The 368,277-nt window shown below is 70.4% G+C and carries 375 protein-coding genes, 2 tRNA genes, 4 pseudogenes and 1 riboswitch; of the genes and pseudogenes, 125 read left to right on the top strand and 256 right to left on the bottom strand.

The features are described from left to right. Positions 1-215: 215 nt before the first annotated feature. Positions 216-389 (bottom strand): hypothetical protein, encoded by a 174-nt coding sequence (locus ASE56_RS16930; protein WP_156371644.1) that lies wholly within the window; start codon positions 387-389, stop codon positions 216-218. Between the two features lie 105 nt (positions 390-494). Then, positions 495-1,949, bottom strand: a complete 1,455-nt coding sequence (gene rpsA, locus ASE56_RS09870; RefSeq protein WP_056227982.1) for a 30S ribosomal protein S1 — start codon at positions 1,947-1,949, stop codon at positions 495-497. Positions 1,950-2,491: 542 nt separating this feature from the next. On the opposite strand from rpsA, the gene ASE56_RS09865 reads away from it, so the two are divergent. After that, a complete protein-coding gene (locus ASE56_RS09865) occupies positions 2,492-3,415 on the top strand; it encodes a lytic transglycosylase domain-containing protein (protein WP_056227979.1) in 924 nt (307 codons plus the stop codon). Positions 3,416-3,419: 4 nt separating this feature from the next. On the opposite strand, the gene ASE56_RS17510 is transcribed toward ASE56_RS09865, so the two are convergent. Continuing rightward, entirely contained in the window at positions 3,420-6,434 is a 3,015-nt protein-coding gene (locus ASE56_RS17510) for a DEAD/DEAH box helicase family protein (protein WP_056227976.1), read from the bottom strand. Between the two features lie 65 nt (positions 6,435-6,499). Here ASE56_RS17510 and ASE56_RS09855 point away from each other — a divergent pair, with 65 nt between their 5' ends. Beyond that, positions 6,500-7,630, top strand: coding sequence for a hypothetical protein (locus ASE56_RS09855; protein ID WP_056227973.1), 1,131 nt, complete (start codon positions 6,500-6,502; stop codon positions 7,628-7,630). Between the two features lie 42 nt (positions 7,631-7,672). On the opposite strand, the gene ASE56_RS09850 is transcribed toward ASE56_RS09855, so the two are convergent. From ASE56_RS09850 to ASE56_RS09810, 9 genes are all read right to left on the bottom strand, one after another. Beyond that, the gene (locus ASE56_RS09850; protein WP_056227971.1) at positions 7,673-9,370 is read right to left on the bottom strand and encodes an AarF/ABC1/UbiB kinase family protein; all 1,698 of its coding nucleotides are present in this window, start codon (positions 9,368-9,370) and stop codon (positions 7,673-7,675) included. A 52-nt stretch (positions 9,371-9,422) separates the two neighbouring features. Next, a complete protein-coding gene (locus ASE56_RS09845) occupies positions 9,423-10,001 on the bottom strand; it encodes a PadR family transcriptional regulator (protein WP_056227968.1) in 579 nt (192 codons plus the stop codon). A gap of 150 nt (positions 10,002-10,151) precedes the next feature. Continuing rightward, on the bottom strand, positions 10,152-11,126 hold the full coding sequence (locus ASE56_RS09840; RefSeq protein ID WP_235556961.1) for a phospholipase: 975 nt from the start codon (positions 11,124-11,126) through the stop codon (positions 10,152-10,154). A gap of 297 nt (positions 11,127-11,423) precedes the next feature. After that, the gene (pgi, locus tag ASE56_RS09835; RefSeq protein ID WP_056228567.1) at positions 11,424-13,103 is read right to left on the bottom strand and encodes a glucose-6-phosphate isomerase; all 1,680 of its coding nucleotides are present in this window, start codon (positions 13,101-13,103) and stop codon (positions 11,424-11,426) included. 63 nt (positions 13,104-13,166) lie between these two features. Beyond that, complete coding sequence (locus ASE56_RS09830; RefSeq protein WP_056227965.1) at positions 13,167-13,892, bottom strand: CoA pyrophosphatase; 726 nt, start codon at positions 13,890-13,892, stop codon at positions 13,167-13,169. 9 nt (positions 13,893-13,901) lie between these two features. Then, the gene (locus ASE56_RS09825; RefSeq protein WP_056227962.1) at positions 13,902-14,390 is read right to left on the bottom strand and encodes a hypothetical protein; all 489 of its coding nucleotides are present in this window, start codon (positions 14,388-14,390) and stop codon (positions 13,902-13,904) included. Then, positions 14,378-15,187 carry a twin-arginine translocase subunit TatC gene (gene tatC / locus ASE56_RS09820; RefSeq protein WP_200914150.1) on the bottom strand — a complete coding sequence of 270 codons (810 nt, stop codon included), beginning with the start codon at positions 15,185-15,187 and terminating at the stop codon, positions 14,378-14,380. The genes ASE56_RS09825 and tatC overlap by 13 nt, the downstream gene beginning before the upstream one ends. Then, on the bottom strand, positions 15,184-15,420 hold the full coding sequence (tatA, locus tag ASE56_RS09815) for a twin-arginine translocase TatA/TatE family subunit (protein ID WP_056227958.1): 237 nt from the start codon (positions 15,418-15,420) through the stop codon (positions 15,184-15,186). Before tatA ends, tatC begins: the two co-directional genes overlap by 4 nt. Positions 15,421-15,446: 26 nt before the next feature. Then, on the bottom strand, positions 15,447-16,427 hold the full coding sequence (locus ASE56_RS09810; protein ID WP_056228559.1) for a 3,4-dioxygenase subunit beta: 981 nt from the start codon (positions 16,425-16,427) through the stop codon (positions 15,447-15,449). Between the two features lie 165 nt (positions 16,428-16,592). Between ASE56_RS09810 and ASE56_RS09805 the strand changes: the two genes are divergently transcribed. After that, positions 16,593-16,904: a hypothetical protein gene (locus ASE56_RS09805; RefSeq protein WP_056227956.1), complete on the top strand. Its 312-nt coding sequence runs from the start codon at positions 16,593-16,595 to the stop codon at positions 16,902-16,904. Between the two features lie 62 nt (positions 16,905-16,966). Beyond that, positions 16,967-17,110, top strand: a pseudogene (locus ASE56_RS09800) (DNA-binding response regulator); the annotation flags it as partial. A gap of 53 nt (positions 17,111-17,163) precedes the next feature. Here the strand turns inward: ASE56_RS09800 and ASE56_RS16575 are convergent. After that, positions 17,164-17,490, bottom strand: a pseudogene (locus ASE56_RS16575) (helix-turn-helix transcriptional regulator); the annotation flags it as partial. 163 nt (positions 17,491-17,653) lie between these two features. On the opposite strand from ASE56_RS16575, the gene ASE56_RS09795 reads away from it, so the two are divergent. Next, on the top strand, positions 17,654-18,058 hold the full coding sequence (locus ASE56_RS09795; RefSeq protein ID WP_056227953.1) for a hypothetical protein: 405 nt from the start codon (positions 17,654-17,656) through the stop codon (positions 18,056-18,058). Continuing rightward, positions 18,045-18,401: a hypothetical protein gene (locus tag ASE56_RS09790; RefSeq protein WP_056227950.1), complete on the top strand. Its 357-nt coding sequence runs from the start codon at positions 18,045-18,047 to the stop codon at positions 18,399-18,401. The genes ASE56_RS09795 and ASE56_RS09790 overlap by 14 nt, the downstream gene beginning before the upstream one ends. A gap of 15 nt (positions 18,402-18,416) precedes the next feature. Here the strand turns inward: ASE56_RS09790 and ASE56_RS09785 are convergent, their stop codons facing one another. Both ASE56_RS09785 and ASE56_RS09780 read right to left on the bottom strand, forming a co-directional pair. Further along, complete coding sequence (locus tag ASE56_RS09785; RefSeq protein WP_056227947.1) at positions 18,417-19,130, bottom strand: TetR/AcrR family transcriptional regulator C-terminal domain-containing protein; 714 nt, start codon at positions 19,128-19,130, stop codon at positions 18,417-18,419. Between the two features lie 103 nt (positions 19,131-19,233). After that, positions 19,234-20,061 (bottom strand): SDR family NAD(P)-dependent oxidoreductase, encoded by an 828-nt coding sequence (locus ASE56_RS09780; RefSeq protein ID WP_056227945.1) that lies wholly within the window; start codon positions 20,059-20,061, stop codon positions 19,234-19,236. 189 nt (positions 20,062-20,250) lie between these two features. On the opposite strand from ASE56_RS09780, the gene msrB reads away from it, so the two are divergent. Continuing rightward, positions 20,251-20,709: a peptide-methionine (R)-S-oxide reductase MsrB gene (msrB, locus tag ASE56_RS09775; RefSeq protein WP_056227941.1), complete on the top strand. Its 459-nt coding sequence runs from the start codon at positions 20,251-20,253 to the stop codon at positions 20,707-20,709. Positions 20,710-20,762: 53 nt separating this feature from the next. Beyond that, positions 20,763-21,317: a peptide-methionine (S)-S-oxide reductase MsrA gene (gene msrA, locus ASE56_RS09770; RefSeq protein WP_056227938.1), complete on the top strand. Its 555-nt coding sequence runs from the start codon at positions 20,763-20,765 to the stop codon at positions 21,315-21,317. A 48-nt stretch (positions 21,318-21,365) separates the two neighbouring features. On the opposite strand, the gene ASE56_RS09765 is transcribed toward msrA, so the two are convergent. From ASE56_RS09765 to ASE56_RS09755, 3 genes are read right to left on the bottom strand one after another with little or no spacing between them, the layout of a single operon-like run. Then, positions 21,366-21,893, bottom strand: coding sequence for a GNAT family N-acetyltransferase (locus tag ASE56_RS09765; RefSeq protein WP_235556960.1), 528 nt, complete (start codon positions 21,891-21,893; stop codon positions 21,366-21,368). After that, a complete protein-coding gene (locus ASE56_RS09760; RefSeq protein ID WP_056227935.1) occupies positions 21,860-23,155 on the bottom strand; it encodes an FAD-dependent oxidoreductase in 1,296 nt (431 codons plus the stop codon). Before ASE56_RS09760 ends, ASE56_RS09765 begins: the two co-directional genes overlap by 34 nt. Further along, positions 23,152-23,559 (bottom strand): arsenate reductase ArsC, encoded by a 408-nt coding sequence (locus ASE56_RS09755; protein ID WP_056227932.1) that lies wholly within the window; start codon positions 23,557-23,559, stop codon positions 23,152-23,154. Before ASE56_RS09755 ends, ASE56_RS09760 begins: the two co-directional genes overlap by 4 nt. A gap of 100 nt (positions 23,560-23,659) precedes the next feature. Between ASE56_RS09755 and ASE56_RS09750 the strand changes: the two genes are divergently transcribed. Further along, the gene (locus ASE56_RS09750; RefSeq protein ID WP_056227929.1) at positions 23,660-24,010 is read left to right on the top strand and encodes a helix-turn-helix transcriptional regulator; all 351 of its coding nucleotides are present in this window, start codon (positions 23,660-23,662) and stop codon (positions 24,008-24,010) included. Positions 24,011-24,059: 49 nt separating this feature from the next. Further along, on the top strand, positions 24,060-25,295 hold the full coding sequence (locus ASE56_RS09745) for an NAD(P)/FAD-dependent oxidoreductase (protein WP_056227927.1): 1,236 nt from the start codon (positions 24,060-24,062) through the stop codon (positions 25,293-25,295). Between the two features lie 120 nt (positions 25,296-25,415). Here the strand turns inward: ASE56_RS09745 and ASE56_RS09740 are convergent, their stop codons facing one another. From ASE56_RS09740 to ASE56_RS09730, 3 genes are read right to left on the bottom strand one after another with little or no spacing between them, the layout of a single operon-like run. Next, the gene (locus ASE56_RS09740) at positions 25,416-25,916 is read right to left on the bottom strand and encodes a GNAT family N-acetyltransferase (RefSeq protein WP_056227923.1); all 501 of its coding nucleotides are present in this window, start codon (positions 25,914-25,916) and stop codon (positions 25,416-25,418) included. Further along, positions 25,913-26,875, bottom strand: coding sequence for a dipeptidase (locus ASE56_RS09735; protein WP_143017796.1), 963 nt, complete (start codon positions 26,873-26,875; stop codon positions 25,913-25,915). Before ASE56_RS09735 ends, ASE56_RS09740 begins: the two co-directional genes overlap by 4 nt. Then, positions 26,868-27,605, bottom strand: a complete 738-nt coding sequence (locus ASE56_RS09730; protein WP_056227916.1) for a sulfurtransferase — start codon at positions 27,603-27,605, stop codon at positions 26,868-26,870. Before ASE56_RS09730 ends, ASE56_RS09735 begins: the two co-directional genes overlap by 8 nt. Positions 27,606-27,718: 113 nt before the next feature. Between ASE56_RS09730 and ASE56_RS09725 the strand changes: the two genes are divergently transcribed. The 3 genes from ASE56_RS09725 to ASE56_RS09715 are packed head-to-tail and all read left to right on the top strand — an operon-like array spanning position 27,719 to position 29,899. Further along, entirely contained in the window at positions 27,719-28,468 is a 750-nt protein-coding gene (locus tag ASE56_RS09725; protein WP_056227914.1) for a glycosyltransferase family A protein, read from the top strand. Next, on the top strand, positions 28,465-29,298 hold the full coding sequence (locus tag ASE56_RS09720; protein WP_056227911.1) for an endonuclease/exonuclease/phosphatase family protein: 834 nt from the start codon (positions 28,465-28,467) through the stop codon (positions 29,296-29,298). The genes ASE56_RS09725 and ASE56_RS09720 overlap by 4 nt, the downstream gene beginning before the upstream one ends. Before the next feature lie 13 nt (positions 29,299-29,311). After that, on the top strand, positions 29,312-29,899 hold the full coding sequence (locus ASE56_RS09715; protein ID WP_082450370.1) for a hypothetical protein: 588 nt from the start codon (positions 29,312-29,314) through the stop codon (positions 29,897-29,899). Between the two features lie 10 nt (positions 29,900-29,909). Here the strand turns inward: ASE56_RS09715 and ASE56_RS09710 are convergent, their stop codons facing one another. After that, positions 29,910-30,164, bottom strand: a complete 255-nt coding sequence (locus tag ASE56_RS09710; RefSeq protein ID WP_156371643.1) for a hypothetical protein — start codon at positions 30,162-30,164, stop codon at positions 29,910-29,912. A gap of 184 nt (positions 30,165-30,348) precedes the next feature. Here ASE56_RS09710 and ASE56_RS09705 point away from each other — a divergent pair, with 184 nt between their 5' ends. Then, positions 30,349-30,564, top strand: a complete 216-nt coding sequence (locus ASE56_RS09705; protein WP_056227904.1) for a DUF2945 domain-containing protein — start codon at positions 30,349-30,351, stop codon at positions 30,562-30,564. 82 nt (positions 30,565-30,646) lie between these two features. On the opposite strand, the gene ASE56_RS17220 is transcribed toward ASE56_RS09705, so the two are convergent. After that, complete coding sequence (locus tag ASE56_RS17220) at positions 30,647-32,089, bottom strand: cryptochrome/photolyase family protein (RefSeq protein WP_056227900.1); 1,443 nt, start codon at positions 32,087-32,089, stop codon at positions 30,647-30,649. Next, entirely contained in the window at positions 32,086-32,241 is a 156-nt protein-coding gene (locus tag ASE56_RS16570) for a DUF2256 domain-containing protein (protein WP_074694350.1), read from the bottom strand. The genes ASE56_RS17220 and ASE56_RS16570 overlap by 4 nt, the downstream gene beginning before the upstream one ends. 112 nt (positions 32,242-32,353) lie before the next feature. Between ASE56_RS16570 and ASE56_RS17825 the strand changes: the two genes are divergently transcribed. Then, a complete protein-coding gene (locus tag ASE56_RS17825) occupies positions 32,354-32,485 on the top strand; it encodes a hypothetical protein (protein ID WP_256335516.1) in 132 nt (43 codons plus the stop codon). 38 nt (positions 32,486-32,523) lie between these two features. Here ASE56_RS17825 and ASE56_RS09695 read toward each other — a convergent pair whose 3' ends face one another. Continuing rightward, positions 32,524-33,015 (bottom strand): pyridoxamine 5'-phosphate oxidase family protein, encoded by a 492-nt coding sequence (locus tag ASE56_RS09695; protein ID WP_056227897.1) that lies wholly within the window; start codon positions 33,013-33,015, stop codon positions 32,524-32,526. A gap of 54 nt (positions 33,016-33,069) precedes the next feature. Beyond that, positions 33,070-33,429 (bottom strand): hypothetical protein, encoded by a 360-nt coding sequence (locus tag ASE56_RS09690; RefSeq protein WP_056227894.1) that lies wholly within the window; start codon positions 33,427-33,429, stop codon positions 33,070-33,072. 229 nt (positions 33,430-33,658) lie between these two features. Between ASE56_RS09690 and ASE56_RS09685 the strand changes: the two genes are divergently transcribed. The 3 genes from ASE56_RS09685 to ASE56_RS09675 all read left to right on the top strand — a co-directional run bounded on the left by ASE56_RS09685 (position 33,659) and on the right by ASE56_RS09675 (position 35,484). Then, the gene (locus ASE56_RS09685) at positions 33,659-33,943 is read left to right on the top strand and encodes a hypothetical protein (protein ID WP_143017794.1); all 285 of its coding nucleotides are present in this window, start codon (positions 33,659-33,661) and stop codon (positions 33,941-33,943) included. Between the two features lie 16 nt (positions 33,944-33,959). Further along, on the top strand, positions 33,960-34,163 hold the full coding sequence (locus tag ASE56_RS09680; RefSeq protein ID WP_013583139.1) for a cold-shock protein: 204 nt from the start codon (positions 33,960-33,962) through the stop codon (positions 34,161-34,163). 205 nt (positions 34,164-34,368) lie between these two features. After that, positions 34,369-35,484, top strand: coding sequence for an acyl-CoA desaturase (locus ASE56_RS09675; protein ID WP_056228549.1), 1,116 nt, complete (start codon positions 34,369-34,371; stop codon positions 35,482-35,484). A gap of 48 nt (positions 35,485-35,532) precedes the next feature. On the opposite strand, the gene ASE56_RS09670 is transcribed toward ASE56_RS09675, so the two are convergent. Continuing rightward, positions 35,533-36,138, bottom strand: coding sequence for a M15 family metallopeptidase (locus ASE56_RS09670; protein WP_056227886.1), 606 nt, complete (start codon positions 36,136-36,138; stop codon positions 35,533-35,535). An 83-nt stretch (positions 36,139-36,221) separates the two neighbouring features. Further along, the gene (locus tag ASE56_RS09665) at positions 36,222-36,725 is read right to left on the bottom strand and encodes a metallophosphoesterase (protein WP_056227883.1); all 504 of its coding nucleotides are present in this window, start codon (positions 36,723-36,725) and stop codon (positions 36,222-36,224) included. A gap of 78 nt (positions 36,726-36,803) precedes the next feature. Between ASE56_RS09665 and ASE56_RS09660 the strand changes: the two genes are divergently transcribed. Continuing rightward, positions 36,804-37,472 (top strand): response regulator transcription factor, encoded by a 669-nt coding sequence (locus ASE56_RS09660; protein WP_056227880.1) that lies wholly within the window; start codon positions 36,804-36,806, stop codon positions 37,470-37,472. Next, positions 37,465-38,541, top strand: coding sequence for a HAMP domain-containing sensor histidine kinase (locus ASE56_RS09655; protein WP_056227877.1), 1,077 nt, complete (start codon positions 37,465-37,467; stop codon positions 38,539-38,541). Before ASE56_RS09660 ends, ASE56_RS09655 begins: the two co-directional genes overlap by 8 nt. 8 nt (positions 38,542-38,549) lie before the next feature. On the opposite strand, the gene ASE56_RS09650 is transcribed toward ASE56_RS09655, so the two are convergent. Next, the gene (locus tag ASE56_RS09650) at positions 38,550-38,987 is read right to left on the bottom strand and encodes a VanZ family protein (RefSeq protein WP_162234500.1); all 438 of its coding nucleotides are present in this window, start codon (positions 38,985-38,987) and stop codon (positions 38,550-38,552) included. A gap of 111 nt (positions 38,988-39,098) precedes the next feature. Between ASE56_RS09650 and ASE56_RS09645 the strand changes: the two genes are divergently transcribed. Continuing rightward, a complete protein-coding gene (locus tag ASE56_RS09645; protein ID WP_056227871.1) occupies positions 39,099-39,482 on the top strand; it encodes a DUF3054 domain-containing protein in 384 nt (127 codons plus the stop codon). A gap of 54 nt (positions 39,483-39,536) precedes the next feature. Here the strand turns inward: ASE56_RS09645 and ASE56_RS09640 are convergent, their stop codons facing one another. Further along, positions 39,537-40,046 carry a glycine cleavage system protein R gene (locus ASE56_RS09640; RefSeq protein ID WP_056227870.1) on the bottom strand — a complete coding sequence of 170 codons (510 nt, stop codon included), beginning with the start codon at positions 40,044-40,046 and terminating at the stop codon, positions 39,537-39,539. Between the two features lie 61 nt (positions 40,047-40,107). On the opposite strand from ASE56_RS09640, the gene ASE56_RS09635 reads away from it, so the two are divergent. Both ASE56_RS09635 and ASE56_RS09630 read left to right on the top strand, forming a co-directional pair. Beyond that, complete coding sequence (locus ASE56_RS09635; RefSeq protein WP_200914147.1) at positions 40,108-40,386, top strand: DUF6412 domain-containing protein; 279 nt, start codon at positions 40,108-40,110, stop codon at positions 40,384-40,386. A 115-nt stretch (positions 40,387-40,501) separates the two neighbouring features. Continuing rightward, positions 40,502-41,233 carry a membrane protein insertase YidC gene (locus tag ASE56_RS09630; RefSeq protein WP_056227867.1) on the top strand — a complete coding sequence of 244 codons (732 nt, stop codon included), beginning with the start codon at positions 40,502-40,504 and terminating at the stop codon, positions 41,231-41,233. Here ASE56_RS09630 and ASE56_RS09625 read toward each other — a convergent pair. The 3 genes from ASE56_RS09625 to ASE56_RS09615 all read right to left on the bottom strand — a co-directional run bounded on the left by ASE56_RS09625 (position 41,169) and on the right by ASE56_RS09615 (position 43,185). Beyond that, positions 41,169-42,470 carry an MFS transporter gene (locus ASE56_RS09625; RefSeq protein ID WP_082450369.1) on the bottom strand — a complete coding sequence of 434 codons (1,302 nt, stop codon included), beginning with the start codon at positions 42,468-42,470 and terminating at the stop codon, positions 41,169-41,171. The genes ASE56_RS09630 and ASE56_RS09625 overlap by 65 nt on opposite strands. A 134-nt stretch (positions 42,471-42,604) precedes the next feature. Continuing rightward, entirely contained in the window at positions 42,605-42,820 is a 216-nt protein-coding gene (locus ASE56_RS09620) for an SCO4848 family membrane protein (protein ID WP_056227864.1), read from the bottom strand. Positions 42,821-42,843: 23 nt separating this feature from the next. Beyond that, the gene (locus ASE56_RS09615; RefSeq protein ID WP_056227860.1) at positions 42,844-43,185 is read right to left on the bottom strand and encodes a TraR/DksA C4-type zinc finger protein; all 342 of its coding nucleotides are present in this window, start codon (positions 43,183-43,185) and stop codon (positions 42,844-42,846) included. Positions 43,186-43,237: 52 nt separating this feature from the next. Between ASE56_RS09615 and ASE56_RS09610 the strand changes: the two genes are divergently transcribed. Beyond that, positions 43,238-43,597, top strand: a complete 360-nt coding sequence (locus ASE56_RS09610) for a DUF2834 domain-containing protein (protein ID WP_056227857.1) — start codon at positions 43,238-43,240, stop codon at positions 43,595-43,597. Positions 43,598-43,669: 72 nt separating this feature from the next. Here the strand turns inward: ASE56_RS09610 and ASE56_RS09605 are convergent, their stop codons facing one another. Beyond that, a complete protein-coding gene (locus tag ASE56_RS09605; RefSeq protein ID WP_056227854.1) occupies positions 43,670-44,530 on the bottom strand; it encodes an SDR family oxidoreductase in 861 nt (286 codons plus the stop codon). Positions 44,531-44,623: 93 nt separating this feature from the next. Between ASE56_RS09605 and ASE56_RS09600 the strand changes: the two genes are divergently transcribed. The 3 genes from ASE56_RS09600 to ASE56_RS09590 all read left to right on the top strand — a co-directional run bounded on the left by ASE56_RS09600 (position 44,624) and on the right by ASE56_RS09590 (position 46,786). Then, positions 44,624-44,992 (top strand): helix-turn-helix domain-containing protein, encoded by a 369-nt coding sequence (locus ASE56_RS09600; protein WP_056227849.1) that lies wholly within the window; start codon positions 44,624-44,626, stop codon positions 44,990-44,992. A 2-nt stretch (positions 44,993-44,994) separates the two neighbouring features. Continuing rightward, the gene (locus tag ASE56_RS09595) at positions 44,995-46,050 is read left to right on the top strand and encodes an aromatic acid exporter family protein (protein WP_056228540.1); all 1,056 of its coding nucleotides are present in this window, start codon (positions 44,995-44,997) and stop codon (positions 46,048-46,050) included. Positions 46,051-46,132: 82 nt separating this feature from the next. Continuing rightward, on the top strand, positions 46,133-46,786 hold the full coding sequence (locus tag ASE56_RS09590; RefSeq protein WP_056227847.1) for an LON peptidase substrate-binding domain-containing protein: 654 nt from the start codon (positions 46,133-46,135) through the stop codon (positions 46,784-46,786). Positions 46,787-46,893: 107 nt separating this feature from the next. On the opposite strand, the gene ASE56_RS09585 is transcribed toward ASE56_RS09590, so the two are convergent. The 3 genes from ASE56_RS09585 to ASE56_RS09575 form a co-directional block, all read right to left on the bottom strand. Further along, the gene (locus ASE56_RS09585; protein WP_056227844.1) at positions 46,894-47,670 is read right to left on the bottom strand and encodes an isocitrate lyase/phosphoenolpyruvate mutase family protein; all 777 of its coding nucleotides are present in this window, start codon (positions 47,668-47,670) and stop codon (positions 46,894-46,896) included. Then, complete coding sequence (locus ASE56_RS09580; protein WP_056227840.1) at positions 47,667-48,335, bottom strand: SDR family oxidoreductase; 669 nt, start codon at positions 48,333-48,335, stop codon at positions 47,667-47,669. Before ASE56_RS09580 ends, ASE56_RS09585 begins: the two co-directional genes overlap by 4 nt. A 178-nt stretch (positions 48,336-48,513) precedes the next feature. Next, a complete protein-coding gene (locus ASE56_RS09575; protein ID WP_056227837.1) occupies positions 48,514-48,912 on the bottom strand; it encodes a YchJ family protein in 399 nt (132 codons plus the stop codon). 48 nt (positions 48,913-48,960) lie between these two features. Between ASE56_RS09575 and ASE56_RS09570 the strand changes: the two genes are divergently transcribed. Next, the gene (locus ASE56_RS09570) at positions 48,961-49,872 is read left to right on the top strand and encodes a 5'-3' exonuclease (protein WP_056227833.1); all 912 of its coding nucleotides are present in this window, start codon (positions 48,961-48,963) and stop codon (positions 49,870-49,872) included. Between the two features lie 6 nt (positions 49,873-49,878). On the opposite strand, the gene ASE56_RS09565 is transcribed toward ASE56_RS09570, so the two are convergent. Next, positions 49,879-50,871 (bottom strand): PHP domain-containing protein, encoded by a 993-nt coding sequence (locus tag ASE56_RS09565; protein WP_056227829.1) that lies wholly within the window; start codon positions 50,869-50,871, stop codon positions 49,879-49,881. 2 nt (positions 50,872-50,873) lie between these two features. Further along, entirely contained in the window at positions 50,874-51,935 is a 1,062-nt protein-coding gene (gene trpD / locus ASE56_RS09560; RefSeq protein ID WP_056227826.1) for an anthranilate phosphoribosyltransferase, read from the bottom strand. A gap of 133 nt (positions 51,936-52,068) precedes the next feature. On the opposite strand from trpD, the gene ASE56_RS09555 reads away from it, so the two are divergent. From ASE56_RS09555 to ASE56_RS09530, 6 genes are all read left to right on the top strand, one after another. Next, positions 52,069-52,740, top strand: coding sequence for a heme-copper oxidase subunit III (locus ASE56_RS09555; protein ID WP_056227822.1), 672 nt, complete (start codon positions 52,069-52,071; stop codon positions 52,738-52,740). A gap of 15 nt (positions 52,741-52,755) precedes the next feature. Beyond that, entirely contained in the window at positions 52,756-53,568 is an 813-nt protein-coding gene (locus ASE56_RS09550) for a c-type cytochrome (protein ID WP_056227819.1), read from the top strand. Positions 53,569-53,607: 39 nt separating this feature from the next. Further along, on the top strand, positions 53,608-54,666 hold the full coding sequence (locus tag ASE56_RS09545; RefSeq protein ID WP_056227815.1) for a ubiquinol-cytochrome c reductase iron-sulfur subunit: 1,059 nt from the start codon (positions 53,608-53,610) through the stop codon (positions 54,664-54,666). A 125-nt stretch (positions 54,667-54,791) separates the two neighbouring features. Continuing rightward, the gene (locus tag ASE56_RS09540) at positions 54,792-56,504 is read left to right on the top strand and encodes a cytochrome bc complex cytochrome b subunit (RefSeq protein WP_235556971.1); all 1,713 of its coding nucleotides are present in this window, start codon (positions 54,792-54,794) and stop codon (positions 56,502-56,504) included. A gap of 207 nt (positions 56,505-56,711) precedes the next feature. Then, a complete protein-coding gene (locus ASE56_RS09535; RefSeq protein WP_056227809.1) occupies positions 56,712-57,119 on the top strand; it encodes a rhodanese-like domain-containing protein in 408 nt (135 codons plus the stop codon). A 38-nt stretch (positions 57,120-57,157) separates the two neighbouring features. Beyond that, positions 57,158-58,108 (top strand): alpha/beta fold hydrolase, encoded by a 951-nt coding sequence (locus ASE56_RS09530; protein WP_056227806.1) that lies wholly within the window; start codon positions 57,158-57,160, stop codon positions 58,106-58,108. Positions 58,109-58,160: 52 nt separating this feature from the next. On the opposite strand, the gene ASE56_RS09525 is transcribed toward ASE56_RS09530, so the two are convergent. The 6 genes from ASE56_RS09525 to ASE56_RS09500 form a co-directional block, all read right to left on the bottom strand. Beyond that, positions 58,161-58,952, bottom strand: a complete 792-nt coding sequence (locus ASE56_RS09525) for a PP2C family serine/threonine-protein phosphatase (RefSeq protein ID WP_056227803.1) — start codon at positions 58,950-58,952, stop codon at positions 58,161-58,163. A 4-nt stretch (positions 58,953-58,956) separates the two neighbouring features. Beyond that, a complete protein-coding gene (locus tag ASE56_RS09520; RefSeq protein ID WP_056227799.1) occupies positions 58,957-59,373 on the bottom strand; it encodes a cytochrome c oxidase subunit 4 in 417 nt (138 codons plus the stop codon). 2 nt (positions 59,374-59,375) lie between these two features. Then, positions 59,376-61,139, bottom strand: a complete 1,764-nt coding sequence (gene ctaD / locus ASE56_RS09515; RefSeq protein WP_056227796.1) for a cytochrome c oxidase subunit I — start codon at positions 61,137-61,139, stop codon at positions 59,376-59,378. A gap of 2 nt (positions 61,140-61,141) precedes the next feature. Further along, the gene (gene coxB, locus ASE56_RS09510) at positions 61,142-62,023 is read right to left on the bottom strand and encodes a cytochrome c oxidase subunit II (protein ID WP_081349657.1); all 882 of its coding nucleotides are present in this window, start codon (positions 62,021-62,023) and stop codon (positions 61,142-61,144) included. A 166-nt stretch (positions 62,024-62,189) separates the two neighbouring features. Then, positions 62,190-62,555, bottom strand: coding sequence for an iron-sulfur cluster insertion protein ErpA (gene erpA, locus ASE56_RS09505; protein ID WP_056227791.1), 366 nt, complete (start codon positions 62,553-62,555; stop codon positions 62,190-62,192). Between the two features lie 72 nt (positions 62,556-62,627). Further along, positions 62,628-64,022, bottom strand: a complete 1,395-nt coding sequence (locus tag ASE56_RS09500; protein ID WP_056227788.1) for a dipeptidase — start codon at positions 64,020-64,022, stop codon at positions 62,628-62,630. Positions 64,023-64,068: 46 nt separating this feature from the next. Between ASE56_RS09500 and ASE56_RS09495 the strand changes: the two genes are divergently transcribed. Continuing rightward, on the top strand, positions 64,069-64,641 hold the full coding sequence (locus ASE56_RS09495; protein WP_056227784.1) for a DUF3043 domain-containing protein: 573 nt from the start codon (positions 64,069-64,071) through the stop codon (positions 64,639-64,641). Positions 64,642-64,716: 75 nt separating this feature from the next. Here the strand turns inward: ASE56_RS09495 and ASE56_RS09490 are convergent, their stop codons facing one another. The 24 genes from ASE56_RS09490 to ASE56_RS09375 all read right to left on the bottom strand — a co-directional run bounded on the left by ASE56_RS09490 (position 64,717) and on the right by ASE56_RS09375 (position 91,368). Further along, positions 64,717-65,742 carry a quinone-dependent dihydroorotate dehydrogenase gene (locus tag ASE56_RS09490; RefSeq protein WP_056227780.1) on the bottom strand — a complete coding sequence of 342 codons (1,026 nt, stop codon included), beginning with the start codon at positions 65,740-65,742 and terminating at the stop codon, positions 64,717-64,719. A 10-nt stretch (positions 65,743-65,752) separates the two neighbouring features. Beyond that, positions 65,753-66,244, bottom strand: coding sequence for a transcriptional regulator NrdR (gene nrdR, locus ASE56_RS09485; protein WP_056227775.1), 492 nt, complete (start codon positions 66,242-66,244; stop codon positions 65,753-65,755). A 12-nt stretch (positions 66,245-66,256) separates the two neighbouring features. After that, entirely contained in the window at positions 66,257-67,558 is a 1,302-nt protein-coding gene (gene hisD / locus ASE56_RS09480; RefSeq protein ID WP_056227771.1) for a histidinol dehydrogenase, read from the bottom strand. 63 nt (positions 67,559-67,621) lie between these two features. Beyond that, complete coding sequence (locus ASE56_RS17735) at positions 67,622-68,902, bottom strand: hypothetical protein (RefSeq protein WP_056227769.1); 1,281 nt, start codon at positions 68,900-68,902, stop codon at positions 67,622-67,624. 95 nt (positions 68,903-68,997) lie between these two features. Then, positions 68,998-72,510 carry a DNA polymerase III subunit alpha gene (dnaE, locus tag ASE56_RS09470; RefSeq protein WP_082450368.1) on the bottom strand — a complete coding sequence of 1,171 codons (3,513 nt, stop codon included), beginning with the start codon at positions 72,508-72,510 and terminating at the stop codon, positions 68,998-69,000. A gap of 130 nt (positions 72,511-72,640) precedes the next feature. Next, a complete protein-coding gene (locus ASE56_RS09465; RefSeq protein ID WP_056227766.1) occupies positions 72,641-73,564 on the bottom strand; it encodes an RluA family pseudouridine synthase in 924 nt (307 codons plus the stop codon). Between the two features lies 1 nt (position 73,565). Beyond that, positions 73,566-74,150, bottom strand: a complete 585-nt coding sequence (lspA, locus tag ASE56_RS09460; RefSeq protein ID WP_056227763.1) for a signal peptidase II — start codon at positions 74,148-74,150, stop codon at positions 73,566-73,568. 9 nt (positions 74,151-74,159) lie between these two features. Further along, the gene (locus ASE56_RS09455; protein WP_056227760.1) at positions 74,160-74,780 is read right to left on the bottom strand and encodes a DivIVA domain-containing protein; all 621 of its coding nucleotides are present in this window, start codon (positions 74,778-74,780) and stop codon (positions 74,160-74,162) included. A gap of 133 nt (positions 74,781-74,913) precedes the next feature. Continuing rightward, on the bottom strand, positions 74,914-75,216 hold the full coding sequence (locus tag ASE56_RS09450) for a YggT family protein (protein ID WP_056227755.1): 303 nt from the start codon (positions 75,214-75,216) through the stop codon (positions 74,914-74,916). A 2-nt stretch (positions 75,217-75,218) separates the two neighbouring features. Then, the gene (locus ASE56_RS09445) at positions 75,219-75,689 is read right to left on the bottom strand and encodes a cell division protein SepF (RefSeq protein WP_056227752.1); all 471 of its coding nucleotides are present in this window, start codon (positions 75,687-75,689) and stop codon (positions 75,219-75,221) included. 31 nt (positions 75,690-75,720) lie between these two features. Further along, positions 75,721-76,407: a YggS family pyridoxal phosphate-dependent enzyme gene (locus tag ASE56_RS09440; RefSeq protein ID WP_056227750.1), complete on the bottom strand. Its 687-nt coding sequence runs from the start codon at positions 76,405-76,407 to the stop codon at positions 75,721-75,723. Positions 76,408-76,472: 65 nt separating this feature from the next. Beyond that, the gene (gene ftsZ, locus ASE56_RS09435) at positions 76,473-77,660 is read right to left on the bottom strand and encodes a cell division protein FtsZ (protein WP_056227747.1); all 1,188 of its coding nucleotides are present in this window, start codon (positions 77,658-77,660) and stop codon (positions 76,473-76,475) included. Positions 77,661-77,811: 151 nt separating this feature from the next. Then, positions 77,812-78,675, bottom strand: coding sequence for an FtsQ-type POTRA domain-containing protein (locus tag ASE56_RS09430; RefSeq protein ID WP_082450367.1), 864 nt, complete (start codon positions 78,673-78,675; stop codon positions 77,812-77,814). 71 nt (positions 78,676-78,746) lie between these two features. Continuing rightward, a complete protein-coding gene (gene murC, locus ASE56_RS09425; RefSeq protein ID WP_056227740.1) occupies positions 78,747-80,153 on the bottom strand; it encodes a UDP-N-acetylmuramate--L-alanine ligase in 1,407 nt (468 codons plus the stop codon). 109 nt (positions 80,154-80,262) lie between these two features. After that, the gene (locus ASE56_RS09420; RefSeq protein ID WP_056227738.1) at positions 80,263-81,336 is read right to left on the bottom strand and encodes a glycosyltransferase; all 1,074 of its coding nucleotides are present in this window, start codon (positions 81,334-81,336) and stop codon (positions 80,263-80,265) included. Positions 81,337-81,385: 49 nt separating this feature from the next. Then, positions 81,386-82,639: a putative lipid II flippase FtsW gene (ftsW, locus tag ASE56_RS09415; RefSeq protein WP_056227735.1), complete on the bottom strand. Its 1,254-nt coding sequence runs from the start codon at positions 82,637-82,639 to the stop codon at positions 81,386-81,388. Between the two features lie 10 nt (positions 82,640-82,649). Next, a complete protein-coding gene (gene murD, locus ASE56_RS09410) occupies positions 82,650-84,167 on the bottom strand; it encodes a UDP-N-acetylmuramoyl-L-alanine--D-glutamate ligase (protein WP_056227732.1) in 1,518 nt (505 codons plus the stop codon). Further along, positions 84,164-85,270 carry a phospho-N-acetylmuramoyl-pentapeptide-transferase gene (gene mraY, locus ASE56_RS09405; protein WP_056227729.1) on the bottom strand — a complete coding sequence of 369 codons (1,107 nt, stop codon included), beginning with the start codon at positions 85,268-85,270 and terminating at the stop codon, positions 84,164-84,166. The genes murD and mraY overlap by 4 nt, the downstream gene beginning before the upstream one ends. Continuing rightward, the gene (murF, locus tag ASE56_RS09400) at positions 85,267-86,679 is read right to left on the bottom strand and encodes a UDP-N-acetylmuramoyl-tripeptide--D-alanyl-D-alanine ligase (protein ID WP_056227726.1); all 1,413 of its coding nucleotides are present in this window, start codon (positions 86,677-86,679) and stop codon (positions 85,267-85,269) included. The genes mraY and murF overlap by 4 nt, the downstream gene beginning before the upstream one ends. 62 nt (positions 86,680-86,741) lie before the next feature. After that, positions 86,742-88,535, bottom strand: coding sequence for a penicillin-binding protein 2 (locus ASE56_RS09395; RefSeq protein WP_056227723.1), 1,794 nt, complete (start codon positions 88,533-88,535; stop codon positions 86,742-86,744). A 5-nt stretch (positions 88,536-88,540) separates the two neighbouring features. Beyond that, positions 88,541-89,164, bottom strand: a complete 624-nt coding sequence (locus ASE56_RS09390) for a hypothetical protein (protein ID WP_056227720.1) — start codon at positions 89,162-89,164, stop codon at positions 88,541-88,543. Then, positions 89,161-90,114, bottom strand: a complete 954-nt coding sequence (gene rsmH / locus ASE56_RS09385) for a 16S rRNA (cytosine(1402)-N(4))-methyltransferase RsmH (RefSeq protein ID WP_056227716.1) — start codon at positions 90,112-90,114, stop codon at positions 89,161-89,163. The genes ASE56_RS09390 and rsmH overlap by 4 nt, the downstream gene beginning before the upstream one ends. A gap of 100 nt (positions 90,115-90,214) precedes the next feature. After that, the gene (mraZ, locus tag ASE56_RS09380; protein ID WP_056227713.1) at positions 90,215-90,646 is read right to left on the bottom strand and encodes a division/cell wall cluster transcriptional repressor MraZ; all 432 of its coding nucleotides are present in this window, start codon (positions 90,644-90,646) and stop codon (positions 90,215-90,217) included. A gap of 341 nt (positions 90,647-90,987) precedes the next feature. Further along, complete coding sequence (locus ASE56_RS09375) at positions 90,988-91,368, bottom strand: DUF3040 domain-containing protein (protein ID WP_056227710.1); 381 nt, start codon at positions 91,366-91,368, stop codon at positions 90,988-90,990. 64 nt (positions 91,369-91,432) lie between these two features. Between ASE56_RS09375 and ASE56_RS09370 the strand changes: the two genes are divergently transcribed. Further along, positions 91,433-92,524 (top strand): polyprenyl synthetase family protein, encoded by a 1,092-nt coding sequence (locus ASE56_RS09370; RefSeq protein WP_056227707.1) that lies wholly within the window; start codon positions 91,433-91,435, stop codon positions 92,522-92,524. Between the two features lie 12 nt (positions 92,525-92,536). Here the strand turns inward: ASE56_RS09370 and ASE56_RS09365 are convergent, their stop codons facing one another. Next, the gene (locus ASE56_RS09365) at positions 92,537-92,881 is read right to left on the bottom strand and encodes an Rv2175c family DNA-binding protein (protein ID WP_326493361.1); all 345 of its coding nucleotides are present in this window, start codon (positions 92,879-92,881) and stop codon (positions 92,537-92,539) included. Between the two features lie 148 nt (positions 92,882-93,029). On the opposite strand from ASE56_RS09365, the gene ASE56_RS09360 reads away from it, so the two are divergent. After that, the gene (locus ASE56_RS09360) at positions 93,030-94,007 is read left to right on the top strand and encodes a LysM domain-containing protein (protein ID WP_056227703.1); all 978 of its coding nucleotides are present in this window, start codon (positions 93,030-93,032) and stop codon (positions 94,005-94,007) included. Positions 94,008-94,061: 54 nt separating this feature from the next. Further along, complete coding sequence (gene pknB, locus ASE56_RS09355; protein WP_056227699.1) at positions 94,062-96,014, top strand: Stk1 family PASTA domain-containing Ser/Thr kinase; 1,953 nt, start codon at positions 94,062-94,064, stop codon at positions 96,012-96,014. Between the two features lie 106 nt (positions 96,015-96,120). On the opposite strand, the gene ASE56_RS09350 is transcribed toward pknB, so the two are convergent. The 3 genes from ASE56_RS09350 to ASE56_RS09340 are packed head-to-tail and all read right to left on the bottom strand — an operon-like array spanning position 96,121 to position 99,119. Further along, positions 96,121-97,458 (bottom strand): class II 3-deoxy-7-phosphoheptulonate synthase, encoded by a 1,338-nt coding sequence (locus tag ASE56_RS09350; protein ID WP_056227695.1) that lies wholly within the window; start codon positions 97,456-97,458, stop codon positions 96,121-96,123. Between the two features lie 9 nt (positions 97,459-97,467). Continuing rightward, positions 97,468-98,181, bottom strand: coding sequence for a 1-acyl-sn-glycerol-3-phosphate acyltransferase (locus ASE56_RS09345; protein WP_056227692.1), 714 nt, complete (start codon positions 98,179-98,181; stop codon positions 97,468-97,470). A gap of 2 nt (positions 98,182-98,183) precedes the next feature. After that, complete coding sequence (locus ASE56_RS09340; RefSeq protein ID WP_056227690.1) at positions 98,184-99,119, bottom strand: ROK family glucokinase; 936 nt, start codon at positions 99,117-99,119, stop codon at positions 98,184-98,186. 157 nt (positions 99,120-99,276) lie between these two features. Between ASE56_RS09340 and ASE56_RS09335 the strand changes: the two genes are divergently transcribed. Further along, the gene (locus ASE56_RS09335; protein WP_056227687.1) at positions 99,277-101,103 is read left to right on the top strand and encodes a long-chain fatty acid--CoA ligase; all 1,827 of its coding nucleotides are present in this window, start codon (positions 99,277-99,279) and stop codon (positions 101,101-101,103) included. A 194-nt stretch (positions 101,104-101,297) separates the two neighbouring features. On the opposite strand, the gene def is transcribed toward ASE56_RS09335, so the two are convergent. The 3 genes from def to ASE56_RS09320 are packed head-to-tail and all read right to left on the bottom strand — an operon-like array spanning position 101,298 to position 107,654. After that, a complete protein-coding gene (def, locus tag ASE56_RS09330; RefSeq protein WP_056227684.1) occupies positions 101,298-101,789 on the bottom strand; it encodes a peptide deformylase in 492 nt (163 codons plus the stop codon). Next, on the bottom strand, positions 101,786-104,200 hold the full coding sequence (locus tag ASE56_RS17730) for a MinD/ParA family protein (protein WP_235556958.1): 2,415 nt from the start codon (positions 104,198-104,200) through the stop codon (positions 101,786-101,788). The genes def and ASE56_RS17730 overlap by 4 nt, the downstream gene beginning before the upstream one ends. A gap of 46 nt (positions 104,201-104,246) precedes the next feature. After that, positions 104,247-107,654, bottom strand: coding sequence for a pyruvate carboxylase (locus ASE56_RS09320; protein WP_056227681.1), 3,408 nt, complete (start codon positions 107,652-107,654; stop codon positions 104,247-104,249). Positions 107,655-107,722: 68 nt separating this feature from the next. Here ASE56_RS09320 and ASE56_RS09315 point away from each other — a divergent pair, with 68 nt between their 5' ends. Next, positions 107,723-108,535, top strand: coding sequence for a ParA family protein (locus ASE56_RS09315; RefSeq protein ID WP_056227677.1), 813 nt, complete (start codon positions 107,723-107,725; stop codon positions 108,533-108,535). 190 nt (positions 108,536-108,725) lie between these two features. Here the strand turns inward: ASE56_RS09315 and ASE56_RS09310 are convergent, their stop codons facing one another. From ASE56_RS09310 to ASE56_RS09300, 3 genes are all read right to left on the bottom strand, one after another. Further along, positions 108,726-109,271, bottom strand: a complete 546-nt coding sequence (locus tag ASE56_RS09310; RefSeq protein ID WP_056227674.1) for a MerR family transcriptional regulator — start codon at positions 109,269-109,271, stop codon at positions 108,726-108,728. 95 nt (positions 109,272-109,366) lie between these two features. Beyond that, positions 109,367-110,053, bottom strand: a complete 687-nt coding sequence (locus ASE56_RS09305) for a MerR family transcriptional regulator (protein WP_056227671.1) — start codon at positions 110,051-110,053, stop codon at positions 109,367-109,369. Beyond that, positions 110,053-110,541, bottom strand: coding sequence for an FHA domain-containing protein (locus ASE56_RS09300; protein ID WP_056227667.1), 489 nt, complete (start codon positions 110,539-110,541; stop codon positions 110,053-110,055). Before ASE56_RS09300 ends, ASE56_RS09305 begins: the two co-directional genes overlap by 1 nt. 295 nt (positions 110,542-110,836) lie before the next feature. Here ASE56_RS09300 and ASE56_RS09295 point away from each other — a divergent pair, with 295 nt between their 5' ends. After that, positions 110,837-111,478, top strand: coding sequence for a copper resistance CopC family protein (locus tag ASE56_RS09295; RefSeq protein WP_235556957.1), 642 nt, complete (start codon positions 110,837-110,839; stop codon positions 111,476-111,478). 9 nt (positions 111,479-111,487) lie between these two features. After that, entirely contained in the window at positions 111,488-112,885 is a 1,398-nt protein-coding gene (lpdA, locus tag ASE56_RS09290) for a dihydrolipoyl dehydrogenase (RefSeq protein ID WP_056227661.1), read from the top strand. Positions 112,886-112,945: 60 nt separating this feature from the next. Here the strand turns inward: lpdA and ASE56_RS09285 are convergent, their stop codons facing one another. Continuing rightward, on the bottom strand, positions 112,946-113,590 hold the full coding sequence (locus ASE56_RS09285; RefSeq protein ID WP_056227658.1) for a CYTH domain-containing protein: 645 nt from the start codon (positions 113,588-113,590) through the stop codon (positions 112,946-112,948). Beyond that, positions 113,587-113,814 carry a hypothetical protein gene (locus ASE56_RS09280; RefSeq protein ID WP_056228525.1) on the bottom strand — a complete coding sequence of 76 codons (228 nt, stop codon included), beginning with the start codon at positions 113,812-113,814 and terminating at the stop codon, positions 113,587-113,589. The genes ASE56_RS09285 and ASE56_RS09280 overlap by 4 nt, the downstream gene beginning before the upstream one ends. A 68-nt stretch (positions 113,815-113,882) precedes the next feature. Here ASE56_RS09280 and ASE56_RS09275 point away from each other — a divergent pair, with 68 nt between their 5' ends. After that, positions 113,883-114,638: a glutamine amidotransferase gene (locus ASE56_RS09275; RefSeq protein ID WP_056227653.1), complete on the top strand. Its 756-nt coding sequence runs from the start codon at positions 113,883-113,885 to the stop codon at positions 114,636-114,638. Between the two features lie 9 nt (positions 114,639-114,647). Here the strand turns inward: ASE56_RS09275 and ASE56_RS09270 are convergent, their stop codons facing one another. From ASE56_RS09270 to ASE56_RS09245, 6 genes are all read right to left on the bottom strand, one after another. Continuing rightward, on the bottom strand, positions 114,648-115,379 hold the full coding sequence (locus tag ASE56_RS09270) for an NAD(P)H-hydrate epimerase (RefSeq protein WP_082450366.1): 732 nt from the start codon (positions 115,377-115,379) through the stop codon (positions 114,648-114,650). After that, positions 115,372-116,442 carry a YhjD/YihY/BrkB family envelope integrity protein gene (locus ASE56_RS09265; protein ID WP_056227652.1) on the bottom strand — a complete coding sequence of 357 codons (1,071 nt, stop codon included), beginning with the start codon at positions 116,440-116,442 and terminating at the stop codon, positions 115,372-115,374. The genes ASE56_RS09270 and ASE56_RS09265 overlap by 8 nt, the downstream gene beginning before the upstream one ends. 67 nt (positions 116,443-116,509) lie before the next feature. After that, positions 116,510-116,995, bottom strand: a complete 486-nt coding sequence (locus ASE56_RS09260) for a prepilin peptidase (RefSeq protein ID WP_056227648.1) — start codon at positions 116,993-116,995, stop codon at positions 116,510-116,512. Between the two features lie 4 nt (positions 116,996-116,999). After that, positions 117,000-117,296: a DUF1905 domain-containing protein gene (locus ASE56_RS09255; RefSeq protein ID WP_056227644.1), complete on the bottom strand. Its 297-nt coding sequence runs from the start codon at positions 117,294-117,296 to the stop codon at positions 117,000-117,002. A 55-nt stretch (positions 117,297-117,351) separates the two neighbouring features. After that, on the bottom strand, positions 117,352-117,780 hold the full coding sequence (locus tag ASE56_RS09250) for a DUF2809 domain-containing protein (RefSeq protein ID WP_056227640.1): 429 nt from the start codon (positions 117,778-117,780) through the stop codon (positions 117,352-117,354). Positions 117,781-117,821: 41 nt separating this feature from the next. After that, complete coding sequence (locus ASE56_RS09245; RefSeq protein ID WP_056227637.1) at positions 117,822-118,388, bottom strand: mismatch-specific DNA-glycosylase; 567 nt, start codon at positions 118,386-118,388, stop codon at positions 117,822-117,824. Positions 118,389-118,445: 57 nt separating this feature from the next. Here ASE56_RS09245 and ASE56_RS09240 point away from each other — a divergent pair, with 57 nt between their 5' ends. Beyond that, complete coding sequence (locus ASE56_RS09240; protein WP_056227635.1) at positions 118,446-119,237, top strand: alpha/beta fold hydrolase; 792 nt, start codon at positions 118,446-118,448, stop codon at positions 119,235-119,237. A gap of 36 nt (positions 119,238-119,273) precedes the next feature. Here the strand turns inward: ASE56_RS09240 and ASE56_RS09235 are convergent, their stop codons facing one another. Together ASE56_RS09235 and ASE56_RS09230 are read right to left on the bottom strand one after the other, a co-directional pair. Continuing rightward, positions 119,274-121,286: a glycosyltransferase family 39 protein gene (locus ASE56_RS09235; protein WP_056227630.1), complete on the bottom strand. Its 2,013-nt coding sequence runs from the start codon at positions 121,284-121,286 to the stop codon at positions 119,274-119,276. An 82-nt stretch (positions 121,287-121,368) separates the two neighbouring features. Continuing rightward, positions 121,369-123,036 (bottom strand): cellulase family glycosylhydrolase, encoded by a 1,668-nt coding sequence (locus ASE56_RS09230; RefSeq protein ID WP_056227626.1) that lies wholly within the window; start codon positions 123,034-123,036, stop codon positions 121,369-121,371. A gap of 145 nt (positions 123,037-123,181) precedes the next feature. On the opposite strand from ASE56_RS09230, the gene ASE56_RS09225 reads away from it, so the two are divergent. The 7 genes and pseudogenes from ASE56_RS09225 (at position 123,182) to ASE56_RS09195 (ending at position 134,319) form a co-directional block, all read left to right on the top strand. Beyond that, positions 123,182-123,652 (top strand): Lrp/AsnC family transcriptional regulator, encoded by a 471-nt coding sequence (locus tag ASE56_RS09225; RefSeq protein WP_056227624.1) that lies wholly within the window; start codon positions 123,182-123,184, stop codon positions 123,650-123,652. Then, positions 123,649-125,043: an aspartate aminotransferase family protein gene (locus ASE56_RS09220; RefSeq protein WP_056227621.1), complete on the top strand. Its 1,395-nt coding sequence runs from the start codon at positions 123,649-123,651 to the stop codon at positions 125,041-125,043. Before ASE56_RS09225 ends, ASE56_RS09220 begins: the two co-directional genes overlap by 4 nt. Before the next feature lie 238 nt (positions 125,044-125,281). Then, positions 125,282-126,637 (top strand): annotated as a pseudogene (locus tag ASE56_RS09215) (APC family permease); the annotation flags it as partial. 91 nt (positions 126,638-126,728) lie between these two features. Continuing rightward, on the top strand, positions 126,729-128,705 hold the full coding sequence (locus ASE56_RS09210; RefSeq protein WP_056227615.1) for a glycosyltransferase family 39 protein: 1,977 nt from the start codon (positions 126,729-126,731) through the stop codon (positions 128,703-128,705). Between the two features lie 43 nt (positions 128,706-128,748). Further along, positions 128,749-130,254 carry a DUF3375 domain-containing protein gene (locus ASE56_RS09205; protein ID WP_056227612.1) on the top strand — a complete coding sequence of 502 codons (1,506 nt, stop codon included), beginning with the start codon at positions 128,749-128,751 and terminating at the stop codon, positions 130,252-130,254. Then, positions 130,247-130,975 carry a DUF4194 domain-containing protein gene (locus ASE56_RS09200; RefSeq protein ID WP_056227607.1) on the top strand — a complete coding sequence of 243 codons (729 nt, stop codon included), beginning with the start codon at positions 130,247-130,249 and terminating at the stop codon, positions 130,973-130,975. Before ASE56_RS09205 ends, ASE56_RS09200 begins: the two co-directional genes overlap by 8 nt. After that, positions 130,972-134,319, top strand: coding sequence for an ATP-binding protein (locus ASE56_RS09195; RefSeq protein ID WP_056227604.1), 3,348 nt, complete (start codon positions 130,972-130,974; stop codon positions 134,317-134,319). The genes ASE56_RS09200 and ASE56_RS09195 overlap by 4 nt, the downstream gene beginning before the upstream one ends. A 94-nt stretch (positions 134,320-134,413) precedes the next feature. Here the strand turns inward: ASE56_RS09195 and ASE56_RS09190 are convergent, their stop codons facing one another. From ASE56_RS09190 to ASE56_RS09175, 4 genes are read right to left on the bottom strand one after another with little or no spacing between them, the layout of a single operon-like run. Then, the gene (locus ASE56_RS09190; RefSeq protein ID WP_056227601.1) at positions 134,414-135,193 is read right to left on the bottom strand and encodes a hypothetical protein; all 780 of its coding nucleotides are present in this window, start codon (positions 135,191-135,193) and stop codon (positions 134,414-134,416) included. Between the two features lie 7 nt (positions 135,194-135,200). Next, on the bottom strand, positions 135,201-136,364 hold the full coding sequence (locus ASE56_RS09185; RefSeq protein ID WP_056227598.1) for a hypothetical protein: 1,164 nt from the start codon (positions 136,362-136,364) through the stop codon (positions 135,201-135,203). Continuing rightward, entirely contained in the window at positions 136,364-136,660 is a 297-nt protein-coding gene (locus tag ASE56_RS09180) for a hypothetical protein (protein WP_056227596.1), read from the bottom strand. The genes ASE56_RS09185 and ASE56_RS09180 overlap by 1 nt, the downstream gene beginning before the upstream one ends. Further along, entirely contained in the window at positions 136,657-136,971 is a 315-nt protein-coding gene (locus tag ASE56_RS09175; protein ID WP_235556956.1) for an SAV_915 family protein, read from the bottom strand. The genes ASE56_RS09180 and ASE56_RS09175 overlap by 4 nt, the downstream gene beginning before the upstream one ends. Before the next feature lie 111 nt (positions 136,972-137,082). On the opposite strand from ASE56_RS09175, the gene ASE56_RS09170 reads away from it, so the two are divergent. The 14 genes from ASE56_RS09170 (at position 137,083) to ASE56_RS09105 (ending at position 147,764) form a co-directional block, all read left to right on the top strand. Then, on the top strand, positions 137,083-138,855 hold the full coding sequence (locus ASE56_RS09170) for a Na+/H+ antiporter (RefSeq protein WP_056227590.1): 1,773 nt from the start codon (positions 137,083-137,085) through the stop codon (positions 138,853-138,855). Between the two features lie 531 nt (positions 138,856-139,386). Then, positions 139,387-140,310: an ABC transporter substrate-binding protein gene (locus ASE56_RS09165; protein WP_056227587.1), complete on the top strand. Its 924-nt coding sequence runs from the start codon at positions 139,387-139,389 to the stop codon at positions 140,308-140,310. Next, on the top strand, positions 140,307-141,347 hold the full coding sequence (locus tag ASE56_RS09160; RefSeq protein WP_082450364.1) for an iron ABC transporter permease: 1,041 nt from the start codon (positions 140,307-140,309) through the stop codon (positions 141,345-141,347). The genes ASE56_RS09165 and ASE56_RS09160 overlap by 4 nt, the downstream gene beginning before the upstream one ends. Then, a complete protein-coding gene (locus ASE56_RS09155; RefSeq protein WP_082450363.1) occupies positions 141,344-142,369 on the top strand; it encodes an iron chelate uptake ABC transporter family permease subunit in 1,026 nt (341 codons plus the stop codon). Before ASE56_RS09160 ends, ASE56_RS09155 begins: the two co-directional genes overlap by 4 nt. After that, positions 142,362-143,189, top strand: coding sequence for a siderophore-interacting protein (locus ASE56_RS09150; protein WP_235556955.1), 828 nt, complete (start codon positions 142,362-142,364; stop codon positions 143,187-143,189). Before ASE56_RS09155 ends, ASE56_RS09150 begins: the two co-directional genes overlap by 8 nt. 137 nt (positions 143,190-143,326) lie before the next feature. Next, entirely contained in the window at positions 143,327-143,722 is a 396-nt protein-coding gene (locus ASE56_RS09145) for a YbaB/EbfC family nucleoid-associated protein (protein ID WP_056227584.1), read from the top strand. Beyond that, positions 143,719-144,036, top strand: a complete 318-nt coding sequence (locus ASE56_RS09140) for a hypothetical protein (protein ID WP_056227581.1) — start codon at positions 143,719-143,721, stop codon at positions 144,034-144,036. The genes ASE56_RS09145 and ASE56_RS09140 overlap by 4 nt, the downstream gene beginning before the upstream one ends. Beyond that, positions 144,033-145,148, top strand: a complete 1,116-nt coding sequence (locus ASE56_RS09135) for an HNH/ENDO VII family nuclease (RefSeq protein WP_056227576.1) — start codon at positions 144,033-144,035, stop codon at positions 145,146-145,148. The genes ASE56_RS09140 and ASE56_RS09135 overlap by 4 nt, the downstream gene beginning before the upstream one ends. Beyond that, the gene (locus ASE56_RS09130; RefSeq protein ID WP_056227573.1) at positions 145,148-145,672 is read left to right on the top strand and encodes an ankyrin repeat domain-containing protein; all 525 of its coding nucleotides are present in this window, start codon (positions 145,148-145,150) and stop codon (positions 145,670-145,672) included. Before ASE56_RS09135 ends, ASE56_RS09130 begins: the two co-directional genes overlap by 1 nt. Then, positions 145,653-146,000, top strand: a complete 348-nt coding sequence (locus ASE56_RS09125; protein WP_056227570.1) for a DUF2185 domain-containing protein — start codon at positions 145,653-145,655, stop codon at positions 145,998-146,000. The genes ASE56_RS09130 and ASE56_RS09125 overlap by 20 nt, the downstream gene beginning before the upstream one ends. 50 nt (positions 146,001-146,050) lie before the next feature. Beyond that, positions 146,051-146,617, top strand: coding sequence for a GAD-like domain-containing protein (locus tag ASE56_RS09120; RefSeq protein ID WP_056227567.1), 567 nt, complete (start codon positions 146,051-146,053; stop codon positions 146,615-146,617). 71 nt (positions 146,618-146,688) lie between these two features. Then, complete coding sequence (locus ASE56_RS09115) at positions 146,689-146,991, top strand: GAD-like domain-containing protein (RefSeq protein WP_162234499.1); 303 nt, start codon at positions 146,689-146,691, stop codon at positions 146,989-146,991. Then, complete coding sequence (locus tag ASE56_RS09110; RefSeq protein WP_056227562.1) at positions 146,988-147,251, top strand: T6SS immunity protein Tdi1 domain-containing protein; 264 nt, start codon at positions 146,988-146,990, stop codon at positions 147,249-147,251. Before ASE56_RS09115 ends, ASE56_RS09110 begins: the two co-directional genes overlap by 4 nt. Positions 147,252-147,299: 48 nt before the next feature. Continuing rightward, entirely contained in the window at positions 147,300-147,764 is a 465-nt protein-coding gene (locus ASE56_RS09105) for an NUDIX domain-containing protein (protein ID WP_056227559.1), read from the top strand. Positions 147,765-147,775: 11 nt separating this feature from the next. Here the strand turns inward: ASE56_RS09105 and ASE56_RS09100 are convergent, their stop codons facing one another. Further along, complete coding sequence (locus tag ASE56_RS09100; RefSeq protein WP_056227556.1) at positions 147,776-148,171, bottom strand: barstar family protein; 396 nt, start codon at positions 148,169-148,171, stop codon at positions 147,776-147,778. Between the two features lie 500 nt (positions 148,172-148,671). Continuing rightward, positions 148,672-149,031 carry a YnfA family protein gene (locus ASE56_RS09095; protein ID WP_056227553.1) on the bottom strand — a complete coding sequence of 120 codons (360 nt, stop codon included), beginning with the start codon at positions 149,029-149,031 and terminating at the stop codon, positions 148,672-148,674. Between the two features lie 139 nt (positions 149,032-149,170). Between ASE56_RS09095 and ASE56_RS09090 the strand changes: the two genes are divergently transcribed. Further along, positions 149,171-149,383 (top strand): hypothetical protein, encoded by a 213-nt coding sequence (locus tag ASE56_RS09090; RefSeq protein ID WP_056227550.1) that lies wholly within the window; start codon positions 149,171-149,173, stop codon positions 149,381-149,383. A gap of 6 nt (positions 149,384-149,389) precedes the next feature. Here ASE56_RS09090 and ASE56_RS09085 read toward each other — a convergent pair whose 3' ends face one another. Beyond that, positions 149,390-150,052 (bottom strand): response regulator transcription factor, encoded by a 663-nt coding sequence (locus ASE56_RS09085; RefSeq protein ID WP_056227547.1) that lies wholly within the window; start codon positions 150,050-150,052, stop codon positions 149,390-149,392. Continuing rightward, on the bottom strand, positions 150,049-151,257 hold the full coding sequence (locus tag ASE56_RS09080) for a sensor histidine kinase (RefSeq protein ID WP_082450361.1): 1,209 nt from the start codon (positions 151,255-151,257) through the stop codon (positions 150,049-150,051). The genes ASE56_RS09085 and ASE56_RS09080 overlap by 4 nt, the downstream gene beginning before the upstream one ends. Before the next feature lie 132 nt (positions 151,258-151,389). Here ASE56_RS09080 and ASE56_RS09075 point away from each other — a divergent pair, with 132 nt between their 5' ends. The 3 genes from ASE56_RS09075 (at position 151,390) to ASE56_RS09065 (ending at position 155,150) form a co-directional block, all read left to right on the top strand. Beyond that, positions 151,390-152,097, top strand: a complete 708-nt coding sequence (locus ASE56_RS09075; RefSeq protein ID WP_056227544.1) for an ABC transporter ATP-binding protein — start codon at positions 151,390-151,392, stop codon at positions 152,095-152,097. Continuing rightward, the gene (locus ASE56_RS09070) at positions 152,094-153,386 is read left to right on the top strand and encodes an ABC transporter permease (protein ID WP_056227541.1); all 1,293 of its coding nucleotides are present in this window, start codon (positions 152,094-152,096) and stop codon (positions 153,384-153,386) included. The genes ASE56_RS09075 and ASE56_RS09070 overlap by 4 nt, the downstream gene beginning before the upstream one ends. A 96-nt stretch (positions 153,387-153,482) precedes the next feature. Next, positions 153,483-155,150: an FAD-binding dehydrogenase gene (locus ASE56_RS09065; RefSeq protein ID WP_056227537.1), complete on the top strand. Its 1,668-nt coding sequence runs from the start codon at positions 153,483-153,485 to the stop codon at positions 155,148-155,150. Between the two features lie 98 nt (positions 155,151-155,248). Here ASE56_RS09065 and ASE56_RS09060 read toward each other — a convergent pair whose 3' ends face one another. Continuing rightward, positions 155,249-156,328 carry an acyl-CoA desaturase gene (locus ASE56_RS09060; RefSeq protein ID WP_200914163.1) on the bottom strand — a complete coding sequence of 360 codons (1,080 nt, stop codon included), beginning with the start codon at positions 156,326-156,328 and terminating at the stop codon, positions 155,249-155,251. Positions 156,329-156,613: 285 nt separating this feature from the next. Here ASE56_RS09060 and ASE56_RS09055 point away from each other — a divergent pair, with 285 nt between their 5' ends. Genes ASE56_RS09055 through ASE56_RS09045 form a run of 3 tightly spaced genes read left to right on the top strand, consistent with a single transcriptional unit; the run spans position 156,614 to position 159,426 of the window. Next, a complete protein-coding gene (locus ASE56_RS09055; RefSeq protein ID WP_082450359.1) occupies positions 156,614-157,708 on the top strand; it encodes a YihY/virulence factor BrkB family protein in 1,095 nt (364 codons plus the stop codon). A gap of 19 nt (positions 157,709-157,727) precedes the next feature. Then, positions 157,728-158,453, top strand: a complete 726-nt coding sequence (locus ASE56_RS09050) for a histidine phosphatase family protein (protein WP_056228503.1) — start codon at positions 157,728-157,730, stop codon at positions 158,451-158,453. Then, positions 158,410-159,426 (top strand): ADP/ATP-dependent (S)-NAD(P)H-hydrate dehydratase, encoded by a 1,017-nt coding sequence (locus ASE56_RS09045; protein ID WP_156371640.1) that lies wholly within the window; start codon positions 158,410-158,412, stop codon positions 159,424-159,426. The genes ASE56_RS09050 and ASE56_RS09045 overlap by 44 nt, the downstream gene beginning before the upstream one ends. Before the next feature lie 177 nt (positions 159,427-159,603). On the opposite strand, the gene ASE56_RS09040 is transcribed toward ASE56_RS09045, so the two are convergent. Continuing rightward, a tRNA-Pro gene (locus ASE56_RS09040) sits at positions 159,604-159,677 on the bottom strand. Positions 159,678-159,801: 124 nt separating this feature from the next. On the opposite strand from ASE56_RS09040, the gene ASE56_RS09035 reads away from it, so the two are divergent. Together ASE56_RS09035 and ASE56_RS09030 are read left to right on the top strand one after the other, a co-directional pair. Further along, positions 159,802-160,380, top strand: coding sequence for a GNAT family N-acetyltransferase (locus ASE56_RS09035; protein ID WP_056227535.1), 579 nt, complete (start codon positions 159,802-159,804; stop codon positions 160,378-160,380). Positions 160,381-160,422: 42 nt separating this feature from the next. Further along, entirely contained in the window at positions 160,423-160,806 is a 384-nt protein-coding gene (locus ASE56_RS09030) for an RNA-binding S4 domain-containing protein (protein ID WP_056227533.1), read from the top strand. Between the two features lie 141 nt (positions 160,807-160,947). On the opposite strand, the gene ASE56_RS09025 is transcribed toward ASE56_RS09030, so the two are convergent. After that, positions 160,948-161,850: an NUDIX domain-containing protein gene (locus ASE56_RS09025; RefSeq protein ID WP_056227530.1), complete on the bottom strand. Its 903-nt coding sequence runs from the start codon at positions 161,848-161,850 to the stop codon at positions 160,948-160,950. 80 nt (positions 161,851-161,930) lie between these two features. Between ASE56_RS09025 and ASE56_RS09020 the strand changes: the two genes are divergently transcribed. Further along, positions 161,931-162,344 carry a GNAT family N-acetyltransferase gene (locus tag ASE56_RS09020; protein WP_056227527.1) on the top strand — a complete coding sequence of 138 codons (414 nt, stop codon included), beginning with the start codon at positions 161,931-161,933 and terminating at the stop codon, positions 162,342-162,344. Positions 162,345-162,511: 167 nt separating this feature from the next. Here the strand turns inward: ASE56_RS09020 and ASE56_RS09015 are convergent, their stop codons facing one another. The 31 genes from ASE56_RS09015 to infC form a co-directional block, all read right to left on the bottom strand. Further along, positions 162,512-162,958 (bottom strand): DUF805 domain-containing protein, encoded by a 447-nt coding sequence (locus ASE56_RS09015; protein WP_056227524.1) that lies wholly within the window; start codon positions 162,956-162,958, stop codon positions 162,512-162,514. Between the two features lie 103 nt (positions 162,959-163,061). Beyond that, positions 163,062-163,499, bottom strand: a complete 438-nt coding sequence (locus ASE56_RS09010) for a DUF805 domain-containing protein (RefSeq protein WP_056227521.1) — start codon at positions 163,497-163,499, stop codon at positions 163,062-163,064. 267 nt (positions 163,500-163,766) lie between these two features. Continuing rightward, entirely contained in the window at positions 163,767-165,290 is a 1,524-nt protein-coding gene (der, locus tag ASE56_RS09005; protein WP_056227518.1) for a ribosome biogenesis GTPase Der, read from the bottom strand. After that, on the bottom strand, positions 165,280-166,035 hold the full coding sequence (cmk, locus tag ASE56_RS09000) for a (d)CMP kinase (protein ID WP_235556954.1): 756 nt from the start codon (positions 166,033-166,035) through the stop codon (positions 165,280-165,282). Before cmk ends, der begins: the two co-directional genes overlap by 11 nt. Beyond that, on the bottom strand, positions 166,028-167,161 hold the full coding sequence (locus tag ASE56_RS08995; RefSeq protein WP_056227515.1) for a prephenate dehydrogenase: 1,134 nt from the start codon (positions 167,159-167,161) through the stop codon (positions 166,028-166,030). The genes cmk and ASE56_RS08995 overlap by 8 nt, the downstream gene beginning before the upstream one ends. Positions 167,162-167,213: 52 nt before the next feature. Continuing rightward, the gene (locus tag ASE56_RS08990; protein ID WP_056227512.1) at positions 167,214-168,017 is read right to left on the bottom strand and encodes a pseudouridine synthase; all 804 of its coding nucleotides are present in this window, start codon (positions 168,015-168,017) and stop codon (positions 167,214-167,216) included. Then, complete coding sequence (gene scpB, locus ASE56_RS08985; protein ID WP_056227509.1) at positions 168,014-168,640, bottom strand: SMC-Scp complex subunit ScpB; 627 nt, start codon at positions 168,638-168,640, stop codon at positions 168,014-168,016. Before scpB ends, ASE56_RS08990 begins: the two co-directional genes overlap by 4 nt. Continuing rightward, the gene (locus tag ASE56_RS08980; protein ID WP_056228495.1) at positions 168,630-169,445 is read right to left on the bottom strand and encodes a ScpA family protein; all 816 of its coding nucleotides are present in this window, start codon (positions 169,443-169,445) and stop codon (positions 168,630-168,632) included. Before ASE56_RS08980 ends, scpB begins: the two co-directional genes overlap by 11 nt. Positions 169,446-169,530: 85 nt before the next feature. Further along, complete coding sequence (locus tag ASE56_RS08975) at positions 169,531-170,433, bottom strand: ParA family protein (protein ID WP_056227506.1); 903 nt, start codon at positions 170,431-170,433, stop codon at positions 169,531-169,533. Positions 170,434-170,548: 115 nt separating this feature from the next. After that, complete coding sequence (locus ASE56_RS08970) at positions 170,549-171,340, bottom strand: DUF4184 family protein (protein WP_056227500.1); 792 nt, start codon at positions 171,338-171,340, stop codon at positions 170,549-170,551. Between the two features lies 1 nt (position 171,341). Next, positions 171,342-172,655 carry a tyrosine--tRNA ligase gene (gene tyrS, locus ASE56_RS08965; protein WP_056227496.1) on the bottom strand — a complete coding sequence of 438 codons (1,314 nt, stop codon included), beginning with the start codon at positions 172,653-172,655 and terminating at the stop codon, positions 171,342-171,344. 53 nt (positions 172,656-172,708) lie between these two features. Further along, positions 172,709-173,590 carry a DUF2510 domain-containing protein gene (locus ASE56_RS08960; protein ID WP_056227491.1) on the bottom strand — a complete coding sequence of 294 codons (882 nt, stop codon included), beginning with the start codon at positions 173,588-173,590 and terminating at the stop codon, positions 172,709-172,711. 60 nt (positions 173,591-173,650) lie between these two features. Further along, a complete protein-coding gene (locus ASE56_RS08955) occupies positions 173,651-174,364 on the bottom strand; it encodes a hypothetical protein (protein ID WP_056227487.1) in 714 nt (237 codons plus the stop codon). Next, a complete protein-coding gene (locus tag ASE56_RS08950; RefSeq protein ID WP_056227484.1) occupies positions 174,361-175,008 on the bottom strand; it encodes a SatD family protein in 648 nt (215 codons plus the stop codon). Before ASE56_RS08950 ends, ASE56_RS08955 begins: the two co-directional genes overlap by 4 nt. Positions 175,009-175,059: 51 nt before the next feature. Next, entirely contained in the window at positions 175,060-176,490 is a 1,431-nt protein-coding gene (gene argH / locus ASE56_RS08945) for an argininosuccinate lyase (protein WP_056228489.1), read from the bottom strand. A gap of 10 nt (positions 176,491-176,500) precedes the next feature. Further along, on the bottom strand, positions 176,501-177,655 hold the full coding sequence (locus ASE56_RS08940) for a heparan-alpha-glucosaminide N-acetyltransferase domain-containing protein (RefSeq protein ID WP_056227482.1): 1,155 nt from the start codon (positions 177,653-177,655) through the stop codon (positions 176,501-176,503). Further along, the gene (argF, locus tag ASE56_RS08935; RefSeq protein ID WP_056227479.1) at positions 177,652-178,575 is read right to left on the bottom strand and encodes an ornithine carbamoyltransferase; all 924 of its coding nucleotides are present in this window, start codon (positions 178,573-178,575) and stop codon (positions 177,652-177,654) included. The genes ASE56_RS08940 and argF overlap by 4 nt, the downstream gene beginning before the upstream one ends. Continuing rightward, complete coding sequence (locus ASE56_RS08930; RefSeq protein WP_056227476.1) at positions 178,572-179,819, bottom strand: acetylornithine transaminase; 1,248 nt, start codon at positions 179,817-179,819, stop codon at positions 178,572-178,574. Before ASE56_RS08930 ends, argF begins: the two co-directional genes overlap by 4 nt. Beyond that, positions 179,816-180,718 (bottom strand): acetylglutamate kinase, encoded by a 903-nt coding sequence (gene argB / locus ASE56_RS08925; RefSeq protein ID WP_056227473.1) that lies wholly within the window; start codon positions 180,716-180,718, stop codon positions 179,816-179,818. Before argB ends, ASE56_RS08930 begins: the two co-directional genes overlap by 4 nt. Next, complete coding sequence (gene argJ / locus ASE56_RS08920) at positions 180,715-181,872, bottom strand: bifunctional glutamate N-acetyltransferase/amino-acid acetyltransferase ArgJ (RefSeq protein WP_056227470.1); 1,158 nt, start codon at positions 181,870-181,872, stop codon at positions 180,715-180,717. Before argJ ends, argB begins: the two co-directional genes overlap by 4 nt. Continuing rightward, a complete protein-coding gene (gene argC / locus ASE56_RS08915) occupies positions 181,869-182,918 on the bottom strand; it encodes an N-acetyl-gamma-glutamyl-phosphate reductase (protein WP_056227467.1) in 1,050 nt (349 codons plus the stop codon). Before argC ends, argJ begins: the two co-directional genes overlap by 4 nt. Before the next feature lie 512 nt (positions 182,919-183,430). Next, complete coding sequence (gene pheT / locus ASE56_RS08910) at positions 183,431-185,941, bottom strand: phenylalanine--tRNA ligase subunit beta (protein WP_056227464.1); 2,511 nt, start codon at positions 185,939-185,941, stop codon at positions 183,431-183,433. Further along, the gene (gene pheS / locus ASE56_RS08905; protein WP_056227461.1) at positions 185,941-186,981 is read right to left on the bottom strand and encodes a phenylalanine--tRNA ligase subunit alpha; all 1,041 of its coding nucleotides are present in this window, start codon (positions 186,979-186,981) and stop codon (positions 185,941-185,943) included. Before pheS ends, pheT begins: the two co-directional genes overlap by 1 nt. Positions 186,982-187,036: 55 nt before the next feature. Continuing rightward, positions 187,037-187,963: an amino acid ABC transporter permease gene (locus ASE56_RS08900; protein ID WP_056227459.1), complete on the bottom strand. Its 927-nt coding sequence runs from the start codon at positions 187,961-187,963 to the stop codon at positions 187,037-187,039. Then, positions 187,960-188,610 carry an amino acid ABC transporter permease gene (locus tag ASE56_RS08895; protein WP_056227456.1) on the bottom strand — a complete coding sequence of 217 codons (651 nt, stop codon included), beginning with the start codon at positions 188,608-188,610 and terminating at the stop codon, positions 187,960-187,962. The genes ASE56_RS08900 and ASE56_RS08895 overlap by 4 nt, the downstream gene beginning before the upstream one ends. 77 nt (positions 188,611-188,687) lie before the next feature. Further along, the gene (locus tag ASE56_RS08890) at positions 188,688-189,608 is read right to left on the bottom strand and encodes a glutamate ABC transporter substrate-binding protein (protein WP_056227453.1); all 921 of its coding nucleotides are present in this window, start codon (positions 189,606-189,608) and stop codon (positions 188,688-188,690) included. A 130-nt stretch (positions 189,609-189,738) separates the two neighbouring features. Then, positions 189,739-190,467, bottom strand: coding sequence for an amino acid ABC transporter ATP-binding protein (locus tag ASE56_RS08885; RefSeq protein WP_176786304.1), 729 nt, complete (start codon positions 190,465-190,467; stop codon positions 189,739-189,741). 105 nt (positions 190,468-190,572) lie between these two features. Further along, complete coding sequence (locus tag ASE56_RS08880) at positions 190,573-191,370, bottom strand: RNA methyltransferase (protein WP_056227447.1); 798 nt, start codon at positions 191,368-191,370, stop codon at positions 190,573-190,575. 112 nt (positions 191,371-191,482) lie between these two features. Then, positions 191,483-191,866, bottom strand: a complete 384-nt coding sequence (gene rplT / locus ASE56_RS08875; RefSeq protein ID WP_056227445.1) for a 50S ribosomal protein L20 — start codon at positions 191,864-191,866, stop codon at positions 191,483-191,485. A gap of 29 nt (positions 191,867-191,895) precedes the next feature. Beyond that, a complete protein-coding gene (gene rpmI / locus ASE56_RS08870) occupies positions 191,896-192,090 on the bottom strand; it encodes a 50S ribosomal protein L35 (RefSeq protein WP_013583375.1) in 195 nt (64 codons plus the stop codon). A gap of 47 nt (positions 192,091-192,137) precedes the next feature. Then, complete coding sequence (gene infC / locus ASE56_RS08865) at positions 192,138-192,782, bottom strand: translation initiation factor IF-3 (protein ID WP_074694251.1); 645 nt, start codon at positions 192,780-192,782, stop codon at positions 192,138-192,140. Between the two features lie 234 nt (positions 192,783-193,016). On the opposite strand from infC, the gene ASE56_RS08860 reads away from it, so the two are divergent. Next, entirely contained in the window at positions 193,017-193,433 is a 417-nt protein-coding gene (locus ASE56_RS08860; RefSeq protein WP_056228482.1) for a DUF1844 domain-containing protein, read from the top strand. A 283-nt stretch (positions 193,434-193,716) separates the two neighbouring features. Here ASE56_RS08860 and ASE56_RS08855 read toward each other — a convergent pair whose 3' ends face one another. The 6 genes from ASE56_RS08855 to ASE56_RS08830 are packed head-to-tail and all read right to left on the bottom strand — an operon-like array spanning position 193,717 to position 198,043. Next, the gene (locus ASE56_RS08855; RefSeq protein WP_056227442.1) at positions 193,717-194,517 is read right to left on the bottom strand and encodes an SseB family protein; all 801 of its coding nucleotides are present in this window, start codon (positions 194,515-194,517) and stop codon (positions 193,717-193,719) included. After that, complete coding sequence (gene priA, locus ASE56_RS08850) at positions 194,501-195,247, bottom strand: bifunctional 1-(5-phosphoribosyl)-5-((5-phosphoribosylamino)methylideneamino)imidazole-4-carboxamide isomerase/phosphoribosylanthranilate isomerase PriA (protein WP_056227439.1); 747 nt, start codon at positions 195,245-195,247, stop codon at positions 194,501-194,503. The genes ASE56_RS08855 and priA overlap by 17 nt, the downstream gene beginning before the upstream one ends. A gap of 46 nt (positions 195,248-195,293) precedes the next feature. Further along, the gene (gene hisH, locus ASE56_RS08845) at positions 195,294-195,944 is read right to left on the bottom strand and encodes an imidazole glycerol phosphate synthase subunit HisH (protein ID WP_056227436.1); all 651 of its coding nucleotides are present in this window, start codon (positions 195,942-195,944) and stop codon (positions 195,294-195,296) included. Next, positions 195,941-196,555, bottom strand: a complete 615-nt coding sequence (hisB, locus tag ASE56_RS08840; protein WP_056227433.1) for an imidazoleglycerol-phosphate dehydratase HisB — start codon at positions 196,553-196,555, stop codon at positions 195,941-195,943. Before hisB ends, hisH begins: the two co-directional genes overlap by 4 nt. Then, entirely contained in the window at positions 196,552-197,646 is a 1,095-nt protein-coding gene (locus tag ASE56_RS08835) for a histidinol-phosphate transaminase (protein ID WP_074694247.1), read from the bottom strand. The genes hisB and ASE56_RS08835 overlap by 4 nt, the downstream gene beginning before the upstream one ends. Positions 197,647-197,692: 46 nt before the next feature. Next, on the bottom strand, positions 197,693-198,043 hold the full coding sequence (locus ASE56_RS08830; protein WP_056227430.1) for a LysM peptidoglycan-binding domain-containing protein: 351 nt from the start codon (positions 198,041-198,043) through the stop codon (positions 197,693-197,695). Between the two features lie 258 nt (positions 198,044-198,301). Between ASE56_RS08830 and lexA the strand changes: the two genes are divergently transcribed. Both lexA and ASE56_RS08820 read left to right on the top strand, forming a co-directional pair. Next, positions 198,302-198,991 carry a transcriptional repressor LexA gene (gene lexA / locus ASE56_RS08825; protein WP_056227427.1) on the top strand — a complete coding sequence of 230 codons (690 nt, stop codon included), beginning with the start codon at positions 198,302-198,304 and terminating at the stop codon, positions 198,989-198,991. A 122-nt stretch (positions 198,992-199,113) separates the two neighbouring features. Next, positions 199,114-201,012, top strand: coding sequence for a prolyl oligopeptidase family serine peptidase (locus tag ASE56_RS08820; RefSeq protein WP_056227424.1), 1,899 nt, complete (start codon positions 199,114-199,116; stop codon positions 201,010-201,012). Between the two features lie 59 nt (positions 201,013-201,071). On the opposite strand, the gene hflX is transcribed toward ASE56_RS08820, so the two are convergent. Next, positions 201,072-202,589, bottom strand: coding sequence for a GTPase HflX (hflX, locus tag ASE56_RS08815; protein ID WP_056227420.1), 1,518 nt, complete (start codon positions 202,587-202,589; stop codon positions 201,072-201,074). Between the two features lie 86 nt (positions 202,590-202,675). Here hflX and ASE56_RS08810 point away from each other — a divergent pair, with 86 nt between their 5' ends. Next, positions 202,676-203,320 (top strand): class I SAM-dependent methyltransferase, encoded by a 645-nt coding sequence (locus tag ASE56_RS08810; RefSeq protein WP_056227417.1) that lies wholly within the window; start codon positions 202,676-202,678, stop codon positions 203,318-203,320. Between the two features lie 150 nt (positions 203,321-203,470). Here ASE56_RS08810 and dapF read toward each other — a convergent pair whose 3' ends face one another. The 4 genes from dapF to miaB form a co-directional block, all read right to left on the bottom strand. Further along, the gene (gene dapF / locus ASE56_RS08805; RefSeq protein WP_056227414.1) at positions 203,471-204,325 is read right to left on the bottom strand and encodes a diaminopimelate epimerase; all 855 of its coding nucleotides are present in this window, start codon (positions 204,323-204,325) and stop codon (positions 203,471-203,473) included. A 68-nt stretch (positions 204,326-204,393) separates the two neighbouring features. Further along, a complete protein-coding gene (locus tag ASE56_RS08800) occupies positions 204,394-204,843 on the bottom strand; it encodes a GNAT family acetyltransferase (protein ID WP_056227411.1) in 450 nt (149 codons plus the stop codon). After that, the gene (gene miaA, locus ASE56_RS08795) at positions 204,840-205,769 is read right to left on the bottom strand and encodes a tRNA (adenosine(37)-N6)-dimethylallyltransferase MiaA (protein WP_056227408.1); all 930 of its coding nucleotides are present in this window, start codon (positions 205,767-205,769) and stop codon (positions 204,840-204,842) included. The genes ASE56_RS08800 and miaA overlap by 4 nt, the downstream gene beginning before the upstream one ends. Next, positions 205,766-207,313 carry a tRNA (N6-isopentenyl adenosine(37)-C2)-methylthiotransferase MiaB gene (gene miaB, locus ASE56_RS08790; RefSeq protein ID WP_056227405.1) on the bottom strand — a complete coding sequence of 516 codons (1,548 nt, stop codon included), beginning with the start codon at positions 207,311-207,313 and terminating at the stop codon, positions 205,766-205,768. Before miaB ends, miaA begins: the two co-directional genes overlap by 4 nt. Positions 207,314-207,511: 198 nt before the next feature. Here miaB and ASE56_RS08785 point away from each other — a divergent pair, with 198 nt between their 5' ends. Beyond that, on the top strand, positions 207,512-210,067 hold the full coding sequence (locus tag ASE56_RS08785) for a helix-turn-helix transcriptional regulator (protein WP_056227402.1): 2,556 nt from the start codon (positions 207,512-207,514) through the stop codon (positions 210,065-210,067). 117 nt (positions 210,068-210,184) lie between these two features. Here ASE56_RS08785 and ASE56_RS08780 read toward each other — a convergent pair whose 3' ends face one another. The 10 genes from ASE56_RS08780 to dapA all read right to left on the bottom strand — a co-directional run bounded on the left by ASE56_RS08780 (position 210,185) and on the right by dapA (position 220,318). After that, positions 210,185-211,084: a regulatory protein RecX gene (locus ASE56_RS08780; protein WP_235556953.1), complete on the bottom strand. Its 900-nt coding sequence runs from the start codon at positions 211,082-211,084 to the stop codon at positions 210,185-210,187. Further along, the gene (gene recA / locus ASE56_RS08775) at positions 211,084-212,136 is read right to left on the bottom strand and encodes a recombinase RecA (RefSeq protein WP_056227400.1); all 1,053 of its coding nucleotides are present in this window, start codon (positions 212,134-212,136) and stop codon (positions 211,084-211,086) included. The genes ASE56_RS08780 and recA overlap by 1 nt, the downstream gene beginning before the upstream one ends. 280 nt (positions 212,137-212,416) lie before the next feature. Continuing rightward, the gene (locus ASE56_RS08770) at positions 212,417-212,641 is read right to left on the bottom strand and encodes a DUF3046 domain-containing protein (RefSeq protein ID WP_056227397.1); all 225 of its coding nucleotides are present in this window, start codon (positions 212,639-212,641) and stop codon (positions 212,417-212,419) included. A gap of 12 nt (positions 212,642-212,653) precedes the next feature. Then, positions 212,654-212,962 carry a helix-turn-helix domain-containing protein gene (locus ASE56_RS08765; RefSeq protein WP_055835145.1) on the bottom strand — a complete coding sequence of 103 codons (309 nt, stop codon included), beginning with the start codon at positions 212,960-212,962 and terminating at the stop codon, positions 212,654-212,656. A gap of 171 nt (positions 212,963-213,133) precedes the next feature. Beyond that, positions 213,134-213,661 (bottom strand): CinA family protein, encoded by a 528-nt coding sequence (locus ASE56_RS08760; RefSeq protein WP_056227393.1) that lies wholly within the window; start codon positions 213,659-213,661, stop codon positions 213,134-213,136. Next, on the bottom strand, positions 213,658-214,245 hold the full coding sequence (gene pgsA / locus ASE56_RS08755) for a CDP-diacylglycerol--glycerol-3-phosphate 3-phosphatidyltransferase (protein ID WP_056227391.1): 588 nt from the start codon (positions 214,243-214,245) through the stop codon (positions 213,658-213,660). The genes ASE56_RS08760 and pgsA overlap by 4 nt, the downstream gene beginning before the upstream one ends. Then, positions 214,245-216,974 carry a DNA translocase FtsK gene (locus ASE56_RS08750; protein ID WP_056227387.1) on the bottom strand — a complete coding sequence of 910 codons (2,730 nt, stop codon included), beginning with the start codon at positions 216,972-216,974 and terminating at the stop codon, positions 214,245-214,247. The genes pgsA and ASE56_RS08750 overlap by 1 nt, the downstream gene beginning before the upstream one ends. Before the next feature lie 50 nt (positions 216,975-217,024). Further along, positions 217,025-217,516 (bottom strand): GNAT family N-acetyltransferase, encoded by a 492-nt coding sequence (locus ASE56_RS08745; RefSeq protein ID WP_056227384.1) that lies wholly within the window; start codon positions 217,514-217,516, stop codon positions 217,025-217,027. Positions 217,517-217,587: 71 nt separating this feature from the next. Next, positions 217,588-219,264 carry a ribonuclease J gene (locus ASE56_RS08740; protein ID WP_056227381.1) on the bottom strand — a complete coding sequence of 559 codons (1,677 nt, stop codon included), beginning with the start codon at positions 219,262-219,264 and terminating at the stop codon, positions 217,588-217,590. Positions 219,265-219,340: 76 nt separating this feature from the next. Then, a complete protein-coding gene (dapA, locus tag ASE56_RS08735) occupies positions 219,341-220,318 on the bottom strand; it encodes a 4-hydroxy-tetrahydrodipicolinate synthase (RefSeq protein WP_056227377.1) in 978 nt (325 codons plus the stop codon). Positions 220,319-220,413: 95 nt separating this feature from the next. Between dapA and ASE56_RS08730 the strand changes: the two genes are divergently transcribed. Further along, positions 220,414-220,950 (top strand): NUDIX hydrolase, encoded by a 537-nt coding sequence (locus tag ASE56_RS08730; protein WP_056227374.1) that lies wholly within the window; start codon positions 220,414-220,416, stop codon positions 220,948-220,950. A gap of 19 nt (positions 220,951-220,969) precedes the next feature. On the opposite strand, the gene ASE56_RS08725 is transcribed toward ASE56_RS08730, so the two are convergent. Genes ASE56_RS08725 through ASE56_RS08715 form a run of 3 tightly spaced genes read right to left on the bottom strand, consistent with a single transcriptional unit; the run spans position 220,970 to position 223,033 of the window. Then, positions 220,970-221,725 carry an SDR family oxidoreductase gene (locus tag ASE56_RS08725; protein ID WP_056227371.1) on the bottom strand — a complete coding sequence of 252 codons (756 nt, stop codon included), beginning with the start codon at positions 221,723-221,725 and terminating at the stop codon, positions 220,970-220,972. 1 nt (position 221,726) lies between these two features. Next, positions 221,727-222,227 (bottom strand): dihydrofolate reductase, encoded by a 501-nt coding sequence (locus ASE56_RS08720; RefSeq protein ID WP_056227368.1) that lies wholly within the window; start codon positions 222,225-222,227, stop codon positions 221,727-221,729. Then, a complete protein-coding gene (locus ASE56_RS08715; RefSeq protein ID WP_056228476.1) occupies positions 222,224-223,033 on the bottom strand; it encodes a thymidylate synthase in 810 nt (269 codons plus the stop codon). Before ASE56_RS08715 ends, ASE56_RS08720 begins: the two co-directional genes overlap by 4 nt. Before the next feature lie 151 nt (positions 223,034-223,184). On the opposite strand from ASE56_RS08715, the gene ASE56_RS08710 reads away from it, so the two are divergent. The 4 genes from ASE56_RS08710 (at position 223,185) to ASE56_RS08695 (ending at position 225,631) form a co-directional block, all read left to right on the top strand. Beyond that, positions 223,185-223,622 carry a thioredoxin family protein gene (locus ASE56_RS08710; RefSeq protein WP_056227365.1) on the top strand — a complete coding sequence of 146 codons (438 nt, stop codon included), beginning with the start codon at positions 223,185-223,187 and terminating at the stop codon, positions 223,620-223,622. Beyond that, complete coding sequence (locus ASE56_RS08705) at positions 223,615-224,187, top strand: DUF4395 domain-containing protein (RefSeq protein WP_056227362.1); 573 nt, start codon at positions 223,615-223,617, stop codon at positions 224,185-224,187. Before ASE56_RS08710 ends, ASE56_RS08705 begins: the two co-directional genes overlap by 8 nt. Before the next feature lie 105 nt (positions 224,188-224,292). After that, a complete protein-coding gene (locus tag ASE56_RS08700) occupies positions 224,293-224,718 on the top strand; it encodes an OsmC family peroxiredoxin (RefSeq protein ID WP_056227360.1) in 426 nt (141 codons plus the stop codon). After that, complete coding sequence (locus ASE56_RS08695) at positions 224,711-225,631, top strand: TIGR01777 family oxidoreductase (RefSeq protein WP_056227357.1); 921 nt, start codon at positions 224,711-224,713, stop codon at positions 225,629-225,631. Before ASE56_RS08700 ends, ASE56_RS08695 begins: the two co-directional genes overlap by 8 nt. Before the next feature lie 112 nt (positions 225,632-225,743). On the opposite strand, the gene ASE56_RS08690 is transcribed toward ASE56_RS08695, so the two are convergent. The 5 genes from ASE56_RS08690 to ASE56_RS08670 form a co-directional block, all read right to left on the bottom strand. Next, positions 225,744-226,196 carry a hypothetical protein gene (locus ASE56_RS08690; protein WP_056227354.1) on the bottom strand — a complete coding sequence of 151 codons (453 nt, stop codon included), beginning with the start codon at positions 226,194-226,196 and terminating at the stop codon, positions 225,744-225,746. After that, the gene (gene dapB, locus ASE56_RS08685; protein ID WP_056227351.1) at positions 226,193-227,005 is read right to left on the bottom strand and encodes a 4-hydroxy-tetrahydrodipicolinate reductase; all 813 of its coding nucleotides are present in this window, start codon (positions 227,003-227,005) and stop codon (positions 226,193-226,195) included. The genes ASE56_RS08690 and dapB overlap by 4 nt, the downstream gene beginning before the upstream one ends. Positions 227,006-227,068: 63 nt before the next feature. Further along, complete coding sequence (locus ASE56_RS08680) at positions 227,069-227,671, bottom strand: histidine phosphatase family protein (protein ID WP_056227348.1); 603 nt, start codon at positions 227,669-227,671, stop codon at positions 227,069-227,071. A gap of 79 nt (positions 227,672-227,750) precedes the next feature. Next, positions 227,751-228,776, bottom strand: coding sequence for an aldo/keto reductase (locus ASE56_RS08675; protein WP_056228473.1), 1,026 nt, complete (start codon positions 228,774-228,776; stop codon positions 227,751-227,753). Between the two features lie 233 nt (positions 228,777-229,009). Next, the gene (locus tag ASE56_RS08670; protein ID WP_056227345.1) at positions 229,010-231,307 is read right to left on the bottom strand and encodes a polyribonucleotide nucleotidyltransferase; all 2,298 of its coding nucleotides are present in this window, start codon (positions 231,305-231,307) and stop codon (positions 229,010-229,012) included. Positions 231,308-231,609: 302 nt separating this feature from the next. Here ASE56_RS08670 and ASE56_RS17505 point away from each other — a divergent pair, with 302 nt between their 5' ends. Further along, positions 231,610-232,863, top strand: a complete 1,254-nt coding sequence (locus ASE56_RS17505; protein ID WP_200914144.1) for a hypothetical protein — start codon at positions 231,610-231,612, stop codon at positions 232,861-232,863. Positions 232,864-232,940: 77 nt separating this feature from the next. On the opposite strand, the gene ASE56_RS08660 is transcribed toward ASE56_RS17505, so the two are convergent. Next, complete coding sequence (locus ASE56_RS08660; RefSeq protein ID WP_056227342.1) at positions 232,941-234,908, bottom strand: GDSL-type esterase/lipase family protein; 1,968 nt, start codon at positions 234,906-234,908, stop codon at positions 232,941-232,943. Between the two features lie 133 nt (positions 234,909-235,041). Between ASE56_RS08660 and ASE56_RS08655 the strand changes: the two genes are divergently transcribed. Beyond that, on the top strand, positions 235,042-235,653 hold the full coding sequence (locus ASE56_RS08655) for a DedA family protein (RefSeq protein WP_056227339.1): 612 nt from the start codon (positions 235,042-235,044) through the stop codon (positions 235,651-235,653). Positions 235,654-235,767: 114 nt separating this feature from the next. Here ASE56_RS08655 and ASE56_RS08650 read toward each other — a convergent pair whose 3' ends face one another. Then, complete coding sequence (locus ASE56_RS08650; RefSeq protein WP_056227335.1) at positions 235,768-236,529, bottom strand: fructosamine kinase family protein; 762 nt, start codon at positions 236,527-236,529, stop codon at positions 235,768-235,770. A gap of 46 nt (positions 236,530-236,575) precedes the next feature. On the opposite strand from ASE56_RS08650, the gene ASE56_RS08645 reads away from it, so the two are divergent. Then, positions 236,576-237,358, top strand: a complete 783-nt coding sequence (locus ASE56_RS08645) for a DNA/RNA non-specific endonuclease (protein WP_056227333.1) — start codon at positions 236,576-236,578, stop codon at positions 237,356-237,358. Positions 237,359-237,420: 62 nt separating this feature from the next. On the opposite strand, the gene ASE56_RS08640 is transcribed toward ASE56_RS08645, so the two are convergent. From ASE56_RS08640 to efeU, 6 genes are all read right to left on the bottom strand, one after another. Then, positions 237,421-238,023, bottom strand: coding sequence for a bifunctional 2-polyprenyl-6-hydroxyphenol methylase/3-demethylubiquinol 3-O-methyltransferase UbiG (locus ASE56_RS08640; RefSeq protein WP_056227330.1), 603 nt, complete (start codon positions 238,021-238,023; stop codon positions 237,421-237,423). Positions 238,024-238,330: 307 nt separating this feature from the next. Beyond that, positions 238,331-238,975, bottom strand: a complete 645-nt coding sequence (locus ASE56_RS08635; RefSeq protein ID WP_056227327.1) for an FMN reductase — start codon at positions 238,973-238,975, stop codon at positions 238,331-238,333. A gap of 1 nt (position 238,976) precedes the next feature. Then, complete coding sequence (locus ASE56_RS08630; RefSeq protein WP_056227324.1) at positions 238,977-240,209, bottom strand: LLM class flavin-dependent oxidoreductase; 1,233 nt, start codon at positions 240,207-240,209, stop codon at positions 238,977-238,979. A gap of 166 nt (positions 240,210-240,375) precedes the next feature. Further along, positions 240,376-241,677, bottom strand: a complete 1,302-nt coding sequence (efeB, locus tag ASE56_RS08625; RefSeq protein WP_056227323.1) for an iron uptake transporter deferrochelatase/peroxidase subunit — start codon at positions 241,675-241,677, stop codon at positions 240,376-240,378. Continuing rightward, the gene (gene efeO / locus ASE56_RS08620) at positions 241,674-242,903 is read right to left on the bottom strand and encodes an iron uptake system protein EfeO (RefSeq protein WP_056227320.1); all 1,230 of its coding nucleotides are present in this window, start codon (positions 242,901-242,903) and stop codon (positions 241,674-241,676) included. The genes efeB and efeO overlap by 4 nt, the downstream gene beginning before the upstream one ends. Before the next feature lie 61 nt (positions 242,904-242,964). After that, the gene (gene efeU, locus ASE56_RS08615; RefSeq protein ID WP_056227317.1) at positions 242,965-243,963 is read right to left on the bottom strand and encodes an iron uptake transporter permease EfeU; all 999 of its coding nucleotides are present in this window, start codon (positions 243,961-243,963) and stop codon (positions 242,965-242,967) included. A 216-nt stretch (positions 243,964-244,179) separates the two neighbouring features. On the opposite strand from efeU, the gene ASE56_RS08610 reads away from it, so the two are divergent. Then, positions 244,180-245,196, top strand: a complete 1,017-nt coding sequence (locus ASE56_RS08610; RefSeq protein WP_056227314.1) for an isopenicillin N synthase family oxygenase — start codon at positions 244,180-244,182, stop codon at positions 245,194-245,196. A 205-nt stretch (positions 245,197-245,401) separates the two neighbouring features. Here the strand turns inward: ASE56_RS08610 and rpsO are convergent, their stop codons facing one another. Continuing rightward, positions 245,402-245,671, bottom strand: a complete 270-nt coding sequence (rpsO, locus tag ASE56_RS08605) for a 30S ribosomal protein S15 (protein WP_056227311.1) — start codon at positions 245,669-245,671, stop codon at positions 245,402-245,404. Positions 245,672-245,841: 170 nt separating this feature from the next. Here rpsO and ASE56_RS08600 point away from each other — a divergent pair, with 170 nt between their 5' ends. After that, positions 245,842-247,176 carry an MFS transporter gene (locus ASE56_RS08600; protein ID WP_056227308.1) on the top strand — a complete coding sequence of 445 codons (1,335 nt, stop codon included), beginning with the start codon at positions 245,842-245,844 and terminating at the stop codon, positions 247,174-247,176. A gap of 116 nt (positions 247,177-247,292) precedes the next feature. After that, positions 247,293-248,210 carry a DMT family transporter gene (locus tag ASE56_RS08595; RefSeq protein WP_081349665.1) on the top strand — a complete coding sequence of 306 codons (918 nt, stop codon included), beginning with the start codon at positions 247,293-247,295 and terminating at the stop codon, positions 248,208-248,210. 96 nt (positions 248,211-248,306) lie between these two features. On the opposite strand, the gene ASE56_RS08590 is transcribed toward ASE56_RS08595, so the two are convergent. The 3 genes from ASE56_RS08590 to ASE56_RS08580 all read right to left on the bottom strand — a co-directional run bounded on the left by ASE56_RS08590 (position 248,307) and on the right by ASE56_RS08580 (position 250,717). Beyond that, entirely contained in the window at positions 248,307-248,867 is a 561-nt protein-coding gene (locus tag ASE56_RS08590; protein ID WP_056227302.1) for a YceI family protein, read from the bottom strand. Positions 248,868-249,017: 150 nt separating this feature from the next. Continuing rightward, a complete protein-coding gene (locus tag ASE56_RS08585; RefSeq protein ID WP_013583439.1) occupies positions 249,018-249,383 on the bottom strand; it encodes an FKBP-type peptidyl-prolyl cis-trans isomerase in 366 nt (121 codons plus the stop codon). Between the two features lie 173 nt (positions 249,384-249,556). Next, the gene (locus ASE56_RS08580; protein WP_056227299.1) at positions 249,557-250,717 is read right to left on the bottom strand and encodes a PrsW family intramembrane metalloprotease; all 1,161 of its coding nucleotides are present in this window, start codon (positions 250,715-250,717) and stop codon (positions 249,557-249,559) included. Positions 250,718-250,800: 83 nt separating this feature from the next. Between ASE56_RS08580 and ASE56_RS08575 the strand changes: the two genes are divergently transcribed. Then, positions 250,801-251,667 (top strand): fumarylacetoacetate hydrolase family protein, encoded by an 867-nt coding sequence (locus ASE56_RS08575; RefSeq protein ID WP_056227296.1) that lies wholly within the window; start codon positions 250,801-250,803, stop codon positions 251,665-251,667. 63 nt (positions 251,668-251,730) lie between these two features. On the opposite strand, the gene ASE56_RS08570 is transcribed toward ASE56_RS08575, so the two are convergent. From ASE56_RS08570 to ASE56_RS08555, 4 genes are all read right to left on the bottom strand, one after another. Beyond that, complete coding sequence (locus ASE56_RS08570; protein WP_056227293.1) at positions 251,731-253,194, bottom strand: aspartate ammonia-lyase; 1,464 nt, start codon at positions 253,192-253,194, stop codon at positions 251,731-251,733. Between the two features lie 190 nt (positions 253,195-253,384). Further along, positions 253,385-254,290: a phosphodiesterase gene (locus ASE56_RS08565; RefSeq protein ID WP_056227289.1), complete on the bottom strand. Its 906-nt coding sequence runs from the start codon at positions 254,288-254,290 to the stop codon at positions 253,385-253,387. Positions 254,291-254,341: 51 nt separating this feature from the next. Further along, positions 254,342-254,671: a hypothetical protein gene (locus ASE56_RS08560; protein ID WP_056227286.1), complete on the bottom strand. Its 330-nt coding sequence runs from the start codon at positions 254,669-254,671 to the stop codon at positions 254,342-254,344. Continuing rightward, positions 254,671-255,888: an inorganic phosphate transporter gene (locus ASE56_RS08555; protein WP_056227283.1), complete on the bottom strand. Its 1,218-nt coding sequence runs from the start codon at positions 255,886-255,888 to the stop codon at positions 254,671-254,673. The genes ASE56_RS08560 and ASE56_RS08555 overlap by 1 nt, the downstream gene beginning before the upstream one ends. A 210-nt stretch (positions 255,889-256,098) precedes the next feature. Here ASE56_RS08555 and ASE56_RS08550 point away from each other — a divergent pair, with 210 nt between their 5' ends. Then, positions 256,099-258,213: a S9 family peptidase gene (locus ASE56_RS08550; RefSeq protein WP_056227280.1), complete on the top strand. Its 2,115-nt coding sequence runs from the start codon at positions 256,099-256,101 to the stop codon at positions 258,211-258,213. A 184-nt stretch (positions 258,214-258,397) separates the two neighbouring features. On the opposite strand, the gene ASE56_RS08545 is transcribed toward ASE56_RS08550, so the two are convergent. From ASE56_RS08545 to ASE56_RS08525, 4 genes are all read right to left on the bottom strand, one after another. After that, positions 258,398-258,793: a hypothetical protein gene (locus tag ASE56_RS08545; protein ID WP_056227277.1), complete on the bottom strand. Its 396-nt coding sequence runs from the start codon at positions 258,791-258,793 to the stop codon at positions 258,398-258,400. A 750-nt stretch (positions 258,794-259,543) separates the two neighbouring features. After that, entirely contained in the window at positions 259,544-260,572 is a 1,029-nt protein-coding gene (locus ASE56_RS08535; protein WP_056227271.1) for a 6-phosphofructokinase, read from the bottom strand. A gap of 211 nt (positions 260,573-260,783) precedes the next feature. Then, on the bottom strand, positions 260,784-262,943 hold the full coding sequence (locus ASE56_RS08530; RefSeq protein WP_056227269.1) for a DEAD/DEAH box helicase: 2,160 nt from the start codon (positions 262,941-262,943) through the stop codon (positions 260,784-260,786). Between the two features lie 269 nt (positions 262,944-263,212). Then, the gene (locus tag ASE56_RS08525; RefSeq protein ID WP_056227266.1) at positions 263,213-265,627 is read right to left on the bottom strand and encodes a cation-translocating P-type ATPase; all 2,415 of its coding nucleotides are present in this window, start codon (positions 265,625-265,627) and stop codon (positions 263,213-263,215) included. Positions 265,628-265,757: 130 nt separating this feature from the next. Here ASE56_RS08525 and ASE56_RS08520 point away from each other — a divergent pair, with 130 nt between their 5' ends. Next, positions 265,758-267,125 carry an MFS transporter gene (locus ASE56_RS08520; protein ID WP_056227263.1) on the top strand — a complete coding sequence of 456 codons (1,368 nt, stop codon included), beginning with the start codon at positions 265,758-265,760 and terminating at the stop codon, positions 267,123-267,125. A gap of 170 nt (positions 267,126-267,295) precedes the next feature. Here ASE56_RS08520 and ASE56_RS08515 read toward each other — a convergent pair whose 3' ends face one another. The 5 genes from ASE56_RS08515 to ASE56_RS08495 are packed head-to-tail and all read right to left on the bottom strand — an operon-like array spanning position 267,296 to position 270,468. After that, positions 267,296-268,240, bottom strand: coding sequence for a bifunctional riboflavin kinase/FAD synthetase (locus ASE56_RS08515; protein ID WP_056227260.1), 945 nt, complete (start codon positions 268,238-268,240; stop codon positions 267,296-267,298). Then, positions 268,237-268,656, bottom strand: coding sequence for a hypothetical protein (locus tag ASE56_RS08510; RefSeq protein ID WP_056227257.1), 420 nt, complete (start codon positions 268,654-268,656; stop codon positions 268,237-268,239). The genes ASE56_RS08515 and ASE56_RS08510 overlap by 4 nt, the downstream gene beginning before the upstream one ends. 50 nt (positions 268,657-268,706) lie before the next feature. Next, a complete protein-coding gene (locus ASE56_RS08505; RefSeq protein ID WP_056227254.1) occupies positions 268,707-269,075 on the bottom strand; it encodes a hypothetical protein in 369 nt (122 codons plus the stop codon). After that, positions 269,072-269,965, bottom strand: a complete 894-nt coding sequence (gene truB / locus ASE56_RS08500; RefSeq protein WP_056227249.1) for a tRNA pseudouridine(55) synthase TruB — start codon at positions 269,963-269,965, stop codon at positions 269,072-269,074. The genes ASE56_RS08505 and truB overlap by 4 nt, the downstream gene beginning before the upstream one ends. Beyond that, a complete protein-coding gene (locus ASE56_RS08495) occupies positions 269,965-270,468 on the bottom strand; it encodes a hypothetical protein (protein ID WP_056227246.1) in 504 nt (167 codons plus the stop codon). Before ASE56_RS08495 ends, truB begins: the two co-directional genes overlap by 1 nt. Before the next feature lie 184 nt (positions 270,469-270,652). On the opposite strand from ASE56_RS08495, the gene ASE56_RS08490 reads away from it, so the two are divergent. After that, positions 270,653-271,531, top strand: coding sequence for an A/G-specific adenine glycosylase (locus ASE56_RS08490; RefSeq protein ID WP_056227243.1), 879 nt, complete (start codon positions 270,653-270,655; stop codon positions 271,529-271,531). 152 nt (positions 271,532-271,683) lie between these two features. Here the strand turns inward: ASE56_RS08490 and rbfA are convergent, their stop codons facing one another. The 4 genes from rbfA to nusA all read right to left on the bottom strand — a co-directional run bounded on the left by rbfA (position 271,684) and on the right by nusA (position 276,581). Further along, the gene (gene rbfA, locus ASE56_RS08485; protein ID WP_056227240.1) at positions 271,684-272,175 is read right to left on the bottom strand and encodes a 30S ribosome-binding factor RbfA; all 492 of its coding nucleotides are present in this window, start codon (positions 272,173-272,175) and stop codon (positions 271,684-271,686) included. 217 nt (positions 272,176-272,392) lie between these two features. Next, a complete protein-coding gene (gene infB / locus ASE56_RS08480; RefSeq protein ID WP_200914142.1) occupies positions 272,393-275,212 on the bottom strand; it encodes a translation initiation factor IF-2 in 2,820 nt (939 codons plus the stop codon). A 93-nt stretch (positions 275,213-275,305) separates the two neighbouring features. After that, entirely contained in the window at positions 275,306-275,557 is a 252-nt protein-coding gene (locus tag ASE56_RS16565) for a YlxR family protein (RefSeq protein WP_074694212.1), read from the bottom strand. Between the two features lie 34 nt (positions 275,558-275,591). Further along, positions 275,592-276,581, bottom strand: a complete 990-nt coding sequence (gene nusA, locus ASE56_RS08475) for a transcription termination factor NusA (protein ID WP_056227233.1) — start codon at positions 276,579-276,581, stop codon at positions 275,592-275,594. A 188-nt stretch (positions 276,582-276,769) separates the two neighbouring features. Here nusA and ASE56_RS08470 point away from each other — a divergent pair, with 188 nt between their 5' ends. After that, the gene (locus ASE56_RS08470; protein ID WP_056227230.1) at positions 276,770-277,009 is read left to right on the top strand and encodes an AbrB/MazE/SpoVT family DNA-binding domain-containing protein; all 240 of its coding nucleotides are present in this window, start codon (positions 276,770-276,772) and stop codon (positions 277,007-277,009) included. Then, positions 277,006-277,428, top strand: a complete 423-nt coding sequence (locus ASE56_RS08465) for a type II toxin-antitoxin system VapC family toxin (RefSeq protein ID WP_056227228.1) — start codon at positions 277,006-277,008, stop codon at positions 277,426-277,428. The genes ASE56_RS08470 and ASE56_RS08465 overlap by 4 nt, the downstream gene beginning before the upstream one ends. A gap of 21 nt (positions 277,429-277,449) precedes the next feature. On the opposite strand, the gene ASE56_RS08460 is transcribed toward ASE56_RS08465, so the two are convergent. Together ASE56_RS08460 and ASE56_RS08455 are read right to left on the bottom strand one after the other, a co-directional pair. After that, on the bottom strand, positions 277,450-278,052 hold the full coding sequence (locus tag ASE56_RS08460) for an HD domain-containing protein (RefSeq protein WP_056227225.1): 603 nt from the start codon (positions 278,050-278,052) through the stop codon (positions 277,450-277,452). A gap of 276 nt (positions 278,053-278,328) precedes the next feature. Further along, a complete protein-coding gene (locus ASE56_RS08455; RefSeq protein WP_056227222.1) occupies positions 278,329-280,824 on the bottom strand; it encodes a glycogen/starch/alpha-glucan phosphorylase in 2,496 nt (831 codons plus the stop codon). A 175-nt stretch (positions 280,825-280,999) separates the two neighbouring features. Here ASE56_RS08455 and ASE56_RS08450 point away from each other — a divergent pair, with 175 nt between their 5' ends. Beyond that, positions 281,000-281,809, top strand: a complete 810-nt coding sequence (locus ASE56_RS08450; RefSeq protein WP_056227219.1) for a DUF1206 domain-containing protein — start codon at positions 281,000-281,002, stop codon at positions 281,807-281,809. 9 nt (positions 281,810-281,818) lie between these two features. Here the strand turns inward: ASE56_RS08450 and ASE56_RS08445 are convergent, their stop codons facing one another. The 8 genes from ASE56_RS08445 to ispG form a co-directional block, all read right to left on the bottom strand. Further along, on the bottom strand, positions 281,819-282,640 hold the full coding sequence (locus ASE56_RS08445; RefSeq protein ID WP_056227216.1) for an aldo/keto reductase: 822 nt from the start codon (positions 282,638-282,640) through the stop codon (positions 281,819-281,821). A 91-nt stretch (positions 282,641-282,731) separates the two neighbouring features. Then, the gene (locus tag ASE56_RS08440) at positions 282,732-284,528 is read right to left on the bottom strand and encodes a proline--tRNA ligase (RefSeq protein ID WP_056227213.1); all 1,797 of its coding nucleotides are present in this window, start codon (positions 284,526-284,528) and stop codon (positions 282,732-282,734) included. Between the two features lie 47 nt (positions 284,529-284,575). Continuing rightward, positions 284,576-285,694, bottom strand: coding sequence for a hypothetical protein (locus ASE56_RS17500; RefSeq protein WP_056227210.1), 1,119 nt, complete (start codon positions 285,692-285,694; stop codon positions 284,576-284,578). Continuing rightward, positions 285,691-286,218, bottom strand: a complete 528-nt coding sequence (locus ASE56_RS08430; protein ID WP_056227207.1) for an RNA polymerase sigma factor — start codon at positions 286,216-286,218, stop codon at positions 285,691-285,693. The genes ASE56_RS17500 and ASE56_RS08430 overlap by 4 nt, the downstream gene beginning before the upstream one ends. A 105-nt stretch (positions 286,219-286,323) precedes the next feature. Further along, positions 286,324-286,713, bottom strand: a complete 390-nt coding sequence (locus ASE56_RS08425; protein WP_235556952.1) for a type II toxin-antitoxin system VapC family toxin — start codon at positions 286,711-286,713, stop codon at positions 286,324-286,326. Further along, the gene (locus ASE56_RS08420; protein ID WP_056227202.1) at positions 286,710-286,946 is read right to left on the bottom strand and encodes a type II toxin-antitoxin system Phd/YefM family antitoxin; all 237 of its coding nucleotides are present in this window, start codon (positions 286,944-286,946) and stop codon (positions 286,710-286,712) included. Before ASE56_RS08420 ends, ASE56_RS08425 begins: the two co-directional genes overlap by 4 nt. A gap of 55 nt (positions 286,947-287,001) precedes the next feature. After that, positions 287,002-288,189: a benzoate/H(+) symporter BenE family transporter gene (locus ASE56_RS08415; RefSeq protein ID WP_056227199.1), complete on the bottom strand. Its 1,188-nt coding sequence runs from the start codon at positions 288,187-288,189 to the stop codon at positions 287,002-287,004. A 74-nt stretch (positions 288,190-288,263) separates the two neighbouring features. Continuing rightward, positions 288,264-289,394: a flavodoxin-dependent (E)-4-hydroxy-3-methylbut-2-enyl-diphosphate synthase gene (gene ispG, locus ASE56_RS08410; protein ID WP_056228466.1), complete on the bottom strand. Its 1,131-nt coding sequence runs from the start codon at positions 289,392-289,394 to the stop codon at positions 288,264-288,266. Positions 289,395-289,636: 242 nt separating this feature from the next. Here ispG and ASE56_RS08405 point away from each other — a divergent pair, with 242 nt between their 5' ends. Next, positions 289,637-291,616, top strand: coding sequence for an anthranilate synthase family protein (locus tag ASE56_RS08405; protein WP_056227197.1), 1,980 nt, complete (start codon positions 289,637-289,639; stop codon positions 291,614-291,616). A 138-nt stretch (positions 291,617-291,754) separates the two neighbouring features. On the opposite strand, the gene ASE56_RS08400 is transcribed toward ASE56_RS08405, so the two are convergent. After that, positions 291,755-293,071, bottom strand: a complete 1,317-nt coding sequence (locus ASE56_RS08400) for an RIP metalloprotease (protein ID WP_056227194.1) — start codon at positions 293,069-293,071, stop codon at positions 291,755-291,757. An 87-nt stretch (positions 293,072-293,158) separates the two neighbouring features. Here ASE56_RS08400 and ASE56_RS08395 point away from each other — a divergent pair, with 87 nt between their 5' ends. Continuing rightward, the gene (locus ASE56_RS08395; protein ID WP_056228463.1) at positions 293,159-294,823 is read left to right on the top strand and encodes a Mur ligase family protein; all 1,665 of its coding nucleotides are present in this window, start codon (positions 293,159-293,161) and stop codon (positions 294,821-294,823) included. A 213-nt stretch (positions 294,824-295,036) separates the two neighbouring features. On the opposite strand, the gene dxr is transcribed toward ASE56_RS08395, so the two are convergent. Together dxr and ASE56_RS08385 are read right to left on the bottom strand one after the other, a co-directional pair. After that, positions 295,037-296,119 carry a 1-deoxy-D-xylulose-5-phosphate reductoisomerase gene (dxr, locus tag ASE56_RS08390; RefSeq protein ID WP_056227191.1) on the bottom strand — a complete coding sequence of 361 codons (1,083 nt, stop codon included), beginning with the start codon at positions 296,117-296,119 and terminating at the stop codon, positions 295,037-295,039. A 13-nt stretch (positions 296,120-296,132) separates the two neighbouring features. Next, positions 296,133-297,125 carry an FKBP-type peptidyl-prolyl cis-trans isomerase gene (locus tag ASE56_RS08385; protein WP_056227188.1) on the bottom strand — a complete coding sequence of 331 codons (993 nt, stop codon included), beginning with the start codon at positions 297,123-297,125 and terminating at the stop codon, positions 296,133-296,135. A 204-nt stretch (positions 297,126-297,329) separates the two neighbouring features. On the opposite strand from ASE56_RS08385, the gene ASE56_RS08380 reads away from it, so the two are divergent. From ASE56_RS08380 to dhaM, 4 genes are all read left to right on the top strand, one after another. Further along, positions 297,330-298,031 (top strand): 1-acyl-sn-glycerol-3-phosphate acyltransferase, encoded by a 702-nt coding sequence (locus ASE56_RS08380; protein ID WP_143017802.1) that lies wholly within the window; start codon positions 297,330-297,332, stop codon positions 298,029-298,031. Between the two features lie 102 nt (positions 298,032-298,133). Then, entirely contained in the window at positions 298,134-299,129 is a 996-nt protein-coding gene (dhaK, locus tag ASE56_RS08375; RefSeq protein ID WP_056227181.1) for a dihydroxyacetone kinase subunit DhaK, read from the top strand. Next, positions 299,126-299,761 (top strand): dihydroxyacetone kinase subunit DhaL, encoded by a 636-nt coding sequence (dhaL, locus tag ASE56_RS08370; protein WP_056228459.1) that lies wholly within the window; start codon positions 299,126-299,128, stop codon positions 299,759-299,761. The genes dhaK and dhaL overlap by 4 nt, the downstream gene beginning before the upstream one ends. Continuing rightward, entirely contained in the window at positions 299,758-300,489 is a 732-nt protein-coding gene (gene dhaM, locus ASE56_RS08365; protein WP_056227178.1) for a dihydroxyacetone kinase phosphoryl donor subunit DhaM, read from the top strand. Before dhaL ends, dhaM begins: the two co-directional genes overlap by 4 nt. 18 nt (positions 300,490-300,507) lie before the next feature. Here the strand turns inward: dhaM and ASE56_RS08360 are convergent, their stop codons facing one another. Next, positions 300,508-301,473, bottom strand: a complete 966-nt coding sequence (locus ASE56_RS08360; protein WP_056227175.1) for a sugar-binding transcriptional regulator — start codon at positions 301,471-301,473, stop codon at positions 300,508-300,510. 112 nt (positions 301,474-301,585) lie between these two features. Here ASE56_RS08360 and ASE56_RS08355 point away from each other — a divergent pair, with 112 nt between their 5' ends. The 3 genes from ASE56_RS08355 (at position 301,586) to glpK (ending at position 305,780) form a co-directional block, all read left to right on the top strand. Beyond that, entirely contained in the window at positions 301,586-303,304 is a 1,719-nt protein-coding gene (locus ASE56_RS08355) for a glycerol-3-phosphate dehydrogenase/oxidase (RefSeq protein ID WP_056227172.1), read from the top strand. A 121-nt stretch (positions 303,305-303,425) separates the two neighbouring features. After that, positions 303,426-304,181: an MIP/aquaporin family protein gene (locus ASE56_RS08350; protein WP_056227169.1), complete on the top strand. Its 756-nt coding sequence runs from the start codon at positions 303,426-303,428 to the stop codon at positions 304,179-304,181. Between the two features lie 87 nt (positions 304,182-304,268). Further along, a complete protein-coding gene (gene glpK / locus ASE56_RS08345; protein ID WP_056227166.1) occupies positions 304,269-305,780 on the top strand; it encodes a glycerol kinase GlpK in 1,512 nt (503 codons plus the stop codon). A gap of 111 nt (positions 305,781-305,891) precedes the next feature. On the opposite strand, the gene ASE56_RS08340 is transcribed toward glpK, so the two are convergent. Beyond that, on the bottom strand, positions 305,892-306,371 hold the full coding sequence (locus ASE56_RS08340; protein ID WP_056227163.1) for a hypothetical protein: 480 nt from the start codon (positions 306,369-306,371) through the stop codon (positions 305,892-305,894). A 53-nt stretch (positions 306,372-306,424) separates the two neighbouring features. Continuing rightward, positions 306,425-306,895, bottom strand: a complete 471-nt coding sequence (locus ASE56_RS08335; protein ID WP_056227158.1) for an OsmC family protein — start codon at positions 306,893-306,895, stop codon at positions 306,425-306,427. A 126-nt stretch (positions 306,896-307,021) separates the two neighbouring features. Here ASE56_RS08335 and ASE56_RS08330 point away from each other — a divergent pair, with 126 nt between their 5' ends. Further along, entirely contained in the window at positions 307,022-308,005 is a 984-nt protein-coding gene (locus ASE56_RS08330; RefSeq protein ID WP_056227154.1) for an asparaginase, read from the top strand. A 36-nt stretch (positions 308,006-308,041) separates the two neighbouring features. Here the strand turns inward: ASE56_RS08330 and ASE56_RS08325 are convergent, their stop codons facing one another. The 17 genes from ASE56_RS08325 to prmC all read right to left on the bottom strand — a co-directional run bounded on the left by ASE56_RS08325 (position 308,042) and on the right by prmC (position 323,534). Beyond that, complete coding sequence (locus ASE56_RS08325; protein WP_056227152.1) at positions 308,042-309,574, bottom strand: APC family permease; 1,533 nt, start codon at positions 309,572-309,574, stop codon at positions 308,042-308,044. 43 nt (positions 309,575-309,617) lie between these two features. Further along, positions 309,618-310,391, bottom strand: a complete 774-nt coding sequence (locus tag ASE56_RS08320; protein WP_056227148.1) for a PP2C family serine/threonine-protein phosphatase — start codon at positions 310,389-310,391, stop codon at positions 309,618-309,620. Positions 310,392-310,509: 118 nt separating this feature from the next. Further along, positions 310,510-311,490, bottom strand: coding sequence for an aldo/keto reductase (locus ASE56_RS08315; protein WP_056227145.1), 981 nt, complete (start codon positions 311,488-311,490; stop codon positions 310,510-310,512). 65 nt (positions 311,491-311,555) lie between these two features. Continuing rightward, the gene (locus ASE56_RS08310) at positions 311,556-312,251 is read right to left on the bottom strand and encodes a hypothetical protein (RefSeq protein WP_056227142.1); all 696 of its coding nucleotides are present in this window, start codon (positions 312,249-312,251) and stop codon (positions 311,556-311,558) included. A gap of 100 nt (positions 312,252-312,351) precedes the next feature. Beyond that, positions 312,352-313,101, bottom strand: coding sequence for a YaaA family protein (locus ASE56_RS08305; RefSeq protein WP_056227139.1), 750 nt, complete (start codon positions 313,099-313,101; stop codon positions 312,352-312,354). A 72-nt stretch (positions 313,102-313,173) separates the two neighbouring features. Then, positions 313,174-313,434: a F0F1 ATP synthase subunit epsilon gene (locus ASE56_RS08300; RefSeq protein WP_056227136.1), complete on the bottom strand. Its 261-nt coding sequence runs from the start codon at positions 313,432-313,434 to the stop codon at positions 313,174-313,176. A gap of 1 nt (position 313,435) precedes the next feature. Further along, positions 313,436-314,884, bottom strand: coding sequence for a F0F1 ATP synthase subunit beta (gene atpD, locus ASE56_RS08295; protein WP_056227133.1), 1,449 nt, complete (start codon positions 314,882-314,884; stop codon positions 313,436-313,438). A 22-nt stretch (positions 314,885-314,906) separates the two neighbouring features. Continuing rightward, entirely contained in the window at positions 314,907-315,806 is a 900-nt protein-coding gene (locus tag ASE56_RS08290; RefSeq protein ID WP_056227129.1) for a F0F1 ATP synthase subunit gamma, read from the bottom strand. Between the two features lie 24 nt (positions 315,807-315,830). Beyond that, a complete protein-coding gene (atpA, locus tag ASE56_RS08285; RefSeq protein WP_056227128.1) occupies positions 315,831-317,462 on the bottom strand; it encodes a F0F1 ATP synthase subunit alpha in 1,632 nt (543 codons plus the stop codon). 62 nt (positions 317,463-317,524) lie between these two features. Continuing rightward, a complete protein-coding gene (locus ASE56_RS08280; RefSeq protein WP_056227126.1) occupies positions 317,525-318,313 on the bottom strand; it encodes a F0F1 ATP synthase subunit delta in 789 nt (262 codons plus the stop codon). Beyond that, on the bottom strand, positions 318,313-318,873 hold the full coding sequence (locus ASE56_RS08275; protein ID WP_056227124.1) for a F0F1 ATP synthase subunit B: 561 nt from the start codon (positions 318,871-318,873) through the stop codon (positions 318,313-318,315). Before ASE56_RS08275 ends, ASE56_RS08280 begins: the two co-directional genes overlap by 1 nt. Before the next feature lie 34 nt (positions 318,874-318,907). Beyond that, positions 318,908-319,141 (bottom strand): F0F1 ATP synthase subunit C, encoded by a 234-nt coding sequence (gene atpE, locus ASE56_RS08270; RefSeq protein ID WP_043360904.1) that lies wholly within the window; start codon positions 319,139-319,141, stop codon positions 318,908-318,910. Positions 319,142-319,185: 44 nt separating this feature from the next. After that, a complete protein-coding gene (gene atpB, locus ASE56_RS08265; RefSeq protein WP_081349663.1) occupies positions 319,186-319,887 on the bottom strand; it encodes a F0F1 ATP synthase subunit A in 702 nt (233 codons plus the stop codon). A gap of 322 nt (positions 319,888-320,209) precedes the next feature. Beyond that, positions 320,210-320,698, bottom strand: a complete 489-nt coding sequence (locus ASE56_RS08260) for a hypothetical protein (RefSeq protein ID WP_056227123.1) — start codon at positions 320,696-320,698, stop codon at positions 320,210-320,212. After that, positions 320,695-321,867, bottom strand: a complete 1,173-nt coding sequence (locus tag ASE56_RS08255; RefSeq protein WP_056227121.1) for an MraY family glycosyltransferase — start codon at positions 321,865-321,867, stop codon at positions 320,695-320,697. The genes ASE56_RS08260 and ASE56_RS08255 overlap by 4 nt, the downstream gene beginning before the upstream one ends. After that, positions 321,864-322,601 (bottom strand): L-threonylcarbamoyladenylate synthase, encoded by a 738-nt coding sequence (locus ASE56_RS08250; RefSeq protein ID WP_056227120.1) that lies wholly within the window; start codon positions 322,599-322,601, stop codon positions 321,864-321,866. Before ASE56_RS08250 ends, ASE56_RS08255 begins: the two co-directional genes overlap by 4 nt. A gap of 39 nt (positions 322,602-322,640) precedes the next feature. Further along, complete coding sequence (gene prmC / locus ASE56_RS08245) at positions 322,641-323,534, bottom strand: peptide chain release factor N(5)-glutamine methyltransferase (protein ID WP_056227117.1); 894 nt, start codon at positions 323,532-323,534, stop codon at positions 322,641-322,643. A gap of 98 nt (positions 323,535-323,632) precedes the next feature. Between prmC and cysK the strand changes: the two genes are divergently transcribed. The 3 genes from cysK to ASE56_RS08230 are packed head-to-tail and all read left to right on the top strand — an operon-like array spanning position 323,633 to position 326,592. Beyond that, positions 323,633-324,571, top strand: coding sequence for a cysteine synthase A (cysK, locus tag ASE56_RS08240; protein WP_056227115.1), 939 nt, complete (start codon positions 323,633-323,635; stop codon positions 324,569-324,571). A 1-nt stretch (position 324,572) separates the two neighbouring features. Next, positions 324,573-325,142, top strand: coding sequence for a serine O-acetyltransferase EpsC (gene epsC, locus ASE56_RS08235; protein ID WP_156371638.1), 570 nt, complete (start codon positions 324,573-324,575; stop codon positions 325,140-325,142). A 49-nt stretch (positions 325,143-325,191) separates the two neighbouring features. Beyond that, entirely contained in the window at positions 325,192-326,592 is a 1,401-nt protein-coding gene (locus ASE56_RS08230; RefSeq protein ID WP_056227112.1) for an amidase, read from the top strand. Between the two features lie 109 nt (positions 326,593-326,701). On the opposite strand, the gene ASE56_RS08225 is transcribed toward ASE56_RS08230, so the two are convergent. From ASE56_RS08225 to ASE56_RS08165, 13 genes are all read right to left on the bottom strand, one after another. Continuing rightward, positions 326,702-327,295: a GrpB family protein gene (locus tag ASE56_RS08225; RefSeq protein WP_056228450.1), complete on the bottom strand. Its 594-nt coding sequence runs from the start codon at positions 327,293-327,295 to the stop codon at positions 326,702-326,704. Between the two features lie 9 nt (positions 327,296-327,304). Then, positions 327,305-328,381: a peptide chain release factor 1 gene (gene prfA / locus ASE56_RS08220; protein WP_056228447.1), complete on the bottom strand. Its 1,077-nt coding sequence runs from the start codon at positions 328,379-328,381 to the stop codon at positions 327,305-327,307. 18 nt (positions 328,382-328,399) lie between these two features. Further along, positions 328,400-330,541, bottom strand: coding sequence for a transcription termination factor Rho (gene rho / locus ASE56_RS08215; protein ID WP_056227110.1), 2,142 nt, complete (start codon positions 330,539-330,541; stop codon positions 328,400-328,402). A gap of 153 nt (positions 330,542-330,694) precedes the next feature. Next, complete coding sequence (gene thrB, locus ASE56_RS08210; RefSeq protein ID WP_056227109.1) at positions 330,695-331,627, bottom strand: homoserine kinase; 933 nt, start codon at positions 331,625-331,627, stop codon at positions 330,695-330,697. Beyond that, the gene (gene thrC, locus ASE56_RS08205; protein WP_056227107.1) at positions 331,624-332,706 is read right to left on the bottom strand and encodes a threonine synthase; all 1,083 of its coding nucleotides are present in this window, start codon (positions 332,704-332,706) and stop codon (positions 331,624-331,626) included. The genes thrB and thrC overlap by 4 nt, the downstream gene beginning before the upstream one ends. 1 nt (position 332,707) lies before the next feature. Further along, on the bottom strand, positions 332,708-334,063 hold the full coding sequence (locus ASE56_RS08200; protein ID WP_056227104.1) for a homoserine dehydrogenase: 1,356 nt from the start codon (positions 334,061-334,063) through the stop codon (positions 332,708-332,710). Further along, positions 334,060-335,490 carry a diaminopimelate decarboxylase gene (lysA, locus tag ASE56_RS08195; protein ID WP_082450354.1) on the bottom strand — a complete coding sequence of 477 codons (1,431 nt, stop codon included), beginning with the start codon at positions 335,488-335,490 and terminating at the stop codon, positions 334,060-334,062. Before lysA ends, ASE56_RS08200 begins: the two co-directional genes overlap by 4 nt. A gap of 154 nt (positions 335,491-335,644) precedes the next feature. Next, positions 335,645-336,415: a DUF2993 domain-containing protein gene (locus tag ASE56_RS08190; RefSeq protein WP_056227100.1), complete on the bottom strand. Its 771-nt coding sequence runs from the start codon at positions 336,413-336,415 to the stop codon at positions 335,645-335,647. 3 nt (positions 336,416-336,418) lie between these two features. Further along, positions 336,419-338,083 (bottom strand): arginine--tRNA ligase, encoded by a 1,665-nt coding sequence (locus ASE56_RS08185; protein ID WP_056227098.1) that lies wholly within the window; start codon positions 338,081-338,083, stop codon positions 336,419-336,421. Between the two features lie 38 nt (positions 338,084-338,121). Then, positions 338,122-338,925 (bottom strand): transglutaminase family protein, encoded by an 804-nt coding sequence (locus ASE56_RS08180; RefSeq protein ID WP_056227096.1) that lies wholly within the window; start codon positions 338,923-338,925, stop codon positions 338,122-338,124. A 54-nt stretch (positions 338,926-338,979) separates the two neighbouring features. Next, positions 338,980-339,441, bottom strand: a complete 462-nt coding sequence (locus ASE56_RS08175) for a hypothetical protein (protein ID WP_056227094.1) — start codon at positions 339,439-339,441, stop codon at positions 338,980-338,982. After that, the gene (locus ASE56_RS08170) at positions 339,438-340,592 is read right to left on the bottom strand and encodes a serine/threonine-protein kinase (protein WP_056227092.1); all 1,155 of its coding nucleotides are present in this window, start codon (positions 340,590-340,592) and stop codon (positions 339,438-339,440) included. The genes ASE56_RS08175 and ASE56_RS08170 overlap by 4 nt, the downstream gene beginning before the upstream one ends. 31 nt (positions 340,593-340,623) lie before the next feature. Next, entirely contained in the window at positions 340,624-340,878 is a 255-nt protein-coding gene (locus ASE56_RS08165) for a DUF6458 family protein (protein ID WP_056227091.1), read from the bottom strand. A 109-nt stretch (positions 340,879-340,987) separates the two neighbouring features. Here ASE56_RS08165 and ASE56_RS08160 point away from each other — a divergent pair, with 109 nt between their 5' ends. Then, positions 340,988-341,194: a DUF2188 domain-containing protein gene (locus tag ASE56_RS08160; protein ID WP_082450353.1), complete on the top strand. Its 207-nt coding sequence runs from the start codon at positions 340,988-340,990 to the stop codon at positions 341,192-341,194. Positions 341,195-341,256: 62 nt separating this feature from the next. Here ASE56_RS08160 and ASE56_RS08155 read toward each other — a convergent pair. From ASE56_RS08155 to ASE56_RS08125, 8 genes are all read right to left on the bottom strand, one after another. Continuing rightward, positions 341,257-341,329 (bottom strand) — tRNA-Arg (locus tag ASE56_RS08155). Positions 341,330-341,420: 91 nt separating this feature from the next. After that, the gene (locus ASE56_RS16910; RefSeq protein WP_156371637.1) at positions 341,421-341,594 is read right to left on the bottom strand and encodes a hypothetical protein; all 174 of its coding nucleotides are present in this window, start codon (positions 341,592-341,594) and stop codon (positions 341,421-341,423) included. 82 nt (positions 341,595-341,676) lie between these two features. After that, positions 341,677-342,126, bottom strand: a complete 450-nt coding sequence (locus ASE56_RS08150; RefSeq protein ID WP_056227087.1) for a hypothetical protein — start codon at positions 342,124-342,126, stop codon at positions 341,677-341,679. A gap of 102 nt (positions 342,127-342,228) precedes the next feature. Beyond that, a complete protein-coding gene (locus tag ASE56_RS08145; RefSeq protein WP_056227085.1) occupies positions 342,229-342,534 on the bottom strand; it encodes a hypothetical protein in 306 nt (101 codons plus the stop codon). A 157-nt stretch (positions 342,535-342,691) separates the two neighbouring features. Further along, positions 342,692-343,861: an RtcB family protein gene (locus ASE56_RS08140; protein WP_056227083.1), complete on the bottom strand. Its 1,170-nt coding sequence runs from the start codon at positions 343,859-343,861 to the stop codon at positions 342,692-342,694. Positions 343,862-344,201: 340 nt separating this feature from the next. Then, positions 344,202-344,555: a hypothetical protein gene (locus tag ASE56_RS08135; RefSeq protein ID WP_235556951.1), complete on the bottom strand. Its 354-nt coding sequence runs from the start codon at positions 344,553-344,555 to the stop codon at positions 344,202-344,204. Between the two features lie 69 nt (positions 344,556-344,624). After that, the gene (locus ASE56_RS08130; RefSeq protein ID WP_056227079.1) at positions 344,625-344,804 is read right to left on the bottom strand and encodes a hypothetical protein; all 180 of its coding nucleotides are present in this window, start codon (positions 344,802-344,804) and stop codon (positions 344,625-344,627) included. Continuing rightward, on the bottom strand, positions 344,801-345,355 hold the full coding sequence (locus ASE56_RS08125) for a MarR family winged helix-turn-helix transcriptional regulator (protein ID WP_056227077.1): 555 nt from the start codon (positions 345,353-345,355) through the stop codon (positions 344,801-344,803). Before ASE56_RS08125 ends, ASE56_RS08130 begins: the two co-directional genes overlap by 4 nt. Before the next feature lie 115 nt (positions 345,356-345,470). Between ASE56_RS08125 and ASE56_RS08120 the strand changes: the two genes are divergently transcribed. The 3 genes from ASE56_RS08120 to ASE56_RS16905 all read left to right on the top strand — a co-directional run bounded on the left by ASE56_RS08120 (position 345,471) and on the right by ASE56_RS16905 (position 346,506). Beyond that, a complete protein-coding gene (locus tag ASE56_RS08120) occupies positions 345,471-345,851 on the top strand; it encodes a hypothetical protein (protein WP_056227075.1) in 381 nt (126 codons plus the stop codon). Between the two features lies 1 nt (position 345,852). After that, positions 345,853-346,185: a hypothetical protein gene (locus ASE56_RS08115; protein ID WP_056227073.1), complete on the top strand. Its 333-nt coding sequence runs from the start codon at positions 345,853-345,855 to the stop codon at positions 346,183-346,185. 171 nt (positions 346,186-346,356) lie between these two features. After that, positions 346,357-346,506: a hypothetical protein gene (locus tag ASE56_RS16905; RefSeq protein ID WP_156371635.1), complete on the top strand. Its 150-nt coding sequence runs from the start codon at positions 346,357-346,359 to the stop codon at positions 346,504-346,506. Positions 346,507-346,509: 3 nt separating this feature from the next. Here ASE56_RS16905 and ASE56_RS08110 read toward each other — a convergent pair whose 3' ends face one another. The 5 genes from ASE56_RS08110 to ASE56_RS08090 all read right to left on the bottom strand — a co-directional run bounded on the left by ASE56_RS08110 (position 346,510) and on the right by ASE56_RS08090 (position 351,702). After that, entirely contained in the window at positions 346,510-347,580 is a 1,071-nt protein-coding gene (locus tag ASE56_RS08110) for a spore photoproduct lyase family protein (RefSeq protein ID WP_056227071.1), read from the bottom strand. A 9-nt stretch (positions 347,581-347,589) separates the two neighbouring features. Next, complete coding sequence (locus ASE56_RS08105; protein WP_056227069.1) at positions 347,590-348,414, bottom strand: Fpg/Nei family DNA glycosylase; 825 nt, start codon at positions 348,412-348,414, stop codon at positions 347,590-347,592. Positions 348,415-348,416: 2 nt separating this feature from the next. After that, positions 348,417-349,898: an NAD(P)/FAD-dependent oxidoreductase gene (locus tag ASE56_RS08100; protein WP_056227067.1), complete on the bottom strand. Its 1,482-nt coding sequence runs from the start codon at positions 349,896-349,898 to the stop codon at positions 348,417-348,419. After that, positions 349,895-350,398: an SRPBCC family protein gene (locus ASE56_RS08095; RefSeq protein WP_056227065.1), complete on the bottom strand. Its 504-nt coding sequence runs from the start codon at positions 350,396-350,398 to the stop codon at positions 349,895-349,897. The genes ASE56_RS08100 and ASE56_RS08095 overlap by 4 nt, the downstream gene beginning before the upstream one ends. 128 nt (positions 350,399-350,526) lie before the next feature. Further along, positions 350,527-351,702 (bottom strand): ATP-binding protein, encoded by a 1,176-nt coding sequence (locus ASE56_RS08090; protein WP_082450352.1) that lies wholly within the window; start codon positions 351,700-351,702, stop codon positions 350,527-350,529. Between the two features lie 112 nt (positions 351,703-351,814). On the opposite strand from ASE56_RS08090, the gene ASE56_RS16555 reads away from it, so the two are divergent. After that, the gene (locus tag ASE56_RS16555; protein WP_082450351.1) at positions 351,815-352,099 is read left to right on the top strand and encodes a hypothetical protein; all 285 of its coding nucleotides are present in this window, start codon (positions 351,815-351,817) and stop codon (positions 352,097-352,099) included. A gap of 65 nt (positions 352,100-352,164) precedes the next feature. On the opposite strand, the gene ASE56_RS08085 is transcribed toward ASE56_RS16555, so the two are convergent. The 5 genes from ASE56_RS08085 to ASE56_RS08065 form a co-directional block, all read right to left on the bottom strand. Further along, entirely contained in the window at positions 352,165-353,478 is a 1,314-nt protein-coding gene (locus ASE56_RS08085) for a hypothetical protein (protein WP_056227063.1), read from the bottom strand. A 130-nt stretch (positions 353,479-353,608) separates the two neighbouring features. Continuing rightward, entirely contained in the window at positions 353,609-353,932 is a 324-nt protein-coding gene (locus ASE56_RS08080) for a multidrug efflux SMR transporter (protein WP_056227061.1), read from the bottom strand. A 10-nt stretch (positions 353,933-353,942) separates the two neighbouring features. Then, positions 353,943-354,006: riboswitch (guanidine-III (ykkC-III) riboswitch) on the bottom strand. Between the two features lie 189 nt (positions 354,007-354,195). Beyond that, positions 354,196-355,056, bottom strand: a complete 861-nt coding sequence (locus ASE56_RS08075; RefSeq protein WP_200914140.1) for a CPBP family intramembrane glutamic endopeptidase — start codon at positions 355,054-355,056, stop codon at positions 354,196-354,198. Next, positions 355,053-355,778 (bottom strand): tRNA (guanosine(46)-N7)-methyltransferase TrmB, encoded by a 726-nt coding sequence (gene trmB, locus ASE56_RS08070; RefSeq protein ID WP_056228433.1) that lies wholly within the window; start codon positions 355,776-355,778, stop codon positions 355,053-355,055. Before trmB ends, ASE56_RS08075 begins: the two co-directional genes overlap by 4 nt. A gap of 104 nt (positions 355,779-355,882) precedes the next feature. Continuing rightward, positions 355,883-356,716 (bottom strand): DUF3097 domain-containing protein, encoded by an 834-nt coding sequence (locus ASE56_RS08065; RefSeq protein ID WP_056227059.1) that lies wholly within the window; start codon positions 356,714-356,716, stop codon positions 355,883-355,885. Positions 356,717-356,840: 124 nt separating this feature from the next. Between ASE56_RS08065 and ASE56_RS17820 the strand changes: the two genes are divergently transcribed. From ASE56_RS17820 to ASE56_RS08045, 4 genes and pseudogenes are all read left to right on the top strand, one after another. Further along, on the top strand, positions 356,841-358,919 hold the full coding sequence (locus ASE56_RS17820) for a TPM domain-containing protein (RefSeq protein ID WP_056227057.1): 2,079 nt from the start codon (positions 356,841-356,843) through the stop codon (positions 358,917-358,919). A gap of 93 nt (positions 358,920-359,012) precedes the next feature. Then, a pseudogene (locus ASE56_RS08055) lies at positions 359,013-359,755 on the top strand (PspA/IM30 family protein); the annotation flags it as partial. Between the two features lie 81 nt (positions 359,756-359,836). After that, entirely contained in the window at positions 359,837-360,649 is an 813-nt protein-coding gene (locus ASE56_RS08050; protein ID WP_056227055.1) for an arginase family protein, read from the top strand. Beyond that, entirely contained in the window at positions 360,646-361,101 is a 456-nt protein-coding gene (locus ASE56_RS08045; protein WP_056227052.1) for a hypothetical protein, read from the top strand. The genes ASE56_RS08050 and ASE56_RS08045 overlap by 4 nt, the downstream gene beginning before the upstream one ends. Before the next feature lie 88 nt (positions 361,102-361,189). Here ASE56_RS08045 and ASE56_RS08040 read toward each other — a convergent pair whose 3' ends face one another. The 3 genes from ASE56_RS08040 to ASE56_RS08030 form a co-directional block, all read right to left on the bottom strand. After that, a complete protein-coding gene (locus tag ASE56_RS08040; protein ID WP_056227049.1) occupies positions 361,190-361,654 on the bottom strand; it encodes an SIP domain-containing protein in 465 nt (154 codons plus the stop codon). Between the two features lie 90 nt (positions 361,655-361,744). Beyond that, the gene (locus ASE56_RS08035; RefSeq protein ID WP_056227047.1) at positions 361,745-362,455 is read right to left on the bottom strand and encodes a tyrosine-protein phosphatase; all 711 of its coding nucleotides are present in this window, start codon (positions 362,453-362,455) and stop codon (positions 361,745-361,747) included. Beyond that, complete coding sequence (locus tag ASE56_RS08030; RefSeq protein WP_056227044.1) at positions 362,452-362,988, bottom strand: carboxymuconolactone decarboxylase family protein; 537 nt, start codon at positions 362,986-362,988, stop codon at positions 362,452-362,454. The genes ASE56_RS08035 and ASE56_RS08030 overlap by 4 nt, the downstream gene beginning before the upstream one ends. Positions 362,989-363,089: 101 nt before the next feature. On the opposite strand from ASE56_RS08030, the gene ASE56_RS08025 reads away from it, so the two are divergent. The 5 genes from ASE56_RS08025 to ASE56_RS16550 all read left to right on the top strand — a co-directional run. Then, positions 363,090-364,007, top strand: a complete 918-nt coding sequence (locus ASE56_RS08025; RefSeq protein ID WP_056227043.1) for an alpha/beta fold hydrolase — start codon at positions 363,090-363,092, stop codon at positions 364,005-364,007. A gap of 143 nt (positions 364,008-364,150) precedes the next feature. Continuing rightward, a complete protein-coding gene (locus ASE56_RS08020) occupies positions 364,151-365,662 on the top strand; it encodes an ABC transporter substrate-binding protein (protein WP_056227041.1) in 1,512 nt (503 codons plus the stop codon). Further along, positions 365,659-366,609 carry an ABC transporter permease gene (locus ASE56_RS08015; RefSeq protein ID WP_056227040.1) on the top strand — a complete coding sequence of 317 codons (951 nt, stop codon included), beginning with the start codon at positions 365,659-365,661 and terminating at the stop codon, positions 366,607-366,609. The genes ASE56_RS08020 and ASE56_RS08015 overlap by 4 nt, the downstream gene beginning before the upstream one ends. Beyond that, positions 366,606-367,475: an ABC transporter permease gene (locus tag ASE56_RS08010; protein ID WP_056227038.1), complete on the top strand. Its 870-nt coding sequence runs from the start codon at positions 366,606-366,608 to the stop codon at positions 367,473-367,475. Before ASE56_RS08015 ends, ASE56_RS08010 begins: the two co-directional genes overlap by 4 nt. Continuing rightward, a partial coding sequence (locus ASE56_RS16550; protein WP_082450396.1) for an ABC transporter ATP-binding protein occupies positions 367,472-368,277 on the top strand: 806 nt, incomplete at its 3' end. The genes ASE56_RS08010 and ASE56_RS16550, both read left to right, overlap by 4 nt.

Raw genomic sequence — 368,277 nt, 5'->3', positions numbered from 1 at the left:
GGTCCGCCACTTGAGACGATGCGGGGCCTCTCGGCCTCTCCGCTCTCCCCTGTGGGGCGAACAAGTAATAAGTTACGCGGGAACGACCGACCCGTCGAATCCGGGCACATCTCGGGCGTGTCGCTCGATCGCAGGCGCGAAATCCTGCGGAAACGTCGACGGCCCGGCGCGACCTTCGAGGTCGCCCGGGCCGAGGGACGGGAACGATATGGCGGTCAGGCGACGAGTGTCCATGTCGACGGCGAGGTGATGGCATCCGTGTGTCCCCCGGTGAACTCGATCCCGCCGAAGAACATCGCTCCGATGACCAGAGCGAAGACGAACGCGATCGACAGGAACAGCACGGCCACGCCGGCGAGGGTGATCAGAAGTGGAAGTCGAGAAGCCATGTTCTCATCCTGCCCTGCTCCCCCACCTGCCCACCAGGGCTTGCGCCCGGGAACGACCGAAGGCCGGCACCTCCGAGGAGGTACCGGCCTTCGATGCAGGACGGATCAGCGACCGGAGAGCTTCTCGCGAAGCGCAGCCAGCGACTCGTCGTCAGCGAGGGTGCCCTGGGCGGGCGTCTCGGACGAGAACGATCCACCGAACGAACCAGCGTCCGTCGGGTTGGCGGCCTCGGCCTCGAGGGCCTTGGCGACGGCAGCCTTGTGGGCTTCCCAGCGACCCTGAGCAGCGGCGTACTCCTGCTCCCAGGCCTCGCGCTGAGTGTCGAAGCCCTCGAGCCACGCACCCGACTCGGGGTCGAAGCCCTCGGGGTACTTGTACTCGCCACGCTCGTCGTACTCGGTGGCCATGCCGTACAGCGCCGGGTCGAACTCGGTGCCGTTGGGGTCGACCGACTCGTTGGCCTGCTTGAGCGACAGCGAGATGCGGCGACGCTCGAGGTCGATGTCGATGATCTTGACGAAGACCTCTTCGCCGACCGACACGACCTGCTCGGCGAGCTCGACGTGCTTACCCGAAAGCTCGGAGATGTGCACGAGGCCCTCGATGCCGTCGGCGACGCGGACGAACGCACCGAAGGGAACGAGCTTGGTGACCTTGCCCGGAGCGATCTGACCGATCGCGTGGGTACGGGCGAACACCTGCCACGGGTCTTCCTGCGTCGCCTTGAGCGAGAGCGACACGCGCTCGCGATCGAGGTCGACCTCGAGGATCTCGACGGTGACCTCCTGGCCCACCTCGACGACCTCGGAGGCGTGCTCGATGTGCTTCCAGGAGAGCTCGGAGACGTGGACGAGACCGTCGACGCCACCCAGGTCGACGAACGCACCGAAGTTGACGATCGACGAGACCGTACCCTTGCGGACCTGGCCCTTGTGGAGGTTGTTGAGGAACGTGGTGCGCGACTCGGACTGCGTCTGCTCGAGCAGGGCGCGGCGCGAGAGCACGACGTTGTTGCGGTTCTTGTCGAGCTCGAGGATCTTGGCCTCGATCTCCTGGCCGAGGTACGGCGTCAGGTCGCGGACACGGCGCAGCTCGATGAGCGAGGCCGGGAGGAAGCCGCGGAGGCCGATGTCGACGATGAGACCACCCTTGACGACCTCGATCACGGAACCGGTGACAACACCGTCGTTCTCCTTGATCTTCTCGACGTCGCCCCACGCACGCTCGTACTGAGCGCGCTTCTTGGACAGGATGAGGCGGCCTTCCTTGTCCTCCTTCTGGAGAACGAGGGCCTCGACGTGGTCGCCGACGTTGACGACCTCGTTGGGGTCGACGTCGTGCTTGATCGAGAGCTCGCGGGAGGGGATGACACCCTCGGTCTTGTAACCGACGTCGAGGAGGACCTCGTCGCGGTCGATCTTCACCACGGTGCCTTCGATGAGGTCGCCGTCGTTGAAGAACTTGAGCGTCTTCTCGACCGCGGCCAGGAAGTCTTCGGCCGAGCCGATGTCGTTGATCGCGACCTGCTTGGTAGCCGGGGCGGTCGTTGCGGTAGTCATGTAGTGGGTTGTCCTAGTTGGGTGTGGTGTCGGGCTCCGACTCCTGTACCCGTCGGTCCGAGACCGGGGGCCGTCGGGCTGGGGCCGCCCGAGGGCGAACTCCAACCACGAGTCGAAGCGAAGCGGATTGTTTATGCGATGCCACGGGCTCGCCAGACAGGCAGAGCCCAGGTGTGACACCTCAGTCTAACGCACCAGGCCTCCCGCGCAGTCCGGGTGTCGCGCATCCCGCGCTCGGGCCGTCACACGCTGACGCCGGCCACGCGGGGCGAACGGAGACAGAGGGCCGGGCAGGGCGATTGCGCGTGGGCGCGATTCGCCTCGGATCGGCCGTTTTACTCCGGCGTTCTGAGGCGGTCCGCCCAGGTGGCGTCCAGAAACACGTGCCAGGCTCCCCGTCTTGTGCCCGCTGACGCGGGTCGGACGGTGACACCCGCACCGTCCTCCCCTCACGTGAAACCGGTTCTATGCGCTCTGACTCGACGTCCTTTTCCAATCGTCGTGACCGCCGCCTCGCCGCCCGCCGCACTCGTCGTCGCCCCGTGACGACAGTGGGAGCGCTCGTGCTCGGCGTGGTCGCGGCCGCGGCTCTCACCGGCACCGCGCCGGCCGCCACCGCCTCCCCCGCCGACCTGTCGACCGCGACGTTCTCGCTCGCCTCCTCGATCACTCCCACGGTGCTCGCAGCCACCCCCGGCCCCGAGAAGACCGAGGCCCGCGCGGCGGAGACCGCTGCGTCGACCTCGATCCAGGCCGTCGCCACCGTGCAGAGCGACATCGCGGCATCCGGTCTCGACATCGGCCAGCCCGCCACGGTCGACACGACCGCGCTGCAGCAGGCCACCGACCGCCTCGAGGCGGCCTCGGTGCTGCCCGAGACGTTCCTCCCCGCGCTCTCGCACGACGTCGCCGCGGCCACCGCCGCGGTCGACCAGCGCGTGGCCGAGTTGCGCGGCGGTCTCGACGCCGCCGTGGCCAAGAAGGCGGAAGAAGAGGCGGCCGAGAAGGCGCGCCAGGAAGCGGAGGCTGCTGCCGCGGCGAAGGCCGCCGCCGACAAGGCCGCCGCCGACAAGCAGGCCTCGTCGTCGTCGTCCTCGTCCAACTCCGGCGGTGGTGGGTCTTCGGCCCCCATTCCGACCGGAGGCGGTTCGGGAGACAACAGCCCCGCCGGCGCCCAGGCTGCCGCGCGCGACATGCTCGCCAGCCGCGGCTGGGGCGACGACCAGATGTCGTGCCTCGTGTCGCTGTGGAACAAGGAGTCGGGCTGGAACTACAAGGCCTACAACTCCGGCAGCGGCGCCTACGGCATCCCGCAGGCCCTCCCCGGCAGCAAGATGTCCTCCGCCGGTGCCGACTGGCAGACCAACGCCGCCACTCAGGTGTCGTGGGGCCTCGGGTACATCTCGGGCCGCTACGGCACGCCGTGCGGCGCGTGGGGCCACTCGCAGTCGACCGGCTGGTATTGAGCCCTCAGCTCCATCGCATCATCGAGCGCGCCGCTCCGGAGAACCCTCCGGAGCGGCGCGCTTCTGCGAGCAGCGGGAGGTTCTCGGGTCCGTTGAGCTCGTGCAGGACGGCCGGACCCACGTGCACCTGCCACGCGCCGTGGAAGCGGAGGGCGTCCGCCCGACGACGACCGATCTCGGAAGGCACGGCAAGGAACTGCCGGGATCGGGAGCGTCCCGCGCGCTCGAGGACGGCGCGCACCCACCACGGCCCTCCGCCGCGGTCGACCTCCAGCACGAAACGCGGTGTCCGGATCGCGCCGCACAGCTCCTCCAGCGCGATCCCGAAGGACTTCTGATCAATGAGGCTCGCGTGCGCCATCGTGATCTCGGCGCGGGTGGCGTCGGCATCCCTCCGCTCTCCCTCCCATACCGCAACGGCGAGCGGGGACCGGACGCGCCCACTCTCGGACAGCGCCGTCCACACCACACGCGCCATGTTCCGCAGCGTCGCCGCGGCATCCCGAGCCTGCCGACGCGTGCGACGCCACGCCGAAAACAGGGGAACGGCCATGACGGCACCGATCAGGGCGCTGACTCCCCCCACCGCGACTCCCGCGACCGGGGGCAGGAAGAACGACAGCGCGATCAGCGCGGCCGGCGCTCCCGCCGATACTCCGAGCCACCCGCCGAGGGCACGCTCGGCCGTCACCGACGTCGAGAAGACCGGCGTGCGGGCCGGGCGCTCGACCACCGCGGAGAGCTCCTCGCGGTCGTCGTACGGGGAGCCGATGCGCCAGGCGGATCGCGTCTCGTCCCGCGGCGGAGCCGAGGTCAGCGCGTCGACACGCTGCAGCGACGCGCCGGGGGTCTTCTCGAGCATCTCGTCGAGCGCGCGACGACGGTCGCGCCCCAGCGCCGCGGGCAGCCCGCGGACGATGCGCTCGGGATGGTCGGCGTCGAGTCCCCACAGGCCGGCGTGCTTGCGACGGAGGCGAGCGGCATCCGGTTGCGCGTCGAGGGACGAGTCGGGCGGCAGCAGCGCCGAGACCGTCCAGTTGTGGGCGACCTTCTCGGGCCAGCTCGGATCGCGCCGCAGCGTACGGCCCCGCAACTGCTGCGTCGCCGACGCCGTCGCCACCGCGGTGAGATCGATCAGGGTGTTCACCGCCGGGCAGTCCCACCCTTCGCCGAAGAGACCGCGCGTGCCCACGACCACCTCGAGCGAGCCGTCGGCGAGCAGCCGGGAGACGGCGCCGACCACCCCCGACCCCGTGGTCCCCCGCACCTCGAGGACGGCCACGTCGTCGGGGCAGGGCTCCCCCGTCACCGGGACGCCGAGCTCGCGCGAGAGCGCCGGAAGCAGCTTCTCCGCGTGACGGACGGCGACGCGCACCGTCGAGGAGGTGACGAGGATCGCGCGCAGCGCCGAGGTAGCGGCATCCGTCGCCACGATCGAGAACGTGCGGACGGCGCCGGCCGAGCCCAGGAGTCCCCCGTGGACGTTGCCGTGGGTGACGTAATCGGTCACGACGAGGGCGCGGAGGCGGTCGCCGAGCTCGTCGCGCTCGCGGGCGAGGATGTCGCACGCTCCCCTGTCCTTCGAGAGGGAGGACGCGAGGACCGTGTCGATCGGATCGCGGGTGCGACGCACCCCGCGGTCGGTCAGGGCGAAGCCGAAATCGGCGAGCAGGCGACGCAGCCGGCGCCACTCGTCGGCGCGCGCGGGGTCGGGGAGCACCCGGTCCAGGGCGTATCGACCCAGCAGGCGCAGCGTCTCTTCTGTGGTGGGCGCCCGTCGCGCCACGGCGGGAAGACGAGCGGTGAGCGGGTCGTCGGGCGCGACGACGGAGAACATCGCCGCGGCGGCCTCGGCACCGGCGAAGTCGACGGCGAACGCCGCCGAGAGAGCGGCATCGACGGCGGCGTCGGGGGCGGGCGACTCTGCGGCGGGTGGCGGGGGCACGATCCCCGGACGCGCGACCGCACTGCTCCCCGCGGAAGCGACCGGGGCCGGGGGCGAGGCGCCCTCGGCGGGCGGTTCGAGGGGGTCCGCGGGGGCGGAAGGGGCCGACGACTGGAGCACCGCGCGCAGGAACGCTCTTCCGGCGCCCACCGCGAACGTCGTCCGCAGCGCCTCCGCGAGGGCTTCGGCGTGCGCGGAGAGGAACGCCCGCTCCTCGCCGGTCGGTTCGACCACGTGGACGAGGTCGCGGTACGGCGCGAGGTCACCCTCGCGCACGACCGCCGGCACGGGAACCTCGAGATCGACCTCGCCCAGCAGAGAGACGTAGTTCTCATACTCGTTCGCGTCATCGGGCGAGGGAAGAGTGGCCGTGAGCCCGATCACGAGCGGCTCCCGACCCCCCGCGCGCAACCGCGCGACGAGCGCGGCGACCACGAGCGCCCAGTGGTCGAGGAGGTGATGGCACTCGTCGAGGACGATGGTCTCGACCCCTGCCTCGACCAGGCGCTCCAGCAGCTCGCGCGATCGCGGGTGCAGAGCGGCCGTGAGAGCGGCGGCATCCTGTCTCGCCAGAGTGCGTCGAAGAGCGCGGGACCGAGAGCGGATGCCACGGCCGTACGCCGCAGCATTGCTCTCGTTGAGCGCGTCGAGCCATCCCTCGGCCTGGTCGGGGGTGCGATCGTCGGCGATCAGCTCGTCGACCCAGCGGGCGCGCGCCAGGGCCGCGAAGGGCTCGCGGGAGTCGACCACGCTGATCGCCTGGTACGTCAGGGCCGTGAGGTCGGCGGGGAGATCGGGGTCGTCCGACACGGCGGCGTCGTCGTGCGCCAGCGCCCGGGCAGCGCCCACCCACTGCGCGCGGATCGCCGTCGTGGGCGCGAAGACCACCGTGCGGCGCCCCCGGCGCGCGGCGAGGAGGAGCCCAAGCAGAGTCTTTCCGGCACCGGGCGGGGCGACGAGATGCAGGGGCTCCCCCGCGTCGACGTCGACACGGTCGAGCGCGGCGCGCTGGTAGGCCCGGAGCGTTCCGTCGAATCGCCACGCCGACAGGGGAAGGCGTGATTCGGTCGACACCGCGCCAGTCTAGGGAGGGGCCCCCGGCGGGCAGGCGGACCGACACCCGCCGGAGAGGACGACGCGTGGACCTTCGATGGCTCGACGCCCCCGACGAGGACGTACGGCGGGAGCTGCCGACCGTACCGGAGCACGAACCGCCGCCGTGGGTGCCGACCCGCAGACGCCTGCTCGTGCGGCTGAACGCCGTGATCCAGGTCTGGACCCTCTTCATCGTGGTGTTCAACACCGGACTCGACGTCGACATCCGGGGCGACGGGACGCTCCAGGCCGACGACGTCCGCACCCTGGTCATCACCCTGGTTGTCGCCATCGTCTGGACCGCCGCGAGCATCGCGCTGTGGCGATGGTCGCGGAAGGCCTCGACGCCCGTCCGGCTCCGCCGCGCTCGCCGCGCTCTCACCGCGCGGGCGAACGAGTTCCGCGCGGAAGCGTGGTGGCGGGACTCCTTCACAGCCATCGTCACCGCTCACTCCGCCGGCGTGCGCGAATACCCGCGCTTCGTGGGCGAAGGGATCGAGTTCGGGATGGTTCGACTGCGGATGCCGCGCACGCGTCCGCGCTCCTACGTCTGCGTCTCGCTGGCATCCCCTCTCCCCCACCTGGTCCTCGACGCCGTCGAGAACGACGGGGTGCGCTCGGGACTGCCCGAGAACCTCGCCGAACGACAGCGGATCTCGCTGGAGGGCGACTTCGACCGGATCTTCCGCGCCTACGCTCCACGCGGATACGCCCGCGACGCGCTCTACGTCCTCACCCCCGATGTCATGGCGGTCCTCGCCGATCACGCCCGCGCATTCGACGTCGAGATCATCGAGGATCGCGCGGTGTTCTTCCGGGCCGAGCGGCGGCGGTGGGACGACCCGGCGCTGTGGCAGGAGGTGGACGCGATCCTCACCCACGTCGTGCCGCGGCTGCGACAACGGTCGCTGCGATACACGGACGAGAGGGTCGCGGGCCAGGTCGCGGTCGAGATCGCGGGGAGTCTCGCAAGCGGTTCGTCGGGGGTCACGGCGTGGCGCCCGGACGCGCCCGTGGTGGGCCCGGGAGGGCGACAGCTCCGCTCGTGGACGCCCCGCCACGGGTGGTGGGCGAACCTGCGCGTGGTCTCGTCGTTCATGGTCGGAACGGCGGTCTACGGCATCCCGGTGTTCTTGGGCGTCGTCACGCTTCTGGGCATGTTCGACGGGCGCTGAGCCGGGCGGCAGCCTTCACCGTCCCACGCGGCGCCGACGCCGTCAGGCGCCGTTGCGTCGAGCGACCCACCCCGCCAGCAAGGCGTGCGAAAGCGGCGCGATCGAGACGACCATGAGAATCGTGCCCAGTACCGCCTGCTCGGCCTGCAGCAACACCCCTCCGATGAGCAGGCCCGTGAACAGCACCGACGAGACCACCCGGCGCACCATGCGCTCGAGATCGCGCATGCGCCGCTCGATGCGCGGGGTCTGGACCGAGACCGAGCCATCTTCGAAGCGCGAGATGAGGTTGTCGGCACGGCGCGGGAGGCGCGCGGTCACGGCGGCGACCGCTCCGACCTCGCGGACGAAGGCCTGCGCGGTGTTGCCGCTCTCTTCGCGGATGAGGCGCTGCGCGTAGGGCTCGACCGCGTCCCAGATGTTGAAAGCGGGATCGAGCGCGCTGCACATGCCGCTCGTGAGCGACATCGCGCGCACGATCAGCAGGAAGTTCTCGGGCAGCTGGAACGGCAGCGACCGCACGACGTCGCCGAACTCGATCGCGAACGCGCGGAACTCGCGCGGGTCGACCTCTTGCAGCTCGGCGAAGCCCATCCCGCCGAAGCGGGAGAACAGGCCCGTCATCGCGCGCTCCAACTGCACGGTGTCGGCCGAGGGCAGCAGCACGCCGACATCGCGGATGCCGTCGACCAGGCCCTTTCCGTCACGCGAGGCCGCCGCGATGAGCACGCGGCGCAGCCCCCGGCGCAAGCTCGGCGGGACCTCGCCCATCATGCCGAAGTCGATGAAGGTGAAGCGCCACGCCGGGGTGCCGGCGTCGGTCGTGCCGCCGAGCGGCGTGACGAAGACGTTTCCGGGGTGCGGGTCGGCGTGGAAGAAGCCGTCGTCGAACAGCTGGTCGAACATCACCCGCGCGAAGCGGGCGGCGACCTCGGCCGGATCGATGCCGGCCGCGCGGAGGGCGTCGACGTCGTTGATCTTGATCGCCGTGACGTCTTGGAGGGTGAGCACGCGGCGGGTGGTGCGCTCCCACACGACCTCGGGCACGGCCACTCCGCCGGGCCCGCCGAAGTCGGCCGAGAAGCGCTCGGAGTTGGCGGCCTCGTGCAGGTAGTCGATCTCTTCGAGGCTCGTGACGGCGAACTCCTCGACGAGTGAGGGCATGTCGACGCGATCGCGGACCAGGGCGACCTTGCTGAGCCACACGCCGATCTTGCGGAGGGCGCGCAGGTCGACGTCGACGATGCGGTCGATGCCCGGGCGCTGGATCTTCAGCACGACGGCGCTCAGGCCGGTCTCGGCGGCCAGATCCTCCGTCAGCACGGCGCGGTGCGCCTGACCCAGCGAAGCCGCCGCGAGGGGGCGCTCGTCGACGCTCGCGAAGGCGCGCTCCAACGGCATCCCGAGCTCTTCTTCTGCCCGGGCGCGCATCTGCACGAACGGGACCGCGGGCACCTCGTCCTGCAGGCCCTCGAGCTGCTTCGTGATCGACGGGGGCAGGACGTCGAGACGCGACGACATGAACTGCCCGACCTTGATCATGAGACCGCCGAGGTCGACAGCGAGCACATGGAAACGCTGGGCGATGCGCTCGAGCCGCCGGGTGCGGCCCCGGGCGGAGATCCACCCGAGACCGAACCGCGGCAGGAACAGCTCGAACCACCAGGCCTGCACCAGATAGCGCGCCGCGAAGCGCGTGATCCGCCGGTAGCGGGCCTTCATAAGGGCGTCGTCGGTCATCGATTCTCCTGGATGCCGACGGGCGGAATGCCCCCGTCGAGCGGGCGTGACCTCAACCCTGGGCGAGGATGGAGTAGAGCTTACGGCGAGCCTCGTCGAGGATCTCGACCGCCTGCGCGACCTGATCCTTGTCGCCCGTGCGACCGACCTGGGCCGCCGCCTGGGCGAGTTCGATACCCGCCTTGGGCAGCGCGGTCATGCGACCGCCGTCGCGCGAACCGGCCGCCTCCCAGGGGGCCGTGCGTTCGGTGGTCTCGTCGCCGGCCGCAGCGCGGCCCTCGGCAGTGAGCGAGTAGGTCTTGCGGCCGTTCGACTCCTCGGCCTGCACGAGGCCCTCGTCGGTCAGCAGCTGCAGCGTGGGGTAGACCGAGCCGGGGCTCGGCTTCCACGAGCCGCCGCTGCGGTCCTCGATCTCGCGGATGATCTGGTAGCCGTGCATCGGCTGCTCGAGCAGGAGCGAGAGGACGGCCGAACGCACGTCGCCCTTGTTCATGCGCGGCGTCGAGGCGGTCTTCTGCTCGAACTGCGTGCGCAGCTGCTCGAGACCCTCGAGGATGTTGGACATCGGCCAGCCGGGGGTGTTGTTGCCACCGCGTCCGCCGAACGCGTCTTCCAGGAATGAACCACTCATGACGACCTCCTTCGCGCGGACCCGATCTGAGTCAGCGATACATAACGATATATCGCTGAAGAGGGGTGGAGGCTGGGAATCGACCCGCGATCCTTCGACGTCGAGCAGACCCGCGGCGCCCGTCGGGGACCCGAGACGCCCCGACGCGGATCAGTACCAGTTCATCGCCTGGGAGTGACCCCATGCGCTGCACGGGGTGCCGTAGCCGCGGGAGATGTAGTCGAGGCCCCACGCGATCTGAGTGGCCGCGTTGGTCTGCCAGTCGGCGCCGAAGCTCGCCATCTTGCTTCCGGGCAGGGCCTGCGGGATGCCGGTCGCCCCACCGTCGTTGTTGTAGGCCTGGTAATTCCAGCCCGACTCCTTGTTCCACAGCGACGACAGGCACGAGAACTGGTCGCTCCCCCAGCCGTACTTCTCGGCCATGAGCTGCGAGGCGTACGCGCGCGCGCCCTCGGGCGTGTTGACCCGGGCGAGAGCGGCGGCGGCATCGGCCTGACGCTGCGCCTCGGCGGCCGCTGCGGCCTCGGCCTGACGCTGCGCCTCGGCGGCGGCGTCGGCGGCGGCCTTGTCAGCCTTCGCCTTGTCGAGGCTGCCCTTGACCTCCGCCACGCGGGCGCTGACGCGGTCGGTCTCGCTCTGGGCGTTCTGACTCAGGGCGGGGACGAGCAGCACCGGGAGCAGGTCGCGGGAGGTGAGGCGGTCGACGGCGTCTTGGAGCGCGCCCGTGTCGATCGACGCGTCGCCGATCGAGAGCGGGAGCCCGGTCGCGGCGACATCGGCCTGGACGGCGGTCGCGTTCGAGAGAGCCGTCTGCGCCCCGTCGAGGGCGGCGGCGGCACCGGTGCTCACGGCGTCGAGGGTCGGCGCCGTGGACACGGGCACCGAGGTGCCGGGGGCGGAGAAGGAGGATGCCGAGGCGTCGGGCAACGAGACGGGGGACGCCATCGCCAGACCGGTCGTGGCGACCATGCCGAACGCGAGGCCGGCGCAGGTGGCCGCCGTGACGAGGGTGCGTCGGGCGCGGTTGACGTGGGTGAGTTTGATGTCGGAACGCAGCAAGAGAGATCTTTCGTCGGGGGCGCGCTCGTCGGGATCGAGCACGGTGTCGCGCCGTCGGGTCGGCACGGGCCCCGAGTGTGGGTGCTGGTTCTGGGCGTTATCTTTTCGTTACCTGGAAGACCGGTGAGAGCAGACGATTCGGTGACGCGCGCTCGCGAGGGGTCGCGCGACGAATTCCGCTTCCCGCCGTCAGCAGAAGAAAAACTCGCCTCATCGGGCCTTTTGCCGACGCACCGACGCCGGGTTCCCGTCAGTCGCCGCTGAGCTTTCCTCCCCTCGCGACGAGAGGCCGATCCGACGAAGAAAAAATCTCGTCGAATCGGCCTCTCAGCGGTCGACCCGCCCGTCGCGTCGCTCGAGGGCTCAGCCGCGGTGCGCGCGGTAGTAGTCCAGAAGGGCGCGCGTCGAGGAGTCCTGAGCCGCCAGCGCCTCGTCGTCGCCCTCGATCGCGGGGGCAATCTGCAGAGCGAGCTGCTTGCCGAGCTCGACGCCCCACTGATCGAAGGAGTTGATGCCCCAGATCGTTCCCTGCGTGAAGGTGATGTGCTCGTACAGGGCGATCAACTGGCCGAGCACCGAGGGCGTGAGAGACGGCGCGAAGATCGACGTGGTCGGCCGGTTGCCAGGGAACGTGCGGGCGGCGACGAGCGCACCCGTGGTGCCCTCGGCCTCGACCTCTTCGGCGGTCTTGCCGAACGCCAGCGCCTTCGTCTGCGCGAGGAAGTTCGCCAGGAACAGGCCGTGCACGTCGCGCCCGTCGTCGGCGCGCGGGTAGGCCGGGTTCACGAAGGCAATGAAGTCGGCCGGGATGAGACGCGTGCCCTGGTGGATCAGCTGGTAGAACGCGTGCTGACCGTTGGTTCCCGGCTCTCCCCAGAAGACCTCGCCCGTGTCGGTGGTGACGGGCGTTCCGTCCCACCGCACCGACTTGCCGTTGGACTCCATCGTGAGCTGCTGCAGGTAGGCCGCGAAGCGGTGGAGCTGCTGCGCGTAGGGCAGCACCGCGTGCGACTGCGCGCCGAGGAAGTTGGTGTACCAGACGTTGAGCAGACCCATGAGAACGGGCACGTTCTGCTCGACCGGAGTGGATGCCACGTGCTCGTCGACCGTGTGGAAGCCGGCCAGGAGCTCGCGGAACACGTCGGGACCCAGGGCGATCGCGAGCGACAGCCCGATCGCCGAGTCGACGGAATAGCGTCCACCCACCCAGTCCCAGAAGCCGAAGGCGTTCGTCGGGTCGATGCCGAACGCTTCGACCTTGTCGAGGGCCGTCGACACGGCGACGAAGTGGTGGGCCACGGCGTCGGTGCGGGCGGCATTCGAGTCGTCGATCGCGCCCTTCTCGGCGAGCTGCGCCCACAGCCAGTCGCGAGCCAGGCGCGCGTTGGTCAGGGTCTCGAGCGTGGTGAAGGTCTTCGAGGCGACGATGAAGAGGGTGGTCTCGGGGTCGAGGTCAGCCGTCTTCTGCGAGATGTCGGTGGGGTCGATGTTCGAGACGAAGCGGGCGTGGATGCCGGCGTCGGCGTACGGCAGCAGAGCCTCGTAGACCATCACCGGGCCCAGGTCGCTGCCGCCGATGCCGATGTTGACGACGTGCGTGACCTTCTTGCCGGTGACGCCGCGCCACTCGCCCGAGCGCACGCGGTCGGCGAAAGCGCTCAGCCGGTCGAGCACCTCGTGCACGTCGTGGTCGATCTGCTGACCGTCGACGACGAGCGACGGCTGGGCGCCGGCCGGACGGCGGAGGGCGGTGTGCAGCACCGCGCGGTCCTCACTGGTGTTGAGGTGCGCGCCGCTCAGCATCGCGCCGAAACGATCGCGCACACCGGTCTCGTCGGCGAGGGCGACCAGAGCGTCGAGGATCTCGGGGGTGACGAGGTTCTTGGACAGGTCGACGTGCAGGTCGCCCACCGTGCGCGTGAGATCGCGCGTGCGATCGGCGTCGGAGGCGAACCAGCCGCGCAGGTCGGGATCGAAACCCTCCCGCAGAGCGGTGAGGCGGGACCAGGCGGAGGTGGTGGTGGGATCGATAGGCGCAGTCACGGAACCCACGCTAGCGACCTCCGACGATCGCCACGCCGCGGATGACGAAGTGCGCCGGACGCGCTACGACCGGGCCAGCGGCCCGGATCGGTCGCGGGCGCCCGCGGCGGCCTCAGCCAGGGGGATCTCCCGCGATCCATCCCAGGGCTCCGTCCACCCGAGGCGGTCGAACAACCCGTCCAGCACCATCGCGGTGAACCCCCACACGGTCTGCGGGCCGCGTGCCGTCTGCAGGGCGAAGGCCGGCCCCCGCCACTCCCGACCATCACGACGCAGCACCGTCACGCCTCGGCGTTCGGGATCGAGCAGATCGGCCACCGGGGCGCGGAAGACCTCGGCCGACTCCGCCGCATCCACGGCACGCACCGGGGTCGGGCGCGCCCACCATCCGATCACCGGGGTGACCTCGTGGCGAGAGAAGGCCAGGGGCAGCGACTCGAGGGTGCCCAGCACGTCGACACCGTCGGGATCGAGTCCCGTCTCTTCGCGGGCTTCACGGAGGGCCGCCGCCACGGCATCCGCGTCTTCGGGATCGACCCGGCCACCCGGGAACGCGACCTGGCCCGGGTGGGCGCGCAGGGTGCTCGCGCGCGCGAGCAGCAGCACGTCGAGATCGCTCGGGACGGTGCGCGAGACCCGGCGGCTGGGGGCCCCGTCGAGCACACCGAAGAGGATGAGCACCGCCGCCGCTCGTGCCTCGCCCTCGACCGGCAGCGCCTGCAGCGCCGGGGAGACGTCGCCGAGACCGCGCGCGAGCAGGGCTTCGAGCTGGGCGCGGGGCGAGGACATTCTTCGAGGCTATGCCGTGACGGCGTCTCGTACGGTCGCCTCGTCGGCCGGGGCCGCCGGCGCGTCGGACTCGGGGGCCGTGGCGCCGGATTCGTCGGGGACCTCGATCCAGCACGGGTGGGCGGAGCTCCCGACGCGCACGCGGCGCATCGGGATGCGCGGGGTCTCCGGCGCGGCGGGAGCCGCGGCGTCCGCGGCCGAGGTCGGGACCGGGACGGATGCCGTGGCGCCGGCCGCCGCGACGGGTGATGCCGCGAGGGCCTCGGCGATGATGCGCCGAGGGTCGTACTGTCGCGGATCGAGCGCCCGCCATTCGTCCGCGTCGGCCGGGACGCCGAGCTCGGTCGCGGCGCGGAGGCGCGCGGCATCCACCGTTCGGCGAAGCCCCCGCAGCACCGACGCGAGGCGAGCGACCGCCCCGGGCAACCGCTGCGGACCGATGACCACCGCGGCGATAAGCCCCACGAACAGGAGTTTCTCGAACGTCAGGCCGAACATGGGGCCTCCTCGAAGACCGACGCCCGGGCGCCGGCGCGATCGTGCAGGGCCGCGATCGCGAGGGCCGCAGCGTAGAGGGCGGTCATCGGAACGGCGACGACGAACATCGACATCACGTCGGCCGACGGCGTCGCGAGGGCGCTGAACAACACGATCGCCACGACCGCGTACCGCCAGCTGCGGGCGAGGGTGCGGGCCGAGACGATGCCGGCGAGATTCAGCACCACCAGCACGACCGGCAGGACGAAGGCGAGGCCCGTGGCCACGACGATCTTCAGCGCGAAGTCGATGTAGGTGCCCGCGTCGAGGATCGTGGAGTCCTCGCTCGAGGCGAAGCCCGCGAGCACCGAGACCATGTGGGGGAACAGCAACAGGCCGGTCGCGCACCCGGCCGCGAACAGCGGAACCGCGGCTCCGACCGAGCCGAGCACGTACCGCCGCTCGCGCCGCGTGAGTCCCGGGAGCACGAACGCGAAGAGCTCGTACAGCCAGACCGGGCTCGACAGGACGAGCCCCGCGACCAGTGCGACGCGCAGCCGCAGGTCGAAGGCCCCGGTCACGCTGTCGAAGTTGAGGCTCGCGTTGCGCTCGGCCGCGATCTGCACGATCGGGGCCCGCACGAGGTCCATCACGGGTTCGTACAGGAACCACCCGGCGAGGGCGCAGATCGCGAGGGCGATCGCCGCCCGCACCGCGCGCCGCGTCGCCTCGTCGAGGTGCGCGGCGACGGGCATGGGGGCCGACCGTGGAGCCTCGGCGCGAGGGGGCGCGACGGCGGGAGCGGCGGCGGAGGTCATGACGTGCTCGGGGGTGCCAGGACGGGTGCGGCGGACTCCCCCTGTGCCCGGGCTGGGGCATGCGGGTCGGTCTCGGCGGCGGCCCCCAGGCGGGAGTCACTCACCTCGGTCTTGAGGATGCGCACCGATTGGCCGAGGCTCCGGGCGAGGGCGGGGAGCTTGGCGGCTCCGAAAATGAGGACGATGACCGCCAGCACGATCAGGGCGTGCCAGCCGGTGAGGTTCTGCAACATGGGAGGGGTTCCTTTCGAGGGAGGGGTCAGCGCCCGCCGGGCGCACCGCCGGGCATGGCGCCCGCGGTCGGGGTGGTGGTGGTGTCGACGCGGACGCCGAGGGCGACCGTCCAGCCGGTGGAGTTGTCGCCGGTCGCCGTGGCGAGTTCGAGTGCTCCTCCGTCGTCGCCGAAGACGTTGTCGCTCTCGAGCGACACCCGGGACAGATTGGATGCCGAGGAGGGATACGCCGCGTCGGCGTAGACCACGTCGCACGCGGCCTGCGGCAGGGCGACCTGCGAGGTGGCGATCGCGTTCGAGGCGTCGGTGATGGCATCCACGTTCGGGTACACCTCGAAGTGGATGTGCGGCCACCGGCCGTCGTAGCAGCCGGGGAAGATCGAGGTGAACGAGACGACGCCGTCATCTCCGACGACCTGGACGCCGCGGAGGTAGCTCTCGTTCTCGATCCCCGAGGAGTACATCGAGTAGCGGCCCTGGTCGTCGCAGTGCCAGACGTAGACGGCGGCACCCGCGAAGGGCACGTCGCCGTTCGCGGAGTCGAAGATCGTGAGGTTCAGGGTCATGGGAACGCCCGCGGCCGTGGCTCCGCCGTCGAGGCTCGAGCGCAGGTCGCTGCGGACGATGCCGGACTGCTCGAGGATGTCGGGGCCGTTCGACCCGTCGCCCGGGTAGGGGCCGGCGGTCTCGTCGGGGATCTCGCCCGCGGGGAGGGCGGCTGCCGCGCTCGTCGCGGTGGCGCTCGGGGTCGCGCTCGCCGTGGGCGTCGCGGTCGGGGTCGCCGTCGCGGCCGTCGTTGCGGCACCGGAGGCCGACGGGGCGCACGCGGCCAGCGTGGCGGTGCCCGCGCCCAGCACGACCAGGCCCAGGATGCCGCGCCGCGAGACGAGCGTGCGGATGTCGAAGGGCGCGCCCTGATCGACGACGGGCTCATCGGCGCGGTCGAGCAAGCGCCCTTCGTAGGCGGGACCGTCGGGGGTCATCTGGGTGTCGGGGATTCTGCTCATGGTCTGCTCCACTGGTCGGTGCGGGTGTCGTTGAGGAGACGATGACGGAGCGACCCTGCCCCCTCCCTCACCGAATCTATGAACCGGCTATGCGCACCGGATCCGCACGGTATTCCCCGTCCCCGACCCCGGTACGCGTGTCAGGATGAACGAGGGAGGTAGGCGATGACCGGAACGCTGCACGCCGTGACCCTCGTCGTGAACATGCCGATCACCAAGATCGACGCCCTCGACGCGATCGCCTTCGCCGCCGACGGGGGTGTCGACGGTGCGGGGACGATGAGCCCGCGTGTCTGGCTCGCCCCGCACGCGTGGGCAGAGGTCGAGATCCCCAAGTTCGCCGATCCCCCGCCGTTCGCGATCGACGTGTACTCCGACGTCTCGGGCGCGGTGGCGTGGGCGCAGGCGCGCCGCCTGTTCGACGCCCTCGAGCGCTTCGGCTGGAACGTGAGCCCGCCGCGCGCGGGAGTGCAGTGAGCGAGGCCGCCGCACCGCGGCCGCGACTGCTCTACGTCGAGGACGACGCCGAGATCGCCGCGATGACGCTGGAGGTGCTCCGCGAGACCTACGAGGTCGTGCACGAGGCCGACGGGCTCGCGGGCCGCGACCGGGCGTTGCGCGACAGCTTCGAGGTGATCCTGCTCGATCGGCGACTCCCCGGCCGCGACGGCGCCGAGATCGTGCGCGACCTGCGCACCGCCCACATCACGACCCCCGTGCTGCTGCTGACGGCGCTCAGGGCGAGCATTTCGCGGGCTGCCGTGCGGGCGGAAAGCCGGAACGGGCTGCGCCCGAGGCTGCCGAGACCGATCAGTACCGCGAGCGTCTCGTCGAGCGTGAACCCGGCCGGGCCCAGCGTGGCGGACGCGTCGATCACGTACCCACCGGTGCGGCCGGGCTCCGCCCAGATCGGCAGACCCGCCTGCTGCAGCGCCGAGAGATCCCTTTCGATGGTGCGCACCGACACCTCGAACCGTTCCGCGAGATGACGAGCACTTCGCGGTCGCGGCGAGACGGCCCGCAGTTCCTCCACGAGGCCGTAGAGACGATCGGTGCGGTTCACTCCCCCATCATCCGACGCCTCGTCACCTGGAGCACTCCTCGACGAGTCCGTGAGGTGATGCCACAGATCACGCCTGGAGGGATGCCGTCGCCCGTCTCGAGCGGCGGGGATGGGAGACCGGGCATCGTGCCGACCAGGTCGACTTACAGCGTAAGCTGATGTCGTGGAACACGAGAGCATCGAGGACTCGCCTCCGCGCCGTTCTCGTGTGCAGCTGCAGGAGTGGGTGCAGGAATTCGTCGATCTCGGGCACCCGATCGCCAGCCGCATCCGCGTTGTCGAGCAGGAGGATGCGGACGGACGTGACACCGGCCTCGTCGTCGTCGAGCTCGCTCACGGCGGCGGATCGGTCTCGCTCGAACCCCGCGGATACGACGATCCCCTGTGGCAGGCCGACCTCACCGGTGGAGACGACGACGTCATGCTGTCGCCCTACGCGCTGGCGGGGCTCGCGGCCGAACTCGTCGTCGCCGGCAACCTCTGCGCTTTCCTGCAGTGGAAGTCGCTGGAGTGGGACCGAGCAAGCGGGCGCCACACGGCGGGAGGGGCGACAGATGCCTCAGGATGACGCGCACGAACTCCTGTCGAACATCCTCGACCGTTGCGCCGCCATGGAACGCCCGTTCTGGGAGGTCAGCGCCGAGAAGAGGGCCGAGGTGGCGCGCCACTTCGGGTCTCCCGCGGTGATCATGCGGGTCGGACAGGGGTCCGACGAAGATCTGCGCATCGCCGGCGGAGCCGATCTCTTCCTGGCAACGTCGCTGTTGACCGAGATCGCGATCGAGCTCGCGGAGCAGGCGCACACGGGCCGCAGTCGGTCGGAGGCCGTCTCCGCCATCCGCGCGCGCCTGCGCGCTCTCCTCGGGCCAGCAGCCCACCCCGAAGACGCATCCGATCCGCACCGCGGATGAGGCGCGGACCCGCCTTTACTGGGACAGCTGACGGTCCAGTCGGTCCAGCAGCGCCTCGAGCGATTCCTCGAACTCGTCCTCGGAGCGATCCCTACTGAGAAGACCGCGCAGTCTCTGCACGTGAGGAGTGTCTGCGAGCTCCTTCTCGGCGTCGCCCTGTCCGATCGCGGCTCCGCCCTCGTCGAGCGGTTCCTCGACCGGCGCGGTCTCGGCGCCGCGCACGGCCGCTTCAAGGAGCAGGTTTCCAAGGAGGAAGCTGCTGAACGAGCGGTAGGCCCTCACAGCCTGCTCATCATCGAAGCCGAAACCGATCATCGCCGTGAGGAAATGCTCCACTACCTCCACGCTCCGCAACGGCGGGCGCAGCCAGGGCGCCGCCGGGTGACGAGTGGCGACAAGGGGGAACGCCTTCGGGTGTTCGATCGCGATGCGACGGACTTCGTGGGCGACGACCTGGAGATACCGCTGCCACCCGTTGTCTTCCGCCACGAGCAGTGCGTCGGTGAGGCCCCGCATGAGCCGATCGACGACGCCCTCGAGAAGGTCTTCTCGGCCGTTCACGTACCGGTACAGCGACATGGCCTCGACCCCGAGCGCTTTGCCGAGATGGCGCATCGACAGCTCGTTGAGACCTTGCTCGTCGATCAGCGACAGGGCCACATCGAGGATCGCGTCCCGGCTGAGCCGAGGGGCGGTCGTCCGTTCGGTGTCCACGATGTTCTCGCCCATGTCCCACTCTCCGTGCGTAGAACACCATCGTGGCCGAAATCGGCTCCCCACGGCGGTCGCTTGCCCCTCGGGCGAGGCGTGCGCTAGCCCGCCGTCGTCGGGGTCAGTCGTCGAGGCCGACCAGCACCGCGCTGCGTTCCCACAGCTGCCGCGCGACCAGGGGGTCGTCGGCGATGCGGTTGGTCGTGGCGGGCTTGTTGTTCGAGTAGAAGCCTCCGGGGGTCCAGTCGACGCCCGGCTTGCCGAGCGCGAGCCAGGTCAGACGTGCGCCGCCCACCGCGGTCGAGGTCATGAGGCTCTTCGCGAGCGGGCCCCCGTAGAGGAACTTCCACGGCCCATCGCTCGACGATCCGAAGTTCGAGGCGATGACGCCGGGGTGGAAGGCCACGGCCGAGATACCCTGGTCGCCGAACCGGCGGTTGAGTTCCTTGGCGAACAGCACGTTCGCGAGCTTCGCGTTGCCGTACGCCGCGGTCGAGGAGTAACGGCGCTCACCCTGCAGGTCGTCGATGTCGAAGCGGGGGAAGAGTTTCGCCGCGGCGCTAGAGGTCTGGATCACCGAGGCATCCGACTCGATGAGGCGCTCGCGCAGCAGATTGGTGAGCAGGAACGGCGCGAGGTGGTTGACCTGGAAGGTCGTCTCGTAGCCGTCCTTCGTCAGGGTGCGCTCGCCGAAGACGCCGCCGGCGTTGTTGGCGAGCACGTCGATACGGGGGTACTTCTCGAGGAGGGATGCCGCGAGCTCCCGCACCTGCGCCAGGTCGCTGAAGTCGGCGACGAATGAATCCACCCCGAGCGACCGCGCGACACGGGCGGTCTTGTCGGGATTGCGGCCCACCACGACCACCTCTTCGCCCACCTGGGTGAGCTGCTTCGCGGCTGCGGCGCCGATGCCGTCGCTGGCTCCGGTGATGACGATGGTGCGGGTCATGCGAACCTCCTGGGTCGAAGAGCGCCACGCTACTGCGGGCACTGATGTGAACGTCGGGGCTTGCCCGCGGCATCCGAGATCGAAAAGAACTCACAGCCCGCTCCCAGCCCCGCGGGACCAAAACCGGCGGGTCCCGCGTTCCTACCCATGACGCCCGACACAGGGCGACATGACGAAGGGACACACACCGTGAGCACGGAGTACCGGAAGACGTCGGAGGCGCTCAGCCGCCTCACCGACCGCCAGTTCGCCGTCACGCAGGACGACGCCACCGAGCCGCCGTTCCGCAACGAGTACTGGGACAACCACGAGGACGGCATCTACGTCGATGTCGTGTCGGGACAGCCGCTGTTCTCCTCGACCGACAAGTTCGAGAGCGGATCAGGCTGGCCGAGCTTCACCAAGCCCATCGACGACGCCGCCGTCGTGAACAAGACCGACCGTTCGCTGTGGATGACGCGCACCGAGGTCCGCTCGGCCGGAGCCGACAGCCACCTCGGACACCTCTTCGACGACGGCCCCCGCGACCGCGGCGGACTGAAATACTGCATGAACTCGGCCGCGATGCGGTTCGTGCCCATCGCGGAGCTCGAAGCGCAGGGGTACGGCGCCTACCTCCCCCTGTTCCGTGAGAGCCGAGCCTCATGAACCTCTTCTCTTTCCTCACCCGCAGCAGCGTCAACCGCAGAAGGAGCACCACCATGACCAGCGGACCCACCGACTCCGGCGAGATCACCCGCCGCCCCGGCACCGAGACCGCCGTCCTCGCGGGCGGATGCTTCTGGGGCGTCGAAGACCTCATCCGCCGCCAGCCCGGCGTGCTCGACACGCGCGTCGGCTACACCGGCGGCCAGAACGACCACGCGACCTACCGCAACCACCCCGGTCATGCGGAGGCCGTCGAGATCGTCTTCGACCCCACGCAGACCTCGTACCGCGACATCCTCGCGTTCTTCTTTCAGATCCATGACCCGTCGACCCTGAACCGTCAGGGCAACGACATCGGCACGAGCTACCGCTCGGCGATCTTCCCGCTCTCGCCCGAGCAGGAGAAGGTCGCGCGCGACACGATCGCCGACGTCGACGCGTCGGGCATCTGGCCCGCGAAGGTCGTCACCACGATCGAGCCCGAGGCGCCCTTCTGGGAGGCCGAGCCCGAGCACCAGGACTACCTGATCCGCATCCCCAACGGCTACACGTGCCACTTCGTGCGTCCCGGTTGGGTGCTGCCCAAGCGCGAGGAAGCCTCCGCGTAAGTCGCTTTTCGGGGCCCGGATGCCATGGCATCCGGGCCCTTTCTCATGTCAGGCGACCGTGGGACTGCGTCTTTCGATCAGCACCGTGTCGCGCCAGGTGCCGGCCGCGTCGCGGGCGATGCGCTCGCGGACGCCGACGGTGCGGAAACCGTGGCGTGCGTGCAAGGCGAGCGAGGCGTGGTTGTCGGCGAAGATCGATGACTGGATCGTCCAGACGCCGGCCGCCTCGGTCGAAGCGATGAGGGCGTCGAGCAGCAGGTGACCGATCCCCCGGCCGCGGGCGTCGGCTTCGACGTAGACCGAGTGCTCCACGACTCCGAAGTAGACGGGGCGCGACGACACGGCGGAGACGGCGGCCCAGCCGACGACCCGGTCGTCGCTCACGGCGACGAGCCGATGCGCGGCCAGCTTCGCCCCATCGAACTCGTCCCATGTCGCCGGGGGCGCCGTCTCGAAGGTCGAGTGACCGGTCGCGATGCCCTCCGCGTAGATGCGGTGCACCTCCGGCCAGTCGGCCGCGGCGAGTGGGCGCAGCGACACGCTCACGCGCAGCAGGACCCCGCGTCGGTGGTGCACACGCCCGTCTCGGGCAGCATGAGATCGACCTGTCGTGCCGCCGTCCGGTCGCCGGCGAGTTCCGCCGCGATCGAGCGCACCTGCTCGTACCCGGTGAGCAGCAGGAACGTGGGCGCCCGCCCGTACGACTTCATGCCCGCGAGGTAGAAGTCGGGCTCGGGGTGCGTCAGTTCGGCGACCCCGTGCGGCGGCACGGAGCCGCACGAGTGCAGGTTCGGGTCGATCAGCGGGGCGAGCGCCCGCGGTGCCTCGACGATCTCGTCGAGCCCCACGCGGATCTCGCGCAGCATCGTCAGGTCGGGGCGGAAGCCGGTGGCGTTGACGACCACGTCGACCTCGAGGGAGAACGCCTCTCCCGCTCCTCGGCCGCTGACGCACACGCCGTCGCCGGAGAGCCGCACGTCGTCGATCTCGAACGCGGCGATTTGCTCGACGGCGCCCTCGTCGACCAGGCTGTGCACCGCCGTGCCGAGGCGTCCGCGCGCGGCGAGGTCGTCGGTCGCGTCGGCGGCGAGGCGGGCGGTTCCCTCGTTGCGGACAGCCCAGGCGATGCGCGTCGTGGGCTCGTCTGCGGCGAGCGCGGCGAGGGCGATCAGGGTATTCGCCGCCGAATGCCCCGCGCCGACGACGAGCACGCGTCGACCGGCGAACCGCGCGCGGTCGCGTCCGCGCACATCGGGGAGCGCCGTCGTCACGCGATCACCGAGGTCGTCGTGGGCGAGACCAGACGACAGCAGCGACCGTGGTGAACTCGTGGTGCCCGAGGTGTCGATGACCGCGCGAGCCGTGGCATCCGTCGTCCCGTCGGTCGTGCGCAGTCGCAGCGCGAAGGGAGTGGCCGCCCGACCCACCGACCGCGTGCGGTCCATGCCCTGGCGGGCGACGGCCTCCACGCGCGTTCCGTACCGGATGACGGATGCCAAGGCGGCGGTGCGCGCGAGGGGTTCGAGGTAGCCGTCGACCAGCTCGTCACCGGTGGGCAGGCCCTCGGCATCCGGAGCGGTCCATCCCTCGGCCTCGAGCAGACGGCGAGCTGCGGGGTCGACGACGTAGCGCCACGGCGAGAACAGGCGCGTGTGCCCCCACGCGCGAACGGCGGCGCCGGCGGTGTCGCCCGCTTCGAAGACGACGACGGGCAGCCCGCGTTCGATCAGGTGCGCGGCGGCCGCGAGGCCGACGGGGCCGGCGCCGATGATCGCGATGGGCAGACCCGCGCGGCGATCGGCCTCGCGCCGCGGTGGGACCGTGAGGGTCAGGCTCATGCGTCGACCCCGAGCTCGCGCAGCAGCGTGGTCACCCGCGCCTTGATGTCGTCGCGGATCGGGCGCACCTCGTCGAGGCCTTTGCCGGCCGGGTCGGTCAGTTCCCAGTCTTCGTAGCGCTTGCCGGGGAAGATCGGGCACGCGTCTCCGCAGCCCATCGTGATGACCGCGTCGGAGGCACGCACGTCGTCTGTGAGCAGCAGCTGCGGCACCTCGGCGCTGATGTCGATCCCCTCTTCGGCCATCGCGGCCACCGCCATGGGGTTGAGGGCGTCGCCGGGGGCGCTGCCACCGGACAGCACGCGCACGCGGTCGCCGCCCAGGGCGCGCGCGTAACCGGCGGCCATCTGCGAGCGGCCGGCGTTGTGCACGCAGACGAAGAGGATCGTGGCGGTGTCGGACATGGCGCTTCCTTCGGGTCGGGACGAACGGGAACAGCATGACGCAACACATCGACGCTCGTCAATATTGACGTTCATCGATGTCCGGACGATGATAGGTGCCATGACCTCGACCATCGCCCTGCCCCTGCTCGACGCCGCCTGCTGCGTCTCGTCGGGCGATGCCGCGATGGCCCCGGCCGAAGCGGAGACGCTGGCGAAGACGCTCAAGGCGCTCGCCGATCCGGCGCGGCTGCGGATCGTGTCGATCATCGCCGCGCAAGACGCCGGTGCCACGTGCGCGTGCGACCTGCAGGAACCCCTCGGCCTCTCGCAGCCCACGGTCTCGCACCACACGAAGGTGCTGGTCGATGCCGGCATCCTGACCCGCGAGAAGCGCGGCACCTGGGCGTACTTCTCGCTCGTGCCGGGCGCTCTCGACAGCGTCGCCGCGGCCATCGCGCCCCGTCGCTGACGCTCGCAACCCCCGCGTCCGCTCGCGTTCGCCTGCCTAGGCTCGCGGCATGAACGAGTACGACGTCGTCGTGGTGGGAGCAGGGCTCGCGGGACTCCGCGCCGCGACCCGACTGGCCGAGGCCGGGCGCGACGTCGTGGTGCTCGAGGCGAACGACGCGGTCGGCGGGCGCGAGCGCACCGACGTCGTCGACGGGTTCCGCCTCGACCTCGGCTTCCACGTGCTGAACCCGGCGTACCCGGCCGTGCGGCGCTGGGTCGACGTCGACGCCCTCGCGCTCCGGCGCTTCCCGGTCGCCGTCGGCGTGCGGTTGAACGACCGGGTCGCGCGATTGGCGCACCCGCTGCGGCATCCGGGATCGATTCCCGCGACGCTGCGCTCGGGCCTGGTGCGGCCCGCCGACCTCGCCGCGCTGATTCGCTGGGCGGGACCGACGGTGCTCAGCGCCCGAGCGGCCAAGAAAGGCCGCGACTTCTCGCTCGACGAGGGCTGGGACCGAGCAGGCCTCCGCGGCCCCCTCCGCGAGGCGGTGCTCGAGCCCTTCCTCGCCGGGGTCATCGCCGACGACGGGCAACAGACCTCCGACGCCTTCGTGCGCCTGCTCATCCGCAGCTTCGCCCTCGGGCGTCCCGGCGTTCCCGCGGCGGGGATCGGAGCCCTCCCCGCGCAGCTCGCCGACACGGCGCGGCGTGCGGGTGTCGGCATCCGCCTCTCGCACCGCGTCGTGTCGACCCGCAAGCGCGCGCACGGCTGGCACCTCGGAGTGGAGGGGGCGGATGCCGTGACCGCCCGCACCCTCGTGCTCGCGAGCGGGCTGGACCACGCCCTCGACGCCCCGCACCCTCGCACCCGCGGCCTGCAGACGTGGTGGTTCGCCGCCGACGAGGCCCCCTCGACCGATGCCGCGCTGCGCGTCGACGGACGCCGCCGCGGGCCGATCGTGAACACAGCGGTCATGACCAACACCGCGCCGACGTACGCCCCGCGCGGGCAGCACCTCATTCAGGCGACCTGCGTCATGCCCTCCGTCGCCGCCGAGGACGAGGTGCGGCGCCAGCTCGGCGAGGTGTGGCAGGCCGACACCCGGCCGTGGCGCCTGCTGCGCCGCGACGACATCACTCACGCGCTCCCCGCGCAGGATCCGCCGCTGCGCCTGCGCCGCCCCGTGCGCCTCGACGACGGCCGCTACCTCGCCGGCGACCACCGCGACACCGCGTCGATCCAGGGCGCGCTGGTGTCGGGGCAGCGCGCCGCCGAGGCGGTGCTGGCCGACCTCGCGCGGTGAGCGGGCGGCGTCGCGATCAACCCAGGCCCGGTTGGGGCGGATTTTTGCGCTCGGGGCGTGATTCATCCGCCCCAACCTGCAGGATTCGCCCCGAAACCCGACGAACCGCCCCGCAGAGCGCTACCCCCGCGCCGCGAGCGCCGTCAGCGCGTCGCCCGTGACGCGGCGGGTCGTCCATTCGTCCATCGCCTCGGCGCCGAGCGCGCGGTAGAAGCCGATCGCGGGCTCGTTCCACTCGAGCACCGTCCACTCGAGGCGCGAATAGCCCTTGTCGAGGCACTCGGCGGCGAGCGCGGCGAGCAGGGCCGCGCCGTAGCCGTTCGAGCGGTACTGCTCGTGCACGTACAGGTCTTCGAGCCAGATGCCGTGGCGTCCGGTCCAGGTCGAATAGGTGAGGAACCAGATCGCGATCGCCCGGATGCCGCGATCGGGCCCCTCCACGACGAAGGCGAACGCGCGGGGGTCATCGCCGAACAGCGTGTCGGTGAGCATCGCGGCGGTGTTGTCCACGGCATCCGGCTCTCGCTCGTAATCGGCGAGCGCCTGGATGCACGCGAGGATGCCCTCTTCGTCGCCGGGGCGGGCGGGGCGCAGGACGGCGCCGTCGCGGAGTTCGGTCATGACAGGGGCTCCCAGCTCTCGGCCGCGACGCGGCGGAAGTTCCCGCCGAGCACCGCGGCGACGTCGGTGTCGTTCCATCCTCGCGCGGCGAGCGCCGAGCCGAGGAGGACGAAGGTCTCGGGCGGCATCCACTCCATCGGACCCCAGCGGGTGTAGCTCGCGTCGTACAGCTCCGGCATCCGCGCAATCTCGTCGCGGAAGGTCTCCCAGTCGAACGAGAAATCGGTGCTGACCCCGACGTGACGGATGCCGACGACCTCGACGGCGCGCTCGAGGTGGCGCACCATGGCCTCGAGCGTCGGGGTGTTGGGCCCGAGGAAGATCCCCACCCCCGTGATGCCGACGACTCCCCCGGTGTCCGCTGCCGCTCGCGCCTGGTCGTCGGTGATGTTGCGCGGGTGCTCCCACACGGAGCGCAAGTTCGAGTGGCTGAACACCACCGGGCGGGTCGACGCGGCGCACATGTCGAAGGTGGTGCGGGCGCCCACGTGCGAGCCGTCGGGAACCATCCCGCGCGCGTTCATCTCGGCGACGAGGTCGCGGCCCCAGGCGGTGAGGCCGTCGTCGATCGCGTCGAGGCACCCGCCGCCCGCGCGGTTGGCGTGGTTGTAGGTCGGGCCGAGGGTGCGTACTCCCCGTGCGACGAGGGAGGACACGGCATCCAGGTCCCCACCGAGAGGGGCGCAGTCCTCGAGATCGAAGGCGACGGCCGTGTCGCCCCGCGCGGCGATGCGGTCGATGTCGGCGACCGTGGCGGCGAACTCGAGCCCGTCGATGGCGTCGACCTGCGCGCGGAAGGAGCGGAGAAGGGATGCCGTGAGCTCGGGCGCGTGCGGGGCGTAGCCGACGTTGATCGACACGTAGCCCCCGCCGGCTCCGCGGTAGCGCCGCAGGTCGGTGAGGTCGGCGGTCTCGACGAGTTCGACGCAGGCGTGCTGGTCCCAGAGCACGTCAGGCACCGGCCCGAGCGGCGAGTCCCGCGTCGAGCGCTTCGCGCTCGTCGAAGACGAAGAGGTCGCCGTCCCAGTGCGCGGCGCCCTGCGCGGCGAACCACCCGAGGATGCCGCCCTCGAGCTGGTACGCCTCGACGCCCTCGTCGCGCAGGTACAGGGCCGCCTTCTCGCAGCGAATCCCGCCCGTGCAGAAGCTCACCACGGTCTTGCCCTCGAGTTCTTCGCGGTGGGATGCCGCGGCATCCGGGAACTGCGTGAACCTCTCGATGCGCCAGTCCTTCGCGCCGGCGAAGGTGCCGTAGTCGACCTCGAAGGCGTTGCGCGTGTCGACGAGCACGATCTCCCGCCCCGCGTCGTCGACGCCGGTGTCGAGCCAACGGCGCAGGGTGTCGGGGGTCACGGCGGGCGCGCGACCGTCCTGCGGACGCACCTCGGGGCGGTCCATGCGGATGATCTCGCGCTTCACCTTCACGAGCAGCTTGCCGAAGGGCACGGCATCCGACCAGCTCTCCTTGGTCTGCAGGGCGGCGAAACGCGCGTCGGCGCGCAGGTCGTCGACGAAGCCGCGCACCTCGTCGGCTCCGCCCGCGAGGAACAGGTTGACGCCCTCCTCGGCCAGCAGGATCGTCCCCCGCAGTCCCGCCTCCGCTGCCCGCGCGCGCAGAACCGCTCGCAGGGACGCGGGGTCGTCGATGCGCGTGAACAGGTACGCCGAGACGTTGAGGACGGATGCCATGGCATCCACGATACGAAAGGCGAGCGCTGTCAGCCGACGACGCAGGCGTCAAGCCGGGAAACGCCCGCCGCTGATCGCCTAGCGTGGGAGGACTCGTCTCCGGGAGGACCCCCGTGCCCCAAGGCCCCGTCTCGCCGGCCGTCACCGTCTCCGTCGTCATCCCCTGCCGTGACGACGGCGCCCATCTGTGGCGGTGCCTGCGCGCGCTGTCCGCGCAGACCCTCGCCCCGACCGAGATCGTCGTGGTCGACAACGCCTCGACCGACGACAGCGCCGAGATCGCCCGAGCGGCCGGAGTACGTGTGGTGTTCTGCGGGGAGCGCGGCATCCCCGCGGCCGCCGCCACCGGGTACGACGCGGCGCGGGGAGAGCTGATCCTCCGCCTCGACGCCGACAGCCTCCCCGATCCGACGTGGGTGCAGAGCATGGTCGACGCGCTGGCGGATCCGACCGTGGATGCCGTGACCGGCGGAGCCGTGTTCCACGACGGACCCGCCCGGCGACGCGTGTCGATGGCGCGGCTCTTCCTCGGCACCTATGCCACCTTCGCGACCCCCGCTCTCGGACACACGCCGCTCTGGGGATCGAACATGGCGTTCCGCCGCCGCGCCTGGGAGGACGTGCGCGGCGAGGTGCACCTCGACCCCGAGCTGCACGACGACCTCGACCTCGCGTACCACCTGGGCCGCCGCCATCGCATCGCGCGCGTGTCCGGCGCGCACATGCGTGTGTCGTCGAGGACCGTGGAGCCGCGCCGCTTCGCGCGATGCTTCCGTCGGGGTGCGGGGACCGTCTTCGCGCACTGGCCCGCCGAGATCCCGCCGGCGCGATGGGTGCGCCTGGGGCTGCGGGGTCGATCATGAGCGGCATCCTCTTCCCCGACGTCGAGGCCCCCGATCTGCACGTGATGAGCTTCAACATCCGTCGACGCTTCGACCGGATCACGTGGCCTCCCGCCGACCGGTGGCCCCTGCGCAAGGAGCGACTGCGGACGTTCCTCAGCGCGAACCGCCCCCACCTGCTGGGCACGCAGGAGGCGATGCCCGATCAGGCCCAGTGGGTGCAGGCGTCGCTCGGCTCCGACTACGGCCGCATCGGACTCGGCCGCGGTCCCCGCCGCGACGGGGAGGGCACTCCGCTCTTCTACGACCGCGATCGCATCGAAGTCGAGGACTGGGAGCAGGTCGCCCTGTCCGACACCCCCCGCGTCCCCGGGTCGACCGGATGGGGCAACACCATTCCGCGGATAGCGGTCATCGCGCAGGTGCGCGACCTCGCGACCGACGCCCGGTTCACCTTCGTGAACACCCATTTCGACGCGTTCTCGCGCCGGGCTCGCCGCCGCTCGGCCGCGTGGCTGCACGACCTCGTGGCGCGCCGCGAACGCCCGCTGCTGTTCACCGCCGACGTGAACGCCCACGTGCGCTCCGGCGAACTGTCGGACATGTTCGCCGACGGCCTGCTCGTCGACACGTGGTCGTACGCCCCCGCCCGCCGGACCGCCGAGTGGGGCACCTTCAACAACTATGCGGCGCCCAAGGTCGGTGCGCGTCGCATCGACGCCCTGCTCGCGACCCCCGACGTGGGCGTGCGCGCGGTCGGCATCGACCCGCGTCCGACCGGCACGCAGTGGCCGAGCGACCACTTGCCGGTGCAGGCGGTCGTGCGCATCCATCCGGCGGCGACGCCATGACGGGCGGATGCCGATGATCCGGGCGATGTACGCCAACCTCAAGCGGCCGCCGCGCACCGTCACCGACTGGCTGACCGACGTCGTGCGGGCCGTGGCGATCGTCGTCGTCATCGTCTCGCTGTTCACCCTGCCGTTCACCGACTTCGCCGTGCTGTCGATGTCGCTGCCGTCGGTGATGCTCTCGCGCATGATCGGCCTGCGCTCGGGCCTCGACCTCGTCACGTGCGTCACGGTGTTTGTCGCGGCCGGCAGCAACGTCATCGACCTGTACCGCGCGTGGACCGGGTGGGACCTGATCGTCCACGCCGTGTGCACGGGCGTGCTCGCCGCGGTCGCCCTGGTGCTTCTCGACGACGCGCGCGTGATCGAGCCGACCGGCCGACGCCGGACGCCCGTCGTCGTCGCCACCATGGCGGGCCTGGCGCTGAGCGCCGTGTGGGAGATGATCGAGTGGTTCGGCTACCGCTTCATCACCGACGCGATCTTCGTGACCTACGACGACACGATCGGCGACATGATCGCGGGAGGCGCGGGCGCGCTGCTGCTGGGCGTCGTGGCATCCCGGTTCCGCCTGACCCGCGAGGATCGCGCGGCACTATAGGCGTCGGACCTCAGCGCCGGCGCGGCTCGCGCTCCGGCCCCGTCGTGACCGCGATGACGACTCCGCCGATGACGAGCGCGAGAGCGAGCAGCCCCACGAGACCCGGGAGGACGATCGTCGGGGCGTCAGGGCCCGCGCCGGCGTCGTCGATGAACGGGCCGATCTCGTCGAGCCACGTGGCGTAGGCCGTGCCCCACGCCACGAGCAGTCCGATCATCAGCACGCCGATGCCGGCCGTCGCCATTCCCCACACAGGTCCTCGCATGACGGCAGCATCTCAGACGGTCGCGCCGATCCTCGGCATCCGGATGCCGTTTCCGCGCACCCCCGCCGCATCTCCGTCACGCGCGACACGCGGACCGGCGACGTCCCGTCCGCCGCCTGTCAATCCCCCGATGCGCGCTCGGGCCGCTCGACACCATGAACCCACATCAACGGAAGGAAGCGTCATGTCGAAGGATCTGTCGAAGGGCGACCGCGTCAGCTGGGACACCCCGCAGGGCCGCACCCAGGGTGAGGTCGTGGAGAAGAAGACGAAGGACTTCCAGCACGACGGTCAGAAGTTCACGGCATCCGACGACGACCCGGCCTACATCGTCACGTCGGAGAAGTCCGGCTCGACTGCGGCCCACAAGGGCTCGGCGCTGAACAAGCTCAAGAGCTGACCGGGGTCGCGGGGCCCCTCGACTGCGGTCGCGGGGCCTCCTGACCGAGGTCCCCGAGCCTGTCGACGGGACCGCAACCCGCTCATTCCCCCTTCGCGTCGCGTCGCTTGCGCATCTGCGCCAGCGCGAGGCCCAGCCGGTGGTTTCCGGACAGCACGTCCTCGTGTCGCTCGAGGAATTCCCAGTACGCGTCGGTGAAGACCGAGTCCTTGGCCTCCTGCGCCGAGGGCCACCACGACCCCATCTTCTGCAGGTAGGCGCCGCCCGAGACGTACGGCTTGGTCGCGACGAAGCCGCCGTCGGCGAACTGGCTCATTCCCATGACGTTGGGCACCATGACCCAGTCGTAGGCGTCGACGAACAGCGCGAGGAACCAGTCGTTGACCTGCCGCGGCGCGTACCCCTGCAGCAGGAACCAGTTGCCCAGCACCATGAGGCGTTCGATGTGGTGCGCGTAGCCCCACTCGTGCACGCGTTCCAGGACCGTGCGCACGGAGATCGGCAGGTCACTCGGCATCCGTTGCCCGGAGTACCAGTACTTCTCGATCCTCTTCTCGAGGTGCAGCGCGTTGACGTGCTCCAGCTTCGGGTGCGCCCGGTACATGCCGCGCATGTATTCGCGCCACCCGATCACCTGGCGGATGAACCCCTCGACGGATGCCAGGGGCGCGTCGGTCCGCGTGGCGGCGGCGACCACTTCTTCGACGGTGAGCAGCCCGATGTTCAGCATCGGCGAGATGATCGCGTGGAAGAGGAACGGCTCGTCGGCCTTCATCGCGTCTTCGTACCGGCCGAAGTCGTTGAGGCGTTCCGCGACGAAGACGTCGAGCCAGTCGCGGGAGTCCTCCGGCGTGACGGGCAGCCAGAAGTCGGCCGCTTTGCCGGGATGCTCAGGGTAGCGCTCGTCGACCTCGACGATGACGGCGCGGGTGATCTCGTCGTGCGCGAGCTGCGGCAGCGGCGGGATGTCGACGCCCTTCTTCGGCAGCGCCTTGCGATTGTCGGCGTCGAAGTTCCAGCGCCGCCCCGTCGGCTTCCCGCCGTCCATCAGGATGCCGGTGCGGCGCCGCTGCCAGTGGTAGAAGTCCTCCATGAGCGGCGTCGGGTGCTCGGCGAACCAGGCGTCGACGTCGTCTTCGGGGGTCAGGAACAGCTGGTCCGAGAGCACGTCGGTCTCGACGTCGTGCGCCTGGCAGATGCGCGCGATGCGCTCGTCGACGGGGCGGTTGGGGTCGCTCATCCACGTCAACTCGGTGACCCGATGGGCCTTCAGCAGCTTCTCGAGGCCGGCCTTGAAGGTGAGGTCGTCGTCGAGGGTGATCCGGCGGACGGTCTTGCCCTCGGCCTCGAGCCGCGCGGCGGTGTGCCGCATCGCCGAGACGAGCAGCACGATCTTGTGGCGGTGATACGGGAGCTTGGCGAAGCGGGGCGCCGACTCGATGAAGAAGAACTCCTCGATGCCGTCGTCGGAGTACGCGGGGTGCTCGGCGAACTGCTGCGTCGCGAGGATCAGTGCGGCCCTCACGCGTGGCGCCTCTGCTTCGCGGCGTTGGCGCGGCAGCCGCGCGAGCAGTAGAGCACCTGGTCCCACTGGTCGCGCCCGCTCCAGCGCTTGCGATCGGTGAAGGGCCGACCGCAGTAGGCGCAGGGCTTGGAGCGGACCTCGGGTCGTGACATGCCGTCATCGTCGCAAAGCGCGTACTCGGCATCTGGGGGCTTGCGCTGGCACGCTGCGCCGGTTCGCGCAAGGCCCGCGCGGCGGTCGACCGGGGCGTGGTCGGGTGGGGCCATGGACACGACACACGACCGCACGAATGACACCGCCGACGAGCCCGACGAGCTCGAAACCGCTGATGCGCCCGTCATCCCCGACACCACCGACGACGACGACACGCCCGTCGACAATCCCTCGGGCGGATGACCTCGCGGCGCGGCGCGACCGCGAGGTCCGCGCCGCGCTCAGTCGGTCAGGTCGAAGGTCTGCTTCTCACCGCCGCGGGGCCGGTCGCCGGTCACCTTCGAGGTGACGAGAGCGATGGCCGTGGCGAGGCGCCCGCCGGCGCTCCCCCAGTACTCGCCGGTGAGGGTCGAGACCTTCAGCAGGGTCACCCCGGGCGACTCGGGGCCGTCGGGGAACCACGCCTCGACGCTCGTCGACCACAGGTCCTTGAGCTTCGCGAGGTCGTCGACCACCTCGGCCTCGCCCGCGAGCGACAGCCACGTGCCGTCGGTGCTGAACGACAGGCCCACCTTCGGGTCGCGCCGCACGTGCTCGACGGCGGAGGCGTGCGTGCCGACGATGAACCAGAGGTCGCCGTCCGACTCCTTCTCCTGCACGGTCAGCGGGTGCGCGTGCAGCGCTCCGTCTTCGGCGCGGGTGGTGACCATCGCGAAGCGGAACTTCTTGAGCAGATCGTTGAGCGTCTCGAGCTCGGTGGCGGTGGATGACATGGGGGCTCCCCTCGGTTCGTGAGCCCCCAGCCCATCCCCTGGCTACGCCTCGCGCTACGTATTGACGTCGGGGGAATCGTCTGCTCTCGGCGGGGCGAGGGCGTCGAGCTCGGCGAGGGCCTCCTCGGCCCGGTGCACCCGCGCGGCGACCTCGTCGTCCCACCAGCGCGGCCCCCGCTCGCCCAGTCCGTGTTTCGCGAGTCCCACTCGGCGACGCGCGTCGGACACGGCGTCGTCTTCCCCGGCGCGTTTCGCCGTCCGCACGGCCGATCGGGCCCTCCCGAGGTGCGACCGCAATCGGTCGGCGAGGTCGTCCGGCAACGCCGGATCGGTGCGGCGCCACCGGCGCTCGTCGATCACGAGCCAGCGCTCGTCGTCGGTCGCGCCCCGATCGGAGGGAGGGTCGGATGCCATGCCCCCAGTGCACCGCACCCTCGGGCCCGCCGAAATCACCCGGGTGTCTCGCAGACATCCGTGCTAGCGTGAGGTTATTCGTTCTGGGACTTGCTTCATCGACGCCCGCCTCATCGCTGAGATGCCGGGCGCACGGCGCCGAGCCGTTTCCGACCGCAACCCCACCCCTCATCATCGTGTGCCTCGCTCGACGGCTTCGGTCCTCGCCTCGCACTCGCAGAAAGTTCTTGTGTCTCTGCTTCACCCTTCGCCGCTATCGTGGCGCCAGGCCGATCTCGACGTGTACGTCGCGACGGCCGGATCCGACTACGCCGGTTTCGTCGGCGCGGGAACCTCGGGCTTCGAAGCCCAGGGTCCCCTCGGCGAGAATCTCGGTGTCCACACGTCCGTCGGAGCGGCTCAGGCCGCCGTCGACGGGCATCGCGTACGCGCCACCACCACGGTGACGCGGCGTCCCCGTCCGCTCCGCACGCGTCGGAGCGGCGCCCACGGCCGCATCTGCGGCCCAACATGAATAAAGGAAGAACACGATGGCCACTGGCACCGTGAAATGGTTCAACTCCGAAAAGGGCTACGGCTTCATTGCTCCCGACGACGGCTCCGCCGACCTGTTCGCGCACTTCAGCGCGATCCAGGGCAACGGCTTCAAGGAGCTCACGGAAGCACAGAAGGTCGAATTCGACGCTGAGCAGGGCCCCAAGGGCATGCAGGCGGCGAACATCCGCCCCCTCTAAGCTCCGCTTACCTCGGAAGCCGGGTACGTCGCCTCGCGACGACCCGGCTTTCGTCGTTTCCGAGACGATTCCGCACGCCGGGATTTCCATTTCCCGAGAGGCTCCTGAACATCGCGTCGTATGCCGGGTCGTCCATACGGCGACCCGTAATGTGGGCGACAGCCCGGGTAGCCGCCCCGGTCCATCCCGATCCGAGGAGCAGAAAATCGCTTCCACCGTCGTCGAGTCCCGCCTCGGCCCCATCCGTCAGACGTACTCCGGTACGACCGAATTCCCCCCGATCACCAAGGCCTACACAGAGCTGTCTCAGGTCGTCCGCGAGAGCGGACTCCTCGTCCGCACGCCGGTGTTCTACGCCGTCGTCGCCGCCGCGATCGTGCTCGGTTTCGCCGGGTGCGTCACCGGCTTCATCCTCCTCGGCGACAGCTGGTTCCAGCTGATCATCGCCGCGGTCCTCGGCATCCTGTTCACCCAGGTCGCCTTCCTCGCCCACGAGGCCGCGCACCGCCAGATCTTCGCGTCGGGCCCGGCAAACGATCGCCTCGGCCTGCTCATCGGCAACGGCATCGTCGGCATGAGCCGCTCGTGGTGGGCGTCGAAGCACACGCGTCACCACGCCAACCCCAACCGCGTCGACAAGGACCCCGACATCGAGATCGACACGATCTCGTTCCTCGACGTCGACGCGGCCAAGGCCCGCGGCATCCAGCGCTGGATCACCCAGCGTCAGGGGTACCTGTTCTTCCCGCTGCTGGCGTTCGAGGGGATCAACCTCTACGTGCTGGCCCTGCGCCACCTCTTCTCGCGCGAGCCCGTCAAGGGCCGCTGGGCCGAACTCGCCCTGCTGACGCTGCGCCACGCGCTCTTCATCGCGCCGATCTTCATCTTCTTGCCGGTCGGTCTCGCTTTCGCGTTCTTCGGCGTCTCGGTCGCGGTCTTCGGGATCTACATGGGAGCGTCCTTCGCCCCCAACCACAAGGGCATGCCGATCATCGCGCCCGGTGCGAAGCTCGACTTCTTCAGCAAGCAGGTGCGCACCTCGCGCAACGTCTCGGGCGGCTGGTGGGCCACGTGGCTCATGGGCGGTCTGAACTACCAGATCGAGCACCACCTGTTCCCGAACATGCCGCGCCCGCACCTCAGCAAGGCCCGCGTGATCGTCCGCGAGCACTGCGAGACGCTGAACGTCCCGTACGTCGAGACGACCCTCTTCCAGTCGTACGGCATCGTCATCGCGTACCTCAACCGGGTCGGGCTCGCCGCCCGCGACCCCTTCGACTGCCCGCTGACCTCTCCCACCCGTCAGCTGAACGTCGAGTAGGCACTCGCACGACGGCGCCGCACCCGAACGGGGCGGCGCCGTCGTCGTTCACCCCCGCGCATCGGGCTTCGGCTCCGGGCACTCTCCTCCGGCATCCGTCGCCTTCTCGAAGTGCCACCGCTCGTTGGCGTAGGTCTGGCACAGACCCCATTCCCGCCCGTGCTCGATGATCCACAGCTGCGCGTCGAGCGAGCCGATGTCGACCGCTCGACCGGTGACGTGACTCGAGTCTTCGGGCGACGCGACGTACTCCCGCGCGAGCGCCTCGGAGCCGTACGTGCGAATGGCGTCGCCGAGGAGCCAGCGCTGGTACTCCTCGCTGCGCCATCCGCTGGTGACGTCGAAGACGACTCCCTCCGGCGCGGCGGCCGCCTGGGCGGAGCGAAGGGCCTCGCGCAAGTCTCCGTCGAGTCCTGTCATCGCCGGGTGCCGATCGTCGCTCACGGTGAGGGGCGCCTCCGCGGGGATCATCCCGTCGGCCTCCGTCGGAGAGAACGGCGCGTGCGCGGTCATCCCCGCCGTGAACGACGCCGCGGTGGTCATCGCGAGCAGAACGGCGACCACGGTGAGGACGACGGCCAGGACGGCCCCGATCGCGAGGACCGCGAGCCGACGGCGGGAAGGAGAATCGATACGGGATGCGGGAGAAGCCATGGCCCCAGTCGACTCGGGGCTGCGTTGTCACGGTGTATCACCCGCGCGATACGCCGGCGATACACCCCGCGACGTCTCGGCCGTCAGTCGCGTGACACCTCGTGCAGCAGCACGTCGCGCACCTCGCCGTCGTCGAGGGTCGCGATCATCAGCGTGCACGCCGGCTGACGGCGGCGGTCGGTGGGCGAGCCGGGGTTGAGGAGGCGCAGGCCGTTCGGGGTCACGGTGTCCCACGGGATGTGGCTGTGCCCGAACACGAGCAGGTCGACGTCGGGGTAGGCGGCATCCATCCTCTTCTCGCGTCCGGTCGCGGGCCCCGTCTCGTGCACGACCGCGACGCGCACCCCGTCGATCTCGGCGCGGGCGACCTCGGGCAGGCGCGAGCGCAGGTCGTCGCCGTCGTTGTTGCCCCAGACGCCCAGCACCGGGCCGAGGGGCTCGAGTTCGTCGAGCACGCTCGCGCTCACCCAATCGCCCGCGTGGACGATCAGATCGACGTCGGATGCCGCCGCGCGCATCGCCGCGGGAAGGACGCGCGCCCGCTTCGGCACGTGCGTGTCGGCCACGAGGAGAAGTCGGGTCGCCATGCCCCCACGCTACCGACGCCGGCGACGGTGGGCACCGCGCATACGTCCGCGATATACGGCCCCGCCTACGATGACGGAATGCGCGTGTTGATCGTCGAGGACGAACCCTTCCTCGCCGAGGCCATCCGCGACGGGCTGCGGCTCGAGGCGATCGCGGCCGACATCGCCGGCGACGGCGACACCGCTCTCGAGGTGCTCGGTTACACCGCGTACGACGTGGTCGTGCTCGACCGCGACATTCCGGGCCCGGACGGCGACGAGATCGCCCGCCACCTCAGTGCGCAGCCCGCCGCCCCGCGCGTGCTCATGCTGACCGCCGCCGACGGTCTCGACGACAAGGCCGCCGGTTTCGAGAGCGGCGCCGACGACTACCTGACCAAGCCCTTCGTGCTGCGCGAGCTCGTGATGCGCCTGCACGCCCTCGCCCGCCGCCCCGCGGCCGCGACCCCGCCGGTGCTCGAGCAGCACGGCATCCGCCTCGATCCTTTCCGCCGCGAGGTGTTCCGTGACGGACGGTACGTGTCGCTGACCCGCAAACAGTTCGCGGTGCTGCAGGTGCTCATGGGCGCGGCCGGCGGGGTGGTCAGCGCCGAAGACCTGCTCGAGCGGGCGTGGGACGAGAACGCCGACCCGTTCACGAACGCGGTGCGCATCACGATCTCGACGCTGCGCAAGCGTCTCGGCGAGCCGTGGCTCATTCAGACCGTCGCGGGAGTGGGCTACCGCATGGGTCCGGCCGATGCGTGAGCGCGCCCCGGGACTCTCGGTCCGCCTCAAGCTCACCCTGAGCTACGCGGCGTTCGTCGTGATCGTGGGGATCGCGGTGTTCGTCGTGGGGTTCCTCGTGCTGCGGTTCCTCCCCGAGGGCAACCTGTACTCCGAGAGCGGGTCGTTCACGCCCGGGCGCGGCGACCTCGTCGACGTGTTCGTCCGGTACGCGTGGTACGCCGTCCTCGCGTTGGCGATCGTGGGCCTCGGCGGCGGCTGGGTCGTGTCGGGACTCATGCTGCGCCCCCTTCACCGGATCACGGATGCCGCCCGCGCGGTGCGCGACGGCGATCTGGCGCACCGCGTCGATCTGCCGGGACCCCGCGACGAGCTCACCGACCTCGCCGACACCTTCGACGCGATGCTCGCGCGCATCGAGGAGACCCTGGAGGCGCAGAAGCGCTTCGCCGCGAACGCCTCCCACGAGTTGCGCACCCCGCACGCGACGATGCGCACCCTCCTCGAGGTGGCCCGGGCCGACCCCGGGGGCGTCGACCTCGAGCGGCTGCTGCACCGTCTCGACCTCACGAACGAGCGCGCGATCCGTCTCACCGAGTCCCTGCTGGCCCTCGCCCGCTCGACGCGCGAGGGAGCGCTGTCACCCGAACCCACCGCGGTGGACGAGCTCGTCGCCACCGTGGTGTCCGAGGCGCGGGGCGACGCCGCGGGACTCGATCTGGATCTGATGGACGCCTCGGGTGGGGTGGCGCGCCTCGACGAGACCCTCGTCCGTCAGGCGGTGGCGAACCTCGTCCGCAACGCCCTCGTCCACAACATCGAGGGCGGCTGGGTGCGCCTCGCCGTGAGCGGCGAGGTCGACGAGGTGATCATCGACGTCGTCAACAGCGGAGACGACCTGTCGCGCGAGCTCGTCTCGACGCTCCCCGAGCCTTTCGTCCGCGGTGTCGGACGTACGCGCGGGCGCGCGGACGGCACCGGTCTGGGGCTCGCCATCGTCGCGTCGATCGCCCGCGCGCACCGCGGCCGGCTCGAACTGTGGCCCCGAGAGGGCGGCGGTCTGCACGCGCGCCTCCGCCTGCCCCGCTGACGCGCGGCTCAGCGCCGGGCCGCGCGCCCTCCGCGGGCGGCCACGCGCATCGCGATGACGACGACCGTTCCGATCGCGGCGCCGATCGTGTTGGACAGCACGTCATCGGCATCCGGAACCCGACCGGGGATCCCGGCCTGGAGCACCTCGACCGCGAACGACACGAGGGCGCACAACGCGACGGATGCCGGCGCCCACCGCAGCGGGAGGAGCAGGGCGACCGCGGCGCCGAGGGGCACGAAGAAGGCGACGTTGAGAGCGACGTCGGCGCCCGCGCCGAAGACGAGGGCGCTCCACGACGGGGGAAGGTGGTCGAGCGCGTCGAGGACGAGGGTGCGGGCCGGCCACGCGATCGCCCGCGGCGCGAGCGTCAAGGCGACGACGGCGGCGAGCACCGCGCCCGCGGTGACGAGACGCGCGGGGGTGAGGACGGGGCGAGCGGACACGGCAACCTCCGGGATCGGGAGAGTCCATCCCATCGCTCGGACTGTTGCCGCGGTGTCTCGGAACCGCGATACGCGGACGATACCCTCGCGTCGCCGCGAGAGAATGAGGTCGTGTCCCCCTCGCTGCGCTCCTCCCTCCCCGCCCTGATCGTCGACGTCGTGCTCGTCGTCGTCTTCGCCGCGATCGGACGCGCTACCCACGACGGCGACATCCTGGGTCCGTTCGGCTCGGGGCTGGCGACGACCGCGTGGCCCTTCGTCGTCGCGCTCCTCGTCGGCTGGCTCGTCGCGCGTGCGTGGCGTCGACCGACCGCCGTCGTCGCGACGGGGCTCCCGGTGTGGGCGATCACCGTCATGCTCGGGGTGGTGTTGCGCGCGTTCAGCGGTCAGGGCATCGCGGTGGCGTTCGTCATCGTCGCGACCCTCACCCTCGCCCTGCTGCTGCTGGGATGGCGCGGGATCGCACGCCTCGCGACCCGGTCGCGCCGGGCCTGAATCCGGTCGAGATCGGCCCGGCGTCGATCGAGCCGCGTCCGCGCGCCGCCCGGGTCAGTCCGCGAGCGTGACGTCGACCTGGATCTCGGCGGCGAGACGCTCCAGACGCGCGACGAGATCGTCGACGGCGACGTCGGCCGCCACCGTCGCGGTGATGGAGGCCTCGAACAGACGACCGCCCGCCATCGCGGCATCCGTCGTCTGCGTCGACATCCGTTCGATGCTCGCGCCGTGCGCGCCGAGAGCCGCGGACACCTCGCGGACGATGCCGGGGCGGTCGTTGCCGACGACGTCGAAGGTCACGGTGCGGCCCGCGGCGTCCGCCGAGCCCGCTCCGGCATGGACGGTGACGGTGAGGGTTCCGGCGAGGCCGTCGAGCGCCGCGCGCAGATCATCGGCGCGCGCGGGCGTCACCGACACCTCGATGATCCCGGCGAAGGCACCCGCCAGCTCGGCGAGTTCGCTGTTCTCCCAGTTGCCGCCGTGGGCGTCGACGATGTCGGCGACCGTGGACACGAGGCCCGCGCGGTCATCGCCGACGACGGTGAGGACGAGGGTGGTCATGCCGACAGCGTACCCACCGGAGCTTTGCTAGCGTGGGGACTCGACCGGAGGGGGTGAGAGCGTGATCGCATCGCTGATCGCGGCGCTCAATCTGCTCCTGGCCACCGCCGAGCTGGCGCTCACGCCCGGGGGGAGCGCCCCTCTTCTGGCCGTGGTGCTCGCCGCCGCTGTCGTGCTGACCGCGGTGATCGTGCTCGTCGTGGTCCCCGCTCTCGTCGCGACCACGCCCCCGCCGTCGGCGCGTCCGATCGACCCCTCGGCATCCCTCTCCCAGAGCGATCCCGACGCCGCGGGGCACCCGCGCCCGCGAGCCCCGGGGTTCGCGATCCGCGTCGCGTAGCCCTCCCCGTCGCCTCGGCGACGGTTCGAGCGCGCAGCGACGCCGGTCGCCCGCGTGCTCTCGGCGCGCCCCGCGACCGATCAGCCCGTGATCACTCGCTCTGATGGGATGCCCCGTGGACCTCTTCGCCTTTCCGCCCCTCGCTCTGCTGCTCGACCTCGCCACGCGAGCCCTGCTCGCCCTGACCTCGCTTCTCGAACCGCTCGCCGGCGGTCTCGCCGCCGCCCTCGCCGTCGTCGTCGTGACGCTCGCCGTGCGGGTGCTCCTCATTCCCGTGGGGGTGTCGCAGGCGCGGGCCGAGCAGACGCGCGCCCGCCTGGCCCCGCGCCTCCGCGCCCTGCAGGAGAGGTGGCGCAAGAACCCCGAACGCCTGCAACGCGAGACCCTGCAGCTGTACCGCGACGAGGGATCGTCTCCCTTCGCGGGGATGCTGCCCGTGCTCGCCCAGGCGCCCGTGGTCGGTCTGCTGTACGCCGTCTTCCTGCACGCCCAGGTCGGCGGACACGCCAACACCCTGCTCACGCACGACGTGTTCGGCGTCCCGCTCGGGCGGAGTCTTGTCGGCGCCCTCACGACCGGAACGATGGATGCCGCCACCCTCGCCGTCTTCGGCACGCTCGTCGTCGTGATCGCCGGGGTGGCCGAACTCACGCGTCGACTCCTGCGACCCGCGGTCGACCCGTCGGCTCCCGCGTGGACGACGGGGATGCTCGGCGTCCTGCAGTTCACGACGGCGGTGGTCGCGCTGTTCGTCCCGCTCGCGGCGGGGCTCTATCTCACCGTCACGACCGCGTGGACGCTGGGCCAGCGCCTGCTGCTGCGGCGGCGCTACCCCCTGCCGCGCTGAGTCCGGCCCCGGCGGACGCCCGGTCCCACCGCGGGGCGGCCGCGGCGTTCACCGCCGCCATGGCGAGGACGAGCAGCGCCGCGCCCGCGGGGAAGAGCATCGCCGTGGCGACCGAGACGTTCTCGGCCACGGCGCCGGTCACCGCCGACGACAGCGCCTGCGCCAAGGTGAGGGCCGAGGCGAGGATCGTCATGGTCGACGCCGTGCGCCCGCGCGGCGCGCGGTGGCCGGCGAGGCTGAACAGCGTGACGAGGGCGGGCCCCACCCCGATGCCCATGAGGCACAGGACCAGGGTCACCGTCGAGACGGATCCGCCGACCGAGTAGGCACCGGCCGAGGCCGTGAGCACGCTCGCGAAGAGCACGAGCCGCCACCGCAGCGCGAAGCGCTCGGGGACGAGGGCGACGGCGAGGGCCAGCACCGCCGAGCCCACCCCCATCACGCCGTAGAGCAAGGCTCCCGCCTCGGGCGCCCCCTGCGCCTCCATGAAGGCGGTCAGCGAGGTGAGAGTGGAGCCGAAGAACAGCCCGACGCCGAACACGGCCGCCACGAGCACGAGCATGCGCGGGTGCAGCAGCTCGCGGAACGGCGCCATCGCGGTGCGTTCGGACCGCTCGGGCACGGCTCGACCGGTGGGATGCAAAGCGAAGGCGGTGACGAAGACGAAGCTGAGGAGGGCCGCACCGATGATCGGCGCCCACGGGGCGATCAACGCCGCCAGGATGCCGACGACGAACGGGCCGATCACGAACGCCGTCTCGTCGGCCGCGGACTCGTAGGCCATCGCCCGCGAGAAGGTGCGGTCGCGCCGCTCGGGGTGCACGCGCGCGCCGATCAGCGCCATCACGCGGCTGCGCGACATCGCCGCGGTCTGCGGTCCGGTCACACCGATCGCCACGGCCGCCCCGAGCAGCAGGGCATCCGACGTCGCGAAGCCCACCACGAGGGGGAAGATCGCCAACAGGATGCCGTTGGCCACCCCCACCGGCACGAGCACGCGCCGTTGCCCGTAGCGGTCGGCGAGATCGCCCAGCACCGGACCCGCGACGACGACGCCGAGCCCCACGGCCGCCGAGGTCAGACCGCCGAGGGCGACCGAGCCGCGCAGGGCGACGACGATCGCGAGGACCCCCACGGTCATCATCGCGAAGGGCAACCGCGCCACGAAGGCGATGGGGAAGTACCAGAAGCCGGTGTGATGGACGAGGGGCCGATGGTCGACGGCGGGCGCAGTCATGAAGCGGGTCTCCAGAGAGGGGGCGATGGAACGTGCCGCCTTGCCGGACCGGTAGGTAGTTGCACAGAGTGCGGCGGGAAATCCCGCACCCGCAGTCTACCGCGGGCACCTCACGGGCGCCTGGGTGCGCAGGATCAGCCCACCAGGGCGGCGATCGCGGCGATGGCCGACGCGAGCGCGAGCACCAGAGCGAGGGCGATGAGCACGGTGTGGACGATGAGGAACGGCGTGGGCTTGCCCTCGGCGGTCCTCGCCCGCTGGTCCTTCGCGACCCGCACAAAGAAGCGCGGCCAGACGACGACGTTGAAGACGGCGTTGGCGAACAGCAGCGCGATGAGGACGGGTTCCATGCCTCGAGCCTAAGCGCCGCGGCTCACGCGGCGCACGAGATGCACCGCCGCGCGAAGGGCAGGACCTCGAGACGGGCGTCGGCGATCGGCCGGCCGCAGTTCTCGCACGTGCCGAAGGTGCCGGATGCCACCCGCTCGCGCGCCGCGGAGATCTCGGCGCTCTCGGCCTCGGCTCCCCGTCGCAGCGCGTCGACCTGCGCCCACTCCCCCGACAGCGTCGACCCCTCGGGGTCGTGTTCGTCGTCGGCGGTGGCGTCGGCGCGGTCGTGCCGCAGGCTCGCTTCGTCGTCGAGCAGGCGCGTCAAACGGTGCGCGACCTCGCGTTCGCGGTCATCGAGCATGCGCATCGCGGTGTCGGCATCCATCCTTCGACGCTATCCCCCGCCACCGACACGAGGGCTGCGGGATGATCGGCTCATGAGCGAACTCCGACGACACTGGACCCCCACCGCCGTGGCCTTTCTCGTGCTGGCCGTCGCCGGCCTCGTGGGCACCTGGACCTTCAACGTATTCGCGATCGTGCAGATGCGGGACTTCATCGGCGATCTCGTCTCGGGGGGACCGGCGGTGTCGTCGATCACCGTGGATCTGATGGTCGTCGCAATCGCGGGCAGCATCTTCATCATCGTCGAGGGGCGACGCCTCGGCATGCGCTTCGCGTGGCTGTACATCGTGCTGTCGGGGATGACCGCCTTCGCCTTCACGTTCCCGCTGTTCCTGGCGATGCGCCAGCGACGGCTGACCGCACGCCGGTCCTCCCCCGACAGCCCCGCGTGAGTCGCCACGATGCGTCGCTTCGCGGGCGTCCGAAGCGACGGGGCACGGCGACTCACGCCGAGAGGGAAGAGGTCAGCGCGCGGCCAGGCCCTGACGCAGTCCTTCGACGAGCGGCGTGGTGGGACGGCCGATGAGGCGAGACAACGACCCGTCGGTCTGCTCGAGCGCGCCGCGGGCGATCGCGTCGTCGATCCCGGCCACGAACGCCGCCGTGCCGGCATCCAGTCCCGCCGCCTGCAGTCCCTCGGTCAGCTGCTCCACCGACACGCGGGTGTAGGTCACCGGACGACCGAGCACCTCGCTCGCCGCGGCGGCGAGCTCGTCGTAGGTCCACGCGACGTCGCCGCCGATCTCGACGGTCCGGCCGGCCAGCTCGTCGGTGGTGAGGGCGACCGCGGCCGCCTCCGCGTAGTCGCGGCGGCTCGCGCTGGCGACGCGCGCGTCCCCGGTCGCCGCCACGATCTCTCCGGTGTCGGCCGCGCGGGCGACGGTGTCGAGGTAGTTCTCGGTGTACCAGTTGTTGCGGAGGATGGTGGCGCTCACCCCCGACGCGGCGATGGCCTGCTCGGTGGCCTTGTGGTCGGCGCCGAGGCTGTAGTCGATGACGTCGTTGCGCGGGGCGCTCGTGTAGACGAGACGCTCCACTCCGGCGGCGCGGATCGCGTCGATCGCCGCGCGGTGCTCGGCGACGCGGTCGGGACCGTTGCCCGAGATCAGCACGACGCGCGTCACACCGTCGAGGGCGGCGGAGATCGTCTCGGGACGCGCGTAGTCGAGCTGGGCGACGCGGACCCCGCGGGCGGCGAGGTCGTCGACCTTGGCGGGCGTGCGCGCACCCGCGACGATGCCAGATGCCGGCACGCCGCGCTCGAGGAGAGCGTCGACGACGAGGCGGCCGAGGTGGCCGGAGGCGGCGGTGACGAGGAAGGTCATGATGGAATCCTTTCGGTGGGTTCGTCGGGCTCAACGCCCCGCCGTCCATCGCATTCCGGAATGCCGGTACCCACTTTCTGGTTAGGTACTCACATGAGCGTCAGTCTTGCGTCGATCCGCGCCGAACACCCCGGACTTTTCGCCGACGGGTGCCCCACCCGCACGGTCCTCGATCACGTCATGGGCAAGTGGGGCATCCTCGTGCTGCTCGCCCTCTCGGACGGAACGCAGCGCTGGGGCGCCCTTCGACGCAACATCGACGGGATCAGCGAGAAGATGCTCGCGAGCACGCTCAAGACGCTCGAGGCCGACGGCCTCGTCGTGCGCACCGCCTACCCCGAGGTTCCCCCTCGCGTCGAGTACGCCCTCACCGATCGGGGGCGCGACCTCATGACGCACGTCATCCCCCTGATGGGATGGGTCGCCGAGAACGCCATCGCCATCGTCGGACCACGGGAGTGATCGTGCGCGTCCCCTCCGCTCGCGCCGTGCGCGACAGCCTCACCTTCCGCGCCCCGCGGCGCGTGCCGCTGCTGCAGGTCGCCAAGTCGGCCATCGCGATCGTCGCCGCGTGGCTGCTGGCCGGGTGGCTCGTGCAGGGTCCGCCCCCGATCTTCGCCGCCATCGCCGCCCTGCTGGTGGTCCAGCCGAGCATCAACCAGTCGTTCACCCGCGCCGTCGAACGCAGTGTCGGCGTGATCGTCGGAGTGCTCATCGCGGCTCTTCTCGGGCTCGTGTTCGGCTCGCAACCCTGGGTCGCCCTGCTCTCGGCGGGCGTGGCGCTCGTCGTGGCGTGGGCGGCGCGGATCTCGGCCGGAGCCACCAACCAGATCGCGATCAGCGCCCTGCTCGTCCTCGCGCTCGGCACCGCGACCCCCAACTACGCCCTCGACCGCGTACTCGAGACCCTCATCGGCGCGGCCATCGGGATCGTCGTCAACGCGGTGCTGGTCCCCCCGGTGCTCGTCCCCGCCGCGCGGGCCAAGATCGACGTCCTCGGGCGCGAGCTCGCCGCCGCCCTCGAGCGTCTGGCCGACGCCCTCGAGACCCCGCAGACTTCGGCGTCCCTCGAGGGGCTCCTCCTCGAGGCGCGCCTGCTCCGCCCGGTTCGGGATGCCGCGGCCGACGCGATCCGCGACGGCGCCGACTCGCTCGCCCTGAATCCCCGCAGCGGTCGTCACCGTACCGACCTGGCCGAGATGGACGCCCTCGTCGAACGCTTCAGTCCCGTCGTCACCCAGACGATCGGCATGACGCGCGCGGTCTACGACGGCTACGAGCAGACGATCGCCGACGAACCCGCCGTCCGGGCGATCGCCGAGCAGCTCCATCGCGCCGCCCACGACGTGCGACTGGCGTTCGCCCTCGACGCCGGCCCGGAGCGCGTCGTCGACGAAGAACCGGCCCTCACCCGCCCCCTGCAGATCCGCACACCCTCGACGATGCACTGGGTGCTCGTCGGATCGCTCCTGATGGACCTGCACCGCGTGCACGAGACCCTGCGCGACGTCGAGGACTGACGGCGCCCGCTCGACCTGAGAACTCACTCGCGGATCCCGCTCCCCCGACCCCACAGGCCGTTGCCCCTGGTTGACTGAGGGCATGGGTACCGCGATGTTCCCCCTCGGAGCCGTCCTCTTCCCGCATACGCCTCTCGCGCTGCGGATCTTCGAGGAGCGCTACCTCGTCATGCTCGGGCGCCTCCTCGACGAGACGGACCCCGCATTCGGCGTCGTCCTCATCGAGCGCGGCAGTGAGACGGGCGGGGGCGATCAGCGCTTCCCCCTCGGCACCATGGCGCAGCTCAGCCACGTCGTGCCCCAGGCCGGCCAGATGCAGATCGTCGCGCGGGGCACGGAGAGGTTCGAGATCGTCGAGTGGCTCGACGACGCCCCGTACCCGCGGGCGGACGTGCGGGCTCTCCCCGACCTCGAGTGGAACGACGCGCTCCTCCCGTTGCTCGAAGAGGCGGAGCGGATCGTGCGGCGCGTGCTCGGTCGCGCGCAGCAGTACGGCGGCACGAGGTGGGACCCCGAGGTGGAGCTCTCGGAGGAGCCGCTTCCTCGCGCGTGGCAGGTCGCGGCGATCGCTCCGCTCGGCGAACTCGACCAGATGGAGCTGCTGCGCTCGGTGACCCTCGGCGGTTTGTTGCGGGCGACCATCGACCTCACGCTCGCCGCCGAGCCCCTGCTCGGCGATCCCGTGCCCGACGGAGTGATCGTGGTCGACGACGGAGAGCCCGAAGACGACGACTGACCGCGCGCCGTCCGAGCGCGCGATGGCGTGTCGGCGGAGCGGCTCTCGGCGCGGACAACGGTGGGGCGGCGTAGCCCGCAGGCCGCGACGCCCCACCGGGCGAATCGTCAGTTCAGTTCGCGCACCGACGAGGGGATGACGCCCGTGCCGTAAAGGTCGATCGCGAGGTCCTGCAGCGCCGTCAACGCGACGCGCTGCGTGAGCGGACCGTACGAGATCCGCGCCACACCGAGCTTCTCGTACTCGGCGGCCGACAGTGCCCCGGGGAAGCCGATGACGCTCAGGCGCTGTTCCCCGAGCCCCTCGATTAGTCGACTCGTCGTGTCGGCGTCCAGAAGCCCCGGGACGAACACCGAGGTCGCCCCGGCGTCGAGGAAAGCGCGGCCGCGCTTCACGGCATCCGCGATCTTGTCGTCGAGCGGACGGTCGCCGCCCTTCACGAACACATCGGTGCGCGCGTTCAGCACGAAGGGGACGCCCTCGGCCTCCCCCGCCGCGATCACGGCCTCGACGGCGGCCACCGCCTCATCGAACGGCTTGACCCGGTCCTCGACGTTCGCGCCGACCACACCCACGCCGATGGCGCGCCGGGTCGTCTCGCCGGGGTTTCCGAAGCCCGCGTCGAGGTCGGCCGTCACCGGCACGTCGACCGCCGCCACGATGCGTCCGACCATGTCGAGCATGACGTCGAGGGGGATGTTCTCGCCGTCCTCGTACCCGAAGGTCGCAGCGATCGAGTGGCCGGCCGTGGCGAGGGCCTTCGTCTCGGGCAGAGCGGCGACCGCCTTCGCCGACACGACGTCCCAGATGTTGACGACCCGGAGGATCTCGGGAGCGGTGTGCAGGGCCGCGAACGACGTCGCCTTCTCGCTCAGGGCGCTCATGCCTGTCCCCCGTCCGCGCGGTCGGCGACGATCGCCTCGGCGATCAGCGTGTCGCCCGCGCCGAAGCGGATGAACCGGCCCACCGTGGCGGGCTGCACGAGCACGGCGGCCGCGACGGCGGCCACGTCGGCACGAGAGACTTCGGCCTTGCCCTGCGGCGCCGTGGTGATGCGGCCGGTGGGCTCGTCCGTCGTGAGGGTGCCGGGGCCGAGGATCGTCCAATCGAGGTCGCTGGCGCGCAGGTGGTCGTCGGCCGCGAGCTTGGCGTCGGCGTAGGCGAAGAACGAGTCGTCGGGGTCGATGCCGTGATCGGGCGTCGAGCCGATCCACGACACCATCACGAACCGGCGGATGCCCGCCTTCGATGCCGCGTCGACCGCGCGCTGCGCGGCATCGCGGTCGACCGCGTACGTGCGCTCGGCGCTGCCGCCACCCGCACCGGCGGACCACACGACCGCGTCGGCACCCGAGAAGGCCTTCGCCATCTCGTCGACGTCCGCGTTCTCGACGTCGAGGACGAGGGGCGTGCCGCCCGCCTGCTCGATGTCGGCCTTCTGCTCCGCCTTGCGGATTACCGACGTCGCCTCGTCGCCGCGGTCGGCGAGCAGTCGAGCGAGGTGGAGGGCCACCTTGCCGTGCCCTCCGACGATCACGATGCGTTCCATGTCACTGTCCTCTTCCTTGTCGATCGACTTCTGTCGAATCCTCCGGCCGGCGCTGTCACAGGACTGCCGCATCGGGACCACCTCGACCGCCAGTGCGGTGCCGGGGATCTTTGATCGACCCTACGCACGACCCGCGACACCCCCCGCGGGCTTGACGAGGTCATCGAGCGGTTCCGATTCAGTCGACGTCGCCGTCGACGTAGACCCAGCGTCCGCCGCGCCGCGCGAACCGGCTGCGCTGGCGCAGCACGCCGCGGTCGGGCCCGTGCCGCCACGACGCGCGGAAGGTCACGGTCGCGTTCTCGCCGTCTTCCGACGCGTCCTCGATCTCGAGGCCCGACCATCGCGTGCCGTCATCGACGACGATGTCGTCGGGACGCGTCCGCGGATGCCACGACCTCGCCAGGTGGACCGCGTCGCCGACCGCGAACGCGGTGTACCGCGAACGCATCAACCGCTCGGCGCTCGGGGCGGCCTCGCCGTCCAGGATCGGCCCGCAGCACTCCCCGAACGCGGCGCGGCCGCACGGGCACACGGCATCCGGTGCCGGTCGTCGGGAGGCGGAACCGAAGGACATCCGGCCACTCTAGGTCAGCGCAGCCGCCGGCGTGCCAGGATCGGGGGCGTGACCGATCGCCTCATGCTCCTCGACACCGCCTCGCTGTACTTCCGCGCGTTCTACGGTGTGCCCGACAAGGTCAAGGCGGCCGACGGCTCGTCGGTGAACGCGGTCCGCGGCCTGCTCGACATGATCGCGAAGCTCGTCACGACGTACGAGCCGACGCGGCTCGTCGCGTGCTGGGACGACGACTGGCGGCCCCAGTGGCGCGTCGACCTGCTTCCGAGCTATAAGGCCCACCGCGTCGTCGAGGTGGTCGCCGCGGGGCCTGACGTCGAAGAGGTGCCCGATCCGCTCGAGGCGCAGATCCCGCTCATCCGCGAGGCGCTCGCGGTGCTCGGCATCCCCGTGGTGGGTGCCGCCGAGCACGAGGCCGACGACGTGATCGGCGCCCTCGCGACGCGCGCCGAGGTTCCCGTCGACATCGTCACCGGCGATCGCGACCTCTTCCAGTTGGTCGACGACGCGCGCGGCATCCGGATCGTCTACACCGCTCGGGGCATGAGCAACCTCGAGCTCGTCGACGACGCCGCCGTCTTCTCGAAGTACGGCGTCCACGCGGACCAGTACGCCGACTTCGCGGTGTTGCGCGGCGATCCCTCCGACGGCCTGCCGGGCGTCTCGGGCATCGGCGAGAAGTCCGCGGCGGCGCTGCTGAGCGCGTGCGGCGATCTCGACGGCATCCGATCCGGGGTTCTCGACGGCACCGCGGGAACGCCCGCCCAGCGCGCGAAGATCGCGGCCGCCGCGGACTACCTCGAGGTCGCCGCGACCGTGGTGCGCGTCGCCCGCGAGCTGGACCTCGCTCCGTTCGACGACCGCCTCGGTCCGGTCGACCGGGATGCTGCCGAGAAGCTCGCCGAACGCTGGAACCTCGGCTCGTCGATGACGAGGGCGCTGGCGGCGCTTCCCGACTGATCGCTCTCAGCGACTCCGCTCGAGCCAAGTGCGCAGACGATCGAGCGGCCACGTCGTGACGATCCGGTCGGCGGGGACGCCCGCGGCCTCGGCACGCGCCGCACCGTAGTCGAGGAGCGAGAGCTGCCCCGGAGCGTGCGCGTCGGAATCGATCGAGAAGAGGCAGCCGGCCTCGATCGAGAGGGCGAGCAGATCGTCGGGCGGATCCTGTCGCTCGGGGCGCGAGTTGATCTCGACCGCCACTCCCGACGCGGCCGCCGCCGCGAACACCTCGCGCGCGTCGAACTCCGACGGGGGCCGCGTCCCGCGGGCGCCCTCGACGAGCCGACCGGTCACGTGCCCGAGCACGTCGACCCGTGGATCGCTCGCCGCCGCGACGAGCCGCTTCGTCATGGGCCCGCGTTCCATCCGCAGTTTGGAATGAGCGGATGCCACGACCACATCGAGTGCGTGCAGCAGCTCGTCCTCCTGGTCGAGGGCGCCGTCGTCGAGGATGTCGACCTCGATCCCGGTGAGCAGGGTGAATCCCTCGCCGCGGTGACCGCGGACGATCTCGATCTGCGCGCGCAACCGCTCGGGCGACAACCCGTTGGCGACCGTGAGCCGGGGCGAGTGATCGGTCAGGGCGAGGTACTCGTGGCCGAGACCGCGCGCCGCGTCGACCATGGCCTCGATCGGCGTCAGCCCGTCCGACCAGTCGCTGTGACTGTGCAGGTCGCCCTTGAGTTGCGCCCGCAGCTCCTCCCCTCCCGCGGGGGCGGACTCGGCCCGGAGCTTCGCCAGGCGCTCGGGCACCTCGCCCGCGAGGGCCTGCTGGATCACCGCCAAGGTCGACTCGCCGATCCCCGCGCGACGACGGAGGCCCGGATCCCGCAGCTGCGCGTCGCTCAAGCCCTCGATCGCGGCGGCCGCGGTGCGAAACGCCTTCGATTTGTAGCGCGACGATCTCTCCCGCTCGAGCAGGTACGCGATCTCGGTGAGCGCGTCGAGCGGGTCCACGGCTACTCCGCCAGCGCCTTCGAGGCGTCGACCCAGTCGTCGAGCTTCGCCGAGGCGCGTCCGTCGTCGATCGCGGCGGCGGCGTCGGTCATCGCCTCGGCCAGTCGCTCGAGGATCGGTCGCTGCACCTGGGCGGCGTCCTGGAACAGCCGGAACGACGCGAGCCCCGCCGCGGCGTTCAGCAGCACGATGTCGCGGACCGCACCGCGGTCACCGCCGAGCACACGCCGCACCACGGTGGCGTTGTGATCGGGAGAGCCCCCGAGCAGGTCGTCCATATCGGCGAGAGGGATGCCGAGATCCCGGGGATCCAGGTCGTGCTCGTGGACGTCGCCGCGGCTGATCTCCCACACGCGGCTGTGCCCGGTCGTGGTCAGTTCGTCGAGGCCGTCGTCGCCGCGGAACACCAGCGCCGTCGCGCCGCGCGTGCGGAAGACGCCCGTGATGAGGGGGACGCGGTCGAGGTGGGCGACGCCGACCGCATTGGCCTCGGCGCGAGCCGGGTTGCAGAGCGGACCGAGGAAGTTGAAGACCGTAGGGACTCCCAGCTCCGATCGCGTGGCCGCCGCGTGCCGGAACCCCGGGTGGAAGGCCGAGGCGAACGCGAACGTGATTCCGGTGCGATCGAGGATCTCGGCCACCTTCTCGGGCGACAGCGTGAGTCCGATGCCCAGCGACGACAGCACGTCCGACGAGCCCGAGGCCGAGCTGGCCGCCCGGTTCCCGTGCTTGACGACGGGAACTCCGGATGCCGCGGCCACGATGGCCGCCATCGTCGAGATGTTGACGGTGCCGTAACGGTCTCCGCCCGTGCCCACGATGTCGAGCACCTCGGCACGGACCGGCAGCGGCACGGCCGCCTCGAGGATCGCGTCACGGAAGCCGACGATCTCCTCCACCGTCTCGCCCTTGGCGCGCAACGCCATGAGGAAACCACCGAGCTGAGAGGGCGTGGCCTCCCCCGCCATTACCTTGCGCATCGCCCACGTGGACTCCGAGACGCTGAGGTCGGTGCCGGCCAGCAGCGACGAGAGGAGATCGGGCCACGAGAAACGTTCCGCCATGCCACGATCCTCCCATACGCGTGTCGCGTGACCGCGCCCGGGCACGCGGCTCCGAAACAGCCTCCGTACCGGGCCTTATGTGCAGATTCTGAGGCATCCCTAAGTCTCGACGATGGAATATCCCAGGGTGGGGATGGGAATATCGGGCTCCCGGATCGCGCATAATGGAACGGTGACGACCTCAGCGACGTATTCCCAGGCTGTGCGTGCCGTGAAGCGGCCCGACCCGGTCGCCGTGGGCACCATCGTGTGGCTGGGCAGCGAGGTCATGTTCTTCGCCGGCCTGTTCGCGATCTACTTCACCCTCCGCAGCACGTCGGCCTCTCTGTGGGCCGAAGAGACGCAGTTGCTCAACGTCCCCTTCGCGACCGTCAACACGATCATCCTCGTGCTGTCCTCGGTCACGTGCCAGATGGGCGTCTTCGCCGCGGAGCGGTACCAGCCGTACCGCACCGGCGGACGCACCGGCTTCCTGAAGTGGGGAATGGTGGAGTGGTTCTACCTCACCTTCATCCTCGGCGCGGTCTTCGTGTCGGGTCAGGTGTGGGAGTACGCGACGCTGGTTGCCGAGGGCATGCCCATCAGCGCCAACCCCTACGCCTCGGCCTTCTACATCACTACCGGCTTCCACGCCCTGCACGTGACGGGTGGCCTCATCGCCTTCCTGCTCGTGATCGGTCGTGCCTACGCCGTGAAGAACTTCGGTCGGAAAGAGATGACCACCTCGATCGTCGTGTCGTACTACTGGCACTTCGTCGACGTCGTCTGGATCGCCCTGTTCTTCGTCATCTACTTCCTCAAGTAAGAGAGCAGTACCCACATGGCACGCGAGAAGAAGACTCGTCGGGCGTCCGGGCGTCGTAGCCCCCTGGCCGCCGCGGCGCTCATCGGCATCGGACTCCTCCTGACCGGAGGCGTCTACGCCGGCGCATCGGCCGCGATGGCCGCCACCTCCGGCACCCCCACGAGCGAGGCGAACTCCGCGACGGCGGTCGAGGAAGGGCAGAAGCTCTTCCAGGCCAACTGCGCGACGTGCCACGGTCTCGACCTCCAGGGCAGCCAGCAGGGCCCGTCGCTCTTCGGCGTCGGCGAGCTCTCGGTGCACTTCCAGGTCTCGACCGGACGCATGCCGCTGCAGGCCCAGGGCCCGCAGGCTCCGGTCAAGCCCCCGCAGTTCACCGAAGAGCAGGTCAACGCCATCGCCGCGTACGTGCAGTCCGCGGCACCGGGACCGACCTACCCGACCGAGGACCTCGTCGACGGCCAGGGCGACCTGTCGCACGGCGCCGAGCTCTTCCGCATCAACTGCGCCATGTGCCACAACGTGGCTGGTGCCGGCGGCGCACTGACCGAGGGCAAGTACGCCCCCGACCTGCACACCACCACCCCGGTCAACATCTACGCGGCCATGGTCACCGGCCCGCAGAACATGCCGGTGTTCAACGACCTGAACCTCACCCCCGAAGACAAGCGCGACGTCATCTCGTACCTCATGTACCTGCAGAAGAACGACTCGCCCGGTGGCTACGCCCTCGGCTCGCTCGGTCCGGTCTCCGAGGGTCTGTTCATCTGGATCTTCGGTATCGGGGCGCTCATCGCCCTGACCGTATGGATCACGGCGAAGTCCAACTGACCGTCGTCTTCGACATCACGTAAACGCACGAGGAGCACCATGGCACACGAGGACGACGCACTCGAGCACGAGAGGGCTTCCTGGAAGCCCGCCTCGGGGCTCGCCGTCGCGGTTCCCGACGCCGTACAGAACCCCGGCCTTCCCGGCCACCGTCAGCGCATGACCGACCAGGACCCGCAGGCGATGAAGCGTGCGGTCCGCACGGTCTACACGCTGTTCTACTTCTCGGTCGCGGCGAGCATCTGGGCGAGCATCGCCTACATGATCTTCCCGATCGAGTCGGGCGCGCTGATCGACATCCGCTACAACAACCTCTTCATCGGGCTCGGCATCGCATTCGCTCTGCTCGCGATCGGCATCGGCACCATTCACTGGGGCAAGTCGGTCATGTCCGACAAGGAGTACATCGAGGACCGTCACGCCACCCGTGGTCGCGACGAGGTCCGCGAGGGCGCGATCAACGTCTTCGAAGAGGCGAACAAGGATTCCGGCTTCGGACGTCGCGAGATCATCCGCAACTCGCTGTTCGCCGCGCTGGCCGCCTCGGTCATCCCCGGCATCACCCTGTTCCGCGGCCTCGCGCCGCAGGACCAGGACCCGGTGAAGCTCCTCAGCCACACCATGTGGAAAGAGGGCATGCGCCTGACGCACGACCCCTCGGGACGCCCGATCCGCGCCGCTGACGTCACGCTGGGCTCCGCCTTCCACGTGATCCCCGAAGAACTCGCGGGACTCGGCCACGACGAGGGCTACCTCGAAGAGAAGGCCAAGGCGATCGTCCTGCTCATGCGCATGCAGCCCGAGCAGCTCAACCCCGAGACCAACAACCTGGACTGGTCGTACGACGGCATCATCGCGTACTCGAAGGTCTGCACCCACGTCGGTTGCCCCGTCGCGCTCTACGAGCAGCAGACCCACCACCTCCTGTGCCCCTGCCACCAGTCGCAGTTCGACGTCGCCAACGGTGCGGCCGTCATCTTCGGCCCGGCCGCCCGTCCCCTGCCGCAGCTCCCCATCACCGTCGACGCCGAGGGTTACCTCGTCGCGCAGAGTGACTTCCACGAGCCCGTCGGCCCCAGCTTCTGGGAGCGCTCATGAGCATCGGTACCCACCCCACCGAGAACGTCACCACCGAGCCCGCGGTCCACGCCGGCGCGCCGGCGACGAGCGGGCGTGACGGAAAGCCGCTCGGCGGCCGCTTCGTCGGCTCCGTCGCGAACTACATGGACGAGCGCACGAGCATGTCGGGCATCGTCAAGGAGCTCGGACGCAAGGTCTTCCCCGACCACTGGTCGTTCATGCTCGGCGAGATCGCGCTGTGGAGCTTCGTGGTCGTGCTGTTCTCGGGCACGTTCCTGACGTTCTTCTTCCAGGCGTCCATGGTCGAGACGCATTACAACGGCGCCTACGAGCCCATGCGCGGCATCGCGATGTCGGCCGCGATGGAGTCGGCCCTGCACATCTCGTTCGACCTGCGCGGCGGCCTGCTCGTCCGACAGATCCACCACTGGGCCGCCCTCGTGTTCGTCGCCGGTATCGGCGTCCACATGCTCCGCGTCTTCTTCACCGGTGCGTTCCGCAAGCCCCGCGAGCTCAACTGGGTCGTCGGCTTCATCCTCTTCATCCTCGCGATGGCCGAGGGCTTCACCGGCTACTCGCTCCCTGACGACCTGCTCTCCGGCAACGGTCTGCGCATCATCGACGGCATGATCAAGGGTCTGCCGATCATCGGCACCTGGACCTCGTTCCTGCTCTTCGGCGGCGAGTTCCCCGGTACCGCGATCGTCGGACGCCTGTACACGCTGCACATCCTGCTGCTGCCCGCGATCCTCGTGGCGCTGCTCGCCGTGCACCTCATGCTGATGATCATCAACAAGCACACGCAGTTCGCCGGGCCCGCCCGCACGAACAGCAACGTCGTGGGCTACCCGATGCTCCCGGTGTACGCCTCCAAGATGGGTGGCTTCTTCTTCATCACGTTCGGTGTGATCGTTCTGATCGCCGCGCTGGTGACGATCAACCCCATCTGGAACTACGGTCCGTACGACCCGTCCCCGGTGTCCGCCGGTACGCAGCCCGACTGGTACATCGGCTTCGCCGACGGCATGCTCCGTCTGATCCCGCCGCACCTCGAATTCGTGCTCTGGGACCACACCTTCTCGTGGAACATCATCATCCCCGTCGGTGTCCTGGGTCTCTTCATCGTCCTCGTGCTGGTGTACCCCTTCATCGAGGCGTGGGTGACCGGCGACAAGCGCGAGCACCACATCGCCCAGCGTCCGCGCAACGCCGCGACGCGCACGGCGATCGGTGCTGCCGGTGTGACGTTCTACGCCGTGATGTGGGCCGCTGCCTCTTCGGACATCGTGGCGACGCACTTCCACCTCACGATGGAAGGCGTCATCCACGTCCTGCAGGCCCTGCTGATCCTGGGCCCGATCCTCGCCTACTTCGTCACGAAGCGCATCTGCATCGCGCTGCAGAAGAAGGACCGCGAGATCGCGCTCCACGGCTACGAGTCGGGCCGTATCGTCCGCCTGCCCGGCGGCGAGTACATCGAGGTCCACCAGCCGGTCGACGAGTACGAGCGCTGGAAGCTGGTCGACAACGAGACGTACGAGCCTCTCGTCGTCCGTCCCAACGCCAACGGTGAGATCCCCTGGTACGAGAACGTCCGTGGTGCGGTGTCCCGCTGGTTCTTCGAGGACCGGCTCGCTCCCCTCACGCAGGCTGAGCTCGACGCCGCGGTCGCCCACCAGCACCACGAGCTCGACCACATCGACCACGAGGAGGCCGACGAGATCGCCGGCGCCAACGCTCGTGCCGATGAGGACGGTCGCCCCCGCAACGCGGTCGGTGAGCGCGCCGAGGTCGAGATCCCGGCTCCCAAGGGACTCGAAGAGCGCAACCGCCCTAACGGCGACAAGAGCGAGTAATCGCCCGTCGACGAAACCCCGGTGCTTCGGCACCGGGGTTTCGCGTTTCCCGGGCCGGCAAGCCGTCACGACGGCTCCGAAGAGTGCGCGCGGATCCAGCGCCGCGCGAGTTACCCGCTCCCCCGCCCACGCCAGCTGGCAGAGAAGCGCGGGGGCATGGCATCCCCTCTCTTTCCGCGTGCCGGACGCGTCTCTAGCGTGAAAGGCATGACCGATGCCGTGGACTACTTCTCTCGCCGTCTCGCCTTCGAGACCGACCCCAGCGATGTCTACGCCGCGCAGAAGGCCGGAGACGACCTGGTGCTCGTCGACGTGCGCGGAGACGACGCATGGGCGCAGGGACGCGTCTCGGGCGCCGTCCACATGCCCTACCGGGAGATCGCCGAACGAGCTCACCGCGAGATCCCGGCCGGCACGCCGGTGGTCGTCTACTGCTGGAGCCCGGGCTGCAACGCCGGGCAGAAGGGCGCGCTCGCGTTCGCGTGGCTCGGATACGACGTCCGAGAGATGATCGGCGGATACGAGTACTGGGTGCGCGAGGGCCAACCCACCGAGAACGACGAGGGGCTCCGCGAGCGGGTCTTCGACCCGACCGTCATGGTGGTCCGCTCTTGAGCCTCGAGGGCGCCCCCACCTGCGGTTAGGCTTCGGGCATGCAGCATCCCCCTCTCGAACCGTTCGCCTCCGGATTCGTGGAGCGACCGGACGGTGCCCGGGTGTACTGGGAGACCTCGGGCAACCCCCGCGGGCGACCCGCGTTGTATCTGCACGGCGGCCCCGGCGGCGGCCTCGGCGCAGGCGGGTATCGGCGGCGCTTCGACCCCGACCTTCACCTCATCGTCGGAATCGACCAACGCGGGTGCGGGCGGAGCGAACCCTGGGCCGCCGACGACCTGTCGAGCCTGCGCCATCAGACGATAGACGACCTGCTCGCCGACATCGAGGCGGTGCGGACGCACCTCGGCGTCGACCGCTGGCTTCTACACGGAGTCTCCTGGGGATCGACCCTGGCACTCGCGTACGCGCTCGAGCATCCCGGCCGTGTCACGGAGATCGTCAATCTCGCCGTCACGACGGGTGCCCGTTGGGAGATCGACTGGATCACCGACGGCATCGCGCCGGTGTTTCCCGAGGCGCACGCACGCCTGCGCGCGCCCCTGCGCGACGACGAGCGCACGATCGAGGGATACGCCCGGCTGCTCACCGACGACTCCCCCGCCGTGCGTCGGCGAGCCGGAGACGACTGGGACGCCTGGGAGGTCGCGCACGTCTCGCTCGGCCCGCTCGCCAAGCCCGGCCCCCTGCACACCGAGCCCCGGCACCGCCGCAACTTCGCCACCCTCGCGACGCACTACTGGGCGAACGATTGCTTCCTCCCCGGTACCGCGTCGATCATGTCCCGCGCGTCCCAGCTCGAGGGCATCCCCGGCGTGCTCGTGCACGGTCGACGCGACATCAGCGGACCGTCGCTGATCCCCTGGCGACTGCATCGCGCCTGGCCCGGATCCCGTCTCGAGATCGTCGAAGAGGACGGCCACGGCGGCCCGCGTAGCGCGCAGATCGCTCAGGATGCCATGGACGACTTCGCCCGATCCGCTCGGTGACGCTGAGCCGGCGTCGGCGGATGAGATCGGATGACGCCGAACGTCCGACGAGTCAGGCTGTTTCGACGTCCTCGGCGAACCATCGGGCTGCCGAGCCGAAGAACACGGGGTCCGTTCCCGCGGTCTCGTCATCGTCGACGACGTCGCAGACCACGACGGTGACGTTGTCGCGCGTGCCGGCCTCGAGAGCCAGCGCCACGGCAGCGGCTGCCGCCGAACGAGGATCCACCGCTTCGGCCACGAGACGGGCCACATCAGCCTCGGGGACGTAGTCGGTCAGACCGTCGCTGCAGAGCACCCATCGATCGCCGGTTACCGGAGGTCGTTCGGCGACCGAGACGACGTCGCCTTCGGCCCCGCCGAGCGAGGCTGTGATGATGTTGCGCCGCGGGTGTGCCTGAGCGGCCTCGGGGGGAATGATGCCGTGGTCGACGAGCGCCTGCACGTACGAGTCGTCACGGGTCTCGCGCGTGAACTCGCCGTCGCGGAGCAGGTAGGCCCGCGAGTCCCCGGTGTGGGCGAGCAAGAGCTCACCGCTTACGCTGAGGAAGATCCCGGTGAACGTCGTCGCCATGCCCTGCAGTGCAGGATCGCGCTCGACGTGGGCACGGATGTCCCAGTTCGCTTCGCGGATGCGGACCAGAAGGCCGTCGGCATCCATTCCGCCCCCTCGCGTCGCCACGAGACGGTGGAGCAGGGCGGCGGAGGCGAGGTCCCCGGAGGGCCCTCCCCCGACGCCATCGGCCACCGCCGCACCCCAGGACGCCGCAAAAGCGGCGTCCTGGTTTGTGGGACGGTGGGAGCCGGCGTCGGAGACGGCGGCCGCATTCAGCCGGATGGGCACGGGGTCAGCGCGCGAAGTACCCGCGGTAGTACTCGTACACCCAACCGACGATCGCGATGACGAACACCGCAAAGCCGACGGGGACGAGCCAGCTGCCGACCGCGAGGCCGATCACCGCGATCGCGGCGGAGGCCGCGAGCACGATGGGCCACCACGACCACGGGCTGAACTCGCCCATCTCGGGGTCGCCGTCATCGATGTCAGCCGTCAGGGTGTCTTCGGGCAGGTCACCGCGCTGCGCCTTCATGACGCGCGAGATGTAGAACGCGATCATCGACGACATGAGGCCGAGGAAGACGAGCGCGACACTGCCGACCCACTCGACTCCACCGTGCTGGATGAGGCTCCAGACGGTGTAGACGGCGGCGATCAGGAAGCCGAAGACGGCCAGCAGCCACCAGAGTCCAACGTTGGTACGCATTCTTACTTGACCTCTCCGGCCGCAGAGTCGACCACGGGCGCCTCAGGGGCGTCCTTCGCAGGCCCCACACCGACCGGGATGCCGGCCTCGGGGTGGTTCAGGTCGAAGGCGGGACGCTCGCTGCGGATACGCGGGATCGAGGTGAAGTTGTGGCGCGGCGGCGGGCACGAGGTGGCCCACTCCAGCGAGGCGCCATAGCCCCACGGGTCGTCGACCGTGACGCGCGGAGCCTTGCGAGCGGTGATCCAGACGTTCAGGAGGAACGGGATCATCGAGGCGCCGAGGATCATCGAGCCCACGGTGGACAGCTGGTTCTCCCAGGTCCATCCGTCCGCGGCGGCGTAGTCGGCGTACCGGCGGACCATGCCGTCGACACCCAGCCAGTGCTGGATGAGGAACGTCATGTGGAAGCCGATGAACAGCATCCAGAAGTGCACCATGCCGAGACGCTCGTTGAGCATCTTTCCGGTCCACTTGGGCCACCAGAAGTAGAAGCCGGCGAACATCGCGAACACCACGGTGCCGAACACGACGTAGTGGAAGTGCGCCACGACGAAGTACGAGTCGGACAGGTGGAAGTCGAGCGGGGGCGACGCCAGGATGACGCCGGTCAGACCACCGAAGACGAACGACACGAGGAAGCCGAGGGCGAACACCATGGGCGTCTCGAACGTGACCGAACCTCGCCAGAGCGTTCCGATCCAGTTGAAGATCTTCACGCCCGTCGGGACGGCGATCAGCATCGTCATGAGGGCGAAGAACGGAAGCAGCACACCGCCGGTGACGTACATGTGGTGCGCCCACACCGCGACCGAGAGGGCCGCGATGGCGATGGTCGCGTACACGAGCGTCTTGTAACCGAAGATCGGCTTACGGCTGAACACCGGGAAGATCTCGGACACGATGCCGAAGAACGGCAGCGCGATGATGTACACCTCGGGGTGACCGAAGAACCAGAAGAGGTGCTGCCAGAGGAGCACTCCACCGTTCTCGGGGCTGTAGATGTGAGCGCCGAGCACGCGGTCGGCGGCGGCGGCGAAGATCGCGGCGGCCAGCACGGGGAACGCGAGCAGGATCAGGATGCTCGTGATGAGCGTGTTCCACGAGAAGATCGGCATGCGCCACATCGTCATACCGGGGGCGCGCATCGTGAGCACCGTGGTGATGAAGTTGACCGCACCGAGGATCGTTCCGAAACCGCTGATGCCGAGACCGAGCATCCAGAGGTTTCCGCCCACGCCCGGCGAGAAGCTGGCGTTGGCGAGCGGCTGATACGCGAACCACCCGAAGCCGGCCGCACCCTGCGGGGTCAGGAAGCCCGAGACGGCGATCGTCGAGCCGAAGAGGAACAGCCAGAACGCGAAGGCGTTCAGACGCGGGAACGCCACGTCGGGCGCGCCGATCTGCAGCGGCAGCAGCGCGTTGGCGAAGCCGGCGAACAGCGGCGTCGCGAACATGAGCAGCATGATCGTGCCGTGCATCGTGAACAGCTGGTTGTACTGCTCTTTGGTCGGGATGATCTGCATACCCGGCTCGAACAGCTCGGCGCGGATGATCAGCGCCATGACACCACCGAGCATGAAGAACATGACGGAGGCGATCAGGTACATGTACCCGATGGTTTTGTGGTCGGTGGAGGTGATCCACTTGACGACCAGGTTGCCCTTCTGCTCGACACGCGTGGTGCTCAGCAGTGCGGCTTGACGCGGCGGGAGAGTCGTCGGGCGCGAAGGGCCCGTCCCCTGGAGCGGAAGCGTCGTGGCCATGATCACTCGTTCCCTTCGGTACCGGCCGTCGTCAGGTTCTGCAGACGCGACAGGTCGCTGATGTCACCCACGTCGCCGGCACGGCGCAGCGAGTCGAGGTAGTTGTTGTACTCGTCTTCGCTGACGACCTTGACGTTGAAGAGCATGGCGGAGTGGTACTCACCGCAGAGCTCCGCGCACTTGCCCTCGTACGTGCCTTCACGAGTGGGCGTGAACGACCACTCGTTGTCGCGACCGATGTACATGTCTTTCTTGTAGAGGAAGTCGATGATCCAGAAGGAGTGGATGACGTCGCGCGAGCGGAGGTCGATCTTCACCGTCTTGTTCACCGGCAGGTACAGCGTCGGGACGTCCTGGAGGTCGTAACCGTCGGACGTGGCCTTGGCCTGCACACCCATGGAGTACACGGCGTCGGAGTTGTCTTCCTTCGTGCCGTTGTACTGGAAGTCCCACGCCCACTGCTTGCCATAGGCGGTGATGGAGACGTCGGGGTTGTCGTACTGCGTCTCGAGCGTGTTCTGGTCACGCGCCGTGAAGGCGAAGAAGCCCACGACGAGGATCAGCGGCACGACCGTGTAGAAAATCTCGACCGGCATGTTGTAGCGCAGCTGGACCGGGAGCCCGGACTGGCCCTTGCGGCGGCGGTACGCGATGACCGACCAGAGCATGAGACCCCAGGTGATGACACCCACCGCGAGGAGCACGATCCACGAGTTGACCCAGAGACCTGCGACCATGTCGGTGTGGTTCGTGGCGGCCGGGCCGTCATCGACGAAGCCAGGCAGGAAGCCGTGGAGCTGGGTCGTGGTGCAGCCGGAGAGGAGCGCTACAGAGGCGATGCCGAGGGGAAGCGCTGCCCAGCGAAGGCGACGTTTGGAGGGCACAATGCACCTTTCCGGGTCGTGGATGTTGCTCTGACAGTCTAGAGCAACCTCTCACCGTTCTCAGGCCATTCGTCCAGTGCCGAGACATCGAGAACCCCCGGATTCCGCGGTGTGATCCGGGATTCCGGGGGCTCTCGACGTGGCGCCGGAGAACGGCGTCAGGGGGTCAGTGGAAGCTGTCTCCGCACGCGCAGGAACCCTGGGCGTTCGGGTTGTCGATCGTGAAGCCCTGCTCCGAGATCGTGTCCTTGAAGTCGATGTTCGCGCCGTCGAGGTACGGGACGCTCATGTCGTCGACGATCACCTCGACGCCGTCGAAGTCGACGACCTTGTCACCGTCGAGGTAACGCTCGTCGAAGTACAGCTGGTAGATGAGGCCGGAGCAGCCGCCGGGCTGGACGGCGACGCGCAGGCGCAGGTCGTCGCGACCCTCCTGCGACAGCAGGCTCTTCACCTTGTCGGAGGCGGCCGCGGTCAGGCCGACGCCGTGCTCGCGGGTCTCGGCGGAGGACGACAGTGTGGTGTCGGTCATGGCGATGCCCTTCGGGTTGTTCGGTCGCGGGGACGAGTCGAGTCTACGCCCGTCCCGCCCCCGCGGCCTCGATCAGAGCGTCCGCGCGTTGAGGCGGGCCAGCAGCAGCGCCTCCGAGACGAGCGCGTTGCGGAAGGTCTCGAGGTGCAGCGACTCGTTCGGGCTGTGCGCCCGCGCGTGCGGGTCCTCGACCCCGGTCACGAGGATCTGCGCCTCGGGGAACTCGCGGACGAGGTCCGAGATGAACGGGATCGATCCCCCGATGCCGACGTCGACCGAGTCGACGCCGTATCCGTCCGCGAAGGAGGCACGAGCCTCTTCGACGGCCCATCCGCTGGTGTCGACCAGGAAGGAGTCGCCGCAGTCGACGTCGGTGAACTCGAGCTGCGCACCGAAGGGGGCGTGCGCGCGCAGGTGCGCCTCGACCGCGGCGAAAGCCTCCTGCGCGTCCTGCCCGGGAGCGACCCGCGCGCTGATGACGACGCTCGTCTGTGGGGAGAGGGTGTTGGATGCCGCCTCGACCGGGGTGGCATCCCATCCGGTGATCGTGATGGACGGCTTGTTCCAGATGCGGCTGAGGATCGAGCCGCGCCCGATCGGGCGCACGCCCTCGAGGAGGCCGGACTCCGCGCGCAGCGTCGCCTCGTCGTAGTCCGGGGTCTCGGCGTCTCGCACCGCGAGGCCCTCGACCGCGACGGCGCCGTCGTCGTCCCACAGGGTCGCGAGGAGCTTGACGGTGGCGAGCATGGCATCCGGGACCGCTCCGCCCATCATCCCGGAGTGGGACGCGTGCTCGAGGGTGCGGACGGTCAGGGTGAAGCGCGCGTTTCCGCGGAGAGAGACGGTGAGGCCGGGGGTGCGCTCGTCCCAGTTCCCCGAGTCGGCCACGACGATGACGTCCGAGCGGAGCACCTCGGCGTTGTCGGCGAGGAACTGGCCGAAGGAGCGCGAGCCGTACTCCTCCTCCCCCTCGATGAAGACGGCGAGGCCGAGGTCGAGGTCGTCGCCGAGGACCTCGGACACGGCGCGGATGGCGCCCACGTGGGCCATGATGCCGGCCTTGTCGTCGGCGGCCCCCCGGCCGTAGAGACGCCCGTCGCGGACGGTCGGCTCGAACGGCGGCGAGTCCCAGAGCGCCTCGTCTCCGGGAGGCTGCACGTCGTGGTGTGCGTACAGCAGCACGGTCGGGCGCCCGTTGCGGGCCGCACGGGTTGCGAGCACGGCGGGCTGGCCGAACTCGTCGGTTCCGGGGATCGCCGCGCGCTTGACCTCGACCGCGTCGAAGACGCCGGTGCCCTCGAGGAGGGCGGCCACGGCGTCGGCGCTCTTCACGAGCGCGGACTGGTCGAAGGCCGGCCACGCGATCGAGGGGATGCGAACGAGGGAGCCGAGGTCGGAGAGGGCGGAGGGGATGCCGGCGTCCGCTGCTTTTTGCACAGCGTCCTGCCGGGACAGGTCGAGGGTCATGCGGGTAATCTTAAATCTCCCGATCAGTGAAGCACCGAGGTTTCCCGTGGCCAAGTCCCCCGCACCCGCACCCAACGACACCCCCGTCGAGCCGACGGAGCTCGGTTCGGGCAAGGGCCGCGCGACCCCGTCGCGCGCCGAGCAGGAGGCCGCCCGCAAGCGCCCCCTCGTGCCCGACACCAAAGAGGCCAAGGCCCGCGCACGCGCAGAGCTCGCCGCTCAACGCGAGAAGGCCCGCATCGGCATGGCCGCCGGTGAAGAAAAGTACCTGCCCGTCCGCGACCGCGGCCCGCAGCGCCGCTTCGCCCGCGACTTCGTCGACGCCGGCTGGCACCTCGGCGAGGGCGTGATGCCGTTCATGATCCTCGTCATCGTGGCGACCCTGATCCCCGTGTCGTTCTTCCAGTACTGGTCGTTCGTCGCGCTGTGGATCTTCATCCTCTTCGTCGTCGGCGACATGATCATCACCTCGATCCGCATCAAGCGGGCCGCCAAAGAGAAGTTCGGCGAAGGCCGACTCGAGAAGGGCCTCGGCTGGTACGCCGCGATGCGCACCGTCCAGATGCGCTTCATGCGCCTGCCCAAGGCCCAGGTCAAGCGCGGACAGTACCCGGTCTGACCCGGTCCCTCTTCGACGAAGCGGCGCGCCTTCGGGCGCGCCGCTTCTGCGTGTGCGCGACCGCGCGGCGGAGCCTCAGCGGGCGCGAGCGAGACCGCGGTTGATCTGCCGGGCCCACAGCGGACCGCGGTACAAGAACCCGGTGTACCCCTGCACGAGCGTCGCCCCGGCCGCGAGACGCTCGCGGACGTCGTCGGCGGTCTCCACTCCCCCGGCCGAGATGACGACGAACTCCTCCGGCACCGCGGCGCGCACCAGCCGCAGCACCTCGGCGGCGCGGGCCTTGAGCGGCGCCCCCGACAGTCCACCGGCGCCCATCGCCTCGACCTTCGCGGCATCGGTCGAAAGTCCCGTGCGCGCGATCGTCGTGTTGGTCGCGATGATCCCCGAGAGTCCGGCATCCACGGCGAGACGCGCGATGTCCTGCACCTCGGCGTCATCGAGGTCCGGAGCGATCTTCACGAGCAGGGGCGTGTCGCCCGCGGCATCCCGCACCTCCGTCAGCAACGGACGCAGCGTCTCGACCGCCTGCAGGCCGCGTAGACCGGGCGTGTTCGGCGAGGACACGTTGACGACGAGGTAGTCGGCGAGCGGAGCCAGCAGACGGGCACTGCGGACGTAGTCGGTCGTGGCGTCGTCGACGGCGACCACACGACTCTTGCCGATGTTCACCCCGATCACCGGGCGCCGACGGGCTCGTCGCAGGCGGCGCAGCTTCGCCGCGGCGGCGACCGCTCCGTCGTTGTTGAAACCCATGCGGTTGATCACCGCGCGGTCGGCGACGAGCCGGAACAGGCGGGGCCGCGGGTTGCCGGGCTGCGCGAGGGCGGTGATCGTCCCCACCTCAACGTGACCGAAGCCGAGGGCGCCGAGGCCGCCGACCATCGTGACGTTCTTGTCGAAGCCCGCGGCGACGCCGAACGGCGAATCGAACGTCAGTCCCAGAGCGTGCACGCGCTGCGCGGGCGCGGGCGCCGTGAAGCGACGGACGAGGGATGCCACCGGCTCCACGCCCGCGACACGGATGACGAGGGCGCCCAGATGGTGCGCGAACTCGGGATCGAAGCGGGTCAGGACCGTACGGAAGAGAAGGGGATACATCCCCGCCAGATTACTGGACCGGGTCGGACTCGCCGGCCCGCCCGGAGGAACGCTCCGCGTGGTCGGCGCGCAGCTGCGCGATCGCGGCGTCGAAGTCGTCGAGCGAATCGAACGCCTGGTAGACGCTGGCGAAGCGCAGGTAAGCGACCTCGTCGAGCTCTCGCAGCGGGCCGAGGATCGACAGGCCGATCTCGTTCGCCTCGATCTGCGACGAGCCGGTCTGGCGGATGTTCTCTTCGACCTGCTGGGCGAGCACTGCCAGGTCGGCGTCGGTCACCGGTCGCCCCTGGCACGCCTTGCGGACGCCCGACATCACCTTCTCGCGACTGAACGGCTCGACGACCCCGGAGCGCTTGATCACGTTGAGACTCGCGGTCTCGACGGTCGAGAAGCGCCCCCCGCACTTCGGGCACTGGCGACGGCGACGGATGCTGAGGCCGTCGTCGCTGGTGCGCGAGTCGATGACGCGGGAGTCCGGGTTGCGGCAGAAGGGACAGTGCATGACGCCGCCAGACTACGCGTCGAAGCGCGCGGTCACGGCCTCGCCGTGCGCGGGGAGCGCTTCGGCGTCGGCCAGGGTGACGATGGCGTCGCGCACCCGGGCGAGGGCCTCTCGGTCGTACTCGACGACCTGCTGCGGGCGCAGGAAGGTCGCCGCCGACAACCCCGCTCCGTACCGCGCCTGTCCCCCGGTCGGGAGCACGTGGTTGCTGCCGGCGAGGTAGTCGCCGAGGCTGACCGGCGTGTACGGGCCGACGAACACGGCCCCGGCGTTCACGAAATCCTCGGGACGAGGGTCGGCGAGGTGCAGCTCGAGGTGCTCGGGGGCGTAGGCGTTGCTGAACGCTGTCGCCTGGGCGAGGTCGTCGACCAGGACGACCGCCGACTGCGGCCCGTGGAACGCCGCCGTCACGCGCTCGGTGTGGCGGGTCGCGGCGACGCGCTCGGGCAGTGCGGCCCGGACGGCCTCTGCCACGTCGACGGAGTCGGTGACCAGCACGGCCGAGGCCTGCTCGTCGTGCTCGGCCTGGCTGACGAGATCGGCCGCGACGAGAGCGGGGACCGCACTGTCGTCGGCGACGACGAGGATCTCGGTCGCCCCGGCCTCGGAGTCGGTGCCGACGCGACCGGCCACGGCGCGCTTGGCGGAGGCGACGAAGTTGTTGCCGGGCCCGGTCACGACGTCGACCGGGTCGAGCCCGATCTCGGCCACCCCGTAGGCGAAGGCGCCGATGGCACCCGCTCCCCCCATCGCGTAGACCTCGGTGACACCCAGGAGCTTGGCGGCGGCCAGGATGACGGGGTGCACGCGGCCGCCGAACGCCGCCTGCGGCGGGGATGCGAGGGCGACCTCGCGCACACCCGCGACCTGCGCGGGCACGGTGTTCATCACGACGCTCGAGGGGTACACGGCCTTGCCACCCGGGACGTAGAGTCCGACGCGTCGCACCGGCTGCCACCGCTGCGTCACGCGCGCACCCTCGCCGAGTTCGGTGACGACCGGCGCGGGCACCTGGGCGGCGGAGGCCTTGCGCACGCGCACGATCGCCTCGTCCAGAGCGGCACGGATGCCGGGATCGAGATCGCGCAGTGCCTCATCGAGGTGGTCCGCGGGCACGCGGAGGGCGTGGTCGCTCACCCGGTCGAAACGGGCGGCCTGCTCGCGGAGTGCTTCTTCGCCCCGGCGCGCGACGTCGTCGACGAGACGCGCCGCGGTGGCGAGGGCCTCGTCGCGCGCGGCGTCGGCCCGCGGGACGACGGCCAGGAACTCGGCCGGCGAGAGCACGCGGCCGCGGAGATCGATCGTGCGAAGCATGTCTTCAAGGCTACCGGCGCCTGCGAGCCGCCTCGCGCGGGGCGGGCGGCTCGCAGGCTCTGCTCAGCCGCGCGTGACGCCGGAGACGTCGTGCAGGTAACCGATGCGGCCGTCGTCGTGACGGACGACGAACGTCTCGCCGCGATCCTCGATCACGAGCGCCCACGCCGTCGGCCCAATCCGGAAGATCGGCGTGCCGTAGTCGTCGACGATCTCGCGCTCCTCGGGAGCCAGCGCCCAGAACGCCTGCGCGTGCGGGTGGTCGTCGTGCGCGGCACGCTGCTCGGCCGTGGGCTCGTCGCCGGCCGGGGCAGCCCAGCGCGAGTGGTCGTCATGAGCGTCCGCGTCGTCACGATCGTCATCGGCGCGCAGCGGCGCGAAGACGTCGGTGTCGTTGGCGTCGGAGTGAGCGGGGAGCACGCTCGTCGCGGGCGCGGGGTCGTGCGCCAGGTCGGTCGAGCCGGTGTAGGTGCCGGGCGTAGGGGCATCCGCGTCGACGTGGGCGCTCGAGTGGGCGGCGGCGGCACGCGCGGAGCCCGGGGTCGAGGGCGTGCGGGGCGTGCGCGGGCGCGCGACGACCGGGCGGATGGGTCGCGCGTTGCGATGAGCGGGGATTTCTTCACGGTCGCGGAAGTCGGCGGAGAACGGCGGGATGAAAGGCGCGAAGACCGTGAGGACCACACCCGCCAGCAGCAGGACGGCCTCGACCCAGATGACCCAGGAACGCGTCCAGACGGTGTTCGAGGCGTACACGGCGACGGCGTCCCACACCCACGAGACCCACACGAGGGCGGAGATCGTGAACGCGACCGAGGCGAACTGGTCGATGCCGAGCGAGCCGACGCGGCGGATGCCCTGCGGGGAGAGGCGACGGAGCACCACCAGTCCCACGGCGACGGTCGGCAGGGCGATCGCGGGGATCCACCACAGGCCCGAGAGCCAGACGTTCGCCCCGCCGATCAGGACGCTCGAACCGGACTCGAGGATGTTAGTGCGGAAGAACGAGACGAGGAACGCGACGACCCAGATGCCGAGCAGGGCGACCTCCCGGACCGAGAACGGACCGACACCGTAGTTCGGGCGGGCGTCACGGCCGTCGACGACGGGACGGCTACCCGTGTGGGCGTTGGCGTGCGCCGCGGCCGGAAGAGAGGCACCGCGGGACCCGGCATCGACGGCGCCGGTGTCGTGGGTGAAGGTGTCGCCCGCGTCGGCGGCGCGATCGCCCGTGCCCTGTCGGCGGGCACCGGTGGGTTCGGAGGGCGCGCTCTCGTCGACACGGGGGCCGTCGAGGCGATCGGGGTCGGTGGGCGTGAAGCCGTCGTGGGGGGTCGAATCGGTCACGGTGGTCCTTTCGGAGGGCGGCAAGCGCCCGGTCATCCTAACCAGGGGGTGTCCAGAACGAGCTGGGGTTGAAACGCGCCGCGGGGGCGCGCGGGTCAACCGAGGCAGTTCGGGCCGAGGAGGCCCTTGAGCTCGCCGAACAGGTCGGCGGTCACGCGAACGGGCATCGGCACCTCGAACACCTTGGCGGAGCCGCCTTTGTGCAACTTGAGGACGACCTCGGTCGATCCGGAGTGACGTTGCAGCATCTGCGCGAGCTCGCCGACGAGCGCCTCGTTCGCGCGCTGCTCGGGAACGACGAGGGTGAGTCCGCCCGCGTCGTCGAGGCCTTCGAGGTCGGGGGCGAAGGCGCTCTGGGCGTGCAGGTTGAGTCCGTCGTCGCGACGCGAGACGCGTCCGCGGACCACGAGGATCGAATCGCCCTGCAGGATCGGAGCGAATTCCGCGTAGGTCTTGCCCATGAACATCACGGTCACCTCGCCGTTGAAGTCCTCGACGGTGACCATGCCGTAGGGGTTTCCGCTCTGCTTCGCGACGCGGTGCTGCACGCTCGTCAGCAGACCGGCGACCGTCACCTGGTCGCCGTCCTGCACGTCTTCGGAAGCGAGCAGGTCGTGGATCGAGGTGGACGCGTGCTTCGCGAGGGGCACCTCGAGACCGGCCAACGGGTGGTCGGACACGTACAGGCCGAGCATCTCTCGCTCGAACGCCAATTTGTCCTTCTTGGTCCACTCGGGCCGTTCGGGCACCTTGACGACCTGTTGGGGTTCGTCCCACAGCGAGTCGAAGTCGAAGCCGACCTCGCCGTTCGCCTCGCGCTTCTTGTCGATCACGGCGCCCTCGCAGGCGTCTTCGTGCACCTCGATGAGCGCACGGCGCGTGGACCCGAGCGAATCGAACGCCCCGGCCTTGATGAGCGACTCGACGGTGCGCTTGTTCGCCGCGTGCGCGGGGACCTTCGCGAGGAAGTCGTGGAACGACGTGTACTTGGCCTCTTGCCGTGACGCCACGATCCCGTCGACGACGTTGGTGCCCACGTTGCGGACGGCGCCGAGGCCGAAGCGGATGTCTTCGCCGACGGCCGCGAAGTACCGGATCGACTCGTTGACGTCGGGCGGGAGCACCTTGATGCCCATGCGGCGGCACTCGTTGAGGTAGACCGCCATCTTGTCCTTCGAGTCCCCGACGCTCGTGAGCAGGGCGGCCATGTACTCGGCCGGGTAGTGCGCCTTGAGGTAGGCCGTCCAGTACGACACGAGCCCGTAGGCCGCGGTGTGCGCCTTGTTGAAGGCGTAGTCGGCGAACGACTCGAGCACCTTCCAGAGCGTCTGCTGCGCGACGTCGCCGAACCCGCGCTCGGTCATACCGCCGAAGAAGATCTCTTTCTGCTTGTCGAGCTCGCTCTTCTTCTTCTTACCCATCGCGCGACGCAAGAGGTCGGCCTGACCGAGGGTGTACCCGGCGACGCGCTGGGCGACCGCCATCACCTGCTCCTGGTAGACGATCAGGCCGTAGGTGGTGTCGAGGATGTCGGCGAGAGGCTCTTCGAGCTCGGGGTGGATCGGCTCGATCTCTTGCTGCTTGTTCTTGCGCAGCGCGTAGTTGATGTGCGAGTTCACGCCCATCGGGCCCGGGCGGTAGAGCGCGAGCACCGCCGAGATGTCCTCGAAGTTGTCGGGTCTCATGAGGCGCAGGAGCGAGCGCATGGGCCCGCCGTCGAGCTGGAACACCCCGAGCGTGTCTCCGCGCGCGAGCAGCTCGTACGACGCCGCGTCGTCGAGGTCGAGGTCTTCGAGCACGAGGGGGTGGCCGCGGTTGGCCTCGATGTTGTCGAGCGCATCGTTGATGATCGTGAGGTTTCGCAACCCCAGGAAGTCCATCTTGATCAGACCGAGCGACTCGCACGCCGGGTAGTCGAACTGCGTGACGATCTGGCCGTCCTGCTCGCGGCGCATGATCGGGATGATGTCGATGAGCGGCTCGCTCGACATGATGACGCCGGCGGCGTGCACGCCCCACTGGCGCTTCAGGTTCTCGAGCCCGAGGGCGGTGTCGAACACCGTCTTGGCTTCGGCGTCGGTCTCGATGAGGGTGCGGAACTCGCTCGCCTCTTTGTACCGCGGGTGCTCGGGGTTGAACATGCCGTCGAGCGGCATGTCCTTGCCCATCACGGCCGGGGGCATGGCCTTGGTGAGGCGGTCGCCCATGCTGAAGGGGAAGCCCAGCACGCGACCGGCGTCCTTCAGGGCCTGCTTGGCCTTGATCGTGCCGTAGGTCACGATCTGCGCGACGCGCTCGTCGCCGTACTTCTCGGTGACGTACTGGATGACCTCGCCGCGGCGACGGTCGTCGAAGTCGACGTCGAAGTCGGGCATGGAGACGCGGTCGGGGTTGAGGAACCGCTCGAAGATCAGGCCGTGCTGCAGGGGGTCGAGGTCGGTGATCTTCATCGCGTACGCGACCATCGACCCGGCACCCGAACCACGACCCGGGCCGACGCGGATGCCGTTGCGCTTGGCCCAGTTGATGAAGTCGGCGACGACGAGGAAGTAGCCCGGGAATCCCATCTGCAGGATGACGTCGGTCTCGTACTCGGCCTGCTTGCGCACGGCGTCGGGGATGCCCCCGGGGTACCGGTCGTTGAGGCCGTTCTCGACCTCTTTGATCATCCAGCTGCCCTCGGTCTCGCCCTCGGGGACGGGGAACCGCGGCATGTAGTTGGCGGAGGTGTCGAACTCGACGTCGCAGCGCTCGGCGATCAGCAGCGTGTTGTCGCACGCCTCGGGGTGGTCGCGGAACACCTGGCGCATCTCGGCGGGTGACTTGACGTAGTAGCCGTCGCCGTCGAACTTGAAGCGCTTCGGGTCGTCGAGCGTCGAGCCCGACTGCACGCACAACAGGGCGGCGTGACTCGTCGCGTCGTGCTGGTGCGTGTAGTGGAGGTCGTTCGTGCCGAGCAACGGGATGCCGAGATCTTTCGACAGCTTCAGCAGGTCGCCCATGACGCGCCGCTCGATCGACAGACCGTGGTCCATGATCTCGGCGAAGTAGTTGTCTTTGCCGAAGATGTCCTGGAACTCGGCGGCGGCGGCCCGGGCGGCCTCGTACTGCCCGAGGCGCAGACGCGTCTGCACTTCGCCCGAGGGACACCCGGTCGTCGCGATGAGGCCCTTGCTGTAGGTCTGCAGCAGTTCGCGGTCCATGCGGGGCTTGAAGTAGTAGCCCTCCATGCTCGCCTTGGACGACAGGCGGAAGAGGTTGTGCATGCCCTGCGTGGTCTCGGACAGCAGGGTCATGTGCGTGTACGCGCCCGAACCCGAGACGTCGTCGCTCTGCTGCTCGGGAGTACCCCAGCGGACACGGGTCTTGTCGGAACGGTGGGTTCCGGGGGTGACGTAGGCCTCGATGCCGATGATCGGCTTGATGCCGGCGTCTTTCGCCGTCTTGTAGAACTCGTAGGCCGCGAACGTGTTGCCGTGGTCGGTCACGGCGATGGCCGGCATGCCCTGTTTGACGGCCTCTTGGACCATCGGACCGATGCGGGCCGCGCCATCGAGCATCGAATACTCGCTGTGCACGTGAAGGTGAACGAAGGAGTCAGCTGCCACGGGTCGAGTCTACGTTCGGCCTCCGACATCGACCGCTGAAGTTCGCAGCCCGCGCCCAGTTCGACGCGCCGACCCGGGCGCGTCGCCGGGTGGTGGCATCCCCTCCGCCGATCGTCGCGGAGGGGCGCTCTCAGGCCCCGTCGCCGAGCAGCTCGAGGGCGTGCGCCAGATCCGCCGGGTAGGGCGATTCGAACTCGACCCATTCCCCCGTGCCGGGGTGCGTAAACGCCAGGCGATGCGCGTGCAGCCACTGCCGCGTCAGCCCGAGGCGCGCGGACAGGGTCGGGTCCGCGCCGTACAGCGGGTCTCCGGCGCAGGGGTGCCGGTGCGCCGCCATGTGCACGCGGATCTGATGGGTGCGGCCGGTCTCGAGGTGGATCTCGAGCAGAGAGGCGCGAGGGAAGGCCTCGAGCGTCTCGTAGTGGGTCACCGAGTCCTTGCCGTCCGGGGTCACGGCGAACTTCCACGAGTGGTGCGGATGCCGCCCGATCGGCGCGTCGATGGTGCCGGCGAGCGGGTCCGGGTGCCCCTGCACGACAGCGTGGTAGATCTTGTCGACCTCGCGCTCTTTGAAGGCGCTCTTGAGCAGCGTGTACGCGCGCTCGGTCTTGGCGACCACCATGAGCCCGCTCGTCCCCGCGTCGAGGCGGTGCACGACGCCGCGCCGCTCGGCGGGGCCGCTCGTGGCGATGCGGAATCCGGCCGCGGCGAGGGCCCCGAGCACGGTCGGACCGTCCCACCCCACGGAGGGGTGCGCGGCGACGCCCGCGGGCTTGTCGACCACGACGATGTCGTCGTCGTCGTGCACGATCCCGAGGTCGGGGACCGCGACCGGCACGATCTCGGGTTCGCGCTTGGGCTCCCACTCGACGTTCAGCCAGGTGCCGGCGCGCAGACGATCGGAGCGCCCGGCCACCCGACCGTCGACGCTCACCCCGCCCGCGTCGGCGACCTCGGCCGCGAACGTGCGGGAGAACCCGAGCATCTTGGCCAGACCCTGGTCGATACGCGTCCCGTCGAGCCCGTCGGGGACGGGCAGGCTCCGCGACTCCATGTCAGCGGGCGCCCGGGTCGGCCGGAGCATCGACCGCGCCGTCGGCGGACTCCGCCGCGGCTCGGGACGCCTTGGTCTCGCGCGAGCCGTCGAGCTTCAGCCCGAACAGCACGAGGACCGCCACCGAGATCATCATCGTGACGATGAACATGTCCGCGACGTTGTAGATCGCGGGCATCATCCAGGGTGTCGAGATGAAGTCCACGACGTGCCCCACGGGGAAGCCGGGTTCGCGGATGAGGCGGTCGGTGAGGTTGCCCAGCACACCGCCGAGGAGCAGCCCCAGAACGACTGCCCACAGACGCGAACGCACGCGACGGACGCCGAGGTAGACGATCACGCACGCGACGACCGCGAGGGCGATCGTGAACACCCACGTGACGCCCTCGCCGAGCGAGAACGCCGCACCGGGGTTACGGACGAGATAGAACTGCAGGAAGTCGCCGATGATCGGGACCACGCGCTCCGAGGGGAGAGCGGCGATCGCGGCGTTCTTCGCAAACTGGTCGGCGGCCAGCACCAGCACCGCGAGAATCGCGATGGTGACGCCGGCCGCCGCCGTACGCAGAGGAGGTCGACTGCGCAAAGAGTCGGCCTACAGACCGATCGCCGACACCGGCGTCGAGCCCGAGGACGTCGCGGTGGTGTCGAGGTCGCGGAGCTGACCCTCGATGTACGAACGCAGCTGCGAGCGGTAGTCGCGCTCGAAATTGCGCAGCTCGGTGATGCGACCCTCGAGCGTGGTGCGCTCCTTCTCGAGACGGGCGCGCTCTTCGCGGCCCTTCTGCTCGGCCTCGGCGACGATGGATGCCGCCTGGGCCTGCGCCTCGCCGATGAGCTGGTCGCGCTGGGCCTTACCCTCGGCGACGTGCTCGTCGTGCAGACGCTGCGCGAGCTCGATGATGCCGGCGCTCTGGGCGGCGGGCTCGGCGTCGTGCGACGGGGTGGAGGCGACGGGTGCCGGAGCGGGCGTCTCGGCGACGACCGGCTCTTCGACCTTGGGGGCCTCGGCGGGGGCTTCGGCGGCGGCCGGAGCGGCCTCGCCGGACTCGTACGCCGCGAGCTTGGTCTTCAGCTCTTCGTTCTCGGCGATCGTCTTGCGCCACTCGACGACGATCTCGTCGAGGAAGTCGTCGACCTCGTCGGGGTCGAAGCCCTCCTTGAAGCGCACGTGCTGGAACTGCTTGGTGACGACGTCATCGGGGGTCAGTGCCATGGTGTTTCCTCTTTCGAGAGCTCTGATGTCGGAACTGTGGGGGTGTCGCACCGGGGCGTACCGCTTCGGAACAGCATAGCCGCCGCCCTCCACCGGTGTCGAAGATCACGGGTGCAGAAGCGGCGGCGGGGCGTCACACGGCCGCGAGGGACCGCGTCACGCTCAACAGCATGAAGCAGACGAACATCACGATCGCGAAACCGAAATCGATCGCGATCCCCCCGATGCGCAGGGGGGGGATGAAGCGACGGATCAGCTTGATGGGCGGGTCCGTCACGGTGTAGACGATCTCTGCCAACACGAGGGTGACGCCGCGAGGGCGCCACTCCCGGTTGAACATCGGGATGTACTCGAGCACGAGGCGCGCGAGCAGCAGCACGATGAAGATGAACAGGACCGCACTGAGGATGGAGCCGACGAGGCTCAGAACGGCCACTGTTACTGGGACGCGAAGGGCGCAGCCTCGGGATCGGCCTGCGCGATCGCACCGTCGCCGGAGACGGCGATGTTCTCGGGCGAGAGCAGGAACACCTTGCTCGTCACCCGCTCGATGCGTCCGTACAGCCCGAGCGAGAGTCCGCTCGCGAAGTCGATCAGGCGACGCGCGTCGGCGTCGCTCATCTGCGACAGGTTGATGATGACCGGGATTCCCTCGCGGAAGTTCTCGGCGATCGTCTGCGCGTCGCGATACTGCTTGGGGTGCACCGTGAGGATCTCACTCACGGGTCCGGCCGCGGGCTGGCGCACCACGGCGGGACGGTGCAGGGGGGTCACCGGCGCGGCCTTCTCGAGGGGAGCAGCAGCTGTGGGCTGCTTGCGCGCGATGGGCTGCGGCGCCGTCTCCTCATAGGTATCTTCCTCGTCGGCGAGGCCCAGGTACACCATCGTCTTCTTGAGGGGGTTCGACATCGCATCCTCCGTTCGCTCGTCTGGTCCGAGGCTAGTCGCGCGGGGGCCTCGGGCCCGTGATTGCGGAGCCGATCCGCAGGTGTGTCGCGCCCATTGCGATCGCCTCGGGGAAATCGCCGGTCATGCCCGCCGAGATCCACCGCGCGTCGGGGACGACGGAGCGCACCGCGTCGGCGCAACGGTGCAGTCGCTCGAACGCGCGAGCGGGTTCTTCGTCGAGTGGAGCGACGGCCATCACCCCGCGCAGCCGCAGGGTCGACAGCCCCGCCACGTGGGCGGCCAGTTCTTCGACGGCGTCGGGGACGACTCCCCCGCGACCGGGGTCGTCGGTGAGGTTCACCTGCACGAGGACGTCGAGGAGGTCGCCCTCGGCGCCGGCGGCGTGCAGCGCGTCGGCGATGCGGGATCGGTCGACCGAGTGAACGGCATCCGCTCCCGCCCGCACCGCGCGCGCCTTGTTGGTCTGGGCCTGGCCGATGAAGTGCCAGGTGAGATCCGCGAGCCCGTCGAGCTCCGCGCGTTTGGCCGTGAGTTCCTGTTGCCGGTTCTCGCCCACGTGCCGGACTCCCAGCGCGTGCAGTTCGGTGACGAGGGATGCCGGGTGGAATTTCGTGACCACGATGCGGGTGATCTCGCCGGGGTCGCGGTGCGCGGCGCGGGCGGCGTCTCGGATTCGCTCGTCGACGGCGGCGAGTCGCTCGGCAAGGGCGGTGTCCATGCTGCTCCTTCGACGACGAGAGCGGGCCCGGTGGACACCGGACCCGCTCGTCGTACCGTTGGTTCTTACTTCAGGAAGTCGGGCACGTCGAGGTCGTCGTCGGCGTAGCCGCCGTCGTACGAGGTCTCGGGCACGCGGGCCGTGACGGGTGCCGGCTCGGGGCGACGCTCGGGCGCGCGCTCGGTCGCCGCCTTCTGCTCCTCGGCCGCGTCGAGGTCGCGGGCGACGTCGTCGGCGGCGATGACGGGCACGACGGGCGCCGAGACCGGGCGCTGGGCGCCGACCGCGTCGATCCGAAGCGAGGGCTCTCCCCCATCGAAACCGGCGGCGATGACGGTGACCCGCACCTCGTCGCCGAGCGTGTCGTCGATGACCGTACCGAAGATGATGTTGGCCTCGGGGTGCGCGGCCTCCTTCACCAGCTGGGCGGCGTCGTTGATCTCGAAGATGCCGAGGTTCGAGCCACCCTGGATCGACAGCAGCACGCCGTGCGCACCCTCGATCGAGGCCTCGAGGAGCGGGGACTCGACGGCGAGCTCGGCGGCCTTGATCGCTCGGTCGGCGCCACGGGACGAGCCGATGCCCATGAGTGCGGAGCCGGCCCCCTGCATGACCGACTTGACGTCGGCGAAGTCGAGGTTGATGAGACCGGGGGTCGTGATGAGGTCGGTGATGCCCTGGACACCGGCGAGCAGCACCTGGTCGGCCGTGGCGAACGCCTCGATCATCGAGATGCCGCGGTCGCTGATCTCGAGCAGGCGGTCGTTCGGGACGACGATGAGGGTGTCGACCTCTTCTTTCAGGCGCTGCACCCCGCCCTCGGCCTGGCTCTGGCGACGACGGCCCTCGAACGAGAAGGGCTTGGTCACGACACCGATGGTCAGGGCGCCGATCGACTTGGCGATCTTGGCGACGACGGGGGCGCCGCCGGTGCCGGTTCCGCCGCCCTCACCCGCGGTGACGAAGACCATGTCGGCGCCGCGGAGCGCCTCTTCGATCTCTTCGGCGTGATCCTCGGCGGCGCGTCGGCCGACCTCGGGATCGGCGCCGGCGCCGAGGCCGCGGGTGAGCTCACGACCGACGTCGAGCTTGACGTCGGCGTCGCTCATCAGCAGCGCCTGCGCGTCGGTGTTGATCGCGATGAACTCCACGCCGCGAAGGCCGAGCTCGATCATGCGGTTGACAGCGTTGACGCCGCCCCCGCCCACACCGACGACCTTGATCACGGCGAGGTAGTTCTGGTTGTGGCTCATGCCGGCCTCCGTTTGTCCCCGAACCCGAAACTTTAAACCTCATGTTGAGGGTTAAAGAATTGCCCGGTATGCAATTCCTTAGCTCGAAGGTAGGCGGCGGATCCGACCCCGCCCGCCCGACACGCGGCGTGTTGGAACATCGCCTCGAAGATCAGCGGACGACGCCCGCCTCGGGCGACGTCACGTCGTACTCCTTGGCCTTGTCCGGCGGGCTCTTCTGCATCAAGCGGTCGAGCACCACCGCCTTCTCGGCCGAGCGGTCGGCGCTCCCCCACACGACCTTCGACCCCGACGCGCCGAGCGTCAGCGTCACGTCGTCGGGCGTCGAGGCCGATACGGCCGTCACCTGCGCCCGCACGGCATCCGGCAGGGAGCGCACCACGCGACCCGCGGCGCGGAAGGCCGCCGAATCCGTTCCGCCGGCGATGTCGAGCACGGGCTGACCGGCGGGGGCGTCGGGCGTCGTCGACAGCGCCACCCCGGCGGCATCCACCACCGTGAAACCCGCCGCGGACTGCATGGCGCCGATGGGGGTCCGCTCGACGATGCGCACCACGAGGTCGTGGGGCGGGCGCGCCTCGAGGGTGTACGACTCCACGAGCGGGAAGCGCACGAGCGCCGCCTTCACGGCGCTGTCGTCGACCATCGCGAGCGGGACGCCGACCTGGTCGCCCAGGGCGGCGGACACCGCCGCCGGGTCGAGCTGCGAGGTGCCGACCACGTCGATCTTCTCGACGGCGAAGAGCGGGCTGTACGCCACGCCCGCCGTACCGAGGCCCATGACGAGGAACGCCGAGATCACACCGATCCAGATGTTCCGACGACGCCGCTGGCGCACCGTGAAGCGGCGCACCTCCGCGGAGAGCGCCCGCCGCCGGGCCCGCGAGGCCCGCCACACATCGCGCAGCCCCGCTCCCCCGGCATCCGGATCCTCCGCGGCGAAGCCGCCGTCGAGCGGACGCGCTCGGGTGTCGACCGCGGAGGTCTCGTCGACGGATGCCGTCTGCCGGGGCATCGAGGCCCGAGCAGCCTTCGCACGGCGAGCGGACTCCGGCGAGGACGGCAGGGGCGACGGCCGCTCCACGGTCAGACCGCCGCGGCCTCGGTGCGGGACAGCGCCTCGAGCACCTGGGGGATGATCTGGTAGACGTTGCCGCACCCGAGGGTGATGACGTAGTCACCCGGTCGGGCGATCCGAGCCGTGTAATCGGCCGCCGCCTGCCAGTCGGGGACGTAGTGCACGTGGGACGGATCGGCGAACGCGCCGCTGACGAGCTCTCCGGTGACCCCGGGCACCGGGTCTTCACGGGCCCCGTACACGTCGAGCATGACGGTGTGGTCGGCGTGCGACTCGAGCACCTCGGCGAACTCGCGGTACATCTCCTGCGTGCGCGAGTACGTGTGGGGCTGCTGGATCGCGATGATGCGCCCCTCGCCCACGACCGTTCGCGCCGCGGACAGCGCCGCGGCGACCTCGGTCGGGTGGTGCGCGTAGTCGTCGTACACGCTGACGCCCTGCTGCACGCCGTGCAGCTCGAAACGGCGGACCGTGCCGCCGAAGCCCTCGACCGCGCGTGCCGCATCGGACAGCGAGTGCCCGAGCACGCGCAGCACGGCGACCGCGCCGGCGGCGTTGACCGCGTTGTGGGCGCCCGGCACCCGCAGGTGCACGTCGACGCTCTCGCCGTCGGCGGAGAGGGTGAAGGCGACGGGTCCGTCGGTGCGGATGCCGCTGAGGCGGAGGTCGGCTGCGGCGTCCTCGCCGAACGTGACGACGTTCGCGTGGGTGATGCGCTCGCGCACGGAACGCGCGCCGGGATCGTCGGCCGAGATCACGACGGCCTCACGGGCGGCGTTCGCGAAGCGGGCGAAGGCCGCGTCGAATGCGTCGCGCGAGCCGTAGTGGTCGAGGTGGTCGGGGTCGACGTTGGTGATGAGCGCGACCGAGGTGTCGTAGAGCTCGAACGTGCCGTCGGACTCGTCGGCCTCGATCACGACGAGGTCGTCGGAGCCGGTTCCGCTGGACGCGCCGAGGTCGGCGATGACACCGCCGTTGACGAAGGTCGGGTCGACCTCGAGGGCGCGCAGGGCGGTCACGATCATGCCGGTCGAGGTGGTCTTGCCGTGGGCACCCGCGACCGAGACGAGGCGACGACCGCCGATGAGCCAGTGCAGCGCCTGCGAGCGGTGGATCACGTGCAGCCCGCGCTCTCTGGCGGTGACGAACTCGGGGTTCTCGGGCCAGATCGCACCCGTGTGGACGACGGTGTCGGCGTCGCCCAGGTGGGCGGCGTCGTGCCCGACGTGCACGGTCGCGCCGCGGGCGGCGAGGTCGCGCAGGGCGGCACTGTCGGAACGGTCGGAGCCGGAGACCCGGATACCGCGGTCGAGGAACATGCGGGCGAGTCCGGACATGCCCGATCCCCCCACGCCGATGAAGTGCGCGGAGGTGATGGTCTCGGGGATGGGGAGGCTCAGGTCGGGTCTGATCATGGCGTCTGCGAGTTTACGTCGCCGATCCTGCGCGTCGGCCCCGGCGCGCTGGGGGCGCGGCCGACGGAGCCTCCGCGGGCGGACGCGCCGCGACGGGACCGGGCGCGGCTCAGCGGGCGAGAGCCCGGTCGACGAGGGCGATCACGTTCTCGGTCCCGGTCCGGATGCCGGTGCGCGCCGCCGCATCGCGCATCGCGGTCCGCCGGTCCTCGTCGGCGAGCAGCGGGACGATCTCGGCGCGGACCCGGTCGGGCGTGAGATCGGCGTCGGCGATGAGCAGCGCGGCCCCGGCACGGACGGCCGCGGCGGCGTTCAGGCTCTGCTCGCCGTTGCCGACCGCGTAAGGCACGTACACGGCGGGGATGCCGAGGGCGTTGATCTCACTGACGGTCGCGGCACCCGAGCGCGACACCACGAAGTCGGCGAGAGCGAAGGCGAGGTCCATGCGGTCCACGTACCGGACGACGGCATAGCCCTCGACGCCCGGATCGGGCAGGTCGGAGTTCTGTCCCGTCACGTGCAGCAGCTGCCAACCGGCGTCGAGGACGTCGCGCCAGGCCCCGCCGAACGCGGTGTTCAACCGCAGCGCACCGAGCGACCCCCCGAACACCAGCAGCGTCGGCTTCTGCGCGTCGAGCCCGAAGTGCGCGGCGGCCTCCGCACGCAGAGCGGGAGCGTCGAGCTCGACGATCTCGCGGCGAAGCGGCATCCCGACCTCTCTCGCACCGCGCAGCGGGGTGCCTTCGAAGGCGACGCCGACGCCCGCGGCGCCCCGCGCCCCCAGCACGTTCGCGAGTCCCGGCTTGGCATTGGCCTCGTGCACCACGAAGGGGACGTGCTCGCGGCGGGCCGCGACGTAGGCGGGCGCCGCCGCGTACCCCCCGAAACCGACGACGACGTCGACCCCGCGCGAGCGGATGAGTCGGCGCACGTGCGCGACGGCGCGCAGGAAGCGCACCGGGAACGCCGCGGCGGCCCCGTTGGGGCGTCGTGGGAAGGGGACCTTCGCGACGGTGAGCAGTTCGTACCCACGCAGCGGGACGAGACGCGACTCGAGGCCCTCTCGCGTGCCGAGCACGAGCACGTCGGCCGAGGCGTCGCGGGCGCGCAGTCCGTCGGCGACCGCGAGCAGGGGGTTCACATGCCCGGCGGTGCCGCCGCCGGCGAGGAGGTAAGTCGTCACCGTTCGACCCTAACCAGATCGGGCGGTGCTCCTTCGCCGCCCCCGAGCGTCAGCCGCGCGGTCGACGGGCGGATGCCGCGGCCCGCCGCGCCGCCCGCGGAGGCGTCTCGCCCGCCGCGCGACGGTCGGGAAGCGTCCGCGCGCACGACAGCAGCACACCGCACCCGATCAGCACCGACAGCAGTGAGGTTCCGCCCTGCGACATGAACGGCAGCGGCACACCGAGAACCGGGAACACGCGGAGAACGACCGCGACGTTGATCATGGCCTGACCGACGATCCAGATGGTCACACCGCCCGCGACGATCCGGACGAAGGGGTCGTCGGTGCGGCGGATGATGTGGAAGGCGCCGACCGCGAACAGACCGAAGAGGGCGAGGACGACAATGCAGCCGATCAGCCCCATCTCCTCCCCCACGATCGCGAAGATGTAGTCGTTCGCCGCGGCGGGAAGCCAGTCGTACTTCTCGGCCGAGTTGCCCAGGCCCACACCGAAGATCCCGCCCGCGGCGAGCCCCCAGATGCCGTGCAGCGGCTGGTAGCAGTCGCCGAGGTAGTTGGCGATGCAGTCCTGGTCGAGGAAGCTCATGATGCGGCGCATGCGGTCGGCGCTCGTGATGGCGAACAACGCGATCGCGCCGAGGGCAGCGAGGGCCGGCAGCACGAAGATGCGCAGCTTCACCCCCGAGAAGAACAGCGCCCCGAGCAGGACGAGCACGAGGATCATCGTCGTACCCAGGTCTTTTCCGCCCATGACGGTGGCGACCACGAGGGCGAAGACCGGAACGATCGGGATGAACACGTGTCGCCAGTCGCCCAGCAGCGTCTGCTTGCGGTACAGGACGTAGCCCAGCCACAGCGCGAGAGCGAGCTTGAGGAACTCGGCCGGCTGCGCCTGGATGCCCGCGATGCTGATCCAGTTGCGGTTACCGTTCGCCGAGATGCCCAGCGGCGTGAACACGAGCAACTGGAAGAGGGTCGCCAGGATCAGCGCCGGCCACGCCATGCGCTTCCAGAAGCGCAGCGGAGCACGGCTGAGCACGAACATCAGAGGGATGCCGATGACGGCGAAGACGGCCTGCTTGAGGACATGGTCGAAGGGGCTCTGCGCGCCGTCGAGCGCCGAGGTGGCCGACAGCACCATGACCAGGCCGAACCCGGTGAGCAGGAGCGCCGCCGAGGTGATGAGCAGGAACTCGCTGGGCACGGGCCGGAACGCCCTGCCCAGAGACACGCGGGCGGCGAGGCCGGCGCGAGCGGGCTCATCGGGGCTCTGCCGCGGCCGAGGTGCCGTCGTGGTCACGCGAGTCCCCTCAGTCGTGCGGTCGAGATTCTCCGTCTCGGCCCGCGATCCACGCCCGCACCGCCTCGGCGAAGCGGTCGCCGCGGTCGGAGTAGGACGAGAACTGATCGAAGGACGCCGCCGCGGGAGCGAGGAGAACGGTGTCTCCCTCCCGGGCCACACCCGCCGCCAGTTCGACGACCTGGGCCATGACGTCTTCAGTCTCAGCGTGGTCGACCTCGAACAGCGGCACCGCCGGGGCGTGTCGCCCGAACGCCGCCACGATCTCGTCACGCTCGGTGCCGATCACGATCGCGGCCCGCACCGAAGCACCCCGAGCGCGCACGAGGTCGCTCAGGTCGACGCCCTTGAGCAGACCGCCGACCACCCACACCGCGCCGGGGTACGCCGCGAGCGATGAGGCCGCCGCGTGCGGGTTCGTCGCCTTCGAGTCGTCGACCCAGGTGACTCCGAGGTGCGCCCCGACGACCTGGATGCGGTGCGGGTCGAGCCGGAAGCGTTCGAGCGTGTCGTGGATGTGCGCGGGCGTGGCCCCGAGGGAGCGTGCGAGGGCCGAGGCAGCGAGGATGTTCGCGACCATGTGGGGAGCCGCGAGGCCGCGCTGGGCGAGGTCCGCCACCGTCGTCAGTTCGAGGGCCGAGGTGGCGCGCTCTTCGAGGAAGGCCCGATCGACGAGGATGCCGTCGACCACACCGAGGTCGCTCGGACCGGGGACCCCCAGATCGAAGCCGATGGCGCGCGCGCCCTCGACGACCTCGGCGTCTTCGACCATCTCGCGGGTCGCGACGTCGGCCTTGTTGTAGACGCAGGCCACGCGCGTGCGGGCGTAGATGCCGGCCTTCGCCGCGCGGTACGCGTCCGCGCCGCCGTGCCACTCGAGATGGTCGTCGGCGAGGTTGAGGCAGACGGCCGCGTGCGGCGAGAGGGCGTCGGGTCCGGACTGCTGGTTCAGGTACCAGAGCTGGTGGCTCGAGAGCTCGACGACGAACACGTCGAACCCACCCGGGTCGCGCACGGCGTCGAGCACGGGAGTGCCGATGTTGCCAACGGGAACGGCCCGCTGACCCGCCGTCATGAGCATCTCGGCGGTCAGACGCGTGGTGGTGGTCTTGCCGTTCGTCCCGGTGATGAGCACCCAGTCGGCGGGGCGCCCGTCCGGGCGGACCACCTTGTCACGGACGCGCCAGGCGAGCTCGACGTCGCCCCACAGCGCGATGCCCCGCTCCTGCGTCCACGCGATCACGGGGTGGTGCGGGGGGAAGCCGGGGGATGCCACGACCACCTCGGGCGCGAAGTCCGCCATCTCTGCGGGCACGGTGTCGAGCGGACCCTCGTGCAGGCGCACGCCCAGAACCGGGAGCAGGCGCGAGTACTCGGCATCCGCTCTCTCCGTCACCACGAGCACCTCGGCGCCGAGCTCGGCGAGGGTGTCGGCGACTGAGAAGCCGGTGACCGACAGGCCGAGGACGACGACGCGCAGGCCCTTCCAGTCGGCGTGCCAGCTGGTCAGGGTGGAGAGGTCGGTCATACGCGGGACAGCCATTCGACGTAGAAGAATCCGATGCCCGAGACGGCGAGGAGACCGGCGATGATCCACATGCGCACGACGATGGTGACCTCGGGCCACCCGCGCATCTCGAGGTGGTGGTGCAGGGGGCTCATGAGGAACAGGCGCTTGCCCCGGGTCACCTTGAAGTAGGCCCGCTGAAGGATGACCGATCCCGAGGCGATCACGTAGACGCCGGCGATGAGGATGAGGAGGAGCTCGGTGCGGGTGAAGATCGCGAGGGCGGCGATCACCCCACCGATCGCCATCGACCCGCAGTCGCCCATGAAGACCTTCGCCTTGGGGGCGTTCCACCAGAGGAATCCGACCAGGGCGCCGACGAACGACGCCCCCACGATCGCCAGGTCGAACGGGTCGCGCACGGCGTAGCAGCCGGCTTGCACGGTCGGGTCGAGGACATCGGCGCAGACCTGCTTGTTCTGCCAGAACGCCATCAGGCTGTAGGCGCCGACGACGAAGATGCCCGAGCCCGCGGCGAGGCCGTCGAGGCCGTCGGCCACGTTGACGGAGTTCGAGGTGGCCGTTCCGATCAGCGAGATCCACGCCAGGTACAGCAGCCACCCGAGGATCGGGCCGAGCGCGAAGAACGACAGCAGCTGGATGTCACGGAACACCGAGACGTACCCCGAGGCGGCGGTCTGCCCGACGGTGTTGGGGAAGTTCAGGGCGACGATGGCGAACGGCACCGCGACGATCACCTGACCGGCGATCTTGCGCCATCCCGACAGCCCCAGACTGCGCTGCTGACGGATCTTCATGTAGTCGTCGATGAAGCCGACGACACCGAAACCGAGCATGAGCCAGAGGACGAGGAGTCCCGACACGGTCGGGGGGTTGTTCCCGGCGTACGAGCCGATGAAGTATCCGACCATCGTGCCGAGGATGAAGATCGTTCCGCCCATGGTGGGCGTGCCGCGCTTCGCACCGTGCGAGGGGTTGTGCACGTTCTCGGGGGTGCGGATGACCTGCCCCCAGCCCCACTTGCGGAACCAGCGGAGGAAGACCGGGGTGAGGAAAAGGGTGAAGGCGAGCGAGATCGCAGCCGAAGTCAGAAGTGATCTCACGCGAACAAGTCTCCCAGACGGTCGCCGAGGTGCCGGAGCCCCGCCGAGTTGGACGACTTCACCAGCACGCGATCACCGTCGCGCAGTTCGGTCGAAAGGTAGTCGTAGGCCGCGTCGGCGTCGGCGAAGAAGACCGCCTCGCCGTCCCACGAGCCCTGGGCGATCGCCTCGAGGTACATACGGCGCGCCTCGGGGCCGATCACGACGATGCGCTGGATGCGCAGGCGCACGGCCAGAAGCCCGACCCGGTCGTGCTCCTCGTCGGCGTACTCCCCCAGCTCGCTCATCGCACCCAGCACGGCGACGGTGCGTTCGTCGGGGCCGGTGATCTGCGCGAGGGTGCGCAGAGCTGCGGCCATCGAGTCGGGGCTGGCGTTGTACGCGTCGTTGATGATGCGCACGCGATCGGAGCCGAGGGGCTGCATGCGCCAGCGCTCGGCGATCTCGACGGTCTCGAGGCGCGCGATCGCGTCGGCCGCGGGCACGCCGAGGGCGGTGGCGGCGGCCAGGGCCGCGAGGGCGTTCATCACGTGATGCTCGCCGAGCACCCGCAGGGTGAGGGTGAAGGGTTCTCCGTCGACCAGCAGATCGGCGCGGGTGCCGGATGCCGACACCTCGACGTCGACGGCCCGGACCTCGGCCCGCTCGCCCCGACCGAACCACCGCACGTCCTGCCCGCGCTCGCGCGCGATCGGCGCCATCGCGGCGACGCGGGGGTCGTCGGCGTTGAGCACCGCGAGGCCGCCCTCGCGGGTCGCCTTCACCAGCTCGCTCTTGGCGTGGAACGTCGACTCGATGCCGCCGAAGCCGCCGGCGTGGGCCATGCCCACCATGAGCACGACGCCGATGTCGGGGGTGACAAGCCCGGCGAGGTGGGCGATGGCCCCGGGCGCGCTCGCGCCGAACTCGCTCACAAGGAAGCGGGTGCCCTCGGTGACGCGCAGCATCGTGAGGGGGGCGCCCACCTCATTGTTGAACGAGGCGCGCGGCGCCACCGTCTCGCCCTCGTCCTCGAGGATGCGGGCGAGGAGGTTCTTGGTGGTCGTCTTGCCGTTGGATCCGGTGATGCCGACGATCTTGAGCTCGCCGGTCTCGCGAACCCGAGCCACCACGTCGCGGGCCAGGTCGCTGAGGGCGGCCACGGCATCCGGAACGACGATCTGACTCACGGCCTCGTCGAGCTCGCGTTCGACGATCGCGAGGGCGGCTCCCCGCTCGACGGCGGTGCCGACGAAGAGATGACCGTCGGTGGTCTCACCGGGCTTGGCGACGAAGATCCCGCCGGGTTCGATCAGGCGCGAGTCGGTGTCGACGACGCCCGAGACCCGAGTGTCGGGGGTGTCCTCGCCGCGGACGACGAGGCGCCCGCCGAGCACGTCGGCGAGGTGGGAGAGGCTGAGGGAGATCATTGCTGTGGGACGCCCTTTCCGGTCGCATTCGTTACCGAGACGAGACCGAGACGGGCTCTTTCTCAGCCGAACTTGGGCAGTTCGGGGGTCGTGGTTCCGGAGGGGATCACCCGGTAGGACTTGAGAACCTGGGTGAGGGCCTTCTGGAACGCGGGGGCGGTGGCCGCCGACGATTTTACCGTCCGCGGCTCGTCCAGGTTGACCGCGACCACGTACTGCGGGTCGTCGGCGGGGGCGAAACCGATCATCGTCGTGAAGTACGCGTCGGGCTTGTAGGCGCCCGTGTTCTCGTCGACCTTCTCACCGGTACCGGTCTTGATCGCGATGCGGTAACCCGGGATCGCGATCTTCGAGGCCAGCTCACCCTGCGTGGCGACGTTCTCGAGCATGAGCGAGACCTCCTTCGCCGTGTCGGGCGAGACGACCTGCGTGCCGTCGGTGGGCGGGACGTCGGTGACCGTGCCGTCGGCCGCGGTGCAGCCCTCGACGATCGACAGCGGCTTCTTGAGTCCCCCGTTGGCGATGGTCTGGTACGCGCCCACGAGCTGCGGCACGGTGACCGACAGGCCCTGGCCGAAGGCCGTGTTGTAGAAGGTCTGCTTGTCCCAGTCCTGGACCGGGTGCAGGATGCCGCCGGACTCGCCGGGGAACCCGATCGAGCTGACCGAGCCCATGCCGAACTTCTGCAGGTAGTCGAAACGCGTCTGGGCGGGGATCATCTCGGCGAACTTCGAGATGCCCACGTTCGAGGAGTCGATCAGCACGCCGGTGGGCGTGTACACGTTCGGGCCGTGCGAGAACGCGTCCGAGACCCGGGCGTCACCGCCGAGGACCTCTCGCCCCGAGGCGGTCACGGTGGTCTGCGGGGTGTACGAGCCGCTGTCGAGGCCGATCGCCGTCGTGAGCGCCTTGAACGTCGACCCGGGCTCGAAGGGGCTCGAGAACGCGCGGCTGCCGCGGTCGTCGGGCGAGGTGGCGGTCGGGTCGTTGGGGTCGACCGTGGGGTACTCGGCGAGGGCGCGGATCTTGCCCGTCTTCGCCTCGACGACCGTGATCGTGCCGCGGAGCGAACCGGTGTTCTGCACCTGCTCCGCGATGAGCTGCTGGAGGTACCACTGCAGGTCGCGGTCGATCGTGAGCTTGAGGGTGCCGCCGTCGACCGCCGGCTGCGTCACCACCTCGGTGCCGGGGAGCACCACGCCGTCGCGGCTCTGCTGGAAGACGACCTTGCCGTTGGTCGAGGCGAGGCAGTCGTTGTCGGCCGACTCGAGGCCGGCGAGGGCCTGCCCGTCGCTGCCGACGAAACCGAGCAGGTTTCCCGCCACCGCGCCGTCGGGATACATCCGGCCCGCTTGCGGCGGGAAGCTGAGGAACGGCAGCCCCAGGGCCACGAGGGACCGGTACTGCTCGGTCGAGACGCTCTTCGCGATCATGGCGTAGCGCGAGTCGGGGTTGTCGGCCACGGCATCCTGGACGATCTTCTGCACGTCCGCGGCGCTCTGGCCGGTGACGGCGGCGATCCGGGCGGCGAGCTCGGGCCACGCGGTCGTGGTCTCGTTGCCGTCGTCGTCGCGTGTGGTCACGCCCTTGGCCGCGAGCATCGGGTCGATCTGCACGTCATAGCGGTTGACGCTCGTGGCGAGGGGGACGCCGTTGTCGTCGACGATGGAGCCGCGGGAGGCGTACTCGACGCGGGAGTTCTGCAGGCCCATCGAGAGCGAGTCGTCCACGTGATCGCGGGCGTTGACGACCTGGATGTCGACCAGTCGGACGACGAAGGCGAGGATCACGATCAGGACGACCGCGAGGGCGACGACGGTGCGACGCCGCGGGGACCGGGAGGTTGTCGTCGTCATGGCTCTCATCGTGTCGCGGGAGTCGGCAGACCGTCGCTGATCGGCGGGGGTGTCGCCGATTGGGTGGTGGGGGCGGCGGCCTCGGTCGGTGCGGCCGCTCCGGGCGCCGCGGGTGCGGGGGTCGCCGCGCCGTTCTCGGTGGTGGATGCCGCCGGGTCGGTGACCAGCGGCACGCCCGAGATCAGCGCGTTGCCGACCGAGCCGCGGCCTTTCGCGTCGACGGACGAGGCCGCGTCGGCGGGCTTGTCGGAGCCGATGACGGCACCGTCGCTGAGGCGGAGGTAGGTGGGCGACTCGTCGATCACCATGCCCAGGGCTGCGGCGTTCGCCGCGAGGTACTGGGGCGAGCTGAGTCCCGCGCTCTCGTCGGAGAGGATCTGCTTCTGGTAGGTCAGGTCGCGCTGCTGCTGGGTCAGCGACGAGATCTCGAACGAGCTCTGCGTCGTGAGGATGCCGAGGCTCATCTGGGCCACGACGATGGTCAGCGCCCCGAGCACGGCGACGACGCCGAAGAGGCGTCGCGGTGCCCGACGACGCGCGGTCGCGGGGACGACGGTGAGTCGACGCTCGCGGACCGGCGTGGGGAAGTCGGGAAGGAAGGCTGCATCGATGGCCTGGGGCGCGCTCATGCGTCCTCCCGGATTCTCTCGGCCGCGCGCAGTCGCACGGGGGTGGCGCGGGGGTTGATCTCGCGCTCTTCGTCGCTCGCGAGTTCGGCCCCCCGGACGAGTAGCTTGAACGTCGGCGCGTGCTCGGGCAGCTCGACGGGCAGGCCGCGGGGTGCGGTCGAGGTGGAAGCGTCGGCGAACACGCGCTTGACCAGTCGGTCCTCCAGCGACTGGTACGACAGCACGACGATGCGGCCGCCGACTCCCAGCACCTCGAGGGCGGCGGGGATCGTGCGCTCGAGCACCGACAGCTCGGCGTTGACCTCGATGCGCAGGGCCTGGAAGACGCGCTTGGCGGGGTGGCGCTCGCGCAGCACCGCGGCCGGGGTCGCGGCCTGCAGCACGTCGACGAGCTGGCCCGAGCGCTCGAGCGGAGCCTGGGCGCGGGCGGCGATGATGGCGCGGGCGTAGCGGCCGGCGAGCTTCTCTTCGCCGTAGCGCTCGAAGATGCGTCGCAGGTCGCCCTCGCCGTAGGTGGCGAGCACCTCGGCTGCGGTGACGCCGGTGGTCTGGTCCATGCGCATGTCGAGCGGGGCGTCTTGCGCGTAGGCGAAGCCGCGGGCGGCCTCGTCGAGCTGCAGAGACGAGACACCCAGGTCGAACAGGATGCCGTCGACCTTGTCGACACCGGCGGAGGCCACGGCCTCGGTGATGCCGTCGTAGACGGTGTGGACGAGGGTGACGCGGTCGCCGAAGCGCTTCAGTCGCTCCCCCGCGATGCGCAGAGCGTCGGTGTCGCGGTCGAGGCCGATGAGCCGGGCCTGCGGGAACCGCTCGAGGAACGCCTCGGAGTGCCCGCCCATGCCGAGCGTGCCGTCGACGAAGACGGAGCCCGGCTTCTGCAGGGCGGGGCCGAGCAGCTCGACGCAGCGCTCGAGCAGGACCGGGGTGTGGATGTCGCGGATGTCCATGATGTGTCGGGCCGAACCTTCGGACTCTGATCCCCATCCGCTTCGACCTGGCGCCGGGGAAGTGCGTCAGGGCGAGCGGCTGGGCATCACAGCCGAAGGGTCAGAAGAGTCCCGGGATCACCTCCTGCTCCATCTCGGCGTACGTCTCTTCGTTGCTCTCCGCGTAGGAGTTCCAGGCCTCGGCGTCCCAGATCTCGGCGTGCGCGCCGACGCCGGTGACGACGAGTTCGCGCCCGAGCCCGGCGTAGGTGCGCAGGGCGGGCGGGACGGTGATGCGGTTCTGGCTGTCGGGCTTCTCGGCGCTCGCCCCCGAGAGGAACATGCGCAGGAAGTCGCGGGCCTGCTTGTTGCTGAGCGGGGCCTCGCGGATCCGCTCGTGAACGCGCTCGAACTCCTCGGTGCTGAACACGTAGAGGCAGCGGTCCTGCCCGCGCGTGATCACCACTCCGGCGCCGAGATCGTCACGGAACTTCGCCGGCAGGATGACCCGACCCTTGTCGTCGAGCTTGGGTGTGTGCGTTCCGAGCAGCATTCGGGCGTCCACCCCCTTCGTCCGGCCTGCGAAGTTTCCCCCACTTTACTCCACCGCCCTCCACTTCGCTATCGAAAACAGGACTCTTCTGCGGAGAACCGCGGCCGTGTACAGTGGTCGACCACCCCGGCGCAGCTCCGCAGTTTCCGCGTCTTTCCGCGGCGCAACGGCGCCTCGCACTCCCCGCGGACGTCCCGGTGGAGCAAAAGGGAGGGATTCGAGCACGGATGCCGACTCCTCACCCCCTCCACTCCGCCGCTCACCCCGTCGACGAGGGCGCTGGGCGCACGAAAAAGCACCGGCTCCGAAGAGCCGGTGCTGAGGTGGTGCGAGGACGGAGCTTAAGGGCCGTCGTGGCGGCGGTCCCAGCGCTCGTTCATGCGGTCCATGAACGAGGAGCCGGAGGCGCGGGCCGGTCGCGGCTTGGCGGCGGCGGGCGCGGTCGGAGCGGCACCCCGCGTCGGGGTGACGGCGAAGATCACGCCGCCGACCATGAGGAGGAAGCCCAGCACGCCGACGGCGATGCCGACGAAGCCGGTGTTGAAGCCGATCGACACGCCCGCGACGAGGGCGCCGAGACCGGCGAGCACCAGGATCGAGCCGAGGACGATGTTGCGGTAGCTGAGGGCACGACTGGGGGCGGACACCACATCGGTGTCGTTGCTCATGAGATGGCGCTCCATCTCATCCAGTAGACGCTGCTCCTGCTCTGACAGTGGCATGCATCCCCCTCTGTTGTTCGTTGCGGACGATTCTACGCGCGGCGTGGATCACTAGGCTAGGCCCGTGCCGACCTCCCCGGAACCGATCGAAGCTGTTTCCCAGCGACTCGACAAGTTCCTCTCCGAACAGCTATCGTACGCCTCCGCGCTCGGCCCCGAGGCCGAGTCCCTCACCCGCGCGGGGGCCTCCGCCCTCCGCGGCGGCAAGCGCCTGCGGGCGCGCTTCTGCCTTGCGGGGTGGCGCGCCGTGGGCGCCCTCGACGCGCCGTCGGCCGCGGTGTTCGACGAACCCGCCCTGGCCGTGGCCACCTCGCTCGAGGCCTTCCACGCGGCGGCCCTCGTCCACGACGACCTCGTCGACAACAGCGACACGCGCCGGGGTCAGCCCGCCGCGCACCGCGCCCTGCAGAAGGCCCATCAGGATGCCGAGTGGGCGGGTGACTCCGACGCGTTCGGTCGTTCGGGCGCGATCCTGCTCGGCGACCTCCTCGTGGCGTGGAGCGACGACCTCCTCGAAGAAGGCCTCGAGGACCACCCCTCCGCCGCCGCCACGCGCCGGGCCTACTCCCGCATGCGCCGCGACGTGACGATCGGTCAGTTCCTCGACGTCGCGGAGGAGTCCGCGTACACCGTCTACCCGGATGACACCCACGCCGAGCGGGCGCTGCGGATCGCCTCGTACAAGTCGGCGCGCTACAGCATTCAGCAGCCCCTGCAGATCGGTGCGGCGCTGGCCGGTGCCGACGACGCGCAGCTCGACGCACTCGGGCGGTTCGGTCACGACGTCGGCATGGCCTTCCAGCTGCGAGACGACGTGCTGGGCGTCTTCGGCGACAGCGCCGTCACGGGCAAGCCCGTCGGCGACGACCTGCGCGAGGGCAAGCGCACCGTCCTGGTGGCCTACGCCCGCGAGATGCTCGAGTCCGCGGAGCGCGACCGCTTCGACGCCCTCCTGGGCGACCCCGCTCTCGACGCGGCGCAGATCGCGGCCCTGCAGCAGACGATCGTCGACACCCGCGCCCTCGAGCGCACCGAGACCCTGATCGCCGAGTACGCCGAGCGCGCCGATGCGGCTCTCGCCGACGCGCGCGTCGACACCGGAGCGCTCACCGATCTGCGCGCTCTCGCACGCGCGGCCACCGAGCGCACGGCCTGAGGCCGGACGGCCTCAGGCGAGGGTCGCAGCGACCCGTCGGACTTCGCTCTTGCGCCCGGCGAGGAGCGCCTCGATGGGCGCGAGACCGATGGTCTCTTCGGGCGTGAGCAGCCAGTCGATGGTCTCGTCGGGGTCGAACCCCGCGTCGTGCAGGACGATGATCGTGCCGCGCAGCGACGGCAGCGGGCGCCCGTCGACGAGGAAGACCGCCGGCACCTTGAAGACGCCGTCGCGGCGCGAGCCGACGAGGTAGTGCTCGTCGAAGAGGCGGCGCACGCGCCCGAGCGACTCGTCGAGCATCTCGACCAGGTCGGGAATGGTCAGCCACGCGGTCTCGTAACGGGAAGTCTCACTCACCCCTTCATCCTCTCACTGCCGTCGCCTCGGCCCGTCCTCGGTCGTCTTCTTCACTCGAGTCACACCCGTCACAGGGGTCACTTTCGTTGACATCCACCCCGAGGCATGCCACCGTGTCGGGCAGTCGGAAGAACGGAATCCCCCCACCATGAGACGACTCACGCTGTCCCCCCTGCCCTCGCGACGTCGCACCGCAGTCATCTGGCCCGCCGCCGTGGCCGGCACGATCGCCCTGACCCTCACCGCCGAGCACGCCGCGCACGCCGCACCCCCGGAACCTGCGCTCACCTCTCTCCCGCCCGCTCCCCGCAGTCTCGGGATGCCGGTGCTCGCCGCCGTCACCGCGCCCACCACCTACACGGTCAAGGCGGGCGACACGGTGTGGGGCATCGCCCGCGCGCACGGTCTCGACACCGCCGCGGTCCTCGCGGCCAACGGCTTGGCATCCGATGCCGTCATCCGCCCCGGTCACGTGCTCGCCCTCACGCCCGCGGCCGCGCCCGCTCCCGCGGCCCCCGAGGCCGCGCCCCGCACGCACGAGGTGCGTCCCGGCGACACCGTCTCGGCGATCGCCCGCGCCAACGGCGTCTCGCTCGACACTGTGCTGAGCGCGAACGGGCTCACGCGCGCCTCGATCATCTACCCCGGCGACGTCCTGCGCATCCCGGCGGACTCCCCCGCTCCCGCTCCCGCCGCCGTCGCCCCGGCGACGGCCCCGGGCCTCGACGCCGAGCAGTCCGACAACGCGCGCCTGATCATCCGCGTCGGACGCGAACTGGGCGTCTCGGATCGCGGCATCCTGATCGCCCTCGGCACCGCGATGCAGGAGTCGTGGCTGCGCAACCTCGACTGGGGCGACCGCGATTCGCTGGGCCTCTTCCAGCAGCGGCCCAGCACCGGGTGGGGCACTCCGGCGCAGATCCTCGACCGCGAACGCTCGACGCGCGTGTTCTACGGCGGCGCGGCCGATCCCAACGGCACCGCCACCCGCGGACTCCTCGACATCCCCGGCTGGGATCAGCTCCCCTACGCCGATGCCGCCCAGGCCGTGCAGATCTCGGCCTACCCCGACCGATACGCCCAGTGGGAGCAGCCGGCCACCACGTGGCTCGCCGTTCTGGGGTGAGGTGAGGGTGAGCCGCTCCCCGGGCTCACAGGGGGCGCTCCGTAGACTCGACCTGTGAGCACGAGTCAGCAGGCAGACCCGCTGATCGGCCGTCTCGTCGACGGCCGGTACCGGGTTCGCGCGCGCATCGCGCGTGGCGGCATGGCGACCGTGTACGTGGCGACCGACCTGCGCCTCGAACGCCGGGTGGCGCTGAAGGTCATGCACGGCCACCTCAGCGACGACACCGTGTTCCAGAGTCGGTTCATCCAAGAGGCCCGTTCGGCTGCGCGCCTGAGCGATCCGCACGTGGTGAACGTGTTCGACCAGGGCCAGGACGGCGAGATGGCCTACCTGGTCATGGAGTACCTCCCGGGCATCACGCTGCGCGAGCTGCTGCGCGAGCACCGGCGCCTCACGGTCGATCAGACCCTCACGATCATGGATGCCATCCTCTCGGGGCTCGCCGCCGCGCACCGGGCCGGCATCGTCCACCGCGACGTGAAGCCCGAGAACGTCCTCCTCGCCGAGGACGGCCGCATCAAGATCGGCGACTTCGGCCTCGCCCGCGCGACGACGGCGAACACCGCGAGCGGGGCGCAGCTCATGGGCACGATCGCCTACCTCGCCCCCGAGCTGGTCACGCGCGGCACCGCCGACGCGCGCAGCGACATCTATTCGCTCGGGATCATGCTCTACGAGATGCTCGTCGGCGAGCAGCCCTACAAGGGCGAGCAGCCGATGCAGATCGCCTATCAGCACGCCACCGACTCGGTGCCCCGCCCGAGCGCGAAGAACCCCGGCGTCCCCGAGCAGCTCGACGAGCTCGTGCTCTGGTCGACCGAACGGGAGCCGGGCGACCGCCCGCTCGACGCGGCCGCGATGCTCGAGCGCCTTCGCGCGATCGAGAAAGAACTCGGTCTCGCCCCCCAGGTGGCGCGCGCCGTGGCCGTGGGCACCACGAGTCCCGCGACGGCCGCCGAGTCGCGCGAGCTGACGAAGGTGCTGCCGCAGACGGCATCCCTCCCCTCCGCCACCATCGATGAGCCCGACAATGCGGCGCGACTGCGCACCCGAACGCGGCGACGGACGACCAGGGGCGCGTGGCTCCTCGTGCTCGTGCTGCTGCTCGCCGGCGGAGCCGGGTTCACGGGCTGGTACTTCGGCTCCGGTCCGGGTTCGCTCGTCGCGGTCCCCGACGTGTCGGGCCGCAGCTTCGCCGACGCCGAGGCCCTGCTCACGCAGCAGCAGCTGCAGGCTCAGGCGCAAGAGGTCAACGACCGCGAGATCCCCTCCGGCACGACCGTGGGCTCCGACCCCGCGCCCGGCGAACGTCTCGACAAAGAGACGGTCGTGACCGTCTTCGTCTCGATCGGGCCGGCCACCCACCAGATCCCCGCCCTCGCGGGCAAGAGCGCCGACGAGGTGCGCGCGGTCCTCGAGCAGGCCTTCGTCGGGGTCGCGGGTGACCCCGAGCGGCAGTTCGCCGACCCGGCCGACGGGACTGTGCTGGGCGCCTCGGTGATCCCCCGCTCCGGCGGCAACGCCATCGACTGCACCCAGGGCTGCACGGTGTACGAGGGCGACGCCGCGTCGCTCGTCGTCTCGCTCGGACCCATCCCCGACGTCACCGGCGACTCGCGTTCGCAGGCCGAGCGCGCCCTCGACGGCGTCGGACTCAAGACCGCGGTGACCGAGGAGTACAGCAACTCCGTGGCATCCGGCAACGTGATCGCCATGGGCCAGCGCGACGGGGGCGGCAACTGGCGCCCCGGCGACACCGTGCCCCTGCGCGTGTCGATCGGCCCGAAGCCCGTCGAGATCCCCGGCAACGTCGTGGGGATGTCGATCCGGGATGCCGTGAAGACTCTCGAAGCGCTCGGCTTCGAGGTGAACGCGGGCATCGACGACGGCACCCTGCCCCTCGGGTTCAAGTACTGGGACATCTACAAGGTGCGCGCCACGAACCCCAAGGCCGGCACGACGGCCCCGCAGGGCTCGACCATCACACTGACGCCGACGCTGTAGCGCGAGATCGCGGAGCAGAGAGAGCTTCCCCGACCGCGCCGACGGCATCCTGAAACGACGACGCCCCCGACCGCAGCGGTCGGGGGCGTCGATCTGTCGAGAGGGGTCAGCGGTTCTCGAGCTCCTCGGCCACGAGGAACGCCAGCTCGAGGCTCTGACGGTGGTTCAGACGCGGGTCGCACAGGCTCTCGTAGCGGGTCGCGAGGGTGGCCTCGTCGATCATCTCGGAGCCGCCCAGGCACTCGGTGACGTCGTCGCCGGTGAGTTCGACGTGGATGCCGCCGGGGTGCGTGCCCACCGAGCGGTGCGCCTCGAAGAAGCCGCGCACCTCGTCGACCACGTCGTCGAAGCGACGGGTCTTGTAGCCGGTGGGCGTGGTGATGCCGTTGCCGTGCATCGGGTCGGTGACCCAGAGCGGCGTGGCACCCGAGTCGCGGACGGCCTCGAGCAGCGGGGGCAGCGCGTCGCGGATCTTGCCCGCACCCATGCGCGTGATGAAGGTCAGTCGACCCGGCTCGCGCTCGGGGTCGAGCTTGTCGATGAGCGCCAGCGCCGTCTCGGCCGTCGTGGTGGGACCGAGCTTCACGCCGATGGGGTTGCGGATCTTCGAGAAGTAGTCGACGTGCGCGCCGTCGAGCTCGCGCGTGCGCTCACCGATCCACTGGAAGTGCGAGGACGTATTGTACGGCTGTCCCGTGCGCGAGTCGATCCGCGTCATGGGGCGCTCGTAGTCCATGAGCAGACCCTCGTGGCCCGTGTAGAACTCGACGCGCGTCAGCTCGTCGAAGTCGGCGCCGGCGGCCTCCATGAACTTGATGGCGCGGTCGATCTCGGTCGCCATCGACTCGTAGGCCTGGTTGGCGGGCGTGCTCGCGAAGCCCTTGTTCCAGCTGTGCACCTCGCGCAGGTCGGCGAACCCCCCCTGCGTGAAGGCGCGGATGAGGTTCAGGGTCGACGCGGCCGTGTGATAGCCCTTGAGCAGACGCGCGGGGTCGGCCTTGCGCGACTCCTCGGTGAAGTCGTAGCCGTTGACGATGTCGCCGCGGTACGCCGGGAGCGTCACGTCGCCGCGCGTCTCGACGTCGCTCGAGCGGGGCTTGGCGAACTGGCCCGCCATACGGCCCATCTTGACCACCGGCATCGAGGCGCCGTAGGTGAGGACGACGGCCATCTGCAGGACCGTCTTGATGCGGTTGCGGATCTGCTCGGCGGTCGCGCCGGCGAACGTCTCGGCGCAGTCACCGCCCTGCAGGAGGAACGCCTGGCCGGCGGCGGCCCGCGCGAGGCGGTCGCGGAGGATGTCGACCTCGCCGGCGAACACCAGCGGAGGAAGGGTCGCCAATTCTGCGGATGCCGCGGCCACAGCGGCCTCGTCATACCACTGGGGCTGCTGCTTGATGGGCAGGGTTCGCCAGTGGTCGAGGTCGTGGAGCTGCTGATTCACCCCTGAAGTCTAGTGGCGGGACACCGGCGCCTTCGCCGCCTGTGACGTGGCGAGGCGGTCCTTCACGGTCGAGGCGTAGACGTCTTCGTAGCGCTGCTCACCGAGACGCTGGAGGGCCACCATGATCTCATCGGTCACCGAGCGGAGCACGTAGCGGTCGCCCTCCATGCCCTCGAACCGCGAGAAGTCGAGGGGCTCGCCGATGACGATGCCCACGCGCCCCACGCGGGGCAGACGCTGGCCGATCGGCATGACGGCGCCCGTGTCGACCATGACCACCGGCACGACCGGAACGCGCGCCTCGAGCGCCATGCGCGCGATGCCCGTGCGGCCCCGGTAGAGGGTGCCGTCGGGGCTGCGGGTCCCCTCGGGGTAGATGCCGAGCAGCTCTCCGCGGCCGAGTACGCCGAGGCCGGTGTTCAGCGAGGCCTCGGAAGCCTTTCCGCCTGAGCGGTCGATGGGCAGCTGACCCGTCGCCGTGAAGAACATGCGAGTGGCCCAGCCTTTGAGGCCCTTGCCGGTGAAGTAGTCGCTCTTGGCGAGGAACGCCATGCGCCGGTCGATCATGAGCGGAAGGAAGATCGAGTCCGAGAACGACAGGTGGTTGCTCGCCAGGATCGCCGCCCCCTCGACGGGGATGTTGCGCCGGCCCACCATCCACGGACGGAACACGGCCTTGATGACCGGTCCGATGACCACGTACTTCATGAGCCAGTAGAACAACGTCAGCGCTCCTTCCCGGCGAGGTCAGCGACCCCGATGAGACCGGCGTCGTTGCCCAGACGTGCGATCGCGAATTCGGCGACCGGACGTTCACCGTACCCCGGGAGCGAGGTCTCGTACGCGAGCTTCACCGGCTCCAGCAGGTCGGCGCCGAGCTGCGCCACTCCCCCGCCGATCACGAAGACCTCGGGGTCGAGCACGGCCTGGAACCCGCCGCACGCCTCGCCGAGGGCCGTGGCCACGCGACGCAGCGCCTCGACGGCGCCCGGGTCGCCCGCGAGCACGAGCCGCGACACCGCGGGGCCGGGGATCGCACCGCGCTCCTCGCGCACCGCGGCCAGGGCCGCGCCGATGCCGCCCTCGTCGGCGATGGCGTTCGCCTCGCGCTGCAGGGCACGACCCGAGGCGTACTGCTCGAGGCATCCGTTCTGTCCGCACCCGCACGGGTGCCCGCCGCGCACGAAGCGCATGTGCCCCAGTTCGGCGCCGATGCCGTGACCGCCGCGGAAGAGCTCGCCGTCGGTGACGACGGCACCGCCGACGCCGGTGCCCATCGTCAGCATGACCATGTCGCGCACGCCCTGGCCCGCACCGAAGCGGTACTCGCCCCACCCCGCGGCGTTCGCGTCGTTCTCGATCGTGACCGGGGCACTCAAGCGCTGCTCCAGGCGGGCGCGCAGGGGCTCGTCGCGCCAGTCGATGTTGGGGGCGTAGATGACGGTGCTGCGGTCGCGGCTGATGAAGCCGGCCGCGGCCACCCCGATCGCGTGGATCTCGTGCGCGCGGCGCAGGTGATCGGCCATGTCGACCACGGCGTCGACCAGGGCTGCGGGGTCGATGGGAGTGTCGACGCGGAGCTTCTCGATGATGGTGCCGTCGTCGTCGACGACGCCCCCCGCGATCTTCGTGCCCCCGATGTCGATGCCGACGTTGCGCACCGCGCTCCCTTCCGGGCCGACCGTGCGGCTCGGCCCGGAGAAGTCTAGCCATGCCGCGCGACCGGCGCGGGAGAGCGGTGATCCCCGGGGGCCCGGCATCCATGCTTATAGACTCGACAGACCCGCTCGACGTTCTTCCGGTGCCAAAGGAGTTGCCGTGATCCAGTTCGATCAACCCGCCCTCGTCCCCGCAGACCCCGACGCGAACGCGTCGGACCTGCTCGCCGACCGCGTCCGCGCCACCCCCGACCGTCCGCTGTTCGCGGTGCCCGACCGCGACGGGTGGCGCGACATCACCGCCGCCGAGTTCGAGAAGCAGGTCATCGCCCTCGCGAAGGGCTTCGTCGCGGCCGGCATCCAGCCCGGCGAGAAGGTCGGGTTCATCGCCCGCACCACCTACGACTGGACCCTGGTGGACTTCGCCCTCTTCTACGCCGGCGCGGTCATGGTCCCGGTGTACGAGACGAGCTCGGCCTCGCAGATCTCGTGGATCCTCTCGGACTCCGGCGCAATCGCCGTGGTCGTGGAATCGCCGGAGCACGGCGAGCGTCTCGACGAGGTCCGCAGCGACCTCCCCCTCGTCCGCGAGGTCTGGGCGATGCACTCCGGCGCCCTCGACACCCTCGTCGCCAACGGCACGCACATCACCGACGAAGAGATCGAGCGTCGCCGTCATCTCGCCAAGGCCTCCGACATCGCGACGCTCATCTACACCTCGGGCTCGACGGGTCGCCCGAAGGGCTGCGTCCTCGTCCACAGCAACTTCGTCGAGCTGGCCCGCAACTCCGCCAAGTCGCTGCACGAGGTGGTCGAGACCCCGGGCGCCTCCACCCTGCTCTTCATCACCACGGCGCACGTGTTCGCGCGCTTCATCTCGCTGCTCAACGTCCACGCGGGCGTGAAGACGGGCCACCAGCCCGACACGAAGCAGCTCCTTCCCGCGCTCGGGAGCTTCCGCCCCACCTTCCTGCTCGCGGTTCCCCGCGTCTTCGAGAAGGTCTACAACTCGGCCGAGCAGAAGGCCGAGGCCGGCGGCAAGGGCAAGATCTTCCGCGCCGCCGCCGACGCCGCGATCGAGCACTCGCAGCGCCTGCAGGACGGAAAGTCGATCCCGCTGCTGCTGAAGATCAAGTTCGCCCTGTTCGAGAAGCTGGTGTACTCCAAACTCCGGGATGCCATGGGCGGGAACATCGTCTACGCAGTGTCGGGATCGGCCCCTCTCGGCCCCCGCCTGGGTCACTTCTTCCGCAGCCTCGGCGTCGTGATCCTCGAGGGCTACGGCCTCACCGAGACCACGGCCCCGGCCACGGTCAACCTCGCGACGAAGTCGAAGATCGGCACGGTCGGTCCGGTTCTCCCGGGTGTCGGCATCCGTCTCGCGGATGACGGCGAGATCCAGGTGCGCGGCATCAACGTGTTCCGCGAGTACTGGCAGAACCCCGAGGCCACCGCCGAGGCGTTCGACGGCGAGTGGTTCAAGACCGGCGACATCGGCGCTTTCGACGGCGACGGCTTCCTCGCGATCACCGGACGCAAGAAGGAGATCATCGTGACCGCGGGCGGCAAGAACGTCGCCCCCGCGGCCCTCGAGGACCCGATTCGCGCCAACCCGATCGTCGGTCAGGTCGTCGTGGTGGGCGACCACAAGCCGTTCATCGCGGCTCTCGTCACCCTCGACTCCGAGATGCTGCCGACGTGGCTGGCCAACAACGGACTGCCCGCCGACATGTCGCTCGCCGAGGCGGCCGAGAACGAGAAGGTGCGGGCCGAGGTGCAGGGCGCGATCGACCGTGCGAACACGCGGGTCTCGCGCGCGGAGTCCATCCGCAAGTTCACGATCCTGCCGACCGAGTGGACCGAGGCCAGCGGCCACCTCACCCCGAAGATGAGCATCAAGCGCAACGTGATCGTGGCGGACTTCGCCGACGCGATCGAGGACATCTACGCGGTGCCCGTCAACACGACCAACGTGTCGCTTCCCTGACACGAGCGACGATGACGGCCCGGTCCCCTCGCGGGGCCGGGCCGTTTCGCGTCGCGAGAACAGCAGATGCGACGGGGACAGGACGATCCGCAGCGAATCGACCTGTCCTCGTCGCCCCGTCCTGTTCTCGTGACCAAGGGCGCACAGACGAAAGGCCCGGATGCCGGCATCCGGGCCCCTCTGCAGAGATCAGGTCAGAACCAGTCGCTCTCGCGGACCTGGCGCATCGCCTCGCGACGCGTCTCGGCGGGCAGGCGCGAGAGGTACAGCATGCCGTCGAGGTGGTCGGTCTCGTGCTGGAGCGCCTGGGCGAGCAGCCCCTCGCCCTCGAGCACGACCTCTTCACCGTCGAGGTCGATGCCGACGACCTTGGCCCACGGGTAGCGCAGCGCGTCGTGCCACAGGCCGGGCACCGAGAGGCACCCCTCGCCCACGGGCTCCGGCTCACCGCGCGTCTCGACCAGCACGGGGTTGAGGACGTACCCGATGTCACCGTCGATGTTGTAGCTGAAGGCACGCAGGCCCACGCCGATCTGAGGGGCAGCGACCCCGGCGCGACCGGGCAGCTCGACCGTGTCGATCAGATCCTGCACGAGGGCGCGGATGCCGTCGTCGATCTGCTCGATGGGGGCGCTCGTCGCGCGCAGGACGGGGTCTCCGAACAAACGGATCGGGCGGACGGTCACGCGGCGGCCGCCGGGGTGCGAAGGCCTTCGACGACCGCGGCGGCGAGTTCGCGAGCCGCCTGCCGGGTCGAGGGCTGGAGCTCACGGAAGGTGATCGCGCTGCCCGCGGCGATACGCGCGTCGTAGGGCATGCGGATCACGGTGCGCACCCGCGAGCGGAAGTGCGCCTCGAGCTCGCTCTCGCGCACGAGCGGCGTGCCCGGCCGCGAGTTGTTCAGCACCACGACCGCGTCGCGCACACGGGCGGAGTAGCCGTTCGTCTCGAGCCACGTCAGCGTCTCGGACGCGAGGCGCGCCTCGTCGACCGACAGTCCCGCGACGATGACCAGGGTGTCGGCGAGCTCGAGTGTCGCCCCCATGACCGAGTGCACGATGCCCGTGCCCGTGTCGGTGAGGACGATCGAGTAGTAGTGCGCCGCGACGTCGGCGACCTGACGGTAGTCGTCGTCGCTGAAGGCCTCGGACACCCGCGGGTCGGAATCGGATGCCAGGACGTCGAGGCGGGTGGCATCCCGGGCCACGATCGACGAGACGTCGTTGTACCCGGACATCTCGTCGTGGGAGCGGACGAGGTCGCGGACGGTGCGCCCGTTGGGACGACCCACGCGATCGGCGAGCGTACCGCGGTCGGGGTTGGCGTCGACGGCGATGACGCGGTCGTCGCGGGCATCGGCCAGAGCCATGCCCAGCAACGAGGTGACCGTCGTCTTTCCCACCCCGCCCTTGCGGGACAGCACCGGCACGAACCGGGCCCCACCCGAGAGGGGGGCGGAGATGCGCCGGTCGAGGTCCTTGCGCTGTCGTGCGCGCCGACCGTCGCCGAGGTTGATGCGGTGGCGCGAGACCGAGTAGACCAGCTGCTGCCAGAGGCCCTCGGGCTCGGGGCGGGCGATCTGGCGGGGGTCGAGCAGACGGTCGGCCGTGAGCAGGTCGGAGCTCTCGCGCGCGTCGTCGATCTGGCCGATTCGCTTCGAGGTGAGCGTGACCTCGGGGGCGGGGGTGCGCACGCGCTCGAGCGCGTGCGCGCGGTCGACGCGCGCGGCTTCGTCGGCGGCTCGGGCGGCGTCGTCGGCCTGGTGGGCGCTGCGGCGCGTGAGCGGGATCGTCCCGATGACGCCCGTCGCGGCGCGCTCGGCGCGCGTGGTCGGCACCGACGCGGTGTCGGCGCTGACGGGCGACGCCGGGGCAGGGGCGTCGACCTCGGCCTCGGGGGCAGTCGATGCGGGCGGCCGCGAGGCGGCAGACTCCGGTGCGCCGGGGGCGTCCACCGGCGGTCGGGAGGACTCGGGCGCCTCTGCCATGGCCTCGACCTCTTCACGCTGTTCGTCGTCCGTGTTCGACGCCGGGGCGTCGGCGTCGTCGGAGCCCGCGACGTCGGTGTCTTCTCGATCAGCGGGAGCGGAAACGGCATCGTCGGGCGAGGCGTCGTCCGCCTCGACGTCGTCCGCTGCCTGTGCCGCCTCGTCGCCGTGCTCGGGCTCTTCAACGGCGGCGGGAACCCACGGCGCGTGCGTCAGCGGTGCGGACGCGGCGTCGACGGCGTAGTCATCCACCAGGGGCTCATCGTCATCGAGCGACGAATCGGCGAGGTCGGCGTCGGTGGGCTCGGCGGCATCGGCCTCGAACAGCTCGACGTCGTCGACGACCTCGGCGTCGGCGAGATCGTCGGCCCGCTGAGCGGCCTGCGTCGCGTCAGCATCGGGGTGATCGGCGTCAGCGTCGTCATCCGCCGCGGAATCGACCTCGACAGGGTCGGCCTCAGCCGGGTCGGCATCCGCCAGCACATCGTCGGCGTCGACGTCGTCTTCGTTCGAGGCGGCGGCTCCGTCGGTCTCCTCGGCATCGTGCTCGACGGGACCATCGCCCTCCGAGAGGGCGGCGTCGTCGGCCGGGATCTCCTCGGCCTCCTCCCCCGCGTTCGAGCCCTCGTCGTCGCCGAAGCCGTCATCGCCGAAGCCTTCTCCGGCGGTCGGGTGCCCGGCATCCGGAGTCTCCTGCTCGTCGAGATCGTGCGACGACTCGACGACGATCTCGGCGTCGTGCACCTCGTCGTCCGCGGACGAGTCCGTCTCGTCGGCCGCATCGTGCGGCTCGAGGATGATCTCGCCCGTCTCGAGCTGCTCGACGTGCGGGTCGTGGACGATCTCGTCGCGGCGGTCGTCGGCGGACGCGGCGGAGGGGACGCGCGGGGCGTCGAGAGCGGCGAGGTCGGCCTCGTCGAGGGGGATCTCGTCTTCGATCACGTCGTCGTCGAGGTCGTCGTCGTCGGTGGCCACGGGAAGGTCGACGTTGACCTGCGCGATGTGTCCACCGAGGATCGTGATGCTGGCCGTGTCGAGATTCCCGATCTCGTCGAGCACGCCGTGCTCGGCGTTCTCGTCGGGGTTCGCGTCGGTGCGGTCGGGGGTCACTGCAGTCTCCAAACGGGAAGAGGGCGCGAAAGCGCCCCCTCCCAGGTTACTGCGCTTGGCGGATTACCAGCAAAAGATCTCCTGCTTCGACCTGTTGTGTGGTACTGATCGCGACACGCTCGACCACTCCGTCGACGGGTGCGGTGATCGCCGCCTCCATCTTCATCGCCTCGATCGAGGCGACCGCCTGACCGGCGGAGACGCGGTCGCCCGGCGACGCCTTCATCGTCACGACGCCCGAGAACGGCGCCGCCATCTGGCCCGGCCTCGAGGTGTCGGCCTTCTCGGCCTGACGCGCCTCGACGTCGATGGAGCGGTCGCGGACGAACACCGGGCGCAACTGTCCGTTCAAGGTCGTCATGACCGTGCGCATGCCCTTGTCGTCGGCCTCGCCGACCGCCTCGAGGCCGACGAACAGCTGCACGCCGCGCTCGATCTCGACGGTGTGTTCGCCGCCCGACTGCAGCCCGTAGAGGTAGTCGGCCGTGGAGAGCACGCTCAGGTCGCCGTACGTCTCACGGGTCTGCTCGAAAGTGCGCGTCGGCCCTGGGAACAGCAGACGGTTCAAGCGGGAGCGCCGCTCGACGGACTCCCCCGCCAGTGCCGCCGTGTCGTCGTCGGTGAGCGGGGTCGTGCCCGTCTTGGCATCCCGGCCGGCGAGGACCTTCGAGCGGAAGGGCTCCGGCCAACCGCCCGGAAGATCACCCAGCTCCCCCGCCATGAACGACACCACCGAGTCCGGCACGTCGTACTTCTCGGGGTTCTGCTCGAAGTCGGCCGGATCGGCCTTGACCGCGGCGAGGTGCAGGGCGAGGTCGCCCACCACCTTCGACGAGGGCGTGACCTTGGGCACCCGGCCGAGGATGCGGTCGGCGGCGGCGTACATGTCCTCGATGAGCTCGAAGTCGTCGGCCAGGCCCAGCGCGATCGCCTGTTGGCGCAGGTTCGACAGCTGTCCGCCGGGGATCTCGTGACGGTAGACGCGCCCGGTGGGTCCGGCGAGACCCGACTCGAACGGCCGATACAGGTGACGCACGGCCTCCCAGTAGGGCTCCAGGTCGCTGACGGCCCCGAGGTCGAGGCCCGTGTCGCGTTCGGTGTGCGCGAGCGCGGCGACGAGCGCCGACAGCGACGGCTGGCTCGTGGTGCCGGCCATCGGCGCCGAGGCCGCGTCCACGGCATCCGCCCCCGCCGCCGAGGCGGCCAGCAGCGTCGCGAGCTGCCCGCCCGCGGTGTCGTGGGTGTGGACGTGCACCGGCAGGTCGAAGCGCTCGCGCAGCGCCGTCACGAGCTTCGCCGCGGCGGCCGGGCGCAGCAGACCCGCCATATCCTTGATCGCGAGGATGTGGGCTCCCGCGTCGACGATCTGCTCGGCCAGACCCAGGTAGTAGTCGAGCGTGTACAGGTCTTCGGCGGGATCCAGCAGATCCCCCGTGTAGCAGAGGGCGACTTCGGCCACCGCGGTGCCGGTCGCCAAAACCGCGTCGATCGCCGGCCGCATCTGCGAGACGTCGTTGAGGGCGTCGAAGATGCGGAAGATGTCGACACCGGATGCCGCGGCCTCGGCCACGAACGCATCGGTGACCTCCGTGGGGTACGGGGTGTAGCCGACGGTGTTACGGCCGCGCAGCAGCATCTGGATCGCGACGTTCGGCAGCGCCTCGCGGAGGGCGTCGAGACGCTCCCACGGGTCTTCACCGAGGAAGCGCAGCGCGACGTCGTAGGTCGCCCCGCCCCAGGCTTCGACCGACAGCAACCCGGGCGTCAGCCGGGCCACGTAGGGGGCCACGCGCGCGAGGTCGCGGGTGCGCACGCGCGTGGCGAGCAGCGACTGGTGCGCGTCGCGGAACGTGGTCTCGGTGACGGCGAGGGCGGTCTGCTCGCGCAGGGCCTTCGCGAAGCCGGCGGGACCGAGCTGCTGCAGACGCTGGCGCGAGCCCGCGGGGGCCGGGGCCGCCAGGTCGAGGGTCGGGAGCTTGGCCGACGGGTCGATCGACAGCGGGTTCTCGCCGTTCGGGCGGTTGACCGTGGTGTCCACGAGCCACGAGAGGATCTTCGTGCCGCGGTCCTTGGACTCGCGGCCCTTCAGCAGCTCAGGGCGCTCGTCGATGAACGAGGTGCTGAGGTCGCCCGCGACGAAGGCGGGGTCGTCGAGCACGGCCTGCAGGAACGGGATGTTCGTCGAGACCCCGCGGATGCGGAACTCCGCGAGGGCGCGGCGGGCGCGGGACACGGCGGCCTCGAAGTCACGGCCACGGCACGACAGCTTCGACAGCATCGAGTCGAAGTGCGGGCTCACCTGCGAGCCCGCGGCGGTCGTGCCGCCGTCGAGGCGGATGCCGGCGCCACCGGGCGAGCGGTACGTGGTGATCTTGCCGGTGTCGGGGCGGAAGCCCTGCGTGGGGTCCTCGGTCGTGATACGGCACTGCAACGCCGCGCCCCGCAGGTGGATGTCGTCCTGCTGCAGGTGCAGCTCGGCGAGGGTCGCCCCCGCGGCGATGCGCATCTGCGACTGCACGAGGTCGACGTCGGTGACCTCCTCGGTCACGGTGTGCTCGACCTGGATGCGCGGGTTCATCTCGATGAAGACGACCTCGCCCGCTCGCGGCCCCGCGGTCTCGAGCAGGAACTCGACGGTTCCGGCATTCTGGTAGCCGATCGAGCGGGCGAACGCGACGGCGTAGCGGTGCAGGTCCTGCCGTACGGCATCGTCGAGGTTCGGCGCCGGCGCGATCTCGATGACCTTCTGGTGGCGGCGCTGCACCGAGCAGTCGCGCTCGAACAGGTGAACGGTCTCGCCCGTGGCATCCGCGAGGATCTGCACCTCGACGTGACGCGGGCGCTGCACGGCCTGCTCGAGGAACATGCGGGGATCGCCGAACGCGCTCTGCGCCTCGCGCATGGCCTCGGCGAGGGCCGGGGCGAGCTCGCCCTTCGACTCCACGCGGCGCATACCGCGCCCCCCGCCACCGGCGACGGCCTTGGCGAAGACCGGGAAGCCGATCTCGTCGGCCTGGGCGAGGAGATCGTCGATGTCGTCGGACGCGGGCGTCGAGCGCAGCACCGGCACGCCGGCTGAGATCGCGTGCTCCTTCGCCGTCACCTTGTTGCCCGCCATGGCGAGCACGTCGGCGGGAGGCCCGATGAAGGTGATCCCGTGGGCGGCGGCCTTCTCGGCGAGCTCAGGGTTCTCGGAGAGGAAGCCGTAGCCCGGGTAGATGGCATCCGCCCCGCACTCACGGGCGACGCGGATGATCTCGTCGACATCGAGGTAGGCGCGCACGGGGTGGCCGCGCTCGCCGATCTGGTACGCCTCATCGGCCTTCAGACGGTGGAGGGAGGCGCGATCCTCGTACGGATACACCGCGACGGTGCGGGCTCCGACCTCGTAAGCGGCGCGGAACGCGCGGATCGCGATCTCGCCGCGATTGGCGACCAGGATTTTCGAGAACATGCGCACCTCACGTCAAGCTGGCGGAGCTGAATGTGCTCACAGCCTAGGGGACGGTAACGTGGACTCTCGTGCACGTACTCTCCGTCAGCTCTCTCAAAGGCGGGGTCGGCAAGACGACCGTGACACTCGGGCTGGCTTCCGCAGCCTTCGCACGTGGCGTTCGCACTCTCGTCGTCGACCTCGACCCTCAGTCCGACGTGTCGACCGGGATGGACATCCAGGTCGCCGGTCGGCTCAACATCGCCGATGTCCTGGCCAACCCCAAAGAGAAGGTCGTCCGACAGGCGATCACCTCGAGCGGGTGGGCCAAGGTCCACCCCGGCACCATCGACGTGCTCATCGGCAGCCCGTCGGCCATCAACTTCGACGGACCGCACCCGAGCGTCCGCGACGTCTGGAAGCTCGAAGAGGCGCTGGCGACGATCGAGGCCGACTACGACCTCGTGCTCATCGACTGCGCCCCCTCGCTCAACGCCCTCACGCGCACCGCGTGGGCCGCGAGCGACCGCGTCGTGGTCGTCACCGAGCCCGGCCTGTTCTCGGTCGCCGCGGCCGACCGTGCCCTGCGCGCGATCGAAGAGATCCGCCGCGGTCTGTCGCCGCGACTGCAGCCCCTCGGCGTCGTGGTCAACCGCGTGCGCCCGCAGTCGATCGAGCACCAGTTCCGCATCAAAGAGCTGCGCGACATGTTCGGTCCGCTCGTGCTCAACCCGCAGCTGCCCGAGCGCACCTCGCTCCAGCAGGCGCAGGGTGCCGCCAAGCCGCTGCACGTGTGGCCCGGCGACTCCGCTCAGGAACTCGCGGCCGACTTCGACGCGCTGCTCGACCGGATCGTGCGCACCGGCCGGATCCCCGTCGAGTCCGAGGCCCCGCAGGCCTGACCCGCGATTTCGTCAGACGCCGTCCCGCTGCCGCGCAGCCGGGCGGCGTCCTCGTTCCCCGTCCCACCCGCGTGAGGGGTCATTTTCCGTCGCCGAGGGCGCCCGTAAGCGACAGGAAGCGACCCCGCACGCGAAAGCAGAAGAATCCCGGATGCCATGGCATCCGGGATCCGAAAAGAGTGAGGCGAGCTCAGGCGGTGCGGGCGGCGCGGCGCGCGGCGAGCTCGTCGACGGCGTCGGGCGTGGCCTTCTCGAAGTCGACGAGCGTGGACTCGACCTCGCGGAGGACCTTGCCCACCGCGATACCGAAGACGCCCTGGCCACGGCTGACGAGGTCGATCACCTCGTCGTTCGAGGTGCACAGGTACACGGAGGCCCCGTCGCTCATGAGGGTGGTGCCCGCGAGGTCGCGGATGCCCGCGGCGCGGAGCTGGTCAACGGCCGTGCGGATCTGCTGCAGCGAGATACCGGTGTCGAGAAGACGCTTCACGAGCTTGAGGACGAGGATGTCGCGGAAGCCGTAGAGACGCTGCGAGCCCGAACCGCTCGCCCCGCGGACCGTCGGGACGACGAGCTCGGTACGAGCCCAGTAGTCGAGCTGGCGGTACGTGATGCCGGCAGCGCGTGCCGCGACGGCCCCGCGATAACCGGTGTCGTCGTCCATCTCGGGCAGACCGTCGGTGAAGAGGAGATCAGCGGCGAACCGAGGTTCACCGAGCGCGTCGCCAGCGTTCATGCTCGCGTCCTCCTCATCGGTTCGTTTCCTCCACGCTAGATGAGCGGAGGTCCCCCGGCAATGACATCCGCTCCGAGGGTCGCGGCGTGTCGCGATCAGGACAGGATTCGCTCGAGCGCATCGCGCACGAACATCGCCCGCACCTCGTCGAGGCGGGCCGCGAGCTCGGGAGCGAGCTCGCTCGCCCGGGCCCGCGAGGGCGCATCGGGGCGCCGCAGCAGGGCCGACAGCGCCGACTCCACGAGCGAGACCTCGCGCTCGGCGCTCTGCCGCAGCGAGCGGATGTGGCGCGGCTCGATGCCGTGCCGGTCCAGCGCGACGAGGGCGCGGAGCAGAGTGACCGTCTGCTCGGAATAACTGTCGGCGGCGCTGATCACCCCCGTGCTGACCGCGTCGTTCAACAACTGGGGGCGCGCGCCCGCGGCCGTCAAGAGCTCTTCGCGTCGGTAGCGGCGCGGCGCGCTCGTCATCGACGGGATCGCGGTCGGCGGAGCCGGGTTGCGGCCCGCGTCGAGGTCGGCGAGGTAGTCGCGGATGACGACGAGCGGAAGGTAGTGGTCGCGCTGCAGCGTGAGCGCGAGACGCAGTCGCTCGAGGTCGGCCGGCGAGAACTTGCGGTAGCCGGAGTCGGTGCGCGTCGGCGAGACAATCCCCTGCACCTCGAGGAAGCGCAGCTTGCTCGAGGTGAGTGCCGGGAAATCGGGGGTCAGGCGCGCGAGCACCTGCCCGATGCTGAGCAGCCCCGCAGCCGTCTGTCGACTACGGGAGGGGGCTGCCGCCATCAGTGCTCAGCCGCGGGCAGGTCGGCCGGCGAACCGAAGAAGTTGAGACGGAACTTGCCGATGCGCACCTCGGAGCCGTTGACGAGGGCCGAGCGGTCGACCCGCTCGCCGTTGACGTAGCTGCCGTTGAGCGAGCGCTGGTCGACGATCTCGAACGAGCTGCCCGAGCGGAGGATCTCGGCGTGACGACGCGAGACAGTGACGTCGTCGAAGAAGAGGTCGGCCTCGGGGTGACGGCCGACGGTGGTCACGTCGGTGTCGAGGAGGTAGCGGGCCCCGGTCGTCGGTCCCGAGCGGACGATCAGCAGAGCCGCTCCCGAGGGGAGGGCGTCGATGGCCTCGAGCTCCGCCTCGTTGAGGTCGGCCCCGAAGGGGACGAACGACAGGTCGGCGTCGTGGGTCTGGGTCGTGTCGTGCGACGCCCCGGCTGCGGCGGCGTCGGCCGCGCGCCGGATCTCGTCTCGCTCGAATCGGCTGGTCTCGTCCACGGCTTCTCCTTCATATTCACCATAACCGATCGGTCGCCAACGGCGGGGTCGACCGACTTCGAGCAGGTCACGGTGATGCGTGATGTGTCTGTATTCGCCGAAACCGGGACGCCGCGGTTTGGGGGATGCGGAGGCGGCCGACGAGACACTCGAACCTATCGACCCGAACGGGGCCCTGTCGAGTCCGCTTCACCCTCTGTCGGCGCGCCGTCGCGTTCCTCACCCCCGTCGAGGCGCGCTCGACCCCTGTGCACGCTCCCAGTCCGACCGCTCGGTCCGTCGTTAGGGTCGAAGGGTGACTTCCTCCGTGACGCCCCGCCGACGCCTTCTTCCCGCCGTCCTCGCCGCCGGCCTGCTGGCCGCCGCCGCGCTCTTCGTGCCGGCCTCCCCCGCCGCCGCCCACGACGAGCTCGTATCGACCGATCCCGCGGCCGGGGCGACGCTCGAGGCCCTCCCGGCGCAGATCACGTTCTCGTACAGCGCCGACATCCTCACCGACGCCGGCGCGACCGTGATCGAGGTCACCGATTCGTCGGGCGCCTCACTGGCGGAGGGCGCCCCGACCGTCTCGGGCGCCGAGGTGACGCAGGCGCTGCAGGGATCGGCATCCGGAACCGTCACCGTGAAGTGGCGCGTCGTGTCGAGCGACGGCCACCCCATCGACGGCGACTTCGCCTTCTCGGTGCCCGCCGCAGCCGCGACCCCCTCCGCGACCGCGACCCCCACGGCGTCGGCCGGTCCCGCGCCCGCCGAGAGCGCGACCCCGGCGCAGACCCCGAACGCCACTCCTCTGCCGACCGAGAACACCTCGGCGCCCTCTCCTCTGCCCTGGATCCTGCTCGCCGTCCTCCTCGTGATCGTGGCCGGGGTCCTGGTCTACGTCTTCGCCTCGCGCAGCGGTCGCAAGACCGCCGGTGGCGGCACCGCCGGGCGATAGGCTGGAACCATGCCTCATTACGATCTGGTCATTCTTGGTGCGGGTCCCGGCGGGTACGTCGCCGCCGTCCGCGGCGCACAGCTCGGACTGTCGGTCGCGATCGTCGAAGAGAAGTACTGGGGCGGTGTGTGCCTCAACGTGGGCTGCATCCCCTCCAAGGCCCTCCTGCGCAACGCCGACCTCGCGCACACGTTCCACGCGAAGGCCGACCTGTTCGGCATCTCGGGTGACGTCACCTTCGACTTCGGCAAGGCGTTCGACCGCTCGCGCAGCGTCGCCGCCGGCCACGTCAAGGGCATCCACTACCTGATGAAGAAGAACAAGGTCACCGAGTACGAGGGCCGCGGCTACTTCGCCGACGACCACACGATCGACGTGACCAAGACCGACGGCTCCAAGGAGCAGGTCACCTTCGACAACGTCATCATCGCCACGGGTTCGACCGTGCGCCTCCTCCCCGGCGTCACCCTGTCCGAGAACGTCGTCACCTATGAGGAGCAGATCCTCACCCGCGAGCTCCCCGAGTCGATCGTGATCGTCGGCGCCGGCGCCATCGGCATGGAGTTCGCCTACGTCATGACGAACTACGGCGTGAAGGTCACGATCATCGAGTTCCTCGACCGTGCGCTGCCCAACGAAGACGCCGAGGTCTCGAAAGAGATCCAGAAGCAGTACAAGGGCTATGGCGTCGACATCCTCACCTCGACCAAGGTCGAGTCTGTCACCGACCACGGCGACAAGGTCACCGTCGCCTACACGGCGAAGGACGGCTCGCAGGGCTCGATCGACGCCGACCGCGTGCTCATGTCGATCGGGTTCGCTCCCAAGGTCGACGGCTTCGGTCTCGAGAACACCGGCGTGAAGCTCACCGAGCGCGGCGCCATCGAGATCGACGACCACATGCGCACCAACGTGCCGCACATCTACTCGATCGGCGACGTCACCGCCAAGCTGCAGCTGGCCCACGTGGCCGAGGCGCAGGGCGTCGTGGCCGCCGAGACCATCGCCGGAGCCGAGACGCAGACGCTGGGCGACTACCGCAACATGCCCCGCGCCACCTTCTGCAACCCGCAGGTCGCCTCGTTCGGCCTCACCGAGCAGCAGGCGCGCGACGCCGGTCACGACATCAAGGTCGCGAAGTTCCCCTTCTCGGCCAACGGCAAGGCGAACGGCCTCGGCGAGCCCGTCGGCTTCGTCAAGCTCGTCGCCGACGCCGAGACGCTCGAGCTCATCGGTGGCCACCTCATCGGCCCCGACGTGTCGGAGCTGCTGCCCGAGCTGACCCTCGCGCAGAAGTGGGACCTCACCGCTCTCGAGGCCGCGCGCAACGTGCACACCCACCCGACGCTGTCGGAGGGCCTGCAGGAGGCCTTCCACGGCCTCACGGGGCACATGATCAACCTCTGATCGACTGATCGACGAAGGCCCGCCCGGTTCCCCGGGCGGGCCTTCGTCGTTCGTCGGGACTCAGTACCCGAGAGCGCGAGCGAGCTTGGAACCGGATGCCGCGTGGCGGCCTCCCGCGGCGAACACGGCCGCGTCGACCGCGGCGAAGAACTCCGCGCGCCCGGCGTCGTCGGACGGGCCGGCGGGGCCGAGCTCGACCTCCCACTCCCGCCACGCCGACTCGACGCCGCGTCGTTCGTCGCGCGCCCGGACGCGGTCGTCGACGAACTCGGCGACCTGGTTCCCGTCAGCATCGAGCAGCGCGTAGGCCGTGCGGTGGTTGCGCAGCCGAGCGAGAGGGGTGAACGGGGGAGCGGCGATCGAGGCGACGGCATCCTGAACCGCCGGAGGGACCACCGGGTCGGCGTCGGAATCGCCGTCGGCCTCGAGCGGCCACTGCGTCTCGCGTCGGCCTCCGGCCTCGAGGGGCCCCTTCACGTGCCACCCCTCGTCGGGGCCGCCCGTGCGGCGGCGCACCGCGACACCCGCCCGAGCCAGGTCGGCCGCAGCGGTGTCGAGATACCGCGCGTCGAGGTCGCGGGGTTCGGGGTCTCCGACCCGGGTCACGCCGGGCAGGGCCGACCAGTCGGGCAGGGGCGTCTCATCGTCGACGTCGTACTTCGACTCGACCTCGACGTTCGACGACCCCTTCGGGTCTCCGCTCAATCGTCGCGTCCGTCGGCGTCGGGGTTGATGTCTTCGGTCTCTTCGGAGAAGACGAAGACGGCCTGGGTGGGGCCGTCGGAATCGCCCGTGTTCTCGAGGCCGCCGTCACGGCGGTAGACGAGCTGGCCCTCGCTGTAGGGCATGATCAGCGTGTCGTCGGACTCGTTCTCGAGCGGGAGAACCTGCCCGTCGAGCGGGCCTCCGGTCAGTCGTGCAATAGCCATGACGTCAGCGTAGACCGCGGCGCCGACACCGCCCGGTACCTTGACAGGGCTCACCTACAATCGCTGGAGTGACCTCGACCGACCTCCCCGGTGACCGCCCCTTCGTGCTGCTGGCCACGCGCGCCGAAGATCTCCCGGCCGACGAGGAATACGCGCTCTTCCTGCGATTCACGGGGCTGCCCCCCGAGCGACTGCGCCGCGTCCGGCTCGAGCGCGAACCGATGCCCGAGATCGACCTCGACGAGGTCTCGGGGATCCTGGTGGGCGGGAGCCCCTTCAACGCCTCCGACCCGGTCGAGCGCAAGTCGCCCGTGCAACGACGCGTCGAGGACGAGATGGCGGCGCTCGTCGACGAGGTCGTGGCACGCGATCATCCGTTCCTCGGGGCCTGTTACGGCGTCGGAACCCTGGGCACGCACCTCGGTGCGCCCATCGACGGCACCTTCGCCGAGCCCATCAGCGTGGTCGACGTGTCTCTCACCGCCGCCGGGCGCGACGACCCCCTCGCCGAGGGGCTGCCCGCGACCTTCGCCGCGTTCGTGGGACACAAAGAGGCGATCAGCGCGCTGCCGCCCGCCGCGACCCTGCTCGCGTCGTCGCCGACCTGCCCGGTGCAGATGTTCCGGCTCAAGCAGAACGTCTACGCGACGCAGTTCCACCCCGAGCTCGATCTGGACGGCATCGTCACGCGCATCCACGCCTACGCGTCGTACGGGTACTTCGCCGCCCACGAGCTCGACCTCACCCTGGAGGCCGTGCGCCGCGCGCCCGTGACCGCTCCGTCGCGCCTGCTGCGGACCTTCGTCGAACGCTACGCGCGCTGAGCGGCCCGTTCACGCGCCATCGCGCGGGGTGACCCGCACCACGTCGACCGGGGCGGTGACCGCGGGATGCGCGAGCCTCAGGTAGGGCTCCAGCCCGAGATCGACCAAGTGCACGCGCCCGGCGAGCTCGGGGCCGCGACCCCGCACGAGGCCCGCCTTGAGCGCTCCGAACGTCACCGTCAGATCGGCGGCGAGCACCGCGGCATCCGCCGTGCCGTCGTCGGGGTCCAGACCGCTCGGCAGATCGACCGCGACCACCAGCGGTCGCTGCTCCTGGGCTCGCACGCACTCGACGAGGGCGCGTGCTCCCCCGCGCAGGCGGCGGTCCGCCAAACGTCCGATGCCCAGGATGCCGTCGAGCACGAGCGCGTATCCGCCCATCGCCTCGCAGACGTCCGAGGCGGACCGCACGCGCGCTCCCGCGGCCACGGCCGTGTCGAGGGCGGCCCGGTGGACGCGGTCGCGCACGAGCACGATGTCGACGCGATCGGCGACGGCGCACAGGTCGGCCGCGGCGTAGAGGGCGTCTCCCCCGTTGTCGCCCGCCCCGGCGAGGACAAGGACCGCCCCCGGCCGATCGGCGAGACGGCGCGCGACGATGTCGGCCAGGGCCGCGGCGGCCCGCCGCATGAGCGGTCGCCCCTCGGCGAGGAGCGGCTTCTCGGCCGCGCGGACCGCGTCGGCGCTGTACGCCGAGATGCGCTCGCCCGCGGCCAGCACTCCGCCCGCGCTCTCACTCATCGCGGGAGCCCGCGCGCACCTCGGCGCGGTCCTCGCGGTCGGCGGCGGCGGGGTCGTTCTTCGCGAGCGTCTCGCGTTCCTTCGCCTCGGCGGCCCGGGCGGCCTCGAGCTCGCCGGTAGCTGCACGCACGGCCTTCTCGGCGCGACGGACGCGGAACTGGATCATCGTCGACGCACCGTACTTCGCACGCACGCGGTCCTGGTCCTCCTCGGTCGCGACGGTGATGTACGCCCCCGCGATGAGGATCACCTGGCTCGAGAGGTTCAGCCACAGCAGCAGGGCGATGAGCGAGGCGAACGTCGCCAGCAGGGGGTTGTTGCCCGCTCCGCCGACGAACAGCCCCGACAGCTGCTGCAGGACGACCAGCCCGACACCGCCGAGCAGGGCGCCGCGCAACAGGGTGCGGCGACGGGTCTTGACGCCCGACAGTGCCGCAAACGCCACGGCGACGGCCGCGGTATCGAGCACGAGGACGACGACGGTCGAGAGCAGCCAGGTCAGCACGGCCGTGACCCACGAGTCGGCGGAGATGCCCAGCAGCTCGCGCACGAACGTGAGCCCCGCCGTGGCGAGGAAGGTGACGACGGCCGCCCCGACGAGGGCGACGCCGATGCCGACGGCGACGGCGAGATTGCGCAGGATCACCAGGATCGGAAGCGTGTCGTCGGTGGCGACGCCGGCGATCTGTCGCAGAGCGGAGCGCAGCGACCCGATCGCGCCGATGGCGGCGCCGACCAGACCGAGGATTGCGATGATCCCCGCGACCGTGAACTCCGGCGGGGCCTTGATGTCGCTGACCTTCAGCAGCCCGTCGGGCCCGACCAGGCCCGGGACCACGCTGTTCACGGAACGCTCGAGGGCGGCGATCCCCTCCGGATTGCCCGCGAGCCAGACGGTCGCGAACGAGAAGCCCAGCAGCACCGCGGCGAACAGACTGAACAGCGTGCGGTAGGTCACGCTGTCGGCCAGCATGGGGCCGCGCGCCCCCGAATAGACGAGGAAGGCGCGCACGAGACGGAGCCGCAGGGCCCACGCCGTGACGCGACGGATGAGGTCGGCCATGGCGCCAGGCTAGCGGCGCACGCGAATGCGTCGTGCGGGGTTGACCGCGCGGGTGCGCAGCGACAGCTCAGCCCGGCGGCATCCCTTTCGCCTCGCCGTACCCGACCGCCATCCGCAGCCACGCGCCCAGCAGCAGCCAGGGCCCGTACGCGATCTCTGCGCGCCGGTCGCCTGCGAGCAGCACTCCCCCCGCGGCGACACCGCCGAGCACGAGCGAGAGGAGCAGACCGGATGCCACGGCCTCGGGCCCAAACCATCCGAGCGGCGTCCCGACGAGGGCGGCGAGCTTGACGTCTCCCCCGCCGAACGACGCGGGGCGGGCGAGATGCAGGGTCAGGGCGACGGCGAAGGCGGCCGCGGCGCCCCCGATCACGCCGAGCGCACGCCCCGGGTCGCCGATCCGCGCCGCCTCGGCCGTCAGCAGCGCTCCCACCAGCGCCGCGGCCGGGAGGACGACGGCATCGGGAAGACGGTGAGAGCGCAGGTCTGTCACGACGAGGGTGAGGCTCGCGGCGGCGAACACTCCGGCGGCGAGACCGAGCAGCACCGGCACGTGCTCAGGCGTCGAGCACGAAGAGGTCGACGCGCACGATCGCCCCGGGATCGATCCCCTCAGCGTCGCGCACCGCGCGTTTGAGAGGCAGGACGTAGACGCCTCCCGTCTGCGGGAAGATCGAGGTGCGGAAGGTGGAACCGCCGATCGTGGCGTCCACGCGTACGCCGCCGAATCCGCGGCGGAAGGTCTGCGTCTCGCGGATCTCGGCGCTGAGATCGGGCGGCAGGGCGACGAAGTACCAGTCGCTGTCGCTGCGTGCCTCCCACCGGTAGACGTCGCCCTCGAACCGCACTCTCATCGCCCCTGCCCTCCCTCACCCGAGCAGGTCACGATACCGCCGGTCGGCGACCGGCTCAGGCGCTTCTCCCCTGGGGAGGAGCCCCGGGGCGTCGCGTCTCGCGACGGAGGGCGCGCACCGTCGCGGCATCCGTCACGCCGGCGACGACGGCCGCGCACGCGTAGACGACGAGGTCGCGCGCGTCGAACCCCGTGCCGAGCACGAGTGCGACGGGCCGGAACCGCTCCGCGAGATCGGCGGGGACCCCGGTCGCCTGGAAGAGCTCGACGGCCACGCTCCATCCCCCGGCGACGAGGGCGACGACCAGCGTCCGCAGACGGGGGAAACCGACCACGAGCCCGGCGTAGACCGCGACCGTGTACAGCGCATCGCCCGCGATGTCCGCCGCGTCGCTGGACGGGAGCACGAGGTGCACGACGAGCCCCGCCGCCACGACCACCGCCAGGGCGAGGAGGGCGATCAGGCGACGGCGGGTGGGCGGCATCCTGTCATCGTGGCATGCCCGCGCGCCGGGGCCGGCCGCCCTCAGCGGATCACTCCCGCCGCGCGCGCCGGGTCCGCGTAGGCCCGAGCGAGCGAATCCACGGTGTCGTGCGCGTTGAGGCCGCTGGGGTTGGGCAGCACCCAGGTGGGCACGTCGGCGATCGCCTGCTCCTGCCGTCCCGCGGTCGCGCGGGGCCGCTGGAACCCCTGGCGGTAGGCGGTGAGGCCGACAACTGCGACGGCCCGGGGCCGCCACGCGGCGACCCGCTCGACCAGAGCGGCGGCTCCCGAGCGCAGCTCGTCACGCGAGAGCTCGTCGGCGCGCGCCGTCGCCCGGGCGACGAGGTTCGACACCCCCACCCCGGCGTCGAAGATCATCCGGCGGTCCTCGTCGCCGAGGGGCTCGGAGTACACGGGTAGTCGGGGGAGTATCCCCGCCTTCACCAGCGCGGGCCAGAACCGGTTTCCCGGTCGCGCGAACGGCGTTCCGGTCGCGGCGGTCCACAGCCCCGGGTTGATGCCGACGAAGAGCAGACGTACGCCCGGCTCCACGAGATCGGGCCGCGTGGCATCCCGGAACGACTCGAGTTCGGCGCGCGTGTATCCCATGAGACCACTATGACCACTACCCCCGGCGAGCGGGCCCGCTCTGCCAGGATCGGAGGAATGGATGCCGTTCCCGCTCTGACCGAGGTTCCCCCCGCGCAATTCGTCATCGTCGGTGACAACGTGCGCCTGGCCACCTACTCGTGGGGCGACGTCGAGGCCGACCCCGTGCTGTGCGTGCACGGCTTCGGTTCGAGCACGCGCGACAACTGGGTCAACACCGGCTGGGTGCGCGACCTGCTGCGCGCCGGCTACCGCGTGGTCGCCGTCGACCAGCGCGGTCACGGAGCGAGCGAGAAGCCGCACGACGCCGCGTCCTACACGATGCCCACCCTCGTGTCCGACCTCGTCGCCGTGCTCGACACGTACCTGCTCGATCAGGTCCGTTATCTCGGCTACTCGCTCGGCGGGCGGGTCGGCTGGCAGCTCGCCGTCGACGCCCCCGAACACGTCGAGCGGGCCGTGCTCGGCGGCATCCCGGATGGACGCCCTCTCGCCCGGTTGCAGGTCGATCAGGCCCGCGCCTTCCTCGACCACGGTGAGCCCGTTCAGGATGCCACGACCCAGCGCTACGTCTCGCTCGCCGAACGCGTGCCGGGCAACGACCTGCGCGCCCTCGTTGCGATCGCCGAGGGCATGCGCCTCGGCGAGACCGATCCCGACCCCTCGACGCCGCCGCAGCAGCCCGTGCTGATCGCGACGGGCACGGACGACCCCATCCACGACCAGTCGCAGCACCTGGCAGGGCTCCTCCCCCGCGGCGAGTTCGCAGACATCCCGGGGCGGCACCACGTCAACGCCCCCGGTGCACGGGCGTTCCGCGAGGCGGGCATGGAGTTCCTCGGCCGCTGAGTCACGCGGGCCGGATGCTCCGCCCGAGCGAACCGGTCAGCCGCAGTCGTAGACGGTCGTGGGAGCCGAGCTGTCGGTCGCGCAGTGCTGGGTGACCCAGGTGCGGATCTGCGATGAGGCGGTGGTCGTCGACGCGGCCCCCAGGGACGTGCCCCCTCCCCGTTGGTCCCCGCCGATGACGTAGCGCACCTGGCCGGAGTCGACCAGCGCGGTGAAGGCGTCCAGCGTCGGCACGTCGTCGGTGCCGTTGAAGCCGCCGATGGGCAGGAACGAGCTTCCGTCCGAGGCGAGGATCAGGTGCGCCGCGGATTGCGCCCCAAAGGTCGCCGCCAGGTACGTCGACCCCGTGCTGCGGGCCTGCAGCCACGAGACGAGGGCGCTGTCGTCCGTCCCGCCCGCGCCGAAGCCGCCGCCGCCGAAGCCGGCGGGTGCCCCGCCCGCCGCCCCGCGCGTGCGTGCCGACGACGATCCGCCCGGCGCGGCACCGGTACCGCGACCCGCGCCCTGCCCGGTGCTCTGCCCCGATCCGGGCGCCGCTCCCCCGCCGGGCGCCGCGCCGAATCCCTGGCTGCCGCGCCCCCCGGTCGGCATCCCGCCGGCGAACTCCGCTCCCCCGAAACCGCGACCGCCGAAGCCCGCGGACTCGGCGGCCCCGCCCGCGACCGGGTTGATCGAACTGGGGTGGGCGATGGTCACGGCCGACCACACGGCCGGGGTGAGGAGCAACCCGGTCATCACCGCGACCGTCGTGACCGCGCGCCCGCGGTGCCGCGTCGAGAGCAGCACGATCGCGACGACCGCAGCGACGCCCTGCGCGATCGAGACCGGCACGCTGTACCCGCCCGTGGCCAGGCCGATCCCCAGGGCGGTCGAGCCCGCGACAGCGACGATCGCGATCTGCGGCCAGACCCTGCCCGCCCGATGCGCCGCGGCGAGCGCCGTCCCCACGACGAGTGCCAGCGGGACCGCGAGGGCCGCGGTGTAGAACTGGTGCATTCCGGCGACGGTGGAGAACATCGCGGCGAAGGTCGCGAGCCACACGGTCAGCAGCACCGTGAGCGGGCGCGAGAACCGCAGCACCCACAGGACGATGATCCCGACGATCGCCGCGGGGATGAGCCACGCCACCTGGCCCGCGAGCTGGGCGTTGAAGAGGCGCAGCACGCCGGGCTCGCCCGAGAAGGGCGGGGTGAACGACTCGTAGGCCGCGCTGTCGGCCGTGGCCGAGAAGCGACCGAGCCCGTTGTACCCGAACACCATCTCCCACGGGTTGTTCGACAGGGTGCTGCCGATGTAGGGCCGACTCCCGGCGGGGATCATCGAGACGATCGCGACCCACCACAGAGATGCCACGAGGCTCACCGCTCCGGCCAGGGCGAGGTGACCGAGTCGTCGGGCCCAGGGCTGCCGGGTGAAGAGGTACGCCAGCGCCAGGGCCGGCCACACCGCCCACGCCTCGAGCTCGTAGAACTGGAACGACAGGCCGATCAGCGCTCCCGCAGCGATCAGCCACCCCAGGCTCCGCGCCTGCACGGCGCGCACCGCCGCCCACGCGGTGAGGGAGAGGCCGAGGACGAAGAAGGTCTCGGGCTGGTTCGAGCGGGCCACCGCGACGAGGATCGGCGTGACGACAGCGATGCTCCCGGCGATGAGTCCGGCACGCTCCCCCGCCAGGCGTCGGGCGGTGACGGCGGTGACGAGGGCGGCGGCGACGGCGGCGAGGGAGTTGGGCAGGATCACCGCCCAGGCGGAGTATCCGAATGCCCGGACGAAGAGGGCCGGGATCCAGAATGAGCCCGGGATCTTGTCGAGGGTGACGGTGCCCGCAGGGTCCACGGCGCCGAAGAAGAAGTTCGACCACGAGCGGCTCATCGACAGCGCGATCGAGGCGTAGTACTCGCTCGGCGCCCCCGCCCACACCTGCCAGCCGGTGAGGACCAGCGCGCCGAGCCCGATGAGGACGAGACCGACGGTCCATCCGCGGGGTCGTCGCAGGCCCGCGATCAGCGGAAGGGTCGGCGTGGGGACGGGAGGAGAAGCAGCGGTCACCGCCGAATCGTAGGCAGCGCTTCCCTCACCGCAGCCTGACGGAACCTATGCGCCAGCGATGGATGCTCTCGCCGGGCGTGGATCAGGATGCCGACAGGGTGAGCTTCGGAGACGACGGTGCCCGCGTGGCGGCGGCCTGCAGCCCGACCCTCACCGTCTGCCCGGGAGCGAGGGTCGCCGCCCAGTCGGCTCCCGTGCACGTCACGCGCCCGGCCGCGACCGAGCATTTCATGCCCCACGCGTTCGACACCGCGGTGGTTCCGGCGGCGTCGAACGAGACCGACCACTTCGTGACGGGACCTGTCGCCGTGACGGTGAGCTCGGCGACGTACCCCTCGCCCCAGGTGCTCTGCGGGACCCAGGTCGCGGTGATGCCGGCCGAAGCTCCCGGGGCCGTCCCGGCGCCCGGCTTCGGGGTGGGTGCGGGGCTCGGCGGCACCGATACCGAGGGCTTCGGGGACGGGGTGGGCGGCTTTGGCGTCGCCGTCGGTGTGGGTGTCGGTGTCGGCGTGAGGCTCGGCCGGGGCGTGGTCGTCGGGGCCGGGGTCGAGGGAATCGGAGCCGGCTGCGGAGCGGGCGCCGCGACCGGCGTCAGGATCGGCGCGAGCGCGGCCAGCTTGGCCTTCTGCGGAGTGCGCCAGTCGTCGGCGACCAGCCCGCCGGTGTCGCCGCTGTTCGGGTTGAACGACCAGTACGCGTAGCTGATCTTCGTCTTGGCCAGGTACGCCACGAGCGCGTCGAGCCAGGCCCGGTCGCTCGGGGTCTCGAGCTTCGTGCCGAACTCGCCGAGGAGCACGGGCGCGATGTTCTTGCGCACGAGGTAACCCCAGTTGGCATCCCACACCGCCTCGAGATTGGCGGGATACCCGGATGCCGAGAACCAGGGCTGCGCGAAGACGCTGGCGGGGTAGTCGTGCGGCGAGTAGACCACGCGGTTCTTCACGGCGAGGGTCACGGGCGCGGCCCCGGCGTCTTTCAGACCGCCGCCCCACCAGGTGTTCGAGCCGTCGTTCTGTCGCTCCACGCCCTCGACGATGATCAGCAGGCGAGGGTTGACCCCGAGCACGGCATTGCCGGCGCGCGTGGCCGCCGCGCGCCAATCGCGGGCGGGGTCGCCGCAGTTCCAGCACGCGCCGCCGTGGGGCTCGTTGTGCAGGTCGACGCCGATCACTGCGGACTCGTTCTTGTAGCGAGCGGCGAGCATCTTCCAGTCGTCGATCCAGCGTTGTTCGCTGTACTGACCCGTGTACCAGAGCTCGCTCTGCGCCGCCGAGTCGGGGCGGTGGCGATCGAGGATGACCGACAACCCGTGCGCCTTCGCGCGGGCGATGACCGTGTCCATCAGCTGCAGCGGTGTGAGCGACACCAGTCCGGGGTTGACCGCGCCGTTGATCGAGTTCGAGGCCTTCGCCGCGAGGCACTCGTTCGAGAAGGGCAACCGGATGGTGTTGAACCCCATGCCCGCGATCGCGGAGAGGCCGTCGTCGAGCGCGATCGACCACAGGCCGTGCGGGGCGCAGTTCGAGGTCTCCATCCCGAACCAGGCCGTGGCCTTGATGGTGAAGGGGGCCCCGGATGCCGTCACGATCGTCGACCCCTGGGTCGACAGCCACCCGGGCAGCGAGGTCGCAGCCGAGGCGGCCGGAGCGGCGATCGCGGCCGCGGCGACCAGGGTCGCGCCCGCGACGAGGGCCGCCGCGCGGTGCAGCACCCGACGCGTGGACGACCAGTTCGTGCGTTTCGTGGACATCGGCACCCCCGCGGTCATCGTACTGGGGGCAGACGCCCCTGCCGCGACCCCGGCGCGAGGGCGACGGTTTCCGCGTCATTACGGTGTCGTTAATGTCGAGATCATCATTGATCTTGGCGATATCGCGCTGATACCGTCGCCCATCATGACTCCCGTGACCGAACGCAGCCCCGCTCTCGACGCCGCCTCGAAGGCCATCGTCGAGCAGCTGCAGGAAGACGGGCGCCGTTCCTACGCCGAGATCGGCAAGGCCGTCGGCCTGAGCGAGACCGCCACGCGCCAGCGGGTGCAGAAGCTGCAGGACGCCGGCATCCTGCAGATCGTCGCCGTCACCGATCCCCTCCAGCTCGGCTTCGCCCGACAGGCCATGATCGGCGTGCGGGTCTCGGGCGACACCCGCGTCGTGGCGGGGCAGATGACGGCGCTGCCCGGGGTCACCTACGTGGTGTCGACCGCCGGCTCCTTCGATCTGCTCGTCGAGGTCGTCTGCGAGAGCGACGACGACCTGATCGACCTGCTGAACGACCGCATCCGGTCGCTCCCCGACGTCGTCTCGACCGAGACCTTCGTCTATCTCAAGCTCCACCGTCAGCTCTACAACTGGGGAACGCGATGACGCTTTTCGAAACCGACCTCAACACCGACCTCCAGGCCAAGGCCCGCGATCACCTCTGGATGCACTTCTCGCGCCAGTCCACGATGACCGAGGGCCCCGGCGTCCCGATCATCGTCAAGGGCGAGGGCCATCACATCTGGGATGCCGCGGGCAAGAAGTACATCGACGGACTCGCGGGCCTGTTCGTGGTCAACGCCGGTCACGGGCGTCGCCGCATCGCCCAGGCGGCCGCGAAGCAGGCCGAGCAGCTGGCGTTCTTCCCGCTGTGGTCCTACGCCCACCCGGCCGCGATCGAACTGGCCGAGCGACTGGCCGACCTCGCCCCGGGCGACCTGAACCACGTTTTCTTCTCCACCGGCGGAGGAGAGGCGGTCGAGACGGCGTTCAAGCTCGCGAAGCAGTACTGGAAGATCCAGGGCAAGCCCTCGAAGCACAAGGTCATCTCGCGGGCGATCGCGTACCACGGCACCACGCAGGGGGCCCTGGCGATCACCGGTCTTCCCGTCATGAAGCACATGTTCGAGCCGGTCACCCCGGGCGGGTTCCGCGTGCCCAACACCAACTACTACCGGGCCGCCGAGTCCGGCTTCGGCGGGGGCACCCCCGAGGAGTTCGGCCTGTGGGCCGCGGATCGCATCGAGCAGATGATCCAGTTCGAGGGACCCGAGACCGTCGCCGCGGTCTTCCTCGAGCCCGTGCAGAACGCCGGTGGGTGCTTCCCCGCCCCGGCCGGCTACTTCCAGCGCGTGCGAGAGATCTGCGACACCTACGACGTGCTGCTCGTCTCCGACGAGGTCATCTGCGCCTTCGGCCGTCTCGGTCACTACTTCGGCGCCTCGGCCTACGACTACCAGCCCGACATGATCACCTTCGCCAAGGCGGTGACGAGCGGATACTCTCCCCTCGGCGGCACCATCGTGAGCGACCGCCTCTACGAACCCTTCGCCCACGGCGACGCGTCGTTCCCCCACGGCTACACCTTCGGCGGCCACCCGGTGTCAGCGGCAGTGGCGCTGGAGAACCTCGACGTCTTCGAAGAAGAGGGCCTGCTCGAGAACGTCCGCCGCAACTCCCCGGTCTTCCGCTCGACCCTCGAGCGCCTCCTCGACCTGCCGATCGTCGGTGACGTCCGCGGCGACGGCTACTTCTTCGGCATCGAGCTGGTGAAGGACAAGACCACGAAAGAGACCTTCGACGACGACGAGTCCGAGCGGCTGCTGCGGGGCTTCTTGTCCAAGGCCCTCTTCGACGCCGGCCTGTACTGCCGAGCGGACGACCGCGGCGACCCGGTCATCCAGCTCGCCCCTCCCCTCACCCTCGGACCGACCGAGTTCGACGAGATCGAGCAGATCCTGCGATCGGTGCTGCAGGAGGCTTGGACCCGACTCTGACCTCACGGTATGCCGGCGCGACCGATGCCGGCATCCCTCCCCCGCCCGCGAGCCGCGCTCGCCGGGCGGTCTCCATCCCGCTCCCACCCCTGAGCGGTGCTCACGATGCTGTACCCGACACCATCCCGATCGCGCACCCGAGCGCAATCCGCACCCTCCAGGAGGAGCCACGAACGAGAACACCCGCGCCGCCGCCCCCACGGCGAACTCCGGCGCTACGCTCGCCCGCACCCTCGGCCTCTGGTCGATCGTCGGTCTGGGTCTGGGGTACATGACCCCGACCGTCGTCTTCGACACGTTCGGTCTCGTCGCCGACAAGACGAACAACGTCGTCCCGGCCGCGTACGCCGTGGCCCTCGTCGTCCTCGTCTTCACCGCCGTCAGCTACGGCAAGATGGTCCGCGTCATCCCGAGCGCCGGCTCCGCGTACACCTACGCGCGCGAGTCCATCCACCCCGGCGTCGGCTTCGTGGTGGGCTGGACGGCCCTCATCGACTACATGCTGCTGCCGATGGTGAACGCCCTCATCCTCCGCAGCTACATGGAGGCATTGTTCCCCGACGTCCCGGGCTGGATCTGGGTCGTCGTCTTCACCGCGGGTGTGACCGGGGTCATCTACCTGACCATGCGCGGCACCTCGAACGTGAACATGATCCTCCTCGTGTTCTCGATCCTCGTGATGACCGTGTTCGTCGTCATGGTCGTGGTGCAGCTGGTCGGCGGGGCGGGGGCCGGGACTCCGGTGTCGATCGCCCCCTTCGCCCACAGCGACGTGCAGTTCGGCGCGGTTCTGGCCGGAGCCACGGTCGTGTGCTTCTCGTTCATCGGGTTCGATGCGGTGTCGATGTACTCCGAAGAGGCGAAGACGCCCAAGATCATGCCGCGCGCGATCCTCCTCACCCTGGTGGTCGGCGGCCTGATCTTCCTGATCGCCTCGTACGTGACCCAGCTGCGCTTCCCCGACGCGACGGCCTTCCCGCAGGAGGCGATCGAGGACAGCACCCTGCCCGAGATCGGCGTGCAGGTCGGCGGGCCGGTCCTGCAGGCGGTGCTGACCGCCGCCGGGTTCGCCGCGACCCTCGCGTCGTGGTTGGCGTCGCACGCCTCGGTGTCGCGCATGCTCATGGTGATGGGACGCAACAACGTGCTCCCGCGCAAGGTCTTCGGCTACATCAACCCCCGCACCCACACCCCGACGCTGTCGATCGTCATCGTCGGCCTCGTGAGTCTCTTCGCGATCTCGTTCACCCTCGAGCAGATCGCGGCGTACATCAACTACGGCGCCCTGGTGGCGTTCACCTTCGTCAACATCTCGGTGATCGCCTGGTTCGCCGTCCGCAAGGGACTCCGCAAGACCCCGGCCGACATCGCGCGTTACATCGTCATGCCCGCGATCGGCATGCTGCTCACCGGTCTGCTGTGGGTCAACCTCGACATGCACGCCCTCGTGGGCGGTCTGATCTGGACGGGCATCGGGGTGGTGTACCTCGTCGTCCTGACGCGCGGGTTCCGCCGACCCATCGCCTCGTTCGACGAGAACCAGCCGGTCACGGGCGTCTCCAAGACCGTCGCCGGGCCGCGCTCCGAGGTCTGACCGGTCGCCGCTGTGGGTGCGTCATCCACCCACAGCGGCGACATAGGCAATTGATACCCGCTCCCGTTATCGCCGGGGGATTCTGTGCGTCGTGACCTCTTCCGTCCCTCTCGCGCGCTGGTGGCGTGAACCCTGGTGGGCCCGGATCTCGCTGACGCTGATCGTCGCGGCATTCGTCGTGCTCACCTGCTGGAATCTCGCGCGCGGCGGAGACTTCTCGTTCTACGAGGCGTCCGCGCGGTCGATGTCGCAGTCATGGCACGCCCTCTTCTTCGGCGCCTTCGATCCGGATGCCACCGTCACCCTCGACAAGCTCAGCGGCTTCGCCGTGCCCCAGGCGCTGAGCATCCGCCTGTTCGGCATGTCGATCTCGGCGATCGCCCTGCCGCAGGTCGTCGAGGGCGCGGTGACCGTCGTGGCGTGCGCTGTGCTCGCGCTGCGGTGGGGCGGACGGGGCGCGGGCCTCGTCGCGGCGGCCGCCGCCGCATCGACCCCCATCTTCGTATCGATGTTCGCCCATCCGATGGAGGACGGACTGCTGACGATGGCCCTCGCGGTCGCCCTGGTGTGGTGGCAGCGCGCGATCCTCACCTCGACCTGGTGGCCGCTCGTCCTGTGCGCTCTCTTCATCGGTGTGGGATTCCAGGCCAAGATGATGGCCGCGTGGTTCCTGCTGCCCGCCCTCATCGCCGGCACGCTGGCGGCGACCGAGGGATGGCGTCGCGGCCTGGTGCGCGCCGGGGCGCTCACGTGCGCCGCCGTCGTGGCATCCGTCGCGTGGATCACGATCGTCGCGCTGGTTCCCGCGGGCTCCCGTCCTTACGTGGACGGTTCGACGAACGACGACGTCTTCGCGATGGTGTTCGGGTACAACGGCCTGGATCGCTTCGTGCCGGGGGCCGTTCCCGGCTCGGTCGGCGCCCCGACGTCGGTAGGCGGGCTCGGCGCGACCCTCGCCGCGATCGGACACGCCCTGACCACGCACGCCCCCGCGAGCTCGGGGGGTTCGCCGACGCTCACGAAGCTGCTCGAGTTGCCCCTGGTCACCCAGATCGGGTGGCTGTACCCGGCGGCGCTCGCGGGGATCGCCCTCGGCATCTGGCGTCACCGGCCCCGGCGGGGGCGTCCTCTCGCGCGGGCCTCCGCGACGCGCTCCCCCCTCGTGGTGGTCGCCGCCGTGTGGTTCGCGACGGCCGCGGCCGTGCTCACCCTCGCCCACGTTCCGCACACCGCCTACGTGGCGGCTCTCGGCGTTCCGATGGTGCTGCTCGTCGTCGTCGCGTGGGTCGAGGGGGTGCGGCTGCTCCGTTCCGCGCGAACGAGCGTGCGGCTCGTGCTTCCGGCGGTCGTCGTCGTCCAGTCGATCTGGTGGGCCGTCCTCATCGCCGAAGCCCGCCTCCCCGAGGTGTTGCTCATCCCCGCGGTGGCGGTGGGCGCGGTGGGACTCGCGATCGGCGCCGTCGCCGCCCTGTCGCCGCCGGCCGCACTCCCCCGCGTCCGCTGCGTCGCCCCCGCCGCTCTCGCCGTCGCTCTGCTCTCCCTGCCCATCGCGACGAGTCTGCAGGTCATCGACGACGCCCGTGACGGCAGCGGGGGCGATGCCTACGTCGGCGTCACCGCCCGCGGCGGCCACCCCGACGAGACCTTCACGGTGTCGGCGCCGGCGCCCTGGGGCGGTAGTCCGCAGATGAGTCCCGCCGTCACGCAGATCGTGCAGGCGGCCCGCGAGCACGGCGGCGGCGCGAACGGCCTGCCCCTCTTCGTGACCGACTCCTGGGCGCTGTCGTCCCAGGTGATCGACGCCACCGGGGCGAGCGTCCTCACCGACGGCGGCTACAGCGGGCACGTCCCGGTCTTCACCACCGAGGAGCTCGACCAGATGGTCCGCAGCGGCCGCGCGCGGCTCTTCGTCGTGGCATCCGGGGCTCCCGAGGGCGATCCGGTGCGACGGGTGGCGACGGGGCCCGGATGCCACGAGGTCGATGACTGGAACTTCAGCCAGGCGAAGGAGGGCGGCGAGGCCGACAAGGTGACCGGTGCGACCCTTTACGCGTGCACATCGGGGTGACGGCCGCCACGGCGCGCGCCGCGCCGCCGGTAGACTTCAGCCAGTGAGCAGCACCCGAACCGAAGCCGCGTACCTGCGCTCGGTGACGGCGTTCAAGAACCCGACGCTCGATCTGCTGCACGGGCGATTCGCCCCGTTCGTCGTCGCGGTGCTGTCGATCGTGTTCACCCCCGATCGCCCCGCCGTCGCGGTCGCCGACGCCCACGTCGAAGTCGCCGAGGCGATCGACGAATTGCGCGCCGCCGGCATCGACACCGACGACGACCGCCGCATCCCCGCCGGTACCGCGCGCGAGATCTGCCGCGGGTGGGTGCGCGTGGGCTGGCTCGGCCTGCAGATCGAAGACGACGTCGAGGTCTACCGCCTGTCGGCGCACGCCGTCGGCGCCCTCGAGATCGCCGGTCGTGCGGGCGGCGGCCGGGCGCGGGTCTCGCGCTCGCGCGTGCGGACGCTGCTCGACGCCGTCGACCGCCTCGCGCGCGACGCCGAGAGCGATCCCGCGCGGCGCCGAGAGGCCCTGCTCGAGGAACGGGCGGCTCTGGATGCCGAGATCGCGGCGCTCGACGGGGGCGTCGTCGAACCGCTCGACGACGACCACCTGCTCGAAGAGGCCGAGAACGTCATCCACCTCGCGCGCGAACTGCCTGCCGATTTCTCGCGCGTGGCCGAATCCATCGCCGCGATGCAGCGCGACGTCGTGGCCGAACTCCGTCGTGATGTGCGCCCCACCGGCGATGTGCTGCGCGAGTACCTCGAGCGCGGTCGCCAGGTGATGCAGGCGACCCCCGAGGGCCGGGCGTTCCAGGGAGCGCTGCGCCTGATCGGCGACCCCGAGAACATCGACGACCTCACCGACCAGCTGCACGCCGTGCTCACCCAGCCGTTCTCGCGCCTGATGACCCCCGAGCAGCGCGGAGAGCTCGACGCGATCGCCAGGCGCGTCGAGGCCGGCGTGCAGGAGGTGCTCACCGCCCAGCGACGCGCCTCGCACGTCATCACCGCGCAGGTGCGCACGCACGACCCGATCCGCGACCGGCAGGTCGACGATCTGCTGCGCTCGGTCATGGCGGGTCTGCACCGCTGGAGCCAGACCCGCTCCCCCGGTCGCGTCGAACCGGTGCGCACCCTGCCCCTCGCCGACATCGGGCACCTGCGCCGCTCGCTCGGCGACGTGCGTCCTCCCGGGGCGCCGGCGCCGTTGGCATCCGGAGACTCCGACGTCGAGTTCGTCGACGCCGACACGCGCGCGTGGGGCGGCCCGCACTACGCCGAACTCGAGGCGTACGTGGCCACGCTTCCCGGTGGCTTCGACCTCGCGACGGCCTTCGCCGGAGCGGATGCCGAGACCCGGCGCCCGGTCGACCTCGTCGGCCTGCTCGAGATCGTCCACCGCGAGGGCCTGGTCGAGACCGACGACGTCTCGATCGTCGAGGCCGTCCGTCCCGACGGCACCACCCGGCGCTTCGCCTTCGGCGCGGTCATCGCCGCGCCCTCTCGCGTCTCGGACGCGGAACCCCCGACTGCCACAGAAACGGATGCCGATGACTGACATCGACCCGTCCGCCCCTGACACGGACACCCCCGCCTTCATCGCCCCGGTGGCCATGGAGAACGACCCCGACGCGCTGTTCGCGGGCGACCGCGGCACGCTCGACGCCGACGTGCGGCGCGTGCTGGTGCGGATCCTTCAGCGGCGCTTCCTCGTGGCCGACAACTCGCCCGCCGAGTGGAAGCTGCTGCTCGAGCACCAGCAGATGATCGAGTCGCGCCTGAACGACCTGTTCGTGCGCCTCGTCGTCGACCACGCCCGCGGCGTCGCCTACAAGGAGCAGGTGCGCAGCGACGACGTCGACGTGCCGATCCTGTTGAAGGACGAGGCGTACTCGCGCGCCGAGACGCTCGTGCTCGTCTACCTGCGCACGGTGTTCCAGCGCGAGACGACCGCCGGCACGGCATCCGCCCGCGTCGACGTCGAAGAGGTCGAGCAGACCGTGCTCACTTACTTCAGCGAGACCGACGGCACCCGCGCGAGCCAGCAGCGGGCCGTCCGCACCGCGATCGCGCGCCTCGACCGCGAGGGCATCATCGAAGAGGAGTCCGAGGGGCGCTACCGCATCGGGCCGCTCATCGAGATCGTGCTCAGCGCCGAGGTGCTGCGCGATCTGCAGCGGTGGTTGGAGGAGCAGACACGGGATGCCGACACCCCGGCGCCCCTGATCGATGACGCCGAGACCGTGGCATCCGGAATCCTCGAGGAGGAGCGCGCATGACCATGCTCGAGACGCTGTTCGGGCTGATCCCCGCGGCCTCCCGCGGGCAGCAGTGGGTCGCCGAAGACCTGCAGCTGATCAACTGGGGCGGATACGACGGCACGCACCGCGTGCGCTTCGCGCCGACCGCGACGCTGCTGTGCGGCGGATCGGGCTCGGGCAAGTCCACGCTCATGGACGCGTACGTCGCACTGATGATGCCGCACACGACCCCCTTCAACGGCGCCTCGAACGGCGCGGTCGTGGGTCGCCCGCGCGGCCAGGAGCAGCGCAACATCCTCTCCTACGGCCGCGGCAAGCTCGACGAGTCGCGCACCGACGAGGGCACCAAAGTGCGGGTGCTGCGCGGCGACGGGGTCGACACGTGGACCGCGATCGGCATGACCTGGGCCGACCACGACGGCGCGCGCTTCACGGCGGTGCGGGCCTGGTACTTCCCCGCCGCCGCCCGCACGCTCGACGACGCCGTCAAGGTGCGCGCGACCGTGCACGGGGCGTTCGACCTGCGCCAGCTCGAGCGCGCGGCGCAGAGCCACCTCTCCGACTCGGCCGTGCGGGCGGCGGGCCTCGACACCCTCGCGACCGACCGCGAGTTCTCGGCGCGGCTGCACGCCGTGCTCGGCATCGGCGCGGCGGGAGCGGGCTCGAAGGCGATGAGCCTGCTCGCGCGCATCCAGGCCGGTCAGCAGATCACCACCGTCGACGACCTCTACAAGCGCATGGTGCTCGAAGAGCCCGAGACGCTCGCCGTGGCCGACGCGGTCGTCACGCACTTCGACGGGCTCGAGTCGACGCGCACGCGCATGCTCGAGGCCCGCCAGCAGGTGCGGGCCCTGCAACCGATCCGCGGCATGAAGACGCGCATCGACGACGCCGCCGAGCGCCTGCGCCTGATCGACGCGCTCGGGCGCTTCGGCGACCCCGAGTCGCGCGCCTCGCTCTGGCGCGCGCAGCGACGGGTCGACCTGCTCGAAGCGGTCGAGGCCGAGCTGCGCGACCGCACGCACGCCACCGACGCGCTCGTGCGCGAACGCCAGGCCCTCGCCGACGCGGCAGAGGCCGAACGCGAGGCACTGGGCGACGTGCTGCGCGCGGCGGGCGGCGACCGGCTCGACGCGGCGCAGCGCGAACTGCGGACCCTCGAGCGGCGCCTCGCGGGCATGCAGCGCGACCGCGAACGGTTCGAGGCGGCCCTCGCCGTGCTCTCGGTCGAGGTCGCCACCGAGAAGCAGTTCACCGCGCTCGTCGCCGAAGCGCGGCGCACCCTCGCCGACACGGGTGCCAAGAGCGCGGTGCGCGACGCCTTCGTCGCTGCCAGCAGCCGGCACACCGACCTGCGCCAGCAGCTCGCCGCCCTCGAGGTGGAGCACCGACGCACGCAGACCCGCGACGACAACATCCCCCCGCGCCTGCACGAGGCGCGCGAGGCGCTGGCCGAGGCCGCGGGGCTCACCGCCGCCGAGCTGCCCTTCGTCGCCGAGCTCGTCGACGTGCGCACCGAATTCGAACCGTGGCGCGGGGCGTTCACCCTCGCGCTGGGCGGATTCGCGACGACGCTGCTCGTCGATGCCGCGCACCTCTCTGCGTTCCGCGCCGCGATCGACAGCGTGCGACTCTCGGAGCGCCTCCGATTCGAGGGTGTTCCTACCGACCTCCCCGAGCGCGGGGCGCTGGACCCGGCGACCCTGCCCGGGCGCCTGGAGTTCCGTTCCTCGCACTTCACCGGCTGGCTGCAGGACCGCCTCGAGCAGCAGTTCGCGTTCGTCTGCGTGGATGCCGCGTCGGAGCTCTCACAGCACCGCATGGCGCTCACGATCTCGGGCCAGACGAGTCAGGGCGCCCGCGGCGCCCACGGCGGCTCGGCGCGGCAGAGCATCCTCGGTTTCTCGTCCCGCGTGCGCCTCACCGAGCTCGGCGAGCAGATCGTCACCGTCCGGCGCGACCTCACCGCCGCCAAGGCCGCGGTCGACGAGGCCGCCGCCGCCCTCGACGCCTTCGACGACCGGCGCGGCGCCCTTGAGAAGATCGCGGACCTGTCGTGGGACCAGGTCGACGTGGCATCCGTCGAACGCGATCTCGACCGCTGGAACGAAACCGTCGTCGAGGTCACCGCGGGAAACCCCCGCATCGCCGAGCTGCAGGAGCAGATCTCGGGCGCGAAGGCCCGCGTCGCGCGCCTGCGCGAGGAGATCGGCGGAGCCAAGACCGAGCAGCAGACCCTCGCCGCCCGCTGGGCCGAGATCACCGACGACGTGGATGCCGCGCAGATCCTGCTCGAACGGGCCGAGGACCGTGAGATGACGCTCACCCCCGACGAGGTCGCGTACCTCGACGGGCTGTTCGTGGCGCCCTCCGGCGATGACGTCTCGCCCTCGCAGCGGCTCGCGCGGTTCGACGCCGCCCTCGAGTCGGCGTCGAAGCGTCTGCTCGAGGAACAGCGTGCGACCCAGGAGACGTGGAGCGACCAGCGCGAGAGCCTCCGCCGCACGATGACCGCGTTCACCGACCGGTGGCCGAGCCCCAACCTGCTCGCCGACCCCGATGAGGCGCTCGGCGACTTCGAGCGGATCCTCAGCGAGCTCGAGGCCAGCGGCCTGCACGAACTCGAAGCGGAATGGCGCGACTCGCTGCTGCGCCTGTCGGGCAACGACCTCACGAGCCTCGACTCGGCGCTCACGCGCGCCCTGCGCGAGATCCGCGAGCGCATCGCCCCGATCAACGACATCATGCAGGACCTGCCGTTCTACGACGACGACCACCGCCTCCAGATCGTTCCGCGCGAGAGCCAGTCGGAGGTGCGCAAGCGCTTCCGCCGCGAGCTGCGCGACGTTCGCGCGGCGATCGACGCGGCCTCAACAGACGAGGAGCGCGAGGGCGTGTACGGGCGCATGGCGCGGTTGATCAACCGCATCCGCCCCACCGCCCCCGACTTCGCCGACCTCGTCGACGTGCGCAACCACGTGCGGGTCAGCGCCGAGCGCTTCCGCGCCGACACGGGCGAGCACGTGGCGCTCTACGACCACATCGGCGAGAAGTCGGGCGGCGAATCGCAGGAGCTCATCGCCTTCATCGTGGGTGCGGCCCTGCGCTACCAGCTCGGGGACGCCGGATCGGAGCGCCCGCGCTACGCCCCCGTCTTCCTCGACGAGGCGCTCATCAAGGCCGACGCGCACTTCACCAAGCGCGCGATCGGCGCCTGGCGCGGCCTCGGCTTCCAGCTCGTCATCGGTGCACCGAACGACAAGTACAGCGCGATCGAGCCGCACGTCGACGTCGAGTACGACATCCTCAAGGACACCCGCGGGCGCTCGTGGGCGAAGGCGAAGGTGGGCGTTCCGGGCTGACCCGTCGAGCACCCTCAACGGGTTACGCAACCTCCGTCGTCACGGGGGTGTCCCCGGCTGAGGATGTGCGGATCACGGCGGTTATGAGGCGTGCTCAGCCCTCACGAGCGCGGAGCGCGTCGTCGACGCCGCGCAAAGCGACGGTTCCGGGACCCTGGAGGGTCGCGCGAGCTGAGGGCACCTCGCGGAAATATCGCACCACGGTGGCGACCTGATTCGGATCGGATCCGAGCGCGAGCATAGGCGCCTCGACTCGCGGACCGGAACCGTCGGCGATGAGATGCAGTTTCGCGACAGGGCCGGCCCCGACCCCCACCTCGGCGAGTTCGTGCCATGCCCAGTCGACCCGACCACGACCGCGGATACCCCTGAGCCCCTCGGCCGTCACGTGCAAGCCCGCCGGCTCACGCAGACGCACCGCATTCATCACGATCACGCCGACGCCGAGCAGTCCGAGGGCATACGGCGCGCGCGTGAGCAGGAACGACTGCATCGTCGGCAGGTCCGCGATGTCGACCACGATCTGCGCGACCGCGGGTAGCAGCAGCAGGCCGCCGAGCACGAACGGCACCGCGGTCGCGGCCGGCGCCGGATGGAACCAGATCCCGGATGCCGACTGGTCGATGCGTAGGAGGCGTTCCTGGATCGTGCCGAAAAGCACGTGCAGGCAGGCCGCGGCCCCGAGGATGGTGAGGGTCAGCGCTCCCATCACCAAGCGCAGCCCGAGTCGGTCATCGGCCACGGCCATGAGCACGGGCAGCACGGCGAACAGAACTATGACGGCGACGAGCCAGGTGGGGCGCCGGCCGTTCGGGAAGACGGGAATCCGCGGGTCGGGGGACGGAAGTCGGGGAGACATCGTGCTGATGGCCACAGTCAGTTCACTCCTGATTCGGCTGCGATCGGGGGGACGGAGGAACATATCCTTCCAACCGCGGCTGACGCCCGGTGAAGAAGTCGTCGACGGTTTCGCGTGAGTCGAGGGGGACCGCGGCCTCCCACAGCCACCTTGCTCCGGCTCCGATGGCTAGGCCGCCGACGACCGTCCCGCCGATGACCCACCCGACCGGATTACTTCCGAGGGCGGCTGCCGCAGCCCCACCGGCCGCCGCACCTCCCGCACCGCCGGCCATGCCTCCCGCGATCTCCGCGACGCCGGAGCTGAGCGAACCGCCCTCTGCGACATCCGCGGCGAGGGAGACTACGTCGATCACGTTGCCGGCGATGGGGAGCACGCGGGTCACGCGCGACACACGGCCGATCTGCTCCGCCAGCTCCTCCACCCCCGCTCGCATTCCGTGAGGGTCCGCCGCCTCGGCCGCCGCCCGCAGTGCCGGGTTACCGGAACGGAGCTGGTCGCGGAAGGTTTCCGCCGCGGACTGGAGAGAATCGTGGTCTTTGCGCCAGGTGCTCAGCGTCTGATCGTAGAAGCTCTCGTACCCGTCGAGCACGGATGTCGCGAGGGATTCGTTGCCCTTGGCCGCGATGGCCGACACCGTGCCGGCGAGCTTCTGCAAGCCCTCGACACGAGCGATGAGCGGAGCCATGTGCTCCCCGACCCACGCGTCGAGTTCGCCGGTCATCGTGCCGATCTGCGCGCCGAGGTCGTTGTAGCTCGCGATCAGCGAGACGTACTGGTCATACGCCTCGAGGTCGGCGTCCGGCGCGCCGGGACCCGGGCAGTACGACAGGGACGTCGTCGGCGGCAGCACGGTCGTTCCAACGACGGCGAGGCCGACGGCATCCGCTTGAATGCGGAGCGTGGCGACGTCTTCTTGCGCGCGCTCTAGTCGAGCGGAGTATGCGCGGAACACCTCTGCCGCATCGCTGAGGTAGCTTGACACCCCATCCGCTCGGTTGCGGATGTCGCCGACCACCGACCTCCACGCGGTTCCCGCTTCGCCCGTCCAGTAGTTGTTCGAGTCACCCCAGAGGTAGGTCAGCTCGAGGTCGGCGCCCGTGTACGCCTCTTTCACGCGCTCGAGCCACTCCGCGACGGCGCGCACGCTCGCCGGGTCGCCGGGAATCCTCGCGTCGATCGGCATCAGTCCGCGAGCCCCTCTTCGAGTCGAGAGATCTCGCTCTGCATTTGATCCTCCGTCGCCTGCACGTCGTCGAGCACGCTCTCCGTCACCGCACCGACGAGGCGCACCGCCCCGGCGTACTCATTTGCCGCCTCCGCCGCAGCGCCGGCGATAAAGCCGATGAGCGCGGAAGCGGCCCCGCCGTCGGCCGCGGGCGGAAGGGAGGCCAGCGCCGCGTCGAGACGGTCGACTTCGTCGACGACGAGACCCATCCGCCGCACCATGTTGTCGCGGTCGACGTAGATCGCGTCACTCATCCGAGTCGCCCTCCCCGACGTGACTGAGGGGGTATGTCGAGGTCGAATGCGACGACGTCGAAGGGCTGCATCTGCCGAATGCGATCGAGCTCCGAGGTCATCAGCAGCATCCACGGTTGTTCGCGCCCGCATGCGTCTGCGAGCCTGTCCAGCGCCGTGTACGCGAGCAACCCGCGCCGACCGTCGACGAGCTTCTGAACGACAGCCAGTTGGCCGCGCCCCTCGGGATCACTCACCAGGGGCAGGTAAAGGGCGGGCGGCACGATGACCTCCCGCCGCATCGTGTCTCCCCTGTTTCCGCCGAGCGACATCAAAGATCCCCCATCTCCGAACCGTCCGGACAGTTTAGTGCGGGCAAGAGATCGGGAATGTCCGCGACCCTCTCTACGCTGTGCTCAGGGGCACGGCGGAAGGCGGCAGGCATGCAAGGACTCGAGATCACGGTTCTGCTGGGAGTGGCGATGCTCGTGGGCACCGTCCTGGCTCCCCGGCTGCGCGTCGCGACACCGCTGGTGCTGCTCGTCATCGGCCTCGCTCTCGGCTTCATCCCCGAGCTGCGCCAGATCGAACTGCCGCCCGAGACGGTGCTGCTGCTGTTCCTCCCCGTCATGCTGTTCCGCGAGGCGTGGACGACGTCGCTGCGGTCGGTGCGCCGCTCGCTGCGCTACATCATCCCGATGAGCACGCTGCTCGTCGTGGCATCCGCCTTCGCCGTCGCCGGAGTCGCGACGCTGATGGGCGTGCCGTGGGAGGCCGCTCTCGTGCTGGGCGCCGCGGTCGCCCCGCCCGACGCCACGGCCGTCGCCGCCCTCGGCCGCCTGCTGCCCGCCAAGACCTTCATGAAGCTCAAGGCCGAGAGCCTGACGAACGACGGCACCGCCCTCGTGCTCTACGCGATCGCCGTCGCTCTGCTGCTCGGCGATCAGATCACCCCGCTGCAGATCACCGGCATGGTGCTGCTGTCGTACCTCGGTGGAGCCGCCGCGGGCATCGCCGTGGCGGCCGCCGCGTTCTTCGCCCTGCGGCGCATGCAGTCGACCCTGACGATCAACCTCACGATGGTTCTGGTGCCGTTCGTGTCGTTCCTGATCGCCGAGCTCATCGACGCCTCGGGCGTGCTCGCCGTCGTGTTCGCGGGCCTCATCATGGCGTGGGTGTCGCCGCGCATCACGACGGCGATGTCGAGAAGGGCGGCGGATGCCACGTGGCCCTTCGGCGTCTACCTCCTCAACGGCGCCCTTTTCGTCCTGATCGGGCTCGAGGTGCAGCTCGTGCTGCACGAGATCTCGGGGTCGGAGATCGGCATCCTGCTGCTCGTCACCGTGGCCGCGTGGATCGCCCTATTCATCGTGCGGTACCTGTTCCAGTGGATGTTCTCGCCGTTCTCGCGGCCCGCCGCGGGATCGTCGCGGTCGCTGCGGCATCGATCGCGCATCGTCAGCACCGTCGCCGGTTTCCGCGGAGCCGTGTCGCTCGCCATCGCCCTGTCGGTGCCGGTCACCACGGCTGCGGGCGACCCGGTGGCCGGACGCGACGCCATCGTCTTCGTCACGGCGGGTGTCATCGTGCTCACCCTGCTCGTGCAGGGGCCGCTGCTGCCGGCGGTCATCAAGTGGGCGAGACTCCCCACCGACGACGCCGCGATCGAAGAGTACGAGTTGGCGGAGCGCGCGATCTCGGGCGCCGCCCTGGCGGCCCTCGACGATCTCGCGGCCGAGCACGGCATCAGCGACCGGGTGCGCGACCGCGCGCGCCGCGAGGGCTACGAACGGCTCGAACTCGCCAACGCCCGGGCGGTGGCACGGCAGCGCGCGATCGAGGAGCGCGACCTCGCCGAGCTCGACGCCTCGTTCGACGACGCCTCGTCGACCGGTCCCGTCCCTCCGGACGGACCCGACCTCGATCAGCGCCGCACCGAACGCGCGCCACAGGGCACGGACGACGACGGCACCGCCCTCACCGGCCCCCTCCAGATGATCGCGGTCAGTGACGACATCGACGTCACGCAGCGTTCTCCGCTGCTGCGACACAAAGAGGCGCAGCGACTGCGTCTCGCCGTCCTCGAACGCAAACGCGAGGTCTTGCTCCGCCTGCGCCGCGAGGGCACGATCGACGACCTCATCGCGCGGAAGATCCTCGCGGGCCTCGACCTCGAAGAAATCCGCGCGCGCGGTATCGAGAAGGCGAGCGACTAGCCGCGGCGGGGCGGTCCGAGCCCCACTCCCGCCACCCGGCGGCCTCCTCCCGGCTTTCTCCCGCCGCCCGGCGGGGACGCGCACCGGGAGCCGCGCCGCACGATCGAAGCGGACGCGACGCGGCGTCCCCGACGAGGAGTCACCGTGACCGTTTCCGGCACCCTGCCCCGCCCACCCTTCGACCCCGAGCTCGGCCCCATGCTCGAGGTGAACCGCCCAGGAGGACGACCGTCTCGCAAGAGCGAATCGGGCTCAACCCCCGGATCTTCAAGACGTGGGTGCGTTGTGACGAGGCCCATTCTGGGTTCCCCCTACGCCGTGTACGCCAGCCGGCCGCGCCGCCCGATCCGCTTCACGCCATCTTCGAACTGAACCATCCGAACGCCCCCATTTGTGTGTGGCGATCACCGTATCAGGACCCACGGACACGGAAGGCCGGTCACCTCACCCTGAGGCCCACTCAGCCTTCTAGTAAGGTAACCCTTGCCTAACCTAGATCCACGGCGTCCCCTTCCGAAAGGACATCTCGCCATGCCCTCGCGCCCCTCTTCCCGCCTCGCCCTCGCCGCCTTCGCCGGACTCGCCCTCGTGCTCTCCGGGTGCGCGAGTGGCGCGGCATCCCCCTCCGATTCCCCCGACACCGCGACGCACGAGGTCACGCACGCCCGCGGCACCACCACGGTGACCGATGCTCCCGAGCGCGTGGTCACGCTCGAGCCGCTCGAGCTCGACACCGCGGTCGCGGTCGGCATCACCCCGGTCGGCGCCGCTGTCGCCAACATGGTCAAGGGCGTGCCGAGCTACCTCGGCGTCGAGGGTGTCACGCCGGTCGGCACCGTCAGCGAGCCCGACCTCGAGGCGATCGCGTCGCTCGAGCCCGACCTGATCCTCGGAACCGAATCCCGCCACTCGGCCCTCTACGACCAGCTCAGCGCGATCGCCCCGACGGTGTTCATCGCCACGCAGGCCGATCCCTGGCGCGACAACGCGGCGCTCATCGGCGAGGCTCTCGGCCGCGAGGACGAGGTGAAGAAGGCGGTGGATGCCGTCGACACCCGCTGCGGTGAGATCAAGGCCGCGCATTCGCTCGCAGGCAAGACCGCCGAGATGATCCGCCCGCGCGATGAGACGACGCTGAGCCTGTACGGCCCGGTCTCGTTCGCCGGGAGCCTGCTCGAGTGCGTCGGCTACACGATCCCCGACCACGCGTGGGAGGACGGACTGCAGGCCGACATCTCGCCCGAGAACATCGCCAGCGCCACTGCCGACGCCGTCTTCGTCACAACCACCGACGTGGCCGACCGCTCGACGATCCCGGCCGCGATCGCGCAGAACACCGCGGCATTCCCCGTCGTGACGCTCGTCGACACGAGCACGTGGGTCGCGGGAGTCGGCCCCAAGGGCGCGCAGTCGGTGCTCGACGACATCGAGACCTTCCTCGCCTCCGCGAAATGACGGCCGCGCACGTGCAGGCGGCGCCCGCCGCCCGGCCCGCGCGCATCGGCAGGACCGCCGCCGCAACCCTCGTCCTGGCGGCGGTCCTCGCCCTCGCGATCGCGCTGTCGCTCATGATGGGCGCGAACCCCCTCCCCTGGTCGGCGGTCTGGGCCTCGCTCACGGGAGCCGGCACCCCCGACAGCGACTTCGTCGTGCAGGGACTCCGCGTCCCCCGCACGATCGCCGGGCTCGTCGCCGGCGCCGCGCTCGGGGTGGCGGGCGCGCTCATGCAGTCGTTCTCGCGCAATCCGCTCGCCGACCCGGGCATCCTGGGCGTCAACGCGGGGGCCGCGTTCGCCGTCGCTCTCACGGTCGCGGTCTTCGGCATCCAGAACTCTTTCCTTCTGGTGTGGCCCGCGTTCCTGGGGGCGCTCGTCGTGACCGTCGCGGTGGCGGCCGTCGGCTCGGCGGGGCGCGGGCGAGCCGACCCCATCCGCCTCGTGCTCGCGGGGGTAGCCGTGGGAGCCGTGCTCTCGGGTGTCACCTCGGGCATGATGCTCAGCGATCCCGACGCGTTCGACACCATGCGCGGGTGGAACGCCGGGTCGCTGCTCGGCCGCGGGCTCGAGGTCATCGTGCCGGTGGTGCCGTTCGTCGTGGTCGGACTCCTCGTGGCATTCGCCCTCGGCCGTCCCCTCAATGCGCTGGCGTTGGGCGACGATCTCGCCCGGGCACAGGGCACGCGCGTCGGGGCCGCGCGGGTGGCATCCATCGCCTCGGTGACCGTGCTCGCGGGAGCCGCGACCGCCCTCGTCGGTCCCCTCTCGTTCGTCGGGCTGATGGTGCCGCACGTCGTGCGATGGATCGTCGGACCCGATCAGCGCCGCATCCTGCCCCTCAGCGCCCTCGCCGCACCGATCGTCGTCCTGCTGGCCGACGTGCTCGGCCGCGTGATCATCGCCCCGGCCGAGGTGCCGGCTGGGATCGTGACCGCGTTCGTCGGCGCTCCCGTCCTCATCGCGCTCGCGCGACGACGAAGGGCCCGCGCACTGTGACCGCCGTCCTGAGCCCGCCGCGTCTCGCGGGTGTCCGTCTGCGTCCCCGAAACGTCGTGGTGGGAGCCGCCACCGTCGCCGCCATCTTGACCCTCGCGGTGCTCTCGCTCGGGTGGGGCACCTACCCGGTGGCCCCGGATGCCGTGATCCGCGCGCTCCTCGGAAGCGGCACGGCCCTCGACACCACCGTCGTCGTCGGGTGGCGGCTGCCCCGCGTGCTCGCCGCCGTGACCCTCGGGGCGCTCCTCGCGATCGCGGGGGCACTGTTCCAGACGGTCACCCGCAATCCGCTCGCCAGCCCCGACATCCTGGGGCTGTCGAACGGCGCCTTCACGGGCATGCTGATCACGCTCGTGCTCGTGTCGTCGTCGTGGCCCGCGCGGGCGGCGGGCGCGTTGGTCGGGTGCCTCGCGGCATCCCTCCTCATCTGGCTGCTCGCGTATCGCGGGGGCATCCAGGGCTTCCGGCTCATCGTGGTCGGCATCGGCGTCTCGGCCATGCTCGCCTCACTCAACACGTGGATGCTGCTGCAGGTCGAGCTCGAGACCGCCATGTTCGCCTCGGCGTGGGGGCACGGTTCACTCAACGGCGTGACCGCCGACGCGCTCGGCGGGGTGCTGCTGTGCGCGCTGCCCGTCGCCCTCGCGGCGTTCGCCCTCGTCCCATCGCTGCGTCAGCTCGAGCTCGGCGACGACCTCGCGACCGCCACCGGTGTGCGCCCGCACCTCGTGCGCAGCGTCGCCCTGCTGATCGGGGTGGTGCTCGTCGCCGCGGCCACCGCGATCGCCGGGCCCATCGCCTTCGTGGCGCTGGCGGCTCCGCAGATCGCGCGGCGCCTCGCACGTTCGCCATCGTTGTCGCTCACCCTCTCGGGGCTGGTCGGGGCGCTGGTGCTCTTGGCATCCGATGCCGTCGCCCAGCACGTCCTGCCGGTCACCCTTCCCGTGGGCGTCGTCACCGTCTCGGTGGGCGGCTCGTACCTCATCGTCATGATCGTCTCGGAGATCCGCCGCCGTGCCTGACATCACCGCCCCCCTCACTCGCCCGTGGGAGTACAGCGCCTTCGCCGTCGAGGTCAGCGCGCGCGAGACGCTGTCACCGAACTTCCTGCGCCTCACGTTCGCCGGCGACGCGCTGCATCACTTCGCCCCGTGGGGCGTGGATCAGCGCATCAAGCTGGTGCTGCCCCTGCCGGGTGGAGGCCTCGCGGACATCGGCCTGCTGGACGAGCCGACGCCGCACCCGTCCGAGTGGTACACGCGCTGGAAGGCGCTGCCGGTCGCGGAGCGCAACGTCCTGCGCACCTACACCCCCGCGGCGATCCGTCCGGACGCCGGTGAGATCGACGTGGACTTCTACCTGCACTCCCCCGAAGGGCCTGCCTCGCGGTGGGCGCGCGCCGCGCGCGTCGGCGAGTCGGTCGTGATCACCGGGCCCGACGCGCGGAACGGGTGGACGGGATACGGCATCCACTGGCAACCGCCCGTCCTCGGCACGTTCCTCCTCGTCGCCGACGAGACCGCGATCCCCGCGGTCCGCAACATCGCGGCGGCCCTCCCGCCCCAGGCCCGTGGCATCGCGATCGTCGAGATCGGCGACGCCGCAGACGACGTCACCGTCGCCCGACTCGGCGATGCCGTCGACGTGCGCGTGGTCGCCCGTGGCGAGACAGAAGCGGCCGTCCGCGCCTGGGGTTCCGCCGGAGCCGATTACGCCTGGCTCGCCGGGGAGGCGGCCGTCGTGGCCGCCTCACGCCGCGTGCTCGTTCGAGAGCTCGGAATGCCGCGCGAGCGCGTGTCGTTCCTGGGGTACTGGCGCGCGGGAGGGGCGCTCGTCGACTGAGCCGGCCCCGGAGCGGAGATGAGACGATTCTCATCCTGTTCAGCCGTATTCCGACCTACCCTCGTCTGTGGATAAGTGACGATTGCCGCGCGCTGTGGAGGAACGTCTACCGCGCGTGGCCCGGGTGGGGGCACAGCGTGTACGGATCACCGGAAGAAACGCTCGGGCGGATCGAAGAAGACACGCGTCGCGCGCAGGAACGCGGCGAGAAGCTGCCGGTCCTGCAAGCCGCGATCAGAGAGGTCCGAGCGAAGGCGGTGGCGCGTACCCGCGACATCTCCGTCGAGGTGGACGCGGCGGGGGTCATCCACGACCTCGACATCGCCGACGCCGCGCTCGAGCGCGGAGGCCGCCGCGTCAGCGCCGAGGTGATGGACCTGATCGCGAAGGCCACGAAGGACGCCCGCATCCGCACCCTCGAAGTGACCACCCAGATCATGGGCGAATCGGACCCCATCGTCGGCGTCGTGGCCGCGGAGCTCATTCCCGACCAGGAAGACGACGGAGTGACGCGCCGAGGAGGCCTGCGATGACCCCGCAGATCCGGATGGATGCCGACGTCATACTGCAGCACGCGTCGCGCGTGCAGCAGCTCGCTTCGGACGCCGCCGAAGCGGCAGCCGCCCTGAAGAGCGTGAATCTGGGCGGCGGGGCGTTCGGTGTGATGTGCGCCTGGATCGTCCCACCCGTCGGTCTCGTCTCGAGCGCGGTCTCGCAACACATCAACGGCGCCGAGGGCGTCCTCGAGCGCACCGGCCAGGAGTTGCAAGGTGTCGTCGCCGACTTCGACGCCTACGAAGAGGCCGTGGTCCAGGCGACCAGGAGTCTCGAGGGAGGCCTCGGATGAGCACCTCTCTCGTCGCAGCGCCCGTCGACACGACCTCGGCGTTCTCGGGCGCCTTCATCGTCACCGATGGACAGGCCCTGGCAGACGCCATCCGGAGCGGAAACTGGGTCGAAGGCGGGATCGCCGGCTTCTCGGCCGCGATGGACACCGTCGCCGCCGTGATGGACCCCATCGGCACGCTGATCGCCAACGGTCTCGGCTGGCTGCTCGACCACATCGAACCGCTCAAGGGCTGGCTGAACGACCTCACCGGCAACGCGGCTGAAGTGCAGGCCTTCGCCGCCACGTGGAACAACGTCGGCGCACGCATGAACGAACTGGGCGTCACCGCCCAGAACCGCCTCGCCGACCTCGACGGGCTGTCGGGAGAGACCATCACCGCGTACACCGCGCACGTGCAGGGGCTGTCGCAGCACCTGACGACGTCGGGCCAGTGGGCGGGGGCGATCTCGACGGGGTTGTCGATGGCGTCGTCGCTCGTGCAGATGACCCACGACCTGGTACGAGACGCGATCAGTCAGATCGTCGGCATGGCGATCTCGGCCGCGATCACCGCGGTCGCGACGGTCGGCCTCGCGACGCCGGTGATCGCCGCGCAGGTCGGTTCGCGGGTCTCTGCGCTCGTGCCGCGCATCAGCAAGACCATCACCACCGTCGTGAACGCCTTCACCAAGCTGCGCGGGCTCGTCGAGGAGCTCAGCAGCATGGCCGGTAAGGCGCTGCAGTTCTTGACGAAGTGGGTCGGGGGCGGCAAGGGAGCCTCGACGGTCGAGCATGTCGTCGAGACGGTTGCCGACGCCCGCCCCTATCTGAAACCTGGATCGCGCCCCTCGTTCAGGAAGGGTGTGGTGGAAGAGGTGTGGGAACGCGCGAAGTCCTTTGACGGGCACGTCTACGACCCGAACACGGGTGCGCGCATCGATTGGACTCCGGGCCAACCACGAAAAGGCGTGTGGGATATGGGCCACATCCCACAAGAGAAGTACCATGATATGTGGTTGGATTACGTGGATGGCAAACTGACTCCCGCTGAATTCCGGGACTGGTACAACAGGCCTGAGAATTATCGACCAGAATTGCCGGCGAACAACAGAGGTCACAAGTTCGAGTAATGGATATCTTTCTTACTGCTCATCTGAAATCCGCTGACGATTTCTTCGCGGATTTCACACCTGGCGATGCTAAGGCGGTCGACCCCAAAGGACGCGGCCTCTTGCTCATGTCCCTTCAGAATAAGGACCTGCCCAGCCGATACGCGGTGAGCAACTTCCTTCTAGATCAAAGCGCTCCGGCCAATACCTCGGGGAACGGGGGCGCCACGGCGCTCCATATCCTCTTCGGTCAGGTCTCGCACGACGTGATCGAAGACGCTCGCCTCGCACGACGCCTCATCGACGCCGGCGCGGACATCAACGCTCGCGACGATAACGGGCGGGTGCCTTTCCTCGAAGTTCTCAACATGAAGTACAGTGATGACGATCTGAAGCCGATATACGACCTTTGGTTCGAGCAACCATACGCCGACTTCACATCGGTTTCGCGCCACGGGGTTTCACCGATCACCTTCGCAAAGAAACTTCCTTTCCGCGGTGCCATTGTTGCTCGAATGGAGACATATGTCAGCGAACGTTCCTGAATTCGTCCGCGACTCCGGAGCGTCCATAGCGTCCCGGCGCGTCCTCGACGGCAGCGCGCCCCTCAAATGGGCCGTTCGCGAGGCTCCGTCGAACCCGTCCGACAACGGGTGGCGGTTCTTCTCCGAGATCGACGACGAGTCATATCTCGGTGACCCGTCGAACCTCGAGGTGGCGTCCTTCAACACGATCGCGGCTATCGAGCCGGCCGTGATCCCGCTGCTCAACATGCCGGTGGGCACAGACCTGGCCATCATCCGAGACCGAGGGGCGATCCGCTTCTTCGACAACGAGACGGGACGCGAAGTACCTGCGTCCGACCTCGGCTGAGAGCGAGAGCATCATGCGCGCGCACGAACGAGCCGAGGACGACATCTGACGTGCCCGTCGAGCTCTTCCGCGATTTCGTCCGCGTCGCCGCCGTTCCATCCGTCACCGTCGCTCGATACCGCAACCTGGTTGAGCCTGCTCTCGTCGAGCTCTGGGAGGCTCACGGATTCGGGCTCGCGGCCAACGGCTTCCTGCGGGTTGTCGACCCGGCGCGATACTCCTCTCTGATCGGCGAGTTCCTCCCCCGCCCGGACATGGTCCCCGTCCTCGCGACAGCGCTAGGCGACGTCGTCGTCTTCTTCGACGACAGGTACCGCGTGCTGCAGTTCAGATACGCCCGCGCGACCGGTGGCGTCGGATCGAGCCTGGACATGATCGGACTGTTCGCGGCTCAGGAAAGCTGGCTCAACAGATTCATGGGCTACGCCCCCTACGCCGAAGCCGCTGAGAGGTACGGCGCCCTGAACTCCCCCGCCGATTTCGACGAGATCTACGCCCCACTGCTGCCCCTCCCGGCGGGAGGCCCCGAGGGGGTCGAGCACCTGGCACGTGTCCGCATCTTCGAGCACATCGCGCTCACCGCACACCTTGCCGGCCCGATTCCGTTCGCGGGATAGCTTTTCCGGGCGGGCACCGACGCCGAATCGGCGGGCGGAGACCTTCTAGACAGTCACAGGGATGGATGACCATGGCATTCCGGCCATTCGAAGATTTCACACCGATCGCCCCGACCTCGGCCGCGACGATGCAGAAGTACTCGGGAATCCTCGAAGAAGCCGTGCTCGAAATGTGGCAGATCCACGGATTCGGATTAGCGGCCAACGGATTTCTGAAGGTCATCGACCCCGACTACTACCGGGAGATGGTCGGAGGGTATCTGCCCCACCGGGATATGGTTCCCCTCTTCGCAACCGGCCTCGGGGACATCGTGGTCGCCTCGGGAGGCGGCTACCGGGTGCTGCAGTACCGGTACTCCCGCATTCGGGAATGAGCTCAAGCATCCGTCATCTCGGACTCAAGATCACCAGTGCCGAGTGGCGCGAAGAGATCTACGACTCCGCACCTTACGACGAGGCGGCTGCGGCGTACGGACCGCTGACGGCGCCCGCAGACTTCGATGACATCTACGCGAGCACTCTTCCCCTTCCCGCGGGCGGCTCCGAAAGCGTCGAGTTCCTCACTCGCTCGCGGATCTTCGAGCACATCGCGCTCACGACTCAGCTCGCCGGCCCAATCCCCTTCACGGGCTGAACCCGCCACGAAGACTGCCTGCTCAGGTGCGCGCGAGAGGATGACGACATGCCCCTGGACGCGTCATTCATCCGCGTGAAAGCCATGCTCCTCGTCCCCCACCCCGATTCATGGGCTCACCTCGTGAGCGCCCACGGACCGACGCACGAGAACCCGCGGGGCTTTCACCGCCTGATCGGCGGCAGCGTCGAGTTCGGCGAAACGCATCGCGAAGCGATCATCCGTGAGGTGGAGGAAGAACTCGGCGCGCGCATCACTGACCTCACCTACCTCGACACGATCGAGAGCCTCTTCCGCTACAACGGCGAGGCGGGTCATGAGATCATCGCGCTCTACTCCGGCAGACTCGACCCCCTGCCCCCAGAGCACGGCGGCACCCTCACCGAGTCCGACGGTTCCGTCGTGCCCGTCGTGTGGCGACCGCTCGACGCTCGGAGAGAGTCCGCTCCCCTCTACCCCGTGGCCGCGGAGCCCCTGGTCCGATCCCTCGTCACCCGCAAGACCGTGCGGTGAGCCGGACCCCGTCAGTCGAGCACCAGCTCGATGTTCCGGTGATCCCGGAACACCCTCACCACCAGCTCGAAGTACGTCTCCCCCACGCCCGACTCGAGCGCGTCCAGAGCACGCTGGGCGGTCGCCGCGGAGTACACCTCGGGCCGGGCGAGCTTCGCGCGGTAGTACTCGCGCGTCTCGTCGATCCCCAGCGCTTCCCGCGCGATGTCGGCCCGCTTCCACACCACCAGCGCCGGTTCCGCCCCGTCGAGCACCCCGAACCCGCCGTACAGCAGGTCGTCGAGGGCGTCGAGGCTCTCGCCCAGCGTCCACTCCTCGTCGGGCATGAACACGCGGTTCAGTTCGGCGTAGAGCGACGGGATGCCATGTATCGCCGCCCCGTCGATCTCGAGGGTGCGCGGGGTCATGGCATCCGTCCTTCTGGGTGGTGGAAGTGAACGACGAAGGGCCGGACGCCTGTCGGCATCCGGCCCTCTCGTGCGAACCTCGCTCGGAGGTTCCGGACGACTAGTTGCCGCCGTTGATCACCGACAGGTACGACCCGAAGGGGCGCGCGGTGTCGAGATCGGCGAAGTCGTCGGCAAGGCCCTCGTGAGGCGTGTTCTCGTTCTGCATGAACCAAGTGTCCGCGAGCGGCCGTCGTCGCGGGGGGTGGTTGACAACCGCCTAATATCTCGCCTAGCTAACTACTCTTCCCTCTAGAGACTGGATGCGCTGTTCGAGGAAGGCGATGTAGTCGGCCATGTATGCGAGCTTCGCCTCGAGACGGTCGAGCCGCGGGCTGATGTGGCCCTGGTTGTCCTGCTACGGGGTGTTGAGGGGTACGTCCGCGTCGATCTTCGCGAGCACGGTGCGCAGCGGACTCGAGCCATCGGCGGCATTCGTCATGACGCCAGCGTAGGCGCGCTCAGGCGCTCGGCGCCTGATCCGTCCCGGCCAGCACCGGTGCGAGCATGATGATCGCGGCGCCCACGAGCGCCACCGCGGAGCCGACGTAGTCCCACACGGTCGGCCGGAAACCGTCGACGACGATCCCCCACGCCAACGAACCCGCGATGAAGACTCCGCCGTATGCCGCGAGCACGCGCCCGAAGTTCGCCTCGGGCTGCAGCGCCGCGACGAACCCGTAGGCGCCCAGGGCCAGGATGCCGAGCAACGCGAGCCACCACCCGCGGTTCTCGCGGACGGCCTGCCACACGAGCCATGCCCCGCCGATCTCGGCGATCGCGGCCACGGCGAACAGGATCACGATGCGCGCGGTGGTCATTCCGCCATTATCGACCGCGCCGCGCGAGCGGCCCCTACCGTGACCGACCGGGTTACGCCGGAAAACCGGCAGATGACGGGTGCGAAACATTTGAGAGGACTGCGCTTTGCGGCCGCTACGGTTCCCTCAGGAGGTACCCATGACTCGACCCCGCACGGTGACCCACACCTACACGCTGGCGGGCGGCTGGCAGAAGGCGCACCACGGACCCCTGACGGCGGAAGTCGCCGAGAACCTGCGCCGCTCCGGCGTCACCATGGTTCGCGCGCGCCGAGGGCTCTTCGACAGCCGCGAGATCTCACTGCGCGACTATCCGCCACGGCGGGCTGAGGCGCCCGTCTCGCCTCGCTGAGCGTGGTCAGCGGCCGGGGCGGAGCAGACCGCTTTCGTACGCGGCGATCACGAGCTGCGCGCGGTCGTGTGCGCCGAGCTTCACCATCGTGTTCTTGACGTGCGTTTTCGCCGTGTGCGGCGAGATGTACAGCTCGCCCGCGATCTCATCGTTCGAGCGTCCGCGCGCGACGAGCAGCAGCACCTCACGCTCGCGATCGGTCAACGCCTCGAGCGACGGTGGCGCGCCCACCTGCGCGGGCGCCGCGCGCACCCAGGTCTCGATGAGCGCGCGCGTCGCCGTCGGTGACAGAAGCGCTCCGCCCTCGTGGACCGCGAGCACGGCGCGGACGATGCCGTCCGGCTCGGCGCCCTTGCCGATGAAGCCACTGGCCCCGGCACGCAGCGCCGAGACGACGTACTCGTCCTCCTCGAAGGTCGTCAGAATGAGCACCCGGGTGTCGGCGAGGGCGGGGTCGGCGCAGATCACCGCGGTGGCGTCGATGCCGTCCATCCGCGGCATCCGGATGTCGCACACCACCACATCGGGGCGGAGGCGCCGGGCGAGCTCGACCGCCGCCTCGCCGTCGGCGGCCTCGCCCACGACCGTGATCCCCTCGGCCGCGTCCAGCAGGTCGCGGACGGCGGAGCGGATGAGCGACTGGTCGTCGACGACGATCACGGTGGTCACGGGGCAGTCTCCGATCGGACGGGGGCGGGGAGGGGAAGACGCGCCGCCAACCGGAAGCCCCCAGGGGCGAGGCCGGCGTCGAGCTCGCCGCGCACGGCGTCGACCCGCTCGCGCAGGCCGATGAGCCCGAATCCCGACGTCGGCGGCGCCTCGGCGGGCTCTGGCATGCGATCCAGGGGGTTCGTCACCACGACTTCGAGCACGTCCCCATCGCGACGCACCAGCACGTGCGCGCGACGGGTGGTGCCGTGCTTCACCGCGTTCGTGAGTCCCTCCTGCACGACACGGTAGGCCACGATGCCGATTCCGATCGGGATGCCGCTGCCCTCGGCATCCGTACCGATCTCGTCGCGCACCACGACGTCCCACCCCGCCACCCGCACCGACTCGACCACCTCGGGAACACGCGCCAGGCCTGGCTGCTCCCGCGCCGCGGCCTCGTCGGGAGCGCGGAGCACGCTGAGCATCGCCCCGATCTCGCCGAGCACGTCGCGCGAGGTGGTGCGGATGGTGGCGAGGGCATCGCGTGCTTTCTCGGGCCGCGTCTCGAGTGCCGACGACGCCACCCCCGCGTTCAGGCTGATCACCGAGATCCGGTGGGCGACCGCGTCGTGCAGGTCGCGCGCGATGCGCAGGCGCTCCTCGGTGACGCGGCGCCGAGCCTCGGCCTCGCGGGTCTCTTCGGCTCGTCGCGCCCGCTCCTCCACCGCCTCGACGTAGGCGCGACGCGAGCGCGCGGCGTCGCCGATCGCTCCGGCGAGGGCCAGGGCCAGCCCGACCTGCAGGAAGCGCGTGTCGACCCCGCTGACGAGCGAGACGGTGATGCTCGTGGCCGTCGTGGCGATGACCGCCGCGAGGATCGCGGGCACCGACCGTCGGCGTGCGGTGCACTGCGCGACGGTGTACGCCGCGACGATCATCGCGAGGGTCGCTCCCGGCGACTGCGTGCCCAGCAGGAGCGCCCCCAGGTACAGCGCGACGCAGGCGGCGAGCGCGAGCCGCGGTCTCGCGCGACGCATCGGCAGGACGAGCGCCGGCAGCAGGACGAGCACGAGGGCGACGGGGTGAGAGGGGCGCAGCTCTGCGAGCGGGAGCGGGGCGAAAGCGGGCCCGACCACGAGAACGGCGAGGCCCAGGTCGGCCAGCCACGGACGCGCGGTCCGGAACGCCCGCGGCGCGGACATCGTGGTCTCGGGAGCGCTCACCGGTCCAGTCTGTCGCCTCCTGCGGCCCCGGGCGATCGCCCCGGCGGGTCATTCGCGAATACCCCCGTGGGGGGAGTCGTCCTCCCCGGCGGTGGGACGCGGCATCCGGGGTCCGAGCGCGAGGGTGGGGTCATGGCATCCGATCCCGCTCCCCCACTCCTCTCGGTCACCGACCTGCACAAGTCGTATGGTCGCGGCTCCGCCCGCTTCGACGCCCTGCGCGGGGTGACCCTCGACATCCACCGCGGCGAGAGCATCGCCATCCTCGGCAAGAGCGGCTCGGGCAAGTCGACGCTCATGCACCTGCTGGCTCTGATGGACGCGCCCACGCGCGGCGCCGTGCTCCTCGACGGAGTGGATGCCACGACCCTGCGCGGACGCCGGCTCAACCGCACGCGCAACAAGACGTTCGGCTTCGTGTTCCAGCAGTTCTTCCTGACGCCGAGCGCGTCGGTGTTCGACAACGTCGTGCTGCCGCTCAAGATCGCGGGGGTGGGCCGCGGCGAGCGCAAGCGCCGGGCGCTCGCCGCCCTGGCCGAGCTCGACATGGGCGACAAGGCCCGCAACAAGGCCACGGCCCTCTCGGGTGGGCAGAAGCAGCGCGCCGTCATCGCCCGCGCCCTGGTGAACGACCCGCAGGTGATCTTCGCCGACGAGCCGACCGGAAACCTGGATTCGGCGACAGGAGCGGTCGTCGAGGACATCCTCTTCCGCCTCAACCGCGAGCACGGCATCACCCTCATCATCGTCACGCACGACGAAGACCTCGCGGCCCGGTGCGACCGGCGCGTGCAGATCCGCGACGGACTCATCGTCGCCGAGGAACGGAGTGCGGCATGAAGACCCTCGATCTGGTGAGTACCGCCGTCGCCAACACGTTCCGCTCGAAGACCCGCACGATCCTCACGGTGCTGGCGATCTTCGTCGGCGCCTTCACCCTGACCATCACCAACGGGCTCGGCACCGGTATCAACGCCTTCATCGACAGCACCGTCAGCGCGATGGGCGCCTCCGATGCGCTGACCGTGACCAAGACGAGCACCGATGCCACGGCATCCACCGCTCCTCAGAAATACGATCCGGATGCCATCTCGTCGGGGCGTCAGGCGGGCCCTCCCGGAACGACGAGCGAGGTGACCGCGCTGACCGACCAGGACATCACCGCGCTCGCGGCGGTGCCGGGGATCGCGAAGGTCGCGCCGGTCAAATCCGTGACGATCGACTACGTGCAGGCGCCGGGCGGCGACCCGTACGTCGCCCGGGCCGGGAGCCTCGTGGCGGGGCAGACGCCGCAGATGGGCGCGGGGGTGGCGCCCGACGACGGTTCGCAGGCGCTGCAGGTCGCCCTCCCCGACGCGTTGGTCGAGCCGATGGGCTTCGCCGACGCCGACGCGGCCGTGGGCGCCACCGTGACCATCGCGGTCACCGATCCGGTCCGCACCCAGCACACGGTCGAGGCGACCGTGACCGGGGTGACCGAGGAGGCCTTCGGCAGCACCACGACGCTGACGACGAACGCAGCCCTCGAAGACGCCCTGTCGGCCGCGCAGAACACCGGCGTCCCCGCCGACCAACTCGACCGGTACGCCTCGGCGAGCGCGACGATGACAGCGGGCGCGAACGTGACCGACGTGAAGTCCGCGCTCACCGACGCCGGCTACACGGGGACGACGGTCGCCGATCAGCTGGGCACGTTCGAAGCGGTGATCAACGGCATCGTGCTGGTCTTGAACGCCTTCGCGATCATCGCCCTGCTGGCGGCGAGCTTCGGCATCGTCAACACCCTGTTGATGTCGGTGCAGGAGCGCACGCGTGAGATCGGCCTGATGAAGGCGATGGGCATGGGGAGCGGGCGCGTGTTCTCGCTGTTCAGCCTCGAGGCGATCTTCATCGGCCTGCTGGGCAGCGCGCTCGGTGCGGTCGTGGCGATCGGGGTGGGGACGGCGGTGAGCGCCCAACTCGCGACGAGCCTGTTCAGCGACCTGCCCGGCCTGCAGCTCATCGCCTTCGATCCGGTGTCGATCGTCGTGACCACGCTCGCGGTGATGGGCATCGCGTTCCTCGCCGGAACCCTGCCGGCGGCCCGCGCCGCCCGCGCCGATCCGGTCGAGTCGCTGCGGTACGAGTGAGACGAGGGCCGGTGCACGGGGACACCCCCGGTGCACCGGCCTTCGACGCGTCGACCGGCGTAGCGTGGGTTCCGCCACTCGACGCCGAGGGAGAACATGGACGCCGACGTCATCATCATCGGAGCGGGACTCGCGGGTCTCGTCGCGAGCGCCGAACTCGCCCGTTCGGGCAAGAGCGTGATCATCGTCGAGCAGGAGAACGCCGCCAACCTCGGTGGGCAGGCGTTCTGGTCGTTCGGGGGGATCTTCCTCGTCGACTCCCCCATGCAGCGGCGCCTCGGGGTGAAGGACTCCCTCGACCTCGCTTGGCAGGACTGGCAGGGCTCCGCCGGGTGGGACCGTCTCGACGGCCCGCACCCCGAGGACGAGTGGGCGCAGAAGTGGGGTCGCGCGTACGTCGAGTTCGCCGCCGGTGAGAAGCGCTCGTGGCTGCAGCAGCAGGGCGTGAAGTTCACCCCCGTGGTCGGGTGGGCGGAGCGCGGGTCGCTCACCGCCGGGGGCCACGGCAACTCCGTCCCCCGCTTCCACGTGCCGTGGGGAACGGGCACGGGCATCTCGGAACCCTTCGCCGACAGGGCGAGAGCAGCGGATGCCGTGGACCTCCGCTTCCGTCACCGGGTCGACGGACTGCTCGTCAGCGACGGCGCCGTCACCGGGGTGCGCGGCGCGATCCTCGCCCCCGACGACGCTCCCCGCGGGGTGTCGTCGTCACGCGAGGTCGTCGGCGCGTTCGAGCTGTCGGCGCAGGCCGTCGTCATCGCCTCGGGCGGGATCGGCGGCGACCACGAGCGCGTGCGCCGGTGGTGGCCCGAGCGGCTCGGCACTCCCCCGCGCACCATGGTGACCGGCGTCCCCGCCCACGTCGACGGACGCATGCTCGACATCGCCGCGGATCAGGGCGTGCGCCTGGTGAACCGCGATCGCATGTGGCACTACACCGAGGGGCTGCAGAACTGGAACCCCGTGTGGCCGGGTCACGGCATCCGGATCCTCCCCGGTCCTTCCTCGATGTGGCTCGATGCCCGCGGCCGTCGCTTGCCCGCGCCCGGGCTGCCCGGATACGACACCCTCGGCACCCTGAAGCTGCTGCGCACCACTCCCGACCTCGTCGACCACGACTACTCGTGGTTCGTGCTCGACCAGACGATCATCAAGAAGGAGTTCGCGCTCTCGGGCTCGGAGCAGAACCCCGACATCACCAACCGCGACCTGGCCCTGCTGCTGCGCACGCGACTCGGACGCGCCGCTCCCGGCCCGGTCGAGGACTTCAAGCGCGAGGGAGCCGACTTCGTCGTGGCCGACACCCTCACCGAGCTCGTCCGCGGCATGAACGCCCTCACCGGAGACGACCTGCTCGACGAGGACGCGATCCGTCGGCAGATCGAGGCCCGTGACCGCGAGGTCGTGAACCCGTACTCGAAAGACGCGCAGACCATCGGCATCCAGAACAGCCGCCGCTTCCGCGGAGACCGCCTGTTCCGCACGGTCCCCGCCCACGCGATCCTTGATCCCCGCCACGGCCCGCTCATCGCCGTCCGCCTCTGGATCGTCACGCGGAAGACCCTCGGCGGAATCCAGACCGACCTCGACGGCCGCGCCCTGGACGAATCCGGGATGCCGATCCCCGGCCTCTACGCGGCGGGCGAGGCCGCGGGCTTCGGCGGCGGCGGCGCCCACGGGTACAACGCCCTCGAGGGGACCTTCCTCGGCGGGTGCCTGTTCACCGGGCGGACGGTGGGGAGGGCGCTGGCGCGGGCGGTGTGAGGGCGGGCATCATCGCTCGCGGTGACATGTGTCACCGACACAACGACAGAGGGCCCCGCGCGATGCGGAGCCCTCTGGGGTGGGTGGTCGTGCGGGCGTCAGGCCCGCGCGGCCGCCGAGGTCATGGGGCACTCGAACGGGTCGCGGGCGGCGAGCCCCACCCGGTTCAGGTAGCGGATCACGATGCCGTACGACTCGAACAACGTGGTCTCGACGTAGGGGACGTTGAGCGTCTGGCTGTGCTCCTTGACGATCGCGCGGGCCTTGCTGAGGTGCGGGCGCGGCATGTTCGGGAACAGGTGGTGCTCGATCTGGTAGTTCAGGCCACCCATGAGCCAGGTGGCCCACCAGCCACCGGTGATGTTGCGCGAGGTGCGCACCTGCTTGCTGAAGAAGTCGAGCTTCGCGTCGGGGGCGATGACGGCCATGCCCTTGTGGTTCGGGGCGAACGAGGCGCCCATGTAGACACCGAACACGGCGAGCTGCACGCCGAGGAAGGCGAAGGCCATCCCGAGCGGCAGGAAGACGAAAACCGGAGCCAAGAAGACCGCGAAGCGCAGGGCGATGATGCCGAGCTCAGCCCAGCGGCCCTTGACGGGCTCCCGCGAGAGCAGGTGGCGCAGACCGATGACGTGCAGGTTCGCACCCTCGAGGGTCAGCAGGGGGAAGAACGCCCAGCCCTGGCGCTGGGTGATCCAGCGCTGGATGCCGCGGGCCTTGGCCGCGTCGACGTCGAGGAACGAGATCGTGTCGATCTCGATGTCGGGGTCCTTGCCGACGCGGTTCGGGTTGGCGTGGTGGCGCGTGTGCTTCGATGTCCACCACGACAGGCTCATGCCGACCACGCCGGCCGCGAGCCACAGGGCGAGGCGGTCGTTGGCCTTGCCCGAGGCGAAGATCTGCTTGTGCGCGGCCTCGTGGGCGAGGAACGCCACTTGGGTGAACAGGATTCCGAGGGCTGCGGCGATCAGCAACTGGAACCAGCTGTCGCCGAGCAGGACGAACCCGGTGATCGCGCCGGCGAAACCGAGGGCGAGGACGACCCCGACCATCGCGTAGAACCGGCGGGCGCGAACGAGCAGGCCCGTTTCACGGACGACCTGCGACAACTCTGTGTAGGCCTTGGCCATGGGCGGGAACTCCGTCGTTCCCTTGTAGGTCTGACGGATCGGTCCCATCCGGGACTCGACGACGGGTGCAGCCAATGCGTGCTCCTCGGTGGGGGGTGACCGAAGTCTCGAAGCCGGGGGCAGATGCCGACGACTTGGTGGCCACGCTACGGGGGCCGTATGCGCGAAGGCGTATACGCTCATCCCGCGATCGGCGGAAATCCGCGTGTTCCCGGAAGGGAGCCTGCATTCTGTGCAGGACATTGCCAGGCTCGAACGCACCTCGTTCTCACAAGCGTGATGGCAGCACAACCCTGTCGGCGTTTTCGGTCGATCCGACGTACACCGGTCGCTATGGCACGGCAGAAGACCACCCGCACCGCACCTCCCTCCGAGGACGGCGAGAAGCCCGACTCCCCCACCGATCTCGAAAAACGGTCGTGGGGGTACATCCTCAAGAAGACGCTGCGGGAGTTCTCCGCCGACCAGTGCCTGGACGCCGCAGCGGGTCTGGTCTACTACTCCGTGTTGGCGCTGTTTCCGGCCCTGCTGGCCATCTTCTCGGTCCTGGGCGTCGTCGGACAGGGGGACGCAGCCGCGGCGGCGATCACCGATGTCGTCCGGCAGGTGGCACCCGGGGCGGCGGACGCGCTGAGCGGACCGCTCGAAGAGATCGCCTCGTCCCCCGGCGCCGGGTTCGCGCTCGTCTCGGGCATCGTGCTGGCCCTCTGGTCGGCGTCGGGATACGTCGGGGCGTTCAGTCGCGCGATGAACCGCATCTACGAGATCGAAGAGGGCCGGCCCTTCTGGAAGCTGCGCCCCATGCAGCTTGTCGTCACCGTGATCGCCGTCGTATCCCTGACCCTCGTGGCTCTCGGCCTCGTCATCTCGGGTGACGTCACCTCCGCCATCGGCAGCGCCCTCGGTCTCGGCGAGGGCGTGCAGATCGCGTGGGACATCGCGAAGTGGCCGGTGATGCTCTTCGTCATCGTGTTCCTGGTCGCCGTCCTCTATTACGCCACGCCGAATGCGAAGCAGCCGAAGTTCCGGTGGATCAGCCTCGGCGCGATCGTGGCGATCGTCGTCCTGGTCCTGGCCACGGCCGGCTTCGCCTTCTACATCGCCAACTTCTCGAACTACGACCGCACGTACGGCTCTCTCGCGGGCGTCATCGTGTTCCTCCTGTGGTTGTGGATCGCGAATCTCGCTCTGCTGTTCGGCGCGGAGTTCGACGCCGAGCTCGAGCGTGGTCGGCAGCTGCAGGCGGGCATCGCCGCCGAGCGCGACCTCCAGCTCCCCGCTCGCGACACCCGCAAGAGCGACAAGCAGGACGAGAAGGAGCGTGAGGACGTCGACGAGGGCCGTCGCATCCGTCTGGGCGAGCCCGAGAAGTCGGACGCCCCGCAGCCGAAGAGGCGACGGCGCGGGCTGTTCGGGAGACGGAAGTGACGCGCGCGGAGGTCCCGCTGTGACGGTGAACAAGCTGTGGCTGGTCCGCCACGGCGAGAGCGAAGGAAACGTCGCCGCGTCGAAGGCCGACCGCGAGGGCTCAGCCGTCATCGCCCTCGACGCACGCGATGCCGACGTCGCCCTGTCTCCCGTCGGCGAGGAGCAGGCCCGGGCGCTGCGCACCTGGTTGGCGGTCAACAGCCCCTCCATCGACGAATACTGGGTGTCGCCGTACCGTCGGGCGCGTCAGACGCTCGCTCTCGCTTCGGGCGATGTCGCGACCGGCTCCCGGCCGCGGGTGGACGAGCGGTTGCGCGACCGAGAACTCGGCATCCTGGATCTTCTGACGACGCGGGGAGTGCTCGAGCTGCACCCGGAAGAGGCGGCGCGGCGTCGGCACCTCGGCAAGTTCTTCCACCGGCCGCCCGGCGGCGAGTCGTGGGCCGACGTTGCCCTGCGGTTGCGGTCGTTCCTGGCGGAACACCTGGAACGACCGGCCGACTCGGCGGTGATCGTCGCACACGACGCGGTGATCATGCTCGCGCTGTACATCCTGCTGCCGATGGACGAGCCGGAGCTGCTCGCCTTCGCGGCCGTGCACACCGTCAGGAACGCGTCGGTCACCGAACTCGTCCGCACGAACGACGGGTGGGAGCTCGTCACCTTCTCCGACATCACTCATCTCGAAAGCGCAGGCGCCGATGTCACCGTCCACTCCGGAGAGACCGATTCCCCCCACCGTTGAGAAGGTCTCGCGGGCGCTGCTGCGCGAGTGGGGTCTGCCCGATCCCGGGTCGAAGAAGGCCCGCGGGCAGGTCGTCGTCGTCGGCGGCTCATCCCGATCGCCCGGGGCCGTGATGCTGTCGGCCGAGGCGGCGCTGCGCGTCGGCGCGGGGAGAGTGGGCCTGGCGGTTCCGCCAGAGACCGCGATGGGCCTCGGCACTGCCATGCCCGAAGCCGGGGTATACGCCTGGGGAGGGGATGCCGACTCCCTCGACGAGGGACTCCGTTCGGCGCTCGAGTCGGCGGACGCGGTGCTGTTCGGCCCGGGCTTCGACGATCCCGACGTCACGCGCGCGGCGCTGCTCGCGATCGCTCGTGTCGGCGTGACGCGGCTCGTGTTGGATGCGTTCGCCCTCGGCATCCTGTCCGATGTCGATCGCTCGCTCCTGCCCGAGGACCTGCTCATCAACGCGAATGAGGAAGAGGCCGCGCTCCTGCTGGAGCGCGACCTCGGCGAGGACCGCGCCGCGGACATCGCGGAAATCGCCGACCGCTACCGCGCGGTGGTGCACTGCTTCGGGACCGTGGCCACCCCCGACGGGCGGGTGTGGCAAGCGGAACCCGGCAGCGGAGGACTCGGGACGGCGGGGAGCGGGGACGTCCTGTCCGGCTGCATCGCCGGGTTCGCCTCGCGCGGGTTCGAGCCGGAACGCGCGGCGGTGTGGGGCGGGTGGACGCACGCGCGTTCGGGCGACCGTCTGACCGAGCGCGCCGGCGTCGGGTTCTTGGCGCGGGACCTCCTGGGCGAGGTGACGGCGGTGGTGCGGGATGTGGTGGGGCGAGGGGTGCTTTCCGTTCTGGAGCCCGAGGTGGCAACGCTAATGCTGACGCTCAGACGGGTCGGCCCTGCGGGCTGCCTCAGAGCTGCTCCGAATGCCCCTCCATCTGTTCCCGGCGGTACTTGCGCAACGCGGAGAGAACCGCTCCGCGAATGACGAGCCACGACACCAGGGCCGAGATCCCACCGATGATCACAGTGGACGGGAGGGCGATCATGAATTCGTCGAAATCGAACATGGGGCTCACCCTATGAGCGACATAGTGACGACCTCTCGGACACCCCCGAGAAACGACGAAGGGCCGGAAACTCTTGCGAGTTCCGACCCATTCCGTCGGGATGACAGGATTTGAACCTGCGACCCCTTGACCCCCAGTCAAGTGCGCTACCAAGCTGCGCCACATCCCGTTACCCGCGAGCGGGCAACTCCCCTATATTAGCCCCTCGCCGACGCCCCCGCGAACCAACGCCCACCCCGGGCGTGTGCGCACGCCCTTGTCCGATGTCGGAGGCCCTCGCTACGGTCTCGGGCATGACGATCGCGATCCTGCCCGCCACCGGTGACCGCTTCGACGACGCCGAGACGGCGCTCGACAGCGGCGACGGTCCCGGATGCCAATGCCAATGGTGGCTGCTCACCAACGCCGAGTTCCAAAAAACCTCGCGCGACGACCTCACCACGCGCTTTCACGCCGAGATGCACGGCGATCGCGCTCCCGGGCTCATCGCCTACGTCGACGGCGAGCCCGCGGGCTGGGTGCGCGTCGGTCCCCGCATCGACCAGACGCGCCTCCTGCGCACCCGCGACGTCACGACCGCGACGGACGAGCCCCTCGACGCCGACGACGTGTGGTCGATCTCGTGCTTCGTCGTCCGCACGGCTCACCGCGGTCAGGGCCTGATGAAGAAACTCCTGGATGCCGCGGTCTCGACCGCCCGCGACGCCGGCGCCCGCGTCGTCGAGGCGTACCCCCTCGACCCCACCGTCGCGAGGCGCTCCGCCAACCAGCTGTACCGCGGCACCGTGTCGATGTTCGAACAGGCGGGCTTCGACATCGTCGATCGCCCCAAGCCGGACCGCGCTCTCGTCTCGCTGACCCTGCGCGGGTGAGACCCCGTCTTACGATGGAGGTTCGCCGACGAAAGACCTGACATGACGGATGCCACGACCACCGCACGCGTCGACGCGTGGCTCTGGGCGGTGCGCGTCTACAAGACCCGGTCCGCGGCGACGACTGCGTGCCGTGCGGGCCACGTCCGAGTCAACGGCGAACGCGCCAAGGCGGCGCAACCCGTGCGCCCGGGCGACGAGTTGCGGGTGCGGATCCAGGGTTTCGACCGGATCCTCGTCGTGAAGAAGACGATCGCGAAGCGTGTCGGGGCGGCCCTCGTTGCGGAGTCCGTGGACGACCGCACTCCCCCGCCGCCCTCGAAAGAGAGCATGCCGTTCGTTCCGGTGCGCGATCGCGGCGCCGGCCGCCCCACCAAGCGCGACCGCCGCGACATCGAGAAGCTCCGCGGCCGCGAACTCGACTGACCGTCGCGTCACACCCTCCGCAATCCGCACATCCTCAGCCGCATTCCTCGCCCACCGACTGAGCTTGTGCGAATCACTGACCCGGCGAACCCGCCGACGCCTCGCCACACGCGCGGCCTCCCGGGGCGGCTGACGCAGCCGTCAGTTCAGCTGGTCGAGCAACCAGTGCGCTCCGTGCACGCTCGCCCCGAGCTCCTCGACGCGCGCCGCCAGTTCGCGGTCGCTCGTCACGACGACCACCGGACGAAACGCCCCCGCGACCTCGCGCACGACGGCGACGATCTCGTCGTCACCCTCCCCCGGCGCGTGCCGCACCTCGATCGCGGGTGCCACCGGCTGGGCGGACCGCGCCTGACCCTCCAGCACCGCGGTGACCGAGGGGAACCAGCGCGTCGCGGAAAGCCCGAGGGCCTCGGCATCCACTCCCCGCTCCACCAGCCGCGAGACCTTCGTCACCAGGCGGGTCGCGGCGCCGACGCGGTCTTTCCACCACCCGTCGGGAACCGAGCCCATGACGTTCGCCACGTCGACGACGATCGCCGGACGCACGGTCAGGGCCTCACGCAGGGCCGGCCACGAGGCGGCGAAGCCGGGATGCAGGGGCAGTGATTCGACCTCGTCGACGGCAACCCACTCCAGGGCGACGCTCTCGGGGTCGCTGATCACGGGCTCGAAGGGTGTCGTGACGTCGGCCACCAGGGTCGAGTACGACCAGATGCCGAGGTCGAGCACGCTCTCGAAGCGCGCCCGCACGGCATCCGCCGGCACTCCGGCCTCTTCGCCCGACTCGCGCAGGGCGCCGTCGCGAGCGGACTCGCCCTCGTGCCGCGCGCCTCCCGGCAGAGCCCAGGTGTCGCCGAAGTGACTCCACGAGACCCGGTGCTGCAGCAGGACGCCCCGGTCGGGGTCGAGGGCCAGGAGCCCTGCCGCTCCGAAGCGCCCCCAGTACTTCTCGCCCGTGGGCGCGACGACCCAGGCATCGCCGGGGTCGCGGGGTCCGTGCGGACGCCGCGGCTCGCCGGGGGCAGGGGGCTCGATCGTCATCGTCTCCAGCCTGGCACACCCCTCGCGCGAGGGCGCCGCCGCGCGTCACATCGCGCCGCGAAACGCGGAACACTGGTCGGATGCAATACGAATTCGACGACGACCCCGCGCGGATCGACCGCGACGCGGTCTGGCAGTGGCTGAGCACCGAGGCGTACTGGGGGCGCTGGCGCACCCGTGCCGACGTCGAGGCCCAGCTCGACAGCGCGTGGCGCGTCGTCGCCGCGTACCACCGTGAGACGGGTGCGTTGGTGGGCTTCGCGCGGGCGATCTCCGACGGCGTCGGCTTCGCCTACCTGGCCGACGTGTTCGTCGTCGCCGCGCACCGCGGTCACGGCCTCGGCAAGGGCCTGGTCTCGCTGATGATCAACGAGGGCCCGGGTCCCCACTTCCGGTGGACGCTCTTCACGAGCGACGCGCACGGCCTCTACCGTCAGTTCGGGTTCGCCGAGCCCGACCGGACGGCTCTCGTCCGCCCCGCCGCACCCCTCTGAGGCACCGGATGCCGGCTCCCCACGCCGACGCCGCATCCCGCTGACACGTCGGTCACCGCCCGGCTCCGTCGGCCGGCAGCGACCGGTGCATGAGCGGAGCGACCGGGTCGTGGCATCCGGAAACGAGGAACGCCCCGACCACTCGGGCCGGGGCGTTCGCTCGGGTCTCAGGCGTCGAAGCGCGCGCCCGCCGGGTCGGCGGGGAGCAGCTCGAACACGAGAAGGACGAGCGGTCCGACGATGGGCACGAACGCGATGAAGATCCAGAAGCCGCTCTTGTTCGTGTCGTGCAGACGGCGCACGATCAGGGCCAGGTGCGGCACGAACGTCGCCAGCCCCCAGGCGATCAGCACGACGAGAAACACCAGGCCCAGCCCGCTCGGAGCAGCTGCGTTGCCTTCGGGGTCGAGTCCGCCCGCTCCGCCCGTGACGAGCGCGAGGATCTCGAGCACGGCCACGACGAGGACGTTCGCGAGAATCCACCACCAGAATTCGCTGCGGCTGGCCCGACCGGTAAAGGTGGCGTACTTCTTGAAGAAGCGCTGGACGGCTGCTCCCAGCGGAGCGCCGTAGTACGGCTGGTCCAGCGCAACGGTGTTCTGCGAGTACGACATGAGTGTCCCCCTGACACATAGGCGAGTGAATGCGCCGGCACGCTCGTCGGCGCGAATGCACCCTATCGATTCCGCCACGCGGGGGGCGACATTGTTTCGCCCTTCATCCGTCGAAGCGCGCACCCTCGGGTCGCCGCCCCTGCAGCGTGAACGCGAAGAGCACCAGGGCGCCGATCAACGGCACCAGCCCGATGAACACCCAGAAACCGCTGCGACCGGTGTCGTGCAGGCGCCGTACGAGCACGGCGAACGTGGGGATGATCGTCGCGAGCGCCCACACGAGCCAGATCGCCCCGAGGATCACCCCGTGCGGTCCGGTGATGGTCGTCGAGCCGTCGGCTTCGATCCGGATGCCGTCGGTCAGCGTGGGCAGCGCGTTCAGCACCGTGCCCACGACGGCGGCGGTCAGCACCCACCACCAGTACTCGCTGCGACTCGCACGACCGTGGAAGGTGGCGTACTTCGCGAAGACGCGGCGGACCGCGGCGCCTAGCGGCGCGCCGTCGTACGGCTGGTCGAGCGGCGGGCCGGCGGTGGTCATGGGGTCTCCCGGCGTCAAGAAAGGGCGGATGCCACGGCGTCGCCGTCGCGAGAGCACTGTATCGACCTCCCGGTCGGATGTGGGCCCGGTTGCGTCGCGCCTCGCGGCTCCGGCGCGCTCGAGACTGCATCTCGCTGACGCACCCGCGTCAGCCTGCAGCGCAGGTGTCAGCGAGGTGCAGTTTCGCGAGAAACCCGCACCCGCAGACGCCCCCGCACGCGAAAGCGCCCCGACCCCACGACGGGGACGAGGCGCTTTCGACGCGGATCAGCGCTGGCGCTTCTCGCGGATGCGCATGTTGAGCACGATCGGGGTGCCCTCGAAGCCGTAGATCTCGCGCAGGCGCCGCTGGATGAACCGGCGGTAGCCCGGGTCGAGGAACCCGGTCGTGAACAGCACGAATGTCGGCGGACGCGTGGCCGCCTGCGTGCCGAACAGGATGCGCGGCTGCTTGCCGCCGCGCAGCGGGTGGGGGTGCTCGGCGACGAGCTCCGAGAGGAAGGCGTTGAACTTTCCGGTCGGAATGCGGGTGTCCCACGACTCGAGCGCCTGCTCGAGGGCCGGCACGAGCTTGTCGAGGTGGCGACCGGTGCGGGCCGAGATGTTCACGCGCGGGGCCCACGCGACGTGCGCGAGGTCCTGCTCGATCTCGCGCTCGAGGTAACGGCGACGGTCCTGGTTCTCCATGTCGTCGTCGTTGAGGCGATCCCACTTGTTGAACGCCAGCACGAGCGCGCGACCCGACTCGAGCACGAGGTCGATGATGTTGAGGTCCTGCACGCTGATGGGCTGCGAGACGTCGATCACGACGACCGCGACCTCGGACTTCTCCAGAGCGGTCGAGGTGCGCAGCGACGCGTAGAAGTCGGCGCCCTGAGAGAGGTGCACGCGGCGACGGATGCCGGCGGTGTCGACGAGCGTCCACAGCTTGCCACCGAGCTCCACGACCTCGTCCACCGGGTCGCGGGTAGTGCCGGCGAGCTCGTTGACGACGACGCGCTCTTCGCCGGCGGCCTTGTTGAGCAGCGACGACTTGCCGACGTTCGGGCGGCCGAGGATCGCCACGCGGCGGGGTCCGCCGATCTCGTACTTGGCGACCGCCGACACGTCGGGCAGCACCTTCATGATCTCGTCGAGCAGGTCGGCCACACCGCGGCCGTGGATCGCCGAGACGGGGTGCGGCTCGCCGAGTCCGAGGTTCCACAGCGCGGCGGCCTCGGGCTCGTGGCGGGCGTCATCGACCTTGTTGGCGATGAGGAAGACCGGCTTGCCGCTCTTGCGCAGCAGCTTCACGACGTGCTCGTCGGTCGAGGTCGCTCCCACCGTGGCATCCACCACGAAGAGGACGATGTCGGCCAGGTCGATCGCGACCTCGGCTTGCGCGGCGACCGAGCGGTCGATGCCCTTCGCGTCGGGCTCCCAGCCGCCGGTGTCCACCAGCGAGAAGCGCCGGTCGAGCCACTCGGCCTTGTAGGTCACGCGGTCGCGGGTGACACCGGGGGTGTCCTCGACCACGGCCTCGCGGCGACCGAGGATGCGGTTCACCAGCGCCGACTTGCCGACGTTGGGCCGACCGACGATCGCGACCACCGGCAGCGCCGGCAGGAACTCGATCGCTCCCTCACCCGAGGCGAGACCCGCGAGGAGGGCGGCGTCTTCCTCGTCGAGGTCGAAGTCCTCGAGGCCCGCGCGCAGCGCTTCGGCCCGCTGTTCGGCGAGCACCTCGTCGAGCTGCTCCATCTTCTCGGCGAGCTGGTCGGGCCCGCCTTCGTACTCGTCTTCAACGCCCATCGCGGGCTCCCATCGTGGAGTCGACGACGCTCAGCACGGCGTCGACGGTCTGTTCGAAATCAAGGTGGGTCGAATCGACGACCTCGACGCCGGGGGCGGCGGTGAGGAAGTCGACGACCGTGGAATCAGCGGCGTCGCGCTGGTGGAGGGCTGCGGCGACCTTGGCGGCATCCTGATCCGTCATCTCCGCGCTGCGGCGCGCCGCACGCACCTCGGGAGCGGCGGTCAACAGGATGCGCACGGGCGCGTCGGGGAAGACCACCGTGGTGATGTCCCGCCCCTCGACAACGACACCGGGAAGACCGGCGGATGCCACGAGCCGACGGAACAACTGGTTCACCGCCTGGCGCACGGGGGCCACGCGGGCGACGCCGCTGACGGCGTCGGTCACGCGGGACTCGCGGATCGCGGTGGTCACGTCGACGCCCCCGACACGCACCCAGCGGTCGGTCGTGTCGAGCGAGATCGCGTAGTCGAAGTCGCCGAACACCTCGAGCACCGCGGTGGCGTCGGAGGTGTCGGCACCGTGGGCGAGAGCGTGCCACGCGAGGGCGCGGTAGGCGGCACCCGTGTCGAGGAAGCCGTACCCGAGACGGGCGGCGGAGGCCTTCGACACGCTCGACTTGCCGCTGCCGGCGGGGCCGTCGATCGCCACGATGACGGGCGCGGACGACCCCTCGGCGGGGGCCGCGAAGCCGGGCGCGGCGAGGCCGGGCCGGAACAGGGCGGGGGTGGGATCAGTCATGGGTGGTGCTCGCAATCCGCCAACCGCGCTGCTGGAGGCCGTCGACGGCGCGGCGGACCGCGTCGGGGACGACGCTGATCTCGGCCAGGCCGAACGGGGCACCGGGCGAGTGCTCGAGGCGTAGGTCTTCGACGTTGACGTCGAGGTCGCCGAGCTCGCCGAACAGGCGCCCCAGCTGGCCGGAGGTGTCGTCGACCATGACGACGAAGGTATCGAAGCGGCGGTTCTGGCCGTGCTTGCCGGGCAGGCGTTCCACGCCCTCGTTGCCGCGGCGGATGGTGTCGGCCACCGCGCGGCGGGCACCGGGCACCTCGGGATCGCGCAGGGCTTCGGCGACATCCGTGAGGTCGGCCGCGAGCTGGTCGAGGACCGCGACGACGGGCGCCGCGTTCGCGCCCAGGATCTGCACCCAGAGTTCGGGAGCGGATGCCGCGATGCGGGTCGTGTCGCGCACGCCCTGGCCCGCAAGACGCAGGGACCCGTCCGGCGCCTCGACGAAGCGGCCGGCGAGGAGGCTCGCCACCAGCTGCGGCACGTGCGACATGAGAGCGACGGACTCGTCGTGCTCTTCGGGCGTCATCTCGATGAGCGTGGCGCCGAGGTCGAGGGCAAGGCCCTCGACGAGGGACAGGTCGTAGGCCGAGGTCTCGCCGTCGCGGCACACGACCCAGGGGCGGCCGACGAAGATGTCGGCGCGGGCCGAGATCGCTCCTCCGCGCTCGCGCCCGGCCATAGGGTGCGAGCCGATGTAGCGCGTGAGATCGACCCCTCGTTCGCGGAGGGTACGCAGCGGTTCGAGCTTGACGCTCGCGACGTCGGTGACGACGGCATCCGGGAACGTCTCGAGCTCGCGCTGCACGACGTCGGCCGTCACGTCGGGCGGCACGGCCACGACGATCAGCGAGGGACGGTCGTCGGGGCGCTCGGCGCGACCGGCGCCGTAGTCGATGGCCAGGCGCAGCTGCGAGGGAGACGCGTCGACGAGCACGACGTCGACGCCGCGGGCGGTCAGCGCGTGACCGATGCTCGCGCCGAGCAGGCCCGAGCCGACGACGCGGACGGTGCCGCTCGTTCGGGTCGCCAAAGGCCCGGCCGCGCGCGCGGACGTTCCGTTCGGTTCGCTCATCGGGTCTCCTGCCCTGGGCGGCGCCGCTCGCACCGCGAAGCGCCCGAGAGGCTCACTCCGCCGGATCGGCCGGAGCGCTGTCGTCCTGACGGGACAGCGTGAGCAGGGCACCTCGTTCTACTGTAGTCAACTCGCGGGCCTTCCCCACCGGGAGAGTTCCCAGGTGGAGCGGCCCGAACTGCCGACGGACCAGCTCGACGACCGGATGACCGACCTCGGCCATCATCCGTCGGACGATCCGGTTCTTGCCCGAGTGCAGGGTCAGTTCGACCAGGCTCTCGCCCCGCGAGGAGTCGAGCAGCCGCGCCTTGTCGGCGACGATGCGCCCGTCCTCGAGGTCGACGCCCTTGATCAGGCGCTGGATCGTCTGCGGCAGCACCTGCCCCTCGACCTTGGCGATGTAGACCTTCGTCACCCCGAACGAGGGGTGCGCGAGCACGTGGGCGAGGTCGCCGTCGTTGGTCAGCACCAGCAGGCCGCTCGTGTCGGCATCCAGTCGTCCGACGTTGTAGAGCCGCTCGTCCCAGTCCTTCGTGTACTGACGGAGGTCGGGGCGACCGCGATCGTCGCTCATCGAGCTCACGACCCCGGTGGGCTTGTTGAGGATGACGTAACGCTTGGACTCGTCGAGCTGGATGGCCGTGCCGTCGACGTCGACCAGGTCGGTCTCGGGGTGGATGCGGCGACCGAGCTCGGTGACGACGAGACCGTTCACGCGCACGCGTCCTTCGACGATCATCTGCTCGGCGACGCGGCGCGAGGCCACTCCCCTGTTCGCCAGCACCTTCTGCAGGCGGATGCCGTCCTCGCTCGCCGAGCCCGCGCCCTCTGTCGCTGCGTCTGAAGCGTCGCTCATTTCAGTACCTCTCCGTCGAATCCGTCCGAGCCGTCGTCGAGCAACGGCGAGATGTGCGGCAGCTCGTCGAGCGAGTTGATGCCGAGGTTGACCAGGAGCTGGTCGGTCGTTCCGTAGTGGATCGCGCCCGTGTCGGAGTCGGTGAAGACCTCCGTGATGAGACCGCGCGACAGCAGCGTGCGCACCACCGAGTCGACGTTCACCGCGCGGATGGAGGCCACCTGCCCCCGGGTCACGGGCTGCTTGTAGGCGATGACGGCCAGGGTCTCGAGCGCCGCCTGCGACAGGCGCGAGGGCGCCTGCGTGTTGACGAACTCGCCGACGACGTCGTCGTACTCCTCGCGCACGTAGAGCCGCCACCCACCGCCGACCTCGCGCAGCTCGAAGCCCCGCACCGGTCCCCCGGTCCGACCGTCGTAGTCGGCCACGAGCGCCTCGACGGCCTGTCGGACAGCCGGCACGGGCGCGCCGACGGCGGCGGCGAGGCTTACGAGGCTCTGCGGCTCGTCGAGGACCAGCAGGATCGCCTCGAGGCGACGGGCGACGGATGCCGCGTCACTCGGGCGCTGCGCGGGGATCGGGGCCTGCGCGGACGCGGTGTCGATCACGGAGTCATCGGTCATAGTCGGCTCCCAGGGCGGCGAGGTTCTCTTCCGACCACCTCTCGGCGGTCCAGCGCAGGGTGAGCTCGCCCAGCGGCTCGAGCTGCTCGAACGACAGCGCGGCGTGGCGGTACAGCTCGAGGATCGACAGGAATCGTGCGACGACGACCCCCGTCTCGGTGACCCCGGCAACGAGGTCGCGGAAGTTCAGGGTCCCCGCGGAACGCAGCAGGGTCACCACGATCGCGGCCTGCTCGCGGATGCTGACCAGGGGCGCGTGCAGGTGGTCGAGTCCCACCGTGGGGATCTGCTTCAGTGCGAAGGCGACCACCGCGAGCGCGGCGAAATCGTCGGCGCTGAGCGTCCACTTCAGCTCCGGCACGGCGCTGCGGTACTTCTCGTCGAGCCGGACGTTGCGCGTGTGCCGCTTGTCCTCGCGCTGCAGGCACCGCGCGAACCACGCCGAGACCTCCTTGAACGCTCGGTACTGCAGCAGGCGGGCGAACAGCAGGTCGCGGGCCTCGAGGAGGGCCACCGACTCGGCATCCACCAGCTCACCCTGCGGGAGGAGCCCGGCGATTTTCATGTCGAGCAGGGTCGCGGCCACCACGAGGAACTCCGACGCCTCGTCGAGATCGCTCTCGGGCCCCATCGCCCGCAGATAGGCGATGAACTCGTCGGTGACACGACTGAGGGCGACCTCGGTGATGTCGAGCTCGGCGCGCGAGATCAGGGTCAGCAGCAGGTCGAACGGGCCGTCGAAGACGGGGAGGGTGACGCGGAAGCCGGTTGCGTCGGATCCGGCCCCTTCGACAGGCTCGGGGATAGACGTGGGATCGGCGGCCGAAGCGAGCTCGGCGTCCGACGCGGGCTCGGGGGCCGTCGCGAGGGCGACGGCGTCGGGGGTGTCGTCAGGCGACGGCGCCACGGGCGACCAGCTCCCGCGCCAACCGCAGGTAGGCCTGGGCGGCGGCGTGCTCGGGCGCGAACTCCGTGATCGGCATGCCCGAGACCGAGGCATCCGGGAACTTCACCGTGCGACCGATGACCGTCTCGAGCACGTCGTCGCCGAACGCCTCGACCACCCGCTCGAGCACCTCGCGCGAGTGCAGGGTGCGGGGGTCGTACATCGTGGCGAGCACGCCGTCGAGCTCGATCGCCGGGTTGAGGCGGTCGCGCACCTTGTCGATCGTTTCGACGAGCAACGCGACACCGCGGAGGGCGAAGAACTCGCACTCGAGCGGGATCAGCACGCCGTGGGCCGCCGTCAGGGCGTTGACGGTCAGCAGACCCAGCGAGGGCTGGCAGTCGATGAGAATCACGTCGTAGTCGGCCGCGACCTTGCGCAGGACCCGGGCGAGGATCGTCTCGCGGGCGACCTCGTTGACAAGGTGCACCTCGGCCGCCGACAGATCGATGTTCGCGGGCAGGATGTCGAGACCCTCGACCCGCGTCGACACGATGACCTCGCGCGGGTCGCGCTTGGTGTCGAGCAGCAGGTCGTAGATGGTCGGCACGTCGTGCGTCTGGATGCCGAGACCCGCCGACAGCGCACCCTGCGGGTCGAAGTCGATCGCGAGCACACGTCGCCCGTACCCGGCGAGAGAGGCCGCCAGGTTGATGGTGGTCGTCGTCTTTCCGACGCCGCCCTTCTGGTTGCAGAGCGCGATGATGCGGGCGGGACCGTGGCTGTCGAGCGGCTTCGGGGTGGGGAACCCCTGATACGGGCGACCGGTGGGTCCGAGGATGACCTCGTCTGCGCCCGTCTTCTGGCCCTTTGTGCTCGCCGACACCGAGTCTCCTGCCTTCGTCATAACGTCCCCGAGTCTAGCCGCCGCCCGTCCCCGCGCCCGTGTGACCCGCGGGCCGGGCCGAGGTCGCACCGCGCGACAACCGAAGTCTCCGAGACTGTCGCGGGACCGGACGCCGCTAGCCCGCGCGCACCGCGACCCGCGCGCGCCGCACCTGCACGAACAGCGCCAGAGCCAACGTCAGCGCCGCCCACGCCGCGGCGACCTTCGTCAGCACGCCGTAGATGAGGTGCGTGGTCGTGTACTCCTCGTCGAACCCGCCGTTCACCGCGAGCGAGATGACGGATGCCACGGCCAACGCGACCGGAAGCGAGAGCCACCACGCCCAGCGGGCGGCATCCGGAATCTGCCTCCGCACGGGCGCGGGCGCGTGCCGCGACAGCCACACCAGCGCGAAGACGGCCAGCACGGCCAGCCCGAACGCGCTCGAGGCGTGCTGCAACCACTTGGCCCCCGTGAACGGCCCCCACTGACCCGCGAGGGCGGGCAGCAGCTGCTCGCCCACCCGATCCTCATGCGTGAACAGGTCCCAGGCGATGTGCGAGGCGACGCCGAGCGCGAGCGAGAGGACGAGCCACAGGATGCCGATGACTCCCCCGCCGACGCTCTCGCGCAGCGCCGTGGGGGCGCCGGCATCCCACTGCGCCGGCAACCGCTCCGCCACCGGTCGCGGCAGCAGCTCTCGGGTGGCCGGACGCAGCACGCACCGCCAGACCAGCAGCAGCACGAAGGCGACGACGACGGTGACCGGCAGCCACGCGACATCGTGCGTCACGCCGTAGCCGGGCCACATCCCGCGCACGAAAAGCGGCAGGTCGGGGGTCATCGCCCCGATCGCGATCGCCGCCGGAACGAGCCGCGTGCGCAGGAAAGGCAGCGCGACGACGGCGTGGCTCGGTGTGAACGGCATGTCAGCTCAGGAAGAGCCCCGCGAGGGTCTTCTTTCCGCGGCGCAGCACCGAGACGCCGCCGGGGAGCGTCCCCTCGACGACCGCTTCGTCGCTCGTGACCTTCTCGCCGTCGAGCGAGACACCGCCCTGCGAGATCGCGCGACGGGCCTCACTCAGGCTCGCGCACAGGCCCGTGGCCGTGAGCGCCTCGACCACGGTGGAGCCGGCGGCGACGGTCGCATGCGGCAGCTCTTCGAGCGCGCTGCGGAGCACCGCGGCGTCGAGGACCGTCACATCGCCCTGCCCGAACAACGCCTCGGTGGCCGCGATGACGGCCTCGGTGGCCTCCACACCGTGCACGGTCGTGAGCACCTCGCGGGCGAGACGCTTCTGCGCCGCGCGACGGAAGGGCTCCGCCTCGACCAGGGCCTCGTACTCGGCGATCTCGGCGCGCGTGAGGAAGGTGAACACCTTCAGGCGCTCGACCACGTCGCGGTCGTCGGTGTTCAACCAGAACTGGTACATGACCCAGGGGCTGCACATCTCGGCATCCAGCCAGATCGCGTTGCCCTCGCTCTTGCCGAACTTCGTGCCGTCGCTGTTCGTGATCAGCGGGGTGCCGATCGCGTGCACCGAGACGCCCTCGGCGCGGCGCACCAGGTCGGTGCCGCTGGTGAGATTGCCCCACTGGTCGCTGCCGCCGGTCTGCAGCACGCAGCCGTACTGGCGGTACAGCTCGAGGTAGTCGAGGCCCTGCAGGATCTGGTAGCTGAACTCGGTGTAGCTGATGCCCGCTTCGGAGTTCAGGCGCGCGCTGACCGCGTCCTTCTTCAGCATCGTGCCGACGCGGAAGTACTTGCCGATGTCTCGGAGGAAGTCGATCGCGCTGAGAGGTGCGGTCCAGTCGAGGTTATTGACGATCCGCGCGGCGTTGTCGCCCTCGAAGCTCAGGAAACGCTCGACCTGACCGCGCAGCAGACCCACCCACTCCTCGACGGTCTCGCGCGCGTTGAGCGTGCGCTCGGCCGTGGGACGCGGGTCGCCGACGAGACCGGTCGACCCGCCGACCAGTCCGAGCGGGTGGTGACCGGCCAGCTGCAGGCGACGCATCGTGAGCAGCTGCACGAGGTTGCCGAGGTGCAGGCTCGGCGCGGTCGGGTCGAAGCCGCAGTAGAACGTGATCGGGTCTCCGCCGAGCAGTTCGCGCAGCTCGCCCTCGTCGGTCGAGACATGCACCAGACCGCGCCAGACGAGCTCGTCCCAGACGTTGTCGAAGGTCGGATCGATGGCGGGGGCGAGGGCGCTCACGGGCGCCGCATCGGTGGAGGCAGACACCGGTTCAGGGTATCAGCGGGGGTGTCCGACTCCGGATGCCACGGCCCGGGCACTCACCAGGGTCGCTGGGGCGGGTGACCGGCGGCGGTCGCGGGCGGATCGGTCGGGAGGAGCAGAACGCGGGTCTGCGAGCGCGCGACCACCCAGATGACCGCGATGGCGACCCCAAACAGGACCGCGCACACCGTCACGAGCACGCCGATGGCCAGCTGCACGGGCCCGGCCGCGATCGAGATGAGGACGATGCCGACGACGATCGCGATCCCCGTCAACGCCGCGATCACCGTCAACGCGATGCGGAGCGTCCGCATCGACTGCTCGGCATGGAAGGTGGGACGCACCCCGAAGGTCGACGAGAGGTAGGCCCCCCACCGCTGACCCGTCCACCACCGATGAGCGACGCGGCTGATCGGGTACCACCCCGCGCCGGGTCCGTCGACCTCTCCGGGCAGCGGGCGCACCTGCTCAGGAGCGACGGGGTCTCCGACCGGTGTCGGGATCCGTCGTACACGCGTGCTCTGCGCGGCCATCGCCAACCACAACGCCGACAACGCCAGGAAGAACAAGGGCAGGATCGTGAGGTTCCGCGTGAGAACGCCGGACAGCACGAAGCACAGACCCGCGAACAGGAACATCCCTCCCGCGACCCATCCGAAGACCGGCCGCTCCAGCGTTGCCCAGTCGATCCCCGCTCTGCCGTCGCGCACGCGGGAGCCCGTCCAGATGGTGCCGTCCCACCAGCGCAGCTCGCCCGCTGTCGTGGGGTACCAGCCCGGCTGCGGCCCGGACTGGGCGGGCACCGCGACCGGCTGCGGCGGCGCAGCGACCGGGGCCGCGGCGGCGACCGGCGCCTCGTGCACCGTCCACTGCGTTCCGTCCCACCAGCGGACGCGCCCCGGCGTCCCCGCGTCGTACCAGCCTGGTGCAGCGTTCATGCGTCCATCTCCCCCTGTGATGTGCTTCGACCGTAGCCGCTCCGCGCGGGTCGTGAGGCGTCAGCCCGCGTGCACGCCCCACCACACGAGGAACGCCGCGGCGATCGAGGTGACCCAGCTGACCAGACTGCCGATGAGGAAGTACTCCGCGCGGTCGCCGTCGTCACGGTCTCTCGAGATCTCGGGGAAGCGCACGATCCCCTTCGCCGCCAGGACCGCGGCGAGAAGCGTGTACGCACCGGTCAGCGTCAGCACGAAGACGAGGATGCGCTCGAGCGGCCCGATCAGCCGTCCGCCCTTGAGGGTCGGCACGGTGGCGCCCTCGGGGTCGGCCGCGCGCCCGCCCATCTCGGAACGCAGCGCGATGCGCACCACCGCGTTTCCCGACTCCAGCAGGAAGACCAGACAGCCGATGACGAGGACCGCCACGTCGATCGACACCGACGCTCCCGGGCGATACGCCGCCCACGCCTCGCCGAGCAGACCCGGCCGCTCCCGCCCCGGGGCGATGACCACGCACGCCGCCGCGGCGAGCGCGAGCAGGGCGACAGGCCACAGGCCCGCGCGGGCGGGACCGTCCTCGGGCACGACCCACGTCCAGATGGCGGCGACCGCGACGGCGAGGAGCCCGGCGATCACGGCGTCGAGTCCGGCCGAGAACAGCACGAGGAGCACGGATGCCACCGCGAAGGCGAGCCACCGACGCGTGCGGATCATCTGGCGCAGCAGATCGACCGCGCCGACCGCGAGGAGCAGAAGCCCGGCCGCGATCACGATCGAGCCCCCGCGGTCAGCGCCGCGAAACCCTCGACGAGCGACGCCGCCCCCGCCGTCGCAAGTGCCTGCGACACGGCGGATTGGCTGACACCCTCGGCGTCGGCGAGGTCGCGCTGGGAGCGGCCGAGGCAGCGACCGTACGTGAGTCTGCGCGACCTCTCGCTCATGGCCGACACGAGCTGGTCGCGACTCAGGGCGTAGGCGCGGGCGAGCGCGATGGTCTCGGTCATGGTGGCATCCTCCCCCTCGCCGAGGACGATCCACGTGCGGGCGAGCGGCGCGGCGCGCTGCTGCAGGCGCTCGATGTGGTCGATGGCCTCTCGAGCGGCCCACCAGGCCGGCCCCTCGGGGACGGTGCGGTCGGCCAGTTCGATGGGGCGCACGTCGCCGACACCGATGCCGAATCGGCAGTCGACGTCATCGGGCAGCGCCAGGCGCAGCAGGAGCAGGGACGCGAGAGCGCTCGAGAGGTCGTCGTATTCGCCCTGCAGCTCGTCGCCGACCACGGCCGTGAGGGGGGCGGTGGCGAGGGGCAGATCGTTCTGGACGGTGGCGACGGCGTCTTCGATGGCGCGTTGCGCCCCGGCACGGTCATCGAGTCGCCGCGACGCGACGATGTCGGCAATCACGGCAACGGTCATGAGATAAGTTTAACGCTTATTTTCGTCAAATGATAAGCGAATAACTGATACTCAGGCGGTGAGTGTGCGGGATGCCGCCTGCGCGCGCGCCACGAGCTCTTCGCGCTGCTCCCCCACCCGCGCCGGCGCCGTGCCTCCAACGCCCGTTCGACTCGACACCGAGCCCTCGATCGTCAGCACCTCGCGCACCTGAGGGGTGAGAGCGGGCGACACCGAAGCCAGCAGGGCGTCGTCGGCGTCTTCGAGACCGATCTCGCGCTCCTCGCACGCCCGCACGAGCGCGCCCGAGATCTCGTGGGCGTCGCGGAAGGCCACACCCTGGCGCACCAGCCACTCGGCGACATCGGTCGCGAGCGAGAAGCCCTGCGGAGCGAGTTCGGCCATGCGGTCGGTGTGGAAGCGGAGCGTCGCGATCATGCCCGAGAACGCCGGAAGCACCAGCTCGAGGGTGCGCACCGAATCGAAGACGGGTTCTTTGTCTTCTTGCAGATCGCGGTTGTAGGCGAGCGGAAGCCCCTTCAGTGTCGCGAGCAGCCCCGACAGGTTGCCGATGAGGCGACCGGCCTTACCGCGAGCGAGCTCGGCGATGTCGGGGTTCTTCTTCTGCGGCATGATGCTCGAGCCGGTGGAGTACGAGTCGTCGAGAGTGACGAAGCCGAACTCGCGGGTGTTCCAGAGGATGACGTCTTCGGCGAGGCGCGAGAGGTCGACGCCGATCATCGCGGTGATGAACGCGAACTCGGCGACCACGTCGCGCGAGGCCGTGCCGTCGAGGGAGTTCTCGGCGGGTCGGGCGAGCCCCAGGCGGTCGGCCACGAGCTGCGGATCGAGGCCGAGGGTCGCTCCGGCGAGGGCGCCGCCGCCGTAGGGCGACACCGAGGCGCGCACCGACCAGTCGCGCAGGCGCTCGAGGCCGCGGACGAAGGCCCACCCGTAGGCCTGGAGGTGGTGGGCGAGCAGCACCGGCTGCGCGTGCTGCAGGTGGGTGCGACCCGGCATGATCGCGCCCTCGTGCGCTTCGGCCTGGGCGACCAGGGCGTCGATCAGACGCAGCAGTTCGCGGGTGAGGGTGCGCGAGTGATCCAGCAGATACAGCCGGACGAGGGTGGCGATCTGGTCGTTGCGGCTGCGACCGGCGCGGAGCTTGCCGCCGAGGGCCGGACCCACCGTCTCGATGAGCACACGCTCGAGCGCTCCGTGCACGTCTTCGTCACCGGGAGCCGCGACGAGCGAGCCGTCCTGCACGCGGGCCGCGAGCTCGTCGAGACCGTCGTGCATGGCCTGCGCCTCGTCGGCCGTGAGGTAGCCCGCGGCTTCGAGGGCGGCGGCGTGGGCGTGCGAGCCCTGGATGTCGTACAGAGCGAGATCCCAGTCGAAGTGGGTCGAGCGGCTCAGGGCCGCCAGCTCGGGAGACGGTCCGCCCGAGAAACGGGCCCCCCACAGGGCGCCCTCGTTCGTCGACTGACCGGTCTCGCTGCTCATGTCGTCCAGCCTACCGAGGGCCGCCGACACCGCCGGAGCCGATGACGGGCGCCGGACCCCGCGTCCGCGCCCCCGGCGCGTCATCCCGCCCCACGATCCGGCGCACGACGGCGTCGATGAACATCTCGAGCGGGCCGCGGCCGATCGTGAGCGCCCAGACCGTGCAGCCCACGAGGAGCCCCAGGGTGAGGGGCACGAACAATCCCGCCTCGCGGATGCCCCCGAGGTCGGAGGTGTCACCCAACAGCACCAGCGCCACGACGGCCCAGACCACCAGCTGCAGCACGTACGCGGTAAGTGGCATCGAGCCGACCGCGCGCAGCGGCACCGCCACCCAGCGCAGCGGGGTACGGCACAGCAGCAGGCACACCCCGATCGTCAGCAGGGCGAAGCCGCCCGAGCCGATGACCTCCCACAGCCCCGAGGAGTGATCCTCGGCGGTCAGCACGGCGGCGAGGTAGGGGTCGCCCGCCGCGACCGGGCGCGTGGCGATCGCAAAGCCGTACCCGGCGAGCGCGAGCGAGAGCCCCGCCATCGCGAGGAGCCCTTGATCCGCGGGACTCCGCAGATCGAGTCGGCCCACCCCCATCCCCGCGAGGAGGAACGCGATCCACACCGTGAACGGGTAGGCCCACCCGACCGCCGCTTCGAGCTCCGCGCCCCCGAGACCGGCCCAGACGGGTGCGGCGTCGAGGATCGGCTGGATCCACGGCATGACCAGCGCGAGCACGCCCGCGGCGACGAAGAGGCTGCGCGCGCGCATCCCGAGGAACGGCAGCGCGAGCACGAACAGCAGCGCGTAGGCGGGGAGGATGACGTAGACCGGCACCCCCGTCATCACCAGCAGCAGGCCGATCACCCAGAGCATTGCTCCGCGCAGCGCCAACCGCGCCGCCGCACGCGGTCGCCGCTGCGGCTCGAGCGGGCGGGGACCGCCGGTGACGAGGGCGATCGAGACCCCTGCGAGCACGGCGAAGAGGATCGACGAGCGACCGTTCACGAGGGTGATCCACGTGCTCGGATCGGGGGTGAGGGTGCGCTCGGTGTCGAGCAGGTGTGCGGCGAGCATGCCCAGCACCGCCAGACCCCGCGCGAGGTCCACGCCGACCAGCCGGCCCGCCCCGTCGAAACGGGACCAGGCACGGCCGATCGGCGACGAGGTCATTGCTGGCGCAGAAGCCACACCAGAAGGGCCTTCTGGGCGTGCAACCGGTTCTCGGCCTCGTCCCACACCACGCTCTGCGGGCCGTCGATGACCCCGGCGTCGACCTCGTAGCCGCGGTCGGCGGGAAGACAGTGGATGAAGATCGCGTCGTCGGCGGCGCGGGTCATGAGCTCGGTCGTGACCTTGAACCCGCCCAGGTCGCGGATGCGCGCGATCTTCTCCTCTTCTTTGCCCATCGATACCCAGGTGTCGGTCACGATGACGTCGGCTCCGGATGCCGCAGCCTCGGGGTCGCTGACCAGCGAGATCGACCCACCGGTCTCGGCGGCGATGCGCTCGGCATCGGCGATCACATCGGCGCGGGGCGCGTAGTCGTCGGGCGCGGCAACGCGCACGTGCATGCCCGCGGTGACGCCGGCGAGGACGTAGGAGTGCGCCATGTTGCTGCGGCCGTCGCCGAAGAACGACAGGGTCAGTCCCTTCAGCTCACCCTTGTGCTCGCGGATCGTGAGCAGGTCGGCCAGCAGCTGGCACGGGTGGAAGTCGTCGCTGAGGGCGTTGATGACCGGCACGCGCGTCCCGCGCGCCATCTCTTCGAGACCCGCCTGGGCGTAGGTGCGCCACACGATCGCGGCGACCTGACGCTCGAGCACGCGCGCGGTGTCGGAGGGGGTCTCCTTGCCGCCGAGCTGGCTGTTTGCGGTCGAGATGATCAGCGGCGAGCCGCCGAGGTCGGCGATGCCGACGGCGAACGAGACACGCGTGCGCGTCGACGACTTGTCGAAGATGACGGCGACCGTCTGGGGGCCTTCGAGCGGCTTCTGCGCCCAGCGGTCCTTCTTCAGCTCGATCGCGAGGTCGAGGATCTCAGCCTGCTCGGCCGGGGTCAGGTCGTCGTCACGCAGCAGGTGGCGGGTCACGCGGGGGCTCCTTCGAGGATGAGGGCGTCGGACACCGTGGCGAGCGCGGCACCGAAGAGGTGGAGGAAGTCCGAGATCTCGGCATCCTGGATCGTCAGGGGCGGCGCGATGCGGATCGTGTCGTCGTTCGCGGCGTTGACGACCAGACCGTGCTGCTGGGCGGCGGCGACCACGGCCTTGGCGACCGGGCTCGTGAGTCCGATGCCGAGGAGCAGACCGCGACCGCGCACGCCCGCCACGAGGGGCGAGCCGAGGGCGGCGATCCCCTCGCGCAGCTGCGTTTCGCGCCGCGCGGCATTCTCGACGAGGCCGGCGGACTCGATCTCTTCGAGCACGGCCCCGCCGACGGCGGTGCCCAGGGCGTTGCCGCCGAAGGTCGAGCCGTGGGTGCCGGGGAAGAACAGGTCGCTGGCCGCGCCGAAGGTGATGAGAGCGCCGATCGGGAAGCCGCCGCCGATGCCCTTGGCCACCGTGATGGCGTCCGGAACGATCCCGGCGTGCTGGAAGCCGAACCACGCGCCGGTGCGACCCGCGCCGGTCTGGATCTCGTCGATGATCAGCAGCGCACCGTGGCGCGCCGTGATCTCGCGCGCCGCCTGCAGGTAGCCCTCGGGCAGCTCGACCACTCCGGCCTCGCCCTGGATGGGCTCCACGAGGAAGGCGGCGACGCGCTCGTCCATCGCGGCCTCGAGGGCCTCGATCGTGGCGTCGATGTGCTCGACGCCCGGAACCATCGGAAGGAAGTCGGCCTGCAGCGAGGGCTTGCCGGTGAGAGCCAGGGCACCCATCGTGCGGCCGTGGAACCCGCCCTTGAGGGTCAGGATCCGGGTGCGGTCGGTGCCGCGACCGTGCAGGCGCGCGAGCTTGAGCGCAGCCTCGTTGGCCTCGGCGCCGGAGTTGCCGAAGTACACGCGACCCGACTCGCCCGTTCCGGCGAGGCGCTTCAGCCGCGCTGCCATCGCCAGCTGCGGGGGCGTGGCGAAGTAGTTCGACACGTGAGCGAGCGTCGCCGCCTGCTCCGAGACGGCCTTCACGAACACGGGGTGCGCGTGGCCGAGGGCGTTCACGGCGATGCCCGCGAGGAAGTCGAGGTACTTCGTGCCCTCGCTGTCCCAGACGTACGCCCCCTCGCCGCGGACGAACAGCGCCATGCGGTCGCCGAAGCTACGCACGAGGTCGCGTCCCGCGTCGTCCTGCCAGGCGGCGCGCTGCGCCCCGGTTTCCTGAGTCGTGTCCGCGGTCATGCGACCACCTCCGTTCCGATTCCCTTGCTGGTGAACAGTTCGACGAGCACCGAGTGGGGCACGCGTCCGTCGATGATGGCCGCCGTCGGCACTCCCCCGTCGACGGCGTCGAGACACGCCTGCATCTTGGGGATCATCCCCGACTCGAGCGTCGGCAGCATCGCGCGCAGCTCGGTCGAGGTCAGGTGCGACACGAGCGAGTCGCGGTTCGGCCAGTCGGCGTAGAGCCCGGGGACGTCGGTCAGAACGACGAGCTTCTTGGCGTTGAGCGCCGTCGCGAGCGCCGCTGCCGCGGCATCCGCGTTCACGTTCAACGAGTTCCCGGGGTTGTCGAGGTCGGGCGCGATGCTCGACACGATCGGCACACGGCCCGCGGCGAGGTGATCGAGAACCGGCTGAGGGTCCACCGTGACGACATCGCCGACGCGGCCCAGGTCGTGCTCGACGCCGTCGACGACGACGCCGCGACGCCGACCGCCGAACAGGCCCGCGTCCTCTCCGCTCAGACCGGTGGCCAGCGGTCCGTGCGCGTTGACCTTGGCCACGAGCTGCGGGTTGATCTGGCCCGTCAGCACCATGCGCACCACGCTGATCGCCTCGGTCGAGGTGACGCGGTAGCCGCCGCGGAATTCGCTGGGGATGTCCAGACGATCGAGCATCGACGAGATCTGGGGACCACCGCCATGCACGACGACGGGCTTCACGCCCACGTACCGCAGGTACGCGATGTCGGCCGCGAAGGCGTCCTGCAGCTCATCACTGACCATGGCGTTGCCGCCGTACTTCACCACCACGACCTGGTCGCGGTACTTGCGCACCCAGGGCAGCGACTCGACGAGCGTGACCGCCCGTTCGCTGGCTTCGGCGGGATCGGTGTCTTGCAGATCGACGTGGGTCATGAGGAGTAAGCGCTGTTCTCGTGGACGTAATCGTGCGTCAGGTCGTTGGTGCGGATCGTGGCCGCGGCCTCGCCGACCTTGAGGTCGATGACGAGGTCGGTGGCGCGCGGAGTGAGGTCGACGTCCTCGCGAGGGCGATCGGGACCACCGGCCGTGCACACGCGCACGCCGTTCATCCACACGTCCACGTCGTAGGGGTCGAAGGCCGCGTCGGTGGTGCCGATGGCGGCGAGCACCCGACCCCAGTTGGGGTCGTTGCCGAAGATCGCGGCCTTGAAGAGGTTGTTGCGGGCGACCGAGCGACCGACCTCGACGGCGTCGTCCTCGCTCGCGGCGTTCACGACCCGGATCGTGATGTCGTGGCTGGCTCCCTCGGCGTCGCCCTGCAGCTGAGCGGCGAGGTCGTCGCACACCCCGGCGAGGGCCGCGGCGAACTCCTCGGCATCCACCCGGATGCCGCTGGCACCGCTGGCCATGAGCGTGACCTGGTCGTTGGTCGACATGCAGCCGTCGGAGTCGAGCCGGTCGAAGCTCACGCGCGTCGCCGAGCGGAGCGCCGCGTCGGCCTCCGCGGCGTCGAGAACGACGTCGGTCGTCAGCACGACGAGCATCGTCGCCAGGCCCGGGGCCAGCATCCCGGCCCCCTTCGCCATGCCGCCGATCGACCATCCGTCGCCCGCGTGGACCGCGCGCTTGGGCTTCGAGTCGGTGGTCATGATCGCCAGAGACGCGTCTTCTCCCCCCTCGGCGGAGAGAGCGGCGACGCCCTCGTCGACGCCCTGCAGGACCTTCGCGCGGAACACCTCGTCTCCGGTGCCGATGAGACCGGTGGAACACACCACCACATCGCCCGCGCCGACGCCGAGGAGCTCGGCCGCACGCTCGGCGGTCTGATGGGTCGTCTGGAAGCCGAACGATCCCGTGAAGCAGTTGGCCCCGCCCGAGTTGAGCACCACGGCCTCGATCGTGCCGTCCGTGACGACCTGCTCCGACCACAGGATCGGGTTCGCCTTCGCGCGGTTCGACGTGAACACCGCGGCGCCCACCTTGAGCGGCCCCCGGTTCACCACCACCGCGACGTCTCGCGCGCCGGTCGACTTGAGCCCGACGGCGACTCCGGCCGCTTCGAATCCAGCGGGGGCGGTCACGCTCACGGGGCGACTCCGTTCAGGGGAAGGGCGGTGGTCTCGGCGAGACCCAGCGCCAGGTTCATGGATTGGATGGCCGCACCGGCGGTGCCTTTGACGAGATTGTCGACGGCGGCCACCACCGTCACGCGGTTCGCCGCGCGGTCGATCGCGAGCCCCATCGAGGCGACGTTCGCACCGAGCACGTCGGCCGTGCGCGGGAACACCCCCGCGGGCAGCAGCTCGACGAACGGCTCGTCACCGTACGCGTTCTCCCACGCGCCGCGGATCTCGGCATCCGTCGCCCCCTCGCGGATCGGAGCCGACGACGTGGCGAGGATGCCCCGCGCCATCGGCACGAGCACGGGAGTGAAAGACAGACGGATGCCGTCGCTCGACGCCCCCGCGGCGACCAGGGCCTGCCGGATCTCGGGGATGTGACGGTGGGTGCCGCCCACGGCATAGGGGTTCGCCGATCCGAGGATCTCGCTGGCGAGGAGGTTCGTCTTGGCCGACTTGCCGGCCCCGCTCGGTCCGACCGCGAGCACCGACACGATGTCCGCGGGGTCGATGACGCCGGCGGCGACACCGGGAGCGAGAGAGAGGGCCACGGTCGAGGCGTTGCAGCCCGGGGCGGCGACGCGCGTGGCACCGCGGAGCTTCTCGCGCTGCTTCCCGCCCGCGACCGGGAGCTCGGGTACTCCGTAGGCCCACGGGTCGGGGTGCGGCCCCCCGTAGAACTGCGCCCAGTCCTCCGCGGAGACCAGGCGGTGATCGGCTCCGGCGTCGATGATGAGCGGCGTATCAGCCAGGGCGTCGGTGTACTGCGCCGACTGGCCATGCGGCAGGGCGAGGAACACCACGTCATGACCCGCGAGCACCTCGGGCGTCGTGGGCTGGAGTTCGAGGTGCGCGAGGGAGCGCAGGTGCGGCTGGTGGGCGACGAGCGGCTGTCCGGCGCTGGAGTGCGCGGTGACGGTGCGGATCTCGACGTCGGGATGAGCGGCCAGGAGGCGGAGGATCTCGCCACCCGCGTAGCCGGAAGCGCCGGAGACGGCGACCGAGAGGGTCATGTATCCACCTTACGAGTCGGGGCTGGTGCTGAAAGCAGCGTGTACCGGGGCGGCGACGCCCGTATGCCCGACCGGAGGCGGGTTACGAGGTCGCCGAGAATCGGCGCGCGACCCGACGTCGACGCTCGCCACCGGTGCTCACGAAGAGCTCCTCGGTGCGCACGGTGATCGACGACATGTGGCGAGGGTATCCGCCGCGGAGGGCGCGGGGCAAATCGTCCCCCGCCCCGCTGTGACGCCCGGCGAGCCGGGGACGACACGCCCCTCGATGGCCGTGTCCCCCAAATGGGGGACACGGTCGGGTTATGCTGTGGAACCTGCCCTCATCGCCGGGCACTTCCGACTGCCCCCTTTACCGGCGATGAGGGCAGGCCCTCGCGCGCGAACGCGCACCTGAGTGTATGCCGAACGTCAGGCGCGCGAGGACGCCGCCTCCCCCGCTGTGGAGCGGGTGAAAACGCCGGAGCGCCGAGCGGCGTAGGCCGTCGGCGCTCCAGGTCACGCGTGGTCGATCAGTCGCGGATCGCCGCACCGAAACGTTCTGCCGCCACGGCGACACCGGTGAGCTTCGCCTCGGTCGCCTCGGCCGCGGTGAGGGTGCGGTCGTCGGCACGGAACCGCAACGCGAACGTCAGACTCTTCGTGCCCTCTGAGAGACCGGGGCCGCGGTAGTCGTCGACGAGCCGGGCGCCCTCGAGCAGCGGGGCTCCCCCCTCGATCAGCGCGGCGCGCACGGCACCCGCGGCGACGTCGGTCGGAACCGTCAGCGACACGTCCTGCGTGGCGGCGGGGAATCCCGAGAGGGATGCCGCGACCGGGCGCGCCTGCGCCAGCTCGAGCATCGCGTCGAGGTCGAGCTCGGCCACGAGAACGCGTCCGGGCAGGTCCGCCGCGGCCGCGACAGCCGGCAACAGCTCGCCGACGTAGCCGATGTCGGTCCCCGCGGAAAGGACACGGGCCGTGCGCCCCGGGTGGAGCGCCGCACGCTGCGCCTGCACGAGTTCGATGTCGAGCCCGGCGGCGGCGGTCAACACGCGCACGGCGTCCACGGCATCGGCGAGATCCGCCGCAACCGCCGGCTGACCCGGCTGCTTCGCGACCGTGTGACCGGTCAGCAGAACGGCCACGTGACGGCGCTGCGGCGGAATCGACGCGTCGAGGGCCGTGAGGGTCGCGGCATCCGGCCGCACCGCCAGCGGCGGCACCGACGCGGTGCCGTACTGCACGCCCGGCTTCGGGAGGAAGACCGTGCCGGCCTCGAACAGCGCGAGATCGACGATGCCGCGCGAGACGTTGCGATGCGCGACCTGTAGCAGAGCGGGGATCAACGAACGGCGCAGGAACGGAGCGAGTCCGTCGAGCGGGTTCGCGAGCTTCACGCTCGGCAGCGCATCACCCGACGGCGAGCCGTGCAGGGCGTTCTGCTCCTCGGTGGTGAAGGGGAACGACGGCGTCTCGACGAAGCCGGCAGAGGCCAGAGCGTTCGCCACGCGACGGCGCCCCTGCTGCGCGGCGGTGAGCCCGCGGCCCGACGGGGGCGTCGGGAGGACGGACGGGATCCGGTCGTAGCCCTCGATACGCGCCACCTCTTCGGCGAGCGTCCACTTGTCGCTGAGGTCGTGGCGCCACGACGGTGCCGTGACCGCCCAGCCGCCCTCGCGCTCGTCGACCGCGCAGCCGATGAGGCGCAGGGCCGAGACGATCTCGTCGTCGGTGTACTCGACGCCGATCAGCCCGGGGACGAAGCCCGCGGGCAGCATGATCGCCTCGCGGCGGTACGTCGAGCCGAGCGACCCGCCCAGCTCGGTGTCGAGAGTGCCGCCCGCGAGCTCGACCATCAGCGAGGCGACACGCTCGGCCGCCACGTACGGGACGAGCGGGTCGACGCCGCGCTCGAAACGGCGCGAGGCCTCGGAGGGCAGCTTGTGACGACGCGCGGTGCGCGCGATCGAGACCTGGTCGAAGGTGGCCGCCTCGATCAGCACGTTGCGCGTGGCGTCGCTCATCTCGGTGGGGCCGCCGCCCATCACACCGGCGAGTCCGATCGGTCCCGACTCGTCGGTGATCAGGAGGTCTTCGGCGTCGAGGGTGCGCACCTGCCCGTCGAGGGTCTCGAGCTTCTCGCCCTGCTCCGCTCGACGCACCGTGATACCACCCTGCAGGCGGTCGAGGTCGTAGCCGTGGAGGGGCTGCCCGAGCTCAAGCATGACGTAGTTGGTGATGTCGACGAGCACCCCGAGCGAGCGGATGCCGGCAAGCGACAGGCGCGTGATCATCCACGGCGGCGTCGGGCGCGAGGGGTCGACGTCGCGGACGATGCGCGCGACGAACTCGGTGGCGCCGCGGCGGCCGCGGATGGGCGCCTGGTCGGCGACCGTGATCGGGAAGCCCGAGGGCGTGCGCGCCGCGGCCTCGTCGTGGCCGAGGCCCGGGTCGCGGAAGTCCGCTCCCGTCGCGTGCGAGTACTCGCGGGCGACCCCGCGCAGCGACAGGGCGTAGCCGCGGTCGGGGGTGACGTTGATCTCGACCGCGAGGTCGTCCAGACCGAGCAGTGCGATGGCATCCGTTCCGACCGGCGCGTCGATCCCGAGATCGATCAGACGCAGGATGCCGCTGTGCTCGCTGCCCAGGCCCAGCTCTTTCGCCGAGGCGATCATGCCGTCGGACACGTGCCCGTAGGTCTTGCGGGCCGCGATCGGGAAGGGACCGGGCAGCACCGAACCGGGCAGGGTCACCACGACCTTGTCGCCCTCGAAGAAGTTGCCGGCACCGCAGACGATGCCGCGCACTCCCCCGTTCTCGGCGCCGACGTCGACCTGGCACCAGCGGATGGTCTTGCCGTTGGACTGGGGCTCGGGAGTGAACTCCTTCACCTCTCCGACGACGATCGGACCGGACAGCTCGAAGCGGTGCACGTCCTCTTCTTCGAAACCGACCGAGACGAGGGCGGCGAGGACGTCGTCGGGCGTGGCCTCTGCGGGCACGTCGACGTACTCGCGCAACCAGGAGAGCGGGACGCGCATCAGACCACCATTCCGAACTGCTCACTGAAGCGGACATCGCCCTCGGCCATGTCGCGCATGTCTTGCACGTCGCTGCGGAACATGAGCGTGCGCTCGATGCCCATGCCGAAGGCGAAGCCCGAGTACTCCTCGGGGTCGATGCCGGCGGCCCGCAGCACGTTGGGGTTCACCATGCCGCAGCCGCCCCACTCGATCCAGCGCGCCCCGCCCTTGAAGGTGGGGTGCCACAGATCGAGCTCGGCACTCGGCTCGGTGAAGGGGAAGAAGTTGGCGCGGAAGCGCGTCTTGGCCTCAGGCCCGAACAGCACGCGCGCGGCGTGGTCGAGCGTGCCCTTGAGGTGCGCCATCGTGATGTTCTTGTCGATGACCAGACCTTCGAACTGTGTGAAGACCGGCAGGTGCGTCGCGTCGAACTCATCGGTGCGGTACACCCGTCCCGGGCACAGCACGTAGACGGGCAGGTCGCGCTCGAGCATGGAGCGCACCTGCACGGGGCTGGTGTGGGTGCGCAGCACCAGGTGGCGCGCGACCGGGTCGACGAAGAACGTGTCCTGCATCTGGCGCGCGGGGTGATCGACGTCGAAGTTGAGGGCGTCGAAGTTGAACCACTCGTGCTCGAGCTCGGGGCCTTCCGCGATCTCCCAGCCCATGCCGACGAAGATGTCGGACACCTGCTCCTGGAGGAGGGAGATCGGATGCCGTGCCCCGATGCGGGCGCGCTGCGGCAGCGCCGTGACGTCGATGCGCTCGGCCTCGAGTTGCGCGGCGGTCTCGGCCGCGGCCAACTCGCTCTCGCGCGCGGCGAGCGCCTGGTTCACCCGACCGCGCGCCTGTCCGACGAGCTTGCCGAAGGCGGCCTTCTGGTCGGGGGCGACGTTGCGCATCTGGGCGTTCAGCTGAGCGAGGGAGGACTGCTCCCCCGTGTGGGCGGAACGGGCGGACTTGAGCTCGGCCGTGGTCGCGGCGGCGGCGATGGCGGCAAGGGCCTCATCGACCGCGGAGGCGACGGCCTCAGGGGTGATCTCGGGTGCGTCGGACACGAGATGAGAGTCTACCGACGGGCGGGGACACTCCCCCGCCCGTCGGTGCCGTGACTCAGAATCTCGCAGCGCCGCCGTGGGAGTCGAACTTGCCGAGTCCGCGCTGGGCGACGATGAGCTCGGTGTCGGTGCCGGTCTGGCCCGCGGGCTCCGCGGGAGCGACGTTGCCGCCCTTGGGCGAGCGGCGCAGGCCGAGCTCGACGCGGTGCGCGGTGTACGACAGGGCGAGGCACATCGCCACGTAGATGACGCTGGCGATCATCGCGGCGGGGATCAACGGCGATCCGTACTCGCCGTTCGAGCCGAGCAGACGGGCGAAGTACAGCAGTTCGGGGTACGTGATGATGAAGCCGAGCGCGGTGTCCTTCAGCGTCACCACGAGCTGGGCGATGATCACGGGCAGCATGGCGCGGATCGCCTGCGGGAGCAGAATCAGGCGCATCACACCCGACTTGCGCAGACCTACGGCGTAGCCGGCCTCGCTCTGTCCGCGCGGGAGCGCCTCGACGCCGGCACGGATGACCTCGGACAGCACGGAACCGTTGTAGAGGATCAGCGCGATCACGACGGCCCAGTACGACGACATCTTGATGCCGACGACCGGCAGACCGTAGTACAGCAACAGCATGAAGACGAGGACGGGCACGGCGCGGAGAAGCTCGACCACCCAGCCGACCGGGAGGCGGACCCAGCGGTGGTCGGACATCCGGCCGATGGCGAGGATGAAGCCGAGCACGAGGGCCCCGACGGCCGCGACGGCGAACGCCGCGAGGGTTGCGAGCGTCGCTTGGCCGAATCGCTCCCAGATCGCGCTGTAGCTGAAGACGTTCCACTTCGCCGCCGAGAACTGGCCGGTGTCGATGAAGCGCCAGACCACGAAGCCGATGACGGCGACGACGAGGACGAGCGTGATGACGCCGAGGATGCGGTTGCGCAGCTGCGCGCGGGGACCCGGGACGTCGTAGAGGACGGAGGAGCTCATCGGGCGACCTTCCACTTTTTCTCGGCCGCGTTCTGCAGCGCAGCGAGCAGCAGGACCAGGATGACGAAGACCGCCATCACGAGGAGGATGGTGACGAGCTGGTTCTCGCCGTTCTCACTCATCGTCGCTCGGATGTTCCCGAGGTTGACCACCGAGAATCCGGCGGCGACGGTGGTGTTCTTCAGCAGGGCGATGAAGACGCTCATCATCGGGGGGATGACCGAGCGGGTCGCCTGGGGCAGGACCACGAGGGTCATGACCTGGCCGAAGCCGAGGCCGAGCGCGCGAGCCGCCTCCGCCTGGCCGACGGGCACGGTGTTGATGCCCGCGCGCAGGGTCTCGGCCACATAGGTCGCGGTGTAGATGCCGAGGCCGCACACGGCCAGCGTCAAGAAGCTGCCGCGCGGGACGTCGATCAGCAGCGGCACGCAGAACGCGAAGAAGAACAGCACCAGCGTGAGCGGGGTGTTGCGGATCCAGTTCACGTACACCGCGCCGACCGCGCGGGCGATGGGCACGGGCGACACGCGCATGGCCGCCACGATGAAGCCGAGCACGAGCGCGATCAGGCCGCCGCCCAAGAAGAGCACGACCGTCCCCCAGAGCGCCTGCGCCCACAGGTCGGGGTAGTCGAAGATCTGGTTCACCGTACGCTGTCCGTTCTTTCTCGTCGTGCTCGTCGGGTGGTGCGGGCGGCGCGGAGTGCGCCGCCCGCACCGGGAGATCAGCTGACGGGGTCGACCGCCGGCTGCTCGCCCTTGACGCCCGAGGCGCCGAGGTTCTTCTCGAAGATGGCCTCCCAGGTGGAGCCGCCGTCGGTGAACATGGTGTTCACGAACTCCTGGAAGGCGGTGTCACCCTTGGCGATGCCGACGCCGTAGCGCTCCTCGCTGAAAGGCTCGCCCGCGATCTTCAGGTTGTCGGGGTCCTGCGCGGCGTAGCCGAGGAGGATGGCCTCGTCGGTGGTCACCGCGTCGACCTCGCCGTTCTTCAGCTTCTCGACGCACTGCGAGTAGGTGTCGAACTCGACGACCTTGGCCGGAGTCTGCTCGCGGATGCGCTGGATCGGCGTCGAGCCGGTCACCGAGCACACGGTGGTCTCGGCCGTGAGCGAGTCCTTGCCCGTGATCGTGTCGTTGTCGGCGGCGACGAGCAGTCCCTGGCCGGTCACGAAGTAGGGGCCGGCGAAGGAGATCTGGTCCTTGCGCTTGTCGGTGATCGAGTAAGTGCCGACGTAGTAGTCGATGTCGCCGTTGATGATGGCCTGCTCGCGGTTCGCCGAGGCGATGGCCTTGTACTCCACCTTCGAGGTGTCGGCCGGGTCGTAGCCGAGCGAGGCGGCGATCCAGCGCGCGACGTCGACGTCGAAGCCCTTGCGCTCACCCGTCACGGGGTCGAGGTAGCCCAGGCCGGGCTGGTCTTCCTTCACGCCGACGACGATCTTGCCGGCCGAGGTGATCTTCTCGAACGTGGGGCTGCCGTCGATCTTCACGTCGGTGGCCACCGCGCCGTAGACGGGGGCGTCCGAGGCGCTGCCGCCGTCGGAGCCGGGCGCCGCGCCCGGGGTGCCGCTGTTGCAGGCCGTCAGGGCCAGCAGGCCGGCGGCGATGATGCTCGCGCCGGCGAGAAAACGAGTTTTACGCATGTGATGTCTCCTTGGTTACGTGTGCTGTGCGGGAAGGGGTCGTCGGTGACGGCGCGCGCGATCGCCAGCGGTGGGCGATGCTCTCGTCTCGGCTAGGAACCTCCTCGTTCGTCGCCGTCAGGGTCGTGCGTCAGTGCGTGATGAGCTTCGAGAGGAAGTCCTTCGCACGGTCGGATTCGGGGCGCGTGAAGAACTGCTCGGGGGTCGCCTGCTCGACGATCTGCCCGTCGGCCATGAAAACGACGCGGTTCGCGGCCTTGCGGGCGAAGCCCATCTCGTGGGTGACGACGATCATCGTCATGCCGTCCTTGGCGAGGCCGACCATGACGTCGAGCACCTCGTTGATCATCTCGGGGTCGAGAGCCGAGGTCGGCTCGTCGAAGAGCATGACCTTGGGCTTCATCGCCAGCGCGCGGGCGATCGCCACACGCTGCTGCTGACCGCCCGAGAGCTGGGCGGGGAGCTTGTCGGCCTGGTGACCGACGCCCACGCGATCCAGGAGCGCACGCGCCTCTTTCTCGGCATCCGCCTTCTTCATCTTGCGGACCTTGATGGGCCCGAGCGTGACGTTCTCGAGGATCGTCAGGTGCGCGAAGAGGTTGAACGACTGGAACACCATGCCGACGTCGGCACGCAGTTCGGCCAGGCCCTTCCCCTCTTTGGGAAGCTCCTTGCCGTCGATCGTGATCGATCCGCTCGTGATGGTCTCGAGACGGTTGATGGTGCGGCACAGCGTCGACTTGCCGGAACCCGACGGGCCGATCACCACGACGACCTCTCCGCGGTCGACGGTGAGGTCGATGTCTTTCAGAGCCTGGAACTGCCCATAGTGCTTCTGGACGTCGGCGACGACGACCAGGGGCTCGGTCTTCGGGGGAACGGATGCCATGCCTTCACCCTATGAGGATGCTGGGCGCCCGACCACATTCCTGCGCACGCCTTAACCGTTCTGTAACAGCAGGGGTCAGCGCGCGCGCTGCGCGAAAGCCGTCTCGTAGAGGCAGACGCTCGCCGCGGTGGCCAGGTTCAAAGACTCGGCGCGACCGTAGATCGGCAGGCGCAGTGCGAGGTCGGCCTGCGCGAGGGCGGACTCCTCGAGCCCCCGCGCCTCGTTGCCGAACAACCAGGCCGTCGGCTCCGACAGAAGCTCTCGGGATGCCAGGAAGTCGGTGCCCTCGACATCGGCGGCGACGATGCGCAGGCCCGCCTCGTGCGCGCGGGCGACGACATCAGCGAGCTCGAGATCGACCGCGACCGGCAGGTGGAAGAGCGAGCCGGTGGTGGAGCGCACGACCTTCGGGTTGTACGGGTCCACGGTCCGGCCGGTCAGGATCACGGCGTCGGCCCCCGCGGCATCCGCGGCCCTGATGATCGTGCCCAGGTTGCCGGGATCGCGAACCTCTTCGCAGATCGCGATGAGGCGCGGCTCCCCCGCCAGGATGTCCTTCAACGCGGTGGGCGATTGACGAGCCACCGCCACGATGCCCTGGGGCGTCACGGTATCGGCCATGGCGTCGAGCACCGCCTCGGTGGTGATCTGCAGATCGACACCCGCCTGCTCCGCAGCGTCACGCACATCCGTGTGCTTCTCGAGGGCGGACGGGGTCGCGTAGACCTCCAGCACGGTCTCGGGCGCCCACGCGAGCGCCTCGCGAGCGGCCTGCGGACCCTCGAGCAGGAACAGACCTGTCTCTTGGCGGGCAGCGCGCTTACTGAGCTTGGCCACGGCGCGCACCCGCGGCGAACGGGGGTTCTCGAGCACGTCCCCAGTGTATGGCCCCGGAGGAATGCATCCCGGGACGCCGCGCGAACGACCCGCGGGAACGACGAAACGGGCGCCCTCCGGAGAGGACGCCCGTTTCGGAAGACGTGTCTTACGCGGTCTTCGCCGCGTTGACGTCGGTGGGCAGCGCAGCCTTCGCGGTCGCGACGAGCGACGCGAACACGGCGGGCTCGTTCACGGCGAGCTCGGCGAGCATGCGACGGTCCACCTGCACACCCGCGAGGCCGAGGCCCTGGATGAAGCGGTTGTACGTCATGCCGTTGGCGCGCGACGCGGCGTTGATGCGCTGGATCCACAGACGACGGAAGTCGCCCTTGCGCTTGCGACGGTCACGGTACGCGTAGACCAGGGAGTGGGTGACCTGCTCCTTGGCCTTGCGGTACAGGCGCGAACGCTGACCGCGGTAACCGGACGCGCGCTCCAGGATGACGCGACGCTTCTTGTGGGCGTTTACTGCCCGCTTGACTCTAGCCATTTCTCATTCTTCCTAACGTGCGTCGGCGCTCAGAGGCCGAGGAGCTTCTTGGCGACCTTGGAGTCACCCTTGGCCAGGACCTGCTCCTGGTTCAGGCGACGGGTGCGCTTGGAGGCCTTGCCCTCGAGGTTGTGGCGCATGCCGGCCTGCTGCTTCATGAGCTTGCCGCTACCGGTGAGCTTGAAGCGCTTCTTGGCGCCCGAGTGGGTCTTCTGCTTCGGCATCTGTCTTCCTTCGTTGGGGTTCCCGGCGGAGCGGGAGTCGGGGAGCTTTACTCGGCGGACGCCGGGGCAGCTTCGTCTGTGGGTGCCGATTCGCCTCGAGCGGCACTCCGCGCGGCTTCACGGTTCGCCGTGCGCTGCGCGTTCTGCTCGGTCTTGACCTCGGACTTGTTCTTGTGAGGAGCGACCACCATCACCATGTTGCGGCCGTCAATCGTGGGGTTCGACTCGACGGTGCCGAACTCGGCGACGTCTTCGGCGAACTTGCGAAGCAGACGGACACCCTGCTCGGGACGCGACTGCTCGCGACCGCGGAACAGGATCATGGCCTTCACCTTGTCGCCCGCCTGGAGGAATCCCTCGGCGCGCTTGAGCTTGGTGATGTAGTCGTGAGCCTCGATCTTCAGACGGAACCGGACCTCTTTGAGGACGGTGTTCGCCTGGTTACGACGCGTCTCTTTGGCCTTCTGAGCGGCCTCGTACTTGAACTTGCCGTAATCCATGATCTTGACCACGGGCGGCTTCGAGCTCGGCGCGACCTCGACCAAGTCGAGGTCCGCTTCCTGGGCCAGGCGCAGCGCAGCTTCGATTCGGACGATGCCGACCTGCTCGCCGTTGGGTCCGACGAGACGGACCTCCGGGACTCGGATGCGCTCGTTGGTGCGGGGATCGCTGATGCGGAACTCCTCTTTCATACGGGTGGTGGCCGCCGCGATCCGTCGGAATCGCGGGCGAAGAGGAGACACGCCACCCGGCACAGTGCTTTCGGCACCGGCTTCTGCACCCAGGCAACCCCGTGCGAAACGGAGCGGAGTGCGGGAACCCGGTAGCCTGGAGCGGCAAGCGCGGGTGGGATGTGATCCTCTTTCGTACGGAGTGAAACACTCCGAAGCCCGCCATAGTCTAGCAGAGAGATTCACGTGGACACGATCCCCTCCGACCAGCCCGCCGACGACCAGGGCGCACACCGCCACGGAGCCGAAGACGAGCGCCTCGCCCGCTGGGAGGAGCAGGAGCGCGCCGCATCCTCCGCCACCCGCGACATCGCCGATGTCCCCGCCGTCGAAGTCATCACCACCGCGGCCGTCCACCTCATGAGCGCCGCCGCCGTGAAGACCGGACTCGCCGACGACCCCGGCCAGCAGCTCGACCTCGACGAGGCCCGCAAACTCATCAACGCCCTCGCCGGACTCATCACCGCCGGAGCGCCCGAGATCAGCGACATGCACGCGCGCTCCCTGCGCGACGGCCTCCGCTCGCTGCAGCTGGCCTTCCGCGAGGCGTCGACGATTCAGGATCCGATCGGTAAGGGGCCGGGCGAGAAGTGGACGGGTCCCGTCACGTAATTCTGTCGTTCTGGGGTGGTCCCGGGCTCCGGAATGCCCCCTCCCGCCGCAGCTCACATCCTCCGTGACACCCATAGGGGTATGAGCGGGGCTCCTGGCCCGATTGGCTTGGGGAAGGGGCACCCCTTCGTCCGGTGCCGCAGGCCACCTGTTCCGTGATACCCGTGGGGGCGTGAGCGGGGCCCGTGCGGCATGAGGACAGGGGACGCCATGCGAACAGGCGCTTGGCGGGCGGATCGGCCTGTTCTCGACGCGCCGTCCTGTTCTGGTGACGGCGCCGCGATCAGGCCTCCGTGCTGCGGTGGAGCTTGACCGTCAGGGAGTCGACGAGGACGGCGATGCGATCGTCCGCCGACCAGCGCCGGGCGAGGCGCGCCAGCGTGGCATCCAATTCCTCTTGCTCGAGGCCCGACATGAGCTGCAGGTGCACGACGAGCTCGGGTCCGCGCAGACGACCGGTGGGGTCGCCCGACTCGACGGCCAGATCGAGGACCGCCAGCTCTCCGGCGATGCTCTCTTGCAGGCCGGTGAAGATCGACGGCGACGTGTGGGCGGGCTCCCAGGTCTCGCTCTGCGCGATCGCCCACACGGCAGGGCGGCGGATCACGAACTCCGTCTCGGACGCGGGATCGATGACGATGAGCTCGGTGTCCTCCGAGGCCGCCGCCAGTGCCGTGCGGCGCCCGTCGGCCGGCACCGGTCGTGCGGCGGCATCCCACGTCTGCAGCGCCGTGACCGACGTGAAGACCGGGAGCACTTTGCGACCGTCGGGAGCGGCGACCGTCACGATCGACAACTCCTGGGTCTTGTCGACCTCGAGGCCGTGCGCTCCGACGCCGTGGTCGCCCTTCTCGGCGACGAGCGGGATCAGCAGACGCGCATCGCGATAGGCGTCGACGATGGCGCGGGCGTCCCCCTCGCCCGCGCGGAAGGCCAGGAGCGCGGCCAGCAGCGCGGGGTCGGCCGAACCGTCGTCACCCGAATGCGGGTTCGCCTGGAAGCTGCGGCCCTCCCACGGAACCCCCGCCGAATCCGCGTGGGCTCCGTGGGCGTGGTCGTGCGGACCGTCAGTGTCCGGCGACATCCAGCGCCTCGGCCAGGGTGAACTGGCCCGCGTAGAGCGCCTTGCCGACGATCGCGCCCTCGACACCCAGCGGAACGAGGTCTCGCAGAGCCGCGATGTCGTCGAGGCTCGAGACGCCGCCGGAAGCGACGATCGGCTTGGGGGTGCGCTGCGTCATCTCGCGCAGCAGCTCGATGTTGGGGCCGCGCAGCGTGCCGTCCTTCGTGACGTCGGTGACGACGTAGCGGCTGCAGCCGGCGTCCTCGAGTCGGTCGAGCACGGTCCACAGGTCGCCGCCCTCGCGGGTCCACCCGCGGGCCGCGAGGGTCGTTCCGCGCACGTCCAGACCCACAGCGATCGCCTCGCCGTAGCGGTTGATGACGTCGGCGGCCCACTCGGGGTTCTCGAGGGCCGCGGTGCCGAGGTTGATGCGGCTCGCGCCGCTCTCGAGGGCGGCCTCGAGCGAACGATCGTCGCGGATGCCGCCCGAGAGCTCGACCTGCACGCCCTTGACCTGCTTGATGACCTTGCGCATGACGCTCGCGTTGCTGCCGCGCCCGAAGGCCGCGTCGAGGTCCACGAGGTGGATCCACTGAGCGCCCTGGCGGGCGAAGTCGGCGGCGGCGTCGACGGGGTCGCCGTAGCTGGTCTCGGTACCGGCCTCACCCTGGGTCAGACGGACGGCCTTGCCGTCGGCGACGTCGACCGCGGGAAGCAGCACAAGTTCGGGCGTGGACGCGAAATCGTTCATGGCTCCTCGCACCCTTCGGCGCATCTCGCCGAGCCGGGGCACGAGGTCACACAGTAGTCGTGCGCAGGCCGTCGATCCAATTGGACAGGAGCCGGATGCCGGCTTCGCCCGACTTCTCCGGGTGGAACTGAGTGGCCGAGAGCGGACCGTTCTCGACCGCGGCGATGAACGGCGAGCCGTAGGTGCACCACGTGACCGAGGGCTGCGGGAACGGCGGAGTCACCTCGAGCGACCAGTCCTGCGCCGCGTACGAGTGCACGAAGTAGAAGCGCTCGTTCTCGATGCCGTCGAACAGGCGAGATCCCTCACCCGCGCTCACCGTGTTCCAGCCCATGTGCGGCAGGACCGGCGCCTCGAGTTCGGCGACGGTTCCGGGCCACTCCCCCAGACCCGTGGTGTCGGTGCCGCGCTCGATGCCGCGCTCGAACATGACCTGCATGCCCACGCAGATGCCGAGCACCGGCCGGCCGCCCGCCAGACGACGGTCGATGATCTCGCCGCCACGGCTGTCGTTCAGGGCCCCCATGACCGCGCCGAACGCCCCGACACCGGGGACCAGCAGCCCGTCGGCGTCGAGAAGCAGACCGCGGTCGGAGGTGAGGCGCGCATCGGCGCCGGCTTCGACGAGCGCCTTGACGGCTGAGTGGACGTTGCCCGAGCCGTAGTCGAAGACCGCGACGACGGGTTTGCGCGTCACAGCGCGCCCTTGGTGCTCGGAATCCCGTCGACGAGCGGGTCGAGGGCCTTCGCCTGTCGGAACGCGCGGGCGAGCGCCTTGTACTCGGCCTCTGCGATGTGGTGGGGGTCGCGTCCGCCCAGGACGCGCACGTGAACCGTGAGGCCGGCGTGGATTGAGATCGCCTCGAACGAGTGACGCACGAGCGAACCGGTGAAGTGACCGCCGATCAGGTGGTGCTCGAAGCCCGCGGGCTCGCCGGTGTGCACGAGGTAGGGACGACCGCTGATGTCGACCACGGCCTGCGCGAGGGCCTCGTCGAGCGGCACGAGCGCGTCTCCGTAACGGGCGATGCCGGACTTGTCGCCGAGCGCCTGACGAATGGCCTGCCCGAGCACGATTGAGGTGTCCTCGACCGTGTGGTGGGCGTCGATGTGCGTGTCGCCTGTGGAGCGGGCCCGCAGGTCGGTCAGCGAGTGCTTCGCGAACGCGGTGAGCATGTGGTCGAAGAACGGCACGCTCGTCGAGATGTCGCTGACGCCACGGCCGTCGAGGTCGAGCTCGAGCTCGACGCGGGACTCGCTCGTCTCCCGCGTGATCGATGCGGTGCGGGGCGAGGCGGGGCCGGTCATGATCGCGATCCTACCGAGGCCAGCGCGTCGAGGAACGCGGTGGTCTCGTCGGCCGTGCCCGCGGTCACCCGCAGGTGGTGGGCGATGCCAACGTCGCGGATGAGGACGCCGCGGTCGTAGAGCGCCTTCCATGTCGCCGCCGGGTCTTCGACGCCCCCGAACAACACGAAGTTGGTCCACGACTCGTGCGCCGTGTACCCCAGCGCCGACACCGTCGCCGAGATCCGGTCGCGCTGAGCGACGATCTCGTCGACCATCGACAGCATTGTCTCGGCGTGGCTCAGCGCGGCGGTGGCGGCCGCCTGGGTGAGAGCGCTCAGGTGGTAGGGCAGGCGCACCAGACGCAGGGCGTCGACCAGCGCGGGATCGGCCGCGAGATAGCCGACGCGGGCACCGGCGAAGGCGAAGGCCTTGCTCATCGTGCGCGAGACGACCAGACGAGGGCGGTCGGGCAGCAGCGAGACGGCCGAGGGCTCGTCGCGCGGAGCGAACTCCTCGTAAGCCTCGTCGACGATCACGATCCCGTCCGTGGCGTCGTAGACCGCTTCGACGACATCGAGGCGCAGCGGAGTGCCGGTGGGGTTGTTCGGGGCGCAGAGGAACACGATGTCGGGTCGCTGTTCGCGCACCTGCGCGGCCGCCGACTCGGGAGACAGCGAGAAGTCGTGCTCTCTCTCACCCGCGATCCAGCGGGCCCCCGTGGCCCGCGTGAGGATCGGGTACATCGAATACGTGGGCGCGAAGCCCATCGCCGTCCGGCCGGGACCGCCGAACGCCTGCAGGATGTGCTGAAGGACCTCGTTCGAGCCGTTCGCCGCCCAGATCTGGTCGGGGTTGAGGCCGTGGCCGAGGTAGCCGGCGAAGGCCTCGCGCAGACCGGTGAACTCCCGGTCCGGGTAGCGGTTGACGTCGCGGAGCGCCCGGGCGACGGCATCCAGAATGTCGTCTGCAACCTCGGGCGGAACGGGATGCGTGTTCTCGTTCACGTTGAGCGCCACGGGCAGTGCTGCCTGGGGAGCTCCGTACGGGGTCATGCCCCGCAGATCGTCGCGAAGAGGAAGGTCGTCGAGGCGTACGGTCACCTCACCCATCGTAGGCGTCGAGAACGGTCGAGGCGCGCGAGCGGGGGGTCTGCGCTCAGGCCGCGGGAGCGTACTCGGCGGGGATCGCGATGCGCTGTCCCGCCGAGACGGAGCCGCCGGGCAGGGCGTTGAGACGCGCGATCTCGGCGACGACATCACGCGGGTCGGCGGACGGCGCGACGTCTTCGGCGATGGACCAGAGGGTTTCGCCGCTCATGACGGTGATCTCGGTGAACGAGCCGGCGGGAGCGCCCGCGTCGCCGGAGGCGAGTGCGGATCCGCCGCCGACGATCGCCACGGCGAGCACGGCGACGATGGGGAGGGAGACGAGGAACGCCACGACGCGACGACCGCGCGCGGTGATGCGCAGGCGGGTGGACGGGGCGGTGAGGGCGATGCTGCTCATAATGTGCTCCTTGGTGGGGAGAGATTCGCACCCCGCCCTCGGCCGGGAGGACGGTGGTGCGAATCTGTATTCCGAATCTATCTTCGAACCTGTTCGAATGTCAACACCTCGTGTATCGGAGACGAATCGAACGCGACACGCGCGAGGCTCCGTGTCATTCGGGTCGTCGACCGGATACGGTTTCGACACGGAGACCTCATCACCAACCTCCGACATTCGAATTTCCGCCGTGATTTCCGCGGCGCGAGGGGAGCACAGATGACCGACGCGACGACCGCCGCCGGGCGCGAGCGGCCGCAGACCCGGCGGCGGAAGAACCTCAGCGACAAGCAGCTGGCGATCCTCGAAGTGATCCAGCGTTCGATCGCGCGGCACGGCTACCCGCCGAGCATGCGCGAGATCGGCGACGCGGTCGGGCTCAAGTCGCTCTCGAGCGTCACGCATCAGCTGAACCAGCTGGAGCTCAGCGGCTACCTGCGTCGCGACCCGGGAAAGACGCGTGCGATGGAGGTCCTCATCGACCTGCCCGGCGCCGCCGCCGAGAATCCCGCCGACGCCGCCCCCGCCCTGGGCGACGCCGCCCTGGTGCCACTGGTGGGTCGCATCGCCGCCGGAGTGCCGATCACCGCCGATCAGCAGGTGGAGGAGATCTTCCCCCTCCCCCGTCAGCTCGTGGGCAAGGGCGACCTGTTCATGCTCAAAGTGTCGGGCGAGTCGATGATCGACGCGGCCATCTGCGACGGCGACTGGGTCGTCATCCGTTCTCAGGCGACCGCCGAGAACGGCGAGATCGTCGCCGCGATGCTCGACGGCGAGGCGACGGTGAAGACGTTCCGACGCCGTGACGGTCACACCTGGCTGCTCCCCCGCAACAGCGCGTTCGAGCCGATTCTCGGCGACGAGGCCGTCGTCCTCGGTCGCGTCGTCGCGGTGCTGCGCACCGTCTGACGCGCACGGCTCGAGGCCGGATGTCCACCGAGGGGTGGCATCCGGCTTCTTCCGTTCCGTCGCGAAAGCCGCGACGACCGCGCACCCGGGCGGATGTCGGAGGCCCTGCCTAGGGTGGAGTCATGGCTGACACCCTCCCCTACGGTTCCTGGCCCTCCCCGATCACGCCCGAGTCCGTCGCGCAGTCATCGCCGCGCGTCGACGGGGCCCGACTCGTGGGCGACGAGATCTGGTGGGGCGAATCCGTCCCGCACGAGGCGGGTCGCGTCGCGGTGAAGCGTCGCCGCACGGACGGCTCGGTCGAGACGGTGCTCCCGGCCCCCGCCAACGCCCGATCCGCCGTGCACGAGTACGGCGGAGGCGCCTGGACGGCGTCCGACGACGGCGAGCTGTACTACGTCGAGAAGAGCGACCAGCGCGTGTACGCGCTCCGCCCGGGCGAGACCGCGCGCCCCCTCACTCCCGCCGACGACGCCGTCCGTCACGGCGGCCTGAGGTGGGAGCACGGCGTCCTCCTCGCCATCCGCGAGACCCACGGCTCCTCCCGCGTCCCCGACCGCGCGATCGTGCGCATCCCCCTCGAGGGGCCGGTCGAGGTGCTCGCCGAGGGAAGCGACTTCCTGGCGCAGCCCGCCCTCTCCTCCGACGGCCGCCGCCTGGCGTGGGTCGCGTGGAACCACCCCGACATGCCCTGGGACGCCACGAGCCTCCGCGTGGCCGACCTCGAGACGGGCTCCGTTCGCGACATCGCCGGCGGAGAGCGCCGTGCGCCCCTGCAACCCGTCTGGATCGCCGACGACGAGCTGCTCTACGCCGACGACCCCGACGGTCGCTGGAACCTCTTCCGCCGGCCTCTCGACGGAGACGCCCAACCCCTCGCCCCCGCCGACGCCGACACCGGCGGAGGTCTCTGGGTCCTCGGCACGCGGTGGTTCGGGGCCGCCGCCGACGGTCGCGTCATCGCGGTCCGCACGAACGGCTCCGACGAGGTCGTCGAGATCGCCCCGAGCGGCGTGCGCCCGGTCGACGTCCCTGTCGTCGCGGGAGCCGCGATCGACGACGTCCGCGGCACACGCGCCCTCGTCTCGGGTTCCGATGCGGGCGGACGCGCGGGCCTGTGGCTCGTCGACCTCGAATCCGGCGCGGTCGAGCTCGTCACGGGCGGCGCCGGCTCGTGGGGAGACGAATGGATGCCGGCAGCCCGCGCCCTGTCCACCGACGGCCCGCACGGGCCGGTGCACGCCTTCGCGTACGCCCCCACCAGCCCCGACGTCACCCCGGTTGCGGGCGAGCGCCCGCCCTACGTGGTCCTCGTGCACGGCGGACCGACCTCGCACGTGGGTCCCGCCCCCTCCGCGAAGACCGCCTTCTTCACCAGTCGAGGCATCGGCGTGCTCGACGTCAACTACGGCGGGTCCACGGGATACGGCCGCGCCTACCGCGATCGGCTGAAGGGGCAGTGGGGTGTCGTCGACGTCGACGACGTCGCGGCCGCGGCATCCGCCCTGGCGGAGGCGGGCCTGGCCGATCCCGAGCGCCTCGCCATCGCGGGGGGCTCGGCGGGCGGCTGGACCGTCCTGGCCGCGGTGACGCGTACCGACGTGTTCTCGGCGGGCATCTCGCGCTACGGCGTCGGAGACGCCCGCGCCCTCGCCGAGGACACCCATGACTTCGAGGCCCGCTACCTCGACGGACTCATCGGACCACTCCCCGAGGCCGAGCCGGTCTACATCGAGCGCTCGCCCCTGGGCCGCCCCGATCTCTTCCGCGTGCCCCTGCTCATCCTCCAGGGCGCCGAGGACCGCGTGGTCCCGCCGTCGCAGGCTGAGGCCATCCGCGACGCCCTGGCCGCGCACGGCGTGCCCCACGCCTACGTGCTCTACGAGGGCGAAGGCCACGGGTTTCGACGGTCCGAGACGGTGATCGACTCCCTCCAACGCGAACTCGGCTTCCTCGGCGCGGTCTTCGGATTCGACACCCCCGGCATCCCTCCGCTCGCGCTCGAGGGCGAGAAGGGCTGACCGCCGAACCTCGTGAGGGCCCCACCGACCGGCAGGTCGACGGGGCCCTCACGAGGGTTTCAGGCTCCGAACGGTGCGAGCTCGGCCGCGAGACGAGCGCCCACGTGCGCGTGCAGGAACGTCCCGCTCTCGCGGTGCTCCTGCGCGACGATGAGCCCGCTCTCGTGCACGGCCGACACGAGGTCGCCGCGGTCGTACGGGACGACGGCCTGCACCTCGACGGCCGGCAGGGGCAGTGCGTCCTCGATCGCTGCACGCAGCTCGTCGATGCCCTCGCCCGTACGGGACGACACGAACTTCGCATTGGGGGCGAGACCCCGCAGGACGAGGCGGTCGTCTTCGCCGACGAGGTCGGCCTTGTTGAAGACGACGATCTCCTGACCGAAGTTCGCATCGACGTCGCCCATCACGTCGCGCACCGTCATGAGCTGCGCGGCCGGATCGGGGTGCGAGGCGTCGACGACGTGCAGGATGACGTCGGCGTCGCCGACCTCCTCGAGCGTCGACCGGAACGCCTCGACCAGCTGGTGCGGAAGGTTCCGCACGAAGCCGACGGTGTCGGTCAGCGTGTAGACGCGGCCGTCACTGGTCTCGGAGCGGCGGACCGTGGCATCCAGGGTCGCGAAGAGCGCGTTCTCGACGAGCACCCCGGCGCTGGTTAGGCGGTTCAACAGGCTCGACTTGCCGGCGTTCGTGTACCCGGCGATGGCCACCGACGGGATCGTGTGACGTTTGCGCTCGGCCCGCTTCGCCTCACGGGCGGGGGCGAAGTCGCGCAGCTGCTTGCGCAACAGCGCCATCTTGGTGCGGATGCGACGACGGTCGAGCTCGATCTTCGTCTCACCGGGACCGCGCGAGCCCATACCGGCACCGCCGGCACCGACCTGGCCACCGGCCTGACGCGACATCGAGTCACCCCACCCGCGCAGACGCGGGAGGAGGTATTCGAGCTGCGCGAGTTCGACCTGCGCCTTGCCCTCGCGGCTCTTGGCGTGCTGGCTGAAGATGTCGAGGATCACCGTGGTTCGGTCGATCACCTTGACCTTGACGACGTCCTCCAGCGCACGGCGCTGGCTGGGAGCGAGTTCGGTGTCGGCGATCACCGTGTCGGCGCCGACCGCGGCGACGATGTCGCGCAGCTCGGCGGCCTTGCCGCGACCGACGTAGGTCGCGGGGTCGGGGTGCGGGCGCCGCTGCAGCACGCCGTCGAGCACGACGGCACCGGCCGTCTCGGCAAGGGCCGACAGCTCGCGCAGCGAGTTCTCGGCATCCGCCTGCTCCCCCTGCGGGTGCACGCCGACGAGGACGACGTTCTCGAGGCGCAACTGTCGGTACTCGACCTCGGTGACGTCCTCGAGCTCGGTGGACAGGCCCGCGACGCGGCGCAGCGCCGCGCGTTCTTCGCGGTCCCACTGATCGCCGTCGGCGTCGCCGCCGTACGCGGTCGTGGCGTCCTGCAGAGCCTGTGCCGCACCGAAGACCCGGACCCCGCGGTGCGCTTCGGCGCGCGAGAGCACGCGGTCCACCGGATCCACCGGAGACGCGTCCGTGCTCGGGGGTGTGGTCTGTTCGGTCATGTGTTCCTTTCGTCGCGGCAGTTTCCGCGTGTTCTGGCACTTTATCCGGCCCAGCACCCAGGGGGCCGGTCCGATATCCTGACGTGATGGGGAGCGAGCACTACTTCAGCGCGTCGCCGTCGAGTCCCGAGCAGCTCCGCCACCTTCGCGTGACGCTGGCCGGTCGCGAGCTCGAGGTGGTCACGGCCGGCGGCGTCTTCAGTCCCGACCACGTGGATGCCGGCACCTCGGTGCTGCTCGCGAACACCCCGCCCCCTCCCGCCGGTGGGAACTTCCTCGACCTGGGGTGCGGGTGGGGTCCGATCTCGCTGTCGCTGGCGCTCGCGTCACCGCACGCGACCGTGTGGGCGGTCGACGTCAACGAGCGTGCTCTCGATCTCGTGAGGCGGAACGCGGAGTCCCTCGGCCTCACCAACATCAACGCCGTGCGTCCGGAGGATGTTCCCGAGGACGTCACCTTCCGCACCATCCGCTCGAACCCGCCCATCCGCGTCGGCAAGTCCGAGCTGCACGGCATGCTGCAGCACTGGATCCCCCGCCTGTCGGAACGCAGTGACGGGTGGTTCGTCGTCCAGCGCAACCTCGGTTCGGACTCCCTGCAGCGCTGGCTCGCCGCCACGTTCCCCGAGGGGTACAGCGTGCAGCGTGCCGCCACCGGTCGGGGATTCCGCGTGCTGCGGGTGCGCAAGCACGGCTCGCCGCCGAGCGAGCTGATCGACGTCGTCTCCTGAGACGCACCCGGCACGGGGACTCCGGATGCCGGCATCGCCCGCCCGACGCGAGATCGCGCGCTCGTGTGGGTGCTGATCGCGGTCCGCTGAAGAGGGCCTACCCCGGTCCGCCGGCGGCAACCGACGGTCCGTCCCCGCTCTGCGCCCTCGTCAGGCGAGTGCGACCTCGCCGGTGAACACCAGCGAGGCAGGGCCCGAAAGGTGGACCCGGCCATCGGTGACGCGCACGCCCAGCGTGCCGCCCGGAGTGTCGACGACCCAGGAGTCGGGGGCGGCGGCGCCCGCCCAATGGCGAACGGCCAGGGCCGCTGCCGCCACTCCGGTCCCGCAACTCAGTGTCTCGCCCACGCCGCGTTCGAACACGCGCAGGCGGATCGCTCCGACGCCGTCGCGCACGAGCGGGTCGGCGGGGACGACGAACTCGACGTTCGCGCCGTGACGCGGCGCCGGGTCGAGCACCGGCTGATAGGCGAGATCGAGGCCCTCGAGCTCGGCGTCGGACGACAGCGCGACCACGACGTGCGGGTTGCCCACGTCGACGCCGACGCCGGGACGGGCGACCGGCAGGCCCTTCGCGCGCACGAGCGTCTCGCCGGGCTCGATCGCGAATTCGCCCAGACCGACCTCGTAGCCGCGATCGCTGCGTGTCAGCGTCTTGATGCCCGCGCGCGTGCCGATGCGCAAACCTCCCTCGAGCGAGGCGAGTCCGGTGTCGCTCAGGTAGCGCGCGAAGACCCGCGTTCCGTTGCCGCACATCTCGGCCTTCGAACCGTCGGCGTTGCGGTAGTCCATGAACCACTCGGCCCCGGATGCCGCGGCATCCGCCCCCTCGTCGATGGCGCGCGAGCGCACCACGCGCAGCAGTCCGTCGGCGCCGATGCCGAAGTGGCGGTCGCACAGGGCGGAGATTTGTGCGTCGGAGAGGTCGAGCTCGCCGTCGGGGTCGGCGATCACCACGAAGTCGTTGCCGGTTCCGTGGCCCTTGGTGAACGGGAGAGTCGCCATGCGTCGAGTCTACGGTCGGGTGGCAGCGAGACTCGCGGTGCGAGTGCATCCGCGACTGACGATCCCGCTCACGCCGAGGACGAAGGGCCTCCGGGCCCGTCGACGATGAGCCGGCGGCCGGTCGCCCAGGTGTCGAAGGGCTCGTACCCGAGCTCGTCGTAGAAGCCCCGCGCGCCGGTGTTGTCGGGACGCACCATGAGCTGCACCTTGGGGCAGCCCATCGCCTCGAGCAGGCGCTCGGCCTCCGCCACCAGGCGACGCCCGATCCCCTGCCCGCGGTGCGAGGCGGCGGTCGCGAGGTAGTACAGCCAGCCGCGGTGGCCGTCGTAGCCCGCCATGACGCTGCCGACCACCCGCTCCCCCTCGACTGCGACGAGGAACAGCTCCGGCTGCACGGTGAGCTTGCGCCGGATATCGGCGCGCGGGTCGTTCCACGGGCGCGTGAGGCCCGCCTCCTCCCAGAGGGCGACGACGGCGTCCTCATCGTCGAGCGCGAAGGCGCGGATGTCGACCGTCATGGGCGTTCCTCCGATCGGGATGCCAGGATGCCGGCATCCACCGTCCGTGCGTCGACCCACTCGGCCTCGGCGTAGCGCCGGAACCACGACACCTGGCGGCGCGCGTAGCGGCGCGTGAGGGCCTGGGTCTCGGCGATCGCCTCGTCGCGGGTGACCTCGCCGCGGAGCTGCTTCAGCGCCTGCGCGTACCCGATCGCGCGACCGGCGGTGACGCCGCACTCGAGCCCGGCCGGGATCAGGGCCTCGACCTCGGCGACGAGCCCCGCGGCCCACATCCCCTCCACGCGGGCATCCAGAAGGTCGACGAGCTCGGCTCGCTCGATCGCGGTGGCGATGATCCGAGTCCGCGGATGCCAGAGCTCCGGCGCCTCGGGAAGAGCACCGCCGTGCGTCTCACCGCCCTGCGCCAATATCTCGAGCGCGCGCACGACGCGACGCCCGTTGCGCGGATCGATGCGCTCAGCGGCATCCGGATCCTCTTCCCGCAGGCGCGCGTAGAGCGCACCCGGTCCGCGCTCGTCGAGCTCGCGTTCGAGCGCGGCGCGCAGAGCCTCGTCGCGCGGCGGGAAGCGGAAGTCCCACAGCACGCTCGAAACGTACAGCCCCGACCCGCCGACGAGGATCGCGTCGGCGCCGCGACCGTTGATCTCGCGGATCGCCGCGCGCGCGGCATCCTGATACCAGGCCACCGCGGCCTCGTCGGTCACCGCGAGCGCGTCGAAGAGATGGTGCGGGATGCCGCGCCGCTCACCCTCGGGAAGCTTGGCCGTCCCGATGTCCATGCCGCGGTAGAGCTGCATGGCGTCGGCGTTGACGATCTCGGCGGGCCGGCCCCGCGCGGACAGGGCTTCGGCGAGGTCGAGCGACAGACCCGTCTTGCCGGTGCCGGTGGCGCCGACGACGGCCCAGAGGGCCGGGCCGGTCACACGCCGACGCGCAGGGTGGGCAGGCCGAGAGAGACCGCGCGCGGAGCACCGGACTCGCCCGCCGGAGCGGGCACGCCGCACGACTCCGCCTGCGAACGGTCCCACGCGTCGCCCGCGCGGGTGCGGCGGATGCGCAGCGGAGCCCCGTCGGGTGCGTCGGCGAGCAGGTGGAAGGGAGCCGCGTGGGTCACGGTGACCGAGACCACGTCGCCCGGGCGCGGGACAGCCGAATCCTTCGGCAGTTCGAAGTGCACGAGGCGGTTGTCTTCGGCGCGACCGGTGAGGCGGTGCGTCTCGGCGTCCTTCTTGCCCTCGCCCGCGGAGACGAGGACCTCGAGTGTGCGACCGAGCTGCTTCTGGTTCTCTTCCGCCGCGATCCGATCCTGCAGAGCGGTCAGTCGCTCGTAGCGCTCCTGCACGACGGCCTTGGGCACCTGGTCGGCCATCGTCGCCGCGGGAGTCCCCTCGCGGATCGAGTACTGGAACGTGAAGGCGCTCGAGAAACGCGAGGCCTCGACGACGCGCAGCGTCTCTTGGAAGTCCTCCTCGGTCTCACCGGGGAAGCCGACGATGATGTCGGTGGTGATCGCGGCGTTCGGGATGCGCGCGCGCACCCGATCCAGGATGCCGAGGAACTTCTCGCTGCGGTACGAGCGGCGCATCGCCTTGAGGATGCGGTCGGAGCCCGACTGCAGCGGCATGTGCAGCTGGGGCATGACGGCCGGGGTCTCGGCCATCGCGGCGATCACGTCATCGGTGAAGGCGGCGGGGTGGGGACTCGTGAAGCGGATGCGCTCGAGCCCCTCGATCTCGCCCGCGGCGCGCAGCAGTTTGCCGAAGGCGAGGCGGTCACCGAACTCGACGCCGTACGAGTTGACGTTCTGACCGAGAAGGGTGACCTCGATCGCCCCGTCGTCGACGAGCAGGCGGATCTCGTTCAGGATGTCGCCGGGGCGGCGGTCCTTCTCTTTGCCGCGCAGGCTCGGCACGATGCAGAACGTGCACGTGTTGTTGCAGCCGACCGAGATCGAGACCCAGCCGCTGTGGACGGAGTCGCGCTTGGTCGGGAGGGTGGAGGGGAAGATCTCGAGCGACTCGAGGATCTCCAGTTCGGCCTCGCCGTTGTGGCGCGCGCGCTCGAGCATGCCGGGAAGCGAGCCCATGTTGTGCGTGCCGAACACCACGTCGACCCAGGGGGCCTTCTGCTGGACGGCCTCCTTGTCCATCTGCGCCAGGCAGCCGCCGACGGCGATCTGCATGCCCGCGCGCGCGTCCTTGCGCGACTTGAGGTGGCCGAGCGTTCCGTAGAGCTTGCCGGCGGCGTTGTCGCGCACGGCGCACGTGTTGATCACGACGACATCGGCTTCGGTGCCGGCATCGGCCCGGACGTACCCGGCGCTCTCGAGCGAGCCCGACAGGCGCTCGGAATCGTGCACGTTCATCTGGCACCCGAAGGTGCGCACTTCATAGGTGCGAGGCCCTGCGGCGCCCCGCGCGGCGGCGGACGGCGCGATCAGGGTCGGGGTCGAAACGGGGGTGGTCATGATGCGAGCAAGTCTAAACGCCGCCCTTGCGTCGACCGACGGGGCGCTGAAATGCTCGGTCCGCATGGCGCGCACCTTTTGACGCATTATGGGTCAAAGGGTGCGCAAATCGGCTGATCGAGTGCGCCCCATGTCGGTATTTTGGGGGACACGTCACCGTCCGCGAGGTCTGCGGCCGGTCTCCGGGGGGAGAAGAGCATGGGGGAAGACCGTTCGACGAAGTGGTCGAGAGGACTTGTCGGAGCGGACCGGGATGCCGAGATACTGGCGGAACGAGCCCGAGGGGGTGCGTCCCTCGTCATCGCGGGGCCGCGCGGGAGCGGGCGGAGTTATCTGCTGCGGACGATCGCCGCCGAGCTGGAGCGACACGGGCAGCTGGCCGTCGAGTTGCGGACGTCGTGCGCGCTGTCCGCCGTCGACTTCGGGGCGTTCGATGCCTCGGGATGCCCAGAGCTCCGATCCTTCCGTGACGAGCCCACGACGGCCACCGTCGAGGGCGTGGTCGTGGTCGACGACGTCGATTCCCTCGATGTCCAGTCGACTCGGGCACTCGCCCGAGGGATCGCCGCTCGTCGCGTCACCGCGGTGATCGGCCTGCGCACGGCCCGGCCGCGCTCGATCGACAGACCCGATGACTCCGCCGTCGTCCGTCGCACCGTCCTCGACCTCTGGCTCGACGGTCTCGCGCGCCGAATCGACCTCTCCGAGCTGAGCGACGACGACGCCCTCGCCATGATCGAGCTCTTCCCGGGTGCCGAGCTGCTCGACAGCGCGACCCGCGCGGGGATCGTCTGGCGAGCGGACGGGTCGCGGACACTGCTCCGACAGCTGATCATCGAGTCGACGAGCGCTGCTCGCGCGGGACGCGATCCCCTCACGGCCCTGCGCGTCATCGCCCGGGACAGCAGGCTGGCGATCACGCTCGCGCGGCACGTCGCCGACTTTCCTCGCGTCGATCTCGAATGCCTCGCAGGCATCCGTCGCCTGCCTCACCTCGAGTTCGCCGTCGCGACACGACTGTTCGACGCCGAGAGCGTCGCCGCCCTCATCGCCGGCGGCCTTCTACACGCCGACGCATCGGTCGATCGTCGCCTCACCGTCAACGATCTGGTCGCCCAGGAGGCCCATCGTCAGCTCGGCGATGCGCACGTCGAATCGCTCATCGACACGGCGGGCGCCCGAATGCTGGCCGAAGCCGATGAGTGGTGGAGTTCGACCATCGCCGTCACCCTGTCGGAACGGTGGCACCGGCTGGGAATCGAGGCATCGGGAGAGCTGACCTACTCCCCCGCTCTGCGGACTCGAGTCGCACTGAATGCCGCGCGAGAAGCAAACGACCGGGGTGACAGCGCCCACGCCGCCGCCCACGCCGCGCGCGGGTTGCGCGCGCAGGACGATCCGGCCCTCCGACTCGAGGCCGAGCTCGCGACACCCGCGCCCCTGATGTCAGCGGATGATCGTGGCGAGATCGGATCCGCGGATGCGCTCCGACGGCTCGCTCGATCGCGCGCGGCGCGCTCGATCGAGGGCTCCGCCGACGGCCCGCTCGACAAAGGCGACGACGCCGACTCCCGTATCGAAGCTGCTCTCGCCGACGCGAACCGCGCAACCGCGAACATGGATTGGGCACGCGCCGCGGACATCGCGACCTCCGCCGCCGATGAGCCGGACGCGTCGCCCGCGGCACATTTGCGGGCATTGGTCGCCGCCGGCTCGGCGGAGACTTTCCGCGGGCGATGGGGCGAGGCCCAGAAGTTCTTCCGCCGGGTCGAACGTCTGCTCGACGCGCGGCAGCGGCCGGCCGGAGTCACCGTTCGCGATCGGCTCATCGCTCTCATGTCCATGCTCGCCGCGCATCAGATCGCGGGGGCGGACGGATCGACCGTCCGAGCGCGCCTGGACCGCGAGGTGAGCACCACCGCACGCGAAGGAGGAGCAGCCGATCTCACGATCGCAGGGGCGGCCACCGCCATCGCTTTCGCCGGCGCAGGGTGCCCGGCGGAGTCGAAGAGAGAGTTCGCCTCCGCTCTGTCACGGGAACCCTCGGCGGTGTCACGCCTGGATGCCACCATGATCGAGCTGGGCGTCGCCGATGAACTGGCGACCGCGGGTCGGACCGACGAGGCACGCGCGATCCTCAGCCGGCTTCGCACCGAGAACGAGCCCCTGCTCGTCCGCAGTCGCCTGTACGTCGAGACCACGGTCCTGACCGCCGAGGGCCGTACCGACGAGGCGCGACGGGCCGCACGAGCGACCGCCGAGCTCTCGCGTGGCCGCAACGCCGCTGCCCTCCGCATTCGCGATCTCTTCCGGCTCGTCGCTCTGGGCGAGGCGGACGAGAACGAGGTCGACGAGCTTGTCCAGCTCGCCGCCACGACCGATCTTCCTCTGGCGGTGTCGGCGGTGCGGCGAGCAGCGGCGAGAACCAGCGACGAAGAGGGGCTGCCCGTTGATGAGCTGCGCCTGCACGCGCTGTGGACGCCGACGAAATCGTCGGCTCCCCGGGAAACCACGAGCGCCGTCCCCTCGACCATCCGGTCGACGTCGAGCGATGCGATCGACGAGCTCACCGTCCGCGAACGCGAGATCGCCCTGCTCGCGGACGAGGGCCTGACCAACCGTGAGATCGCCGCGCGTCTCTTCCTTTCCATCCGCACCGTGGAGTCGCACGTCTACCAGGCTCGGATGAAAATCGGCGCGCCGACCCGGCGGGAGCTCGGCCGCGTCGTCGCGCTGGCGTCGCGCGGAGCCTGAGCACTCGGCGAACAACGGCACCGGGGCGAGGACTGAACCCCACCGGAAACGGGGGTGTGGCCGGTCAAGGACGGGGCGCGCGACCACTCTCGTGCCAACGGCACGGCGGGCCGATGTTCATCGATCCGGCGTGAACCTCACACCCGAGGAGGGACGAGGAAACGAGCGACTCCGCCCGATCCCCGCTTCTTCCAGCGCCGTTCGCGCAGCCGTGAGAGCCACCGACGACGGGTACCCGCGACGCGCCAGCTGGCCGGCGAGTCTGCGCAGAGCGGCGTCGTACTCTGCGCCGCCGACGCCGCGAACCTTCGAACGGGCGAAATCGAGTGCTCGTTCCGCGTCATCGTCGGGCAGCTCGGCGAGAGCCGCTTCGGCGATGTCGCGGGGAATCCCTCGCTTACGCAGCGTCTCTGCGACGGCCCGCCGCCCCTCGCCCTTGCGCTCGACCGCGGACATGGCGAGTTGCTGGGCGAATGCCGCATCATCGAGATACCCGAGATCGACGAAATGATCGATGAGCTCGTCAGCGATCGCATCGTCGGCGTCGTCGACCCCCCGAATCACGGTGCGGGCCTCCGCGAGCGACAGGGATCGCGAACGCAACTTTCGCAAGAGCACCGCTTCGGCCCGTTCGCGGGCTTCCGCTCGGTCGGGGGACGACTCGACGCCCTCGTCGGGGTCGCCCACGACGGAGAGCCGTGGACGACTCACCGACGACGGTCGCTCGTCGATGTCGTCGCTGATCGAACCCGTTGCTGCCGCATCGTGGACGGCACCGCGACGGGAAGGGTGTTCGCGATCCGCACGGGGCGCGGATCCGAAGAGGGGGATGACCGGAGCGAGATCGGCCTCTCCGAGAACGCGGAGCGTGCCGGAACGAGTGGACGCCCCATCGGGAGAGCCCGGGTTCTTCGGCTCGTCTGAGCGTTCGACATCATCGGCCATGTGGCCGCGGTCCTGATCGTCGCCCGCGTCCGCAGAGGGACGACGATCAGAGCCCCAGGTCTCGTCGATCATCAGGCCGGGCGACGCGCGGCCAACTCGTCGTCCGCCGCCGGAGCGACCGCGGGCGCACCGCCGATGCCCATCTTGGTCTTGATCTTGGTCTCGATCTCTTCGGCGATGTCGGGGTTCTTGATCAGGAAGTTACGGGCGTTCTCTTTGCCCTGTCCGAGCTGTTCGCCCTCGTAGGTGTACCAGGCGCCCGACTTCTTGACGATGGCGTGCTCGACACCGAAGTCGATGAGGCTCCCCTCGCGCGAGATGCCCACGCCGTAGAGGATGTCGAATTCTGCCTGCTTGAAGGGCGGGGCCATCTTGTTCTTGACGACCTTGACACGCGTGCGGTTACCCACGGCCTCGGTGCCGTCCTTCAGCGTCTCGATGCGACGGATGTCGAGGCGCACCGACGCGTAGAACTTGAGCGCCTTTCCGCCGGCCGTGGTCTCGGGGGAACCGAAGAAGACACCGATCTTCTCGCGCAACTGGTTGATGAAGATCGCGGTGGTCTTCGTGGTGTTCAACCCACCGGTCAGCTTTCGCAGAGCCTGCGACATGAGGCGGGCCTGGAGGCCGACGTGCGAATCGCCCATCTCGCCCTTGATCTCGGCCTCGGGGACGAGGGCGGCGACCGAGTCGATAACGACGAGGTCGATCGCACCGGAGCGGATCAGCATGTCGGCGATCTCGAGGGCCTGCTCGCCCGTGTCGGGCTGGGACACGAGGAGCGCGTCGATGTCGACGCCGAGCTTCTTCGCGTACTCGGGGTCGAGAGCGTGCTCAGCGTCGATGAACGCCGCGATGCCACCGGCGCGCTGTGCGTTGGCGATGGCGTGAAGCGTGAGGGTCGTCTTTCCGGACGACTCCGGGCCGTAGATCTCGATGATGCGGCCGCGAGGCAGACCGCCGATGCCGAGGGCCACGTCGAGCGCGACGGAGCCGGTGGGGATGGTCTCGATGGGCGCACGGTCGTCGCTGCCCAGTCGCATGACCGAGCCCTTTCCGAACTGCCGATCGATCTGAGCCAGCGCGGACTCGAGGGCCTTTTCGCGCTCTGCGGGTGAGGGCATGACGTCTTCTTTCTTCTCGCGTTCCGGTCGCCTATAGGCTGTCGCGCCTCCCACCGACGGTGGTCGTGCCCGACAAGGCGTTCAGAGTGTCGTTCGACGTCTTCCACGTTAGGGAGGGCCTCCGACATTGACGCCGGAGGAGCCCCCGAATGGGGATGAACGAGCAACAAGCCCTGATGTGAAGGAGCCTACGCCCGAATCGAACGTAGGTTCGATGACACGCCGATCAGAATGAGGCGACGACCGAAACACTCCGCGCCGACAGCCGAGCGCGCGGAGGTCACGACCGGCGCGGCTCCAGGCGGCCGACACCGTAACGACGGTTCGCCGGGACGTCGGTTTCTTCGCACAGCGCCAGCCACACGTCGCGCGGGTCCACACCCTCAGCAAGGGCGTCGATACTGGTGCGTCCGCCCACGGCAGACAGCACGAGGTCCGTCAGAAGGGAACCGCCGCGCGGCCCGAACTCGTCGTCGACGGCACGATCGAACTCGCTACGCCGCATGAACCGCGGCGATCAGCGGAGGGACAGCTCGGGCTCGACAGACGCGACGAGCTCGTCGGGCACGACGTCGGGGAAGGTCTGCAGGCCCTCGAGGACCGAGAGTCGGTCGCCGACCTCGCGCATGATCGTCGAGATGGGGACGTCGAGGGCTTCGGCGACAGAGGCGAGGATTTCGCTCGACGCTTCTTTCTGCCCACGTTCGACCTCACTGAGGTAGCCGAGAGCAACGCTCGCGCGGCTGGCGACCTGGCGGAGGGTGCGCCCCTTCTGCTGGCGGAGGTCACGCAGGACTTCGCCGATCTCTTGACGAACCAGGATCATTTTGGGGCCCTCCTCACTGCTGATTCCGTCGCCGCCCTCTGTGGACGACTGTGAAACACCTTCTATGGTCACCCTAATGCCGCGCGCTGTGCACCGGATGGGAATCGATACTCGAAACCGGAATGTGCGATCATTTGTTCCCGGTTTTCACAACGACCTCTGAAGGGGCCATCAGAGCGCCGCCAGCGCGCGTCGGATGGCGAGGTGCGCGGTCTCACGGCGGATGCGTTCGCGGTCACCGGCGATGACGAGAGAGTCCACGCGCGTTCCGAGCGGAGTGGACACGGCGATGTGCACGGTGCCGACGGGCTGCCCGTCCTGTTCGTCGGGTCCCGCGACTCCCGTGGTGGCGATCCCCACATCGGCCGGAACCCCGTCGCGGCCGAGGACGTCACGCACTCCACGCGCCATCTGTCGCGCGACGCGGGGGTGCACGGCTCCGTGCGCATCGAGCAGCGTCTGATCGACGCCGAGCAGTCCGTGCTTGAGATCGGTCGCGTACGCCACCACTCCCCCACGGACGGCTCGAGAGGCCCCGGGAACGTCGACGAGAGACGACACCACCAGCCCGCCGGTCAGGGATTCGGCAACGCCGATCGTCCACCCCAGCTCCCCCAGACGCTCCAGCAGGAGAGCGGCGCTCTCTCGCGGTGTCCGGACGAGCGTCTCGTCGAGATCGTCGGGGATGCCGTCGATCATCGGGATCCCCGCGTCTTCTGCGCCGCGCGCACCTCGGTCACGATGTAGTCGATCCCGGAGGCGACCGTGAGGACGACGGCGATCGTCATCGTGATCACGCCCGCCCACCAGACGGTGGACTGCCAGACCGCGGCGTCGGACAGGGCCGCGAAGGGGATCAGGGCGATCGACAGGGCGATGGCCTGGAACACGGTCTTGAGCTTGCCCATCCAGGCGGCGGCCAGCACGTGATCGCTGACGACGAGGAAGCGGTAGACGGTGATCCCGATCTCGCGCACGAGGACGACGATCGTGATCCACCACGGAAGCTCACCGAGGATCGACAGGCCGACGAACGCGAGTCCGGTCAGGGCCTTGTCGGCGATGGGATCCAGCAGCTTTCCCAGATCGCTGACGATCTCGTACTTGCGGGCGATGTACCCGTCGACGCCGTCGGTGGCGATCGCCACGATGAAGAGGACAGCGGCAGCCCAGCGCAGGCCGCCGTCCGCACCCGCATCCGCGAGGAGAAGCCAGAGGAAGATGGGCGCGCAGACGATGCGCGCGATGGTGATCGCGTTGGGCAGCTGCGGGTGAACGGCCATCAGTCGCGACCCGTCAGCTGCCAGGCGTCTTCGGAGCCCTCGTCGTCGTCGGCGCTCACGACCGGGAGCCCCTCGAACTGCGCCTCGATCGGGTCGGCGCCGTAGCGGTCGTCGGCGTCGGGCGTAGGGGCCGGCGGTGCATCGTCGCCACGGAGTCGAGCGAGGACTGCGGGGAGCTGCTCGTTGGTCACCATGACGTCGCGCGCCTTCGATCCCTCGGACGGTCCGACGATCTCTCGGGACTCCAGAAGGTCCATGAGTCGACCGGCCTTGGCGAAACCGACGCGAAGCTTGCGCTGCAGCATCGACGTCGAACCGAACTGGGTCGACACGACGAGCTCGGCGGCGGCGAGGAGCAACTCGAGGTCGTCACCGATGTCGGCGTCGATCTCTTTCTTCTCAGCGGCGGCCTGCACGTCGGATCGATATTCGGGACGCGCCTGCTGGGTGACGTGCGCGACGACCTTCTCGATCTCTTGCTCGCTCACCCACGCGCCCTGGACACGCAGGGCCTTCGACGCCCCCATCGGCAGGAAGAGCCCGTCGCCCTGCCCGATCAGTCGATCGGCGCCGGGCTGATCGAGGATGACGCGCGAGTCGGTGACGCTCGTCACCGCGAAGGCCAGGCGCGAAGGCACGTTGGCCTTGATGAGGCCCGTTACGACGTCGACCGAGGGGCGCTGCGTGGCCAGCACCAGGTGGATGCCGCTCGCGCGGGCGAGCTGCGTGATGCGCACGATCGAGTCCTCGACGTCGCGCGGGGCGACCATCATGAGGTCGGCGAGCTCGTCGACGACCACCAGGAGGTAGGGGTACGGCTTGAGCACCCGCTCACTGCCCGCCGGCAGCTTGATCTCGCCTGCCACGACCGCCTTGTTGAAGTCGTCGATGTGGCGGAAACCGAACGACGCGAGGTCGTCGTACCGCATGTCCATCTCTTTCACGACCCACTGCAGCGCCTCGGCGGCCTTCTTGGGGTTCGTGATGATGGGAGTGATGAGGTGCGGCACCCCGGCGTACGACGTCAGCTCGACGCGCTTGGGGTCGATGAGCACCATGCGCACGTCGGACGGCTTGGCTCGCATGAGCAGGCTCGTGATCATCGAGTTCACGAAGCTCGACTTACCCGAACCCGTGGAACCGGCCACGAGAAGGTGGGGCATCTTCGCGAGGTTGGCCACGACGAATCCGCCCCCGACGTCTTTGCCGACGCCGATGGTCATCGGGTGCGTGGAGGTGGTCGCGGCGTCCGAGCGGAGGATGTCGCCGAGGGTCACGATCTCGCGGTCGGCGTTGGGGATCTCGACACCGATCGCGCTCTTGCCCGGGATGGGCGCGAGGATGCGGACCTCGTTCGAGGCGACGGCGTAGGCGATGTTGTTGGTCAGGGCGGTGATGCGCTCGACCTTGACGCCCGGGCCCACCTCGATCTCGTACTGCGTGACCGTCGGACCGCGCGAGAACCCGGTCACGCGCGCGTCGACCTTGAACTGCTCCATGACGCTCTCGATGGCCTTGACCACGGCGTCGTTCGCGGCGGAACGCGCCTTGGGCGGCGTTCCGGCGGCGAGGGCGGTCACCGCGGGAAGACGGTAGTTCGCCGCGGGAGGCGCCCCGGCGTGGTCACCGCCGAGACCCGAGATCCCGGGAAGGTCGTCGTCGACGGCGTCCTCGAGGGGCGAGTCGTCGTGCAGGCCACGGCCCGCCGCGGCACCGGCGAGAGCCGTGGCGTCGAACACCTCGGTCAGGGCGTCGGGTGCGGGAGGCAGCGGCGGCGGGGTCGGGCGCGTCGTGGGCTCGGGCGCGACGACGGCGGACTCGAAGCCACCCTGAGGCGTTCCGGGCGACAGCAGTTCTGTGAGGTCGTTCGATCCGAGCGACCCGTCGGTCTCTTCTTCGCGACCCGTCTTGTTTCGACGCCACCACGGCAACGACTTCTCGGCCGGGTCGTCGTTGGAGTCGTCGGCGGGCATCACCTGCGTCGCAGCCGTGTCGTCGCGCTCCGCGCGCTCGGCCCCGAACATCCACGCGTAGAGGTCTCCGAGGCGGCGACCGATGCGGTTCGGCGGGGTCTTGGTGAGGATGAGGATGCTCAGCGCCGCGAGCACGGAGAGGGCGATGTACGCCCCGATGTTCGTGAGGACCAGGGCGAGGGGCTCGCCGATGATCCAGCCGGCGAGACCGCCGGCGGGACTGAGCGCCGGCAGACCGCCGACGTTGGGCGCAGGACGATCACCCGCGACGTGACAGAAACCCGCCACCGTCACGATGAACAGCGCGAAGCCGATGCCCACACGCCCGTTGTCGTGCACGGAGGCCGGATGCCGGAAAAGCCACCCCGCGAGAAGCAGCAGAAGCACCGGGAGGACGAAGGCCACCCGGCCCACCAGTCCGCCGAAGCTGTATGCACTGATCAGCGCAGCGGCATCCGTTCCGATGAAGAACCACTCGACCACCGCGCCGAGAGCGGCGAGCACCACGAGGAAGAACGGGAAGCCGTCGCGGCGCTGGTCGCGCTCGAGGTTCTCGGGACCGAAGGCGCGGAACATACCGCCCACACCGTGGGCCACGGCCATCCACGCGCGGACGGCCGCGGCGGGCTTGTCGGGCTCGTCGACGTAGCGCTTGGGCGCGGGGGCGGCGCGCTTCGACGCGGGCGCCGCGGCCTTCGCGCGCGACGACCCCTTGGCGGGAGCGCGGCCGCCGGACGGTGACGAGGTACGAGGCATTCCTCCACGGTAGGCCGCACCTCCGACATTCGGGCGTACCGACGCGGACTTCAGGCCAGGCGCTTGACCATGACGTCGCGGCCCATCCCCTTGCGGACGACGGCGAAACCCTCCGACCGGTAGAGCGACACCGCGTAGTTGTCGCGCTCGACGCTCAGACTGATCCGCGCGTACCCCTGGCCCCGCGCGTGGTAGACGAGGCGCTGCAGCAGAGCTCGACCGGTGCCGTGCGCGCGCCAGAGCGGACGCACGCCGATGATCAGCTCCGGTACCCCCGTCCCGATCCACCCGAACCCGGGCTCGTCGCGTGGGAGCATCCGGTACCAGGCCGCCCCCACGGGCTCGCCGGTCGGCGACTCCGCGACGAAGCCCGCGTCGCCGGGACGCATCCACCCCGCGATGTAACGGCGGTGCTCGGGACTGCTGACGATCTCGTGCCGAGGGCGTGAGACGCCGGCTCGCCACGTGGCGGCCTCGACCGTCATGTCGGCGAGGAAGGCGCCATCCGAGGGGAGCGCCGCGCGGATCGGGAGACCGGGCATGCCCGCATGATAGCGAGCGCGGGGCGGGAACGACGAAGCGCCGCGGGCGAACCCGCGGCGCTTCGTGAGGGTCAGGCCTCGATGACCATCGGCACGATCATGGGCCGACGACGCAGCGACTGGTTGACCCAGCGGCCGATCGTGCGGCGCACGACCTGCGACAGGGCGTGGTTGTCGCGGACGCCCGACTTCGCCGCCTCGGCCAGCGCCGCGGCGATCTTCGGCTTGACGCTGTCGAACACCTTGTCGTCCTCGGCGACACCGCGCGCGTGGATGTCGGGGCCCGACACGATCTTGCCGGTCGCCGAATCGACGACGACGATGACCGAGATGAAGCCCTCTTCGCCGAGGATGCGGCGGTCCTTGAGGTCGGCATCCGTGATCTCGCCCACCGACGAACCGTCGACGTAGACGAAGCCGATGTCGACCTGACCGACGACCTTCGCGACGCCGTCGCGCAGGTCGACGACCGTGCCGTTCTCGCCGAGGATCGTGTTCTCTTCGGGGATGCCGGTCTCGCGCGCGAGCTTGGCGTTGGCCATGAGGTGGCGGTACTCGCCGTGCACGGGGAGGACGTTCTTCGGCTTGAGGATGTTGTAGCAGTACAGCAGCTCGCCGGCGGCGGCGTGACCCGAGACGTGCACCTTCGCGTTGCCCTTGTGGACGACGGTGGCGCCGAGCTTGGTGAGTCCGTCGATCACGCGGTAGATCGCGTTCTCGTTCCCGGGGATCTGGCTGGACGCCAGGATGATCGTGTCGCCCTCGCCCGGTTCGATCGCGTGGTCGAGGTTGGCCATGCGGCTGAGCACCGCCATCGGCTCGCCCTGCGAACCGGTCGACATGTAGACGATCTGGTCGTCGGGCAGGTCGCGCGCCTTCTTGTAGTCGATCAGCACGCCGTCGGGCACGTTGAGATAGCCGAGGTCGGCGGCGATGCCCATGTTGCGCACCATGCTGCGCCCGAGGAGCGCGACGCGGCGGCCGTTCGCGTGAGCGGCGTCGAGCACCTGCTGCACGCGGTGCACGTGGCTCGAGAAGCTCGCGACCACCACGCGCCGCGGGGCCTTGGCGATCACCTGATCGAGCACGGGGCCGATGGCCCGCTCGGTGGGGGTGAAACCGGGGACGTCAGCGTTGGTCGAGTCGACGAGGAACAGGTCGACTCCCTCTTCGCCGAGGCGCGCGAAAGCGCGGAGATCGGTGATGCGGCCGTCCAGCGGCAGCTGGTCCATCTTGAAGTCGCCGGTGGCGAGCACCAGCCCCGCGGGCGTGCGGATCGCGACGGCGAGCGCGTCGGGGATGGAGTGATTGACCGCCACGAACTCGAGGTCGAAGGGACCGACCTTCTCGAGCTGGCCCTCCTTCACCGTCAGCGTGTACGGGCGGATGCGGTGCTCTTTGAGCTTCGCCTCGATGAGGGCGAGCGTGAGGCCCGAGCCGATGAGGGGGATGTCGCTCTTGAGCTTGAGCAGGTAGGGCACCGCTCCGATGTGGTCTTCGTGACCGTGCGTGAGCACGACGCCGACGATGTCGTCGAGGCGGTGCTTGATGGGCTCGAAGTCCGGCAGGATCAGGTCGACGCCCGGCTGGTGCTCCTCGGGGAACAGCACGCCGCAGTCGACGACGAGCAGCTTGCCCTCGTACTCGAAGACGGTCATGTTGCGACCGACTTCGCCCAGACCGCCGAGCGGGATGACGCGGAGAGTGCCCGCGGCGAGCGCGGGCGGGTCGAACGGGGTAGCGGGCATATGAGCCTCCTCGGATGCCGCCTCGCGGCATCCCTCTGTATGGCGTCCCTGGCCGCGGTTCGGCGGACGCCGATGCTTATCTCGTGGTGCCGTGCACCTTCGGCAGGGCACCGCCGGCGGCCGCGTTGCGGTCGGGGCGGAAGTTGGAGAAGTCAGCGCCGGCCACGTTCTTCACGAGGGCCAGCTCGTCTTCGATGACGGCGGCTTCCCACTCCTCCGGCCCCACCAGGGGCAGGCGGACGCGGGGGCTGCCGATGCGGCCGAGGCCGTGCAGGATGTACTTCGCGGCGACCGTACCGGGCACGTGGGTCATCACGGCGCGCACGAGCGGTTCGAGGCCCTTGTGCGCGGCGGTGGCCGAGGCCAGGTCGCCGGAGTTCACGGCATCCACGATCGTGCGGTAGGGCGCGGCGGCGATGTTGGCGGTCACCCCGATGAGGCCGGAGGCCCCGATCGACAGGTGCGGCAGCACGTTGGCGTCGTCGCCCGAGAAGTACATGAGGTCGGTCTGATTCAGCACGCGGCTGACCTCGCTGAAGTCACCCTTGGCGTCTTTGATCGCGAGGATGTTGGGGTGCTTAGCCAGACGCAGGATGGTCTCGTATTTGATGGGGACACCTGTGCGGCCGGGGATGTCGTAAAGGATAACCGGCAGGTCGGTCGCGTCGGCGACCAGGCGGAAGTGCGTCAGGATGCCGGCCTGCGTCGGCTTGTTGTAGTACGGCGTGACGATCATGATGCCGTCGGCGCCGGCCTTCTCGCTGGCCTTGTAGAGCTCGATCGCGTGCGCGGTCTCGTTCGAGCCACCGCCCGTGATGATCTTCGCGCGACCGGCGGACACGCTCTTGCCGACCTCGACGAGACGCAGCTTCTCGGGGTCGGTGAGAGTCGAGGTCTCACCGGTGGTGCCGGTGACGACGATGCCGTCGGCTCCGGCGGTGATGACGTCGTCGATGTGCTTCTCGGTGGCGGGCCAATCGACTTCGCCGTCGGCGGTCATCGGGGTGATGAGCGCGACGAGCACCTGACCGAAGGGATTGCCGGAGTGCGTCATGTGCCCAGGATATCGGTTCGCGGCGTGCCGCCCGCGGCGTCGTCCACAGCCCCGGTGAACATCGCGTGACAGGGCCCGCGTCCTAGGGTGGCGTCATGGCCTGGACCACCCGCGCGTCGCGCACCGTCTACGAGAACCGCTGGATCCACGTGCGCGAGGACGAGGTGACCGGTCCCCACGGCGACGGCATCTACGGCGTGGTGCGGATGCAGCATCCGGCCGTCTTCGTCGTGGCCCTCGACGATGACGAGCGCGTGTGCTTCGTCGAACTGGAGCGGTACACGACCGGACGCTCGCTCGAGATCCCCGCGGGCGGTTCCGACGGCGAGGATCCGCTCGTGGCCGCGAAGCGCGAGCTCCTCGAAGAGACCGGGGTCACGGCATCCGAGTGGATCCCCCTCGGCCGGATGAACGCCCTCAACGGCATCGCCGACGCCCCCGAGTACGTCTTCCTCGCGAGAGGACTGAAGACGACGGATGCCACGCAGTCGCAGTCCGAGGAGGGCATCGACGCGGTCCGGTGGGTGCCGTTCGCCGAGGCGCTCGCCCTCGTCGCCGACGGCACCGTCACGGACGGCGAGACCATCGGTGCGCTCGCCCTCGCCGGGATCCGGCTCGGCCGCTTCCGCTGAGCCGTTCCCGGTCGAGCGGTCAGCGCCCGCGGGACGCCGCCGCGACCACCAGCGCGTCGGGCAGCAGCCGAGACGTGCCGACGAGCACCTTGTAGCGCCACGACGGGACCGAGACCGATCGGCCGCGGGCCGCGTCGCGCAGCCCCTCGCGCACGACGGTCGCGGCGTCGAGCCACATGCCGTTCGGCACGCCCTCCTGCCCCGGCGGCAGCCCGAGGCGGGCGTGGAAGTCGGTGTGCACGAAACCGGGGCAGACCGCCGTCACCGTGACCCCGCGCGGGCGGTAGACCACGTTCGCCCAGCGGCTGAACGAGATGAGCCACCCCTTCACGGCCCCGTACGTTCCGCGCGGGACGAACCCGGCCACCGAGGCGACGTTGACGATGCGGCCGCTCCCCCGCTCGAGCATCGCGGGGAGCGCTGCGTGCATCAGCCGCATCGTCGCTTCGACGTGCAGGCGCAGGTGGCGCACCTCGTCGTCGATGGCGTTCTTCTCGAAGGCCAGGTCGAGGCCGAAGCCCGCGTTGTTGACGAGCACGTCGATGCCGCCCGTGGCCAGTCGCTCTTCGACGACGGAGAGCGCGTCGGCGTCGAGCAGATCGGCGGCGAGCACCTCGACGTCGACGCCGTGCGCCGCGCGGATCTGCTCGGCGACCTCGACGAGCGCCGCGCGGTCGCGCGCCACCAGCACGAGCCCCGCTCCCCGTGCGGCGAGCTGGCGGGCGAACTCGGCGCCGAGGCCGGAGCTCGCTCCCGTGATGAGTGCGGTGGCCATGTCACTCCCCCGGTCTGCGGTAGGTCTCGAAGCGATATCGGATGCCGCTGCGCGAGGTGTGCCAGCCCTGTTCGGGGTCGGCGGCGACGAGGATCCACCCGTCCGTCGATGGTGCGCGCGTATCGCCCTCGACCGCGACGTCGAGGCGGGTGACCTCGAGCAGGTCGGCGCGGTCGATCGCGGCGGCGTAGAGCATTCCCCCGCCGATCACCCAGACCTCGTCGCCCGTGGTGAGCGCGAGGGCCTCCTCAAGCGATCCCGCGCGTTCGGCACCGTCGTCGGCCCAGTCGGCGGAGCGCGTCACGACGATGTTGCGCCGCCCGGGCAGGGGGCGGAATCGCGGCGGAAGCGACTCCCAGGTGCGACGCCCCATGACGACCTCGGCCGATCCCGTGACCTCGCGGAAGTGGGCCATGTCTTCGGGCACGTGCCACGGCATCCCGCCGTCGGCACCGATCACACCGTCGTGCGCCTGGGCCCAGACGAGGCCGACCGTGGTCATACCGCGACGGCTCCGCGGATCGCCGGGTGGTGCTGGTAGTCCTCGACCATGATGTCGTCGTAGGTGTAATCGAAGATCGACGCGGGCGTACGGGCGAAGCGCAGCGTCGGGTAGGGGTAGGGGTCGCGCGTGAGCTGCTCGGCGACCTGCTCGCGGTGGTTGTCGTAGACGTGGCAATCGCCGCCGGTCCAGACGAACTCGCCGGGCTCGAGGCCCGTCTGCTGCGCGACCATGAGGGTCAGAAGGGCGTACGACGCGATGTTGAACGGAACCCCGAGGAACATGTCGGCGCTGCGCTGGTACAGCTGGCACGAGAGCTTGCCATCGGCGACGTAGAACTGGAACAGAGCGTGACAGGGGGCGAGCGCCATGTCGGGGATGTCGGCGGGGTTCCAGGCCGAGACGATGAGTCGGCGCGAGTCGGGGTCGCGGCGGATCTGCTCGATCACCTGCGCGATCTGGTCGATCGTGCCGCCGTCGGCGGTGGGCCACGAACGCCACTGCACGCCGTACACGGGGCCGAGCTCGCCGTCGGCGTCGGCCCACTCGTCCCAGATCGTCACGCCGTTGTCCTTCAACCACGACACGTTCGACTCGCCGCGCAGGAACCACAGCAGTTCGTAGACGATCGACTTCAGGTGCACGCGCTTGGTGGTGATGAGGGGGAACCCCTCGGCGAGGTCGAAGCGGATCTGCCGCCCGAACACGCTCGTGGTGCCCGTTCCCGTGCGATCGGACTTGTGCACGCCCGTCTCGAGCACGTCGCGGAGAAGGTCTTCGTAGGGCGTCGGGATGTCGGCGGTCACGGCCTTCACGATACCCGCGACGGGCTCCCGACGGGGGGCGCGGGGCGACGACGGTGGACGGTGGAGGCCTGCGCACGCGGTGGGGAGGAGGGTTCGTCACGAGAGGACTCATCGGCCCTCCCCGCGCTCCCGCGCGTTAGCGTTGACGGTCGTGGACGTGACCTTCGCTCTTCTGGCCGCCGGGGCGCTCATCGTACTCACGACGATCGCCGGTCTCGTGTTCCGGCGCCGCCAGGGCCGCGCGCGCACCGTCGATTCGGTCGAGGCGGTCGATCCCGCCCTGCTCGGTGCCGAGAGCCTCGGGCCCGAGGCGACCCTCGTGCAGTTCAGCACCGAGATCTGCTCCCGCTGCCCCGGGGTGCGCCGCGTGCTCACGCAGATCGCCGACGCCCGCGACGGCGTCAGTTACGTCGACGTCGACCTCACCCATCGGCCCGACCTCGCTCAGCACTTCCGCGTGCTGCAGACCCCCACCACCCTCGTCCTCGACCGGCGTGGAGTGATCCGCACCCGCTTCGGGGGCACTCTCGAACGCGCCGCGGTCGAGAGCGAGTTGACCCGCCTGCAGAAGGAGCCCACCCGTGCCTGACACCTCGCGCATCGATGCTCGCGGCCCCCGCTTCGCGGCATCCATCACCGCCGTCCTCCTCCTCGTGGCGACCGTCCTGAGCCTGATCGGCATCTCGACGCAGCGCGGAGCCTACGGGTGGTTCGCCTACCAACCTCTGGCCGACGCGACCTTCCGCCCCGATGGCTGGGCCGTGCAGCAGCTGCCCCTTCTGGACCGCGTCGCGGACCCCGGCTTCGTCGTGGTGCTCGTGATCGCGCTGCTGTTCGTCTGGGGCGTCACCTCTCCGCGCACCGCGCCGTGGGGCGTGCTCTACCGACGGGTCGTCCAGCCCCGCCTCGCACCCCCGACCGAGTTCGAAGACCCGCGCCCGCCCCGCTTCGCCCAGGGCGTGGGGCTCTTCGTCACGGCCGCCGGACTGCTCCTCCACCTCGCCGGGGTTCCCTGGGCGCTGCCGATCGCGGCGGCCATGGCGTTCGTCGCGGCGTTCCTCAACGCGGTCTTCGGACTGTGCCTCGGATGCCAGCTCTACCTCGTTCTGCAGCGCGCGGGACTCATCGGGCGACGCGGTCCCGCCGCTGTCTGAGCGTCGTCGAGCAAAGACCTGTCAAGACCCGAAGAGTGCCGTCCGCGCTCACTAGGCTGGCCGCGTCGCGGTCGCCCCGACCGCGCCGAGACAACGGAGGTTCCCATGGCCGTCACGAGCGAAGCCACCACCGCCTGGAAGGGCAGCCTGTTCGAAGGATCGGGTGAGGTCACGTTCACCTCCTCGGGCATCGGCACGTTCGACGTGAACTGGAAGGCCCGCAGCGAAGGCTCGAGCTCGGTCACCACCCCCGAGGAACTTCTCGCCGGTGCCCACTCGTCGTGCTTCAGCATGGCGCTCTCGAATGCCCTCGCCGACAACGGCACCCCGCCCGAGTCGGTCGACGCGACGGCGTCGATCACCTTCAAGCCCGGCACCGGGATCACCGGCAGCCACCTCAACGTGAACGCGGTCGTGCCCGGGCTCGACGACGAGACGTTCCAGAAGATCGCCGCCGATGCCAAGGCGAACTGCCCCGTGTCGCAGGCGCTCGCGGGCATCGACATCACCCTCGAGGCCACGCTTGCCTGAGACCCCGGCCCGACGCGTCGTCCTCGCCGGCGCGTCGGGCCTCATCGGCTCGGCCCTGCTCGACTCGCTGCGCGGCGACGGCGTCGAGGTCACCTCGCTCGTGCGCCACGAGCCGACCGCCGCGCACGAGGTGCAGTGGCTGCAGGATGCCACCCCGCTCGACCCCGACGTGATCGCCGGGGCCGACGCCGTGGTGTGCCTGAACGGCGCATCGATCGGGCATTTCCCCTGGACCCCCTCGTACAAGAGCACCCTGCTGTGGTCGCGCATCACCCCGACGCGCACCCTGGCCACCGCGGTCCGTGCGCTGGGCGGCGACGCCCCGGCGCTCGTGAACGCGAGCGCGACCGGTTTCTACGGTTCGCAGCCCGGAGCCGTCCTGACCGAGGCCTCGAAGCGCGGCACGGGCCTGCTCGCCGACATCTGCGTCGATTGGGAGCACGAGGCACGAGCCGCCGGAGATTCGGCGCGGGTGGCGATGCTGCGCACCGCCCCCGTCGTGCACGAGCAGGGCGTGCTCAAGCCCCTCCTCCTGCTGACCAAGCTCGGCATCTCGGGCCCAATCGGCCGCGGCACCCAGGTGTGGCCGTGGATCTCGCTCGACGACGAGGTGCGCGCGATCCGCCACGTCATCGATTCCGATCTGTCGGGACCCGTGAACCTCACCGGCCCCACGCGCGCGACGGCGAACGACCTCGGTTTCGCCCTCGCCCGCCGCATGAATCGTCCGTACCTCGTGCGCGCGCCGATCTGGGGCGTGAAGCTCGCCCTCGGCTCCGACGCGACCGAGGCGCTGCTCACCTCCGACGCCGACGTGCGCCCGACGGCCCTCGAGGACAGCGGGTTCACGTTCTCTCACCGCACGGTCGAAGAGGCCGTGGCCTCGGCCGTGCCGGCGCACGACGCCGCCTGACGGGACGGAGGGGAGGCCGGACGCTCACGCCCCCTCCCCTCCGCTGCCCGGGGCACCCGGGGCCGGGAGCGAGCTCGTCGGAGCCGCAGAGCGGTGTTCCGCGAGAAAGTCCTCAGGCGGCGCGGCGCTCGGACGTCTCGAGACGGATGGCCGTGCGGATCGCATCCCGCGCGCGCCGACTGTCGCCCGCCGCGTCGTACGCGAGGCCCAGCCGGTAGCGCGCGCGCCAGTCGTCGGGGTGTTCTTCGACATCCGCTCGGTAGCGCGGGAACAATGCGTCGCCGTCTTCGCGTTCGATGCGCCCGCTCGGGCGCACGGGGAGGTCTTCATCGGGCAGTCCGCCCTCGGCATCCAACCGCTCCCCCAGTTGCTGGGCGCGCACACCGAACCACAGTTCGCGGCCGATCGCCCAGATCGCCAGGGCCGGAAGCACGAGCAACGCCACGCCCATCACGACGCCGACGGTCTCTCCGCTCGTCAGCAGAACGATGGCCCGCTGCCCCGCGAGCACGACGTACATCAGCAGCAGCACCGTCATGACGGCGACCGCGACGCGCACTCTCATGCGCTGGTGACGCCCGCGACCTGGCCCGACACGTCGCCGTCGGCGATCGGAGCCTCGGGCGCGAGGGGACGCGTCCGCACGCCGATGTCGATGAAGCTGTCGAGACCCACGTGCACGCCGCGCGCGTCGCGCGCTGCGGCCAGGGCGATCCGGATGCCGGGAGCGTAGGCCTTGGCGGGCTCGATCGTGTCGTGCACGATCGTCAGCGACTCCCCCGCTCCCGAGAGCACCGTCTCTTGGCGGGCGACGACACCCGGGCGACGCAGCGAGTGAATGGGGACGGATGCCACGCGCTGTCCGCGAGCACGCTGGTCGACATGGGGAGACTCGACGGGGCCGACGTCGGCCCGCGCCGCCGCGATGAGCTCGGCGGTGCGCACCGCCGTCCCGCTGGGAGAATCGATCTTCGTCTCGTGGTGGGCCTCGACGATCTCGATCGAGGGGAAGAACGGGGCCGCCGCCGCCGCGAGGGCGCTGCCGATCACCGAACCGAGCGAGAAGTTGGGGATGAAAACGGCGCCCGTTCCGCTGGCATCCACCAACGATCGGACGAGGGCGATGCGTTCGTTCGACCAACCCGAGGTGCCCACCAGGACGTTGATGCCGCGCTCGACCGCCGCGCGGACGACGTCGATGGAGACGGCGGGGGTCGTCGCGTCGATCACGAGATCCGCGCCGTCCATCTCGCTGAGCGGAGAGGCCGAGGTGAGCACCGCGTTGACCTCGTAGCCCTCTTCGGCCTCGACGACCGCCCTGATCACCCCGCCGAGCTTTCCGGTTCCGCCCACGATGGCCACACGCGTCGTCATAGGTCCAGCCTAGGCGCGAGCGCACGGCGTCGCGGCGTTGACCACAGACGCGCCGCGCGAAGCTCAGACCGGAAGCGGGTCGACCAGCCCGGTGCGCAGCTCGACCGGCAGGTGCGCGAGGTCGTTGTGCGACAGGAGGGTCCAGGGCCGGCCCTTCTTCTGCGCGATGACCGTCAGACCGCAGTAGGCCTGGTTGATGGTCATCCAGCGCCACTCGGGCGCCTGCAGCACCTCGCGGACGAACCACGAGATGACGAAGTTGTGCGTGATGACCAGCTCGTGGACCTCACCGGCCTTGCGGGCGAGGAACTCGGCGGTGGCATCGGCCATCTGCGCGCGGCCCGCATCGATCTCGGCCTCGGTCACCGAACCGAAGAAGGGCTCGAACACCGAGGGCGTCTCGGGCGTCATACCGGTGGGGATGCAATCGAAGAGAAGCGCCGAGGACTCGGGAGTGACGGCGGGCAGACGGTCGGCGACGGCGCGGGCTGTCTGCGCCGCGCGTTCGAGAGGCGAGTGCCAGACGGCGTCGAGCGGGAGTCCGGACAGACGGTCGGCCAGCAGGGCGGCCTGACGCTGACCCCGCGGCGACAGTGGGCCGTCGGTGAGGCCGTGCTCGGCATCCTGGTGCTCGCCATGGCGCACCAGGTAGATGTAGTGCGTCACGTCAGCTCACTCCGTCGTCGATCCGCCGTCCCCCGGCCCTCATCGACCAGCCTACGTCACACCCCCGACAGGGGGCCGATCACTCCGCGGCGCGCGCGATATCCGAGAGGTGCGCCCGGCTGAGCCGCACGCCGACGGCGCGCATGCACTCCACGACGTGCCGGGGCGCGAAGGCGTTCACGATGGGCGCCGTCACGATCTTCTGAGCCAGCAGCCAGGCCACCGCCACCGCGGCATCCGGGAGGCCGAGTTCGCTGCCCACGGCGTCGAGGGCGCGCAGTACGCGCGAGCCCCGCCGGTTCAAGTGCGCGGCGACCTGCGTGCCGCGCACCGACTGCGAGGACTGTCCTCGAGTGCGGGTCTCGCCGGCCAGGAAGCCGTGGGCGAGCGGATGCGAAGGAGTGACGGCCATGTTCTGCGCCGAGGCGATGAGACGCACGTCGCCTTCGAACTCCGAGCGGCGCAGCACGTTGTACGGCACGTCGAGCACCGTGATGCGCGGGTACCCCGCCGATGACAGGATGCGAGCCTCGACGAGCTGGGCGGCGGTGTAGCCGTGCGCGCCGATCGCGCGTACCTTGCCCGCGTCGACGAGCCACTCGCTCGTGGCCAGGGTGTCCTCGAGGAGCGCCTTGTCGCCCCGGGCGGCGTCGAGCGACAGCACGTCGATGCGATCGGTGCCGAGGCGCGTGAGCGAGGCCTCGACGGCGCGCACGAGGTTGACGGAGTCGAGCCCGGGGTTGTCGGGGTGACCGCCGATGCGGACCGTCAGGACGGTGTCGTCGCGCATGCGGCGGGTGCGCAACCATTCGCCGATGATGAACTCGCTGCGCCCCGCCGCGTAGCTGTCGGCGGTGTGCAGCGCGTTGCCGCCGAGCTCGGCGTAGGCGTCGAGGATCTCGTGGCTCGCGCGCGCGTCGACGTTCCACCCGAACTCTCCCCCGCCGAGGAACAGCGGGAAGACGTCGAACCCCGTCTCGCCGAGCGGAACGCGCACGTGTGAGCCCAGCCCCGGCCCCTGCAGGGTGATGGGTGACGACGGATGCGGGGCTCGATCTCGACGCAGGCGCGGCGTGGCCGTCTCATCGACGCCCGAGCCGCTCATGGTGAGGTCCTCTCCCACAGTGCCGGGTGACGGTACGGAACAGCGCCCGTATCACCACGCCCCCCGACGTACTACGAGGCTAGGCCTTCCTCGTGACCGCTCCGTCGATTGCCCCGCCGCGCCGATAAACATTGCGTAACGCTTCCGCGTCGCTCGCCACGTGCGTCACACCCGTCACACGACGGATGCCCGCCCCGCACGAAGCGGGACGGGCATCCGGTCAGCGAGAAGGATCAGCCTTCGGCGGGAGCCTCGGGGCCCTCGCTCGCGGCGGCCGAACTCTGCGTGTCGGCGGGCTCGGGCGTGGTGGCCTCCTCGTCGAGCACGGGCTCGAGCGAGAGCTTGCCGCGGTCGTCGATCTTCGTGATGCGCACGAGGATCTTGCGACCGACCGAGAGCACGTCTTCGACGTTCTCGACGCGCTTGCCACCGGCGAGCTTGCGGACCTCGCTGACGTGCAGCAGACCGTCCTTGCCGGGAAGCAGCGAGACGAACGCACCGAAGGTCGCGATCTTGACGACGGTTCCGAGGAACTGCTCGCCCACCTCGGGGTTGGTCGGGTTGGCGATCGCGTTCACCTGGGCGCGGGCCGCCTCGGCCGAGGGGCCGTCGGTCGCACCGATGTACACGGTGCCGTCGTCCTCGATCGAGATCTGGGCGCCGGTCTCGTCCTGGATGGAGTTGATCGTCTTGCCCTTGGGTCCGATGAGCTCGCCGATCTTGTCGACCGGGATCTGCACGCTGATGACGCGGGGCGCGGTGGGCGCCATCTCGTCGGGAGCGTCGATCGCCGAGTTCAGGACGTTGAGGATCGTGAGGCGAGCCTCCTTGGCCTGGGTGAGGGCGGCGGCCAGCACCGACGACGGGATGCCGTCGAGCTTGGTGTCGAGCTGGATCGCGGTGATGAACTCGCTCGTGCCGGCGACCTTGAAGTCCATGTCGCCGAGGGCGTCTTCGGCGCCGAGGATGTCGGTCAGGGCGGCGTAGCGCGTCTGTCCGTCGACCTCGTCGGTGACCAGGCCCATGGCGATACCGGCGACGGGGGCGCGAAGGGGCACACCCGCGTTCAGCAGCGACAGGGTCGATGCGCAGACCGAGCCCATCGACGTCGAGCCGTTGGAGCCGAGGGCCTCGGACACCTGACGGATCGCGTACGGGAACTCCTCGCGGCTGGGGAGCACCGGGACGAGCGCGCGCTCGGCCAGGAAGCCGTGACCGATCTCGCGACGCTTCGGCGAACCCACGCGACCGGTCTCACCGGTCGAGTACGGCGGGAAGTTGTAGTGGTGCAGGTAGCGCTTGCTCGTGATGGGCGAGAGCGAGTCGATCTGCTGCTCCATCTTGAGCATGTTCAGCGTGGTGACGCCCAGGATCTGGGTCTCGCCGCGCTGGAAGATCGCCGAGCCGTGGACGCGCGGGATGACCTGCACCTCGGCGTCGAGCGGGCGGATGTCGGCGAGTCCGCGGCCGTCCATGCGGACGCCCTCGGCCAGGATGCGACCGCGGACGATCGTCTTGGTGACCGACTTGTACGCGGCGTTGAACTCGAGGGTCGCGACGGCGGGCAGCTCGCCCGACTCGACGGCGGCGACGAGCTGCTCCTTGACCGAGGTCTTGACCTCGTCATCGGCGTTCTGACGCTCCTGCTTGTCGGCGATCTGGTACACGGGCACCAGACGGTCGTAAGCGCGACCGGCGACGAAGTCGTAGGTCTCCTGGCTGTAGGCCGGGAAGACGGGGAACGACTGGATCTCCTTGGCCGCGGTGCGCGCGACCTCGTTCTGCGCGTCGACGAGCTGGCGCAGGAAGGGCTTGGCGGCCTCGAGGCCCTCGGCGACGACCTGCTCGTTCGGCTTGGTCGCGCCGCCCTTGATCATGTTCCAGCTGCCCTCGGTGGCCTCGGCCTCCACCATCATGATGGCGACGTCGCCGTCGTCGAGCACGCGGCCCGCGACGATGAGGTCGAAGACGGCGTCCTCGAGCTGCGTGACGGTCGGGAAGGCGACCCACTGGTCGGCGTTCTCGCCCTGACCGGGGATGAGCGCCAGGCGCACACCCGCGATGGGACCCGAGAACGGCAGACCCGAGATCTGGGTCGACAGCGAGGCGGCGTTGATCGCCAGCGCGTCGTAGAACTCGCCGGGGGCGATCGACAGCACGGTGACGACGATCTGCACCTCGTTGCGCAGGCCGTCGACGAACGACGGGCGCAGCGGGCGGTCGATGAGGCGGCACACGAGGATGGCCTCGGTGGAGGGACGACCCTCGCGGCGGAAGAACGAGCCGGGGATCTTGCCGGCGGCGTACGAGCGCTCCTCGACGTCGACGGTCAGCGGGAAGAAGTCGAATCCTTCACGCGGGTGCTTGCCGGCGCTGGTGGCCGACAGCAGCATGGTCTCCTCGTCGAGGTAGGCGGCGACAGCGCCCTGAGCCTGCTGAGCGAGGCGTCCGGTTTCGAACCGGACGGTACGGGTGCCGAAACGGCCGTTGTCGAGAACGGCTTCAGCGGCGGTGATTTCTGGACCTTCCAAGAGGTCCCTCCTTCTTTGTTTAGGCTCGCCGCCCCGTGTGGGCGACGAGCTGACATGCGAAGGAGCAGGAACAGGCAGAAAGGGCGCGCCGACGAATCGACCCGGAATCCCGGCGACTGGCCACCAGTAGACGACCACCCGGCATACGACGGGGAGTCCACCACAGGGGACCAGCGTCTGCCGGCCTGCTCCGTGAGCTCATATGTAGTTGAGCCGATGCCACGACGGCATCCCTCGCCACCCTACCAGCGACGACCCGTTCCGGGTGGGCAGCGCACGACGTCGTGCTCTACCGTGACCTCATGGGCCTCATCCGTAGCACGAGTCACACGCTTCTCGCGTGCGTCCTCGCCGGCGCGGCCCTCGCCCCCGTCCCCGCCTCCGCGGCGGTTATCGGCGCGGGGTCCGTGGCTCCCGTCGCCGCGGTCGACGAGAGCGCCGTCGCCCGGGTGCGGGCGGAGTTGGATGCCGCGGAGGCCGTCGCCGTGGACGCGTCGCGCCGTGCCCTCGACGCGTCGGCGACCGCCGAGCAGACGCGACTGCTGGCCGAGACGACCGCTGCGCGCGCGGCGGCGCTGAGCGCCGAGAGCGCCTCGGCCGACGCCGCCGAGACCTCGAGCGCCACGGCCGCCGGCGCGAGCGCCGCGCGGCTGTACCGCACCGTGGGCGGCGGCCCGCTGGTGGCGCAGCTGCTCACGGATGCCGATCCCGATTCGCTGCTGGAACGGCTCGGCATCCTGGATCGGGTCTCGGAGGTCGCCGCGCGCACCGCGGGCCGCGCCCGCAGTGCGGCCGACATCGCGACGTCGCTGCGCGAGCAGGCCGAGCAGGCGCGGGACGAAGCCGCGCGTGTGGCCGCCGACGCTCGAGCCACCGCGGCGGCGGCGCAGAGCGATGCGGACGCCGAGGCGGCGACGGTGCGCGAGACGCAGGGCCGCCTCGACGATCTCTACGACCAGCTCGCGGCCCTCCGGGCGACGACCGCCGCTCAGGAGCGCGCGGCGCGCGAGGAGCAGAAGGTGCAGCGCGATGCGGCGCAGCCCGGCGGATCCGCCGGCGGGGCGAGCACCGGTGGCGGTGCGGCTCCGGGCGGCGGGACGACGAGCGGTGGTGGAGCGGCCGGCGGCGGCTCTACCTCGACCGGGGGCGGCGCGAACAACGGCTCATCGGGCGGCGGAAGCGGCTCGACCGGCGGTTCGGGCGGCGGCGGCTCGGGGGCGGGGTCGACGGCTCCGGCCGGTCCGATCATGAGTCCGAGCGAGGCGCGGTCCGCGGCGCGCGGCGCGATCGGCCGCTACGGCTGGGGTGACGACCAGTTCTCCTGCCTCGTCTCGCTGTGGAACCGCGAGTCGGGATGGCGGGCCGACGCCTACAACGCGGGCAGCGGTGCCTACGGCATCCCTCAGGCTCTCCCCGGCGACAAGATGGCCTCCGCCGGACTCGACTGGCGCACCAACGCCGTCACCCAGATCTCCTGGGGCCTGTCGTACATCGGCTCGCGGTACGGCTCCCCCTGCGGCGCGTGGGATCACTCCCAGCGCACCGGCTGGTACTGACACCCGCGGCGAGCGCGCAGGCGACGCAGACGGGCACCGGGTCGCTCGGTGCAGGCACCGGCCGCGATCTCAAGGTCTCAGACCGCGTCGGCGCGCTCGCGATCACCACGGGTGGGCAGCTCGATGTAGCCCGCGTGCTTGGCGACGATCCCGTCTCCCGCCGTCCGCCCGCGCACGCGGCGCCACACCCACGGCAGAGCATCGCGCGTGAGCCAGGCACCACGCGGACGCTCGGCCTCGTCGGCGTGCAGCGCCTCGTCGAGACCGAGCAGCGCCCGCGCGTCGGGCACGCCCAGGGATTCCGCCCCGCGGTAGGCGACGAGACGGTGGCCGGCCGAACTGAGGTGCACGAGGTCATCGGCCCACATCGGCGCCTCGCCGATCTCGCCCACGGCCTCGAGGTCGAGCAGGATCGCGCCCTGCTCCGCCGCGATCCGGCGCAGGTGCACGTTGTACGCCGCGAACCGTCGGGCGAAGATGCGCGCGGCGGGCCGTCGCGGCAGGAACGTCGTCACCAGCAGCACATCGGCACCGGTCCGTCGCACCGCGCGCACCGCCGATTCGACCTCGGCCACCAGCGCCGGGAGCACCGGCGCCGGCCCCACGAGATCGTTCGCACCGATGAGGATCGACACCAGGTCGGGCTTCAGAGCGAGAGCGGCGGGGATCTGCTCGTCGATCAGGTGCCGCACCCGACGACTGCGCACGGCGAGATTCGCGTAGCGGAACGGCCCCTCGTCGGTGGTGCCGGCGAGGAGCTCGGCGAGACGGTCGGCCCAACCGCGGAACTGCCCCGACGGCATCCGCGAGGCGTCGCACAACCCCTCGGTCAGCGAGTCCCCGAGGGCAACGAAACGCGTCCACCGTCCTCGAGTGCGGGATGCCGCGGTGCCGGCCGGTCGTGGACTGCCGCGCCGCAGCAGGCTGTCGTCGACGCGGCGCAGGGCGATCGCGTCGCGGTAGTGCTCTACCAGCGACCCGGTCAGCGCCGCCCACGTGCGTCCCTCCACCGAGCCGCGCGCCGCGCGGGCGAAGGCGCGGCGTTTGGCGTCGTCGCCCACGAGGTCCGCGACGCGCGCGCGCAGGTCGTCGAGGTCGCCGGGCTTGTAGAGCCACCCGTCGACGCTCGAGCGGACGAGGTCGAGGGGACCGCCGACACCCGTAGCAACCACCGGCACACCGCTCGCGAGCGCCTCTTGAATGGTCTGACCGAAGGTCTCGCTCTCCCCCGGGTGCACGAACACGTCGAAGCCCGCGAGGGTCGACGCGAGCTCCGAACCGCCCAGGTGGCCGGTGAACACGGCATCCGGGATCGCCTTCTCGAGGGCGGGACGCGAGGGGCCGTCGCCGACGATGACCAGCCGCGTGTCGGGGAGGTCGGCGAGGGCGCGGAGGTCGTCGACCTGCTTCTCGGGCGCCAGGCGACCGACGTAGCCGATGATGCGCTCGCCGTTCGGGGCGATCCGCGCCCGCCACCGGTCGTCGCGGTGCTCGGGGGCGAAGCGCACGGCATCCACTCCCCTGCCCCACCGGCGGATGCGGTCGACGCCGAGGTCCTCGAGCTGCCGGGTCGACGCCGACGAGGGCGCGAGCGTCAGGGTCGCCCGGCGGTGCAGGCGCGAGACGTGTCCGGCGACGAGAGCGGTCGCGTGCGGCAGTCCGTACTTCTGCGAGTAGGCGACGACGTCCGTCTGATAGACCGCGACCGAGGGGATCTTCAGCGCGTCAGCGGCCGCGAGACCCTGCCACCCCAGCACGAACGGCGATGCCAGGTGCACGACGTCGGGGTCGAAGTCGCGCAGCAGGGCTCCCAGGCGCGCGGCCCGGGCGAAGACCACGCGCACCTCGGGGTACGACGGCAGGGGAACCGAACGCAGCAGCTCGGTGCGGGCTCCGTGCAGGTCGGCGGTGACGTCGCCGGATTTGGGGGCGATCACGAGGGTCTCGTGGCCCGCCTCCGCCAGATGGCGCAGGACGTGGAGAACGGAACCGGTGACCCCGTTCATGTGCGGGAGGAAGGATTCGGCCAGCAGCGCGACTCTCACGAGACCAGGGTGAGGCGTGTCGCGGCCTCTCGGGGGCCGTTCGCGCCCGACGTTCGCGATGTTCACCGGATGCTCCGCCGGGCGTCACCCCCGCGTCGGCGGGGCGTCTCGATCAGCGGCGGAGAGTGACGGAATGGACGGAGTCGACGCCTGGCTGCAGGCGATCGCGGCGAGCCCGTGGGCCCTGCCCGCGATGGCACTGCTCGTGTTCGCCGACGCGTTCCTCGTCGTCATCCCCGGTGAGGCCGCGGTCACGGCGTTCGGTGCCCTCGCCGTCGCCCACGGCACTCCCCCGCTCGCCGCGGTGATCCTCGTCGCGGGGGCCGCGGCCTTCGTCGGCGACCTCGGCTGCTATCTGGTGGGACGTCTCGTGGGCGTCGAGCGCTGGGCCTGGATGCGCGGGCCCCGCGTCTCCGCCGCCCTCGACTGGGCGCGGGCGCGCCTCGAACGCAACGCCGCCGTCGTGCTCTTCACCGCGCGGTTCGTGCCCTTCGCGCGGCTCGCGGTCAACCTCGCGGCGGGGGCGGCGCGGGTGAATCCGGCGCGGTACCTGGGCGTCGCGGCGCTCGCGGCCCTCGCGTGGGCGGCGTACCAAGCGGTGATCGGGGCGGTCGTCGCGGCGCTCGTGCCGGGCGGTCCGGTGGTGGCTGTGGTGGTGTCGATCGTCGTGGCCGTGGGGATCGGCGTCGGCATCGATCTGGTGCTCGCGCGGCGGGCGAAGCACCGGGCGGCCGCGCGCTCCTGACCCTCGCGGAATCGGACGATCGCGCCGTGTCGGATCTCGCGCGGTCGTGCGTCCTATTCCGGTGCGAATCTGCGATTCTGCTCGCGCCGATCCCGGATGCCGTCACCCGGCGCCTCAGCCCAGCGCGAGCGTCTGCTCGGCGGCGTCGACGAGGGCCCGGCCGTACGACGGCCCGTGTCCGGCGGCGTGCACGGCGAGCGGATGCAACTGGTGCACGGGCACGCGCTCGCTCCAGCCGTCGCGCAGTGGGCGCACCCGGTCGTAAGCGTCGACGATCCGCTCGAGGAAGGGGCACCCGAACAGCGCGAGCATCGCGAGATCGGTCTCGCGATGACCGCCCTGCGCTGCCGGGTCGATCAGCACGACACCCTCCTCGCCCCACAGCACGTTGCCCGCCCAGAGGTCGCCGTGCAGACGGGCGGGCGGCTCGTCGTCGTCGAAGGCCCCCGCCGCGATCAGCGCGCATGCGCGGTCGACGACCTCGGCTCCGGATGCCGACAGGTTGCCGGCCGCGAGGGCGATCGGCACGAACGGCTCGACGCGCTGCGCCGCGTAGAAGACGCCCCAGGTCGGCTTCGGCCGCGCCGGCTGTGGGCGGCTGCCGATGAAGATGTCGCCCGTCCAGCCGGGCGGCGGCGAGCCGAATGCCTCGGCCCCCGCGTCGTGGGTCGCGGCGAGCGCGGCACCGAAGGCGTCGGCGGCCTCCGCGGAGGGACGCGCCTCGGCGATGCGCTCCAGCACGATTCGCCGGTCCGCGACCTCGATCACCTCGGCGATGCGCGCGCCGCCCGCCTCGGCGAGCCAGCGGAGCCCGGCGGCCTCGGCGGCGAAGAACCCCGCGGCGGCGTCGGGGCGGGTCTTCACGTGCTGTTCCATCGACCCAGTCTGTCGCGATGTCGGAGGTCACCGGCACGATGGGGGCATGAGCGACGGCTACGACCCGGACTTCCTCGGCATCCCCCTGCCCCTCCCTTCTCCTGAACAACCCACCACGCGGCTCGACTACCCGCGCTTCAGCGTGCTGCTCGACGAGCAGCGGCGCTTCGCGGCGGTCACCGCCGTGGTCATCGACGGCGCCCGCCTGCTCAACCTCGCGCGAACCGGTGAGTGGCGACTCGATCCCCGCGTTTCCGCAGACGCGCAGGCAGGGCCTGACGTCTACAGCCGCAACGACCTCGACCGCGGGCACCTCGTGCGTCGGCGCGACCCGGGCTGGGGCTCCACCGCTGAGGCGCGCGAGGCCACCGAGGCGACCTTCTTCTACACGAACGCCGCCCCACAGGCCGCCGGCTTCAACCAGTCGAAAGAGCTCTGGCTCGGTCTCGAAGACCACGTGCTGGCCTACGCCGAGACGACCGACCAGCGCCTCGCCGTGTTCACCGCGCCGGTGCTCGCCGACGACGATCCGCCTTATCGCGGCATCCGGGTGCCGCTGCGCTTCTGGAAGATCGCCGCGTGGCGCGAGGGCGATGCACTCGCCGCGGCCGGTTTCGTGCTCGATCAGAGCGACCTCGTCGACACCCGGCAGGGCCTCGTCGTGCCGCCCCTCGGGGCGTTCCGCACGTTCCAAGTGCCGATCGCCGACCTCGCGACCGAGGCGGGCGTCGACGTCGGACCGCTCGTCGAGGCCGACACCTTCGTTCGTCGCGGCCTGCGACCGGTCGCCGCGCGCGAACTGCGCAGCACCGACGACATCGTGCTGTGAGGCGCAACGCAGGCGGCTGAGCCCGTCGAAGCCCCCGGTCGCGGGCGGGGCGGCGGCGCTCCTCAGCGCACCCGCACCGCGTGCAGCACCGTGTCGGTCGCGGGACTCGTGTGCCCGTCGCGCAGCTCGGAATCAGCGGAGCCGCGCGTCACCTGCTCGCAGCGCTCGACGCCGAAACGGTCGTCGAGCGCGCCGCGCAGCAGCTCGGGCGTGTAGAGGATCGCCGGGTCAGAGGGTCCGTGCCCGCCCGCGGCGATGTTGTCGACGTCGTGGCCGAGCACGATGAGGGTTCCCCCGGGCGCCACCCATTCGGCGATGCGCGCGATCGCGGCGGCGTTGTCGTCCAGGTGCAGGTAGCACGACACCACGAGATCGACGGATGCCGCGGGCTCGAACTCGTGCACGTCGGCACGCACCCACGAGACGGCGTCGCCGCCCGGGCGGGCCGCGGCGAGCGCGAGACCAGCGCTCGAGAAGTCGACGCCCGTGGTCTCCCACCCGCGCTGCGCCAGCCAGAGGGCCGTGCGCCCGTCGCCGGTTGCGACGTCGATCGCGGAGCCCGGCGGCAGCGCGCCGGCGATCTCGCGGACGACGGCGGGAGGCTGGGTGGCCCACACTCCCCCGGCGGAGGCGCGATAACGCTCGTCCCACTGCGTGGCATCCATTCGGTCTCCTCCGGCTCGCTCCCCACCCTAGATCCGCGCGCGGGCGCCCCGGCGCGACCCCCGCACCCGCATCGGATTCGGACCGTAGCGACAGATCCGGATGCCAACGCTTCCCCGATCCGAATGCGTTGCGGCTGTCCGCCCCGCCCCCGCCGCGCGATTCACGCAGCCTCAGCAACCCGCACAACCTCAGCCCGAGACCCCGCATCACGACGGAAGTTGCGCGAATCGCCCACTCTGCGCCGCCCGGCGAAAAGCACGACGCCCCGCCCCCCGAACCAACGGGCGACGGGGCTTCGTCACAGGGTCACTCCCCCGACAGTCCACCCAGCAGGTGGCCGAACGAGCGGCCCTCGCCGAGGTACGACGAGGGATCGAACGGATCGGCGTCGCGGACGGGTTCGCGGGCGGCGATGGCATCCGCGAGCTCCCGAGCACCGCGGTCGACGCGGGATCCGAGCGGGGCGACCTCGTCGGCGTTGGCGCCCCAGTCGCTCGAGGCGGCGAACACACCGGTCGGCACGGGGTTGGCGTGCAGGTAGATGAACAGCGGGCGGATCGCGTAGTCGATCGCGAGCGAGTGCCGCGCGGTGCCGGCGTTCGCGCCGAGGAGCACGGGGGTTCCGGTGAGCGCCTGCGGGTCGAGCACGTCGATGAACGACTTGAACAGGCCCGAGTAGCTCGTCGAGAAGATCGGCGTCACCGCGATGATGCCGTCGGCCGAGACGACCGTGTTGATCATCTGCTCGAGGGCGGGCGGGGCGAAGCCGGTGAGCAGGTTATCGGTGAGGTCGTGCGCGTAGTCGCGCAGCTCGAACACGTCGGCGGTGGCCTCGATGCCGCGCTCGCGCAGCTCCGCGAGCACGGCGTGGCTGAGCCGGTCGCCGAGCATACGGGTCGACGAGGGCGTCGACAGGCCCGCGGTCACGACCGCGATGCGACGGGCGGCCATCTCAGGCACCGACCTTCGACGCGGCCGCACCGAAGGCGCTGCCCGAGCGAGGCGCGGCATCCTGGTACGGGCTGCCCGAGACCATGTTGTCGCCGCGATTCGCGCCGGGAACCGCCTGACGCGGAGCCGCACCGGCGTAGATCTTCTCGACCTGGTTGGCGTGCGTGGGCGCGTCGGGCACCTCGGCGGGGCGGTTCTTCTGCAGCTCCTTGCGCAGCACCGGCACGACCTCGCCGCCCAGGATGTCGAGCTGCTCGAGCACGGTCTTGGTCGGAAGACCCGCGTGGTCGATGAGGAAGAGCTGGCGCTGGTAGTCGCCGAACGTCTCGCGCATCGCGGCGTAGCGGTCGATGATCTGCTGCGGCGAGCCGACGGTCAGCGGGGTCATCTCGCTGAAGTCCTCGAGGCTCGGACCGTGGCCGTAGACGGGAGCGTTGTCGAAGTACGGGCGGAACTCGCGCACGGCGTCCTGCGAGTTGGCGCGCATGAACACCTGACCGCCGAGGCCGACGATCGCCTGCTGGGGCGTGCCGTGTCCGTAGTGGGCGAAGCGCTCGCGGTACAGCGTGATCAGGCGCTGGTAGTGCTCCTTGGGCCAGAAGATGTTGTTCGCGAAGAAGCCGTTGCCGTAGTACGCGGCCTGCTCGGCGATCTCGGGCGTGCGGATCGAGCCGTGCCACACGAACGGGGGCACACCATCGAGGGGACGCGGGGTCGAGGTGAAGCCCTGCAGCGGGGTGCGGAACTTCCCCTCCCAGTCGACGACGTCTTCACGCCACAGCTTGTGCAGCAGGTCGTAGTTCTCGATGGTCAGGGGCAGACCTTGGCGGATGTCCTTGCCGAACCAGGGGTAGACCGGGCCGGTGTTGCCGCGGCCGAGCATGAGGTCGGCGCGACCGCCCGACACGTGCTGCAGCATCGCGAAGTCCTCGGCGATCTTCACCGGGTCGTTCGTGGTGATGAGGGTCGTGGAGGTCGTGAGGATGAGGCGCTCGGTCTGGGCCGCGATGTACGCGAGCGTCGTCGTGGGCGACGACGACCAGAACGGCGGGTTGTGGTGCTCGCCGAGCGCGAAGACGTCGAGGCCGACCTCTTCGGTGTGCTTGGCGATCGTGAGGGTGTCTTTGATGCGCTGGGCTTCGCTCGGCGTCGTACCGGTGGTCGGGTCCTGGGTGATGTCGCTCACCGTCATGACACCGAACTGCATTCCGGGCCAGGTGTTCGTCTCGCTCATGATGCCTCTTCCATTTGTATGCATCTGAATATACATGGTGGAACGCGCAGCGCCGAGCTTTATTCCGGCCGCACCCTCCCGATCAGCGAGAAACGCTCCCCACACCGGGAAACGCGTTCAGCGGGCGTTTCCCGGCGCAGGGAGCGTTCACGAGTCGGCACAGGCGTTACGCCCCGAGCATCCCCGCCCCCACCGATGCCCCCGCGGCCGGTGCGGGCGGCACGGCCCACAGCCCCGAGCCGACGTGGCGGACGTACTCGTTCATGGCATCCGTCGAGAGGGCCTTCTGCACGGTGATGTACCGCTGCGGGCTCTTCTGGAACGACAGGAAGAACAGGCCGGCGTTGAGCCGCCCCAAATCGGTCGTGCCGTCGACGAAGTTGTACCCGCGACGCAGCAGTCGGATACCGCCGTTCATGTCGGGGTGCGCGAGGCGCACGTGGCTGCGCGGGTCGATCGCCGGGACCCCGGTGGCGCCCGCCGCCGCGAAGTCCGGCGCGGTGAACTCGTCGCCGCCCGAGAGCGGTGCGCCGTTCGCCTTGTCACGACCGATCACGCGGTCCTGCTCGGCCAGACGCGTGCGGTCCCACGTCTCGATGAGCATCGAGATGCGCCGCGCGACCAGGTACGACCCGCCCGCGAGCCAGGCCGGACCCTCGGATGCCGACACCCACACGTTCTCGTCGAGAGCGGCCGCGTCGTCGGCGAGGATGTTGGCCGTTCCATCCTTGAACCCGAACAGGTTCCGAGGGGTCGTCTGCTCCGAGGTCGTCTTCGAGGTGCGACCGAACCCGAGCTGCGACCACCGGATCGTCGCCCGCCCGAAGGCGATCCGACTGAGGTTGCGAATGGCGTGGACCGCCACCTGCGGGTCGTCCGCACAGGCCTGGATGCAGAGATCGCCGTCGGAACGCAGCGGGTCGAGATCGTCGCCGAGGAACGCCGGCAGACGCTCGAGCCCGTCGGGACGCTGCCCCTCGAGTCCGAAGCGCTGGTCGAACAGCGAGGGCCCGAATCCGAACGTGATGGTGAGGTTGCTCGCCGGCAGGCCCAGGGCCTCGCCCGTGTCGTCCGGCGGCGCCTGGGGAGAGCCGCCCACGGCACCCGTGGCGGTCACCTCGAGCCCCTGCATCATGCGGGTCGCGGCGTACGTCCAGTCCGAGAGCAACTCGGCGAGGTCGTCGCGCGTCGTCCGCGCCATCATGTCGTACGAGGCGAAGTGCAGGTGCTCCTGCACCGGCGTCGTGATCCCGGGCTGATGGATGCCGGTCATCACCGCCGCGGCATCCTTCACCGCCTTCTGCTGCTCAAGGGCGTAGGCCTGACCGCCGACGAGACCGCCTCCGACGCCGACGACGAGTCCCGTGGCCCCGGCGCCGAGGGCGAGGCCCATCAGCCCACGGCGAGACAAGCCCGTGGCATCCGGGGTCTGCTCCTCCGGCGTGTTCTGCGCGTCGCTCACGCTCACTCCAGGATCGTCACCGTCAGCTGCGAGAGCGGCTCGGCGAGGGCGTTGATGAGGTCGGTGAGCTGGCGCTTGTCGGCCTCGGTGATCTGGCTGTAGGGGACGAAGCCGGCGTCGAGGGAGCCGTACTTCGCCAGGGCCGCCTCGAGATCGGCGTAGCCGCCGTCGATGCGCGACACCAGCGCGGTGCCCTTGTCGCCCTTCGAGTCGGCGAAATCGCGCACGAGCGAGAAGGCCATCTTCGAGCCCTCGACGTTCGCCGCGAAGTCGTTGAGGTCGGTGCCCGACCACCAGTCCTCTTCGCCGCTGATCTTGCCCGTGGCCACCTCGTCGAGCAGCGAGATCGCCCCGTTCGAGATCCCCGCGACGCCCTGCGCGTCGAGCGCCTGGGTGAAGGCGTCGGAGTGTACGTAGTCGTACAGCTCCTGGGTGTCGGCGACGAGCTTGTCACCGTAGGTCGCGCGCTCGGCGGGGGTCGAGGGCGCCCAGTCCTTCCACGCGGGAGTCTCGCCGTCGGCGTTCAGGGCGTCCTGCGCCGGAACCCAGAGGTCCTTCTCGATGCGGTGGAACCCGGTCCAGTCCAGCCCCTCGGCCACGGCGTCGACCTCGCGGTAGTCGATGCGCGGATCGAGGTCGCCGAGCGCCTCGGCGATCGGCTCGATGCGCTCGTAGAAGGCGCGCACGCGCGGGAACTGCTCTTTCGCCGTGGCGTCGTCGCCCGACTCGTAGGCGGCGGTGAAGGTCTGCACGGCGGGGATCAGCTGTCCGACCTGGTCCTTGACGAAGGCGGCGTAGAGGTCGACGGCCTTCTGCTTCTGCTCGGCATCCGGACCGCTGACGGCGACGGCGTCTCCGGTGACGGTGAAGCTCGCCTTGCCCACCCCGTCGCCGACCATGCCGGGCTTGCAGAGGGTGAAGTAGTCGCCGGGCTGCGCGACGACCGTGAGGTTGCGCGAGGCACCCGGGGCGATGTTCTCGACTTCGCCGACGATGCGCAGACCGTCGGATGCCAAGAGGTAGAACTCCGTGACCTGGTCGCTCTTGTTGCTCACGTCGAAGGCGACGGTGCCGCTGGGCGCGCTGGCGGCCGAGACGGCGCAGCCGTCGCCGGTCGAGGTGACGGACAGCGCACCCGAGGCCGCCGCGTCGGACTTGGCGACGCAGCCGGACAGGAGCAGGACGGTCGCGCCGGCCGCGGCGGTCGCCGCGAGGAGGCGTGTCGAGTTCATGGTTCTCCGATCGATGAGAGAGGGATGCCGCGGCGTCGGGCACGCGGGCGGTGACGGGGGTCTACGGGGTGGCGGTGGCGGGCGGGGCGGTGGGCGAGGACCCGACCCGGGCCGGCTCCACCGCGGCGGTGGAGCGAGGGGCCGCATCCGACGCCGCCGCACCCGTCGGCCGCGGGCGGCGGTTCGCGCGCACGCCGCGGAAGAAGAGGGGCGCGACGATGGCGATGTACACCACCCAGGCGATCACCTGGAGCCAGGTCATCTGCGGCATGAAGCCGACCGTCGCCTGCAGCAGCACGGCGAGCGCGCTGTCGGGCGCGATGGTGGTGGAGACGTCGAACGCCCAACCGAAGGGGAAGCCGGCCCACCCGGTGGCGACCGCACCGGTCGCGGGATCGAGCGGCGCCCCGGCTCCGAAGGGGCCGGGAAGGACTCCCGCCTCCTGCAGATCGTGGAAGGCATAGGCGAGGACGCCGGCCGCGACGATGACGAGGACGCCGCCGGTCCAGGTGAAGAAGCGGCCGAGGTTCAGGCGCAGCATGCCGCGCGCGATGAACCAGCCGAGCACGACGGCCGTCACCAGCCCGAGCAGGGCGCCCAACAGGGCGACGGGCGATTCGCCGAACGACTGCACCATCGACCACAGCAGAAGGGTCGTCTCGACGCCCTCGCGCGCGACCGAGACGAACCCGATGGCCACGAGCGCCCAGACGCCCCCGCGCAGCGCCTTGTCGAGGCCGCCCTCGAGGCCCGCCTTGAGCGTGCGCCCCGCCTTCTGCATCCAGAAGATCATCCACGTGACCATCGCGACGGCCAGCAGGGACAGCCCGCCGCCGAGGAGCTCCTGCGCCTCGAACGTCAGCATGTACGCGCCGAAGGTGAAGATCGCCCCGACGCCGAGGGCGAGGGCGACGGCGAGTCCCACACCGGTCCACAGCGTGGGGAGCGCGTCGCGGCGGTCGAGACGCGTGAGGTAGGCGACGAGGATGCCGACGACCAGGGCCGCCTCGAGGCCCTCACGCAGACCGATGAGGAAGGTGGCGAAGAAGCTTGCGAGCACGAGCGGAGGACCCGACTTTCACGATGGGGGTGAGGACGCCGCGGCACTGCGGAAGGTAAGGACAGCCTCACCTGACCACTACACAATACGCAATACCCGGGACGATTCCCACCAGGAATCGGCGGGATCATTCCTCTCGACGCGGGCGTCACCCGCCGAGCGGTAATCGTCGGCAATATTCGGGCGGCATCGCGCGGGCCGACCTAGCCTCGATCCATGTCCGACCTGAACCTCCCCGTTCTCGACCTCTCGCTCCTCGACCAGGGCCCCGGCGCCGCCGCCCGCTTCCGCGACGAGCTGCGCGCCGCCACCCACGACGTCGGGTTCTTCTACCTGACCGGCACCGGGGTGAGCGCCGAACTCGAGGCGCGCCTGCTGCGGGCGGCGAAGGACTTCTTCGCCCTGCCCGAGGCCGAAAAGCTCTCGATCGAGAACGTCACGAGCCCCCACTTCCGCGGGTACACGCGCGTCGGCGGCGAGCGCACGCAGGGCCGGGTCGACTGGCGCGAGCAGATCGACATCGGACCCGAGCGGGCCCCCCTGACCGACCCCGACGGCCCGGGATACAACCGTCTCGTCGGCCCGAACCTGTGGCCCGCGGCGCAGCCCGAGCTGCAGGACGTCGTGACCGAGTGGCACGACCACCTCACGGGCGTCGCACGCAAGCTCCTCCGCGCGTGGGCCCTCGCCCTGGGCGCGGAGGAACAGTACTTCGACCGCCACTTCGGCGACCCGCAGACCCTCATCAAGATCGTCCGCTACCCCGGCAAGGACGACCCGACCCCCCAGCAGGGGGTGGGCGCCCACAAGGATTCGGGCGTGCTGACCCTGCTGTGGGTCGAGCCCGGAAAGGGCGGCCTGCAGGTCGAGCGCGACGGCGAGTGGGTCGACGCTCCCCCGGTGCCCGGCGCCTTCGTGGTCAACATCGGCGAACTGCTCGAGTACGCCACGCAGGGCTACCTGCGGGCGACGAACCACCGGGTGATCTCGCCGCGGTTCCCCGACGAGCGCATCTCGGTGCCGTTCTTCTTCAACCCGGCCCTCGACGCGCGGCTGCCGATCATCGAGCTGCCGGCCGAGCTCGCCGCCCAGTCTCGCGGCGTCGAGGACGACCCCGACAACCCCATCCACGCGACCTACGGCGAGAACGCCCTCAAGTCGCGGCTGCGCGCCCACCCCGACGTGGCCGAGCGCTGGCATCCCGACCTGGTCGCCGCCCGCACGGCATCCTGACCTCCGGGCACCCTTCTCGATAAACGCCGGTCCTTACGAGACACGCCGCGACACCGCGCGTCTCGGAAGGATCGGCGTTTATCGCGTGGGGGCACGGCGGGCGGGGAGAAGCGAGCACCGCGGCGAGCGCCGGGAATGACGAAGGCCGCCCCACACCGTGGGGCGGCCTTCCAAGAATGTTTTGCGCGATAGAACGCTGGTGCGATTAGCGACGCAGACCGAGACGCTCGATGAGCGAGCGGTAACGGTTGATGTCGACGTCCTGCAGGTAACCCAGCAGGCGGCGGCGCTGACCGACGAGCAGGAAGAGCCCACGGCGCGAGTGGTGGTCGTGCTTGTGGGTCTTGAGGTGCTCGGTGAGGTCCTTGATGCGCTGCGTCATCATCGCGACCTGCACCTCGGGGGATCCGGTGTCACCGGGGTGCGTCGCGTACTCTTCGATGATCGCCTTCTTGACGTCTGCTTCGAGTGCCATAGATGGGATCCCCTTCCTTCTCATTGCGCGGCGCCCGTCACACGATGTGCGAGCTCTCTTTATCCGCGGCCGATCGAACGGCAACCGCATGAGTCTACCAGCATCGGGATGCCGACACCGCACCGGTCCGCGGCGTCCGGTGTGTCGGAGGGCTGGCGTAGCCTCGATCCGTGAGTCAGACCGATCCCGCCGCTCCCCCGCGCCGAGGCGCCCGCGGTGCGTTCATCGATCTGCGGCCCCTGACGACCTCGCCGGCGTTCGCGCGACTCTGGGTGGGGTCGACGCTCGCCGGCCTCGGTGGCCAGCTGACGGTCGTCGCCGTCATGCTCCACGTGTTCGAGCTGACCCAGAGCACGTTCGCGGTGTCGATGATCGCGGTCGCGGGGCTGCTCCCCATGGTTGCGGCGGGCCTGTACGGCGGCATGCTCGCCGACGCCTTCGACCGACGCACCGTCGCCCTGCTGGCCGCGGTGGTCACGTTCGCCTCGACCGCGCTGCTCGCCGCTCTCGCGTGGACAGGTCTCGAGACCGTCGGGTGGCTCTTCGTGCTCAGCGTGGTGAACTCCGCGGCGAACTCCATCGTGATGGCGACGAAGTCCGCGATCACCCCCCGCCTCATCCCCCGGGATCTGCTGCCCGCCGCCGCCGCATTGCAGGGCGTCACCGTCGGGGTCATGGTGATGGCGGGCCCGGCCCTGGCCGGCGTGCTCGTCGCCGTCGCGGGTTACGCCTGGACCTACTCTCTCGACGTCCTCCTGATGACCTCGCTGTTCCTCGGCCTCTGGTCGCTGCCGAAGCTCCGCCCCGAGGGTGAGATCGTCCGACCCGGACTCGAGTCGTTCCGCGACGGCGTGCGCTTCCTCCGTCGGGCTCCGAACATCCGGCTGCAGTACATCCTCGACGTCATCGCGATGACCTTCGGGCAGCCGGTGGCCCTGTTCCCGGCGATCGGGGCGGTGCTGCTGGGCGGCGGGGCGATCACCACCGGCATCCTGACGGCGGCCGTCGCCGCGGGGGCCTTCTTCTCCAGCCTGTTCTCGGGCCCGATCGGGCGCGTACGCCGGCAGGGGCTCGGCGTCGAACGTGCGATCCAGGTCTACGGCCTATCGATCGGCCTCTTCGGTCTCGTGCTTCTCGCGGCCACTCTCGGCTGGCTCCGCCCGGCCCTGGTGGACGAGACCCACGCAGCGGTCGCCCTCATCGCCCTCGCCGCGGTGGTCCTGGCGGTGTCCGGCGCCGCCGACAACGTCAGCGCGATCTATCGGTCGACCATGATGCAGGCGGCGGTTCCGGATGCCATGCGCGGGCGCCTCCAGGGCATCTTCGTCGTCGTGGTGGCCGGCGGCCCTCGCGTCGGAGCCCTCTACGCCGGCACCCTGGCGACCCTCGCCGCCCTGTGGGTGCCGCCGCTGTTCGGCGGCATCCTGATCCTCGGTCTCGTCGGCACCCTCGTACGGTTCTCGCCGCGTTTCCGCGCGTACGACGCGCTCGACCCTCAGCCCTGACTCGTCGGCCCATCCCTTCTCGTCGTGCGACCCCGAGCTGCCGATCGTCGGCGGATTCCGGCCGTCGCACTCGGCCGGCCCGCGCGATGTCGCTGGTCGGCCGTAGTGTCGGCTCCGTGGCATCCACCTCCGCTCCCTCGCCCGTCTCGATCGCCGTGCAGTTCGTGCTCACCGGCATCGTGTGGGGCTCGAGCTTCCTCTTCATCGCGATCGCCCTGACCGGCATGACCCCGGCGCAGGTCGCCGGCGGCAGGCTGCTGTTCGGCGCCCTGGCGCTGGCCGCGATCGTGGCGATCCGCCGCGAGCGTCTGCCCCGCGATCGCCGAGTGTGGGGGCACCTGAGCGTGCTGTCGCTGAGTTTCTGCGTGGTTCCGTTCCTGCTGTTCGCGTGGGCGGAGCAGCACGTCTCCTCGGGGCTGGCGAGCATCTTCAACGCGACCACGCCGATCATGACCGCGATCATGGCGTGGGCGGTCTTCCGCGTCGAGAGCCTGAAGCTCGGGCAGCTGATCGGCATCGCCGTGGGCATCGCGGGTGTCGTGGTGATCATCGCGCCGGGCGCCGTGGCCGATGTGGGCGACAGCACGATCGCGCAGGTCGCCCTCCTGGGCGCGACAGCCTGTTACGGCTTCAGCCTCGCGTACATGCGCCGCTTCCTCGGCGACACCGGCCTCTCGGGCATCGCTTTCGCGTTCGGCTACATCGGGCCGGCGGCGGCGTTCATGGTGCTGCTGTCGCCGTTCATCCTGGCCGAGCCGATGCACCTGACCCTGCCGGTCGTCGGGAGCATCGTCGCCCTCGGCGTCCTCGGCACCGGGATCGCCTACGTCTGGAACCAGAACACCCTGCGCGCCTGGGGGCCGACCCGCGCCTCGACCGTCACGTACATCACCCCGGTGGTCGGGGTGGCTCTCGGCATCCTGATCCTGGGCGAGCGCATCTCGTGGAACGAGCCCGTGGGCGCGGCGGTGGTGTTCGTCGGCATTCTGCTCGTGCAGCAGCGCATCCGCCTGCGGCGTCACGCTCGCGCCTGAGCGGACCCGCTCCTCCGCCGGCACGACGAAGGCCCCGGATGCCGAGCACCCGGGGCCTTCGAGGAGTTCACATCCGCAGCGTCAGCTGCGGAGCGATCACGCCTGGAGCGAGAGCTGCAGGTCGAGCTCGATGGTGACGTCCTTGCCGACGAGCACGCCACCGGTCTCGAGGGCCGCGTTCCAGGTGAGGCCGAAGTCTTCGCGGTTGATGACCGTCTTGGCGGTCGCACCGGCCTTGTAGTTGCCCCACGGGTCGGTGCCGAAGCCGCCGAAGTCGAGGGCGAAGGTCGCGGGCTTGGTGATGCCGCGGATGGTCAGGTCGCCGTCGACGAGAAAGTCGCCGTCCTCGAGGCGGACACCGGTGGAGCGGAAGTCCATCGTCGGGTAGGTCTCGACGTCGAAGAACTCCGCCGAACGGAGGTGCTGGTCGCGACCCTCGTCCTTGGTGTCGACCGAGGTGACGTCGACGGATGCCTCGACGGTGGCCTCGAGGGGGTTCTCGGGAGCGACGATCGTGGCGCTCTTCATGCCGAAGGTGCCGCGCACCTTCGAGATCATCATGTGGCGCACCGAGAAGGTGACCTCGCTGTGCGAGGGGTCGAGCACCCAGGTGCCCGCCTTGTAACCGGGGATGTCGAGGGCGGTGGTGTCAGTCATGTCACTCCTAAAGGTCTGGGGAGCCGTATCGGCGTCCTGCCGGGGTCCAACTCCCATTCACACGAATGTATTCCACGATCGAGGAAAACAACGAACCCGAGGAGGCCGCAGCCCCCTCGGGTTCGTGAACAGACGATGAAGAACGGCTGATCAGCCGACCTTCAGCAGGTCGATGATGAAGATGAGGGTCTTTCCCCCGAGGAAGTGCCCGCCGGCGGGACCGTAGGCCAGGTGCGGCGGGATCACGAGCTCGCGGCGTCCGCCGACCTTCATGCCCGGGATGCCGTCCTGCCAGCCCTGGATCAGGCCGCGGAGGGGGAACTGGATGCTCTCGCCACGACCCCACGAGGAGTCGAACTCTTCACCCGACTCGTACTCGACACCGGCGTAGTGCACGGTGACGGTGTCGCCGGGCTTCGCCTCGTCGCCGTCGCCGACGATGATGTCGCGGATGACGAGGTCGGAGGGGGCGGGGCCGCTGGGAGCGTCGAACTCCGGCTTGGTGCGATCAGTCATGACTCCATCCAAGCACGGACGCGCCGCCCGCGAGCCCCCTGGACAATCCGGCCGGAGAAAGACTCAGCGCCCGGTGCCGCGGCGATGCCTGCGTGTCTACCGGGCGCTGAGTTGGCCTACATTGATGGTGCTCCCGCGCCGCGATGCTGTCAAGACCCCCTCTCCGGCTCCCGTCAGGGGCGGAGCAGCGCCGCGCGGGCGGCGGTCGTGCGCTCGAGCAGGTAGCGCTCCGTGGCGGGGGCGTTCGGGTCGCGTCCCGACAGCGAGCGCTGTCTCGCGGCGGCGAGAGCCGTGGCATCCGCGATGAAACCCTTCATCACCGCGGCGCGGTCCCCCGGCAGGGTCCGAGACCACGCCAGGGCCGACCGTCGACCCGGGCCGGTCGCCAGCATGTCCACCTCTTGAGGGGTGAACCACCCCGCCGCGGCGTACTCCCCCAGCCGGGCCCTCGTCAGCCGGGACTCCTCGCGACGCAGAGCCAGGATGCCGAGGATGAACAGCACGAACAGTGGCACCTGCAGCGCGGCGTACACCTCGAAGAAGTCGAAGAAGGTGGCCGAACCGTTCCACAGCGCGTGCAGAACGATCGCGCCCAGCAGGCCCGGGACGCCGTAGCGGAGCGCGGCCCCCGCACGCAGCCCCTGGCGCGCGGCGAGGCCGAAAGCGAACCCCGTGAGGCTCGTGAACATGACGTGGGCGAACGGCGAGAGCACGGCACGCAGGAAGAACGTGCTCGCGACCTGCGCGGGGCCGCCCTCGAGGTAGCTGATCGCGAAGTACTGCACGTTCTCGGTCAGCGCGAAGCCCGCCCCGATCAGCGCACCGTAGACGATGCCGTCCACCGGACCGTCGAAGGCGCGACGGGCGAAGGCGAAGATCAACAGCACCCCGAGTCCCTTGGCGACCTCTTCGACCAGGGGCGCCTGGATGACGCTGCTCACGGCGCCCGGAAGGGGCCCCGCGGCGAGCGTGATGACGAGATCGACACCCAGAGCGATCGCGACCGAGGCGATCGCACCCCACGCCACCGCGAAGACGAGAAGACGACGGGGCTCGGGTTCCCACCGGTCGATGTAGCGCACGGCGAACCACACGATGACGAAGGGGATGACGGCCAGGACGAGCCCGATGAACGACGCCGCCGTGCCGAGGAACGCGGTGAAGTAGCGCACCAGCAGCGCGAGGAGGGGCACCAGCAGCACGGCGACGATCCACAGCGCCACGCCTCCGCGTCGCGAGCCGGGCGGGGTCGCCGACACCGCCGTCTGGGGAGCCGTCGTGATGCGGGGCGGCTCGGCGGATCCGGGCCGCGACAGCGGCGAGGGGGAGGTCATGCGCACAGCCTAGGGGTGGCGGACGACACGGCATCCGGGGCTTGCAGGCTCCCCCACCGCGCCGAGCCCGGTAGCGTGGAGGCATGCGCTTCGCCCACGTCCGTGCACAGGAGGGGGCGGAAGCCCCCCGTCTCGTCAGCGTCCACGGCGGGGAGTTCTCGTTCGTCGACGAGTTCTTCGCCGGTGCCCCGCGCACCCTCGAGCAGCTCATCGCCGGCGGCGACGACCTGCTGGCGCGCGTGCGCGACGCTGCGGCGAGCGCCCCGCGGCATCCCCTCACCGGCATCCGGTACGCGTCCGCGGTGCTCGCTCCGCCCTCGATCCTCGCCGTCGGCCTCAACTACGCCGCGCACTCCGGCGAGCTGGGTCTCAAGACCGACGCCGGTCCGACCGTGTTCGTGCTGTGGCCGAACTCGCTCACCGCGCACGGCGAGACCACGTCGTGGCCGCGCTCGCTCAGCGAGGCCGTCGACTACGAAGCCGAGCTCGGGGTCATCATCGGGCGTCCCGGCCGCGACATCTCCGAGGAGGACGCGCTCGACCACGTCTGGGGCTACACGGTGGTCAACGACGTGACCGCGCGCAACATCCAGTTCTCCGAGGCTCAGTGGTCGCGCTGCAAGTCGTTCGACGGCTTCACCCCCACCGGTCCTTTCGTCGTGACCGCCGACGAGATCCCCGACCCGCAGGACCTGCACATCTGGACCGTCGTCGACGGCCACACGGTGCAGGATGCCAGCACCGGCCAGATGGTCCGCTCGGTCGCGACCCTCATCAACAAGCTGTCGGAGTCGGCGACGCTGCTCCCCGGCACCCTCATCTCCACCGGCAGCCCCGGAGGTGCCGGTTACTCGCGCGACCCGCAGATCTTCCTGCGCGACCGCTCGACCGTGACCGTCGGGATCGACGGTATCGGCGAGCTGACCACTCACTGCCGCATCCTCGACTGAGGTCGGCACGCACGACGAAGGGCCGGGACGATCGCGTCCCGGCCCTTCGATGTTCTCGAGGGCTCAGCCCTCGACGACACTGTCTGCCGCGCGCACGATCGGGATCGCGGCCGTCACCGCCTGCAGGCCGGAGAGACGGGCGGGAGAGATCTGCTTCATGACCTCGTCGCGCGTCATGAGTCCGGCCTCGACGACCAGGTCGGCGACGTTGCGGTGCGTGAGCAGCGCGGTCTTGGCGAGGGCCGCCGCGGCGGCGTAGCCGATGAACGGCGTCAGCGCCGTGACGACGCCGACCGACGAGCCCACCATCGCGCCCAGACGCTCGCGGTTGGCCGTGATGCCGTCGACGCAGTTGACGCGGAGCGTCCACATCGCCTGGCGCATCCACGTGATCGACTGGTAGATCGAGTGCGCGATGACCGGCTCGAAGGCGTTGAGCTGGAGCTGACCGCTCTCGACGGCCATCGTCACGGTCATGTCGGCGCCGACCACCGAGAATGCGACCTGGTTCACCACCTCGGGGATGACGGGGTTCACTTTGCCCGGCATGATGCTCGAACCCGCCTGGCGCGCGGGGAGGTTGATCTCGCCGAGGCCCGCCTGGGGGCCGCTCGACAGCAGACGAAGGTCGTTGCAGATCTTCGACAGCTTGACGGCGTTGCGCTTGAGCGACGACGAGAACGACATGAAGGCGCCGGTGTCGCTCGTCGACTCGACGAGGTCGGTCGCCGTCTCGAGATCCAGGCCGGTGATCTGGCGCAGGTGCCTGAGCACCGCTCCCCCGTAGCCGGCGTGGGCGGTGATACCGGTGCCGATGGCGGTCGCGCCCATGTTGATCTCGTAGAGCAGGTACGCGTTCTCGGTGAGGCGGTTGTAGTCCTCGCCGAGCGTCGTCGCGAAACCGTGGAACTCCTGACCGAGAGTCATCGGCACGGCATCCTGCAGCTGCGTACGCCCGACCTTGAGGACGTCATGGAACTCTTCCGACTTCGACAGGAACGACTGACGCAGGAGCTTGAGCTCTTCGAGCAGGCTCTGGAGGGTGAGCGCGAGCCCGATCTTGATCGCGGTCGGGTAGACGTCGTTCGTGGACTGGCTGCGGTTGGTGTCGTCGATCGGCGACAGGAAGGCGTAGTCGCCCTTCTCGCGCCCGGCCATCTCGAGGGCGATGTTGGTGATGACCTCGTTGGCGTTCATGTTGGTCGAGGTGCCGGCACCGCCCTGGATGACGCCGACGGTGAACTCGTCGTGGAATTCGCCGTCGATCACGCGCTGGGCGGCGCGATCGATGAGGTCGGCCTTCTCGTGGTCGAGCACGCCGATCTCGCGGTTGGCCCGGGCCGAGGCCTGCTTGACCATCGCCAGGGCCCGCACGAGGTCGGGGTACACCGAGATGGGTCGCTTGGCGATCGGGAAGTTCTCGAGCGCTCTGGCGGTGTGGATTCCCCAGTACGCGTCGGCGGGGATCTCGAGGGATCCGAGGGAGTCGGTCTCGGTACGGGTGCGCGTCATTGCGTCCAAAGCCATGTGGGGGTCCTCGTGGGTGTCATGGTGAAGAGGGATGCCACGAGCCTAACGAGCGGGACGGTGAGGGCCGGTGGACACGGCGGCCGGTCGCCTCATCCGCACCATCCGCCACGTCTATTGCCGGTGGTCGAGGAACTGTCGATGCCCGACGGATTGCCGCCGAGCGGTCGTCCGAGTCGGCCGTGACCGGTCATGACGAGCGCTTGCGCGAGAACGTCTCGAGGCGTTCCTCGGGGGTGAGCTGCGCCATGCGCGCCGTCCACTCGGGGGTGAAGAAGCCCGAGGCCTCGTCGTCGACCACCGGGACGACGGCGTGCGTGATCGTGTCGTCCCAGACGTGGACCAGGTGGAAGGAGCGTCCGGCATCCATCCCGTTCACCTCGTCGGCGGGGCGCGCGAGATCCATCGTGTAGCAGGAGGCCGAGGCCACGCTCACCGGCACCCCGGCGAAGGTACCGGAGGTCGAGTAGTGCAGGTGACCGGCGAGGATCGCCCGCACGTCGCTCCCCGCGATGGCCGCCGCGAGACCCTGCTGATCCCGCAGCTCGAGGATGTCGAAGAACGGGATGTGCGACGGCAGCGGCGGATGGTGCAGCGCCAGGATCGTGCCGAGTGGTGCCGGGGTCGACAGTTCGGCGCGCAGCCAGTCGAGCTGCGCCGCGTCGAGGTCGCCGTGGTGCCACCCGGGCACCGTGGAGTCGAGCGCGATGAGGCGCAGCCCTCCGAGGTCCCACACGCCGGTCACCGGCTCCTGCGTCGGCTCGCCGTCGAGGAGACCTTCGCGCAAGGCCGGGCGCTCATCGTGGTTGCCCGCGACCCACACCACGGGGGCCCCCAGGCGCTCCGCCCACGGCTCGACCTCGGCGCGCAGCACCCGATAGGCCTCGGGCTCGCCCAGGTCGGTCAAGTCGCCGGTGAACACCACGGCATCTGGTCTCACCCCCGTCGCCTCGGCGGCCTCGAGCGTGCGCCGCAGGTGGCGCGCGGTGTCGTAGCGATCGCCGAGCAGGCGGTCGCCGGCCAGCAGATGCGTGTCGCTGAGGTGGAGGATCACGCGCGCGGCGGGCGCGTGCTGACCGAACTGCACGGATGCCATGTCCTCAGCCTAAGAGGGGCCTCCGACATCCGCCGCCGCGGCGTCGGCCGCTCAGTGGTTGAACAGGATGAGCAGCAGCGCACCCAGCACGGCGGCGGCGCACACCGCGAAGCACGCGTAGGCGCCCACGAGCGCCAGCCGCTTCTGTCCGTCGCTGAGCGGGTTCTTCTGCGCGGCCTTCACCACCGCCTTCTCGGCGCGGCGTTTCTGCTTGTCGGAGAGCACGGTGATGGCATCCGTGAACTCCGCCGGAGAGACCAGGGGCGGACGCCCGCCGGTCACGAGCAGGCGCAGACCCAGCGAGTAGAACGTCACGACGATCGAGGCGCCCACGATGGCCGCGACGAAGACCTGGAGGAAGGCTTCCCAGTTGATCAGCATCAGGCGTCCTTTCCGGCCTTGTCGCGCTCGAGACGGCGCTGGCGACGCGTCGGGCCGGGCTTGCGCGGCACCTTGACCGCGGCGCCGGAGTCGGCGACCTCGCTCATCGCGTTGGCCGAGGTGACCGAGTCGCGACGCGAGCGCAGGAACAGGCCGAGGATGATGACGACGGCGATCACCGCGTCGACGGCCACGCCCCAGCCGCCCAGCCAGACGACGATGAGGGCCGCGGCGGCGCCGACGGCACCGGCGGCGGGGAGCGTCAGCACCCAGCCGATCATGATGCGACCGACGGTGTTCCACCGCACGGTCGATCCGCGGCGGCCGAGGCCCGAGCCGATGACGGATCCGGATGCCACCTGGGTGGTCGAGAGTGCGAAGCCCAGGGCGCTGGAGGCGAGGATCGTCGCCGCGGTCGAGGTCTCGGCCGAGAAGCCCTGCGCGGGCTTCACGTCGGTCAGGCCCTTGCCGAGGGTGCGGATGATGCGCCAGCCGCCCATGTAGGTGCCGAGGGCGATCGTCAGGGCGCACGCGAAGACGACCCAGAGCTGCGGGTCGGGGTTGGCCGAGGACTGCCAGCCGACCGTGATGAGGGCGAGGGTGATGACGCCCATGGTCTTCTGCGCGTCGTTCGTGCCGTGCGCCAGCGCGACCAGCGACGAGGTGAAGATCTGGCCCCAGCGGAAGCCGTCGCGGCCGTCGGCCTTCATGTCGTAGCGGCGGGTGACGCCGTAGGCGATCTTCGTCACGACGAAGGCGATGATCCCGGCCGTGAGCGGCGCGATGAGCGCCGGGAGGATGACCTTGCTCAGCACCACCCCGGTGTCGATCGCCGACGCGCCGACGCCCACGAGGGTCGCGCCGATCAGGCCGCCGAAGAGGGCGTGCGACGAGCTCGACGGCAGGCCGAGCAGCCACGTGAGCATGTTCCACGTGATTGCGCCGATGAGGCCCGCGAAGATGATGGGCGGGAAGATGTCGGGACTGAGCTGCTCCTCGCGGATCATGCCGCCCGAGATCGTCTTGGCCACCTCGGTCGACAGGAACGCCCCGACCAGGTTGAGGCTGGCCGCCAACAGGACCGCGACCTTCGGCTTCAGCGCACCCGTCGCGATGGGCGTGGCCATCGCGTTCGCGGTGTCGTGGAATCCGTTGGTGAAATCGAAGAACAGTGCCAGCGCGATGACCAGCACGATGATGAGGGCTGCGCTCTCCACCGTTCGCTTTCCGTGAGAAGGAAGAAGGGATGCCGACGGGATCGGCGCGACGAACGAAGAGTTCACCTGGAGTTCGACACCTGTTCATCGGTGTCGCCTCGACATCATTTCACCGAGGGGCGCGGCGGTCAAACTTGCCCGGCGGCCGGGGCACGGCATCCCGTGTCTTCTCTGCGGACCGATGGCTCAGGGGCGCACTACCGTGGAACGGTGACCGATCTCGACCCGAAGCCCACCCCACCCGTTGCCGACCGCCGCCCCGTCGCGCGCACGCATCACGGGGACACCTTCGACGACCCGTACGAATGGCTGCGCGCGAAGGACGACGCCGAGGTGATCGCGCACCTCGAGGCCGAGAACGCGTACACCGCAGAGCGCACCGCTCACCTCGGGCCGCTGCGCGACGCGATCTTCGGCGAGATCAAGGGGCGAACGCTCGAGACCGACCTGTCGGTGCCCGCCCGTCGCGGCGACTGGTGGTACTACGGTCGCACGGTCGCCGGCGCGCAGTACGGCATCCAGTGCCGCGCCCCCCTCGAGTCCCCCGACGACTGGACCCCGCCCACCCTCTCGCCCGGCTCCCCCGTGCCCGGCGAGCAGGTGCTGTTCGACGGCAATGTCGAGGCCGAGGGCACCGACTTCTTCTCGCTCGGGAGCTTCGAGATCTCGAACGACGGCACGCGCATGCTCTACGGCATCGATGTCGCCGGCGACGAGCGCTACACCGTGCGCCTGCGCGACCTCACCACCGACGCGACGCTCGCCGACGAGATCCCGGGGACCTTCTCGGGGGCGACGTTCTCTCCCGACGGGCGCTTCATCGTCTACACCACGGTGGATGACGCCTGGCGCCCCGACACCGTGTGGCTGCACGAGATCGGCACGCCCGTCGACGACGACGTGAAGCTCTTCCACGAGCCCGACGACCGCTATTGGGTCGGCGCCGACTTCACGCGCAGCGATCGGTACCTGATGATCGAGATGGGCTCGTCGATCACGAGCGAGGAGTGGATCCTCGACGCCGACGACCTCCGCGGTGAGCCCCGCGTGGTGTGGCCGCGGCGCGAGGGCGTCGAGTACTCCTCCTCGCACGCCGTCGTCGACGGCGAGGACGTGCTCTACGTCCTGCACAACGACGGCGCGCTCGACTTCGAGCTCGTCCGGGTGTCGGCATCCGATCCCCAGGGCGCCCGCGAGACCGTGATCGCCCATCACCCCGGCCACCGTCTGCTGGGCGTCGACACGTTCCGAGACTGGGGCGTGGTCGGCTACCGCCGCGACGGCCTCGCCCGCCTCGGCTTGCTGTCGTACGCCGACGGCGCCGTGACCGAGATCGCGTTCGACGAGCCGCTCTACAGCGTCGGCACGGGTGGCAATCCCGAGTACGCTCCCCCGGTGCTGCGCCTGGGCTACGGCTCGTTCGTCACCCCCGGCACCGTGTACGACTACGTCGTCGAGACCGGCGAACTGCTGCTGCGCAAGCGCCAGCCCGTGCTGGGCGGCTTCGACCCCGCCGACTACGGCCAGGCGCGCGTCTGGGCTCCCGCCGACGACGGCACGCAGGTTCCGGTGTCGCTCGTGTGGAAGCGCTCGTTCGGCGAGCCTGGCGATGCCCCTCGCCCCGTGCACCTGTACGGCTACGGCTCGTACGAGCACTCGATCGAGCCCGGGTTCTCGGTCGCCCGCCTGTCGCTGCTCGACCGCGGCGTCGTCTTCGCCGTCGCGCACGTGCGCGGGGGCGGCGAGATGGGCCGGCAGTGGTACGAAGACGGCAAGATGCGCGCGAAGCGCAACACCTTCACCGACTTCGTCGCCGCGGCACGGCACCTCGTCGACAGCGGCTACACCACCCCCGACCGCATGGTCGCCGAGGGCGGCAGCGCGGGCGGCCTGCTCATGGGCGCCGTGGCCAACCTCGCACCCGAGCTGTTCGCCGGCATCCTGGCCGACGTGCCGTTCGTCGACGCCCTGACAACGATCCTCGACCCCTCGCTGCCGCTCACGGTGATCGAGTGGGACGAATGGGGCGACCCCCTGCACGACGCCGACGTCTACGCCTACATGAAGTCGTACTCCCCGTACGAGAACGTGCGCGAGGGTGTCGAGTATCCCCGCATCCTCGCGGTCACCTCGCTCAACGACACCCGCGTGCTGTACGTCGAGCCCGCGAAGTGGGTCGCCCGCCTGCGCGAGGTCGGCGCCGACGCGATGCTGAAGTGCGAGATGATCGCCGGCCACGGCGGCGTGAGCGGTCGCTACAACGCCTGGCGCGAGCGCGCCTTCGAGCTCGCGTGGCTCCTCGACGTGCTCGGCCTCTCCGACTGACCCGCGCGCGGCGCTCTCGAACGCCCCGTCGCCTCGCGCGGCGGGGCGTTCGGCGCGTGTGGGGGCGTTCGCAATCGCTCCGTTGCCGACCCATGTCCCGATTTGTGCAGACCGTGTCCCACTTTTCGCTGTCTGCACATCGCGCAGGCGACCTTTTTCGGGACATGGGTCAGCGCGCATCCGCTCAAAGCCCCGGCCGCCAACCGGCTCTGATGAGCGCCTCGCGGGCGAGGGCGACGGCCGAGGCTCCTCCCTCTCGAAGGTGATGGTTCAGCACGCGCACGTGATCCCACCCCGCCGCCCGGATGGCGGTCCACCGGTCGGCATCTCGGGCGAACTGTCGCTCGTCCTCGGCGTGGACGCGTCCGTCGTACTCGACGGCGACCATCCATCGAGGGAAGGCGAGGTCGATCTCCGCGACGAACATGCCCCGCGAGTCGAAGATGTCGGCGTTGACCTCGGGCGCCGGGAGCCCGTTCCGAGCCCGCAGAAGTCGCAGACGTGTCTCTCTCGGTGACCGGACGCTGGGTCGGGCGAGGTCGACCGCCGCACGCAGGACACCGCCTCGAACGTCGCCCATCTCTCTAACCTCAGACCGCAGCTGCACTGCGTCGGCCATCGGCGTCCGCCCGCTCAGGAGCGCATCGGCCGCAGCGACCAGGTCATCAAGGGGCCAGAGCCGCCCGCACTATCTCCACGCCCGGACGGGGTTCTCGACCGGCAGGTCGAGCAGGCCGGCCGAGAACGCCGGTGCGCGCGCTTGCAGACGGTGGCCGACGACTCCTTGCGTCCGCGGCTCCCTCGCCGGTCGGTGCACGGAAACATGGATCCGCGGCACGTACGGCCACTCCGGAGTGCATACTCCCCGCAGAGCAAGCGCCGTCTCGTGGCTGAAGAACTGCCAGGGCATCAGGCGCGGCGCGTACACGAGGCACTGCTGGATCAGAGACGAGGGCGGAGCGGTCGTCGACGATCGGATGCCATGGAACGGCGAATCCAAATCTGCGGCGCGCAACCGAGCACGCGTCACCCCCAGCTCAACGGCGGCGCCGACGGAGAAGTGCTCGGAAAGCTGGTCAGGCAGAAGTCGAGGACGCGGCATCCCTCAGCTTCTCGCCTCTGCCAGCCCCATCCACGGTTGTCCACAGGCCACCGCGCGAGAAGCCGGGCCGATGCCGCGACCATGTCCCACTTTCGGCTGCCTGGAAGGCGCCTAGGCAACCAAAAGTGGGACATGGCTCAACACAAACGGGGATATGGTCCGGGCCCCGCCGCAGCACGACGCCCCGCCCCGCACACGGCAGGACGGGGCGTCGCACCAGCAGCAGGCTCAGCCGAACAGCGCGGCGGCCTCCTCGTAGCGATACAGCGGGACGCTGTTGAGCTCGCCGAGGGCGTCGGCGAAGGGGACGCGCACGATGTCGGTGCCGCGCATCGCGACCATCTGGCCCCAGGCGCCCTCGTGCAGCGCGTCGGCGGCGTGCAGGCCCAGGCGCGTCGCGAGTACGCGGTCGAAGGCCGACGGCGAGCCGCCGCGCTGGATGTGGCCGAGCACGGTCGAGCGGGTCTCGATGCCGGTGAGGCGCTCGATCTCGGGCGCCAGCAGCTCGCCGATGCCGCCGAGGCGGGGACGGTTGAAGGCGTCGAGGCCCTTGTCGCTGAACGCCTCGTCCATGCCCGTGAGCTTGAAGCCCTCCGAGACGACGACCAGGGGCGCGCGGCCGCGGTCGTGAGCGCGGGTGACCTGCTCGACGATCTCGTCGATCGACATCGGCACCTCGGGGATGCAGATCACGTGCGCGCCCGCGGCGATGCCGGCGTGCAGGGCGATCCAGCCGACGTGACGGCCCATGACCTCGGCCACCATGCAGCGCTGGTGCGAGTCACCGGTGGTGCGCAGGCGGTCCATGGCATCCGTCGCGATGTTCACGGCGGTGTCGAAACCGAACGAGTAGTCGGTCGCGCGGAGGTCGTTGTCGATCGTCTTGGGCACACCGAGGACGTTGATGCCGTCCTTCGACAGGCGGTCGGCCGCGGCCAGGGTCCCCTCGCCGCCGATGGCCAGGATGCCGTCGAGCCGGTGTCCGTACATCGTCTTGGAGATGTTCTCGGCGCCGCCGCGCGCCCCCTCGTAGGGGTTGGTGCGGCTCGTGCCGAGGATGGTGCCGCCGACCTTGGACAGGCCCTTCACCTCGTGACGCGTGAGCGGGAAGAAGTCGCCGTCGACGACGCCGCGCCACCCGTCGCGGATGCCGACGAATTCGATGTCGTAGTTGGTCGTGCCCTTGAGCACGACGCCACGGATGACCGCGTTCAGCCCGGGGCAGTCGCCGCCGCTGGTCAGGATGCCGATCTTCATGGGCAGAGTCCTCTGGTGCTGTGATTCGGGTGAAGGGGTCGGCGCCGTTGCCGTCTTCGACCTTATCGCCGCGGGCGGGACCGCTGCCACACGGTGACGGAGGGGCGCCGGATGCCGGGACCCCCGCGACCCCGCCGAGGGGCGAGCTCCTACCCCGGGAACGCAGGAACGCCCCGGCGCCGAAGCGACCGGGGCGTTCGTGCGGCGAGGATCAGGCCTTGCCGAGCGCCTGACGCAGCAGGTGCATGAGCGCCGACAGCTGCACCGAGTCGCTGGAGCCGGGCTCGATGGCCTGGCCGTCGAGGGCGCGAGCGGCGAGCCCTTCCTTCGAGTCGATGAGCTCCGCGATCTTCGTGTCGATCGTGTGCGCGGCGATGATGCGCCACGCGGTCACGGGTTCGCCCTGACCGATGCGGTGCACGCGGTCGATGGCCTGGGTCTGCTCCGCGGCGGTCCACGACAGCTCGGCGAGCACGACATTCGAGGCGGCCTGCATGTTGAGGCCGACGCCGGCGGCGGTGAGGGAACACACCGCGATTCCCACGTCGGGGTCGCTGTTGAACGCGTCGATCGCGGCCTGGCGCGCGGTGGAGGTCTGCTCACCGCGGACCGACACCGACTTGAGCCCGGATGCCTTGAAGTGGGCTTCCGCCGCGTCCATGACGTCGATGTGCTTGGCGAAGAACACGACCTTGCCGACCGAGCGCTGCAACTGCACGGCGTAGTCGGCGGCGAGGTGCGCCTTGGCCTGGCCGATGCGGCGGACCATCGTGAAGACGTTCTCGTTCCCCGAGCCCGCGGCCTTGGACTCCTCGAGCTCGCCGTGGGCGACGAGGCGAACGATGTCCTCGTCGATCTCTCCGGCGGCGAGACCGCGGTCCCCGCGCGCCTCGATGATCCGGTGGTATTTCGCCGCGAGGCGGGCGCCGAGCTCGCGTTCGGCCTGACGGATGGATCGCCCGAACTCGTCGTCCAATTCGACCGGGAGGTCGGCGACGAGCTTGTCGGGGAGGTCGGCGGCGACGTCCTTCTTCTTGCGTCGGACGATGCCCATCGAGATGACGGCCTCGCGCGCCTCGGGGTAGAACGCCTTGTCCGCGGGGGTCAGGCCGGTGGCATCCAGCTTCTCCATCAGCTCGGGACCGGGCTTCTCGCCGTTGGTCCAGCCGAGGAAGCGCCAGATCGCGTCGAAGTCCTCGACGTCGTTGATCAGCGGCGTGCCCGTGAGCGCCAGCATGAGCGGGTCGCGGGTCTGCTGACGGACGCGGGATGCCAGGGCCAGCACGTTCTGCGAGCGCTGCGACGTGAGGTTCTTGATGAAGTGCGCCTCGTCGACCACGACGCCCTTGAGGCCGATCGACGACAGCCACGACAGGTGACGGTCGAGGATCTCGTAGTTGACGATGAAGACGTCGGCGAAGGCGTCGATGTCGGCGCCACCGCCCGAGATGACGGTCGCGCGGCGCTGCGGCGTCCACCGCTGCACCTCGCGGGCCCAGTTCATCTTGACGACGTTCGGCACGACGACCAGCAGCGGATACGCGTCGGCGACGGATGCCGCGAGCACCGACTCGGCGGTCTTGCCCAGGCCCGGCTCGTCGGCGAGGAGGAACGAGCGGTGACCGGTGCGCACGGCCTCGAGGAAGCGCGACTGGTGCGGCATGACCTCGAGCCCGCGCGGCGAGAGCCGGTCGAACTCGGGGACGGGCGGCAGCTCCATGCTGGCCGCCGATCCTCCGGCGCCGGTCTCGAACGCCTTGTACAGCGGGCCCATGAGCTCCCAGCCGTCGAGGCGGCGACGCGGGGCGTCGCCGCTCGCGCGCGGCGTGAGATCGGGGGCGAGGAAGGGGTTGGACATCTGGCGCGCCTCGATCGAGGCGGGGACGACCTGCTTCTCGGCCAGCGCCGCCGGCACCACGGGGGCGATCTTGGGCGTGTTGTCGGTGATGATGAGCTCGTCGGGCGGGAGCTCGGCCCCGGACTCCAGCAGCCAGTCGCGGCGCATGCGGCGGGCGACAGGAGATGTGGCCTGGTCGACCTCGAGCAGCTGGATGAGCGAGGTGTCGCGCGCGGCGGTCTTGGCGAGGATCGTGGCGACCCCGTCGAGGCGCTTGAGCAGCTCGGCGCGCGCGGCGTCGGTGATCTCGGTGTCGGCCTTGACCCGGGCGCGCTCCTCGCGCACGAGGAACGCGATCACCTGGAACTTGACGCGATTGGTGGGCCCGAGCTTTCCGCGCTGCGCCTTCGCCTCGATCTCGCGCACCTTGCGGGCGAGAATCGGGATGACGGGTGCTTCGTCGTCTCGTCGGGATGACGTGGTCTTCCTGCGTCGTTGGCTCGAGCCTCGGGACGCGGTTGCCGTAGTCGGCATGCTCCTCCTGAGCGTGTCGTCCGGATGACAATCCGGAGCGTCCGGCGAATGCCGGTGGATCAGTGACCCCGGGAGTTCGTCGCTCGAACCGCCGCCGAAGAAGCGGTGTCGGCGACCCGCAACGCGTCTACGCCGGAACGGCTCGCGATGACAGCGGAAGTCGGGATCGCCACCATTCTAGCGTCCGCGAGCCGCATTCCGCGTGAGGGGTCGGAATTTCTCGCCGCGCGGGCCGCGAAACGACGCTCCGCGGCCCTCCCGCGTGGGGGTCAGACCGCGCGTCGCAGGCGCAGGCTGTTGAGGACGACGAAGACACTCGAGAACGCCATCGCGGCTCCCGCCAGCATCGGGTTCAGAAGTCCCAGCGCCGCCAGCGGCAGGGCGGCGACGTTGTACGCGAAGGCCCAGAACAGGTTGCCGCGGATGACGCGCATCGTGCGCCGGCTGAGCGCCAGGGCGGTGACGATGCCCCGCGGGTCGTCGCGCATGAGCGCCACGTCGCTCGCGTGCAGCGCGGCATCGGTCCCTCCGCCCATCGCGATGCCCAGATCGGCGGATGCCAGAGCGGCGGCGTCGTTGACCCCGTCGCCGACCATCGCGACGGTGCGCCCCTCGGCGCGGAGCGCCCGGATCGTCTCGACCTTGCCCTCGGGGAGGACGCCGGCCCGCACGCGGTCGATTCCGAGGTCGGCGGCGACCGCCCGAGCGACGTGCTCGTTGTCGCCGGTGAGCAGGATCGGCTCGAGACCCATCGCCTTCAGCTCGGCGACGGTCTCCGCGCTCTCGGCCCGGACGGTGTCGGCCACCTCGATCACGATCCGTGCACGCAGGGCGCCGTCGGTGTCGGCCCACCCGGCCACGACGACGGTGCCGCGCTGCTCCCCCGCCCTCACGGCGTCCGCCAGAGCGACCGGCAGTTCGGCGCCGAACTCGGCGGCCAGGGCCGGACGCCCCGCGAACACGCGAACTCCGTCGACGGTCCCCGTGACGCCGCGGCCGGGCAGGGCCTCGAGGGCGGTGGCGACGGGCCCGTCTCCTGCGGCGGCGACGATGGCGTGGGCGACGGGGTGCTCGGAGCCGCGCTCGACGGCGGCGACGCGCTCGAGGGCGTCAGCGGCATCCTGGGCATCGACGGTCGTGACCTGCGTGACGCTCATCCGGCCCGAGGTGAGGGTCCCGGTCTTGTCGAGCACGATCGTGTCGATGCGCTCGGCCGACTCCAGGGCCGCGGGTCCCGTCACGAGGATCCCGAGCTGCGCTCCGCGGCCGGTGCCGACGAGGATCGCGATGGGGGTGGCGAGGCCGAGCGCGCAGGGGCACGCGATGATGAGCACCGCGACGGCCGCGGTGAAGCCGGCGGCGACGGGTTGCCCCGCCAGCAGCCAGGCGACGAGGGTCGCGACGGCCAGGACGATCACGACCGGGACGAAGACGCCCGAGATGCGATCGGCGAGCCGCTGGACGCGGCTCTTGCCGAGCTGCGCGTCTTCGACCAGGCGGGCGATGCGGGCCAGGCGGGTCTGCTCGCCCACGCCGGTCGCGCGCACCAGCAGGCGCCCGCCCGCGGCGATCGTGCCGCCGGTGAGGATCGATCCGGGACCGACGTCGACCGGAACCGCCTCGCCGGTGAGCATGCTCTCATCCACCGAGGCTGTGCCCTCGAGGACCTCGCCGTCGGTGGCGACGGTGGCTCCCGGCCGGACGACGAACACGTCGCCCACGGCGAGGCGATCGACGTCGATGCGGCTCCCGTCCGCGAGCTCGGCCTCGCGGGCACCGAGGTCGAGCAGGGAACGCAGCGCTGCTCCCGCGCGGCGAGTGGAACGCTGCTCGATCACGCGGCCGAGCAGCAGGAACACCGTCACCGCCGCCGCGACCTCGAAGTAGACGACGGAGCTCGCGTCGTGCACGGGGCCGAACAGGGTGACCTCGTGCCGGATGCCGATCCGCCCGGCCGTCCCGAACACGAGGGCCCACACGCTCCACAGATAGGCGGCGAAGGTGCCCAGGGTGATCAGGGTGTCCATGGTCGCCGTGCCGTGGCGGGCATTGCGCAGCGTCGCGCGGTGGAACGGCCATCCGCCCCAGAGCACGATCGGCGTCGCGAGCACGAGCGAGACCCACTGCCAGCCGGGGAACTGCCACGCCGGGATCATGCCGAGGGCCACGACGGGGGCGGCCAACGCGAGCGACACCCACAGCCGCACGCGCAGCGGGGTGGAGCCCGGGGCGTCGGCGGTGTCGTGGACGTGGCCCCCGTGGTCGGAGACCCCGTGGTCGGAGGCCCCGTCGAGGGCGTGGCCGGTGGTGGCGTCGATGGCGCCGCCGGGAGCGGGAACCGCGACGGGATGCGGCGCGGGGGTGCCGGCATCCGGTCGCTCCTCCGTCGGAAGCGAAAGCGGGAGGGATGCCGCGGCCCCTGCGGTCGTGTCGCGAGACGAGGAGCGCGGACGCACGGTGGCGTCGTAGCCGGCGGAGCGCACGGCGGCGACGAGAGTCGCGGGGTCGAGGTCGGCCGGGTACCGGACCCGCGCGGTCTCGGTCGCGAGGTTGACCGCGGCCTCGACCCCGTCGACGCGGCCGAGCCGCTTCTCGACCCGGGCGACGCAGCTGGCGCAGGTCATGCCCTCGATGTCGAGCACGGCTTCGGCGGTCGACGTCGGGGAATCGGTGTTGTCGCGCATGGCTTCTCCTCCGGTCACTCCGTCCAGAACACGATACCCCCTGGGGGTATTCCGCGGGCGTGTCCCCCGACACCGGCGGAGATGCTGTCCACCCCGCGCGCGTGATCAGCGGGAACCGTACGCTGGGGCCATGGCCGAGACGATGACACGCGAGCAGCGGGTCGTCCTGTCGATCGCCGTCCTGGCCTCGTTCGTGTCGTTCCTCGACGGGACGGTGGTCAACGTCGCCCTCCCCGCGATCGCGGGCGAACTCGGTGGCGGACTGTCGACGCAGCAATGGGTCGTCGACGCCTACCTGGTGACCCTCGGCGCCTTCATCCTGGTCGCGGGATCACTGAGCGACGTCCTCGGACGCATCGTGGTGCTGCGGATCGGCCTGATCGGTTTCGGGCTCACGTCGGTGGCGATCGCCGCCGCCCCCACCGCCGAGTTCCTCATCGTCGCCCGCGCGTTGCAGGGCATCGCCGGCGCCCTCCTCGTCCCGAGCTCGCTGGCCCTGATCACCTCGACGTTCCGCGGGCCCGCTCAGGCCCGCGCGATCGGCATCTGGACCGGAGCGACGACCGTCGCCATGATCGCCGGGCCCCTCATCGGCGGCATCTTCGTCGACACGCTGTCGTGGCGCCTGGTGTTCCTGGTGAACGTGCTGCCCATCGCGGTGACCATGTGGTTGCTCGCCCGTCTCGGTCACCGCGATCACCGTCGGCCCGGCGCCCGCGTCGACATCCTCGGCGCGGTCCTGTGCGCTCTCGGCCTCGGCGGCATCGTCTTCGCCCTCATCGAGCAGCCGAACCTCGGCTGGGCGTCCCCCGTCATCTGGCTCCCCGGGGTCGTCGGCATCCTGTCGTTCGCGGGGTTCCTCCTGCGTCAGCGCACGGCGCGCGACCCGATGATGCCGCTCGACCTCTTCCGTTCGCGCAACTTCTGGGCGGGCAACCTCGCGACCGTCTTCGTCTACGCCGCGCTGTCGCTCAACGGCTTCGTGGTGAGCGTCTACCTGCAGCAGGGCGCGGGGCTGCCCGCCACCCTCGCCGGGCTTGCGTCGCTGCCGAGCACGGTGCTGATGATCCTGCTGAGCTCGCGGATGGGCGCCCTCGCGGGGCGCTTCGGCCCGCGCCTGTTCATGACGCTCGGGCCGATTGTGATGGCGGCCGGGGCTCTGCTGCTGTTGAACGTCAGCGGCGACTTCGACTACTGGACGCAGATCCTGCCCGGCGTCGTCGTGTGGGGCCTGGGGCTCACCGCCACCGTCTCACCGCTCACCGCGGCCGTGCTCGGCGCCATCGACACCGAGCGCTCCGGCATCGCCTCGGCCGTCAACAACGCCGTCTCTCGCGTCGCGGGGCTCCTGGCGATCGCGGCCGTCTCGGCGGTCGTGGGCGGCTCGCTCGACCTCGGCGGCTTCCACCGCGCGGCCGTCTTCACCGCCGCGCTGATGCTGCTCGGGGCCGCGGCGTCGTTCCTCGGCATCCGGAATCACCTGTCGCGGCCGGACTGACGCGGGCGCGGCGGGGTGTTCCGGGGCCGCTCGGGCGCGGTGCGGAAACACCCCGCAACCGTCGTTCGCAGGTGGCCCCGGGGTCACGTCCACCGCCCCGCGGCCACGTCCACCGCCCCGGAGCCGCACAACGCGCCCCGAATCCACCCAGCCCGGCCCCGGCCCGCACCTCAGCGCAGGATCGCCCGCGCCCGCTCCACGTCGTCCGCCATCTGCACGAGCAACGCGTCGATGCCGTCGAACGCCGTCATCTCGCGCACCCGCTCCACGAAACGCACCTCGACGTGGTGGCCGTACAGGTCCAGCCCGGTCTCGTCGATCACGTACGCCTCGACCTGCCGCGCGTGCACGTCGTCGAAGGTGGGATTGGTGCCGACGCTGATCGCGGCCGGGTAGCTGATGCGCCGAGCCCCGTCGACGTCGACGAGCCAGCCCGCGTACACGCCGTCGGCGGGGACGAAGCCCTCGAGGTCGGGCGAGAGGTTCGCGGTCGGGTAGCCGAGCTCGCGGCCCCGCTTGAGCCCGTGCACGACCTCGCCCCACACCGAGGGAGCGCGGCCCAGAAGGCGCGCGGCCGTCGCGACATCGCCCGCCGAGAGGGCCTCGCGGATCCACGTGGATGACACGCGCCGGTCGGCGTGGACGGCCCGCACGTCGTCGACCACATCGACGCGGAACCCGTGCTCGGCTCCCATGCGGACCAAGAGGTCGGGTCCGCCCGCTCCCCCGGCGCCGAAGCGGAAGTCACGGCCCACGAGCACCGTGCGCGCCTGCAGCGCCTCCACGAGCACGGCGAGCACGAACTCGTCGGCCGGGATCACCGCGAGCTCCTCGTCGAAGGTCAGCAGCAGCGTCGCGTCGACGCCGGCGCGCTCGAGCAACTCGAGCTTCTGGTGCGGCCCGATCACGTCGGGGGGGCACTTCTCGGGGCGGAGGATGCTGAGCGGGTTGCGGTCGAACGTCACCGCGACGACGCGTGCGCCGTCGGACGCGTCGATGCGTGCACGATCGATCACGGCGCGGTGGCCGGCGTGCACGCCGTCGAACTTTCCGATCGCCACCACCGAGGGCCCGAAGTCCGCCGGGACCTTGGAGGGATCGCGGAAGACGATCATCGCGTCGCCCGGCGATGGCGCGTGAGCCACCAGAGCCCGAGGAAGGGCAGCACCAGCGGGATGAACAGGTACCCGTAGCCGTAGACCGACCACACGGTGGGGTGCTGGAACAGCGCGGGAAGAACGAGGCTCAGGGTGCCCACGACGAGCACGCCCACCAGCTCGAAGCCGATCGCGATCCAGGCGACGCGGTACCACGCGGGCCGCGCCGAGAAGACGAGCGCGAGGGTCGCGAGGATGTACACGACGGCGGCGAGAGCCGACAGCGAGTACGCGAGAGGGGCGTCGTCGAACTCGCGCACGATCTGCACGAACGAGCGGCCCGTGGCCGCGAGCGCCATGATGCCGTAGACGACGACGAGGACACGGCCGATGCCGGTCATCCCCCGGGAGCGGGTGGGAGTGGTGGATGCCATGACCTGTCGATTCTAGTTCGCCCGCGCCGTGGCCGAGCGGCGGTGCGCCCTCACGCCAGCTGCACGGTCCAGATGATGTGCATGCGCCACACCATGACCGCGACGGCGAGGGCCGCGACGCCCATGATGACGGTGCTCCAGCGGCTGCGTTCGATCAGCGCCCACGCGGCTCCGGCGACCGGGACCAGGGCGGCCGACACGAGGTAGGTCCAGAACTCGAGCAGGCTGCCCGAGGGTGGGTTACCCGCGAACGGCGAGATGATCGCGACGACGATCTGCACGATCAGCAGCAGCTCGATGAGGGCGAGCGAGCCGACCGTCACGTCTCCCGGCCGGCGTCCGATGAGCCCCGCGGTGATGGCGACGAGACCCGCGAGCACGGCGATGCCCACCTGGGCGAGCGTGAACCACAGGATCATCGGGCGGCCTCCTCGGGCATGTTCATGACGCTCTTCACCTGCGTGCCGCGTTTCTCGACGACGCCGATCAGACGCCCCTCGGGGTCGATCGCGGCCGCGACCGCGCCGGTCAGGCGGCCTCCCCCGTCGATGCGCTTGCCGTGCCGCAGATCTCGTGCCTCGTCGTCGCCCACGGCGAGGACGCCCATCACGACGGCGGCCGCGGTCGCGGGCGCGACGAGGGCGTCTTCGGCGATGTCGTCGACGGATGCGGCGGCGACGACGTCGAACGCCCCGATGCGCGTGCGACGGAGAGCCGTGAGGTGCCCTCCGACGCCGACCGCGCGCCCGAGGTCGCGAGCGAGAGCGCGGATGTACGTGCCGCTCGTGCAGTCCACGACCACATCGAGCTCGATCGTGCCCTCGCCGCGGCGCGTCTCGCGCACCTCGAACCGCGAGACCGTGACGCTCCGCGCCTTCAGCTCGACCTCTTCGCCGACGCGCGCGAGGTCGTAGGCGCGACGGCCCGCGACCTTGATGGCCGAGACGGTGCTGGGCACCTGCTGGATGTCGCCGGTGAGGTCGGCGATGCCCGCCGCGATGGCCTCATCGGTCACGGCGGCGACGGCAGCGGCATCCGCCCTAGCCGTTTCGACACCGTCGGCGTCGTCGCTGTCGGTGGCGACTCCGAGCAGGACGGTGGCCTCGTAGGTCTTGTCAGCGCCGACGATGTAGGTCAGCAGGCGGGTCGCGCCCTCGACGCCGAGCACAAGCAGGCCCGTGGCCATCGGGTCGAGCGTGCCGGCGTGCCCGATCTTGCGGGTGCCGAGCGCGCGCCGCGCCCGCGACACGACGTCATGGCTGGTGATGCCTCCGGGCTTGTCGACCAGGAGGATTCCGGGACGCACCATCAGCAGAAATCTCCGAACACCTGCACCGGGTGCGAGGGGTCGGAGTTCTCGACGATGACGGATGCCGCCACGCGGGGCCGCGACTCGCTGAGGTAGTGCTTCTCGGCCTCCGGAAGCTCCGGGCGCGTAGCGCCGATGGGCGGGTTGCTCTCGAGCCAGACGGAGAAGTTGTAGAGCGTGCGCAGCTCGGCGGCGTGCAGGAAGCGGCCCGATACGACGAGCACCGCATCGGCCGGCGCGGCCGGCGAGTCACCGAAGGGCTCACCCGAACGGAACGGCGCGACGAGGCGCTCGCGCACGTCGTCGGCGTGGTCGGCGAGGTTCTCGCGGAACACCGCGGTTCCCTCGGCCTCGATCGCCGCGGCGAACGCGTCGGCGAAGGTCGAGGCGGCCTCGGCGTCGAGCGCATCGATCGCGACCACCACGCGCCCCGCGCGGGCGTTCTGCCGCATCAGGTCGCGCAGGCTCCGCTGCAGGGTCTCGACGGGGTTCTCACTCGACATGCCTCCAGCCTACTTTCGACCGCCGACACCGGACCGCTCCCGCCACCGCGCGAGGGCCCCGCCGCAGCGCCCCGCGGCATGCGCGAACGCGATGGCGCGCAGAAACGCGAGCAGCCCGCGTTCACGCGCGCGAACAGCGTTCACGCGTGAAGTTCGGCCCCGCTGACGACCGTAGGCTGGACGGATGCCAGGACTCGCCGCCCCGCTCATCGCGTGGTACCGCGACGCGGCCCGCGACCTCCCCTGGCGCCGCGAGGGGTTCGGGGCGTGGGGCACGCTCGTCAGCGAGTTCATGCTGCAGCAGACGCCGGTGAACCGCGTCGTCCCGCACCTCGAGGCGTGGCTGACGCGCTGGCCGACGCCCGCCGACCTCGCCGCCTCTCCCCCGGGCGACGCCGTCACGCAGTGGGCGAACCTCGGCTATCCGCGCCGCGCGCTGTGGTTGCACCGCGCCGCCGTCGAGATCCGCGATCGTCACGACGGGGTCGTTCCCCGCGACGTGGAGGCGTTACTGGCCCTCACCGGGATCGGCGACTACACCGCGCGGGCTGTCGCGGTCTTCGCGTACGGCGATCGGCATCCGGTCGTCGACACGAACACCCGACGCGTGCTCGCCCGCGCCATCGAGGGTCGCGCGCAGCCGGGTCCGCCGCACCGCCGCGACCTCGAGGCGATGGAGGCAGAGCTCCCCGCCGACGTCGCCGAGTCCGCGATCGTCAACGCCGCCGCGATGGAACTCGGCGCGATCGTCTGCACCGCCCGCGCGCCGAAGTGCGAGGCGTGCCCCCTCGCGACGCAGTGCGCGTGGCGGGCGGCCGGGTACCCGGCATCCGAAGACCGCCGACGAAAACAGGCCACGTACGAGGGCAGCGATCGCCAAACCCGTGGGGCGGTGCTGAAGACCCTGCGCGAGGCTGCGCCCGCGGCCGTCCCGGCGTTCGCCGTGATCCCCCAATGGCCGGATGCCGCGCAGCGCGACCGCGCCATCGACTCCCTCATCGCCGACGGCCTCGTGGAAGCGGCCGATGAGCATCTGCGCCTGCCGGGCCACCCGGCATCCTGAAATCGAGTCCGGTCCGACGCCCGCCGCCCTGATCCCGCCCTCGAACCGGCACGTCGCTCTTCTCGTCCCGAGGATCGCGGTCCGGATGCCATGGCAAGACGAACGGCCGGACTCCGCCGATGTGGCGGGGTCCGGCCGTGTCGTGTCGAGGGTCAGGCGCGCGGGGCGTCTTCCTCGTCGAGGTCGTCGTCATCCTCATCGTCGTCGACGTCGTCCTCATCGTCTTCGTCGCGCGGCTTGACGTACGGGTCGGCGTCGCCGGCGTACGCGGCCGAGGCGGCGAGACCGGCGACGGACTCGTCGCGCTCGCGCGCTTCGCGCAGGAGGGCTGAGATGTGGTCGGCGTTCTCGGGGATTCCGTCGAGGATGAACTCGAGCGACGGCGTCAGGCGCGTGTTGAGGTTCTTGCCGACCTCGCTGCGCAGCATGCCGGTCGCCGACTTCAGCGCGGCGGCGGTGTCGGCGCGGTGCGCCTCGTCGCCCATGACGGTGTAGAACACCGACGCGTGCTGGAGGTCACCCGTGACCCGCACGTCGGTGATGGTGACGAATCCGAGCCGCGGGTCGCGCAGCCCCTTCTCGAGACGCTCGGCGAGCACCACGCGAATCCGGTCCGCCACTCGGGCCTGTCGTTCCCCTGCCACTGCCTTCTCCTTCTCGTTCTTTCATACCGCCGCGAGTCGAGTGCCCCCGTGGCTCATTGCCGAGTGGCGGTCCTGACGAAGGAGCGTACCCAGCGGAGGCCGGAGGGGTGTGTGTCTTCCCGAGCATCGGGGTAGGGGCCCCGCTCTGCTCGGGAAGGCACACACCCCGCAGGCCGCAGCGGGGGCCGCACCCGAAGGCGCGACCCCCGCACGACGATCAGCCTCGCGGCTTCTCGACGAGTTCCGTCGTTTCGATCTCGTCGCCGACCTGGATGTCGTTGAACTTGCCGAGACCGATACCGGCCTCGAAGTCCGTCCGAACCTCGGTGACGTCGTCCTTGAAGCGACGCAGCGACTCGATGGCCAGGCCGTCGGCCAGCACGACACCGTCGCGGATGACGCGAGCCTTGGCGTTTCGCGTGATCGTTCCCGATCGCACGATGACACCGGCGATGTTGCCGAACTTCGAGGAGCGGAACACCTCGCGGATCTCGGCGACACCCGACTGCACCTCTTCGAACTCCGGCTTGAGCAGGCCCTTGAGCGACTGCTCGACGTCGTCGATCGCGTTGTAGATGACCGAGTAGAACCGCACGTCGACACCCTCGCGAGCGGCGCGCTCACGGGCCTTCGTGTCGGGACGGACGTTGAAGCCGATCACGATCGCGTTGTCGATCGTGGCCAGGTTGATGTCCGACTCGGTGATCGCACCCACACCGCGGTGGATGATGCGCAGCTGGACGCTGTCGTCGACCTCGATCTTGAGCAGCGACTCCTCGAGTGCCTCGACGGCACCCGACACGTCACCCTTGATGATGAGGTTGAGCGACTCGACCTTGCCCTCTTCGAGAGCGCGGGTGAAGTCCTCGAGCGAGATGCGCTTGCGGGCCTTGGCCAGCTGGGCGTTGCGCTCGGCCGCTTCACGCTTCTCGGCGATCTGACGGGCGGTGCGGTCCTCTTCGGTGACGATGAAGACGTCGCCGGCGCGGGGCACGGAGTTGAGGCCCTGAACCGAGACGGGACGCGACGGGTAGGCCTCTTCGACCGCTTCGCCGTTCTCGTCCATCATCGCGCGGACGCGGCCGTAGGCCGTTCCGGCGACGATCGCGTCACCGACGCGAAGGGTTCCGGACTGGATGAGCACCGTGGCGACCGAACCGCGACCCTTGTCGAGCTTTGCTTCGATCGCGACACCGCGGGCCGCCTTGTTCGGGTTGGCCGTGAGGTCGAGGCCGGCGTCGGCGGTGAGCAGGACCGCATCCAGGAGGGCCTGGATGTTGAGGTTCTGTCGAGCCGAGACGTCGACGAACATGACGTCTCCGCCGTACTCCTCGGCGACCAGACCGTACTCGGTGAGCTGCTGGCGCACCTTGGCCGGGTTGGCGTCGGGCTTGTCGACCTTGTTGACCGCGACCACGATCGGCACGTTCGCCGCCTGGGCGTGGTTCAGCGCCTCGACCGTCTGGGGCATGATGCCGTCGTCGGCCGCGACCACGAGGATCGCGATGTCGGTCACCTGCGCACCACGGGCACGCATGGCGGTGAACGCCTCGTGACCCGGGGTGTCGATGAAGGTGATCGCGCGCTCGATGCCCTCGTGCTCGGTCCAGATCTGGTACGCACCGATGTGCTGCGTGATGCCGCCGGCCTCGCCCGCGACCACGTTGGTCTGGCGGATGGCGTCGAGCAGTCGCGTCTTACCGTGGTCGACGTGGCCCATGACGGTGACCACGGGAGGACGGATCTCGAGATCGTCCTCGCTCTCGGCCTCGAGCTCGGCGTCGAGGTCGAGACCGAAGCCCTCGAGGAGCTCCTTGTCTTCGTCCTCGGGCGAGACCATCTGGATCTTGTAGCCGAGCTCGGCTCCGAGCACCTCGAAGGTGGCCTCGTCGAGCGACTCGGTCGCGGTGGCCATCTCGCCCAGGTTGAACAGGATGGTCACGAGCGTGCCGGGCTGCACGGTGTAGCCGCGCAAGGCTTCGAGCTTGTCCGCGAAGTCGGCGATGGAGGCACCGCGACGCAGGCGGATGATCTCGCCGTTCCCCTTCGAGACGTTGACGCCGCCGACGACCGGCGCCGACCGCATCTCGAATTCCTGCCGCTTCGCCCGACGCGACTTACGCTGCTTGGACTTGCCGCCACCCTTACCGAAGGCACCCGCGGTACCACCGCCGGGACCACGGCCACGGCCACCGCCGCCACCGGGACGACCGGCGAAACCACCGGCCGGAGCGCCGCCACCGGGGCGCTGGAAGCCGCCACCGGCGCCGCCGGGACGACCGGGACCGCCGGGACGCTGCTGGAACGGAGCACCGGGACGACCGCCGCCACCGGGACGACCGGCACCACCGGGGCGCGGGGCACCGGGACGCGGGGCACCGGGGCGCGGAGCCTGCGGACGCGGGATGTTGCCGGGGGTCGGGCGCTGGCCCATTCCCTGCGCCGAAGCGAAGGGGTTGTTGCCCGGACGGGGACCGGCGGGACGCTGGCCCATGCCCTGCGAGGACGCGAAGGGGTTGTTGCCCGGACGGGCTCCACCCGGACGCGGGGGCGCGCTCGGGCCGGGCTTGGGGGCACCGGCACCGGGTGCAGCGGCACCGGGGGTCGGAGGGGTCGAGCCGGGGCTCGGCGGAGACGACGGAGTCGAAGGCTTCGCCGCCGACGCGGCCGCGGGGGCCTCGGAAGCCGGGACGGATGCCGCGGGTGCAGCCTCGGCCGGAGCCGCTACGGGAGCGGCGGGGGCCGCGGGCTTCGCGGGTCCGGGCGTGGGACCCGACGGACGGTTGCCGGGGGTCGCGGCCGGACGAGCCGGACCAGGACGGGCGCCGGGGCGCGCCGCGGAAGCGGCGGGCTTGGCATCCGAAGCGGAAGACGAGCCTTCGGAGGCCAGCGCAGCGCGGAGCTTACGGGCCACCGGGGGTTCGATGGTGGATGAGGGGCTCTTGACGAATTCGCCGAGCTCCTTCAGCTTCGCAAGCGCGACCTTGCTGTCGACGCCGAGCTCGGAAGCGATCTCGTGCACGCGTGGTTTTGCCACAATTCTCCTGTCTGAGGGCCTACCCCGGACAGGGCAGACCGTTAGTTGCGGACGGGTCTCATTTCGAGCCGTTCACTTCGTGTCCATAGCCGTTCAGCCTTTTCGCTGGTGGTGTGATTCGAAGGTCTGCGTGTCAAGCGGGCCTGACACACGCAATGCTCGTACGAAGGCGCGACGTGCGAGCGCTTTGCTCACACACGCGTCCGTCTCGTGCACCCACGCGCCCCGACCGGGAAGAACCGCTCGCTCGTCAGCGACGAGGACGGATCCGTCCGCGACCACACGCAGAAGCGAGGATCGGGGGGCACGTGCGCGGCATCCGACGCACGTTCGTACGGGTTCCATCCTACACCTCGCGATCGTGGGGACGATCGGACGCTCAGTTGTCTTCGAGGATGCTGTCGGGCTGGATGTCGATCTTCGCACCGGTCAGCTTGGCGGCCAGACGGGCGTTCTGCCCCTCTTTGCCGATCGCGAGCGACAGCTGGTAGTCGGGCACGAGGGCGCGGACGGCCTTGGTCGTGGCATCCAGGACGAACGACGAGGTGACCTTCGCCGGCGACAGGGCGTTCGCGACGAAGCGCGGCAACTCGGCGTCGTAGTCGATGATGTCGATCTTTTCGCCGGCGAGCTCTTCGGTGACGGCGCGCACGCGGCGGCCGAGCTCTCCGATGCAGGCGCCCTTGGCGTTCACTGTCGGGTCGTTGGCCTTGACCGCGATCTTCGAACGGTGACCGGCCTCGCGGGCGAGCGAGACGATCTCGACGAGCCCCGCGGCGATCTCGGGCACCTCGAGGGCGAAGAGCTTGCGGACCAGGCCCGGGTGGGTGCGCGACACGGTGATCTGCGGGCCCTTGTTGCCCTTCGAGACGCTCGTGACGTACACCCGCAGTCGCGAGCCGTGGGCGTAGGTCTCGCCGGGCACCTGCTCTTCGGGCGGGAGGATCGCCTCGACCGTGCCGAGATCGACGTGGACCATGCGCGGGTTGGCACCCTGCTGCACGACGCCGGCGACGATGTCGCCCTCTTTGCCGCGGAACTCGCCCAGCACGGCATCGTCGGCGATGTCGCGCAGACGCTGGCTGATGACCTGCTTGGCGGCGAAGGCGGCGATGCGACCGAAGTCGTCGGGGGCCTGCTCCTCTTCGCCGATGATCGCGCCCTCGTCGTCGGTCACGGGCGTGAAGATGCCCACGTGGCCGGTCTTGCGGTCGAGGGTGGCGCGCGCTCCGGTGGGGATCTCGCCGGTCGGCGAGATGTGCTTGGCGTAGGCGGTCAGGATCGCCTGCTCGATGATGCGCGCGAGTTCGTCGAAGGGGATCTCCTTCTCGCGTTCGATCGTCTTCAGTAGTGCGAGATCGATGTCCACAAGGCCCTCCGTTGTTCAGCTTTCGTCGGCACGACCGGCGCCGACAACCCTCCTACGATACCCGGGATGTCACGCCCCGCGCATCTCGTCGGACGATTCCGGATGCCGCAGCTGCGGCCGTCCTCGTTGACGGGCGACGCGCTGAGGCGACCGGTCCGCGGATGGGACGACGCTGGTATCGTATTCCCATGGAGCTCACCATCGACAGCGGGGGGCGCATCGTCCTCCCGAAGGCCCTTCGCGACGTGTTCGGTCTCCTCCCCGGCACGGTCGTCGACGTCTCGGCCTACGGGAGCGGAGTGCAGATCACCCCGGGTGGCCGTACCGCACGTCTCGAACGCGACGACGACGGCCGATTGATCTCCCGCGGATCGACGCCCGTCACCGACGAGGTGATCTCGACCCTGATCGACAGCGGGCGTCGGTGACGGTCGATCGCACGCCGATCGCGGTCGACACGAGCGTTGCGGTCCCGCTGCTCGTCGGCTCCCACGAGCATCACGATCGAGTGAGCGCTTGGGCGCGCGGGCGCGAGCTCCGCCTCAGCGGTCACGCGGCGATCGAGACGTATTCCGTCTTGACGCGACTCCCGGGCGACGCACGACTCGAAGCGGCCGACGCGATCTCCGTCATGGATGCCAACTTCGGCGATCCCCTCTCACTCCCGGCCGACGCGTCCGCGGGCGCGCACCGCGCCCTGGCCGATCGCGGGATCAGCGGCGGGGCGACCTACGACGGACTCGTCGCTCTCGCCGCTCTCACCCATGCGCTCTCGCTCGCCACACGAGACGCCCGAGCACGAGGAACGTACGAAGCGGCGGGCGTCCGCGTCGAACTCGTCGTCTGACTCCCCGCCTCATCCGGCCGGTCACAACCGTTCGAGCGGGTTCGCCGCGAGCTTGGCCACCACTCCCCCGTCCACCAGGCGCCGGGCGGCGGTGTCGGGCTTGCGCGCCGCCTGGTCGAGCACGCACGCGCCGAACTCGGCGGCCAGGGCGCCGCGTGGGTGAGCGGCGAGCACCTCGCGGCGGAAATCCTCGGGCAGCGCGTCGGGGCGGGCGCCGGAGATGTCGAGGCCCGTCGCGATCTCGAGCAGGGAGCCCTCGGCATCCATCGACGGATCCACACGCGGCCAGTTGTGCCGCACGATCACCTCGAGCACGCGCTCGCGTCGGGGCTGCTCCCACCCCGCGCCGGCGGTGAGCGCGACGCCGACGTACCCGCCCGCGTGCTCGTACGACAGCGCGTGGTTGTCGAACTCCCCCACCGTGCCGATGTCGTGCAGCACTGCGGCGACGTAGAGCAGCTCATGGTCGATGTTCCCGATGCCGTCGACCACTGCGAACGCCTCGGCCCACAGCCACGACCGCAACGCGTGCGCGGTGATCGCGGGCGACTGGTACTGCCGGGCGAGGGCGAGGGCCCCACGGGCGGCGAGGGTGTCGGGAACGGGGAAGTCGCTGATGCGCACGGGGCCTCCGGGGTCGAGAGGCTTCAACTCTCGCGCACGTCGCCGCCTCGACGCCGTCGCCGGTCGGCCAGCCTTCGCAGCCTTTCCGCCAGCGCGGGCACAACGCAGGAAGCAACGGCGCCGCGCGCCGCGTCGCCCGCGCGGTTCCGGGGTGCACCGGCCGCGCGGCATCCGAGACTCCGGAGTTGTGCACGCACCAGCCCGCATTTCGGCGCCGGAAACGACGGATGCCGCAACCTCGGGCGAGCGCCCGGGTCGCGGCATCCGGAAACCGCGTCAGCTCACCGGGGTGGCGTGCCAGATGCGGTCGAGGTAGTCGCGCATGGCGCGATCGGACGAGAAGTAGCCACTGCGCGCGACGTTGAGGATCGCCGAGCGCACCCAGCCGTCCTGGTCGGCGTACGCCGCGTCGACGCGCTCCTGGGCGTCGAGGTAGGTCGAGAAGTCGGCGAGCGCCATGAAACGGTCTTCGTACAGCAGATTCGACACGAGCGGCTCGAACACGGTGCGGTCGCCGCCCGAGAAGGCGCCCGAGGCGATGAGGTCGATGGCACTCCGCAGCCGCTCGTCCTTCTGGTAGAAGTCGGCGGGGCGGTAGCCCTCGGCCCACAGCGCCTCGACCTCGGGCTCGCTCATGCCGAAAAGGAAGAAGTTGTCGTCGCCGACGAGCTTGCGGATCTCGACGTTCGCGCCGTCGTCGGTGCCGATGGTGAGGGCGCCGTTCAGGGCGAGCTTCATGTTGCCCGTGCCCGAGGCCTCTTTGCCGGCGAGCGAGATCTGCTCCGACAGGTCGGCGGCGGGGATGATGCGCTCGGCCAGGGTGACGTTGTAGTTCGCCGGGTAGACGACCTTGAGCTTGCCCTTGACCCGCTCGTCGGCGCTGACCACCTCGCCGACGGCGTTGATGAGGTGGATGATGCGCTTGGCCATGCCGTAACCGGGCGCGGCCTTCGCTCCGAAGAGGAACGTGCGCGCCTGCACCTCGTCGACGTCGAGGCGACCCGAGACGATGCCCTCATAGGTGCTGACGATGTGCAGCACCTTCAGGGTCTGCCGCTTGTACTCGTGCAGGCGCTTGATCATGACGTCGAGCATGTGCCCGTCGTCGAGCGGCGCCTCGCCCCGGGCCTCGAGCACGCTGCTGAGGCGGCGCTTGTTCGAGGCCTTCACCGCGGCGAACCGCTCGCGGAAGTCGGCGTCGTCGGCGAGGGCTTCCAGGCCGCGCAGGCGTTCGAGGTCGACCGTCCAGCCCGCGCCGAGGGCCTCGGTGATCAGGCTCGAGAGGTCGGGGTTTGCCAGGCGCAGGAAGCGGCGCGGCGTCACGCCGTTGGTGACGTTGGTGAACTTGTCGGGCCACATGGTGGCGAAGTCCTTCAGCACGTTGTCGCGCAGCAGCTGCGAGTGCAGCTCGGCGACGCCGTTGACCTTCGACCCCGCGACCGTGGCGAGGTACGCCATGCGCACCGAGCGCGAGGGGTGTTCGCCGATGATCGACATGTTGCGGATGAGCATCTCGTCATCGCCGAAGCGCTCGCGCACCTCGAGCAGGAACTCGTCGTTGATGCGGTAGATGATCTCGAGGTGGCGCGGCAGCAGGCGGCCGAGCAGGTCGACCGACCAGACCTCGAGCGCCTCGGGCAGAAGCGTGTGGCAGGTGTACGCGAAGCACTTCTGGGTGATCGCCCACGCGGCATCCCACTCGAGCTTCTTCTCGTCGACGAGCACGCGCATCAGCTCGGGCACCCCGATCACCGGGTGGGTGTCGTTGAGCTGGAAGATCACGCGCTCGGGAAGCTTCTCGAGGTCGAAGTCGTCGGGCAGCACGTTCTCGATGAAGTCGGCGATGGATGCCGCGACGAAGAAGTACTGCTGCTGCAGGCGCAGCTCCTTGCCCTGGGGCGTGGAGTCCTCGGGGTAGAGCACCTTCGAGATGTTCTCGGCGAAGGTCTGCGCTCGCACCGACTCGACGTAGTCGCCGGAGTTGAAGGTGTGCAGGTCGAAGGCGTTGGTGGCCACCGCGCGCCACAGGCGCAGCGTGTTCACGCGACCGTTGTGGTAGCCCGGGACCATCATGTTGTAGGGCACCGCGAGCACGTTCCACTCGGGGATCCAGCGCGTGCGCTCGACGCCCTCGTCGTCGTAGGTCTCGGTGCGGCCGGCGAACGAGATCGTCTGCGCCGCCTCGGGGTGGGCGAAGTCCCAGGGGGATCCCATGCGCAGCCACGCGTCGGGCTGCTCGACCTGCTGCCCCTCGGCGAAGGCCTGGCGGAAGATGCCGTACTCGTAGCGGATGCCGTAGCCGATGGTGGGGATGCTCATCGTCGCGAGCGAGTCGATGAAGCAGGCCGCGAGGCGGCCCAGACCGCCGTTGCCGAGCCCCGGCTCGATCTCGACCTGGCGCAGGTCGTCGATGTCGATGCCGCACTGCGCCAGAGCCTCGGTGGCGATGTCGGTCAGACGCGCCGCGAGGAGGTTGTTGTCGAGCTGGCGCCCCAGCAGGTACTCGGCCGAGAGGTAGCAGACGGTCTTGTTCTGCTGGGCCTTCTGCTGCGCGCGATCGTCGAACCAGCGCGCCATGAGGTAGTCACGCACGGTGTAGGCCAGGGCGAGGTACTGGTCGTTGACATCGGAGGTCGACAGCGTGACGCCCTGGTCGAAATTGAGGTTCTGCAGGAACTGCTTCGCGAAGCCGTCGACGGATGCCGCGGGGGCGACGACCGGCGCGATCGCGAGCGGGTGAGTGGGGCGCAGCTCAGCGGTGTTCTCGGGCATGATCCGACCGTAATCAGTGCGGCCCGCTCACGCCAACGCGGAACGGGAACGACACACGATCTTCACCCCGGCGCCGCATGACGCCTCCCCCCGACCCCCTCGCCGCGCTCGTCGCGGAAGGCGCGGACGCACAACCGGATTGTCGCCCGGCGGCCAACCCGCGTACGGTTCCCGAGTGTCCACCTCCGCTCGCGAAGCCGCACGGGACGCGGAGGCCAACCCCGCGTTCCGCATCGCCGCGCGCGCGGGGTACGCGGCCAACGGCATCCTGCACCTTCTCATCGGCGCTCTGGTGATCGCCGTCGGCTTCGGCGCGACCGAGGACAGCGACCAGACAGGGGCGTTCCGCGCGGTCGCCGCGGTGCCCCTCGGAGCGGCGGCACTGTGGGCCCTCGCCGTCGGACTCGTCGCCCTCGGTGCTTGGCACCTGCTGCAGGCGTTCGCGCCGCGCCACCTGTCGGTGTGGCGACGCATCGGACGAATCTTCACCGAAGCTCCGCAGGGCCTCGTGTTCGTCGCGATCGGCCTCGTCTCGGCATCCGTGGCCCTGGGGGCCCGTCCGAGGGCGGAACAGGCGGCCGAAGACCTCAGCCAGGGTGTTCTCACCTGGCCGATCGGCGGATTCGTGCTCGGTGCGGTCGGCCTCGCGGTGGCGGCGGTCGGTATCGGCTTCGTCTGGATGGGCCTGCGCCGGTCGTTCCACTCCAAGGTGCGCACGCCCGCCGGGCCCGGGGGCTTCGCCCTCACGGTGCTCGGTGTGCTCGGGTTCGTCGCGAAGGGCGTGGCACTGCTGATCGTGGGCGTGCTGGTGGTCGTCGCCGCCGTCACCGTCGAGCCCGACACCGCGGGCGGACTCGACGGAGCAACCGCCGCCGTCGTGGCGCTGCCCGCCGGTCCCGTGCTCGCCTGTCTCGTCGGGGCGGGATTCCTCGCCTACGGCGTCTTCACGGTCTTCCGCGCACGCTACGCCCGCCTCGACGCCTGAGCTCGGCCCTCAGTCGAGGTCGGGGTTGCGGCCCGTGCGCTCTCCCGTGTCGAGGCCCGCGATGGCCGCGCGGTCGTCGTCGTCGAGGGTGAAGTCGAAGACGTCGCCGTTCTCACGGATGCGGTCGAGCGACACCGACTTCGGGAACACCACGAGGTCGCGATCCAGGTGCCAACGGATCACGACCTGGGCCGGCGTCTTGCCGTACTTCTCGGCGATGCCGGCGAGCACCGGCTCGTCGAGCAGGCCGCCGCGCGCGAGCGGCGCCCACGACTCGGTCACGATGCCGTTCGCGACGTGCCAGTCGACCAGCTCGTTCTGCGGGAAGCGCGGGTGCAGCTCGACCTGATTCACGGCAGGCAGCAGTCCGGTCTCGTCGCGAAGGCGCTCGAGGTGCACGACCGAGAAGTTGCTGACGCCGATCGACGTCGCCCGCCCCTCCTGCTGCAGGCGCTGGAGCGCCTTCCAGGTGTCGACGTAGCGGTCGGCGCTGGGGATCGGCCAGTGGATGAGGTACAGGTCGACGCGGTCGAGCCCGAGCTTCGCGGCGCTGCTGTCGAAGGCCCGCAGCGTCTCGTCGAACCCCTGGTCGTCGTTCCAGACCTTGGTGGTGACGAACACCTCGTCCCGCTCGAGGCCCGACGCGCGCAGCCCCTCGCCGACCTCCGCCTCGTTGCCGTAGAGCGCGGCCGTGTCGATGTGGCGGTACCCGGCGGCGAGCGCGCCCTCGACGAGGCCGGCGGTCACGTCGGCCGGCACCTTGTACGTGCCGACGCCGAGCTGCGGGATGGTGGAGCCGTCGGACAGGGACAGACGGGGAGCCGAGATCATGGCATCCACGCTACCGATGCCGGCGCACGGGTGGACGACGAAACGGCATCCCTCCCGGCGGATGCGGGACGGATGCCGTTTCGGTACGGGATCAGCGCGTGAGCGCCGCGACGGCGTCGTCGACCGACACGGTGTCGCGTTCGCCCGTGCGGCGGTCCCAGAGCTCGACCTGGCCCTCGGCCGCGCCGCGACCGACGATGAGGATGCGCGGGATGCCGACGAGCTCGGCGTCGCCGAACTTCACGCCCGGCGACACCTTGGGGCGGTCGTCGTAGAGCACGTCGAGACCGGCGGCCTCGAGCTGGTCGGAGACGGATGCCGCGAGCTCGAACGCGGCGGCCTCACGGCCGGTCGCGACCACGTGCACGTCGAACGGGGCGACGGACGCGGGCCAGATGAGGCCCTTGTCGTCGTTGTTGAGCTCGGCGATGATCGCGAGGATGCGGGTGACGCCGATGCCGTATGAACCCATCGTGACGGTGGCGAGCTTGCCGTTCTCGTCGAGCACCTTCAGCCCCAGCGCCTCGGCGTACTTGCGGCCGAGCTGGAAGACGTGGCCGATCTCCATACCGCGGGCCAGCTCCACCGGGCCGGAGCCGTCGGGGGCGGGGTCTCCCGCGCGCACGGTCGAGACCTCGACGAAGCCGTCGCCGACGAAGTCGCGGCCCGCGACGAGCGAGTGCACGTGCTTCTGGTCGATGTTGGCGCCCGTGATCCACGCCGTGCCATCGACCACTCGGGGGTCGAGGTAGTAACGGATCTTCGTCGCCGACTCCTCGCCCAGCACGGCGCCGGTCGGCGACCAGGGGCCGATGTAGCCCTTGACCAGCAGGGGGTTCTTCGCGAAGTCGGCCTCGGTGGCCGCCTCGACCTCCGCGGGGGCGAAGGCGACCTCGACGCGCTTGTCGTCGACGTCGCGGTCACCGGGAAGGCCCACGACGACCAGCTCGCGCGTGCCGTCGAGGTGCGTGAGGGCGAGCACGACGTTCTTGAGCGTGTGCGCGGCCGTCCACTGGGTGGCCTCGGCCGTGGCCGGGCCGGCGATGCCGGGAGCCGGGGCGTCGAGGTGCGCGTTCGAGTGGTCGACGAGGGTCGCGATCGTCGGGGTGTTCGGCGAATCGAAGATCACGGCCTCGGGCTGACCCTCGATCGGCAGCGCGTCGGGCACGACGGTCGTGAAGGCCTCGACGTTGGCCGCGTAGCCGCCGGCCGAGCGCACGAAGGTGTCCTCGCCGATCGGGGTCGGGTGCAGGAACTCCTCGGACTTCGATCCGCCCATCGCGCCGGCGTCGGCGGCGACGATCACGTACTCGAGACCCAGGCGGGTGAAGATGCGCTCGTAGGCGTCACGCTGAGCCTGGTACGAGGCGTCGAGTCCGGCATCCGTCGCGTCGAACGAGTACGCGTCCTTCATCGTGAACTCGCGGCCGCGCAGGAGGCCGGCGCGGGGACGCGCCTCGTCGCGGTACTTGTCCTGGATCTGGTAGATCGTCAGCGGCAGGTCCTTGTACGACGAGTACAAGTCCTTCACCAGGAGGGTGAACATCTCCTCGTGCGTGGGCGCGAGAAGGTAGTCGGCTCCCTTGCGGTCCTGCAGGCGGAACAGCGCGTCGCCGTACTCCTCCCAGCGGCCCGTGACCTCGTACGGTTCGCGGGGCAGCAGCGCCGGGAAGTGCACCTCGAACGCTCCGGCGTTCGCCATCTCCTCGCGGACGACGGACTCGATCTTGGCCTTGACCCTCAGACCCAGAGGGAGCCACGCGAAGACGCCCGGGGCGTTGCGACGGATGTAACCGGCGCGCACGAGCAGGCGGTGGCTCGTGACCTCGGCATCCGAGGGATCTTCGCGGAGCGTGCGGAGGAAGTACTTCGACAGACGGGTGACCACGAGAGTCGAGTCTAGGGCGCGAGGGCAGGGGGGACGGATGCCAGGGGTCACCCGAGCGCGCCGATGATGTTCTCGGCGAGGGCGCGCATCTGCTCCTGTGTGAGATCCGTGCCCACCGCCTCGATGATTCCCCCGTCGGCGTCCGCCCGCAGGCGCCCGCCGACCCCGTTCGCGGGTGGGATCCACCAGGCCGCTCGGGCACCGTTGACCTGAACCGGAATGCCCCCGAACCGCTCCACCTCGCTCGCATCGGATTGCGCACCGGCGGCGATGCTGAGTCGCAGTGTGAAGTAGTCCGGATCGTCGTAGACGGGAGGGGCGACCGAGCACCAGGCGGCGGCGCCGCGCCCGGTGAGAACGTCCCACTCTTGACCCTGCGGCACGTTGTCGGTTCCCACCGGTTCAAGTCCGACACGGCCAAGGGTCTGCTCGACGGCGCCACGGAGACGGTCCTGACAGCCATCGAGATGCCAGGCCGCCGCCGGAAGCGCCCGCTCGATTCCCGGCGAGGCGGCAGCGCGCGACCCCACCGCCGCTACCGCGTCCAACGCCACGGAGGCGCTGCTCGCGTACGCGGACACCCACGCGTCCCCGAAGCGTTCCGAATAGTCGCATGGTCCGCCCTCGCAGACCGGGGCGACGCCGATTCTCGCGCGGACGGCGTCCGGCACGACGGAGTAGGGGAGAACGGTGACGCCCACCGACTGCCACCCCGAGGAGTCCTGCGTCCGCCAGTGGCACGAGACCCCGCCCAGCGATCGAGCGTCCCAGACGGACAGCCCCTCCCACAGACGCATCGGAACACCGACCACCGAAGATGCCGCATCGGCATCGAGCACAGCCGAACAGTCGCCGCCGAAAGCGAGGACGGGCGCCGTGGCCAGGGGGGTAGGTGCCGGGGTCGGGGTTGGCGCGACCGTCGGCGTCGGGGTCGGCACCGGCGCCACGGTGGCGGTCGGGCTCGGCGACGGCGTCGTCGCGATCTCGGGCGCGCTCAGCGTCGAGGTCACCGCCACTCCCCCGGCGATCGCGACCACCAGAGCCGCCGCCACGGAGCCCGCGATCCAGGCGTTGCGGTGCGCCCCGACGGGCGTGATGTCGTGGGCGCCGCCCACGATGCGGGCGCGCAGGGCCGCGCGCTCGGAGGGCGTCAGTTCGTCGTTCATGCCCGTGCCCCTTCCATCGCGACCTCGTCGCGCAGTTTCGCTTTGGCGCGGGCGAGCCGCGACTTCACCGTTCCCGCCGGGATGCCGAGGGCCTGAGCGACCTCGCGCTCCGCGTAGCCCTCGAGCACCGACAGCACCACGACCGCCTGCTCGCGCTCGGGCAGCCGCTTGAGTGCCGAGAGCACTCCGCTCTCGTCGTGCCCGGCCGTTGGGGCCTCCGCGACCGGTGCTCGATCGAGCAGGGCGCGGTACCTCCTGCTCGAGCGCTCGAGGTTGCGTGCGCAATGCGCGACGGTCGTCAGCAGCCACGGCAGAGGCGACCCGTCGACCAGACGCACCGAGACGCGTTTGCGCCACAGCTCGAAGAACGCCACGGTCACGGCGTCCTTCGCATCCTCGCGATGGGTCAGCAGGCGCGACGCGTGCCGGAACAGGCGCGCGTCATACCGATCGAACAACGCGGCGAGCGCGAGCTCGTCGCCTTGGCGCACCCGGGTCCACAGCCCGGCGTCATCGTCATCCACACTCTCTAATGTCCATGATCCGTCGATCGGTTCACGACCGACGCGGAAGTTTCGGTAACGAAAGGGTGACGGCTCGACTACTCACCTCCCCCGGGCACCCAGGTCTCACCACTGAACGGCGAGGCCCGCCAACCGAGAGAACGCGTCGTCGCTGCTGAGAAGCGTGAGGGACTCCACCATCGCCTGCGCGGCGAGCATCCGGTTGAACGGGTCACGATGATCCCACTGGAGGGCTCCGGCGAGGAGCGCGTGGGTCTCATCGATGGGGAGCCTCTCCGCGCCGAGGCGATCGAGATGGCGCGCGTAGCCCCCGACGAGCGCGTCAGCGTGCGGGAGCTTGCCGATCCTCTGCTTCGTCGAGATCTCCCACGCCGAGGCGGCGGACACGACGATCGTCGATGACGGGTCGGCGAGGATTGTCGAGGAGGCCGGGCCGAGGCGATCCGGGGCGGTCAGCGCCCAGAGGAGCGTGTGCGTGTCGAGCAGATACCTCACGCACCGACCTCCCAGGCGGAGAGCTCCCCTTCGGGCAGGGGGTCGGAGAACGACTCCGGGACCGCGTAGGCCACGAAGCCCAACTCCCGCTCCGCCGGCGGCTCGACGGCGACCAGCCGCGCGGCCGGGGTATCGCCCCGCGCGATGACGACCTCGTCGCCGCGTTGCACGGAGGCGATGAGGGCGGACAGGTGCGTCTTGGCGTATTGCACCTTCACTCGCGACGTCTTCATGCGACCAGACTCGCACCCACCTCCGACGTTGGTCAACCGCACTTGGTCAACCCGGTCACGCGGCGCGGCGCCGTCCCACGTGCAGGACGCTACGCACGACGAGCCCCGCCAGCAGCGCCCAGAAGGCCGCGCTCACCCCGAACACCGCGATCCCGGATGCCGCGACGAGGAAGGTCACCACGGCCGGCACCCGCTCTCCGGGGTCGTCGATGGCCTGCTGCACGGCGGAGCCGAACGCGCCGAACAGGGCCACCCCGGCCACCGCCGGGATGACGCCGGCGGGGGCGAGCAGCACGATCGCCGCGAACGCCGCCGACAGGGCGCCGAGCACGAGGTATGTTCCCCCCGCCGAGACGCCGGCCACCCAGCGCTTCTTCGGGTCGGGGTGGGAGTCGGGGCCCGCCGCGATCGCCGCGCTGATGGCACCGAGGTTCATCGCGTGTCCGCCGAAGGTCGCGGCGGCCGCCGAGCCGAGGCCGGTGATGAGCATCGCGGGACGCCAGGGGACCGTGTAGCCGAGGCTGCGCATCACGGCGACGCCGGGGACGTTCTGCGACGCCATCGTCACCACGAACAGCGGCAACGCGATCCCGATGACCGCGCCGACCGTGAGTTCGGGGGCGGTGAACTCCAGCCGGGGCAGGAGCGAGGTGGCATCCGCGTTCACTCCCGTGCGGGTGAGCTCCACCGCGACCACCGCGATCGCCGCGACGAAGGCGAGCGGCACGGCCCACCGGGGAAGCAGACGGGATGCCACGAGCCACACGATCAGCACGGGAGCCACTCCCCACGGGTCGTCGACGAGCCCGACGAACGGCGCGACGCACAACGGCAGCAGCACGCCGGCGAGCATCGCCTGCGCGATCGAGGGAGGGATGCGGGCGATCAGCGCGCCCAGCGGCGGGAACAGGGCCGTGCACAGGATCAGTGCCGCGCAGACGAGGAAGCCCCCCACGACCGCGGGCCAGCCGCCGTCGACGGCGCCGGTCCCCGCGAGTAGCGCGACGCCGGGGGTCGACCAGGCGACGGTGATGGGGATGCGGTAGCGACCGGCCAGCACGATGCAGCCCACCCCGACGACGAGGGTGATGGCGAGCAGTCCGCTCGCCGCCTGCGCGGGCGTCGCACCCACCGCCCGCAGGCCCGTGAGGACCACCGCGAAGGTGCTGGTGAAGCCGACGAGGGCGGTGACCACGCCGGCGATGAGCGGGCGGGCGAGGGAGGCGCGTGCAGTCTCGGTCATGAGACTTCCGACGCTATCGGAACAAAAGCCGACTGCCGACGCTCAGATGAGCGCCGAGCGGATCGGGTACGCGGTCAGGCGGTGATGACCTGCGCGGTACCGGTAGCGGCGTCGGGGCCCATCTCGGCCGCGAGGCGGTTCGCCTCGGCGATCAGCGTCGCCACGATCTCGCTCTCGGGCACGGTCTTGACGACCTCGCCCTTCACGAAGATCTGACCCTTGCCGTTGCCCGAGGCGACACCCAGGTCGGCGTCGCGCGCCTCACCGGGTCCGTTGACGACGCAGCCCATGACGGCCACGCGCAGCGGAACGGTCATGTCCTTCAGGCCCTCGGTCACGTCGTCGGCGAGCGTGTACACGTCGACCTGGGCGCGACCGCACGAGGGGCACGAGACGATCTCGAGCTTGCGCTCGCGGAGGTTCAGCGACTGCAGGATCTGGTGGCCGACCTTGACCTCTTCGGCCGGAGGGGCCGAGAGCGAGACGCGGATGGTGTCGCCGATGCCCTCCGACAGCAGGATGCCGAACGCCGTGGCGCTCTTGATCGTGCCCTGGAACGCGGGTCCGGCCTCGGTCACGCCGAGGTGCAGGGGCCAGTCGCCCCGCTCGGCGAGCAGACGGTAAGCCTTCACCATGACGATGGGGTCGTTGTGCTTGACCGAGATCTTGAAGTCGTGGAAGTCGTGCTCCTCGAACAGCGATGCCTCCCAGACGGCGCTCTCCACGAGGGCCTCGGGGGTGGCCTTGCCGTACTTCTCGAGCAGGCGACGGTCGAGCGAACCGGCGTTCACGCCGATGCGCAGCGACACTCCGGCGTCCTTGGCGGCTTTGGCGATCGCGCCGACCTGGTCGTCGAACTTGCGGATGTTGCCCGGGTTCACGCGCACCGCACCGCACCCGGCGTCGATCGCCTGGAAGACGTATTTCGGCTGGAAGTGGATGTCGGCGATGACCGGGATCTGGCTCTTCTTCGCGATGATGTGCAGCACGTCGGCGTCGTCCTGCGACGGCACCGCGACGCGCACGATCTCGCATCCGGATGCCGTGAGCTCGGCGATCTGCTGCAGCGTGGCGTTGATGTTGGTGGTGGGCGTCGTGGTCATCGACTGGACGCTGACGGGGGCGTCGCCACCGACGAGCACCTTGCCGACCCGGATCTGGCGGGTCTTGCGACGGGGAGCGAGGGTCTCCGGCACGCGGGGCATTCCGAGGTTCACAGCAGGCACGGGCTCAGCCTACGCCGCCCTCACCGCACGGCGCCTGAACCGGTGCCGAAAGGCTGCTGTGGTAGGTTCGGCGCCATGCGCGCTCACACATCCTGGTGGCCCACCGTTTAGGCGGTGCGCACGCATGCAACAGACCGCCCTCCCCCTGGGGAATCCGGCGGTCTTCGTGTTTTCGGCGGCCGCGACGAAACCTCGCTCAGCACAGACGGAAAGACATCTCGATGACCGGGCTCGACCCCTCTCCCCTGCTCTCGGACCTCGCCGCAGGTTCCGCCCCCTTCGCCCTCATCGCCCGTGACGGGGCGACCGTCGAGGTCCTCACCGGAGACGTCGTCGACGTCGAGCTCCTCGCCGACATCCCGTTGACGGATGCCGACGGCGTCGCCCGCGAGGTGCTCGCGCTCGTCCCGTACCGACAGGTGCGCGAGCGCGGCTTCGTCTGCCACGACGACGGGGCCCCGCTGCGCTGTCTGGTGATCGGCGACCGCGTGTCCCTGCCGCGGGCTGAGGCCATGGCATCCCTCCCCTCCTCCCCCGTGCCGTTGGCGGACGCCGGCTTCGACATCAGCGACGAGGACTACGCCCGCATCGTGCGCCGCGTGATCGCCGACGAGATCGGCCGCGGCGAGGGGGCGAACTTCGTCATCCGTCGCGACTTCGTCGCCGGCGTCGACGTCGACCCCCGGATCGCCGCTCTGACGTGGTTCCGCGCGCTGCTCGAGCACGAGAAGGGCGCGTACTGGACGTTCGCTGTCGTCACCGACGATCACATCGCGGTGGGCGCGAGCCCCGAGGCGCACGTGAGCGCGAAGGACGGCGTCGTCACGATGAACCCCATCTCGGGCACCTTCCGCCACCCCGCCGGCGGCGCGACCGCCGAGACCCTCGCGGAGTTCCTGCGCTCGACCAAAGAGACCGAAGAGCTCTTCATGGTCGTCGACGAAGAGCTGAAGATGATGAGCGCCGTCTGCAGCGACGGCGGTCGGATCACCGGGCCGCACCTCAAAGAGATGTCACGGCTCACGCACACCGAGTACATGCTGCGCGGCTCGAGCGACCTCGACCCCCGCGACATCCTGCGCGAGACGATGTTCGCCCCCACCGTGACCGGCTCGCCCATGCAGAACGCGTGCACGGTGATCGCCCGCCACGAGACCGTCCCCCGCGGGTACTACTCCGGTGTCGCGGCGCTGTTCACCCCGAACGGCTCGACCGAGGGCCCCACGCACGACCTCGACGCGCCGATCCTCATCCGCACGGCGTACCTGGTCGACGGGCGACTGCGCGTCCCCGTGGGCGCGACCCTCGTGCGCCACTCCGATCCCGACGGCGAGGTGGGCGAGACCCACGGAAAGGCGGCGGGCGTGCTCGGCGCCATCGGAGCGATCCCGCGGGACGCTCCCGCCGTTCCGGCCGGCGCCGACCCCGACGCTCCGGCCGCGGCCCGCCGGCCGTTGGCCGAAGACCCCGCGATCGCCGAACTGCTGACCTCGCGCAACGACCGTCTCGCACCGTTCTGGATGAACCCGCAGGACCCCGACGGATCGGGCCCCTTCGCAGGCCGTACGGCGCTGGTGGTGGATGCCGAGGACCGCTTCACCACGATGCTCGCGCATCAGCTGCGTCACCTGGGCCTGGACACCCGCATCGTGCCGTGGTCGGAGGCGACGGACGACGAGATCGACGCCGCCGACCTGGTCGTCTCGGGTCCCGGGCCCGGCGACCCGCGCGACGACAGCCCCCGCATGACGGCGATGCGGCGAGTGGTCTCGCGGCGGCTCTTCCGCCACGCTCCGCTCCTCGCGGTGTGCCTGAGCCATCAGATCCTCGCGGACCAGCTCGGCATCGACCTCGCCCCTCTCGCACAGCCTCACCAGGGCCTGCAGAAGAGCGTCGACGTGTTCGGCGAGAGCGCCTCGATCGGTTTCTACAACACGTTTACGGCGCGCGTGGCTCCGGGTACGACCGAGCGGGGGATCGTCGTCGAATCGATCACCGCGAACGGAGAAGCGACGGGCGCCGCGCTCCCCCTGCCCGAGGGGCGCATCGACATCCCCGCGGAGGTCGCGGCCGATCCCGAAACCGGCGACGTCTACGCCCTGCGCGGGCCCGGGTTCGCGAGCGTGCAGGGTCACCTCGAGTCGATCCTGTCGCGCGACGGCATGCGCACGCTGGAGCGTTTGATCGCCCACGCGCTCTGACGCCCGCTTCCGCTCAGAAACCTCTTGGGCGAGGCGGCGGAGCCTGAACCGAAGTGGCTGAGCGTGTCGAAGTCACCGGCCCTCGCGGACCCCGGACCCCTCGTCATGCTCAGGGACCTTCGAACCACGAGCGCGCGCCTAGAGCAGCTGCACCGGGTTGAAGATGTCCGCGAGGAACAGCACACCGCCGGTCGCGACCAGAAGCACCACGACGACGAACGTCACGGGCACGAGCTTCGTGGCATCCACCGGCCGGGCGACTTTGCCGCGCAGGCGCGCGATCTGCCTCTTGATGCCGTCCCACAGCGCGACCACGACATGGCCGCCGTCGAGCGGGAGCAGCGGGATGAGGTTGAAGACGAAGAGGGCAATGTTCAACCCGCCCAGCAGGGAGATCATCACCTGCACGCGGTCGAGGATCGGCGCGTCGACGGCGGCGATGTCTCCCGCGAGACGGCCCGCCCCCACCACGCTCATGGGGCTGTTCGCGTCGCGGGGCTGGCCGCTGAGGGTGTCGACGGCGACCTCGTAGATGCGGACGGGGAACTGCGACACGATCTGCGCGACCGAGCCGATGTACTGGCCCGTCGCCTGAAGGCTCGTCCCGATCGGCTGGCGGACGAGGGCGCTCTGCGGGCTGATCCCGGCGAAACCGACCGTCTGATACTCGGTCGCACCCGACGCGTCGACGACGGGCCGGCCGTTCGCATCGGTGACGGCCTTGTCGGTGGTCGCGGGGGTGAACTGCACGGTGCGTTGCGCGCCGTCACGGTCGATGACCACCGACAGCTGCTGGCCGGGCGAGCGCTGGATGATCGCCGCGGCCTCGGCGAACGTCGACACCGGCGTGCCGTCGATCGAGACGAACTCGTCCCCGGGCTGGATGCCCGCGGCGGCCGCGGGGGCGACGGGATCGCTGGGGGTGCAGTCGGTGCGGTTCTGGCTCGCGGGGATGACGCACTGCGAGACGGAGGCGACGGTCGTGGTGCCCTGCTGGATGCCGATACCGCTGAGGGCGATCGCGAAGAGCACGACGGCGAGGACGAGGTTCATCACGGGGCCGCCGAGCATCACGATGATCCGCTTGTAGACGGGCAGTTTGTAGAACACGCGATCGTCGGAGGCGATGAGGGTCTCGGCGTTGGCTTCGCGGGCGTCCTGGATCATCGTCGCGAAGAAGCGCGAGCGCTTGGTGCCGGGCTTGGCGTCGTCGGGAGCCGGCGGGTACATGCCCGCCATCGAGATGAAGCCGCCCAGCGGCAGGGCCTTGAAGCCGTACTCCGTCTCGCCGATCCGCTTGGACCAGAGCGTCGGGCCGAAGCCGATCATGTACTGGCCGACGCGCACGCCGAAGAGCTTGGCGGGCAGCAGATGCCCGACTTCGTGCAGCGCGATCGAGACGGCCAAGCCGAGCACGAGCACGATGACGCCGATGAGGAACGCGATCGCAGTCACCCGCCGACGATACCGCCGGACGCCTTTGAACCGCCCGTGCGGCTGCGATGCGGTGCCTGTGCGACACCGGATGAGAGAATGGTCTCGATGCCCTCCGACGCCCCCTCGAACCTGCCGCCCGTCCTCCGACCGGAGAACCCGCCGCGACGCGACCTCGCCGAACTCGCCCGACGCTACGGCGTGCGCACCGTCGGAGACGTCGACGGCACGACTCTCACCGGCATCACGCTGGCCACCGCCGACCTGCGCGCCGGAGAGGCCTTCGTCGCCATCCGCGGCGTCAACCGGCACGGTGCGGAGTTCGCGCCCACCGCCGCCGCACGCGGTGCGGTCGCCGTCATCACCGACGCCGCGGGCGCCGAGATCGCCGGTCCCGCGGGTCTTCCGATCGTCGTCGTGGACGATCCCCGCGCGCTCCTCGGCGAGCTCTCTGCGTGGGTCTACGGCACCGGTCCCGACGACCAGCTCCCCGAGCTGCTGGCCACCACGGGCACCAACGGCAAGACCAGCGTCTCGCACCTGCTCGAGGGGATCCTCGACCAGCTCGGCGTCGTGACCGGGCTGTCGTCCACCGCCGAGCGGCACATCGCGGGCGAGGTCATCGTCTCGCGCCTGACCACCCCCGAAGCCTCCGAGTTCCACGCCCTCCTCGCGCTCATGCGCGAACGCGGCGTGCAGGCGGTCGCGGTCGAGGTGAGCGCCCAGGCGCTGACCCGTCACCGCGTCGACGGACTGGTGTTCGACGTCGCGGGGTTCACCAACCTCACGCACGACCACCTCGACGACTACGCGGACATGCGCGAGTACTTCGAGGCGAAGCTCCCCCTCTTCCGCCCCGACCGCGCCCGCCGCGGTGTCGTCTGCCTCGATTCGGCGCCCGGCGCCGAGATTGCCGCTCGCGCGGAGATCCCGGTCGTGACCATCGCGACCCCCGCTATCAGCGAAGACGCCGCCGCCGCGGCATCCGCCGATTGGACCGTCGACATCGTCGACGAACGCCAGGAGGGCACCGAGTTCACCCTGAGCGACGGCAAGGGTCGCTCGTTGACCACCGTCGTCCCGGTGATCGGCCGCCACATGGCCGCCAACGCCGGTCTCGCGATCGTCATGCTCCTCGAGGTCGGATACACCTGGGAGCACCTCTACAGCACTCTCGACGGCTCGCACATCGAGGCCTCGCTGCCCGGCCGCACGCAGCTCGTCTCGGGGGCCGAGGGCCCCGCGGTCTACGTCGACTTCGGTCACTCCCCCGACGCGTTCGAGAAGACGCTCGCCGCGGTCCGCCGGGTGACCCCGGGCAAGGTCGTCATGGTGTTCGGCGCCGACGGCGACCGCGACGCCACTAAGCGCCACGACATGGGCCGCACGGCGGTCGAGGGCAGCGACATCCTCGTCGTCACCGACCACCACCCCCGTCACGAGAACCCCGACACGATCCGCGAGGTCCTCGTCGAGGGGGCGCGTCGAGCGCGACCGGATGCCGAGATCCTCGAGTTCACCCCGCCCGAGCGCGCGATCCTCGAGGCCGTGAAGCTCGTCGGCGAGGGCGACGCGATCCTCTGGGCCGGCCCCGGTCACCAGGACTACCGCGACATCCGCGGGGTGCGCACGCCCTACTCGGCGCGCGAGCTGTCGCGTCGCGCCCTGCGCGCGGCCGGATGGCCCGTGCCCGACCCGCAGTGGCCCGTGCCCTACCCGACCGACAGCACCCCGTCGTCCGACCCCGAGCGCCCGGTGGAGTTCCCGGCCTGAGGCGCGGGTAACGCGGCATCCCGTCCCCCCTGGCCCGGCTCAGGGGCCCTCCAGCCGAGGACGGTGAGCCGCAGGGCTTGACCCCCTCGGGGACCTTCCCCTACGAGGGCCGAGCCCGCCGGGGTCAGCGCACGCGCGGGCCCCTTCGACAGGCTCGGGGACCTCTCCCATCACGAGGGGGCTGAGCTCGTCGAACCCGCCGCCCGGCCCGTCTCAGCGCGCGGCGATGAGCGCGTCTGCCGTGCGACGCGCCCAGGCCTCGGCCTCGGCGAGGGACTCGCGGGTGAGCGTCGTGGGCGGCTCGTGGCGATCGACCACGCGTTCGATCAGTTCGACGATCTCGAGGAAACCCAACCGTCCCTCGTGGAACGCGTCGACGGCCTGTTCGTTGGCGGCGTTGAAGACGGCGGGGTAGGTCGCCCCGGCCCGTCCGACCTGTTTCGCGAGGGCCACCGAGCCGAAGGCCTTCTCGTCGAGCGGCTCGAACGTCCACTCCGAGGCGCGGGTCCAGTCGAGCGGGGCGCCGACACCCGAGATCCGGTTCGGCCAGTCGAGCCCCAACGAGATGGGGAGCCGCATGTCGGGCGGCGACGCCTGGGCGATGGTCGAGCCGTCGACGAACTCCACCATGGAGTGCACGATCGACTGCGGGTGGACGGTCACGGCGATGCGGTCGTACGGCACGTCGAAGAGCAGGTGCGCTTCGATCACCTCGAGGCCCTTGTTGACGAGGGTGGCCGAGTTCGTCGTGACGACGCGCCCCATGTCCCACGTCGGGTGAGCGAGGGCTTCGGCGGGGGTGACGTTCTGCAGCTCGTCCCGCGAGCGCCCACGGAAAGGGCCTCCGGATGCCGTGAGCACGAGCCGGCGCACCTCGCCGGCGTGACCGGATCGTAGCGCCTGCGCGATCGCCGAGTGCTCGGAGTCGACGGGCACGATCTGCCCCGGCGCGGCGAGGGCGGTGACGAGGTCGCCGCCGACGATCAACGACTCCTTGTTGGCGAGCGCGAGGGTGCGTCCCGTTTCGAGCGCGGCGATCGTGGGGCCGAGTCCGACCGATCCGGTGATGCCGTTGAGCACCACGTCGGTCTCGACGTCGCGGACGAGCTGCTCCGCCTCGACCGCGCCGAGGGCCGTGTGCTCGACGCCGAAGGCCGCGGCCTGGGACTCGACGCCGGCGCGATCGGTGCCGGCGGCGAGTCCGACGACCTCGAATCGGTCGGCGTTGTTCGCGATGACGTCGAGCGCCTGCGTGCCGATCGAACCGGTGGAACCGAGGATGAGGACGCGGCGCATTCCCTCAGCCTACTTAGCCCGCCATGTCGGCGTGCTGGACCCCGAGGATGTCGACGACGAAGAACAGGGTCGAGTTCGCGGGGATGTCGCCCTGGGCCTTGTCGCCGTAGCCCGCGGCGGGCGGGATGACGACGACGACCTGCGAGCCGACCGTCTGCCCCTCGAGCGCCTGGCGGAACCCGTCGACGACCTGGTTGGTCACGAACTGGGCCGGGGCCCCGCGCTGCCAGCTGGAGTCGAAGACCTGACCGCTGTCGTAGAGCGCGCCCGTGTACTGCACGATCACCTGATCGCCCGGGTTCACGACCTCGCCCGCGCCCTGGCGCAGGTTCTCGATGCGGACCTCGGTGGGCGCCGGAGCCGTCGGCTGGGGCAGCATCTGCTTGCCGTCGGCGTTCGTCGTGGTGGTGGGGGCGCCGTTGTCGTCGAACGTCACCGCGGGCATGCCGTCGACGGGAGGGACCTCGGTGCCCTCGGCGCGGGTCGGCAGCTCGGAGAGGGAGTCGGCGACGAGCACGAAGGCGGGCGAGCCCTCGCCGAGCGTGCCGGCGGGGAACGACGAGACGGTGCGCGACCCGAGGGGGGCGCACTCGAGGGCGGCGCCGAAGATCTGCTGCGAAGAGATGAGCGTGTCCATGCCGTTCGGCTCGGTGTCGAGCGTCTGGAGCTGGACGGCGCCGGAGGCGGTGTCGATCAGCGTGAAGTTCGCCTTGAGGACGTCGCCGGCCTTCACCTGCTGGCCCGTGCCCTCGACGAGGGTCGTGCGCTGCAGGGCGGTGGGGTTGTACCCGTCGGGGAGGGTGACGCTGACCTTCGACTGGAAGTCTCCCGACACGACGAGACCGTCGGGGGCCGGGGCGTCGGCGAGCGCGCTCTGGCACTGTCCCGCGTCGGCCGAGCCGCTCGCGTCGGGCGTCGACGCCTCGTCGGGGGAACCGGAGCATCCGGCCAGCAGCAGGGCCGCGGCGGCGACGACGGACAGGGAAGCGATCGGGCGGAAGCGCACGGGTGACCTCTCGAAGCAAGACAGGAAGACCCCATCCTCGCGCATTCGTCTTTGCCGCGGCTGGGAGGCCGGTGCGCGTCCTCGCTCGCGCGCGTTCGTCGTGTACACGCGCGCACCATGCACGCCCGGGCATGCGGCGGCGAGTAGCCTCGACGGGTGAGTTCCGACCTGCCCGCCGAGACCCCCGTGACCGTGCCGGAGCAGATGGGCGCGACCTACCGTCTCGGACGTCTCCTCATCGCCCCCCTGGCGCGTGCCGTGTACCGCCCGCGCATCGAGGGGCGCGAGAACGTCCCGCGCATCGGCCCCGTCATCTTCGCGAGCAACCACCTGTCGTTCATCGATTCCATCGCCATCCCGGTCGCCGCTCCCCGCCCGGTGCACTTCATGGCGAAGTCGGCCTACTTCGAGAAGTGGGCGTCGCGTCAGTTCTTCACGGCGATCGGCGCCATCCCGGTCGAGCGCGGCGCGGGCCAGAAGGCGCTCGAGGCCCTCGACCAACAGCGCGCCCTACTCGAGGACGGCCGCGCCGTCGCGCTCTACCCCGAGGGCACGCGTTCGCTCGACGGTCGCCTGTACAAGGGCCGGACCGGGGTCGCCTTCCTCGCCCTGCAGACCGGAGCTCCGGTCGTGCCGGTGGGTCTCATCGGCACCGACAAGGTCATGCCGGTGGGCGCGAAGATCCCCACGACCAAGGAGCGCATCACGGTGCGTTTCGGCGCCCCCCTCGATCTCTCCCCGCACGGGGCCGCTTCCTCGGGCCGCGCGCGCCGTGGCGCCACCGACGAGATCATGGCCGCGATCCACGCCCTGAGCGAGCAGGAGCTCGCGAACGCCTACAACGAGGCCCCGGCGCAGAACCCGATCGAGCGCATCAAGCAGGTCCTCCCCCACGAGCGGCTCTGAGCGCCCGCGTCTTACCGGCTTTTCCTCCTTGACGGAACGGCGACCTGCGAGCAGGGTCGAAACCGACGGCCCGAACCGTCGTCGCCACAACGAGGAGGCACCGTGAAGAAGTTCGTCAACGACCCCGCCGACGTCTTGGCCGAGGCCCTCCGCGGCATCCAGGTCGCCCATCCGGACGTGCGGGTGGATGCCGAGAACCGGGTCATCCTGCGCGCGGAGCCGACGCGGTCGGGCAAGGTCGCGCTGGTGTCCGGCGGTGGATCGGGGCACGAGCCGATGCACGGCGGTTTCGTCGGGCGGGGCATGCTCGATGCCGCGGCCGCAGGAGAGGTCTTCACCTCCCCCACTCCCGACCAGGTGCTCGCCGCCACGCAGGCGGTCGACTCGGGTGCCGGTGTGCTGCACATCGTGAAGAACTACACCGGAGACGTCCTCAACTTCGAGATGGCGGCGGAGCTCGCCGCGGCCGAGGGCGTGCAGGTGGAATCGGTCGTCGTGGCCGATGACGTCGCCGTGACCGACTCGACCTGGACCGCGGGTCGCCGCGGAACGGGCACCACCGTCATCCTCGAGAAGATCGTCGGCGCCTTCGCCGAAGAAGGGGCCGATCTCGCGGCGGTCGCCGAGCTCGCGCGTCGCGTCTCGGCCGCCGGCCGGTCGATGGGCGTGGCTCTCACGAGCTGCACCGTCCCCGCCGCGGGCCGCCCCACCTTCGAGCTCCCCGACGACGAGATGGAGGTCGGTGTCGGCATCCACGGCGAACCCGGTCGCTCGCGCGTGAAGCTGGCATCCGCTCGAGAGATCGCCAAGCTCATGGTCGACCCGATCGTGCACGATTTCGGCGAGCCCGTGGGACCGGCGATCGTGCTGTTGTCGGGCCTGGGCGGCACCCCGCTGATCGAGCAGTACCTGTTGTACGGAGAGATCGCGCCGCTGCTGGCCGGGGCCGGCGTCGACGTCCAGCGCGTTCTGATCGGCGACTACATCACGAGCCTCGACATGGCCGGGGCGTCGTTGACCGTCGTGAAGGCCGACGACGAGATGCTGCGCCTGTGGGATGCGCCCGTCGTGACCCCGGGCCTGCGGTGGGGCGCATGAGCGGGGCGGTCTCGACCGACGACCTCGTCGCATGGGTCCGCGCGTTCCGCGACGCCGTCCACGCGCACAAGGACGAGTTGACGCGCCTCGACTCCGAGATCGGCGACGCCGACCACGGGTCGAACATGGCGCGTGGTCTCGATGCGGTCGTCGCCAAGCTCGATCCCGCTCCCGCGAGCCCCTCCGATCTGTTCAAGACAGTCGGCATGACCCTCGTCTCATCGGTCGGCGGAGCGAGCGGTCCGCTGTACGGCACGCTCTTCCTGCGCATGGGCCCCGCGCTGGGCACCGAGACGGAGGTGGATGCCGCGACCCTCGGCGCCGCGCTGCGCGCCGGGGTCGAGGGGGTCGTCGCCCGCGGCAAGGCCGAGCTGGGCGACAAGACGATGATCGACGCCCTTTCCCCCGCCCTGGACGCGTGGGACGCCGCGGCCGCCGAGGGCCTGGCTGAAGCCGCTCGCGCCGCCGCCGACGCCGCGGCCCGTGGGCGCGATGCGACCGAGCCGCTGGTCGCGCGCAAGGGCCGGGCGAGCTACCTCGGCGAGCGCAGCGCCGGACACCTCGATCCCGGCGCCACCTCGGCGACCCTGCTGCTCGAAGCCCTGCGCGACACCCTGGCGGGAGCCGCGTGATCGGGATCGTCACCGTCTCGCACTCCCGCGCCCTCGCCGAGGCCGCGGTGCATCTGGCCCTGCAGATGGGCGGGGCGAATCCGCCCGACGTCCGCGTCGCGGCCGGCGGCCCCGACGACGATCTCGGAACGGATGCCGTGGCCATCGCCGCCGCGATCGACGAGGCGGACTCCGGGGACGGCGTCCTCGTCCTGATGGACCTCGGGTCCGCGATCCTCAGCGCCGAGACGGCCCTCGAGTTCGTCGCGGTGCCGGACCGCGTGCGCTTGAGCCCCGCCCCCTTCGTGGAGGGTCTCGTGGCGGCCGTGGTGACCGCCGCGGGCGGAGCGGACCTCGAGACCGTTTCACGGGAGTGCGCCACCGCCGCGGGGGCGAAGGCGCGTCAGCTGGGCGACGACGCCGAAGAGTCGGCATCCATTCCGCAGGCGGCGGAGAAGGCGGCGGAGGATCAGTCGCTGTCGTTCGAGGCCGTCGTGACCAATCCCTCGGGCCTGCACGCGCGTCCGGCCGCGACCTTCGTCAAGGCCGCCTCGCGCCACGATGCCGAGGTGCGCATCGCCGACCTCGAGACCGGATCCGACGAGGTGTCGGGGCGGAGCCTGCTCGCTCTGATGGCTCTGGGCGTGCGGCAGGGTGCGCGCGTCCGCGTGAGCGCCTCGGGTCCCGAGGCGCGAGCAGCGCTCGACGAGCTGCACGCCCTCATCGCCGACGGGTTCGGCGAGAGATGACGGGGGCGACCGAACGCGTCAGCGCGTGACGCTGAGCAGGCGGCGCGCGAGGGACTCCTCGACCACCAGCTCGGTGACGAGATCGGCGGCCAGGGCGCCGCGCAGGCCGTCGAGCTTGGACAGGCTCGACACCACGCAGAAACGACGGGGAATGCGCCGCACGGTGTCGAGGTCCGGCCCGCTCGAGCGGGCGTTGAGCTCGGGGATGTCGCTCGAGCCGTCGGCGCGGTAGAACACGGTGGCGCAGTCGCCGACCACGCCCTCGCGCTCGATGACCGCGCGGTCGCGCTCGTCGAAGTAGTCGCCGCTGTAGACGTGCGAGGGCACGTCGGCGTGCGGGGAGCCGAGCCCGAAGACGAACAGGCCGACGCGCTGCTGGATCTCGAGCACCGAACGCACCGAGCGCTCCCGCCACATCGACTGCTTGGTGAGGGGGTCGTCGAACAGCGCGGGCACCGGGAATTGGTGCACGGACGACGACCAGGCCGCGCCGAACTTCGACAGGATCTCGCCCGCGTACGGGATGCCCGAGGTGCGCACGTTGGCCGCACCGTTCATCTGCACGATGTGGGTGTCGTGGACGTCCTTCTGGGGGACGTGGCGGGCCACGGCCGAGAGGGTCGACCCCCAGGCCACCCCGATCGTCATCGACGACTCGACGCGCTCCGCCAGGATGCGCGCGGCGGTCAACGCCGTGCGCTCGAGCCGCTCGGCCTCGGAGGTGCGCGGGGGCGTGGGCACGACGTGCGCCGTGATGCCGAAGCGATCGGCGATCCGCTGGGCCATCTGCCCTCGGGCGTCGTCGGGCGGGCTGATCGAGATCGTGACGAGGCCGACGTCGCGGGCGTGCTGCAGCAGACGCGACACCGATGAGCGCGAGACCCTCATCTCGTGCGCGATGGCATCCATCGTGAGGTCCTGCATGTAGTAGAGCTGCGCCGCGCGCAGGGCGTCACGGGAGCGCTCCTCGGCCTGCGTCACCACCGTCCGGTTACCTTCATGAACACTATTCTGCACGTTTGTTCAAGGGGCTTGCAACAACGTGCAGACAAGCGCATTGTGATCGTCGTACCAACAACGAAAGGTCGCAGTCGACATGTCGTCCCCCGCTACTCCGCTCCGCGCCGACGTCCAGGCGCTCCGCGACGCCGAGAACCTCGACGTCCTCATCATCGGAGGGGGCATCAACGGCCTTGCCACCCTCCGCGACCTCGCCCTCCAGGGCGTCAGCGTCGCCCTCGTCGAACGTGGCGACTTCGTCTCCGGTGCCTCCTCGGCCTCCAGCCACATGGTGCACGGCGGCATCCGCTACCTCGAGAACGGCGAGTTCCGCCTCGTCAAAGAAGCGGTCACCGAGCGAAATGACCTGCTCAAGACCGCTCCCCACTACGTCAAGCCGCTCGAGACGACGATCCCGATCTACAAGACGTTCTCCGGCATCCTGTCGGCACCCTTCCGTCTTCTCGTGACGCACGGTCGCGGCAAGCCCAATGAGCGCGGCGCGCTGCTCATCAAGGTCGGCCTGATCATGTACGACACCTTCTCGCGCGACGGCGGATCCGTCCCCCGCCACACCTTCCTCGGCAAGAAGAAGTCGCTGTCCGAGCTTCCGAAGCTCAACCCCGACCTCGCCTACACCGCGACCTACTTCGACGCCTCGATGCACGACCCCGAGCGCATCGCCCTCGACGTGCTGCGCGACGGCATCGAGGCCGGCGCGGGCCGCACCCAGGCCGTCAACTACGTCTCGGCCGTCGGCGCCGACGCGAACGGCGTGCGCGTGCGCGACGAGGTGTCGGGCGAGGAGTTCAGCGTCAAGGCGAAGGTCGTCCTCAACACGGCCGGACCCTGGACCGACCTGGCCAACCAGGCGATGGGCCTCGACACGACCTTCATGGGCGGCACCAAGGGCTCGCACATCGTGCTCGACAACCCCGAGCTGCTCGCCGCCACCGGTGGTCGTGAGATCTTCTTCGAGCACTCGGACGGCCGCATCGTCCTCATCTACCCCCTGAAGGACCGCGTCCTGGTCGGCACGACCGACATCGACGCCGATCCCTCGAAGCCGGTCGTGTGCACCGACGACGAGATCGAGTACTTCTTCGACCTCATCGGACACGTCTTCCCCACCATCGGCGTGGACCGCTCGCAGATCGTCTACACGTTCTCGGGTATCCGCCCGCTCCCCCGCCACGACGACACCGCCCCCGGCTTCGTCTCGCGCGACTACCGCATCGTCGAGGACGAGGTCGCGGGCGTCCCCGCCATGAGCCTCGTCGGCGGCAAGTGGACCACCTTCCGCGCCCTCGCCGAGCACCTCAGCATGAAGACCCTGCAGAAGCTGCGTCGCCCCCACCGCGTCAGCACCCAGGGCCTGCCCATCGGCGGCGGAGCCGGCTTCCCCGCCACGCCCGAGCAGCGTCGCCGCTGGATCGCCGCGCGCACGAATGCGCACTCCGCGGAGCTCGTCGAGGCGATGCTGGAGCGCTACGGGACCCGTGCCGACGCGATCCTCGCCGCCCTGCCCGCCGAGCCGACGCCGGTTCCCGACGCGGCCGGGTACTTCCGCGAGGAGCTCGCGTTCATCGCCGAGAACGAGCAGGTCGTGCACCTGATCGACGTGCTGCTGCGCCGCACGCACCTGGCGTTCGTCGGCGGCATGACCGAGCGCACCCTGCAGGAGGTCGCCGAGGCGGTCGCCGAGCCCCTCGGTTGGGACTCCGCGCGCGTCGACGAAGAAGTGGCCCGTACTACTGAGATTCTCCGCTCCGCCCACCGTGTCGACCTGGCACAGGCCGGAGTGGCCCGAATCTGAGAGAACGTGCGGGCGCGCCACCTGTTGCGCGCCCGCACGTGAGCCGTAGGTTCGGAGCACCGAGCCGCACTACCGCCCGAGCCGAAGGTGTCCGGGTGACGAAAGAAAGGTCGATGACGACATGCAAGAAGTGAACCTGGGGCTGTACTTCCTCTCGGAGGTCGTCGGCACCGCGATGCTCATCCTGTTGGGCTGTGGCGTGGTCGCCAACGTGGCCCTCGCCAAGACCAAGGGCAACGCCGGCGGCACCCTGATGGTCAACTGGGGTTGGGGCCTGGCGGTCTTCGCCGGTGTCATCGTCTCCGCATACTCCGGCGCTCAGCTGAACCCCGCCGTCTCGATCGGCCTCCTGGTCGCCGGCAAGATCGCCTTCGTCCAGTTCCTCGTGGCCGTGGCCGCGCAGATGGTCGGTGCCATCATCGGCGCCGTCCTCGCCTGGGCGTCGTACAAGCAGCACTTCGACGACGAGCCCGACCCCGCCGCCAAGCTCGGCGTGTTCTCGACCGGTCCCGCGATCCGGTCGTACGGCTTCAACTTCCTCACCGAGGTCATCGCCACCTTCGTCCTGGTGTTCGTGATCTTCGGCTTCGGTGACTACGGCGTAGCCGACATCGGCGTCCCCGGCGGCATCGGCGGCCTCGCGGCCGTCCCCGTGGCGCTGCTCGTGGTCGGTATCGGCGCCTCCCTCGGCGGCCCCACCGGCTACGCGATCAACCCGGCCCGTGACCTCGGCCCCCGCATCGCCCACGCGATCCTCCCCATCAAGGGCAAGGGTTCGAGCGACTGGGGCTACGCCTGGGTTCCGGTCGCCGGTCCCCTCGTCGGTGGTCTGATCGCGGGTCTGCTGGCCCCCGTGCTCCTCGGCCTCGGCAAGTAACACCTCCGCGGGGGCGTCGCCCGGCGCTCCCGCCCACCTTCTCCACCTCTTCACCCGTTCACTGAATTCAGACAAAGGAGTCCATCCATGGCCGACTACGTCCTCGCCATCGACCAGGGCACGACCTCGACGCGCGCGATGATCTTCGACAAGTCCGGGAGCGTCGTCTCCGTCGGACAGAAGGAGCACGAGCAGATCTTCCCGCGCGCGGGATGGGTCGAGCACGACCCCGCCGAGATCTGGCGCAACACCCAGGAGGTGATCGGCCTGGCCCTCAGCCGCGCCGACATCACCCGCCACGACATCGCCGCCGTCGGCATCACCAACCAGCGCGAGACCGCGGTGGTCTGGGACAAGAACACCGGCAAGCCCGTCTACAACGCCATCGTCTGGCAGGACACGCGGACGCAGTCCATCGTCGACCGTCTCGCCGACGGCGACCCCGAGCGCTACAAGAGCATCGTCGGTCTGCCGCTGGCGACCTACTTCTCGGGCACCAAGATCGTCTGGATCCTCGAGAACGTCGACGGAGCCCGCGAGAAGGCCGAAGCCGGAGACCTGCTCTTCGGCACGACCGACACCTGGGTGCTGTGGAACCTGACCGGCGGCATCGACGGCGGCGTGCACGCGACCGACGTCACCAACGCCAGCCGCACGCTGTTCATGGACCTCGAGACGCTGTCGTGGCGCGAGGACATCCTCGCCGACTTCGGCGTGCCGGCCTCGATGCTCCCCGAGATCCGCTCCTCCTCCGAGGTCTACGGCACCGTCGAGTCCTCGTCGCTGCTGCGCGAGACGCCGATCGCCGGCATCCTGGGCGACCAGCAGGCCGCGACCTTCGGCCAGGCGGCCTTCGACCCGGGTGAGAGCAAGAACACCTACGGCACGGGCAACTTCCTCATCTTCCAGACGGGCGAAGAGATCGTCCACTCGAAGAACGGTCTGCTCACGACGCTGGGCTACAAGCTCGGCGACCAGCCCGCCCGCTACGCGCTCGAGGGATCGATCGCCGTCACCGGCTCGCTCATCCAGTGGCTGCGCGATCAGCTCGGCATCATCTCCTCGGCCCCCGAGGTCGAAAAGCTGGCCGAGAGCGTGGACGACAACGGCGGCGTGTACTTCGTCCCGGCGTTCTCGGGCCTGTTCGCGCCCTACTGGCGTCCCGACGCCCGCGGCGCGATCGTCGGCATGACGCGCTACGTCAACCGCGGCCACATCGCCCGTGCCGCCCTCGAGGCGACCGCCTTCCAGTCGCGCGAGGTGCTCGACGCCGTCAACGCCGACTCCGGCGTCGACCTGGCCGAGCTCAAGGTCGACGGCGGCATGACCGCCAACGACGCTCTCATGCAGTTCCAGGCGGACATCCTCGGCGTACCCGTGGTGCGCCCGGTCGTCGCCGAGACCACCGCCCTGGGTGCCGCGTACGCCGCGGGCCTCGCGGTCGGCTTCTGGGACAACCTCGACGACCTGCGCGCCAACTGGCAGGAAGACAAGCGCTGGGAGCCCAACATGGACGACGGCGAGCGCGAGCGCGAGCTGCGCCTGTGGAAGAAGGCCGTCACCAAGTCGATGGACTGGATCGACGAGGACGTGCGCTGATCCCGCTCCTCACGAACGCACCCCCGTCGGCCTCGCGCCGGCGGGGGTGCGTCGTTCGCGGGGCGCATCGTTCGCGGGACACCGGGTTCCCGGCATCCGGATGCCGAAAACTCACCGCTGCGGCTTGGGGTACGCCGCCCGGACGGCGTCGGACTGAAGGTAGTCCGAGACGCCGATGAGGAGGATCGCGAAGAGGATCTGCTCGGTGACCACCCAGAACGGGTAGAGCCCCGGGATCGCCGCGAGCACGAGCGCGATGACCGGGAAGATCCGGCTGAACAGCTGAAGGCGGCGGAACGCCCAGTACCACCCCGCGCGGGCGCGCCAGAGGAAGTAGAACAGGGTCGTCGTGATCGCCAGCACCACGAGACAGCGCATCCAGACCGCGAAGCCGACGTCGTCGCCGTTCGCGGTCATCACCAGGGCGATGACGACCGTGGCCACGCCGAGGACGAAACCGGCCGCGAGCAAGAGGGTGATCGCACGGAACGCCCGGCGGACCTTCGGATCGGCGGAGACGGGAACGCGATGATCGGCCTGGCGGCCTCCGGCGATCCGGTCGAGACGGCGCAGGGCGGGTTCGAGCGGCATGCGCTCACTGTACGACGCCGCCGCATGCTCCCCGTACGCGCGACGCGGCGCGCTCAGTCCGCGGTCACCTCGGGCTCGTGCCGAACCGGGAAGTTGACCGAGTTGGCGATGAAGCACCACTCGCGCGCCGGGCGGTGGGCCGCGCGCGCCGCCTCGATCATCGACTCGTCCGCCACGCGGACGCGCGGGCGCAGCACGACCTCGGTGAACGCTCCCCCGCCGTTGCCGTCCTCCTGCAGGGTGCCCGAGGCGTCGTCCTCGTAACCGGTGACCACGACGCCCACCTTCACGCACGCGTAGAGGTACGACAGCAGGTGGCACTCGCTCAACGCCGCGATCAGCAGTTCTTCGGGGTTCCACTTGGCGGGGTCGCCGCGGAAGGGCTTGTCGGCGGATGCCGCGATGGCGGGCTTTCCGTCGACCTCGAGGGTCACGGCCCGCTCGTAGTCGCGATAGCCGCTCGTTCCCGTGCCGAGGTCGCCGGTCCAGGTCGAGCGCAGGCGGTAATGGTGCTCTCCGTTCATGTCACCCAGTCTGCCCGTCTTGTCCGCGGCAGTGGCCAGGAAACGTCGCTTTGGTCGTCCCAGAGGCGACGATTCCTGTCGACTCGCGCGCCGGGTCCGGAACAGCCCCCGCGATACGATGGACGGATGCCCGCTACGCCCCCCGCCTCCGTCGAACTCGCCGTCGTCGACCGCAACGATTTCGTCGAATCCCGCCACTACGGCGTCGCCGTTGTCCTCGCCCCCGACGGGTCCGAGAAGCTGACCCTCGGCGATGCGAGCGCGCTCTTCCTCCCCCGCTCGAGCATGAAGCCCCTGCAGGCGCTGGCGTGTCTCTCGGCGGGCGCCGAGCTCGCCGACGAGCGTCTCGCGATCTCGATGGCGAGCCACGCGGGCACCGAGCGCCACGCCGAGGTGGCTCGCGGCATCCTGCAGTCCGCCGGCCTCACCGAAGATGACCTCGGGTGCCCGGCGGCCTGGCCCACTGACACCGCGTCACGCGACGAGATGGTGCGTGATCACGCCGCGCCCTCGCCGCTGCGCATGAACTGCTCGGGCAAGCACGCCGCGATGCTGCTGACCTGCGTGGCGAACGGCTGGAGCACGGGCGACTACCTCGATCCGCAGCACCCGCTGCAGGCGCACATCCGAGAGGTCATCGAACGTCTCGTGGGTGAGCGCATGACCACGACGGCGATCGACGGCTGCGGAGCCCCCGTCTACGCCATGAGCCTCGTCGGTCTCGCGCGGGCCATCCAGCGCATCGCGACGTCGTCGGAGCGCTCCCCCTTCGCTCTGCACCGCAGCGCCGGAACCCTCGTGCGCGCCGTGCGCGAGCACCCGTGGACCATCGACGGCCCCGGCCGGCCCGACACGATCGTCATCGAACGCCTCGGGGTCTTCTCGAAGATGGGCGCCGAGGGCGTGCAGGTCATGACCGCCCCCGACGGCACCACGGTCGCCCTCAAGATGCTCGACGGCTCGAATCGCGCCGGACATGTCGTCGCGCTGCGCCTGCTCGAGAGGGTCGGGGCTCTCACCGCCGCGGCGGTCGACGACACCGTGGCGCAGCTCTCGCTGTCGATCCTGGGCGGCGGTCGCGAGGTCGGTTCGATCCGCTCCGCGGTCTGACTCCGACGCCCCGCCCCTCCACGGTGCGGCGGCCGCTCAAATGCCCCCGTCGACCGAGCGCGGGTGGGCGATCGGCTCGTCCGGGACGAGCACCTCGGTCTCGCGGTTGAGGCTCTCGCCGCGGAAGAACGGCTTCGATCCCGGGAACAGGTACCAGAGCACCATCAGCACGATCCCGATCGCCAGCGCCCCGATACCGACGACGAAGGTGCCGCCGATGCCGAGGAGCACGGTGTTGCCGTACTCGGGGTCGTACATGTCGACGGCCGACTGCACGAAGGCGTACGTCAGCATGAGGGCTCCCAGCAGGGGCAGGATGCCGCGGTAGACGAGGTTCTTCGTCGACGAGAACAGCTCGCGTCGGTAGAACCACACGCAGGCGTACCCCGTCATCGCGTAGTAGAAAGCGATCGCGAGCCCGAGCGACAGGATCGAGTCCTGCAGGATGTTGTCGCTGATGATCGTCATGCCGACGTAGTAGACGCTCGCGACGACACCCATCACCAGCGTCGAGAACGACGGCGTGCGGAAGCGCGGGTGCACCGTCTGGAAGCGGTGCGGCAGCGCCTTATAGGCGGCCATCGCGAGCGTTCCCCGCGCGGTCGGGAGGATCGTGGTCTGCGTCGACGACACCGCCGAGATGAGCACGGCGACGATCAGGACCCACCCGAACGGACCGAACAGGTCGTCCTTGAGCGCGAGGAACACGTCGTCGGCGTTGGCGGGGTTGGCCAGCCCCGCTCCGTCCTCGCCGACGCCGGCGTACATCATCGCCGCCACCGTGACCGTGACGTAGGTGCCGAGCAGGATGACGGTGGTCAGGAGCGCGGCGCGCCCCGGGATGCGCTTCGGGTCCTTGGTCTCTTCGTTGAGCGCCAGGCAGGTGTCCCACCCCCAGTAGATGAACAGCGCGAGCAGGACGGCCTCGGTGAACCCGCTCCAATCCGTGAACCCGAACGGGTTGAACCACGCAAGATCGAAGGGGGTGGGATTCGGCGCCGTCCCGTCGAAGAACTTCCACAGCGCCAGCACCACGAAGAGAACCAGCACGAGGTACTGCACCGCGAGCAGGATGTTCTGGATCCGCTCGCCGATCTCGACCCCGCGGTAGCTCACGTAGGTCATCGCGGCGATGAAGGCCACGCCCGTTGCGGTGACGAGCGGCACGTTCTCGGCGAGGGAACCGTCTCCGATCAGCGACCACAGGTAGATGCCGGCGATCTGCGACAGGTTGGCGAGCACCACCATCCCCGCGACGGCGACACCCCAACCTCCCATCCACCCGACCCAGGGGCCGAACGCCTTCGTCCCCCACGTGAACGTGGTGCCGCAGTCGGGCACCTCGTTGTTCAACTCGCGGTAGGCGAAGGCGATGAACAGCATCGGGATGAAGGCCAGCACGAACGCGATGGGCGCCGACGCCCCCACCGCGAGGACGACGAAGCCGAGCGTCGCGACGAGGGAATACACCGGTGCGGTGGATGCCAGACCGATCACGGTCGAGCCCCACAGGCCCAGGGTGCCAGTGGCCAGGCCTTTGCCGGCCGTCCGTTCGGGTGCGGAGGTCATATGCCGAACGTAGAATCCGCGGTCTCCGCGGTCAAGATGATTTTCAGGCGGAGCGGCGGGCGACGTCGAGGACGACGATCGAGATGTTGTCGCGTCCGCCGTTCTCGAGGGCGGCGGCCATCATGGCCTCGACGGCTGCAGCCGGGTCCGTGTTCGCCTCGAGGAAATGACGGATGCCGAAATCCGTGAGCTCTTTGGTGAGACCGTCGGAGCAGATCACGAAGCGATCGCCGTCGAGCACGTCGAGGCGGAGGTAGTCGGGCTTGACGCTGTCGCTCGGTCCCACGGCGCGGGTGATCACGTTTCCGTAGGGGTGGTTCTCAGCTTCTTCGGGGCTCAGACGCCCGGCGGCGATGAGCTCTTGCACCACGGAGTGATCGGTCGTCACCTGGACGATCTCGCCGTCGCGCAGAAGATACACGCGCGAGTCGCCGATGTTCAGCGTCACCCAGTGCGGTTCTTCGGTGTGGGTCTCGAGGTACACGCCGGTGAGGGTGGTTCCGGTGCCCTCGTCGGTGGTCTCGGGGTGGGCCACGATGTCTTTGACCGCGCGCGAGAGCGCCTTCTCGATGTTCTTCGTCGAGACCGGGCCCGTCGCGACCACGGCACGGAGCCGCTCGACGGTGCTCGCGCTCGCGATCTCTCCGCCGAGATGCCCGCCCATGCCGTCGGCGACGACGAACAGCGGGAAGTCGGCGAGGACGGCGTCCTGGTTCACCTCGCGGCGGCGTCCGACCTCGGTGCTGGCCGCCCACGACAGCTCGAGAACGGTGTCACCGAGCGGGACGGTGCGCGTGTGGGTGGTCACCTCGGGCACGAACGATCCTCCGGTTGGCCGACGACTGCGCCGGCGGAAACGCACGGCCCTGTCATCTTAGTCGACGCTCGGGCACGATCCGAGGACGCGCCGCACCGACACATCCCAGCGGTGGCATTCATCCCGCGGCCGGATCGGCGGGCAGAGGAAGGATGCCGTCGATCTCGGCGAGATCCTCGGCGCTCGGCGTCCAGGCGGTGGCGGCTGCGGCATTGGCGCGCACCTGCTCTGCGCTCGTCGCACCCGCGATGACGCTCGCGACCAGGGGGTTGGCGAGGAACCAGGCGAAGGTCGCCTCGAGCATCGTGATCCCGCGTGCATCGCAGAAGGCCTGGTAGCGCTCGAGCGCGTCCCAGGGGGCGTCACGCCACAGGTGGGGTCGCTGACGCATGATTCGGCTCCCCTCAGGGCCCCCGTCCCGCGTGAACTTGCCGGTCAGCAGGCCGTTGTGCAGGGGGAAGAAGGGCAGGAACCCGAGGCCGTAACGAGCGGCGGCCGGCAGCACCTCCCGCTCGGCGGCGCGGGCCAGCAGGCTGTACTGATTCTGGGCCGAGACGAACCGCACGCCGTCGGCGGCATGCTCGGCCTCGGCGATCCGCCACCCTGAGAAGTTCGAATGCCCGATGTAGCGCACCTTGCCCTCGCGGACGAGGTCGGCGAGGGCGTCGAGGGTTTCCTCGATCGGCGTCGACGGGTCGGGCGTGTGCAGCTGGTACAGGTCGATCCAGTCGGTGCGCAGGCGTCGGAGCGAGTCTTCGACGGCACGACGCACGTGCGCGCGGGATCCCTTGGACCCCCCGGTCACCGCGGGGGCGAAGTCGGCGTGCCCGAACTTCGTGGCCAGCACGACCTGATCGCGGCGCCCCTCGAGCGCCTCCCCCATCAGCGTCTCTGACAAACCGAACTCGCGACCGTACATGTCGGCGGTGTCGAGGAAAGTCACGCCCGCATCGATCGCCGCATCGAGCACCGCGCGCGTTCCGTCGAGTGTCTCGGTGGCGGTTCCCGCTCGTCCGAAGTTGTTGCAGCCCAGGCCCACCGCGGAGACGCGGAGTCCGGAGCGACCGACGGCACGAAGAGGAAGAACGGAGGACGTCATCTCTCCACGCTATCGCCGAGGACGACGAAGGGCTCCCCGTCGACACGGGGAGCCCTTCGCGGAGGTCAGACCTGGGGGCCGGCCGGCGGAGCCGGGGGCGGCGGCGTCGTTCCCGGAGCGGGCGGGGGCGGCGTCGTTCCCGCTGCGGGCGGAGTCTGCGGCGGGCTGTACGGCTGCGCCGGCGGTGCACCGTATCCGGGACCGGCGTATCCTCCGCCGTTGCCGGCGACCGGCTGGCTGGGCTGAACGGGGATCCCGTTCCAGACCGTCTTGTCGGCCAGGAACGAGTTCGCCCACGGCGCGGGCGGGATCGCGGGGTTCCAGCGGTTGTTGCTGAATGCAATGATCGCGAGCCAGATGAGCGCACCGACGCCCGGGATCAGCCAGAGAAGAAGCAGCGGCCAGTCCTTACCGAGCTTGAGGCCGATACGGTACGAGTACATCACCGCGACGGCGAGGATGACCAGGCTGAACACCGGTCCGATGACGGGGATGTTCGACAGGACGCTCGAGGCGACGATGGCGATCAGCACGACCCACGGCGACACGTCACCGAGCTTGGCCGCGATCAGTCCGTTGTAGACCGGAACCCAGGCGCGCCACTTGCCCTGCACACCGGCCTTCTCGAAGATCTTCATGTAGAGGAACGACGAGATCACGTACGCCGCGAGGGCGAGGATGAGGAAGATCGGGATCAGGACGAGCAAGATGGCGAGAGCAGCGGCGCTGCCCCCGTCGTCGTAATAGTAGGAGTCACTCATGCGAGTTCCTTTCCAAGCGAGTGCGCGGGAAGCATCCACGCACCCCCCGCGCCTCACATGCTAGCGACGCTGAGACTTTCCTGACAGGGGCACGCCCATGTCATACAATGAGCGTCACCTCGCCGGCCTCCCCCGGGCGGACCACCCACCCCGCGTCGGACGCCCAGCTCACGAACTCGTCGAGCGAGGCGATGCGGACGCCCCGGGACGCGAGGGATCGCACCAGCTCACCCTTCGCATGCTTGTTGAAGTGGTTGAGTGCGCGAGTCCGACCACCCGAGTCCTCGCTCATGACCCGCACGTAGGCCGAGGGGACACCCTCCGGCAGCGGCCCGAGAGCCGCGTACGCCTCCGAGCGCAGGTCGAGGACGAAGTCGGGTCGGCGCTGCGCCCACGCCTGTCGAACGGCATCCGCCCAGATCCGCCGCAGAGCCGGGGCGCCGGGCAGCGACGTCCCCGCTGCCAGGCGATACGGCGGGATGCCGTCGAGGGCACCGACCGGCCCGAACGGCGCCGACTGGATGAGGACGTGCTCGCCGAGCCATGAACGGGATGCCGCATCGAGGGACGCGGCATCCAGGGCATCGAACAAGACCCCGGTGTAGCGATCGATCGCCGGCATGGTGGGCGCCGTGCGCACCGCGGCGTTGTCGGAAATCTCGTGCCGACGCTTCGCACTGATCTTCAGTACGTGCGCGGCCTCGTCCTCGTCGGAGGACAGCGCGACCAGCGCGGCGACGACCGTTTCGCGCGGGTCCCGGAGAGAAGGGAGCGCAAGGGACGCCAGATCGAGCATCGGACCGTCGCCGCCGGGGCGCTTGGTCTCGGACGGAGGGAGCAGGACGAGCATGGGACCCTTCGGGAAAACAGCGACGCGCGCCGCCCGGAGAACCGGGCGACGCGCGTCAGCGATGAAGCGGCGTCAGGAGACGAGAGCGGCGTTTCCGGCGACGATGGTGAGTTCGTCGTCGGCCATCGACAGGAAGCCGTCCTCGGCGTTGGCCAGGATCTTCGTGCCGTCGGTGCGGGTGATGCGCACCTCGCCCTGGGCGAGGATCGCGAGCACCGGCTCATGCCCCTGCATGAAGCCGATCTCACCCTCGACGGTCTTGGCGACGACGAGCGTCGCCTCCCCCGTCCACACCTCGGCGTCTGCCGACACCAGGCTCACGCGCAACGACATGTCAGCCGTTCTCCTTCTGGATCTGCGCCCACTTGGCCTCGACGTCGGAGATGCCACCGACGTTGAAGAACGCCTGCTCGGCGACGTGGTCGAAGTCACCCTTGACGATCGCGTCGAACGACTCGATGGTCTCCTTGATCGGGACCGTGGAGCCCTCGACACCGGTGAACTTCTTGGCCATGTAGGTGTTCTGCGAGAGGAACTGCTGGATGCGGCGCGCACGCGACACGACGATCTTGTCTTCCTCGGAGAGCTCGTCGACACCGAGGATGGCGATGATCTCCTGCAGTTCCTTGTTCTTCTGAAGGATCTGCTTCACGTTGGTGGCGACGCGGTAGTGGTCGGCACCGATGTAGCGCGGGTCGAGGATGCGGCTCGTCGAGGTCAGCGGGTCGATGGCCGGGTACAGACCCTTCGACGCGATCTCACGCGAGAGCTCGGTGGTGGCGTCGAGGTGCGCGAACGTGGTCGCGGGAGCCGGGTCGGTGTAGTCGTCGGCGGGGACGTAGATCGCCTGCAGCGAGGTGATCGAGTGACCGCGAGTCGACGTGATGCGCTCCTGGAGCACACCCATCTCGTCGGCGAGGTTCGGCTGGTATCCCACGGCGGAGGGCATGCGGCCGAGCAGCGTCGAGACCTCGGAACCGGCCTGCGTGAAGCGGAAGATGTTGTCGATGAACAACAGCACGTCCTGCTTCTGCACGTCGCGGAAGTACTCCGCCATCGTCAGGGCCGAGAGGGCGACGCGCAGACGCGTTCCCGGCGGCTCGTCCATCTGGCCGAACACGAGGGCGGTCTTGTCGAAGACACCCGCCTCTTCCATCTCGGCGATGAGGTCGTTGCCCTCACGGGTGCGCTCACCGACACCGGCGAACACCGACACACCACCGTGGTCCTGCGCGACGCGCTGGATCATCTCCTGGATGAGGACGGTCTTGCCGACACCGGCGCCACCGAACAGACCGATCTTTCCACCCTGCACGTAGGGGGTCAGGAGGTCGATCGACTTGATGCCGGTCTCGAACATCTCGGTCTTCGACTCGAGCTGGTCGAAGCTGGGCGCCTTGCGGTGGATGCCCCAACGCTCGGTGACCTCGATGGTCTCGCCGGGGGCGCCGTTGAGCACCTCGCCGGTCACATCAAAGACCTTGCCCTTGGTGACGTCGCCGACAGGCACCGAGATGGGGCCGCCGGTGTCGCGCACTTCCTGGCCGCGGACCATGCCGTCGGTGGGCTTGAGCGAGATGGCGCGGACGAGGTCGTCACCGAGGTGCTGGGCGACCTCGAGCGTGATCTCGGTCGACTCGTCACCGATGGTGATCGTCGTCTTCAGAGCGTTGTAGATCTCGGGGATCGCGTCATGCGGGAACTCGATGTCGACGACCGGGCCGGTGACGCGCGCGACGCGTCCGACGACGGCCGCGTCGGTCTTCTCGGCGGTGAGGCTCATGGCTTCTTCTCTCCTTGGGAACTTACTTGCCGGATGCCAGGGCATCGGCGCCGCCGACGATCTCGGCGATCTGCTGCGTGATCTCCGCCTGACGCGCGTTGTTGCGCAGGCGGGTGTAGTCGGTGATGAGCTTGTCGGCGTTGTCGCTGGCCGACTTCATGGCCTTCTGCGTCGCGGCGTGCTTGGCGGCCGACGACTGGAGGAGGGCGTTGAAGATGCGGCTCTGGACGTAGACCGGCAGGAGCGCATCGAGCACGGTCTCTGCATCCGGCTCGAACTCGTAGAGCGGGTACACCTCGGCCTGGGCCGGAGCCTCGTCCGCCTCGAGGACCTCGAGGGGAAGAAGACGGACCGACTCGGGCGACTGCGTCATCATGCTGACGAAGCGGTTGTACACGAGGTGGATCTCGTCGACGCCGTCGTTCTCGCCACCGGCGCGGTAAGCCTTCAGGACGGCATCCGAGATCTCTTCCGCCGTCGAGAACTGCGGGGTGTCGGTGTCGCCGACCCACTGTGCGACGCTCGCCATGCGACGGAACTGGAAGTATCCGACGGCTTTGCGCCCGACGAGGTAGAACACGACCTCTTTGCCCTGCGAACGGAGCAGCTCGGCCAGCTCGAGCGCCTCACGGAGGATCTGCGAGTTGAACGCGCCGGCCAGGCCGCGGTCGGAGGTGAAGACGACCAGGGCCGAGCGACGGATGTTCTCACGCTCGGTGGTCAACGGGTGATCGACGGAGGAGTGAGTGGCCACCGCGGAGACGGCGCTCGTGACGGCCCGCGCGAAAGGGGATGCCGCGCGCACACGCGCCATCGCCTTCTGAATGCGTGAGGCCGCGATGAGCTCCATCGCCTTGGTGATCTTCTTGGTCGTCTGAGCAGAAGAGATCTTCTGCTTGTAGACCCGTAGCTGTGCGCCCATGATTTACGTCCGTGTCCTCGCTCCTCAGCGACGGCCTTTGACGATCCGCTCCTGGTTCACGTCTTCCGCCTCGGCGGCGTCGACCTTCTCGGCGCCGACGACGCCCTGGTCCTTGCCGGGCTGGAACTCCTTGGTGAAGGCGTCGATCTGCTTCTCGAGCTCGGCGAGGGTGTCGTCACCCAGGGCGTTGGTCTCGCGCAGCGTGTCGAGCACGGTCGAGTTGCGGCGGAGGTAGTCGAGCAGCTCGCGCTCGAAGCGGAGCACGTCCGAGACCTCGACGGTGTCCAGCTTGCCGTTCGTGCCGGCCCAGATCGAGACGACCTGCTCCTCGACGGGGTACGGCGAGTACTGCGGCTGCTTGAGCAGCTCGGTCAGACGCGCACCGCGTGCCAGTTGACGACGCGAGGCCGCGTCGAGGTCGCTCGCGAACATCGCGAAGGCCTCGAGCGAGCGGTACTGCGCCAGCTCGAGCTTCAGGGTTCCGGAGACCTTCTTGATCGACTTGACCTGAGCGTCACCGCCGACGCGCGACACCGAGATACCCACGTCAACCGCGGGACGCTGGTTGGCGTTGAACAGGTCGGACTGCAGGAAGATCTGGCCGTCGGTGATCGAGATCACGTTGGTCGGGATGTATGCCGAGACGTCGTTCGCCTTGGTCTCGATGATGGGAAGACCCGTCATCGAACCCGCGCCGAGCTCGTCGGACAGCTTCGCGCAACGCTCGAGCAGACGCGAGTGCAGGTAGAAGACGTCGCCGGGGTACGCCTCGCGGCCCGGCGGGCGGCGCAGGAGCAGCGAAACGGCACGGTAGGCCTCGGCCTGCTTCGACAGGTCGTCGAAGATGATGAGGACGTGCTTGCCGCCGTACATCCAGTGCTGGCCGATGGCCGAGCCGGTGTAGGGGGCGAGGTACTTGAAGCCGGCGGGGTCGGAGGCGGGGGCCGCGACGATGGTGGTGTACTCCATCGCGCCGGCCTCTTCGAGCGCGCCCTTCACCGAAGCGATGGTCGAGCCCTTCTGGCCGATCGCGACGTAGATGCAACGCACCTGCTTGTCGACGTCGCCGGACTCCCAGTTCGACTTCTGGTTGATGATCGTGTCGATCGCGATGGCCGTCTTACCGGTCTGGCGGTCGCCGATGATGAGCTGACGCTGGCCGCGGCCGACGGGGATCATGGCGTCGATGGCCTTGATGCCGGTCTGGAGGGGCTCGTGCACGCTCTTGCGCTGCATGACGCCGGGCGCCTGGAGCTCGAGGGCGCGGCGGCCCTCGGTCGCGATCTCGCCGAGACCGTCGATGGGGTTTCCCAGCGGGTCGACGACGCGACCCAGGTACCCATCGCCGACGCCGACCGAGAGGACCTCACCGGTGCGGGTGACGCTCTGGCCTTCTTCGATGCCGGAGAACTCGCCGAGCACGACGACACCGACCTCGTTCTCGTCGAGGTTCTGGGCGAGGCCGAGCGTACCGTCCGCGAAGCGGATGAGCTCGTTGGCCATGACGCCGGGAAGGCCCTCGACGTGAGCGATACCGTCGGCCGCGTCGACGACGGCGCCGACCTCGGTCGCCGCAGCGCCGGTGGGCTCGTAGGCGTTGACGAAGTCCTTCAGCGCGTCACGAATGACGTCGGGGCTGATAGAGAGATCTGCCATTGTCTTCCTTCGTTCGTGGGGCACTCGGCCCCCAGATCCACGCCCACTCGGGCGGAAAGTCTTCAGCCGGCGATGCGCTGGCGGAGGTCCGCGAGGCGTGCGGACACGCTCGCGTCGATCACGTCGTCGGCGACCTGCACGCGCAGCCCACCGACCACGGTCGGGTCGATCACGGTATTCAGCGTGACGGCCGAACCGTAACGTGCGCTGAGAGCGTTCTGGAGGCGGGACTGCTGGTCGGCGTTCAACGGCGTCGCCGCGAACACCGTCGCGACGATGCGCGCGCGCTGCTCGGCGACGATGCGCTCAGCGCGACGTAGGAGAGCACGGACGCGACGACCGCGGGCGTGCTCGACCAGCGACGAGACGATGAGTGCGGTCCCCGCGCTCGCCCGGCCGTCGAGGAGCTTCGAGACGAGAGCCCCCTTGGCCGACGCGCCGCCGAGGCGGCCGCCCAGCGCGAGCTCGAGTTCGCCGTTCGAGGCGACGGTGCGCGAGAACGAGAAGAGCTCGGCCTCGATGTCCGCGTCCTCGGCGACCGAGGTCGCGAGCACAGCGAGCTCTTCGAGTCCTTCGACGAACTCCGCGGAGTTCGACCAGCGCTGCTGCGCGGCGCTGGTCAGCAGCGCCACGGTCGCGGGCCGGTACGAGGCTCCGAAGACGCCGGACACCAGACCCGCACGAGCGGCGGGCGGCACCGACGAGTCGGACAGCGCGCCGCTCAGCTGCGCCGAGCCGCTCACGGCACCGACGGCCGCGAACAGTTCGCGCGCGACGTCGAGATCGACGCCCGAGGTGGAGGCCAGGGCCTCCGCGGTCGCGGTCCGCGCCTGAGTGGTCGCGCTGCCCATTACTTGGCCGCCTTCTCGGAAGCCTCGAGCTCGGCGAGGAAGCGGTCGACCACGGCGTTGGCGCGCGCGTCGTCCGTCAGGGTCTCACCGATGACGTTGCCCGCGAGGTCGACCGCGAGGGTACCGACCTCGGAACGCAGCTGCACGAGGGCCGTCTGACGCTCGGCCTCGATCTGAGCGTGCGCGGACGCGGTGATGCGAGCGGCCTCGGCCGACGCGGTCTCCTTGGCCTCCGCGACGATCTTGCGACCGTCCTGAGTGGCGTTCTCGCGGATCTCACCGGCTTCCTTGCGCGCCTCGGCGAGCTGGGCGGTGTACTCCTCGAGGGCGGCCTCGGCCTGTCGCTGAGCCTCGTCGGCCTTGGCGATGTTGCCCTCGATGGCAGCACTGCGCTCGTCGAGCAGCTTCGCCATGCGCGGCAGAGCGACGCGCCACACCACGAAGACGATGACAAGGAAGCACACGGCCGACCAGATGATGTCGTACCACGCCGGAATCAACGGGTTGTGTGCCGCCTCGCCCGCGGGCTCCGCGGCGAGAGTGACAAGAGCGTTCAGCATCCTGTCTCCTTACAGTGTGTCGAGAGCGGCCGGTTCAGGTGAAGATGAAGCCGGTCGCGATACCGATGAAGGCGAGCGCCTCGGTGAAGGCGATACCGATGAACATCAGCACCTGCAGGCGACCCGCGAGCTCGGGCTGACGAGCGACGCCCTCGATCGTCTTACCGACGACGATGCCCACGCCGATGGCGGGACCGATGGCGGCGAGACCGTAGCCGATCGTGGCGACGTTACCGGTGACCTGGGCGAGAACCGTAGTTGCGTCCACGGGTTTTTTCCTTTCGTTGGGTGGCTCGGCGTGCGCCGGGCCGCTCAGTGCTCTTCTGCGACCGCGAGCTGGATGTAGACCGCGGTGAGGATCGCGAAGACGTACGCCTGGAGGAAGGCGACGAAGATTTCGAACAGGGTGAAGGCGAAGCCGAAGGCGAGGGAGCCGGCGCCGAGCGCGGTCCACCATCCGCTGAGGTCCACCACGAAGAACTGCGTCGCGGCGAAGAACAGCACCAGCATGAGGTGGCCGACGACCATGTTCATCAGCAGTCGCAGCGTCAGGGTGACGGGGCGGATGATGAAGGTCGAGAGGAACTCGAGCGGGATGATCAGGATGTAGAGGAACCAGGGCAGCCCGGGAGGCATCAGCGAGTTGCGGAAGAAGCCGCCGGGGCTCTTCTTGATGCCCGCGTAGATGAAGGTGACGTAGGCCACGATCGCGAGGAGCATCGGAACCGCGATGACGCTGGTGCCGGCAATGTTCAGGAATGGGATGACACCCGTGATGTTCATGAACAGCACCATGAAGAAGATGGTGGTGAGGATCGGCAGGAAGCGCTTGCCGTCCTTGCGACCCAGGATGTCCTCGGCAATGTTCACGCGGACGAAGTCCAGGCCCATCTCGACGACGCTCTGGAAGCGACCGGGGACCACCGTCATGCGACGCGTGCCGACGACGAGGAGCGTGACCAGAACCACCGTCGCGAGCATCTGGATGAGGTTGATGCGCGTGATCGCGAACATCGTGCCCTCGAACAGCACCGCGTCGGGGAAGAACTCCGAGATGGAGGGCGGGTGGAATTCCGCACCCGCAGACGCGAAGTTCGTGATCAGGGTCGCAGCTTGAGTAGTCAGCGCTGGCTCCAGCTTCGGGGCATCGGTGTGAACCGTTGCGACGATGGTCGGTGATTGTTACCCGAAGTGCGAGCTTGGAGAAGAATTCCAATCGCGGGTGGGTACTCGTCCACCCTATCAAACTCCCGGCGGATCCATGAGTCCGCCCGGTGCGATCGTCTCGGCGCCGGACTAATGTGCCTCCGCCGACCGCACCATGGGATACGGCCGCTCAGGAGCGACGGTCGCCCGCCTCGGGGTCAGTGGGCAGGGTCACGTCGCTGACGCTGGGGATGCGCATGCGCAGGAGGACGACCACGTCGACCGCGAGCGAGGCGATGACGCTGACGACGAGCGCGACGTAGAACACCACGGGGTCGACCCAGCCCTGTCCGCGCAGCACGACGATCGCCACGATGAACAGGATGAGCTTGAGCAGCCAGCCGCCCAGCACGATGCCGAAGAAGATCGGGACGTAGAGCGGATCGCCGAACCACCGGTTCGCCACCAGGATGCTGATGGCCGTGACGGCGAGGAAGATCGCGCTGACCGCGACGCCGGACAGAGCGCTGCCGAGGCCGCCCCCTCCCCCGACGAGGAATCCGATGACGGCCCCGAGCACGAGGAGCACCGCCGTCACGATGCCGCCCCAGACCAGGGCGGTGCGCAGCACCGGGGTACTGGAGAGGGGACGACGAGGGGCGGGGGAAGCACTGCTCATGAGGGGGACTCCGGTCGGGTGGGTCGGGGGCGGCGGGACAGCCGCAGTCGGTGCTGGGAGGGCAGGAGGGTGAGAACGACGCACGCGATGACGCCGATGACACCGAAGACGATGCCGAAGGCGTAGTCGCCGGGCCAGCTCTGCTGGGTGCCGATGTACATCAGCAGGAACGCGAGGCTCACCACGGCCGTCCAGCTGTAGAAGATGAGGACTGCGTCACGGTCGGTGTGCCCCATGTCGAGCATGCGGTGGTGCAGGTGCTTGCGATCCGGCGAGAACGGCGACCTGCCCGCCCACTGCCGGCGGGCGACCGCGAGACCGAAATCGAGCAGGGGCAGCAGGACGATGACCACGGGCAGCAGGATCGGGATGAACGCACCGAGCAGCTGCGACCGGCCGATCTTCTCGGGATCGAGCACTGCCGGGTCGAGCTGACCGGTGATGGCGACGGCCGAACTGGCCATGAGCAGCCCGAGCATCAGGGCCCCCGCGTCTCCCATGAAGAGCTTCGCCGGAGTCCAGTTCATCGGGAGGAAGCCGAGGCACGCTCCTACGAGGACGGCCGCGATGAACGACGCGAGGTTGAAGTACGTGCTCGCTCCGGTGTCGCGCACGAGCAGGTAGGAGTACGCGAAGAAGACGCCGTTCGCGATCAGGCAGACGCCGGCGACGAGACCGTTGAGTCCGTCGATGAAGTTCACCGCGTTCATCACGACCACCAGGGCGAACACGGTCAGCAGGAAGCTCACCCAGCTGGAGCCGACCGTCAGGGCACCGATCGGCAGCGAGAGGATCTGCAGTTGGCCGAACCAGGCGATGATGCCCGCGGCGACGAACTGCGCCCCGAGCTTGATCATCCAGTCGAGGTCCCAGAGGTCGTCGGCGACGCCGACGAGCACGATGAGCAGGACCGCCCCCAGCAGGGACAGCACCGGCACGGGGTCGATCCAGAAGATCGCGAAGTAGGGGTTGCGGCTCGACAGGGCGAAGGCCGCCACGACGCCGAGGAACATCGCGACTCCGCCGAGGCGCGGCGTCGGCGTCTTGTGCACGTCGCGATCGCGGATGCCGGGGTACAGCTTGAACCGCAGCGCGAGCTTCCACACCACCCACGACAGCGCGAGCGTGACCGCCGCCGTGAACAGGATGGTGAGGAGGTATTGGGTCACGGACCCGGCGCCTCGGCGTCCGGGGTCGTTGCGGCGGGGGCGGCGAGCGGGTCGACGACCTCGTCCACGGGGTCGGGCTCGAGCAGGTCGCCCACGACGGCGCGCAGCCGGTCGCGCGAGATCGCGCCCTCGCGCAGCACCCGGATCTGCGGCTCCGCTCCCCCGACGAGCGTAGTCGCGTCGATGATGGTGGAGGCGATGCCGGTCTCGCTGACGCCGGCGTCGAGGTAGACCGCGACGCTGTCGGCGAGCATGTCGCGCGCGGAGTCGATGTCGACGGCGGCGGCGCGTCCGGTGAGGTTCGCGCTCGACACGGCCAGCGGGCCGGTCTCTTCGAGGAGTTCCAGCGTCATCTTCTGAGCGGGCATGCGCACGGCCACCGTGCCGTGGGTGTCTCCGAGGTCCCACGAGAGCGAGGGCTGCGCGGGCAGCACGATGGTGAGGCCGCCCGGCCAGAACTCGCGGACGAGGTCGTCGACGGCGGGCGGGATCTCGGCCACGAGGGCCCGCAGCGTCCCCACCCCCGGCACGAGCACGGGGGGCGGCTGCTGGCGGCCCCGGCCCTTCGCCTCGAGCAGGCCGGCGACGGCGCGCGCGTTGAACGCGTCCGCGGCGATTCCGTAGACGGTGTCAGTGGGGAGCACGACGAGTTCGCCTCGGCCGATCGATTGACGCGCGTGGCGCATTCCGGACAGCAGCTGCGACTCGTCACGGCAGTCGTAGACGGGTGACATAACGCGCGCCAGTCTAGTCGGGCGCCACCGCCCGCGTCGTCAGGGGCGCACGGCGGTCGTGGCGCGATCCCGGGTCGTGAGGTCCGGGTGGGTCGCCGCCGATCGCCAGCCGTCGGCGATGAGGATCTCGCGGATGGCCGCGCCCTGCCACTCCCCGTGCTCGATGACGATCGTCGCGCCGGGGTGGCCCAGCCGCAGGCCCACGCGACTGAGGCTGCGCACGGCATCCAGCCCGTCCGGTCCTCCGTAGAGCGCCGCGGGTGGGTCGTAGAGGCGCACCTCGGGATCGCGGGGTATCGCGTCGTCGGGAACATAGGGAGGATTGGATGCCACGACGGACACGGTTCCTCCGAGCTCGGGAAAGGCGTCGGCGAGGTCGACGAACGCGAGCGTGACGTTGTCCGCGCCGATCCGGGCGACGTTGTACTTCGTCCAGACGAACGCGTCGACCGAGTTCTCCGCGGCGAAGACGCGGGCGTGGGGCACCTCGGTCGCCAGCGCCAGCGCGATCGCTCCGCTGCCCGTGCCGAGGTCGACGGCGATCGGAGCCTCCGACGCGGCCGAACGCAGGGCATCGATGGCGAGCTGAGCCACCATCTCGGTCTCAGGACGGGGCACGAAGACCCCCGGTCCGACCGCGAGCTCCATCGATCGGAACGGGGCGAGACCCGTGAGGTGCTGCAGCGGCTCGCGGGCGGCGCGGCGATCCACGAGCGGCGCGAGGGCGCGGGCGGCGGGTTCCGGCATCCGGTCTCCGCGGATCGCGGCGGCCTGCACGCCCCCGCGGGACGATTCGAGGACGTGGGCCACCAGCAGTTCGGCGTCGACCTGGGGGTCGGGAACCCCCGCCGCGTTCAGTCGGTGAGCGGCCGCGCGCACGGTGTCGGCGACCGAAACGGCCGTGGGGGCGGGAGGCGGGACGGTTCCTGACATGACAGGAGCCCAGCCTAGTCGCGCAGCGTCACACAGCCGGTGGTGTCGGAGGGCTCGCCTAAAATGAACGCGTCCCGACCGACGGCGAAAGGCGAGCCATGCCCGGCATCCACTCCGACATCACCTCTGCATTCGGCGACACGCCGCTGGTGCGGCTGAACCGCGTCGCGGAGGGGGTCGGCGGCCAGATCCTCGCCAAGCTCGAGTTCTACAACCCCGCCTCGAGCGTCAAGGACCGCCTCGGCATCGCGATCATCGACGCGGCCGAGGCATCCGGCGAACTGAAGCCCGGCGGCACGATCGTCGAGTCGACCAGCGGCAACACCGGCATCGCCCTCGCGATGGTCGGCGCCGCGCGCGGGTACAAGGTCATCCTCACGATGCCCGCCTCGATGTCGAAGGAGCGCCGCATCCTGCTCAAGGCGTTCGGCGCCGAGCTCGTTCTCACCGACCCGACCAAGGGCATGTCGCACGCCGTCGACGAGGCCAAGCGCATCGTCGCAGAGACCCCCGGTGCGGTGTGGGCCCGCCAGTTCGAGAACGAGGCGAACCCCGCTATCCACCGCAAGACAACGGCCGAAGAGATCCTGCGCGACACCGAGGGCAAGGTCGACTACTTCGTGGCCGGCATCGGCACGGGCGGCACCATCACGGGTGTGGGCCAGGTGCTGAAGGAGCGCGTGCCCGGGGTCAAGGTCGTGGCGGTCGAGCCCGCCGACTCCCCCGTGCTCACCAAGGGCCACCCCGGCCCGCACAAGATCCAGGGCATCGGCCCCAACTTCGTGCCCGCGATCCTCGATCGCGACATCATCGACGAGGTGATCGACGTCGAGTTCGACGACGCCATCCGCCTCGCCCGCGAGACCGCGGCGAAGGACGGCATCCTCGTGGGAATGTCGTCGGGGGCGGCCATCTGGGCCGCCCTCGAGGTCGCGCGTCGCCCCGAGGCGGCGGGCAAGAACATCGTCGTCATCATCCCCTCGTACGGCGAGCGGTATCTCTCGACGGCGCTCTACGAGCACCTGCGCGAAGACTGACGTGGGGGTCCTCTCCCGCGTCCGCGAAGACATCTCCTCCGCCAAACTCCGCGATCCCGCGGCGCGCGGCGGCCTCGAGATCGCCCTGCTGTACCCCGGGCTTCACGCCGTGTGGTCGTACCGCATCGCGAACCGGCTCTGGCGACGGGGCCTGCGTTTTCCAGCGCGGGCCCTGTCGCAGGTGACCCGGTGGCTCACCGGGGTCGAGATCCACCCCGGCGCCACGATCGGTCGACGCTTCTTCATCGACCACGGCATGGGTGTCGTGGTCGGCGAGACGGCCGAGGTCGGCGACGACGTGATGCTGTACCACGGCGTCACCCTGGGCGGTCGTCAGCGCGAGGGCGGCAAACGCCACCCGACCCTGCACGACGGGGTGGCCGTGGGCGCGGGGGCCAAGATCCTCGGGCCGATCACGCTCGGTGCGCGGTCGGTCGTGGGGGCGAACGCCGTGGTCACCCGCGATGCACCGGCCGACAGCGTGCTCGTGGGCGTCCCGGCCACGGCGCGCACGCGCCGCAACGGCGAGGACACCCGCGCGCTGCTGACCACCCCGGAGTACTGGATCTGACCGCCGCGGCGGCTGTTTCCGTTCGGCCGGCCCGCCGTAGGCTCGGACAATGCCCCGACTGCACGATCTCTCGTTCGTGGCCCAGATCGACGGGCTCCGCAGCGGCGAGTACTCGCCCGCCGAGCTGACGAGCCACTACCTCGACCGCATCGACCGCCACCGCGGTCTCGGCGCCTTCTCCGAGGTGACCCGGGATGCCGCGCTCCGACGTGCGGCCGACCTCCCTCGACCGGCCGACGGGTCTCTGTGGGGCGTCGCCCTGGCCGACAAGGACCTCGTCGCCCGCGCCGGAGTGCCCACGCGCTACGGCTCACGCTCACGGGTGAACCACGTGCCCGCGGCATCCGATCCTCTCGCAACGGCCCTCGACGCCGCCGGAGCGATCAACGTCGGCAAGACCAGCACCTCGGAGTTCGGTCTCACCGGCTTCACCGAACCGCTGATCCACGACCCGGCGCGAGACCCGTGGCGGCCTGCGGCCGGCGCGGGGGGCTCGAGCGGTGGCGCGGCGGTGGCGGTCGCTGCCGGGCTCCTCCCCGCGGCCGTCGGTTCGGACGGGGGCGGCTCGATCCGCATCCCCTCGGCGACCGTGGGTGTCGTCGGTCTCAAACCCTCACGCGGGCGTCTGCCGATCGGCTCGGGCTTCGACTCCCCCGACGGGTTGTCGGTGACGGGACCGATCGCGCGCTCGGTCGAAGACGCGGGGCTGCTTCTCGACGCCCTCGTCGGTCTCGCCCCCTTCTCGTACGCGACGGCCGCCCCCGGCACCGGACCCTTCGTCGACGCTGCTCGCCGCGACCCCGGTCGACTGCGCCTCGGGATCACCACCGTCTCGCCGTGGGACGACGACGAGGACATCGTCCTCGACGCCGACGCTCGCGCCGCCTTCGACACCGCCGCCGCCTGGCTCGACGACGCCGGACACGCGGTGACGGATGCCGACTGGCATCCATCCGGTTATGCCGAGCTGTTCCACGTGCTCTGGCGGGCGAGTGCCGCGCGCATCCCGCTGAGCGACGCCGATGCCGAGCTCGTCGAGCCGCTCACCGCGTGGCTCGTGCAGGAGGGGCGTCGCCTGTCGGCGCTCGAGCTGCTCGGCGGACTCGCGGCCGCCCGGGCCTTCGAGCGCCGCACCATCGTCGATTTTTCGGCCTTTGATGCCGTGCTCACCCCCGCTCTCGCGCAGCCTCCGCAGCCGATCGGCTCGTACGCGGGGCACAGCCCCGAGCGCACGTTCGCGATGCAGGTCGAGTACGCGCCGTATTCCAGCTTCGTCAACGTCGCGGGCCTGCCTGCGCTCACGATCCCGGTGACGACGGATGCCGCGGGCCACCCCGTCTCGGTGCAGCTCGTCGGCCGCCCCGGGGGCGAGGCCGCGCTGCTGTCGCTCGCCGCTCAGCTCGAGGCGCGCCGGGGCCCGCTCCCCCACCCGCCCGCCTGGGACGCCTGACGCCCGTCGCTTCACAGCGCAGGAGATCCGCCCGCGCCGAAGCGCCGACGCCGCTCCACGGACGGGTCACGGCCGTGGATCCTGCGTTGTGGTCTCGGAAGGCCGGCCGTCAGGGCAACAGGCCCGCCGCGGTGAAGGCGCGGGTGTAGATCTCGCGGATCACGCCCTCTTTGCGGGCGTTGTACTCGCTCATCAGGCCGTCGGCCGCGACCTCGCGCTTGACCGCGGCGTACCGCTGTCGATCCGCCTCGTCGGCGCGCAGCCAGTCGCGGAAGAGGCGGTGCCGCGCGGCCTCGGGACTGTCGGGCGGCCACACGTGCAGGTTGGCGGCCGGCTCGGCCGAGACCAGGCAGCGGTGCCCGAGCCACCACGGCTCGCGCACGCGCAGCGCGAACCCGAGCGCCTCGAGCGCGGGGACGTAGGCGTCTTCGTCGTCGGTGTCGGCGACCGTCAGGTCGATGTCGATGACGGGTTTGGCGGCCAACCCCGGCACCGACGTCGAGCCGACGTGCTCGATCGCGAGCACACGGTCGCCCAGGGCGCCGTCGATCCGGGAGCGGAGCATCTCGAAGACACCGGGCCAGGCGGCATCCGGATCCACGATCTCGATCTGTCGCACCTGCTCGGCGGAGCCGACCCACGGTGAGAGTCCGGGCGGGGGCGGGGTGTCGTCGAACGACACGATCTGAGCGGCGGTGAGCACCACCCGAGCTTAGGAGTCGGCGAGGGCCGCGAGGCGCGCTTCTTCGTCGGCGGTGATCGCCGACTCGATGATCGGGCCGAGGGCGCCGTCCATCACCTGGTCGAGGTTGTACGCCTTGTACCCGGTGCGGTGATCGGCGATGCGGTTCTCGGGGAAGTTGTAGGTGCGGATGCGCTCGGAGCGGTCCATGCCGCGGATCTGCGACTTGCGCGCATCGGCGGCGACGGCGTCGCGCTCCTCCTGCTGCTTGGCGAGCAGGCGGGCGCGCAGCACGCGCATGCCGGCCTCGCGGTTCTGCAGCTGCGACTTCTCGTTCTGCATCGAGACGACGATCCCGGTGGGAACGTGCGTGATGCGCACCGCGGAGTCGGTCGTGTTGACGGACTGACCACCGGGGCCCGACGAGCGGAAGACGTCGATCTTCAAGTCGTTCGGGTCGATCGCGACCTCTTCGGGCTCGTCGACCTCGGGGAAGACGAGGACGCCGGTCGTGGAGGTGTGGATGCGCCCCTGCGACTCGGTGGCGGGCACGCGCTGCACGCGGTGCACTCCGCCCTCGTACTTCAGGTGCGCCCACACGCCCTGCGCGGGGTCGCTGGAGGAGCCCTTGATCGCGACCTGGACGTCCTTATAGCCGCCGAGGTCGGATTCGGTGCGTTCGAGCAGCTCGGTCTTCCAGCCCATGGATGCCGCGTACTGCAGGTACATGCGCAGCAGATCGGCCGCGAAGAGGGCGCTCTCGGCTCCCCCCTCGCCGCCCTTGATCTCCATGATCACGTCACGGGCGTCGTCGGGGTCGCGCGGGATGAGCAGGCGCCGCAGGCGCTCCTGCGTCTCGGCCACGCGATCCTCGAGGGCCGGGACCTCCTCGGCGAACGCGGAGTCCTCGCGGGCGAGTTCGCGCGCGGCATCCAGATCGTCGGATGCCGCGCGCCAGGCCTCGTAGGCGTGCACGATGCGACTGAGCTCGGCGTAGCGCCGGTTCACCCGTTTGGCGCGCGCGGCGTCAGCGTGGACCGCGGGGTCGTTCAGCTCGAGCTCGACCTCCCGGTGCTCGTCGAGCAGCCCGCGGACGGACTCGAAGATGCCGGAGTCGGACACGGCTCAGCGGATGCTGTTGTCGTCACCGCGCGCGGGCGCCGGGATCGACTTCTGCATCTGCACCAGGAACTCGACGTTGGACTGGGTCTCCTTGAGCTTTCCGAGCACGACCTCGAGGGCCTGCTGGGGCTCGAGGCCGGCCAGCGCACGACGCAGCTTCCAGGTGATCTTGACCTCGTCGTTCGACAGCAGCATCTCTTCGCGGCGGGTGCTCGACGCGTTGACGTCGACGGCCGGGAAGATGCGCTTGTCGGCGAGCTGACGGTTCAGGCGCAGCTCGCTGTTGCCGGTGCCCTTGAACTCCTCGAAGATCACGTCGTCCATCTTGGAGCCGGTCTCGACGAGGGCCGTCGCGAGGATCGTGAGCGATCCGCCGTTCTCGATATTGCGCGCGGCGCCGAAGAAGCGCTTCGGCGGGTACAGCGCCGAGGCGTCGACACCGCCCGAGAGCACGCGGCCCGAAGTGGGGGCGGCGAGGTTGTACGCGCGGCCGAGGCGCGTGATCGAGTCGAGCAGCACGACGACGTCGCGACCGAGCTCGACGAGACGCTTCGCGCGCTCGATGGCCAGCTCGGCGACGGTGGTGTGGTCTTCGGCCGGGCGGTCGAAGGTCGAGGCGATGACCTCGCCGCGCACGGTGCGCTGCATGTCGGTGACCTCTTCGGGACGCTCGTCGACGAGCACGACCATGAGGTGGACCTCGGGGTTGTTCGTCGCGATCGCGTTGGCGATCTGCTGCAGCACGATCGTCTTACCGGCCTTAGGGGGCGCGACAATCAGGCCGCGCTGACCCTTGCCGACCGGGGCGACCAGGTCGATGATGCGCTGCGTGAGCTTCTCAGGACCGGTCTCGAGACGCAGACGCTCCTGGGGGTACAGGGGCGTGAGGTTGTTGAACTCGACGCGCGTGGCGGCGTCGTCGACCGACAGACCGTTGATCGAGTCCACCTGCACGAGGGCGTTGTACTTCTGGCGGCCCTGCTGCTCGCCCTCGCGGGGCTGCTTGATGGCGCCGACGACGGCGTCGCCCTTGCGGAGGTTGTACTTCTTGACCTGACCGAGCGAGACGTAGACGTCGCTGGGACCGGGCAGGTAGCCGGTGGTGCGCACGAAGGCGTAGTTGTCGAGCACGTCGAGGACACCGGCGATGGGAACGAGCACGTCGTCCTCGCCGATCTCGGTCTCGAACTCGTCACCCGTGGTGCTCTGGCCGCGGCGCTTGTTGCGCTGACGGTTGCGGCTGTTCGCCGCCCCGCCCTGCTGCTGCTGGGCCTGCTGTCCGTTCTGGGCGTTGTCGCGCTGGGCGTTGTCGCGCTGGCCGCCCTGCGACGCGTTGTCGCGCTGGCCGCCCTGCTGCTGCGGGGCCTCGGCCTCTTCGGCGGCGGGCTGGGCCGGAGCCTCGGCCTTGTCGGCGTCGGTCTTGTTGCGGTTGCGGTTGCGCGAGCGGCTGCGGCCACGGCCGCGGGCCGGGGCCTCGTCGGCCTGCTCGGCGGCACCGTCGGCGGGCGCGGCGTCGGCCTGCTCGGCGTCGCCCTCGGCGGGCGCGGTGTCGGCGGCGGGCGCCTCGGCAGCGGACGCGTCAGCGGCGACCGCGGGGGTCTCGGTCTCGGCGTCGGCGGCCACGTCGGCGGCCGTCGTGACGGGGGTCGTCGCGGACTCGTCCGTCGCGGCCTCGGCGGCGGGCGCCTCGGCGGCGGCGGCGTCAGCGGCGGCCTTCTCTTCGGCGGCGGCGGCTTCGGCGGCGGCCGTCTCTTCGGCGGTCGCGCTCTTGGCACGGCGCGGGGCACGCTTGCGCGGGGCGCGTGCGGGCTTCTCGACCGGGGCCGCCTCTTCGGCGGCGGGCTCCGCGGCAGCGTCGGCGGCAGGCGCCTCCGGGGCGGAAGCCTCGGCAGCGGGTGCGTCGGCGGCGGGCGCGTCCGCGACCGCTTCGGCCGGGGCTTCCGCGGCGAGGGCATCGTCGGTGAACAGCGCCTCGGGCTGCGCGGCGGCGGCCGCCTCAGCGGGCTCCTCGGCCGCGGAGGCGTCGGCGCCCTCGGGGGTCTGTTCGGTGTCGGTGCCCTCCGCCGCAGCCGTGGGCTGCTCGTCGGCGGGGGTCTCGGCGCCCTCGGGCGCGTCGACGGGCTGGGTCTCGGAGATGGACTCCACGAGTGCTCCTCAGAAAATGAAACGTGATCAGATCGCGCTTCGCCGTGCAGAACGCAGACGAAGGACACCAGCGGTTCGGGAGACTGCAGCCGATACCGGGTTCGCGATGTGTTGCGGATTTCGCAGGTGGTGCAGAGGCTCAGATTCGCGAAGTTACGCGGAACCCTCTGCGTTTTTCACTGTACCACCCTTGACGTCGACGGCGAGCATGAGCGCCTGCCACGGGGTGTCGACCACGGATGCCATAAGATCCGCCGCCTCGAGTCGCTGCCCCGGCCCGTCGGCCAGCACCAGCACGCTGGGCCCGGCTCCCGACACGACCGCCGCGTACCCCTCCGCGCGGAGGGCCCGCACGAGCCGATCGGTCTCGGGCATGGCCTGCGCGCGATAGTTCTGGTGCAGCTTGTCTTCGGTCGCCGCCATCAACAGCTCGGGGCTCTGCGTCATCGCCGCGATCAGCAGGGCCGAACGCGAGACGTTGAACACCGCATCCTCGCGCGGCACCTGCAGGGGCTGCAGGCTCCGCGCCACCGCGGTCGACATGGTGAAGCTCGGGACGAAGACCAGCGGAGAGACGCCGCGGTGGACGATGAGCTGCTTGTGCTGGGGGCCGGCGGCATCCATCCACGCGATGGTGAGTCCGCCGAACAGGCCGGGCGCGACGTTGTCGGGGTGGCCCTCCATCTCGGTGGCCAACCGCAGCAGATCGACGTCGCTGAAGGCGACCTCTCCCTCGAGCAGCCCCTTCGCGGCCAGGATGCCGGCGACCACGGCGGCCCCGGACGACCCCATGCCGCGCCCGTGCGGGATCACGTTGTGCGCCGTCAGTCGCAGCCCCGGCAGGGAACGACCGACCGAGGCGTACGTGTGCGCCATCGCGCGCACCACGAGGTGCGAGGCGTCGCGGGGGACGTCCGCCGTCCCCTCCCCCTCGACCTGGATCTCGAGCCGGTCGCCGTCGAGCTGCTCGACGACGAGCTCGTCGTAGACGCTCAGCGCGAGGCCGAGGGTGTCGAAGCCGGGCCCGAGGTTCGCGCTGGTGGCGGGAACGCGGACGGCGACCCGACGACCGGGGCCTGAGCTCACGCGGTCACCGGCTGCAGGTCGAGCACGGAGGCGACCTCCGAGGTGGCGGCGTCGACGACCGTGGGCGACACGTCGGTGCCGTCGGCACGGCGCAGGGCCCACTGGGGGTCCTTGAGACCGTGGCCGGTGACGGTGAGGACGACCTTCGCGCCGGCGGGCACGACGCCCGCCTCGGAGCGCTCGAGCAGACCCGCGACGCTGATGGCCGAGGCGGGCTCGACGAAGATGCCCACTTCGCCGGCGAGGATCTTCTGCGCCTCGAGGATGCCGGCGTCGTCGATCGCGCCGAAGTAGCCGTCGGTGGCGTCACGGGCCTCGAGAGCCAGCTCCCACGACGCGGGGTTGCCGATGCGGATCGCGCTCGCGATGGTTTCGGGCTGCTTGACGACCTCACCGCGCACGAGGGGGGCGGAACCGGCGGCCTGGAAGCCGAACATGCGAGGCACGCGCGTGGCGACGCCGCGGGCGGCCTCTTCGCGGTAGCCGCGCGAGTAGGCGGTGTAGTTGCCGGCGTTGCCGACGGGGATGAAGTGGAAGTCGGGGGCGTCCCCCAGGACCTCGACGACCTCGTAGGCGGCGGTCTTCTGCCCCTCGATGCGGTCGGGGTTCACCGAGTTGACCAGGTGCACCGGGTAGTGGTCGGCGAGCTCGCGCGCGATCTCAAGGCAGTCGTCGAAGTTGCCGCGGATCTGGATGAGTCGGCCGTTGTGCGCCACGGCCTGGCTGAGCTTGCCCATCGCGATCTTGCCCTCGGGTACGAGGACCGCGGCGGTGATGCCCGCGTGGGCGGCGTACGCCGCGGCCGAGGCCGAGGTGTTGCCGGTCGAGGCGCAGATGACGGCCTTCGCGCCGTGCTCGACGGCGCGCGAGAGGGCCACGGTCATGCCGCGATCCTTGAAGGAGCCCGTCGGGTTCATGCCCTCGTACTTCACCCAGACGTCGGCGCCGGTGCGACGCGACAGCGCGGGTGCGGGCAGCAGCGGCGTGCCGCCCTCGCCCAGGGTGACGACGGTGGAGGCGTCGGTGACACCCAGACGGTCGGCGTATTCGCGGAGGACTCCGCCCCAGAGGTGTGCCATGTCAGTTCCCTTCCACACGCAGCACGGAGACCACGCGCTCGACGACGCCGCTCGCGGCGAGACGCTCGACGGTCTCGCTCAAATCCTGCTCGCGGGCCTTGTGTGTTCCGATGACCAGGCGGGCGGATCCCGCTCCGGTCGCTGAGCCTTCTGCGGATGCCGAGTCGTCGGCATCCGGAGTGTGCTCGATGACGGTCTGCTCGACGGTCGCGATCGACACGCGCCCCTCGCTGAGGATGCCCGCGACGGTGGCGAGGACACCCGGCTGGTCGTCGACCTCGAGCGTGATCTGGTAGCGCGTGATGACGTGACCGATCGGCACGGCGGGGAGGTTCGCGCGCGTCGACTCGCCGACGCCCACTCCCCCGGCGATGTGGCGGCGCGCGGCCGAGACGACGTCGCCGAGCACGGCTGACGCGGTCTGCACCCCGCCGGCGCCGGCGCCGTAGAACATCAGGTCGCCCGCGGCCTCGGCCTGGACGAAGACGGCGTTGTTCGCGCCGTGGACGCTCGCCAGCGGGTGGGTGCGCTCGACGAGGGCCGGGTACACGCGCACCGAGATCGACTCGGTGCCGCCGTCCTCGGCGGCGAGGCGCTCGCACACGGCGAGGAGCTTGATGACGTACCCCGCGTGCCGCGCCGACTCGATCATCGCGGCGTCGACCGACGTGATGCCCTCGCGGTGGACGGCATCGAGGGGAACCGTCGTGTGGAACGCGAGGCTCGCGAGGATCGCGGCCTTCTGCGCGGCGTCGTAGCCCTCGACGTCGGCGGTGGGGTCGGCCTCGGCGTAGCCGAGCGCCTGCGCCTGGGCGAGCACGTCGCCGAAGTCGGCGCCCTCGGTGTCCATGCGGTCGAGGATGTAGTTCGTCGTGCCGTTGACGATGCCCATGATGCGCACGACGCGGTCACCGGCGAGCGAGTCGCGCAGCGGCCGGATGATGGGGATCGCACCGGCGGCGGCGGCCTCGTAGTACACCTCGGCGCCCACCTGGTCGGCGGCCTCGAAGACCTCGGAGCCGTGCGTGGCCAGCAGCGCCTTGTTGGCGGTGACGACGTCGGCGCCCGAGGCGATCGCGTGCAGCACCTGCGTGCGTGCGGGTTCGATGCCGCCCATGAGCTCGATGACGATGTCGCTGCCGACGATCAGGGTGTCGGCGTCGGTGGTGAACAGCTCGCGCGGCAGGTCGACGTCGCGCTTGGCGTCGAGGTCGCGCACGGCGATGCCGGCGAGTTCGAGCTTCGCGCCCGCGCGGTCGGCGAGCTCGTCGCCGTGCTTGAGCAGCAGGTCGGCGACCTGCGAGCCGACGGCGCCGGCGCCGAGGAGCGCCACGCGGAGCGTGCGGTAGTCGGTCATTCGGTGTCTCCGTGGGGTGTAGCGGAAGGAGCGGATGCCGGGATCCCGGCGTCGCGCGCGAGGAGGTCGTCGATGCTCTCGCCGCGGACGATCACGCGGGCCTGTCCGTCGCGCACGGCGACGACCGGGGGGCGCGGCGTGTAGTTGTAGTTGCTCGCGAGCGAGAAGCAGTAGGCGCCGGTGGCGGGAACGGCCAGCAGGTCACCGGGGGTGACGTCGGCGGGGAGGTACTCGGCATCCACCACGATGTCTCCCGACTCGCAGTGCCGGCCGACGACGCGCGCCAGGGCCGGGGCCGCGGAGCTCGTGCGCGAGACCAGTCGCGCCGAGAAGTCGGCGCCGTAGAGGGCGGGCCGGGCGTTGTCGCTCATGCCGCCGTCGACGCTGACGTAGGTGCGGTCGAGGTCTTCGCCGGCGGTGACCGTCTTGACCGTGCCCACCTCGTAGAGGGTGACGCCGGCTTGGCCGACGATGACGCGACCGGGCTCGGTGGCGACGTCGGGCATCGGGATGCCACGGACCGCGCATTCGTCGGCGATGGCGTCGACGATGCCGTCGGCGATCTCTTCGATGGGCTTGGGGTCGTCGACCGCGGTGTACGAGATGCCGAAGCCGCCGCCGACGTTGAGCAGGGGGATCTCTCCCCCGGCGAGCAGGTCGGCGTGCAGGTCGACCAGGCGCGCCGCCGACTCGCGGAAGCCGGAGGAGTCGAAGATCTGCGAGCCGATGTGGGCGTGCAGACCGACGAAGCGCAGGCTCGACAGCTCGCGGATGCGGGCCACGGCCTCGGCCGCCCCCTCGAGCGAGAAACCGAACTTCTGGTCTTCGTGGGCGGTGGCGAGGAACGCGTGGGTCTCGGCGTGCACGCCCGTGCGCACGCGCACGAGCACCGACTGCACGGCGCCGCGGCGCTCGGCGATGGCGGCGAGACGCTCGATCTCGATGGGGCTGTCGACGACGACCGAGCCGATGCCCACCTCGACGGCGCGCTCGAGCTCGGACACGTTCTTGTTGTTGCCGTGGAAGCCCAGGCGTGCCGGGTCGGCGCCCGCGGCGAGCGCGACCTCGAGCTCACCGCGCGTGCAGACGTCGACGGCGAGTCCCTCGTCGACGACCCAGCGCACGACCTCGGTCGAGAGGAACGCCTTGCCGGCGTAGTACACGCGGGCTCGGATGCCGTGGCGCGCGGCCGCGGCGTCGAAGGCGGCGCGCGCACGGCGGGCGTGGTCGCGCACCTCGTTCTCGTCGAGCACGTACAGGGGGGTGCCGAAGCGGTCGCGCAGGTCGAAGACCGACACGCCGCCGACCTCGACGGAGCCGTCGGCGACACGATGCGCGGACGAGGGCCAGACCGAGGCGACGAGCTCGTTCGCTTCGGCCGGGGCGGTGAGCCAGGCGGGCACGAGCGCGGAGTGCGAGGCGGACACAGGGGGACCAATCGGGTTTTGCGGCGACGCGACGGCCGCGGATCACGGCTCCCACCCGCGCGGAGAGTCACGCGGGCAGTCCTTGCAGTCTAGGGCACGTCGTATGCCGCCCCTTTCCCACGTCGCTCGGGGCGGACGAGCCACCTCGCGTCGATCAGCCGCAGGTGCCGTCGCTCTGCAGCGCCGGATCGTTCAGGATGCCACCGGCCACATCGAACGTCGCGACGAGGTCCTGTCCCTGCACGGTGGCCGAGGTGAGGGTCAGCCCCTTCGGCAGCCGGTCGGCGATGCACAGGCTCCGCTCCGTGAGGAGGGAATCGGCGATGCCGCCGAACTGGCCGCGCAGCGTGTCGGCGTCGATCGCGTTGCCGCCCACATGGAACGACGACGGGGTCAACGTCAGGTCGCCCGCCGCGGCGCCCGGGGTCACACCGACGCCCACGGGGATCGCGATGCCGAAGAGCGAGAGCGAGGTGTCGAGCTTGACGTCGGGGGCGGAGACGGTGATCGTGCTCGCCGGGAAGTCGGGGACCTCGGCCAGCAGGGCCTTCAGCTGGTCCTGGTCGAGGCGGACCGACGCGACGCCGCCGTCGGCCGCCGCGCCGCCCGAAACGGGCACTCCACGCAGATCGACGCGGATGTCACCGGTGATGGGCCCGAGGGTCACATCGTTCGACGAGACGGCGACCTCGTCGAGGCGTCCGCCGATGAGCTGCGGCAGCACGAGACCCGCCACCGACACGTCGACGTTCTGATCGTCGGGGAGACCGACGTTCTTCACGACCAGCGAACGGACCGTGCTCGTCACCACGGAGCGCGCGATGAACTCGGCGGCGACGGCGGCCACGGCAAGCAGCACCGCGGCCACCACCAGCACCGCGATCCAGCGGCCCGTCCGGCGACGGGGAGCCGTGGCATCCGTCATGCTCTACATCCGCTCCGGCGCGCTGACGCCGAGCAGGTCGAGGCCGTTGCGCAGCACCTGGCCGGTGGCGTCGTTCAGCCACAGGCGCGTGCGGTGCACGGGCTCGACCGGGGCATCACCGAGCGGGATGACGCGGCAGTTGTCGTACCAGCGGTGGTAGAGACCAGCGAGCTCTTCGAGGTAGCGCGCGACGCGGTGCGGTTCGCGCACCTCGGCGGCGTACGCGACGATGCGGGGGTACTCCTGCAGCGCGCCCAGCAGGGCCGATTCGGTCTCGTGGTCGAGGAGCTCGGGGGCGAACGCGGAGCGGTCGACGCCCGAGTCGGCCGCGTTGCGGGCCACGTTGTGCGTGCGCGCGTGGGCGTACTGCACGTAGAAGACGGGGTTGTCGTTCGTGCGCTTCTGCAGGATCTCGGGATCGAGCGTCAACGGCGAATCGGCCGGGTAGCGGGCGAGCGAGTACCGCAGGGCATCGGTGCCGAGCCAGGCCTGCAGGTCGTCGAGCTCGACGATGTTGCCCGCCCGCTTCGACAGGCGCGCGCCGTTGATCGACACGAGCTGCCCGATGAGCACCTCGATGTCCTTATCGGGGTCGTCTCCCGCCGCACCCGCGAGGGCCTTGAGGCGGTGGACGTAGCCGTGGTGGTCGGCGCCGAGCAGGTAGATCTTGTGCGCGAATCCGCGGTCGCCCTTGTTCAGGTAGTACGCGGCATCGGCGGCGAAGTAGGTGTACTCGCCGTTCGAGCGCCGGATGACGCGGTTCTTGTCGTCGCCGAAGTCGGTCGTGCGCACCCACACGGCGTCGTCCTCATCGAAGACGTGGCCCTGCTCGCGCAGGCGGTCGACGGCCTCGTCGACGAGGCTCGGCTGGCCCTCGATCCGCGCGTGCAGGTCGCGCTCCGAGAACCAGACGTCGAAGTGCACGTTGAAGCGCGCGAGCGAGGCCTGGATCTCGCCGAGCTGGAACCCGTAGGCCAGTTCGGTGGCGACGGAGATCTGCTCGGCGCGAGCGAGGTCGAGGATGTCGGTGCGCGCGGCGTGCACCCGCTCCGCGAGAGCCGCGATGTACGCCCCGCCGTATCCGTCCTCGGGAGTCGGCTCGCCCGCGATCGCCGCGACGACGGAGCGACCGAAGCGCTCCATCTGGGCGCCGGCGTCGTTGATGTAGAACTCGCGCACGAGGGTCGCGCCGCTGGCCAGCAGCACGCGCGCGATCGCGTCACCCAGGGCCGCCCAGCGGGTGTGGCCGATGTGCAGCGGACCGGTGGGATTGGCACTGACGAACTCGAGGTTGATCGTGTTCCCGCGCTGGGTGTCGTTGGTGCCGAACGCGGCCCCCTGCTCGACGATCGTGCGGGCCAGAGCGCCGGCGGCCGCAGCATCGAGGCGGATGTTGATGAAGCCGGGACCGGCGACCTCGACGCTCGCGATGCCCTCGACGGCCTCGAGGCCCGCGGCGATCTCGGCGGCGAAGTCGCGCGGGTTCACCCCGACGATCTTCGACAGCTTCAGGGCGGCGTTGGACGCCCAATCGCCGTGGTCGCGGTTCTTGGGCCGCTCGAGCGGCAGGTCGGCGGCCGTGATCCCGGCGGACGAACCCTCTCGTCGCGCCTCGGCGAGCGGGGCGATGACGGCGAGCAGGGCGGCGGAGAGGGCTGCGGGATCCATAACCCTTCAAGTCTAGGCGCGGCGCCGGGGCGCCCGCGTCAGGCGATCTGGACCAGCGCCTCGTGGTCGTCGGGCTCCGTCGCGTCGACGCCCTCGAGGGTGGCATCCACCCGCATCCGCTCGAGACCCACGTACCCGCCGTGGTAGCTGAGGAACGCGCAGTCGGCGGCGTCGCGTCCCGTGGCGATGCGCACCAGCGATCGGCGATCGGCGAGACGCGTCGCATCCACGACATACCAGGCCCCGTCGAGGTAGGCCTCGGCGACGGCGTGGAAATCCATCGGATCGAGCCCGGGGGCGAAGCAGGCGGCGTAGCGGGCGGGCATGTCCATCGCCCGCAGCAGGGCGATCACGAGGTGCGCGTAGTCGCGGCACACGCCCTGACCCGTGGCGAGGGTCGTCACGGCGCTGTCGGTGCCGAAACTGAGCCCCGGCGTATAGGTGACCGTGGATGCCACGAAGCCCGAGACCGCGGCCAGGAGGTCGCGCCCCGCCAGGCCACGGAACTGCCGGCGCGCTTGGGCGAACACCTCGTCGGACTGGCAGTAGCGGCTCGGACGCAAGTATCCGATGGTGTCGAGGTCGCTCGTGCGAGGGCTCTGCGCGGGACCGACGACGAGCGCGTCGTACCGCACCGAGAGGGGACCTTCCTCGGCGGTGAGGCGGTGCAGACGGCTGCCGGCCTCGTCCACGAGTTCGGTCGCCGAGTACCGCCGCTCACCCTGCGCGAACGTGAGCTTCTCGCCGACGACGGGCACTCCGCGCGCGGCCGTGATCTGGAAGATGAGGTCGACGGAGGCCCCGAGATCGAGGTCGAGTTCAGCGGTCACGCGGCGCGGCACCGGGCAATCCTCGCACGCGTTCGGACCCCCTCGGCCCGGCGGGCGCGAAGCCGATCACCCGTCCTTCTTACCGGGGCCCTTACCGTTGCCGTTGCCCGGCGCCTTGTCGTCTTTGCCGCCCGGCCCCTTGTCGTCGGGGGCGGGCTGCGCCGGCTCGTCGCCGCCGTCGTCGGTCACCGTGTCCTGCGACTGCTCGGGGCTCGGCTCCGTCGTCGGGGTCGGGCTGGGACGGGGGGCGAGAGAGGTGAGGTCGGCGCGGACGGTGGCGATCCGGCTCAGGATGCCGTCGGCCTCCTCCGCCGAGATCTCGCCGGCGTCGCGGCGGGCGCTGACGTCGGCTTCGAGGGCGTCGAGGCTCGCGAGGGCGGAGGCGTAGTCCCCGCTCGAGGCCCGGTCGGCCACCGTCTGCACGTTCTGCTGCCACGCCGTGGGGGTCGCGGCGGGCGGGGTGCACGCGGCGAGCGCGAGGACCCCGGCGAACAGGATTCCGGCGAGGGGAGCGGCACGGCGGATCACGGGGCCACCTCTTTCCAGAGATCGTCCATGTGCTGGTCGAGGGGTTGCGGCAGCGTGGGCAGAGCGGGATCGGACGATGCTCCCGCCCCGCCGAGGGCGACGGCGGTGCCGATGGCGCCCACGGCCAGCAGGACCGCGGCGATCGCCCCGATCACGATCGTGCGTCGCGAGAGCCGGCGGGGCGCCGCGGTCCCCTCGAACCGGGCCGACGGCTCGAAGACCCGTGTGGGGGCCGTGCCGCCGGCAAGAGCGGCGGTCGTCACCGCCGACGGCGGCGTCGACGGCAGGGGCGGGGGGACGGCGACCCCCGAGAGCGTCCTGAGCGCCACGATCAGGCCCGTGGCATCCGGTCTCTCACTCGGCTCGATCGCGGTCATCGTCTCGAGCACCTCGCGCCAGGCCGTCGGGATCTGCGCCGGGATCTCGGGGGGCGAGACGAGGCGTGCTGCCAGGGCCTCGTGCGGCGTCCGCGAGCCGAAGGGGCGCGAGCCGGTCAGCGCTTCGAGGAGCACAAGACCCAGCGCGTACACGTCGCTCGCGGGGGCCGCCGGCATGCCCCGAGCCTGTTCGGGACTGAGGTACGCGGCCGTACCAATCACGGTGTCGGCACGCGTGACCCGTGTCGCCCCGACCAGCGACGCGATGCCGAAGTCGGCGAGCGTGGCCCTCGGGGTCTCGCCCGTGTGGGCGGCCGGGCGGATGAGGATGTTCGACGGCTTGACGTCGCGGTGCACGATGCCCCGCCCGTGGATGACGGCGAACGCCTCGGCGATCTCTCGACCAACGCGGGCGACCTCGGGGCCGGGCAGCGGGCCCCGCGCGATGCGATCCGTCAGGGTGGGGCCCGAGATGAGCTCCATCGCCAGGTAGGCCGGCTGCGCATCGAGCTTGGCGTCGTACAGGGTGACGAGCGAGGGGTGCGACAGCGAGGCGAGGAGCCGGATCTCGGATCGCACGCGGGCGACGTCCGAGGGGTCGGCGCCGTCGCCGTCGATGATCTTGAGGGCGAGCGTGCGCTCGAGCGCGGTGTCGACCGCCTCGTACACCCGGGCGTAGCCGCCTCTGCCGAGGAGGCGCCCGAGACGGTAACGCCCGTCGAACAGATCGTCGACGGCCGGGTCGTAGGCGACGGTGGGGGTGGGTTCGGTCATGATCGTTCTCCGGGGCTCGACCCCGAGGGACTCAGACGAGGTCGTCGTTCGAGGAGCGCGTGGTGGATCGGGTCACCTGCGCGCCCCCTGCTGCTTCGGTGCGGGTGACGGTATCGGTTTGCCGACGGCGCATCAACAGCACCACCCCGATGAGGAAGACCACAACGCCCGCCCCCATCATGATGTAGCCGATCGTGGTGAGGTCGACGAACTCGTTCGGGAGGGTGACCGCGAAGGCGAGGACGGCGCCGATGACGAACAGCGCGATACCGGCTCCGATGCTCATGACAGACCCCTTTCGAAGGTGATCCCACCTTCTCAGCACCCCGCGAAACCCCGAGTGGTCTTGACAACGCCTGTCAAGACGGGGGTGCCGGAGCTCGAAGAGGTGTCCCATGGATGCCATGAGCCAGAACGACGTGACCACCCGATCGAACCGCGGCCAGTGGGAGAACACGGTCGAGGGCCGACCCGAACTGTCGGCGAGCTTCTCGGGCCGAGAGGAGGCGATCGACCAGGGTCGCGCCGTCGCCGACGAACTCGGTTCGCAGCACATCGTCGAAGACGCGGAGCCCACCGGCGTCGTCACCGACGAGGACTGACCCCGGGAGCCACTCCACGCAGACGAAAGGCCGCGATCGAGGTGATCGCGGCCTTCTTCGTGTGCCCCCGACTGGAATCGAACCAGCGACCTTTGGTACCGGAAACCAACGCTCTATCCCCTGAGCTACGGAGGCGGACCGGTCAAGATTAGCACCGCGGCGGGCCCTCCCCCGACCCGCCGGGCGAGCGCCGACGGTCACCGGCGCCCGCCCCGCGGCATCCGGATCACTCGTCGCCGATGACTCCGATGCCCGTCGCCTGGTGGTCGGCGTTCGGGTCGTCCTTGGAGGGGGCCTTCGCCTCTTCGTCGACGTCGTTCTCTTGACTCGGCTTGACCGTGGGGTCGTCGCCGAGGTCGGCGGCGTCGTCGGCCGGGGCGGAGTTCTGCGGGTCGCTCATGGGATTCCCTTCGTCGCGTACCCGCCCAGCCTGGCAAGAGCGCGAGCGGTGGGCACCGGCTTGACCGGAGCGGCCGTCGGGCCTAGCGGCCGAACAGACCCCGCACGCGCCGCCCGACGGACTGGGTCAGCAGCACCTGCCTTCCGTTCACGTCGACCGCGAGCACCGACCCGCCGAGGCCCCCGGCTCGCACGGGCGTCGCCTCTCCGCGGACGTACGCCTCGGCGACGTCGACGTGCACCGCGAGGAGCTGAGCGCTCTGGTCCTTCGAGGTGTTGGCATCCACGATCTGCAGGCGGTGTCCTGTGTCGGTCTCGACCGAGAACCAGCGGGACCCGGGCGTCGACACGACGGCCCAGCGCCCCCCGCGCGAGAAGCGCGCCCAGGCCGCACCGTTGCGCAGCTCGGTCGTGACGTCGAGGTCGGCCTGCGCGATGACGAGCACCTCGAGCATCGCCAGCGCCTCCGCCGCGGTGACGTAGTCGCCGCGGTCGGCACTCAGCCCGCCCCACTCGAACTTGCGCTCGCCCATCTCGCCGCCTTCGCCCTTTTCCTGACCCCGAGCGTAACCCCGGGGACGACAGCGGGGGCCGGCGTCCCCGCGAACCGACGACGCGAGGCGCCCGCGCCGCTCTCAGTCGGGTCTGAGCCGATCGTCGGGGTGCAGGCTCCGCAGCGGGACCGAGCCGTCGACGATCGCCTGGATCGCCCCCGTGCTGACCTCGAGCTCCGCAGAGATCCGGTCGAGATCGGCACCCGACGACACGGCGGAACGCAGGGCGGTCACGGCCGCATCCGAGGTCTCGTCGACGTCGTCGGCCGTGCTCTCGACGAACGCGGCGAGACGAGCCTGAGCGAGACGGATGCACGCGCTCTGCCGTTCTCTGCCGTTGGAGGGGTCGGGACGGTGGTCGATGGTCCGGGCACGATCGGGCGACATGAAACTCCACTCCGGGGGGAAGTGTCCGCCCGCGGGGCTTCGCGAGCTCTTCCCATCGTGCCGAACGGACTCCTGCCCCACATCCCCCGAGCGATGTATCCCACCCCGGCCGAACGGCGGATGCCATGGCTGCGGTGCGGCAGCCATGGCATCCGTCTCAATCGCCCTTCACGTTGACGATCTGGCGCAGCGTGTGCCGGACCGTGACGAGGTCGGCGGCATCGGCCATGACCCGGTCGATCGGCTTGTACGCCTGCGGGATCTCGTCGATGAACGCGTCGGTGTCCCGGTACTCGATCCCCGCCATGGCTTCCCGCAACTGCTCGTGCGTGAAGGTCTTCCGGGCGGCCGACCTCGAGTACTCCCGCCCCGCGCCGTGCGGCGAGGAGTTCAACGCGACAGGGTTGCCGCGCCCCTCGACGACGTACGAGGCGGTGCCCATCGATCCGGGGATGAGCCCGGGGCGACCGGCGTCGGCCATGATCGCGCCCTTGCGCGAGACCCACACCCTCTTGCCGAAGTGCATCTCGGACTCGGTGAAGTTGTGGTGGCAGTTGATCCGCTCGCGCTCGTCGACGTCGGTCCCGAGGAAGCGACCGAGCTGGTTCGCGACGCGGTCCATCATCTCTTCGCGGTTGAGCAGGGCGAAATGCTGCGCCCACCGGAGCTCGCGGATGTATGCCGCGAACTCCGGCGTGCCCTCGACGAGGTAGGCGAGGTCGGGATGCGGAAGCTCGATCCACCACTGCCTCGCCAGGCGCTGTGCGACACCGATGTGGTGCTTCGCGATGCGGTTGCCGATGCCCCGCGACCCGGAGTGCAGGAACATCCACACGTCGTCGATCTCGTCGAGCGAGATCTCGATGAAGTGGTTACCGCTGCCCAGCGACCCGAGCTGGTGCCGCCAGTGACCCGCGTACGAGGCCGGGTCGAACTCGGCCTTCTGCGCCAGCTCTTCGAGCTCGGCGATGCGCGGCTCGGCGGTGACGACGATCTTGCGGTTGTCGCGGCCGGCCGACAGCGGGATGGCGCGCTCGATCTGCTGCCGCAGCTCGGACAGGTCGCGACCGTCGAGGTCGGCGGCCGTGAACTGCGTCTTGACGGCGATCATGCCGCAGCCGATGTCGACGCCGACGGCCGCGGGCATGATCGCCCCGAGCGTCGGGATCACCGATCCGACCGTCGCGCCGAGCCCCAGGTGGGCGTCGGGCATGAGGGCGAGGTGGGGGAAGATGAACGGCATCCGCGACGAGGTGCGTGCCTGCTCGATGGTCTTGTCATCGATCAGGCTCGCCCACGACACGAGTCGTTCGGTGAGCTTCTGCATGGGTCCTTTCCTTCGTGTGGTGCGCTGACGCGCGGGGAGTCGAGCCTCGGGCCGAGGCACTCCCCCACCGATGGAAAGGGAAACGCCCCGACCTGACGGTGCGGGGCGTGAGAAGACGGGTGTCTAGACGACCGGCGCCGGAGGGTACGACGAGGAGAGGAACGGCAGGTAATGCCCCTGCTGCTCCGAACGCAGATCGCGCATGGCGGTCATGGTCTCGTCTTTCCTCGGCTCACCGCGCCGGTCGGCACGGACTTGAGAACATAACGGATGCCACGACTCGGTGACAAGACCCGTGCCGATGTTCACCCGTCGAGGGGCGACCCCTCACCCGTCCCGGCTAAGCCTCGGTGGGCTGATCGAAGTCGTAGTCCAGGGGCTCATCGTCGTCGCTCGCATCGGACTCGACGGCCCGGAGGTGCGGACGAGGGAAGAGACGGTGATCCTTGAGCTCGGCGGCGGCGTGCGAGAAGTCGGGCTCCTCGTCGTGCCACTCCAGCGGAGCGGAGAGCACGTCGTTGCCGACGCCGATGACGAGCTCGGCCTGGGCGACCTTCCTGTCGTCGGTGACGATGGGGATGCTGACGGCCTCGGCCTGACCCTCCTTGGCCACCGCCGCGGTCAACTCGATCAACGACGCCGCGACGTCGTCGGTGGTGATCACTGTCTCGCCGGCATAGGTCACACATCGCATGAGCCCACCCTGACGGGGTGCGCGCGAGGATAGGGGCGGCTTGCCCCCCACGCGGACGTGGGGTACGGGTCAGTCGCGACGCTGCCGCGAACGGAACATGGCCTCGTCGAGCTCGAACCATACCGCGCGGACGGTGTCGAACTCGCCGAAGGGTTCGGGCTGTGGGTCGCTGAGCGACAGGCGGTAGCCGCGAGGCAGATCGTCCACGTGCTGTCCGTCGCGCGGGCCGCCGACGAGCACGTAGATCACGGGGAATCGACCGCCGGGGTCTCGAGGGCGACGCCGTCGACGGCGTCGCTCATGCGGCGGAGGAAAGCCACCACCGCGGCCGACTCGTCGGGCGTCATGTCGATCACGGCCGCGAGCATGCGATCGTGCATGTTGCCGAGGGTCTGCCGCACCTCGGCGTGCGCGCGAGGGGTGGCCTGGATGAAGATGCTGCGGCGGTCGCCCGGGTTCGCGGCACGGGTGATGTGGCCCGAACGCTCCAGGCGGTCGAGGATGGCCGTCGTCGACGCGGTCGACAGCCCGAGATAGCGGGTGAGCTCCCCCGGGCGCACCTGTCGTTCGGCGTCGCGCAACAGGTAGCGCAGGACGAGCAGCTCGTTCTCACCCATCGACATGGAGTCGCGCGTACGACGTCGCATCGCGACCTCGGCGGCGCGATAGATACGGAGAGCTTCGAGTACCGCTTTGCTGCGCTGACGGCGGCCGGCGGGCTCGTCGCCGTACCAGTAGGTCACCTCATCCACGGGCTCGGTGGATGCGGGCCGGTGGGACGCGGTATCGACGTCAGTCATGACACACTCCTCCCGCTCGTCCCCGTGACTATACATCTGAAATAATAGTTAGACAAACTAGTTACTAACCGATTATGTTCTACGTACAGCTAATCGCTTCCGAAGGGAGTACCCCATGGGCCACCTGTACTACGGCACGTCGACCGAGTCGATCCGCATTCCCGATCGCCTGCTGTCGCACCTCAAGGTCGTCATGACCACGAAGCTTCGCCGCAGCGAGAGCTTCACCCTCAGCTGGACCCACGTCGACGGCACTCCCGGACGGTCCACGCTCTGGCTGCAGCCCGCGATTCCGATGCGCTTCGTCTTCGACTCGGCGGAGCCCGAGACGCTGAACGCGACCGTCCTGAAGAACATGGCCGACCTGGCCAACTCCTCCGCCGGACTCGTCGTCGACCTGAATGTCGAGATCCCCACGAGCGACACCGCGCACCGCCCCCAGCCGGCACGGGCAACCGCCCCCGTCCGTCGTCGCACCCTCTCGGCAGCGGCCTGACATGGACACGGCAACTCCCACCGCGCTGGCGACAGCGCGCATCCTCTGGGCCAAGGTCGACACCGGCTTCTGGGTCGCCCACCGCGGCGGCGAGTACTTCGGCTGCGTCGACCAGGTCGCCGGAGGATTCGTCTCACGCGACGCCCACGGCGTCCCGGTCGGCCGATACGACTCCCTCGACACGGCGAAAGCGTCGCTGCGGTCCACCACGCACCCCGCGAACGTCTCGCGCCGCCGCCGCCTCGAGCAGGCGACCGTGCTCACCGCGACCGGTGTGGGCGGCACCGCGTTGGCCCTCGCACTCACCGCCGGCGCCCTGGCGCCGTACCTGTGATCGCCGTGAACGAAGTCGATCTTCGCGACGAGGCCGACGACTTCGAGGATGCCGCCAACGCGGACTTCGCGGAACGATTCGGAACCGCTCCGCTCTGAACCCGTCGACCCCCTGGACACGTCTCGCCGTTCGTGCGAGCGTCGCCCCTGTACGACGACGAAGAGGAGAATCATGACGAATCACGACGGACGCGCGGACGGCGCCCCCGACCAGAACTCGAACGGGGCCGGGAGCGAATCGCCCGACGAAGGCGCCGCGGCTCAGCAGGACGCGGATGACGCGGCCACGACCGACGACTCCCCCACCGGCGACATCGGCTGAAGATCAGAACGCGTAGCGCACGCGGCAGTACGGAAGCTTCCGGGCGATCAGGTCGGTGAGGGCCGCCACGGCTTGGGCCTTCAACGGATGCCGGTACCGCACGTTCACCGCTCCGTTCTGGGACGTCTTCTCTTCTTGCAGCGAGGGCGTCCACAGCAGTTCTTCGCCCCTCGGGTGCCATCCGAGATTCACCTCGTGCAGCCCCTCGTTGTGGGTCAGGAAGATCACCTCGCAGGCCAGTTGCGCCTTCGCGCGCGCGTGGAGAACGGCGTCGAGCTGATCGAACAGCTCCGACCAGTCGGCGAGCCACGTCGGAGTCAGCATCACGGGCGAGAAGTTGACGTGCACCTCGAAGCCCGCGTCGACGAAATCGTTGATCGCCGCGATCCGCTCCCCCATGGGTGACGTCCGCAGGTCGGTGACCTTCGCCGTGGCCGCCGGCATGAGCGAGAACCGGATGCGCGTCCTTCCCGCCGGATCCCAGTCCAGAAGGTCGCGGTTGACGAACTTCGTCGCGAACGACGCCTTGGCGGTCGGCGTCATCCGGAACAGGTCGCAGACGTCGCGGACGTTCTCACTGATCAGCGCGTCGACCGAGCAGTCGCCGTTCTCGCCGATGTCGTAGACCCACGCGTCCGCATCGCACTGATTCGGCTCGGTCTTCGGACCGCGGGCGGCGACGTGCCGCGCCAGGTGCCTGGTGATCTGGTCGATGTTCGCGAAGACCGTGATCGGATTGCTGTACCCCTTGCGCCGCGGAACGTAGCAGTAGCTGCACGCCATCGCGCAACCGTTCGAGAGCGAGGGGGCGATGAAGTCGGCGGAGCGTCCGTTGACCCTGGTCGTCACGCTCTTCTTGACGCCGAGCACGAGGGCCTCGGTCTTGATGCGCACCCACCGCGCGACGTTGCTCTCGTCGCCGTGGACCTCGGGGATCTGCCAGTGCGAGGCGACCGGCACGATGTCGGCCTCGGGCCAGCGCGCGACGATCTCTCGGCCGCGCTCGAGTTCGAGAGCGGCGTCCTCCGCGTAGATGCGGGTGACGCGCAGCAGATTCTCGCGCTCGACGGCCATGCTTCGTTTCTACCCGGAGGTTCCGACATCGGCGGTTCCGGGCATCGGCTGGCACCGCGGGCACCACCAGGTCCGTCGCTGCTCGGGATCGTTCTGCACCTCGTCGCGGACCCGCACCCGGGTTCCGCAGCGCAGGCACGGTCGACCGGCGCGCCCCGCCACCCAGTGCGACGATCCCTTCCGCCGGTCCCCCGTCGTGACCTGGTACATCCCGGGCACTGTCGCCGAGATCCGCAGGCATCGCGCCGCGAGCGCCACGAGCGCGTCGAGATCCGTCGTCCCGATGGGGGCGAAGGGATGGATGCCGCGCAGAAAGGCGAGCTCGTTCACCCAGAGGTTGCCGAGACCGGCGACCGCCGTCTGGTCGAGGAGGGCCGCGACGAAGGGCCGGTCGGGGCGCATCGAGAGTCGACGGGCCGCCTCGGCGGCATCCCAGTCCTCGCGCAGCGGGTCGGGACCCAGGTATCCGATCGCATCGCTCTCGCGCGCGGTGGGGACGAACTCCACGACGGGGAGGTCGAGGCCCCACACCTCCCGCCCGTCGTCGAGCCGCATGCGCACGCGCGCCGTCTCGCGCACCGCTCGGGGAAGCGCGCGACCCGGCCGGGTGATCGTCCAGCTGCCCTGCATGCGCAGGTGGGTGTGGAGGGTCGATCCATCGTCGAAACGCGTGAGCAGATGCTTGCCGTGGGTGTCGTACCCCTCGATGCGGAGCCCCGCGAGGGATCGACCGGCGGCGTTCCCCGACCGCACCTCCCCGTCGCGCACCGCCGCACCGAGAGTGGCCGCCTCGAGCCGCCGGCGGAGTCGGTAGACGCTGTCGCCCTCGGGCACGGCTAGGGAGCCGTGGCGTGCAGCTGGTCGGCGCGGGGAGCGAGGTCGGGGCGCAGGCGCGTGCCGAACTCGCGCCGGAGCGCACTGAGAGCGGCCTGCCACCCGGCAAGGCCATGGACCCCCGGACCCGGACTCGTCGACGACGAACACAGGTACACGCCCTTCATCGGCGTGCGCCAGGGGTCGGGACTGTAGACCGGTCGGCCCAGAAGCTGGGCGAGGGTCGGGGCCCCGGCCGAGATGTCACCGCCGGGGAAGTTGGGGTTCCACGCCGCGATGTCGACCGCGGTCCGCGACGACGTGGCCAGCACGGTGTCGCGGAAGCCCGGCGCGAAGCGCTCGATCTGGCGGACGACGGCCTCTTCCCGGTCGGCGGGGCTGCCCGAGGGCACGTGCGTGTACGCCCAGAGGACGTGCTTCCCCTCGGGCGCGCGGGTGGGGTCGAACAGCGTGGGCTGAGCGGCCAGGACGTACGGGGCGTCGGGGAGATCACCGCGGGCCACCGCGTTTTCGGCCGCCGCGATCTCGGCGCGGGTCCCGCCGATGTGCACGGTTCCCGCACGCGCGACGTCGGCGTGGGCCCACGGCACCGGGTCGGAGAGGGCGAAGTCGACCTTGGCGACACCACCGCCGTAGCGGAACCTCTCGAGCGCGTGGCGGTAAGCCGACGGCATCCGGTCTCCGGTGAGCCGGATGAGCGATCGCGGGTTCGTGTCGAGGAGCACCGCGCGGGCCGGGGGCAGCTCGTCGAGGGAGGTCACCTCGACGCCCGCGTGCAGCACTCCCCCGTGCGCACGGATGTCGTCGATCATCGCGTCGGCGATCGACTGGCTTCCGCCGACCGGAATGGGCCAGCCGCGCCCGTGACCGTACGTGGCGAGCACCAGACCCGCGCCGCCCGCGGCGATGCTGGGCTGGTGCAGGATCGTGTGCGCCGAGACGCCGGTGATCATGCTCGGCGCGACCTCGTCGCGGAAGCGCGCGTTCCACCACGGACCGCCCTGCTCGAGAGCGCGGATGCCGAAGAAGAAGGCCGCGAGGGGATCGCCGGGGACGCGCAGCAGCGCGTTGCCCGTGAAGTCGGCGACCCCGCGCAGGTGATCGACGAGGGGACGCATGAGGCGCTCGTACGCCGGTCCGTCGACCCCGAGCGCCTCGGCGGCCCGGGCGAGGTCGCGATAGGCCAGACCCGCACGCCCTCGGTCGAGGGGGTGGGCGTACGACACCTCGGGTACGACGAAGGGCACACGACGGGCGAGACCGAACTCGCGGAAGAACCAGGACTCCAGGGCCAGGGGGTGCACGGCGGATCCGACGTCGTGCCGGAAACCGGGCAGGGTCAACTCGGCGGTCGACGCGGCTCCGCCGAACGAGGAGGACTTCTCGTACACGGCGACCGACAGGCCCGCGCGGGCCAGCGTGACGGCCGCGGCCAGGCCGTTCGGGCCGGAGCCGACGATGATCGCGTCGTAGCTCTCGCTCATCGGTCGATCGGCTCCTTCTCGGCGGTGGACTCATGGCCGAGGGCCGCCGGACCGACGCGCGTGCCGGGGGCTCCCCCCTCGGCGAGGTAGGCCAGGCGGTGCAGGGTCTCGGCGTTGCGGTAGCGCGTGATCGCGTCGAAGACCGTGTCGGGCAGGAGCGTCGTGGGGCCGGTGACGGGCTCCTCCTGGATGCGGACGACGCAGCGGTCTCCGCGAGCCTTCACGTCGATCGCGACGCGGGCGACGCCGATGGGTCCCCCGTGCGGCTCGAGCACGGCCCGTCGGGGCGGGTCCCACTCGCGCATCACGGTGGTGTCGTCGACGACCAGTGGCCACGGGCCGAAGGAGTGGTGGAGCGTCGACCCCTCGGCGGGCCAGGAGTCGGCGACATCGCGCATGCGCGAGGTGCCCACCACCCACAGGGGGTAGAGCCACCCGTTCGCGAGCACCCGGAAGACGTCGTCGGGCGTGCAGTGCATCAGGCGCACGTTGCGGGCCATGGGCGTTCCTCCTCGGCATCCGGGACCGGCGGCGGAGCACCCGGTGGCCTCCGCGACACGGCCCACGCTACGGCCCCGCTCGGACACCCGTCGCGGTGGTTGCGCCCCGGCGCGTCGCCCGGTAACGCTCAGGCCGCTGCGGGCAGCACGAACCAGGCGCGGGTTCCGCCCGACGGAGAGGCATCGAGCCCGATCGACCCGTGGTGGGCCTCGACGATCCGCCGGCAGGTGGCCAGACCGATGCCGATCCCCTGCACCTCGGCGCCGTGCCCGCGCTGCATGGGCTCGAACACGCGGTCGCGCAGCTCGGGGGCGACGGCGTCGCCGTTGTCATCGACGGTCACGCGCCACCCGTCGGGAAGCTCTTCGACGCTGACGGTGATGCGCGGGACCTTCTCGGCCGCAACCGTGAACTTCACCGCGTTGGCGATGAGGTTCTGCAACAGGACGCGCAGGAGAGTGTCATCGGCGTCGACGACCGTGGCGTCCTCGACGGTGACCTCCGCCCCCGTGTCCACCAGAGCCCCGTCGAGGTCTTCGAGCACCGCGTCGACGGTGTCGGCGACGTCGACCCGGGTCACGTGCGGGCGCGCACCGCCCATGCGCGCGAAGTCGAGCAGGTCGGTGACCATCGACGTCATGCGACCCGCCGCCGCTTCGGCGCGGGCGAGCGACTGCGCGGCGCGCGGCGCGTCGACCATCTCGGGACTGTCGGCGGCGAGCTCGAGGAAGCCCGCGAGAGCGGTGAGGGGGTTCCGGAGGTCGTGGCTCACCTGGACGGCGAACTGCTCGAGCTGCGCGTTCGACTCCAGCAGGTCGCGCTGGCTGCGGCGCAGTTCGAGAACGTCGATCACCTGGTGCGCGAGCAGGTCGAGGGCTCGACTGCTGGCATCCGACAGCTCCCCGACCTTGGTGTCGAACACGCAGAGCGTGCCGATCGCCACCCCCGCCGGGGTGATGAGCGGACTCGAGGCGTAGAAGCGCGTGTAGGCGATCTCGCCGGTGACGAAGGCGTTCTGCGCAAAGCGCGGGTCGAGGCGGGCGTCGGGGACGACGACGCGGCCGGGAGTGCTGATGACCGCCGCGCACATCGAGTCCTCGCGCGCGCACGACGCGGCCTGGATGCCGACGGCCGCGACCTGATGCTGCATGCGGTCGTCGATGATGTTGATCACCGCGGTGGGGACGTCGCACACCGTGGCCGCGAGCTCGACGAGCCCCTGCAGATCGGGCTCCGACGGCTCGCCGATGAGGCGGTATTGCGCGATCGCCTCGCGGCGCGTCACATCGTGCGCGGTGGACACATCGACCCCTCGTCGTCGGATTCCCCGAAAGCCTAGCGGCCCACGGCTACACCGCGGCGGACTGATCGGGAAGGGGCTCGCGCGGGTCGGCCGCAGCGCGCAGAGTCGGGAAATGAGCACACCGAGCGTCCCCCAGGCCCCGTCCGACCCCTCGCAGCCCGCCCCCGCGGAGCCCACCGCCCCGAACCCCGCCGAGCCGCTGGCCCCGACCCCCACCGAGCCGACCATCCCCCTCCCGCCCGAGACCGAACCGGCACCCGCCGGCGCCGCCGATCCGTCGGCCGGGGCGTTCGCGCGCACCGAAGAGGACTCGGCCGGACCGGCGGAGATGGATGCCGACAACGCCGCGGAACAGGATGTGATCGACGCCGTCGATCCCGGCGGACAGCCCGACTGACGACTCCCGAAACGATGGAGGGACGGCGCCGAACGGCACCGCCCCTCTGTCGTGTCAGCGTCGGATCACGGGTTTCCGCGGGTCCACAGCAGGAGGATCGCCACGGCCTGGAGCACGAGGCATCCCACCAGGATCGCCGTGCGACGCCGCGGCGTCGACGACCACCGTTCATCACCCATGAGCGGCGCCATCGGCATGAGCAGACGGAACGTGCTCTGCTGCGGCAGGAACACCGCGAAGATGTAGACGCCGTAGCTGAAGCCGTACGCCACCACCATGAGACCGAGCTTGCGGACCGGCCGCGACCACATGAGAGCCGCGAAGGCGACGATCAGCGCGATCACGAGGATGATGCCGACCACGCCGAGGTGCGTTCCCGCCTGGCGGAACCACGGGGTGAAGGGCGTGAACTCGTCGTTGCCGACGTAGTCGAGCCACCAGCCGAGCTCGGTGCGAATGTAGGCGTTGTGGGTTCCGGTGACGTACTGGGCGATGTGGTTCCACGACAGGCCCGCCGCGGCGATGACGAGACCGGATGCCATGAGCGAGGCCCACTCGCGCACCGGGAACGGATCGACCTTGCGGCGGAAGAAGCGCACGAGGAACACGATGCCCAGGGCGAGACCCAGAGCCAGGACTCCCGGACGCGTGTACGCCGTGATGAGCCCGATCGGCAGGATCCAGAGGTAGCGCCGCTTGATGGCGAGCAGCATGCCCGCGAACATCAGCAGCATGAACAGGCCCTCGCTGTAGCCGATCACGAAGAGGAACGACATCGGCGCGAAGGAGAAGAACACGACCGCCCACCACGCGGGCTGGGGCTTGGTGACCGTGCGCAGGAGGACGAACAGCAACCAGGTGGCGCCGAGGCTCGCACCGAGGCTCAAGAGCACGGCGACCGGCTGCCACCCCAGACCGGTGGCACCCGAGAGCACCCGCACCATCGTGGGGAACACGGGCAGGAACGCCCAGTTGTTCGGCAGGATGTCGCCCGAGACGTTCATCGGCAGCGACATGGGGTAGCCCTGCGCGGCGATCTGACCGTAGCGGTCGGCATCCCACCCGGTGAGGTAGTCCCAGAAGGTGCCGAGACGCTCGCCGTCGGGACCGAAGCCCCAGCGGGCCGCCTTGGCGATCGAGTAGAAGCCCCACAGCATGCCGAAGTTGACCACGCGGGCGATGGCCCACAGGATCAGGACTTTCGTGAACGCGCCCCGCTCGACGGGGACGATGCCCTCGGGCGTGCGAAGGACGTCGTGCCCGTACTGGGCGAGGGCACGACCGAGGCGCGAATCGCGCAGACGATCGAGTCGACGCTGTCGCCCGATGACGGGGGACGGGCGTGTCGCGGGGGCAAGCTCGCTCGGCGGTGCGCTCACTCGGAACCTTTCACGGGGGAAGACATGGGCGAGTGACGACGGTGTCTGGCCCGGACAAGTGCAATTGGGGAGGATCGTACCGGATGAAACCGAACGTTCCATCCGGTTGACTTTCGGGGAAATGCCCTGATCAGTGGCTGTCGCCCACGAGCTTCAAGCCGACGACGCACCCCACCAGACCCAGGACGAGCAGCACCTTGACGACCGAGACGGCCTCGGTCCCGCTGATCATGGCGACCACGACGGTGAGAGCGGCGCCGATCCCGACCCACACCGCGTACGCCGTTCCGGTGGGGATCTCGCGCATCGCGAAGGCGAGACCGCCCATGGATGCCACGAGGGCGACGCCGAAGATCACGCTCGGCCAGAGCTTGGTGAAACCCTCGCTGCGCCCCAGGGCGGTCGCCCAGACAGCCTCGAGGATGCCGGACAGGATGAGGACGATCCACGACATGACGGTGCTCCTTGGCCAGTCTTGTCGCAGTCCGGGTACTGATCCGTCGTCCGGGGACGCGGCGGGCGTCCGGGGCCCAGCGTAGCGAGCCGACCTGGGCAGGACCCGGGCACCGCGGCATCCGCTCCCGCTCCCACTCCCGCGATAAACGCTGATTCCTCCGAGACACGGCGTCGCGCAGCGTGTATCGCAAGAATCAGCGTTTATCGCAGACGAGGTAGAGCTCCGGGCGGAGTGGGACGCAGGGGTGCCGGCATCCGGGATCAGAGCAAGAAGAGGGATGCCGAATCGGGATTGTGCGCGTGCACGAGGACCCCGAAGACGACCGCGTCGAACAGCAGGTGCACGGTCACGACGTACCAGAGCGAGCGGGTCTTCAAGAAGAGGAAGCCCTGCACGATCGCGAACGGGATCGTTAGCAGCGGCCCCCAGGCCTGGTAGCCGAGCTCCCACAGGAACGACACGAAGACCACGGCCTGCAGCAGGTTGGCGGTGAGGTCGGGGAAATGTCGGCGCAGCAGCACGAAGACCGTGCAGATGAAGAAGAGCTCGTCCCAGATGCCGACCGCACCGACGCCGACGAACAGACGCGCGATGAGGTCGCCCGTGACCACCTCGGGCCAGTTGCGGTAGACGCCCGAGGTGATGAAGTAGAACGGCAGGATCAGGTAGCCGAGCACGATCACTCCGCCGAGCCACGCCCACTGCCACCAGGTCCAGCGGCCTCCCCCGCGCCACGGGAAGCGGATCGCGTAGTCGCGGTAGACGAAGCGCGAGACCACGTACGGCACCACGACCGCGCCGCCGAGGGCGAGGGTGAAGCGCACGAAGGCGGCGTTGTCGAGCTCGGCGTGCAGCGGGATGAGGCTGACGATGAACTGCCCCACCGCGATCAGCGACACGTCGCGCGCGATGCTCGGCTCCTCGCTCCGGGCGAGGGCGATGCCGTTCCGACGATCGACGAGGACAGCGGATGCCACGGCGAGAGCGAGCAGGATCCACCCGAGCCACACGATCTGCACGACGAAGAGCGCGGGGGCGGCGAGGCACACCGCGAGCGCCGGGATGAGCTTGGGCGTCCACGTGGAACGCTCACGGACCCGCACCGCGGTGTGCGCGGTCACGGCGAGACCCGGGTGTAGGTCAGGTCGCGGATGTCGCGGCCGACGCGCAGGCCCTTGCGCTCGAAGGCGGTGAGCACGCGCCCCTCGAACCTCTCGGCCCACTCCCCCGCGAACGCCCGCTCGAAACCGGGGGCGTCGTCGAGCACGTCGCGCATCTGGTCGGCGTAGTCCTGCCAGTCGGTCGCGAGGCGAAGCGTGCCGCCGGGGCGGATCACCTGAGCGGCGATGCGCGCGAACTCGGGGGCGACCAGACGGCGCTTGGTGTGCTTGTTCTTGTGCCAGGGGTCGGGGAAGAACACCCAGAGCTCGTCGACGGATGCCGCGGGCAGCAGGTGCTCGAGCGCCTCCGGCGCGTTGGCCTCGACGAGGCGGAGGTTCTTCACGCCCTCGCGGTCGGCGTCGAGCATCGTGCGCGCGAGCCCCGCGGTGAAGACCTCGACGGCGAGGAAGTCGGTGTCGGGGTGAGCGGCCGCCGCCGAGACGATCTGGTGGCCCTGGCCGGAGCCGATCTCGACGACCAGGCGGGCGGCGCGACCGTAGACCGCGGCCGGGTCGACGGCGGTGCCCGGCTTGACGCTGGTGGTGGCGGTGGCGCGCTCGACCGGCAGCAGGTAGAACGGCGAGAGCTCGGCCCACGCGCGATCCTGCGCTTCCGACATGCGACCGCTGCGGCGGACGAACGACACCGGCTTGTCGCGGAAGGCGGGGGCGGCGGCATCCATGTCGTCCAGGTTATCCGCCGCGTCGGGGGCCGCCTTCTGTCGCTCAGCGGATGCGGAGGCGACGCTTTCCGACGCCTCGCGCGAGAGGGAGCGCTTGCGGCCGCTCACGGGACGGTCACGAAATCGATGAGTTCCTCAACGCGTCCGAGCAGGGCCGGCTCGAGGTCGCGGAACGTGGTGACCTTCGACAGGATGTGCTGCCACGCGCGGGCGGTGTCGGCCTGCTCCTCGGCGGGCCAGCCGAGGGCGCGGCACACGCCCACCTTCCACTCGATGCCGCGCGGCACCTCGGGCCACGCGGCGATGCCGAGGGCACGGGGGGTGACGCACTGCCACACGTCGACGAAGGGGTGACCGACAATGCGCACGTGGGCGCCGTGGCGGCCGCGGGCGATCTTCTCGGCGATGCGCGACTCCTTGGAGTTCGGCACGAGGTGGTCGACGAGCACGCCGTAGCGGCGCTCGGCGGTCGGGGGCTCGGCATCCAACTTCTCTTCGAGCAGGTCGACGCCCTCGAGGAACTCCACGACGACGCCCTCGGCGCGGAGGTCTGCGCCCCACACCTTCTCGACGAGCTCGGCGTCGTGCTTGCCCTCGACGAAGATGCGGCTCGCGCGGGCGGTGCGCGCGCGCTGGTCGTCTGCCGCGAAGGAGCCGGACGCCGTGCGGGTGCGCCCCTTGGGTGCGGCCGCGGGGGCCTTCAGCACCACGGGCTTGCCGTCGACGAGGAAGCCGCCGCCGAGCGGGAACAGCCGACGCTTGCCGAAGCGGTCCTCGAGCTCGACGTTCATGCCGTCGATGCGGGTCACCGCACCGACGAAGTCACTGCCCGCGACCTCGACGACGAGATCGGCGGATGCCGCGACCTCGGCGGGTCTGATGCGTCCGGCGTCGCGCCACCCGCGGGCGAGCACGTCGGTGCCGTAACGGTCGTCCATGGTGTACCTCCGAGCGTTCGAGCCTAGGCGGCGCGGGTGTGCGCTGACAGCGGACGCGCCGCTCCTACCCCGGTGTCGGCGGTCGTTTATAGGGTGGAAGCATCCGGCAACCGAAGGGGACTGCATGCGAAAGCCGAACGTGCTGCACACGATCACGGTGCTGCTGCTCGCGTTCGTCGGCGTCCTCGTCGCTCCCCTCAGCGCTGCGGCGATCCCCCCGCCCGCGCTCGGCTCGAGCTACGTGCTCGATCAGGCGAACGTCCTCACCGACGCGCAAGAAGCCGACGTGCAGCGGCGACTGCTCACGCTTTCGGAGCAGACGGGCCTCGACCTCTGGGTCGTGTACGTCGACGGCTTCGAAGACCCGACCGGTGCGGACGACTGGGCGAACGAGACCGCCAACCGCAACAACCTCGGCCCGCACCAGTACCTGCTCGCGGTGGCCATCGAGGGCGACACCTTCCAGTACTACCTCTCGGGCGACGTCGACGCGGGCGGAATCTCGGCCACCCAGCTCACCTCGATCGAGCAGGACAAGGTGCAGCCGGCGCTCCAAGCGGGCGACGACGCGGGCGCCGCGATCGCCGCGGCCGACGGGCTGCGCACCGCTCACGCGAAGGCCGGCGGGAACATGCCGAACCCGCCCCCGACCCCGGCGACGCAGAACGGACCGGCCATCGTGCCGATCGTGCTCGTCGGCGTGCTGTTGCTCGCGATCGCGGCCACCCTCGTCTGGCTGGCCGTGCGCCGGCGCCGTCGCGTGACGTCGGGGGCCCCTGACGCTTCCGCCGAGAGCGTGGAAGACCTGTCGCGCCGCGCCGGTTCCGCGCTCGTGGCGACAGACGACGCGGTCAAGACGAGCGAGCAGGAACTCGGCTTCGCCCGCGCGCAGTTCGGCGACGCCGCGGCCGCGCCCTTCACCGAGGTCTTGGCGCAGGCGAAGGCCGACCTCGAGCGGGCGTTCTCGATTCAGCAGCAGCTCGACGACGCGACCCCCGAGACCCCGGAACAGCAGCGCGCGGCGTACACCGAGATCCTGCAATTGTGTGCGTCCGCCGACGAGGCGCTCGACGCCAAGGCCGCGGCGTTCGACGAGTTGCGCGCCCTCGAAGCCGACGCTCCCGGCGCCCTCGCCGCGGTACGGCAGCAGCACGCCGCGGTGGCCGCGGCCCTGAGCGCGGCGGAAGCGGGACTCGGGCGCCTGTCCGAACGCTTCAGTGACGACGCGCTCTCGTCCGTCGCCGACAACCCGACGCAGGCCCGCGCGCGCCTCGAACTCGCGAGCACCCAAGAGGCCGCCGCTGACACCGCCCTCGCCGAGGGCCGCACCGGAGAGGCCGCGGTCGCCATCCGCGCCGCCCAGACGGCGCTCGCCCAGGCCGACACCCTCGAACGCGCCATCGACTCTCTCGACGCGGCCCTGGCCGACGCGCAGCAGCGCGCGGCGGCCCTCGTGGCCGAGATCGAGGGCGACCTGGCGGCGGCAACACAGCTTTCCGATCCCGACGGACGCATCGCCGCCGCCGCGGCCTCGGCTCGGTCGCAGCTCGACGACGCCCGCGGTGCGCTGTCGGCGGCGCGGCCGAACCCGATGCGGGCGTTCGAGACCCTGCAGCGGGCGAACGCCACCATCGACACCGTGCTGGCCGAGGCGCGTGATGCGGCCGAGCGTCGCCGCCGCGCAGAAGGGCAGCTCGACGCGACGCTCGCCCAGGCGCGCGCGCAGGTGAGCGCGACGGAGGACTTCATCTCCGCTCGCCGCGGCGCGGTGGGGGCGACGGCGCGGACGCGTCTCGCCGAGGCGGGCGCCGCTGTCGTCCAGGCCGAACAGCTGCGCACCGACGACCCGGTGGCGGCCCTCGCCGCGGCCCAGCGCGCGGCACAGCTCGCGGCGGCGGCCGATTCCGCCGCGCAGAGCGACGTCGGATCCTTCGGCGGCGCGGGCGGCGGTGGCGACATGATGGGCGCCATCCTCGGCGGCATCGCGGTGAACGCGATCCTCGGCGGAGGGCGCTCTCGTGGCGGCTTCGGCGGCGGCGGCCTGGGCGGTCTCGGCGGAGGTTTCGGAGGTCTCTCCGGCGGCGGGGCCCGCCCGCGCGGCGGGGGCTTTTCCACCGGAGGGCGCTCGCGCAGCGGCGGAGGCGGAGGCTTCTCCGGCGGCGGCCGCAGTCGCGCCGGCGGCGGACGCGGATCGCGCCGCTAGTCCAGCCCTCGCGGCACCGCCGCCCGATCACAGACAATTCGTAGTAACCGCCACCAGACTCGACACCGTCGCCCTCAGGAAGGAACACCCCGCATGGCCAAGCAGTCCATCTTCGGTCGCATCCAGACCCTCGTCCGCGCGAACGTCAACGCGCTCCTCGACCAGGCCGAGGACCCGCAGAAGATGCTCGACCAGCTCGTCCGCGACTACTCGAACTCGATCGCCGACGCCGAGTCGGCCATCGCCGAGACGATCGGAAACCTCCGTCTGCTCGAGCGCGACCACCAGGAAGACGTCCAGGCAGCGGCCGAGTGGGGCAACAAGGCCCTCGCCGCCAGCCGCAAGGGCGACGAACTGCGCGCCGGCGGCAACCTGAGCGAGGCCGACAAGTTCGACAACCTCGCCAAGATCGCCCTCCAGCGTCAGATCACCGCCGAGGGAGAGGCCAAGGCCGCCGCTCCCACGATCGCCGCGCAGACCGAGGTCGTTGACAAGCTCAAAGACGGCCTGAACGGCATGAAGACCAAGCTCGAGCAGCTCAAGGCCAAGCGCAACGAGCTCACCGCTCGCGCGAAGGTCGCCGAGGCGCAGAACAAGGTGCACGACGCCGTCAAGTCGATCGACGTGCTGGACCCGACGAGCGAGCTCGGCCGCTTCGAAGACAAGATCCGCCGCCAGGAGGCCCTCGCCGCCGGCAAGCAGGAGCTCGCCGCCTCGAGCATCGACGCGCAGTTCAACGCTCTCGAGGACGTGGGCGAGCTCACCGAGGTCGAGGCACGTCTGGCCGCTCTCAAGGTCGGCGGCCCGCAGCGCGCGGCCATCGACGCCCCGAGCCCNCCAGGTCTGATCCCCCCCCGCGAGTGCATCGCCCGGTCGACCGGGCGGTGCACTCGCGTCTCCGGCGTGAGGGAAGCCGCATGACCCGATTCATCGTCGCCCCGCAGTGGCAGGGCTCGTCCTCGTCGCGGGCGATGCAGCTCGTCGATGGCGCCGAGGCGATCGCCGGCGACCTTCCGCGCGCCTCGACGACCGTGCTCGCCGCGCCGACCGAGGCCGGCGACGCTCAGGGCAGCCGCGTGCAGCGCCTCAGCGCCATCGTCCGCATGCGCGATCGCATCGAAGAGGCCGTTCGCGCCTCCGACGAGACGGCCGTCGTCGTGGGCGGCGACTGCGGGGTCGCCCTGGGTGCCGTCTCGGCCATCGCGGGCGACGATCTCGCGGTCGTGTGGATCGACGCGCATCCCGACCTGAACACTCCCGAGTCCTCCCCCAGCGGCGCCTTCACGGGCATGGTGCTCCGCGCGATCGCGGGCGAGGGCGAGGACCTCGTGCGTCTCGAACCGGGCATCGCGCCGTCGCGCCTCGTCCTCGTGGCCACGCGCGCTTGGGACCCCGAAGAAGAAGCGTTCGTCGCCGCCCACGGGATCACCGTCGTCCGCGCCGACGAGCTGTCGTCCCCCGACGCTCTGGCCGACGCGGTCGCGGCCACCGGTGCGACTCGCACCCACGTGCACATCGATCTCGACGCGCTCGATCCCGCCGACATCGCCGGCGTCGCACAGGCCGTGCCCTTCGGCGCGCGCACCGCCGACGTCGTGGCATCCGTCCGCCGCCTTCGAGAGCGCCTCCCGATGGCGGGCGCCACTCTCACCGAGTTCTCCCCCTCGTCGCCCGCGGCGGCCGTCGACGACCTGGGGACGATCCTTCGACTGATCGGGGCCCTGGCATGAGCCCCCTCCCCCCGCCTCCCGCGGGCTGGCGCCAGCGCGCCGACAGGGCTGTCGCGCGCGGCCGCCGACTCGACCGGTTCATCCCCGGCGTTCTGCTCGACTCCCCCGTGAGCCGGGTCGGGTACTGGTACGGGTGCACCGTCGGATGGGTCTGGGGCTCGCTGTGGAGCACGGGACGCATCGAGAAGCGTCAGGGCCTGTGGGTGTTCCGCGGGCTGCCCTCGTGGGCGTTCCCGCGCGGGGGCGTGTGCGTGGGCGGATGCTTCCTCACCGGCGACGATCGGCCGACCGACACGGTGCTCGGACACGAAGCCGTGCACCGTCGCCAGTGGCGGCGGTACGGATTCCTCATGCCGCTGCTGTACGCGCTGGCCGGGCGGGACCCCCTGCGCAACAGATTCGAGATCGAGGCGGGTCTCGTCGAGGGCAACTACCTGCCCCGCGGGAGCTGACCCCGCCGCGTACGTCCGCGGCGATCCGCAGGGCGGATCAGCCCTCGATGACGGAGGTCGAGCGGACCCCGCGCGATCGAAAGGCGCGTCAGCGCGCGGTGGCGAGGCCGAAGCGCTCGGGCGTGTGGATGGCCTGCGCGTCGACGCCGTGACGGGTCACGAGTTCGTCCACGATCTCGGCCGTGCCCAGGTAGCCCCCGAGCAGGATGACGCGCGTCGCGTCGTCGTCGCAGCACAGCATCTCGCCGGCCCAGCCCGACACCGCCCGCGACAGCGCCTCGCCCGCGGCGCAGCCACGGCCCGTTCCGGGAGCGCCGCCGCGGCGCGAGCGGTCGAGCCACGTGAGCGTCATGCGCGCGGGGGCCGCGATCGAGCCGATCCACGACGCGTCGGGGACCTCCACGAACACGCGACCGGTCGAGCAGATCGGCAGCGTCGCGAGCAGGGCCTCGAGCTCGGCGAGCGAGGTCTCGTCGGCCGTCACGAGGTGCTGCACGCGGGTGTGCCGCGACGCGCGGCACGCGGCGGCGTTGTGCTCGGTGGAGATCGACATGATGACTCCACTATACCCGCGACATAGGTTTGCCTAACCTGTGTTCACGCTCAGTATCTCGACGTCGATACGACAGCGCGATCGCGCCGCTCAGTCGATCAGCACCTCGCGGAGTCGCTCGGTCTCGGCGGCGCTCATCCCGTTGGCGAGCAGATACCCCGCGGCGGAACCGAACTCCCGATCGAGGCGATCGAGCAGGGCCCGCATGACCGGCGCGGGCGAGCGGGTCGCGAGCGCCTCGGCGTGCACGTTGCCGGGATGGACGGCACGGATCGCGGCGAGCACCCGCGCGTTGCGCTCGGCGGGAAGGAAGTCCTCGGTACGGGCGTAGTCGGCGATCACCGCCTCGCGATCGACACCGGCCGCGGCGAGCGCGATCGCGACCGTGACCCCGGTGCGGTCCTTCCCCACCGTGCAGTGAACGAGTACGGGCTGCGCGTTCAGGATGCCGCGGACCGCCGAGACGACCCGATCGGCGGAGTCGTCGACCAGGGCGGCGTACATGTCGTCGAGGCTCAGGTCGCGCGCGAAGAACGAGGCCACCGACCCGAGGAAGAGCGGTTCGTGCTGGATCTCGACCCCGTCGTCGAGTCTGCTGGGCGCGTGGGCGACCTCGGACTTGTCGCGCAGATCGATCACCCTCCGGATGCCGAGTTCTCGGAGGGTCCGCGCGCCCGCGTCGTCGACCGCGACGAGGTTGCCGGAGCGGTAGAGCACGCCCGAGCACGTGCGGCGTCCGCCGGCGGGGAGGCCGCCGACGTCGCGGAAGTTCACCGCCCCCGAGACGAGCGAGCCGCTCACGGCGCCCCGTCCGCGTGCACGTGCGGTGCCGCCGGGGGCGTGGCATCCCGAACCGCGTTCTCCGCGGGTGCGGCGCGCGGAGGAACGGGGTACCGACCGGCGATGGCGACCCTGTTGAAGGCGTTGATGGCGACGAGGACCCAGCTGAGCGCGACATACTCCTGCTCGCTGAGGATGCCACCGGCCTGGTCGTACACCTCGTCGGGGATGCCGCCCTCGTGGATGAAGGTGAACGACTCCGTCAGCTCGAGCGCGGCCCTCTCGCGCTCGTCGAAGACGCCCGACTCGCGCCAGGTCGCGATCTGCGCGATCACATCGGCGTCCAGTCCGGCTTTCACCGCGGCATCGACGTGCACGCGCACGCAGTAGGCGCATCCGTTGAGTTGCGAGGCGTGGATCTGCACGATCTCGCGCAAGCGGGCGTCGATGCCCGCGTCGGCGGCCAGTCGCCCCACAGTGGTCGAGAACGAGCGCAGGGCCGCATACGCCTCGGGAGCCGACTTCGAGAGGTGCACGCGCCGTTCTTCACCCATGGCCACAGCCTACGGCGGCCCCGCGGGGTCGGGACGGGCGATCGGTGACGTCGTACGGCGCGGTGGTGGCGGCATCCCGCCCGCGGTGCCAGGCTGGTCGAATGCCCGAGCGCGACGAGTTCTCGTTCCTTCCCGCCCAGGCGACCGATCTCGGTCGCGATATCCCCTCCGTCGAACGGGTGCAGCTCACGCTCCCCGACGGGCGCACCCTCAGCGGGCTGCGGTGGGGCGACGCTTCCCCGGCGGTGACGCTGTTGCACGGCGCGGGCCTGAACGCCCACACGTGGGACACGACCCTCCTGCACCTCGGGGTCCCCGCTCTCGCCCTCGACCTGCCGGGTCACGGCGACTCCTCGTGGCGGGACGACGCGGCGTACGTCGCACGCGTGCTCGCCCCCGATGTCGTCGCCGCCCTCGAGGAGTGGACCAGCGGTGCCCAGGTGCTCGTGGGCCACTCGCTCGGAGGGCTCACGGCGGCCGCGGTCTCGGCATCCCGTCCCGATCTCGTCTCGCGCCTCGCGATCGTCGACATCACGCCGGGAGTCGATCCGAGCGCCGGACCCGCGCAGATCCGTGCGTTCTTCGCCGGTCCGACGGACTGGGCGTCGCGCGAGGAACTCGTCGAACGCGCCCTCTCGTTCGGCCTCGGCGGCTCACCCGAGGCCGCCGCCCGCGGTGTCTTCCTGAACTCCCGCGTGCGCCCGGACGGCCGGGTGGAGTGGAAGCACCACTTCGCGCACCTCGCCGCGGCCGCCGCGAACGCCGGAGCCGATCCCACCACCCCCGACGCGGTGAAAGCCGTGCTCTTGGCGACCGGATGGGACGACCTGGCCGAGGTGACGGCCCCCGTCACCCTCATCCGCGGCGAGCGCGGATTCGTCACGATCCCGGATGCCGAGGAGCTCGAGCGTCGCGTGCCCGGGGCCGTCGTGCACGCGCTCCCGACCGGGCACAACGCGCAGGAGGAGGACCCGGAGGGTCTCGCGCGTCTCGTCCGCTCCCTCCTCCCCTCCCCCTGACCTTCCTGCCGTTCCCCGTCATCTCGCGTCGCGCTCCGTCACAGAAGGCGTCGAGCGCAGACGGGTGAAAGTAGGCTGTTGCCACCCCTGCTCGGCATCCACAGCACCCTGATGCCTCGGCCTGCGAAAGGACACACCCCGCAATGCTGCGCCGCACCGCTCTCGCCACGAGCATGCTCCTGATCGGAGCGCTCCTGCTCACCTCGTGCACCGGCTCGAACACCACGCCGAACCCCACCGGAGAAGCCGACCCGAACGCCACCCTCACGGTGCGTCTGTCGCTCGAGCCGGCCAACCTCGACATCCGCCACACCAGCGGCGCCTCGCTCGAGCAGGCGCTCGTCGACAACGTGTACCAGGGCCTCGTCACCCGCAACGGCGACGACTCCAACGCGATCGTCCCCGCCCTCGCCACCGCCTGGGCGGTGTCGCCCGACGGCCTCACGTACACCTTCACCCTTCGGCAGGGCGTGACCTTCCACGACGGCAGCGCCCTCACCGCGGACGACGTGGTCACCTCGCTGCAGACGGCGAAGGACGACCCCACCATTCAGAGCAGCTCCGACCTGAAGAACGTCGCGTCCATCGCCTCGCCCGACGCCTCCACGGTCGTCGTGACGCTCGCCCAGCCGAACATCGACTTCCTCTTCGCGATGACCGGTCGTGCCGGACTCATCTTCAAGAGCGGCGACACCACCAACTTCCAGACCGCCGCCAACGGCACCGGTCCGTTCCGCGTCGAGAGCCGCAACGCGGGACAGAGCCTGACCCTCTCGCGCTACGACGGCTATTGGGGAGACAAGGCCGGAGTCGCCGAGGTCGTCCTCGACTACATCCCCGACCAGAGCGCCGCCACCAACGCCGCGGTCGCCGGCGACGTCGACGTCGCCCTCGAGATCGACCCCGAACTGCGCGGGCAGATCGAGGGTACGAACAACTTCACGATCGAGTCGGGCCTGACCACCGACAAGGGCACGCTGGCCTTCAACAACCAGCGGGCCCCGCTGAACGACCAGCGCGTGCGCGAGGCGCTGCGCCTGGCGATCGACCACAAGGCGCTCATCGACACCCTCGGCTCGGGCAGCGAGCTGTACGGCCCCATCGCCCCGCTCGACCCGGGATACGAAGACCTGTCGGGCAGCATCTCGTACAACCCCGACCGCGCCCGTGAGCTGCTCGCCCAGGCCGGGGCCGAGAACCTGAACCTCACGCTGACGATCCCCAACGTGTACCCGACGACGATCCCGACCTTCCTGGTGTCGTCGTTCGCCGACGTGGGAGTGACCCTGAAGGTCGACTCGGTCGACTTCAGCGCCTGGCTGCAGGACGTCTACACCAACCACGACTACGACCTCAGCTTCGTGCGGCACGTCGAAGCCCGCGACTTCGGCAACTGGGCGAACCCCTCGTACTACTTCGGGTACGACAACGCCGAGGTGCAGGGCCTCTACGCCCAGGCGCTCGCGACCACCGACGAGCAGCAGTCCTCCGACCTGCTCGCCGAGGCCGCCCGCATCGTGAGCGACGAGGATGCCGCCGACTGGCTGTTCCTGTCGACCCCGCTGACCGCGGTGGGCACGAACGTGGCGAACTTCCCGAAGAACTCCCTCAACGTGCGCCTGCCCCTCGCCGGCGTGACGGTCGCGGCGGAGTGATCCGCTACACGCTGACACGGCTGGGCCTGCTCGTGCTGGGCCTGGCCGTGGCCAGCGTGCTGATCTTCGTCTCGCTGCGGGTGCTCCCGGGCGATGTGGCACAGCTCATCGCCGGCACCGAGGCGACCCCCGAACAGGTCGCGGCGTTGCGGACGAGCCTCGGCCTCGAGGCGCCGCTCTGGACGCAGTACCTCGACTGGATCGGCGGACTGATCCGCGGCGACCTCGGCACCTCGCTCATCACCGGCACCTCCGTCGCGTCGGAACTGGCCGACAAGGCGCGCGTCACCGTCCCCCTCGCGGCGATGTCGTTGACGGTGGCGCTGATCGTCGGCATCCCGTTCGGTGTGCTCTCGGCCCTCGGCCGGCGGCGAGCCGGGGGGACGGCGCTCAGCGTGGGAGCCCAGGCGCTGGCGGCGGTGCCCGTGGTCTGGGCGGGCATGATGCTCGTCGTCGTCTTCGCGGTGTGGCTCGGCTGGCTCCCGCCCCAAGGGTTCCCCCGCGCGGGATGGAACGACCCCGCGGCCGCGTTCCGCGCCCTCATCCTCCCCGCGCTCACCATCGGCGTGGTCGAGGGCGCGATGCTCCTGCGCTTCGTCCGCAGCGCGACGCTCCAGGCCCTCGGCCAGGACTACGTGCGCACGGCCGCCGCGAAGGGGCTCACGCGCACGCGTGCCCTGCTCAGCCACGGACTGCCCAGCGTCGGCCTCTCGGTCATCACCGTGCTCGGCCTCCAGATCGCCGGGATCATCGTCGGAGCCGTCGTGATCGAGCAACTGTTCACCCTCCCCGGCGTCGGCCGCATGCTGGTGTCCGACGTCGCTTCGCGCGACCTCCCCAAGGTCCAGGGCGAGCTCCTCGCCCTCACCGGGTTCGTGCTGCTCGTCGGATTCCTCGTCGATCTCTCCCACCGCCTCATCGATCCCCGTCAGAGGGAGGCCTCATGACCACCCTCCGGCGGCTCTGGAGCCTCGGCACCGGGCGATTCGGCATCCTGATCGTCGCTCTTCTGCTCATCACGGCCCTCGTCTCGCTCCTCTGGACGCCCTTCGACCCCGCGTCGGTCGACGCTCGGGCGCGCTGGAGCGATCCGTCGTGGCCGCACGTGCTCGGAACCGACAACAGCGGTCGCGACATCGCGAGCCTGCTCATGGCCGGAGCCCGCACCACCGTCGTCGTCGCCGTCGGCGCCGGAGTGGTGGCCTCGGTGCTGGGCATCGTCCTCGCCGCCCTCGGCTCGCTGATGGCGCGGTGGATCCGCGAGAGCGTCGCCGTGCTCGTCGACATCCTCATCGCCTTTCCCGTCCTCATCATCGCCATGATGATCTCGGCCGTGTGGGGCGGTTCGCTCGCCGTCGTCATCTGGTCGGTGGGCATCGGCTTCGGCGTGAACGTCGCCCGCGTGACACGACCCGAGCTGCGACGCGTGCTGCACAGCGACTTCGTGCTCGCCGGTCGAGCGAGCGGCCTGTCGACCGGGCAGAACCTCACCCGGCACCTCCTGCCGAACGTCGCACCGGTGTTCATCGTGCAGCTGTCGTGGGGAATGGCGGTCGCCGTGCTGGCCGAGGCGGGGCTGTCGTACCTCGGCTTCGGCGCGCCCGTGACCCAGCCCTCGTGGGGAGTTCTCCTGAGCGACCTGCAGGCCTACATCGCCGTGCACCCCCTCACCGTCGTCTGGCCCGGTCTGGCGATCACGCTGACCGTGCTGGGGCTGAACCTGCTCGGCGACGCCCTGCGCGAGGCGGCCGACCCCACCCTCGGCGAGCGCACTCCCGCGGCCCGCACGCACGTGCCGGGGGTGGTCGCATGAGCCTCGTCGTCACGGACCTGCGGGTCGAGATCGGCGACCGGGCCGTCGTCGACGGCGTGTCGTTCGAGGTGCCCGACGGCGCCCGCGTCGGCCTGATCGGCGAATCCGGCTCGGGCAAGTCGATGACCGCCCTGGCGATCCTCGGTCTCCTCCCCGACGGCGCCCACGCCACCGGCAGCATCGTCTGGAACGGCCGCGAGATCCTCGGCCTCGCCGACCGCGAGCTGGCCCGCCTGCGCGGCGACGACATCGGCATGGTCTTCCAGGAGCCCCGGACGGCGCTGAACCCCATCCGCACCGTCGGCCGGCAGATCGGCGAATCGGTGCGCATCCACGAGGGCGTCTCTCGGCGCGAGGCTCTGCGTCGCGCCGTCGCCGAGGCCGAGCGGGTCGCCCTCCCCGATCCCGAACGCATCGTCTCGCGCTACCCGCACCAGCTCTCCGGCGGCCAGCGGCAGCGGGTCGCGATCGCGATGGCCCTCGCGTGCCGACCGCGGTTGCTCATCGCCGACGAACCGACGACGGCGCTCGACGTCACCATCCAAGCGGGGATCCTGACCCTGCTGCGCTCCCTCGTCCAGGATGCCGGCATGTCGCTCGTCTTCATCACCCACGACCTCGCGGTGCTCGCGCAAGTCGCCACCCACGCCGTCGTCCTCGAGAACGGCCGGGTGGTCGAGCAGGGCGCCGTCACCGACGTGTTGAAGGCGCCGTCCTCTCCCGTCACGCGGGCGCTGCTGCGCGATGCGACCGCGACGCTGTGGCATCCCGAGCTCCCCCCGCGAGAGATCGCGGCCGACGA

Source organism: Microbacterium sp. Leaf203, assembly GCF_001421275.1.
GTDB lineage: Bacteria > Actinomycetota > Actinomycetes > Actinomycetales > Microbacteriaceae > Microbacterium > Microbacterium testaceum_A.
The sequence above is the reverse complement of the archived record's forward strand: the minus strand, read 5'-3'. Positions and strand labels throughout refer to the sequence as shown.

Coding starts and splice junctions, on each gene's coding strand:
- cysK (WP_056227115.1), top strand. CDS start 323,633: ATGCCCGGCATCCACTCCGACATCACCTCTGCATTCGGCGACACGCCG.
- ASE56_RS08810 (WP_056227417.1), top strand. CDS start 202,676: ATGGGGAGCGAGCACTACTTCAGCGCGTCGCCGTCGAGTCCCGAGCAG.
- hisD (WP_056227771.1), bottom strand. CDS start 67,558: ATGCTTCGCACGATCGATCTCCGCGGCCGCGTGCTCTCGCCGGCCGAG.
- ASE56_RS08010 (WP_056227038.1), top strand. CDS start 366,606: ATGACCACCCTCCGGCGGCTCTGGAGCCTCGGCACCGGGCGATTCGGC.
- rpsA (WP_056227982.1), bottom strand. CDS start 1,949: ATGACTACCGCAACGACCGCCCCGGCTACCAAGCAGGTCGCGATCAAC.
- ASE56_RS08185 (WP_056227098.1), bottom strand. CDS start 338,083: ATGGATCCCGCAGCCCTCTCCGCCGCCCTGCTCGCCGTCATCGCCCCG.
- ASE56_RS09640 (WP_056227870.1), bottom strand. CDS start 40,046: ATGACCACCCTCGTCCTCACCGTCGTCGGCGATGACCGCGCGGGCCTC.
- ASE56_RS09170 (WP_056227590.1), top strand. CDS start 137,083: ATGCAAGGACTCGAGATCACGGTTCTGCTGGGAGTGGCGATGCTCGTG.
- ASE56_RS09805 (WP_056227956.1), top strand. CDS start 16,593: ATGACCGGAACGCTGCACGCCGTGACCCTCGTCGTGAACATGCCGATC.
- miaB (WP_056227405.1), bottom strand. CDS start 207,313: ATGACCACCCCCGTTTCGACCCCGACCCTGATCGCGCCGTCCGCCGCC.
- ASE56_RS09305 (WP_056227671.1), bottom strand. CDS start 110,053: ATGGCGGCAGCCCCCTCCCGTAGTCGACAGACGGCTGCGGGGCTGCTC.
- ASE56_RS08020 (WP_056227041.1), top strand. CDS start 364,151: ATGCTGCGCCGCACCGCTCTCGCCACGAGCATGCTCCTGATCGGAGCG.
- ASE56_RS09615 (WP_056227860.1), bottom strand. CDS start 43,185: ATGGATGCCGACACCGCGATGCGCATGCTCGATGACCGCGAACGCGAG.
- murF (WP_056227726.1), bottom strand. CDS start 86,679: ATGATCTCCCTCAGCCTCTCCCACCTCGCCGACGTGCTCGGCGGGCGC.
- ASE56_RS08125 (WP_056227077.1), bottom strand. CDS start 345,355: ATGACTGACGTCGATACCGCGTCCCACCGGCCCGCATCCACCGAGCCC.
- ASE56_RS08855 (WP_056227442.1), bottom strand. CDS start 194,517: ATGTCGCCGGACACTGACGGTCCGCACGACCACGCCCACGGAGCCCAC.
- ASE56_RS08350 (WP_056227169.1), top strand. CDS start 303,426: ATGCAAGAAGTGAACCTGGGGCTGTACTTCCTCTCGGAGGTCGTCGGC.
- ASE56_RS09360 (WP_056227703.1), top strand. CDS start 93,030: ATGAGACGACTCACGCTGTCCCCCCTGCCCTCGCGACGTCGCACCGCA.
- ASE56_RS09135 (WP_056227576.1), top strand. CDS start 144,033: ATGAGCACCTCTCTCGTCGCAGCGCCCGTCGACACGACCTCGGCGTTC.
- pheT (WP_056227464.1), bottom strand. CDS start 185,941: ATGCGCGTCCCGCTCTCCTGGTTGCGCGAGTACGTCGACGTGCCCGCA.
- ASE56_RS08730 (WP_056227374.1), top strand. CDS start 220,414: ATGGCCTGGACCACCCGCGCGTCGCGCACCGTCTACGAGAACCGCTGG.
- ASE56_RS16910 (WP_156371637.1), bottom strand. CDS start 341,594: ATGAGCGACCCGCAGAACTCCGCCCCGGCCGACGACGCCGCCGACCTC.
- rpmI (WP_013583375.1), bottom strand. CDS start 192,090: ATGCCGAAGCAGAAGACCCACTCGGGCGCCAAGAAGCGCTTCAAGCTC.
- ASE56_RS08290 (WP_056227129.1), bottom strand. CDS start 315,806: ATGGGCGCACAGCTACGGGTCTACAAGCAGAAGATCTCTTCTGCTCAG.
- ASE56_RS08970 (WP_056227500.1), bottom strand. CDS start 171,340: ATGCCGTTCACACCGAGCCACGCCGTCGTCGCGCTGCCTTTCCTGCGC.
- ASE56_RS09575 (WP_056227837.1), bottom strand. CDS start 48,912: ATGTCCTTCGGTTCCGCCTCCCGACGACCGGCACCGGATGCCGTGTGC.
- ASE56_RS16930 (WP_156371644.1), bottom strand. CDS start 389: ATGGCTTCTCGACTTCCACTTCTGATCACCCTCGCCGGCGTGGCCGTG.
- ASE56_RS08100 (WP_056227067.1), bottom strand. CDS start 349,898: ATGAGCGAGAGCTACGACGCGATCATCGTCGGCTCCGGCCCGAACGGC.
- ASE56_RS08900 (WP_056227459.1), bottom strand. CDS start 187,963: ATGAGCTCCTCCGTCCTCTACGACGTCCCGGGTCCCCGCGCGCAGCTG.
- ASE56_RS16565 (WP_074694212.1), bottom strand. CDS start 275,557: ATGGAACCCGTACGAACGTGCGTCGGATGCCGCGCACGTGCCCCCCGA.
- ASE56_RS08405 (WP_056227197.1), top strand. CDS start 289,637: ATGACCGGGCTCGACCCCTCTCCCCTGCTCTCGGACCTCGCCGCAGGT.
- rpsO (WP_056227311.1), bottom strand. CDS start 245,671: ATGGCACTCGAAGCAGACGTCAAGAAGGCGATCATCGAAGAGTACGCG.
- ASE56_RS09550 (WP_056227819.1), top strand. CDS start 52,756: ATGGCACGCGAGAAGAAGACTCGTCGGGCGTCCGGGCGTCGTAGCCCC.
- ASE56_RS08135 (WP_235556951.1), bottom strand. CDS start 344,555: ATGCGATGTGTGACCTATGCCGGCGAGACAGTGATCACCACCGACGAC.
- ASE56_RS09240 (WP_056227635.1), top strand. CDS start 118,446: ATGGATGCCGTTCCCGCTCTGACCGAGGTTCCCCCCGCGCAATTCGTC.
- ASE56_RS08380 (WP_143017802.1), top strand. CDS start 297,330: ATGGGCGCGACCTACCGTCTCGGACGTCTCCTCATCGCCCCCCTGGCG.
- msrA (WP_056227938.1), top strand. CDS start 20,763: ATGACCAGCGGACCCACCGACTCCGGCGAGATCACCCGCCGCCCCGGC.
- ASE56_RS08760 (WP_056227393.1), bottom strand. CDS start 213,661: ATGATCGACGGCATCCCCGACGATCTCGACGAGACGCTCGTCCGGACA.
- ASE56_RS09585 (WP_056227844.1), bottom strand. CDS start 47,670: ATGAGCGCCCTGAGCGAGAAGGCGACGTCGTTCGCGGCCCTGCACACC.
- ASE56_RS09445 (WP_056227752.1), bottom strand. CDS start 75,689: ATGTCGAACCCCCTCAAGAAGACGATGGTGTACCTGGGCCTCGCCGAC.
- ASE56_RS08470 (WP_056227230.1), top strand. CDS start 276,770: ATGGAGCTCACCATCGACAGCGGGGGGCGCATCGTCCTCCCGAAGGCC.
- ASE56_RS16570 (WP_074694350.1), bottom strand. CDS start 32,241: ATGTCACGACCCGAGGTCCGCTCCAAGCCCTGCGCCTACTGCGGTCGG.
- ASE56_RS08520 (WP_056227263.1), top strand. CDS start 265,758: ATGGCCGAGACGATGACACGCGAGCAGCGGGTCGTCCTGTCGATCGCC.
- ASE56_RS08095 (WP_056227065.1), bottom strand. CDS start 350,398: ATGGCCCGCAACGTGCGCCTGATGCACTGCACGCCCGACGACGTCTTC.
- glpK (WP_056227166.1), top strand. CDS start 304,269: ATGGCCGACTACGTCCTCGCCATCGACCAGGGCACGACCTCGACGCGC.
- ASE56_RS09620 (WP_056227864.1), bottom strand. CDS start 42,820: ATGGAACCCGTCCTCATCGCGCTGCTGTTCGCCAACGCCGTCTTCAAC.
- ASE56_RS09430 (WP_082450367.1), bottom strand. CDS start 78,675: ATGCCCCGGCAGACGGCATCCGTCGACGAGACCTCCGCGGTCGACACC.
- ASE56_RS08310 (WP_056227142.1), bottom strand. CDS start 312,251: ATGAGTGACTCCTACTATTACGACGACGGGGGCAGCGCCGCTGCTCTC.
- hisB (WP_056227433.1), bottom strand. CDS start 196,555: ATGACCGGCCCCGCCTCGCCCCGCACCGCATCGATCACGCGGGAGACG.
- erpA (WP_056227791.1), bottom strand. CDS start 62,555: ATGACCGACACCACACTGTCGTCCTCCGCCGAGACCCGCGAGCACGGC.
- ASE56_RS09785 (WP_056227947.1), bottom strand. CDS start 19,130: ATGGGCGAGAACATCGTGGACACCGAACGGACGACCGCCCCTCGGCTC.
- ASE56_RS08560 (WP_056227286.1), bottom strand. CDS start 254,671: ATGCTGATCAACTGGGAAGCCTTCCTCCAGGTCTTCGTCGCGGCCATC.
- ASE56_RS08115 (WP_056227073.1), top strand. CDS start 345,853: ATGGACACGGCAACTCCCACCGCGCTGGCGACAGCGCGCATCCTCTGG.
- ASE56_RS08995 (WP_056227515.1), bottom strand. CDS start 167,161: ATGAGCGAACCGAACGGAACGTCCGCGCGCGCGGCCGGGCCTTTGGCG.
- atpB (WP_081349663.1), bottom strand. CDS start 319,887: ATGTTCGCGATCACGCGCATCAACCTCATCCAGATGCTCGCGACGGTG.
- ASE56_RS08740 (WP_056227381.1), bottom strand. CDS start 219,264: ATGCCCGCTACCCCGTTCGACCCGCCCGCGCTCGCCGCGGGCACTCTC.
- dapF (WP_056227414.1), bottom strand. CDS start 204,325: ATGGCGACTCTCCCGTTCACCAAGGGCCACGGAACCGGCAACGACTTC.
- ASE56_RS09180 (WP_056227596.1), bottom strand. CDS start 136,660: ATGAGTGACGCGATCTACGTCGACCGCGACAACATGGTGCGGCGGATG.
- ASE56_RS09015 (WP_056227524.1), bottom strand. CDS start 162,958: ATGTCGTACTCGCAGAACACCGTTGCGCTGGACCAGCCGTACTACGGC.
- ASE56_RS08495 (WP_056227246.1), bottom strand. CDS start 270,468: ATGTCGAGTGAGAACCCCGTCGAGACCCTGCAGCGGAGCCTGCGCGAC.
- ASE56_RS08700 (WP_056227360.1), top strand. CDS start 224,293: ATGGCCGTCACGAGCGAAGCCACCACCGCCTGGAAGGGCAGCCTGTTC.
- ASE56_RS09695 (WP_056227897.1), bottom strand. CDS start 33,015: ATGTCATCCACCGCCACCGAGCTCGAGACGCTCAACGATCTGCTCAAG.
- ASE56_RS08045 (WP_056227052.1), top strand. CDS start 360,646: ATGAGCCCCCTCCCCCCGCCTCCCGCGGGCTGGCGCCAGCGCGCCGAC.
- ASE56_RS17500 (WP_056227210.1), bottom strand. CDS start 285,694: ATGAACGACGAACTGACGCCCTCCGAGCGCGCGGCCCTGCGCGCCCGC.
- ASE56_RS08335 (WP_056227158.1), bottom strand. CDS start 306,895: ATGAACGGAGAGCACCATTACCGCCTGCGCTCGACCTGGACCGGCGAC.
- ASE56_RS09530 (WP_056227806.1), top strand. CDS start 57,158: ATGCAGCATCCCCCTCTCGAACCGTTCGCCTCCGGATTCGTGGAGCGA.
- ASE56_RS08340 (WP_056227163.1), bottom strand. CDS start 306,371: ATGCCGCTCGAACCCGCCCTGCGCCGTCTCGACCGGATCGCCGGAGGC.
- ASE56_RS08510 (WP_056227257.1), bottom strand. CDS start 268,656: ATGGCATCCACCACTCCCACCCGCTCCCGGGGGATGACCGGCATCGGC.
- ASE56_RS09220 (WP_056227621.1), top strand. CDS start 123,649: ATGACGCTTTTCGAAACCGACCTCAACACCGACCTCCAGGCCAAGGCC.
- ASE56_RS08545 (WP_056227277.1), bottom strand. CDS start 258,793: ATGGGCGACGTTCGAGGCGGTGTCCTGCGTGCGGCGGTCGACCTCGCC.
- ASE56_RS09130 (WP_056227573.1), top strand. CDS start 145,148: ATGGATATCTTTCTTACTGCTCATCTGAAATCCGCTGACGATTTCTTC.
- ASE56_RS08820 (WP_056227424.1), top strand. CDS start 199,114: ATGGCTGACACCCTCCCCTACGGTTCCTGGCCCTCCCCGATCACGCCC.
- ASE56_RS08960 (WP_056227491.1), bottom strand. CDS start 173,590: ATGAACGCTGCACCAGGCTGGTACGACGCGGGGACGCCGGGGCGCGTC.
- ASE56_RS16905 (WP_156371635.1), top strand. CDS start 346,357: ATGACGAATCACGACGGACGCGCGGACGGCGCCCCCGACCAGAACTCG.
- ASE56_RS08630 (WP_056227324.1), bottom strand. CDS start 240,209: ATGAGCGAGACGAACACCTGGCCCGGAATGCAGTTCGGTGTCATGACG.
- lpdA (WP_056227661.1), top strand. CDS start 111,488: ATGCCTCATTACGATCTGGTCATTCTTGGTGCGGGTCCCGGCGGGTAC.
- ASE56_RS08160 (WP_082450353.1), top strand. CDS start 340,988: ATGGATGCCATGAGCCAGAACGACGTGACCACCCGATCGAACCGCGGC.
- ASE56_RS09830 (WP_056227965.1), bottom strand. CDS start 13,892: ATGTCCTCGCCCCGCGCCCAGCTCGAAGCCCTGCTCGCGCGCGGTCTC.
- ASE56_RS09540 (WP_235556971.1), top strand. CDS start 54,792: ATGGACGAGCGCACGAGCATGTCGGGCATCGTCAAGGAGCTCGGACGC.
- ASE56_RS09520 (WP_056227799.1), bottom strand. CDS start 59,373: ATGCGTACCAACGTTGGACTCTGGTGGCTGCTGGCCGTCTTCGGCTTC.
- ASE56_RS09230 (WP_056227626.1), bottom strand. CDS start 123,036: ATGTCCACGAAACGCACGAACTGGTCGTCCACGCGTCGGGTGCTGCAC.
- ASE56_RS09600 (WP_056227849.1), top strand. CDS start 44,624: ATGAGCGTCAGTCTTGCGTCGATCCGCGCCGAACACCCCGGACTTTTC.
- tatA (WP_056227958.1), bottom strand. CDS start 15,420: ATGTTGCAGAACCTCACCGGCTGGCACGCCCTGATCGTGCTGGCGGTC.
- ASE56_RS09025 (WP_056227530.1), bottom strand. CDS start 161,850: ATGACGATCGAGCCCCCTGCCCCCGGCGAGCCGCGGCGTCCGCACGGA.
- ASE56_RS09160 (WP_082450364.1), top strand. CDS start 140,307: ATGACGGCCGCGCACGTGCAGGCGGCGCCCGCCGCCCGGCCCGCGCGC.
- ASE56_RS08535 (WP_056227271.1), bottom strand. CDS start 260,572: ATGAAGATCGGCATCCTGACCAGCGGCGGCGACTGCCCCGGGCTGAAC.
- ASE56_RS08745 (WP_056227384.1), bottom strand. CDS start 217,516: ATGCCCGGTCTCCCGATCCGCGCGGCGCTCCCCTCGGATGGCGCCTTC.
- ASE56_RS09760 (WP_056227935.1), bottom strand. CDS start 23,155: ATGAGCCTGACCCTCACGGTCCCACCGCGGCGCGAGGCCGATCGCCGC.
- ASE56_RS09320 (WP_056227681.1), bottom strand. CDS start 107,654: ATGTTCTCGAAAATCCTGGTCGCCAATCGCGGCGAGATCGCGATCCGC.
- ASE56_RS08675 (WP_056228473.1), bottom strand. CDS start 228,776: ATGAGCGGCTCGGGCGTCGATGAGACGGCCACGCCGCGCCTGCGTCGA.
- ASE56_RS08655 (WP_056227339.1), top strand. CDS start 235,042: ATGGACGGAGTCGACGCCTGGCTGCAGGCGATCGCGGCGAGCCCGTGG.
- dxr (WP_056227191.1), bottom strand. CDS start 296,119: ATGCGCCGCGTCCTCATCCTCGGTTCCACCGGTTCGATCGGCACGCAG.
- ispG (WP_056228466.1), bottom strand. CDS start 289,394: ATGCCCCGCGTGCCGGAGACCCTCGCTCCCCGTCGCAAGACCCGCCAG.
- ASE56_RS09665 (WP_056227883.1), bottom strand. CDS start 36,725: ATGGCGACCCGACTTCTCCTCGTGGCCGACACGCACGTGCCGAAGCGG.
- ASE56_RS08190 (WP_056227100.1), bottom strand. CDS start 336,415: ATGACGGATGCCACGGCTCCCCGTCGCCGGACGGGCCGCTGGATCGCG.
- ASE56_RS08395 (WP_056228463.1), top strand. CDS start 293,159: ATGCCCTCCGACGCCCCCTCGAACCTGCCGCCCGTCCTCCGACCGGAG.
- dapA (WP_056227377.1), bottom strand. CDS start 220,318: ATGACGCACTCCGGCAATCCCTTCGGTCAGGTGCTCGTCGCGCTCATC.
- ASE56_RS09115 (WP_162234499.1), top strand. CDS start 146,689: ATGGCATTCCGGCCATTCGAAGATTTCACACCGATCGCCCCGACCTCG.
- ASE56_RS08525 (WP_056227266.1), bottom strand. CDS start 265,627: ATGCGCGACAACACCGATTCCCCGACGTCGACCGCCGAAGCCGTGCTC.
- atpD (WP_056227133.1), bottom strand. CDS start 314,884: ATGAGCCTCACCGCCGAGAAGACCGACGCGGCCGTCGTCGGACGCGTC.
- ASE56_RS09175 (WP_235556956.1), bottom strand. CDS start 136,971: ATGTCGCTCGGCGGAAACAGGGGAGACACGATGCGGCGGGAGGTCATC.
- ASE56_RS09790 (WP_056227950.1), top strand. CDS start 18,045: ATGCCTCAGGATGACGCGCACGAACTCCTGTCGAACATCCTCGACCGT.
- thrC (WP_056227107.1), bottom strand. CDS start 332,706: ATGGCACACCTCTGGGGCGGAGTCCTCCGCGAATACGCCGACCGTCTG.
- ASE56_RS08530 (WP_056227269.1), bottom strand. CDS start 262,943: ATGCCGACTACGGCAACCGCGTCCCGAGGCTCGAGCCAACGACGCAGG.
- ASE56_RS08950 (WP_056227484.1), bottom strand. CDS start 175,008: ATGACCGTTGCCGTGATTGCCGACATCGTCGCGTCGCGGCGACTCGAT.
- ASE56_RS08315 (WP_056227145.1), bottom strand. CDS start 311,490: ATGACGTCCTCCGTTCTTCCTCTTCGTGCCGTCGGTCGCTCCGGACTC.
- ASE56_RS08650 (WP_056227335.1), bottom strand. CDS start 236,529: ATGGAACAGCACGTGAAGACCCGCCCCGACGCCGCCGCGGGGTTCTTC.
- ASE56_RS08940 (WP_056227482.1), bottom strand. CDS start 177,655: ATGACCTCGTCGCCGATCGGCCGTGCCTGGTCCCGTTTCGACGGGGCG.
- argH (WP_056228489.1), bottom strand. CDS start 176,490: ATGAGCAGCGAGACCGGTCAGTCGACGAACGAGGGCGCCCTGTGGGGG.
- ASE56_RS09280 (WP_056228525.1), bottom strand. CDS start 113,814: ATGGCTATTGCACGACTGACCGGAGGCCCGCTCGACGGGCAGGTTCTC.
- ASE56_RS09845 (WP_056227968.1), bottom strand. CDS start 10,001: ATGAGTGGTTCATTCCTGGAAGACGCGTTCGGCGGACGCGGTGGCAAC.
- ASE56_RS08145 (WP_056227085.1), bottom strand. CDS start 342,534: ATGTCGCCCGATCGTGCCCGGACCATCGACCACCGTCCCGACCCCTCC.
- ASE56_RS09225 (WP_056227624.1), top strand. CDS start 123,182: ATGACTCCCGTGACCGAACGCAGCCCCGCTCTCGACGCCGCCTCGAAG.
- ASE56_RS09105 (WP_056227559.1), top strand. CDS start 147,300: ATGCCCCTGGACGCGTCATTCATCCGCGTGAAAGCCATGCTCCTCGTC.
- lexA (WP_056227427.1), top strand. CDS start 198,302: ATGACCGACGCGACGACCGCCGCCGGGCGCGAGCGGCCGCAGACCCGG.
- der (WP_056227518.1), bottom strand. CDS start 165,290: ATGGGCGTTGAAGACGAGTACGAAGGCGGGCCCGACCAGCTCGCCGAG.
- ASE56_RS09125 (WP_056227570.1), top strand. CDS start 145,653: ATGTCAGCGAACGTTCCTGAATTCGTCCGCGACTCCGGAGCGTCCATA.
- ASE56_RS08565 (WP_056227289.1), bottom strand. CDS start 254,290: ATGGCATCCGTGCAGTTCGGTCAGCACGCGCCCGCCGCGCGCGTGATC.
- murC (WP_056227740.1), bottom strand. CDS start 80,153: ATGATCAGACCCGACCTGAGCCTCCCCATCCCCGAGACCATCACCTCC.
- ASE56_RS09730 (WP_056227916.1), bottom strand. CDS start 27,605: ATGGCATCCGTCCTCAACGTCTCGGCGTACCTGTTCACGCGCATCGAC.
- argB (WP_056227473.1), bottom strand. CDS start 180,718: ATGACCCACGTCGATCTGCAAGACACCGATCCCGCCGAAGCCAGCGAA.
- ASE56_RS09780 (WP_056227945.1), bottom strand. CDS start 20,061: ATGACCCGCACCATCGTCATCACCGGAGCCAGCGACGGCATCGGCGCC.
- ASE56_RS09710 (WP_156371643.1), bottom strand. CDS start 30,164: ATGCGAGGACCTGTGTGGGGAATGGCGACGGCCGGCATCGGCGTGCTG.
- trmB (WP_056228433.1), bottom strand. CDS start 355,778: ATGGATGCCGCCGCCCCCGCCTTCCGCGACAAGCCGGTGTCGTTCGTC.
- ASE56_RS09075 (WP_056227544.1), top strand. CDS start 151,390: ATGGCATCCGATCCCGCTCCCCCACTCCTCTCGGTCACCGACCTGCAC.
- ctaD (WP_056227796.1), bottom strand. CDS start 61,139: ATGGCCACGACGCTTCCGCTCCAGGGGACGGGCCCTTCGCGCCCGACG.
- ASE56_RS08025 (WP_056227043.1), top strand. CDS start 363,090: ATGCCCGAGCGCGACGAGTTCTCGTTCCTTCCCGCCCAGGCGACCGAT.
- ASE56_RS09090 (WP_056227550.1), top strand. CDS start 149,171: ATGACTCGACCCCGCACGGTGACCCACACCTACACGCTGGCGGGCGGC.
- rsmH (WP_056227716.1), bottom strand. CDS start 90,114: ATGGACATCCGCGACATCCACACCCCGGTCCTGCTCGAGCGCTGCGTC.
- ASE56_RS08490 (WP_056227243.1), top strand. CDS start 270,653: ATGCCAGGACTCGCCGCCCCGCTCATCGCGTGGTACCGCGACGCGGCC.
- ASE56_RS09660 (WP_056227880.1), top strand. CDS start 36,804: ATGCGCGTGTTGATCGTCGAGGACGAACCCTTCCTCGCCGAGGCCATC.
- ASE56_RS08515 (WP_056227260.1), bottom strand. CDS start 268,240: ATGATCGTCTTCCGCGATCCCTCCAAGGTCCCGGCGGACTTCGGGCCC.
- ASE56_RS08830 (WP_056227430.1), bottom strand. CDS start 198,043: ATGAGCAGCATCGCCCTCACCGCCCCGTCCACCCGCCTGCGCATCACC.
- ASE56_RS08930 (WP_056227476.1), bottom strand. CDS start 179,819: ATGACCGCGGACACGACTCAGGAAACCGGGGCGCAGCGCGCCGCCTGG.
- efeO (WP_056227320.1), bottom strand. CDS start 242,903: ATGAACTCGACACGCCTCCTCGCGGCGACCGCCGCGGCCGGCGCGACC.
- ASE56_RS08585 (WP_013583439.1), bottom strand. CDS start 249,383: ATGACTGATCGCACCAAGCCGGAGTTCGACGCTCCCAGCGGCCCCGCC.
- ASE56_RS08590 (WP_056227302.1), bottom strand. CDS start 248,867: ATGACTGACACCACCGCCCTCGACATCCCCGGTTACAAGGCGGGCACC.
- ASE56_RS09200 (WP_056227607.1), top strand. CDS start 130,247: ATGACTGACATCGACCCGTCCGCCCCTGACACGGACACCCCCGCCTTC.
- ASE56_RS09060 (WP_200914163.1), bottom strand. CDS start 156,328: ATGGGACCGATCCGTCAGACCTACAAGGGAACGACGGAGTTCCCGCCC.
- priA (WP_056227439.1), bottom strand. CDS start 195,247: ATGAACGATTTCGCGTCCACGCCCGAACTTGTGCTGCTTCCCGCGGTC.
- ASE56_RS09310 (WP_056227674.1), bottom strand. CDS start 109,271: ATGAACGCTGGCGACGCGCTCGGTGAACCTCGGTTCGCCGCTGATCTC.
- nrdR (WP_056227775.1), bottom strand. CDS start 66,244: ATGCACTGTCCCTTCTGCCGCAACCCGGACTCCCGCGTCATCGACTCG.
- ASE56_RS08780 (WP_235556953.1), bottom strand. CDS start 211,084: ATGATCGACGAGACCTGGGGCTCTGATCGTCGTCCCTCTGCGGACGCG.
- ASE56_RS08580 (WP_056227299.1), bottom strand. CDS start 250,717: ATGACCTCCCCCTCGCCGCTGTCGCGGCCCGGATCCGCCGAGCCGCCC.
- ASE56_RS08640 (WP_056227330.1), bottom strand. CDS start 238,023: ATGGATGCCACGCAGTGGGACGAGCGTTATCGCGCCTCCGCCGGGGGA.
- ASE56_RS09055 (WP_082450359.1), top strand. CDS start 156,614: ATGGCACGGCAGAAGACCACCCGCACCGCACCTCCCTCCGAGGACGGC.
- ASE56_RS09065 (WP_056227537.1), top strand. CDS start 153,483: ATGGACGCCGACGTCATCATCATCGGAGCGGGACTCGCGGGTCTCGTC.
- ASE56_RS08610 (WP_056227314.1), top strand. CDS start 244,180: ATGTCCGACCTGAACCTCCCCGTTCTCGACCTCTCGCTCCTCGACCAG.
- ASE56_RS08570 (WP_056227293.1), bottom strand. CDS start 253,194: ATGGCTTTGGACGCAATGACGCGCACCCGTACCGAGACCGACTCCCTC.
- ASE56_RS09185 (WP_056227598.1), bottom strand. CDS start 136,364: ATGCCGATCGACGCGAGGATTCCCGGCGACCCGGCGAGCGTGCGCGCC.
- truB (WP_056227249.1), bottom strand. CDS start 269,965: ATGGTGCGTCCCGGAATCCTCCTGGTCGACAAGCCCGGAGGCATCACC.
- ASE56_RS09070 (WP_056227541.1), top strand. CDS start 152,094: ATGAAGACCCTCGATCTGGTGAGTACCGCCGTCGCCAACACGTTCCGC.
- ASE56_RS08765 (WP_055835145.1), bottom strand. CDS start 212,962: ATGATCCTGGTTCGTCAAGAGATCGGCGAAGTCCTGCGTGACCTCCGC.
- ASE56_RS09455 (WP_056227760.1), bottom strand. CDS start 74,780: ATGGCACTGACCCCCGATGACGTCGTCACCAAGCAGTTCCAGCACGTG.
- tatC (WP_200914150.1), bottom strand. CDS start 15,187: ATGACCTCCGCCGCCGCTCCCGCCGTCGCGCCCCCTCGCGCCGAGGCT.
- ASE56_RS09825 (WP_056227962.1), bottom strand. CDS start 14,390: ATGTTCGGCCTGACGTTCGAGAAACTCCTGTTCGTGGGGCTTATCGCC.
- ASE56_RS08260 (WP_056227123.1), bottom strand. CDS start 320,698: ATGAGCAGTGCTTCCCCCGCCCCTCGTCGTCCCCTCTCCAGTACCCCG.
- dhaL (WP_056228459.1), top strand. CDS start 299,126: ATGAGCGGGGCGGTCTCGACCGACGACCTCGTCGCATGGGTCCGCGCG.
- cmk (WP_235556954.1), bottom strand. CDS start 166,035: ATGACTGATCCCACCCCCGCCCTGTTCCGGCCCGGCCTCGCCGCGCCC.
- ASE56_RS08635 (WP_056227327.1), bottom strand. CDS start 238,975: ATGGCCGCCCGTCGCATCGCGGTCGTGACCGCGGGCCTGTCGACGCCC.
- ASE56_RS09625 (WP_082450369.1), bottom strand. CDS start 42,470: ATGACTGCGCCCGCCGTCGACCATCGGCCCCTCGTCCATCACACCGGC.
- ASE56_RS09265 (WP_056227652.1), bottom strand. CDS start 116,442: ATGGCCGACCTCATCCGTCGCGTCACGGCGTGGGCCCTGCGGCTCCGT.
- ASE56_RS09500 (WP_056227788.1), bottom strand. CDS start 64,022: ATGACCCTCGACCTGTCCCGGCAGGACGCTGTGCAAAAAGCAGCGGAC.
- ASE56_RS08750 (WP_056227387.1), bottom strand. CDS start 216,974: ATGCCTCGTACCTCGTCACCGTCCGGCGGCCGCGCTCCCGCCAAGGGG.
- mraZ (WP_056227713.1), bottom strand. CDS start 90,646: ATGCTGCTCGGAACGCACACACCCAAGCTCGACGACAAGGGTCGGGTC.
- ASE56_RS09590 (WP_056227847.1), top strand. CDS start 46,133: ATGGGTACCGCGATGTTCCCCCTCGGAGCCGTCCTCTTCCCGCATACG.
- ftsZ (WP_056227747.1), bottom strand. CDS start 77,660: ATGAGCCACAACCAGAACTACCTCGCCGTGATCAAGGTCGTCGGTGTG.
- ASE56_RS09705 (WP_056227904.1), top strand. CDS start 30,349: ATGTCGAAGGATCTGTCGAAGGGCGACCGCGTCAGCTGGGACACCCCG.
- ASE56_RS08975 (WP_056227506.1), bottom strand. CDS start 170,433: ATGACGAAGGCAGGAGACTCGGTGTCGGCGAGCACAAAGGGCCAGAAG.
- rplT (WP_056227445.1), bottom strand. CDS start 191,866: ATGGCTAGAGTCAAGCGGGCAGTAAACGCCCACAAGAAGCGTCGCGTC.
- ASE56_RS08275 (WP_056227124.1), bottom strand. CDS start 318,873: ATGCTGAACGCTCTTGTCACTCTCGCCGCGGAGCCCGCGGGCGAGGCG.
- ASE56_RS09690 (WP_056227894.1), bottom strand. CDS start 33,429: ATGGCATCCGACCCTCCCTCCGATCGGGGCGCGACCGACGACGAGCGC.
- ASE56_RS08690 (WP_056227354.1), bottom strand. CDS start 226,196: ATGAGAGTGCGCGTCGCGGTCGCCGTCATGACGGTGCTGCTGCTGATG.
- ASE56_RS09465 (WP_056227766.1), bottom strand. CDS start 73,564: ATGGAGTCGCGGAGCCTGCCCGTCCCCGACGGGCTCGACGGGACGCGT.
- ASE56_RS08800 (WP_056227411.1), bottom strand. CDS start 204,843: ATGACGGTCGACATCCGCGCCTTCGCGCTCGACGATGAGGACGCCGTC.
- ASE56_RS09745 (WP_056227927.1), top strand. CDS start 24,060: ATGAACGAGTACGACGTCGTCGTGGTGGGAGCAGGGCTCGCGGGACTC.
- ASE56_RS08120 (WP_056227075.1), top strand. CDS start 345,471: ATGGGCCACCTGTACTACGGCACGTCGACCGAGTCGATCCGCATTCCC.
- ASE56_RS09545 (WP_056227815.1), top strand. CDS start 53,608: ATGGCACACGAGGACGACGCACTCGAGCACGAGAGGGCTTCCTGGAAG.
- ASE56_RS09100 (WP_056227556.1), bottom strand. CDS start 148,171: ATGACCCCGCGCACCCTCGAGATCGACGGGGCGGCGATACATGGCATC.
- ASE56_RS08455 (WP_056227222.1), bottom strand. CDS start 280,824: ATGCCCGAGAACACCGCTGAGCTGCGCCCCACTCACCCGCTCGCGATC.
- ASE56_RS08305 (WP_056227139.1), bottom strand. CDS start 313,101: ATGCTCGTCCTGCTCCCTCCGTCCGAGACCAAGCGCCCCGGCGGCGAC.
- infC (WP_074694251.1), bottom strand. CDS start 192,782: ATGAAAGAGGAGTTCCGCATCAGCGATCCCCGCACCAACGAGCGCATC.
- ASE56_RS08890 (WP_056227453.1), bottom strand. CDS start 189,608: ATGCGTAAAACTCGTTTTCTCGCCGGCGCGAGCATCATCGCCGCCGGC.
- trpD (WP_056227826.1), bottom strand. CDS start 51,935: ATGGCGGAACGTTTCTCGTGGCCCGATCTCCTCTCGTCGCTGCTGGCC.
- ASE56_RS08165 (WP_056227091.1), bottom strand. CDS start 340,878: ATGAGCATCGGAGCCGGTATCGCGCTGTTCGTCATCGGCGCCGTCCTC.
- ASE56_RS09270 (WP_082450366.1), bottom strand. CDS start 115,379: ATGAGTGAGAGCGCGGGCGGAGTGCTGGCCGCGGGCGAGCGCATCTCG.
- ASE56_RS08330 (WP_056227154.1), top strand. CDS start 307,022: ATGCCCGCTACGCCCCCCGCCTCCGTCGAACTCGCCGTCGTCGACCGC.
- ASE56_RS08725 (WP_056227371.1), bottom strand. CDS start 221,725: ATGGCCACCGCACTCATCACGGGAGCGAGCTCCGGCCTCGGCGCCGAG.
- ASE56_RS09140 (WP_056227581.1), top strand. CDS start 143,719: ATGACCCCGCAGATCCGGATGGATGCCGACGTCATACTGCAGCACGCG.
- ASE56_RS08415 (WP_056227199.1), bottom strand. CDS start 288,189: ATGACCGAGACTGCACGCGCCTCCCTCGCCCGCCCGCTCATCGCCGGC.
- ASE56_RS08040 (WP_056227049.1), bottom strand. CDS start 361,654: ATGTCGATCTCCACCGAGCACAACGCCGCCGCGTGCCGCGCGTCGCGG.
- murD (WP_056227732.1), bottom strand. CDS start 84,167: ATGACCGACCTCTCCACCCTGACCAGCTGGCACGCCGACTGGAAGGGC.
- ASE56_RS08170 (WP_056227092.1), bottom strand. CDS start 340,592: ATGACCGAACCCACCCCCACCGTCGCCTACGACCCGGCCGTCGACGAT.
- prmC (WP_056227117.1), bottom strand. CDS start 323,534: ATGTCAGGAACCGTCCCGCCTCCCGCCCCCACGGCCGTTTCGGTCGCC.
- ASE56_RS09440 (WP_056227750.1), bottom strand. CDS start 76,407: ATGGACACCGCCCTTGCCGAGCGACTCGCCGCCGTCGACGAGCGAATC.
- ASE56_RS08645 (WP_056227333.1), top strand. CDS start 236,576: ATGAGCGACGGCTACGACCCGGACTTCCTCGGCATCCCCCTGCCCCTC.
- atpA (WP_056227128.1), bottom strand. CDS start 317,462: ATGGCAGATCTCTCTATCAGCCCCGACGTCATTCGTGACGCGCTGAAG.
- ASE56_RS09165 (WP_056227587.1), top strand. CDS start 139,387: ATGCCCTCGCGCCCCTCTTCCCGCCTCGCCCTCGCCGCCTTCGCCGGA.
- ASE56_RS17505 (WP_200914144.1), top strand. CDS start 231,610: ATGGGCCTCATCCGTAGCACGAGTCACACGCTTCTCGCGTGCGTCCTC.
- ASE56_RS09610 (WP_056227857.1), top strand. CDS start 43,238: ATGAGCGAACTCCGACGACACTGGACCCCCACCGCCGTGGCCTTTCTC.
- ASE56_RS09110 (WP_056227562.1), top strand. CDS start 146,988: ATGAGCTCAAGCATCCGTCATCTCGGACTCAAGATCACCAGTGCCGAG.
- ASE56_RS08200 (WP_056227104.1), bottom strand. CDS start 334,063: ATGACCGACTACCGCACGCTCCGCGTGGCGCTCCTCGGCGCCGGCGCC.
- ASE56_RS08250 (WP_056227120.1), bottom strand. CDS start 322,601: ATGTCACCCGTCTACGACTGCCGTGACGAGTCGCAGCTGCTGTCCGGA.
- ASE56_RS09395 (WP_056227723.1), bottom strand. CDS start 88,535: ATGACGACGACAACCTCCCGGTCCCCGCGGCGTCGCACCGTCGTCGCC.
- hflX (WP_056227420.1), bottom strand. CDS start 202,589: ATGACCGAACAGACCACACCCCCGAGCACGGACGCGTCTCCGGTGGAT.
- ASE56_RS09670 (WP_056227886.1), bottom strand. CDS start 36,138: ATGGCTTCTCCCGCATCCCGTATCGATTCTCCTTCCCGCCGTCGGCTC.
- ASE56_RS16555 (WP_082450351.1), top strand. CDS start 351,815: ATGAGCACACCGAGCGTCCCCCAGGCCCCGTCCGACCCCTCGCAGCCC.
- ASE56_RS09715 (WP_082450370.1), top strand. CDS start 29,312: ATGATCCGGGCGATGTACGCCAACCTCAAGCGGCCGCCGCGCACCGTC.
- ASE56_RS09555 (WP_056227822.1), top strand. CDS start 52,069: ATGGGAATATCGGGCTCCCGGATCGCGCATAATGGAACGGTGACGACC.
- ASE56_RS09720 (WP_056227911.1), top strand. CDS start 28,465: ATGAGCGGCATCCTCTTCCCCGACGTCGAGGCCCCCGATCTGCACGTG.
- ASE56_RS17820 (WP_056227057.1), top strand. CDS start 356,841: ATGCGAAAGCCGAACGTGCTGCACACGATCACGGTGCTGCTGCTCGCG.
- ASE56_RS08355 (WP_056227172.1), top strand. CDS start 301,586: ATGTCGTCCCCCGCTACTCCGCTCCGCGCCGACGTCCAGGCGCTCCGC.
- ASE56_RS08230 (WP_056227112.1), top strand. CDS start 325,192: ATGCCCCGACTGCACGATCTCTCGTTCGTGGCCCAGATCGACGGGCTC.
- ASE56_RS09605 (WP_056227854.1), bottom strand. CDS start 44,530: ATGACCTTCCTCGTCACCGCCGCCTCCGGCCACCTCGGCCGCCTCGTC.
- ASE56_RS09010 (WP_056227521.1), bottom strand. CDS start 163,499: ATGACCACCGCCGGCCCGCCGCTCGACCAGCCGTACGACGGCGCGCCG.
- ASE56_RS08835 (WP_074694247.1), bottom strand. CDS start 197,646: ATGGGTGAGGTGACCGTACGCCTCGACGACCTTCCTCTTCGCGACGAT.
- ASE56_RS08990 (WP_056227512.1), bottom strand. CDS start 168,017: ATGAGCGACGCTTCAGACGCAGCGACAGAGGGCGCGGGCTCGGCGAGC.
- ASE56_RS09580 (WP_056227840.1), bottom strand. CDS start 48,335: ATGGAACGCATCGTGATCGTCGGAGGGCACGGCAAGGTGGCCCTCCAC.
- ASE56_RS08505 (WP_056227254.1), bottom strand. CDS start 269,075: ATGATCCTGTGGTTCACGCTCGCCCAGGTGGGCATCGCCGTGCTCGCG.
- ASE56_RS09850 (WP_056227971.1), bottom strand. CDS start 9,370: ATGACCGACGACGCCCTTATGAAGGCCCGCTACCGGCGGATCACGCGC.
- ASE56_RS09255 (WP_056227644.1), bottom strand. CDS start 117,296: ATGAGAGTGCGGTTCGAGGGCGACGTCTACCGGTGGGAGGCACGCAGC.
- ASE56_RS08110 (WP_056227071.1), bottom strand. CDS start 347,580: ATGGCCGTCGAGCGCGAGAATCTGCTGCGCGTCACCCGCATCTACGCG.
- ASE56_RS09490 (WP_056227780.1), bottom strand. CDS start 65,742: ATGTATCCCCTTCTCTTCCGTACGGTCCTGACCCGCTTCGATCCCGAG.
- ASE56_RS09750 (WP_056227929.1), top strand. CDS start 23,660: ATGACCTCGACCATCGCCCTGCCCCTGCTCGACGCCGCCTGCTGCGTC.
- ASE56_RS09740 (WP_056227923.1), bottom strand. CDS start 25,916: ATGACCGAACTCCGCGACGGCGCCGTCCTGCGCCCCGCCCGCCCCGGC.
- pgsA (WP_056227391.1), bottom strand. CDS start 214,245: ATGGCCGTTCACCCGCAGCTGCCCAACGCGATCACCATCGCGCGCATC.
- ASE56_RS09030 (WP_056227533.1), top strand. CDS start 160,423: ATGACGGATGCCACGACCACCGCACGCGTCGACGCGTGGCTCTGGGCG.
- argC (WP_056227467.1), bottom strand. CDS start 182,918: ATGACCCTCTCGGTCGCCGTCTCCGGCGCTTCCGGCTACGCGGGTGGC.
- ASE56_RS08280 (WP_056227126.1), bottom strand. CDS start 318,313: ATGGGCAGCGCGACCACTCAGGCGCGGACCGCGACCGCGGAGGCCCTG.
- ASE56_RS08770 (WP_056227397.1), bottom strand. CDS start 212,641: ATGCGGCGTAGCGAGTTCGATCGTGCCGTCGACGACGAGTTCGGGCCG.
- ASE56_RS09045 (WP_156371640.1), top strand. CDS start 158,410: ATGTCACCGTCCACTCCGGAGAGACCGATTCCCCCCACCGTTGAGAAG.
- ASE56_RS09390 (WP_056227720.1), bottom strand. CDS start 89,164: ATGAGCGCGCCCCAGGCCATCGATGCAGCCTTCCTTCCCGACTTCCCC.
- ASE56_RS08575 (WP_056227296.1), top strand. CDS start 250,801: ATGCGCTTCGCCCACGTCCGTGCACAGGAGGGGGCGGAAGCCCCCCGT.
- ASE56_RS08785 (WP_056227402.1), top strand. CDS start 207,512: ATGGGGGAAGACCGTTCGACGAAGTGGTCGAGAGGACTTGTCGGAGCG.
- ASE56_RS08030 (WP_056227044.1), bottom strand. CDS start 362,988: ATGGGTGAAGAACGGCGCGTGCACCTCTCGAAGTCGGCTCCCGAGGCG.
- ASE56_RS09375 (WP_056227710.1), bottom strand. CDS start 91,368: ATGCCACTGTCAGAGCAGGAGCAGCGTCTACTGGATGAGATGGAGCGC.
- ASE56_RS08140 (WP_056227083.1), bottom strand. CDS start 343,861: ATGCAGAAGCTCACCGAACGACTCGTGTCGTGGGCGAGCCTGATCGAT.
- ASE56_RS08420 (WP_056227202.1), bottom strand. CDS start 286,946: ATGAAGACGTCGCGAGTGAAGGTGCAATACGCCAAGACGCACCTGTCC.
- ASE56_RS09250 (WP_056227640.1), bottom strand. CDS start 117,780: ATGCCGCCCACCCGCCGTCGCCTGATCGCCCTCCTCGCCCTGGCGGTG.
- ASE56_RS08150 (WP_056227087.1), bottom strand. CDS start 342,126: ATGGGCGAGCGCAAGTTCGAGTGGGGCGGGCTGAGTGCCGACCGCGGC.
- ASE56_RS08080 (WP_056227061.1), bottom strand. CDS start 353,932: ATGTCGTGGATCGTCCTCATCCTGTCCGGCATCCTCGAGGCTGTCTGG.
- ASE56_RS08065 (WP_056227059.1), bottom strand. CDS start 356,716: ATGGACGACCGTTACGGCACCGACGTGCTCGCCCGCGGGTGGCGCGAC.
- ASE56_RS08050 (WP_056227055.1), top strand. CDS start 359,837: ATGACCCGATTCATCGTCGCCCCGCAGTGGCAGGGCTCGTCCTCGTCG.
- ASE56_RS09535 (WP_056227809.1), top strand. CDS start 56,712: ATGACCGATGCCGTGGACTACTTCTCTCGCCGTCTCGCCTTCGAGACC.
- ASE56_RS09020 (WP_056227527.1), top strand. CDS start 161,931: ATGCAATACGAATTCGACGACGACCCCGCGCGGATCGACCGCGACGCG.
- ASE56_RS09035 (WP_056227535.1), top strand. CDS start 159,802: ATGACGATCGCGATCCTGCCCGCCACCGGTGACCGCTTCGACGACGCC.
- ASE56_RS08720 (WP_056227368.1), bottom strand. CDS start 222,227: ATGACCACGGTCGGCCTCGTCTGGGCCCAGGCGCACGACGGTGTGATC.
- ASE56_RS08325 (WP_056227152.1), bottom strand. CDS start 309,574: ATGACCTCCGCACCCGAACGGACGGCCGGCAAAGGCCTGGCCACTGGC.
- ASE56_RS09195 (WP_056227604.1), top strand. CDS start 130,972: ATGACCATGCTCGAGACGCTGTTCGGGCTGATCCCCGCGGCCTCCCGC.
- dapB (WP_056227351.1), bottom strand. CDS start 227,005: ATGACGACGCGTGTGGCCATCGTGGGCGGAACCGGAAAGCTCGGCGGG.
- ASE56_RS08445 (WP_056227216.1), bottom strand. CDS start 282,640: ATGATCTCGGCTCCCCGTCTGTCCCTGTCCGACGGCTCCACCATCCCG.
- ASE56_RS09680 (WP_013583139.1), top strand. CDS start 33,960: ATGGCCACTGGCACCGTGAAATGGTTCAACTCCGAAAAGGGCTACGGC.
- ASE56_RS17825 (WP_256335516.1), top strand. CDS start 32,354: ATGGACACGACACACGACCGCACGAATGACACCGCCGACGAGCCCGAC.
- ASE56_RS09755 (WP_056227932.1), bottom strand. CDS start 23,559: ATGTCCGACACCGCCACGATCCTCTTCGTCTGCGTGCACAACGCCGGC.
- ASE56_RS09810 (WP_056228559.1), bottom strand. CDS start 16,427: ATGAGCAGAATCCCCGACACCCAGATGACCCCCGACGGTCCCGCCTAC.
- ASE56_RS08300 (WP_056227136.1), bottom strand. CDS start 313,434: ATGTCGTTGCGCGTGAGCCTGGTGTCGGCAGACGCCGAGGTGTGGACG.
- ASE56_RS09655 (WP_056227877.1), top strand. CDS start 37,465: ATGCGTGAGCGCGCCCCGGGACTCTCGGTCCGCCTCAAGCTCACCCTG.
- recA (WP_056227400.1), bottom strand. CDS start 212,136: ATGCCCTCACCCGCAGAGCGCGAAAAGGCCCTCGAGTCCGCGCTGGCT.
- ASE56_RS09245 (WP_056227637.1), bottom strand. CDS start 118,388: ATGGGATACACGCGCGCCGAACTCGAGTCGTTCCGGGATGCCACGCGG.
- scpB (WP_056227509.1), bottom strand. CDS start 168,640: ATGACCGATGACTCCGTGATCGACACCGCGTCCGCGCAGGCCCCGATC.
- ASE56_RS09095 (WP_056227553.1), bottom strand. CDS start 149,031: ATGACCACCGCGCGCATCGTGATCCTGTTCGCCGTGGCCGCGATCGCC.